The following is a 454127-nucleotide window of genomic DNA, read 5'->3' as shown; positions in this document are numbered from 1 at the left end:
CTCGCCCGGCACCGCCGGGCCGGCGGGCACCGCGACACGCTGGCGCTGGCGTGGACGAGTTGGCGCGGGCTCGGCATGGCCGCCGAGGCCGACACCGTGACCGCCGAGCTACGGGCCCGGGGCACGGACGCCCTCGACGCCGAGGAGGCACTGGAGGCGTGGGGCGGCGCCGATGCCGGCCGGCACGGCGAGCTGGCCGTGTTCCGCCTGACCGATCCGGGCCCCGGTGAGGACCCGAACCCGCTGATGGCGCCCCCGCTCCTGCGCGAGCTGCGGGCACGGACCGCACACACGGCGGGCCCTGCCCGTGAAGCCGCCCCCGACCCGGTGTGGCGGAAGCTGCCCGCCCAGCGCCGGTACGACGTCCTGCTCCAGGAAGTCCGCGGTGCGGCCGCCCGCGTCCTGGGCAGCGAGCCCGCCGGCATCGCCGCCCACCACGCCCTGTCCGATCTGGGCCTGGACTCCCTGCGCACCGTCGCCTTCCGCACCGACCTCGAACGCCGTCTCGCGGTCCCGTTGCCGCCCACGCTGCTGTGGAGCCGCCCCGCCGCCGCCGACATCGCGACGTACCTGACGGAACTCGCGGAACCGGCGGAGCAGACCGAGCCGACCGCCACGACCCCGCTCGCGTGAAGGAGTGATCCACCGATGACCACCACCCCCGTACGCCCCCCGTCTCCTCGCCGGCCCGACCACGACGTGCGACGGTTCGCCGACGATCCGCTGCGCTGGTTCGGCGGTGACCGCGCGTCCATGCACCGGCTGCCGGCACCCGACCTGGCCGCGCTCCAACTCGCCGCGCTGCGCATGCGCTTCACCGAACTCGTGGACCGGCTGCCGGTGGTCGGCGCGCTCGCCCGGGAGCAGAACCTGGACGGCATCGGTGCGCTCGACGACGCGGCCCAGCTCCTCCTGCCCCACACCGTCTACAAGTCCTACCCCCCGTCGCTGCTGTCCCAGGGCCGGTTCGACCAGCTCACCCGCTGGATCTCCCAGCTCACCACCGTCGACCTCAGCGGCCTCGACACCTCCGGCTGCGACAGCGTCGACGCCTGGCTGACCCTGATCGACGACCACACCCGGCTGCGCCTGGCCCATTCCTCGGGCACCTCGGGCACCATGTCCTTCGTGCCGCACACGGCGGAGCAGTACGGCCTGCTGTACGAGATCGTGCGGCACGACACCGTGCCGGCGGGCACCCCGGCGGACGAACCGGTGCACGTCGTCTGGCCCTCGTACCGCAGCGGGCGCAGCGGCATCGCCCGGCACGCCACGGCGATGTTCGAGCAGCTCTCCCGCCACAGCCCCGACCACTTCCACACCCTCGACCCCGGCCACCTCAGCGCCGACCTGATGCTGCTCGCCGCCCGGGTCAAGGCGGCCGGCGGGCGCCCGGGTCAGGTGGAGATCCCCGCGGCCCTGCGGGAGCAGCGCGACCGCTACCTGGCCGGCCGCCGTTCGGCGCCCGAGGCCATGCGCCGCTTCACCGCCGACCTCGCCGAACGGCTGCGGGGCGAACGCGTCGTGTCGCTCAGCCTGTGGGAGACCTATCACGAGTGGGCCCGCGCGGGCCTGGACCAGGGGCTCGACGGCGTCTTCGCCCCCGATTCCGTCCTGATGCCCGGCGGGGGCACCAAGGGCTCGGTGCTGCCGGACGACTGGGCGGCCCAGGTGGCCAGGTTCGCCGGCGTGCCGTCCGTACGGCTGGTGTACGCCATGGTGGAACTGATCATGCTGAGCCTGGTCTGCCCGGCGGGCGCCTACCACGTCGAACCGTGGATCGTCCCCTACGTGCTCGACCCGGACACCGGCCGGCCCCTCCCCCGGCAGGGCACCGTGCGCGGCAGGGCGGCCTTCTTCGACCTCACGGCGGACGTGTACTGGGGCGGTTTCGTCACCGGCGACCGGGTCGCGGTCTCCTACGACCCCTGTTCCTGCGGGCGCACCACACCGCGGGTGGAGCCCGGCATCTCCCGGTTCGAGGACGACGACAAGATCACGTGCGCGGCCACTCCGGAGGCGCTGGACGACGCCCTCGAGTACCTCGCCGACGCCGCCCTGTGACCCTGTCGACCCCGAGGAATCACCCCATGACCGCGCCCACGCTTCCGCCCGACACCGCCGCCGGTTCCCTGACCGTGCCGGCCTACGTGCGGGGCACCACCGTCACCGACCGGCTCGTCCCCTTCGGAGGCCGTCCCGGTCGCCCCGCCTTCCACGCCCCCGACCCGGCCGCCCTCCTGCCCCGACTGCCGCTGCGTGACCCGAGCGCCCTGTCGGAGCTGCACGCTCTGCGCACCGCCGAGATCATCGACCTGCTCGCCGCGCTCGGCCCCCTCCTGACGCTGGAGGCCAACCCGTTGCTCCGCGAGGCGCTCCGCACCGCGGCCGCCTGGTCCGACATGACCGAGCCGGTCCTGCGCGCCGCGTACGAGGGCCTGCCGGAGCTGTTCACCCGCGAGGCACTGCACGACGTGGCGGAGCACACCGTCGGCACGCGGTTCCTCGACGGCTGGGTCCCCGTGCCCGGTCGCGACGGACGCGGCGCCGCGGTCCGCGCCGTCGGGGCGCGGACGGTGCACGTCATCGCGGGCAACCACCCGATGATCGCCGCGCTCACCGTCATCCGGAACGCGCTCACCCGCTCCGACGCGATCGTCAAGACGCCGTCCAACGACCCGCTCACGGCGGTCGCGATCGCCCGCACGCTGGCCGACGCGGCCCCGGACCACCCGCTGACCCGGCATCTGGCGGTGGCCTATTGGAAGGGCGGTGACGAGACGGTCGAGCAGGCGCTCTACCAGCCCCGCAACCTGGACAAGATCATCGCCTGGGGCGGCATGGCCGCGATGCGGCACATCACCCGCTACATCCGTCCCGGTCTCGAGGTCGTCGCCCTCGACCCCAAGGCCAGCGGCACGGTGATCGGCCCGGAGGGCTTCACCGACGCCGCCGCCATGGCCCACAGCGCGAGGCTGGCCGCCGCCGACGTCGGCGAGCTGAACCAACTGGCCTGCTTCAACGCCCGCGTCGTGCACGTGGTGACCGGAACCGACGCGGCGGGGCTGCGGCGGGCCGAGGAGTGGGCGGAACTGCTGCACGCCGAGATCCAGGCACTGCCCGCCCACCGCAGCACTCCGGCCCGGCACTTCGACCCCGCCCTGCGCGAACATCTGCGTGCCCTCCGTGCCACCGGCGGCGACTGGTACCGGGTGATCGGCGGCAGGGCCGACGAAGGGGCCGTGGTCCTCTCCCGTACTCCGGACCCCGTCTCCTTCCACACCGCGCTGTCCGGACGCGTCGCCAACGTGATCCCGGTGGACGACGCCGAGCAGGCGCTCTCCGGGATGGACGCCTCCACGCAGACCCTCGGGGTCTACCCGGACGCCCTCAAGAAGCGGTTGCGCGACCTGGCGCCCTTCCACGGTGTACAACGCCTGGTGCCTCTCGGCCGGGCGACCGACTACCGCCCCGACCTTCCGCAGGACGCGACCGAACCGCTGCGGCGCATGGTCCGCTGGATCACCGACGAGTCCCACGACCCCACCACGGCGTCCGGAGGGCGACGATGACACAGACCGCACCGGCCACCCACGCCTCCTCCTCTTCCTCCGTCCCCGGCCCGGGCTGCCCCCATCTGGCCCGCCTCACCGCCGACTTCGACGCCCACGACCCGCATCTGACCCCCGACCTCGCCGTGGACGTGCACCGGGCGATCCGCACCGCCACACCGGTCGCCTACTCGCATGCGCACGGCGGCACCTGGATCGTCTCCCGCTACCAGGACGTACGGGCCGCGCTGGCCGACCACGAGACCTTCAGCTCCGCCTCCGGCGTCTTCTTCCCCCGCGCCGCCGGCACGCCCCGCTTCGCGCCGCTGGAGTACGACCCGCCCGAGCAGAACCGATTCCGTGCCGCGATGAAGCCGCCGTTCCTGCTGTCCCGCGTCCGCGAGCTGCACGGTGCGCTGGCGGACCTGATCCGCGCGCACGTCACCCCGATCGCCGAACGCGGCCACGGCGACCTGGTCGCCGAACTGGCCGTGCCGCTGCCGCTGGCCGTGGTGGGACTCGCCGTCGGCTTCACCGAGCACGCCCAGCACAGCATCCGGGAGCTCACGAGCAACACCTGGGCGCGCATGCCCAAGGACGACGGACCCGGAGGCTTCTGGCCGGCGTTCGCCGCGCTGTTCGACGGCGAGATCCGCCGGGCCCGGGAACAGCCCGGCGACGACTACCTCAGCACCCTCGTGCGCCTGCCGTTCGACGGGCGGCCCGCCACGCGCGAGGAGCTGCACGTGATGCTCGTCGCGTACGCCATCGCCGGCCACGAGACCTCGATGAACACCCTGGCCCACCTGCTGTGGCAGCTCGGCCGGCAGCCCGAACTCCAGTCGGCGCTCAGACGGGATCCCGGCCTGGTCCCGGCCGCCGTGGAGGAGGCGCTACGGCTGTGGACGCCCGTCGACCACGGCACCCGCGTCACCACCCGGCCGGTCGTCGTGAGCGGCACCGAGATCCCGGCCGGCGCCAGGGTGGTGCTGCTGACCGGTGCGGCCAACCGCGACCCGGAGGTCTTCCCCGACCCGGACGCCTTCCGCCTCGACCGCGGCATCAACCGGCATCTCACCTTCGGCCACGGCATCCACTTCTGCTTGGGAGCCCACCTCGCCCGGGCGGAGTTCGCCCAGGTGCTGCACGAACTCCTCCGGCACCCGGAGTTCACCCTCACCGAGAACCCGACCCGCTACTTCGAGAACGGCCGGCACATCTGCCTCGACCGGCTGCCCGTACGCTTCGCCTCGCGCACCTAAAGGGTGCTTCAGGTCCGCACGGCGCGTGCCCTGCGGAATTCGGCGCGCGCGAGCAGCGAGAACGTGATCGTGGCGACGAGGGCGACCCCGACGACGACCGCTTCCAGGGCTCCGCTGTGCTGGTCGGGGTCGACTCCGAAGACCCCCTCGATCCAGGCCGGCCAGATCAGGGTCAGGAGGAACAACAGTCCGCTGAGGGAGGCCGCGATCGCTTCGATCCGGCCCCGCAGGCGTACGTTGCGCATCATCGTGCTCACCTTCACCATCGGAGACCGTCAGACCGAAGAGAGGTCGATCCGGAACATGCCGCGGCCGTGGGTCACACAGACCAGGGTCTCGTCCATCCAGAACAGGTCGTCGACCGAGCAGTTGGCCGGGCCCTCGTTCGTCGGCGACCAGGTCGTCCCCTCGTCCTCGCTCGCGAACAGGCCGACCTCGGTGCCGCAGTACAGGAACTCATGGCGCCGCGGATGCACGGCGAGCGCCCGTACGGGGGCGGCGGGCAGCGTCGGGGAGAGATCCGTCCACTCCGCTCCGCCGTCGTTCGTCACCCACAGGTTGCCGGCCTCGAACCCGCCGAAGGCGACGTAGGCGCTCTTCACGTCCGCCGGGTGGGCGGTGATGCGCGTGCAGTACCGCTGGGGCCGCAGCGGACTCGGGCCGATCACTCCGACGCGCTCCCAGGTCGGGGTCGTCGCCGTGCCGTTGGTGGTGTGGAAGAGCATGCCGTTGCGGTGGCCCACCCAGACGATGTCGGAGTCGGTCGGGGCGACGGCGAGCGCGCTGATGGGCGAGCCCGCGCTGGGCTTGACCGACGTCCAGCTGGGGCCCGAGGTCGGCGTGTTCGCTGCCTTCGCGTTGTTCGTCCGCCACAGCGAGAGGCCGCCGGCGAGGAGCCGCTGCGGGTTGCCCGGATCCATGACGAACGGTGCGATGAAGAGTGCCCGCTGGTTCTTGGCGTCGGGGATCCGGAACGGCACCGGTTTCCAGTCCCAGCCGGGGATCGCGGGGTTCCAGAACTGGCCGCTGATGTACCGGTCCGGATCGTCGGTGGCGCCGCCGTCGTCGTTCCGGTGGATGTTCAGGAAGACGTACTCGCCGTAGAGGACGTCGGGGTCGGTCGGGTCGCAGGCGCACCAGCCGCCGTCACCGCCCTGGAACTCCGCCCAGCCCTCGGTCCCCGCCGCGGGGTCGAAGACGAGCGTGCCGTTGTCCTGTGCGCCACCGATGATCTTTCCGCTGACCGTGTTGCCGGATCCTCCGAAGAACTGCGTGACGCCGTAGTTGTTGTCCAGTTCGGTCCAGCCGTCGACGAACGGCGCCTTCGGCTCCGTCCCCACCACGGCGAGGTCCGCGGCCTTGAACACGCCGCCGTCGTTGCCGAAGAACACCGTCCTGTTGTGCGTCCCGTCGTAGGAGGGGTGCGAGACGATGGCGTGGTGGTCGGCGTGCGCCGAGGCCGGGTCCCACCAGGTGCTGATCTCGGCGAGGTGGTCGCCGCCGTCCGTGCTGCGCCACAGATCGACGCCACCGGTGACCAGCAGGTCCGCGTCCGTCGGGTCCCCGGCCCAGATCGCGTTGCTGTACCAGCCCTGGTCGCCCAGGTAGTCGGCCACGTGACCGGTCGGGTCCAGGGTCTTTCGGCTCTGATAGGTCCTGCCGCCGTCGGTGGAACGGAAGATGCGGCCGGTCTGCGCCTGCACCGAGGCGTACACGATCGTCGGGTCCTTCACCGCGTAGGCGAGTTCGACCCGGCCCGACCACGGGCCGTGCGTCGCGGCCTGCCAGGTGAGCCCGCCGTCGGCGCTGAACCAGGCCTCACCCGCGTCGAGTGAGCCGGCGACCGCCCGCTCGTCGTCGCTCGGATCGAACACGACCTGCCCGGGCGGGAAGTCCAGGACCCGGGTCCACGTCGCCCGCGCCGGATCGGAGCTGCGGAACAGTCCGGTGTCGGTGGCCGCGAGGACCACCGCACCCGATGCGGAGACCGCGATCCGGTTCACGGCGCGGAAGTCCTCGGTCTGCGTGGCCGGCAGGAGTGTCCACGTGGTCGCGTCCGTGGTGCGGAAGACGCCGCTGCCGCGGAGGGCGTCGACGTTCGAGAAGCCCTCGCCGGTGCCCACGTAGATCGTCGACGGGTCCGAGGGGTCCATCGCCATGCACGCGCAGGCGAGGTTGCCGAGGAAGTCGTCCACGGGCGCCCACTTCGCGCCGCCGTTGCGGGTGATCCACACGCCGCCGCCGGCGCTCGCGGCCCACATCTTGTTCGGGTGGTCCGGGTCGACCACGATCGCTCGGGTGCGACCGCCGATGTTCCCGGGACCGAGCCACTCCCAGCGGGTGAGGGCCATCCCCGCCGTCGGCGCCGGCCTGTCCGCGCGGGCGCCGCGGAGATGACCGGTCGGGACGCCGGCCGTCTCAGGAGCCGGGGCGGTGCTCCGCGTCAGGGAGCGCATCCGGGCCCGTGCCGCCCCCTGGGCGTGCGGCGGCACCGTACCGTCGTCGCCGCGTTCCTGTTCGAGGCGGAACAGTACGCGTGCATGGGGCAGGTCGGGGTAGTCGAGGCGGCGCAGTGCCCGTCGCACCGCCGTGACGGGCAGGCCGTCGAGTGTCTCGTTCGTGGCCCCCCGGCTCCTCCGGAGCAGTTGCACCTGCTCGACGCTGATGTCCTTGGCTTGAGCGAGTTGTTCGTCCGAGATGGTCATGATGCGCCGCCTCTGGTGTGAGGGGATCCATGCTCGGCATGGCTACGGTCGGAGTTTGCGGGGACGGCTCTCGGCCGTCTCGTCGAGCACCACCTCCCAGACGGCCGAAGCGGTACGGGCGTCCACCGCCCGCAGGACGACGGCGTTTTCGCCGGCGGATCCGGGGCGCACGGTCAGCTCCATCCTGAGGTCTCCGACCTGCCCGTATTCCAGGACGTCGGCGGCGAGCGGCGGGGGTCGTGGCGGGACCTCCGCCTCCGACTCCGCCTCGGTCGCCGTCCAGGCCTGCGGCTCCGTCGACGGACTCGCCACGCCGATCCGCAGGGCACCGTGCGCCGTGCGGGGCTGACTCCCCGCCACGTCGGGACCCGGTGGCGCCCCGCCCCGGTACAAGGCCCGGGCGGTCCACCGGAGCACGACCGGATCCTGGTCCCCTTCCGCGTCCACGCTGAACTCGGGCGAGTCGTGCAGCGTCGGGCGAGCCCACGCCGGCAGGGCGACGGGGGGCGACGTCCAGCGTTCGGTTCCCTCGTCCATGCCGAGCAGCTCGACATGGACGAGGGAACCGACGCGCAGAGCCACCACGGTCCCGGCCACCAGCGCGCAGGGCCGCAGGTCGCGTCCCTGACGCCACAGCACCGCGCCGGTCTCCAGATCCAGCGCGATGAGTGTGCCCTGGCGGTCGCGTACCACGGCCCGCCCGGCGGACGCGTCGGCCACGCCGCGTGGAATCCTGGGCATCCGGCCCCCGATCACCGACTCTCGGTGCGGTGGGACAGTTCCACCAGCCACACCCCGGCAACGAGCCGGAGCTCAATCACCATTGTCCCCAACTGCCTTACGAGCAGCAACCGCGGGAGCACCGGTCCGCACGCCGTCCAGTGCGGGCACCGCTGTCGGCGGCGTGCCCCTCGGCGCCGACGAGGACGGCAGCACACGGGGCCATGTCGATCACGGCGGGCGCAGGCAGGACCGCACGGGCCCGTCCGAGGCACACACGCACTCCCCGCAGGCCGCCGACCGCCACCGCGCGGCCCACGAGGCCCGGCACGGAGACCCCCGTCCTTCCGGCGCGCACGGTCGGTCACACCGTCGACCGGGCCAGGCCGGGCCAGGGTCCGGGCCCGAGTGGGAGTCGGCGGCGCCCGGCCACGCATCACGGCTGCATGGCGGAACCCGAACCAGAACCCGATCCGGCGAACCGGGTGCGGCACGGCCGGGCGTCCACCACCTCGGGAGTGGTCCGGCCACGGCGGGCGGCGAGTCCTACCGAGCGCGCCCCAGCCGCTCCCGCAGGCCCGGCAGGAACCGCCGGATCTGCGGGTCCTCGACGTCGTCGTACGCCGTGCGATGGAAGTCGACGGCTTCCGGTGTCAGCTCCCAGCCCTTCGTCTCCGCCGCGCGGGGAAGCTTGGTGCCGAGAAGGAACTCCTCGTCCCGGGTCCAGTAGTGGTGGACGCGCATGCCGCCGCGCCCGGGGGCCGGGTCGGCCGGAACGCCGCGTACGGTGCATCGTCGGACTCGATCCGCTCCGCCGGGTTGTTCGATCGCGCCGACGGCGCCGACCTCGTCGCCATACTGGCGGCGCACGACCTCGAGCACCGGGATGCCCAGTCGGTCCTGGAGGCGGTGGGGGCGGCCCGGGTGGCGCCCGTGCCCGGTGAGGGGCCCGAGTGGACGCGGGGCGGCCGGTCGCCGAGCCCGTCGCCACCGGTACGGCTCTGATCTGGGAGAGCGGAGACCGGGTCGACGACGACGAACTGTTCGCCTTCCTCGCCTACACGGGGCGGCTCGAACCGCTGGGCCGTGCCGCCCATCCCGTACCGCCGGAGCTGCTGCCGGCGGTCGACGCCGAGGCCGCCCGGGCCGCCTTCCGGTCCGCCGTGCGCCGCTGGGGGTGGCTGAGCACGGAGGAGGCCCGGGTCACGCTCACGGACCTCGGCATCGACCTGTCGACCCTCAACCGCCGTGCCGAGGCGGAGTCCGTGGCCGATGCCGGACTGACGGCGTGGGCCAGGGTCGATCGCGAGGGGTTCCGGCGATCGGTGCGCGCCGGGCTGTTCCTGCACGACGCCTCGCTCAAGCGGGAGGTGATGCGGTGCGGTGCGCTGCGCCTGTTCGCCGAGCAGGATCCCGGCCCGGCGGGAGCCGAGGAACTCGCCGAGGCGTGGCAGGTGCTCTGCAAGGCGAACCTGGCCGTCGACCGGGAGGCCCTGCGGCAGCGGTGGCACAGTGGGGTCACGGCGACCGCGTCGCGCAGGACGCCTTCGCCGAAGGGCTCGCGCGGGCCCGGCGCAACGTCCGGGCACTGGCCGCGACGATGGCGGGCGGGGCCCCGCCCGTCGCCCGCCCCGTACCGCACCCCGCCCTGGGGCTGCGCAGCCGGCCGAAGCCTCCGGGGGAGCCACGCTTCTGCACCTCTCCGAGGCAGGCGCGCGACCACGCGGAGCGGCTGGCGAAGACCATCGGGATCACCCGGATCGGGATGGTCGGCGAGCTCGGGGACATCGGCGGCGTCCAGATCGCGCAGGCCGCCCGGCCCGACGGCCGCTGGTCCAGCACGTACGGAAGCGGCAAGGGGCTCACCGAGGACGGCCCGTACGTCGGCAGCGTCATGGAGGAGTTGGAGAAGTGGACGCAGGAACGCTGGGTGCCGCGCGCCGACGACCTCGTCGAGGGCAGCTACCGCGAGCTGGGCGACGACGCCGTCGACCCGGCGGGACTGGCCTTGCCGTACGACAGCGGTTACACCCCCGAGCTGCCGCTGACCTGGATGCGCTGTCCGGACCTCCTCACCGGCCGGACGGTCCTCGTCCCGCTCGACCTGCTGCGGCTCGAACGCGGCCGGGGCGACAACTGCTTCAGTCCGCGCGGGGCACGGAAGGTCATCGCGACCAACGGTCTGGGGTCGGGATTCTCCCTCGAGGAGGCGTTGCTGCACGGGCTGTGCGAGTACCTGGAGCGCCATGCCCAGCGCCTCGCGGAGGTCGTCCTGATGAACCCGGCGGTACGGGGGCGCCGCCGTTCCGGTTCGTGGACCCCGACACCGCTCCGGGCCGGGCGCGCGAGGCGGCGGAGCGGCTGCGCCGGGCCGGGCACGTGGTCCGGGTCCTCGACATCACGTCGGAGGTCGAGGTCCCCACGTTCATGGTGACGGTGTGGCGCGGCCTGGACCGTGCCGAGGGGTACGGCACCCATCCCGATCCCGGGACGGCGGTCGAGATGGCCCTGCTGGAGGCCGCCCAGTCGATCGCCTGCTCGGTGGCGGGAGGCCGCGAGGACCTCACGATCAGGGCCCGCAGCCTCGGTCGGCACGAACGGCCGCGTCCCATCGCGCACGAGGACGCCTGGTTCTGGCTCGACCCGGACGTCATCACGGCCCCGCTCCCGCGAGGGCACACCGGTGACGACGTGCTCGACGACCTGCGGTGGACCCTGCGGCGGGTCGCCGACGCCGGTGTCGCCCACGTTCCCGTGCTCGACCTTTCCCGCCCGGAGACCGCGCCCGGCCACGTCGTGCGGGTGATCGTCCCCGGCCTGGAGAGCAACAATCCGTTTGCGACCGGAGAGCGCGCCCGGCTGACGCTCCTGCGCGACCTGCTGCCCCGCTGGTCCTGAAATCCGACCGGGGAACGCCATGACGACGACAGAACTCGACCTGCCACGGGCCGACTCGGCGGTCCGCGCCATCGGCGAGCGCGGTTGCCTGCTGGTGGAGAACCTGCTGCCGGGCCGGCCGTCGACCGGATGCGGGATTCCCTCGAACGGCTGCTGTACGCGGAGAAGCAGCGCAATCTGCACCCCGGCGGACACCAGCGGGTCCTGCATCTGCTGGCGATGGATCCCGTGTTCCTCGACGCCCTGGTCCATCCCTTCGTCCTCGCCGTGTGGCGGCGCTACCTCGGCGAGGACCTGATCTGCTCGACGTTCAGCGCGAACACGCTCTGGCCCGGCTCCGTCGAGCAGTACTGGCACGCCGACCACCCCTACTGGACGCTGCCCCCGCCGTGGCCCGCCGTCCCGCTCGCCGGGCAGTGCATCTGGTTCCTGGACGACTTCACCGTGGAGAACGGCGCCACCGCCGGCATCCCCGGTTCGCACCGGGCGAACCGGCTGCCGGACATGGGGGAGTCGTGGTGCGACGAGGGCGAGATCCTCACCGGTCCCCGCGGGAGCGTGATCTTCGCCGACGGCGCCTGGTGGCACACGTCCCGCCCCAACCGCTCCACGGAGTCGAGGTCCGCCCTGCTCATCACCTACACCCACACCTTCTGCGTGCCGCAGGAGGACATGCGCGCGCAACTGGCCGCCCTCGCCGACCCGTCCGACCTCGTGGTCGAGCTGCTCGGGGGCAAGCAGTACCAGTCCCGCCGCGACTTCCCGTACTGACCGCCCGACGCCGGACTCACGAGGCCCTCACCACACAGGACACGGTCCGCGGACAGGGGCCCCAGGAATGGTCAAGGGGCCGTTTCAGATTGCTCTGGAACGGCCCCTTGACGCTCCCTCACAGAAGAGGCCATCGCGGGCCGGCGCTCCGGAAACGGGGCATGCGCCGCTGACCAGGCGCGTGCACCCCGGCAGCCCTCCCGGTCACGGCACTAGATCTCGCAGCCGACGCTGACGCTGACGCTGCCGTCCGGCCCGACCGTGACATCGATGCTGACGCCGATCTCGGTGGCCGTAGGCACGATGCTGACGGGTGTTCCCTCGGCCAGTCCCTGACTCAGGAGCGCCCTCCACCGAAATTCCTCGGCGGGGTCGGACGTGGCGGCCGCCAGTTGGTCGTGCTGCTTGTCGCTCAACGTGAAGTACTCGTCTCCGAACGCCATGACGCCGCGAGTCTGGATGATCTCGATCGCCTTGCGGCGCTCGTTCTCGTCCCCCTTCAGCCGGTTGATCAGCTCGTCGAAGGTCATCGGATTCAGGGCAGGCTTGGTGTAAGTAACCACGATGTCTCCTCGAAGCCCCCAGAGATTGGTTGTGCGCGCAACGACGCAGGTCCGCTGCAAGTGCGGAGCAGGTGCGGGGAACATGGCCTTCAGGAGGCGAAACCCCTCGCAATACCCCCTATTTACCGTACCCACAACTCACCCTCGCCGCATGGCGGAAGCAGCAGCTCCCACCCCCACCCCATTCCCACGCGGCTGACCCTCCGGGCCGGAACGCCGAGCCGATCCCAGCTGGGTGACGTACCGTGGAAGGCATCTGATGGGTGCCGTGTTGATGCCGAAGGACACGCCCCGAGGAAACGGCAGATGCCCTCGTCGGTACCCGCCGCCCGGCTCCGACCGATCGGCACATCCGACTCCGAGAGCCCGGATCGCCGGGAGTCCGTGGGTGCTTCGCCGATTTCTCACACCTTCCTCATGGGCCCGTCCGCGAGGGGGCTGCGGCCCCAGGGCCACCTTGAAGACCAGGGAGCCCCCGGCATCGTCCATCACATGCGCACCGCCCTGGGGGCCGAGACCCATGCGTTCGCCCCTCACCGCACGATCGCATGGATGTCAGACGGGTAGCCGGCCACGGGCAGTGCGGGCTTGTCGCGAAAATTCCTGAATCATCCATCGAAGGCGGGTGGGACTCATGGCAGGGGATGGATTCTCCTTCTTCATGCATCCACAAGAGCAGACCAATTGGTGCTGGGCCGCCACAGCAATGAGCGTGTCACATTTCTATGACGCAGCCAGCCCGTGGATACAGTGCATTCTGGCAGACGACGAATTCGGGTCGACAGACTGTTGCGCGGACGGCTCCACCCCTGCCTGCAACAGGCCTTGGTACCTCTTTTCGGCCCTGAAGCGGGTTGGCCATAACGGTCAGGTCGAGGAAGGAGTCGCATCCGCACTAGAATTCGAAATCGCCGCGAGGCGGCCGGTGGTGACAAAAATCGTCTGGAGTGGCGGAGGGTCACACTTCCCGTTGATAAGCGGGTATGCCGATATCGTCGTCAGCTTGAATCCATTCACCCTGGAAAGATACCTCTACATTCAGGATCCGTGGTACGGCCAGTCCTTCATCCCCTACAACACCTTCCGCATGAGCTATCAAGGGGTAGGGAAATGGACTGTCACGTTCTATACCACGTGACAAGGCGACTCGGACTTGTCCGCGAACCCTCGACCACCGCGCAGGAAGTGTCCAGGGTGCGCGATCGGTAAATTCGACGCCCATGTCGCCGGCGATTCTCACCGCATGAGCATCGGGCGCCGAACCACACTCCTTCAGGCAAGGTGGGGTAATGGCTATTCACTACGCGTCGCCGCCGGAGAACTCACGGCAGATGGCACTGGCAGGCCTCCAGCATTTGGCGAAGTTCGCCCCGGAGGCGCGAGCTGTGCACCTGATGGCGTTGCAGGCGGATAATCTGGAACTTTCGGCGCCGCACTCGGTACACCTCGTCCGGCTCGAAGACCTCGCTGCGCGCCGACCACTCGGCGACTCCGCCGTCACCGGCTGGCGATACCTGGCACACAGGGGTTCGCGCGTGCTGGCCAGCAGTGAAGTCTCTGCCGACACTGACGGGCGGGCGATCGGGCTGGAGCAGGTCAACGTGGGACCATACGTGGAGTCGACCGCGCAGGCACTCGTGGACCTCTCCGAGAACGAAGAGATCCAGGCCGGTGATTACGAACTCCGCATTCTGAAGATTCCGGCGCTTTGCGCGGTCGCCTTGTGGCTGTCCCCGCCCGACGGTGAAAGAAACCTCTTCGTCCCGCTGGCACCGACACCCGACTACCTGGAAGCCGGCCGCATCTATCCCGAGGACGAGGTGTTGGACGCATGTGAGGGCCCGGCGCGACTCCGCCTCCAGTTCGACGATTCGCGAGACGAGCCGTATTGACCCAGGTGGCGAGATGGCGGCGCGGATCCTCACTGAGCCAGTCACCGAGCGCCTGCCCCTCCGGGCGTGTGGCGGTGCGGAAGACGAGTCGCGCGCCGTCCGGCCCGGAGTGCCCGAGGTGGTCGTGGTCCGCCCGCACACGTGTGACGAGGCCCGCGTCCCGGTGGGCGCAGGCGGGAGCGGTCGCGGCTTCGACGATCGAGCAGCCCGTGGCTGGTGACGGGTCGGGGTCGCCGTGCTTGTAGACGTACGACTTCCCCAGGTCGTGAGCGAAGTCCTCGCGGATCAGACCCTGTTCCGGGTCGAGAGCGACGAAGTCCCGTGGCTCGACGTGGTTCTGTGCGTCGCCGGCCTTCGCGATGCTTCGTGCGAGCCCGTCCGGAGCGCCCTCGACACATATGACGCGCAGCATGACACGGGCCTGCGCGGTGGCGTCGTCGCTTCCCCCATACGGGTCGCGCAGCACCGGCCCTGCCTGAATTCACCAGGAGGGCCGGTGGGTCGGGCGCCCCGGGGAAAGCCGGTCCCGGGGGTTCCGTCAGAACGCGAAGACCGCGCTGTCCGCCGTGCGGGCCCGCAGTTCGCACGGGTTGCCGTAGGTCGCCGACCAGGTGACGCGCCGGCCCTGCCAGACGCCGTCACCGGTGAGCGTGACCGGGTTCCACTCGCGCGTACAGGGGCGGCCTTCCCGTAAGCCCGTCAGGTTCGTGAAGTCGCCACCCGCGGAGTCCAGTTCCCTGCAGGCCGCTTCCGGCGCGGGGTGGCTGCCGGACGGGACGGGGGCACAGGTCAGGGTGACCGCGCGGACGACGGTGTCGGTCGCCGGGTGCGTGCCCTCACCGAGGGTGAGCACGAGCGCCGACGGCGCGTAGAGGCTCGTGGGCGCCGCCTCGGCGGTGCCGGTGCCGGTGAAGGCGGTTCCGACGAGCGCGAGGCCGGTCGCGGTGGCGAACGCGGTGGCGCCGAGGGTACGGAAGTAACGCACGGAGGTGTCCCTTCGTGGGGTGAGCGGGAGGGTGCGAGCCGATCGGCTGCGCACCGGAGTCTTGTCGATGCGGAGGGTGATCGCACATGTGGTCGTACCTTTCCGGCCGCGCCCCCTACCGACTGGTCGTTCGGCCAGTTGGGAGGCGATGTTCCGGTACTCCGCCCCGCCTCCCGGGCGCGGACGCCGCGAGCAGTCCAAGCTCGAACGATCCGCTGACCTGCGCCGTCACGGAAATGGTTCGGGATTTGACCTCCCGCGCCCGCTCCTGATCGTCCGGAACCCAAGGCCCCGGCACGGTCCAGCCGGGCCCCGGGCAGGCCCTCGCCCTGGCCCCGCCCGGGGGTCCGGCGAAGCCCCGCCCTTACCGACCTCCGTCAGAATCTCCGGCAGCCGGCCGCGACCGGGCCGCTCTCCACCAGTGCCTCGCCACCCTCTCCAGCGCCCTCTGCGACGCCGTCCGCCGGCACCGCGTCCCCCGTACCACCCGCCGCCGGCGTTGCGGCGAACCAGCCCCGGTCCGGGCGTGCGGCCGCACTGCGGCCACCACGACCGCAGACGCTCGAAAGGCCGTCCTCTCACGGAGGAGAGAACGGCCTCCGGCCTGCGTTTCCGCACGGTCGGGACGACAGGATCCGAACCTGCGCCCCCTTGACCCCCATCAGGCGATCAGGCCGCCACGCCCCACCAGCAGTGCCACATCCATACCGGCGACGAGGATCGAGGCGATGAACGGCAGTCGGACACAGCGACCGCCGAGGAGCGCACTCACCAGCGCCGTCAGTGCGGCCACCACCAAGGCGGCCCACGAGGCGACGCCGGGCACCCCCGGCCCGCCGAGGACGAGCACCGCGGACGCCACGACCAGCGGGGCCGGCAGCAGCAGCCGGGTCCACGTCGGGCCGAGGCGCTGCGGCCACCCGCGTACTCCCGCTCTGAGGTCGCACTCGATGTCCGGCAGCACGTTTCCCAGATGCGCGCCCACGCCCAGCAACGCACCGGCCGTGACGACCCACCAGGCCGGCGCGGCCCTCCCCGGCAGGCTCAGCACCACGAAGGCGGGAAGCGCCGCGAACCCCGCGGCGTACGGCAGCCAGGACAGCCGCGTCGCCTTCAGCACCAGGTTGTACGCCCACGCGCCGCCGACGCCCACCAGGTGGACGCTCCCGGCGAACAGACCACCGGACAGGGACAGCGGGACGCACGCCACCAAAGCCATGAGCGCGGCGGCCCTCACGGCCCCGGCGGTGACAGCGCCGGACACGACCGGCTTGTCGTGCCGATCGGCTGCCCGGTCGCGCCGGGCGTCGACCGCGTCGTTGCACCACCCCACCGACAGCTGGCCCGCCAACACCGCCACGCCGACCAGCACAGAGCCCCTCGCGCTGTGCCCCGCCGACACCGCGAGCGCCGTCATCAGCAGGGTGACGGCGGCCGTCGGCCCCGGGTGACAGGCCCTCGCAAGGCCGACGAGAAGGCCCCCCTTGGGCCGTACGGCCCCGGCGGTGACCCGATTCGTGGCGTCCACGCGCCGATCGTAGGCGCCCAACGAGCGATGACGTGGTACGACCACGGGGCGCGGGGCACATATGGATGCACATCGTCCGCACCAGGCAGTCACCAGGGAGTCCGATGACCCGGATTGCAGCAGTCCACGGAGTCCTGGCACCGCACCGGCACGCCCAGCAGGAGATCACCGACATGGTGGCCGGTCAGTGCCTGGACGCCGGCGGCGACCGGCGTGCTCTCGACCGCCTCCACCGCGGCACGCGGGTCCGCTGGCGCCATACGGCGCTGCCCCTCGACCGGTACGGCGAGTTGAAGGACTTCGGCGCGGTCAACGACGCCTTCCTCACCCATGCCCTGGAGCTCGGCGCCGAAGCCGTCTCCGGGGCGCTCGACGCGGCCGGCCTGTCCGCCCGGGACGTCGATCTGCTGCTGTTCACCTCCGTGACCGGCATCGCCGTGCCGTCGGTGGACGCCCGGCTCGTCGGACGGCTCGGGATGCGGCCGGACGTGAGACGGCTTCCCCTCTTCGGCCTCGGCTGCGTCGCCGGCGCGGCCGGCGTCGCCCGGCTCCACGACTACCTCCAGGGGTGGCCGGAGCACATCGCCGTGCTCCTCTCCGTCGAACTCTGCTCACTGACCTTTCAGCGGGACGACGCGTCCCCCGCCAACCTGATCGCGACCGCGCTCTTCGGGGACGGGGCCGCCGCGGCCGTCGCCTGCGGCACCCGAAGGCACACGGCGGCGGGGGCCGGTCCAACGGTGGTGGCGAGCCGCAGCCGACTCTATCCGGACACCGAACGCCTGCTGGGCTGGGACGTCACCGCATCGGGCTTCCGCGTCGTGCTGGATCCCGCCCTTCCCGAGGTGGTGCGCAAGAACCTCGGGGACGACGTCGATGCCTTCCTGTCCGATCACGGCCTCACGCGCAAGGACGTGACGGCCTGGGTCAGCCACCCGGGCGGGCCCAAGGTCCTCGACGCGGTCGCGGAGGCGCTCGACCTGCCGGACGACGCCCTCGACGTCAGCAGGCGTTCGCTCGCGGAGGTCGGCAACCTGTCCTCGGCGTCCGTGCTCCACGTCCTGCGCGACACGCTCGCGGAAGGCGGTCGGCCGCCCGCCGGAACCCCCGGCCTGCTGCTCGCCATGGGCCCGGGCTTCTGCACCGAACTCGTCCTGTTGCGCTGGTAGGAAGCAGGAAGGGAGAGACGAGGAGAGATGACCTGGTACGCCCTTCTGGTACTCGCGACCGGCGCCGAGCGCGTCGCCGAACTCGTGGTCGCCCGGCGGCACTCGCGCTGGAGCCTGGCGCGCGGCGCGGTCGAACACGGACGGCGGCACTACCCGGTGATGGTGGTGCTGCACACGGGCCTCCTCCTCGGCTGCCTGGCCGAGGTGGCGACGTTGCGGCCGCCGTTCCGCCCCGGCCTCGGCTGGACCATGCTGGCCGTAGTGGTCGCGGCCCAGGCCCTGCGCTGGTGGTGCGTGCGGACACTGGGGCCGCGCTGGAACACCCGGGTCCTCGTCGTGCCCGGTCTGCCTCTGGTCGCCGGCGGCCCGTACCGATGGCTGCGCCACCCGAACTACGTGGCGGTGGTGGCCGAAGGAGCGGCGCTGCCGCTGGTCCACGGGGCATGGCTGACCGCCGTTCTGTTCACGCTGCTCAACGCCGCGCTGCTCACCGTGCGCATCCGCTGCGAGGACGCGGCGCTCGCCCCGGCCTCCTCGGTGCCGCCCGGGACCGCCGCGGACGCCACGCGCCCGGCGCGGACCTCCGTACCCGGCGGACTCGCGTGATCGACCTCCTCGTCGCGGGCGGCGGGCCCGCCGGGCTGGCCACCGCGATCCATGCCGCGCTGACCGGTATGGAGGCCGTGGTGATCGAGCCCCGGCCCGGCCCGGTGGACAAGGCGTGCGGCGAGGGGATCATGCCCCGCGGCGTTCGGCACCTGCGCACCCTGGGCGTCGAACCGGCCGGCCACGAGCTGGGCGGCATCCGGTACGTCGACGGCGCCCACCGGGCGCAGGCTGCCTTCCGCGACGGCTCCGGCCTCGGCGTACGCCGCACCGTCCTGAGCGCCGCGCTGTACCGGCGGGCCTTCGAGCTCGGCGTCCGGATCGTGCCCGGCAAGGTCGGGGAAGTGCACCAGGGGCCGGAGTCGGTGACCGCCGCGGGGCTACGGGCCCGGTGGCTCGTCGCGGCGGACGGCCTGCACTCGCCCCTCCGCCGGGCGCTCGGCCTGGACCTGGCCGCCCCCGGCCCCCGGCGCTACGGCCTGCGGCGCCACTACCGCATGGCCCCGTGGTCCGACTTCGTCGAAGTGCACTGGTCCAGGCAGGGCGAGGCTTACGTGACCCCGGTCGCCGACGACCTCGTCGGCGTGGCCGTGCTGAGCACCGCCCGGCACCCCTACGCCACTTGTCTGGACCGGTTCCCCGAGCTGGCCGCGCGCCTGCACGAGGACGCGGCCGCGAACGCGGTCCGCGGTGCCGGACCGCTCAGACAGCGGGTGCGCGGCAGAGTCGCCGGCCGTGTCCTGCTCGTCGGTGACGCGGCCGGCTACGTCGACGCGCTCACCGGCGAAGGCATCGCCCTCGCGTTGGCGTCGGCCGAAGCGGCGGTACGGTGCCTGCGGGCGGGGCGGCCCCAGGAGTACGAGCGGGCATGGCGGCGCCTGTCGCGGCGGCAGCGGCTGCTCACCAGGGCACTGCTCCGGGCCGGCTCCCGGCCGGAGACCTCCCGCCTGATCGTGCCGGTGGCCGCCCGCATGCCGGGCGTGTTCGCGGCGGCCGTGCACGCGTTGCGGTGATCGTGCACGCGCGGCGGTGGTCGTGCACGCTCGCCCGGCGGGCCGGACGCCCACGGCCCGGGCGACGTCGCCGCGCCCGGCGGATACTGGTCGCATGGACGTGTCCGTGCCCTGGTTCGACCTCCGGGAACGACTCGGCCGCACGCTGTTCGCCCGTGTCGCGGGCCCGGAGGGCCCGGACAACCGCGCCCGCATCCACGGCACGCCGGGGCCCCGATGGTTCGGACCCGACAGCGCGATCCGTGCGGTGCACGGCGACGCCTCGATGTTCGTCGGCGGGCTCAGGGCCCTGCTGCTCCAGTCCCTCCATCCGCTGGCCATGGCCGCCGTCGCGGCCCATTCCGGCTTCCGCGGGGACCCGTGGGGGCGCCTCCACCGCACCAGCACGTTCCTCGCCGTGACGACGTACGGAACGGCGGACGATGCGCAGCAGGCCGTCGACGGGGTGCGCGCGGTGCACGAGCGCGTGCGCGGAGTGACCCCCTCCGGAGCGGCGTACCACGCCTCCGATCCGCATCTGCTCGGCTGGGTGCACGTCGCGGAGGTGGACAGTTTCCTGATCGCCCATCAGCGCTATGGCGCCCACCCGCTGGATCCCGCGGGCTATGACGCGTACGTCGCCGACACCGCCCGCGTGGCGGCCGCCCTGGGCGTGACCGACCCTCCGCGCGACCGCGCCGAGCTGGCCGAGCGGCTGGCCTCGTACCGGCCCGAGCTGTACGCGACGCGGGAGGCCCGCGAGGCCGCGCGCTTCCTCCTGCGCCACCCGCCCCTTCCCCGGATCGCCCGGGCCCCGTACGCGATCCTGGCTGCGAACGCGGTGTCGACCCTTCCGCGCTGGGCATGCGAGTCACTCGGTCTGCCGTACCCGCCGGCGGTGGAACGCACGGTCGTACGGATGGCCGGCCACGCCCTGGTGGGAACGATTCGATGGGCCCTTGGTTCGCCGGCACGCACGCGGGACGAGGAAGGACGGATCTCACGGTCTGCGTGAAATCAAGGCCCTCCCTTGCCACAACGGGCCCGCTGGGCCGTCTCGGCGCGTGGGCCGGGGCCGACCGGGGAAAGCGGGAAACCAGTGGCCGATCGGCCTTCCGTGGACGTGGACGTCGCCGTTCTGCTGGATGCGCTGCCACCGCTCAGGCAGCGCGAGGAGATCAGGCGCGCCCTGCTGTCCGGGGCCACCCCCGACGAGGTCAACGACCTGAACCTGACGGGCACCGCACCCGCCGGGGCCTTCACCGAGACGACCCGTCAGGTGCTCGACCTCGACGGCACGAGTGCGGAGCACCCCCAGCGGTTCAGCCCCGACAACCTTGTCTGCACGGTCCTCGGTCCGCCCGCACGGGCGGACCGAGCCTCGACTACCGGGGCCTCGGCCTCGACGGCACGTCCTTCCCGGCCACGGGCACCGACCTGCTCCAGGACAGCCGGCAGCGCGACCTCACCGTCAACACGCTGCTCTACGACCCCGTGCAGAACCTGGTCGTCGACCCGCTGGACAAGGCGCTCGACGACCTCGCCGCCGCCGACGGCAAGCGCCGTCTCGTCCCCGTGAACGCCTCGGCCGATCCACTGGTGCGCGCCGAAGTGCTCCTGCGCGGCGTGAAGTTCCGGATGCGCTGGGACGGACCGGACCTGGACGACGGGCCCCTGCGCGCATGGGCCCTGGCTCTGCCCCACGATCTGCTCGACCGGCTCGACCGGCGCGGCGAGGAGGCGTGGCACCGCCTGGCGGGGCTCTGGGCCCAATGTGTCCCCGACCCCATGTCCCCCGCGCTGGGGGAGGCGGTCCGCCGACTCGGAACCGTCGCCGCACAACTCCACGCACGATGCGAACGGGTCGGCAGATGACGGACCCGCGCCCCGAAGGGAGCGTCCTGCCCCCCGCACCGACCCCTCAGCGACTGGATCGCCCGCGTCCTGCCGGGCGCGCCGGGGCAGCCTCCCGCACTCGACCGCATCAACGACGGTGACGAACGCACCGACGCCCGCGCGTTGCCGCGGTTCCGCACACAGCCCTGGACGCGGACCAGCGCGGTCGTCGAGCGGGCCGGCGAGCTCCGCCGCGCCCTGGCACTGCGGGCGCCCGACGGGCAGGTGGTCGTCGAACTCGACGACCACGGCGCGCCCGTGCCCGTCTCGGAGCCGGGCACCGAGGTGGTCGCCCGTCTGGAGGAGCGGTGGGCCGACCCCCCGGCCCATCCGGAGATCGTCACCGGCCTTCGTTCCGAGAGCCTCGCGCTGCGCTACTTCCTCCTCCACCGGCTCACCACGAAACCCTCCCGCCACCAGGCCTCTTCCACTGTCTTCCCTGGGAGCGCGTCGACGCCGCGGCCCTCTCGGCCACCGCCCGACTGCATGCCGAAACCGGCTCCTCGCCCTCCTTGCCGATCCCGCCACCGGACGGAGAGCTGGGCCACTGGTTCACCCCGGCCGCTTCATCGCTGGCAGGCCCCCTTCAAGTTCTCGAAGCCGGCCTCCGCACCGAGCGGCCCGGCCCCTGGTTCGGCAGGGAGGCCGCGCACCTGCTGAGCGGCCTCCGCGCCGCGGAACCCGCGCGTCTGCCCGCCCCGACCCGGCACGCCCTGGCGGAGCTCGCCGACGCACTCGGCGAGGCGGACCGGGCGCCGCACCACTCCGCGCGGTTGGCTTCCGAACGGCTGACCGGGCTGCGACGCATCGAACCGATCGCCCTGACAAGGCGCCTGGACTCGGACTTCGTCCTCCGGGCGTCCTCGGGGGAACGGCGCCCCGGCCGCACCGAGTTCCTCGAGCAGTGGCCGGTCGCCGTGGGCCTCACCGTGACCGGCGGCGGACTGCTGGAGATCGAGATGGAGATCGAGGACCACCCCGTCCCGCCCTCCCGACGCCTCACCGACGGCGCGCTCTGCCATCCGGTGACCGTACGGCCGGGCACGGACACGGACACCGCCGGCTCCGGCCCGGGCATGCGGTACTGGATGGTCCTCGACACCTCCGAGGGCACACTGCACGGCTTCGTGGCGGTGCCCGCGCCGGACGCCACCTTCGAGGTCGATCTCGACGCACCGCCCGTGCCCCTGCGCTTCCTGGACCGGGTCTCCCGGGAGGAACTGGAGGCCTCGCTCCCCGCCAACGAACGTGTCACGCTGTCCCAGTGGCACCGGTTGATCGACGACCTGCCCCCGCACCACCCGGCCCACGCCGCCCTGACCACGGTCAACGCACCCCAGCGACCTGCCAGGGCCGCGGCGTCGGCCAACGCCTTCCTGGAGATCCAGACCGCCGCCCGCCAGCACCGCGAGATCGACCTCGACCACTGGGCCTCGGAAGAGGCCCGCCAAGCCCTGACCGCCTTGACCGCCCGGCGCGACGAACAGAACGCCAAGGCCGAGGTCCCCGGCCGCCGCGCCTACCGCAAGGCACAGGCGAACCTGCGGGCGGGGACGCAGACGTACGCGGTCGACGGGGATGCCTGAGGGGCATGCCACCGCATCGACTACACCCGGCGCTCGCTGTGGCGCACTTGACCGGTCGAGGTGCGCTTCAGCGCGGTCAAGTACGCCGGTCCCCCACCGGTCCCCGACAACTGATCAGGGGCCGTTTCAGATTGCTCTGAAACGGCCCCTGATCTGCGACTCTTTCGAGTCGGGACGACAGGATTTGAACCTGCGACCCCTTGACCCCCAGAAGCTGACGCCCAGTCCTGTCCGTCCGTCCAGTCCACAGGGTCAGGCAAACGTCCAGGTCAGAGCGGTCTGTCCCTGTGCGCGTGACGGAGTGCGTGATAAATCGGTGACACGCCAGCTCGCCTGTCTGATGTGCCCCACAGGGCGCTTGAGCCTCTAGGAAGCCAGGCACGCCCGTCGATCGATTCCTTGATCGTTTGGGCGCCCAGCGCGCGCCTAGGGGATCTACATGACCCGTCGAGGGGTATGCCCCGGATGACCACATGGGCCACCCGGGGCAGTGCGGCTCTGGTCGTACTGCGTCCCGCCGGGCGGGGCACCAGCGCCTATCCCGTGCACTCCAGTCCGGCACGGGCTGGCAGCAAGCTTAGTAGGCATCGGCTTCAGCTGGGGTCCATCACGAGCCACCGCACTCCGTCCGAAATATACGTTCTTTCATTATGTCTTCGAGAAGAGGACCGTCGCACACCCCAGCTTGTCGTGGGTAGTGTCGGATTCACAGGTAGCGCCATCCTTGTCCTCATGGTCCGGGAAAGCGCGGACTGTCAGTCGCGTAGCGTCGCTTCTTTCGATTACAAACTCGACTGACTGCTCGATATCCCCATGGTCGTCGGCATGCAGGACACTTCGGTAGAGCACGCCACCATTTAGTGTCTTTACAGCATCGAACGCCTCAGCTTCGACGATGAGCATTTTGCCGCCCTGGACTCCGTCGGCATGGACCGTGAAGCTAACTTTCTTTGGCGACCCAGGCACGACTGACAGATTCGTCACGTTGGGTCGTCCATTTCCAGTGGCCACCCGCGCCACGGCGGCGATGGCCAAAAACAACGCCAACATATAGACAATGGTGCCACTGCCGAGCAGCCACGCTTGCTTTCGATTCCCGCGCCTGTCATTACCTTGAAAGAGGGACCAGATGCCAAGAGCTACTGCGACAGCACCAAGGATGGCAATGCCAAAATAGAGCCATGGATCATTGTTGACCGCCGCCAGAAGTGAATCTTGAGAAATCCCGACAGCCGTGGCCACACCAGCAATAGCCACAAACGTTCCAGTCAACGTTGTCGTGACCTTACCGAGCCGCTCGTCCACTTTCTCATTCCGCATGTCCGGCATTCCTAGCCTCCCCATTTCACCTTACTGATCCCATAGAAGATCAGAGTAATAAGCCACAAAAACCCGAGCACACCTGCCGCTCCGTAGCGCCAATATTTATTGAGCCTCGTACTCAGAGTCGAGGCTTCTCGGACCAGCAGCAGGGCGGCCGCAATAGCCGAAGGAACGAGAATTACGGCAACATCGGTTCCAGAAAGGGAGTGACTTCTTCCACTCTCGAACCAGTTGAAAACGAAGATCAAGAAACTGATAAGGGCGGTACCGATCATAAACAGCACCGTCCACATCCCAACCGCAGCAGCAGGGGTCTGACGGAGTGGGAGTTCGAGCCACAGACGATTTGGGCGGTCAGCCTTTGAGTCATAGAATGCGACGATTTCTGGAGTCACTTCTGCCGCATCCGCCAATGCGTCAATTTCCCCGTATCTCTCATCCAGAACCCTCCAGCCGTCCGAGACGAACTCGACATTGGAGTCTGTGATTCGGCAGGTTACGTGGTTGGAGGAAGCGTCTCCATAGTTAATGAGCTGATGCGCTTTCTTTCGCCCTACGTCACTCAGCCACTTCCGGCTTCCTTCGCCAAAAGGTTCTTCCAGTCTCACCGCTCGCTTCTCGGAGGTCCTGATCATGAAAGGCCGCTCCAGTGGGACTACACACTCCACTAGGGCATCCCAGTGCCGGCCGTAGTCGGCATAAGTGGCAACAAATCTGCGATCCTCTGACACGGGATGCTCAGAGGAAAGGCGAAGAGAATTGCGGAGTTTCTCCAGCGTAGCGAGTATGACTGCGAGACTGTGGACGCCTCCAGCATCAAGGAACGGGAGAGCTAGCAAGGGGTTTTCGGACGGACTGTCGACATCCTGAGGTGCAAACTGCCGCACCAGTTCCCCTACAGATCGAGCAACGCACACCAAATCGTGGACATCACCCACTTCGAGAGGGTCTTTCCCGACAAGGGTTCCCAATCCCGTAGCATTTAGGTATGCAACTACTGGCTCGCGTTCCGAATCCAGGTCTTGGCGCAGTTGCTGCCACACGCCAGGGGCAAATGAACAAACCCTGCGCAGGAGGTCGTTCACGTCGGGTGCGAGTTCTTCACCGTGATGCGTGAGCATTAGGTGATTCAAATATTCGGCCTGAAAGTAACCGTGAGCTTCACGTGGCAGCAAATACGCTGGCTTTTCATCCACGGTTACCGCAAAGTCGAGCAGTGGCCCCTTAGGGAAGGTACCGATAGGTAGATACAACCGAGCATGTGTATGACCTCTCTTGATATACGGCCGAAGCATCCCAGCCAAATCCGCTGCTTGAACGGATCGACGCCTGTCTTCAAACAGTGCACTGGTTAGGTCAATCCGTTCAACTGCCCGCTGCCGCCATTGGCGAGGGTTCCCAAGGAGATCAAAAACGGCCCTATCTCGATTGGTTCCCGTCGCGAGATTTACTTCGGTTTGATCCCTTGAATCACCATTGGACACGGGCACGCTCATATCGGGCAACACCTTTCAGGGGTTCGCATGTCAGCCTATTCGACGCATCACTTCCCCGGCGGATGACAGTGGCGTCACATTTTCACCCACATGCCCACAGCGACCACTCACTTGGATTAATCCCTCCTCGTACGGTTTCGCAAATCTACCTATTGCACAAGCTGTCACTTGGTGTTACTATAGCCGTAACTATGAGCAAAGAGAGGAGGCTTTGCGAAAACCCGGAGTGTACGCAAGCACTGAAGGCGAAAATGAGCGAGCGTAGCAACGATCAGACTGCCGAGAGCGAGAGTCCCGATCTCCGACCAGTATGGCAAGCGCCTTTGTGGAATACTCCCAGCAAGGAACCTGTCAGAGAACCGTCGTTGACCACGAACGTCTGGCATATGAAGCTACCTAGCGCTGCGAAGACCCCTAAGGGGATTTTCAACTACCTTGCCGGCGCGAAGCATATCCGCTGAGTTTCGGTGGATGTAATCTGCCTTACATCTTCTCCCGTCCCTGCTCGATATAATCCGTTCTCATATGACAGAACGAGCAGGACAGAGATTTGACGGGGAAGCCGTCGCCAAGGCGTTAGGGACGAAGCCTCAAGAGGTGACCGATCCTGCCTACGGCGCCGGCCAGCACTTTCAGGTACAGACGGAGACCAACTATCTGAGCCTCGATACCTTCCCCGACAGCGGCGTCTCCCGCATCACGACCAAAGGCGCACGGATCGAGCTGTTCGGAGGGACGCTTCCTACCGTTGAGGACGAGGGCATCGTCTTCATGCAGAAGGACCAGGACCACGAGCACTCGACCGTTGCTCTGCATCCTGATGGCGCGCTGACACTGGGGTACCAGGTCGACACTGGTCCAGTCTCCGTCTCGGGGCTCCCCGATGACGTCGAGGACACCGCGCAGATCATCACCAACCACGAGGCTGTCCAAGCGCCAGCTGAGGAACCCGCAGAGTCCGAGGCCGCTCCGGTCGTAGTCGCCGGCCCCAAGCCTCCGGAGAAGGTTGCCGGCCAGGAGCGCATGGTGGGCGCCTTCCCTGACGAGCGTCCGATGATCCAGCCTGTTGCTGCGGTAGCGCCCGACACCACGAACAACGGTGATCTCCAGTCGGCGCCCAGGGTCCGAGGGTCCGCGCAGGCCGTCGGCGCACCCCAGGACGAGCACCCACTTGATCGAGCTGCCCGTATCAGAGCACAAGATCAGGCACGCAGAGAGCCCGCGGCCGATGACGCCGAGGCCAAGGAAGCTGATGGCCAGCGCGTAAAGCTCGTTGGTCGACTCGGCCGTAACCCCACCTTTCGAACGACCGCTTCAGGAAAGCTCGTTGGCAAGTTCCCCCTCGCCGTTCATCTGGAAAACGGCGAGACCCAGTGGCACGACATCCTCGCCTTTGGCGACCGAGCAGCAACGCTCCAGAAGCGAGCTGAGGCTGACGAGTTGGTCAAGGGTCGCGAGGTCGAGGTCGTGGGCTACGTCCACGAGCGGGAGTACAAAGCACGAAACGGTGAGACGAAGGTGGCGCGGGAGATCAACTCAGTTGCCGTGAAACGCCGCTGAGAGTGCACATCTTCAACGAGTTACGCCTATGAGAGAACACGAGGACCCCACACCAAATCCCGATGACGACAAGGAGCAAGACTCCCAGCGCGAGGAAGCCATCAGAGCCCTTGAAGCGGAGTTTGAGGAGCGCTTGCGCAATCGCGCAAACACCAACGATCTCGACTCAGTACGACGGGCGGGGGCCTTTTCTATTGACGAAGTCAGGACCTTCGCGCGCGAGAGAGGATTCCGCGATGAACAGATTGATGATCATCTTGATGACTTCATGGAAGTGTTGAACTCTTCTCCACAGGTACTCGTGCGCGGCGTGAGGCGACTCCGCGGCGAGGCGGGAACCGGTAGGCAGGGCGATACCTTTGACACTTGACTTTCACATGTCCGATATGAGATATAGAAAGATGTATGTCAGAAGGGGGAGAAGTACCAAGACCAACACCAGGTGCCGAGCAGGCTATTTCTAACGTTCGTGCAGAGCTAGCTCAAAGTGCGAATCCTCCTGAGGAGCCTAGTTTCTCGCCTGCTCCGGAGGGCAATCAGCCTCTGCGGGCGCACGAGGACTTAACACAGGAAGCCGAATCACACCGCGATCGATTCGAACGCATGTTGGCTCTTTCTGTCGACGGACAGCGTCAGGAGATTCGTACGAATGAAGATGGGTCCAAGACCGTCGTACGGTTCATAGAGAAGCCGCTTTACGATCAGGATGATCGTCGTCAGCTATTGAAGCTCCGCGAAGCGGCAGCCCTGGCTGGCGTCAAAGAGGCATTTGCACCTTTAGTTATTCCCGGAACCACGGGCGATCCGGTTGTTCACCTTGGCTATGAGGAGACCATCTCCAGGGATTCCCTCCCAGGACGCCTTCAAGATCCACCTTACGCGCATCCCGACCATGACGGAACGCGCGATACCCCACTGTAGTCGATCTATCGCTTTCCGTGTCCTATGTTGCGAAGTCACGAGAGGGGTCTAAGGTGGCAGGTATCCTCTTCTACTAGAGATAGTGGCACGAATAGAAGACAGAACATGACGGTTTTCGGCGAGGTCGGTTATGAATGACGTCGCGATCAATCGTGCCTGGTGCGAAAAGCATCCCGACTTTCTCCTTCGGTATCTTGACACGCTCCCTCAACCGAAGGTGTGGCCGGCGGTACATGAGTACGGTCGGCAAACCATGACCGCCGAGGAGAAGAAGTCGCTCCCGGGGACGATGAGTCTAATGACGGTGGCCACTCTCTACCTCCAGCACCGTCAGAAGACTGAGAAGGCAGGTACGTTCCATCTCAAGCCGCCGCTTCCTGACGAAGAGGTGCCGCCGTATCTTCGCGAACGTATCCCATGCATTAACGGTTGTGAGCGCACCTTCCGAATTGATACGTCCTTGAGGCGCGCGAAAGATGGGGTGGCTCCGGACGTTAGTCTAATAACAGAGTATGCCCCCGATGGCACGGGCACTTACCATGATTCCGCCCGGGTGAAGTGTCGTGTTTGCGATCTTGTTTATCGAGCACCGGCCTATACAGTCCAGAACCTGCGTGAACGGCTTCGAAACGGCGAGATTAAAGACAGCTTCTATGCAAAATGGTTGCGGGTGTTCGAGGCCGAGCAGGCCGAAGAGGACGCCGTTGCCAGGGTGACAACCATTGAGATTATCCTCGGGCAGAACCTCACAACCGACCAGCCGGTGACTGTGACCGCTGAGGAGATGTGCTCAGGCACCTACGTCCTTGGTACGCAGGGTGCCGGTAAGTCATCGCTCCTGGAGCAGGTCACTTACCAACGTATGGAGCAGTCAGATAGCATCATTGTGCTCGATCCACACGGTCAGCTTGTCGACAACATCATTGCTCGGATGCCCCAGGAACGTATTGAGGACACATACCTCCTGGATCTGACCGATACGCGCCTCTTCCCTTTCTGTCTCAATGTTTTCTATTGTGCTGACTGCACTGATGAGACCGAGCGAGCACGCACCCGTGGGCGGGTCCTCCGGGTGTTCCGTCGCATCTGGCCAGAAATTGAGTCAGGCCAGTACGCCGAGAAAATCCTTCGGTACGTTACAAACACCCTGATTTACAATCCGGACTGCACGCTAGCTGACGTTCCTGACTGGTTCCGGCACCCAAGAGCTATCAGCGCGGCGCTGCGCAACGTCGGAGATGCCCAGACTCGGGCCTTCTGGGAACACGATCTTCCCTCTTTGTCATCTCGCGAACGGTCGATACAGACCGAGCCGTTTCTCAACCGGCTGGGCCGGCTTCTCGCAGATGACTTGTTGCGTCGCCTGCTGTGTAAGCCTGGGCCGCCATTGGATGTGAAGTCCATCATTCGCGGGCGCCGGATTCTCCTAGTCAAGCTCCCCGTTGATAGTGACACCGCTGGCGAGGCTGCGAGCCTTGTCGGTGTCGCACTCTTCTCGCTTATCTACGCCGCTACCTTCGACGAGCAAAATAGAGACTGGCGAGACACCTACACCCTGATTGTGGACGAATTTCAGAATTTCGTTACAAACGAGTTCGTCAAGCTCTTTGTCGGTGGTAGAAAGTACGGCGCTAAGCTTGTGTTGGCCCATCAGTACACCAATCAACTCGACCAGCCGGGACTGGACGTCAACCGGCGCGGTGTCCTTACCGCTCGAAACGTGGTGGCCTTCCACACAACACCGTATGACGCCAGCGAGGTTGCTCCGCTTTTTGCTCAGCTGGACCAGCAGACAGACAACCTCGTAGCTGACGTTGTCGCCTCCTTGGAGCGTCACCCCAACGAGGCGGTAAAGCAGTTCGGCCTTCGTACCGCTAGCCCGTTGGTAAACGGCAGCAGGCTACAGCTTCATCGGTCATCTGCGACGGAAGAGGAGCCGTACACGATAGTCAACGGAAGGAAAATGTACTACAGCTCACATAGTGCGCGCCAGGTATATGACACCACTCAGTATCCGCAGCTCGATTTCGGATTCGGGACAGTGCCTTTTGACCCAGAGGATGCGAGACAAGTACGTCAGCAACTCAACAGTTTGCTCTATGAAGCCCAAAAGACAGGCCGAATAAATCCCTCCCACGAGAGTCGCTTCATTGAGGGAATGGCGACTCTCTCCCATAGGGAAGACTCGCACCTCCGTTCCGATGAGAAGACCCGGATGGAGGCCGATCTACGAGTTGTGATTGATGCCCTTATTAATGAACCACTCATTGAGCGCCTGTCGATAACCGGTGGCGGGGAGATTTTGACACAGCTTCCGGCGCTGCCCTCCCGGACGGCATTCGTCAAGGCCGGAGAGCGCACATACCAAATGGAAACGTACCCTCTGCCTCCCGAGGTAGACGGATCTACTGCGCGCAAACGCGTCGTCAGCCTTCTTGAGCGCACACGCTGGAAGTACTGCTCGACTCGCGAGGAGGTGGATGAGCGGATTGCATCGAGCCCATGCCGGCACTCGGGCGCAGGCGGACAGATGCAGCCACCCTCAGGACAATCACCGAAGTACGAAGTTAAACCACCATCTCCCGTGCCACCACAACCGCCGATACGCCGGAGGTCCCCGAGCCGATAAAGCGTCTTTCATACGGGAGTCTTACGGCCAGGACCAGAAGTTCTCACGCGCGTTTGGCAAAGTGACTCAATGAATGACTCACTGCCTATCCCCCGCGTCACGTCCGCCAGCCCGCTTCGTATCGGCGCTGCGGACGGCGAGATTCTGTGCTCCATCAACCGTTTCCAGTACATGACCGCCGCCCAGGTCGGCCGGCTGCTGTATCCAGATCAGCATGATGACAACCGGTACGTTCAGCGGCGTCTTCGTCGGTTGGCCGAGGCCGGATACGTTCTCAGACTCCGCGAGCTGCCAACGCCCCGCGTGGGCTCAGCCCCCCACGTCTTCACGCTGGCCGACAAGGGCCGGCGCTTCGTTTCCGGCCGCGGCAAGGCGCTCGCCAGCGCCTACTATCGCCCGTCTGAAGAGCGAGCCAAAGCTGAGGACAACCCCTTCATGGAGCACACCCTTGCTGCCATCGACGTGTTGGTTGCCGCCGAACGCTTGTGCCGCGAGTTCAACGTCTCGATGCCCCGGCTCGTTACTGAGCGCCAGCTGAAGCGAAGTCCCGTTCGTGTGCAGCCCGCAGGCCGGCCCGATGCGCCGCGGACGACCGTCATCCCGGACGCATGGTTTGAGCTCTGTGTAGGAGGCGAGTCCGTGTACATCGCCTTGGAGCTTGATCGAGGCACCGAGCAGCAGAAGCACTGGCGACGTAAAGTCGCAGCCCTCACGGCCTGGGCCGAGGGTCCGTACCGCCAGGTCTTCGAGGCCGATAACCTCACCGTGGCCGTTGCGGTGCCCGCCAAGGCTCGTCGGGAGCAACTCTCCGACTGGACGATCCGGGAGCTTGAGGCGATCGGGAGGACAGAGCTCGCCGACATCTTCCTTTTCACCAGCGTCTCCCCCGTGACGACCGACCCCTTCGAGCTGTTCTTCGGTCCCTGTTGGTACCCGGCTGGCGCAGATCGCCCCGTGAGCCTGCTCGATTCCCTGCCTGAAGCACCCGCAGGCGAAACGGTTCCCCTCGTTCGTCCTGAGCCGGTACCTCAGGAGCCGAAGCAGCCATCGAGTCCGCCCACCGTCACTTGGGCGCTCATGGACGAAGACAAGGAGGTGGAGTGGGAGCCTGAATGATCTTCTTCCCTGCTCGTTCACAGCCGCGCATCCCGCTTGGCACCTACCGGAGCTGGCTCTTCCCTCGAACGCTTTGCCTACCGCTTGAGGCCACCCGCACTCACATGCACGTCTTGGGCAAGACCGGCTCCGGCAAGAGCTACTTCCTTGCCTCGCTCTTCCTCTCCCTCTATCTGGCTGGCCAACCAGTTACCCTCATCGACCCCCATGGCGACCTGGCGCAGCTGGTGCTTGCTCACCTTGTGGCCCAGGGGCAGCTTCAAACACCAGACCAGCGGGAGCGGCTGCTCTACCTCGACATACCCGCAGCAGCCGCAGAGCAGCGGTACCTACCCTTCAATTTCCTTGCCCAGCCATACGACGACCACGCGATGGCCGAGCACGTCACGGAGGCCGCACGACGTGCCTGGCCGGAACTGGCGCACGGCGCCCCGACCTTCGAGAACATCCTCAAGCACTCAGTGGTGGCCCTGCGGCAGGCAGGACTCCCGCTCACGCGTCTCTCAGATCTGCTCACCGACACGGCCTTTCGTAACCAGATCCTCCTGACGCGTGTCCACGACCCGCAAGTCATCCGCTTTTTCCGGCTGCGCATGGACATGTGGGGACGAGACGCGCCCTTGATGAAGGAGTCCACCCTCAACCGGGCGGATCTCCTGACCCTCTCCCCCATCCTTCGTCACGCCCTTGGACATCAGGACAACGTCCTGGACTTCCGCCGGCTCATCGACTCGGGTACGTCGCTGATCGTCAACCTGTCCGTTGCCTCCCCAGACACGCGCCGGCTCTTTGGGTGTCTCCTCACTGTGGGCATGGAGACCGCAGCGCTGAGCCGCGCCAACCTTCGCGCAGCAGGCCGACGGCTCCGCACGCCCCACGTCCTCATGATCGACGAGTTCTCACAGTTCATGGCGCAAAGCGAGGAGAGCCTCACGCGCATGCTGTCTGAGACTCGCAAGTACAAGCTGTTCTGCGTCATGGCACACCAGAACTGGAGCCAGGCCTCAGACCGCCTCAAGGGAGCCTTGCAAAACGTCGGCATCGAGGCCATCTTCAAGGCAGGCCGCCCCGATGCGGAGTACTCGGCCCGGCTCTTCGGGACAGTCAACACCGAGGCCGTCAAGCACGTTGTAGCTGACGAGGCAGCGGAGAAACGGACGCACCCGACGTTCTACCCGCTCCCCGAGCAGTGGGAGCACACCACCCAGGAGATACAGCAGCTCGACGTCGGGGAAGCCTTCATCCGTCTTCCAGACGATCGCCTTCAGCGCGTTCACACCCCGCGTCTTCCTGACCTCCCGGCTACATCTCACGGCCTGGACGAGATCGAGCGCTACTACCTCGATCGGTACTTCGAGCAGCCGCAATCGGAGAGCACGGTTACGACGAGGCCCAGCATCGCCGGACTCTCCAACGTGAACATCCGCCGCCGGTCGGAGGGCTCAAAGTTGCGGCCACGTACAGGCCTCATCTATGCACAATCCGGACATAAGCGAAGAATCTGAAGTGACACCCGAGCCCTTGTGACCCCTTAGCATCTCGTACCGCCCGCCCTAGATAGGCTCCCCTGGTGAACCACAGCACCGCATTCGCACTCAGCGACCTTCCCTCGATCCCAGACACCGCCGTTGAGCATGGCGAGGTCTACACGAGGGACTGGGTTGTTGAGATGATCCTCGATCTTGTGGGATACACGCCGGACAGGGAACTGTCTTCGCTAGTGATAAGCGACCCCGCCTGTGGATCGGGGGCCTTCCTCCTCGGCATCGTTCGGCGCCTGAGTGCTGCCTGCAGGAAGCATGGGACTGATCTCCCCACCAAGGGGATCCGGGCGCTTGATCTCCTCAGCCGCAATGTGCAGGCTAGCCGCCTAGTCGTTGCCGACCTGTTGGTCAACGAAGGGTGGGATCGGGCCCACATCGAACCCCTGGTCGAGGGATGGATCCAGCAAGGTGACTACCTGCTTAGCGAGCCCCAGCCTGCTGATTTTGTCGTTGGTAACCCTCCCTACATCCGGCTTGAGGACGTTCCCGACGCTCGGATGAAGCTGTACCGGCAGAACCACGCCACGATGGTAGGTCGGTCAGACATTTATGTCGGCTTCTACGAGAGGGCACTCGGCTGCCTGACGCCCAACGGAGCACTCGGCTTCATCTGTGCTGATCGCTGGATGCGCAACCAATACGGACGCGAGCTGCGCCGTTTGGTCGGAGACCAGTTCAGCGTCGAGTTCGTCGCCATCATGCACGACGTCGACGCGTTCGAGGAGGTCGTTGCGGCGTACCCAGCCATTACGGTCATCCGGAAGCGTTCACAGAGCTCCGTCGTGGTTGCTCAGACCACCAAGTACTTTGATGCGACCCAGGCACGCGAACTCGTAGCGTGGATGGGCACTGACAGCCACGACCAGACCACCCAGGGTTATGATGCCGCCAGGCTGCCGGCCTGGTTCTCAGGAGGAGACTCATGGCCCGCAGGTAGCCCCGCGCGCCTTGAGATGCTCGAAGATCTCAATGAACGCTTCCCGCCCCTCGAAGACACCGGCGCCCGTGTCGGGATTGGGCTGGCCAGCGGTGCGGATGCCGTCTTCCTGACAGCGGACCCTGACCAGGTCGAGCACAGCCGAGCCCTGCCGATGAGCATGGTGCGGGACGCCCGCACTGGGACACTCAAGTGGGACGGCACGTACCTGGTGAATCCGTGGGAGGACGACGGCAAGCTTGTCGATCTCGACAGGTACCCAAGGCTTAAGGCCTACTTCGAGCACCACCGGGAAGCGCTGGCAGGCAGGTACGTCGCCAGAAAGAACCCTGCCCAGTGGTACAAGACCATCGACAAGGTCGATAGCTCGCTTACTGCCAAGCCGAAGCTACTTCTGCCAGACATGAAGCTCACGATCCACCCTGTCCTAGATGAAGGCGGGCATTATCCCCACCACAACCTGTACTACGTCGTGGCTGACGACTGGGACATGAGAGTCCTCGGCGGGTTGCTCCTCTCACGTGTCGCACAGGCCTTCGTGGAGGCGTATGCCGTGAGGATGCGAGGCGGCACGCTACGTTTTCAGGCGCAGTACCTCCGACGCATCCGAGTACCGCGGCCTGAGTCGATCAGTGAGGCAGACGCACAAGCGCTCATTCGGGCCTTTGACCGTCGTGACACCGAAGCGGCAACCACGGCGGCATTGCGGGTCTACGGACTCGATCACCTGCCTTCTTGAGTAGCAGCCTGTGGCGGAAGGACCTCAAGAACAGCAGGCCTTCCGCCACATGGAGCCTGGTCCTACAGCCCAGACTCTCGCTTGATGTGCTCGTTGAGCGACTCGATGAACCTGGAGAAGGTCAGTTCGTCGTCCGGTTGCGTGATGGGACGCTCCACGTCCTTTGGGGCCAGGACGAAGCACGCCGCGTCGTACAGCTGGTCCTCAAGGAGACGCTTACACAGGAGTCGGTAGCGCTCTGCGTACGAGGGGCGCCCTTCGAATGCCGGACTCGCCTTGAAGGCCGGCTTAAAGTCCCTACTCGCCGGTTTGGTGGCTCCTTCAGCATCTTCCAACACGAAGACATACCCCAACCAGGGGCGGGCCGGGCCCATGAGACCCTTCTCGATAGCACGGCGTGTATCAACCGCACTCCCGATCGCTTCTTCGGTCCGATTGTTGAAGTTGTTTCCGAACGAGCCCGATTGAGACTTGAACTCGATGGCTGCCACAAGCTGACCGCCGACCTTCACCACCAAGTCCCACTGCTTCGTGGGCCGGTAGTAGCCGGGCAACTCCGCCTTCTTGCCCAAGTAGATAGAGCTCTGCGGGTAGTTCAAGACCTCAGTGAAGTGCCTGACCATCAGCAACGTTAGTGCGTCAAGATGGGCGCCACCCGTGACGGAACCTCGTGTACCGGCATCCTCCCTGCCTTCGGCGATCTGCTTAGCGGCCTGCTCCGCCCGCTTCTCCCAGAATGTACGTACCGCGGACTCGAAGCCATCGTTCGTCAAGGAACAGAACCCTCCCCGTCACCCTTGCCCAACCCCGCCAACTCGCCAGCTCCACAGCGGCGTGGCCGGAGTGGGACCTCATCTGATCAGACAAGACCCATGGTAGGACACGAGGCTGACATTTGGTCAGCAACCGTGGATTCTAGGTGAGCCCGAGAGGAGACTGGGAAGGGTGTAAGCCTGAATCCAGAGGATCACTTCAACTTTGGCTAGCAGCAGTTCGGTTGAGGAAGCAGGACGACCTGACGCGGAGTCCTCGGCGCGCCTCGTGAGCAGCTCGACGTCGGCGAAGCTTCTGCCCAGCGCGCCTCACGGCCTGGACGAGGTCGAGCGCTACTACCTCGATCGGTACTTCGAACCGTCGCCTCCCATCGCGACCACAGCCGTACCCACCGCGCAGGCTCCTGTCGTCATTCGCCGAAGGCCCCAGCACCCAGAATCGACAGCTCTCCCCCACTGCCAGAACCGTTTCCTCGAACCCTCGCCGCAAAAGCAGACGTTGACTTTTCGGTGCCCGATTTGCTATAAGCAAGATATATGTTACAAACGTCTTTGCATATCGAACATTCCGAACGGCTTCGGCGCGAGTTGCACGCCCCTGTCTCGACTCGTCACAAACCACGGGAAGCCGCCGGTGATGCGATGCTGCGGTTGGCAAAGCTAGGTGAAGACCTGAAGGTTACGGGCCCTGCCGATCTATCGTCTCGCATCGACGACTACCTGTATGGAGAAGAGTAGATCGCAAACCATCATTGCTGATACCAGCGGACTTGTATCTCTTTTCCATCCCCTGGACAGTAATCACGCACTAGCCGTCAAGGCCGCCGAACAGCTGCAGGACAGCGATGCCACAATGTTGGTACCGATCGCGGTCTATCTGGAGTTACTCAACATCCTCGGTCGGATAATGGGACACGAGATAGCAGCGCGGGTAGCCGAGGAGCTTTCAGACCACTTCGTGATCCTCAACAACATCAGCTCCGCTTCTCTACTGGCTTCATTGAAGATCTTCTCTGACGTCCCCTCCGGGGTTAGTCATACGGACTGCTTGGTCATGGCCTCTTGTGATGAGTACGGCACGAGCGACATCTTCGGGTTCGATAAAGCGTTTGTCCGCCTTGGTTACCGCATCATCACCTAGTCATCAGATTTGGTGTGAACTATCTCTTCTCTTCCTCCCTTAATTGACGGCCTCTTGCGGCTTCCCCTCTCGGGTCAAGGGACGGTGGAGGTACGGAGCCGGCGTGCGTAGCCCTTGACGCGCAGGGAAGCCTCGGCATCATGACGTCATAAGGAGGGGAAGACCTGTAGCCGGAGGCCTCACGAGAGTGCCATGTCGCAGAAGAAATGTCTGGCGACGGGGTTTTGAGGCTGTGGGAGTTGATATCACCTATCGCTCGTCCCGTAGTGTCTCTACTCAGCCTTGATAGGACACCGAAAAGAGGGATCGTGAGAGTGTCAGGTGGCGAGTAGGGACTAGTCCCATAACTGGCCCTGAGGCTTTACCCACCTGCCTCGCGTCGGGGCCCTAAGCAGGAAGACCTCATCGGGCACTGAGGACAGCTGTGATGCTGCCCGATTTCACAAGTGTGCGGTCTCCCTGCTCCCAACACGATGCAGGCCACCGGCCAAACCCTCAGGGCAGCCAGCTGGCGTTGCGAGGAGCCAGGGCCCAACCCGGGGGACGTCCGCTCACGAAATCGACGGAAGGTCGGTTCGGGGTCCCCTTCCCGAGCCACGCCCTGGCAGGCTTTAGCCCTTGGTTCCCTTGCTGAATTCCACGAACACAGCCCAGGTAGCCGGCCGGAGCTTCATCCTGCCGCGGTCCTTGGCCTTCGAGTCTCGGACTTGGACCATCGCAGGATCGTTGTCTGCGACCTCAACGCAGTTTTCCGTCCCGGTGTAGGAGCTCGTACGCCAATTCGGCTTGTCAGTCATGCTTTCCCTCCTAGTGCTCAAAGTGTGCGTGAGCGGCCCGTATGAGTGCCCTGGCCGGCTCTCCGTATACGGCTGATTGCTTCAACAGGGCGAACGCCTTCGTGTAGAGATCGATTTCCCGAGGCTGGGTTACTGACATCTCCGCGGAGAACGTCTCCACCAGCACGAGCTTGTCGTCAAACATCGAGAACGAGTGCCCCAGCCAGACCCTGGTTGATGCGGCCTTGGGCACGATGCCCAGGCTCACCCGTGCCAGACCCATCAGCGCCGTCAGACGGTCGAGCTGGGACCGCATTACCGCCTTTCCCCCGACATTGGAGTACAGGGCCTGCTCGCCGAGCAGCACGTTGTAGACCCGATTCCCCTCGTAGAGGTACCGCTGTCGCTCCAGTCTCCTCGCGACCGCGGCCTCAGAGTCGTTGGGGAACTCGTAGAAGCTGACGGCCTGATCGAACACGGCCGCGGCATAGTCGGCGGTCTGGAACGTGCCCCAGATCATGTTGGGCTGCCAGATCCGGAAGACCCTGGTCCTGTCATAGACGGGCAGGGCCTTCTTCTGTCGGGCCTCGGCTCCGGTCTTGAGCTGCCGCCGCCAGTCCAGCCATAGCTCGTCGATGTGTCGAACCGTGGCGACCAGGTCTGGGACGTGCTCTTGCTGGCCGGTCTTCTCGCACCAGTCCTTGATGTCCTGCTCGCTGGCGTTCTGCTTTCCGTGCTCAAGCCGAGAGATCTTCGACTCTGGCCAGCCGAGTGCGTAGGCCAGCGCCCGGCCGCTCGTGAATCCCGCGTCTTTCCGGAACGCACGCAGCCGGGCACCCAGTGCCTCGCGTACCTCTTGTGCTTGATTGCTCACCGGTCTGTCAGGGCTTGTACTCGCTATGCGGGGTGGCAGCGCTCCAGAGGGAGTCCCGGATGGAGACGCACTGCGCCACGGTCGACGAGTCGTCGATCAGTTCTGATCCCAGGACTCGCCCGTTCTTGTCGAAGTGGCCGACGGCAAGGATCTTGTCGTCGAAGAGCCACCAGTCGTTGCCCCCAACCGGAAGGGTGTGGCGAGGCAATGTGGCTCTGGAGATCCAGCGGATTTGCTCGCCGGCCCCCACGTTGATCGGAGTGGTGGCGTACTCCCACTGAATGTAGGGACTATGCGGCTCGGTCACGACGCGTACTCGACGTACGGTCCTTCCCTTACTCGTCACCCGCCTCACCATGGCAAGCCACGGTTCCATGTAGGAGTTGTCCACCTGCTCGCCACGGAGCCAGCTCGCGTACGGGCCGTCCTCGTCAGGGACCGAGTAGTCGTCCCTCAGCTCCAGATGGAAGGCATCCCTCTTGAAGCTCTCAAAGAGCCGGTTGCGCTCGGCGCTGGAGATCAGCTCCACGCGGTTCCTCCAGTAGGGCGGTGATCGCGGCCTTGGGTACCTCGACCACAGTCTCGTAGTCCGGGATCTCCATCTGGGCCAGGGCCTCGGCGTCGGTGACTTCCCTCCCCTGGACGATGAACGTACCGCCAGGCGTGAGGATCATGATCGGGTCCTCCAGGCGCCGGATCTCCCCGGCCGGCAGGCCGTCCTTCGTCAGGTGCTCGAACAGCTCCGTCGGCACCTCCACGGCCGTATCTCCCTCAGGGATGTCCAGCTGCGTGAGGAGGTCGTTCGCGAAGATTTTCCACCCTTGCACGAGGTACGAGTCCCGGTCGGTTGCGTAGAGCGTGGGGCAGTCCCCGATGTTGGAGTTCTTACCAAGGAACCGTAGCTTCATGGTCGTTCTCCTGTCTGCTGCCTTGCGTCAGTTTGCGCGACACACCGATAGTCGACCCGGCGTTCGGGCCCGTCAAACGACTTGCTGCAAACTCACGCAATCTTCTTGGAGGTTGCTCAGACGTCGCTCTACGTTCCTCTCGAACCCAAGCGGCGGCAGAGACGAATGACTAGGGGTCACCCATGACGGCGACGACCAGCAGAACTCCCATCGAGACGGCGCAGACCATCGCGAGGAACGCTGTCCCCGAGGTGCGCGAGGCCCTGGCTCTCATGTGCATCCCGGCGGCGGTCGATACCGGCGAGGTCATCGACGGTCACGGCACGGTCTGCTTCATCATGCGCTCCGGGGATGCCTACGAGTTCGCCCGTTGGGCGCGAACCCACGCCACGGAGGACGAGCACGCCCTCCACAACGCCACGAAGCAGGCGCGCTGATGTCTCAGCAGGCGGAAAGGCCGCCCCGCGGACCGCTCGGGACGCAGGGCTATGTGGTCAGCCCCGGCCAGATCAAGATCGGCGACATGGTCGGCTTCGACGGCGTGTTCTTCGAGATCACCGACATGGCAGGTGGGACGGCTCATAAGGCCCTTCACTTCCGGGACCGGGAGCCCATCACTGTCAGCGGCCCCCTGCTGGTCTTCCGCAAGATCGAGTACACCCCGGTTCTCGGCGAGATGGTCTACAGCCGCCCCAGCGCGTAACCCAAAGACACCGGCCCGGCAACGCAGCCCCCCCGTACTGCCTGCCGGGTCGGGCAAAGTCCCGTCCCCGGTGATGTCCGGCAAGACCGGCCGAGGGCGGGTCATCACGGCAAGCCGGCCCGGAGACCGATTCTCCGAACGTCTGACGCACGAAGGAGTTTCACTTCATGGCTCAGAACCTCTACGCGGTCCCGATCGAGGGGGCCACGTTCCAGAACTTCTGCGGCGGGAACCTCGGCGGCGAGCACGAGTCCTGCATCGATCTGGCGGCCATCCCCGGTGTCACGGACGGATACGTCCTCCGTGACACCAAGCCCGAGGGCGCCGGCCATGAGCTGCGCGCCACGACCGCCGAGATGGACGACCTCGTCCTCGGCTACGCCAAGATGAGGGGCCTCTCCCTCAGCTAGCCGCGGTTCGAGTCTCCGTAAAGGGGCCACCCCATCCGAACTGGGGTGGCCCCCCACCTCAGATTGTAGGAAGGGCACTCTTTGAGCTGGCACGGTCATTGGCATGGGTACGGATGGACAGGTACTCCCGTCAACTACGCGCGGGAGGGCAACCGCCGGCCTCCGTACCCGGTCCCCCCTCCGCCTGAGGCCAAGGAGGAGGAGAAGGTTCGGTACCGGGATGCTGCGAATGAGTTCCTGACCTCCAACCTGCCACCCCTGATGACTGGCCACTGGCTTCTTAAGCGCAACCAGAGCGCGGCGGACTGCACCTGGACCAACGCGGATGTTGCCCTGGCATGGCTGACGAAGCGCTACCAGGAGAGCCCGCCGTTCGAGCGCGAGGACGGCAAGGTGGCCTACTGCGCCCTGGATCAGAAGTTGGAGTACGCCGCGGACGTGCTCCCTCGCGGCGTCGATGTGAGCTGGGTGCACTACACCCGATCACAGAGCATGGTGTCGCTCTCCGTTGTGTGTTGCCCGAACCACTTCCACCCGGACATCCCCTGCCCGCTCCCTCCCTCCTGAGCCGAAGGACGAGCTATGTCACTGCGCCTGTTATTGCCCGAGGACGGTGTAGCCGAACTGATGCGCTCGTGGCCCGACGAACCGCGTGTGTTCGAGCGCGGCAAGGCGGCGCTTGATGAGACGGTCACCGCGGAGACCATCCGGGGCTATGTGTACAGGGGGTGTGTCCCGGCCGACGAGATCGCGGTCGTCAAAGCCCCCTCCCCCTCGCTGAGTCAGAAGGCATACACGACGGATGGCCGGACGGACCGCGCGAAGCTCGCCCGGCTTTACGAGGGTGGGTACACCATCCGTCTTGGCAACCTTCAGCGAGTCATCCCGGCCCTGGCTCAGGTCTCCCAGGACGTTCAGGCGGAGACGGGCTACTCGAACTACGTCCACGCGTTCCTGACTCCTCCGGGAAACCAGGGGCTCCGGCACCACTGGGATCAGCAGATGGCCGTGATCGTCCAGATCGCCGGCACGAAGCGGTGGCAGCTCTGGCGCCCTCCTGTCGAGGCCCCCATGCGGGAGTACAACGAGAGCTGGCGGGTCTGGCAGGAGGACTTCATCCCGAGGTGGGAGGAGTCTGGTCCGGACGTGCAGGTGGATCTGAAGGCCGGGCAGTCTCTCCTGCTTCCTCGCGGGTGGGTCCACAACCCGCACGTCCTGGACTCTGACGAGCACAGCATTCACCTGACGTTCGCAATCCGCGAGCGCACTCCCCTGTGGCTGGCCGAGAAGCTCGTGGCCAGCGCGATCGACAATCCTGACTTCCGCCGCATCCTGCGCCCCGGCCAGTTGGGCGGGGACGGGCTCGACCAGCAGCTCGTCCAGGCGCGTGACGCACTGATCCAGCATCTTCAAGGTCTCGACCTGTCGGATGTGGCGGCGGGCGTGCGTAAGGCGGCACTGACGGAGCTGGAGTACTCCACCTGACCTCAGTGAGTGCGTCAGAACGTGGCCGGCTGTGACCCGACGGAAATAGCTACGGCCACACCACCCATCGGGCCATTGCTCGCGCTCGCCAAGTGCTGGGCTCCGATAGGGCGTTCCATTTATTGCATATTGACATGTTCATACCAGATTGTTTATTCTGGTATGAACTAAGAAATGCATCGAAACAACCCGCTTGGGATTTCGATGGATTTAACTTACCTATGGTTATCTCAATCGCATCCCAGAAAGGAGGTGTCGGAAAGACATCATCTACCATCTCGCTAGCTGCGGGGCTTGCCCGCAAAGGCAAGCGGGTTCTTCTCATCGATATTGACTCGCAGGCCAACAGCAGCAAGGTACTCCTGCAAAACTACCCACAGATATCCAAGCAGCAGACGGTTTTTGCGACCATCTTAGAACGCAGCCCGCTTCCAAGTCATGAAACCAGTGTCCCCAACCTCTCTATCGTCCCCTCGCACATCCTCCTTTCCAATACCGACGTTGAGCTTACGACCGCGATAGATCACCGGGAGGAGCGGCTCAAGAAGGAGCTTGATGCCGTTAAGGCCAACTATGACTATGTGTTCATTGACTGCCCCCCTACCCTGTCTTGGCTGACGATCAACGCCTTCACGGCTTCCGACAAAGTCATCGTCGTTGTTTCCCCTGGGTACTTCGAGCTTGATTCCATTGTCCAGATCAGCAGGACAATCAAAGAGGTCAAGGAGTACTTCAACGCTCGGCTTGAGCTTGCCGGGTTCCTCTTCACGATGAGCGACCCAACCGTAAACAGCAAGACGTCACTCCAGATCTTGCGCCAGACCTATACCGGATCAGTCTTCAACACGGTCATACCTCGTAACACCGACTTGCGGGATGCTCACTTCAACAAGCGGGACATATTCTCCTTCAATGCCAAGTCCACGGCCGCCCTTGCTTACAACAAGTTGATCGGCGAGCTGTTTCAAGTATGAGCAAAAAGTTGGACACTGACATCATCACGAACGAGCTTGAGGGTTCGGCGTTTTTCCCTAAGAAGCCGCAGCAGTTTGCGTCTTCTCTACCAGCCTCGTCTGTTCTAACGATCAAAGCGACCGCCCGACCGGGAGACGAACCGGCCGAGCGACGACCCGACCGCCCGACCGGGAAGCGCGTGCTGATTCGACGGGGATTTGAGTACGGTCAGGATCAGTTGACTACCTTGAAGAAGATATCCCTTCAGCAGCAGCTAGAGGGGGGCGACGGCAGTATGAGCGCAATGGTTCGAGAAGCGCTCGATGACTACTTCAAGAAGCGCAACCTCTAGGCAATTTCCACCAAAGTATTGGTCCCTCCGACCGCCCGACCGGGCGACGAGCCGGCCGAGCGGTCATCCGGCCGACTGACCGTACGGGACTATACAAGGCATTCTTCGATCTGCTTACATCAAATAGCAGACCAGGCAGCCGCCGTCTCCCCCGTTTTGGGGTTTGCGATTAAAGACGGACTAGCCTGCCGTGATCGAGTGACCGAGTAACCGAAGCAACGAGATCAATCCACCAAGTAGTGGATCGATCTAGGACGCTGGATATCACCAGCTAATCCGAGTTACCTCATCGACGTCCGCTGACGCGTATGGGCTTTTTTGAAAAGCGACGCGTCAGCGTCGATAGGGAAGCGAAGGGCAACGAGAGAACGAAGAGAACGGGGAATGGGGTAGCCACCAAGGGGGACCTTAGGGGGTTTCTTCGTCGTACCCAAAAACGGCATCGAGGCTAGCTTCGTGAACACGATCCTTGATCGATTCGTGTGTTCGAGCAGTTTTTGTACCCGGTTGGAGAGGCCGGGTGTCGTACCGTCTCAGGCCGGTACACCAACCGGTACACCAAAGAACGGTCAGTTGGAGCGTCCTACGGACGGTTGTAGCTGGAAGGAAGGGCCCCCTGACCAGCGGGTTCGGGGGATGGCAAGACGGGGGGAGTCAGCCGCACCTCGAAGGTTCCCCACAGCTCCCTGCGGTCGGTGGCGCGGCTGACTCCCCCCGTCCTCTCCACCTGCGCGCAAGAAGCAACCAGCCCTTCGGGGCGCACTGGTTCCGAGTCCACCCCCCAAGGGGGGCCACAGTGGCCACCCGACGGCATTCCTTCCAGACCTTCCTTCCGTCGGGGTGGCAATTGGCCGCTCACGCGGTGAACGGATCGCGTTGCGATCTTAAGAGCGACGGCGTCGCCGTAATGGAGCGCGGCTCGTTGTTGAGCAGGGGACTGGTGTGGCACGAGCCGGCCGCTGGGGGTTGCGGTTGTACTTATGCGTCTGCCTCCTCGCGCCTTCTGAAGATGTCACAGGCTGACGGTGCCGCGTGCAAGGCGGCCGTTGGCCCCGCTGCGGCGGCTCCGCTTTGCTTTGGCCTTGACGCGTCAGCGCACCCTGTGTGCGGTAAGGGCGTCGCGAGGAAGCGGCGGAAAGGAGGTGAGTGGTATGGAGTACACGATCATTCGGGTGTACCGAGTTGTGGCCGGTTCTCAGGCTGAGGCAACCGATCGGCTCATGGAGGCTTTTGAGAACGGTGTCCAGCGTGACTATCTCGCAGCGGACATCGTGAAACCTCACGATGAACCCAAGGTTTCGGCGATTCATCGACCCGTGTCTTGGTGGGCCTTGGCCCGGCGACAGCTTCTCGGTCGCTGAGTGGCCTGACGTGGCTGCGTCCGGTATCCACGGCTCGGATTCTTTGGCGGAATGTCCGATTTCGAATTCCTCGCGTCAAGCGTATATTTATATCATGGCGGAGGTAGTCCTGTCCCTAGCCAGAACCTCCTCCCCGCAGCGAGCCATCGAGGAGGGTTCGTATGCCCCACAGTCTCCATGAAATCCGCTCGTGGGCAGCCACTTGTGACGTTGCCAAGGCTGCCGAGGCGCTGGGTATTTCAAAGTCTCACCTGTACGAGTTGATCAAGCGGGAGCAAGTCCCTTTTCGGGTTGTCGCCTTTGGCAACCGCTACCGGGTCATTACCGCATCGCTCATCCGTTATCTGGAAGCCACTTGAGCAGGAGGGGATAGGGGATAGCCGGTGGGGGGCTTAGTTATAAGAAGGTGTTTGTGATGGGCGATCCGATCACGAAGATCACGCTCAAAAACGGAACGACCCGATACCGGTTCGTCACCGACGGCCCGAGACAAGCCAACGGCAAAAGGCGACAGATTCGCAAAACCTACGACACGAAGAAGCAGGCTCGGGACGAGCTCGCCCGCATTCGGCATCAGTCCACCACCGGCACGTTTGTGATACCAAGCAAAATCACGGTTGACGAGTTGCTTAATCTGTGGCTCAAGAGCGCTACCCGAGGGGTGGAGGAAGCGACCGCCTCAAACTACGACAATGCGATCCGCCCTGCACGGTTGTTTCTTGGAGACAAGCGGCTTCAGCTACTCACCGAGGAGGACGTCGAAGAATTTGTTGACTGGATGCTGACTCGCGGGCGCCAACGCGGCGGAAAGCCGGGGAGTGGTCTTGGCCTTCGATCAGTGCGACTCACCCTTGGCCGGCTGCGCTCGGCACTTACCCTTGCGGTTCGTCGTGGCTGGGTCGCCCGCAATGTTGCTGAGCACGTCCGCGTCTCCCGTGACGCGGTGCGAAAAGCAACCCAGGCAGATGCGAAACGTCGGCCGTGGGACGAGACGGAGGTCAAGGCCTTTATCGAGGCCACCAAGAGCGATCGTCTGTTTGGCGTGATGCTTCTGACCCTTATTGCCGAGCGTCCCGCCGAAGTGTGTGGAACCCGCTGGGAAGAGGACGTCGATCTCACCGGGGCTGGCACTATCGCGGTGGGGAATACCCGCACCATCGTCTACGACCGGAGCCTGCCGAAGGGGTCGCGCAACAAGGTCGTTGAGAAGGACCCCAAGACCCGAAACGGCAGGAGGGTGCTGCCGCTGCCCAAGCCGCTGCAAGCAGCGCTCCTCACCTTCCACGACCGCCAGGTCGCGGAGAGGCTTGCTGCGGGGGAAGCGTATGAGGGCACCGGCTACGTCGTCGTTGACGAGCTGGGTCGACCGTTCAAGACGGACAAGCTCCGCCGCGAGGCCCACCGGCTGATGGCCCAGGCCGGCGTCCGCAAGGTGCGTCTCTACGACGCCCGCCACGCGTGTCTCTCATGGATGGCCAACAACGGCGTTCCCGACACGGTCGTCTCCGCGTGGGCGGGACACAGCGACTTGTCCTTCACCAAGCGGGTCTACGTCCACCCCGACCCGCAGAGCCTCAAGGCCGGTTCGGACAAGCTCGGGGAGCTGCTCGCCAGCTGAGAAAGATCCACTGCGTCTGTGACGAAATGTGACACGGCCGCCCCAGAGAACGAACAAGAGCCCTGCCTCACCGAAGTGAGACAGGGCTCTGATCTGCGACTACGAGGCGAACCTCTAGTCGGGACGACAGGATTTGAACCTGCGACCCCTTGACCCCCAGTCAAGTGCGCTACCAAGCTGCGCCACGTCCCGGTGCTCGTCTCCGCGGGGTTTGTCCCGCGTCGCCGTGCAGGGAAAACATTACCTCACTCCGGAGGGTGGTGAGGACACACGGGCTGTCACACCTCCGAGGTCAGGGGGTCGACGCCGCAGGTGGCGGCCAGGGCGGCGGCTTCGGCGAGGGCGGTCGCGTCGCCGGTGGCGTGGGCGAGGTCGAGGCGGGCGCGGGCTTCCTCGTAGCGGGACGGCGACGCAGCGAGGTGCTCGACCGCCTGCTCCAGGAGGCGGCGGGACTCGGCGGGGTCGTCCGCGAAGAGGGCCAGGCAGCGGAAGGCCTCGCCGAGGGCGGTGTGCGTGCCGAGGCGCTCCGCGTGGCCGTGGGCCTCGCGGGCGATCCGGGCCCCGCGCTCCGGGTCGGTGGGCGCGAGGGCGCGGGCGAGGTCGAGCGGCCAGGGGGCCCACACGATGTGGTGGCGGCCCCGGACGGTCAGGGCCTCGGCCGCGCCTTCCAGGGTGGAGACCGCTTCCTCGGTACGGCCTTCGGCGAGCAGCAGCCGGCCGAGGACGCTGGGGCCGTCGGGCAGCACGATCGCGCCCGGCCAGGGCGGGCCGAAGGAGTACCGGTCGGCGACGGTCCGCGCCTCGGCCGTACGGCCCCGGGCGACGAGGGTGTCGACGAGGAGGCAGGCGGTGTCCCAGTGGACGGGGAGGCCGTCGCCGACGCGGTCGGCGAGCCGGAGTCCCTCCTCCAGGTGGTGCTGGGCGAGCGGCAGGTTGCCGCGCCGGCGGTGGACCAGGCCCAGGAGGGCGCGGGCGAAGGCGAGGTGGGCGCCGCTCCAGCCGGAGATCTCGAAGGCGCGCACGGCCTCGGTGAAGAGGGCCTCGGCCCGGTCGGGACGGTCGGCGAAGGCGTACGCGATGCCGGTCAGGGACGGGATCTCGAAGCCCCACTCCTGGTCGGTCCAGCTGAGGCCCCGGGCCGGTGCGCCGTCGACGAGGGCGAGGTCGCAGAGCCGTACGACCTCGGCGGCGGGTTCGCCGCGCATCATCGCGTCGAAGCCGCGGACGGTGATGAGGGCCCGCTCGGAGTTGTCGGCCCCCGTGAAACCGGCGGTGAGCTCGGCGAGGCGGCGGGAGCGGTCCGGTCCGTCCGCCTCGGCCGCCTGGAACCCCTCGTACATGAAGTGCGCGCCCTGGAGGCGTCGTCGGCCGGTGCCGGGCGGCGTCCGGGCGTGTTCGACGGCGGCGGCCCTGGCGGCCTCCTGGAGCTGGTTGTTGTGGGCGAGGGCCTGGGTGAGCCGGAAGGTCGCGTCGATGCGCAGGTCGTCGTCGAGGCCGGGCAGGTCGAGCGCGGAGCGCAGGTGGCCGACGGTGGCGGCGGGCGCGGTGAGCAGGGAGGAGCAGCCGAGTTCGTACAGGACCCTGGCGTACGTGTCGGGGCCGGGCGGCTCGATGAGGGCCCGCTCCAGGCAGCGGCGGGCCGCGTCGGGGGCTCCGACGGCGAGGTGTTCGACGGCGGCGGCCCGCAGCCCGCTCACGACGTCCTGGTCGTCGTCGGGGTGCACTTCGAGGAGGTGGCGGGAGACGGCGGCCGGGCCGCTGCCCGCCTGGGTGAGCGCCCAGGCCGCGCGCCCGTGCATGGCGGTCCGCATCGCCGCGGGCACCGAGCCGTACACGGCCGTCGCGATGAGCGGATGCGTGAACTCCAGCGGCGGGACGGGCACGAGGGCCAGTCCGTTCCGGCCGTTCGTCGGGGCCGTCACGATCCTGGCGGCGCGGAGGAGTTCGGTGTCCTCGGCGACCTGCTTCTCGCTCATGCCGGTGAGGGCCGCGAGGAGCTCGGGCGTGCTGTCGGTGCCGAGGACGGCGGTCGCCCAGGCGAGGCGGGTCGGGCCGCTGCCGAGTTCTTCCAGGCGGGCGACGAGGCCGCCGCCGCGGCTCCCGGCGCCGAGGTCGCGGAGCTGGCCCGCGGAGCCCGCGACGGGTTCGAGCATCCGGTCGCGGGCCTTGGCGAGCAACTCGACCGTCTCGTACGGATTGCCGGAGGTCACCGTCCACAGCTCGCGGCAGAACGGCTCGTCCGCGTGCCCGCCGAGCACGTCCCGGGCGAGCTCGGCGGTGGCTCCGGAGGTGAGGGCGTTGAGGCCGAGGGTGAGGACGGCGCGGTCCGCGAGCGCGGCGAGCGTCGCGGGCGCGCCGGGCCCCTGCGGCTCCCTTACGAACGGGCGGTGGGCGAGGACGACGAGGACGGGCAGCCGGTGGTCGCGCCGGGTCCGGGTGAAGGTGTCGAGCCAGGCCAGGGACTCGGCGTCGGACCAGTGGACGTCGTCCACGAGCAGCACCGGGGGCCGGTCCCGCAGCCGGTCCGCGAGGCGGTCGAGGAGCCGGGCGAGGCCGAGCAGCACGCCCTGCGGGTCGGCGGGCGCGTCCGAGGACGGCGGGGCGATCCCCAGGGCCGGGGCCAGGAGGTCGAAGTGGTCGCCGAAGAGCTTCCGCACCTCGTCGGCGCCGAAGCCGTCCAGGGCGGGCTGGAGCAGCTGGCGGGTGAGGTGGAAGGGCACGGAGGTGAGCGTCTCGCCGCCGCGGGCGGTCAGGACGGTGCAGCGGTCCCGGGCGGTGCGGTGTATCTCGGCGAGCAGCGCGGTCTTCCCTATGCCCGGTTCGCCCCGGTAGACGAGTATCCCGCCGCGCCCGGGGCCGCCCGCCGTGGCTCCGGCGACGAGTTCGTCGACGGCGTGGGCGGCCGCGGCGAGCTCCGGGCCGCGTTCGAGCAGACCGCCCCGATCCGCGTCGGAGGCATCCGGCGCGAACGGCGTTGCGGGCGGCGACTGTTCGGGATCCGTCGGCACCGGTGACTCACTCCCCACACACGAACTGTTGGTCATGACGCTACCGGTCTCACCACCCGCGCGGACCGGAACAGCGCCGGACCGACGAGCCTAGCGCCCGTGATCGTCCGGGGGGCGACAATGGACGGGTGAACCGGACAACGGGTGACGATGGCGGGCACGGCGAGGGCGGCGGCAGGGACCGCGACGAGGCCGGGCGCGCCCGCAGCGCCCGCCCGCGCGACGGGCTCGGCCGTCCGCTGCCGTACGGGGCGGAGGGCGTGCCCCGGCAGCCCGAGGGGGTCGTCCGCGGGCCCGACGAGACCCTGCGCGAGGCGCAGCGGCTGCTCGACGCGGGGATGCCCTTCCATGCGCACGAGGTCTTCGAGGACGCCTGGAAGTCCGGCCCGGAGGCGGAGCGGGACCTGTGGCAGGGACTCGCCCAGCTCGCCGTCGGCCTGACGCACGCGGCCCGCGGCAACACGGCGGGCGGCGCCCGGCTGCTGCGGCGGGGCGCCGACCGCCTGGAGGGCGCGACGCCCGGACCTGACGGCGCGTACGGGATCGATGTCGGCGGACTCGTGGCGTGGGCGAGGAAGTTGGCCGGGAGGATCGAGGGGACCGAAGGGGCCGAGGGGGCCGAGGGGGCCGAAGGGGCCGACGGGGCCGACGCCGGGGGCCGGGTGGTGGACGCCGCGGCCGAGGCGCCCCGGCTGTGCCCGCGCCCCGCCTAGGACGCGTTCAGTTCGCGTTGCAGGACGGACGTATGGCTGACCGACGGGTCCTTCGCGGCCGTCAGGAGGGTGACGGTCCGCTCGGCGGCGAGGTCCCGGAGACGGTCGAGCGCGACGGCGGCCTCCGGGGCGTCCAGCTCGGCCTCGTAACGGCGGCAGAACTCCTCGTACTCGCCCTCGGGGCCGTGGTACCAGCGGCGGAGTTCGGTGGACGGGGTGAGCGCCTTGGGCCACTCGTCCACGTGGGCGTCCGTCTTCTTGAGGCCGCGCGGCCAGAGCCGGTCGACGAGGACGCGTACGCCGTCGTCGGGTGACGGGTCGTCGTAGACGCGGCGGACGCGGACGGCGGGGGTGCTTGCGGCGGCCATGGCTCCAGGGTGCAGGACGGAGTCGGGCCCGCCTTCCCCGACGCGCCCGGGGCTCAGCCCTCGACGCGCAGCGCGGGGAGGAGGACGGCGTCGACGAAGGTGCGCATGGTCGAGGCGTCCGCGAAGCGCTCCTCGAAGAGCCGCTCGATGCGGAGCATGCCCATGAAGCAGGGCGCGACGAATCCGATCGCCGGGTTGTCGGCGTCGAGCTCGCCGCGCTCGACCGCCCGCGCCAGGACGGCGTCGAGAGCCGCGACCTCGGGGGCGATGACGGTCTCGCGGAGGGCGGCGCGCAGGTCGGGGTGCTGGATGAAGGCCTGGGCGACGGCCTCCATCAGCTCGGCGTCCCGCTCGCGGTGGGAGGCGGCGATGCGGGCGGCCTCGCGCAGGTCGCCGGCGAGGGTGCCGGTGTCGATGCCGGCGAAGACGACGCAGCGGCGCTGGGCGAGGGCAGCGGTCACGAGCTGGGGTTTGGTGCCCCACTGCCGGTAGAGGGTGGCCTTCCCGCACTTGGTGCGGGCGGCGACGCCCTCCATGGTCACCGAGTCGTATCCGCCCTCGCGGAGAAGGCGGAGCACGGCGTCGTAGAGCTCCGTCTCGCGCTCCGGCGTGATCTTGCTGCGACGGGCTGCGGCGGTCGCGGCCTCTGTGGACATCGATCCTCCCGGACACCTCTGTCTCTGCACATACGAGAGTAGGGGGTGCACAATCGAGACGCAAACGTATCGAGACGCTTGCGTCTCGATGAATTCGGATCTAGGCTCACTCCGTTTGTTGCCGATTTGACGGATTAGAGGGCCGCGCGATGGCTGTCGGGATACGCGGGATACGAGTGCCACGTCCTGCAGGACCGGGGATGCCTCCTACCCCCGGCCCCGCCGGGCACGACGGGGCCGGGGAGGACGCGGGAGCCGCTTCCGCTTCCGATCCCGAACCGGAGTCGGAGCCGGAGCTTCAACCGGGACCGGCGTCCGCGCGGACGTCCGCGCCGGCATCCGCACCCGAGCCCCCGGCCGCGCCCGCGGCCGCCCGGCCGCCCCTCCTGCGCGAGCTCACGCTCGTCACCGCGCTCTTCCTCGTCTACAAGTTCGGCCGGCTCTTCGCCAACGGCCACGAGACCCGCGCCTTCCGGAACGCCGACCGCGTCTGGGACGCCGAGCGGGCACTCCACCTGCCGGGCGAGGGAACGATCCAGCAGCTGCTCCTGCACGGCGAACCGCTGATCCGGGCGGCGAACACGTACTACGCGGCCGTGCACTTCCCGGCCACCCTCGCCTTCCTCGCCTGGCTGTACTGGCGCCGCCCCGCGCACTACCTGTGGTCGCGCCGGGTGCTGGCCCTCCTCACCGGCGCCGCACTCGCACTGCACCTCCTGATGCCGCTCGCCCCGCCCCGGATGCTCGCGGCCTCCGGGCTCGTCGACACGGCCCGCGTCTACGGCCCCTCCGTCTACGGGGCGGTGCCGGAGACCGACTCGATGGCGAACCAGTTCGCGGCCATGCCGTCGCTGCACTTCGGCTGGGCCCTGATGGTCGCGATCGGCCTGATCGCCGCCACCCGGTCCCGCTGGCGGGTGCTCTGGCTGCTGCACCCGCTGCTGACCCTGCTCGTCATCGTCGGCACCGCCAACCACTACTGGTTCGACGCGCTCGCCGCCGCCGTCCTCCTCGGCCTCGCGCTGCTCGTCGTCCGCGCCCCCGGCCACCGGACGGCACCCCCACCCGTATCCCGCCCGCTCGGTGCGGCGCCCCTCCCGGTCGGAGCCCTGCGATGAACCCCGCCGCCGGCACCGCGCTCGCGGTGCTCCTCTCCCTCGTCTCCGCCGCCGGGTACGCGCTCGCCGCCGTCGCCCAGTCCCGGCTCGCCGCCGCCTCCCCCGCCGCCCCCGACGGGCGCGGCGCGCTGCGCGCCCTGCTCGCGCGCGGGCAGTGGTGGTGGGCGGTCGGCCTCAACGCCGCCGGAGCCCTCGCCCACGTGGCCGCCCTCCACTACGGGCCGCTGACGCTGGTCCAGCCGCTCGGCGCGCTGACGCTCGTCGCGGCGCTGCCGCTCGGTGCGTACTGCGCGCGGCGCCGGGTGACCCGTACCGAATGGCGCGGGGCCCTGTGGACCCTGGGCGGACTCGTCGGACTCGTCGCCGTGACCGGGCCGACGGCCCCCGGCGAGGCGCTCAGCCTGCGCGAGTCCCTGATCGTCGCCGCGTCCACCGCGTTCCTGATCGCCGCACTGGCCTCCGGGCGGCTGCGCGGGTCCGGCGGCCCCGCCGCGCGCGGGCTCGGGCACGCCACGGCCTCCGGGATCGCCTCGGGCGTCGCCTCGGCGCTCACCCAGACGCTGACGGCCGCGCTCGCGCTGGACCTGCCCGGCACCGAGCCGACCTGGTGGCAGACCGCGCTCCTCGCGGTGCTGATATCCGCCTTCGCGAGCGGTGGCCTGCTGCTGTCCCAGGCCGCCTACCGGGGCGGGCTCGCGGCGCCGCTGGCCGTCGTCAACCTCTCCAACCCGGCGGCCGCCGCGGTCATCGGCGTGGCCCTGCTGGGCGAGACCTTCCGCGCGGGCGCGTGGGGCTGGCTGGTCGCGGCCGGCGCCTCGCTGGTCGCGGCGCGGGGCGTGGTGCTGCTGACGAAGGGCGGGCCGGCGGCGGAGCCCGTACCGGCGACGGTGACCGCCGCTTCGGGCTCGGCGCCGGCCTCACCGGTCGGGGAGGCGCTCCTCTCGGCCGTACCGGTCAGGGAGGCCCCCCTCTCGGCCGTACCGGTCGGGGAGGCGCTCCTCTCGGCCGTACCGGCACCGCCCGCCGCCCCGGAGGCGCGGCCCGCACCCCGCACGACCGGCCTCGGCTCACCGGAGAGCGATCCGGTGCCGGCGCCGGTCGCGGGGTGAGGGCGGCGGCCGCGTCGATCACGACTCTTTATTCGTCATCTTGACGACAATGATTCGAGCCCCCTATCGTCAACATGACGACAAGGGGGCATTTCCATGGCTGACATCACCCGGCGGCTCGGCTGGCGCCATCTCCGTTCCGCGCCCACCGCCCACATCCGCCACCAGCGCCGCGGACGGCTCGTCCACGACGGCGCGGGGCTGAGCTTCTGGTTCCGGCCGCTCACCGCCGCCCTCTCCGAGGTTCCGGTCAACGACCGCGAACTCGCGATGGCCTTCCACGCCCGCACGGCGGACTTCCAGGACGTCAGCGTGCAGTCGACCGTCACGTACCGGATCGGCGACCCCGGCGCGGCGGCCACCCGCCTCGACTTCTCCATCGACCCCGACACGGGCGCGTGGCGCGGCACCCCGCTCGAACAGCTCGCCACCCTCCTCACCGAGACCGCCCAGCAGCACGCCCTCCACGTCCTCGCCCGCACCACGCTCGCCGCCGCGCTCGTCGACGGCGTGGCGGCCGTACGCGACCGCATCGCGGCCGGACTCGCCGCCGAGCCGCGCCTCCCGGACACCGGCATCGAGGTCGTCGCCGTGCGCGTGGTCGCGATCCGCCCCGAGCCCGAGGTCGAGCGGGCCCTGCGCACGCCCGCGCGCGAGCAGATCCAGCAGGAGGCCGACCGGGCCACGTACGAGCGGCGCGCGGTCGCCGTCGAACGGGAACGGGCCATCGCCGAGAACGAGCTCGCCAGCAAGATCGAGCTCGCCCGCCAGGAGGAGCGGCTCGTCGAACAGCGCGGCACCAACGCGCGGCGCGAGGCCGAGGAGAACGCGGCCGCCGACGCGGTACGGGCCGAGGCCGAGGCCGTACGGAAGGTACGGCTGGCCCAGGCGGAGGCGGAGGCCGCGCGGGAGGTCGGCGAGGCGCGCGCCGGAGCGCAGTCCGCGTGGCTGCGCGCCCACGCGGAGGCCGACCCCGCGACCCTGCACGCCCTGGCCGTGAACCGGGCGGCGGAGAACCTGCCGCGCATCGAGCACCTGACGCTCTCCCCGGACGTCCTGACCGGTCTGCTCGCCAGGCTCGGCGGCGGCGAGGGCGGGGCGCGGCCGTGAGCCTCGCGCCGCGCGCGGTGCTCGTGCACCGGACCACGGAGTACGAGGAGCTGCTCGCCCGGCACGGGACGCACGGGCAGGCCGCGTTCTTCCTCGCCGCGCGCGGGCGCTCCGTCGACGCGGTGCGCGAGCGGCACGAACACAACCGGGCGGCGCTCGCCGAGGTGGCGGGCGCGGTGCCGCTGACGTGGCGCCAGACGCGCGTGGAGCGCGCCGACCTGGACCGGTTCCTGTTCGGGCCCGAGGACGTCGTCGTCGTGGTCGGACAGGACGGGCTGGTCGCCAACGCGGCGAAGTACCTCACCGGGCAGCCCGTCATCGGCATCGACGCCGACCCCGGGCGCAACCCGGGCGTCCTCGTCCGGCACCGGCCGGACCGGGCGCGGCGGCTGCTGCCGTACGCGGCGGGGGCCGGTGCGGCCGTCGACGAGCTGACGATGGTCGAGGCGGTCACGGACGACGCACAGCGGCTCCTCGCGCTGAACGAGATCTACGTCGGCCCGGCGGGGCACCAGACCGCCCGCTACACGCTCGGGCTCGACGGCACGGACGTCCCGGCCGAGCCCCAGGCCTCGTCGGGCGTCCTGGTCGGCACGGGGACGGGCGCGACGGGCTGGCTCCGGTCCCTGTGGGAGCAGCGCTCCAGCACGCTCGCCCTGCCGGCGCCGGCGGACGCGCGGCTCGCCTGGTTCGTCCGCGAGGCCTGGCCGTCACCGACGACCGGCACGACGCTCGTCGAGGGCCTCCTGGGGGCGGGGCGGGGCCTGCGCCTCACCGTCGAGTCGGACCGCCTGGTCGCCTTCGGCGACGGCGTCGAATCGGACGCCCTGGAACTGACGTGGGGCCAGACGATCCACCTGACGGTGGCGACGTCCCGCCTGCGCCTCGTCCACTGAACGACGCCCCGGTTGCGGGCCCGCCCCGGCCAAGTCGCCGCGCGGCCGGAATCCGTCGGTCGTGGTGCGGCGTGGCGTTATGCTCGGCGCGCTTTGCCCGGGTTGGTTCCGACGCTCGGGCATCCGCCCGCTCCCGGCCGTCGAAGGACACCCCATGAGTTCGCTCTCCGTCTCGTCCGCCACCCCGCAGGAGTGGGCGCTCGTGCGGTCCTGGGCCGCCGAGGAGGGGTGGAACCCCGGGCTCTCCGACGTCCCGGCCTTCTTCGCCCAGGACCCCGCCGGTTTCTTCCTCGGCCGCGTCGCCGGGGAGCCGGTCTCCGCCATCTCGGTCGTCAACTACGACGACTCCTACGCCTTCCTCGGCTTCTACCTCGTCCGTCCCGAACTCCGCGGCCTCGGCCACGGACTGGCCACCTGGCGGGCCGCCCTCGCCCACGCCGGCGGCCGGGCCGTCGGGCTCGACGGGGTGCCGGCGCAGCAGGACAACTACCGTCGCTCCGGCTTCACCACGGCCTACCGCACCGCCCGGTACGCGGGCGAGGTCCCGGCCCCCGACCGCCCGGTGGCCGGCGTGGTGGCCGCCGACCGGGTCGATCCGGCCGCGCTCGCCGCGTACGACAGCGCCTGCCACCACGCCGACCGGCCCCGGTTCCTGGGCACCTGGCTGTCCACTCCCGGCCATCGGGCGCTGGCCCGTGTGGTCGACGGACATTTGACCGGATACGGGCTGGTTCGTCCCTGCGAGGACGAGGCGCGTGTGGGGCCGCTGTTCGCGGACACCCCGGCGGACGCGGCCGCCCTCCTCGACGGGCTCGCCGCCGAGGCGCGGGAGTTCGGCGCGGCCCGGATCGCGGTCGACATGCCGGAGGCGAACCCGGCGGCGGCCCGGCTGGCCCAGGAGCGGGGTCTGGAGCCGACGTTCGAGACGGCCCGGATGTACACGGGCCCGGTCCGCCCGGTGGCCCGGGGCCGCGTCTACGGCGTCACGACCCTCGAACTCGGCTGACCCCGCCGCACCACCCCGAGACCCGAGACCACGTCTACAGGGTCACCACCGTCGAACTCGGCCGACCCGCCACACCACCCCGAGACCCGAGACCGCACCCTCGGGGTCACCGCCCTCCACCTCGGCCGACCCCGCCACACCACCCCGAAGCCCGGCACCGCGTCCTCGGGGTCGCCGCCCTTCAACTCGGCCGCTCCCGCCGCTCCCCGGACCACCCTCCCCGCAACCCCCACCACCCCCCGAGGGGTGACAAGGGTTTTCCCCGTATCGGGTTCACCCCCCCGTTCCCTACTGTCCTCCACACCGGCAGATATCATCCCCCGACCGCACCATGACAGGTGCATGCGGAGGGTGCCATCCGCCGCTGACGGCCTTGACCCGGGCCGTCGCGCCGGTGGCGGCGCACGGGCCCCCCACGCCCAGGGAACGGCGGACGCGACCCCACTTCGCCCCGTGCGTCCCGCGCCGCCGCCACTGCTCCGCAGTTACGTCGTACTCGAAAGGGCCACACCTTGAACGGTTCCAGGCGGAGAGTCATATCCGTGGTCGCGAGCGCCGCGATCCTCGGTGCCGCTGCCATGACTTCCGGGGCGTTCGCCGCAACCCCGGTCGCTGCCACCCCGAAGCCGGTTCCGGCTTCGCAGACGATGCGGGCCCTTCCCAAGGCCCCCGTCGAGAAGGTGATCGTCACCTACAAGAGCCGGACCGCCGAGGCCGGTTCCAACACCGCCGCGAAGAGCGACGCGGCCGAGAAGGCCGCGCAGACGGGCGAGAAGCTCTCCTTCGAGCGCCGCCTCGCCGGCGGTGGCGCCCTGGTGAACCTGGGCGGCAAGGCGACCAAGCAGGACGTGACCGAGGTCATGAACGCGTTCCGCGCCGACCCGTCCGTCGCCTCGGTCGAGCCCGACATCCGCGCCTACGCGATGGCGGTCGCCCCGGACGACACCGACTACGCCAAGCAGTGGGACCTCTTCGAGCCCACCGGTGGCATGAACGTTCCTGCCGCCTGGGACAAGGCGACCGGCTCCGGCGTCACCGTCGCCGTCATCGACACCGGCTACGCCGCCCACTCGGACCTGGCGTCCAACGTCGTCTCCGGCTACGACTTCATCTCCACCGCCGCCGACGCCCGCGACGGCAACGGCCGCGACGCGGACGCGAAGGACGAGGGCGACTGGAACGCCACCGACGGGGAGTGCGGCACCGGCTCCACGGCCTCCAACTCCTCCTGGCACGGCACCCACGTGGCCGGCACCATCGCCGCCGTCACGAACAACACCAAGGGCATCGCGGGCATCGCGTACAACGCGAAGATCCAGCCCGTGCGCGTGCTCGGCAAGTGCGGCGGCTCGTCCTCCGACATCGCCGACGCCATCACCTGGGCCTCCGGCGGCACCGTGCCGGGCGTCCCGGCCAACCCGACCCCGGCCAAGGTCATCAACATGAGCCTGGGCGGCGCGAGCGCCACCTGCCCGAGCGTCTACCAGACCGCGATCAACGGCGCCGTCTCGCGCGGCACCACCGTCGTCGTCGCCGCGGGCAACAGCAACGCCAACGCCTCCGGCTTCACCCCGGCGAACTGCACCGGCGTCATCACGGTGGCGTCGACCAACCGCGCCGGCGCCCGGTCGTACTACTCCAACTACGGCACGATCGTGGACGTGGCCGCCCCCGGTGGCGAGACCCGCAACGCCACCGACACGCCCGGCACCGTCACCACCCCCGAAAACGCGATCTACTCGACGCTGAACTCGGGCCTGACGACCCAGTCGACCGAGACGTACAAGCCCTACCAGGGCACCTCGATGGCCGCGCCGCACATCGCCGGTCTCGCCGCCCTCCTGAAGTCGGCCAAGAGCACGCTCACCCCGGCCGACATCGAGTCGACGATCAAGGCCAACGCCCGCCCGCTGCCCGGCACCTGCACCGGCGGCTGCGGCACCGGCATCGCCGACGCCGCGAAGTCCGTGAACGCGGTCCTCAACACCACCCCGCCGTCCGGCACCGTCTTCACCAACGCGACGGACGTGGCGATCCCCGACAACACCACCGTGTCGTCCTCGATCGCCGTCACCGGCCTCACCGGCAACGCGCCCGCCACCCTCAAGGTCGCGGTGGACATCAAGCACACCTGGCGCGGAGACCTGGTCGTCGACCTGGTCGCCCCCGACGGCACGGTGCGCAACCTGAAGGCCTCGTCCTCCTCGGACAGCGCCGACAACGTCCTGGCCACCTACACGGTCGACGCGTCGAGCGAGGTCGCCAACGGCACCTGGAAGCTCCAGGTCCGCGATGTGGCCTCGGGTGACACCGGCTACATCGACTCTTGGAGCCTCACCTTCTGACGCTCCGCCCGCACCACCTCTGAACCACCCCCCACAACAGCATCATTGCTGGTCAGCGACGCGCCCGTGGTCTACACCACTGGCGCGTTCTGGCGTTGTGGGAGCACCGTGGGAGCGCGCCCGCACCGGGCCCCCTGTCCGTATGCCGGACACAAGGCCTGGACTGTGCCCGTGGGCTCCGTATCCTCTGCGCACGGGGTTCATGGGCCGGGCCCCGAGGGGCCGGAGGTGGTGGACAGTGACGACAGCTCCGCAGAGCCCTGCCCCGGTGGGCCGGGGGGAGCTCCTCACCCGACTGGAACGCGCCCTCCACGCCCGTGGCCGCGCGCTGCTGACCGGGCCCGCGGGCGTCGGCAAGACCGAGGTCGCGCTCGCCGAGGCGGCCCGCGCGGAGGCGCGCGGCGAGACCGTGCTGTGGCTCGCGACCCTGCCGTCCGACCGCGAGATACCGGGGGCGGCCGCCGCCGCGCTCGTGGCCTCCGTGGCGGCGACGGTCACCTGGCCGGGGCTCGGCACGAGCCGTCCCGAACCGCCCGCCCGCACCGTCCCCGCCGCCGAGGCGCATGCGGCCGGAACCGACCCGACCACCGAGCCGTACGGGGCCGCAGCCCCCGGCGCGCTCACCTCCGGGATCCTCACCGCGGGCGTGCTCGACTCCGGGATCTTCTCCTCCGGCGTCTTCGACCAGCTGCCGGGCCCCCAGCGCACGGCCGTCGCCATGCTCTGCCGCGAGGCGCCGATCGACGCCGGCGGCTGGGACCCGATCGCGCTGCGCCTCGGCATCGCCCGGATCCTGCGCGCCCTGACCTGCCGCGGCCCGGTGCTGCTCGTCGTCGACGGGGTGCAGCACATCGACGCGGACAGCGCGGACCTGCTGCGGTTCGCCCTCCATCTGGCCCCGCCCTCGCTGCGGGTGGTGGCGGTGGAGACCCCGGAGCCGTACGCGGAGGCCCACGAGCCGTACCGCGAGGGCCACCGTGCCGAGGACCCGCACGCCGCGCACCTGTGGGTGCCCTCCGAGGCGGACGTGCTGCGCGTCCCGCCGCTGCACGCCGACGAGATCGCCGAACTCCTCATCCACCACCGACTGCCCTCCCGGATGGCCGGCCGCATCCACCGCGCCAGCGGCGGCAATCCGCGGCTCGCGCTCGCGGTGGGCCGCTCCCTCGCCGACGCGCGGACCCCCGTGCACCACGCCGAGGCGCTGACGCTGTCCGGGCGCGCCCGCGACCTCGCCCGCCAGCTCCTGGGCGCCGCGCCGCCCGCCGTACGCGAGACGCTGCTGCTCGCCGCACTCGCGCTGCGCCCCTCGGCCACGCTGGTCCGCCGCGCCGGGCGGCCCACCGCGGAGGCTGACCTCGCCGCCGCCGAGCGGGCCGATCTGGTGTCGCTGTCCGAGGACGGCTCGGTGACCTTCACCGCCGGGCTGCTGCCCTCGACCCTTGTGCACGACGCCTGCTGGGCCGAGCGGAGCGCCGGGCACGCCGCGCTCGCGGAGGTCGTGGACGACCCCGTCGAGGCCGTACGGCACCGGGCCCTCGCGACCGAGCGGCCGGACGAGGAGCTGGCCGCCGAGGTCGCGGCCGCCGCGGACCTGGCCCGGCGGCGCGGGAACAGCGCGCTCGCCGCCGAACTCGCCCTGCTCGCCGCCGAGTCGACGCCCGGCCGGCACGGGACGCGGCGGATCGCGCGGCTCGTCGACGCCGCCGAGGAGGCCGCCCGCGCCGCCCGCGCCGACCTCGCGATGCGGGCCGCCACCGATCTGCTCGCCCGCGACGCGGTGCCGTCCGACCGGGTCAGGGCGCGACTCGCCGTGCTCGACACGGCCGGCCAGGGGCTCACCGGCCTCGACGAGATGTACGTCCACGCCATGGAGGACTCCGAGGGGGACACCGCCCTGCGGGCCGCCGTGCAGCTGCGACTGGCCGTCAAGTACGTGCTCGCGGACGGCGATCCGGAGCGCTCGCGGACGGCGGCGGTCGAGTCGGCCGCGCTGGCCGCCTCGATGGGCGATCCCCGGCTCGCGGCGCAGGCGCTGACCGTGCAGGCGCGGATGGAGCGGGCCCTCGGCTCGCCGGACGCCGAGGCCGTGCTCGCGCAGGCGCGCGGGCTCGAGCTGGCCGAGCGTCCGCTCGGCATCCGCAACGCCGCCCAGATCCTGACGATCCGTCACGCCCTGTTCGACGACCGGCTCACGGACGCGCGCGACGAGCTGAACGCGCTGCTTCCGCTGGTCCAGCGGCGCGGCTCGGTGGAGGACACGATCGAGCTGTTCTCCACGCTGGCCGCGATCGAGTCCCGCCGGGGCGCCTGCGCGGCCGCGCTGTCGCACGCGGGGCAGTCCCTCGCGCTCACCCTGGAGGCGGGCCTCTCCCCCGGCCCCGCCTGGTACACGCTCGCGCTCGCGGAGACGGCCGGCGGCAGCTTCGCGCGCGCCGCGAGCTACGCCCGCCGCAGTGTGCAGGCCTCGGAGGAGGAGGGCGACCGCGTCTTCCTCTCCCGCAGCCGGTACGCGCTCGGTCGGGTCCAGCTGATCACCGGTGACATCGCCACCGCCCTGGAGACCCTGCGGCGGGTCCAGGCCGACGAGCGCGCCCAGTCGACGGTGGACCCCTCGATGCTGCGCTGGCACGAGGAGCTGGCCGAGGCTCTGCTCGCCCAGGACGCGGGCGACGAGGCCCTGGCGCTCCTGGCGGAGGTCAGGCCGGTGGCGGAGCGCCTGGGCCGGTCCACGGTCCTGCTCGGCTGCGACCGGGCGTACGCCCTGTGCCTGGCGGCGGAGGGGCGGACCGACGAGGCGGCCGAGCTGCTCACCCGTACGGCCGAGAGCTTCGGCCGGGCCGGGCTGCCCCTTGAGCGGGGGCGGGCACTGATCGCCCTGGCCCGGGTCGAGCGCCGCCGCCGGCGCCGGTCGGCGGCGCAGACCGCCCTGCACGAGGCGGCGTCGGTGTTCGAGCGGGCCGGGGCGGCCCCGTGGCTGGCCCTGGCGAGCGAGACACCGGCGGGCGAGGGCGCGGGACCCGGTGCCGGGGTCGAGGAGTCGGTGCCCGCCCTCTCCTCCCTGACGGAGGCGGAACTGCGCCTGGCCCGTCTGGTGGGCCAGGGCGCGAGCAACCAGGAGGCGGCGGCGAAGCTGTACCTGAGCGTGAAGACGGTCGAGGCCCGCCTGACCCGCATCTACCAGAAACTCGACGTCCGCTCCCGCGCCCAACTGGCCACGGCCCTGCGCCCCTGACGTGTGACGGTACGCCGCCCCCGGCAGCCGTCCCGCCCGGCACCCGCACGACCGCCCCCTCCGGCCGGGTCCGGACACCCCGCACCCCCCGAGGCCCAGCACACGACAGGCCCGCGCCGAAGCGCCCGGAGGGGCGGGGTCCCGGCCGACCGGACCCCGCCCCTCCGGGGCAACGCACACCATCAGGCCGTGGGCGTGCCGAACCACTCCCGCAGGACGCCGGCCAGGTTCTCCTGGTCCTCGCCCACCCAGACGACGTGGCCGTCCGGCCTCAGCAGTACGGCGGGGGCGTCCAGTTCCTCACTGACGTCGACGACGTGGTCGACGCGGTCCGCCCAGCCCTCCGCCGAGAGCCGGCCCGTCTGGTCCAGCAGCAGACCGCGGCCGCCGTGCGTCAGCTCGTACAGCCGTCCCCGCTTCAGCGTCAGGTCCCGCAGCCGCCGGCCGAGGAGTTCGTGGCCCTCGCCGAGGTCGTAGCGGACGTCGACGGCGGTGATCAGGCCGGTCACGTACCGGTTGACCTCCTCGAACTCCATCAGCTCCGAGAGGAGCTTGCGCAGCGCCGTCGCCCCGGGGTCGGTGCCGAGCAGCGTCATCTGCGCGCGGGTGTTCTCCACCACGCGGGCCCCGACCGGGTGCCTTTCGGACTCGTACGTGTCGAGCAGCCCCTCGGGCGCCCAGCCGGCGACCGCGGCGGCCAGCTTCCAGCCGAGGTTGAACGCGTCCTGGATGCCGAGGTTGAGGCCCTGGCCGCCGGTCGGCGGGTGGACGTGGGCCGCGTCGCCGGCCAGGAACACCCGGCCGACCCGGTAGTGCTCGGCCTGCCGGGTGGCGTCGCCGAAGCGGGACAGCCAGCGCGGCGAGTGGACGCCGAAGTCGGTGCCGGCGAAGGCCCGCAGCCGGGTCTTGAAGTCGTCGAGGGTCGGCGCGACCGTGCGGTCCTCGGCCACCCCGTCGGCGGGCACGATGACGCGGTACGTGCCGTCCCCGAGGGCCTTGAGGCCGAACCGCAGCTGGGTCTTCTGGACCTCCGCGACGGCGGCGGCGATCGTCTCCTCGTCGGCGGTCGCCTCCATGTCGCCGAGGAGCGTCTCGACGGTGGCGGGCTCGCCGGGGAAGGCCACGCCGAGCAGCTTGCGGACCGTGCTGCGGCCGCCGTCGCACGCCGCGAGGTAGCGCGAGCGCAGCTCGGTGCCGTCCGCGAGGGTGACGGTCACGCCGTCCTCGTCCTGTGCGACGCCGACCACTTCGGTGCCGCGCCGGATCTCCGTGCCGAGTTCGAGGGCGCGCTCGTTCAGCAGCCGCTCGGTGACCGGCTGCGGGGTGGCGAGGCCGTACGGGTGGGCCGTGTCGAGCCGCTCGGGCCACGGCTTCATCACGCCGCCGTAGAGGCCGCCGACCGAGAACCTCTCGCTGACCGCGGTGAACCGCTCCAGGAGGCCCCGCTGGTCCATCATCTCGACGCTGCGGGCGTGCAGGCCCTGCCCCCGGGACTCCTTCGTCGGCTCGGCGAGCCTCTCCAGGACGACCACGCGCACGTCGTGCAGCCGCAGTTCGCTCGCGAGCATCAGGCCGGTCGGTCCGCCGCCGACCACGATCACGTCAAACATTCAGTACGCCCCGTTTCCGCAGTTCCTTGCTTCGAGCGGAGATTCTGCGTCAGGAAGGGGGCCTTGCCGCAAGGCCCCCTGTGCGCTATACCTTGAGAGTGGCAAGGAGAGGTCTTCCCTCCTTGCCTCTGTTGTTTTCGGGCCTCGGTCCGCTCAGACGGTGAACGGCCGCTGGTTCAGGAAGTCCGGCGACGGCGTGCCGGTCACGTAGAGGTTCGGGCTCTGGCTCGGGGGCAGCCGGTGCTGGATGTGCCGGTGGAAGGTGCGGTAGTCGCCCCGGAACGAGCCCTCGTCCCACACCTGGAGCAGGGCCCCGGTGAAGGCGCCGTTGACGTCGCCGTCGGAGGCGACCTGGTTGTCCTGGCAGGCCGAGACGAGCAGCGCGTCGTGTCCCCTCCCGTCGGCGGGGGCGTCCTTCGCCAGGGTCCGCTGGAGCTCTTCGAGATAGGGCCGGTCGCGCTCGTAGAGCTGCCGCTGCCGCGGCTCCGGCATGTAGCGGCCCGTGCTCTCGTCCGGGCCTCCGCCGGGGAGTTCGATGCTGCTGCCGCTGTGGCAGCAGTCGAGGAGGGCGACGATCCGTACGTCGTCGGCGAAGGCGCGGAAGGCCTGCGCCACCTCGTCGTCGAGGAACTGGCGGTCGTAGAGGACGAGGGTCTCGTCGAGTGCGTCGGGTTCGTCGTCGGAGCCGGTGACGTCGGGGACCTGGCCGCCGTGGCCCGAGTAGGTGAAGAGCAGGATGTCGCCCGCGACCAGCCGGGCGGCGGCCTCGTGGAGCACGGAGGTGATGTTGGCGGTCGTGCCGTCCGGGGTGAGCAGGGTGGTGGCTTCGAAGCCCGCGGTCCTGGCCAGCCGCGCCATGTCGTGGGCGTCGTTCTCGCAGGCGTTCAGGGTGCCGTCCCAGCCCTCGTACCGGGCGGGGTCGACCTGGTTCAGTCCGACGTGCAGGGAGAGTCCGGTGGCCATGGGGTGCCTCCTGGTGCGGAAGGGAGGGATGCCGGGGCGGGGGACGGCCGGGGGCCCGGGATGCCGGGCGGCCGGTCTCCCGGGGACGCCGGGGCGGCTGATCGAGTGGCCTGCGGTCCCGTGCCGAGCGCGACCCCCTCCACGCGGTACTTACATCGTATGAATCCTTCCGATCCCCCGCTCTCCTCCGATCCCCCGCTCTCCTCCGGCCCTCCGTCCCCTCCCGCCTCGCCCGGTGCCCGCCGTGCCGCCCTCGCCGGCCGGACCGGCTACGACGAGACCTTCCTCGGCCCCGTCGTGCCGCTGGCACTCCCGGTCCGGAACACGGTCGAGACGGTGATCCTGCCGTACACCCACTTCACCGTGGTCTTCCGGCCCGACCGGCGGCTCGCGGCGTCGACCGCGGTCTGCATCGAGGGGGGTCAGCTCCTGGAGGACGTGCCCCGGGAGGACGTCTGGGAGTTCGATCCCCGGCTGCCGGAGGAGCAGCAGGCCGGCGAGGAGATCTACCGGAACAACAGCCTCGACCGGGGCCATCTGGTCCGCCGGCTCGACCCGGTCTGGGGCGCCCCGGCCGTGGCCTCCCTGGCCAATACGGACACCTTCCACTTCACCAACGCCGCGCCCCAGGCCGACGTCTTCAACCAGGGCAGGGAGCTCTGGCAGGGCCTGGAGAACTATCTGCTCGACCACGCCGCCGAGTACGACCGGAAGCTCGCGGTCCTCACGGGCCCGGTGCTCCAGGACTCCGATCCGCCCTACCGGGGGCTCCAGGTGCCGATGCGGTTCTGGAAGGTGGCCGCGTTCATCCAGGACGGGGCGCTCGCCGCCGCCGCGTACGTCCTCGACCAGAGCCCCGACCTGAGTCGGGACGCGGAGCGGGCCCTCGCCGGGGCGACGGCCGGTGCGCCGCCGCCGCTGGGCCCGTTCCGGACGTACCAGGTGCCGGTCTCGGACGTCGCGGAGATCACGGAACTGGAGTTCGGTCCGCTGCCGGACGTGGACGTGATGCCGGTGTTCCGTGCTCCGGAGGAGCGCTGGCGGCGCCTGGAGTCGTACGCGGACATGGTGCTGCACCCGTGACCCCGGCGGGCCCCGGGGCAGCGATTGCGACCGTTCCCGGCCGGTGAAACGATGAGAGGGATCAGCCAGTTCGTCTGGCCTCGACCGGTCACGTCCGGTCACGACTGATCTCGTCAGGTCCGGCGCCGGAGCGACCGGCGCTGCGCGCAGAGCGCCGGGCAGGTGCGGTATGCCGCTCACCGAGACGGAGTGGGGGCTCGTCGCCAGCTGGGTGCGGGACCACCTCCTCGACACCCCCGAGCCACGCGGTCGGCTACTGCGCGCGGGCCTTCCGGCCGACTTCGTCGAGGACCTGCCGCTCACCCCGGACCCCGACCGGAACGCCCTGCTCGTGGTCGCCGCGGCCCGCCGGGACATCGCCCACCAGCGCCGGCTGCTCTCCGTGCTCGCCGGTCTCGACGCGCTGGCCGCCATCGACGACCCGCACGGCTTCGAGCAGGGCGCGGAGGCCCGGAACCTGCTGACCCGGCTGCGGGAGGACGAGCGGCTGCGCCGTTCGCCCGGGGACCCGTTCCTCAGCACGCTCCTGAAGCACGGCACGGAGGTGTTCCTGGACCGGAGCGAGCTGCGCGAGAAGCTCCGGGGCTTCCTGGCCGACCCGGAGCAGACGGTCCTCGTGGTCGACGGGCCGCCGGACAGCGGCCGCTCCTACACGTACGAGCTGATCCGCCACCTCGGCCAGCACTGCGACTTCCGGCCGGTCCGGGTCACGCTCTCCCGGACGTCGACGGCGGCGCGGCTGATGGATCGGCTCTCGGCCTTCGTGGCCGGTCCCGAGGAGGACCGGCTTCCGTTGAACCCGACACGGTTGAACGATCCACTGCCCTGTTTCGAGGACGTGGCGCACCGGATCGTCGCCCGGGCGACCGCCGCCGAGGAGCGCTTCTGGCTGGTCCTCGACGACTGCGACCGGCTCGACCCGCACTCGGACGTGTGGGACTGCATCGGCGTCCTGGCGCGGGCGATCTACGAGCACACCCCGGTCCGCGCCGACACCGTGCCGCGCCTGGTCCTGCTCGGCTACGCGACGACGATGCGGCAGCTCCCGTACGAGATCCGCAAGAACGAGTGCCGCGACACGACCCGCCTCGCCGACGAGGGCGATCTCCGCGTGTTCTTCCGGGAGTTCTTCGCCGACACCGTCCCCGCCGGACAGGAGGCGACCGTCGGAGAGCTGACGGAGACGGCCGTGGCCGAGGTGCTCCGGGCCGTCGAGTCCCCGTCGAACGGCGACAGTCACATGCGACGCCTGTGCACGGCCGTGGAGGACGTCGTACGGCTCCACCGGGCGCTGCCGCCGACGTCTCCGCCGCCGGGCGAGGCCGGTCACGTGCTGCGCGACGCGCTGCGCACCAGCCTCGCCGCCCCCGCCGCCGCGCTGCCCGATCTGCGCCGCTCCTACCGCGAGGCCGCCTGCCTGCTCCGGGAGTTCGACCCCGCGGGGCTGCGGCTCCCCGGCGAGGAGCAGGCCACCGGGCGGGCCGTCCTGGAGCTCGTCGACGACTGCACGGCCCTGCCGGCGCCCGGGGCCACGGTGTGGGTGCTCAAGCCCGAGGTACGGGACGCGGCCCTGGCGGGCCTCGCGGGCCCCGGTGCCGCGCGTGACGCCCTACGGGCCAACATCGGCCTGCGGCCCGAGGGCCCCGGACCGGAACGCACCGCGCTCGCCCTGCTCACGGGCGCGGGTCTGCCGCCGCCGGAGGCCGGCCGGGACGAGGTCGAGGTGCTCTCCGACTCCCTCCAGGCCACGCTCTGGCTGAGCCGGGTGCCGGGAGTGACCGGGCTGCCCGAGGTCGACGAGGTGCAGCACCGCCTGGAGCAGGCCCGGCTGCTCCAGCCGATGCGCCGGCTCGTCCGGGGCACCTTCCACGGCCGCACCGCCGAGCTCGACGCCCTGCACGCGTACCTGGCGCTGCCCGAGGAGCCGGCGGAGCCGCCCGTCCTGATCCACGGCGTCGGCGGCATCGGCAAGAGCACCCTGCTCGCCAAGTTCCTCATCGACGCGCTCGCCGCCGCGGGACCCGGCGCGTTCCCCTTCGCCCACATCGACTTCGCGCGCCCCACGCTCTCCGTCCACGAACCCGCCACCGTGATCGCGGAGACGGCCCGGCAGCTCGGCGTCCACCACCCGTCCCACCGCGCCGCGTTCGAGGAGCTCGCCGACGAGTGCGAGCGGACGGCGGCGCTCCAGCGCGCCGAACGCAACGAGCTCGACGAGCTCTCCCAGCTGGCCGGCACCCGGGCGACGCTCGGCCGCGACTACTCCTCCGACTTCCACGCCCGGGCCAGCGCCCGCGAGCAGGAGCTCGCCCACCGGGCCGCGTCCCTGGTCGCCGAGGCCGTCCGTCCCGCGCCCGGCGAGCAGCGCCCGCCGCTGCTCGTGGTCGTCGACTCCTTCGAGGAGGCGCAGTACCGGGGCTCCCCCGTCATGGCCCGCATGTGGGCCGTCTGGACGGCCCTGCGGGCGGCCTACTCGCGACTGCGGTTCGTCGTCTGCGGGCGCGCGCCGATCGACCATCCGGCCAGGGTCCTGACCCCGCGCACGATGGAGCTGACCGAGCTGGACCACGAGGCCTCCGTGGACCTGCTGTTGTCCTCCGGGGTGGCCGACGAGCAGCTCGCCGAGGACCTCGTCGACCGGATCGGCGGCCATCCGCTGAGCCTCAAGCTGGCGGCCCGGACGGCGGTCGCCATCGGCGCCGACTCCCCCTCGCTCGGCGAGCTGCTGCGCGGACTGCCCTCCCGGCGCCGCTACTTCGACCGTCAGGTCGACCAGATGCTGATCCAGGGCACGCTGTACGACCGACTGCTCAACCACATCGCGGAGGACGACGTCCGGGCCCTCGTGCAGGCGGGTCTCGCCCTCCGCTTCATCACCCCCGACCTGATCCGGGAGGTCCTCGCCGGGCCGGCGGGGCTCGTCGTCGACAGTGCCGGGGAGGCCCGGCGGCTCTACGGTCTGCTCACCTCCCGGGCCGACCTGATGGAGTCGGCGGGACCGGAGGCCATCCGGCACCGCGACGATCTGCGGGCCATCATGCTGCGCCTCTCGGACAGTGCGCGGACCGATCTGATGCGGGCCGTGGACCGGCGGGCCGTCGCGTACTACGCGGCCCGCGAGGGGCCGCGGGACCGCGCCGAGGAGATCTACCACCGGCTCCGGCTCGGCGAGAACCCCCGTACGGTGGAGGCCCGTTGGGAGCCGGGCGTCGCCCCCTACCTGGGCGGCTCGGCGCACCGGGAGATGTCGCACCGCTCGGCGGCGTTCCTCCTCGGCAGGATCGGCGGCCACGTGCCCGACCAGATCATGACCGAGGCCGACCAGGAGGACTGGGAGCTGATCGCGGCCCGCGAGGTCGAGGACCTGCTCACCCAGGGGTACGTGGAGGCAGCGGGCCAGCGGCTCTCGGAGCGGCGGCCGTGGACGCCGTGCAGCAGGCTGCACGCGCTGCTCGCCGAGACCCTCGCCCGCTCCGGGCGGACCGCGGAGGCCCGCGAGGGTGCCCAGCGGGCCGTGGACCGGGCGGAGGAGGCGGGCTGCGCGGAGACGCAGCTCGAACTGCTCCAGCTGTCGGCGCGGCTCGCCCAGGACTCCGGCGCGTTCGCGGAGGCGGACCGTGACCTCCAGGAGGCGGAGGAGATCGCCTCGGGGCTCGGCCTGCGCCACGAGTCGCTGGGGGTGCTCGTCGCCCGGTCGCGTCTCGCGGCGCTCGCGGACGTCGACGCCGCCCCGGCGGAGGAACGCCTTGCCCGGACGCTGCGGGGGATGCCGGACGCGGACCTGGCCCGGCAGCCCTCGCTGGCCCGTACGGCGGCGGCCGCGGCGTACCGGGCGGACCCCCGGCTCCTGGAGCACACGCTGCGGCTCGTGGGACTTCCGGTGGACGAGGAGACGGTGGTCACCGAGCTGGCCCGCTGGATCGACGCCGCCCTCACGGACCAGCCGGGCCTGCGCGTGCCGCTGACCCGCATCCTGGAGTCCGCCGCCGGATCGGAGGGCTCCCCGGGCGGGGACCGCCCGGACCTGGAGCGGATCGAGCGGGACCTGCGGGAGGCGCGGCGGCGCGGCACCCTCGACAGCGTCGCCCGGCAGGCGCTCACGCTCCGGGACGGCAGCGGGGACCTGCTGCTCGGGGTGGCCTCCGCGATGGACGCGGGCCCGGCCCCGCGCGGCGCCGGCACTCCCCCGCCGCCTCCGCCCGGAGAGGACCTCCGTGACGGGTACGGCGCGGAGCCGGGGCCCGGTGCGCCTCCACCGGCAGCGGCCGACGAGGGGGACGGCGCGGAGCGGAGACTCCGGCTCCACGTCCGGCGGGGACGCACCGGTGCGCGGCCCCGCCGAGGAGGCACCGGCCGGTGGACCCGTTCCCGGCCGGGAGGGACCGGCCTGTGGACCCGACCGCCGCCGACCGCCGCCGGGGCGGCGCTCCGGAAGGTGCCGTTCCTGCCGCAGCCGGAGCTGGTCCGGGTGCGCAACGCCGCCATGGAGGCGGGGCTCGCCGACCGGAGCCTGCGCCAGGCGCTGCTCAAGGGCATCCCCGGCTACTTCACGGCCGAGCTCGAACCCCTCGACGACCCCCTGGAGCAGACGCACGCCGACCTGGACGCGATGAACCAGGTCGAGCGCCTCCTCGACGGTCTGGTGCCGCTGGAGATCTGGCTGCACAACGCGCTCGAGCAGACCCACGAGCCGGGCCCGCGCGCCGTCCTCCAGGGCGCCCTGGACACCGTGGCCCGGGCGATCACGGGCGAGGCGGAGCTTCCGGCGGAGATGATGCCCGGGGAGATGAAGGAGGAGATCGTCCTCCAGGACGACACCGTGCCGTACGAGTTCCTGCACGGCGGCATCCGGGCCGGCGCCTCCGTGGCGCTGCTGCGGATCCCGCCGTACGAGTCGGGGGAGCCGCTCCTGCCGGCGTACCCGCACGGAGGCACCGGCTGGATGATCGCCCCCGGGCTGCTGATCACCAACCACCACGTGGTGATGGCCCGTTCGTGGGAGGCGGGCGTCCGGCCGTACGTGAGCGACACGGACCTGCGGCTCCAGGCGCTGATGTCCCGATCCCGCTTCGACTTCGTCGAGAACGCGGCGGCCGCGCCGGAGGCGACGGCGGGTGAGCTCGCGGCCTGGGACGCGACGCTCGACTACGCCATCGTGCGGCTCTCCGCCGACCAGGAGGAGCGGCCGACGCTCCGGATCTCCACCAGGCCGCTGCTCGTCCGCGAGCGGCAGCGCGTCCCGGTCAACATCATCCAGCACCCGGGCGGACTGCCGAAGCGGGTCGCCCTCCGCAACAACCTGGTCTACCGGGCGGACGAGCACGACATCCTGTACTTCACCGACACCCGGGGCGGTTCCTCCGGCTCCCCGGTCTGCCTCGACGACTGGACGGTCGTGGGGCTGCACCGGGGGACGCGGAAGGTGGACGAGGTCGAGTTCCAGGGCGCCCGGACGCGGTTCGTGAACGTGGGCACCCAGATGAGCGGCATCCTGGCCCATCTCCGGGAGTTCCGGCCCGAGTTGTACGCGGAGATCATGGCGTCCCAGTCCGGGCGGCCGGCCCGGGGGGAACCGAACGCGAAGCCGAGGTGAGCGACCATGCCGAACGGACCACGGAGCGTGTCGCCGGTGGCGACCGGCGCCGAGCGGATCTTCGACGATCTGCGGGAGGTCGCCGCGCGGGTGCGCGCGGAACTGGAGGCGGAGATCGCCGAGTCGGCGCTCGAACTGCCCGCCGACGCGGCACCGGCCGCCGAGATCTCCCGCTTCGCCCGTGACGAGCGGGCCCGCGTCCTGGAGGCCGGGGTCAGCGGCCTGGAGAAGCTGGCCGCGCACCGCGAGGACGAGCTCGACGGGGACGAGACCTTCGGCGTGGAGGCGATCGTCCTCCTGGAGGGCCGGCCCGCCATCCTGGTGCAGCGCCAGGACTTCGCCCCGCAGCACGACGAGTGGGCGGTCCTGGAGCCGCAGCGGCCCGCGATCCGCGAGTCGCTCCTGCGGGTCGGCCGGGTCGAGGTCACCGGGCACCCCAGCCTCGACTGGATCGGCACGGCGTTCCTGGTGGGCCCGCGCACCGTGATGACGAACCGTCACGTGGCGGCGGAGTTCAGCCGCTTCGAGGACGAACGCTGGGCTCTGGAGTTCGGGATGTCGGCGCGGGTCGACCCGGCGGAGGAGCTGCCCGCCGAGGGCGGACCCCCCGGGCCCTCGGTGCCGTACGAGATCACCGACGTCATCGGCATCCACCCGGACGTCGACATGGCCCTGCTCCGGGTCGAGCCCGCGTCCGGGGACGGCCTGCCGACGCCGCTCGCGGTCGCGGCGGACGCGCCCGCGAGCCTGCCGGGCCGCCCGGTGTACGTGATCGGCTACCCGGCCTGGGACGGCCGGCGCAACGAGCCCGAGTCGATGCGCCGGATCTTCATGGACGTCTACAACGTGAAGCGGCTCCAGCCGGGCACGGCCACCGAGTTCACCCCGGGCGGTCTGGTGATGAAGCACGACTGCTCGACGCTCGGCGGCAACAGCGGCTCCCCGGTGTTCGACCTCGCGGACCACCGGGTCCTCGGGCTGCACTTCGGGGGCCGCTACCGCACGGGGAACTTCGCCGTCCCGCTGTGGGAGCTCGTGGAGGACCCGCTGCTTGAGAAGGCGGAGGTCAACTGGGTCTGAGCGGGCCCTACTCGGCGAGGGCGACGGCGTACGCGCCGCGGGCGGTGGTGCCGTCGGCGAGACGCCACTCGGCCGTGACCCGGCCGCGGCCGGGGCCGCCGTCCTCGCCGGGGCGCAGGACGCGCCGCACCCGGAGCGTCAGCGGCGCGGCCGCGCCGGTCTCCCGTACCACCACGTCGGTGTGGTCGGGGCCGTCCGTGACCCCTACGAGCTCCGCCCCGGTCCCGGCGGGAGCGAGCGAGGCGGCGACGGTGGGGTCGGGCGTGCTGTCGACGGACTGGGCCTGCGCCTCGGCCCGGCCGGCGAGCAGGGCGTACAACTCGGCGACGAGCACCGGGTCGTGGACGCCGTCGTAGATCCAGCGCGTGCCGAGGACACCGTGCTCGGAGGTGCCGATGAGGGCGTGCCCGGCGCCCTCCAAGGGCTCGCCGCGGTAGGTCATCGGGACCAGGTAGGTGACCGCGTCGGGACCGGCGCCGTCGGTGACCGCCATGAACTCGATGCCCACCTCGCCGGCCGGGTCGTCGAGCCGGAAGCCGCCCGTCTTCGCGGGGCGGGGCTCCTCGGCCCCGCCGGCGTACCAGGCACGGGTGGGCAGCCACGAGGCGAGCAGCTCCAGCTTGGTGGGCTGCATGGTGGTGTGGTGGATGACGGCCATCGTGCGCTTCTCCCTCTCGACCCGGGGTCAGAGATCCGCAACCTAACAGACGGACCGGGCCGCGATGCGAGGGCGTCCGCGCCGACCTAGCCTGGAGGTGGAGTGTTGTCCCCGGCCGGCAGGAGGCCCGCCGTGAGGTGCTCGCACACCCGGAACCGACGCGTCTGCGCGGCCCTCGCGGCCGTGGGCGTCCTCGTCGTCCCCGTCGGCGCGGGTGCGGCCTTCGCGGCCGAACCCCCCGGCCCCGCCGCCCTGGTGGCGGCGGCGCCCTCGCCCTCGGCGGACGCGAACTTCCCGGAACTCACCCCGGCCGTCGCCGCGCGCCTGGACCGGGCGATCCAGGACGTGATGAAGGAGACCGGTGTCCCGGGTGTCAGCGTCGCCCTCTCCGCTCCCGGCAAGGGGACGTACATCCGCTCCTTCGGCATCGCCGACAAGGCCACGGGAGAGCCCATGGACCCCGGGCTCTACATGCGGATCGGCAGCGAGACCAAGACCTTCACGGTGACCGCCCTGCTCGAACTGGTCGACCAGGGCAAGGTGGGCCTGGACGACCCGATCTCGAAGTACGTCGACGGCGTGCCGAACGGCGACAAGATCACCCTGCGCAACCTGGCGTCCATGCGCAGCGGTCTCTTCAACTACTCGGCGGACGAAGGCTTCTACAAGGCCCTCACGTCCGATCCGTACCGGCCCTTCACCCCGCAGGAGCTGCTCGCCTACTCCTTCAAGCACCCGATCCAGTTCCAGCCGGGCGCCGAGTTCGACTACTGCAACACGAACCTGATCCTGCTCGGTCTCGTCGTGGAGAAGGTCAGCGGGACTCCGCTGCACGAGTTCATCCAGAAGAACGTCGTCGAGCTGGCCGGCCTGCCCCACACGGTGTTCCCGACGGACGCCGCGTTCCCGAGCCCGCACGCCCACGGCTACACCGAGCAGACCGCCTCGGGGAAGCTGGAGGACTCCACCGACTGGAACCCGTCCTGGGGCTGGGCGGCCGGTGCGATGATCTCCGACCTCCAGGACCTCCGCACCTGGGCCCGTGTCGTGGCGACCGGCACCCTGCTGACGCCGAAGACGCAGGCCGAGCGGCTGCACACGTACCCCTCGGGCGTCCCCGGCGCCGGTTACGGCCTCGGCATCTTCGACATCCAGGGCTGGATCGGCCACAACGGCTCCCTGCCGGGCTACGAGTCGCTCACGGTCTACCTGCCGGAGGCGAAGGCCACGCTGGTGGTCCTCCTCAACACGGACGTCCTGCACGACAACAACGAGCCCAGCACGCTCTTCGGCCAGGCCATCACCCGCATCGTGACCCCGGACCACGTCTTCGACATCCCGGTGACGGAGCCCAAGCCGAGTCCGAGCGGAAGCTGACGCGCGTCCTTCCGCCCCACGACCACCTGCCTGTTAATCTCCGTTTCGTCCTGAATGATCCCCCGGCAGTCGTCCGTGCCGCCGCAGAATCGGGAGCAGCAATGACCGGTGGACCCGAGCCCATCAGCGCCGCAGGCCGGGAGGAGCTCGAACGCGAGCTCGCCGGTCTGCGCGTCGAACGCGAGGCCGTCGCCGCCACCCTGCGGGACGGCGGTGGCGACGAGGTCGGCGACCGGGCCGACGAGGCCGACGAGTTGCAGCGCGGCGACGACCTCGACCGCCTCGACACCCGTATCACCGAGATCGAGGGGCGGCTCGAGGAGGCGTCCGTCGCAGGGGCTCCGTCCACCGACGCGGTCGGTGTCGGCAGCAGCGTGACCGTGCGGTTCGAGGACGGCACCGAGTCGACCCTCCACATCGGCGAGCTCGCGAACGCCCTCGACGCGACGCTGGTCACCGCCGACAGCCCGCTCGGCCGGGCTCTGCTCGGCCACCGGGCCGGTGACACCGTCACGTACGACACGCCCGAGGGCCGGACGACCGCGGTCGTGCTCTCGCTCGGCTGACGGCGGTGGGGGAGCAACAACTCAGGAAGGCCGACCGCAAGGGCGGCCCCGGGCACACCGTCCTGCTCGCGCTGGCCCTCGCCGTGCCGGTCACGAAGCTGGCGTACACGGTCGGCGGCGGTGACGCCGTCCGTGACGTGCTGGTCGGGATGGAGCCGGCGAACTGGCCGGACGTCCTCGTCGGCATGGTCATCACGGACCCGCTCCTCGGGTCCGTCCTCGCCGTCGTCGTCTCCCGGGTGGTCTTCGCCCTGTTCGCCGCGCGCGGCGCGGTCCCCCTCGGCGGCGGACCGGCGGGGACCCTGCGGCGGGCGGCGCTCACGCTCGTCAACCCGATCGCCGTGGGGATCATCGACGCCTGCTTCTTCGGCCCGTGGTGGGGACTCGCCACCGGGCTCGGGGCCTTCGCGCTGCGCCAGGGCGTGGTCGTGGAGTACCGCACGGGACGCCGCCGGCCGCACCAGCACCGCGAGCAGGACGGCGCCGGGCACGGCGATCCCGGCTACCGGCCGCCCGTCTGGCTGCGCAGGGCCGCCGGGGCGGAGCAGTGGGCGGCCCTGTCCCTGACGGTGGTCGTGCTGCCGTTCCTGGCGTTCGCGTCGGCACTCGACGGGCAGGCGTGGACGGGGATCGTCGAGTGCCGGGTCACGGACGGCACCCGGACCGGGAGCGACCGGCTGATCGAGCTGAGCCGCGAGGGCGACGGCGTGGTCGGCTGGAACCTCGACTCGGAGCAGATCTCCAACGGCCTCGGGTGCGTGAGCGAGGAGAGCCGCTACGTACGCGAGCCGTGGTGGCGCTGAGACCCGCCCCGGTCAGCCGGTGACGATCCCGGTGACGAGGTTGATGGTGGTGGCCAGGATGCTCGCCCCGAAGACGTACGACAGCAGGCAGTGCCGCAGGACGATCGACCGGACCGTGGCACTGGAGACGTTCGTGTCGGAGACCTGGTAGGTCATGCCGAGGTTGAAGCTGAAGTAGAGGAAGTCGCTGTACTTCGGCGGGGACGGGGAGTTGAAGTCGATCCCGCCGCCGGGCTTCAGGGCGTAGTAGAGGTACGCGTACCTCGTGGCGTACATGAGGTGGAGCGCCGCCCAGGCCATGAAGACGCCGCAGAGCGCCGTCGCCGCCGCCGCGTGGCTGAGGTCGGTGCGGCCGACCAGCAGCAGCACCACGATGCCGACGAGCCCGCACAGGGAGGTCGCGACGACGACGAGTTCCTCGACCACGGGCCGGAACTCCTCGCGCCGGACGTTGTGGTGGGTCGTGGCGGCGTCCATGGGCCACAGGACGATCCAGCCGGTGACGACGAAGAGGGTCTCTGCGGCAGCGATGCCGGCGAGGACGCCCAGCGGCGCGTGGGTCAGTGCCGCCACGGACGCGCCGGCCGCCGCGCCGCCGAACGCCGACGCGACGAGCCGGGGCACGGCGCCGGACAGGCGTCGGTCCACGGTTCAGGGCTCCAGGACGACGACGGCCTCGTCCGTGTAGGCCAGGAAGGTCAGGGTCTCCTGGAGGTACAGCTGCACACTGGTCGCGTCGTGCGCGGTGTAGCCGATCGCCACGTCCTGGCCGAGGCGCAGTTCGAAGTCGCCGCCGCGGGTGGAGAGGACGAATCCGCCGTCGAGGGCGGGCGCCCAGATCGGGGAGCCGTCGAGCATCCGGGCGAGGTGGGCGGCGATCGGGTAGCCGTGGTCGGAGGTCTCGCTAACCGCCCGGTACTGGTCGGCGCCGAGCAGCAGCGCGTACGGACCGTCGACGCCGGCGAGCCGCAGGGCGGTGAGGGCCCGGCTGACCGCGTCGGGGTAGTCGCGGGGTTCGGTCGGCAGCCGCACCGGCGGGTTCGAGCTGCGGGCGCGCAGGCCCTCGACGCCGGCGGCCTCGTACCCCTCGAAGACCATGCGGTCCTCGATGAGCGCGAGCGCGCGGGCCGCGTCCTTGACGGGCTGCCAGTCGGAGTCCTTCGAGCCGCGCTCGACGTCGTCGACGGCGGCCCGGTCGACGGTGAACGGCACCCGGACCTCGACGAGCGGCCGTGCCTCGCGCAGCCGTGCCGTGACGCCGGGCGCGGGCTCCGCCAGGTCGGTCAGGTGCCCCGTACCGACGGCCGAGAGCTCCGGTCCCGCCGGGTCGGGGACGTCGACGACACGGCGGCCCGCGACGTTGCGCCGGAAGGTGCGGCGGGCCTCCTCCTCGATCTCGGCCCACGCGGCGGCGGTGATCGGGGCGAGTTCGCGGTGGAGGTTGCTGGTGGACTCGGGGGACGTCATGGGGCGAGGGCTCCTTTCAGGCTGCCGATGCCGAGGGTCGTCCCGGGGATCGCGGCGGCCGAGGGGGCGGGGAGGTCGTCGAGGAGGCCGGCGCTCGGCACGAAGAAGAGGCCGCCGGTGACGGCCCGGGAGAAGTCGAGGATGCGGTCCGTGGTGCCGGGGGGATCGCCGAGGAACATGTTGCGGAGCATCCGCTCGGTCACGGCGGGCGTCCGCGCGTAGCCGATGAAGTAGGTGCCGAACTCGCCGGTGCCGACCTGGCCGAACGGCATGTTGGCGCGGAAGATCTGCTGCTGGACGCCGTTCTCGTCGGTGACCGTGTTCAGCGCGACGTGCGAGTCCGCCGGTTTGACGTCGTCGGGCAGCTCGATGTTGGACCCCTTGCCGCGCCCGATGACGTGCTCCTGCTGCTCGACGGTGAGCGCGTCCCAGGCCGGCATGTCGTGCACGTACTTCTGGACGACGACGTAGCTGCCGCCGCGGAAGTCCGGGTCCTCGTCGCCGATGTGGACCGCGTCGGCGGCCGTCGTGCCGTCGGGGTTCTCGCTGCCGTCGACGAAGCCGAGCAGGTCGCGGTCGTCGAAGTACGCGAAGCCGTGCACCTCGTCGACGACGGTCACCGCCGCGCCCAGGGCGGCCACGATGTGCCGGGCCAGCTCGAAGCAGAGGTCCAGGCGCCGGGCCCGCAGGTGGAAGAGCAGGTCGCCGGGGGTGGCCGGGGCTCGGTGGCGGGGGCCCCGCAGGGTCGGGAAGGGGTGCAGCTCGCGGGGGCGGGGGCCGCCGACGAGCCGGTCCCAGCCCGTGGAGCCGATGCCGGCGACGCAGGTGAGCCCGGCGTCGGGGTGCCGGAACGCCACCGAACGGGTCAGTCCCGACAGGTCCCGGAGCGCCTCCCGCACCGCGCTCTCGCCGCCCGGGTTGACGGTGGCCACCAGGAAGACGGCCGCCCGGGCGGGCGGGGCGACGACGGGCTGGGGTACGACCATGACGCTCCCACGAGAGATGACCGGAATGTAGAGGAAAGGGACAGAGCCAGCGTAGGTGCGCATGATCCGGTACGCAGCCCGGCGGCCGCTCAGCGGGCGCGGGTGGCGGGCGCGGGGTGGCGGGCTTAGCCTGCCCAGGGGGTCCTTCTGTCCATCATGCCCATGCGTCCGCAGGGCGAGAGGATGAGGCGCCTTGAGCACCGACCAGGACGAGAGCACGGCCCGGGACGAGCGGGAGCCCCTCGGACACCGGGTGGGACCGGCCCCCGAGGGCGATCCGGAATTCCGTCCGTACCACCATCCGGCCGCCGGCTGGGGCGCCGCGAAGAGCGTGACGAACTTCCTGGTGCGCGAGGGCGCGCTGGTCGACGGGCCGCGCGCCATCATGCGGATGAACCACGAGAACACCGGCTTCGACTGTCCCGGCTGCGCCTGGCCCGACGACACCAAGGGCCTCCACCTGGACATCTGCGAGAACGGCATCAAACACGTCACCTGGGAGATGACCCGCAAGCGGGTCGGGCGCGAGTTCTTCGCCGCCCACTCGGTGACCGAGCTCGCCGGGTGGAGCGACTACGACCTGGAGAACGAGGGCCGCCTCACCGAGCCGATGGTCTACGACCCCGAGTCGGACCACTACGTCCCGATCAGCTGGAAGGACGCCTTCGCGCTCGTCGGCCGCACCCTGCGCGGCCTCGACGACCCGAACCGGGCCGCGTTCTACACCTCGGGCCGGCTCGGCAACGAGGCCACGTTCCTGTACCAGCTGATGGCCCGCGAGCTGGGCACCAACAACCTGCCCGACTGCTCCAACATGTGCCACGAGGCCAGCGGTCGCGCCCTCCAGGCCTCCCTGGGCACCGGAAAGGGCACCGTCGACCTCCAGGACTGGGAGACCGCCGACGCGCTGTTCATCTTCGGCGTCAACGCCGCCTCGAACGCGCCCCGGATGCTGACCGCCCTCGCCGAGGCCCATCACCGCGGCGCGCAGATCGTGCACGTCAACCCGCTCGTCGAGGCCGCCGCCACCCGCACGATCGTCCCGCACGACTTCACGGACATGGCGCTGTTCAAGACGACGAAGACCAGCACGCTCAACCTCCAGCCGCGCATCGGCGGCGACATGGCGCTCGTACGGGGCATGGCGAAGGCGATCCTGGAGCAGGCGTCGACGGACCCGAAGGCCCTGGACCGGGAGTTCATCGAGCGACACACGTCCGGCTTCGAGGAGTACCGGGCGCTGTGCGAGGCCACCCCGTGGGAGGAGCTCGAACGGCAGTCGGGGCTGAGCCGCGACGACATCCTCAGGGCCGCGCGCGTGTACGGCGAGGCCGACCGCTCCATCGTCAGCTGGTGCCTCGGCATCACCCAGCACGAGCACGGCGTCGACACCGTCCGGGAGATCGTGAACCTGCTGCTGCTCCGCGGCAACCTCGGCCGGGAGGGCGCGGGCCCCTCCCCCGTGCGCGGCCACAGCAACGTCCAGGGCAACCGCACCTGCGGCATCGACCACCGCCCGAGCGAGGAGTTCCTGGACCGGCTCGCCGAGGTCTGCGGGATCCAGCCGCCCCGCGCCCACGGCAAGGACACCGTCGCGAGCGTCAAGGCCATGCACGACGGCGGGATCAGCGTCTTCGTCGGCATGGGCGGCAACTTCGCGCTCGCCGCTCCCGACACCCCGTACACCTACGCGGCGCTGCGCAACTGCGAGCTCACCGTCCAGGTCAGCACCAAGCTGAACCGCAGCCACATCGTGCACGGGCGGCAGGCCCTCATCCTCCCCTGCCTCGGCCGGACCGAGAAGGACCACCAGCGCAAGGGGATCCAGAGCACCTCGGTCGAGGACTCGATGAGCATGGTGCACCTGTCCGTCGGCATGAAGAAGCCCGCCTCGCCGCACCTGCTCTCCGAGCCGGCGATCGTCGCCGGCATGGCGCGCGCCGCGCTGCCCGACAGCGCGACGCCGTGGGAGTGGTACGTCGAGGACTACGACCGCATCCGGGACACCATGGCCCGCGCGCTCGACGGCTTCGAGGACTTCAACCGGCGCGTACGGCTGCCGCTCGGCTTCCGCATCAAGCAGCCCGCCCGCGAGCTGGTCTTCCTCACCCCGTCCGGGCGCGCCGAGTTCTCCGCCGCCGAGCTGCCCGACGTGGTGCCCGCGCCCGGCACCCTGGCGCTCGGCACCATGCGCTCCCACGACCAGTGGAACACCACGATCTACTCCGACAACGACCGCTACCGGGGCATCAGGAACCTCCGCACGCTGGTCTTCATGAACCGGGCGGACATGCGCGAGCGCGGGATCGCCGACATGGGCGCCGTCGACATCACGAGCACCGCGAAGGACGGCAGCCGGCGGCATCTCAACGGCTACCTCGCCGTCCCGTACGACATCCCGCGCGGCTGCGCGGCCGGCTACATGCCGGAGATGAACGTGCTGTGCGCGCTCGGCGACTACAGCACCCAGAGCGATCAGCCGATCATGAAGCACGTCAAGGTGACGATCGAGCCAGCTTCCTGACGCTCCGTCACTCCTGGCGGACCAGCCGGTCCAGGAGGAGGTACGCACGGCGTTCGGCGGCGGCGAGCTCGGTGGGGTCGATCTCGGCCGGCCAGAGCTCGCCCGCCGCCGCGTCGTCGGCCTCCCGCAGCTCCACGGCGGCCGCCGCGAGCCGCGCCTGCACGAGCGGGAACGACGCCACGGCCCCTTCCTCCAGGGCCCGTTCGGCCTGCTCCGAGGCCCCCGCGCAGGCCGCGAGCGCGCGCTCCGCCCGTACCGCCGCCCGGTCGTGGACCACCAGCAGCGCGCAGCCGAGCCCGACGACGACGCCCAGCGCGCTGCTCAGCGCCCGGTCCCGCACGAGGGCCCCGGCCGGTGCGGGCGCGGCCAGATCGGTGAGGAGCAGCGCCAGCGGGGTGAGGAAGACGACGCCGAGGCCGTAGTTGCGGGCGACGACGTACTCCAGGAGGAACTCGAAGAGCACGATCACCAGGACCAGCACCACCGGCCCGGGGCCCAGGGCGAGGACACCGAGGGCGAGCAGGAGGCCCGCGACGGTGCCGAGGGTGCGCTGGACGGCCCGCTGGGCCGCCGTCCGCACGTTGACCGAGTGGAGAACGGCGGCGGCGGAGATCGCCGCCCAGTAGCCGTGCCCGAGCCCGAGGAGGAGCGCGGCCCCGCCCGCGAGACCGGTGCCGAGGACCATCCGCAGCGCGGGCACGAGAAGAACGGCCGCGCGGCCGTGGGCGGGCCCTGCCACGAGGACGGCGGCGCGGAGCTCGGTGGCGCGGAGGGTGGTGGGGTCGACTGGGCCGGGGGCGGGCGCGGAGGCGCTGGTGGTGGGGTCGGGGTGTCCGGTGGTGGCGTCGGGCGACCCGGCGGCAGCCCTGGGGGACCCGGTGGTGGCGTCGGGCGACCCGGCGGCAGCCCTGGGCGGCCCGGTCGTGGCGTCGGGCGACCCGGCGGCAGCCCTGGGTGCCCCGGTCGTGGCGTCACGCGACCTGGCAGCGGCCCCGGGCGGCCCGGTCGTGGCGTCGGGCGACCCGGCAGCAGCCCCGGGCGGCCCGGTCGTGGCGTCACGCGACCCGGCAGCAGCCCTGGGCGGCCCGGTCGTGGCGTCGGGCGACCCGGCAGCAGCCCCGGGCGGCCCGGTCGTGGCGTCACGCGACCCGGCAGCAGTCCCAGAGGCCCCGGTGCCGGGTGCGTGCCGCCCGGTCGGGGCGGTGGGCGATCCTGAAGACCCGTCCGGGCGGGCCGGCATGCCGGCCTGGGCGATCAGGACCGGGAGGGCCAGTTCCGGCAGGAGCCGCGGGGGCCGTCGGCGGCGGCTGACCAGTACCCGGACCTGGCGGCGCAGGTTGCGGGCCAAGCGGGCCGGGTCGCTCGGTGGGCGGCGGGCGGAGCCGACGAGCAGCGACCAGGAGAGGTCGGCGAGACGGACGCAGGTGTCGTCGCGGCCGTGCCGGTCGGCACCCGAGGGAGGCAGGACGCCGAGCGTGCGGTACGCCTGGAGCACGGCGGCTGTGGCCCGGTGCCGTACGGGACCGGTTCCGCCGGCCTCCCACAGGTCCGCGAGCTCGCGCAGCGCGGCGGCGACGGCGAGCCGTTGCGGGCGGTCCGGGTGCAGGAGCCCGCCCGCCACCGCGAGGACCCAGGCGACGGCCGCGCCGCAGGCGGCCAAACCGGCCTGCGGCAGGACGTCGGCGGGGGTCGACGCCCCGTTGGCGGCCACCGCGAAGGAGAACAGCAGCAGCACCGCGCCGAGCCCGCTGAGCCGGGCCGCGTCGCAGGCGAGCTTCGCGAGCCCGGCGACCAGGGCCGTGGCCGCGACCGTGACGGCGGCGCCCGCTCCCCCGTTCCGGGGCTGGGCCCAGGCGGCGAGCGCCGCGCCGCAGCCCACGCACGCGGTCATCGCCACGGCGACGACGGCGAGCACCCGGGCCCGGCGCGCGTACGGCAGATTGCGGCCAAAGGTGGTGGTGAAGGACCCCAGCATCGTGGAGACGGCGAGGTCGGCCCGCCCGGCGAGCGCCAGCGGCAGCGCGGGCAGCGCCATGGCGAGCGCGGCGCGCAGGGCGAAGGACAGGGCTCCGTCCACGCTCTGCAGGGCGAGCGCGCCTCTCGGGGAGAGGGCGCGACCGAGGCGTTTGTGCATGACCCGATCACCCTCGGCGAATTCGTTTCGCAAGTCAAAGAGGCAATTCCGATGACGTGATCCACCGGTCTTTTCGACCTGCCGGAAAAGGGCTCATAGGTCGCACCTATCAGCTCATCGAAAACATCTCTTTGACTTCGCTCCGCAACGGGTCGAATCTGCTCTGCGGCGTGAATCCGGCCAGGCGCGAGAAACGAGGCGGACCAGAGCATGAGCGGCATCGAGGACCCGGTCGACGACCTGAAGGTCACCCCGCCGAAGACCTGGGCGACGGGGCTCCCCGCCGTGACGCACGCGCTGGAGTACTCCCTGCGCCAGACGTCCCCGCGGCGCACCGCGCTCACGCTCCTCACCATCAACCAGCCCGAGGGCATCGACTGCCCGGGCTGCGCCTGGCCGGAGCCGGCGCCGGGCGAGCGGCACAGGAACGAGTACTGCGAGAACGGCGCGAAGCACATCAACGACGAGGCCACCTCGCGCCGCGTCACGAGGGAATTCTTCCGCGCGCACTCGATCGCGGAGCTCGACGGAATGTCGGACTACTGGCTCAACCAGCAGGGCCGGCTCACCGAGCCGATGGTGAAGCGGCCCGGTGCGACGCACTACGAGCCGATCGGCTGGGACGAGGCGCTCGGGCTGCTCGCCGACGAGCTCACGGCGCTCGACTCCCCCGACGAGGCCCTCTTCTACGTCTCGGGCCGGCTGAACAACGAGGCCGCGTTCCTCCTCCAGCTCTTCGCGCGCGCGTACGGCACGAACAATCTGCCGGACTGCTCCAACATGTGCCACGAGTCCAGCGGTTCCGCGCTGTCGGAGACGCTCGGCATCGGGAAGGGCAGCGTCTCCCTGGACGACATCCACCACTCGGACCTGGTCTTCGTCGTGGGGCAGAACCCTGGCACCAACCATCCCCGGATGCTGTCGGCCCTGGAGGAGACCAAGCGCAACGGCGGGCAGGTCGTGGCCGTCAACACGCTTCCCGAGGCCGGGCTCATGCGCTTCAAGCACCCGCAGAAGGCGCGCGGGATCATCGGCCGCGGCACGGCGATCGCCGACCAGTTCCTGCACATCCGCGCCGGCGGCGACCTCGCCCTCTTCCAGGCCCTGAACCGGCTGCTCGTGGAGGCCGAGGACGCCGCTCCCGGCACCGTCCTCGACCGCGGCTTCATCGAGCGGAACACCACCGGTTTCCCCGCCTTCGCCGAGCACGCGCGGAAGGTCTCCTGGGAGGACGTCCTGACGGCGACCGGGCTGTCCCGCGAGGAGATCCAGGAGGTCTTCGAACGGGTCCTGCGCAGTGAGCGGATCATCGTGTGCTGGGCGATGGGCCTCACGCAGCACAAGCACGGGGTCCCCACGATCCGCGAGGTCGTCAACTTCCTCCTCGCCCGCGGCAACATCGGCAGGCCCGGCGCGGGCGTGTGCCCGGTGCGGGGTCACAGCAACGTGCAGGGCGACCGCACGATGGGCGTGTGGGAGCGGATGCCGCAGAGGTTCCTCGACGCCCTGGGACGGGAGTTCGGCTTCACCCCGCCCGCCCACCACGGTCTGGACGCGGTGAACGGCATCCGGGCCATGCACGAGGGCCGCGCGAAGGTCTTCCTGGGTGTCGCCGGCAACTTCGTGCGGGCCACCCCCGACAGCGCGGTCACCGAGGAGGCGATGCGGGGGTGCCGGCTCACCGCGCACGTCTCCACCAAGCTCAACCGCTCCCACACGGTCTGCGGCGAGACCGCGCTGATCCTGCCCACGCTCGGCCGCAGCGACCGGGACGTGCAGGGCGGGGTCGAGCAGTTCGTCACGGTCGAGGACTCCATGAGCGACGTCCACGCCTCCCGGGGCAAGCTGCCGCCCGCCTCGCCGGACCTGCTCAGCGAGGTCGCGATCGTGGCGCGTCTCGCCCGCCGGACGCTCGGCGAGGAGCCGGCCGTCCCGTGGGAGGAGTTCGAGCGGGACTACGGCACCGTCCGGGACCGGATCTCGCGGGTCGTGCCCGGCTTCGAGGACTTCAACGCGCGCGTGGCCCGGCCGGGCGGCTTCCACCTGCCCAATCCGGTGAACTCCGGGGTCTTCCCCACGCCGGGCGGCAAGGCCGTCTTCACGTGCAACGCGTTCACGATGCCGCACGTCCCCGAGGGGCACCTGCTGCTGCAGACACTGCGCTCGCACGACCAGTGGAACACCGTCTGGTACGCGCCGAACGACCGCTACCGGGGCATCCACGACGCCCGCCGGGTCGTCCTCGTCAACCCGGCCGACCTCGACGCCCTCGGCCTCGCCGACCGCCAGCTCGTGGACCTGGTGAGCGTCTGGCACGACGAGCGGGAGCGGCGCGCGGAGGGCTTCCGGGTGGTCGCGTACCCCGCGAGCCGGGGGTCGGCGGCGGCCTACTACCCGGAGACGAACGTCCTGGTGCCGCTGGACAGCGTCGCCGACGTCAGCAACTGCCCGACGTCCAAGGGCGTCGTGGTCCGCCTGGAGCCGGCCCGTACCCCCGCCGCGGGGTGACGGCGGGGCCGACTGGCGTCGCGGCGGGCGGTCGGGTAGACCCGTGACGTGCTGTTCCGTCAACTCGAGTACCTGGTCGCCCTCTCCCGGGAGCGTCATTTCGCCCGCGCCGCCCAGGCCTGTCACGTATCCCAGCCCGCGCTCTCGGAGGCCGTCAGGAAGCTGGAGGACGAGCTGGGCGTCCCGCTGGTCCAGCGCGGCCGCCGGTACGAGGGCCTCACGCCCGAGGGCGAGCGCATCGTGGTGTGGGCGCAGCGGCTGCTCGCCGACCGTGACGCGCTGAAGAGCGAGGTCGGCGCCCTGCGGACGGGTCTGAGCGGCCGGCTGAGGATCGGCTCGGTGCCGACCGCGTCCGGCGCGGTCGCCCAGCTGACGGCGCCGTTCTGCCTGGCGCATCCGCTGGTGAACGTGGAGGTGGCGGCGGACCTCCGGTCGGAGGACGTCCTGCGGCAGCTGCGGGACTTCGAGCTCGACGCCGGAGTGACGTACCTGCACAAGGGGCTCGCGGAGAACTTCCGGGCGGTGCCGCTGTACGAGGAGCGGTACGTGCTGCTCACCGGCGCCGCCGACGCCCCCGCGCACCGGACGGCGGCGACCTGGGCGGAGGCCGCGCGGCTGCCGCTCTGTCTGCTGACCGGGTCCATGCAGGGGCGTCAGGTGCTCGACGAGGTGTTCGCCGAGGCGGGGGTGCGGCCCTCGCCCCGGGTCGAGACCGACTCGGTGGCGGCGCTCTTCGCGCACGTGCGGACCGGCGGCTGGACGAGCATCGTGCCGCACACCTGGCTGCACGTCTTCGGGGTGCCGCACGGCATGCGGGCGGTCCCGATGACCGAGCCGGCCCGGGCGGTGCCGATGGGCCTGGTGACGGTCGTCCGGGAGCCCGAGCCCGTCCTCGCCCGCGCGCTCCGTGAGGTCGCGGGCCGCACCGACGTCGCCGCCGTCCTGGACCGGCTCCCGGGAGACTCCGTACCTCGGTGAGACGAGGGCACGGAGCCTCCGGGGTCCTGCCCGGTGGTTCAGGCCGCGGCGGCGGCGCTCTCCGCCCCCTCCGGCTTGCGGACCGTGCAGTGCAGCGAGTCGTCGATGACGTCCGCGACGATCGTGTCGCCGGGGTCGGCCTCGCCGCCGAGGAGCAGGGTGGCGACGCGGTTGTCGAGCTCCGTCTGGATCGTGCGGCGCAGCGGCCGGGCGCCGAACGCCGGCTGGTAGCCGTGGGCGACGAGCAGCTTCTTCGCCGCCTCGGTGACCTCCAGGGTCATGCCCTGGGAGCGGACGCGGTGCTTGCTCCGGTCGAGGAGGTGGTCGACGATCTCCGACAGGTCGTCCTCGGTGAGGCTGTGGAAGACGATGATGTCGTCGATCCGGTTGAGGAACTCGGGCAGGAAGCGGCCCCGCAGGTCCTCCATCAGCTCGTCCTTGAGCTCGGCCGCGTCGCCCTCGTGGGCGAGGATGCGGTGGGCGCCGATGTTGGACGTCATGATGACGACGCAGTGGCGGAAGTCGACCGTGCGGCCCTGGCCGTCCGTGAGGCGCCCGTCGTCGAGGATCTGGAGGAGGGTGTTGAAGACGTCGGGGTGCCCCTTCTCGATCTCGTCGAAGAGCACGACGCTGTACGGCTGGCGGCGGACCTTCTCGGTGAGCTGGCCGGCCTCCTCGTAGCCGACGTATCCGGGAGGGGCGCCGACGAGCCGGGCGACCGTGTGCTTCTCCTGGAACTCGCTCATGTCGAACCGGATCATGCGGTCCTCGGCGCCGAAGAGCAGCTCGGCGAGGGTCTTGGCGAGTTCGGTCTTGCCGACGCCGGTGGGGCCGAGGAAGAGGAAGGAGCCGACGGGCCGGTCGGGGTCGCCCATGCCGGCCCGGTTGCGGCGCACGGCCTCGGAGACGGCGGTGACCGCCTCGTCCTGGCCGACGATCCGGGCGTGCATCTCCTGCTCCAGCTTGAGGAGCTTCTCCTTCTCGCTGGCGGTGAGCTGGGAGACGGGGATGCCGGTACGGCGGGAGACGATGTCGGCGATGTCGGCGGCCGTGACCGAGACGACGCCCTCGCGGCGCTCCTCGATCCCGGCGAGCTCGCCCTCGGCCTCCGCGATCCGGTCCTTGAGCTCCTTGGCCCGCTCGAAGTCCTCGCGGGCGACGGCCTGGTCCTTCTCGCGCCGCAGTTTCGCGAGCTTGTCCTCGCGGCTCACGACCTCGGTGGAGCGGCCGCCGCTGCGGAGCCGTACCCGCGCGCCGGCCTGGTCCATCAGGTCGATGGCCTTGTCGGGCAGGAAGCGGTCGCTGATGTAGCGGTCGGAGAGCTCGGCCGCGGCGGCGAGGGCGCCGTCGGCGAAGCGGACCTGGTGGTGGGCCTCGTACGCGTCCCTGAGTCCTTCGAGGATCTGCACGGTCTCCTCGACGGTGGGCTCCGGGATCAGGACGGGCTGGAAGCGGCGTTCGAGGGCGGCGTCCTTCTCGATGTGCTTGCGGTACTCGTCGATGGTGGTGGCGCCCACGACGTGCAGTTCGCCGCGCGCGAGGGCGGGCTTCAGCATGTTGCCCGCGTCCATCGCGCCCTCGCCGGTGGCGCCGGCGCCGACGACCGTGTGCAGCTCGTCGATGAAGAGGATGATCTCCCCTTCGGCCTTCTGGACGTCCTCGATGACCTTCTTGAGGCGTTCCTCGAACTGTCCCCGGTACTGCGCTCCCGCCACCATGCCGGACAGGTCGAGGGAGACGACCCGCTTGCCCTTGAGGGTGTCGGGGACCTCGTCCGCGACGATCCGCTGGGCGAGGCCCTCCACGATGGCGGTCTTGCCGACGCCGGGCTCGCCGATGAGCACGGGGTTGTTCTTGGAGCGCCGGGAGAGGATCTCGATGGTCTGCTCGATCTCCTCGGCCCGGCCGACGACGGGGTCGAGCCTGCCCGACCTGGCCTCCTCGGTCAGGTCCCTGCCGTACTCGTCGAGGGTCGTGGCCGGCTCCTTCGCGGCGGCGGGGGCGCCGCGCGGCTCCGGGCGGGCCGCCTGGTCGGTGAGGCCGCGCAGCTTCTGCACGTCCAGGTCCTCGGCCCGCAGGAAGCGGGAGGCGCCGGAGTCGGCGTCGCCGAGGAGGGCGCTGAGGATGTGCTCGGGGCCGATGTACGAGACGCCGGCCGCCTGCGAGTAGGCGTGGGCCCTGGCGAGGGTCCGCTTGGCCGCCGGGGTGAGTCCGGGCTCGGCGGACGGTTCGGCGGACTCCCGGGGAAGCACCTCGGCGAGCTGGTCGGCGATCTTGTCGGGGTTCACGCCGCCCTGGGAGAGGAGCCCGCGGGTCGGCTCGACCTGGGTCGCGGCCCACAGGAGGTGTTCGGTGTCGAGGTCGGAGCTGCCGTCCTCGTCGGCCTTGCGCGCGGCCGTGTTCAGCAGTTCGTGGGAGGACTCGGTCAGCAGCCGCCCGATGGGCACGCGCTGCACCGCGGGCGGCGACGAGGCCGGCGACATCCCGAAGAACCGGTTGAACAGGTCACTGAACGGATCCGACGAACCGAAGGACGAACCGAACGCCATCGACATGACTGCTCCTGAAAGCGCGGAGGGGGGTCTTCCCCACTGGATGAGGGCGCGAAAGGGGTCGCCCCCACTCAAACCCGGCGCCGACGGGTCCGCAATCGGAGAGCGGACGCGGCCGCCCGACACGCCCACCCCGTACGGACGCCCGAAATGCCCGGATCGCGGCTCCGTCCGCCGACGATGGCCCCATGACCTCCGCGATCCCCCCGAACACCCCGGCCGCGGCACCGGACCCGGCCCACGGCCCCCAGGTCCGCGCCTCCGCGCTCCTGCGGCACGCCAAGCTGTGGCTCGTACCGACCATCCTGTGCGCCCTGGTGTCGCTGCTCCTGTCGCTCCTCTACATGGGGGGCATCCTCAACCCGAGCGACCACCTGGACCGGCTGCCCATCGCCCTGGTCGACGAGGACCAGGGCCGCCCGCTGCCCGGACAGCAGGAGAACCTGGGCAAGCAGATCACCGACACCGTCGCCGCGGCCGGTTCCTCGAAGACCAGCATCGACTGGCGCCGCCTCGACGCGGCGGAGGCCCAGGAGGCGCTGGCCTCGGGCAAGGTCTTCGGCGCCCTGGTCGTCCCGGCGGACTTCACCGCCTCCGTCGCGGCCCTGACCACGAACCGGGCGACGACCCGCCCGACGCTGACCGTGCTCACCAACCCCGGCCTCGGCAGCCTGGGTTCGTCCCTGGCGTCCCAGATCAACCAGGGCGCGGCACACCAGGCCTCACTGGCCATCGGCAAACAGCTCGCGGCCACCAGCGCCGTACCGACCACGCGGGTGCTCCTCGCCGACCCCGTCGCGGTCGTCACCCGCGTCGGCCATCCGATCGGCCGGCACAGCGGGCTCGGCCTGACCGCGTTCTACTACACGCTGCTGCTGGTCCTGGGCGGCTTCATCGGCGGCAACCTCGTCAACGCCGGCGCCGACACCGCGCTGGGCTACGCCGACAGCGAGATCGGGCCCTGGCACACCCGCCGGCCGACCGTCCCCGTCAGCCGCACGCAGACGCTCGTCCTGAAGATGGTGATGACCGCCGGGATCTCGCTCCTGACCACCACGCTCGTCATGATCGCGACGATCGCGATCCTGGGCATGGACGCCGACCACATCCCGATGCTGTGGCTCTTCTCCTACTGCGCGACGGTCGCCGTCGGCCTGGGCGTCCAGGCCATCAACGCCGCCTTCGGCGGCATCGGCCAGCTCGTGTCCATGTTCGTCTTCATCGCGCTGGCCCTCCCCTCCTCGGGGGCGACGGTCCCCCTGGAGGCCACTCCGGCGTTCTACCGCTTCCTGGGCGTCTTCGAGCCGATGCACCAGCTCAGCTCGGGCGTCCGGTCCATCCTGTACTTCGACGCCCGAGCCGACGCGGGACTCGCCCGCGGCTGGATCATGATCGCGGTCGGCACGGTGGCGGCCCTGGCGTTCGGTTTCGCCATGACCCACTACTACGACCGCAGGGGGCTGCGCCGTCTCACGCCGCAGCCCGAGTGAGCGACTACCAGGACTGGCTGAACTGGATGGAGCGGTTGTCGTTCCGGGTGTTCACCAGCGTGGACACGCCCGACCGGCTGCCGACGTAGTCGTAGGCGCCCTTGTAGCCGGCGCTGTAGTACACGTTGGCGGAGTAGCCGTCGTACCAGTTGTAGGCGGAGGCCGCGTTGTTGCCGGCGACCTGGCCGCTGCCCGAGCCGGTGTTGGAGCAGAAGCGGAGCGGCGTGGCCGGGGTGTACGGCATCTTGAGGGCCAGCATGTCGTAGATGTTGTGGCCGATGTTGACCCAGGCGCCCGAGTAGTTGGGGCTGTAGTAGAGGCGGAAGCGGAACTCCTCGGAGGAGCCGGCGCACTTCTGCATCGACATGATGGTGTCCTCGTCGCTGGAGATCCAGGCGGTGGGGTCGCCCTCGGCGTGGGCCATGCCCGTGCCGGACAGGGCGGAGGCGCCCATCACGGCGGCGACGAGAGCGGTACGGAGGCGGCGGCGCCGCGAGGTGGTCGAGGTCTGCATCGGGATCTCCAGAGTGATCGTCGGATTGGAATCGAGAGAAGGAAGGTCGGATGAGGAAGGGGCGGACGAGGACGTCCGCCGCCTTCCGGGCGGTGCAGGCCGGCACGTCCACCGCCTTGCGGGGTCGGTTGCGGGCGAGGGTGTCCGCCGCCCGCGAGACCGGGGCCCGGGCGAGGGCGTCGCCCGCTTCGCGGGAGTCGGGCACGGGGAGGTCACGTCCCCTCGCGGGGCCGGGGGCAGGCGAGAACCCGCACCGCCTTGCGGGGAGGCGCGGGGCGAGGATGCCCGCCGCTCGCGGAAGTCGGCGCGGGCGGGGTCACCCGCTCCCCACGGTCAGGAGCGGGCCAGGACCTCCGCCGCCTTGCGGAGGGACGCGTCGAGCGCGCGGCGGTCCGCCGCGAGCGCCGTCGCGTTGCCCGCGATCGACGCGCGCTGGATCCGGGTCTCCGCCTCGTGCCAGATCTCCGCGACGTGGTGCGTGGCGCGGCAGGCGATGTCGGCCAGGGCCGTGTCGATCTCCTCGCGGGACGCGCCCTCGGGCCGGGGCCGGAACCGGGGGTCGTCGTTGGCGGCCATGGGCGCCGGATACGTGAAGCCCTTCGCCTTCATACAGGCGGACCAGCGCGCGAACACCGCCTTCACCAGCGGGTCTTCCATGGACGCGGGGTACGAGTCGCTCGTGAGCCGCCGTACGAGGGGGGAGGCGCCCTGCGGCGAACCGCCCAGGGTCCGGCGGGCCTGGCCGAAGCAGCCGCCCTCGGGGATCCTCCGTCCCGCGTAGAAGCCGCGCCGGGCCTCGGGGCCGACCTTCTGCAGCAGTTCGGCGGGGACGTCGGTGCCGCCCAGGACCAGCTGGGCGTCGTCGGAGAGCTGCGGCCGCGCGTCGGCGGCACGCAACGCCTTGTCATAGCGGGCCTGTTGCGCCGGGTCCACCTGGTAGCCGAACTTCGCGGACATTCCCGCGTCGTGGATCCCGTACCGCCAGTCGAGCAGGTTCTTCGGGCCGATCCGGGGAAGCTCCGGCGCCGGCCTCCAGCGGATCCCGAACCCCTTGAGGCACTCGCCGACCAGCTTCTGTTCCGCCCGGGCGAGCGTCCGGGCCTGCTCGCCGGTGGGACGGTACGCCTGCATGGGCAGCGTCCAGGACGACGGGTCGGCGGCGGAGCCGACCGTGACGGTGGCGGCGGCCGGCGCCGCGTGCCCCGCCGGCTGCCCGGAGGAACACCCCGCCAGGGCGAGGGCGGTCATGGAGAGGGCCGCACCCGTCCGCAGGATTCGGTCCCGGCTGCTCGTCATCGGCGGAAGGTTCCTCACATGAATGGGGCACGGCGTCTCGGCGTTCGGACGGAAGGCCGAAGACCCGCACATCATCGCAGGTTCTGACGCGACCATGATCATCGGCCCCGTCCAACGCACCGCCGCCGACCAGGCCTTCCCCTGCCGCGGAACGGCCGGAGGCCGTGTCGGATGTCTCCGACACGGCCTCCGGCGACCGGTACGACCCGGTCTACTCGTCCTCGTCCCACGGCGGTTCGAACTCGTCGTCCCACGGCGGCTCCTCGTCGTAGGACGGCGGAACGTCCGGCTCTGCCCTGCGCACCGACGGCGCGGAGCCGGACGCGGCGCGTGCGGCGGGCGCGGTCGGGGCGGAAGGCACGGAAGCGGGCTCGGCCGGGGCGGAAGGCACGGAAGCGGGCTCGGCCGGGGCGGAAGGCACGGAAGCGGGCGCGGCCGGGGCGGCGGGCGCGGGGGATGCGACGGCCCCGTCCGGACCCGCGTCGCCCGTTCCCTCGCTCCCGGACTGCGCCAGGGCCTCGAGGACCCCCTCCGCGTACTTGGTGAGCTTGGCCTCGCCGACGCCGCCGATGGTGCCGAGCTCCTGGACGGTGGCGGGCAGCCGGGTCGCGATCTCGCGGAGCGTCGCGTCGTGGAAGACGACGTACGCCGGCACGCCCTGCTCGCGCGCGGTCGCGGCCCGCCAGGCGCGGAGGGCCTCGAAGACCGGCACGGCGGCCGCGGGCAGGTCGACGGGCACGCGCGCGCCCTTGCCGGAGCGGCCGCCGGACTCCTTGCGGGAGGCGGCGGGCGCCTTCTCCTTGCGCATCGGGACCTGGCGGCGTCCGCCGAGGACCTCCCCGCTGTCCTCCGTCAGCACGAGCGTCCCGTAGTCGCCCTCCACGGCGAGCAGCCGCTGCGCGAGGAGCTGGCGGACGACCCCGCGCCACTCGGCGGTGCCCAGGTCCGAGCCGACGCCGAACACCGACAGCTGGTCGTGGTCGAACTGGATGACCTTGGCGGTCTTCTTGCCCTGGAGGATGTCGATGATCTGCCCGGCACCGAACTTCTGCCGCCGCTCCTTCGCGAGCCGCCACACCGTGGACAGCAGCTTCTGCGCGGCGACGGTCCCGTCCCAGGACTCGCCGGGGGTGAGGCAGGCGTCGCAGTTGCCGCAGGGCTTGCCGGACTGCCCGAAGTACTCCAGGAGGCGCACGCGGCGGCAGTCGACCGTCTCGCAGAGGGCGAGCATGGCGTCCAGGTGCATGGCCAGGGAGCGGCGATGCGCCTCGTCGCCCTCGGAGCCGTCGATGAGCTTGCGCTGCTGGACGACGTCCTGGAGGCCGTACGCCAGCCAGGCCGTGGCCGGCTCCCCGTCGCGGCCGGCGCGGCCGGTCTCCTGGTAGTAGCCCTCGACCGACTTCGGCAGGTCGAGGTGGGCCACGAAGCGCACGTCCGGCTTGTCGATGCCCATGCCGAAGGCGATGGTCGCCACGACGACGACCCCGTCCTCCCGCAGGAAGCGGGCCTGGTTCGCCGCGCGCGTCCGGGCGTCCATGCCGGCGTGGTACGGGACGGCGTCGATGCCGTGCTCCACGAGGGCGGCCGCCGTCTTCTCCACGGAGGCCCGCGAGAGGCAGTAGACGACGCCCGCGTCCCCGTCGTGCTCGGTCCTGATCAGCTCCAGGAGCTGCTTGAGCGGGTTGTTCTTCGGGACGATGCGGTACTGGATGTTCGGCCGGTCGAAGCCTGCGACGAAGTGCCGGGCGTCCTCGAGACCCAGCCGCTTCGCGATCTCGGCGTGGGTGGCCTCGGTGGCCGTCGCCGTCAGGGCGATCCGCGGCACCTTCGGCCACCGCTCGTGGAGCATGGAGAGGGCGAGGTAGTCGGGCCGGAAGTCGTGGCCCCACTGGGCGACGCAGTGCGCCTCGTCGATCGCGAAGAGCGACACCGTGCCCCGGTCGAGCAGCCGCTGGGTGCCCTCGGTGCGCAGCCGCTCGGGGGCCAGGTAGAGCAGGTCCAGCTCGTCCGCGAGGAACGCCTGCTCGACGGCCTGCCGCTCGTACGGGTCCTGTGTCGAGTTCAGGAAGCCGGCCCGCACCCCCAGCGCCCTGAGCGCGTCCACCTGGTCCTGCATCAGGGCGATGAGGGGCGAGATCACGACGCCCGTACCTGCTCTGACCAGCGCCGGGATCTGGTAGCAGAGCGACTTGCCGCCGCCCGTCGGCATCAGGACGAGCGCGTCGCCGCCGCCGACGACCTGCTCGATGATCTCCTGCTGCTTCCCCCGGAAGGAGCTGTAGCCGAAGACACGGTTCAGCACCCGGGCGGCGTCGGAGATCTCGGTGGTGGCGTCGGGAGCGTCGGAAAGGAGCATTTCTGAAGCCTAGCCGTCCGCACCGACACCCCGGCCCCGCCCGGGACAATCTGTGGACAACCCCCCGACATCCCACGTCACCGCGTCACCGCGTCATCGCGTCACCGCGTCACCGCGTCATCGCGTCATCGCGTCATCGCGTCACCGCAGGCCGGCCGCCGCGGGGGTGTCGTCGATGAAGCCGCCCGACTGGTGCTGCCACAGCTTCGCGTAGGCGCCCTCGGCGGTGAGGAGCTCCTGGTGCGTGCCCTGCTCGACGATCCGTCCGCGGTCGAGGACGACGAGCTGGTCCATCGTGGCCACCGTGCTCAGCCGGTGGGCGACCACGAACGCGGTCCGCCCCTCCATGAGCCGCCACAGCGCGTCCTGGACGAGGATCTCGCTCTCGGAGTCCAGGGCGCTGGTCGCCTCGTCGAGCAGCAGGATCGGGGCGTCGCGGAGGATCGCCCGGGCGAGGGCGACCCGCTGGCGCTGGCCGCCGGACAGCTTGACGCCCCGCTCGCCGACCATGGTCTCGAAGCCCTCGGGGAGGGCGTCCGCGAACTCCGTGACGTGCGCCGCCTCGGCCGCGCGCCGGATCTCGGCCTCGGTGGCGTCCGGCCGGGCGAAGGCGATGTTCTCCCGCAGGGTGCGGTGGAACATCGCGGGGTCCTGCGGGACGTACGCGATCATGCTGCGCAGGTCGGTCTGCCGGAGCCGGCTGATGTCCTGGCCGCCGATCGTGATCCGGCCGCCGTCGACGTCCGTCATGCGCAGGAGCAGCCGGGTGAGGGTGGTCTTGCCGCCGCCGGACCGGCCCACGAATCCGACCTTCGCGCCGCTGGGCACGGCCAGGTCGAGGCCCTCGAAGAGCGGCTTCGCGCCCGCGTGGGCGAAGGTCACCTTCTCGAAGCGGACCTCGGCGTCGGCGGGCCGGAGGGGTTCCGGGTGCTCGGGGTCGACGACGGTCGGCTTGTCGAGGAGGAGTTCGGTGAACTGCGCGGCCTCCGTCATCGAGCTTTCCAGGCGCCGGTAGATCTGGTTGAACTCGAACATGATCCGGGTGGCGTTGGCGTAGTACGTGAAGGCGACGATGACGGCCTCGACGCCGTGCTCCCCGCCGCCGAGGGCGACGGCGAGGACGAGTCCGAGGACGTTGGTCAGGACGGACATGGGCGCGACGAGCGTGTCGATGCGCAGGTTGCCGTAGTCCCAGGAGCGCAGGGTGAGCCGCCGCGACTCCGCGACGCGGGACCGGTGCTCGGCGGCCTCGCGCCGCTCGGCGCCGAAGGACCGGACCGTGTCCATGTTGGTGAGGCTGTCGGCGACGTGGCCCGAGACCCGGGCGATGGCCTGTTCGCGTTCGGCGACGAGCACCTGTCGCCGCCTGATCAGCGGGGTCACGCACGCGCCCGTGAGCACGATGAGGACCAGGAGTCCGACCACGAGCAGGGGGTCGTACTGCCACAGCACCACCGAGGCGAACACGAGCGGCACGAAGCTGCCCATGACGGAGAAGGTCAGCGTGTCGACGAACTCCTCGAAGCGGGAGGCGAAGGTCACGACGCGTTTGGTCAGCGACCCGGCGAAGTTGTCGTGGAAGAACGCGGCGTCCTTGGCGAAGAGTTCGTCCATGCCGATGACGTAGAGGTGCTCGATGCCGCGTGCGTCGACCCGGTTCAGGCAGTGGTAGCAGACGCGCCACAGGACCTCGCCGAGCAGCAGGACGCCGGTGAAGCCCAGGACGTACGGAAGAAGGGGGCCGACGCCGCCGGTGCCGCCCTCCGCGATCCGTCCGACGAGTTTGGCGACGACCAGTGGTGCGACGTAGTGGATGCCGATGTTGCCGAGCGCCGCCAGGAGCAGCGTCGACGTGGTCAGCCGGCGAAGGCGGACCATTTCCCGTCCGTAGAAGCGAAGCGCGAGGAGTACCGAACCCTTGCTCGGCGAACCTTCGCGCGATTCTGGTGATCCCATACCCAACCCTGTGTTGTCGTACCGAAGGTGAGCAAAAGGAGTCTCCCGCGCGGACGCTCTCGCGGTCCAAGCATTTTCCGTCCGACCGTCCGGTCGGGCCTCCGCCCCCCGCGTCGTGTCACGGCACGCAGAAACACCACGTGGTGGCCGGGAGATCCCGACCACCACGTGGTGTTCTTCTTGTGTCCGAGGGGGGACTTGAACCCCCACGCCCGATAAAGGGCACTAGCACCTCAAGCTAGCGCGTCTGCCATTCCGCCACCCGGACCAGGTGCAATTGTCGTTCCGGGGTTTCCCCCGCGGCGACAGAGACAACTCTACCAGGGGTTCGAGGTGCTCTTCACCCACGTTTCCGGTGGTCAGCGGGGGTGGGAGCGGGCGTCACGGGGAGACCGTGGCGGGCGGCGGGGTCCAGCGGCGGGTGCGCGGGGGGCCGGAGGGGAGGCCGTAGTCCTTCTTGAGGTGTTCGGGGATGGCGTAGTGCATGACGCGCCCCCGGGTGAGGGAGGACAGTTCGAGGACGGTGGTGAGGTGACCGAGGCGGTCCAGGGCCCAGGCGCCGAGCGGGGAGCGGTCCTCGACGGTCTCCAGGACGCCGAGGAGGTGGGGGACGGACTTCACGACGGTGTCCCAGGGGGTACGGGGCACTTCCAGCCAGTCGCCGCAGGTGTCGCCGACGAGGTAGCGGATGAGCGCGGAGACGATCGGGTCGAAGAAGGTGCCGGGGACGACCTCCTCGTAGAGGTCGATGAGCTGCCGGGTCAGATGGACGCCCTCGGGGGACGGTCCCATGTGGCGGAGCATGTACAGGTCGAGGAAGCGGCGGGCCTCGTCGAGGGTCTTGGGCACGGCCTCCTGGTCGACGCCCAGCATGGCGCCGACCACGCGCCAGGCGTAGTAGTACGCGTCGGCCCCCTCGGAGGACATGTGGATGCCGAGGCGGTGCAGGCTGTCGAGGACGAGCATCGAGAAGAACATCTGCCCGCCGATCATGTCCTCCTGACAGATCGGCACCCCCGACGCCCCGACGTCCCAGAGGCCCTCCCGCCTCAGGTGGTGCCGGATGGAGGCGTGCAGCAGGCGGACCTTCTGCGCGGCGGGGATGAAGCGGCTGCCGGCCTCGAAGGCGTCGGGCTGCATCAGGTAGACGGTGAACTGCCCGGTCTCCGCCATCCGCTTGGAGGGGTACTTGAGACCGTGCGTCGCCGAGAGCAGCTTCGCCACGTGCGGGACGAGGTAGCAGGCGGGCATGGAGGCGAAGGAGAGGGCGGTGGAGATGTGCACGTTGTTGTCGATGAAGAACAGCCGCGCCTTCTCCATCTCCCCCCAGTCCACCCAGGACGGCGGGGTGCTCGTGGCGTGGAGGTACTCGCGGGCGACGTCGGGCAGCCCGTCCGGCAGGGGGGCGCCCGCGGTGGAGACGTACCGCATGAGGGTGTTGAACGTGCCGACCTCGCCGCGTTCGAAGAGGGTGGCGACCGTGGCGTCGGCGAGTTCGTCGCCGACGTGGCGCAGGGCGTCCATGGACGCCTCGGTGGGGGTCATGGGAAGAGCTCCTTGTCCAGGGTCGTTCTGCGTCAGGAACGGCGGACCGCGGCCGAGTGCGCGAGGGCGGTGAGCGCGGCGGCGGGGGCCGCGGGCAGGTTCAGCCCGTCGAGCGCGCGCAGGGCCTCGTCGACCCGCTCGGCGATCATGGTCTCGACGCGCTCGGGCGCCTTCAGCCGCCGCATCAGCGCGCGGACGGCCTCCAGGGCGTCCCCGTCGGGTTCGGGGCGGCCGAGCAGGTCGCGCAGCCGGGCGCGTTCCCCGTCGCCGGCGAGCCGCCAGGTCTCGGCGAGCAGGGCGGTGGGCCGCTGTCCCCGTACGTCGTCGGCCTCGGCCTTTCCGGTGGCCTCCGGGTCGCCGAACAGGCCGAGCAGGTCGTCCCTCAGCTGGAACGCCTCGCCGAGCGGCACGCCGTACGCGGTGTAGCCCTCGCGCAGGCGCCCGCCCGCCCCGGCCAGGGCGCCGCCGATCAACAGGGGCTGTTCGACGGTGTACTTGGCGGTCTTGTAGCGGATCACCTTCAGCGAAGCCGTCGTGTCCGGGGCGGCTCCGGTACGCAGGATCTCCAGGGACTCGCCCGCCACGAGGTCCCGGGCGAGCGCCGCCCAGAGAGGGCGGGCCCGGCCGAGGTAGGCGGCGGGCAGGCCGCTGGTGACGAAGAGCTGCCCGGCGAGCGACATGAGCAGGTCGCCGACCAGCATCGCGAGCGAACGTGCTCCCGCGGCGGGCCGCGGGTGATGCGCGACCGCGCCGCGCAGGGCCATGTGCGCGGTGGGCCGGCCGTGCCGCAGCGGACTGTCGTCGATCAGGTCGTCGTGCACGACGGCGGCCGCGTGCACCAACTCCATGGACGCCGCCGCCCGCACGAGGGCGTCGCTGTCGGGCTGCCCCACCGCGCGCCAGCCCCAGTAGCAGAACGCCGCCCGCAGTCGCTTGCCGTCCGCGACCGCCGACTCCAGCTGCCCGGCCACCGGGCCGAGGGCCGGGTCGACCGCCGTGAGTTCGTCGGCCTCCTCGGCGGCACACCTCCGCAGCACCTCGTCGACGCGCGCCTTGAACGCGGTCGGCTCCCAGCGTTCAGCCACCGTCGCCGGTCCGTCGCGCGAGGACGTGCCGGGCGAGGACCTCCAGGTGGGCCGGGGGCGGGGACATGTACCGGTCGAGCACGAGGCGGCCGCGCGCCTCCAGGTCCCGCTCGGCCTCGCTCGCCATTTCGGCGGCGTCCGACCTCCTCAGCAGCCCCCGTACGATCCCGAGGCCCGAACCCAGCGTGGTCACCGCCAGATCCGCGAGACCCGCCGCCAGTAACACCGCCCGCTCGTCCAGACCCCCACGGGATCCCGGTTCTCGCGTCACACCCACTCCCCCGGTCCATGGTCACCGCTCGCCCCCAGCGTGGCGGTGGGCGGGCGGCCGTGGCGGCGGAACTCACGAACGAGTGATCCACTCGGTTGGGCGTACGAGTCCGGGACCGGACCTCTCCGGCGCTTTCCCTTCAACCGGGCACGTGGTCTTGCCAGTTGCGGCATCTCCTCCAAAGAATGTGCATGACAACCGAAGGATCTTCGGCTGCACAGTCATCAGAGGGGAACCCCCACATGAAGAAGCCTCTCGTCGGCGCCCTGCTCGCCCTGCTCCTGACAGGCGCGGCAGCGGTCCCGGCCGCCGCCTCCGCACCCCGGGAGACGGTCGCGCAGGCCCCGGCGGTGACCGCCGTCGACTTCGCCGGAACGGTCGCGCTCAGCAACTGTTCCGGCTCCGTCGTCCGCACGCCCAGCTCGCTGCCGAGCGACCCCGCGCTCGTCCTCTCCAACGGCCACTGCCTGGAGACGGGCTTCCCGACGCCCGGTCAGGTCGTCCTGAACAAGCGTTCCACCCGCTCGTTCACGCTGCTCGACTCGGCCGGCACCGGTGTCGGCACCCTGCGCGCCAGCAAGATCGCGTACGGCACGATGACCGACACGGACATCTCGATCTACCAGCTGACCAAGACCTACGCGCAGATACAGAGCACGTACGGCATCAGCGCCCTGACCCTCAACGACGCCCACCCGGTGCAGGGTTCGGCGATCAAGGTGGTCTCCGGGTACTGGAAGCGGATCTACAGCTGCAACGTGGACGGCTTCGTCTACCGCATGAAGGAGGGCGACTGGACCTGGAAGGACTCGGTCCGCTACACCTCGGCGTGCAACACGATCGGCGGCACGTCCGGCTCGCCCGTGATCGACGCCACCACCGGCAAGGTCGTCGCCGTCAACAACACGGGCAACGAGAGCGGTGAGAGCTGCACCGTGAACAACCCGTGCGAGATCGACGAGAGCGGCGCGGTCACCGTCCGCCAGGGCATCAACTACGCCCAGGAGACGTACACGATCGTCCCCTGCATCGGCGCCGGCAACGTGATCGACCTGAACCGCCCGGGCTGCACCCTGCCCAAGCCGTAACACCTCGACCGCCTCTGCCCGCCGACCCCCGGGAGGGCGGCGGGCAGAGGCGGTCGGAGTCCGGTCAGGGCGTCATCTCGTACGCGCCCGACAGCGCCTCGACGCGCCGCCAGACACGCCCCGACCGCGCCTCGTCGACGACGGGGCGGCGGACCGCGCCGAGCGCCCAGAGCTGCTGCTGCTCCGTCGCGGAGTCCTTGCCGTGCAGCTCGACCGCGTGCGCCGAGAAGTCGCGGACGAGGACGGCGAACAGCTCGTCGAGCACGTCCTCGTCGAGTCCGGTCAGGGCGGCCTGCTCCAGGACCAGCTGCCCGTGGACGACGAGCGCGAAGAGCTGGCCGACGGCGAGCAACAGGTCGAGGTCGCGGCTCTGCTCCTCGTCGGGGGCGGCCTTGAGCACGAACTCGCAGAGCGCATCGGCCTGTTCGCGGAAGCGGGCGACGTTCGGCACGTGGGCGTACGCCTCGTAGGCCGGGCGCCAGTCGTGGAAGCGGACCGAGCCGAGGCCGCGGGCCGGGCCCTGACGGAACAGGAACGTGTCGTCGGCCGCGTCCAGACGCGTCGGCACGGGCTCGTACGCCACCGGGTCGAGGAGGTGGTTGCGCATGAACTTCAGGATCAGCGCCAGGTTGACGTGGACCGTGCCCTCCAGCTTCGGCAGGCCGCGGATCTCCACGGCGGCCTCGGCGAAGTAGTTGTCCTTCTCGAAGCCCTTGGCGGCGATCACGTCCCACATCAGGTCGATGACCTTCTCGCCCTCCGTGGTCACCTTCATCTTCGTCATCGGGTTGAAGAGGAGGTAGCGGCGGTCGTCGGGACCGGCCGTGCGGAAGTAGTCGACGGCACGGTCGCTGAACAGCTTCATGCCGACGAGCCGGACGTACGCGTCGGCCAACTCGCGCCGCACGTGCGGGAAGACGGTGACCGGCTTGCCGTACAGGATGCGGTTCTGCGCGTGGGTGACGGCCTCGTACATCGCGTGCTCGCAGATGCCGATCGAGGCGGTGCACAGGTTGAACTTGCCGACGTTGACGGTGTTGAGGGCGGCGTCGAAGGCGGCGCGACCCGTGTGGAGGACGTCCTCGGCGGCGACCGGGTAGTCCTCCAGACGGAACTCGCTGACGTACTTCGACGAGTCGACGACGTTCTTGACGAGGTGGTACGCGGGGTGGCGGCTGTCGGCGGCGAAGAAGACGTAGCCGTCGGGGCCCTCGACGTCGGTGCGGCGGCCGAAGACCGAGACGAGCCCGGCGGCGTTGCCGTTGCCGATGTAGTACTTGGAGCCGGTGGCGCGGAAGCCGCCGTCGCCGTCGGGCGCGAGCAGCATGTCGGTGGAGTAGATGTCGGCGCCGTGCGACTTCTCGGAGAGCCCGAAGGCGAACACCTCGCCCTGGGAGAGGAGTTCGGCGGCGCGGGCGCGGGCGGCGGCGTTGTCGCTCTGCCAGACCGGGCCGAGTCCGAGGATGGTGACCTGCCAGGCGTACCAGTAGTCGAGGCCGTAGAAGCCGAGGATCTCGTTGAGGGCGGCGATGCGGGCGGTGTCCCAGCGCTTGTCGCCCTCGCCCTCACCGGCGGCGGAGGACGGGGTCAGGAAGGTCGCGAAGAGCCCTTCCTCGGCGGCGAAGGCGAGGAAGTCGCCGAGCCAGGCCCGGGTCCGGTAGTCCTCGATGATCCGGCGCTTGCCGCGCGCCTCGAACCAGTCCACGGTGGCGCGGAGCAGCCGGCGGGTCTCCGGGTCGAAGTGCGCGGGGTCGTAGGTGTGCGGGTTGAAGAGCAGCGGGTCGGCCATGACGTCCGCCTTTCGGGGATCGAGGGGTGGGTACGGCTCGGTTCAGCGGTCGGCTTCGAACCGGGCGAGCGTGGCGAGGACGTCGTCGAGCCAGGCGATCATCATCCGCTCGTACGCGATGCCGCCGCGCAGCACGGCGTGCTGGAGCTCCCGCTCGGCGTCGAGCGGCCCGTCGCCCCCGGCCTCCGGGAAGTCGCGCGCCTCGCCCGCGAGGTAGTGCTCGAGGCGGTCGGTGTGCGCCCGCCGGTGCCGCCGGACCTCGCCGATGAGTGCGGCCGGATCGTCGAAGGCGGCACCCCGGATCTTCACGGCGAGGTCGTGGCGCACGCTCTCGGGCTCGATCGGCTCGTGCAGCCACGCGGAGAGCGCGTCCCGGCCCGGTCCGGCGACGGAGTACTCCTTCTTGTCGGGACGCCCCTGCTGCGGGACGTCCCGGACGTCCACCCAGCCGTCGCTCTCCATGCGCTTGAGCACGCGGTAGATCTGCTGGTGGGTGGCGGTCCAGAAGTATCCGATGGACCGCTCGAAGCGCCGGGCCAGCTCGTAGCCGGATCCGGGCTTCTCGAGCAGGGACACGAGGATCGCGTGGTCGAGCGCCATGCGCCCGATCTTGCTATGCAACGAGTTGCATAGCAAGGCGGACCGGGCCGGTGAGACACGGCTCACGGGCGTTGTCAGTGGTGGGCGATAGCTTCGAGATCGTTCGGAAGATTGCACGACAGGGGGAATTCATGGGTGTCGAGCGTGCGTTGAAGGTCGTTCTCGTCGACGTCAACGACGAGGTGGTGGCGGCCTGGAAGTCCGCGTTCGCGGACACGCCCGGGGTCGAGATCCGACAGGGCTCCCTTCTGGACGTCGACGTGGACGCGTGGGTGTCCCCCACGAACGCGCGGGGCCGGATGGACGGAGGGGTCGACGCCCTCGTGAAGCGGCACCTCGGTGCCGGTGTCCAGGTGCGGGTGCAGCGGGCGATCCGGGAGCATTTCGGCGGGAGCCTGCCGGTGGGCAGCGCGGTGTGCGTCCCGTCGGGGGCGGCGGTGCCGCGCCATCTGATCTCGACGCCGACGATGCGGCAGTCCTCGCAGAACGTCAGCGACACGATGAACGTGGCGCTGGCGTGCGCGGCGGCGTTCCAGGCGGTCCACCTGCAGAACCTGGCGAAGCCCGGCAGCATCCGCTCGGTGGCGCTCGTCGGGCTGGGCGCGCGGACGGGGCAGGTGCCCGCGCAGGTGTGCGCCAATCTGATGTGGACGGGATACACCCTGTTCCACGACCACGGGTTCGCGGACTACGACGCGTTGCGGGCGGCGGTGCTGGGGCAGCTGGACGACATCGAGGGCGCGGGCCCGGCGCAGCGGGTGCGGATCAAGGTGCCGACCGCCCCGTCGCCCTCCCCCGCACCCGCACCCACGGGCGCGGGCGACCCCTTGGGGCTCGCCGAGCTGTTCACCGGTGGCGGTGAGCCGTGGCTGCCGCTCCTCGCCCCGGTGATCGAGGCGCAGCCGGGGGCCGGCGCGTTCATCGGGCCGAAGCGGAGCCCCGAGGTGGTTCCGGTGCGCGAGCTGACGTTCCAGGCGCTGAAGCCGCATCCGCCGCACAAGTGGAGGGTGGTGGCCTTCGGGCAGAACCCGTATCCGCGGGCGGAGAGCGCGACGGGCATCGCGATGTTCGACAACACCTTCCACGACTGGAAGGACAGTCAGTTCGGCCGGGTGGTGAGCATCCGCTGCCTGATCAAGGCGGCCGCGATGTGGAAGTACGGGATCGCGAAGAAGACGCCGATCGCCGACGTCCGGGCCCTGCTGAAGAAGGAGGACACGGTCCAGCCGCCGGAGTGGTTCCAGGCGATGCTCACCCAGGGTGTCCTCCTGTTGAACGCGTCCCTCACGGCGAGTGCGGACGGGGCCGTGGCGACCGAGCAGCACACCTCGTTCTGGCGGCCCGTGGCCGAGCAGATCGTCGAGGAGATCCTCCGGGCCAAGCAGGACGCCGAGGAGGAGGACCGCGGAGTGGTGTTCGCCTGGTGGGGCGCGCACGCCCGGAGTCTGAAGCGGGTCGTCCAGCGGCTCGAGAAGAAGTACCCGGGGGTGGAGGTCCGGCACCTGGACCACGTGAACCCGGCGGCGCAGGGGGACGTCTTCTGCGAGGGCGACCACTTCGCCCAGGTGAACGACGCCCTGGCGTCGGTGGGGGCGGAGCCGGTCGACTGGCTTCCGGCGAAGGGCTGGGACCAGGACGCGGCCGGGGCCGGCGGGTCCGGCGGTGGCGGTGTCGCGGAGCGCATGGGCGCGTTCATCGCCTCGACGATGGAGCTGCACCAGCTCTATCTGGAGCGGCTCACGAGCGTCAAGGACGAGGGGCTCGTCCTGCCGCCGATCACCGGGGTGTTCGACACGCCGGTGATGGACTTCCGGAAGGCGGTCGAGCCGGTGACGCAGGTGCTCGCGAACCTGGACCGGTACGTGGAGCGATCGAGCCGGTTCGCGGAGAGCAAGGTGGCGGAGGCGGGGGCCGAGGGCGGCCTGTCGGCCGACGCGATCTCGGCGCTGTACCTGTACACGTGCGAGTCGGCGTTCTACCGCGAGATCAACGCCGTGCTGCGCTCACCCGACCGGGAGCGCCTCGTGCCGTACCTGCCGTACCTGCGCCTGCTGTTCTCGGCGGTCGCCGAACTGCCCGCCCAGACACGGCCGCTGTGGCGCGGGGTGGCCCTCGACCTGCGGTCGCAGTACCCGCTGGGGCGCACGGTGACGTGGTGGGGCGTCTCCTCGTGCACGTCCGAGCCGAGCGTGGCCCGGTCCTTCCTCGGCAGTCGCGGCCGTCGGACCCTGTTCGAGGTGACGCCGGCGCGCGCGGTGGGGATCCGGCGGTTCTCCGCGTTCACGGGCGAGGAGGAGTACATCCTCACTCCGGGCACCCAGCTGAAGGTCACGGAGGTGACGACGGAACGCGGCGGCCTGTGCACCGTACGCCTGACGGAGCTGGAGGGGCAGGGGCTGGTGTCGTAGCCCCGGACGACCTGTGACGCACCCCTTCCCGGGCCGCTGCCGGTCCGGGAGGGGTGCGCCCCGTGGGCCCGTCGGTCAGAGGGCGCCGACGATGTCCTCGACGCGGGCCTTCGCGTCGCCGAAGAGCATCGCGGTGTTCTCGCGGAAGAACAGCGGGTTCTGGACGCCCGCGTAGCCGGAGGCCATCGAGCGCTTGAAGACGATGACCTTGTTGGCCTCCCAGACGGTGAGCACCGGCATGCCGGCGATCGGGCTGCTGGGGTCCTCGGCTCCGGCCGGGTTGACGGTGTCGTTGGCGCCGATCACGAGGACGACGTCGGTGTCGGCGAAGTCGTCGTTGATCTCGTCCATCTCGAGCACGATGTCGTACGGCACCTTGGCCTCGGCGAGGAGCACGTTCATGTGGCCGGGCAGGCGGCCGGCGACCGGGTGGATGCCGAAGCGCACCTCGACGCCCTTCGCCCGCAGCTTCGAGGTGAGCTCGGCGACCGGGTACTGCGCCTGGGCCACGGCCATGCCGTAGCCGGGGGTGATGACCACGGACCGGGCCGCGCCGAGGAGTTCCGCGGCGGCCTGGGGGGTGATCTCCTGGTGCTCGCCGTAGTCGACGTCGGAGGACGCGGGCGCCTCGATGCCGAAGCCGCCGGCGATCACGGAGAGGAAGGAGCGGTTCATCGCCCGGCACATGATGTAGGAGAGGTAGGCACCCGAGGAGCCGACCAGCGCGCCGGTGATGATCAGCAGGTCGTTGCCGAGGAGGAAGCCGGAGGCCGCCGCGGCCCAGCCGGAGTAGCTGTTGAGCATCGAGACGACGACCGGCATGTCGCCGCCGCCGATGGAGGCGACCAGGTGCCAGCCGAGGGCGAGCGCCAGGGCCGTCACGGCGATCAGGAGCCACAGCTGCGGCGTGATCACGAACCACACCGTCAGGGCGAGGAACAGGGCGAGCGAACCGAGGTTCAGCACGTTCTTGCCGGGCAGCACGAGCGGCTTGGAGCTGATCTTCGCCGAGAGCTTCAGGTACGCCACGATGGAGCCGGTGAAGGTCACCGCGCCGATGAACAGGCCGATGAACACCTCGGCGTGGTGGATGCCCAGCGTGCCGAGCGCGTCCAGGGCCTGGGACTCGTGGCCCTCGGGCTCGTGCTCGACGTTCAGGAAGCCGTTCCAGCTGACCAGTACGGCCGCCAGACCGACGAAGGAGTGCAGCAGCGCGATCAGTTCGGGCATGCCGGTCATCTCGACGCCGCGGGCCCGCTGCAGCCCGATCAGCGCGCCGATCAGCATGGCCACGGCCGTCAGGCCGAGTCCCGCGGTGCTGATGTCGCCGTCGATCGCGAGCACGATCGTCGCGACGAGCGCGACGGCCATGCCGAGCATGCCGAACGCGTTGCCGAGCCGCGCGGACTCGTGCTTGGAGAGTCCCGCCAGCGCGAGGATGAACAGCAGCGCGGCAACGAGGTATGCCGCCTGTGCGGCGATGGTCGCAGACATGTCAGCTCCGGTTGAACATGGCGAGCATGCGACGCGTCACCGCGAAGCCGCCGAAGACGTTGATACTGGCCAGAAGGATCGCCACGGCCGACAGCACCGTGACCGTGATGCTCGAATGCCCGATCTGCAGGAGCGCGCCGACGACGATGATCCCGGAGATCGCGTTCGTCACCGACATGAGCGGCGTGTGCAGGGCGTGGTGCACATGCCCGATGACGTAGTAGCCGATCACGATCGCGAGCACGAAGACCGTCACGTGGGGCAGCAGCGCGGCCGGCGCGAACCCGGCGGCGAGGAAGAGCGCGAGCGCGCCGACGGCCACACCGCCGAACTTCCGCTTCGCCGGCATCGGCTCCTTCACCGGCGACGGCTTCGTCTCGGCCACCTTGGCCGCGGGCGCCGGGGCCGCCGAGACCTGCACCGGCGGGGGCGGCCAGGCCGACTCGCCCTCGCGCACGACGGTGATGGAGCGCTGCACCGGGTCGTCCCAGTCGAGGACGAGGGTCGCGTCCTTGCCGGGCGTCATCAGCTTCAGCAGGTTCACGAGGTTCGTGCCGTACAGCTGCGAGGCCTGCGCCGGCAGCCGGCCCGCCAGGTCGGTGTAGCCGATGATCGTGACGCCGTTGTCGGTGACGACCTTCTCGCCCTTCACGGTGCCCACGACGTTGCCGCCGTTGGCGGCCGCCATGTCGACGATCACCGAGCCCGGCTTCATGCTCGCCACCATCTCCGCGGTGATCAGCGTCGGCGCGGGGCGCCCGGGGATCAGCGCGGTGGTGATGACGATGTCGGCCTCGCGGCACTGCGTGCTGTAGAGCTCGACCTCGCGCGCCTTGTAGTCGTCGCCCATCTCCTTGGCGTAGCCCGTCTTGGAGACCTCGACCTCCGCGGACTCGATCGACAGGTACTCGCCGCCGAGGGACCGGACCTGGTCGGCGACCTCGGGCCGCGGGTCGGTCGCCCGTACGATCGCGCCGAGCGAGCCCGCCGCGCCGATCGCCGCCAGGCCCGCGACGCCGGCACCGGCGACGAGCACCTTCGCCGGCGGCACCTTGCCCGCCGCGGTCACCTGGCCGGTGAAGAACCGGCCGAACGTGTGCGCGGCCTCGACCACGGCCCGGTAGCCGGCGATGTTCGCCATCGACGACAGCACGTCCATCGACTGTGCCCGGCTGATGCGCGGCACGGCGTCCATCGAGAGCGCCGTGAACGGCCGGCGGCCCAGCTCCTCGACCATCTCGGGGTCGAACGCCGGGGCGAACAGCGCGATCACCGTCGCCTCGGGCCGTACTCCGTCCAGCTGTGCGGGACTCGGGGCGTTGACGCCGAGCACCACGTCGGCGGCCGTGGCGTCGCCGATGCGCGCCCCGGCGGCCTCGTACGCGCTGTCGGTGAAGCCCGCGGCGACACCCGCGCCGGAGTCGACGACCACGTCGTACCCCAGTTTGCGGATCGGCTCGATCGTGGCCGGCGTGGCCGAGACCCGATGCTCACCTGCCCGCGCTTCCTTGAGGACTCCGACAATCACGAGTGTTCTCCGTTCGCTGGAGGTGCCGTCGACGGCCTGTAAACATCCCGACTGCGATTCGGGTTCCGAGTCCGACCAGAATCGGGCCGCCACCACCCCGATCGGAAGCGTGTGAGCGGTGATCCATCCCACATCACCCGACAGGGCGGTCGAGGCGGTCGCAAGGCACGCGCACGGCGGCCCCGGTGTCACGAGCGCGACGCGCGCGCCTTCGCCTGCTGCCGCAGTTCGCTCTTGGCCAGGGCGTTCTTGTGGACCTCGTCCGGGCCGTCGGCGAAGCGCAGAGTCCGGATGTGGGCGTACGAGGCGGCCAGCGGGAAGTCCTGGGAGAGCCCGCCGGCCCCGTGGACCTGGATCGCCTTGTCGAGGATCCACTGCACCGTCGACGGGGTCGCGATCTTGATCGCCTGGATCTCGGCGTGCGCGCCCTTGTTGCCGACGGTGTCCATCAGCCACGCCGTCTTGAGCACGAGGAGCCTCAACTGCTCGATGCGCACGCGGGATTCGGCGATCCAGTCACGGATGACGCCCTGCTCGGCGATCGGCCGGCCGAAGGCGACGCGCTCGTCGGCCCGTGCGCACATCAGCTCGACGGCCCGCTCGGCGATGCCGATCGAGCGCATGCAGTGGTGGATGCGGCCGGGGCCGAGTCGTGCCTGGGCGATGCCGAAGCCGTCGCCCTCGCCGCCGATCAGGTTCGCCGCCGGCACCCGTACGTCGGTGAGGCTCAGCTCGGCGTGACCGCCGTGCTCGCGGTCGTCGTAGCCGAAGACCTCCATGCCGCGGTGGATCTCGAAGCCTGGGGTGTCCCGCTCGACGAGGATCATCGACTGCTGCCGGTGCCGCTCGGCGCCGGGGTCGGTCTTGCCCATCACGACGAAGATCTCGGCGTTGGGGTTCATCGCGCCGGTGATCCACCACTTGCGGCCGTTGATCACGTACGAGTCGCCGTCGCGGACGATCGACGTGCCGATGTTGGTGGCGTCGGAGGAGGCGACGTTCGGCTCGGTCATCGCGAACGCCGAACGGATCTCGCCCCTGAGCAGCGGCTCCAGCCACCGCTCCTGCTGTTCCGGGGTGCCGAACATGTGCAGCACCTCCATGTTGCCGGTGTCCGGCGCCGCGCAGTTCATCGCCGGGGGCGCGAGGTGGATGCTGCGCCCGCTGATCTCCGCCAGCGGGGCGTACTGGAGGTTCGTCAGCCCCCCGCCCTCCTCCCCCGGCAGGAAGAGGTTCCACAGGCCGCGCCTGCGGGCCTCGGTCCGCAGCTCCTGGAGGACGGGGACCGAGTCCCAGGCCCAGGGGTCCTCGAGCTCGGCGAGCTGCTCGTGGAAGACCTTCTCGGCCGGGTACACGTGCCGGTCCATGAACTCGACCAGGGACGCGCGCAGTTCCTCGGTCCTGCTGTCGAACCGGAATTCCATCAGTGCGTCTCCTTCAGTGCGGAAAGGCCTGCGTCGAGCAGCGGGTCGATGGCGTCCCCGAGGGTCTCGAAGCCCTCTCCGACCGTCTGGCCGTTGAGGTGGCGGTAGTGGATGCCCTCGAGGATCACGGCGAGCTTGAAGGCGGCGAGGCCCAGGTGGAAGCCGATGCGGGAGAGGTCACGGCCGCTGCCCGCGGCGTACCGCTCGATCGTCTCGGCCTCGGTGAGGTGGCCGGGCGCGCCCGCGACGGTGCTGACGCCGGCGGCGTCGCCGGCGACCTCGCCGAGCCGGTTGTAGACGACCATCAGGGCGAGGTCGGACAGCGGGTCGCCGAGCGTGGCCATCTCCCAGTCGAGCACCGCCGTCGCCCGGTCGTCGCCGTCGACCAGCACGTTGTCGAGCCGGTAGTCGCCGTGCACGATGCCGCTGCCCGACTCCGCGGGGACGTCGGCGGAGAGCCGGCGGTAGAGCTCCCCGGCCGCCGGAAGGTCCCTGCTGTACGAGGCGTCCAGCTGCTTCTTCCAGCGGCGGACCTGGCGCTCCAGGTAGCCCTGGGGGCGCCCGAAGTCGGCGAGGCCGACGGCCGCCGGGTCCACCTGGTGCAGCGTCACGAGCGTGTCGACGAGCCGCTCCGAGATCAGCCGGGTGCGCTCCTCGCCGAGGGCGGCGAGTTCCGAGCCGAGCCGGTACGGGGTGCCTTCGCAGTGCGCCATCACGTAGAACGGCGCTCCCAGGACCTCGGGGTCGTCGCAGAGACCGAACGTCCGCGGCACCGGGACCGAGGTGTCGCGCAGCGCGCTCATCACGCGGTGCTCGCGGCCCATGTCGTGCGCGGTCGCCAGGACGTGGCCGAGGGGCGGCCGGCGGACGATCCAGGTACTGGTGCCGTCGGTGACCCGGTAGGTCAGGTTGGACTTGCCGCCGGCGATCAGCGTCGCCGCCAGGTCGGTGCCGGCGCCGGGCACGTGCGCGGTCAGCCAGCTGCCGAGCCGGTCCAGGTCGAGGCCCGACGGGGAGGGGTGTCGGTCGCTCGTCACGGCACCACCACGGTGACGGTGTCGGCCACGCACACCGGCTTGTCGCCGCCTTCGCGCTCGATCGTGATCCGGGTGACGACCTGGTGGCCCCCGGCGCCGGGGGTCACCTCGAGGAGCTCGACACCGGCCCGTACCCGCGAGCCGACCGGGACCGGAGCCGGGAACCTGACCTTGTTCGCGCCGTAGTTCACGCTCATGCGCACGCCCTGGATGTCGTACACCTCCCAGCACAGCATCGGGATCAGGCCGAGGGTGAGGTAGCCGTGCGCGATGGTGGTGCCGAACGGGCCCTGGGCGGCCCTGTCCGGGTCCACGTGAATCCTTCCCCGAGCTCTTCGAGCAGGGGATGCCCCATGATGGTCGCCCGTGGCATCGGCGAAGGTGTCGATCTGTTGTCGGCTGATCGTGTGCCAGTCCGAGTGGCCGAGGTGGGTGCCGGCCGCCTTCTCCAGCTCGGCCATGCCGTCGAACGTCCGTCGGGTGGTCATGCGGGGGCTCCGTCCGGCGTGGGGCGCAGCCCCGGGACGAGCGCGGCGAGCGCCGCGCGGGTGGAGGGTGCGTCGACGTGCAGGTGGGCCCGCATCCCGACGGCCCGCGCGCCGAGCACGTTGGGCTCGGCGTCGTCGAGGAAGAGCGCGCTCCCGGCGGGGACGCCGAGGCGTGCGAGGGTCAGCTCGTAGATGGGGGCCCGCGGCTTGCGCAGCCCCACCTCGCCGGAGATGACGACGGGGTCGAGCAGGGCGTCGATCCGCTCGCGCGGGTAGGTGTTGCCCCAGCTGTTGGAGAGGAGCGCGACCCGTATGCCGAGCTCGCGCAGCTCCTCGACGAGGCCGAACATCGCCGGGTCGGGGCGCATCGCGGCGAAGAGCCGGGAGAGCACGCCGACCGGGTCGACCGGCCGGCCGTCGGTGGTGGTGAGCTCCGCGGCGAGGAGGGCGTCGAACTCCTCGACGGCCAGTTCGCCGGTCTCCAGGCGGTGGATCGGGGTGCCGTCGGGCGCGCTGCGGGACATCCAGGCCTTGAGGGTCCGGGAGAAGGAGTGCGGCTCGATGCCGTCGGCCTCGATCCAGGCCGCGATCGACTCCTTCACGGGCAGGGTGAGCACGCCGCCGTAGTCGAAGACGACGGCCTCGACCGGTGCGGTCGGTGCCCGTCGCTGCCCGGAGGTGGTCACGAGGCCGCCGCCACGAGCGTGACGCCTCCGTCGATGACGACGTTCTGGCCGGTGATCCAGCCGGCGTCCGCGGAGAGCAGGAAGGCGACGACGCTGCCGATGTCCTCGGGCTCGCCGAGTCGCTTGAGCGGGTAGGCGTCGGCGAGTTCCCGCTCGCGGCCCTCGTACAGGGCGGTGGCGAACTTCGTCTTGACGACGGCCGGCGCGATCGCGTTGACGCGGATGTCCGGTCCCAGCTCGACGGCCAGGAGCTCGGTCATCGAGAGCAGCATCGCCTTGCTGGCGCCGTACATGCCGATCATCGGCGCCGGCTGTACGCCGGAGACCGAGGCGACGTTGACGATCGAGCCGCCGTGCTCCTTCATCCACGCCCCGTGGACCCGCTGGATCCAGGAGAGCGCGGCCAGGCAGTTGGTCTCGACGATCTTGCGGGCCGCCTCCAGGTCCAGCTCGATCATCGGGCCGTACACCGGGTTGACGCCGGTGTTGTTCACCAGCAGGTCGACGCTGCCGAACGCCTCGGTCGCCTGGCGGACGGTGTCGGCCTGGTGGGCGGGGTCGGCGGCCTTGCCGGCGACGCCGAGCGCGTGCGCGGGGCCGCCGAGGCGGGCGACGGCCTCGTCGAGCGTCTCCTTGGTGCGGCCGGTGATGACGACCCTGGCCCCCTCGGAGACGAGCCGTTCGGCGATGGCCAGGCCGATGCCGCGGCTGGCGCCGGTGACGATCGCGGTCTTTCCCTCGAAACGCTTCATGTTGTCCTTGTTCCTTCTCGACTCGGTCGATTTATCGGCTCGTTCGGCTTGTCGGCTCGTTCGGCTCGTCGGCTCGTTCGGCTCGTCAGCTCAGGCGCTCGATGACCATGGCCATGCCCATGCCGCCGCCGACGCACATGGACTCGACGCCGAACTGCTTGTCGTGCCACTGGAGCGAGTTGACGAGGGTGGCGGTGATGCGGGCGCCGGTCATGCCGAACGGGTGGCCGACGGCGATGGCGCCGCCGTTGACGTTGAGCTTCTCCAGCGGGATGCCGAGCTGCTGCGCGGAGCCGAGCGACTGCACGGCGAACGCCTCGTTGATCTCGTACAGGTCGATGTCGTCGAGACCGAGGCCGGCGCTCTTCAGCGCGGCGGGGATCGCCTCCACCGGGCCGAGGCCCATGATCTCGGGCGAGAGGCCGGTGACGGCGGTCGAGACGATCCGGGCGAGCGGGGTGAGACCGAGCTCCCCGGCCCGGGTGTCGCTCATGATCACCAGTGCGGCGGCGCCGTCGTTGAGCGGGCAGGCGTTGCCGGCGGTCACGGTGCCGTCGGGGCGGAAGACCGGCTTGAGGCCGCTGACGCCCTCCAGGGTGGTGCCGGGGCGCGGGCCGTCGTCGGCGGTGACGACGGTGCCGTCGGGGAGCGTGACCGGGGTGATCTCGCGGGCCCAGAAGCCCTCCTCGATGCGCTGGACGGCGAGGTTCTGGCTGCGGACGGCGAACGCGTCCTGCTCCTCGCGGGACATGCCGAGGACCTGCTGCACGTTCTCGGCGGTCTGGCCCATCGTGATGTAGACGTCCGGCAGGGACCCGGTCCCGCGGGGGTCGGTCCACTCGGACGCGCCGCCCTGCGTGCGCTCATGGGTGCGCCGGCCGGCGTCGCCGAAGGCCGGGTTGAGGATGTCGTGGCCCGGGATGAAGTCGCTGGTGCCGTTGTCGAAGTGGCTGACCGACTCCACGCCGGCGGAGATGTACGCGCTCCCCTCACCGGCCCTGATCGCGTGGAACGCCATCCGGGTGGTCTGCAGCGAGGACGAGCAGTAGCGCGTGACGGTCGTGCCGGGGAGGTGGTCGTAGCCCGAGAGGACGGCGACGTTGCGGCCCATGTTCCAGCCCTGCTCGCCGCCGGGCAGGCCGCAGCCGAGCATCAGGTCGGTGATCTCGCGCGGGTCGAGCTCGGGCACCTTCGCGAGCGCCGCCCGGACCATCTGGACGGTCAGCTCGTCGGCGCGCACGTCCTTCAGGGAACCCTTGCCGGCACGGCCGATCGGGGACCTGGCCGTCGAGACGATCACTGCTTCGGGCATCCGGGTCTCCTTTTACATGCTAAGCGGTTGCTTACTCGCGATGGGCCCACTGTGCAACGGGCGGCGGAGAGCCGTCAACCGGCAAGGGGGGTGCGAGCGGAATGACTTACGTCATGTCGACAGCGGCGCTCGAAGGCCGCCGTCAGCGGGTCGCGATGCCCGCGACGAACAGGTCGGCGAAGGTGCGGGCGACCTCGTCGGCCGAGGCGTCGCCCTCGGCGCGCCACCACATCGGAAGGTGGTGGACCGACCCGAAGCAGTAGTCGACGGCCAGCTCGGCGCTGACGTCGTCGCGGAACACGCCCTCACGCTGCCCCTCGACGACGAGCGCCCGGAAGGTCTCGTGGTAGCGACGGCGCTCACGGCGCACCTGCCGCTGGTTCTCCTCGGCGAGCTGGTGCAGCGACCGGAAGAAGATCGTGGCGCTCTGGATGTTCTCGATCGTCGTCACGACGACGTCCACCACCGCCGCGTGGACGCGCTCCGCGACCGGCAGGTCCATCGCCACCACGGTGTCGAGGTGCTCGGTCTGCATCCGCAGCACCCGGAGGTAGATCTCGTGGAGCAGGTCGTCCTTGGAGGGGAAGTAGTGGTACATGGCGCCCTTGGTGACCCCCGCGGCGCGCACCACGTCCTGCACCGACGTGCCGTCGAAGCCCTTCTCCGCGAAGAGTTCCAGGGCCGCGTCCAGCAACCGCTCAGGGGCCGTGCGGCCGTTGACGGTCGCGGGCGGGCGGCCTCTCCGGCGCCCCTCGGGTGCGGACACGGCCGGTCTCCTAGCGGCGCTTCGGGGCGTACGTCCCGAGGTACGCGGTCATGAGGCGGCGCGCCTCGTCGATCGTGGCCTCGTCGCCGGTCCTGGATCCCCTGAAGGCGACGCCGAAGATCCGGTCGGCGGCCTCGTAGCCGACGTGCACGGCGAGCTCGGGCGTGTCGGCGGCGATCAGCTCCCGGTCGAGCAGGTAGCGCCAGAAGGCCGAGGCCTGCGCCCTGCCCCAGGACTCCCCGAGCTCCACGAGCATCGGGGAGCGCCTCGATGCGTACCAGAGCTCCACCATGCTCGGGTGTGCGCGGCAGTAGGCGAGCTGCGGGTCGATCAGCGCGTCGATCACCTCGCGCAGGGTGCCGAGCCCGGGGTCGTCCGCCGCTGCGACGACGAGCTCTTCGACGTTCCGGCCGTGGCGCTCCATGAGCGCGGCGTCGACCTGGTTGCGGTCGGCGAAGTAGTGGTAGACGGAGGCGGTGGGAATGCCGGCGCGCTTGCCGATGGCGCCGAGCGTGGAGGCCTCGTACCCCTCCTCCGCGAGGAGCTGATCGGCGGCGTCCAGGATCGCCTGCACACGCAGCATGCCGCGGCGCTGCACGGGCGCCGGGCGAGAAGCCACCTGCGACGTCACCTGATTCTCGACCATGAGTCGAGAATATCAGCCGGAGGCCGTACAAGATCATCGGATGGCGGTGCGTCCCGGCCGTCCCGGGATCAGTCGCCGAGCCCGGCGCCGAGCACGTCTCCGAAGAGGTCGGGGCCCGGTTCCTCGGTGGCGAGCGGGACCTCGGCCCAGATCGCCTTCCCCTCGCGCGTGTAGCGCGTCCCCCACCGGTCGGCGAGCTGGGCGACCAGGAACAGTCCGCGGCCGCCCTCCTCGTCCGGTCTCGCCCGCCGCAGGTGCGGCGAGGTCTCGCGGCCGTCCGACACCTCGCAGATCAGCGCGCGGTCCTTGTCGCGCAGGAGCCGCAGGTAGACCGGCGGGGCCCCGTAACGGATGGCGTTGGTGACGAGTTCGCTGACGATCAGCTCGACGGCGAAGCCGACGGCGTCGAGGCCCCAGTGCTCCAGCTGGGCGTTCGTGGACGCGCGGGCTCCGGCCACCTTCGCCGGGTCCGGGTCGATGCGCCAGCCGGCCATGTCGTCCTCTGCCAGGGCGTGGACCCGGACCAGCAGGAGCGCGATGTCGTCGCGGGGGTGGGCGGGGAGACCGGACGCGACGATCCTGTCGCGCGTCTCGTCCGGACGGAGGTCCGGGTACTCGGTCAGGGTCCGGCACAGGTCGGCGACGCCGGCATCGGGATCGCGCTCGGGGCCCGTCACCAGTCCGTCGGTGAACAGTGCGAGGAGGCTGCGCTCGGCGATCTCGAACTCCGCGGACTCGAAGGGCAGTCCGCCGACGCCCAGGGGCAGGCCCACCGGCATCTCCAGGGGTGCGGCCGGCCCGCCCGGGGCGACGAGGACCGGCGGGAGGTGCCCGGCACCGGCCGCGGCGCACCGCCCGTGGACGGCGTCGTACACGAGGTACAGACACCGCGCGCCCACCGCCGGGTCCATGCCGTTCGCCCCTTCGGGGTCGCCGCCGATACGGGCCTGCCCGACCAGGGCGTCGAGTCGGCCGAGGAGCTCCTCGGGGGCGAGGTCGAGCGCGGCCAGGGCGCGTACGGTCGTCCGCAGCCGCCCCATCGTGACCGCCGCGTCCAGCCCGTGCCCCACCACGTCACCCACCACGAGCCCGATGCGGGCGCCGGACAGCGGGATCACGTCGTACCAGTCGCCGCCGACGCCCGTGGGTCCCGTGCTGGGGGCGTAGTGGTGGGCGGTCTCCACCGCGGTGTGCTCGGGCAGCTCCTGCGGGAGCAGGTTGCGCTGGAGGAGCAGGGCGGTGGCGCGCTCGCGGGCGTAGCGCCGTCCGTTGTCGACGCACACGGCGGTACGGGCGACCAGCTCGGCGGCCAGGGCGCGGTCGGCGTCGCCGAAGGCGCCCCTCGGAGCCGTGCGCAGGAGGGTGACCGTCCCGAGCCGCGCGGCCCCGGCCGTCAGGGAAAGGACGAGCCGCCGGCCGTCGGCGGGGAGGTCGGCGCCTCCACCGGTGACCCGGCGCGAGGGCGTGGACGCACTCCAGGGAACAGGCTCCTCCCCTGCGAGTACGGACTCCGCCAGGTCGACCCAGCCCGTGTCGGCGAGGTCGGGAACGGCCACGGCGAGGAACTCCTCGCAGGTCCGGACCCCGTCCAGGGTCGTGCCGATGCTGGAGGAGCGGCTCAGCAGCTCGAGGCGGCGCTGGGCCTCGTAGCGCTCGGTGATGTCGAAGGCCGATTCGCAGACGCCCAGGTGGTGACCGGCGGCGTCCTGCAGTCGGAAGTAGGAGCAGGACCAGACGTGCTGACGGGTGGTGGGGGCGCCCGGCACGGAACTCCGGTAGTGGAGGTCGATGACGGATTCGCCAGTGCGCAGGACGTGCTCGATCACCGATTCGAGCGAGCGGCCCCGCAGACCCGGGGAGATGATCTCGCCGTCGGGCAGGAGGTCCCTCACCTGCCGGCCGTACCACTCGTCGGGCCCGATGCCGAACGTCTCCGTCGTCGTGGGGTTGACCCATGTCACGCGGGCTTCGGCGTCCAGCACGGTCAGCGAGATCGGCGACTGGGTGGACAGTCCGTTCAGCATGGCCTGGTCGGTCGCCCAGCGCTCCATCCGCTCGGCCTCGATGGACACGACGCCCCAGGCCGCGGTGGCCGGCCGGGCCTCGGCGGGCCCCAGCTTCAGCGCGTACAGCACGACCCGCACGACGCTCCCGTCGCGCCTGCGCAGGGCCCGCTTCTCGCCCCCGGACCCGCCGGGCCGGTCCGGGTCGAAGAGAGGACGTCCGTCGACGGGGACGAGGAAGGCGCGGGCCGGCTTTCCGAGCACCTCCTCGGGCGCGTAGCCGTAGAGGTCCTGGGCCGCGCCGTCCCAGCCGATGACGTCGTCCCGGTGGTCGAGCACGGCGGTGGCCATGGTCCCCAGGCCGAAGGGAGAGTCGAGGTACCGCTCTCCTGCCCCGGGCATCGTCATGGCGGCCTCCCGACGGACGACCCCCTCACGTCAGGTTACTCGGCGTAGGCGGGGCGGCGCTCGACGGAACCGCGGGCCGGGGAGCCACCGGGCGACGCCGGGGAGGCTCAGGCGGCGGACCGGTGTCCCGCGTCCGCATCGGCCCGCACGGGCGGCCAGTGCGGGTGCAGGACGTCGATGTGGAAGTCGTGGGTGTGGCTCTGCCCGGCTCCCGCGAGATGCGGGTGGTCACGGGGCAGTTCGGGGTGGGCGTGCGGCAGTTCGGCCGGGTCGGTGCGGGGCCAGAGCCGTACCGCGACCAGGGTTCCGGCGAGCGCGACCACCGTCAGGACACCCGCCGCGACGGCCGGGCCGGCCCGTGCCGCGAGCCAGCCGGCCAGCGGGTAGGTGACGAGCCAGCAGGCGTGCGTGAGGGAGAACCGGGCGGCGAAGGCGGCGGGCAGATCGGGCGTCGCCGCGGAGCGGCGGACGAGCCGGCCCCCGGGGGTGAGGATCGCCGAGGTCGCCGCGCCGATGAGCAGCCAGGCCGCGAGCAGCGCGGGCCACGCCCACGAGCCCTTCCCCGGCCCTGCCGCGAGCCCGGCCCCCAGGAGCCCGAGCACGACGGTCATGACGACCGCGGCCGGCAGCATGAGGGCCCGGTCCCCCGCGCGGCCGAGCACCCGGGGCAGCAGCAGCGCCACGAGCATGGAACCCGCCCCGTACGCGCCGAGCGCGAGCGACACGTCCCCCGCGGAGCCGCCCAGGGTGTCGCGGACGAGGACCACCGTGTTGACCAGGACCATGGCGCCCACGGCGGCGACGACGAGGTCGAGGGCGAGCAGGGCGCGCAGCCGGGGGGTGGCGAGGAAGAGGCGTGTCCCGAAGGCGGCCTTGGCGTAGACGCCGCCGGTGCGCTCGACCGGCGGGGGCTTGGGCAGCAGGACGGAGACGACGAGCACGCCGGAGGCGACGAAGCCGGCGGCCGTGCCGGTGAAGAGCCAGGGGTACGAGATCAGGGAGAGGAGGGCCGCCGCGAGCGCCGGGCTGAAGAGGCTCTCCAGGTCGTACGCGAGCCGGGAGAGCGACAGCGCCCGGGTGTAGTCGCGCTCCTCGGGCAGCACCTCGGGGACGGTCGCCTGGAAGGTCGGGGTGAAGGCGGCGGAGGCGGCCTGGAGCAGGAAGATCAGTACGTACACCTGCCAGACCTGCGTCACGAACGGCAGGGTCAGCGCGACGCAGGCCCGGATCAGGTCCATGGAGACGAGCAGCGCCCGCCGGGGCAGGCGATCGGCGAAGGCGCTGGTGAGCGGCGCGATGCCGACGTACGCCACCATCTTGATCGCCAGTGCCGTACCGAGGACCGCAGAGGCGTTTCCGCCCGCGAGGTCGTACGCGAGCAGGCTCAGCGCGACGGTCGCGAGGCCGGTGCCGACGAGGGCGACGACCTGGGCGGTGAAGAGGTGGCGGTAGGTGCGGTTCCTCAGGACGGACAGCATGCGGGCACCCCTCGGTCGGCTGGGGTCTTCACCGTAACCGACGCGTGCACGGTTGCGCACCTATTGACTTGTCGCCGCGACTCGACCCCGCGGTCAGTCGTGCCAGGGCTCGCCCGTCACCTGGTGATCGGCGTGACTGACGGCCTCCACGACCATGCGCTTCATGTGCCCGTCCGGCAGCGAATACACCACGCGGCGGCCTTCCTTGCGCGACTCGACGAGGCCGCCGAGGCGCAGCTTCGCCAGATGCTGGCTCACCGCGGGCCGGGCGGCGCCCACCGCCTCGGCGAGGGCGCTCACGTCCGACTCCCCGCGGGACAGCAGCCACATGATGTGGAGCCGAGTGGGGTCTGCGAGCTGGGCGAAGACACGCGCCGCCGCCGTCAGCTCGGTGACGCCCGGCGTGCGCCGATGCGCATCGGGTGCGGTCGGGGTTCCTTCGCGTGAAGCCATGAGGGAATGGTAGGCACGGGACGACGGAGGCCGTCCGAGGAGTCCGGAACGGACCGGGCTCCGGGGCCGTCCCGGCCGCCCCCGCGCCGTGGCGGCCCGCGTCGGCGGCTCACCGGACCGCCGCGGGCCGGGCGCGCCGCCAGGCTCCGTCCGCGAGCAGACGCAGGCCGTTGAGGCCGACGAGGACCGTGGACCCTTCGTGACCGGCGACGCCGAGGGGCAACGGGAGGGTGCCGGCCAGGTCCCAGACGACCAGGACGGCGATGAACGCACCCGCGATGACGAGGTTCTGGACGACGAGCGCGCGGGCCCGGCGGGAGAGGCCGATCACCGTCGGGACGGTGGCGAGTTCGTCGCGCACGACGACGGCGTCGGCGGTCTCCAGGGCCAGGTCGGAGCCGGCGCGGCCCATGGCGATGCCGGTGTGCGCGGCGGCGAGTGCGGGGGCGTCGTTGACGCCGTCGCCGACGACGAGGACCTTGGCCCCGGCGCCCTGGAGCTCGTCGACCGCGGCGACCTTGTCCTGCGGCAGCAGGCCGGCGCGGACGTCGGTGATGCCGACCTCGGCGGCGAGGCGGGCCGCGGCGCGCGGATTGTCGCCGGTGACCAGGACCGGGGCCCGGCCGGTCAGTTCGGTGAGGGCACGGGTGGCGAGGGCGGCCTCGGGACGGAGCCGGTCCGCGATGCCGAGGACGCCGGCGGGGCGACCGTCGACGGTGACCACGACGGCGGTCCGTCCGCCCTCTTCGAGCGCGGCGGCGAGGGCGGCCGCCGGGTGGGCGACGCCGTGTTCGAGCAGGCGAGCCGGGCTGCCGACGGTGACGATGCGGCCGCCGACCGTGGCGGTGACGCCGGTGCCGGGGGTGGAGACGAAGTCCTCGACGACGGGGAGAACGAGCCCGCGGGCGCGGGCGGCCTCCACGACGGCGCGGGCGAGGGGGTGTTCGCTGGGGTACTCGGCGGCGGCGGCGAGACGAAGCAGGGAGTCTTCGTCGAACTCGGAGCGACCGGGACCACCGGGGTCACTGGGGTCACCGGAGCAGCCGGGACCACCGGGGTCGCCGGAGCGGCGGAGAGCAGCGGGGTCGCCGGAGTCGCCGAGAGCACCGGGATCGCCGAAGCTGCCGAGAGCACCGGAGCCGCCGAGACCACCGGGATCGCCGAAGCCGCCGGGACCACCAGGGTCACCGGAGCCGCCGAGAGCACCAGGGCCACCGGAGCCGCCGGGGCCGTCCACGAGTCGCACGTCCGCCAGTCGTGGAGTGCCCTCGGTCAGGGTGCCGGTCTTGTCGAGGGCGACCGCGTCGATCTGCCCCAGCCGCTCCATGACGACGGCGGACTTGACCAGTACGCCGTGACGGCCGGCGTTGGCCATCGCGGAGAGCAGCGGCGGCATCGTGGCGAGGACGACGGCGCACGGCGAGGCGACGATCATGAAGGTCATCGCACGCAGCAGGGTGGACTGGAGACCGGCCCCCGCGAGCAGGGGGATCGCGAAGATCAGCAGAGTGGCGGCGACCATGCCGAGGCTGTACCTCTGCTCCACCTTCTCGATGAACAGCTGCGTCGGCGCCTTGGTCTCGGCGGCTTCCTCGACCATCGCCACGATCCGGGCGATCACCGACTCCGAGGGGTCGCGCTCGACCTTGACCCGCAGGGCGCCGGAGCCGTTCAGGGTGCCGGCGAAGACCTCGTCGCCGGCCTGTTTGGCGACGGGCAGCGGCTCGCCGGTGATGGTGGCCTGGTCGACGTCGCTCGCGCCGTCGACCACCCGGCCGTCGGCGCCGATCCGCTCCCCCGGTCGTACGAGGACGAGGTCGCCCACGGCGAGTTCCGCGGCCGGAACGGTCTCCTCCGTGCCGTCGTCCGCGAGTCGGGTCGCGGTCTCGGGCGCCAGGTCGAGCAGGCCGCGTACGGAGTCGGCGGTACGGGCGGTGGCGACGGCCTCCAGGGCGCCGGAGGTGGCGAAGATGACGATCAGCAGCGCGCCGTCGAGCACCTGGCCGATCGCGGCCGCGCCGAGGGCCGCGACGACCATCAGCAGGTCGACGTCCAGGGTCCTGTCCTTCAGCGCCTTCAGACCCTCCCGGCCCGGCTCCCAGCCTCCGGTGACATAGGTCGCGGCGAACAGCGGCGCCCACAGCCACGCCGGCGCGTCCAGCAGGTACAGCGGGAGGGCGAGCAGGAACAACGCGAGGGCGGCGAGCGCCCAGCGGGCCTCGGGAAGGGCCAGGATCCTGGTGCGCCGGCGGGGCGGCGCGGAGCTCGATCCGGGGGCGGCCGCCGAGGGCCGTTCCAGGACAGAAGACATGACAAAGCAACCCTTCACGGGCGGATGGGGCGACCTGCCCACCATACAAGAACATCTGAACAGCTCTTCATGTCTCGTCCGTATCATGGTCGCATGGGCCACGGAACGAACGCCAACAGCGCCACCACCCGCGAACGCCTCGACACGGTCGGCGCGACCGACGTGGCCGCGACCCTCCAGGCCCTCGCCACGCCCTCGCGGCTCTACATCCTGGCTCGCCTCCGCGAAGGACCGTCGTCGGTCGGCGACCTCGCCGCCGCCGTCGGCATGGAGCCCTCGGCCTGCTCCCACCAGCTCCGCCTGCTGCGCAACCTCGGCCTGGTGACCGGCGAACGGCACGGCCGCTCGATCGTCTACGCGCTCTACGACAACCACGTCGCCGAACTCCTCGACCAGGCGCTCTACCACGTCGAGCACCTCCGCACGGGCCTGCGCGACCTCCCTCAGGAGCTCGCGGCTCCGGCGGCGGCCGAATAGCCCTGCCGACGAGAGCCGGGGAGCCGGGGAGCGTCCCCGCGATCGAGTAGGTGATCCACAAGCGAGCCTCTAACATGAGCACCTCACCCGGCCCCCCTCCGCAGCCGTCGCCACCTGTGCGGCCGCGTCTGGTAGCCGGCATGAGAGGGGGGTTCATGGAGATCGGTCTGGCGGACACCATCAAGGCCCTGCGCGGGGAGCTGTCGAGGGCCATGGCGGACGGCGAGGGTCAGCCCGTCCGGCTTCGGGTGCAGTCCGTGAAGCTGGACGTGCAGGTCGCCGTGACGGCGTCGGCGGAGGCCCACGGCGGGGTCAAGTTCTGGGTCCTGTCCGCCGACGGGAAGGCGACCGAGGGCACGTCCGCCACGCACACCGTCTCGTTGGAGCTGACGGCGGAGACCGCCGAGGGCGGCTCGGTGCTGACGGATTCGGCGCGTGGGGCCCGGCTGGAGGACTGACGCCGTGAGTGAGTCGGCCGGCCGCCGAGGAGCCCGGGCGGGTCGGCGGTGATCGACGCGCAGCAGGGTCTGGAGCGGGTCGCCATGGTGGTCCGCCGGGACCCCGACGGCACCCCTCGTTTCGCGGCGACCGGTTTTCTGCTGGCTCCCGGGCTGGCCATCTGCGCGGGTCACGGTTTCACCCGACACGGAGCCGTCCACGAGGTGCGGCTGCCGGGGCAGTCCGCGCGGCGGGTCGGCGTCGTGGAGGTGTTCCGGCACCGCGACCCGGGGGTGGACCTCGCCCTGTTGCTCCTCGGTGACGGAGGCGACGCGATCCCTCCGGCCCGGTGGGGCGTCGTCCCTCCGGCCGTGGGATCCCTCCCGTTCGTCGCCGTCGGGTTCCCCGACTTCGCGTCCCGCGGGGACGTGCCGACGACACGGCAGATGACCGGTTCGATCCTGTTGGGTTCCTTTCTCGGAAGCCACGAGATGGAGCTCTCGCTCTCGAGTCCCGCCCCCCGACAGGCGGTCGGATCCCCGTGGCAGGGGGTGTCGGGGGCGGGCGTCCTCACCCGGAACGACGTCCTGGTGGGCGTGTGCACGAGCCACCACGTTCCCGCCGGCGCCGCGAGCCTCACGGCGACCGGTTTCTCCCGGCTGACCGAAGACCCGGAGTTCGAGCGGCTGCTGGCCGAACACGGGGTGGAACAGGCCTCGTTGGGCCCGGCCGTACTCTTCCCCGAGGACGGCGACATCCGCCGCCGCATACGCACACACGCCGACGTGGCCCGGGATCTGCGCGGACGACGCAACTACCTGGATCAGGAGCAGCTCCCCTTCGTCCACCCGGGGGTGGAGCACGACTCCCATCCGGACAGGCTGTTCCGCAGGCTGAGCGCCGACCGGCCGCGCGGGGTCCTTCTGATCGGACCGGCCGGATCGGGCAAGACGCGCACGTGCTTCGAGGTCGCACAGCGGGCCGACCGCGCCGGCTGGCAGGTCCTGCACGTCCAGGCCGACAGCTCCGTGGACCTCGACGATGTGGCGACGTCGGTCCTGACGGGTGGACGCAGACGGGTGCTGCTGGTGCTGGACTACCTGGACGCCTGCCCGCAGTTGGACCTGCAGGCCCTTGACGAGGTGCTGCTTCCGGAGGCCCGGAGGCGCGGCGTCACCGTGGCGTGCCTGGCCTCGGTGCGGCCGGGCGCACGGCACGCCGTCCACCTGCGCGGCAGCGCGCGCGTGCTCGACGAGGTCTTCGTACGGGACGACTGGCCCCATCAGTCCGCGGTCATCACGCAGGTGCTGACGCACGCGGCCCCCGAGACCGTGCGTACGTGGGGGCTCGAAGAGCTGTCCCGACTGTGCGGGCGCCGTCCCGTCACCGCCCTGCTCATCGCCCGGGCCATCGAGGAGCAGGGCCTGGGGCGGCTCCCGCTCAAGGTGACGGCCTCGGTGCGCCCCGGCGAACTGCTCGCATGGCTCCGGGAAGGGATGCGGCGGGACGCTCTCGCGACGAGTCTCGCCGGCTCCGCTTCGCCTCTGGACGTCGCGACTCCTGATGTCGGGCAGCTCGCGTTCGCCGTGGCGGTGGCTTCCGCCCCACAACCCCGGCGGACCGTCGAGCGGACCGTCGACTCCTTCCTCGCCGCGGCAGGGGACCAGGGCAGGCGCTACAGCGGGCGCCAGGTGGTCGACACGCTGATCTCGTTGGGATGGCTCGACGAAGCCGACGGACGGCTGGTGGTCGTCCACGACATCGTCACCGACGAACTGCTGCTGCAGTCGCTGATGCCCGCTCCGGGGTGGAGCGTCCACCAGCCCTCCGCCGACCCCCTGCTCGCCGCGGTCGCACGGCATCCCCGCACGTTCTCCGTGTTCACGGGCCATCTCCGGCGCCTTGCCGTCGACCTGACCGCTCACGGCCCCGCCCACCGCGCCACCGCCCTGGAACGGTTCTGCGGCGAATGGCTGGTCGCCCACGCGGATGCACTGGGGCGCCTCCTGGAAGACGCCGGCCCTGACGGTGAACAAGCGCTGCTCACCCTGGTGACGAGCAGGCCGTGGCACGACTACGCGCCTTCGGTGTGGAGCACGCTCGTGACGCCCTGGCTCGTCCGGGCCGAGGAAGGCTTCGTGGCGCAGCCCTTCCTGACCGCCGCCCTTCGAGGTTCGGACGAACCCTCGGCCGCCCTGGTGGACGCTTCCGTCGGCTGGCTCGCGCGTCGCGGCCGGCAGACCGATGCCGAGCATCTCCTCCGCGCCCTGCTGGCCCGTCCGGACCTCTCGTCCGAGGCCGAGGCCCTCGTCGTCGACTGCACGCTCGGGTGGGTGCCGTCCCGGCCCGACTGGCGCTACACGCCTGCGCTTCTGAAGCGCCTGCTGACGATGGACCACCCGCCCGCTCGGCTGGCGCAGGTGACGCGCGTGGCCCTCGGGTGGTTGACGCACTACCGGGTCGGCGGAGTCGGTGCGGTGGTCCGTGCCCTGCTCCAGCGCGAGGACGTCGACGACACCGTCCGCGAGGAAGCGGTCAGCAGGGGGTTCGCCTGGTTGCGCTCGGGCATGCGGGCCGGCACGGATGTGGGACCCACCGTGTGTGCCCTCCTGGAATGCGACCGCCTGCCCGAAGCCGCCCGGATCGAACTGTTCCGCCTCGCCCTGGAGTGGCTGGACAAGCCGCGGAGGCACCCGAGCACGGGCCGCGTGCTGCGCGGCATTCTGGTCGACGAGCGCTGTCCGGCGGAACTGAAGCGCCGTGCGGGCGACCTGGCGCGCTCGTGGGTCACCCAAGGCTTTGCCGAGTGGGAGGCGTCGAGCCACTCCCAGCTCGTGCAGGCCCTGCTCGTCCACGACGACACGCAGGACGCGGCTCTCCCCTTGCTGGACCAGCTGGCCTCACAGCCTGGTTCTCCCTCCTCCCCGGCGGTGCTGCAGCGCCTGCTCCTGCACCACGACCAGCTCAGCCCGGACCAGGCTCGCGCGACGGTCGCACACGCGCTCGTATGGCTGAGGGATCATCAGGACCCCGAAAGCCTCGCCACCGTCCTCAGCCCCCTTCTCCGCGTGCCCGAACTGACCGCCCACCAGCTGCAGGAGGCGGTCGGGCACGGGTTCGCCCATCTCCTGGCGCACCCGCACGACCACGAGGCCATGGCCATGATGCTGAGTCAGCTCAACGGCCTGACCGCCGCCCAGGCCCGGGCCATCGCCGACGTCAGCCTTCGCTGGCTGGCCTCCCACGGAGGCAAGGCGCAACGGGCCGTGCTGGCCTCGTTCCTCACCCGCCACGACCTGTCCGCCGAACAGACGCGTGCCGGCATCGACATCGCCTTGGATCGCCTGACCGCCGACACGGCGTCCAAGGACCGCGCCGTACTCTCAGGAGTCCTGCGCAACCCCGCCCTGGAGGCGGACCGGCGCTCCCGTGCCGTCGACTGTGCGCTGCGATGGCTCCATCGGCACGGCGGCCTGCCCAAGGCCAGTCTGGTCCTCGAAGACCTGCTCACCCTTCCGTCGCTCCCGGGCGGCGAAAGGACGCTGCTCCTTCGTCTGGCCGATGACTGGCTCGACCGGCATGCGGAACATCCGCTCGCCGAGAGACTGCGCGCCGCCCTGACGTCGTGCACGGCCGGTGGCCGAACCGGGTGAGCGACGGCGGCGCCCGTCACCGGCCCCCGCACGTGCTCGGGGCCGGCGACGGACGCCGCCGTCGTACCGTCGGAAGAAGGTCAGGAGACGGTGATGAACTTGGCGGTGCTCGGCACCCCCTGGGCGTCCAGGGCGAAGAGCATGTAGGTGCCCGGCAGGACGACGCCCTTGTCGGCCGGGATGGAGACCGTGTACGTGCCGGTTCCCGTGGCCGTGGACGTCAGCGGGACGCGCCGCTGGTCGTTGTCCGTCGAATGGGTCGCGGCCGCGGCCCGCATCAGGACGAAGGAGGCGACCGGCCCCTCGGTGGTGACGGTGAGCGAGGTGCCGGCGGCGGCCCGGGGCGGTACTCCGCCGGTGACGACGGGGCGCGGCTTGGGCGAGCCGTCCGCATTGAGCAGGTACGGCGGGGTGAACACGGCCCCGTCGGCGTGGTTGGTGGCGCAGTCGCCGCACAGGCCGCCGCCGCCGGAGAAGATCCGCCCGTCGGGCAGCAGGTTCGCCACGCTGTGGTAGTTGCGCGGGATCGCCATGCTGGCGAGCGGGGTGAAGCGTCCGGTCGCCGGGTCCCACAGCTCGGGGGTCAGCACGGACGTGGCGTCGCTGAACGGCACGGGGAACGTCTGCCCGCCGAACACGGCGACCTTGCCGTCGGGCAGGACGACGCTGTTGCCGAAGGCGCGGGCGTAGCCCATGTCGCCGGTGCGCGCGGACTGGACCTGACCGCCGTCGACGTTCACGGTGTACGCGCGCCGGGTGGCGGGCGTGTTCTCGTACGCGGGCGAGCCGCCCAGGGTGAGCAGCTTGCCGATGTCGTACGCGACGGCGTTGCCGGTCATGGCGTCCTGGCTGTCGCCCCGGGTGCCGGCGGAGGTGATGCTCCCGTCCCCGTCGGTCGTGATCCAGTTCATCTGCTTGCTCGGGCCCACCTGGAGCACCTTGCCGCCCGAAGTGGCGTACAGCCACATGTGGTTGTCGGCGCGGTAGGCGCCGCGGGGGTCGGCCGTCATCGCCGGGACTGCGGGGACGCCGGGGAGCTTGCGCCAGGTGCCGGTGTCCGGGGACCAGACCTCGCCGGACTTGTCGCCCGTGGCTCCGCTCCAGGATCCGCCGAGGACGAAGGCCTCGCCGGTGGAGAGCAGGGTCATCGCCTGGTAGCCGCGGGCGATGTTCATGTCGGTGGTCGCCGACCAGGCGTCGGTGGCGGGGTCGTAGATGCTCGCCTTCTGCGCGTTGCTGCCGCCGGTGACCAGGACCCGGCCGTCGGCGAGCATCGCTATGCCCGGGCAGAACATGTCGTGGCCGGTGTTGTCGATGCGGCGCTGGGTGACCTTGCCCGTCTTCAGGTCCAGGATCGCGGTCTGGGTGTAGCCGTTGCTGCCGCCGAAGCGGTCGACGGCGTACGCCGACCAGGCCAGGAGCTTGTCGCCCGGCAGGACGGCGGTGGCGACCGGCACCAGGGGGAAGCCGGTGATCCGGCTCCAGGAGCCGTGGGCGGCCGGGTTGGCGGGTCCGCTCAGGCGTATCTCGGCGGCGGAGGTCCAGGGCCCGCGGTTGCCGGCCTCGCTGGTCACGGTCAGGCGTATGTAGCGGGCGTTGGCGCTGCGGGTGAAGGTGGCGGTCTTGACGGTGTCGTCGTCGCGCCAGGTGCCGGTGGAGACCGGTGTGCCGAAGGTGGTGCCGTCGGTGCTGGTGGTGATGGTGTACGCGCCCGCGCGCCCGTTGATGCCGTCCTTGCGGGGCTGGTAGACCAGGGCGGAGACGGCCGCCGTGCGGTGCATGTCGATGGTGACGGTGTGCGGCAGCGGGGCGGGGGTGCCGGACCACCGGCTGTGCCAGAGGGTGGCGGCGTCGCCGTCGAGGACGTTGGCCGCGCGGCCGTTCTCCTTGACGGTCTCCTCGTCGCTCGCCGTGGCGGTCCATCCGGTACGGGGCAGGTCGACGGTGGCCGCCGGGGTTCCGGGGTCGCCGAGGAGGTTGAGCTCCGCGGCGGAGCTCCACGGGCCGCGGTTGCCGGCCTCGGTCCTGGCGGTGAGCCGGACGAACCGCGCGCCCTGCGGGGCGAATCCGAGGGTCTTGGCGCTGGGATCGTCCGCGAGCGTGCCGGTGGCGACCGGACTGCCCCAGTTCTGGCCGTCGGCGCTCAGGCTGATGCTGTACTCGCCTATGCGCCCGTTGATCCCGACGGAGCGGGGCTGGTAGACGAGCGCCGAGATCACCGCCGTGCGGTGCATGTCGATGGTGACGGTGTGCGGCAGCGGGGCGGGGGTGCCGGACCACCGGCTGTGCCAGAGGGTGGCGGCGTCGCCGTCGAGGACGTTGGCCGCGCGACCGTTCTCCTTGACGGTCTCCTCGTCGCTCGCCGTGGCGGTCCATCCGGTCCGGTCGAGCTTGGGAGCCGTCGGCTCCATGGCGTTCGCCGGAGCCACGCCGTGATGCGGCGACTGCTTCGCCGTCTGCTGCTCAAGAGCCCCCGGCACCGGCCGGGGCGTCGGGCGGGGGCCGTCCAGCCCCGTACTCGCCACTCCCAGCAAGGGGGTGAGCCCGACGAGCAGCGAGCCGAGAGCGAAGGCGATGTAGAGAGGGGAGCGTCGGAACGCTCCGGCAAGGGCGCGCATGCGTCTGGGCTGCAATCGGGCCTCCTGGGCGAACCGTGAACCGTCGCGGGCCCCTCGAACATAGGTCAGAACGGTTCAACTCGATCGCGAAACAGAGGAGTTGGCACAAAACCGCGCCGGCCGCACACGACACGGCACCCGGGGCGCCACGACGGGGCACCCGCCTGGAGGATTCACGACCCCGGACGCACGAAAGGCCGCCCTCTCACGGATGAGAGAACGGCCTCCGACCTGCGTTTCCGCATGGTCGGGACGACAGGATTTGAACCTGCGATCCCTTGACCCCCAGTGGCCCATCGTACACCGCCGCGCACACCGTGTGGTCCCCAAATGGTCCCCAAGATGCTCGGGCGGCCTGCCATCAGGAGGCCAGCGATGACTGCACGGCAGCCAAGGAGCGAGCTCCCTCCACTCGTTTCAGGGGCGTGCGGATAGCATCCTGCGACCAGGCCTGAATGGTGCCTGCGACTGGTGAGTTCAGTCCCACGCGCTCCATCGCAGCAAAGAAACGGACGCCTCGTGAGCAATGCTCGCCCCGGCGGGCGGGTACAGCCCAGCCGCCCCGGTGACCCCAAGCGGGTCGGCCCGTACCGCATCATCGGGCGCCTCGGCTCGGGCGGCATGGGCACCGTTCACGCCGGCCTGAACGCCGCAGGCCTCCGGGTCGCGGTCAAGGTCATCCATCCCGCTCAAACCGATGACCCTGAGTTCCGCGCCCGTTTCCGCCGCGAGGTCCAGCTCTCCGCCCGCGTCCAGGGACCGTGTCTCATACCCCTCCTCGCGGCCGATCCGGACGCGGACACCCCATGGCTGGCCACCGCCTACGCTCCAGGTCTCACCCTCGACCAACACCTCACAGCGCACGGCCCCCTCACCGGCGCCACTCTGCTCGCCTTCGCCGCCGGCACCGCCCAGGCCCTCGCGGCCATCCATGCGGCGGGGGTCGTCCATCGGGACGTCAAACCGCAGAACGTCATCCTCACCCCGGCCGGCCCCCGCGTCCTCGACTTCGGCATCGCCCATGCCGCAGACGGCACGTCCGTGACCCGAACCGGCGTCATGACCGGCACCCCCGGCTGGGTCAGCCCCGAGCACTACCGCACCGGCTCCGCCGGACCCCGGCGCGCCCCGCGGGCCGACCCCGCCGGTCGGGCGCGCGGCTGCGCTGGGTATGGCGGAGCTGGAGGCGCTGATCGTGTGGGGCATGGCGCGCCCACCTCGCCTGCGATCCCCACCCGGGGCAGGGATCGCAGGACGGGAATCCCGTCGCCTGAATGACCGTGAGGCATGAGCGAACTCATCGGCCCATCCGGAACGATCCGGGTCACATGAGCCTGCGGGCTGCTCGTCCGCCTGTCCGGCTCAGGCGAACAGCTCGGCCAGCATCTCGGGGCCGATGGCGATGGGGGCGGGGCGGTAGGCGGGAGGCTGCGTGCCCATCAGCTCGCGCACCAGGAAGTCCCAGCAGCGTGTGCGGACGTAGGCCAGGTGGTCGATGAACGTGTGCTCGGCCCCGGGCACGATGAGCAGTTCGAAGTCCTTGCCCGCGGCGATGAGGCGGTCGGCCAGGCGCAGTGTGTGGTCCGGGTGGACCTGGTCGTCCATTTCGCCGTGGATCAGGAGCAGTTTGCCCGCCAGACGGTCGGCGAGGTCCACGTTGGAGGTGCGGGCCCAGGCCTCGGAGTTGTCCGTGCCGTCGTAGGTCTCCACGAAGCCGGCGTTGAAGTGCCGGGCCTCGTGCGAGCCGGAGAGGGCGGCTCCGGCCTTGTACGTCTCGGGGAAGTCCAGCATCGCGCGGGCCGCGGCGAAGCCGCCTCCGGAGTGGCCGAGCACGCCCACGCGGTCCAGGTCCATCCACGGCCGGGACTCGGCCAGCTGCCGCAGGGCCGCGACGTGGTCGGCCAGCCCGCCCGCGTCGGCCAGGTGGCCGTAGGAGGTGTCATGGAAGGCCTTGTCCCGGCCCGGGGTGCCGCGTCCGTCCAGTGCCACCACCACGAAGCCCAGCGCCGCGAGGGGTTCGGCGTCGAGGCCCATGCCGCCGGGGTCGAAGCAGGGGGCGACCCGGTTGACCTGCGGGCCCGGGTAGACGTTGTCCACCACGGGGTAGCGGTGGGCGGGGTCGAACGCCCGCGGCCGGTACAGCACCCCGTAGAGGTCCGTCACCCCGTCGGCCGCCTTGACGCGGAACCGTTCCGGCGCGGTCCAGCCGGTGGCGGTGAGCTTGCCGATGTCTGCGCGCTCCAGTTCCACAAGGACCCGGCCGGTCCAGTCGCGGACCGTCGTCACCGGCGGGGTGTCGACGGTGGACGCGGAGTCGATGAAGTACTGCGGGTGGACGGTGACGGTGTGGTCCCGGTCGTCGTCCGTGAGCCGGGCGAAGCCGGAGCCGTCCAGGGCGACGCGGCAGACCGTACGCCGGTAGGGGTCCTCGTCGACCTGCCCGGAGGCGGTGAAGTACACGACCCGCTCGGCCTCGTCGACGCGCAGGATCTGCCGTACCGCCCACGGCCCGGAGGTGACCTGCCCGAGCAGCGCGCCGGTGTGCAGGTCGTATCGGTACAGGTGGCCCCAGCCGTCCCGCTGGGAGTACCACAGCACCTCGGCGGCGTCGGCGAGGACCCGCACGATCGGGGGCTCGTACCCGAACTGGTTGGGCTCCACGCGGGTGTCCCCGGTCTCGCTGAGCACGGTGGTGACCTCGCCGGTGACCGCGTCCAGGCGGTACAGGGTGAGCGTGCGCAGGTCGCGGGGCCGACCGAGGTAGTACACCGCCGAGCTGTCCTCCGCCCACCAGGCCCACTTGGTCATGATGGGCGACAGCTGAGGCATGAGGAGCGGATCGGCCTGCGCGCGGACCACCGTGCCCGCGGCGACGTCCAGTACGACCAGTTCGGCCAGCGGTACGTGCTCGTCCCCGGGGTAGGCGTACCGCTGGGTGTGCAGCGCCGGGGCCCCGCCGTCGGCAGGCCTGGCCTCCACCAGGTGGGTCCGCCGGACGTCGCGCTCGTCGGTGCGGTGTGCCAGCACCTTCGTCGAGTCAAGCGACCAGGCCACCGCGGGCGGCATGTACGGCAGGCCGATCTTGCGCAGCAGGGTGCCGTTCGCCGTGCAGTCCGGGCCGGTGCCGTACTGGTAGCCGGGCACGCCGTCGGTGGTCAGCGCCCATTCGCGGCCGTCGGACAACGAGCGCGCCCAGAGGTCTTCCCCTCGCCGGGAAACCGCGGTCTTCCCGTCGGGTGACGGCACTTCGAGGGGATTGCCCGGCGGCGTGAACTCGGCCCGCTCGCAGGTGTAGTCGTCCAGGTCGCAGCGCCACCACTCGCCGAACGCGTCGAACTCAACAGTGTTCGAGGCCAGTTGTATCGCCGTGGTCGGCAGGAATTCGGGGTCGGCCTGCTGCCCGGAGGCTGCGGCCAGCGCGGCGGCGAGCCGGGCGTGGTCGAAGGCCGGCTCACGGGTGCCGGCCGCCGGGTCGACCAGCACGAACCGCTTGCCGACGCCGTTGCTCACCGCGTACCAGAAGCGGGTGTCTCCGTCGATCCACTGCGGCCTGATCCTGTCGCCGACGACGAGCTCACCGGGTCGGGCGGGCCGGCGCAGGAGCTGCTCCGCGGCCTGGTAGTTCTGAGTGGTGCTCATTTCTTCGGTCCTTCTTCGGTGTCGGTTTCGGGCATGGTGGCGCCACGGTGGCGCCTTCACGGCAGGGCCGTCGGCTGCAGCGGGGTGCCCCTTCGGGGCTGCGTGGGTCAGAGGCTGCGGGCGGTGATGTCGCCGTAGGAGGTGGTCGCGTGGAGCTTCAGGCTCGCGGCGTCGCCTTCGGTGTTGTTGAGCGAGTTGTGGATCCGGCCGTAGGAGGTGCCTGCGGCCAGGGAGGCGTTGACCCCGCGGGCGGCGCCGACGGAGATCTCGCCGTGCTCGGTGGTCAGGGTGACCGTGCCGGTCATGGCCTCGGCGATGTGGATGTCGCCCTTCTGGGTGCTGATGTGGGCGGGGCCGCCCAGGCGGCCGACCGAGACGTCGCCGTCGAGAAGGGCGAGGCGGGCGCTCGCGGTCTCGTCGAGCTTGACCGTGCCCTGTGCGCCCTCGAAGGCGACGTCGCCGAGCCGTCCGACGCCCTGGAACTCGCCGCTGGCCGTCTTCGCCTCGATGCGGGAGTCGGCGGGCAGCTGGACGACGACCTGGACGAATCCGGAGTTGCCGAGGATCTGGCTCTTCGGCGCGGGGACCGCGATCCGCAGGACGCCGTTGCCGTATTCGACCGTGGTCTGCTCCGCCGCCTGCACGTCGCGGCCCTTCGAGGCATCCGCGGGCAGGACCTCGACCGTGGTGTCGGCCCGGTCGGCGGCGATGAACCGGATGCTTCCCGCGGGGATGTCCAGGACGGCGGCGATCGGGGCGGGGGTGGCGAACTTCTGCATGACGCTCTCCTTGAGCTCGTTGTTTCCGATGAGGGAAAAGCTACGTTGCATTCATAGATTCCTCAACACGATCACCGCAAGAAACCATCGTTTACGCAGGTTGGTTGGGGGAAATCATTGCAGTGACTCTCGAAATTAACGCAACGACAGCCGCTTACTCGTTGCAATGAATTGGGGGTGAACGCTCAGGGATGCGAAGCGGCTGCACGTCAGGGTCCGGCGACCGTGGCGAACTGGTCCTGCGCACGAGCGGCTTCCCCCGCGACCGGAAGGTTGATCGGTATGCCCCCAGTACGCGGCGATCAGTCGGCCGCCGAGCAGCGGGCCGCCCGCCGTGCCCCCCACGCGGCGATCGTCTTGGGACTCTCGCCCTCGTCGAAGGAGGCGGACCCCTTCGACTACCGGCGTTCGAAGGCGCCGGCCGGCGGCACCCATTCGGCGAGCTGAACCACGACACCGTTGGGATCGGTGAGACGGAACAGCCGTTCACCCCAGGGCTCCGTCACGCACTCGACTCCGGCCGGCGAGTGACGCCCGATCAGGCGGGGCGCGTACCTTGCCGGTAGGCGATGCCGTGACCGCCGCCGAGGTCGAGCTCCGGCAGCACGGTCCCGTGGGTGTCGCGGCCAGACACTCACGATCCCCCGCACAGCGAACTGACCCGCCAAAAGACGACTTCTTAATCGGATGTCCGGCGCAGGACCAGGCAGACGAAGCCGAAGCTGTCCCGGTACCCGTGCAGCCAGTCGGAACGCGCGGCAGTGGCCGTCTCCAGTGCCTGGGCGCCGGCCGGATCGTCCTGGTGGTCCAGGGCCCATGAGGCGAGCGATCCCCAGCAGGCCCACTCGTACGCGTCCCGCTCCCCGCGTGTGCTGACGTGACCGTGGACGGGGGTCCACCCGTCGGCGACGACGCTGTCCACCGTGGTGGCCAGATCGGCGAGGTCGCCGAACATCTCGAGGGCCGCCGGCGACGGGGTGCGCTCCCAGAAGGACTCGCCGATCAGGACGCGGCCTCCGGGAGCCAGGTGCTTGCGGGCCGCCGCGAGGGTGGGGAGAAGACCGCCGAAGGCGTGCGTGGCGCCGACGCTGATCACCAGGTCGTACGGCTGGGGGGGGCTGAAGTCCGCGGCTTCCTGCCGGTGGAGGACCAGGCGCTCGTCCACCCCGAGCCTGCCTGCTGATCGGCGGGCCTGCGTCAAGGCGACTTCGGAGACGTCGACGCCCTCGGCATGGAGCTGCGGGCGGGTGGCCAGGGCGCGCAGCAACCACTCCGCTGTGCCGCATCCGAGGTCGAGGACGCGCTCGTCGCCTCGCGGGAGGGCGTGTTCGAGCAGTCGGCTGACCGAGTCGTCGTCGAGCGGAGACTTGATCGGGTGGTGGGTGTGGGCGATCGCGGAGATCTGTTCGCGGCTCAGTGGAGGCGCCGGCTTCGTGTCGAGGAGCAGGTCTGCGGCCGCCACTGTCCCGTCGAGGAGCAGGTCCGCGGCGACCGCCGTCCCGTCGGTGCGGATCGTGGCGGCGACGGCCTTCGCCCGTGCTTGCGTCTCGGGGGTCAGGGCGGTCCTGAGTGCGGCGGACAGGGTCTCGAAGGTCGGGGTGGGGCCGTCGTGTGCCGCGCCGATGCCCAGCTCGGCCACCCGGGCGGCCCAATGCGGCTGGTCCACGAACTGGGGCACCACCACCTGGGGTGCACCGGCTCGGGCTGCGGTGGTCGTGGTGCCCGCCCCGCCGTGGTGGACGACTGCCGCGACCCGACGGAATAGGGTCTGGTGGCTGACGTCGCCCACGGCGAAGCAGTCGTCCGAGGCGTCCACGAGGTCCAGGTCCGCCCAGCCGCGGGAGACGAGCACACGGCGGCCCTGCGCGCGGGCCGCCTCGACGGCTGTCCGGGCGATGTCGGTGGCGGCCTTCATGGGCATGCTGCCGAAGCCGACGTACACCGGTGGGGTGCCGGCGTCCAGGAACGCCTCCAGATCGGCGGGCAGGGGGCGGTCGTCGGGCAGGATCCACGCGCCGGTCTGCACGAGGTCGAGGTTCGTCAGCTGCTCCCACGGGCCCAGGACCGGGTCCGCCGCCAGCAACGGCCGGTCGGTGAAGACGTGGTCGCGGACGTTGTCCACTGGGGCGAGGCCGATCGCCTCGCGGTGGGCGTTGAGCGGCTCGCGGTAGAGGGCGTTGACCTTCTGGGCGTCCAGGTCCCACAGGGCCTGGTTGTCGGTCATGTCGTCCGGCGCGGGCGGGCCGGGCCGCGGCGGCGGCGGGTAGTGCGCGGAGGGCAGGTCGAACGGATGGAACCCTGCGTACACGTAGCGGATGCCCAGCTTCTCGGCCACCGAACGGGCGCCGGCCGGCATCAGTCCGCTCGCCACGAGCACGTCGCAGCCCTCGGCCGCCTTGCCGACCGTCTCGAAGTGCGCGGCGACCAGCTCGGCCGCGAACCCGGAGACGTCCGATGGCGGCGCCCCCGTGACCAGCTCGCGCACGTCGCGCCCGAAGGGCACCAGTTCCGCGCCGACTCCCGCAAGCAGTTCAGCGAACTCGTCGTCCGGCGGGGCGCAGACGCGTACCTCCGCGCCGCGTTTCCGCAGCTGCGCCGCAAGTCCCGCGAGCGGCGCAATGTCGCCGCGCGATCCGTACGCCATCAACAGCACACGCATGGGCGTGATTTCTCTTTTCTCTGAGATGTGGGGTGTTCAGGTGGTGGGCAGGTCGAGTTGGTACTCGTGGGTGCTGCGGTGGAAGCGGAAGCCCAACTGCCGGTTGACGGCGAGCATATGGGTGTTGTCCTGGGCGTTGTCGGTCTCGATCTCCACGATTCCGGGGTGCTCGACGCGGAGCCTGCGCAGCATCTCCGCCTTGACCCACAGTCCGAGCCCGTGGCCGCGATGCGCGGGTACCACGACGGTGTCGTACTGCAGGGCCCGGTGGGTCTCCCCGGCCCGGATGACGATCTCGGTGTACCCGGCCATCTCGCCCTTGCCGAGCACAGCCGTCGTGAGCAGGACGTCACCGCGATCGGCGAGCACTTCGGCCATGGCCCGGACGCGGTCGGCGGTCCAGGTCTGGCTGCCGTAGTCCATGTCGCCCATGGGCATGTCGTTCATCGCGTTCTTGGCGGCGGCGAACGCCTCGGCCAGGGCGTCGGGTACGGTGCCGGTCCAGCTCGCCAGTTCGTAGCCGGGGTGCTCGGCGTCGGCCGCGGCATCGTCCGCCTGCGCGACGTCGAGCAGCAGGTGGTCCAGTGCCAGCACCCGCCGGAAGCCGCGTGCGGCGCAGAAGGCGTCACCTGGCCCGTTGCCGCCTACGGCCGCGATGAGGCTGCGGCGCTGCTCGGCCTGTGCCGCCGCCACGGCCGTGGCGAGCAGGCGCGAGCCGACGCCCGAGCGCCGCCGGTCGGGAGCGACGTGCAGCTCCAGCTGGGACAGGTGGCTTTGACCGGGCGAGGTGAACAAGCGCAGCGCGGCCACGCCGACCACCGCACCGTCGCTCGCGGTGGCCTGCCAGAGCAGTCGGCGGTTGTCCCGCCCGGGGACGGTGAGCTGGGCGTGGATCTGGTCGAGCGTGGGGCGGGGTTCTTCCGGAAGATCGTGGGCCAGCGAAGCCGACACGACTGTGTGCCAGGCGGCGGCTGCTTCAGGAGAGACGTGGGTGAGCGGGGCGATGCTGATCATGTGGGGATCCTCGGTGTGGCGCACGAGCGGCCAGTCGATGTCGATACGGGCCGTCGTGGCGAGGTAGTTGGTGAAGACGTTGAGGGCGACATGGGCGACGACCTCGACGATCTGCCCGTCGGACAGGCCGGCGCGCCGGGCTGCGGCCAGCTGCTCGTTCGGGACGGCGCCGCGGTCGCGGACCATCGTCGCGGCCAGACCCAGGACGGCGGCGGCCCAGGGGTCGTCGGACGCGCCGCGGCGGGCGCGGGTGGTCTCGGCCGCACTCAGCCCGGCCGTCCTGGTCCCGCGGAACGCGTGCACGGACAGGCAGTAGTCGGACCGGTTCTCCTGCGCCACCAGCAGCGCGATGCGTTCGCGCAGGGAGGCCGGCAGGGCGCCCGCCGTACTCAGGGCGGTGAGGGCGCCCACGTACCCCTTCAGCACGGCGGGGCTGTTGGCCATCACCCTGGCCAGGTTGGGGATGACCCCGAGAGCCTGGTGCGTGGCCGTGAACAGGGCCGCGGCCTCGCCGGTCGCGGTCTCCGGTTCGACGGTGTGGAGTGCTGTCATGCGGATAACCCTGCCGGTTGATCTTGATACATTCCCGATGCTTCTTCTATGCACGCGCTGGTGACCCCGGGAGTAACGGCATGCGGTTCTCGATCCTCGGACCGGTGGAGGCCGTGGCTCCCGGATCCGATGCGCCCGCCTTGGCGCCCCGTCATCGCGCGGTGCTGGCCTATCTGCTGCTGCATGCGGGAGTGGCGATCAGTACGGATCGTCTGGTCGACGCGATGTGGGGGCCGCTGCCGCCGGATTCCGCCCGCGCGCAGATCCAGACCACGATCGCCGCGATCCGGCGGATGCTGCGTGCTTCGGGAGCCGACGGGATGCTGGCCACCCGGCCTGGCGGATACGTGATCACCCCCGAGCCGGGACAGCTCGACCTGGACGAGTTCACCAGCCTGATCGGCACGGCACCGGCCGCCTCCGACGACCCGGGAGACGCCGCGGACCGGATACGTTCCGGGCTGGCGCTGTGGCGGGGAGAGCCGCTGGCCGACATCACCGCCGACTACGTCCAGGGCGCCCGAGCGCGTCTCAACGGACAACTGCTCACCGCCGTCGAGCGCCTGGCCGAGCTGGAGCTGGCCCGGGGCCGGCACGAGGCCCTCATCGACGAGCTCTCCGTCCACGCGGCGGCGCACCCCCTGCGGGAGCGGCTGTGCTGTCAGCTGATGCTCGCGCTGCACCGCGCCGGGCGCCAGACCGACGCGTTGGAGGTGGCACGTACCTTCCGAGCGACCCTGGCCGAGCAGCAGGGACTGGACCCCGGCCACGCGTTCGGCAAGCTCGAACAGGACATCCTGCGGGACGCTCCCGATCTACGGCCGCCGGTCGCCGCGCCCCCGGCGAGGCCACAGGGGGTCAACTTCCTTCCGTACGACGTCCCGGACTTCACCGGGCGGGAGGGCGAGCTGGACGGGCTGATCCGCCTGTGGTCAGGCGACAACGGCGCTGTCGTGACGATTTCGGCGATCGACGGGATGGCTGGTGTCGGCAAGACGACCCTCGCGGTCCACGCGGGGCACCGCCTGGCGGACCGCTTCCCGGACGGGCAGCTCTTCGTCGACCTGCAGGCGCACACCGCCGGCCAGGCGCCGCTCGACGCCGGTGCCGCGCTCGAAGTCCTCCTCGGTCAACTCGGCGTGCCCGCAGCCCACATACCCGCGTCGGTCGCCGATCGCGCCGCGCTGTGGCGGGCCGAGCTCTCCGGCCGGCGCGTGCTGGCGGTCCTCGACAACGCCCTCGGCGCGGAGCAGGTACGCCCGTTGCTGCCCGGGGCCTCCCGCGCGCTCGTCCTGATCACCAGCCGCCGACGGCTGACCGACCTGGACGGGGCGCACGCCCTGTCCTTGGACGTGCTGCCTGCCGCGGACGCCATGGAGTTGTTTGCGTCGATCGTCGGCGAGCGAGCGGCCGCCGAACCGCTGGCCGTCCTCGATGTCCTGCAGTTGTGCGGGTTCCTGCCGCTGGCCGTCCGCATCGCCGCCGCCCGCCTGCACCATCGCCCCCGCTGGACCGTCGCCTACCTGGCCGGGCGGCTCCGCGACCAGCGCCGCAGACTCGCGGAGCTGGCCACCTCGGAGCGCGGAGTGGCGGCGGCGTTCACGCTGTCCTACCAGCAGCTGAGCGCGGATCAGCAGCGCATGTTCCGGCTCCTGGGGCTCCAGCCGGGCCGTGACATCGTCCCTGAGGCGGCCGCCGCGCTGGCCGACGTCTCCCTCGATGAGGCCGAGATACTCCTGGAAGACCTCCTGGACGCCCATGTCCTGGCCCAGCACCAGCTCGGCCGCTACACCTTCCACGACCTTCTGCGCGAGCACGCCCTCGCCACCGCGGCCGAACAGGAATCCCCCGACACCCGGCGCGAGGCCCTCGGCCGGGTGTTCCACCACTATCTCCACACCGCGAGCACGGCCATCGACCACCTCTACCCCGAGGGCAGGAACCGCAGGCCCCGCATCCCCGCGCCGGACAGCCCGGTCGCCAGTCCCCCGCAGGACGAGGCCGAGGCGATCACCTGGCTGGACAGCGAACGCGCGAACCTCATGGCAACCGCCCCGTACGCGGCCGAACACGACTGGCCCCTGCACACCAGCCAACTGGCCGCCACCTTGCACCGCTACCTGCTGGGCCACGCCCACCAGGCCGAGGCGTTGGCCCTCCACGGCTTGGCCCTCCAGGCCGGCCGCCGCAGCGGCGACACGGCTGCCGAAGCGCGCACCCTCATCGATCTCGGCGAGGTGCACTACTGGTGGCACGGCGACCACGAGCAGGCGGCCGAGCACTACCGCCAGGCCCTGGACCTCGCGCACGAGACCGGCGACCAGGGCGCCGCGGCCCGGGCCCTGCAGGGCCTCAGCACCGTCGCCCGGCGGCGGCGCGCGTACGACGAGGCTCACGACCACTGCACGCAGTCCCTCGTGCTCTTCCGCGAGCTCGGCGACCGCGCCGGCGAGGCCAGGTGCCTGACCGACCTCGGCCTCCTCCACGAACGCCGAGGACAGTACGAGGACGCCCACGAGCACCATCGGCAAGCGCTGCATGCCTACCGCGATGCGGGTTCCCGCATCGGCGAGACCATCGTCCTGAACAACCTCGGGCTCCTGTGCCAACAGCAGGGCCGCTACGAGGAGGCCCGGCGCCATCACAGCGATGCCCTGGAGCTGAGCCGCAGGTTCGACTTCCCCGGAGACGAGGCCGAGTCGCTCAACGCCCTCGCGGAGGCCGCCCGCTCCCTGGGCAACCTGGCCCAGGCCGCGGTCGAACACGACACCGCGCTGGCCCTCGCCCGCGAGTCCGGCTACCGGCCCGAGCAGGCCCGAGCCCACGACGGCCTGGCGCACATCCACCGCGACCTGGGGCACATCGCCCTCGCCCACGACCACGCCCGACACGCCCTCGACCTGTACACCGCCCTCGCCGTCCCCGAGGCCGAGGAGATCCGCACCTTCCTCACCGAGCTACCGCCGACCGAGGGCTGTCCCGGCGGCATGGGCGGCGGCGGTCACGGCGCGACGGGCTCCATCCAGACGTCCTGACCGGGGTCCCGGCCCTCGGCCACGGGCCTCGGGCGACGGGAGGCCGCTGCGGACCAGCCGCAGCAGCGTGCCCTTCCGGCTCCGCCGCGACCGGGCCGACCAAGGCCGGGTCGCGGGAGTGAACTGGCGTCCGCCCGCAGAGCCGGGCCAGACTTTCCGGACACGCCCCCGGGGACGCCGCCTAGGCCGTGGTTTGAAAGTGCCTGGATTCCCTCGTCTTGCGCCGTGATGATCTCGGTGTGGGGCGAGGTGATCTTTCAGACGAGCAATGGTCGGTGCTGGAGCCGTTGTTGCCGGTTGCGGTGCTGGGCAGACCGTCGGTTGGCCGGAGGAGGCTGATCAACGGGATCCGGTGGCGGGTGCGGATCGGTGCTCCGTGGAGGGATCTGCCGTCGGAGTACGGGCCGTGGCAGACCGTCTATGAACTCTTCCGCCGCTGGCAGCGCGACGGCACGTGGCCTGCGCTGCTGACCGGGCTGCAGGCCCGGGCGGACGCGGCCGGGCTGATCACGTGGGAGGTCAACGTGGACTCCACGATCTGCCGGGCCCACCAACATGCCGCAGGTGCCCGCCGCGACGGACACGCTCAGAACGAGCCGCCGGGCGGCATCCATGTCGAGCCCGACGACCACGGCCTGGGCCAGTCCCGCGGCGGCTTCACCACGAAGATCCACCTGGCCTGCGAGCAAGGCCAGCGGCCGCTGTCCCTGCTGGTCACCGCAGGACAGCGTGGTGATAGCCTTCGAGCAGAGGCTGGGTCGCCATCTCGCCCCGCGTCGCCACCGCCCTCCGCCGCCGGGCACGCTCGGCACCCCGAACCCGCGGGGACCCCAACGACCCATTCGCCGGGCTGGTCTTCTGCCGACCCGACGGCCGCCCGCTCGGATCGCCTCGTGCTCGACCGACTCCACCAGCTGTCCGAGGAAGCCGGCGTCCCCCGAGTCACCGTCCACGACCTGCGACACCTCGCCGCCACCATCACCATCACCGCCGGCGTCCCCCTCACCGTGGTCTCCAAGACGCTGCGGCACTCCACCCTGTCGACCACCGCAAACCTCTACAGCCACCTCACCCAACAAGCCGCGCACCAGGCCGTCGACACCATCGACCACACCCTCACCACGGCCGCACATGCCGCCGACCGCCCGCCCCGATCAACATGGCTGCGACCACCACGCGACCACATCCACCGCCTCCGCGAAGCCCTCCACCAACTCCGCTCCCCCGCACCACCCGCCACCAGCACCACGGCGAACCAGCCCCGGCCCGGACGTGCGACCACACTGCGACCACCACGTCCCCGGACGCACGAAAGGCCGTCCTCCCATGGATGAGAGAACGGCCTCCGACCTGCGTTTCCGCACAGTCGGGACGACAGGATTTGAACCTGCGACCCCTTGACCCCCAGTCAAGTGCGCTACCAAGCTGCGCCACGTCCCGATGCCCGTCTGACCTGGGGTTTCCCCTGGCCGAGCGCGCACGAGAACAATACCGCACTTTCCCCGGTGGTCACGCACACGTTTCCTGGCGCCCCCGATACGGGCCCGGCGCGCCAGGTGTGGAGCGCTCACTCTCCGTGACGCGCCCCCGCGCACCCTCCTGCGCCCGCGCGCCCGCCCCGGCGGGGTGGGAGCGGGTGTCGGCCGGGGTCGCGTGGGCGGGAAGAGAGGAGGGGGAGCTTCCGGGATACCTCCCTTCTCGGGAGGAAGGAGCCGATATAGGGATATCAGGCGTTTCATCGCCGCACATCAGCAAAACCATCCACACTGGCGCGTGGCAGAAAATCGACCCTGCGGACAGGGCTCCTGACCTGGTCGAGAACGCCTAGACCACGCGAAACACAGTCAGACTCGATCGTCAACCGCTCCGGTTTCGGACAAACTCCGTGGCGATATTGATCGGTTCCGGAAAGATCAACACCATGAATGGGTCGGCCTGTTCGGGACGGGACCACTGCCGATGCTCCACCTGCTCGGAAACTCGCCGGGCAGGCGATTCGCAGGTGAGGACTCGGATGGACAGCTACTTCAGCAGCCGACGGCATCATGAGCTCAGGGCGACGGTCCGCGAGTTCGCAGAGCGTGAGGTCCGGCCCCGGATAGCCGAGATGGAGGCGTCCCGGACCGTCCACCACGAGCTGTCCCGCAAGATCGCCGAGCAGGGCTGGCTGGGTGCGACTATCAGCCAGGAGTACGGCGGCATGGGCGCCGGCCATCTGGCCAAGACGATCATCATCGAGGAGCTCTCCCGGGTCAGCGGCGCCATGGGCGCCATGGTCCAGGCCTCCCAGCTGGGCACCGCCAAGATCGTCCACTTCGGCAGCGACGAGCAGCGCAAGACCTGGCTCCCGGAGATCGCCGCCGGCGCGTGCCTGCCGACCATCGCGGTCACCGAGTACGAGTCCGGCGGCCACGTCCTCGGCATGGAGGCGAGCGCGGTCCGGGACGGCGACGACTACGTCCTCAACGGCCAGAAGGTCTACGTCGGCAACAGCCACGTCGGCGATCTGCACGGTGTCGTGGTCAGGACCGGCCCCGGTTCGAAGGGGCTCACCGCCTTCCTGGTCGAAGCCGATCGCCCGGGCTTCCGGACCGGTCCGCAGCAGCCCGCGATGGGTCTGCACGGCTTCAGCTTCGGCGAGCTGATCTTCGAGAACTGCCGGGTGCCGGCCGCGAACCGGCTCGGCGACGAGGGCGACGGCCTCGCCGTCGCGTACTCCTCCAGCGTGCTGTACGGACGGGCCAACCTCACCGCCGTCTCCCTCGGCATCCACCAGGCGATCCTGGAGGAGACCACGCGCTTCGCCTCCGAGCGCATCCGCTACGGAAAGCCGCTCCACGACCTGCCCACGGTGAAGCTGAAGCTGGGGCAGATGCAGTCCCGGCTGATGACCGCCCGGCTGGCCGCGTACCACGCCGTGCACCTGCTCGACCAGGGCCTCTCCTGCGACACCGAGCTGATGAACGCCAAGCTCGTCAACGTCGAGTCGGCGATCGACTCCGGCCGCAACGCCATGGAGATCCACGCCGCCGCCGGCCTCTACACGGACCGGGCCATCGAGCGGTACCTCCGGGACGCGCACCACATCTTCGCCCCCGCCGGCACCTCCGACATCCAGCTCCTGCGGCTGGCCGAGGTCGCCCTCGGCCAGGACAAGGGCAGCTGGTCGGAGCGGCTGTCCGAGCTGGTCCGCACCCGGGACCTCGAGCCGGTGCACGCCTGATCCCCACCCCCACGGGCCGGGAGCCCCGGTACGGCCGCTGCCGTACCGGGGCTCCCGGCCGTCGTCGGACGGTGACGGTCAGAACACGCCGTCCTCGCGGCGGTGGATCTGCTCCATGAGCTCCGCCGCCATCGCCTTGATCGTCTCCAGGCCGGCACGGCCCCACGGCCGTACGTCGGTGTCGACCACGCAGATGGTGCCGAGCGCGACGCCGGTACGGTCGATCAGCGGCGCCCCCATGTAGGAGCGGATGCCGATCTCGTCCACGACCGGGTTCCCCGCGAAGCGCGGGTAGTCGCAGACGTCCTCCAGGACGAGCGCCTTGCGCCGCACCACGACGTGCGGGCAGTAGCCGTGGTCGCGCGCCATGAACCGGCCGACGCCGCCGCCCGCGGCGGCCGCGCCCAGGTCGCTGCCGGAGTGGGTGCCCTCGGGGGTGTGCAGCCCCGCGAAGAACTGCCGGTTCTCGTCGATGAAGTTCACCATCGAGAACGGGGCGCCGGTCACCTCGGCGAGCCGGTGGGCGAAGTCGTCGAACGCCGGGTCCGGTCGCTCCCCGAGACCGAGTTCGCGCAGCCGCTGCACGCGGGCGGGCGCGTCCTTGTCGATGGGGGTCAGCAGGAGGTGACCGGTCGGGTCGTAGGTCATGGCGTGGCTCCGTAGCTCGGCACGGTGTCCGGGATGGTGGTGAGCAGATGCTGGACGAGGGTCAGCAGGGTGCGGATGCCGGAGCTGGAGATCCGGGCGTCGCAGGTGACGACCGGCACCTCCGGCTTGAGGTCGAGGGCGGCCCGTACCTCGTCGGGTTCGTAACGGTAGGCGCCGTCGAACTCGTTGACCGCCACGATGAACTGGATCCCCCGCCGCTCGAAGAAGTCCACGGCGGAGAAGCACTCCTGGAGCCTGCGGGTGTCCGCCAGGACGACCGCTCCGAGCGCACCCTCGGAGAGCTCGTCCCACATGAACCAGAAGCGCTCCTGGCCCGGCGTGCCGAAGAGGTACAGGACGTGGCGGGCGTCGAGCGTGATGCGCCCGAAGTCCATGGCGACGGTGGTCGTGGTCTTCGACTCCACGCCCTCCAGGCTGTCGGTGGCCGCGCTGACCGAGGTGAGCAGTTCCTCGGTGCTCAGCGGTTCGATCTCGCTGACCGCGCCCACGAGGGTCGTCTTGCCGACGCCGAATCCGCCCGCCACCAGGATCTTGAGCGCGGTGGGGAAGGGGTCGGCCGCGAAACTGTCGTGGCGCTCAGAGCCGTTGTCGTAGGCCATCGAGCACTGCCTCCAGCAAGGAACGGTCGGTTGGGTTGGCGTGGAAGCGGGGCGCCCGGGCGGTGATCGCCCCGCAGTCCACGAGGTCGGAGAGCAGGACCTTGGTGACGACGGCCGGCAGCCGTAAGTGCGCCGCGATCTCGGCCACCGAGGTGGGCCCGTCGCACAGCCCGAGGGCCAGGCTGTGCTCGGGACCCATGTGCGCCTGCGGAGACGAGCCGGTCGCCATCACCAGGGACAGCAGGTCCAGGGCGGTGGTCGGCTTGGTCCGGCCGCCGCTCACGGTGTACGGGCGGATCAGCCGCCCGGCCGCGTCGTCGAGCCAGGGTCCTTCCTGATGGGACGTCACGTCTACTGCCCGCGCCCGCCCACCGCGCCCGCGGCCTGGCGGGCGGGGGTGACCAGGTACGGCCGGACGCTCTTGACGAGCATCGCCATCTCGTAGCCGAGGACGGCGGCGTCCGCCTCGCGCCCGGCGAGGACGGCCAGGCACGTGCCGGAGCCGGCGGTGGAGACGAACAGGAGGGTGGAGTCGAGCTCCACGACCACCTGGCGGACCTCACCGCCGTCACCGAACCGGGCGCCCGCGCTGCGGCCGAGCGAGTAGAGCCCGGAGGCGAGGGCCGCCATGTGGTCGGCGGCGTCGGGGTCGAGACCGTGGACGGATTTCACGAGGCCGTCGGAGGAGAGCAGGACGGCGTTGCGGGTGTAGGGGACCCGCTGGACCAGCCCACTGAGCAGCCAGTCGAGATCCGAGGAATGGCCGGTCGGCGCATTGCTCGCCATGGTGATCTACTCCTTGTGCGCGTCGCCAAGACGCAGCGATTCGTGGGGGGCGGGCTGGGATTCGGCGAGGCCGATACCGCGCTGGAACGCGGCCATCAGACCCGGGTCGTGCAGGGCGTGCTCCTCGGTCTTGCGGGCCACGGGCTCGTCCCGCAGCTGCGGGACGATGTGCTCCTGTGCGCGCCTCTTGGGGAGCAGGGGCCTGCCGTCGTCCTCGGCACGGGGGGCCGGGGGGAGCGGCGAGAGCAGGTGGTCCGGCGGGCCCGCGTGGCCGGCGCCGGACGACTGGGCCGGTATCGCGGGGGCGGAACCGGTGTCCCCGTATCCGCTCGTCCCCTCGTTCGTACGGAGGTAGGGGTGCGAGCCGGGCACGGAGGCCTCCTCGTGACGGGCGGCGGCCCGCTCGGGGGAGGGCGAGGGCACGGACTGCGGTACGGGAGCGGCGGCGGCCGCTCCGCTCATGACGGCCGGCGCGGGCGCCTGCGCGTGGCCGGAGCCGTGGCCCGTGCCGTGCACCGGGGCCTGGCCCGTACCGTGAGCGGCCGTCTGACCCGTGCCGTGCGCCGCTGCCTGGCCGGCGGCCTGCGCCGCGACGGGGGCGGGCGCCTGACCGGGCACGGAGGCCGGAGCCGGGGTGGGCGTGTGGCTCGGGGCCGGGGCCGTCGCCGGGGCGGCGACCTCCGGCACGGCCTGCGGCTGCATCTGCACCTGGCCGGGCGGGATCGCCGCGGAGCCGGCGGTCGCGGCGGTCTGGCGCTCGTGCTGCGCGAGGCCCTCGGGGTCGGAGCCGAGGAGGCCCTGCGGGAGGACGAGGACGGCCTGGACACCGCCGTAGATGTTGGACTGGAGGCGCACGGCGATGCCGTGCCGGCGGGCGAGCGCCGAGACGACGAAGAGTCCGATGCGGCCGTCCTGGAGCAGGTGCGCGACGTTGACCTGGTCGGGGTCGGCGAGCAGGGCGTTCATCTTGTTCTGCTCGGTGACGGGCATGCCGAGGCCCCGGTCCTCGACCTCGATCGCGAGGCCGGCCGTGACGTACTGGGCGCGCAGCAGCACGGTGGTGTGCGGCGCGGAGAACAGCGTCGCGTTCTCGACGAGTTCGGCGAGGAGGTGGATGACGTCGGCCACGGCATGGCCCCGGAGCGTACCGTCGATCGGGGGTACGAGCTTCACGCGCGGGTACTGCTCGACCTCGGCGATGGAGGAGCGCAGCACCTCGGTCATGGTGACCGGGTTCGACCACTGGCGGCGGGAGATGGCGCCACCGAGCACGGCGAGGTTCTCGGCATGGCGGCGGATGCGGGTGGCCAGGTGGTCGACGTGGAACAGGCCCTTGAGCAGCTCCGGGTCCTCGACCTCGTTCTCCAGCTCGTCGAGGAGCTGGATCTCGCGGTGGACCAGGGACTGCAGGCGCCGGGCGAGGTTGACGAAGACCTCGACCTTCTGTTCGTTTCCGACGCTGCTGGAGAGCCGGGACGCCTGTACGACGGCGGCCACGGCGGCCTCGTGAGAGCGCGTCAACTCGTGTGAGAGCAGGTCGAATTCGTCGCCGGACACGGGGGTGGCCGGCTGCTCGGGGCGGGGCGGGGGGCCCTCTCCCCTGCGCAGCTGCTCGACGACCACCCGGAGTTCGCTCTGGCCGCGGGCGCTGGTGCGGCGCAGGGAGTTGCAGCGGTCGAGGACGGCCTTGGCGGCCCGGTCCGCGCCGAGCGCGGCGGCCGTCACGGAGGCGACGGTCAGGGCGGCGGCGCCGGTGAGCGCGGCCCAGAGGCCGGCACTCGGGTTGGCTCCCGTGGAGCGGATGGTGAAGATGACGGCCGCCGCGCCGCCGAGGGCCACCGCGACGGCGGGAAGCACGGAGGTACGCAGGAGTTGGGGGCGTATGCGGGCTTCGGCGGGAAGCGGTGCGGAGGTCTGCGCCGGGGGGTTGCTGTGGGTACCGGTGGCGGAGCGGGCGCCTGGCCGGCCGTGCCGCCCGCCCTCGCGTCGGTCGGACCGCGAGGCGGGTGCGCGAAGTTGAGACATGAGTGTCCTTGGTACGTGCCCAGGAATCGGCGTACTGCGGGGGTGTTCTGCAGGGGGTCTACGGGGGAGGTGTTCTACAGACGTTCGATGAGCCTACCGATGATCATCAGCCACACACTGTAGTCGTCAACCGTTCATGTGCGGTGCGCAGTTGACAAACTTACCCGTAGACCGGGCCGGTCTGGTATCACCCCCAGGACGACTGGCCGAGAATGATCGGCCAAAAGTCGCCGGCAGGCCCTGGCGGGGTCTCCGGCGAGCGGGAACGGAAGGGGGCGGAGGCGCCCCCACACCCCCGCAATCTGCGGAAATCGCCCCCTACCGGAATCCCCCGGAGAAGCCACGGCTCCCCGCACGCGCCGCCCCCTCGGCGGGCTGAGCGATCTCCGCCGACCTCCGCCCCGGCGTCTCCGCCGGACGCCCCTACCGTCACACGGGCCCCGGGATCCACGACGGCCCCGGGAGCCGGACCGGGGCGCTCGGTGACGGTCGGTGAGAGCGGAGGCTCGCCGGCCATCTGCGGGGCGCCCGCCGCGCGTTGCGGTTCAGCCCTGACAGCGGGCGAGCGTGCCGCTGTCCAGGGTGGACTTGTCGCCGAAGATCCAGCCTTCGGTTTCCGTTCCCGCGATGCGGGCGTAGATCCACTTGTGGGCCTCGGCGTTGGTGACGTAGCAGTGGTAGTAGACCTTCGTGCCGGAGGCGATCGCGGTCACGTAGGAGCACTTCGCGTACGGCCCGGTGTAGAGGTGGGTGTTCTGGGCCGCGCGGCCGTAGCCGTCGCTGCGGTTCTGGTGGGCCCAGCCGGTGCACGTCGTCGACACCGGGGTGGGCTCCTTCACCGTGGCGCTGGGCGTCGCCTTCGGGGAGGCCGACGGCTTCCCGGTCGGCTTGTCGCCTCCCGCGCCGGGCGCCGACGTGGGACTCGCCGTCCGGTCCTCGTCCTTCTTCGAGGGGGTGCCGGACGGCGTCTCGCCGGGGGTGCCGGCCAGCTCGCCGGGGGCGCTGGAGGTCAGGTCCCCCGGGGAGGTCGGGCCGTCGGTCGTCGGGCCCGCGCCGGGCACGCCGTGGTCGGTGGAGGTGCTCGGCGCGGGGAGCGCCGTGTTCGGCGTACCGCCCTCGCCGTCGCGCACGTTCATCAGCGCGTAGGCGACTCCGCCGCAGGTGAGCGCGGTGGCGGCGGCCACCGCGACGATGGTGCGGGTGCGGCGGCGGGCCCGGACCGCCGTGGCGCGGGTCTCGGAACGGCTGTCCTGGCCGGCGGGCGTGCCGGGCACCATGCCCGGCTGCGGGGCCGCGAACGCGCCGGCCGGCATGGTGGAGGCCATGGGCTGGACCGGCGGCGCGGAAGCCATGGGCGGGGCCGGCTGCGCGGAGGCCGTCGGCTGGGCCGGCGGTGCGGTGAAGGCGGGGCCGAAGCCCGGCTGGGCGAGGGGCTGGGAGGGCGGCGCGGCGACGGCGGGGCCGAAGCCGAACGGAGTGGCGGGCGGGGGCGTCGGTGCGGCCGGGAGGTCCACCGCCCTGCCGCCGGCGACCGCCTCCAGCATCTCGCGCGCCTGCGCGGCGTCGGGCCGCTGCATCGGGTCCTTGGCCATCAGCGCCCGCAGCACCGGGGTGAGCGGTCCGGCGCGGCGGGGCTCCGGCAGCGGTTCGCCGACGATCGCCGCCAGCGTGGACCACACCGACGTGCGCCGGAAGGGAAAAGCGCCCTCCACGGCCGCGTACAGCGTCATGCCGAGCGCCCAGATGTCGGATGCGGCGCCCGGGACCTGGCCCTGTGCGCGCTCCGGCGGCAGATAGTCGAGGGAGCCGACGATCTGACCGCTCTGGGTCAGCTTGGCCAGGGCCTCGTCGCCCGAGGTGTCCATGCTGGCGATGCCGAAGTCGGTGAGCACGACCCGGCCTCCGCGCTCGAGGAGTACGTTTCCGGGCTTGACGTCCCGGTGCAGGACCCCGGCCCGGTGTGCCGCGTCGAGCGCGTCCATCAGCCTGGCGCCGATCGCGGCCGCTTCGCGCGGGTCCAGCGAGCCGCGCTCCGTCAGCATGTCGTCGAGGGAGGGCCCGTCGACCAGCTCCATGACGATGACCGGCAGTCCCCGCTCCTCGACCACGTCGTGGACGGTGACCACGCCGCTGTGCCGGATACGGGCGGCGGCCTGCGCCTCCCGCTGCATCCGGACCCGCAGATCGGCCAGTTCGGCCGGGGAGGCGTCCGTGTAGGCCCGGAGGACCTTGACGGCGACCTCGCGGTTCAGCAGCTGGTCCACCGCACGGGCGACCACGCCCATGCCACCGCGGCCGATCGTCGCGGTCACGCGGTACCGCCCGCCCAGAACCTCGCCGACCAGATCCGCGCCGTTCGCCCCCGTCACCTGTCACATCCCGTTCGTCGCTGTGCTCGAAATCCGCCACGTGGCGGGCACCAGGTTAGGGGGTTCGCGTGTGTGCGAGTGCACATGGGCCAGGCCTCGGCGCCGGGGCCGAGCCGCCAACAGCCCTGATCAGCAAGACATCTCACCCGAGATCAGGACACACGCGCCTTTGCCGCATCCCAAAACGCAGCGGCCCCGCCGCGTGGGCGGGGCCGTGTGGACGGCTCGTGAGCCGTCGGCGCAGGACCGACGTCACCGCTCGCCCGCGAGGTCGAGGTCGTCGCTGTGCGTCTCCGCCGCGACCTCGACGCTCCGGGGGCGGCGCCACGGGCGCGCGATCGGATGGGACACCGCCTGCCACCACGCCTCCCCGGGCAGCTTCCCCCCGGGCTCGAAGGGCTCGCCCGGCCGGGGGAACGCCACCGCCTGGCCGGCCTCCTCGGCCGCGTCCTTCGTCCACTCCCCCGGCTCCGCCCACGGGTGCGGGGCGAGGTTGAAGGTGCCCCAGTGGATCGGCAGCAGGACGCCGGCGGGACCACCGCCCTGGAGGTCCAGATGCGAGCGCATCCCCTCGGCGGGGGTCATGTGGATGTCCGTCCAGAACTCCGAGTAGGCGCCGATCTGGATCATGGTGGCGTCGAAGGGGCCGTGGGCGGCGCCGATGTCCTTGAAGCCGGAGAAGTAGCCCGTGTCGCCGCTGTGGAAGATCCGGTGGGCGGGCCCCCGCACCACCCAGGACGCCCAGAGCGTGTGCTGCGTGTTCCGCAGGCCCCGGCCGCAGAAGTGCCGGGCCGGGGTCGCCGTCAGCCGCAGCTCGCCGACCTCGGTGGACTCGTTCCAGTCCAGCTCGCGCAGGCGGGACGCGGACACGCCCCAGTGCTCCAGGTGCGCGCCGACGCCGAGCGGCACCGCGAAGACCGTGTCGGTGCCGGCGAGCGCCTTGATCGTCGGCAGGTCGAGGTGGTCGTAGTGGTCGTGCGAGATCACGACCACGTCGACCGGGCCGAGCGCGGCGAGCGGTACGGGCACCGGGTGGAGGCGCTTGGGTCCGGCGAAGGGGAACGGGGAGCAGCGGTCGCCCCAGACCGGGTCGAAGAGGACCCGGTGGCCGTCGATCTCCGCGAGGACGCCGGAGTGCCCCATCCAGGTCAGCCGAAGACCGGTGGCCGGGGGTTTGGCCAGGTCGGCGAGGGTGGTGGGATGGACGGGGATCGTGCCGGTGGGGGCTCGGCGCGCGCGTCCCTCCTTCTCGAAGTAGATCTTGGCGAACTCGAGGCTGGACCCGGAGGGGCCGCGTCGCGCCGGTTCGGGGTTCTGGAAGATCCCGTCCGCGAAGTTCGGCGAGCGGCGGATCCGGGCGAGACGCTCGCCCGTGGGGTCCGCGCCGAAGGACTCGGGGCGCAGCGCGCGCAGCCGCGCCCGCGGCGAACGGTCGGAGCCGGTACCGGTCACAGGACCTCCTGATCTCTGGGGGTCGTTCCATTATGGGCGGCCCCCGCCGGAACGGTCCGGGCGGTCGGTCGTCCTGGACGGCCGGGGCCCGGTACCTCCGCCGCCACCGGGCGGGGACGGACGGCACCAGCCCGTGCGCCTGGGCGCACGGGCTGGTGGAGGAACGGCTGCCGGTGAGCACCGGGCACTACCGTGGGTACCGAATCGATCGCAGAACGGAGCCGCCGGCGGGGTCCGGCACCGCAGAGCCCGCGCCCGGCGCCCCTCAGATCAGCTCGTAGACCGCCGAGACCGTGACCTGCTCCTCGATCTCGCCGGGTGCCAGCGGGACGCCCGGTTCGTCCGTGGAGGCCGCGGGGGACGCGCCGGGGCCGGGGCGTACGGACTCGCCCTCGCTCAGCGAGACGAGCCGGCCGAGCCGGTGGCCGCTGAGCTGCGCGTGCTGCGCGGCCTTGTCGTACGCGTCCTTGTACGCGGCCTCGCGGGCCTTCGCGCGCAGCGCCGAGGGGTCGGCGACGTCGAAGACGACGCCGTTGATCCGGCCCGCCTCCCCGCTGGCGTCGTTGACGGCTCCGATGACCTGGCCGGTCCTGTCCAGGTCGCGGACCTTCACGGAGAAGGACTGGCCCGCCTGGTAGCCGGTGACCTTGCTGTCCCCGTCCTTGGTCTGGGTGTAGACGGGGGCGAGCGAGAGGTTGTCGGTGCGGATGTCCCGGTCGGTGATCCCCTGCTTGTGCAGCACGTCGAGCAGCGCCTCGGCCGCGGTGGACTGCACCGCCATCGCCTCCTTCGCCGTCGGGCGGGTGGCCTCGACCCCGGCGGACAGGATGGCCAGGTCGGGCGCGGCGGACGCGCGCCCGTTGCCCGTGACGGTGACCGTGGCCGGCGCGGTCTCCCCGGCGGGGGCGCGGAGGGCGGTCCGCCCGGGCGCGGCGGCCAGGGCGGGGGCCGTGGTGCCGGCGAGGAGGCCGCCGAGTACGGCGGTGGCGGCGAGCAGACGGGCGGTGCGGGCGGCGCTGGGCCGGCGGATCGTCACAGGCGGTCCTCTCTGGGGTGGGGGCCGGGGCTCCGGCGGGCACATCCCAGCACCCTGCGCCGCCGCCTCCCGCGCGCCACTCCTGACCGGCGGCTCCCTTCACCTCTCCGCACCAATCGTGCCCGGTCACGGGCGCGGGCTCAGGTCTGGACGAGGGGCTCGTACGCCTCGGGCCGGAGCCCGAAGGTCCAGGCGACGCCCTCCCGCGCGGTCCGGGTCCGGGGCGGCACCCGCAGCCAGTACGTGCGGTGGGTGCCGTCCGGTTCGGGCGTGGAGTTGACGACCTCGACCATCACGACGTCCTCGTCGTCGGCGAGCTCGATCCGCCACAGGACGCCCGTCTCGTCGCTGTGCTCGTGCCGGGCCCCGGAGGCGGCGAGGTAGCGGTCGTAGCCGTAGTACTCCAGCATCACGCGCCGCAGTTCGGCGTTCTCCTCGTCGCGTATCCGCTCGGGGGTGAGGCCCGTGAGGCCGGCGAGGAACTCGGCGGAGACCGTCATGCCCCGCCAGGCGTGCAGGGCGAACCCGTCACGGTAGGCGAGCGCGGGGCCGTCGCCCCGGTCGAGGCGCCCTGCCTCGTCCCGGTGGAGTTCCAGGGGCCGCTCGCAGATCACGACGGCGTTCTCGTACGGCCACCACCAGCCGGCGTGCTCGGCGACGGTGGCGAGGCCCGCGAGCCGCACGCCGTGTCCGTCGAAGGCGGCGAGCCAGGCGGCGTCGTGCTGGCCGAGCACCGCGTCGAGCAGCAGGAGCCGCACCTCGGCCGCGTCGGCTTCGGCCGCTTCCGTGACCCCGGCCCGTATCCGGTCCGCGAGGTTCCGCGTCAGGTCCCAGAGCCGGGCGCCGGTCGCCTGCCAGTGGTCGGCCCAGCCGGCCGGGCCGAGCACGTCGTGGAGGCGGCGGCGCTCCTCGGCCCACGGCCGGGTGCGCACCTCGTCCCGTACCGAACGGCCCCGGTCCGCCAGGCCCCGTACGAGCGTGACGGCGGCGAGCGGCGAGTCCGCCCAGAGGACGCGCTCCGGCTCGGCGAGGCCCGCCAAGCGGTAGGCGAGCCGGACGCCGACCTCGGCGGCGGCGCGGTCGGCGGGCCCGGTGGCGGCGCCGACGGCCCGCCACCTCTCCGCCGCGGTGATGCGGTCCATCTCGTACTCCCCCATGCCCTTCGCTCCTCTCCGACGGACGTCAGTCCGCGACGATCCGGTACGCGCCGGGCACGTACTCCCGCTGCCTCACCACCCGGTACCAGCCCTTCGGGAGGGGTATCGGCGCGTGCTCCTCGTGCACCACCCGTCCGCCCTCGGGCAGTTCGAGCAGGAGCGGGCCGAAGGGGCCCGGCTCCCGGACGAGCCGGCCGGGTCCGGGGATCGCGTGGGCGTGTCCGGTGACCTCGCCGAGGGCGAGGACTAGACGGCCCCGGCCGTCCCTCGGCTCCCCCGCCGCCTCCTTCGCCCGCTCCGGAACGGCCGACTCCGCGACGGGCACGATCAGCACGTCTCCCTGCCGGTACATGGCTCTCCCCTCCCCGTCCGGCACGTGCTGCCGAACACGAGAACGACGCTAGAGCCCGGCACTGACAATCCGTCCGGGGGCGCCCCGGCGAGGGGCGTTGTCGGTGCCGCTTGGTAGAACTCTCTCCATCAGCCGACCCGTCCCGACCGTTGTCTGGAGCACCGCCATGACCGTTGGCACCTACCTGCAGGAACTCCACGGCCTGCCCGTGTTCGACTTCCCGGACGCGGAGGCGCAGGTCGAGCTGCCGGCGACGGACTCGGTCGCCTGGCGGATCTCCGCCCCGACGTACTCCGATCCCGGTGACGAGCTGTGGGGGCAGCGGTTCGAGCGCTTCCTGAAGACGGTCGACACGGGCCGGGTGCGCGCGCTGGTCGTCGGCGGCTGGGACGAGGCGTACGAGAACTCGTCCGCCGAGATCGTCACCGCGCTGATCGGCGCCAACAACCGGCTCACGGCCCTGGAGGCGGTGTTCCTCGGGGACATGACCGGCGAGGACTGCGAGATCTCCTGGATCATCCAGTCCGACGTGACGCCGCTGCTCTCCGCCTACCCGGCCCTGCGGGAGTTCGGGGTGCGCGGTGGTTCGCAGCTGGCCTTCCCCTCCGTCCGGCACGGCGGTCTGGAGACCCTGGTCGTGCAGACCGGCGGCCTGCCCGCCGAGGTGGTGCGCGGGATCGTGGGCAGCGACCTGCCCGCCCTGCGGAAGCTGGAACTGTGGCTCGGCACCGACGAGTACGGCGGCGACAGCACCCCCGAGGACCTGGCGCCGCTCCTCGCCGGCACGGCGTTCCCCGCCCTGCGCCGCCTGGGCCTGTGCGACAGCGTGATCCAGGACGCCGTGGCCGCCGCCGTCGCGGGCGCGCCCGTCGTCGCCCGCCTGGAGCGGCTCGACCTGTCCATGGGCGTGCTGACCGACGAGGGCGCGGCGGCCCTCCTCGACGGGCAGCCGCTGACCCATCTCACCCACCTCGACCTCTCCCACCACTACCTGTCGGAGGCGATGTCCGAGCGGGTCCGCGCCGCGCTCGTCCCGTACGGCGTGACCGTCGACCTCAGTGACGCGCAGGTGGGCGAGGACGACGGCGACGGGGACGTCTGGCGCTACGTCGCGGTCGCCGAATGACCTCCGACCCGCGCCTCGTGGTCGTCGGCGATCCGGCGGGCCGCCGCGTCGCGTTCTTCCAGGACGCGCTGCGGCTCGCCGGGCTGCCCGAGGCGCGGGCGGTGTCCTGGCCGGACGTGCTCGGGGGCCGGGCGCGGTTCGCCGGGGGCGAGACCGTGCGGCTCGACTCTCCCGGTGAGGATCCGGAGGCCGACCGGCTGCTGCGCGGGGTCGACGATCCGGCCCGGGTCGAGGGCACCGGCCGCTGGTACGGGCGGTTCACCGCCGCCGTGGCCGACCTCGCCCGCTCCGTGGCGGAGGGGGGTGCCGTCCTCGTCGACGATCCCGCCGAGCTGGCGGTCCTGTTCGACAAGAGGCTGAGCCACGGGCGGCTGAGGGCGGCCGGAGTCCCGGTGCCCGAGTCGCCGACCTCGGGTCCCGAGGCCCCGGCGGTGCGCGGCTGGGCGGACGTCAGGGCGCTGACGGCCGGGGCCGGCATGCGCCGGGTGTTCGTGAAGCTCGCGCACGGCTCCTCCGCCTCGGGGGTGCTCGCCCTCGAGACGAACGGCGCGGGCCGGGTCCAGGCCACCACCTCGGTGGAGCGCGGGGCCGACGGGCGGCTCTTCAACTCCCTGCGCGTACGCCGCTATACGAGCGAGCGCGAGGTCGCCGCGATCGTGGACGCCCTCGCCCCCGACGGCCTGCACGTCGAGCGCTGGCTGCCGAAGGCCACGCAGGACGGCCGGGCGGCCGATCTGCGGGTGGTGGTGATCGACGGGCGGGCCACGCACGCCGTGCTCCGCACCAGCCGCTCCCCCATGACCAATCTGCACCTGGGCGGCGCCCGGGGCGATCTCGACGCGGCGAGGGCGGCGATCGCCGCGGCCGGCGGGCGGTGGGCGGACGCGCTCGCGGTGTGCGAGCGGGCCGCCGCCGCCTTCCCGGGCACCCGGTGCGTGGGCGTCGACCTGCTGCCCGCGAGCGGCTGGCGCCGCTTCGCCGTGGGCGAGGTGAACGCCTTCGGCGATCTGCTGCCCGGTCTCACGGGCCTGCCCGGCAGTGGTGCCGAGGGGCTCGACACGTACGCGGCCCAGGTCGCGGCGCAGTTCCCGCACCCCCACGAAACCGGCGCCACGGGAACAAGCACCACAGGAACCAGTGCCGCACGAGCCAGCACCACACCAACCAGCACCACAGAACCAAGCACCACAGGAACGAGCACCCCGTGAGCCAGCCCGACGTGAACCAGCCCGACATGAACGCGATCGTCGGCAGCCACGATCTGCTGCTGGTCACCCTCGACACCCTCCGGTACGACGTGGCGGCCGAGCTCGCGGCCGAGGGCCGCATACCGAACCTGGCCCGTCATCTCCCCGGCGGCGCCTGGGAGCGGCGGCACGCGCCCGGGAGCTTCACGTACGCCTCCCACCAGGCGATCTTCGCCGGTTTCCTGCCGACCCCCGCGGCCCAGGGACCTCATCCCCGGCTGTTCGCGGCCCGTTTCGCGGGCAGCGAGTCGACGGCCGGCGGCACCTGGGTGCACGACACCCCGGACTTCGTGTCCGCGCTCGCGGGCGAGGGCTACCGGACGGTGTGCGTCGGCGGGGTGGGGTTCTTCAACAAACAGCCGCCCCTCGGCTCCGTGCTCCCCGGCCTGTTCCGGGAGAGCCACTGGGAGCCCTCCTTCGGCGTCGCCTCCCCGACCTCCTTCGAGTCCCAGGTGGCCCGCGCGGAAGAGGTCGTCGCCGGGCTGCCGCGCGAGGAGCGCCTCTTCCTCTTCGTCAACGTGTCCGCGCTGCACCAGCCCAACTGGTTCCACCTGCCGGGCGCGACCCGCGAGGCCGGCGACTCCCGGGAGACGCACGCGGCCGCCCTGGAGTACGTCGACCGGCACATCGGGCGGCTGTTCGCCGCGATGAGCAGCCGCCGCCCCTGCTTCGCGATCGTGTGCTCCGACCACGGCACGGCGTACGGGGAGGACGGTTTCACCGGGCACCGGCTCGGCCACGAGGTGGTGTGGACCGTGCCGTACGCGCAGTTCGTCCTGGCCGGGCCCGAGGGCGGGGTGGCGGCATGAGCGACACCCCCCGCCCGTACCGCAGCTACGTCTACGCCTACCCGCACAAGACGGCCTACCGAGCGCTCCCGGAGCGCCCTGGGCTCGCCGCCCTCTGGGCGGACGAGCCGAAGGACGCGCTCTCGCTGTACGCGCACATACCGTTCTGCGAGGTCCGCTGCGGCTTCTGCAACCTGTTCACCCGGATCGGCGCGCCGGACGAGCTGACCACCCGCTACCTCGACGCCCTCGACCGTCAGGCCGTCGCCGTCCGCGAGGCCCTCGGGGACGCGTCGCCGGTGCGGTTCGCCACGGCCGCGTTCGGCGGGGGCACGCCCACCTTCCTCACCGCCGCCGAGCTGGAGCGGCTCTGCGACATCGCGGAGAAGCGGATGGGTGCGGACCTGCGGGCGGTGCCGCTCTCCGTGGAGACCTCGCCGGCGACCGCGACCGCCGACCGGCTCGCGGTCCTCGCGGACCGGGGCGCGACGCGCCTCAGCATCGGCGTGCAGAGTTTCGTGGAGGCCGAGGCGCGGGCGGCGGTCCGGCCGCAGCGCCGCGCGGACGTCGAGGCGGCGCTCGGCCGGATCCGGGACGCGGGCGTGCCCGTGCTGAACATCGACCTGATCTACGGCATCGACGGGCAGACGGAGCGGTCCTGGCGGTTCTCGCTCGACGCGGCCCTCGCGTGGCGGCCTGAGGAGCTGTACCTCTATCCGCTGTACGTGCGCCCGCTCACCGGTCTCGGCCGGATCCAGGACCCGGCGGCCGCCGACCGGGAGTGGGACGAGCAGCGGCTGCGGCTGTACCGGTACGGCCGGGACCATCTCCTCGCGCACGGCTACGAGCAGGTGTCGATGCGGATGTTCCGCCGGGCGGACGCGGGCCCTGCCGGCCCGGACGACTACGCCTGCCAGACGGACGGCATGATCGGCCTGGGCTGCGGTGCCCGCTCGTACACCTCGGACCTGCACTACTCCTTCGACTACGCCGTCGACATGCGGGAGATCCGCTCGATCATCGACGCGTACACGGAGACCGAGGACTTCTCCCGCGCCGAGGTGGGCCGGGCGGTGGACGGGGACGAGGCGCGTCGCCGTCATCTCCTCCAGTCGCTGCTCCAGGCCGAGGGCATGCCGGTCGCCGGGTACGAGGAGCGGTTCGGGTCCTCGCCGTTCGCGGACTTCGGCCCGGAGCTCGCCCGGTTCGAGGAGTACGGCTGGATCGCGGACGCCCCGGCGGGGCTGCTGCGGCTGTCGCCCGAGGGGCTCGCCCACTCCGACGGGCTCGGCCCCGAGCTCTTCTCCCCCGCCGTGCGGGCCGCGATGGCCGCGTACGAGGCGAAGTAGGCGGCGGCCGTGGATCTCACCCTGCTCTACCGGGGCCCGCTGTCCTCCTGCGACTTCGACTGCCCGTACTGCCCCTTCGCCAAGCGCCGGGACAGCCGGGAGCAGCTGCGCGCGGACCGGGCGGCGCTCGAACGGTTCACCGGCTGGGCCTCCGGGCAGACCGGGGACCGGCTGCGGATCCTGTTCACCCCGTGGGGCGAGGGGCTCGTCCGCTCCTGGTACCGGCGGGCGCTGGTCGAGCTGTCCCGGCTGCCGCACGTGGAGCGGGTGGCGATCCAGACCAATCTGAGCTGCCGCACGGAGTGGCTGGCGGAGGCGGACCCCGACGTCGTGGCCCTCTGGTGCACGTACCACCCGGGGCAGACTCCGTACGAGCGGTTCCTCGCGAAAGCCCACGATCTGGCCGGTCGGGGGATCCGGTACAGCGTCGGGGTGGTCGGTCTGCCCGAGCACCGGGAGCACGCCGTCCGGCTGCGGGCCGAGCTGCCGCCGCACGTCTACCTCTGGGTGAACGCGGCGGAGGGGCACACGTACACCGACGCGGAGGCCGAGGGCTGGACGGAGCTCGATCCGCTCTTCCCGTACAGCCGGCATCCGCACCGGTCGGCGGGGCTGCCCTGCCGCACCGGAGAGTCGGTGGTCTCGGTGGACGGCGAGGGGACGGTGCGGCGCTGCCACTTCGTCAAGGCCGAGCTCGGGAACCTGTACGACGGCTCGTACCGCGCCGCGCTGCGTCCCCGCGCCTGCCCCCTCGCCGTCTGCGACTGCCACATCGGCTACGTCCATCTGGAGACGCTGCCGCTGTACGACGTGTTCGCCGGCGGGGTCCTGGAGCGGATCCCCGCCGTACCCCCGGCTACAGGGGCATGAGGTCGGGGCGCTTCGCCTCGACGTGGTCGCCGGAGCTCTCGCCGCGCAGCCGGCGCCCGATCCACGGCACCAGGTACTCCCTGGCCCAGTGGATGTCGTCCTTGCGGACCTCGAGGGTGCCGCGCGGCGGGACCGGCGGCCAGGCCTGGTCCGGGTCGGCGGGCACGGGCATGCCGAGGACCTGGGCGGCGCGCAGGGCGACGCGGGTGTGTCCCTCGGGCGAGAGGTGCAGCCGGTCGTCGTCCCAGGCGCGCCGGTCCTGGACGGACTTCAGCGACCACAGGTCGAGGACCGGGCAGCCGTAGCGGTCCGCGATGGCCCGGACGTGCCCGTTGTACGTGGCGATCTTGCCGCGCAGGTGCTTGAGCAGGGTCACGTCGCGGGTGTCGAAGCCGGTGGTCACCATGACGGTGCCGACGGCGGAGCTCAGGTCGGCGACGGCGCGCTCGAAGCGCTCGGCCACGTCGTCGGGGTCCGTCCCGGGGCGGATGATGTCGTTGCCGCCCGCGCAGAAGGTCACCAGGTCGGGGGCGAGTTCCTTCGCCCGCGGGACCTGTTCCGCCACGATCTGGTCGAGAAGGCGCCCCCGTACGGCGAGATTGGCGTACCGGAAGTCGTCGTGCTCCGGCAGCTGGTCGGCGAGCAGCACCGCGAAGCGGTCCGCCCAGCCGACGTACGTCCCGTCGGGCCCGGGGTCTCCGACGCCCTCGGTGAAGCTGTCACCGATCGCCGCGTACGACCCGAATGCGTTCTTGTCTGTTGATCTCGAATCGTCTGCCACGGGAGCACATCCTTCCTCCTCGGATGTGACCTACGCGACCGTAAGGAGGGGTTGACGCAGGGTGACATATGCCACCGATAAAGATTCCACCAAGCCGGAATACGCCGGATGCCCGGCACGGGTGTGCCGGGCATCCAGGGGGTGACGTGTCGTCAGATGCTCACGCCGTGCTGGCGCAGGGCCGCCAGCGGGTCGATGTCGGAGCCGTACTCCGGCCCGGTGCGCATCTCGAAGTGCAGGTGCGGGCCGGTGACGTTGCCGGTCGCGCCGGAGAGGCCGATCTCCTGGCCGCCGGTGACGGTCTGGCCGGCGGAGACGGAGATCGAGGAGAGGTGGGCGTACTGCGAGAAGGTGCCGTCGGCGTGCTGGATGACGACCTGGTTGCCGTACGCACCGCCGTCGCCGGCGGAGTAGACGGTGCCGGGGCCGACCGCGTGGACGGTGGTGCCGGTGGAGGCGATGAAGTCGACACCGGTGTGGTAGCCGGAGGACCACATGGAGCCGGCCTGGTGGTACGGGGTCGACATGGCGGCACCGGCGATCGGGGCGACCCAGCCGGAGGAGGAGGTCGTGCCGGTCGACGAGGACGGCGCGGTGGTCGCGGGGGCGGCCGGGGCCGAGGCGCGCTCGCTGCTGCGCGAGGCGCGCTGGGTGTCGCCGTTCTTGCCGGAGGTCTGCCCGTCGTGGTGCGCGGCCCCGGCGGTGCTCTTCGCGCCGAGGGTGAGCTTCATGCCGGGCAGGATCAGCGAGGGGTCCTCGCCGACGACCTGGCGGTTGTCCTTGTAGAGCTTCTGCCAGCCGCCCGCCAGGTGGTGCTCGGCGGCGATCTTCGACAGGTAGTCGCCGCGGACGACGGAGTACGTCTTCGGCGCGGCCTTCGCGGCGGCGGGCGCGGCCTCGACGGCGGCCTTCACCTGGGTGACGGCCTGCGCGGGAGCGGCGGCCGGGGTGGCGGCGTGGGCACCGGTGGCTCCGAGGAGCGGGAGGGCGACGACGGCGCCGCCGGTGCCGGCGGCGGCGAGGCCACGGGTCAGGCGGTTGGACTTGGTGCGGCGGTGCTTACCCTTCGCGGGCATGGCGAATTCCTCTCCGGCGCCTGCGAGGTGAGCTGTCGGGTTCGGACTGGAGATGTCCGGCCGCGTGCATACGCGACTTCACCCCGAGCCGTCCTTCTTCGAAGGGATCGGCGACTTACCTGGGTCCCCCGCTCCTGCCTTCTACCGGTGAGTGCGGATTCCGGTCGGTGGCAGGATTCGGCGGTCCGTCCGGAGTGAGCGCGACGCTAGACGAGTGGGGTCGGCGTGAACAAGCCGCGGTTTTCCCGCACTCCGGGATTTCTTGATTTCCGGGCGGAATTCCGGTCACCCTCCGTCGATGACGGTCCCTCGATCTCCTTTTCCCGGGGGGTGTTTGGAAAAGACGATCAGGCACGGTCCGTCACGGTTATGACGCTGCTCACGCGCGAATCCCCATCTCCCCTGCAACCAGGGCGGGTTACCCCTTAGCTCTCAATACGGACAGATCGCCCATTCCCATCCGAGGGGGTGCGCCTCCGGGCCCCCACCCGAGATGATTGCCCCAGGAACCGATCCACCGGACACAGGAACCGATCTACAGAACAGGAGCAGCCGTGACGCAGCAGCTGCCGCAGGTCCCGCCCGCCGAAGCCGACGAGCCCCAGCTGGCGGAGGTCCGCAACTTCCGGGACGTGGGCGGCCTGCCGACGACGGACGGGCGCGCCGTCCACCCCGGGCGCCTCTTCCGCAGCGGCCACCTCGCCCATGCGACGGAGGACGACGCCGCCTTCCTCTCCTCGCTCGGCCTGCACACCGTCTTCGACTTCCGCAACGAGTCGGACCGCAGGGTCGAGGGCGCGGACGTCGACCTGCCCGGCGTGCGGAACGTGAACATACCCCTCAACGACCCGGCCGACGGCAAGGAGTTCTGGCTCCTCGTGCGCGACGGCGAGATCGCGCAGCTGCGGGAGATCCTCGGCGACGGCAAGGCGGCCGCCCGGATGACCGATTCGTACCGGAAGATGGTGGTCGAGCGGACCTCGGAGCACAGCCGGATCCTGCACTCCATGGCGGAGGAGAGCGTCCCGGCCCTCATGCACTGCGCGGCCGGAAAGGACCGGGCCGGGCTCGCCATCGCGATCACCCTGCTCGCGGTCGGGGTCGAGCGCGGGGCGATCGAGGCCGACTACGTGAAGTCGAACGACCCGCACCGCCGCTACAAGGTGCGCCGCAGCTCCACCTCCCCGGACGCGATGTCGCCCGAGGTGATGGAGCTGCTGAGCCCGCTGTTCGACGCGCGGGTGGAGTACCTGCGGGCCGCCTTCGAGACGATCGAGGCGACCTGGGGCTCGGTGGACGCCTACCTCGCGGAGGGCCTGAAGCTCGCCCCGGAGACCCGCGAGCGCCTGCGGGAGCGCCTGCTCACGGAGGCGTGACACCTGCCCCCGTACGTACTACCGACCCTGCGCGCCGAGCGTGAAGAGCAGGTAGAGGAAGCCGGCGAAGAGGTGGCCCGCGATCAGATAGGCGAAGAGGCGGAGCACGAGCCCCTTGGGGAACTTGCCTTCACCGCGCTCCTCGCCGGTGACCGGTCGTACTGACTTCTCGGACATGTCGGTCCTTTCTGGACGTCAGCGCCGATGCGGGGTCCCGTCGCCGAGGCACAGCTCGGCGGCGGGGCTCTGCATCAGGGTGTGGACGAAGAGCAGCTCGGCCCCGCCGGACGTGGCGGCGCCGATGCGGTGCGGGGTCAGCGAGTCGAAGTGCGCACTGTCCCCGGGATCGAGGACGTGGACGGCGTCGCCGAGCGCGAGCCGGACCCGCCCCTCCAGGACGTGGATCCACTCCTCGCCGGGGTGGACCCGCACGATGTCGGCCCGGGTGGCATAGGGCACGTGCACCCGCAGGCACTGGAGGGCGCGGCCGGCGCCGCCCGCCTGGCGGTAGATCCAGCCGTCGGCCTCGACGGGCTCAGAGCGGTCGGCCCGGACGACGGGATCGCGCTCGGGGGGCGTTTCGCCCAGGAGCTCGGAGACCGTCGTACCGTAGATACGGGACAGGGCGAGGAGCATCGGCAGCGAGGGCTGCCGGTTCCCCGTCTCCAGGCGCGAGAGGTGGGCCGGGGAGAGACCGGCCCGCTGGGCGGCGGCCTCCAGGGTGAGCCCCCGGCGGCGGCGCAGGGACCGCAGCTGCGGGGCGACGTCCGGCAGGACGTCGGTGACGGCGGGGTCCGGGGAGGTGTCCCCGGGGACGTGGTCCATGCGTCCATTCCGCCAGGTTCGTGCCCCTGAGGCAAGTTTCTTGTCCCAGAGGCAAAAACCCTGGTCCTAACGCTGCGCGACCGCCTGCTTGACCAGTGTCTTCCCGAAGTCCCACATCAGTCCGCCGCCGCCGTGGGCGTCGTCCATGACCGCGGTGAAGGCGGTCACGAACCGGTCCACGTCCGCCTCGTCGATGATCAGCGGCGGGATCAGCTTGATCACCTCCAGGTGGTCGCCGGAGACCTGGGTGAGGATCCTGTGCCGCTGGAGCAGCGGGACGACGACCATCTGGGCGAAGAGGCCCTTGCGGGCCGCCTGGAGCATCGTCCAGCGCCCGCGCAGTCCGAGCGAGGACGGCCGCCCGAACTCGATCCCGATCATCAGGCCGCGCCCGCGGATCTCGTGCAGCAGCTCGTACCGCGGCACGAGCTCCTTCAGGCGGCCGGAGAGCAGGTCGCCGATCCGGCGGGCGTGCGCGACGGTGTCCTCGTCCTCCATGACCGAGAGGACGGCGAGCCCGGCGGCCATGGCCTGCGCGTTCGATCCGAAGCTCGCCGAGTGGACCAGGACCCGGTCCATCGACGAGTACACCTTCTTGAAGATCCAGTCCTTGCCGAGGGTGGCGCCGACCGGCACGTAGCCGCCGGAGAGCGCCTTGGCGACGCAGACCAGGTCCGGCTCGACGCCCTCCTCGTGCTGGTAGGCGTAGAAGTCGCCGGTCCTGCCGAGGCCCGTCTGGACCTCGTCCGCGACGAGCAGCGCGCCGTGCCGGTGCAGGAGGTCCTGGGCGGCCCGGAGGAAGCCCGGCGGTGCCTCGTGGACGCCCTTGCCCTGGATGGGCTCGACGACGAAGGCGGCCACGTCGCCGTGGTGCAGCTCCCGCTCCAGGGCGTCGAGGTCGCCGAGGGCGATCGCGGTGTCCGGCAGGAGCGGGTCGAAGCCCTCACGGAAGCCCTGCTCGCCGTTGACGGAGAGGGAGCCGGTGGTGAGCCCGTGGAAGGCGTGGTGGCAGTAGAGGATCCTTGTTCGCCCGGTGGCGTACCGGGCGAACTTGAGGGCGGTCTCGACGGCCTCGGTGCCGCTGTTGCCGAAGAAGACCCGGTCGAGGTGCGGGCTGTGGGCGAGCAGCCTCTCGGCGAGGAGGCCCGGCAGCGGCTGGCAGTCGAAGCGGGTGAGGTCGGCGAGCTGGGCGTCCAGGACGTCGTGGAGGGCCTTGCGGACGACGGGGTGGTGCCGTCCGAGGCCCATCACGCCGAAGCCGGCGAGCATGTCGAGGTGGTCGACGCCGTCGGCGTCCCAGAAGTGGGCGCCCTCGGCCCGCTCGTAGACCTTGTCGAAGCCGATGGTGTGCAGCATGCGGGGCAGCTGGTGGTTGAGGTACCTGGCGTGCAGCTCGTACCGCTCCGCGCCGCGCTCGGAAAGCAGCGCCCGCAGGTCGAACCCGCCGGTCATGACGTGGTGTTCCCGGAGACCGTCTCCCGGACCGCGCGCAGGGACTCCTTGAGGGAGCCCATGGTGGCGAGAACGGCGGTGGGCTCGTAGCCGCAGTGCGCCATGCAGTTGGCGCAGCGCGGGTCCTTGCCGCGGCCGTACTTGTCCCAGTCGGTGTCCTCGACGAGTTCGCGGTACGTGGGGACGTATCCGTCGCTCATCAGATAGCAGGGGCGCTGCCAGCCGAAGAGGGAGTAGTTGGGAATGGCCCAGGCGGTGCAGGGGAAGTCCGCCTTTCCTTCCAGGAAGTCCAGGAAGAGCGGCGAGTGGTTGAGCCGCCAGCGGCGCCTGTTCCCGCCGGCGAAGGCCTTCCTGAAGAGTTCGCGGGTCTGCTCGACGCCGAGGAAGTGCTCCTGGTCGGGGGCCTTCTCGTAGGCGTAGGCGGGCGAGATCATCATTTCGTCGACCTGGAGGTCGTCGTTGAGGAAATTGAGGACCTCGATGATGGTCTGCGGGGTGTCGGTGTTGAAGAAGGTCGAGTTGGTGGTGACCCGGAAGCCGCGCCGCTTGGCCTCCTTGATGGCCGCCACCGCCTCGTCGAACACGCCCTCCTTGGCGACGGACTCGTCGTGGCGCTCGCGCAGCCCGTCGATGTGCACGGCGAAGGCGAAGTACGGGGAGGGGGTGAACTTCTCCAGCTTCTTGCGCAGCAGCAGCGCGTTGGTGCAGAGGAAGACGTACTTCCGCCGGGCCACCAACTGACGGACGATCTCGTCGATCTGAGGGTGCATCAGGGGCTCGCCGCCCGCGATGGACACCATGGGCGCGCCGGACTCCAGGACCGCGCCGACCGCCTGGGCGACCGGCATGCGCTGCTTGAGGACACCCGCCGGGTGCTGGATCTTCCCGCAGCCCTCGCACTTGAGGTTGCAGGCGTAGAGCGGCTCCAGCTCGACGATCAGCGGGAACTTGTCCCGCTTGCGGAGCTTCTGTTCGAAGAGGTAGGTCCCGACCCGGATGGACTGACGGAGCGGCATGGCCATAACTCGTTCACCTCCTGGGGAGCAGCAAAGAACGGTGCCATTCGAAGAAAGCGGGAAGGACGGCACGAAGGACACGGAAGGCTGATATTCCCCCGCGTACCGTGCCGATCCGGACCAGTTCATGTTCAGGAGCGTCCACGACCACCCGGACGGCCGCAACCGGGCGGGCGTCCGGCCCGTCCCCGTGTGCTCCGGCGGCCCGGGCGGTACGGAGCGTGGCGGCGGACTCCATGTCGACGGCGATCGCGCCGCCCGCGCCGAGCGCGGCCCGCTCGGGGCCGCGCACCACGTGGTCGGAGCCGATCAGCGGCCCGGTGTGGACGGCGCGCCCCGGCACCGCCTTGACCAGGGCCTTCACCAGGAGCTCGGTCCCGGTGCACAAGGTCGTGCCGTCGGGGCCGCGGGTCTCGTCGGCGACGATCAGGTCCCCCGGGTGCATGCCGGGGACGAGGCCCGCGCAGAAGCCGGAGGCGATCACCGCGGCGTCCCGCCAGGGCTCCTCGCCGAGCGCCCGGGACACCGCCTTTCGGGCCCGGTCCGGCCCCATGCCGGTGCGGAGGACGGTCACCGGGCCCGGCGCGGCGCCCCGCTCCCCGCTGCGCAGGGCGAACTGCTCGATGCCGAGCGCGCAGGCGATCAGCAGGGGTGGGCCGGCGCCCGGGCCGGGCTCGCGGCCCATCAGTCCTCCTTGCGCGGCGAGGGCTCCCCGTGCACGTAGCGCCCGAGCGCCGTGAGCGGGAACACCTGCCGGTAGAGGTGGTAGTTGATGGAGAAGTCCCAGGGGAAGCCGGTGCCGGTGAAGTACGGCTCGTCCCAGGAGCCGTCCTCCCGCTGGGTCTCGGCCAGCCAGGCGACGCCCCGGCGGACGGGCTCGGAGTCGCGCTCGCCGGCGGCGAGGAGGGCGATCAGCGCCCAGGCGGTCTGGGAGGCGGTGGAGGGGCCGCGCCCGACCCATTCCTCCTCCTTGTACGAGCGGAGGTCCTCGCCCCAGCCGCCGTCGTCGTTCTGCGCGGAGCCGAGCCAGCCGACGGCGCGGCGGATCGCCGGGTGGGAGGCGGGCAGCCCGGCGGCGGCGAGCGCGGGGAGCACCGAGCCCGTGCCGTACACGTGGTTGACGCCCCAGCGGCCGAACCAGGCGCCGTTGGGCTCCTGTGCGGCGAGCAGCCACTCGATGCCGCGGCGGGCGCGCGGGTGCTCGGTCATGCCCTCGTAGGCGAGCATCTCCACCACGTGGGCGGTGACGTCGGCGGAGGGCGGGTCGATGACCTCGCCGAAGTCGCAGAACGGCAGCTTGTTGGGGAAGGCGCTGGTGTTGTCGGCGTCGAAGGCGCCCCAGCCGCCGTCCCGTGACTGCATGCCGAGCGTCCAGCGGGCGCCGCGGGCGACGGCCGCGTCCACCCGGGCCGGGTCGGGGTGCCGGACCCGGCGCAGGGCGAGCAGCACCTCGGCGGTGTCGTCGATGTCGGGGTAGGTGTCGTTGTGGAACTCGAACGCCCAGCCGCCCGGCGGGAGTTCGGGCCGCCGCACGGCCCAGTCCCCGGTGCGGGTGATCTCCTCGTCGAGCATCCAGTCCACGGCCTTGACGAGCGCCGGGTGGTCGGGGGCGAGGCCGGCGTCGGCGAGGGCGATGGTGGCGAGGCAGGTGTCCCAGACGGGCGACTGGCAGGCCTCGATCATCCGCGAGCCGTCCTCGCGCCAGACGGCGAACCGGTCGAGGGACTCCAGGCCGGCCCGCATGACGGGGTGCTTCAGGTCGTAGCCGAGGAGGTGGAGGGCGATGACGGAGTAGACGGCGGGGGGCTGGATGCCGCCCCAGCAGCCGTCGTTCTCCTGGCGCTCGACGATCCACCGGGCGGCGGCGTTCATGGCCGTCCGGCGCACCCCGCGCGGGGCGAAGCGGTGGTACACGTGCAGTGCCTTGTCGAGCCGCTGGAAGACGCCGTCCCAGCCGGTGGCCGGGGCGAGCGGCCGGGGCGGGTTCGGCCGCGCCGGGTCGGTGTGGAGCTCGTCCAGCGGGAAGGGCGCGGGGCGGACCGGGCGCTTCGCGGAGACGATGGTGAGCGGCACGATCGTCTGCCGGGCCCAGCAGCCGAAGTCGTAGATGTTGAGCGGGAACCACTTCGGCAGGAAGATCAGCTCCGGGGGCAGCTCGGGCAGGTCCTCCCAGCGCCACCAGCCGAAGAGGGCCAGCCAGATCCGGGTGAAGACCCGGGCGGAGGCGATCCCGCCGCGGGCGCGGACCCAGGCGGAGGCGCGGGCCATGTGCGGGGCCTCGGGCGGGTCTCCGGCGAGCCGCAGGGCCACATAGGCCTCGACGGTGGCGGAGAGCTCGCCGGGCCCGCCGTAGAAGGTGGCCCAGGCGCCGTCCTCGTGCTGCCCACGGCGGATGTGGAGCGCGGCGGCGCGGGTGGTGTCGGCGTCGAGGATGCCGAGGAACTGGCGGAGGAGGAGGTCCTCGGCGTCCATGGTGACGTTGGTCTCCAGGTCGCCCTTCCACCAGCCGGCGGGGTCCTGCCGGGCGAGCAGGTGCTCCACGCCCCGTTCGACGGCCCGCGCGGCGGTGCCGTCGAGACCGGGGGCGCCGGGCGCGGTGGTCCCGTCGGGGACCGGTCCGGCGCCCGCACCGGTGCCGTCCGGCCCGGACGCGCCGGGCGCACCCGTCCCGTCGGGTCCCGACGCCGTGGCGTCGGAGTCGTTCGCCTTGCTGGCCGCGGCTGCCCGGGGGCCCATGGCCCCGGTGCTTCCGTCGGTCGTCGCTGTCATGGCTTCCCCTTCGTGCAGTCGGTTCCTTCTGCTCCTGCGGGTCTGCCGTCGGCCGGCGCCGGGTGGCACCGGCCGGCGACCGCGAACTCATATCAGGGTGATGGTGATCATCTCTTCCGTACGACCACGAAATCGGCCAGTGCGGTGAGCTGCGCCCGCACACGGGCGGGCATGTCCACCTCGTTCAGGGCCTCGATCGCGACGGCGTGCTGGCGGCGGGCCTCCTGGGAGGTCCACTCGCGTCCTCCGGCCTCCTCGATGAGGGAGGCCCGGTAGGCGAAGTCGTCCTCCGTGAAGGAGGCGAACTCGCTGGACTTGGCGTCCTCGGCGAGGAGTCGCTGGAGCCGCTCGGAGGCCGGTCCGCCCGCGGCGAGGGCGGCGACGACCGGGAGGGACTTCTTGCGCTGGCGCAGGTCGCTCCAGGTCTGCTTGCCAGTGGCCTCCGGGTCGCCCCAGATGCCGAGCAGGTCGTCCACGGCCTGGAAGGCGAGGCCGAGGTGGTAGCCGTACTCCTCCAGCTTGTCGGCGGTGCGGTCGTCGGCGCCGCCGAGGACGGCGCCGATGGAGACGGCGCAGGCGAGCAGGGCGCCCGTCTTGTTGCCCTCCATCTCCAGGCACTCCTCGACGGTGACCCGCTCCCGGTGCTCGTAGGAGATGTCCTGGGCCTGCCCGTCGATGAGCTTGCGGCTGGCCGTGGTCAGCCGGCGGGTGGCGCGGCCGGCCTCGACGGTGCCGAGCTCCAGGAGGATCTCGTTGGCCAGCGCGAACAGGGCGTCGCCGACGAGGATCGCCTGTGCGGGCCCGTGCACCTTCCACACCGTGTCGCGGTGGCGGCGCTGCTCGTCGCCGTCCATCAGGTCGTCGTGGAGCAGCGAGAAGTTGTGCACGAGCTCCACGGCGACGGCGCCGGGGATCCCGACCTCGGGCCCGACGCCCGCGGCCTCGGCCGACAGCAGGGCGAGCGCCGGGCGGACGGCCTTGCCGCTGTCGGCGTCCGTCGGGTTGCCGTGGGCGTCGATCCAGCCGAAGTGGTAGGCGGCCACGGTGTCCATGGGCGGCGCGAGGCGGTCGACGGCCGCCCGCAGTACGGGGGTGGACAGGGTCCGCCCCCGCTCCAGCAGTGCGGACACGTCCGCGGTGTCGACGGCCGGATGTCCCGGCTGCACTGTCGGCACGGTCTCTCCTCTTGTTCCGGTACTCACACTCATACCGCCTCCTGTAGCGGATGGTCATGGCGGCGGCCGAGGGCGGAGAGCGCGGCGCCCGCGGCGCTGAATCCGCTGCGGACGGCACCCTCCATGGTCGCGGGCCAGCCGGTGGCGGTCCAGGCCCCGGCCAGGTACAGACCCGGGGCCCTGGTGCGGGCGCCGGGCCTGAGCCGGCCGACGCCCGGGGTGGGGGCGAACGTGGCCGTCCGCTCCCTGGTGACGAAGAAGTCGCGGACCCCGGCGCCGCGGGCGGCGGGCAGGAGCCGCTCCAGCTCGGGGAGGTACTTCTCGCGCAGGGCGGCGACGGGTTCGTCGATCTCGTCCTGGGCGGCGGACTGGGAGACGGCGAGGTACTGTCCCACCCGTCGCCCACCACCCTTGTCCGAGGGCCCTTCGGGCCCGCCCCTCAGTAGTCCGGAGGAGTCGGTGCGGTCGAAGACCCACTGCACCGGGGAGCCGAGCGCGGTGAAGAAGGGCCGCTTCAGCACCTTGCGGTCATAGACGACGTGCAGGTTGAGGATGGGGGCGGTGTCGATGTCGAGGAGCCGGTCGGGGTCGTCGAGGGCGCCCTCGGGCAGCAGGCCGTGGGTCTCGTGCTGCGGGACGGCGAGGACGACGGCGTCGGCGTCGATCCGCTCTCCCGGTACGTCGACGGCCCAACGCCCGTCTTCGGTACGGGAGATCCGCTCGGCCTTGGTGCGCAGCAGGGTGCGGACGCCGAGGGCGTCGAGCTCCTTCGCGGCCCGGGTGTCGTGGAGTTCGCCGAGCGGGACGTGGGCCCAGCCGATGTCGGCGGCGCCGGGCTCGGAGAGCAGCCCGGTCTTGAAGACCATCGCGGCGAGCCCCATGGAGGCCTGCGGGGCAGGGGCGTTGAGGGTGGGGATGCCGACGAGGTCCCAGAGGGCCTCGACGGTCCGCGGGGACTGCCCGTGCCGGCCGAGCCAGGTGGCGAAGTCGATGCCGTCGAGCGCCGGGTCGGCGGGGTCGAGCTTCTTCAGGGCGAGCGCGGCCCGTCCGACGGAGGCGCGCTCGGCGAGCGAGAGGTGCGGGTACGTGGCGAGGCTGCGCGCGAGGTGCAGCGGTACGGGGAGGCCGTCGCGGCGGATCCGGCCGAGCCGGGGGCCGCGGGGGTGCGCGACGTCGAGGACGGGGACGTCGAGGCGGTCCTGGAGGGGGGCGAGCCGGGCGCCGTCGACCCGGTCGAGGAACCAGCGGTAGGCGGTGCAGCAGCGCAGGTAGACGTGCTGGCCGTTGTCGACGGTCAGGTCGCCCCGCCGGAAGGAGAAGGCGAGCCCGCCGAGCCGGGGCCGGCCTTCGAGCAGGGTGACGCGCACGCCGCTCTCGGCGAGCTGGAGCGCGGTCGTGATCCCGGCGAGCCCGCCGCCGACGACGACGGCACGGGGCTGCCGCCCGCCGCCGGTCCCGGTGCTGGTGACCGACGCACCCGCACCCGTGCCGGAGACGGGCCCGGTCCCGGTGGCCGGTGTGCCCGGCGGGGTGTCCCGCTCGGTTCCTTCGTGGTTCACGCCGCCTCCGTTCGGGTCGTCGCGGTCGGGTTCGGGGGTGCCTCGGGCAGGGACGCCGGAGCGGCGTCCGGGGTTGCCCGCCGGGAGGACGGGCCCATCAGGCGCGCCTCCTGACGGTGCGCCGGGCGATGTGGCGGGTGTCGAGGCCGGAGAGCCCGCGCACCGCGACGTACGCCTTCTCGCGGCCCGGGAGCGAGACGCGGCCGCGCAGGACGGCCTCGGGGTCGCGCTCGATCCGGTCGAGGAGGCGCCGGTAGATGCCGGCCATCGCGGCGACGCAGGCGCCGCTGCGCCGGTCGAGCATGGGCAGGAGCCGGTAGCCCTCGGCGAACAGGGCGCGGGCGCGCCGCACTTCGAAGTGGACGAGCCCGGCGAAGTCGGCGCCGGGGGCGGGCGTCCCGCTGCGGAAGCCGTCTCCGCAGCCGAACTTGGCGAGGTCGTCGGCGGGCAGGTAGGTGCGCCCGTTCCCGGCGTCCTCGCGCACGTCCCTGAGGATGTTGGTGAGTTGGAGCGCGAGGCCCAGGGTGTCGGCGTACTCGGGCGCGCGGTCGGCGCCCTGGGCGCCGGGCTGGGTGCCGAAGACGCCGAGGGAGAGCCGGCCGATCGCGCCGGCGACGCAGCGGCAGTAGACCTTGAGGTCGTCCCAGGTCTCGTAGGTCGCGCCGCGCACGTCCATGAGGACGCCGTCGATGAGCTCGTCGAGGCCGTCGAGCGGGATCGGGAAGCGGCGGGCGGAGTCGGCGAGGGCGACGGCGACGGGGTCGGTGTCGTCCTCCTCGACGAGGCCCTTGCGGATGCGGTCGAGGACGTCGCGGGTGGCTTCGAGCCGGTGGCGCTTCTCCTCGGGCGCGAGCGTGCCGTCGCCGATGTCGTCGACGCGTCGCGAGAAGGCGTACAGCGCGGACATCGCCTGCCGCTTCTCGGCCGGGAGCAGCCGGATGCCGTAGGCGAAGTTGCGGGCCTGCTGTCCGGTGACCGCCTCGCAGTAGCTGTAGGCGGCCTGGACCGGTGCGGACGGCTGGTGCTGTGCCTCCACGGTCGTGCTCACCCCTCTCTCCGCGCCCGGAGCAGAACCGCTCCCGCCTGGCGCATCAGGCTCGGCTTGGTGGCCTTCGGTGGGCCGGACAGCACGTCGTACCGGGCGTCGGCGATCGCGTCGAGCGCCGCGAGTCCCCCGGCGGTGAAGCCGGCGAGGAGGACGCGGAACCGTCCGTGGACGCTGGCGACGAGGGGGGCGCCCGCGTGGAGGAGCTCGCGGGCCCGCTCGGCCTCGAAGGCGATCAGGGCCCGGACGGAGGCTCCGGCGGTGGGCGCGGCGAGGTCGCGCTCGGTGACGTGGAAGCGCTTGAGGTCCTCGGCGGGCAGGTAGATCCGGTCGCGGGCGAGGTCCTCGGCGACGTCCTGGAGGTGTTCGACGATCTGGAGGGCGGTGCAGATCTCGTCGGAGCGCCGGATCCGCTCGGGGGTGTCGGTGCCGCTGATCGCGAGGACGAGCCGGCCGACGGTGTTGGCGGAGAGCTCGCAGTACGCGAGGAGGTCGTCGTACGTCTCGTAGCGGCGGACCAGCTGGTCCTGCCGGTTGGCCGCGATCAGGCCGACGAAGGGCCCGGGGGTGAGCCCGCGGCGCCGGACGGTCGGCTGGAGGGCGCGCAGCAGCGGGTGCTGCGGGGTGGCGTCGAAGACCCGGTGGAGGTCGGCCTCCAGGGCGTCGAGGAGCGCGACCCGGTCGTCCTCGGCCTCGGGGCCGACGCCGAGGTGGCGGGCGTCGGCGCCGCCGGGGGCGAGGTCGCCGTCGCCGATGTCGTCGACGAGCCGGGCGAAGCCGTAGACGGCCATGAGGTCGTCGCGCCAGGCGCGGGGCAGGAAGAAGGGGGCCACGGGGAAGTTCTCGTCCGCGGCCTTGCCGAGTGTGGCGCGCGAGGCGGCGTCGGTGCGCGCCTGCCGGGTCTCCGTCACTGGGCGCTTCCTGACGGAGGGACGGCGACACCCTCGTGGAGCTGGAGATTCTGCGTCATGGCCGTCACGACTCCCGTTCTACACTGCCGATCCAATCCATCCTATTTCGGACACGCCGCCGACCCCTGCCCGTAGGGCCGCCACCTGCGGGGCCCGATGGCCGCGGGGTATCGCCCTACTTGCCGCGAAACAGACCGGTCCAGCTTACGTTGTACGACGACCTTCGCCATTCCGGGGTGGCGGGCGTCGCTCCACCCCCTCGTACGTGGCACCAACCCGCCGGTACCGCAAGGGAGTTCGGGCTCAGACGGTGGTCGTTCCGGAGACCACCATGGCGAGGGTCGCGTCGACGACGACGCTCCTGCCGTGCGCCGAGAGCCGGCGAAGGGGCCCGTCGGCCAGGAGGAGTGACAGTCCGTGCACGGCCGACCACGCGGCGGCACCGGTGGCGGGTCGGGCGCCGGGGCGTCCGGCGCCGAGCCGGGCGAGCGCTTCGAGCGCCTCCCTGAGCAGGGTGAACGCGCGGATCTCGGGCTCGGCGGTCGCGCGGCCGGGCTCGGGTTCGCCCGCGGCGGCGGGGTGGGCCGCGCAGAACGCGGCCCGGTAGAGGCCGGGCTGCTCCACGGCGAAGCCGACGTATCCGCGGCAGAGGGCGGCGACCCGGCGCTCGGCCGCGAGGACGGGGTCGTCGGCGCCGGGCTCGCGGGCGGCCGCCCGCTCCATGGAGGCGGCGAGCTCCCGCCGGGCGTGGTTCCGGACGGTGCGGAGGAGTTCGCCGCGCCCCTCGAAGTGCCGGTAGGCGGCGGTGGGCGAGACGCCGACCCGGCGGGCCGCCTCGCGCAGGACGACCCGCTCGGGGCCGCCGGCGGTGGCGAGGTCTACGGCCGCGCAGATCAGCGCGTTGCGCAGGTCGCCGTGGTGGTAGGTCTTTCCCGCCGAGGTCGCCGCCATGGGCTCATCCTGCCCGAAGTTAACCGCATGAACATTACGGGTGGGGGGCGCGACGCGCGGAAAACGGAAGAACCCCTACCGGATTTCCGGCAGGGGTTCTTGGAGGGGGCGTCAGCGCGCGGTCTCGCGCTCGTAGGCCTTGAGCACCTCGTCCGTGGGGCCGTCCATCAGGAGCTGCCCCTTCTCCAGCCAGAGCACCCGGTCGCAGGTGTCCCGGATGGACTTGTTGCTGTGGCTCACCAGGAAGACCGTGCCGGCCTCCTTGCGGAGCTCGCGGATGCGCTCCTCGGAGCGGATCTGGAACTTGCGGTCACCGGTCGCGAGCGCCTCGTCGATGAGGAGGACGTCGTGGTTCTTGGCCGCCGCGATGGCGAACCGGAGCCGGGCGCCCATGCCGGAGGAGTACGTCCGCATGGGAAGGCTGATGAAGTCGCCCTTCTCGTTGATCCCGGAGAAGTCGACGATGTCCTCGTAGCGGGAGCGCACCTCCTCGCGGCTCATGCCCATGGCGAGGCCGCCGAGGATCACGTTGCGCTCGCCGGTGAGGTCGTTCATGAGGGCGGCGTTGACGCCCAGGAGCGAGGGCTGCCCGTCGGTGTAGACCTTGCCGCTCTCGGTGGGGAGCAGACCGGCGATGGCGCGCAGCAGCGTGGACTTGCCGGAGCCGTTGGTGCCGATGAGGCCGATGGCCTCGCCCTTGTACGCGGTGAAGGTGACGCCGCGGACGGCGTGGACCTTGCGGACGCCCCGGGTGACCTCGGCCTTGCCGCGGCCGACGATCCGGCTGAGCGCCGCGGTGGCGCTGCCCTTGCCTCCGCCTCCGGTGTGGACCCGGTAGACGATGTGGACGTCGTCGCAGATGACGGTGGGGATGTTGCCCTGGTTCGTGTCAGCCACGGCCGTACACCTCCTCGGCCTTCCAGAAGTAGACGAAACCGCCGATGCCGAAGACCAGCGCCCAGCCGAGGGCGGTGATCCAGACGTGCGGCGGCAGGTTCCCCGCGCCGTAACCCTCGATGAGGGAGTAGCGGATGAGGTCCATGTAGACGGCCGCCGGGTTGTACATGAGGACCTTGGCGATCCACGCGGGCTTGTCGGCCAGCATCGCGGAGATCGAGAACATGACGCCCGAGGCGTACATCCAGGTGCGCATGATGAAGGGCATCAGCTGGGCGAGGTCGGGCGTCTTGGCGCCCATCCTGGCCACGATCATCGAGAGGCCCGTGTTGAACACGAACTGCAGGAGCAGCGCGGGGATCAGGAGCAGCCACCGGAGGGAGGGGTAGCTGCCGAAGAAGAGCGCGACCGCCACGAGCACGATCATCGAGTACAGCAGCTGCTGGAGCTGCTGGAGCGAGAAGGAGATCGGGAGGGTGGCGCGCGGGAAGTGCAGGGCCCGGACGAGGCCCAGGTTGCCCGAGATCGCCCGCACACCGGCCATGACCGAGTTCTGGGTGAAGGTGAACACGAAGATGCCCGTGACGAGGAACGGGATGTAGACGTTCTCGGACATCCCGCGTCCGGCGCCCAGGATGAGGCCGAAGATCAGGTAGTAGACCAGGGCGTTCAGCAGGGGGGTCGCCACCTGCCACACCTGGCCCAGCTTCGCCTGGCTGTACTGGGAGGCCAGCTTCGCGGAGGAGAAGGCCAGGATGAAGTGGCGACGGCTCCACAGATCGCGGACGTACTCGAACAGGCCGGGCCGGGCGCCGCTGACGGCGAGGCCGTGCTTCGCGGCGAGGGCGGCCGGGTCCAGGCCCTCGTGGACCGCGGGCGGAGGCGCGCTCGTCGCGACCGCCCCGCCCAGGTGTGTGTCACTCACAGTCGAAACTTTCGTGTTCAAGATGCGCGGCACGTGGAGTACCACGATGTCAGACGACCGGGGGGCGACCCAGCCGGGTCAGCCGCCACACCGTACGCCACCTCATGGGGCGGCGCGGTCCGCAGGGGGTCGTCCAGCCCGCGCGGAAGCCGCCGAGCCACGCCTTCAGCGCGGAGAGCGAGGGCCGCCGGGCCAGGGTGAGCAGGAGCCAGACGCCGAGATAGACCGGCACCAGGGGCGCGGGCAGATTGCGACGTGCCAGCCACACTCGGTTGCGGGCCACGTTGAAGTGGTACGAGGCGTGCCGGGAAGGGGCTGTCGTGGGGTGCAACAGCACCATGTCGGAACGGTAGTCGATCATCCAGCCGGCGTCGAGCGCGCGCCAGGCGAGGTCGGTCTCCTCGTGCGCGTAGAAGAACTCGTCCGGCAGGCCGCCGACTTCGGCGAAGACCTTGGTGCGGACGGCGTTGGCGCCGCCGAGGAAGGTGGTCACCCGCGAGGAGCGCATCGGGTCGGCCGAGCGCAGCCGCGGCACGTGCCGGCGCTGGGTGACCCCGGTCTCCGGATCGGCGATCCGGAAGCTGATGATGCCGAGGCGCGGATCGGCGGTGAAGGCCTGCCGGACAAGCTCGGCGGTGTCCGTGTGGGCGAGCAGCCCGTCGTCGTCGAGGAAGAGGAGGACGTCGACGTCGGTGCCGCCGGGGCCGAAGGCCTCGATGCCGACGTTCCGGCCGCCGGGGATGCCCAGGTTCTCGGGCAGCTCGACGGTGCGGACCCCGTCGGGCACCCCGGTGACCGGGGTGCCCTGACCGACGACGACGACCTCGACCGGGTCGCCCTCCTGCGCGGCGATCGAGTCGATGAGCGCGCGCAGGTCGTCGGGGCGGGTGCCCATCGTGATGACGACGGCACCCACCCTGAGCGGCGTGCTCACGGCCGGCCTCACTTCAGCCTGCTGGAGACCATGATCGACACGAGGTGCAGCACGGTCTGGAGCAGCGCGATGCCGGCGAGGACGGCGACACCGAGCCGGGAGAAGAAGAGGTCTCCCCTGACCTGGTCCGCGATCGCCAGGACCACGATGAGCAGCGAGGCCTCGATGCCGAGGACCAGCCGGTGGAACTTGAGCGCGCCGGCGGCCCGGCGGGCCAGCGCCATCCCGGAGGAGCGCGGCTCGGAGGCCGCCTCCTTGACCGGAGGCAGACCGCCCTGGTGGCGGGCGACGCCGACGAGGTCGGTCTCGGCCTTGATCAGGATGGCGCCGAGGGCGGCGAGCGTGCCCAGGAAGGCCCACAGCCAGTCGATCCGGCCCGAGCCCCACAGGTCGGCGGCGCGCAGGCCGAAGCCGACGAGCACCGCCGCGTCGCACAGGTAGGCGCCGACCCGGTCCAGGTAGACACCGGCCAGCGAGTACTGCTTCTTCCAGCGGGCCACCTCGCCGTCGACGCAGTCGAGCAGCAGGTAGAGCTGGACCATGAGCGCGCCGAGCAGCGCCCCCGGGATCCCGGGCACCAGCAGGGCCGGTGCGGCGAGGACGCCCGCGAGCGTCATGACGTACGTGAGCTGGTTCGGCGTGACCTTGGTGCCGACGAGCTGACGGGTGATCCTGAGCGAGATCTCCCGCATGTAGAGGCGGCCGCCCCAGTGCTCGCCGCTCCGCCGGTCCTTCACACCCGGGGGGTGGACGACCGGGCGGAGCTCGGCGACGGTCGGCTTCCGCGCGGGACGGAGCTCAGCTACCGATGGATTTGGCATAGTCGGCGTACGCGTCCCTGATCTCGTCGTCGGACAGGTCGAGGTGTTCGAGGATGGTGAAGCGGCCCGGCCGGGTCTGCGGGGCGAAGGACACCGCCTGGACGAACTCGTCCACGGTGAAGCCCATCTCCTCCGGCAGGACGGGCAGCCCGTGCCGGCGCAGGGTGTCGACCATGAGCGCGGACGCGTCGCGGTCGCCCCGCAGGTGCATGGCGAAGGCCGCGCCGAGACCGCACTGCTCGCCGTGGCTGGCGGCGCGGGCCGGGAAGAGCAGGTCGAAGGCGTGGCTGATCTCGTGGCAGGCGCCCGAGGAGGGGCGGCTGTCGCCGCTGATCGACATGGCGATGCCGGACATCACCAGGCCTTCGGAGAGCGTGACGAGGAAGTCGTCGTCGCCCACGCCGCCGGGGTGGCGGAGCACGGCCTCGCCGGCGCTGCGGGCCATGGCGGCGGCCAGGCCGTCGACGGGCTCGCCGGTCTCGCGGTGCGAGAGCTCCCAGTCCGCGATGGCGGAGAGGTTGGAGATCGCGTCGCCGATGCCGGAGCGGACGTACCGCACGGGGGCGTCCCGGATCACGTCGAGGTCGATGACCAGCGCGATCGGGGTGGGCACACCGTAGGAGCCGCGCCCGTTGTCGTTGTCCAGGGTGGAGATCGGCGAGCAGATCCCGTCGTGCGACAGGTTGGTGGCGATGGCCACCAGCGGCAGCCCGACCCGGGCCGCCGCGTACTTGGTCACGTCGATGATCTTGCCGCCGCCGAGGGCGACCACGGCGTCGTACCGCTTGCCGCGCATGGCGTCGGCGAGCTTGACGGCCTCGTCGATCGTGCCGCCCGAGACCGGGTACCAGTCGGCACCCGGCAGCTCGGGGGCGAAGTGGTCACGCAGCTTGAGGCCCGAGCCGCCGCTGATGGCGACGGCGATCTTGCCGTTGCTGGAGATCCGCTGGTCCGCGAGGAGCGCGGACAGGTCGTCCAGCGCTCCCCTGCGGATGTCGACGACGACCGGCGAAGGGATCAGCCGGGTCAGTACTGGCACGCGATCTCACGGCCCTTCGCGAGGTCGTCGTGGTTGTCGATCTCGACCCACTTGACGTCGCCGATGGGCTCGACGTCGACGGTGAAGCCGCGGTTGACCAGCTCCTGGTAGCCGTCCTCGTAGTACAGGTCGGGGTCGCGCTCGAAGGTGGCCTTGAGGGCGTCGGCGAGCTCCTCGGCGGCCTCGGCCTCGATGAGGGTGACGCCGATGTACTCGCCGGTGGCGGTGGCCGGGTCCATGAGCTTGGTGATGCGCTGGACGCCCTTGCCCTCGGCGGTGATGACCTTCATCTCCTCGTCGGCGAGGTTCTTCACCGTGTCGAGGGCGAGGATGATCTTCCGGCCCTCGCCGCGGGCGGCGAGCAGCGTCTTCTCGACGGAGACCGGGTGGACGGTGTCGCCGTTGGCGAGGATCACGCCGCGTTTGAGGACCTCACGGGCGCACCACAGGGAGTAGGCGTTGTTCCACTCCTCGGCCTTGTCGTTGTCGACGAGGGTGATCTGGAGGCCGTACTTGGCCTCCAGGGCGTCCTTGCGGTCGTAGACGGCCTCCTTGCGGTAGCCGACGACGATCGCGACCTCGGTGAGGCCGATCTCGGCGAAGTTCTTCAGCGTGAGGTCGAGGATGGTGGTGTCACCGTCGACGGGCACGAGGGCCTTCGGGAGGGTGTCGGTGTAGGGGCGCAGACGCCGTCCGGCACCGGCTGCCAGTACGAGGCCGATCATGCTGTTTCTCCTTCGTCGTGAACGGCGGGTGCTCCGGAGGAGACCCAGAAGCGGATGGACTCCACGAGCACCACCAGCCCGACGGCGACCGCGAGCGCGGTCAGTGCCAGGGTGAAGTCGTCGCCGCGGTCCGCCAGCAGGGCGGCGAGGACGGTCACCAGGAGCGTGCGCCCCTCGTGGCCGCCGGTGACGCGCACCAGCCAGGCGGGCGGCGCGCCGGTGCCTCCGCGAATGCGGTACACCGTGTCGTAGTGATGGTAGGCGACGGCCGCGACCAGCCCGAATGCGGCGGGAAGCGCCTGCGGGACGTCGGAGCGGGCGGCGAGCACGAGGACGGTGGTGTACTCGGCGGCGCGGAAGAGCGGGGGGACGAGCCAGTCGAGGGCGCCCTTGAGGGGGCGGGCGACGGCGACGCCGGAGAGGATCGCGTACCCGGCCGCGACGGCGACGAGGCGGGCGTCGCCGAAGGGCAGGACCAGCGCGCCCGCGACCATCAGCACGGCGGCGAGGAGGGCGGCGACCGGGGCGGGCGCCGGGAGGCGGCGGGCCGCCTTCGCGACGGCCGAGGCGATCGGACCGCTGTCCGCGAGGTCCGCCAGGGCCTGCGCGGCCCGGTCGGTCCGCTTCGCCTTGCGGGTCAGGGAGCGCAGGACGCGGCCGGCCGTGGTGTAGCAGGCGCCGAAGGCGCAGCCGATGATCAGGGCCCAGAAGACGATCCGGGGGCTGGTGGCGGCGGTGAGGACGGCGATCATCGCCCAGCGCTCGCCGATCGGCAGGATGATCATGCGGCGGGCCCAGACGGTCCAGCCGAGGTTGTCGAGCCGGTCGGAGAGGGCCGCGGTGGGGCTCGTGTTCGCGGTGGCGTCGTGGTTGGCCTCGTTGAACGAGAAGTCCACGACGTGCCGGCAGGTCATGAGGACCATCGCGCCGAGGGCGAGGGCCCAGACGTCGTCGCCGTTGCGGGCGGCGCCGAGCGCGAGGCCCGCGTAGAAGGCGTACTCCTTGGCCCGGTCGAAGGTCGCGTCGAGCCAGGCGCCCATCGTCGAGTACTTCAGCGCGTAGCGGGCGAGCTGCCCGTCCGTGCAGTCGAGGACGAAGGAGACGAGCAGGAGGACGCCGGCGGCGATGTAGCCGCCGCGCGCACCGGTGGCCGCGCAGCCGGCCGCGATCAGCGCGGTGAGCAGCGAGGCGGTGGTGACCTGGTTGGGGGTGAGTCCGCGGCGCGCGCACCAGCGGGCGATGTAGCGCGAGTACGGGCTGATGAAGAAGGTGGTGAAGAAGCCGTCGTGCGCCTTCACGGCGGAGCGCAGCCGTACGGCCTCGTCGTCGACGGCGTCCACGGCGGCGCGGGCCTCGTGGCGGGCCTCCGCGTCGGTGGGCACGGTGGCGACGAGGGTGCCGAGCTGGGGCCGGTGCACGGCGACGCCGTCGGCGTCGAGCGTCTCGGCGAGCGTGTCGGTGAGGACGTCGGCGTCGGTGCGGGCGCCCGCGTCGGTGCCGGTGCGCGCGCCGGTGCCGGCGGTCGCGGAGACCGCTCCCAGGGCGCGGGCGAGCGCCGGGCGGGCCTCGGGCTGCGCGGTGAGCGCGCCGGGGGCGGCGGCGGCGGGGAAGCGGGGGTCGGTCAGGGTGAGGCGCAGGGCGTGCACGTGACCGACGAACCGGGGGTCGACGAGCGCGACGCGCTCGCCCGCCGGAACGGCGGCCAGCAGGGTGCCGGCCTCCTCGGCGCCGGAGGCGATCCGGACGTCGAAGCCGAGCGACCGCAGATCACCGTCGAGTGAGGATCCGGGTGCCGGCGGGCCGGTGAGGATGGCGGTCGACAGACGAACTCACTCCTTGAAGCTGACGGAGGGGCCGGCGGGGCCATGGCGGCCCCGGGCGCGGCGGTGTGGCCCGGCACCGGGCGGCGACACGTCGGCTGAGGCTATCGGATGAACGGAGTGCGATTTCACCGAGGCTTCGTCGGCAGTACTCCCCCGGGACCGTCCGTGTCCGTCCGGGTGCGCCGCGTTCCGTGGAGATCATCACGGGCGAGCGGCCGCCCGCCCGGCGAACCCCGTTCCGGGAGGCCACCCGCACTGCCCCTCGGTTCCGACGTCGTCGCAGGTCAGAGCATATGACAACGGTGTTCAGTACCGTGTTGCACATACCCCCCACCCGTAGTTCACTTGCGAATCGGGGCACACGAGAGACACGACCGGGAGGCCTTGTCATGGGGGCTGGACACGACCACGGGCACAGCCACGGCGGCCCGCCGCCGACGGGTACGGCGGCTGCCGCCTACCGGAGCCGGCTGCGGATCGCGCTCGGCATCACGCTCTCCGTGATGGTGATCGAGATCATCGGCGGAATCGTCGCCGACTCGCTCGCGCTGATCGCGGACGCGGCGCACATGGCGACCGACGCGGTCGGCCTCGCGATGGCGCTCCTCGCGATCCACTTCGCGAACCGGCCGCCCTCGGGGAACCGCACCTTCGGGTACGCCCGGGCCGAGATCCTGGCGGCGCTCGCCAACTGCCTGCTGCTGCTCGTCGTCGGCGGTTACGTGCTGTACGAGGCGATCCAGCGGTTCATCGAGCCGGCCGAGACCAGGGGCGGGCTGGCGATCGCGTTCGCGGTGATCGGCCTGGTGGCCAACGTGATCTCGCTGTCGCTGCTCATGCGGGGCCAGAAGGAGAGCCTCAACGTCCGCGGGGCGTATCTGGAGGTGCTCGCGGACGCCCTCGGTTCGGTCACCGTGATCGTCGCGTCCGGGATCATCCTGGCGACGGGCTGGCAGTACGCCGACCCGATCGCCTCGATCGTGATCGGCCTGATGATCGTGCCGCGCACGCTCAAGCTGCTGCGCGAGACCCTGGACGTGCTCCTGGAGGCGGCCCCGAAGGGCGTCGACATGGCGGAGGTGCGGGCGCACATCCTGGCCCTGCCGGGCGTCGAGGGCGTCCACGACCTGCACGCCTGGACGATCACCTCGGGCATGCCGGTGCTCTCCGCGCACGTGGTCGTCGACCAGGACGCGCTGGACTCCGTCGGGCACGAGAAGATGCTGCACGACCTCCAGGGCTGCCTGGGCTCGCACTTCGACGTGGAGCACTGCACCTTCCAGCTGGAGCCGGTCGGGCACGCGGAGCACGAGGCGAAGCTCTGCCTCTGAGCGGCCCCGGCTGTTAGTCTCGTCGTACGAACGCGTGTGGAGAGGAGCTGAGGTTGATGACCGTCGCGATGGAGGCTGCCCCGTGCGGCAGCGCCCGGTCGTCCCTCAGCCTCCGGGTCTCCGGCTGACCTGATCCCGGTCTTCCCACCGGTACGTCACGTCGTCGGCCGGGGCCCTTTCACCCAAGGGTTTCCACGTTGTCCGACAACGCTCTGCACGACTCCTTCTTCGCCCTGCACCACGGCCTTCCGCGCCAGGGTCCGGGCTCCGACACCACCACCCGTCGGCTCCTCGCGCTCGCGGGCCGCCTTCCCGGGCGTCCGCGCGTGCTCGACCTGGGCTGCGGCCCCGGCCGCTCCGCGCTGCTGCTCGCCGCCGAGGCGGGTGCCGAGGTGACCGCCGTCGACACCCACGAGCCGTTCCTCGCGGAGCTGCGGGAGACCGCCGCGGCCCGCGGGCTCGACGGGGCGGTCCGCACCCTGAACGCCGACATGGGCGCGCTGCCGTTCCCCGACGGCTCCTTCGACCTGGTCTGGGCCGAGAGCTCGGTCTTCGTCCTCGGCTTCGACCGGGCCCTGACCGAGTGGCGCAGGCTCCTCGCACCCGGGGGCACCCTGGTGCTCACCGAGTGCGTCTGGACCGCCGAGGAGCCGGGCCCGGCGGCCCGCGCCTTCTGGGAGGACCACTACACCCTCCGTACCGTCGCCGGGAACGCGGCGGCGGCCGCCGGGGCCGGCTACCACGTCCTGGGGACCGTCCCGCAGCCCGAGAGCGACTGGGACGAGTACTACGTCCCGCTGGCCGCGCACGCCGACGCGGCGGACACCTCCGTGCCCGGCATGGCCGAGGCGGTGGCGGGGGCGCGCGCCGAGATCGCGCTGCGGCGCGAGCACGGCTCCGACTACGGGTACGCGGGCTTCGTCCTGCGACCCGTCGATCCGCGCTGGCGCACCCGGCCGGAGACCCCCGGGGACGTCGCCGCCGTACGGGCCGTCAACGCGGCGGCCTTCCCGACGCCGGAGGAGGCCGGTCTCGTCGACGCGCTCCGCGCCGACCCCGGAGCCTGGCTGCCGGGCCTGTCGTACGTGGCGGAGGCCCCGGACGGCACGGTCGCCGCGCACGCGCTGATCTCCCGCTGCCATGTGAACGGGGTCCCCGCGGCGGCCCTGGGCCCGGTCGCGGTCGCTCCGGAGCACCAGAACGCCGGTGCCGGGCAGGCCGTCGTCCGGGCGGTCCTCGACGCGGCCCGGCTGCGCGGCGAGCGGCTCGTGCTCGTGCTCGGCCATCCGGGGTACTACCCGCGGTTCGGGTTCGTACGGGCGTCCGAGTATGGAATCAAGCCAGGTTTCGAGGTTCCGGACGAGGTGATGATGGCGCTCGTCCTGGACGGTTCGCAGCCGGTCCCCTCGGGCACGATCGCCTATCCGGCGGCTTTCGGGGTGTAGGCGCCCCGCGGGGCGGCGGCGCTCCCACCGCACCGGGTGTACTCCGGTGCGGTGGGAGCGGCCACGTCCGGCCGCCGAAGTACGGACAAGCCGGTTTTGTACGGCAGACTGTGGTGGCCCCACCGGGCCGAGGACCGATGCGAAGGATGGGTATGCCGATCACACCAGCCCCCGCGGCTCAGGTCTCGCCGGAGACCGCGTCGAACGGCGTCCAGCCGTCCGGAGTCCCGGCGCCGATCATGCTCGAACTGGTCGACGAGGAGGGGAGGACCATCGGCACCGCGGAGAAGCTCGCCGCGCACCGGGCGCCGGGTCAGCTGCACCGCGCCTTCTCCGTCTTCCTCTTCGACGAGTCGGGTCGGCTGCTGCTCCAGCGGCGGGCGCTCGGCAAGTACCACTCCCCCGGCGTCTGGTCGAACACCTGCTGCGGCCACCCCTACCCGGGCGAGGCGCCGTTCGCCGCGGCGGCCCGGCGCACCTTCGAGGAGCTCGGCGTCTCGCCGTCGCTGCTCGCGGAGGCCGGCACCGTGCGCTACAACCACCCGGACCCGGCCTCGGGCCTGGTGGAGCAGGAGTACAACCACCTCTTCGTCGGCCTGGTGCAGGCCGCGCCGCGGCCGGACCCGGAGGAGATCGAGTCCACCGGCTTCGTCACCCCCGAGGAGCTGGCCGAGCGGCACGCCGCCCTGCCCTTCTCCGCCTGGTTCATGACGGTCCTGGACGCGGCGCGTCCGGCGATCAGGGAGCTGACGGGCCCGTCCGGGGGCTGGTGACCGCCGGCTCCCGAGGCGACGCCTCCCGGCCCCGGTGCCATCGGGGCCGGGCCCGTCCGACGTTTCGCGCCGGACCGGCGGGAGCCGTCAGAGGGGCCCCAGGGGCAGCGCCGCCCAGATGATCTTCCCGCCGCTCGCGGTGTGCTCGACGTCGCAGGCGCCGCCGGCCTCCTGGGCGATCTCGCGGACCAGGAGGAGCCCCCGGCCGCCGGTCTGCCCCCAGTCCGCCTCCAGGGCCTTGGGGCGGTAGGGGTGGTTGTCCTCGACGGACACCCTGACCCACTCGGGGCCGATCGCGACCTCCACCGCTATCTCCGGGGAGAGCAGCGCCGCGTGCCGTACGGCGTTGGTCACCAGCTCGGAGACGATCAGCAGCAGGCCGTCCATGATCTCCTCATGGACGGGTACGCCCTGGCGGACCAGCAGGTCACGCACGGCGTGCCGGGCCTGCGGGACGGAGACGTCGACCGCCGCAGCGGTGAAGCGCCAGACTCCTTCGTAGGACGGTTGCCGGGCGGGGACGCCTCCGTGGGTCCCCACGGTCCCGTTCCCACCCTCGTGCTCGATTCTCGCCACGGATCGAGTCTTGGCAATGCGCGCAGGCCGACCGGCCTACTGACCAGAAGTCGACACCTATCGGCCACATTCTGATCGGCTGAGTATGCCAACGTCAGTTGTTCGACTGGTCTTGTGCGGTTTCTGAGGACTCCGGAGCCGGGCCCGTGACCGGCACCGCCGGGGTCACCATACGGACGATCCTCCTGCCGCCCACCCCGATCGCGATCAGACCGAGCCCGTCGAAGAGCAGGGCGAGCGAGAAGAAGACGCCCAGGACGTACAGGCTGCTGTGCGGCCAGTCGAACAGGACCAGGATCCCGAGGAGCAGCCCGAAGACTCCCTGGAGCAGCGTCCAGCCGAACTGCGGCCCCCGCACCACCACACTGCCGACCAGCCGGAACAGCCCGCCCGTGAGGAACAGCAGGGCGGCGAACATCGTCAGCGCCTCCGCGGAGCCCTCCGGGTGGCGGATGACCACGACACCGGCCGCGATGTTCAGGGCGGCCACCACCGCGGCGAGCCAGAAGTAGCTGGTGCCGCGCGACTGGACGGCCTGCAGCAGCCCCACGACCCCGCCGACGAGCAGCAGCCAGCCGAAGAGGAGCATCGAGGTCAGCGTCGCGGCGGCCGTGTAGATCAGGCCGACGATCCCGCCGATCACGAGCACGCTGCCGAGCGCGGCCAGCCAGCTGAAACTGCGGCGCAGCTCCTTCCCCCGGCGCGCCATCTCCCGGACGGGGTCCGGGTCGGCGTCGGCCGGGGTCCCGCCGACGTCTTCGGCCATGTGCCGCCTCCTCGGAGCGACCCCTTCCTGATCGTACGTTCGGGTACGGCGGATAGCATCCGGCCCATGGAGCCGCAGCTGAAGGTCAGCGTCACGGACGGGATCGCCACCGTCGTCATCGCCAACCCCGCCAAGCGCAACGCCATGAGCGTCGGAATGTGGCGCGCCCTGCCCGGTGTCCTGGAGCCGCTCGCCGCCGACCCGGCCGTGCGGGTCCTCGTCCTCACCGGCGAGGGCGACACCTTCTGCGCCGGCGCGGACATCTCGGCGCTGCGGGAGCCCGGGGACGAGCAGCAGACGCTCGCGGTACGGGCCGAGGAGGCGCTCGCGGCCTTCCCCAAGCCGACGGTCGCCGCCGTGCGGGGCTTCTGCGTCGGCGGCGGCAGCCAGCTCGCCGCCGCCTGTGACCTGCGCTTCGCCGAGGAGGGTGCCCGCTTCGGCATCACGCCCTCGAAGCTCGGCATCGTCTACGCCTCCTCCTCGACCCGCAGGCTCACCGCCCTCGTCGGGCCCTCGACCGCCAAGTACCTGCTGTTCTCGGGCGAGTTGATGGACGCGGAGCGGGCGCTGCGGACCGGGTTCGTGGACGAGCTGCACCCGGTGGGCGCGCTGGAGAAGCGGGTGGCCGAGTTCGCCCGGCTGCTCGCCTCCCGCTCGCTGCTCACCCAGGCGGCGGCCAAGGAGTTCGCCGACGGGCGCCTGGACCGGGACGGGCACTGGGCGGAGCAGGCACGCGGCAGCGGCGACACCGCCGAGGGGGTCGCCGCCTTCCTGGAGCGCCGCGCGCCCCGCTTCACGTACGGGCTCTGAGTCTCAGCCCTCCCTGACCGGCACCTTCCCGCCGCGCCAGTGCGCGACGATCGCCGCCGGGGCCTTCTCCGGGGAGCCCGCGTCGTAGGGCGGCTGCGGGTCGTACTCGGTGAGGAGCTGGATCGTCTGGGCGGTCTCGTCCCCGGCGATCCGGCCGAGCAGGTGCAGCGCCATGTCGATGCCGGAGGAGACGCCGGCGGCCGTGACGTACTTGCCGTCGAAGACGACCCGCTCGCCGGTGGGTTCGACGCCGAGCGCCCGCAGTTCGTCGAAGGCGAGCCAGTGGGTGGTCGCCCGGCGGTCCTTCAGCAGGCCCGCCGAGGCGAGGATGAGCGAGCCGGTGCAGACGGAGGTGGTCCAGGTGCTGGTGGCGTCGGCGGTACGGAGCCAGTCGAGGATCTCCGGGTCGTCCATGGCGACCCGGGCGTCGGGGCCGCCGGGGACCAGGACGACGTCCGGGCGCGGGACCTCGGCGAGGCTCCGGTCGGCGACGAGCGCGAGGCTGCCCTGGTCGTTGCGGACCGGCCCGGCCTCCTTGGCCACGAAGACGGTCTCGGCACCGGGCATCCGGGCGAGGAGCTCGTACGGACCGACGGCGTCGAGGGTCGTGAAGCGGTCGTAGAGCAGGACGGCGATCTGCATCGGTGGTTCCTCTCAGGTGAGGGGCGAGTGGAAGCGGCGGCGGTACTCCGCGGGGCCGGTCCCCAGGGTTTTCAGGAAGGCGCGGCGCATGGCCTCGGGCGTGCCGTAGCCGGAGGCGCGGGCGACCTCCTCGACGCCGCGCGAGGTCTCCTCCAGGAGGCGGCGGGCGTGTTCGAGGCGGACCCGGTCGACGTACCGGCCGGGCGGGGTGCCGGTCTCGGCGTGGAAGGCGCGGGCGAAGTGCCGGGGCGAGAGCCGGGCGCGGGCGGCGAGCGCGTCGACGGAGAGGTCCTCCCCGGGGTGCTCGCTGATCCAGTGCTGGAGGTCCCGCAGCGGCTCCCGACGGGCGGTCTGGGCGGACAGCTGGGCGCTGAACTGGGCCTGGTTGCCGGGGCGGCGCAGGAAGACGACCAGGTGGCGGGCGACGGTGAGGGCGATGTCCCGGCCGAGGTCCTCCTCGACCAGGGCGAGGGCCAGGTCGATGCCGGCGGTGACGCCGGCGGAGGTGGACAGCCGCCCGTCCCGTACGAAGATCGGATCCGGGTCGACGTCGACGTCGGGGTGGCGGCGGGCGAGGTGGTCGCAGGCGATCCAGTGGGTCGTCACGCGGTGTCCGTCGAGGAGCCCGGCCTCGGCGAGGAGCAGGGCGCCCGTGCAGACGGAGACGAGGCGCCCGGCCGTCGGGGCGTGGACGCGCAGCCAGTCGATCAGGGCCGGGTCGGGTGCGCGGGTGCCCTCGCCGCCGGGGACGACGAGGGTGTGCGGGGGCCCGTCGGCGACGGCTGCGTCGAGGGAGGTGTCGGGGAGCAGGCGCAGTCCGCTGTGCGTACGGACCGGTCCGCCGTCCAGGGAGGCGGTGCGGATCGGGTACGCGGACGGGTCCCCGGCGGCGCGTCCGGCACCGAAGAACACCTCGACGGGGCCGGTGACGTCGAGGCTCTGGACGTCGTCGAAGAGGACGACGAGGACGGGGCGCTGCGGCATGCCTCCATCCTTGGCGGGCCCGGTCGCGTCCGCAACGACGGGGAACCCACCTTTCCTGCCATGCGCTCCAGTCGTTCCCGTCGTACCGACCAGTCGGTAATGTTCGGTGTCATGACGACTGCCCTTCCCCCGCGTGCCGGACGCCACTGCCACAACGCCCTCAACCCGGTCCACTCCACCCTGTACTTCTCGCCGGACCTGGACCGCGAGTTCACCGCGCTCGGCTTCACCGACCGGAGCGCGATGCGGCTCGCCGCGCGCAGCGCCGCGCTCGGCGCGGTGGGCGCGGGCACGGTCGCCGCGACCTTCTACAACTACAACCACGAGTTCCTCGCCCGGCACCTCCCGGCCGTCTGGGAGACCGCCTCCCCCGCCGAGGTCCTGGACGCACGCCTCCGGACCGTCGACGCGACCCTGCGCCGGCTGCTCGGCGAGGACGCGGTCGCGTCCCCGGAGATGGCCGAGGCGGCGGAGCTCGCCCTGCGCGCCACCGAGGCCTGCACCCGGCACGCCCGGCCGCTGTACTCGGCCCACGCCGACCTGCCGGTGCCCGAGCAGCCCCACCTCGCCTACTGGTTCGCCGCCACCCTGCTCCGCGAGCACCGCGGCGACGGCCACCTCTCGGCCCTGCTCGCCGCCGGGCTCGACCCCGTCGAGGCCCTCGCCTCGCACACCGCCACCGGCAAGGGCATGGCCCCCCGCTGGGTCCTGGGCACGCGCGGCTGGCGGCGCGAGGACTGGGAGGCGGCTCGGGAGCGGCTGCGCGAGCGCGGGCTGATCGACGCCGAGGGCGAGCTGACGGAGTCGGGCACGGCCCTGCGCGCCGAGCTCGAGGAGCACACCGACCGGCTGGACTCCGCCCCGTACGAGCACCTCGGCGCGGCCGGGGTCGAGCGCCTCACCGAGCTCGCGCGCGGCTTCCTGGTCACGGCGGCCGGCGCGGGCGCCTTCCCGGCGGACCTGATCGGCAAGGGCTGACCCGGCGGGCCGAGGGCCCGATCCGAGAGACGGGCGCCGGGGACGCGCGCGGGACGGGTCGGTTGCCGCATACGGGTGACCGACCCGGCAGAATGCACTCGCAAGCTTGAGGCACGAGAAGGCGAGTCGGGACACCGTGACGACGTCCATCGAAGCAAGGATCGCCGAGGAGCTCGGCGTACGCGAGCGACAGGTGAAGGCAGCCGTCGAGCTCCTCGACGGCGGTTCGACCGTGCCGTTCATCGCGCGCTACCGCAAGGAAGCGACCGAGATGCTCGACGACGCGCAACTGCGCACCCTGGAGGAGCGGCTGCGCTATCTGCGCGAGTTGGAGGACCGCCGGTCGGCGATCCTCGACTCGGTCCGCGAGCAGGGCAAGCTGACGGAGGCGCTGGAGGCGAGCATCCGGGCCGCCGACACCAAGGCGCGCCTGGAGGACATCTACCTGCCCTTCAAGCCGAAGCGGCGGACGAAGGCCCAGATCGCCCGCGAGGCCGGTCTCGAACCGCTGGCCGAGGGGCTGCTCGCCGACCCGTCCGTCGAGCCGGCGGCGGCCGCCGCGGCCTTCGTGGACGGCGACAAGGGCGTCGCGGACGCCGCCGCCGCCCTGGAGGGCGCGCGGGCGATCCTCGCCGAGAAGTTCTCCGAGGACGCCGACCTCATCGGCGAGCTGCGCGAGCGCATGTGGGGCCGCGGACGCCTGGTGGCGAAGGTCCGCGACGGCCAGGAGGAGGCGGGAGCGAAGTTCGCCGACTACTTCGACTTCGCCGAGCCGTTCACGGCGCTGCCCTCGCACCGCGTGCTCGCGATGCTGCGCGGCGAGAAGGAGGACGCCCTCAGCCTGGAGCTCGAGCCGGAGGAGCCGACGGAGGGTCCTTCCTCGTACGAGGGGATCGTCGCGGGCCGCTTCGGCGTCGCCGACCGGGGCCGTCCCGGCGACAAGTGGCTCCAGGACACGGTCCGCTGGGCCTGGCGGACCCGCATCCTGGTGCACCTGGGGATCGACCTGCGGCTGCGGCTGCGGACGGCCGCCGAGGACGAGGCCGTACGGGTCTTCGCGGCGAACCTGCGGGACCTGCTGCTCGCCGCGCCGGCCGGCACCCGGGCGACGCTCGGGCTCGACCCCGGTTTCCGCACGGGCGTGAAGGTCGCCGTCGTCGACGCGACCGGCAAGGTCGTCGCCACCGACACGATCTACCCGCACGTGCCCGCCAACAAGTGGGACCAGGCGCTGGAGAAGCTGGCGCGGCTCGCGAAGGAGCACGCGGTCGAGCTGGTCGCGATCGGCAACGGCACGGCCTCCCGCGAGACCGACAAGCTGGCGGCCGAACTCCTCGCCAAGCACCCCGAGTTGAAGCTGACGAAGGTGATGGTCTCGGAGGCGGGCGCCTCGGTCTACTCGGCCTCCGCCTTCGCCTCGCAGGAACTCCCGGACCTGGACGTGTCGTTGCGCGGCGCGGTCTCCATCGCCCGGCGGCTCCAGGATCCGCTCGCCGAGCTGGTGAAGATCGACCCGAAGTCCATCGGCGTCGGCCAGTACCAGCACGACCTGGCCGAGGTGAAGCTCTCGCGCTCCCTCGACGCGGTGGTCGAGGACTGTGTGAACGGTGTCGGCGTCGACGTCAACACCGCTTCGGCTCCGCTGCTCTCGCGGGTCTCGGGCATCAGCGGCGGCCTCGCCGAGAACATCGTGGCGCACCGGGACGCCAACGGCCCCTTCCGCTCCCGCAAGGCGCTCAAGGACGTGGCGCGGCTCGGCCCGAAGGCGTACGAGCAGTGCGCGGGCTTCCTGCGCATCCGGGGCGGCGACGACCCGCTGGACTCCTCGTCGGTGCACCCGGAGGCGTACCCGGTGGTGCGCCGGATGGTGAAGGCGACGGGCGGCGAGGTCGCGGCGCTGATCGGCGACACGGGCACGCTGCGCTCGCTGCGCGCGGACGACTTCGTCGACGAGACCTTCGGTCTGCCGACGGTGACGGACATCCTGCGCGAGCTGGAGAAGCCGGGCCGCGACCCGCGTCCGGCGTTCCGCACGGCCACCTTCAAGGAGGGCGTCGAGAAGATCGGCGACCTGGCGTCCGGGATGGTCCTGGAGGGCGTCGTCACCAACGTGGCCGCGTTCGGCGCGTTCGTGGACGTCGGTGTGCACCAGGACGGTCTGGTGCACGTGTCGGCGATGTCGAAGACCTTCGTCAAGGACCCGCGCGACGTGGTGAAGCCGGGTGACGTGGTCAAGGTGAAGGTCCTGGACGTGGACATCCCGCGCAAGCGGATCTCGCTGACGCTGCGGCTCGACGACGAGCCGGGCGCGGAGGGCCAGGGCGGCGCTCCCCGGCGGGACCGGGGCGAGCGGGGTGACCGCGGCGAGCGTTCCGGCCGACCTCCGCAGCAGCGTCAGGGCGGCGGTGGCCGCCGCTCCGAGGACGGTAAGCGGAATGAGCGCGGGGAGCGCGGCGGCCGGGACCGTTCGTCGGCGCCGGCGCCCGCGAACAGCGCGATGGCGGACGCCCTCCGCAAGGCCGGCCTGCTCGGCGAGGGCGGCGGCAAGCGCCGATAGGAGGCGCGGGGGCGCTCTCCCGCACGATGCACAGAAGGGCGCCCTCGATAAGAAAGCGCAGGTCAGAGTCCTTTCTGATGGGATCGCCCGAGTCGTCCCCGTACACCCCGATCGGGGGGTGCGGGGACGACGCGCATCCGGAAGAGATCCAGCCAGGTGGCTTGATGTGAACCGTTGACGCGCTCAGGACAGGCGACCATGATCATCCCCGGTCTCCTCCGGAGGCCGTCACGGTTTCCGAATCCGGAAGGACAACCACCCTTGAAGCGCGCCCTCGCGAAGATGGCAGGCGTCTCCGCCGCCGCCATGACCATGGCCCTCGTCCCGCTCGCCGGCACCTCGTACGCCGCCGGCTGCTCGGGCGCCGGCTGCGACAACCTCGGCCCCGTCTCGCAGGCCTGCGACGGCGACGCCGTCACCAAGGCGTCCGTCTCCGACGGCATCAGCAAGGCCGAGCTGCGCTGGTCGGCCGCGTGTCAGGCCGCCTGGGTCCGCGTCAACGACCCGTACGGCCCCGACAACTGGTGGGACCACTACGGCTACATCGAGAAGCACAACGGCTGGGACGGCCCGCTCGTCCGCAGCCTCTCCGTCAAGATCCCGGACCCGGGCTCCGACTGGTCCAACATGCTCGGCGGCAGCAGCTACTACTACCGCGTGTGCCTGAAGGACTCCGGCACGGGCCAGGTCAACTGCAGCACCTACTGGTAGACCCCGACCCCCGCGTCCGCATGAACGACGAGGCCACGGCCCACCGGGCCGTGGCCTCGTCGCACGCGTCCCCGTTACGGGAGGAAGCGCAGCGCCCAGTCGGCGCGGTTGGCGACGGACAGGTCGTCGTCCTCCGTCATCGGCTGGAGGAGGCGGCGGGCCGACTTCGGGTCCGCCTGCACCAGGTCGACGATCTCGGCGGCCAGCCCGTCCTGGTCGTCGCCGAGGTCGACGGCGGAGGCGCGGACCAGGGCCGGGAGGGTGTCGGTGCCGCCGATGGCGGCGACGACTCCGCCGAGGAGTTCCCGGGCGTAGGCGTTCCGCTCGGCGAGGGCGCGGTCCAGCTCCGCCTGGAGGCGCGGCAGGAGGCCGGCGTCGCCCGAGGCCGCGATCTCGTCGGCGAGGTCGATCGTGGCGTCGACGTCCGCGTCCAGATCGTCCAGCATCTCGGTCAGCCGGGTCAGTAGGTCGGTCATGGTGCCTCCTGGAATGCGCCGTCCACGAGAACGGGGACGGTCGTCGAGCTGTCGGTCTCGGCGGCCACGGCCACGTCCTGCGGAAAGCCGTACTCGTACAGTTCACGGCCCGAGTCGCAGCCGTGCAAGGCGGCGACCGGGTCCTCGGTCGCGTCCCACAGCGTGGCCGCCGCGGTCGCCTCCGGGGTCATGCGGGTGTGCGGGCCCGCGAGCGCGGAGAGCACGGCTCCCGCGCCCAGCAGGTCTTCGAGGGCGGGGCGCAGCGAGCCGTCGGGCCAGCGCTCGCCCGAGGCGATGACGGCCAGCGGCCGGCCGGCCGTGCCGTGGCCTCGGTCGGCGAGCCAGCGGGCGACGGCCGAGTGGTTGCGCAGCGAGGCCGCGACGACCACCGCGCCGCTTGCGGCGGCCTCCGCCGCGATCGTGGAGCCGTTCGGGGACGGCAGGACCAGCCGCGACGGCATCGGGGCGGCGCGCAGGGCGGCCGGGGAGAGCGTCCACGGGTGCGCCCCGGTGGCCTCGCGGCGGCCGACGGCGAGCACGGCGTCCTTCTCCCGCGCGTACGCCGCGGCCGTGGCGTCCCGCCAGCGGTACGGGTACACGGCGGCGCCGCCCTCGACTGCGACGCCCACGGAGGTGGTGAAGGACAGCACGTCGACGACGACCACGCAGGCGGCCGCCGGGGCGAGGGCCCGCGCCTCCACGGGCCCCCAGCCGAAGGAGACCGTCATCGCCGACCGCGTGGGGACGCGCCCCTGATCACAGCTCGGTCACCTTGCCGTCGGCCACCTCGATGCGGCGGGTGGTGCGGACCGCGTCGAGCATGCGCCGGTCGTGGGTGACGAGCAGCAGCGTGCCGGTGTACGAGTCGAGGGCGGACTCCAGCTGCTCGATGGCCGGCAGGTCCAGGTGGTTGGTCGGCTCGTCGAGGACGAGCAGGTTCACCCCCCGGCCCTGGAGCAGGGCGAGCGCGGCGCGCGTCCGCTCGCCCGGGGAGAGCGTGGTGGCGGGCCGCAGCACGTGGACGGCCTTGAGGCCGAACTTGGCGAGCAGCGTCCTGACCTCGGCGGGCTCGGTGTCGGGCACGGCCGCGCAGAACGCCTCCAGGAGGGTCTCCGTGCCGTGGAACAGCTTCCGGGCCTGGTCGACCTCGCCGACGACGACGCCCGAGCCGAGGACCGCGTCGCCGGAGTCCAGCGGGAGACGGCCGAGGAGGGCGGCGAGCAGGGTCGACTTCCCGGCGCCGTTCGCCCCGGTGACGGCGACCCGGTCGGCCCAGTCGATCTGGAGGGTGACGGGGCCGAAGGCGAAGTCGCCGCGGCGGACCTCGGCCTCGCGCAGGGTCGCGACCACGGAGCCGGAGCGGGGCGCGGCGGCGATCTCCATGCGCAGCTCCCACTCCTTGCGGGGCTCCTCGACCACGTCGAGGCGCTCGATCATGCGCTGGGTCTGCCGGGCCTTCGCGGCCTGCTTCTCGCTGGACTCGCCGCGCAGCTTCCGGCCGATCTTGTCGTTGTCGGAGGCCTTGCGGCGGGCGTTGCGGACGCCCTTGTCCATCCAGTTGCGCTGCATGAGGGCGCGCCCTTCGAGGGCGGCCTTCTTGTCCGCGTACTCCTCGTACTCCTCGCGCGCGTGGCGCCGGGCGGTGTCCCGCTCCTCCAGGTACGCCTCGTAGCCGCCGCCGTACAGGGTGATCTGCTGCTGGGCGAGGTCGAGTTCGAGGACCTTGGTGACGGTACGGGTGAGGAACTCGCGGTCGTGGCTGACGACGACCGTCCCGGCGCGCAGCCCCTTCACGAAGGACTCCAGGCGCTCCAGGCCTTCGAGGTCGAGGTCGTTGGTGGGCTCGTCGAGCAGGAAGACGTCGTAGCGGGAGAGGAGCAGCGAGGCGAGGCCGGCGCGGGCGGCCTGGCCGCCGGAGAGGGCGGTCATCGGCTGGTCGAGGCCGACGGTGAGGCCGAGGGAGTCGGCGACCTCCTCGGCGCGCTCGTCGAGGTCGGCGCCGCCGAGGTTCAGCCAGCGCTCCAGGGTGACGGCGTACGCGTCGTCCGCGCCGGGCGTGCCGTCGACGAGGCCCTGGGTGGCCTCGTCCATGGCGGTCTGGGCGGCGGCGACGCCGGTGCGGCGGGCGAGGAACTCCCGCACGGTCTCCCCGGCGCGCCGCTCGGGCTCCTGCGGAAGGTGGCCGACGGCGGCGGTGGGCGGGGAGAGCCGCAGCTCGCCCTCCTCCGGGGTGTCGAGCCCGGCGAGCAGCCGCAGCAGGGTCGACTTGCCGGCGCCGTTGACGCCGACGAGGCCGATCACGTCACCGGGGGCGACGACGAGGTCGAGCCCGGCGAAGAGGGTGCGTTCGCCGTGGCCGGCGGCGAGGTCCTTGGCGACGAGGGTGGCAGTCATCAGGGAACGAATCCTAGGCGACGCGGCGACACGCCGAGGATTCGAGGAGCCCGAGCAGCACGGACCGGTAGGTCGGGCCGTGGAAGCGGTACGGGCCGACGCCGGGGTAGGGCTCGCGCACGGGCTCGGCGGCGGTGCCGGTCTGCCAGGCGAAGTCGCGCCAGACGACGTCCGCGCCCTCGCGGGCGACGACGGCGGTGACCGCGCCGCAGCCGGGGTCCTCGCAGTCGGGGCAGGAGTGGATCACCTGGCGGCTGCCGTCGGCCAGGAGCAGGCGGTGGGCGTGCTCGGCGCGGACGGCGGGCGGGAGGTCCGCCGCGAGGGGCGAGACGGTGTCGAAGCCGTCGGTCTCGTCGAGCCGGTGGAGCAGCGGCCTGCCGTCGACGAGGAAGTCGTGAGGGAGGTGGTCACCGTCGGACAGGGCGGCGGGGACGAGGTCGAAGGACGTGTACGGGACCGGCATGACTCGAGTATTCCGGCCTTCCGTGGCCGCGCCGTCCCGGAAATGTCATGGTCCCGGTACGGTCCCGGGCATGAAGAACGACGTGATCGTGGTGGGGGGCGGGGTCGTCGGCCTGGCGACGGCGACGCGGCTGGCGGAGCGCGGGCGTCGGGTGCGGATCTGGTCCCGCGACGACCTCCTCGGGACGACCTCGGCGGTGGCGGGCGCCCTGTGGTGGCCGTACCGGATCGAACCGGCGGCCGAGGTCGGTTCCTGGGCGTTGGCCTCCCTGCGGGTGTACGAGCAGATGGCCGTCGATCCGGAGCGGAGCGGGGTCCGTCGGGTGTCCGGGGTCCACGCGGGCACGGTCCTCGACGGGCTCGGCCCTTGGGCCGAAGAGGTCGAGGGGCTGCGGCAGTTGGCGCCGGATGAGGTGCCTGGGCCGTACGGGACGGGGCTCGCCGCGCGGCTGCCGCTGATCGACATGCCGGTCCACCTGTCCTTCCTGCGGGGCCGGTTCGAGGCCCTGGGCGGGACCTTCGAGCGGCGCGAGGTCGCCGGTCTCGAGGAGGCGGCGGCGGAGGCGCCGGTGGTCGTCGACTGCACGGGGCTCGCGGCGCGGGAGCTCGTACCGGATCCCGGACTGCGCCCGGTGCGGGGGCAGTTGGTCCTGGTGGAGAACCCGGGGATCGAGGAGTGGTTCACGGCGGCGGACGAGTCGGCGGGCGAGACCACGTACTACTTCCCGCACGAGGACCGGCTGGTGCTCGGCGGGACGGCGGAGGAGGACGACGAGCGGCTCGCGCCGGACCCGGCGACGGCGGCGGCGATCGTGGCGCGGTGCGCGCGGGTGCGGCCGGAGATAGCGGGGGCCCGGATCCTGGGCCATCGGGTGGGGCTGCGGCCCGCGCGGGCGGGCGGGGTGCGGATCGAGGCGGTGCCGCTGCCGGGCGGCGGCCGGCTCGTCCACAACTACGGGCACGGCGGCGCGGGGGTGACCGTGGCCTGGGGCTGCGCGGAGCGGGCGGCGGAGCTGGCGACGGGCTGAGGCGGGACTGCCGGCTCGGGTGCCGGAACGGCTGCCCGCTCGGGGCTCGGAACGACGGCTCGGGCACGGCCCGGGCGGCGGCTCGGCAGGACACCGACCGGCGGCTGCCCAGGGCCCGGAACGGACGCGGGGCGGTCGCCTCCTTCCGGAGGGCGACCGCCCCGCGTCGCGTGCTACTTCCAGATCGGCGGCTTGCTGTTGCTGTCCGCGTCGGCACACTGCCGGGCGCGGCGCTCCAGGGCGTCGGCGTGGGCGAGGGCCTTGCGGGCCTCCGCCGGGGCGCCGTCCCTCTTGAGCCGGGCGGCCCGGTCGCGCTCCTTGTGGGCCTCCGCCCGCAGCGCCTTGACGTTGCAGGTGATGGGCTTTGCGGCGGCCGGCTCGGCGGTCACCGTCTGCCCGAACAGCACGCCCCCGGCGAGCAGCGTCGTGGCGAGCAGAGCCGTGAGCGTACGGCGTGCGGGCTTGGTGTGGCGCATGGTGGTTCTCCAACTCCGGGGCTTCGGGAGCCCGTTCGAGGCATGGTCAGTACCGACCGGTAACTTTACCTCGGCAAACATCGGAATCGCGCCACGCCCGGCCGGGGGTCACCCGATCGTCAACACTCCTCCACAGGCCTCCCACTGACGAGGTGATAGGTCGCCCGCGCGTCCAGGAGCAGCGGGACGAGCGCGCGCTGCGACTGGCGCAGCGGCACGAACACCCCGGCGCCCTCCGCCCGTACGGTCACTCCGTGCAGGGCGAGTTCGTCGCCCACCTCGGCGTACTGGGCGGCGTCCAGGCGGTAGCCGCAGGGCGGGTCGGCGAGGATCTCCGCCGGCTCGGCCGGGTCGTTGTCGGCGCCGCCGAGGTAGACCGGGCCCCGGTCGGCGAACCCGGCGCGCCGGGCGAGGGCGGTGGCCGCCGTGAGCGGCCCGCGCCGCTCGTCCAGATAGGCGAAGGCCCCGCGCAGGGCGGCGTGCTGGGTGGCGACGCGGCGCCGCCGGTTCAGGGCCGGATCGTCCTTCTCCGCCTGGTCGAAGGCGTCCACCCGGGTCTCGACGAGGAGTCCGGCGGAGTGCTTGATGCCCGCCGTGTTGCGCAGGATCCGCTCCTGGCCGTCCCCCGCGACCTGCTTGACCGGCTCGCCGGTGAGGGGGTCGGTCCAGATGCCGTAGATGCCGCTGCTGTATCCGGCGAGCCCGGCGGCGGGCCGGACGTAGGACTCCGAGAGCGTCCGGGACTCGTCGTGGACGTGCGGGTCGGCGTCGAGGCTGCGGGGCCAGAGGGCGAGCAGGTCCTTGTCGTAGTAGCGGGGGGTGGCGCCGTACTCGTGGAGGTCGTAGACGAGCGACGGCTTGCGGTCGCGGACGACGGCGGCGATCGCGCGGGCCTCCGCGGTCCGCAGGGCGAGGTGGTCGCGGTTGACGTCGATGCCGTCGCCGTTGCCGCGGGTGTCGGCCTCCCGGCCGTCGGGGTTCGCGGTCGGGACGACGAGGAGGGTGGTGCGGGCGAGGAAGCGCCGGGTCGCCTCGTCCTCGGCGTACGCGAGGTCGCGCAGCGTGCTCAGACAGGTCTCCCGGCCCGCCGGCTCGTCGCCGTGCTGGCTGCAGACGAGCAGCACGGTCGTGCCGCCCGCTCCGAGGGTGGCGAGCCTGAGTGGGCGGCCCTGTCCGGTGGTGCCGATCTCGCGCAGTGACACCCGGTCGCTCCCCCGGTCGACCGCCGCGAGGAACTCCGTCTCCTCGGCCTCGGTCGTCCACCGGCCGCCGTTGCTCTCCTCGAAGCCGGTGCGCGGGAGGGCCTGCGCCGGCGCGCTGTCCGCCGCCTTCGCGGGGACGGTGACGAGCGGCAGGGCGAGGGCGGCGGCGCCGACGGCGAGGGCGAGCGCCCGCCGGGAGCTCCGCTGCCGGGGACGGGGGTTCATCGGGCCTCCCCGGGCAGGCGCGGTCCGGTGGCGGGGGCCGGCGGGACGGGGCCGCTCAGGGACGGCGCCCCGGTCGGCGCCGGAACGGCCGGGGCCGCTCCCGTCGTCGCCCGGTCGAACGCCCCGGCACCGCCGACGAAGGGCAGCTTCGCCCAGGTGCGGGCGAGGTCGAGAGTGAGGGTCGGGGTGGTCGACGGAGGGTCGATGAGGTCCTTGTCGGTGCCGCCGACGATCAGGGCGAGCCGGTGGCCGGCCGGGACGACGTGGTCGGTCGGCGCGAGGTCGAGGGTGAGGGTGTACGCCCTCCCGGGGGTCAGCGGGCGCTCCCGGCCCGGGTCGGCCCACGTGCCGAGGTCGGCCCAGCCGCGGCTGACGACCGTGTACGCGACGTCCGCCGTACGGGCCGCGGTCTCCTTGAAGCAGGCGCTGTCACCGGGCGTGCTCGCGCCCCAGCAGGTGCGGTCGGTGAGCGTGCTGATGCCCTCGCCGGCCGCCGCGTAGTCCCGGATCGTGGCCGGCCCGAGGTCGACGAGGACGGCGGAGAGGTACGCGGTGGACGTGGTGGGCGTCGCGGTGACCGTCACCTTCGAGGAGCCGGAGATCCGCAGGTCACGGGAGAGCGGACGGGTGACGAACCCGGCCTTCTCGGGGGTCGGGTCGTCGATCCGCGCGGCCCAGTCCAGCTCGCCCAGGGCCGGGTCGTCGGTGAGGGTCGCCGTGGCGCCGGGAGCGGCGGACGCGCGGCCGAGGACGCCCGGTCCCGGGGCGGCGCCGGGGGCGGGGCGCAGGGTGGTGGCCGCCGTGGTGCGCGGCGGCCACTGCCGGTCGGTGGTCCAGACGTCCGGGGCGCGCTCGACGTCGGCGACGGGCTCGCGGTCGACGCCGTTGTCGTAGCCGAGGAGGTAGTGGTCGAACCAGCGGTGCAGGGTGCGGACCCAGTCGGCGCGCCGGAAGTCGAAGGGGTCGACGTGGCCGGTCTGGGAGAGCCAGATCTTCCGCTCGACGCCGTGGGCCGCGAGGGCGTCCCACCACTGGCCGAACTGCTTGGTGCGGACGTTGAGGTCCTGCTGTCCGTGGACGACGAAGACGCTGGCCCTGACCTTGCCGGCGTCCTTCACGTAGTCGCGCTCGGTCCAGGCCGGGGTCCAGTCGGCGGTGTACGGGGTGCCGGAGGTGATCCGGTCCTGGACGGCGCCGCAGCGGCCCTGCGCCTCGGGGCTGTTCACGTACTCGGAGAGCCAGCTGGGGTTGGCGTCGTAGAGCGGGGCGCCCTGTGAGTGGAAGTAGTCGTACCAGGAGGAGATCGCACCGATCGGAACGATCGTTTTCAGCCCTTCGACGCCGGTGGCGGCGACGCCGTTGGCGATGGTGCCGTCCCAGCTCTTGCCGATCATGCCGACGTTCCCGGTGCTCCACGCGGTGGCGCGGGCCGGGGTGCCGCCGGTGCGGGAGGTGTAGCCGCGGGCGCGGCCGTTCAGCCAGTCGACGACGGCCTTCGCGGACTGGATGTCGGAGCGTCCGCCGACGTCGTCGCAGCCGTCGGAGCGGTTGGTGCCGGCGAGGTCGACGGCGACGAAGGCGTAGCCGCGCGGGACGAAGTAGTTGTCGTAGAAGAGCGGGAGCTGGACGGGGTTGCCGTCGGCGTCGTAGGTCTTCTTCTGGCCCTCGTTGCCGCGTCCGCAGCAGGCGTAGTACGGGCTGGCGTCCATGATGACCGGGATCCGCCGGCCGGCCGCCGCGGGCTCGCGGGGGCGCACGATGTCGACGGCGACCCGGTCGGCGCGCCCGTCGCCGTCGCCGTCGAGGCCGGTGTCGACCCAGACGGACTCGCGGACGGCGTCGGCGTACGAATAGGCCGGCCGGGACTCGCGCGGGGCGGCCGGGACCGGGTCCGGCTGGGCGCCGGCGGGGGTGATCAGGGTGGCGAACAGGGCGGCCGTGGCCGCGGACACGAGGGTTCCGTACGTCAGTCGGGCTCCGCGGGTTCTCCGCATTCGCATCGGCATGCGCCGGAACGTACCCCGGTCAACTCCCGGGCAAAAGAGTGTCGGAGGGATTCAGGGGGGATTCCGGGTCATTCAGGTGACGGCCGGGTTCATGTCGGCCGAATGGCGATCGTGTGACAGGGGGTCCTCTGGACGTGACGGTGCGTCGGGAGGCTGAATAAGGTCCGGAGCAAGGACCGACGACCACCCGTGCGTCTTACGTTTCTTATGACTTGGGGAGCACCTGTGCACCGCAGAATCATCGTTCCGAGCGCCCTTGCGGCCTCCCTGCTGCTGGCGATCCCGGCATCGGCGGCCGACTTCGAGGTCGGCGCCCCGGGCATCGGCGACTCCTACTACCCCGCCAGCGGCAACGGCGGCTACGACGTCTCCCACTACGACCTGCGCCTGAAGTACCAGCCGGCGACGGACCTCCTGGAGGGCACGGCGACGATCCTCGCCACCACGAAGCAGGACCTCTCCCGCTTCAACCTCGACCTCGGTCTGAAGGTCAGCGAGATCCGGGTGAACGGCCGCCTGGCGAAGTTCGCCACCTCGGGCGACCACGAGCTGGAGGTCACCCCGGCGTCCCCGCTCGCGAAGAACACGCCGATCACGGTGGTCGTCCGGTACGCGGGCAAGCCCTCCGAGTTCAAGATCGACGGCTGGTCGGCCTGGGCCCGCACCCCGGACGGCGGCGTCGCCGCGCAGGAGCCCGACTCGGCCGTCTGGTGGTTCCCGTCCAACGACCACCCGCTGGACAAGGCCACCTTCGACGTCTCGGTGCTCGTGCCGGACGGCCACCAGGCCATCAGCAACGGCGTGCTGCAGTCGCAGTCCTCGCGGCTCGGCTGGACCCGCTTCAACTGGCGCTCCAACAAGCCGCAGGCGACGTACCTGGCGACGCTCGCCGTCGGCAGGTTCGACATCACGACGGACAGGACCGCGAACGGGCTGCCCGTCCTCAACGCGTACAGCAAGGACCTCGGCGACAACGCGGGCGCGGCGCGCGCGTCGATCGAGCGCACGACCGAGGTGGCGGAGTGGCTGGAGTCGGTCTTCGGGCCGTACCCCTTCAACTCCCTCGGCGGCTACGTGCCGAACGTGACGAGCGGCTTCGCCCTGGAGACGCAGACCCGTCCGTTCTACAGCCCTCGGCTGTTCGCCAACGGCTCGAACGTGTCGGTGGTCGTCCACGAGTTGGCGCACCAGTGGTACGGGGACAGCGTGTCCGTCAAGGACTGGAAGGACATCTGGGTCAACGAGGGCTTCGCCCGCTACAGCCAGTGGCTGTGGTCGGAGAAGGAGGGCGAGGGCACGGCCCAGGAGCTGGCGGACTACGTGTACGCCTCGCGGCCGGCCGACGACCCGTTCTGGACGGTGAAGCCGGGTGACCCGGGCGCGGACAACCAGTTCCACGGCGCCGTCTACGACCGGGGCGCGCTGGCGCTCCAGGCGCTGCGCAACGAGGTCGGCGACGAGACCTTCTTCGCGATCCTGAAGGGCTGGCCCCAGGAGAACGCCTACGGCAACGCGCACGTCTCGGACTTCGTCCGGTACGCGGAGCGCGTCTCCGGCCGGCCGCTGGCCGACCTCTTCGACACCTGGCTGTACCAGCCGTCGAAGCCGTCCGCCCCGACGACCGCCCCCGCGGCGGCGCCGTCGGCCCGCACCGCCGCGAAGCCGGCGAAGCCCGCACAGCCGAAGTCGTGGAAGAAGATCGCGGCGACGAACACGATCCACGAGAACGGCGCGCCGGGGAACCACGCGGGGCACTGACCGCGAGGGCTCTGGTCCCGCGAGGCCGTTCGTCAGCGCTGGGCGCGGCGGGCGGCCTCGCGGGCCTTCCGGGCCAGGGGCAGGTAGCGGAGGCGTTCCGGGAGGGCCGGGACCACCGTGCGGACGATGCGGGCGAAACGGCGCAGGGTGCGCTCCTGCGCGTCCGTCCACTCCAGGCCGATGGCCTCCCTCGCGTCCGGCGGCATCAGACCGACCGTGAGGAACGCGCGCAGCCGCAGGAAGGGGCGGCGGAGGACGGGCCAGAGGAGACGGAGGGCGAGCCGGAGCGGCAGCGGGCCCCGGTCCGGGGCGGGCAGCGGCAGGTCGGTGTCAAGGAGCTCCCGTACGACCGTGGTCGCCTCGATCTCCTCGGCGAGCACCTTCCGGTAGTACGGCCAGAACGCCTCGATCGTCTGCGGCATGTCCCGGTCGTGGATGCCGAGGACCCGGCCGACCTGGAGCCACTCGGCGTACAGCTGCCGTTCCTGTGCCTCGGTCAGCGGGCGGGCGAGCAGACGGAGGCCGTGCCGGTAGATCGGGAAGCCGGTCGCGTGCACCCACGAGTAGTAGGCCGGGGTGAGCGCGTGGTAGCGCCGGCCGTGGGCGTCCGTGCCCCGGATGGTCCGGTGCAGCTCCCGCAGCCGGCGGCCCTCCACGGCGGCTTCCTCGCCTCCGTAGATCCACAGCTGCAGCGAGCGCAGGGAGCGCTCGCCGCGGCCCCAGGGGTCGGTGCGGAAGACGGAGTGGTCGTCGACGCCGGCGCCGATCGCGGGGTGGGCGACCTGGAGGGTGAGGGCGGCGGGCAGCATCAGCAGCGCCCGGACGTCCCCCGCGACGCTCCACAGCACTCCGCCGACGGGCGGCGGCTCGGGGTCGCGACCGGCCGGGGCCCGGTCGAGCTGCTTCACACGGTCCATCGCCTCATCCTCACACGTTCCAGGCTGCACCCATGCCGCCCGCACGGCACCGCAAACATGAGAATTCAGACACCTGGACGAGAGTTGGCGTGATCTTGCGAGCTCGGCAAGATTCCCGGCACCCAAAGGCTACCGGAAGGTAACCACGGCTGATTGTATGTGCGGCGCCAGTCCAACCCCCCACGCACTCATGGGAGTTCACGTGTCGTTCGCAGCGCTCCGCCGCGCCCCCGGCGCCGCCCTTTCGCTCGCCCTCGCCGCCGCCACCCTGGTGACGGCCGCCCCGGGCGCGTCCGCCGCGACCACCGAGGCCCCGCGGCTGAAGGTGCTCACGTACAACACGTTCCTGATGTCGAAGACCCTCTACCCGAACTGGGGCCAGGACCACCGGGCCAAGGCGATCCCCGCCGCCCCCTTCTTCCAGGGGCAGGACGTCGTCGTGCTCCAGGAGGCCTTCGACAACTCCGCCTCGGACGCCCTCAAGGCGAACGCCGCCGCCCAGTACCCGTACCAGACCCCCGTCGTCGGCCGCAGCAAGACCGGCTGGGACGCGACCGGCGGGGCCTACTCCTCGACCACGCCCGAGGACGGCGGGGTGACGATCCTCAGCAAGTGGCCGATCGTCCGCAAGGAGCAGTACGTCTACAAGGACGCCTGCGGCGCCGACTGGTACGCGAACAAGGGCTTCGCCTACACCGTCCTGAACGTGAACGGCAGCCTCGTCCACGTCGTCGGCACGCACGCGAACTCGACCGACCCGGGCTGCTCGGCGGGCGAGGCGGCGCAGATGCGCAGCCGCCAGTTCAAGGCGATCGACGCGTTCCTCGACGCCAAGAACATCCCGGCGAACGAGCAGGTCATCGTCGCCGGTGACATGAACGTCGACTCGCACACGCCCGAGTACGACACGATGCTCGCCGACGCGGGCCTGGTGGGGGCCGACGCCCGCACCGGCCACCCGTACTCCTTCGACACCCAGCTGAACTCGATCGCGTCCTACCGCTACCCGACCGACCCGCGCGAGGACCTCGACTACGTCCTCTACCGCGCCGGGAACGCGCGGCCCGCCGGGTGGACCAACAACGTGGTCCTGGAGCAGACCGCGCCGTGGACGGTCTCCAGCTGGGGCACGCAGTACACGTACACCAACCTCTCCGACCACTACCCCGTGACGGCCTACTAGGAGGGGTAGCTCCCGAAGAGGCCGTACAGCCAGGCACCGAGGACTCCGGCCACGCAGAGCAGGACGAACCAGGAGCCGGGGCTGGTGTGCCGCTCCCTGCGGGGGCGGCGGCCGGGGCGGGCGGCACGAGCCGCGCGCCCCGGCTTCTCGCGCTTTCCGGGTCTTCCGGCGCGGGACGGCCCCGACCCTGCCGACCGGGCCGGCTCGGCGCCCGCGGCGACGTCGGCGAGCAGCCGGCGGCAGACGGTCGCGAGCTCCGCCGTCCCGGCCGTCAGGTCGACGACGACCTCCGTACGGGCCGGGGCGGTCGTCCCCCCGTCCAGGATCCGCCCGGCCCGCAGCAGGGCCCGGTCCTTGCCCCCGGTCGGGGCGAGACTGATCCAGCGGCGCACGTGCTCGCCCCGGATCACCACACCGCCACCCCGCTCCCGGTAGACGGTGTGCTCCCGCCACAGGACCCCGGCCAACTCGTCGGCGGTCTCCCTGAGTTGCGCGTACATCCGACTCCCCTGCTTCCCGTTCCCCCGATGCGAACCGCCGACTCTAGCCCGCACACCCGAACACTTCTGCGACGGCCCGCCTTCGCGCCCGTTACCCGCCGAAGTCGTACACGGTGACCGGTATCCCCCGCTCCACGAGGCGCCGGAGCACCAGCGGCTCGACCTTCCCCCAGGAGCCGCCGGCGAGGCCGCAGCCGATGCGCGGCATGTGCACGGACGCCCCGAGTTCGACCGCCTTGTCCGCGAGGAGTCCGAGGGCGGCGTCGATCGCCTCGTACCGCACGGGCACTCCGGTGCTCCGCCCCGTCCGTATCCCCCGCTGCCCCACCAGGTTGGCCACCCAGACGTACGGCTCGACCTGGACGAACTGGGCCGCGCCGAGGCCGAAGTCGTTCTTCGCGCGCTCGCGGTGCCAGCGGCGGAAGGCCGCCTCCGGCTCCGGCCAGCGGCGCGAGACGGCCAGGACGAAGCCCTTTCCCCAGCCCCCGAGGTCGTTGCAGACGTGCGCGACGACCTTGACGCCCTTGGCCTGGGGCGCGGTGGCGTCCCCGCGTACGTACTCGATCACGGTCATGGGATCACCGTAGGGCGCGGCACTGACAGCGCGGTCGGCGCGAAGGATGTCAACCAGGGTTGACATCCTTCGCGCTGTCAACCTACATTGACAACATGACCGATGCGACCGATCTCGCCGCACGGGCCGGCGATCGCGACCCACGGGTCGGACTGAGGGCCGTCTCCGCGTTGCGGCGACTGCTGGAACAGCTGGAGGCCGTCCAGGTGCGCAGTGCGCGCAACCACGGATGGTCGTGGCAGGAGATCGCGACCGAGCTGGGTGTCAGCCGGCAGGCCGTCCACAAGAAGTACGGGAGGCAGTGATGTTCGAACGGTTCACGAAGGCCGCACGGGCCACGGTGAAGGGCGCGGCCGCACACGCGGAGCGCGGCGGCGCGGCCGTCGTCACCCCGGAGCACCTCCTCCTGGCCCTGCTCGACCGCGAGGACACCCGCGCGGCGGCGGTCCTCGGGCGGCTGTGTCCGCCGGAGCGCCGCCCGTCGCTGCTCGCCGCGCTCTCCGACGCGCGGCGCCGGGCCGGACTGTCCCGGGCGGAGGCGGAGGCCCTGGCCGACCTCGGCATCGACGTCGGCGCGATCGTCGAGCGCGTCGAGGAGACCCACGGCACGGGCGCGCTGGCGGCCGACCGCAAGGACACCGGGTGGTGGTCGGGCCGCCTCTCCTTCTCCCGCGAGGCGAAGACCGTCCTGGAGAAGTCGCTCCGCGTCGCCCTGGCCCGCAAGGACCGCGAGATCGGCGACGAGCACCTCCTCCTCGCCCTCACCACCCTCGGCGGCGTCGTCGCCGAGGCGCTGGCCGACCACGGCGTCACGTTCGCCTCCGTCGACACGGCCCTGTCCTCGCCCGCGCCCCTCTGATCCCCGGCCCCCGATGCGGGACCGACCTGCGAGACGAGCCCTTCAGGGGCTTTTACAGCAATGGTGAGACAGCAATACTGTTGAACCATGGAGCAGGCGAGTGACGCGCAGGGGCCCGTGTACACCGTGGACGAGCTGGCCGCGCGGGCCGGGGTCACCGTGCGGACCGTGCGGTTCTACGGGACGCGGGGGCTGCTGCCGCCGCCCGTCATCGGGGCGCGGCGGGTGGGGCACTACGGGGCCGATCATCTGTCGCGGCTGGCGCTGATCGAGGAGTTGCAGCGGCAGGGGATGACGCTCGCCGCGATCGAGCGGTACCTCGAACAGTTGCCGGACGACCTCAGCGCGCAGGACCTCGCCATCCACCGGGCCCTGGTGGCCTCGTGGGCGCCCGAGTCCGCCGAGACGATCACCCGGCGCGAGCTGGAGCGGCGGGCCGGGCGGGCGCTGACGGGGCGGGACGTGGACCGGCTGGCCGCGATGGGCGTGCTCGACCGGACCGAGGACGTCGACACCTTCCGGCTCGACGGTGCGTTGCTCCGGCTCGGTGTCGAGCTGCTCGACGTGCCCATCGAGCACGAGACGATCCTCGCCTCCCGGACCGTGCTCCTGCAGCATGCGCGCGCTGCCGCCCAGGAGCTGTCCCGGCTCTTCCGGGACGAGGTGTGGAGCCCGTACCGGGAGAGCGGGGAGGACCCGGACCACGTGAGCGCGATGAAGTCGCTCTCGGCGCACATGCAGCCGATGGTGGTCCAGGCCCTCCTCACCGCGTTCCAGCGGTCCTTGAGCGAGGAGCTCAGGACTGCCTTCAGGAGTCGGTGAAGACCTCGCCGCGGTCCGCCTTCTCCACCAGGAGGGCCGGGGGCTCGAAGCGCTCGCCGTACGTCGCCGCCAGCTCGCGGGCGCGCGTCACGAAGCCGGCGACGCCGCCCTCGTAGCCGTTGATGTACTGGAGGATGCCACCGGTCCAGGCCGGGAAGCCGATGCCCATGATGGAGCCGATGTTGGCGTCGGCGACCGAGGTCAGGACGCCCTCCTCCAGGAGCCGGACGGTGTCCAGGGCCTCGGAGAACAGCATCCGCTCCTGCATGTCGCGGAAGGGGATCTCGTACCCCTGCTTCGTGAAGTGCTCGCGCAGGCCCGGCCAGAGCTTGCCGCGCTTGCCGTCCTCGCCGTACTCGTAGAAGCCCGCGCCGCCGCTGCGGCCGGGGCGGCCGAACTCGTCGACCATGCGGTCGATGACGGCCTCGCCCGGGTGGGTGACCCAGGTGCCGCCCGCCTCCTCGATCGCCTTCTTCGTCTCGTTGCGGATCTTGCGCGGGAGGGTGAGGGTCAGCTCGTCCATGAGGGAGAGGACCTTCGCCGGGTAGCCGGCCTGGGCGGCGGCCTGCTCGACCGAGGCGGGCTCGATGCCCTCGCCGACCATGGCGACGCCCTCGTTGATGAAGTGGCCGATCACCCGGGAGGTGAAGAAGCCGCGCGAGTCGTTGACGACGATCGGCGTCTTGTTGATCTGGCGGACCAGGTCGAAGGCGCGGGCGAGCGCCTCGTCGCCGGTCCGCTCGCCCTTGATGATCTCGACGAGCGGCATCTTGTCGACGGGCGAGAAGAAGTGCAGGCCGATGAAGTCGGTCTGGCGCTCGACGCCCTCGGCGAGGACCGAGATGGGGAGGGTGGAGGTGTTGGAGCAGAGCAGCGCGTCGGGGGCGACGACGTGCTGGATCTCCTGGAAGACCTTGTGCTTGAGCGCCGTGTCCTCGAAGACCGCCTCGATGACCGCGTCGCAGCCGGCCAGGTCCGCCGCCTCGGCGGTGGGCGTGATGCGGGCGAGGAGGGCGTCGGCCTTCTCCTGGGTGGTGCGGCCGCGGGAGACGGCCTTGGCGCAGAGCTTCTCGGAGTACGCCTTGCCCTTCGCGGCGGACTCGGCGGAGACGTCCTTGAGGACGACCTCGATGCCGGCCCGGGCGCAGGAGTACGCGATGCCGGCGCCCATCATGCCGGCGCCGAGGACGGCGACCTTGCGGACCTGGCGCTTCTCGATGCCCTTCGGGCGGCTCGCGCCCGAGTTCACCGCCTGGAGGTCGAAGAAGAACGCCTGGATCATGTTCTTCGCGGTCTGGCCGATGACCAGCTCGGTGAAGTAGCGGGACTCGATGGTGATCGCGGTCTCGAAGTCGACCTGGGAGCCCTCGACGGCGGCGGCCATGATGGCCTTCGGGGCCGGGTAGGGCGCGCCGTTGAGCTGCTTGCGCAGGTTGGCCGGGAAGGCCGGCAGGTTGGCGGCGAACTTCGGGTTCGACGGGGTGCCGCCGGGGATGCGGTAGCCGGGGACGTCCCAGGGCTGGTGGGACTCCGGGTGCGCGTCGATGAAGGCGATGGCCTTGGCCATCATCTCCTCGGCGGTGGCGGCGACCTCGTGGACGAGGCCGCTGTCCAGGGCGCGCTTGGGGGCGTACTGGGTCCCCTGGAGCAGCACCTTGAGGAGAGCGTCGGTGATGCCCATGAGGCGTACGGTGCGGGCGACGCCGCCACCGCCGGGCAGCAGGCCGAGGGTGACCTCGGGCAGGCCGATCTTGGAGCCGGGGGCGTCGAGGGCGACGCGGTGGTGGGAGGCGAGGGCGATCTCGTAGCCGCCGCCGAGCGCGGCGCCGTTGATGGCGGCGACGACCGGCTTGCCGAGGGTCTCGATGCGGCGGAGCGCGTTCTTGATCTCGATGGCGGAGTCGAAGATGTCCTGGGCGTGCTCGGGGCCCGCCTTGATCATGTCCTTGAGGTCGCCGCCTGCGAAGAAGGTCTTCTTCGCGGAGGTGTAGATGATGCCGCGGATGGAGTCCTTCTCGGCCTCCACGCGGTCGGCGATCGCCTTGATCGAGGCCCGGAAGGCCTGGTTCATGGTGTTGGCGGACTGGTTGGGGTCGTCGAGGACGAGGGTGACGATCCCGGTCTCGTCCTGCTCCCAGCGGATGGTGGTGCTCTCGCTCATGTCTGCTGCTTCTCCGTGAGTATGGGGTGCGGACGGGACGTCAGACGCGCTCGACGACGGTGGCGATGCCCATGCCGCCGCCCACGCAGAGGGTGGCGAGGCCGTAGCGCTTGTCCTGGCGCTCCAGCTCGTCGACGAGGGTGCCGAGGATCATGCCGCCGGTGGCGCCGAGCGGGTGGCCGAGCGCGATGGCGCCGCCGTTGACGTTGACCTTGTCCAGGGAGATGCCCATGTCCTTGACGAAGCGCAGGACGACGGCCGCGAAGGCCTCGTTGATCTCGACGAGGTCGATGTCGTCGATGGTGAGGCCGGCCTTGGCGAGGGCCTTGCGGGTGGCCGGGGCGGGGCCGGTGAGCATGATGGTCGGCTCGGAGCCGGAGACGGCGGCGGAGACGATCCGGGCGCGCGGCGTCAGCCCGTACCGCTCGCCGACCTCCTTGGAGCCGACGGCGAGGAGCGAGGCGCCGTCGACGATGCCGGAGGAGTTGCCCGCGTGGTGGACGTGGTTGATCTCCTCGACCCAGTGGTACTTCTGCAGCGCGACCGCGTCGAAGCCGCCGAGCTCGCCGATGTCGGCGAAGGAGGGCTTGAGGCGGGCGAGGGTGTCGGCGGTGGTGCCGGGGCGGATGAACTCGTCGTGGTCGAGGACGGTGAGTCCGGCGCGGTCCTTGACGGGGACGACGGAGCGGGCGAAGCGGCCGTCCTTGACGGCGGCGGCGGCGCGCTCCTGGGAGAGGGCGGCGTACTCGTCGACGTCCCGGCGGCTGAAGCCCTCCAGGGTGGCGATGAGGTCGGCACCGATGCCCTGGGGGACGAAGTTCGTCTCCATGTTGGTCATCGGGTCGGCGAACCAGGCGCCGCCGTCGGAGGCCATCGGCACACGGGACATGGACTCGACGCCGCCGGCGAGGACGAGGTCCTCCCAGCCGGAGCGGACCTTCATCGCGGCCATGTTGACCGCTTCGAGGCCGGAGGCGCAGAAGCGGTTCTCCTGGACGCCGGCGACGGTGTCGGGCAGTCCGGCGGCGATGGCGGCGATGCGGGCGATGTCGGAGCCCTGGTCGCCGACCGGGCCGACGACGCCGAGGACGATGTCGTCGATGGCGGCCGGGTCGAGTCCGGGGTTGCGGGCCTGGATCTCCCGGATGAGGCCGACGACCAGGTCGATGGGCTTGGTGCCGTGCAGGGAGCCGTTGGCCTTGCCGCGTCCGCGCGGGGTGCGGATCGCGTCGTACACGTACGCTTCGGTGCTCACGGGAAGCCTTTCGCGATGAGGGTTCTTCGAGGGGTGCGGGACGGGGTCAGCCCAGCAGGGAGCGGCCGATGATCTCCTTCATGATCTCCGTCGTCCCGCCGTAGATGGTCTGGATCCGGCCGTCGGTGAAGGCGCGGGCGACCGGGAATTCGCTCATGTAGCCGTATCCGCCGTGCAGTTGCAGGCAGCGGTCGGCGACCCGCTTCTGGAGCTCGGTCGCCCACCACTTCGCCATGGAGGCGTTGACGGGGTCGAGTCCGAGGCCGGTCGGGTCGGCGTGCTCGGCGATGCACCGGTCCACGAAGGTGCGGGTGACGGCGCACTCGGTGGCCATCTCCGCGATCTCGAAGCGCACGTGCTGGAGCTTGGCGAGCGGCCGGCCGAAGGCCTCGCGCTCCTTGACGTAGCGGGTGGTGAGCTCCAGGAGGTGCTCGGCTCCGGCGATGCCCGCGACGGCGATGGCGAGGCGCTCCTGGGCGAGGTTGGTCATGAGGTGGACGAAGGCGCCGTTGAGCTCGCCGAGCAGGTTCTCCTTGGGGACGCGGACGTCCTTGAAGAAGAGTTCGGCGGTGTCCTGGGACTTCTGTCCGATCTTGTCGAGGTTCCGGCCGCGCTCGAAGCCCTCCATGCCGCGCTCGACGACGAGGAGGGAGAGGCCGTGGGCGCCGCCCTCGGGGGTGGTCTTCGCGACGACGATCACCAGGTCGGCGAGGATGCCGTTGGAGATGAAGGTCTTGGAGCCGTTGAGGATCCAGTGGTCGCCGTGGTCCTCGGCGGTGGTGCGGATGCCCTGGAGGTCGGAGCCGGCGCCGGGTTCCGTCATGGCGATGGCGGTGACGATCTCGCCGGAGCAGAAGCCGGGCAGCCAGCGGCGGCGCTGCTCGTCGGTGGCGAGCTTGGTGAGGTACGGGCCGATGATGTCGTTGTGCAGGCCGATGGCGAGTCCGGGGGCGGCCGCCTTGGTGAACTCCTCGGCGAGGACGGAGGCGTACCGGAAGTCGGGGTTGCCGCCGCCGCCGTGCTCCTCCTCGACGGCGAGGCCGAGGAGGCCCTGCCGGCCGGCGGCGAGCCAGGCCTCGCGGGAGACGATGCCGTCCTTCTCCCACTGCTCGTAGTGGGGCAGCACCTCCTTCTCCAGGAAGGTGCGGACGACCGCGCGGAAGGCCTCGTGGTCCTCGGTGTAGAGCTGACGCTTCATGCTTCGGGCTCCTGGGTGTTCAGGGCGGGTACGGCCCAGTCACGGGCGACCTCGGCGGTGTCGGCACCGGGCAGGGCGGGGCCCGTGCGCAGGGTGCCGGGGGTGACGGAGAAGCGGGGTGCGGGGGCGGGCTGGGCGATGCCGTCCCGCTCCGTGAAGGTGGCGCGGGCGGCCAGGTGCGGGTGGCCGGGGGCCTCGCGCATCGAGAGGACGGGGGCGACGCAGGCGTCGGAGCCGTCGAAGACGGCGGTCCACTCCTCGCGGGTACGGCTCCGGAAGCGGTCGGCGACGGCCTTGCGCAGCTCGGGCCAGCGGGCGAGGTCATGGCGGAGGGCGCCGGCGTCGGCGAGGTCCAGGAGGCGGGCGAACTCCTCGTAGAACCGTTCCTCCAGGGCGCCGACCGCCATGTGGCCGCCGTCGGAGGTCTCGTACACGCCGTAGAAGGGGCAGCCGCCGTCGAGCAGGTTCACGCCCCTGCGGTCCTGCCAGCCGCCGGTCGCGAGCATCGCGTGGATCATGGTGGTGAGGTGGGCCGTGCCGTCGACGATGGCGGCGTCGACGACCTGGCCCTCGCCGTGCGTCCGGGCGTGCTGGAGGGCGGCGAGGACGCCGATGACGAGGTAGAGGGAGCCGCCCGCGTAGTCGCCGACGAGGTTGGCGGGGATGGTGGGCGGGCCGTCCGGGTCGGGGCCGATCATGCCGAGGGCGCCGGTGATCGCGATGTACCCGATGTCGTGTCCGGCGGTCGGGGCGAGCGGCCCGTCCTGGCCCCAGCCGGTCATCCGGCCGTAGACGAGGCGCGGATTGCGGGCGAGGCAGGCCTCGGGGCCGACGCCGAGGCGTTCGGCGACGCCGGGCCGGTAGCCCTCGACGAGGACGTCGGCCCGCTCGACGAGGTCGAGCACGGTGGCGGGGCCGTCCTCGGCCTTGAGGTCGACGAGGACGGAGCGCTTGTTGCGGTTGGTGAGGTCGCGGGCGGGGTCGATGCCGATCCCGGCGCCGCCGGGGCGGTCGACGCGGACGACGTCGGCGCCGAGGTCGGCGAGGAGCATCGCGGCGAAGGGGCCGGGGCCGATCCCGGCGAGTTCGACCACGCGCACGCCCGTGAGCGGGCCGTTCCGGGCGGTGTGCGTCGTGCTCATCGAGCCCCCAGGAGTATGTGACACCAATGATGTAACACCGGAGATGCTAGGAACGTGTTCCACTCGGCACAAGCCCCCCGGCCGAGCAAGCGCTTGGAAATTGTGCGGGGCCGGCTCCGGGACGGAAGCCCGCCCCGGTTCCGCTATCCTCCGCCGACGACAACCGCGCGCGGCGGCGCGGTACGGCCGAGATGAGGGTCTTGATGGAGACAGGGGCGGGCGTGGGACGCGAGACCGGAGCCAGACCGTACGACGTGGTCCTCTTCGGGGCGACGGGCTTCGTGGGCGAGCTCACCGCGGAGTACCTGGCCGAGCACGCGCCGGCGGACTGCCGCTGGGCGCTCGCCGGGCGCAGCCTCGGCAGACTGGAGGCGCTGCGGGACCGGCTCGCGGCCGGCCGGCCGCGGCTCGCCGCCCTGCCGCTGCTCGTCGCCGACTCGGCCGATCCCGGCTCGCTGCGCGCACTCGCCGAGTCCGCGCGGGTGCTGGCGACCACGGTCGGGCCGTACGTCTGGCACGGCGAGGGGCTGGTCGCGGCCTGCGCGGAGGCGGGCACGGACTACCTCGACCTGACGGGCGAGGCCGAGTTCGTGGACCTCATGTTCGTACGGCACGACGCGCGCGCCCGGGAGACCGGCGCCCGGATCGTGCACGCCTGCGGCTTCGACTCCGTCCCGCACGACCTGGGCGCGTACTTCACGGTGCGGCAGCTGCCGGAGGACGTGCCGCTGCGCGTCGACGGCTTCGTGCGGGCCGGGGCGGCCTTCTCCGGCGGCACCTTCGCCTCGGCGCTGACCGCGTTCGGCCGGGGCCGGGAGATCCTGCGGGCGGCGCACGAGCGGCGGCTGCACGAGCCGCGCCTGGTGGGCCGCCGGGCCCGCGCGCCGCTCGCCGGGCCGCGGTTCAGCCGGGAGACGGGAACCTGGGCGCTGCCGCTGCCGACGCTCGACCCGCAGGTCGTGGCCCGCTCGGCCGCCGCCCTCGAACGGTACGGACCGGACTTCCGCTACCGGCACTACGCCTCCGTGAAGACCCTCCCGATGGCCCTCGGAGGCACCGCCGCCATCGGCGCGAGCGTCGCGGCAGCCCAACTCCCGCCGGTCCGCTCCTGGCTGATGGGGCGTTACGCGGCGGGCCGGGGTCCGTCGGCCGAGCGGCGCGCCCGCAGCTGGTTCTCCGTCCGGTTCGTCGGCGAGGGCGGCGGGCGGCGGGTCTTCACCGAGGTCTCGGGCGGCGACCCGGGCTACGACGAGACGGCGAAGATGCTCGCCGAGTCCGCCCTGTGCCTCGCCTTCGACGACCTGCCGAAGACGGCCGGCCAGGTCACGACGGCCGTCGCGATGGGCGACGCCCTGACCGACCGCCTGCGCGCGGCGGGCATCCGCTTCCGGGTCGCGCACCGCGGTTAGCCCCTGTCGCCGCCGGGGCGGATCACGGCGGTCCCCCTGTCCAGGTCGACGCCCACGCGGCGCGGGGCGCCGTCCTGGACGTCGTGGCGCACGAGGCGTTCCTCCTGGCGGCGCTCGATCTGGACGCGCTTGCCGGGGTTCAGGAACGAGAGCAGCTCGTCGGTGACGGTGACGCCCGCTCCGTCCGCGCCCTCCTTGGCGCGGGCGGCCAGGACGCGGCGCACCCACTTCGGTCTGCCGGTCCGCAGCACCATGTGCCGGGCGGCCGCCAAGAGGAACGGGATCAGGACGATCACCGCCGTGACCATCAGGCTCACCATCATCACCATGCCCGCCCAACGGCCGGCGGCGCCGCACCGTTCCCGCTCCGGGGGGGGCGGGCTCAGGGAGCGACGAGGCGGAAGAAGTGGCCCGCCGGATCGGCGTAGACGCGCCAGGTGGGCGCCTCGCCCCCGTCGAGCGGGGTGGCGCCGAGCGCGAGCACGGCCGCGTGGGCGGCGACCGGGTCCCCGACCCGTACGTCCAGGTGGAACTGCTGCTCGGGCGCGCCCCAGACGGGCGGATGGTGGTCGGCCACGCTCTGGAAGGCGAGCACCGGGCCGCCCGCGTCGCAGAGCACGGCGGAGCCTTCTCCGACGGCGAGCGCCGGGTCGGGGCACTCGATCTCGCCGCCCAGCAACCCCTGGTAGAACAGGGCCAGTTCGCGGGCGTCGGGGCAGTCGAGGACGAGGCAGCGCAGACGCCCGATCATCCCAGCGTCCAGTCCGCGATGACGTACAGGATGGCGCAGGCCCAGGCGAGGGCGGAGGCCCCGGCGACGGCAAGTGCGGCGCCGAGACCACGGGTTGCGGGAACGCGAGCTGTCATGGGCACCACTCTGCCGTGGGGGTACGACAACGGGTATCCGTACAGGTACTCACCCGGGGTACTCAGACGGACCCGAGTGACCCGAGTGATTCCTGCGCCTCCTTGAGCGCTCTGCGGCAGAGGGAGTCGGCGTGACGGGTGGTCTCGGGCACCCGGTAGCGCGGGGAGAGCAGCAGGGTGTGGGCGCAGGCGTTGTCGAGGGAGACGCGGTGGCCCACGGAGACGTACACGGGCTTCACGCCCGCCTGGGTGCGCAGGGCCCTGCCGACCTCCTCCCCGTCGGCGAGGAGCGGGGTGAAGTCGCCGCGCGCGTCGCCGGGCTGCCCGTACGTGAAGGTGAAGGGGTTCTTGGCGACGCCGATCGACGGCCGGCCGGTGAGGACGCCGAGGTGGCTGGCGAGGCCGAAGCGGCGCGGGTGGGCGAGGCCGTAGCCGTCGCAGACCAGGAGGCCCGGGTCGGCGCTCAGGGAGTCGAGCGCGGCGAGCACGGTCGGGATCTCGCGGAAGGCGAGGAGCCCGGGGACGTACGGGAAGGAGACCCGGCCGACCGCCGTGGCCTCCTCCACCACGTCCAGGGTGCGCGCGTCGAGCACGACGGCCGCGGCGGCGACGAGGTCGCGCTCGTCGTCGTACGCCACGTCGAGCCCGGTGACGTGCCCCTCCCCCGGCGGCGGCCCGCTCTCCCCGAGCACGAGCCGCCCCCGCAACTCCCGCTGCACGTCCCGCGCGGCGTCCTCGTCGGCGGGCCAGCCCGCCGGAATCCCGATGATCGTCATGATGGGGCCCACCCTACGGCGGCCCCCCGGGGCGCGGTGCCCGGCCATTGGAGCAGCCCCGTTCGTGGTTGCCCGGCCGGCGGCGCGCCCGGTGGACCGTACGTGGGACCGGTCGTACGCCGAACGGCCGCCGGTCCGCACGGGTAGCCTGGCGATCATGTTCATTCTCGAATTGACCTACACCGCGCCGATCGAGCGGGTGGACGCGCTGCTCGACGCGCACGTCGAGTGGCTGGACGCGCAGTACGCCGCCGGCGTGTTCCTGGCGTCGGGTCGGAAGAACCCGCGGGACGGCGGGATCATCCTGGCCGCCGGGGTCGACCGCGCGGAGATCGAGAAGATCACGGCGGCCGACCCGTTCAGCGCCGAGGGCGTGTGCGCGTACCGGATCACGGAGTTCTACGCGACCAAGACGGCCGACGGGATCGCCGCGTACCGGGAGGAGCTGCCCTCCTAGTCCTCGCTGGTCCCCGCTAGTCCTTCGTGGCGAGCCGGGCGATGCGGCCCTTCTCGCCGGAGGCCCAGCAGGAGCCGTCCGGAGTGCAGTCGACCGTGTCGTACGAGCCGGTGTCGACCGTGCGCCAGGTGCGGCCGCCGTCGGTGGTGAGGTCGGTGCCGGTCGGGCCGACGGCGAGCGCGGCCGCCTTGCCGTGCGGGAGCCAGGCGACGCCGGAGCGGTAGGCGGGCGGCGGGGTCGCCGAGGGGTTCCAGGTGCGTCCGCCGTCGGTGCTGACCGCGCCGGCCGAAGGGGACGGCTGGTCCTTGCGGTAGTCGCCGCCGACGGCGATGCCGTGCGTACGGTCGCGGAAGGCGAGCCCGAAGACGCCGCGGGCCGGGTCGCCGGCCGGGATCGGCGTGTCCGTGGCCGTCCAGGTCACTCCCCGGTCGGCGGAGTGGAGCACGCGCGCGGTGGCGCCGCCGCCCGTGGCGAGCCACACGTCCCGGGGTCCGGCCGACACGAGGCACTGGCCGCTCGCGGCGAATCCCGCCTCGCCGGGGAGCGCGTCCGGCATCCCGGAGCTCGGCAGGACCTCCCAGGAGCGGCCGCCGTCGCGGGTGGAGAGGATGCGGTACTTCCCGTCGACCGGGTCGCTCAGGGCGAGTCCGTGCCGGTGGTCGAAGAAGGTCATGCAGTCGTAGAAGGCGCGCGCGTCGGCGTTGCGGAAGGACTCGGTCCAGGTGGCGCCGCCGTCCTCGGTGCGCAGCACGCGGGAGGCCTCGCCCTCCCCGATGGCGAGGACGACGGCCCGGCGGGCGTCGAAGGCCTCGACGTCGCGGAACTCCAGGTCGCCCGCTCCGGCCGGCGACACGTTCCGCCAGCTGCGCCCGCCGTCGGTGGTGCGCAACACCGTGCCCTTGGAGCCCGCGGCCCACGCGGTCCTCCGGTCGACCGGCGCGAGGCCCCGGAAGCGGGCGTCGGTGCCGGTCGGTGTGAGCTGCCAGCCGGCCGCGGCCGTGGGGGTCTCCCCAGCCCGCGCCGGGGCGGCCAGGGTCAGCGCGAGCGCCGCCCCGATCAGCCCCACCGACATCATTCGTCTCGTCTTCCCCATGGACGTCATGGCGCCGGAAGCTAGTGCCCCGGGCCGGTCGGCGTCCAGGGTGCGTCCTCGGCCCGGCGTTCCTAGGCTGGGTCGCATGACGGAAGGTGAAGGTGCGACGGAGGAACGGCCCCGCCTCAAGGAGTACGAGGGCGAGGGCATCACCGTCACGTTCGAGCCGCGCCGCTGTCTGCACGCGGCGGAGTGCGTCCGCGGCCTGCCGGAGGTCTTCGACACGGCCCGGCGCCCGTGGGTGCTGCCCGACGCCGCCGACCCCGACCGGGTCGCGGAGGTCGTCCGGCGCTGTCCCTCCGGGGCGCTCCAGTACCACCACCGCCCCGAGGACGCCGTCGCCGAGCAGCCGGACTCCCCCACCACGGTCCGGCGCACGCCCGCCGGCCAGCTGGTGGTCCGCGGCGACCTCCTGGTGACCGGCGCCCACGGCGACCGCCACGAGACCCGGGCGATGCTCTGCGGCTGCGGCGCCTCGGGCAACCAGCCGTACTGCGACCACTCGGGCCCCTGTGCCGAACCGGACGACGACGATGTGCCCGAAGAACGCTGACGACCGGCCCGGCCACGTGCGCGCATCGGCCCCACCCGCCCCGCAGACGCCCACCCACCCCCGCCGTACGCGCAAGCTCGCCTGACGGCCTCAGCCCGTCACCACCCTCGCGCCGGCCGGCCCGAGAAACCCCGGTGACGCAACTCACGTGGTACCGGAGTGCACGTTCCGGTCCTCCCGATCGTCTTGAGGGGTGTCAGGTGCCCTGGTGTCGGGGAGACGCACAGGATCCGAAGCCCGCGTGAGAGGAGCCGGTCTTGTCCGCCGTCATCGAGCAGGCCGTGCAGGCCCGTCTGGTCGCGTCCGCGCCCCGGATGGAGACCGTCCCCGCCACCCTGCGGTACGACCGCGGGGATCCGTACGCCGTGAGCATGGCGTTTCCGCCGCCGGCCACCCTGGAGGGCGTCGAGGTCTCCTGGGCCTTCGCGCGCGAGCTGCTCGTCCAGGGCGTCGAGCGCCCGGCCGGGGTCGGGGACGTGCGCCTGCGTCCGTACGGGTTCGACCGCACGGTGGTCGAGTTCCACGCCCCGGAGGGGGTGGCGATGGTCCATGTGCGGACCTCCGAGCTGCGCCGCTTCCTGGAGCGCTCGCAGCACCTGGTGCCGGCGGGCCGCGAGCACCAGTACCTGGACTGGGACCAGGGCCTCGCGGAGCTGCTCCGCGAGCGCCCGTGACGTCAATTCGTTTGCCGCTCCTCCCGGCCGGGGCGTACGGTCGTTCCTGACCTTGTCGTCACCCGATCGGAGAAGGACGTTGCTCGTCTGAGGTTGCGAGACACCGAGCCGCGCGTGCCCCCTGTGCCGCGTGTGCCGTTCTCGACCTCGGCGTACGAGCCGTTCCTTCCGCTGCCCGCGCCCCGGTGTCTCCCGCGTTGCTCCCTTTTCACGCTCGCGCGACCCGGAGGCCTGCATGGCACATCACCCCACCTTCATCACCTGCTCCGCCCTCTCCTTCTCCTGGCCGGACGGCACCACCGTCCTCGACGGCTTCCGGCTCTCGGTCGGTCCCGGCCGTACCGGACTCGTCGGGCTCAACGGCTCCGGCAAGTCCACGCTCCTGAAGCTGCTCGCGGGCGAACTGACCCCGCAGGAGGGCGCGGTCAAGGTCACCGGTGAGCTCGGGTACCTCCCGCAGAACCTGGTCCTGGACACCTCGCGGCGGGTGGACGAGATCCTCGGCATCGCCGGCCGGCGGGCCGCCCTGCACGCCATCGAGGCGGGCGACCCCGCGGAGGAGCACTTCACCGCGATCGGCGACGACTGGGACGTGGAGGAGCGGGCCCGGGCCGTCCTCGACCAGCTCGGGCTCGACCACGTCGGCCTGGACCGGACCGTGGGCGAGATCTCGGGCGGCGAGTCCGTGCTGCTGCGCCTCGCCGCGCTGCTGCTCGCCCGGCCCGACGTGCTGCTGCTCGACGAGCCCACCAACAACCTGGACCTGCACGCCCGTGCCCGGCTGTACGAGGCGGTGGAGAAGTGGTCCGGGGTCCTGGTCGTGGTCAGCCACGACCGGGAACTCCTGGAGCGGGTCGACCAGATCGCCGACCTGCGCGACGGCGAGGTCACCTGGTACGGCGGCAACTGGTCCGCGTACGAGTCGGCGCTCGCCGCCGAACAGGAGGCCGCGGAGCGGATGGTGCGGGTCGCCGAGGCCGACGTGCAGCGCCAGAAGCGCGAACTCTCCGACGCCCAGACGAAGTCGGCGCGCCGGCGGCGGTACGGGCAGAAGAGCTTCGAGAACAAGGTCGCGTCGAAGCTCGTGGCCAACAGCAACAAGAGGGACGCGCAGGTCACGGCCGGCAAGCAGAAGACGCTGCACATGGAGCGCCTCTCGGAGGCACGGGAGCGGCTCGACGCGGCCGTGGAGGCGGTACGGGACGACGACGAGATCCGCGTCGAGCTGCCGCGCACCTCGGTGCCGCCGGGCCGCGAGGTCCTGCACCTGCGGGACCTGGAGCTGCGCTACGGGGCGCGGGTCGACGGCGCGTTCGAGCTGCGCGGTCCGGAGCGGATCGCCCTGGTCGGGCGGAACGGCGCCGGGAAGACGACGCTGCTGCGGACCATCGCCGGGGAGCTGGAGCCGCTGGCGGGCGAGACGGAGGCACGGGTGCCGCTGCGCTTCCTGCCGCAGCGGCTCGACGTGCTCGACGACGGGCTGAGCGTGGTGGAGAACGTGGCCCGCTTCGCCCCCGAGGCGACGGCGAACGCGATCAGGGCCCGGCTCGCGCGGTTCCTGTTCCGTGGGGCGCGGGCCGATCAGCCGGTCGGCACCCTGTCGGGCGGGGAGCGGTTCCGGGCGACGCTCGCGGCGCTGCTCCTCGCGGAGCCGGCTCCGCAGCTGCTGATGCTGGACGAGCCGACGAACAACCTGGACATGGCGTCGGTGCGGAAGCTGACGGCGGCCCTCGACGCCTACGAGGGGGCGCTGATCGTGGCGAGCCACGACGTGGCCTTCCTGGAGTCGCTGGGGATCACCCGCTGGGTGCTGCTCGACGGGGAGCTGCGGCCCACGACGGCGGAGGAGGTCAGGGGGACGGCCCCGAGCCCGGCGCGATCCTCAGGACGGGTCCTGACGGACGGGTCCTAGCGGTGGAGTAACGCCCAGGACTTGGTGCCCCCTCCGGGGGTGAGCACGGGGGCGAGTCCCCAGTCCCCGCCGTGCGCGTCGACCGCCGCGGCCAGCAGCCACATGCTGCGGCTGCGGCGGTCACGGCATTCCTCGGCCGCGCGGGGTGCGGCATGGGCCGGGTGCTGGTCGTAGAGGACGATCCGCAGCGCCTCGAACTGCCAGCGGACGCGCAGCATCATCTCCCGGTCGGGGGTGAACCGGTAGGCGGCCGAGACGAGTTCGGAGGCCGCGAGGACGGCGGTCTCGCAGAGGTCGGAGAGGCCGTGCCGGGTGAGGAGCGAGTGGACCGCCTCGCGCGCGTGTCCCGCGCAGTAGGCGCCGCCGGGGAGCAGCATCGAGTAGCTGAGGTTCTCCGTGGCGGGAGGTACGGGCCCGGCCGCGGCGGCGGTCGGGAGGCAACGCAGGGCGCCCTTCATCGGTTTGCTCACATTTCCTGGTGCATGGGGGGTCCTGCACACGAGCTCGGTAGCCCCGTGTGAGACTTGCGCTACCGACCGTAGCGCACGACCGGAGCACAGTGCTACACCTTGCGGGCACTCGCGTCATTCCGGCCATATCGACGGCCCATCGCGGGCCGCGCCGTCACAGAGCGAAGGGATACGGAGCGTGCCACCCAGGAGCAGCCCGACCGCGCGGCAGCAGCGCCTCGGGAGCGAACTGCGCAGACTGCGCGAACAGTCGGGGATGTCGGCCCAGCAGGCCGCCGCCCTCCTGGGCGTCGACCGCACCCGCATCCCCAACATCGAGTCGGGCCGCTTCGGGATCAGCCCCGAGCGCGTCCGCACCCTCGCCTTCAACTACGGCTGCCCGGACACGGGGCTCGTCGACCTCCTCGCCGGCATGGCCCGGGAACGGGACCGGGGCTGGTGGGAGGAGCACCGCGGACTGCTCCCGCCCGCCCTCCTCGACCTCGCCGAACTGGAGTTCCACGCCTCGCAGTTGGAGACCTCCGTCACCACCCACATCCCGGGCCTCCTGCAGACCGAGGAGCACGCCCGGGCGGTCTTCGACACCGCGGTCCCCCCACTGCCGGGACCCGACCTGGAGGCCCGGCTCGCCCTGCGGCTGCGCCGCCGACAGATCCTGGAGGGCGACCGGCCGGTACGGTACGAGGCCGTGATCCACGAGGCGGCGCTGCGCATGCAGTTCGGCGGAGCGAAGGTCGCGCGGGCGCAGCTGGAGCACATCCTGGCCCACACCGAGCGCGACACCGTCTCCGTACGCGTCATCCCGTTCGCCGCGGGGGGTTTCCCCGGGGCGGGCCAGTCGTTCACCTATGTGTCCGCAGCGGTGCCGCAGCTCGACACCGTGCAGCTCGACTCCTCCCACGGCTCGCTCCTGCTCGACACCGACATGCAACTGCGTCGGTACCGCGGCCTGCTGGACCGGCTGCGCGGGCTCGCCCTGTCCACGACCGAATCACGCGCGTTCGTCCGCGCCATATCCCAGGATCTGTGAAGGACCCCCCACACCATGAACGTCACGACCGCCGCCCCCACCGCCCCGTCCGCCGCCGCGATCGACTGGGACGAGGCCTTCTGCAGCGAGGGCGCCAACTGCTTCCGCTTCGGTCTCGACGACTCCGGCCGCGCCTACATCGGCTCGACGCTCTCCCCCGGCGAGTACGTCACCGACTCCGTGGAGGCGCTGCGGGCGCTCATCTCGGCCGTGAAGGCCGGGGCGGCCGACCACCTGCTGTGAGGGGCCGACCACTCGCTCCGCGCCGCCGGGCATCTGCGCTGCGTAGTCGGCCGCATGACCGGCGGACGCCGAAAAGGACGTGACCTGCGTCTCCGGCACCCCGCCGGAGCTGCGCGCATAACGGAACGTAATCGGACATCGCCGGGACGGGCTTGGCCGACGCCTTACGGAGGCTTAACCTACGGTCTCGTAACCTACGAATCCGTAGGTATGCCCGTATGCCCTTCTCCGTCCCCAGGAGTTCCCCGTGACGCTCACCTCTCCTTCCCTCGGCAGCTCGGCAGGGTGGACCGACGCACGGCTCCTCTACGCGCTGGAAGAGGTCGTGGAGAAAGAGCTCAACCGGCACCTGAAGGTCACCAAGGACTGGATGCCGCACGAGTACGTGCCCTGGTCCGACGGCCGGAACTTCCCCGGCTTCTTCGAGGACGGCGAGGCCTGGGAGCCGTCGCAGTCCAAGGTCACCGACATCGGCAAGATCGCCCTCGTCGTCAACCTGCTCACCGAGGACAACCTCCCGAGCTACCACCACGAGATCGCCAGCCTCTTCGGCCGCGACGGCGCCTGGGGCACCTGGGTGCACCGCTGGACCGCCGAGGAGGGCCGGCACGGCATCGTGATGCGCGACTACCTGCTCGCCTCGCGCGCCGTCGACCCGGACAAGCTGGAGCAGTTCCGGATGGCACACATGAGCGAGGGCTTCGAGTCCGACAACCGGCACTCGATGCTGCACTCCGTCGCGTACGTGGCCTTCCAGGAGCTCGCCACCCGCATCTCGCACCGCAACACCGGCCACCAGTCCGGCGACCCGGTCTGCGACCGGATGCTCGGCCGCATCGCGCTCGACGAGAACCTGCACATGGTCTTCTACCGCAACCTGCTGGGCGCGGCCTTCGAGCTCGCCCCCGACCTGACCATGCAGGCCGTGCGGGACGTCGTCGTCAACTTCCGGATGCCCGGTCACGGCATGCCGGGCTTCGAGCGGGCGGCCGCGCAGATGGCGATCGGCGAGATCTACAACATGCGCATCCACCACGACGACGTCCTCCAGCCCGTCCTGCGCTTCCTCAAGGTCCTCCAGATCGAGGGCCTCGGCCCGGACGGCCTGCGCGCCCAGGAGGAGCTGGGGCTCTACATGAACGGCCTCGACAGCGAGGCGAGCAAGTTCGACGAGAAGCTCGCGGCCCGCAAGGCCCGGATGGCCGCGCGCGCGGCCGGCTGAGCCGTCCGCCGGGGCGGCCGGGCGGTTCAGCGGCTCTGCCGCTTGAGCCGCCCGCGCTCCTTCTCGGAGAGGCCGCCCCACACCCCGAACCGCTCGTCGTGGGCCAGGGCGTACTCCAGGCACGCGAGGCGCCCCTCGCACGCCCCGCACAGCTGCTTCGCCTCGCGCGTCGACGAACCGGGGGCCGGGAAGAAGAACTCCGGTCCGGCCTGGGCGCACAGGGCGTTCTCGCGCCAGGTCATGTCGGGCTCCGGTGCGGTGAGTACGCTCGTGTAGGTCTGCATGCCGTACACACTGCCCAGGGGTCGTAAACAGGCCATCAACGTTCGATCAATGCGGCGCGCCGAAACCGTTCGCCGCGCGGCCGGCCCTCGCCGGGACCTCCGTCGAGGCGGGGGACACCAGCCTGCTCACCTTGCCCGACGGCACTCCCCTCGGCCGCCGGCGGGCCGTCGGCCGAGGAGGCAGGATCCACGTCCAGGTCGAGCCGTTCACGGAGTGGGGCCTGTTCGGCCTCAACGGGTGACACCCAGCGCCGGAAGGACCGTCTCGGCCACCCGGTACGCCTCCTCCAGAAGCGGATTGCCGGACAGGATGAAGGTGTCCACCCCCAGGGCCTGGTACTCCTTGAGGCGCTCCACGACCTGGGACGCGGAGCCCACGACCGCCGTGCCGGGGCCGGGGCGGAACAGGCTCATGCCGGGCCAGAGGTTCGGGTGGGTCTCCAGCTCGCGGGCCCGGGCCGGCACCTTCCCGCCGTGCTGGCGGAACTGGCGCTGCCAGCCGACGCCGTCCTCGCCCGCGCGCTCGCCGAGCTGCCGGGCGTACGTCGCCTCGCTGGTGACGTCCAGGAGCCGGTCGGCCGCGGCCCAGGCCTCGTCCTCGGTGTCCCGGACGATCAGGTGGAGCCGGAGCCCGATCCGCAGCGTACGCCCGTGGGCGGCGGCCCGGGCCCGGACGTGGTCGAGCTTCTCCTTGAGCAGGTGCGGGGGTTCGCCCCAGGTGAGGTAGACGTCGACGTGCTCGGCCGCCATCTCGATGCCGGGTGCTGAGGAACCGCCGAACCAGAGCGGGACGTGCGGCGCCTGGACCGGGCGCAGGTCGCGGAAGGAGGCGCCCGCGCCCTTGAGGTCGTAGAACCTCCCCTTGTGGTCGAAGACCTCGCCGGCCGTGAGCCGCTTGACGATCGACCAGTACTCGGCGCTCAGTTCGTACCGCTCGTCGTGCTCGACGTGCAGGCCGTACTCCCGCAGGGAGTTCGTCGATCCGTTGACGACGTTGAAGCGGAGCCGGCCACCGAAGAGGTTGTCGAAGCTCAGCGCCATCTTGGCCAGGAGCGTGGGCGAGATCAGGCCCGGGTGGACGGCGAGCAGCGGTTTGAAGCGGGTGCTGGTGGAGGCGGCGAGCGCCGAACCGAGCGGCCACACGTCGTAGAGGTCGGTGGCGAGCAGCGCACCGCTGTAGCCGAGGCGTTCGACGGTCCCGGCGAGCTGGGTGAGGTAGCCGAGGTCGACGGGCCGGCGACCCTCGGGCTCCCACGGGTAGGCGCCTTCGCGCGGGATCACGTACCAGAGGACTTCGGGAGCCTGGTGCGTCATGGGGTCAGGCCTTCCGGGGCAGCGCGTCGGCGACGGTGACCGCGCGGTCGACGAATCCGGTGCGGTGGAAGATGTCCGCCGCCGTCTGCTGCTCGGCGATGAACTCCTCGGTGACCTCCTCGATGGTCCAGGGCAGGGCCTTCAGGGCGGTCTCCCAGTCCTCGACGGTGCCGCCCTGGTCGGCGGCGGCGATCTCGGCGGCCTCTCGCGGGTGCGCGGCGGCCCAGTCGTCGGCCCGCCGCAGCGCGCGGGTGAGCGCCTCGACGAGCTCGGGCCGCTGCTCGGCCAGGTCGCGCCGGGTGAAGAAGACGGACCGGTCGCTGATGACGTCGCCGGTACGGATCAGGGTGCGCAGTCCGCCGGTGCGACGGGCGGCGGCGAGTTCGGCGCCCTGCGCGACCCAGGCGGTGATCTCCCCGGCGCGGAGCTTCGCCTCGCTGCCGGAGTCTCCGCGGACGGGGGTGATGTCGGTGGCGTACGAGAGGCCGGCGTCGTCGAGGGCCTTGGCGACGAGGTGGGTCTGCCAGGAGCCGACGGCGAGGTGGACGGTGCCGCCCTTGAGGTCGGCGACGGTCCGGACCGGACTGTCCTCGGGGACCAGGAGGGCGCCGTGGTCGGGGCGGGGCGCCGAGACGGCGGTGTAGACGATGTCGTGGCCGGCGGCCTGCGCGGTGACCGGCGGGGTGGAGCCGGTGCCGCCGAAGTCGATGGTGCCGTCGGCGAGATGGGCGCCGGTGCGGACCCCGTCGGTGTACGGGTGCCAGGTCACGGTCTCGCCGAGGGCGGCGAGCTCCTCCTCCGCGTAGCCGAGGCGGGAGAGGTGGTAGAGGGAGGGGTTGCTGCGGTGGACACCGATGACGACGGTCATGCGGAGACTCCTTCGAGAGGGGTGGTTTCCTGGGGTGTGTGGACGCCGAGGTCCGCGAGGAGGCGGCGGCGGAGGGCCACGAAGGCCGGGTCGCCGGGGTCGCGCGGGCGGAGAACGGCCACGGGCTCGTCGGTGACGAGCCGGCCGTCGCGCAGTACGGCGACCCGGTCGGCGAGGCGCACGGCCTCGTCGACGTCGTGGGTGACGAGCAGGACCGCCGGCCGGTGGATCCGGCGCAGCTCGCCGACCAGGTCCTGCATGCGGAGCCGGGTCAGCGCGTCGAGGGCGGCGAACGGCTCGTCGAGCAGCAGGAGTTCCGGCTCGCGGACCAGCGCCCTGGCGAGGGCGACCCGCTGGGCCTCGCCGCCGGAGAGGGTGGCCGGCCAGGCGTCGGCGTGCCGTTCCAGCCCGACCTCGGCGAGCGCCCGCAGACCGGTCGCCCGGGTCCCGGCGCCGCGCGGCAGCCCCACGGTGACGTTGGCGAGGACCTTCTTGGAGGGGACGAGCCGGGGCTCCTGGAAGACGATGGTGCGGGCGGCGGGGACGAGTGCCTCTCCCCCGTCGGCTCCGTCGAGGGCGCCGAGGATGCGCAGCAGGGTGGTCTTGCCGCTGCCGCTGGCACCGAGGAGGGCGACGAACTCGCCGCGTCCGATGGTGAGGTCGAGGCCGTCGATGACGGCGCGGTCGCCGAAGGCCCGCCGCAGTCCGCGAACCCGTACGGCGGTCATGTCGTCCCTCCCGGTCCGGCGGTGCGCCAGGGCATGAGGATCCGCTCCAGGCCACGGACGAGGACGTCGGCGGTGAGGCCGAGGAGTCCGTAGACGAGGATGCAGACGGCGAGGATGTCGGTGCGGGCGTAGCTCTGGGCCTGGGACATCAGATAGCCGATGCCCTCGGTGGCGTTGATCTCCTCGGCGGCGATCAGCGCGATGACGCTGAGCGTCATGGAGAGCCGCAGGCCGGCGAGGAGCGAGGGCAGGGCACCGGGCAGGACGACCTGGCGCACGACCGCGAGCCTGCCGAGTCCGAAGCTGCGCATGGCCTCGACGAGCTTGCGGTCGGTGTTGCGGACTCCCCCGGCGGTGGAGACGTACATCGGGAAGGTCGTGGCGACCGCGATGAGCAGGATCTTGGCGGTCTCGTTGATGCCGAACCAGACCATGAAGAGGGGGACGAGGGAGAGGAAGGGGATGGTGCGGAGGGTCTGGAGGGAGGAGTCGAGGAGTTCGTCGCCGAGCCGGGTGAAGCCGGTGGTGATGCCGAGGGCGAGGCCGGCGGTGAGTCCGATGACGAGGCCGAGTCCGGAGCGGGTGAGGGAGGTGGCGAGCGCGTCGGGCAGCTGTCCGTTGCCCCACAACTCGCCTACCGCGTCGACGACCTGTGCGGGCGAGGCGAGGACGTCGGGGGTGAGGAGACCGGTGGCGGACGAGGCCCACCACAGGGTGAGCAGGGCGAGCGGGCCGAGGGCGCGGACGGTGGCGGAGTACGTGCGGGAGCGGGCGCGGCGCACCGGCGGGCGCGGCGCGACGAGCCCCTCCGGGCGCGTCTCCTCGGTGACGGCGGTCATGACAACTTCTCGACGTCGAGGAGGTGGGCGGCGATGTCGACCTTGCCCGGGGTGACCTTCTGGTCGGCGTAGAACCGGGCGACGGTCTCGAAGCGCGCGATGTCCTCGGGGCCGATGGGGTCGACGGTGCCTCCCTTGCCGGTGAAGGCGATCTGGACGTCCTTGGCCTTGCCGTTGACGGCGGTGGGGCCGGCGTCAGTGAAGACGTTGAGGTAGGCGGCCGGGTCTTTCTTCTCCTTGGCGCTGTTCTCGTGGAGGTAGGCGTAGAGCGCCTTGACGATCTCGGGGTGCTCCTTGGCGAAGCCCGTACGGACGGCGTTCAGGCTGTAGTTGTCGGAGCCGATGGCGGCGCCGTCGGCGACGAAGCGGGCCTTGCCGGTGCCGATCTCGGCGACGGCGTACGTCGACCAGACCGCCCAGGCGTCGACCTGTCCCGCGTTGAAGACGGCGGCGGTCTGGTCGGGGCGGAGATAGACGCGCTCGACCTTGTCGGCGGGGATCCCCGCCTTGGCGAGGGCCTTGAGGAGCAGGTACTCACCGGTGCCGCCCTTGTTCACGGCGACCTTGCGGCCGACCAGGTCCTGGACGGAGGTGATGTCCGAGCCCTCGCGGACGAGGATGCCCTCGCCGACGGGGTCGGGGTCGGTGGCGGTGAAGAAGGCGAAGCCGGGGCTCTGGGAGAGGGAGGTGATGCCGGAGGTGATGGAGCCGGTCGCGATGTCGAGCTGGTCCGCGTTCATCGCCTGGGCGGCCGGGGCGAAGGGGCCGGCACTGCCCGTCCAGGCCACTTCGGCGCCGACCGCGGCGAGGGCCTTGTCGAGGCTGCCGTCCTTCTTGCCACGGGCGAGGACGCCGGCGTTGCCGGGGTCGGGGATGCGAACGGTGACCGTTCCCTCCCCCTTCTTCTTCCCCTTCGGGTCGCCGCCGTCGTCCGCACCGCCGCAGGCGGTGACGGTGGAGAGGGCGACGAGGGCCGTCAGGGCGGCGATCGGGGTGAGTGGGCGCATGGCGGTCTTCCTCCGGGCGGGAGAGGGCGGGGCGGGAGAAGGCGAAGTGGTGGAGGGCGGGGCTGCGGATGTCACGGGACGGGCTGGGCGGACGGCTCCCGCGTGGGGGGTTCCGGCGTGGCGGCGGCCGCGATGAGGCGGGCGCGGCGCAGGGGCTCCGGGTCGGCCCAGGCCCGTACGTCCACGGCCTCGGGCAGGAAGCCGTGGGCGCGCAGGGCCTCTTCCTGCCGGGCCAGCAGGTCGAGCCGTGTTCCGGACAGGTCCGGGTGGAGGGCGCGGTGGGTGCCGGGCCGGTAGGCCCCCGCGACGCCCTCGGCGCCCGCTCCGGTCTCGGAGCCGAGGATCCGGGCCACCTCGGCGGGCTCGCCGGCCGCCCAGTCGGCGGCGCGGAGCAGGACGGAGAGGAAGCGCGCCACGAGCTCGGGGTGGGCGTCCAGGAGGTCCTGGTGGACGGTGAGGGGGCGCGGGGTGCCGTTGTTGACGCGGTGCGCGGGGTCGGGCAGGTCGTCGAGCTCGACGGCCACCTCGGCGCCGGCCCGACGGGCCGCTTCGACGGCGAGGGCTCCCTTCACGTACACGGCGTCGACCTCGCCGCGGCGCAGGGCGTCGAGCCCGGCGGCCCACTGGCCCCGATGACCGTCGGCCGGTACGTCGACGAGGACGGCGTCGCCGAGTCCGTACCCCGCCGAGGCGAGGGCGCCCTCGAAGCCGCGCAGGGCCATCGCCCGCCAGAAGTCGATGGGCACGGAGTGACGCGGCACGGCGAGCCGGAGTCCGCGCAGGGCGGCGGCCCCGCGCACCGGTGAGCCGGGGGCGACGAGCACCACCTGGCGCTCCTCGATCCAGGTGAGCCCGACGAGCCGGGTACGCTCGCCGCGCGAACGGGCCCACAGCGCGGGCACGTTGCCGCCCTCGCGGAAGAGTCCGGGCAGGGCGTGGGTGTAGTGGGTGGCGGGGTCGGCGCCGGGTTCGGCGTCCTGGAGCGAGCGGACGGCGATGTCGTCCGGGGCGAACTCCCCCGCGAGCCAGCCCCGGTCGGCAGCGACGCCGGTGGCGGTGGGGACGGGGCAACGGGTGAACCAGAGCGTGTCGGGAACGCGGGTGTACGTCATGGGGGCATCCCGGGGTGTGAGGGATCGGGAGACGGGAGGATCAGGTCTGCGGCCACGGCGTCCCCGTGCGGGGCGGACGGAGGACCGGTGGGCGTCGGTCTCGGCGCACGCGGCACCGGGGGCGCCGAAGGCACTGAAGGGCGCAGAGGGACGGAAGGGCGTAGGGGCGCTGACCGCGGTGGAGGCGCCGGCCGCGTGGCCGGAAAGCCATGGCCGGACGCGCCGGCGAAGGCCGGGTGCCGGACGAAGGCCGGGCGTCGGGCGAAGGCGAGGCGTCGGGCGAAGTCCGGGTGTCAGCGACAGCCGGTGCCGGCGACGCGCGCCAGGTCGATGTGGCGGCGCCGGGTGAGGGCCAGCGGTGCGCGGAGGGCACCCGGTACGTGTCGTGCGTGCATCGCGGGACTGCTCCTTCCGGCTCGGTGCCGCTGGGGGGTGATGGCCGGAACCTTGCCATGGTTGTTCCGCCGCCCACAACTCGACTCCCACGATGTGGGATTGCTCATGAACGGAGTGTTTCCGAGCTGGCCCGGAGCCTGATTCCGCTCCCGCCATGTGGGAGCGTGGGAACCCGATCACCCACGGGGAGCGAACCCATGACGACCGAGGCCGGCATCGTCCGACCCCCGGCGGGCGCCCAGGCGGTCCGCCGCGCACTGGACGTGCTGCACTGTTTCCACGACAACGGGCCCGACCTGAGCGCATCCGACCTCGCGCGCCGGCTCGGGCTCTCCACCTCGACGGCGCACCGGCTGGCCCGCACCCTGCTCGGCGCGGGCTTCCTGGAGCAGGACGCCAGGACCGCGCGCTACCGGCTGGGCCCGGCGATGACCGAGCTTGGCCGCCTCTCGTACCACCAGCGCGGCCTGCACCTGGCCGCGCCCGAACTGTCCGACCTGGCCGAACGGACGGGTGCCACGGCGGACCTGGCGCTGCGCAGCGGCCCGCACGCGGTGATCGTGGCCGGCGGTTCGGTGACCCCGAAGGTGGGGCTGCGCCGGCCGCTGCACTCGACGGCGCTCGGGAAAGTACTGCTCGCGTGGCCCCGGGCGGGCGAGGGCGGTCCGCGCTCGCTGCCACCGCTGTACGCGTTCACGGAGCGGACCATCGTCGAAGCGCCCGCGCTGGCAGCGGAGTTGGCACGCGTACGGGAGGCGGGGTACGCCCTCAACGACGGCGAGTCGGCCCTCGGGGTACGGACGGTGGCGGTCCCGGTCCTTGAGCGCACGGGCCACGCCCGGTTCGCGCTCGCGGTCCGCGCGACCCCCGAGCTGATCACCGACGCGCGGCTCGGCTGGTACCTGGCGCAGGCACGGGCCTGCGCGCGGGCCCTGGAGGTGCTCCTGCTCGCCCCGTCGGAGCGCAGGGAACCGGGCGAGCCGGCCGGGTAGCCTCCGGAGCCGCTCCTCCCGGAGCCGCACGGAGATGTCCGCACGGTCGTGCGTTCAGTACGATGGGGGCATGAGCGGCAGCACGGGAAGCGGCACCGGGACCAAGCGGGACGGACGCGTCGAGCGGGGCAACCAGACCCGGCGCCTCGTCCTCGGCCGGACGATGGACATCGCCTCGGTCGAGGGGCTCGAAGGCCTGTCGCTCGGCCGGATCGCGACCGAGCTGGAGCTGAGCAAGAGCGGCGTCTTCGCCCTCTTCGGCTCCAAGGAGGAGCTGCAGCTCGCCACCGTCAGGGCCGCCGTCGCCGTCTTCGCCGACCGCGTCGTCACCCCGCTGAAGGACCTGCCGCCGGGCGCGCGGCGGGTGCGCGAGCTGTGCCGGAACTGGCTCGCGTACTCCTCGGACCGGGTCTTCGCGGGCGGCTGCTTCTTCTACGCGGTCGCGGCCGAGTTCGACGCCCGCACGGGCCCGGTCCACGACGCCGTCGCGGGGACCCGCCGCGACTGGACGGCGTACGTGGAGGGGGCCCTGACGGAGGCGCGTGCCGTCGGGGAGTTCACCGAGGACCTGGACGTGGAGCAGCTGGCCTTCGAGGTGATCGCCCTCATGGAGGCGGCCAACGCCCACTCCCTGCTGCTCGGCGACCCCGGCACGTACGCCCGCGCCGAGCGGGGCATCACGGCCCGTCTGCTGTCCTCGGCCACGGAGAAGGGCCGGGCGGCGCTCAGCGCCGACTGACGCTCTCGGGCGCGACGGCGCCCGCCGTCGCGAACTCCACCGCCTCGGCCACGACGCCGGGGTCCGTGAGGACACGGCGGTGACCGAGGCCCCGGGTGACGACGAGCCGGGCCCTCCCGCCGTGGGCGCGGGCGAGGAACCGCGCGTGGGCCAGGGGCACCATGTCGTCGTCCTCGTCGTGGAACAGCAGGACGGGCGCGCCGAGTTCGTGCGGGGCGTGGTCGGCGCCGAAGCGGTCCCAGACACCCGGCTCACCGGGGACGAGCCGTCGCTCGACGTACCGGCGCATGGCCCTCACCACCCGGTCGTCCAGGCCGAGTCCGGCCCGGAAGCCCTCCATGAGCAGGTCGAAGGAGCCGACGCCGCCGAGGCCGACGAAGCGGGCCGTGCGGACGCCGTCGCGGAGGGCGAAGAGGGAGGCGAGGACGCCGAAGGAGTGGGCCACGACGGCCTCGAAGTCGCCGTGCCGGGCGTGCAGTTCCCGGATGATCTCGCGGTATTCGACGATGTTGGTGGCCCTGCCGGAGGATTCGCCGTGTCCGGGCCCGTCGAAGGCGACCGGGCTGTGTCCCCGCGCGAGGAGCTCCTCGGCGAAGGCCCCGAGCCGCGAGGCGCGGGAGGACCAGCCGTGCACGAGCAGGACGGGCCGCCGGCCGTCGCCCCAGGCGTAGGTGACGACCTCCTTGCCGCGCACGTGGAGGGTCCCGGTGCGGGCGGCGGCGAGGATCTCCCGCTCCCCCGGCTTCACCGGGGCCCTGCCGAGCGGCCGGACGAAGAGGTGGAAGGCCCAGCGGCCGGCCGGGCCGGGGGCGAGGCGGGCGGTGGTGTTCAGGGCGGTGCGGATGAGCGGAGCCATCGGGTACATGCCGGATCTCCTCGGTCGTCCTGATGATGAAAAAATGCTAGCACGATCGTTCGTGTTGTTTTAGAGTGAAGATCGAGGGCCGGCGACGCCCACCCGGAAGCGTCCCGGCCCTCCCCCTACTCCCCCTCGGACTCCTTCTCCTCCTTCGCCCGGCTCGGCTGCACCCGCTTGGGTTCGCCCGGCATCTTCGGGTACTCCGGCGGGTACGGCAGGTCGCCCAGACCGTGTTCCGCCTCGTCCCGCCGGGCCAGTTCGAGCAGCGACTCCAGGCTGAACCGCTCGTCGTCCATGTCCGCGTGGACGTCGCCGACCTCCGCGTACCGCGCCGGCATCGTCCTGATGTCGAAGTCCCTCGGCACGGCGTCGTCGATCTCCTCCCACCGCAGCGGCGCCGAGACGGGGGCGTGCGGCCGGGGGCGCACGGAGTAGGCGGAGGCGATCGTGCGGTCCCGGGCCGCCTGGTTGTAGTCGACGAAGATCCGCTCGCCCCGCTCTTCCTTCCACCACCGGATCGTGACCCGGTCCGGCATCCGCCGCTCCAGCTCCCGGCCGCAGGCGATCACCGCCCGCCTGACCTGGGTGAACGTCCATTCGGAGACGATCGGCACGAAGACGTGCAGACCCCGGCCGCCCGAGGTCTTCGGCCAGCCGCGCAGCCCGTGCTCGTCGAGGACCGCGCGCAGCTCGTGGGCGGCGCGGACGGCGTCGGCGTAGTCCGTGCCGGGCTGCGGGTCGAGGTCGATGCGGAGTTCGTCGGGGTGGTCGGTGTCGTCCCGGCGCACCGGCCAGGGATGGAAGGTGACGGCGCCGAGGTTGGCCGCCCAGAGCACGGCGGCCGGCTCGGTGGGGCACATCTCGTCGGCCGACCGGCCGCTGGGGAAGGTGATGCGGGCCGTCGGGATCCAGTCGGGCAGGTGCTTCGGGGCGTGCTTCTGGAAGAAGGACTCGCCGGTCACCCCGTCGGGATAGCGCTCCAGGGTCGTGGGACGGTTCCGCAGGGCGCGGGTGACGCCGTCGCCCACGGCCAGGTAGTACCGGACCAGGTCCATCTTGGTGTAGCCGGGTTCAGGGAAGTACACCTTGTCGGGGTGGGAGACCCGTACGGTCCGGTCGCCGACCTCGATCTCCACCGCTGCCGCCTTGCCTGCCATGCGGGCCACCCTAGGGCTCGCCGACAACTCCCGCATATCAGACAATCACCCCATGGATCTTCCGGTGATGCCGCCCGTGAAACCGATGCTCGCCAAAGCCGTGAAGCGGATCCCGCCCGGGATGCAGTACGAGGCGAAGTGGGACGGCTTCCGCGCGATCGTGCACCGGGACGGGCCGGAGCTCGTCATCGGCAGCCGTACGGGCAAGCCGCTCACCCGCTACTTCCCCGACCTGGTCGAGGCGCTCGCGGCCCGGCTGCCGGAGCGCTGCGTCGTCGACGGGGAGATCGTCATCGAGCACGGCGGCCGCCTCGACTTCGACCGGCTCTCCGAGCGGATCCATCCGGCCGACTCCCGGGTCCGCATGCTCGCCGAGACCACCCCGGCCCGGTTCATCGCCTTCGACCTGCTCGCCCTCGGGGACGAGTCCCTGCTCGACACCCCGCTGAGCGAGCGCCGCTCCGCCCTGGAGCGCGTCCTCGACGGGGTCGACGCGCCGGTCCACCTGGCGTCGGCGACCCGGGACCCCGAGCTCGCGGAGCGGTGGTTCGAGCAGTACGAGGGCGCCGGGCTCGACGGGGTGATCGCCAAGCCGCTCGACCTTCCGTACCGGCCGGACGCCCGCCTCATGTACAAGATCAAGCACGAGCGGACGGCCGACGTCGTCGTGGCCGGATACCGCTTCCACAAGAGCGGCCCCGTGGTCGGCTCGCTGCTGCTCGGCCTGTACGACGACCGGGGCACCCTCCAGCACGTGGGCGTCTGCGCGGCCTTCACCGCCGCCCGCCGCGCCGAGCTCGTCGAGGAGCTGGAGCCGCTCCGGATGGACCCGCCGGACGGTCACCCGTGGGCGGCGTGGACGGACGAGGCGGCGCACGAGGAGGCGCGGCTGCCGGGCGCGCCGAGCCGCTGGTCGGGCAGGAAGGACCTGTCGTGGGTGGCGCTGCGGCCGGAGCGGGTCTGCGAGGTCGGCTACGACCACATGGAGGGCGACCGCTTCCGCCACACCGCGCAGTTCAAGCGGTGGCGCCCGGACCGGACGCCGGAGTCCTGCGGCTACGGACAGCTGGACGAACCCGTCTCGTACGACCTGGCCGAGGTCCTCTCGTAGCCGTGGAAAGCGCGCTCCGGGAAACCGGCGCGCCGCAACGTGAGATGCCACACATTCGGCAGCCGCGCGACCCGCCGCCGACGCCTCGAACCGACAGCACGTTCGATGAACATCCGAGCGATACGCAGGGGCCGTGCGCAATGCGCCGGCCGTCGTCCGCCCCCGTACCTGCGGGAACGCGTCCGGCGCCGGCCCGCGCGCCCCGCCCGGTCCGCTCCCCCGGGACCCGCGCGGCCCGCCTCAGGCGCGCCCGGCCGTTGCCCGCCCGCGACATCGCCGTGCCGGAACCCGGACGCCGATCCGGTACGTATGGAGAGGAGACCCTTCCTTGCCCTCCCCGGACCGACTAGGACTGACCCGTGATCACCTCGCCCTCGCGCCTCGTTCCCGTCCCGATCCCCGACAGCGTGGCCGCGATGATCGGCGCCTGCCTGCCGCTGCACGTCCTCCAGGCCGAGGTCGACGCGGACTGCGCGGCGCGCGAGGTGTACCGCTTCCGGGGACCGCTCTGCGCGGAGGACCGGGCGGACCGCGAGCACGCGCTCGCCGCCCTCGCCCGGGCCAACAAGATCCTCGCCAAGCACCACCCCCGACTGCCCGTCACCCCCTGACACCCCGCACCTGTCCGGCCGTCCCCCGGATGCGTGAGGGCCGGGGCGGTGTGACGCTGCGAGAGTGACCACGACCAGCGACGCAGCGCCCGCGCCCCCGGCCGCCACCGAGCCACCCGTGCTCGACAGCCGCCGCCGCAACATCGTCTTCGGCACGATCATGCTGGGCGTCCTCCTCGCCGCCCTCGACCAGACGATCGTCGGCACCGCCCTGCCCACGATCGTCTCGGACCTCGGCGGCGCCGCCCACATGTCGTGGGTGGTCACCTCCTACCTGCTCGCGGAGACGGTCGCGACCGTCCTCGTCGGCAAGTTCGGCGACCTCTTCGGCCGCAAGGTGGTCTTCCAGATCTCCGCGGTCGTCTTCATCACCGGCTCGTTCCTCTGCGGACTCGCCACCAACATGACCCTGCTGATCGTCTGGCGCGGTCTCCAGGGCGTCGGCGCCGGCGGCCTGATGGTCACCTCGATGGCGCTCATCGCCGACGTGATCCCGCTGCGCGAACGCGGCAAGTACCAGGGCGCGATCGGCGCCGTGTTCGGCGTCTCGACCGTCATCGGACCGCTCCTCGGCGGCCTGTTCACCGACCACCTCAGCTGGCGCTGGGCCTTCTACGTCAACGTCCCGATCGCGATCCTCGTCGTCATCGCCGCCGCCCGCTCGATCCCCTCGGTACGCTCCGCGAGCCGGCCGGTCATCGACTACGCCGGCATCGCGCTCGTCGCCGTCGGCTCCAGCGCCCTGATCCTGGCGACCAGCTGGGGCGGCAACGAGTACGCCTGGAGCTCCGGCGTCATCATCGGGCTCTTCGCGGGCGGCATCGTCGCCCTGGGCCTGTTCTGCTGGGTCGAGACCCGGGCGGCCGAACCCATGCTGCCCATGCGGCTGTTCCGCAACCCGGTCTTCACCGTCTGCTCCGTGCTCAGCTTCGTCGTCGGCTTCGCCATGCTCGGCGCGATGACCTTCCTGCCGACCTATCTCCAGTACGTCGACGGGGAGTCGGCGACCATGTCCGGCATCCGCACCCTCCCCATGGTCATCGGCCTGCTCATCGCCTCCATCTTCAGCGGCAACTACGTCAGCAAGACCGGCCACTACCGGATCTTCCCGATCGTCGGCTGCCTGGTGATGGGCATCGGCCTCTACCTGCTCTCCCTCATGGGACCGGACAGCGGCACCTGGCTGGAGTCGCTGTACATGTTCGTCCTCGGCGCCGGCATCGGCCTGTGCATGCAGGTCCTGACCATCGCCGTGCAGAACACCGTCGAATACGCCGACCTCGGCACCGCCACCTCCGGCGTCACCTTCTTCCGCACCCTCGGCAGCTCCTTCGGCACGGCCGTCTTCGGCACGATCTACACCAACTCCCTCAAGCCCAACCTCACCTCGGGCCTCGTCGAGGCCGGCACCATCGCCAGGAGCCTCGGCATCGACCCGGCCGGAATCGCGCAGGCCGCCCAGAACCCCGCCGGCCTGCACCGGCTCCCGGACCGGATCGCGGCGCCGATCGTCCAGGCCTACGCCGACACCCTGCACACCGTCTTCCTCTGGACGGTGCCGGTCGCGGCCGTCGGCTTCGTCGTCGCCCTCTTCCTCAAGCAGGTGGAACTGCGCGACTCGGCCCGCTCCGCCGCCCCCGACATGGGCGAGGGCTTCGGCTCCCCCACCATGTCCGGCGACTCGGAGAAGCTCCTCGAACTCTCCGTCGGCCGCATCCTGCGGCGCCAGGACCTGGACACGGCCCGCCGGATCGTCATCGGCTCCGACACCCGGCTCGACTTCGCCGGGGCCTGGGCGGTCATGCAGGTCGAGCTCTACACCCGGACCGTCGGGCACGCCAGCCTGGGCCTGATCTCGGCCGGCCGCCGGGTGCCGCCGGAGGTCCTGCTGCCGGTCTTCGACCGGATGGTCGACGAGGGCTTCCTGACCCGCGACGGCAACCTGCTCTCCCACACCACGGCGGGCAAGCGCGAGGCGGACGTCATCACCCACGCCTGGGGCGACTGGCTGTCCGACCAGGTCGAGAAGGAGCGCGGCCGGCCCAGCGGACCCGAGCTGCGGGTCGCGACGGACGCCATCGCCAAGAAGATCGTCGCCGAGGACCTCGCGAACGGGCTCCCCAGGGAGCGGGTGGCCGTGGGCGCGGGCGCGCGCTGAGCGGTCCCGCTACTCGATGAAGTCGCCGTCCACGTACACCCACGCGCCCTCGTGGCGGGCGAACCTGCTCCGCTCGTGCAGGGCGCCGGCCTCGCCGCCGTGGACGTAGCGGGCGACGAAGGTGACGGTGCCGTGCTGGTGGAAGGCGGTGCCGTCGGTGGTCCCCACGATCTCCAGGCCGGCCCAGCGCATCCCCGGGTCGAAGTCGACCTCGCCCGGCCGCGTCTCGGGCGCCCAGGTGCGCAGCAGGTACGCCTCGTCGCGTACGACGAAGGCGCTGTAGCGGGAGCGCATGAGGAGTTCGGCGGTGGGTGCCGTACCACCGGTGCCCGAGTGGAACCGGCCGCAGCACGCGCCGTACACGGCGTCGAGTCCGCAGGGGCAGGGCGAGGCCGCGGTCACGGCGGGCGCGGCGGCGGCCGGGGAGGTGCGGGGGCGGGTCTTGCGTCGGGACATGGCGCCATTGTCCCCCACCCGACGGGGCGCGACGGCGCCCGGCATGTGGACGCCGCCGTGGACGACCTCCCGGAATCCCGCTGCTCAGAGGACTCGTCCCAGTAGCGTACGAGCATGAAACTGACGATTCTCGGAGGCGGCGGATTCCGGGTGCCGCTGGTGTACGGCGCCCTGCTCGGCGACCACGCCGAGGGGCGGGTCACGCACGTCACTCTGTACGACCTCGACGAGGGGCGGCTCTCGGCGATCGCGCGGGTCCTCGCCGACCAGGCGGAGGGCGTGCCGGACGCGCCGGCGGTGACGGCGACGACGGATCTGGACGAGGCGCTGCGCGGGGCGGACTTCGTGTTCTCGGCGATCCGGGTCGGCGGTCTGGAGGGCCGGGCGGCCGACGAGCGGATCGCGCTCGACGAGGGCGTGCTCGGCCAGGAGACGGTGGGCGCGGGCGGCATCGCGTACGGGCTGCGGACCGTGCCCGTGGCCGTACGCATCGCCCGGAGGATCGCCGAACTCGCCCCCGACGCCTGGGTCATCAACTTCACCAACCCGGCCGGCCTGGTCACGGAGGCGATGTCCCGGGTGCTCGGGGACCGGGTCGTCGGCATCTGCGACTCCCCCGTGGGCCTCGGCCGGCGGGTCGCGCGCATCCTGGGCGCGAACCCGGACGAGGCCTGGATCGACTACGTGGGCCTCAACCACCTGGGTTGGCTGCGGGGGCTGCGGGTCGGCGGGCAGGACGTGCTGCCGCGGCTGCTCGCCGACGAGGAGGCGCTCGGCTCGTTCGAGGAGGGCCGGCTGTTCGGCCCGGAGTGGCTGCGGTCGCTCGGCGCGATCCCCAACGAGTACCTGCACTACTACTACTTCAACCGGGAGGCGGTGCACGCCTACCGGACGGCCGAGCGGACGCGCGGGGCGTATCTGCGGGACCAGCAGGGCGCGTTCTACGAGGAGATGGCCAAGCCCGACACCCCGGCCCTCGCTGCCTGGCACCGTACGCTCGCCGACCGCGAGGCCACCTACATGGCCGCGAACCGGGAGGCCGCCGGGATCGGGGAGCGGGACGAGGAGGACCTGGAGTCGGGCGGCTACGAGAAGGTGGCGCTCGCGCTGATGCGGGCCATCGCGCGGGACGAGCGGACCACGCTGATCCTCAACGTGCGCAACGGCTCGACGCTGTCGGTGCTCGACGCGGACGCGGTGATCGAGGTGCCGTGCTTCGTGGACGCGAACGGCGCCCACCCGGTGTCGGTGGCCCCGCTGCCGTACCACGCCGTCGGTCTGGTGACCGCCGTGAAGGCGGTGGAGCGCGAGGTCCTCGCGGCGGTGGAGAGCGGCTCGCGGGCGGCGGCCGTCAAGGCCTTCGCGCTGCATCCGCTGGTGGACTCGGTGGCGGTGGCGCGCCGGCTGGTGGAGGGCTACACGGCGGAGCACCCGGGCCTGGCCTGGCTGCGAAACTGAGATGACCGGCCGACGAACGGTCGGCCGACGAACATCTTTACGAGGCCGGGGGCGCGGCCTAGGCTCGCGCCCCATGACCTCACAGCGCAAGGGAGTTCGGCGTGCCGTGGCGCGGCTCGCCGCGGTCTGTCTGCTGGCCGCCGGCCTGGTGGGAACCACGCAGGCGGCGGCCGAGACGCCCACGTCCGGCGAGGGGCCGGTCGTCGTCCCCGTGCAGACCACCGGGCCCGCAGACAAGCGGTTCAACCTGGTGTTCATGGGCGACGGCTACACCGCGGCGGAGATGCCGGCGTTCCGGGCGGACCTCGAACGGCATCTGAACACCCTGTGGAGCATCGAGCCCTTCGCCTCGTACCGCTCGTACGTCAACGTGTGGGCGGTGGAGGCCCCCTCCGCCGAGTCCGGCGTGGACTGCGACCCCGGTCTCACCGCGCCCGCCCGTGACACGGCGCTCGACATGGGCTTCTGGGGCGGCTGCGATCCGGACAGCGTGCAGCGGCTGCTCACCGTCGACAGCCGGAAGGCCGGCGCGCTCGCCGACCTCGTCCCCGGCACCCACCGCGCCAACCGCCAGATCGTCGCCCTCGCCCACAGCGACACCTACGGCGGCGCGGGCGGGAGTTACGCCACGGCCTCCGGCGGCAACGCGCTCTCCTCGCTCATCACCCCGCACGAGATAGGCCATTCGCTGGGCGGCCTCCAGGACGAGTACGACTACTACGCGCGCGGAGTCCCCGGCGAGGCCTACGAAGGACCCGAACCCTCCTCCGTCCACCACACCCTCCTGACCGAGGACCAGATGCGGGAGCAGCGGGCCAAGTGGTGGCGCTGGCTCGGCGAGGAGAGCGAGTCGGGCGGGGTCATCGGCCGCCACGAGGGCGGGATGTACAGCACGAAGGGCGTCTGGCGGCCGAGCCGGCACTCCCTGATGAAGACCCTCGGCTACGCCTTCGACCAGGTGGAGCGCGAGGTGATGGTCCGGGCGATCTCGGCGAAGGTGGACCTGGTCCAGGACCACACCCCGGACGCGGCGCCGATCGGGGCGGACCGCACGGTGTGGGTGGACACCCTGCACCCGGTGGGCGGCGCGCTCGCCGTGACCTGGAGGCTGGACGGGCGGACGCTCGACACCCGCGGCGCCCGCACCGTCGACCTGCGCGGGCTGCGGGTCTCCCCCGGCACGCACACCCTGACGGCGACGGTCACCGACCCGACGCCCTTCGTCCGCGACCCGGCGGTCCGCGCCTCGGCGGCGCTCACCCGGACCGTCGGCTGGACGGTCGACCCCTCGCTGACGACGGTGCGGGGTCCGGAGGACCGCGGCTTCACCGGGTACACCCCGACCGGTTCCCCCGTCGGCGCCCGGAGCGTCGTCCACGCGGACACCACCCACGCGGTGGACGGCACGCCCGCCGTGCGCTGGCGTCTGGACGGGCGGCCGGTCGCGACGTACGGCCGCAACGACCGCGACCTGGACCTGCGTGCGCTGCGGATCGCGCCCGGGACGCACACCCTCACGGCCCGTCTCGCGGGCACGGACGAGGAGTTGAGCTGGGCGGTGGACGCCCGTCCGGCGACGGCGGCGTACGAGCTGTCCGAGCCGCTGCGGACAGTACGGCGTCCCGGGCGTCCGGTGGAGTACGTCTACGACGGGGCGTTCACGATGCGGCTGACCGCGCGGGACGACCGGGAGGGCGCCGTGGTGAGCCAGTTCCGGGTCGACGGCGACGGCTGGTACACGTACTACGGCTGGCCGACGGACGCCGACGCGCCGTTCCGCTTCTCGCCGGGCGGCACGGTGATCGACGACCTCGTGTACGGGAAGCTGGGCCGGAGCCGGGCGGTGCCGTGGGACGACGCGAGCCCGGACTACGGCACGCACACCGTCGAGTACCGCACGATCGACGCGGCCGGCAACATCGGGCCGGCGCGGAGCTTCCTGGTGACGCTGGTGGAGCGGTAGCACGAAGGGGGCCCGTCGGCGGGCCCCCTCCTCGTTCTGCTCGGGGTCAGGGCTTGCGGGCCACCGCGGCCCACCCCGGGATGGGGTCGTCGCCCTGGACCTGGACGGGCTCGCCCAGCTCCGGGTGCCATTCGGCGGTGAGCGAGACCCCGGGCTCGACGAACTCGAGGCCGTCGAAGAACGCGGCCAGCTCGTCGCGCGAGCGGGGCCGCAGGGTCAGCCCGCGCGCCTTGTACATGGCGGCCGCCTTCGCCGCGCCCTCGGGGTCGAAGTCCCCGGTGACGTGGGAGAGGACGAGATAGCTGCCCGGCGCGAGCTTGTCGACGATCTTGGAGACCAGTTCGTACGCGCCGTCCTCGTCCCCCACGAAGTGCAGCAGGGCGAGCATCGACAGCGCGATGGGCTGGTCGAAGTCAAGGACCTTTCCGGCCCTTTCGAGGATGACCTCGGGCTCGCGGGCGTCCGCCTGGATGTACTCGGTGGCCCCCTCCGGGGTCGAGCGCAGCAGGGCGGCCGCGTGCGCGAGCACGATCGGGTCGTTGTCGCAGTAGACGATGCGGGACTCCGGCGCGGCCTCCTGCGCGATCTGGTGCAGGTTGGGCTCGGTCGGGATGCCCGTGCCGACGTCCAGGTACTGGCGGACGCCGTGGGCGCTGAGCCAGCGGATGGCGCGGTGCATGAAGGCCCGGTTGACGCGGGCCATGTCGCGGCCCCGGGCGTCGACGGTGAGGAGCTGACGGGCCATCGCCTCGTCGACCGGGTAGTTGTCCTTGCCGCCCAGGAACCAGTCGTACATGCGCGCCGGATGCGGCTTGCTGGTGTCGATCCGTACGGATGCGGGTTCCTGGGTCATCGGCTCTCCTGGTCGGGATGAACGGGTGGCACTGAAACAAGAGTTACGCGATGGTAGGGGTGAGGCGGAAGGTTCAGGTCAGCAGAAAGTCAGCCTGACCTGATTTCGCGCCCTGGATGAAAGCGGCGATCTCCCCGTGGGTGTAGATGAGCGCTGGTCCTTCAGGGTCTGCGGACTGTCGCACGGCGACTCTGCCGTCGGCCAGCTTCATGGCCTCCACGCAGTTGCCCCCGTTCCCGCCGCTCCAGGGCTTGTGCCAACCCTCGGCACCGAGCTCTGCGGCGGGCATGCCGTTGTATATGCGATCCATTCACAGCTCCTTGCGGAGATTCCGGAGAATCTCCTTCGTGCGTTGTGCAGTCGCGGCCTGCGCCGCCATGCGGTCCATGACCTCCAGGTGGGACGCCACCTCGGGACGCGCGTCGAGATAGACGGCGCCGGTCAGGTACTCGCTGTAGACCATGTCCGGGAGTTCGGGCATGGCGAAGCGGAAGAGGACGAACGGCCCGTAGGTGCCCGGATGGTGGCCGGTCGCGAACTCCGCGATCTGCAGGGTGACGTTCGGCAGCTCGGACGCTTCGAGCAGCCGGTCGAGCTGGTCGCGCATCACCTCGGGCCCGTCACCGACCGGCCGGCGGAACACCGTCTCGTCCATGATCACCCAGAGCTTGGGGGCGTCGTCCCTGGTCAGCAGGGACTGGCGCTCCATCCGCAGGGCTACATGCCGATCGATGCCCTCTTCCCGGGCGGCGTCGCCGCCACCGCCGACCGCCCCGCTGCGCAGAATGGCGCGGGCGTACCCCTCGGTCTGGAGCAGACCGGGGATGAACTGGGGCTCGTACGCCCGGATGAGGCTCGCCGCCCCCTCCAGGCTGACGTACATGGAGAACCAGCCGGGCAGCACGTCGTGGAACCGCTGCCACCAGCCGGGGAGGTTGGCCTCCTCCGCGAGGGCGACGAAGCCCTCCGCCTCGGAGTCCGTGATCCCGTACTCCTTCAACAGGAGCTGCACGTACGGAATCTTCAGCGCGACCTCGGCGGTCTCCATCCGCCGGACGGTGGCCGGGGCCACCCGGAGGATCTTCGCGGCCTCTTCCCGCTTCATGCCGGCCCGCTCGCGCAGGTCCTGCAGACGCTTTCCGAGGACGACCTGTCCCACCGTGGGGGCGGACCGCGGCTCGCTCACTTCAGACCTCCCCGACGCACTGTTTCGACGAGTGTGCCATGAAGCCCGGCCAGAGAGAACACAGCACTCTGCAATTTTCAGAGTGCCTCTTGCCAAGTGTCCGAAGCAGGAGGACAGTGTTCCGGTGAACCAGTACACGCTGCCGCCGTGCGCCACCGCGTCACGGCGACAGCGCCGTACGGCAGTCCTGCCCACTGTTGTGAGGAACCGGTCGTGGCTTCTGGTAACGCGCAGCCCTCAGGTCTCATGAGTCCTGCAGCCCCTCGGGTCATGGCCCAGCGCCCACCGCAGCACACCGATCCCGTCCGGCGTTTCGCCTTCGAGCTCCCGGCCCTGACCTCCTCGGTCGCCCGCGCCCGCAGGCTCGCGGAGGAGCGGCTCATCCTCTGGGGCTGCGGCCCCGAGATACGCGACACCGTCGCCCTGGTCGTCTCCGAGCTCGTCACCAACGCCGTCGTGCACACCGCGAGCGGCCGTGTCGTCTGCGAACTCCGCGAGGGCGAGGACACCCTGCGGATAGCCGTACGCGACGAGGGCGGCCCCGCCGGACCGCGGATACGCGACTGCGGCGAGGAGGAACGCGGCCGCGGACTCCTCATCGTCGACGCGCTCTGCACCGCCTGGGGCGCCGACCGCACGGGCCTCGGCACGGCGCAGGTCGTCTGGGCGGAACTCGCCCACGGCATGGGGGAACCGTGCTGAGGTCGATGCGCATCCTCCCGCGGGCCTTCAGGCCCTTCGAAGCCTCCGTACCGGCCCCGCGCCGCTCGCCGGAGTCCCCCCGGGGCGCGCACGAGCTCGGCGCCACCCGACTCTCCGTGCCCGTCGGGCTGCACACCGGCCTCGGCTGCGACGCCGTCGGCGTCCCCGCCCGCTTCGGCTTCAAGATCCTCTCCCGCCTCCCCGCCAAGGGCTGCGTCTACGCCGACTCCGACTGGTGGTGGTGGCTGGTCCCCGCCGGCTCCGACCACGAGGTCACCTGGCCGCTGCCCGCCTGCTACGCGCGCGGCGCCGAGATCCCGGACCGCGGTCCGCGTCTCATCCACCACCCCGACGGCACCTCCCCGTACACGCCGCCGATCCCCCTCTACCTCCTCGTCTGCCAGCTGACGGGCATCGCGCCGTCCTGGTCGGCCCCGCCGGTGAGCACCACGCTCTGACGCGCAGGGCCGCCGACGCCCTAGGCTCGGTGCCATGTTCACCCCGCAGGGTCCCAGCCTCCGCGAGCTGACCGTCCAGGCCCTCTCCTCGGTCGAGCACGGCTACGACCTGCTCGCGACCAAGTTCGACGCGACCCCCTTCCGCACCTCCGACCGTCTCCTCGCCGCCGTCGCCGACACCCTGGAGGGCCTCGGCCCCTTCGACTCCGGCCTCGACGTCTGCTGCGGGACCGGCGCCGGCCTCGGCGTGCTCCGCTCGGTCTGCGCGGGCCGGATCGCGGGCGTCGACTTCAGTACGGGCATGCTGGCCCGGGCCCGCGGCGCCCACCCGACCGCCGACCTGGTCCGCGCCGACGCCCTGGCCCTGCCCTTCGCGTCCGCCTTCGACCTGGCGGTCAGCTTCGGCGCCTTCGGCCACTTCCTCCCGGACGACCAGCGCGCCCTCTTCGCCCAGGTCCACGGCGCCCTGCGGCCGGGCGGCACCTTCGCCTTCCCGCTCCCCGCCCCGCCGCCGGTCGGCTCCCGCCTCTACTGGACCCTGTGGGGCTTCGACGCGGCGATGCGCGTCAGGAACGCCGTCTGGCGCCCGCCGTTCGTCATGTACTACCGCACCTTCCGCCTCGCGGACGTCCGCGCCCGCCTGGAGCACGCGGGCTTCGACGTCACCCTCGTCCCGGTCGAACCCCTGGGCCGCCGGGAGGACGGCAGCCCGCGCTGCCGGCTGGTCGTGGCGCGAAAAGGCTCCGGGTGACCCCGCCCGAGACCCCGTGCGCGGTTCTCACGTCACGGTCGCGGTCCCGTCCCGGCGAAGAGCGCGGCCAGAACGCGGTCGGCGTACGCGCGGGTCAGCGGTTCCTGCGTGACCACCCGACGGGACCCGCTGCGGTCAGGCCTTCTTGACGACGCTCGACTTGAGCTGCATGGCGCCGAAGCCGTCGATGCGGCAGTCGATGTCGTGGCCGTCCACGCCGTCGACGAGGCGGATGTTGCGGACCTTGGTGCCGGCCTTGATGCCGGAGGGGTTGCCCTTGACCTTGAGGGCCTTCACGACCGTCACGGTGTCGCCGTCGTTCAGCACGTTGCCGACGGCGTCCTTGATGACACGTTCACCGGGGGCGTCGGCGACGACCCCCTCGGAGGGGACCCATTCGTGGGCGCATTCCGGGCACACCACGAGATCGTTCATCTCGTAGGTGTATTCGCAGGAGCATTCGGGGCAAGGAGGAAGGTTCTCGTTCACCCCCACAGGATAGGCGTCGGTCGTGGCCGTGACCTCGGGCGATGCCTCCCGGAGGGAAACGCGAAGTGCCGGTCGATTCGAGATCGACCGGCACTTCGTGTGGTGTCCGAGGGGGGACTTGAACCCCCACGCCCGATAAAGGGCACTAGCACCTCAAGCTAGCGCGTCTGCCATTCCGCCACCCGGACTAGGTGTGATTGTCGTTCCGGGGTTTCCCCCGCGGCGACAGAGATAACTCTACCAGGGGTTCGAGGTGCCTTTCACCAGCGTTTCCCGTGGTCAGTGGGTGGGAGCCCGGCGCCCCCCGACGCCGGCTCCGTGGGGCCACCTTGACGACCCCGGCGCGGTCCAGGCCAATCCCCCGGCGGGAGTCCGTCAGGTCGTGGACGGCCTGCGCACCTCGACCAGGCGGGCCGAGACCACCACGTTGCCCGCGTAGCCGCCCTCCTCGGTGAAGGTGCCGCCGCAGGTGATCAACCGTAGCTCGGGGACGCCCGAGTCGCCGTAGACCCGCTCGGCGGGGAAGCCCTCCTTGGGGACGACCTCGACCCCGTACACCGTGAAGACGGCGGTCGTGCCGTCGCGGCGGACGATCTCGACGCGGTGGCCCTTGGCGAGGGCGCCGAGGTCGTAGAAGACGGCCCTCCCGTTCGGGGTGTCGACATGGCCGACGACGACGGCCGTGCCGCGCTCGCCGGGGGTGACCGCGCCGGTGAACCAGCCCGCGAGCCGGTCGTCCTCGGGCGGCGGGGCCTCGATCCAGCCGTCGGCGTCGACCCCGACCTCGGTGAGCGGCGCGTCGATGCGGACGGCGGGGACGCGGACCCGCACGGGGGGCGAGGCGGGCAGCGGAGCGGGTACGGGCACGGGGGCGAGCGCGGCGAGGCCGGCGCGGATCCCGTCGGGGGCGGCCGCGGCGAGGGGCTGCGGCGGGCCGTCGGCCCCGGACGCCCCCGTACCGCCGCGCACGAGGTGCACGCCGATGAGGAGGACGACGGCGATGACGCCCCAGGCGCCGCGCCGTCCGGTGCCGGTGCCGGCGTGCTGCGGGCGTTCGGCGTCCCGCGCGCTGTCCGTGCCGTCCGACCGCCCCACGTCCGCCCTCCTCCGTGTTCCGCACGTGTTGGCGTTCCGCACGTGTTGGCGCCCCTCCGCCCCGGACCTCGTCACACCGGGGCGGAGGGGCCGTTTCAGGCGCGGCCGTCGGCGCGGCGGCGGGTGAGCACGACGGCGGCGCCGAGTGCTCCGGCGATGAGCAGGACGCCCGTGACCACCTCGGTGGCGCCGAGCCCGGCGGGGTCCGTGCCGGCGGCGGCGGTGCCGTAGCCGGCCTTGACGCCCTTGGTGGCTCCGGTGTGCGTGCCGGTGCCGGTGTCGTGCCCGGTGTTCCCGCCGGTGTCACCGGCGATGGTGAGCCGGGTGGTGCCGCGCTCGCCCTTGCAGTCGAAGGTGATCTCGACCTGGCTGCCGGCCTTGGCGTCGACGTCCACGGTCGCGGTGCCGGGGCGGCCCTCGTTGAGGGTCACGGTCTCGAACACGGTGGAGGTGACGGTCACGGAGGGCACTTCGCAGCCTTCGGACGTCAGGGTGACGGTGCCGCCGGGGGCGATCGTCGCGGGGGTGACGGAGAAGCCGAACGACGTGATGTCGTGGTTGCCGTCGTCGGCCAGGGCCAGGGGCGCGACCGACACGACGGCGATGGCGCTGAGCAGGGCGGCGGAAGCGGCACGTATCGCGCGCATGGCGGTCCTCCAGATCGGGCGGGGGCCCGGACGCGGAGCGATTCCGTGTCCGGTAGGGGACGACCCCCACCGCGATCGAAGCTAGGTCCGCCCCCGGCGCGCCGCCACGGGGGCTCCGCCGAACGGGGCACGGCGGCCCTGAGGACTACGGGACGCGGACGACCTGTCCGGCGTACGAGAGGTTGCCGCCGAAGCCGAAGAGGAGGACCGGGGCGCCGGAGGGGAGTTCGCCGCGTTCGACCAGCTTGGCCAGGGCGAGCGGGATGGAGGCGGCCGAGGTGTTGCCGGAGTCGACGACGTCGCGGGCGACGACGGCGTTGACGGCACCGATCTTCGCGGCGAGCGGCTCGATGATCCGCAGGTTGGCCTGGTGGAGGACGACGCCCGCGAGGTCCTCGGGGGCGATGCCGGAGCGCTCGCAGGTCTGCCGGGCGAGCGCGGGCAGCTGCTGGGTGGCCCAGCGGTAGACGGACTGGCCCTCCTGGGCGAAGCGGGGCGGGGTGCCCTCGATGCGGACGGCGTTGCCCATCTCCGGGACCGAGCCCCACAGGACCGGGCCGATGGCGCCCGTGTCGGTCTCGACGGCCTCGACGATCGCGGCGCCGGCCCCGTCACCCGTGAGGACGCAGGTGGTGCGGTCGGTCCAGTCGGTGATCTCGGTCATCTTGTCGGCGCCGATGACGAGGGCGCGGCGGGCCGCTCCGGCCCGGACCGCGTGGTCGGCGGTGGCGAGCGCGTGGGTGAAGCCGGCACAGACCACGTTGAGGTCCATGGTGGCGGGCGAGCCCATGCCGAGGCGGGCGGCGACCCGGGCGGCGGTGTTGGGCGAGCGGTCGATCGCGGTGGAGGTGGCGACGAGGACGAGGTCGATGTCGCCGGGGGTGAGGCCGGCGTGGGCGAGGGCCTTGCCGGCCGCGTGGGCGGCGAGCTCGTCGACGGGCTCGTCGGGTCCGGCGACGTGCCGGGTGCGGATGCCGACCCGGCTGAGGATCCACTCGTCGCTCGTGTCGACCAGCTCCGCCAGGTCGTGGTTGGTCAGCACCTTGGCGGGCTGGTAGTGCCCGAGCGCGGCGATGCGAGTGCCCGTCATTCTCGGGACCCCCTAGGTGGTTCGTTCGTCCGGCAGGAGGTCCCAGTGTTGTCAGCGACTGATCAGTAACAGGTGACGTAAACCACCAACATTCCCCCGTACCACTTGGCCGACCGTGACAAGGCCCCGGGCGGGGCACGGCTCCCCCGCCTGACCCCGGACGTGCGTTCGGTGGAGGAGTGTGTCGGAGAATGGGGCCGTCAGGGCCTTCCCGGCCTTCCCGCGGAGAGAATCGAGTGCGTCACGATGGGACGGGTCACCGAGCGACGGCGTGTCCTGCGGATCCGGGGCGGTGCGGTCAACACGCGGCCCGACACCCTGGTGGCGGAGGAGCCGCTGGAGATCCGGCTGAACGGACGCCCGATCGCGATCACCATGCGCACGCCGGGCGACGACTTCGCGCTCGCGGCGGGGTTCCTGGTGAGCGAGGGGGTCCTGGCGGCGGCCTCGGACGTGCGGAACATCGTGTACTGCGCGGGCGCCACGGAGGACGGCCGGAACACGTACAACGTGGTGGACGTGCAGCTGGCCCCCGGTGTGGAGGTCCCGGACATCTCCCTGGAGCGGAACGTCTACACGACGTCCTCGTGCGGGCTGTGCGGCAAGGCCAGCCTGGACGCGGTCCGCACCACGGCCCGCTTCCCGATCGCCGACGCTCCCCCGCTGCGGATCGCCCCGGAGCTGCTGTCCCTGCTCCCGGTGCGGCTGCGCGAGGCCCAGAAGGTCTTCGACTCGACCGGCGGGCTGCACGCGGCGGCGCTGTTCACGGAGGACGGCGAGCTGCTCGACGTACGGGAGGACGTGGGCCGGCACAACGCCGTGGACAAGCTGGTCGGGCGGGCGCTGCGGGAGGGACTGCTGCCGCTGGAGCGGGCGGTGCTGCTCGTGTCGGGGCGGGCCTCGTTCGAGCTGGCGCAGAAGGCCGTGATGGCGGGGATCCCGGTGCTCGCCGCGGTGTCCGCGCCGTCCTCGCTCGCCGTGGACCTGGCCGCCGAGACGGGCCTGACCCTGGTCGGCTTCCTGCGCGGGCCGGACATGAACGTGTACGCGGGCGAGCACCGGATCGACGTGAAGGCGCCCTAGTTCTTCGGCGGGTCGATCATCTGGAGGGTGAGGGTCGCCGGCGGCGGGGCGATGCCGGGGCCGCCCGCGGCCGTCCAGGCGAGGATGTCGTCGAGGCAGTCCTCGTCCAGGGTGAAGCCGATCCACGCCGCCCGTCCGCCGCGCCGCCGGCCCTCGGTGGAGGGCTGGACCACGACGACGTTCGCCTGTGCGCAGGGTCCGAGGCAGTCGCTCGTACGGACGGCCAGGCGGCCGCCGGAGGCCGCGGCGGCCTCGCGGAGACGGGCGAGCTGCCCGGCGTGGTCGGTGCCGGGGTTCTTGCGGGCGTCGCCGCAGCAGCAGCCGCGGCAGACGACGAGGGAGCAGGGGCGGGCCCCGTACCGTATCGGCACCGGGGTCACTCGGGGCCGTCCAGGGTGATCGCGGAGACCGGGGCGACCGTGCCGAGGCGCGGGAAGTCGAGGTCGACGGAGGCCCGGTGCTCGTCGGCGGTGAGGGCGGCCATGGCGTCCTCGGCGAAGACGAGGTCGTAGCCCAGGTCGCAGGCGGCGCGCGCGGTGGACTCGACGCCGAGGTTGGTGGCGATGCCGCCGAGGACCAGGGTGGTGGCGCCGAGTCCGGTGAGCAGCTCGTGGAGTCCGGTGTCCTGGAAGCCGCCGATGGTGCGCTTGACGACGACGGGGTCGCCGTCCCGGACGAGGTCGGGGACGAGTTCGCTGCCGGGCGGCTGGGTGTCGACGTTCGGCCGCTCGACGCGGATGTGGACGACGGGCGCGCCGGCGGCCCTGAAGGTGTCGGCGAGCCGCGCGGAGGCGTCGAGGACGTCGGTGCCGGGGCGGGGGGCGAGGGGCAGCGCGACGATGCGTTCCATCAGGTCGACGAGGACGAGTGCGGTGCTGCCGGGATCGAGTGCGGGCAGATCGTGAGCGGGCATGGGAGCACCGTAGCGGCCCGGATGATCACCACGGGCGGGCCGTGGGTGTGATCCGGCCGACGGAGGGCGTACGGGCGCGCGTCACGGGCCGCCCGGCGTCGGGGCCTCGGGGACGCGGACGGCTTCCGGAGGCGCGGGTGTGCGGACGGCTTCCGACGCCGCCGGTGTGCCTGCGGCTTCCGGAGGCGCGGGGGTGCGGACGGCTTCCGGAGTCGCCGGCGCGTCCGTCGGCTGCGGGTCGGCGGCGCGGCGCTTCGCGATGACCGCGCAGACCATCAGCTGCATCTGGTGGAAGAGCATCAGCGGGAGCACCGCGAGGGAGGCCTGCGGGCCGAAGAGGACGCTCGCCATCGGCAGCCCGGCCGCGAGGCTCTTCTTGGAGCCGGCGAACTGGATCGCGATCCGGTCGCCCCGGTCGAAGCCGAGGCGGCCGGCCCCGTACCAGGTCACGGCCAGCATCACCGCGAGGAGCACGGCCTCGACGGCGAGCAGCAGACCGAGCCGGGCGGGGGTCACCAGGTGCCAGATGCCGGCGACCATGCCCTGGCTGAAGGCGGTGTAGACGACGAGGAGGATCGATCCCCGGTCGACGTGTCCGAGGACCTTCTTGTGGCGGAGGAGGAATCCTCCGACCCAGCGGCGCAGGAACTGCCCGGCCAGGAACGGCACGAGGAGCTGGAGCACGATCTTCAGGAGCGCGTCGGCGGACAGGCCGCCCGCGCTGTTGCCGAGGAGGAGCGCGGCGAGCAGCGGGGTGAGGACGATGCCGGCGAGCGAGGAGAACGAGCCGGCGCAGATCGCGGCGGGCACGTTGCCCCGGGCGATCGAGGTGAACGCGATGGAGGACTGGATGGTGGACGGCACCAGGCAGAGGAAGAGGAAGCCGCTGTAGAGCTGGGGGGTGAGGACCCCGGGGACGAGGCCGCGCGCGGCGAGTCCGAGCAGCGGGAAGAGCAGGAAGGTGGCGCCGAGGACGGTGAGGTGGAGCCGCCAGTGCCGGAGGCCGTCGAGGGCCTCGCGGGTGGAGAGCCGGGCCCCGTAGAGGAAGAAGAGCAGGGCGACGGCCCCGGTCGACGCGCCTTCCGTGACGGTCGCGGCGGCCCCGGAGGCAGGGAGGAGCGCGGCGAGGGCGACCGTGCCGAGCAGCGCGAGGACGTACCCGTCGACGGGGAGCCGGGACGGCAGTCGAAGGGGGCGGCGCGCGGTGCGGCCGGGCGTACGGGGGGTCATGGGCTCCACTGCTCTGCTGGGGGGTCGCGCACGTCCATCCTGCTCCACGGGCCGGTGATCGGGAATCCCGTACAGTGCTCTGACTGTCATCGTGGTTCGCGATAACGTCGAGGGGTGTACGAGCCCACACAGCTGCGCACCTTCCTCGCCGTGGCCCAGACGCTGAGCTTCACGCGGGCCGCGGACCGCCTCGGGCTTCGCCAGTCGACCGTCAGCCAGCACGTGCGGCGCCTGGAGGAGGCGACGGGGCGTCCGCTGTTCGCCCGGGACACGCACCGTGTGGAGCTGACGGAGGACGGCGAGGCGATGCTCGGTTTCGCCCGCACGATCCTCCAGGCCCACGAGCGGGCGGCGGCCTTCTTCGGCGGGACGCGGCTGCGGGGGCGGCTGCGGTTCGGCGCGTCCGAGGACTTCGTGACGACCCGGCTGCCGGAGATCCTGGAGTCCTTCCGGCGCGAGCACCCCGAGGTCGACCTGGAGCTGACGGTCGAGCTGTCCGGGACGCTCCAGGCCCGGCTCGCGGCCGGCCGTCTCGACCTGATCCTGGCCAAGCGGCGCGGGGCCGAGAGCGAGGGCCGGCTCGTCTGGGAGGACACACTCGTCTGGATCGGGGCGCCGGGGCTGCGGCTCGATCCGGACCGCCCGGTGCCGCTGATCCTGTACCCGCCGCCGGGGATCACCCGGGCGCGGGCCCTTGAGGCCCTGGAGGCGCAGGGCCGGGCGTGGCGGATCGCGTGTACGAGTTCCAGCCTGAGCGCGAACGTGGCGGCGGCCCGGGCGGGGCTCGGGGTGATGGCGCACACGCGGGGCCTGGTGCCGCCGGGGCTCGTCCCGGTGCCGGCCCGCGCGGGGCTCCCGGAGCTCGGGGACGTGGGCTTCGTGCTGCGCAAGGGGCGCCGGGGCGGGGAGACCCAGGAGGCGGCGGACGCCCTCGCGGAGGCGATCCTGGTGGGCGGCGACCGCCTGCACCGGCCGCGCTGAGCGGGAGGGCGGGCCTGCCACCGGCCCGCCTGCCGCCGCGCCCTGCGGGCGGCGAGAAGGCGCCGGCCCGGTGCTTCGGGGGCGGGGGCGTGAGTGGTCGGCGCAGATTCCGTGGAGATTCGCTCCCGGCGGACCTACTGTCCGGTCAGTAACCGCCGGGAGATCCTTTCGACTTGGCCGCCTCACCTGCCCTGACCTGTACGAACGCGGAATGTCGCGGCTTGGTGAAGGCCCTCCCACCGGCCGGTCCTGTGGGGTACCGTCACCCGCGCCGTACGGAGCGCGACAACGGGCTTTTTCCAGCCACCGAGCCGTCGAGGAGCAGGTCAGTGCGCGAGTTCACCGTGCCGCCCGTCGCGGCGGCGCCTCAGGTCGGCGGTCTGGCGGACGCCGTGTTCGACCACGCCCTCGCCGACCCGGACCGGATCGCCTTCGGCCGCAAGGGCCCGGACGGGCAGTGGCACGACGTGACCGCCGCGCGGTTCCGGGACGAGGTCGTGGGCCTCGCGAAGGGGCTGATCGCGGAGGGCGTGCGGTTCGGCGACCGGGTCGCGATCATGGCCCGGACCCGGTACGAGTGGACGCTCTTCGACTTCGCGCTGTGGACGCTGGGCGCCCAGCCCGTCCCGGTCTATCCGACCTCCTCCGCCGAGCAGGTCTTCTGGATGCTGCACGACGCCGAGGTCACCGCCTGCGTGGTCGAGCACGAGGACCACGCGATGACGATCGGCTCGGTGATCGACCGGCTGCCCCGCCTCCAGCGGCTGTGGCAGCTGGACGCGGACGCCGTGGGCGAGCTGACGGCGGCGGGCGCGGGGATCGACGAGGAGGTCCTGCACCGGCACCGGCGGGCGGTGACCCCGGAGACGGTCGCGACGATCATCTACACCTCGGGGACGACCGGCCGCCCCAAGGGCTGTGTGATCACCCACGCGAACCTGATGTTCGAGACGGACATGGTGATGGGCCGCTGGGAGCCGGTGTTCCACTCGCGGCCCGACGAGCAGGCCTCGACGCTGCTGTTCCTGCCGCTCGCGCACGTCTTCGGGCGGATGGTGGAGGTCGCGGCGGTCCGCGGCGGGGTGAAGCTGGGGCACCAGCCGGTGATGGCGGCGGCCGAACTGCTCCCCGACCTGGTGGCGTTCCGGCCGAGTTTCGTCCTGGCCGTGCCGTACGTCTTCGAGAAGGTCTTCCACGCGGCCCGCCGCAAGGCGGAGAGCGAGGGGAGGACGGGCCCCTTCGACAAGGCCGTGGAGGTGGCGGTCGCGTACGCGGAGGCGCTGGAGCAGAAGGCCTTCGGGACCGGCCCGGGCCCGTCGGCGGCGCTGCGCGTGCAGCACCAGTTCTTCGAGAAGACGGTGTACGTCAAGGTGCGCGCGGCCCTGGGCGGGCGGGTGCGGCACGCGATGTCGGGCGGTTCGGCCATGGACCGCCGGCAGGGGCTGTTCTTCGCGGGCGCGGGGATCACGGTCTTCGAGGGGTACGGCCTGACGGAGTCCTCGGCGGCCGCCACGGCGAACCCGCCCGGACGGACCAAGTACGGCACGGTGGGCCAGCCGGTCCCGGGGACGACGGTCCACATCGCGGAGGACGGCGAGGTGTGGCTGCACGGCGGCCAGGTCTTCTCCGGCTACCTGAACGCCCCGGAGGCGACGGCCGCCGTCCTCAACGACGGCTGGCTGGCCACCGGGGACATCGGCGCCCTCGACGCGGACGGCTATCTGACGATCACCGGGCGGAAGAAGGAGATCCTGGTGACCTCGGGCGGCAAGAGCGTCTCCCCCACCGCCCTGGAGGAGCGGGTGCGGGCGCATCCTCTGATCGCCCAGTGCATCGTGGTCGGCAACGACCGGCCGTACATCGCCGCGCTCGTGACGGTCGATCAGGAGGCGGTCGAGCACTGGCTGGCGATGCAGGGACGGGCGCCGCTCTCCCCGTCCCAGCTGGTGCGCGACCCGGCCCTGGAGACGGAGATCCGGCGCGGGGTGGTGGCGGCGAACACGCTGGTCTCGCAGGCCGAGTCGATCCGGACGTTCCGGATCCTGGCGCATCCGTTCAGCGAGGAGCACGGGCTGCTCACCCCCTCGCTGAAGCTGAAGCGCAAGGCGATCGAGCGGGCGTACGCGGCGGAGGTCGAGGCGCTGTACGGCTGACCGACCGGGTTGGAATGCGGAACGGCCCGTGATCGTTGACGCTGGGAGTACCTCCGTACAGCCAGTGACGACGTAAGGATCCACCCCACGTGAGCACGGACAGCAGCGTTCCCCCGGTCATCCTGAACAACGGCGTGCACATGCCGCAGCTGGGCTTCGGTGTCTGGCAGGTGCCGGACGACGAGGCGACGGCCGCCGTGACGACGGCCCTGGAGGCCGGGTACCGCTCCATCGACACCGCCGCGATCTACGGCAACGAGCGGGGCACCGGCCGTGCCGTCGCCGACTCGGGGATCGCCCGCGAGGAGCTGTTCGTCACCACGAAGCTGTGGAACAGCGAGCAGGGCCACGACTCGACGCTGCGCGCCTTCGACGAGTCCCTCGACAAGCTGGGCCTCGACTACGTCGACCTCTACCTGATCCACTGGCCGGTGCCGGCGAAGGACGCGTACGTCGACACGTACCGGGCGTTCGAGAAGATCCTCGCGGACGGGCGCGCCAAGGCGATCGGCGTCTCCAACTTCCTCCCGGAGCACCTGGAGCGGCTGATCGGCGAGACCTCGGTCGTGCCCGCCGTCAACCAGATCGAGCTCCACCCGCAGCTCGCGCAGAAGGAGTCCCGCGAGGTGCACGAGCGGTACGGCATCGCGACCGAGGCGTGGTCGCCGCTCGGCTCCGGCAAGGGCCTCCTGGAGGTCCCGGCGATCGTCGCGATCGGCCGCAAGCACGGCAGGACCCCGGCCCAGGTGGTGCTGCGCTGGCACCTCCAGCTGGGGAACGTGGTGATCCCGAAGTCGGTCACCCCCTCGCGCATCCGCGAGAACATCGACGTCTTCGGCTTCGAGCTGGACGCCGAGGACCTGGCGGCGATCGCCGCCCTCGACGAGAGCCGCCGCCTGGGCCCGAACCCGGCGGAGTTCAACATCGGCGCCTGAAGGGCACGGAGGGGGTGGAGCCGGCGCGCCGCTTCGGCGGTGCGCCGGCTCGGTGGGCGTGCGTCGCGGCGCCCCGGCGGTCCCGCGGCTCAGTAGCCGTCGACGCCGAGCTCGGTGATCGAGGCGAAGAGGTGCTCCCAGACCTCGGCGCCGGGCGCGCCCTCGGCGAGGGCCCCGGCGTCGACGGCCTCCATCGCGCGGAGGAAGTCCTTCACGCCCTCCTCCCCCGGGTACGGGTCCCAGCAGGCGCCCATGTGACGGCGGACGCCCTCCAGGAACCGGACGAAGGACTCCAGGTCGCGGACGAGCGGGAAGACGGCGTCGCCGCCGGGGCCGTGGCTGCCGTCCGGCTGGCGCATTCCCACGGCGCCGGTCCCGGGGTGGACGAAGACCTCCCCGGGGTCGCAGTGGCCGAGGTCGAACTCGCCGACCCTCAGCAGCCCCTCGGGGCCCGTGCCCAGCGGCTCGTCGGCGAGCGCGAAGGACGTGACGCCGGCCGCCCAGTGCCGGGGCAGTCCGGCCTCGGCGAGCAGCGTCCTGGTCGGTGCGTGCGTGAGGGCGGCGGGCTGGTCGGCCGCCGGGAGGCGGAGCACCGCGGAGGGGCCGAAGACCCCGTCGAGCCGGGCCGCGGTGAGCGGCCCGGCCGCGTTCCCCGTACCGGGCCGGAACCACGGCCCGCCGTCCGCCGGTACCGGGCCGGCGGAATCGGCGCCGCCCGTCGGCCAGTCGGCGAGGGCCGTGTCGTTCTGCTCCACGACGGCCACCCCCCGCGCGTCGAGGAAGACGTAGCGGCCGCCGTCCAGCGGGATCGGCTCCTCCCAGCCGTCGGGGCCGCGCAGCGCCCAGGACTCGTCGTCGCCGTCGAACAACCAGGGCCCGTCCGGCTCGTCCTCCTCGTACGGTTCGGCCGTGTCCTCGGCGGGCGCGGGCCGGGGCCCGCCGGTGGCCAGGTCGAACCAGGTGTCCTCGCACCACAGGGCCCGGACCTTCAGGAGCGGGACGCCCCCAGCCTCGTACACCTCGGCGGAGCGGTCGCCGCTGAGGTTCGGCGCGGCCTCGTGCGCGCCGACCGGCCGCCACCAGGCCCACACCGTCCGCCACGGCAGCCCCGGTTCGGCGGCCGCCACCCGCGCGGCGTACTCCCGGTGACCGAGGACGGTCGCGGCGAAGTGCAGCCAGGAGGCGAACTCGGCAGGGGTCGCCGGGGCGCTCCCGAACACCGCCTCGGCCTGGGTGAACACCTCGCGGCCGACGCCGCCGTGATCGTCCGGCAGGGCGTCGATGCGGGCACGGAGCCCGGCGCGGTCGTGGCGCAGGACCTCGGCGGGGTCGTCGAGCAGGGTACGGAGTTCGGGATCGGTCACCGGCCCATCGTGCCAGCCGGTGCGCCGGGCGGAGGCGGCGGCCGGGACCGTTGTCGTACCCGGGACGTAGAGTCGGAGACGGCCCCCGAGGGCTGCGCGCGGCGGTGACGGCCGCGCGGTGCAACTGCCCGGCGAGGAGAAGGAGTCGGTACGGTGAGCGGTGCCCCGGAGCCCGTGGAGGCGGGCCTCTACCGGGTGCGGAACGTGGCGAGCGGGCTGCTCCTGGAGGTGTACCAGGGGTCGAGCCGCACCGGCGCGAAGGTGCAGCAGGGCACGGAGAACGGAACTCCCGGACAGCACTGGCACATCACGCCGGTGCCGAACGGCGGCGGGCTCCACCACCTGGTCAACGCGGCCAGCGGCAAGCGGCTCGACGTCGCGAACGCGTCCACGGAGAACGGCGCCGGCATCCAGCAGTGGAGACCGAACAACTTCGGCGCGCAGGAGTGGATCATCGAGCAGGACCTCCAGTCGCCGGGGACGGTGGCCCTGGTGAGCTTCGTCAGCGGGCTGTTCCTGGAGGTCGCCGACGAGTCGAAGGAGGACGGGGGGAACGTCCGGCAGTGGGAGGACACCGACTCGCCGTTCCAGTGGTGGCGGCTGGAGCCGGTGTCCTGACCCGGGCCCGGTGCGGGCTCAGCCCTTGCGGGCGGTGTGCACGGTGTGGGCGGTGAGGTGGAACAGGTCCGTGCGGTGGTGCAGGGACAGCGCGTCGGCCGGGTCGAGCAGCCGGTCGAGGGTCTCCTTGTCGTCGGCGTCGAGCCGGGCGGCCAGGCCGTCCCGCAGGCGCTCGTAGTGGGCGAGGGCCAGCTCCCGGACGACCGGGGACACGGGCGCGGGGACGTCCACGAGGAACGTGCGGGTGCCGGACGGGGTGAGGCCGGCGCCGGCGAGCAGCGCCCGCCAGTCGTCCGGCTCGTCCTTGGCCCCGGGCAGCTCGGCGCGCATCTCGCCGAACCAGTCGGCGTGGGCGGCGTCGAGCCGGGCCTCCAGGCCGGGCCTGCCGATCCCGATGTTCTGCGGCAGGTGCCGCCGGGGCAGCCCGCCCTCCACGAGGACGATCAGCCCGCCGGGGTTCAGGATGCCGGCGAACTCGGCGAGCGCGGCGCTCTGGTCGCCCATGTGGTGCAGGGAGTTGCCCGCCCAGACGAGGTCGGCCCGCCCCAGGGTGCCGATCGCCTCGGGGAGTTCGGCGTGGAGGGTGGAGACCCGTGCGCCGAGGTTGCGGGCCTCGGCACGGGCCCGGGCCAGGGCGAGGAGTTCCGGGGCGCCGTCGACGGCGACGGCCTCTGCGGCCGGGAACGCCTCGGCGAGCAGGCTGGTCACCACGCCGGGACCGCTGCCGACGTCGAGGATCCGGCGGACGCCCTGCACCGGCGCGAGGGTGCCCAGCCAGGCGGCGGCCTCCGCGTAGGCGGGGCTCGCGATCTCGGCCTGCCGCTCCAGGAGCGGAGCCATCTCGCTCCAGTCGAGGTGGGTGTGGTCGTGAGGGCCGTGGCCGTGACCGGTGCCGTGCTGGTGGCCGTGGTGGGACGCGTGATGCTGGCTCATGGCACCAGGGTGCGACGGGACGGCCGCGAACGCGAGAAATGTTGCCGGTCCGGCAACAGGACCGGCGACAAGTCCGGCAACAGGTCCCGCAGCGGCTCCGGCCCCCCGACCCGGGCCCGTCAGCCGCGGCCCCGGTGCTCCTGCGGGCTGACGCCCCGTACGCGCTTGAAGGCGGCGCTCAGGGCGAACGCACCGCTGTAGCCGACCTGCCGGGCGACGGACTCCACCGTGGCGTCCGTGTCGCGGAGCAGGTCCGCGGCGAGCGCGAGCCGCCAGCCGGTGAGGTACGCCATCGGGGGCTCCCCGACGAGCTCGGTGAAGCGGCGGGCGAGCGCGGCCCGGGACACACCCGACTTCGCGGCGAGCGAGGCGACGGTCCACGGGTGGGCGGGGTCGTTCTGGAGCAGCCGGAGCGCCCGGCCGACCACGGGGTCGCCCATCGCACGGTACCAGGCGGGTGCCTCGGCGCCCGGCCGGGAGAACCAGGCGCGGACGGCGGCGATGAGCAGCAGGTCGAGGACCCGGTCGAGGACGACGCTCTGGCCGGGTTCGTCGCGGGAGATCTCCTCGTCGAGGAAGGGCATGAGCGGGCAGTTCCACACGTCGGCGGGCAGGTGCACCAGGCCCGGCAGGGCGTCGAGGAGCCTGCGGCCGACCTCGCCGTCCATCAGGTAGGTGCCGACGAGGACGGTGGTGCCGCCGTCCGGGGCGTTGCCCCAGGTGCGGACGCCGAGGCGCATGGACTGGGCGAGCGGCTCCCCGGAGAGGGTGGTGCAGCCGCCGTCGGGGCCGATCCTGGCGCGGGGCGGGGCGTCGGGGGCGTGGGCGACGGTGTACGGCTCGGGGCCGCGGGCGATGGCGATGTCGCCCGGGCGCAGCAGGACGGGTTCGCCGGTGTCGGGGACGATCCAGGCCTCGCCGTCGGTGACGCACATGAGGCAGATCGGGGCCTCGTCCTCGATGCGGACGGACCACGGCGGCTCCATGATCATGCGGAGCAGGAAGGCGCCCTTGGCGCGTGGCCCGTCGAGGAGTCCGGCGAGTGCGTCCATGGTCCGCAAGGGTAGGGCGTCGACTGGCCTGAGACGCAGGCGTAGGCAGGTGAGACTGCGCAGCATGGGCGGGCGGCGCCCGGGGCGGGAGTCTTGAGCCATGACGACGTACACGAACAACGCGCAGAACACGACGGTCCTGGTGACGAGCGCCACCGGCAAGACCGGACGGCGGGTGGCCGAGCGGCTGGCGGCCCGCGGCCTGACGGTCCGGGCCGGCTCCCGGAGCGGGGCGACCGTCTTCGACTGGGAGGTCCCGGAGACCTGGGCCCCCGCGCTGCGGGGCGCGGACGCCGCGTACGTGGCCTACTACCCCGATCTGGCCGCCCCGGGGGCGGTCGAGGCGATGGAGACCTTCGGCCGGCTGGCCGAGGAGAACGGCGTACGGCGGCTCACCCTCCTCTCCGGGCGCGGGGAGCCGGTGGCGGTCCAGGCGGAAGAGGCCCTGCGGTCGGCGGCGCCCGGGGCCGGACTGACCGTCGTACGGGCCGCGTTCTTCGCGCAGAACTTCACCGAGGGGCTGCTCGCGGAGGGTGTCGCCGAGGGCACGGTCGTCTTCCCCGCCGGTGACACGGCGGAGCCGTTCATCGACGCGGACGACCTGGCGGACGTCGTCGTCGAGACCCTGACGGCGAACGGGCACGCGGGCCGGGTGCACGAGGTGACGGGCCCGCGGCCGGTGGGCTTCGCGGAGGTGGCGGCGGAGATCTCCCGCGCCTCGGGCCGCCCGGTGGTGTACGAGGCGGTGCCCGAGGCCGAATACGCCGGTCTGCTCGGCGGGTTCGGGCTTCCGGTGCCCGAGGCGGAGTGGCTGGCGGCACTGTTCGCGACGCTCCTCGACGGCCACAACGCCTCGGCGACGGACGGCGTGAAGCGGATCCTGGGCCGCGAGCCGCGCTCCTTCGCCGAGTTCGCGGCGGAGGCGTGGGGCGGACCGGGGGCGTGACGGGTTCAGCCGTACCGCTCGGCCAGGGTCCGTACGGTCGCGGCGATGCGGTCGCGGAGGTCCTCGGGGGCGAGGACCTCCACCTCCGCGCCGAGCCCGAGGAAGGTGTCGTGGGCGTGCTCGGGCGATTCGACGGGGAGGGCGGCGCGCGTCCAGCCGTCGGGTTCGGGGGTGCCGGTGGCGGCGAGTGCCCGGGCGGCGGCGCCGGTGAGCCGGGCGGCGCCGCGCGGGGAGAGCCGTACGACGGCCTCGCCCTGGTGGAGTCGCCGGTGGAAGTCGGTGCTGCTGGCCCGCCAGTGCGCGGCGAGGTCGAAGTCCTCCGGGATCGGGGCCTCTTCGTCGGTGACGGTGAGGGCGAGGATCTGGTCGACGCGGTAGGTGCGCGGTCCGGGTCCGGCGATCAGGTACCAGCGGCCGGCCTTGAGCACGAGACCGTACGGTTCGAGGCGGCGGTCGACGTCGGTCGGCTCCTTCCAGCGCCGGTAGCGGACCTCGAGGACGCGTCCGGTGCGGACCGCGTCGGCGACCTCGGGCAGGAACGGGGCCTCGTCGCCCTCGTCGTACCAGCCGGGGGCGTCGATGTGGAAGCGGCCCCGCAGCCGGTCGACGTGCTCGCGCAGGGCCTCCGGAAGGGTGGCGCGGAGTTTCAGCTGGGCGTCGGCGAAGTGCGGGCCGAGTCCGAGTCCTTCGGCGGCTCCGGGCATGCCGGCGAGGACCAGCGCCTCGGCCTCGCGGGCGAAGAGGCCGGTGAGCCGGGTGCGGCTGCCCGGCAGGAGCCGGTAGCCGCCGCGGTGTCCGGCCTCGCCGTAGAGGGGCACGCCGGCGGCGTGCAGCGCCTCGACGTCGCGGTAGACGGTGCGGACGGAGACGCCGAGCTCCTCGGCGAGCCGGCCGGCGGTCATCCGGCCGCCGGTCTGGAGCAGCAGGAGGATCGAGAGCAGACGGCTGGACTTCACTGACACAAGGTGTCAGTGAAGGGTTCCTACAGTCCAGCCATGGCTTTCGCAGAGAAGAACCTCCTCGTGCTGCCGCCGGTCGAGATCGCCGGGCGGCACCTCAAGCGCTACCACGTCACCTCCGGCTCCGCGGGCATCGAACCGGAGGTGGAGAAGGCGGCGTACGCCCTGCTTCCGGAACTGCTGCCGGCCCCGGACGGCACTCCGGCGGCGGGCTTCGTGGTGCTGCACCGGGGCGGTGACAGCGGCGCGTACCTCAACGCGTACAGCTGGGTGTGGGACAACGTGCTCCACTTCGGCGGCGGGGCCGCGGGGCAGCCCGCCCTGGACTGTCCCGACACCGATCCGGCGCACTTCGTCCGGGTCGACCGGTCGTGGATCGGCTGCGTGTGGGAGCTGGGGCCGCTCGGACACGAACGGGACGCGTGGGTACGGCACGTGCTCGCGCCGGAGACACCGGATCTGGCGGGCTATCTCGCGGACGCGCTGCCGTCCGGCACGACGGGAGGCCGGGCATGAGCGCCGACGGCTTCGCCTTCCTCGACGGGGAGTGGCGGGTCCACAACCGCCGCCTCGCGGACTTCCTCGACCCGGAGAGCGGGTGGAAGGAGTTCGCGGGGCACACGACGGGCCGTCTCTTCTGGGACGGCCGGGCGCACGTGGACGAGATCGTCTTCCCGTCGGAGGGGTTCAGCGGTCTGACGCTGCGGCTGTACGAGCCGGAGACGGGCGAGTGGACGCTGAACTGGTCCAACAGCCGTACGGGCAGGCTGGACCCACCCGTACGGGGCCGGTTCGCGGCCGATGGGACGGGCGAGTTCCACGGCACCGACGACTACGCCGGGCGGCCGGTGCGGGTGCGGTTCCGGTGGTCGGGGATCGGCCCCCGCACGGCCCGCTGGGAGCAGGCCTTCGCCGCCGCGGGTACCGAGGCGTGGGTGACGAACTGGGTGATGGAGTTCAGCCGCGCCTGACGAAGCTCGCGAGCCGGTAACGGGGGTCGGCTCGGGGGCGGTCCTGGTCCGGGAGGGCGGTCAGGGCGGCGGCGAGCGTCTCGGTGGTCGCCGGGTCGCCGTCGAACCAGGAGGCGAAGTAGCCGGCGCGCAGCTTCCGGACGGTGTCGCGCGGGGTGCCGCCCTGTCCGTGGCCGGTGAAGCGGGTGCCGGGGGCGGGGTCGAGGCCGTGGGCGGCCGCGCACGCCGTGATCAGGTCGGACCGGTCGGAGGCCGTGCCGGCCGAGCGGTGGGGGCGGAGGATCGCGTCGATGTCGCTGTCGACGTCGTGGGCGGCGTCCTTGTCGACGGTGACGACGAGGACGCCGCCGGGGCGCAGGACGCGGGCCGCCTCGGCGACGACGTCCGCCGCGAAGGGGACGAGGTGCAGCAGCCAGACGGCCGCGACGGCGTCCAGCGACGCGTCGGGCAGCGGCAGCCGCCGGGCGTCGGCGCGCACGGCGCCGCCCGGCACCCGGCCGGCGGCGACCCGCACCATGGCGTGAGCGGCGTCGGCGCCGTAGACGCGCAGGCCGGGCCGGGTGAGGCGTTCGGTGACGAGGCCGGTGCCGCAGGCGAGGTCGAGCAGGGTGCGGGCGCCGGGCGGGACGAGCCGCAGGACGGCCTCGGCGGCCGCCTCGGCGCGGGGCACCCCGCCGCGGGTCCGGTCGTAGTGCGCTGCCTCTGCCTCGTAGTCGAGCACGGTGTCCGCCATGCCCGTGATCGTAATGCCGTCAGTTCGCGCCGTGGCCGGGGGCGATCCGCTCGACGCGGTCGGCGAGTTCGAAGTCCTTCTCGGTGATGCCGCCGGCGGAGTGGGTGGTCACCGCGAGGGCGACCGTGTCGTAGCCGAGGGTGAGGTCGGAGTGGTGGTTCAGCTCCTGCTGGATCTGGGCCACGTGGACGACGAGCGCGGTCGCCGCGAAGTGGTCGCCGAGCCGGTAGGTCCGGGTGAGCCGGTCGGCGCCGACGGACCAGCCGGGGAGCTCCCTCAGACGGTCCTCGATCTCCTTCTGCGACAGCGGCTGTGTGGGCACGGCGGTGCTCCCTCCGGTCGGGTGGTGCGGGGTGACGGGGTGACGGACAGGGGCCCCGGGGTGAAACTACCCGGGGTCCCCCTCTGGGATACCGTCTGGCCATGACAACTGTCGTGAGCGACACGGGGGTAGGGCCGCTGCTGCGCGGATGGCGTGAGCAGCGGCGGCTGAGCCAGCTGGAGCTGGCGCTGCGCGCGGACTCCTCGGCGCGGCACATCTCCTTCGTGGAGACGGGCCGCTCACGGCCGAGCGAGGACATGGTCCTGAAGCTGGCCGAGCACCTGGACGTGCCGGTGCGCGACCGGAACGCGCTGCTGCTCGCGGCGGGATACGCGCCCCGGTACGCGGAGTCGCCGCTGGACGCGCCGCGCCTGGAGACGCTGCGCTGGGGCATCCAGCAGCTGCTCGACGGGTACGAGCCGTACCCGGCCCTGGTGGTGGACGGCACGTACACGGTGGTGGCGGCCAACCGGGGGATCGGGCTGCTGCTCGGGGGGCTTCCGGAGCACCTGCTGACCCCGCCGATGAACGCGATGCGGCTCACCCTGCACCCGGAGGGCCTGGCGCCCCGGATCCGGAACCTGCGGGAGTGGCGCGGCCACCTCCTGGCCCAGATGGACCGTCAGATCGCGCTGGCCCGTTCGGAGGCGCTGCGGGAGCTGTACGAGGAGGTGGCGGGCTATCCGCTGCCGGAGCGGATCGACCCGGAGGACCGGCCGGACGCGGAGCCGTACCCGTACTTCGCGCTGCCGCTGCGGATCGAGCACGACGGCCACGTGCTGTCCTTCGTCTCGTCGATCTCGACGTTCAACACGCCGATGGACGTGACCGTCGCCGAGCTGGCCATCGAGACGTTCCTCCCGGCCGACCCGGAGACGGTCGCGTACCTCCGGTCGCTCAACGCGCAGTCGCCCTGAGCGCCGCCCACTGGAGTCCGGCGAAGCCGGCGACGGTGGCCGCCTGCACCGGGGTCCACACCAGGCCGGCGGTGGTCGGCTCCAGCCAGGCGACGAGGGCGACGATGCTGAGCACGGCCCAGAGGACGTTGGCGTCGACGACGACCTTCACGGCGAGCGCCGGGGGCTGCGGACGGCTCGCGAGCCAGGCGACGCCGGCGGCGAACGCGGTGAGGAAGGGGCCCAGTTCGAGGAGGAGACCCGCGTCGACGCCGAGGAGTTCGCCGAGGGGGCCGGAGGCGGCGAGGTAGGCGATCCCGTTGGCCCCGGTGACGACGGCGTCGAGAGCGAGGAAGCGGCGCATCGCGGACTGGGGGCGGTCGGTGCGGGCGAGGCCGGCGAGCAGGGCCTGGGACATGGTGGATCACCCTCCGAAGGGGACGTTCGCGCTGGTGGTGGGCCCGGAGCCCGAGCGGAGTGCGCCGCCCGGGTTCCGGTGTTCATGAGCATGCCGGGCGGCGGGGAGGGGGTCGATTACCTGGCGGGTAATGCCGTTCTCCGGACAGCCTTGCCGTCCGCTCCCCCGGGGTGAGTAGTCTTCCCGCCGGGGTGGCCGGAACCGGTGCCCCGAAGGGGGAGATCACGGATGGCGTGGAACAGGGAACGGGCCATGGTGGCCACCGGGGACGATCACAAGGTGACGCCCGCGGAGCTCTTCTTCGACCTGGTGTTCGTGTACGCGATCACCCAGGTCACCGCCCTGATGGCGGCCGCGCCCTCGCCGGTGCGGATGGTCGGCGCGATGGTGGTCCTCGCGCTGCTGTGGTGGTGCTGGTGCGCCTTCGCCTGGCTGGGCAATGTCGTACGGGCCGATTCCGGCGCCGTGTTCGGCGTCCTCGTCACCGTCATGGCCGTCGTCCTGATCGTGTCCATCGCCGTGCCCGAGGTCTTCGCGGACACGGCGGCCGGCCTCCCGGCGCCCCTGGTGTTCGTGCTCTGCTACGGCGCGGTGCGGATCCTGCACCTGACCTCGTACTGGCTCTCCAGCCCGGGCGACGCCGCGCTGCGCGTCACCCTGCGGCGTACGGCCATGGCGTCCGTGCTGCCGCCGCTGGTGCTGCTGCTGATCGGCTGCGCGTTCGACGGACGGATCCAACTCCTGTGGTGGCTGGGGGCGGTGGCCGTCGACTACGGCGGGATCTACGTCACCGGCTCCTCCGGCTGGCGGGTCAACTCCCCCGGGCACTTCGCCGAACGGCACGGCCTGATCGTGATCATCGCGCTCGGCGAGTCCATCGTGGCGATGGGCGTCGGCGTCTCCGGCTTCCACCTCTCGTACGCCGTGCTCGGCGCCTCGGCCGCCGGTCTGCTGCTCTCGGCCGGGCTGTGGCGGCTGTACTTCCGGCAGCTGGGCGAGACCGCCGAGCACCGTCTCTTCGCGCTCGACGGCGACGACCGCACCCGTTTCGCGCGGGACGTGTACACGTTCCTGCACCTGCCGCTGGTCGCCGGGATCGTGCTCTGCGCGCTCGGGATGAAGAAGGTCCTCCAGCAGGTCGCCGACACCGGGCACCACGGCCTCGCGGAGCCGCTGCACGGTGTCGTGGCCTGGTCCCTGACCGGGGGCGTCGGCGTCTATCTGCTGGGCGCCGCCGCGATCGTGCTGCGCACGTCCGGGCGGCGGCCGACCGCCCTGGCCGTGGGCGGGGTGTGCTGCCTGGCGGCGGGCCCGCTGGTCGGTCTCGTCCCGGCCCTGGTGGCGCTCACGACCCTCGCCGGGACGGCGGCGCTCCTCGTGGGGCTGCACACGAGGCGGGGCGCGCGGGCGATCGACGTGGCGGAGGCCGCCTGACGGGGCCCGTCCGCCCGGTGGGGCTTGGAGGATCGTCGCGTTCCGTCGGGCGGCGCCGGGACGATCCCACAAGATCCAAAAGAACGGCGCACAAGCGCACCGGCGTCGTCACACTGGCCCCATGGCCCCCACCAGCCCCACTCTCATAGGTTCCGTCCGTCGAGCGCTGGTTCTCCTGGAACTCGTCGCCGAGCACCACGAGCTCACCGCCAAGCGCCTCGCACGGATGGCCGGGCTGCCCCTGGCCACCACGTACCACCTGCTGCGCACCCTCGTCCACGACGGTCATCTGCGCAACGAGCGCGGGGCGTTCCGGCTCGGCCCCGCCGCGCCCCGGCTCGTCGGCCAGGGGCGCCGGCACGGAGCCCGGCTGCCCGAGTGGCTGCGGCTGCTCGCCACGGACCTCGACGCGCCCGTCTCCTACGCGGTCATGGAGGACGGCGAGGTCGAGCTCGTCCTCAGCGTGGACGGCCCGGACAGGCCGGCCGTCCAGGAGTGGGCGGAGTACCGCACCACCGCGCACGCCCACGCGCTCGGGCAGTGTCTCCTCGCCCAGCTGGACGCGGGGGCCCGCCGGGCGTACCTGGCGCGGCGGCCGGTGAGCCGGCTGACGCCGCGGACGGTCCCGGACGAGGAGGCGTTGATGCGCAGGCTGGCCGGGATCCGCCGGGGCGCGCCGGTGGTCGAGCGGGAGGAGTACGTGCTCGGCACGGTGTGCGGGGCCGTGCCGATCGCGGTCGGCGGGGTCCGCTCGGCGGTGGGCTTCTCGCTGCCGGTCGCGGAGGAGGACCGGCTGGAGGAGACGGCGCTGCGGCTGCGGGAGCGGCTCGAACGGGCACTGACGGCCCACGCCTTCACCGTACTGACCTGACCTCCCGGAGCCGCGCTCCGGGAGGCCGGTGCCGGTGGTCAGCGCAGGGGGTCCTCGCGGTGGACGGGGTCCTCCCGGCGGGCGGTCGGCTCGGGCGTCCGGGCCGGCGCCGGGGCGGCGGGCTCGGGGGCGGTGCGCTCGGCGCGCCGGGCGCGGGAGGCCTCGGCGCGCAGCAGCGCCTGGAGGACGGCGTACGGGTCGACGGGCATGGCGAAGCTCCTCGTGGTGCGGGGGTGATGTCGGTGGACTGCGGGGAGGCGGGGGCCTCTCAGCAGCGCATCACCACGCACCGGAGCGCGTCGCCGTGCGGGGCGGGTACGGGGTCGGGTGCCGGGCCCCGGCGGGGGCCGTGGGGCCGGGGTCCGGGCCCGGCGGGACGGAGGCCCGTTTCCTGGCGCCGGGCCCGGTCCGGGAGTCCGGCCTCGGTGGCGCCGTGGTCGTGGGTCTCGCCGCCCGGGTCGGAGGCCGGGGCTCCGGCGGCCGCGGCGCGCGTCTCCGCGACGGGGAGCGCGGCGGCGGTCCCGGCGCCGAACAGCGCGGCGAGGACGAGCAGGACCGCGATCCACCGGTGCCGGCCCCGGTCCGGGCGTGCCCGGCGCCCCGCCGGGACGGCGGGCGCGGCGGGCGTCTGGTGCGCGGGGCTCACGGTGATCCGTACTGCCCCGCCGGGGGACGGGCACGCGCCCCCGGCCCGTGATCCGCCCGGGCGGCCTACGTCAGGGTGCCGGATTCACCGCCCCGGCGGTCATCCCGCCGGGGCGGCGGCGCGCTGCTTGCGGGCCGCCATGAAGGCGTACACGAGGACGCCGACGAAGAGGAACAGGACGCCCTGGTAGACGGCCGCGTAGCCGGAGCCGGCGACCAGCCAGAGGGAGAAGCCGAAGGCGGCGAGGGCGAGGAAGGCGTCGCGGGCGAGCCGGGCGCGGGAGACCTTCTCGGACTGCCCGGACAGCAGGAAGTAGATCTGGGCGGCGGTGGAGAGCAGGTAGGGCACGGTGGCGGTGAAGGTGGTGACGAGGACGAGGATCTCGAAGACGCCCTGGGTGCCGGCCGTGTAGTTGTAGACCGTCAGGAGCGAGGCGAGGACGACGGTGACGAGGACGCCGACCGTCGGCACGCCGCGCCGCTTGACCGTGAACGCCTTCGGGAAGAGTCCGTCGCGGGCGGCGGCGTAGGGGGCCTGGGCGCTCAGCAGGGTCCAGCCGTTGAGGGCGCCGAGGATGGACACCATCGCCATGCAGGCGACGGCGGTGCCGCCCCAGGAACCGCCGACCATGGCGTTCGTCGCGTCGGAGAAGGGCGCGGTGGAGGTGACCAGCCTGTCGTGGGGGACGGTGCCGAAGACGGAGAGGGTGCCGAGGAGGTAGACGGCGGCGGCGCCGAGGGTGCCGAGGACGGTGGCGCGGCCGACGTTGCGGCGCGGGTCGCGGACCTCGCCGGCGCTGACGGCGGCGGACTCGACGCCGAGGTAGCTGAAGAGCAGGATCGCGGCGGAGGCGGAGACCGCGCCGAGCGTGCTGCCCTGGGCGGGGTGGAAGGGCCCGAGGTTGGCGCCGTCGAAGAAGAACAGTCCGCCGACGGCGACCAGGATCAGCGGGACGAACTTGAGCACGGTCGCGACGATCTGCACCGCGCCGACGTAGCGGGTGCCCGCCAGGTTGGCGAGGGCGGGCAGCCACTGGAAGGCCAGGGCGGCGGCGATGGTGGCGGGCTTGGACGCGTGGATCGGCACGATCACGTCGAGGTAGCCGACGGCGGCGACGGCGAGGGCGGCGTTGGAGACCCAGGCGGTGATCCAGTACGACCAGGCGGCGAGGAAGCCGGCGAAGTCGCCGAAGGCGGCGCGGGCGTAGACGTACGGTCCGCCGGTCTGCGGCAGGCGGTGGGCGAGCCGGCCGAAGACGAGGGCGAGGGCGATCGCGCCGAGGGTGAGGACGCCGAAGGCGACGAGGCTGACGGTGCCGTACGGGGCGACGGAGGCGGGCAGCAGGAAGATGCCGCCGCCGATGATGTTGCCCATGACCAGGGCGGTCGCGATGGGGAGGCCGAAGCGGCGGGAGTGCCGGTCGACCGGCGGGGTGTCCGTCGCGGGCTCGCGCTGTGGAGTTGTGGTGGCCGTGCTCATGGGGTGGTGCGCCTTCCGTCGTACAGATCCGGACCATCGTCCGGCAGCGACGAACAGGCGTCCAAATCAGTGGTTTTTGTCCGGCGCGACCGGCCCCTCAACCGGAAGAATTGATTCCGTTTCGCGTGCGGACGGGGAAATCTCCAGCGCCGCCGCCGGACCGATCGGCACCTGCGGCCCCGAGGACTCGCGCAGCCAGCGCCGCAGCACCCGGTGCACCCGCTCCGCCCCGACCAGCTCCTCCCCCGCGCCGACCGGCGGCGACAGGTCCGGCGGCGACAGCAGGAAGGCGCGCGACTGCTCGCCGCCGAGGCCGCCGTGCGAGCCGATCTGCTCCTCGAAGGCGTGCACGGTCCCCGTCGCCGGGTCGTACATGGAGTTGACCATGATGTCCGCGACGTGCGGGAAGCCGTCCGTGCGCCGCACCGCAGCCGCCGCGCCCCGCCCGAAGACCGCGAGCGGTCCGCCGTCCGCGAGCTCGGCGACCGGCACCTCCACTCCGTCGCGGGCGAGCACCACCGAGCCGTGCTCGGCGCTCGCCACGAGCACGAAACCGACGCCCGGATGGTGCGCGAGGGTCCGCAGCAGCGCCGGATGGCGCCGGTCGATCTCCTCGCGGGTCATCCGGTGCGGCACGTCGGGGAAGGAGATCAGCCCGAGGTTGCCGGAGGCCAGGACCACCGGCTCCGAAGGCCGGGCGGGCAGCTCCCGCGCCGTCTCGCCGCTCTCGTCCACCGGCCGGTGCAGCGCACTGCGCAGCGCGTCCCTGGCCGCGTCCCGCGCCTCCGAGCCGCTGGGGGTCCGCCGCACCCGGCGCGGCACCGGGAGCCCGCACCCGGCCCGTACGAGATCCTTGAGCGTCAGGCCGTACGCCGACTCGAAGGTCTCGCCGGGGCTCTGCCCGTGGTCGGAGAGGAGCACGATCCGGTACGGACGCGGGGCGTGCTCGGCGACGGTCGCGATGAGCGCGACCGCCCGGTCGAGGCGCGCCAGGACCTGGTCCGTGTCGCGGCCGTGCGGTCCCGAGTGGTGCGCCACCTCGTCGTACGCGACGAGGTCCGCGTACACGGCGGTCCGCCCGGCCAGCATGTCCCCCATCACGGCGGAGACCACGACGTCCCGCTCGACGACCGTCGCGAAGGCGCGGACGAAGGGGTACGTGCCGCCGCGCGAGACCCTCGGGGTCTCCCTGCGCAGCCGCGCCCGCGTCGACTGGTACATCTCCCGGACGCACTCGGCGACGAGCGAGCCGGCGGTCCGGACGGCGTTGGCCGGGTCGGAGAAGTAGGCGAAGTAGCCGGCGCGGGAGCGGTTGCGGCGGCCGCGGCGGGCCGCCATCGACAGGACGAGGGCGAGCTGGTCGGCGCCGCCGCTGAAGAGGTTGCCCCGGGAGGCGCCGTCGACGGTGAGGAGACCGCCGTCCCCGGTGCGGTGCACGGCCCGGCGCTGGAGCTCGACGGCGCTCGCCGGGCGGTTCGACACCATGATCCGGCCGGTGTCCTTCTCGTACCAGCGGAAGGCGGGCACGTCCTCGTTGGAGCCGTGCAGGATGCCGAGCTGGCTGGCGCCGGTCTGGCTGGACCAGTCGGTGCGCCAGGGGGTGAGCCGGTGGCCGGCGTCCAACCAGCCCGCGACGGTCGGCATGAGGCCGTCGGCGACGGCGCCGCGCAGCACGTGGTGGCCGACGCCGTCGAGCTGGAGGAAGACCGTGCCGGGCCCGGCCCCCGCCGAGTCGGCGGGATCACGGGGGCGGGTGCGGCCGGTGAGCCGGTAGAGCCGGCGCCGGTAGGCGTCGTCGTCGCGGACGGCGAGGGCCGTGGAGGTGGCGGAGGCGACGGCGGACATCACGGCGGCGACCACGACGGCGGTCTCGGGCGCGGCGGCGCCGCGCCCGTCGGGGATCACCCACAGCGCGATGAGCAGCAGCGAGCCGTTGAGGAAGAAGACGAGCAGGCCGAGGAGGAGCGCCGGGACGAGCAGCAGCGCCCGTACGATCACCGGCCACACGAGCGCCCCGAGCAGACCGAACGCGCCGGCGGCCGTGGCGGCGGTGAGCGCGGTCCGCGTGAAGCTGTCGCCGTCGGCGGACTGGAGTTGGAAGTCGGGCAGCACCCCGGCGAGGACGAGCATGGTGAGCGTGGACACCGCCCAGACCACGAGCACGCGCGCCAGTGTTCTGCCCGCGGACCGCCAGCGGTCGGCGCCACCCCATCGCCCGTCACCCACGCGCGCTTCACCTTTCGCCCGTTACCTGCCTCAAGCGTGGCACAACGGCCGCGATCGGGCGGGAAGGGCGGAAGCCCTCGCCGGCGTGAGGCGGTCAGGAGCCTTCGTACCCGGCGGTGGGCATCGAAAGCCTCCGGTGCACCCCCGCTTTGGCCGCCGTGTCGTACGGGGGTTCGTCAAGTCCGACGGTCTCCACCCGCACCCCGCGCCGCTCGCACTCGGCGCGGAAGCCCGGCACGGAGGTCAACGCGCGGGCGAGGACCCGCTCGTTGGGAGCCACGAAGAGGTCCACCGTCCCGGCCTCCACGTCGTCCCAGAGCGCCGCGTGGTCCGGGCGGATTCCGTAGCAGAACAGCTGACGGGCGAGCACGTACCCCTTGTCGACGGCCCAGCGGGCGCACACCGCGTGTTGACCGCGCGTGTCGACAAGGAAGGGGTCGCTGTCCAGCTCTTCGAGCGGGGTGAGGCTGGCGATCGCCGCCACCCGAACGTCGTCCATGGCCAGACCCTACTGCCGGAAGGTGACGCCCGAACATCCTCCGGAGCGTGCTCCGGACATTTACCCTCGTTACGACAGACGTCTGACGAGACGGACAGCAGAAGGGCGGCATGCCGGTGGAGGTCACCTGGTGGGGTCACGCGACCTGCACGGTCGAGGACTCCGGGGTCCGCTTCCTCACCGATCCGCTGTTCGCGCGGCGGCTCGCCCACCTGCGCCGGCGGCGCGGCGCCCTGCCGCCGCCCGAGGCCGCCCGGGCCGAGGCCGTCCTCGTCTCGCACCTGCACGCCGACCACCTCCACCTCCCCTCCCTCGCCCGGCTCCCGCCGGGGACGCGGGTCCTCGTGCCGCGCGGCGCGCCCGCCGCCGTACCGGGGCTCCGCAGGCTCGACCGGGACGGGTTGCGGCTGACCGAGGTGGAGCCGGGTGACGCGGTGACGGTGGAGGGCGTGACGGTACGGGCCGTCCCGGCGCTCCACGACGGGCGGCGGCTGCCGGTCGGGCCGCACCGCTCCCCCGCGCTCGGATACGTCGTCGAGGGCGAGGCCCGGACGTACTTCGCCGGGGACACCGGACTGTTCGACGGCATGGCGGACGCGGTGGGGCCGGTGGACGTGGCCCTGCTGCCGGTCGGCGGCTGGGGGCCCTACCTCGGGCACGGCCACCTCGACGCCGGGCGGGCGGCCCAGGCGCTCGCCGCGCTCTCGCCGGCGGCGGCGGTGCCGGTCCACTTCGGCACGTACTGGCCGATCGGGCTCGACGGGGTCCGGCCGCACGAGTTCCACGCGCCGGGCGACGAGTTCGTACGGCACGCGGCCCGGCTCGCGCCGAAGGTGGCGGTCCACCTGCTCGGCCACGGGGACCGGGTGCGGCCGGAGGTCGCGCGGTGATCCTCGGTGTCACCGGTCTCGTCACGGCGGTGCGCGAGCTGCCGCCGGAGTCGACGCAGCAGGCGGTCGGCTATCCCTCGCTGTTCCTGCTCGTGGCGCTCGGCGCGCTGGTGCCGGTCGTGCCGACGGGCGCGATCGTCAGCTCGGCGGCGGTGGTCGCCTTCCACCACTCCTCGCCGTTCTCGCTGCTCTACGTCTTCCTGGTCGCGGCGTCCGCCGCGCTGCTCGGCGACACCGCGCTGTACTGGCTCGGGCAGCGCGGGGTCCGTTCCCGCAACGGCTCCCGGTGGCTCGCGGCGCTGCGGTCGCGGGTGACGCCCGACCGGCTCGCGCAGGCCCAGGAGCGGCTCGACACCCACCAGGTGTCGGTGCTCGTGCTGTCCCGGCTCGTACCGGCGGGGCGGATCCCGGTGATGCTGGCGTGCCTGCTCGCGGAGATGCCGCTGCGCCGCTTCGTCCGGGGGGACGCGGCGGCGTGCCTGGCGTGGGCGGCGACGTACCAGCTGATCGGGATCCTGGGCGGCTCGCTCTTCCCCGAGCCCTGGCAGGGAGTGGTCGCGGCGGTGGGCCTGACGGTGCTGGTCAGCGCGGTCCCGGCGCTGTGGCGGAGGATCCGGGGCTCCGGGGCCCCCTCGGACCGCGGTCGCGGCGAGGCCCCGTCAGGGCACGAGCACCCGTGAGCCGCCGACCGGCAGGTCCCACAGGTCCTCGCGGGGCAGGCCGGCCTTCTCCCAGGCGGCCCTGACCCGGGTGAGGGGTTCGAGGACCGGCTCGGAGGAGAGCACGAAGGTCGCCCAGTGCATGGGCGCCATCCGCCGCGCGCCGAGGTCCTGGTGGGCGCGGACCGCCTCCTCGGGGTCGGTGTGGACGTCGCTGAGCCACCAGCGGGGGTCGTACGCGCCGATCGGCAGCAGCGCCAGGTCGATGCCGGGGTGACGGCGGCCGATCTCGGCGAACCAGTGGCCGTACCCGGTGTCCCCGGCGAAGTGGATCCGGCGCCCGGCGCGGTCGGTGAGCACCCAACCGCCCCACAGGGAGCGGCAGGTGTCCAGGAGGGTGCGCTTGGACCAGTGGTGGGCGGGGACGAAGTCGAAGCGGACGCCGTCGAGTTCGGCGGCCTCCCACCAGTCGAGCTCGGTGACGCGGCTGAACCGGCGGCGGGTGAACCAGCGGCCGAGTCCGGCGGGGACGAAGAGCGGGGTGTGCCGGGGCAGCCGCTTGAGGGTGGGGCCGTCGAGGTGGTCGAAGTGGTTGTGGCTGATGACGACGGCGTCGACGCGCGGGAGGTCCTCCCAGCGGACCCCGACGGGGGTGAGCCGGGCCGGTGTGCCGAAGATGCGGCGGGACCAGACCGGGTCGGTGAGGACGGTGAGTCCGCCGACGCGCAGGATCCAGCTGGCGTGCCCGGCCCAGGTGACGGCGAGCGTGTCGGGTCCGGCGGGCGGCAGCGGGCCGGGCTCGAAGGGCAGCAGCGGGATGTCCCGCAGGCCTTCGGGGCGGGGGCGTACGGCTCCCTCGCGGGCCAGCCGCGCCAGGGCCCGGACGCCGGGCAGGGGCGCGGTGAGCCGGTCGGCGAAGGTCCGGGGCCAGTCGTGCCGCAGCCGGCCGACGGGCTGGAGGACGGGGGCCGGGGCGGGGGCGGGTGGCGCGGACCGGCCGGGGTGGTGCGGGGCCGCGGCCTGTCCGGCCTGCGCGGGAGGTGCCGTCCGTTCGGTCATCTGCGGGCTCCGTTCCGCTCGGACTCGACGCGTCGTGGAGGGTTCCCCGGACATCGGCGCGGGGCCTCGGCCGCGGTCATCGGAGTTCCTCCAGGGCCCCTCCGAAGTCCCCCAACGCGCGTGCCACGTGCGGCAGTTCCACGGGATCTTCCGCACCGAGCGCCTCGGCGCGCTCCTCCTCGCCGGCGCCCAGGAACATGCCGGTGCCGAACCGGACGCGCAGCGCGCCGAGTTCGTCGCCGAAGCGGTGGCCGCCGGTCACCGGGGCGCCGAGCCGTGCGGTGAGGTGGCTCTCCAGCTCCAGGGAGTCGGTGACGCCCCGGGCGGCGAGCCCGGCGCGCAGCGGCCCGAGGTCGGCGTAGAGGTGGCGGCCGGCCTGCGGGGGCCGGGCCAGGGCTCCGGCGGCGAGGACCGCGCGGTACGCGGCGCCGGCGAGCCGCCCGTGGGTGGCGGCGGCCCGCCGGGCCCGTACGGTGACGTCCCCGGGTTCGTCGAGGGCGTGGGCCACGGCGGGGGCCACGGGCCCGGGGACGAGGGCGCCGAGGGCGGTGAGCACGTCGAGGACGCGGGCCCTGGGGTCGGTCCAGCGGTCGGCGCGGGACGGGTCGGTGGGCGGGAAGCGGGCGACGGCGCAGGGCCAGGCGGCGGGGGCGAGGGCGCCGCCGAGGTCGACGAGGACGGTGACGTCGTCGGGGCGCATCTCGGCGGGGCTGAGCAGCACGGTGCCGCCCGGGTCGTGGAGGGTGTCGCGCCAGGTCTCGTCGCTGATGACGTGCAGGCCCTCGGCGACGGCGGCCTCGCAGGCCTCGCGGACGAGTTCGGGCGGGGCGACGGTGGCGGTGGGGTCGTCGGCGACGGAGAGCAGCAGGACCCGGGGGTCGCCGCCCTCGGCGCGGATCCGCCGGACGGTCTCCAGGAGGGCGTACGGGTCGGGGACGCCGCCGGCCTCGGCGGGCGTGGGCACGTGGTACGCCGGGCGGCCGAGCAGCCGGGCCTGCGGGGTCCACCAGGCGGGGCAGGGGCGGGGCAGCAGGAGATCGCCGCCGTGGGCGGCGATCAGGGCCAGCAGGAGGGCGGGGGCGCCGGGCGCGGCCACCACGTCCTCGGGATGGGTGCGCAGGCCGCGGCGCCACCAGTAGCCGGCGGCGGCCTCGCGCAGGACGGGCCCGCCGCCGGGCGGCTCGGGGGCGGTCCGCCCGGCCGCCGCGGCGAGCAGCCCGGCGAGTCCCGGCAGTACGGGGAGGCCGGTGTCGAGGCCCGTGTCGGGTGCGGGAGGCCCGTAGCGCACCGGGCCGCGGCCTTCCGGAGCCGTCTGCCGCATGTCCCGTACCTCCTGAAGCGCACGGGGGCGCCGGGCGGGCACCCCTGTGCCCTTTATACGAAGGTTCGGCGGTTCTCGCCCCTTCAGACGACGGTGACCGGGTGCCGCACGACGGCGTTGAAGAGGTACCCCTGGGTGTTGTGCACGGCCTGCTCGGGCTGGGTGTTGCCGGCGGCGTCGGTGGTGCGGGAGAGCAGGGTGACCTGTCCGGTGGTGTGTGGGCGCCACGGCACGCTCCAGCGGACCCAGCCGTCGCGGCGCGGGGTGTCGTGGAGCCGGGCGTGCCGCCAGTGGGCGCCGCCGTCGGTGGAGACCTCCACGGTCCGTACGGGGGCGAGGGCGGACCAGGCGCGGCCGGTGAGCGTGCGCGGGCCGCCGGCCTCCAGGGTGGCGCCGAAGGGCAGCTGATAGGCGGACTTGAGGGTCTGGCGGCTGAGGGGGGCGCTCCCGCCGGCGGGATAGGAGTCGCCGAAGAGGCGGTACCACTCGGTGGACCAGGGCGAGCTGAGCGGCTTGGTGGAGACCTCGATGTCGCCGAGCCACTTGATGGAGGCGATGCCGACCCAGGACGGCACGACGAGCCGGACCGGGTGACCGTGGTCGTACGGGAGCGGCTCGCCGTTCATCTCGTACGCGAGGATCACGTCGTCGAGCGCCTTGGCGACCGGCAGCGGGCGGCGGACCCGGCCGAAGTCGACGCCGCCGGAGACGTACGGGTCGTCCAGGCCGCGCGGCTGGAGGTCGACGGCGTCGTGGGCGATCCCGGCGAGCCGGAGCACGTCGGCGAGGCGGACGCCGCGCCAGCGGGCGGCCCCGACGGCGCCGAGGGTCCAGGGGGTGCCGGTGACCGGCCGGCCCTGCTGGGTGGCGTAGAGGCTGCGGCCGTTTCCGGCGCACTCCATCAGGGCCGTCCGGGTGACGGAGGGCAGGTCGCGCAGCTGCCCGTAGGTGAAGTGGACGGGGCCGCGGCCGTGCAGTCCGTCGCCCCAGACCGTCAGCCGCCAGTCGGCGGCGTCGAGGACGGGGGTGGAGGTGTGGTTGCGGACGAAGAAGCGCTCGACGGGGGTGAGCAGGCCGGTGTCCGCGAAGGTCTCGTAGCGGGCCTCGGCGTTCGTCCCGCGGACCGTGAAGTGCTCGGGCGGGAGGGCTTTGACGATGCCGGGCGCGGCATCCGCCACGACGTCCATGGGACCAGCGTACGCGGGAGCGGCGGCGAGCCCGCCGAGGGCGGAGACCGCGGGGCCCGCCGCGAGCAGCTTGAGGAGGGAGCGACGGGCGGGCACGGGCGAGTACGGCACGGGACTCCTCGGCGGGCGGGACGGTGGATCGACGCGCCCACCCTAGGGGCGCGGGGGCGTGCCGGACGGTCCGTTCACGGTGCTGTCACACGAGGGTTCGTCAGGTCGACGGCCTCCCGCCGAAATCCGGGGGTGGCCGGGGCGTCCCCCGGGCCAGAATGCGGCATGTCGATACGTGAAGCGCTTCCCGAGGACGCCGCGGCCCTCGCCGTCGTACACGTCCTGTCCTGGCGGGCCGCCTACCGCGGCCTGGTCCCCGACCCGTATCTCGACGCCCTCGACACGGAGGAGCGCGCCGTGGTGTGGCGCGACCGCCTGACGGCCCCGGACCGGCCCACGGTGCTCGTGGCGACGGGCGACGGCGGGCGGGTGGTCGCGTTCTCCTGCTTCCGGCCCTGCCCGGACGGCACGGCCGAGCTGGCGGCGCTGTACGCCCTGCCGGAGGTCTGGGGCGCGGGCGTCGGACGGGCGCTCATGTCGGCGACGACCGAGGCGCTCGTCACGGCCGGGTTCCGGGCGGCGGCCCTGTGGGTGTTCGCGGGGAACGCCCGGGGGCGGAGGTTCTACGAGGCCGCCGGGTGGCGGCCGGACGGCACGGCGGTGCGGGAGGAGACGGGTGGCCGGGTCCTGGAGGAACTCCGGTACCGGCGGGACCTGTTGCCCCGACCGTCCACATCTCAAGACACAGATCTCATCATTCGACATTCCCGCATACGGTGGGGGCACGCACCCACACCGAGGGAGTCGCTTCCATGACGCACACCCCCGCCGTCTACACCCACGGCCACCACGAGTCGGTCCTGCGCTCGCACAGCTGGCGGACCGCCGCCAACTCCGCGGCCTACCTGCTGCCCGAACTGCGCCCGGGACTGGACGTCCTGGACGTCGGCTGCGGGCCCGGCACCATCACCGCCGACCTGGCCGCGCTGGTCGCGCCGGGCCGGGTGACCGCGGTCGACGCGGCCGAGGACGTACTGGAGAAGGCGCAGGCGGTCGCCGACGAACGCGGCCTGGACAACGTCGGGTTCGCCGTCGCCGACGTCCACGCCCTGGACTTCCCCGACGACTCCTTCGACGTCGTCCACGCCCACCAGGTCCTGCAGCACGTGGGCGACCCGGTCCAGGCGCTGCGCGAGATGCGCCGGGTGTGCCGGCCCGGCGGTGTCGTCGCAGCCCGCGACAGCGACTACGGGGCCTTCGCCTGGTACCCCGAACGGCCCGCGCTGGACGGGTGGCTGGAGCTGTACCACCGGGTCGCGCGCGCCAACGGCGGCGAACCGGACGCGGGACGGCGGCTGTTCTCCTGGGCCCGGCAGGCCGGCTTCACCGAGATCACGACGACGGCCGGCACCTGGTGCTTCGCCACCCCGGAGGAGCGGGAGTGGTGGAGCGGCCTGTGGGCGGACCGTACGACCGCCTCCGGGTACGCCGACCTGGCCGTGGACGGCGGCCACGCGACCGCCGCCGAACTGGCGGCGATCGCGGAGGCCTGGCGGGAGTGGGGCGGGCAGGAGGACGCCTGGTTCATGGTCCCGCACGGGGAGATCCTGTGCCGGGTGTCCTGAGCGGTCACTCGGCGGGCGTGGCGGGCGCGTCCTCCCGGGCAGCCGCCGCGGACCCGCATCCCCGGGCGGGCACGGCAGACCCGTATCCCCGGGCGGACGCGGCGGGCCCGCGCTCCCCGGCGGGTCCGCCCGCGCGCCTCAGCTCGGCCGCATCCTGAACTCGTAGGCGTCCGGCAGGGGTTCGTCGGTGAGCTCCGCCCAGAGCTCGCCGAGGACCTCCGTTCCCTCGCTCAGGTCCGCGACCTCGAAGCCCTCGTCGAAGACGGCGCGGGCCTCGCCCGTCCGCCCCTCGGCGAGCAGGATCCGGATCTCCAGGAGACGGAAGGCGCCCCTCCCCCGGACCTCTCCGGACAGCCGGGCCCACAGCTCCCGGGCCCGGCCGGGGCGGCCCGTGGCGAGCAGCGCCGCCACGGCCTCACGGCCGAGGGCGGCGGCCACGGCCTCGTCCCCTTCGTGGTCCCCGTGGCCCGCATGCTCGGCGAAGGCCTCGGCGAACCGTTCGGCGGCCCGCTGCGGATGCCCGTCCTCCCAGTCGGCGACGGCCAGGCAGTACAGCAGGGGCCAGCGCACCTCGGCCCGGTGGAGTCCGCGCTCCCAGCTCCGTACCGCCTGGGCGCGGTCTCCGGCGTGCCACTGGGCGATGCCGAGGTGGTACTCGGTGGACGGGTCGGCGGGTGCGGTCTCCAGCATGTCCCGCCAGGGGGCGGCGACCAGCGGCGCACCGGGTCCCGCGCCCTTCGCCGGGGGCGGCAGGACGCCGGTGCGCAGGAGCTCCCGCCAGGGTTCCTGGTCGGGCCCCAGCGTCGACTCGGGGAAGGGCGTACCGGGCAACACGTGTCCCCCGCGCAGGACTTCGAGGGCTCCCCAGCCGGAGCCGACGGCGAGGACGGACTCCGGTTCGGCGTCCGCGGCGCCCTCCCGCCAGGCGGTGTACGCCGCGTCGACCGCGGCGCGGGGCAGCGCCGTCTCCAGTCGGTGCTCGACGTCCACGCGGGCGGCGGCCCAGTCGTCGCCGAGCGCCGTGGCGGGGTCGGCGGCGAGCGGTCCGTACGCCTCCAGCCAGCTGAACTCCGCTTCGCCCGCGAGCTCCAGGTGCTCCAGCTGGGTGCGGGCGAGTCCGGCCTGGATCTCGGCGTAGCCGGGGGTGCCGGGTTCGGTCAGCCACTCCTGCCAGCGCCGGCCGCCGCGCTCGGTGCCCCACAGGAAGAGCTTGCGGCCGCGCAGCGCGTCGGTGGAGGTCTGGACGAGTCCGTGGCCGTCGGCGTCGAGCGCGGCGATCCAGCGGCGCTGCCCGTCCGGCAGGTCGTAGAAGTAGTCGGCGGCGTGGGCGCCGTTCAGCGGGTACGAGCGGTCGGTGCCGTCCTCCGTGAGGGGCACGGGGAGGCGGTTCAGGCCGCGGTCGTAGCCGTGGTGCCAGGCCGCGTCGGCGGGCGCGAGGACCCTGCGCTCCTCGGGGACGGCGGTGTTGGACCACCAGTAGGCGGGGGCGGTCCGCTCGTGGGGATTGCGGACGCGGACGCCGACGTACAGGAAGTCGGAGCCCTCCGGCAGCCACAGGTCGACCTGGAAGGGCAGGTCGCGCAGGCGCTCCCACTCCCAGAGGCGGAGCATCGGGCCGCCGTCGGGGGCGCGGACGGTCGCCGCGTGGAGGGGCGAGCAGGAGAGGGTGGTGTGGCCGGTGGCCCCGATGTTCCACTCGATGCCGCCGGAGAACCAGGCGCCGTTGAGGGCGAAGGCGGCGGGCTGGAGGACCGGGTTGCGGTAGAGGAGTTCGCGTCCGGTGGGCTTGTGGTGCAGGGAGTGGACGCGACCGCCGAGGCCGGGGAGGACGGTCACCCGGAGCCGGTCGTTCTCGATCACGATCGTGTCGAGGTCCGCGGGGGTGCGGTCGCGGCCGTAGCCGTCGCGCACGGGGGTGGGGAGCAGGCTGCGCAGGGGCGCCCGTCCGAGGCCCCGGGCCATGTCGCGCGGGAGCTCCGCGAGGGTCCGCGCGTCGACCGCGTGGGCCCCGGCGCCGGCGGGGGCCCGCAGTGCGGGGAGGGGGTTGTCCGGGCCCAACGGGGCCGCGGGCAGCGTCAGTACGGCACGTCGTACGGTCGTCATCGATCCATGGAACACGCCGGAGCCGGTCCTGACCAGGGGCTCTCCACGTCAGGCTTCGGTCAGGCTTCGGCAAAGGACCCGCTGGCCGCGGGCCCGGATATTCCCGGCGGCGGCACGGCCCGTCGCCGTAGTGTGCAGGGTCGGACCGCCGCCGTGGCGGCCGGGGAGCAGGGGCACAGGGAGTACGAGGAATGGGTACGCAGCACACCTACCGGGTCATCGTGCGCGGCACGTTCGACGGTCTGTCGGAGGAGAGCCGGTCGCGGCTGCTCGCCGAGGCGGACGACCACGGGATGGCGGCGATGCAGTTCACGGAGGAGGGCTCGCTGGCCTACGACCGGACGCTGAAGGCCTTCTCGTACCGCCTGGTCGTCGTCTCGGACGCCGAGGACGGCGAGGAGATGGCGGGCGCGATCGCGGAGGACCGGGTGGAGACCGCGCTCAAGGAGCTGGGCCACGGGTACAAGGCGCTGCGCTCGACGGTGACGGACCTCGACACGATGAAGATCAACCGCAAGCGCTAGTCCGAGGCCGTGATCGCCCAGCGCTCGTGGTCCCGCCAGGCACCGTCGATGTGCAGCATCGCGGGCGAGAAGCCCTCCAGGCGGAAGCCGGCGCGGCGGACGAGGGCGCGGGAGGCGGCGTTCCCGGGCTGGATGTTCGCCTCCAGGCGGTGCAGCTCCAGGGGCCCGAAGGCATGGTCCATGACCAACCCGAGGGCCTCGGTGAGCAGTCCGCGTCCGGCGGCGTGCGCGAAGGCGCCGTAGCCGAGGGCGCCGCTGCGGAAGGCGCCGCGGACGATGTTGTTGATGTTGACGAAGCCGGCGACCGCACCGCCGTCGGCGTGCTCGCACACCAGGAAGCCCGCGCGCGCCGGGTCGCCCGTCAGCGCGCCCGCGTACGCGGCGTACGCCTCGGTCGTGCACGGCGGGAAGAGCCAGGGCCGGTGGAGCTCCCGGCTCTCGCGGGCGCGGGCGGTGAACTCCTCGGCGTCGCCCGGGGAGAACGGACGCAGGCCCACGCGGGGCCCGCTGGCGAGGTACGTAGCGGAGTCGTCGGACATACGGCCAGGCTATGCGGTGCCGGAGCACCTCAGCGGCGGGCGTCGCGGACACGGGGCGGGCAGGTCTCCCCCTTCCGTACGACTCCGATCATGACCGTGGTCCGCCGGTCGAGGACGGTGCCCGCCGCCGGGTACTGGGTGCAGACCTCCCAGCGCGGCGGCCAGAGCACCCGCCGGTCGCGGCCGCTCACGTCGTGGACGTCGAGCCGGGTCCGGCGGTCCAGGTGGGTGAAGACCCGCCACAGGCCCCGGCCGAGGAAATCCGGCATCGGCCGCGTCCCGGCCTCGTCGCCGGGTGCGGCGGCGTCCTCCACCGAGGAGGCGGCGACGGCCGCGAGCGCCAGGAGCGCACCGACGCCGACGGCGGTGGCCCGCCTCACTTCCGCCTCCGGGCCGCGACGTAGTAGCCGCACGCGGCGCCGAGGAGGGCGGTCACGAGCAGCGCCACGTACAGCGGCATCGTGACCTCGGGGATCAGCAGGCGGATCCTGACCTCGCGGGTGTTCTCGAAGATGAAGACCAGGGTGAGGACGGCGACCACGATCATCGCGATCCGCCCCGGGGTGAAGGCTCCGGCCAGCCGGGACGTGCCCCCGCCCGATGTCCGTGGCGTCTGCTTGGGACTCATGCCCGGCCCTCTCCTCCGTCGTGCCGTCTGTCGTACCCGGCCACAGCCGTGGCACCAGAATGGGACGCGCGGGGCCTCCCCGTGACGGCGAGCAGGGCCGTACGGGTGACTTGTCAGACAACGTGGGCCGACTACCGTGGTGCGAGGACCGGCGAAGAACCGGCCGGGGACGAGACGAGGAGGGGCCGTGGCGGTCAGCGGACAGCGGCGGCGACCGGTCGTGGCGCTCTACGAGCGGATCGCGGACGCCGTCCACGACGGCACGTACCCGCCGGGCTCCACCCTCCCCTCCGAGCCGAAGCTCGCCGCCGAGCTGGGCGTCAGCCGGCCGGCCCTGCGGGAGGCACTGCTGCTGCTCCAGGAGGACGGCGTCCTCACGGTACGGCGCGGGGTGGGCCGTACGGTCAACGACCGCCCGCCCCGGCGCGGCTTCGAGCACGTCCAGCCGCTGGAGGAGCTGATCGGCGCGGGCGCGCCGCTGCGGGTGCGGGCGCTGCTCAGGACCGTCGAGGAGCCGACCGACTTCACCACCCAGCACCTCCTCGCGCCGGCCCGCGCCGAGCTGCGGTTCTGGGAGTCCCTCCTCACCGGCGAGGGCACGGCGGCGGCGCTGAGCCACGAGTGGGCCGCGCCCGACGGACTGCTCGACCGGGTGCACCCGGAGTTCGCGCGGGCCCTGCGGGAGACGGGCGCCGGGGCCGCGGTCTCGATGCTCGCGGTCCTCGTCGAGGCCTCGCGGGAGACGTCGCTGAACGCGCACAGCGGCATCACGGCGACGCTCCTCGGACGGCGGCGCGGCGAACAGCTGGACCGTCCGGCGGACACCCCCGCGGTCCTCGTCACCCAGGTCGTCCGGGTCGGCGAGACCCCGATCCTGGCCGCCAAGCACATGCTCCCGACGGGCACGGTCCCACTGCCGGTGCTGCAGTCGCACTGAGCGGGGGGGCGCGGTCGCGCCGGGGGCGGAAACGCCGGGCGCGGGAGCACTGGGCGTGGGAGCGCCGGACGCGGGACGCCGGGCGCCGAACGCCGGGCGCGGGGCTCCGGGCGCGGGAACGCCAGACGCTGAACGCCGGGCGCGGAACACCCGCAGGAACGCCCGGCGCGGGCGGACCAGGCCCCCCGGGAGCCCGCCGAGGCCCCCGACCCGCGTCCCCGGTCCGACCCCGGCCCGGCCCACGTCCCCGGCCCGCGTCCCCGACCCGACCCAGCCCGGCCCACGTCCCCGACCCGCGTCCCCGACCCGGCCCAGCCCGGCCCACGTCCCCGACCCGCGTCCCCGACCCGGCCCAGCCCCCTGTCACGGCCGTCACAGCACCCGCCCCGCCCGTGGCGTACACTTCCCCGCCATGCACTTGTCTGACAACCCTGCCACGCCCGCCGCCGCCACCGTCTCCGAGTGGATCCGCCGGGCCCCCAAGGCCGTCCTCCACGACCACCTCGACGGCGGGCTGCGCCCCGCGACCATCGTCGAGCTGGCGCGGGAGTGCGGTTACACCGCGCTGCCGACCGAGGACCCGGCCGAGCTCGCGGTCTGGTTCCGGGACGCCGCGGACTCCGGTTCGCTGGAGCGCTACCTGGAGACCTTCGCCCACACCTGCGCGGTCATGCAGACCCGCGAGGCGCTCGCGCGCATCGCGGCCGAGTGCGCCGAGGACCTGGCGGCGGACGGCGTCGTCTACGCCGAGATCCGCTACGCCCCCGAGCAGCACCTGGAGGGCGGTCTCACCCTCGACGAGGTCGTCGAGGCGGTGAACGACGGCTTCCGCGAGGGCGAGCGCCGCGCCGGCGGCCGGATCACCGTCCGCACGCTGCTCACCGGCATGCGCCACACCGACCGCTCCCTGGAGATCGCGCAGCTCACGGTCGCGCACCGGGACAACGGCGTGGCGGGCTTCGACATAGCCGGCGGCGAGATCGGCAACCCGCCGGCCCGCCACCTCCCCGCCTTCCAGCACCTGAAGCGGGAGAACTGCCACTACACGATCCACGCCGGCGAGGCCGTCGGCGCGGAGTCGATCCACGAGGCCGTGCAGGTGTGCGGCACCGAGCGGATCGGCCACGGCGTGCGGATCACGGACGACATCGCCGAGGACGGCACGCTGGGCCGGCTCGCCTCGTACGTCCGGGACAACCGCATCGCCCTGGAGGTCTGCCCGACCTCCAACCTCCAGACGGGCGCCGCGAAGGACTACGCCTCGCACCCGATCGACGAGCTGCGCCGCCTCGGCTTCCGCATCACGCTGAACACCGACAACCGGCTGGTCTCCGGCACCACCATGAGCGAGGAGTTCCAGCACATGGTGGACGCGTTCGGGTACGGCCCGGAGGTCTTCGAGGAGTTCACGGTCGCCGCCCTGGAGGCCGCCTTCCTGCCGCTGCCGGAGCGGCAGCGGCTGATCGACGAGGTCGTCCGCCCGGGGTACGCGGCGCTCTGACCGACCCTGCCCTCGACCAGGGGCAGGGACAGCGTCCCCGTGGACCCGGTGTCCTCGGGGTCGCTGACGACGGTCACCGGCTTGATGCCGCGGTTGCCGGAGTACGCGGTGTCGCTCGCGGCGACGACGAACTCCAGCCGGTGGCCCGTCTCGTACCGGTGGACGATGCCCGGCAGCTCGACGGTGAAGGGCTGGGTGACGTCCGGTACGCGCACCGGCGCGACCAGCCGGTTGATCAGGGTCTTCGTCCCGTCGGGCGCGACGTCGTAGAGCTTCGCGAAGAGGACGAGCTTGTCGGCGGCGTCGCCGGAGTCCTGGACGCGTTCGGTCGCCGGGGAGACGACCCTGAGGGTCGCCCTCGGCGCGCCGACGAGGTCCGCGGGCGCGGTGAGCGGGGCGCTGGTCCAGCCGAGGTAGGTGCCGGGGGTGTCGTAGGGCCGGGGGTCGGGGAGTCCGATCGTCCCGGCGAGCGAGGACTCCGAATGGCTCGTCGGGATCAGCCAGTTGCCGTACCGGCGGGAGCCGCGGGGGGGCTGAGGACGACGTCGAGAGACCCACCGGTTCCTACTGACCGATAGGAACCCGGGCAACACCCATGCCGTGACACGTGCCATAAGCTCGTCAATGCCCTGGGCGAAGGATATTGACGGAGTTTCAGTCGACTTCTCGGCCCTGAAGGACCGGGCTTGTCGGCCCGGCCGGGAGGCCGTGATTGCAAGTGGAGCGCGGCCGGCTGCCGCGTGGTCCCCTGCGTCCGGAATCAGCGTGGGCTGGTTCTGGGGCGGCTGACCGCGCCCCGCTTCCACACAGCCTCGCCCCGGTGGGCGATGTTGCGGGAGCCGTTGTGGTCCGCGTGCAGGACGGCCCCGCAGGACCGGCAGACGAACCGTGCCTGGGTCACCCTGTTCGTGCGAGGGGTGTGCTTGCACTCCGAGCACTGCCGGGAGGTGTTGCGCGGGTCCGCGAAGACCACGGGCACCCCCTCCCGGCGGGCCTTGTACTCGACGAACCGGCCGAGCTGGGCGAACGCCCAGGAGTGCAGTCGTGCCCGCTGGTCCTTCTTGGCCGTGACCCTCTGCCGGATGCCCGAGAGGTCTTCCAGGGCGATCCCGCGCGAGGTGCGTTCAGCGGTGGCGACGAGTCGTTTGGCGATGATGTGGTTGGTGTTCGCGGCGTGCCGCGCCTCCCGGCGGCGGACACGCTTCAGGGCCCGCTTGGCGGACTTGGTGTGCTTCTTCTGCAACTTGCGCCGCAGGTCACGGTGGCGCTCGCGGTAGCGGTTCAGCGCGCGGCCGGCGAGGATCTCGCCGTCGCTGGTGGTGGCGATGTTGACGATGCCCAGGTCCACGCCGAGGAAGCCGTCCGGCTCGAACACCTCGGGCTCGGGCAGGTCGACGGTGGCGATCAGGAAGAACATGCCGTCCCGCAGCACCAGGTCCGACTCCCCCTTGCGGGAGGCCAGGAGCACCATCGCCTCGTCGGAGCAGACGAACGGGAGGTGCTTGAGCCGCCCGGCCACGGTCCAGATCGACACGGTACGGGCGTCGGGGTTCCACGTCAGGATCCGGTCGTCGAACGGCTGCGCCGCGTCCTCACGGAAGACGATCGGCTTCGACTCCGCCCGCAGACGGCGCTTCGAACCCTCCCGGCCGAGGTTCCCGGCCTTGATGTTGCCCTTCAGGGCGGCGTAGGCGTCGCACACCTTCTTCACCACCCGCACCGCCGCCTGCGCCCCGATTGCAGGCACGCAGGGTCGCCGCCAACGCGTCCGTGTCATACGCGGACACAGGCAGCGACTTCACCGGCACGGTGATCTTCACGCAAAACACGCTACTGCGACTGACTGCCGGAACTGACCCATCTTCAGAACCGTTAGACGAGGACTCCGCCGCTGCACGACTCCGATCCAAGCGATTGATTCCCTTGGGCTGAAACCGCGGGCTTCCTTGACAAAAGGCAGGTGAAGGCGGCCCGGCCCGCACCCGCCGCCGGGTCCGCGGATCACCACCCGGCCCTCGATGGGAGAATGGCGGGCATGACAGGCGCTGAGGAATTCAGACCCGAATCGGAGCGGGTGACGCGCGCACTGCGCGATCAGATCATCGACGGGACCCGGGCCCCCGGCAGCAGGCTGGTGGAGCGCGAGATCGCGGCCGAGCTCGACGTGAGCCGGCTGCCCGTCCGCGACGCCCTGCGGGACCTGGTCGCGGAGGGCCTGGTGACGCCGCGCCCGCGCACCTGGGCGGTGGTCCGCGAGTTCACGGCGTCCGACATCTCGGACCTCGGCGAGGTGCGGTCCGCCCTGGAGATCCTCGGCTTCCGGCTCGCCGCGCAGCGCCGCACCCGGGCGGGGCTCGCCAAGCTCCGCGCCGACCTCGACGCCGAGCTGGCGGCGGCGGCGGCCGGCGACGGCCAGGCCGCCCGACGGGCGGCCGCCGACTTCCACGAGACCGTGACGGAGCTCGCCGACAACGCCCTGCTCAACGAGCTCAACGCGACGCTGCGCAGCCGGATGCGCTGGCTGCTCGCACAGCACGACGACCTCTCCGTGGTGGCCGAGGAGCACGCGGAGCTGTACCGGGCGATCGAGGCACGGGACGTGGAGCGCGTCGAGAAGGTGGCCCTGCGCCACCTGGAGACCAGCCGCGACGAGGTCGCCGCGCACCAGCGCAGGACCGCGACGGAGTAGGGCGCCGGCGCCGTGGCGGCGGGTCGCCGCCACGACCCATGATCAAACGGTATACCGAATTGGCGCCCGGGCCGCGCTGACGGCCGTCACTCCCCCACGTACACCACACCGCCGGGGACGTCGGCGCGGATCTCCGTGCCGACGCGGCGCGCCATCAGGTCGTCGAGGCGCTCCAGGGGACCGATGAGGGTGCGGCCGCCGGCCCGGGCGACGCGGATGGCGGCGTCGACCTTGGGCTTCATCGAGCCCTCGGCGAAGGCGAGCTCGGCCAGGCCCTCCGGGGACGCGGTGAGGATGTCCCGCTGCTCGGGCGTGCCCCAGTTCTGGCTCACGAAGTCGCCGTCCGTGAGCATGATCAGCATGTCCGCCTTCAGGTCGGCGGCGAGCGCCGCGCTCGCCGCGTCCTTGTCGACGACGGCCTGCATGCCGATCTGGCGGCCCTTGGAGTCGGTGCGCACCGGCACACCGCCGCCGCCCACGCAGACGACCAGCGTGCCGTTGTCGAGGAGCGTGCCGACCAGCGGCGCCTGCATGATGCGCAGCGGCTCGGGCGACGGGACGACCCGGCGGAACGCGCCGCCGTCGCGGGCGATCGTCCAGCGGTACTCGGCCGCGGCCTCGGCGGCGTCCTGCGCCGAGTAGGTGGGGCCGATCAGCTTGGTGGGGCGCTCGAAGGCCGGGTCGGCCTCGTCGACCTCGGTCGTGGTGAGGACGGCCGCCACCTCGCGCTCGCCGGCCAGGGCGTTGGAGAGCTCCTGCTGGATGACGTAGCCGATCATGCCCTGGGTCTCCGCGCCGAGGATGTCCAGCGGGTAGGCCGCGACGTCCTGGTGGGCGAGGTTCTGGAGGGCGAGGAGGCCGACCTGGGGGCCGTTGCCGTGGGTGATGACGACCTCGTGCTCGCGCGCCAGACCGGCCAGGGCCTGGCAGGCGCCCCGGACGTTGGCGCGCAGGCGGTCGGCCGTCATCGGCTCCCCGCGGCGGGCGAGTGCGTTTCCTCCGAGAGCGACGACGATGCGCATGCGATTTCCCTTGCGGTGCTTGTGTTCGCTTATGAGACCCAGAATGGTATACCAATATTGGATGACCGGAAGGGGGCAGGAGCGGTCACCGACGTACGGCGACGAGGAGAGCACGGTGAGGTGCCACAGCCATGCCGGCGACGCTCGGCCCGGGTCCGGCGACGCCGGGACGCCCCACGACGTCCGGACGCCCCACGACGCCCGGACGCCCGACCGGCTCCGTACCCGATCCGGCGACGCGCTGCTGCTCGACCACCTGCGGGGACTTTCCGGCAGCGGTTCGGTCCACTCGGTCTTCACCCGGGTGGTCAACCTGCTGACCCCGGACGGCATGCTCATCGCCCTCGCCGCACGCGACGGCGGTGACGCGCCCCGGACCCTGGTCACCGGCCTCGCCGCCTGGACGGGGCGCGGCGTCGAGGCCGGCCGGAGCGTCGCCTTCGGGCACGGGAGCGTCACCCTCGACCGTCCGCACCCCCACCCCCCACTCCGCGTCACCACCGCGGAGGCCCGCCCCTGGCGCGCCGTCACGCCCTCCCTCGCCGACCTCCCGCCCGGCGGACTCGCCGCCGCCGCCACCCTCCTCGACCGGCTCTGCCGCGCGTACGGACCGCCCGGCGGCATGCTCGGCGCGGCCCCCGGCGCCGGGCCGATGGAGACCGCCGTCGCCCGCGCCCTCGACGAGGGGCGTACGACGCTGGTCGAGGCCGTACGGGCCGGCGACGCCGACGGGACGCGGCGCGGCGTCCTCGCCCTGCTCGGCCTGGGCCCCGGACTGACCCCCGCCGGCGACGACTTCCTCACCGGCCTCGCCCTGCTCGCCGCCCTGCCGGGCAGCCGGCTCGCCGGTTTCCCGCCCGTCCTGCGGGACGTCCTGGCCGGGCACGGCGGCCGCACCACGGACCTCGGTCTCGCCACGGTGAGCGAGGCGGCCGACGGCCGGGCCAGGGCCGAACTCCTCGACCTCCTGCGTCTGCTGGCGGAACGCCGCCCGGCGCGGGACCTGATCGTTCCCGTCCGGAAGGTGCTGGCCATCGGCCACACCTCGGGCGGCGACACCCTGTCCGGCCTGGCGGCCGGACTCCGTCTGGAAGAAGAACTGCGAGGTCCGCTGTGAGCATCACAGCAGTCGTACGGAAGAACACCTATTTCGACTCCGTGTCCCTCATGTCCGTCTCGACCAGGGCCAACGGCCTGGACGGGGTGGACCAGGCGTTCACCGCCATGGGCACCGAGATGAACAAGGGGGTCCTTGAGAACCTGGGTCTGCTCACCGACGAGCTGCGGGCCGCCGAGAGCGGCGACCTCATGATCGTCCTGGTGGCGGAGGACGGCGCCGACACCGAGGCGCTCCTCGCGGAGATCGAGGGCCTCCTCACCCGCAAGGCCCCCGCTTCCGCCGGCGGCGGCGAGGTCACCTACCGGACCATCGCCTCCGCCGCCGCGGGCATCGACGGCGCCAACCTCGCGGTCGTCGCCGTCAACGGCGCCTACGCCGCCCGCGAGGCCCGCAAGGCCCTCGAGAGCGGTCTGCACGTGATGATGTTCAGCGACAACGTCGCCGTCGAGGACGAGATCGCGCTCAAGAACCTCGCCCATGACAAGGGCCTGTTCATGATGGGCCCGGACTGCGGCACCGCGATCATCAACAACGTCGCGCTCTGCTTCGGCAACAAGGTCCGCCCGGGCTCGATCGGCATCGTCGCCGCCTCCGGCACCGGCTCGCAGGAGGTCTCCGTCCGCGTCCACGCCCTGGGCGGCGGCATCTCGCAGCTCATCGGCACCGGCGGCCGCGACCTCTCCGAGCAGGTCGGCGGCATCATGATGGTCGACGGCATCCGCGCGCTCGCCGCGGACCCGGCCACCGACGTCATCGTCCTGGTCTCCAAGCCGCCGGCCGCCTCCGTCGAGAAGAAGGTCCTCGCCGAGGTCGCCGCCGCGGGCAAGCCGGTCGTCGTCTGGTTCATCGACGGCTCCGAGGAGGCGGTCACCGCCGCCGGCGGCCACTTCGCCGCCGGCAGCCTCCAGGCCGCCCGCAAGGCCGTCGAGCTCGCCGGCGTCGAGGGCTCCGCCGTCGAGGAGTTCGAGGCGGAGGTCGCCGCCGAGGCCGTCGTCTCCCGCCTGGCCGAGGGCCAGAAGTACGTGCGCGGCCTGTTCTGCGGCGGCACCCTCTGCGACGAGACCATGTACGCCGTGCGCGACGCCGGGCTCGCCGTCTGGTCCAACATCCAGAAGAACGCCGACTTCCGCCTCCTGGCCGGCTCCGCCTCGCGCGGCCACACCTTCCTCGACTTCGGCGACGACGACTTCACCAACGGCCGTCCGCACCCGATGATCGACCCGGCCCTGCGCATCGAGCGCATCGTCGAGGAGGCCAAGGACCCCGAGGTCGCCGCGATCGTCATGGACTTCGTCCTCGGCTTCGGCTCCCACGAGGACCCGGTCGGCACCACCCTCCCCGCCATCGAGGAGGCCCTGCGCGTCGCGAAGGACGCCGGCCGCCACCTGGAGATCGTCGCCTACGTCCTCGGCACCGACCTGGACACCCCCTCCGTCGCCGCCCAGAGCGCCGCCCTGCGCGCGGCCGGCGTCACCGTCACCCTCAGCTCCACCGAGACGGGCCGGTTCGCCCGTGAGATCGCGAAGAAGGCACAGGCATGAGCACCGAGAACACCGAACTCACCCCGGCAGCACGGCTGTTCGCTTCCGACCTGAGCGTCGTCAACGTCGGCCTCGCCATGTTCGACGCCGACCTCAAGGCCCAGAACGCCAAGGTCTCCACCCTGGACTGGACGCCGCCGGGCGGCGGCAACGCGGAGGCGGCCCGCGCCCTCGACGCGCTGGAGCGCCCCGAGCTCGCCGCGCGGATCGAGGCCGCCAACGCCGAGGCCGTCGAGCGCATCATGGCCGCCCGCCCGATGCTGATCGGCTTCGGCCGCGCCCTCGACGTCGTCCCCGGCATGACCCCGACCACGATCCTCCACTCGGGCCCGCCCATCGCCTGGGAGGACATGAACGGCCCGATGAAGGGCGCCGTCACCGGCGCGATCGTCTTCGAGGGCCTGGCGAAGGACCTCGACGAGGCCGCCGAGGTCGCCGCCTCCGGCCGGATCACCTTCAAGCCGTGCCACGAGGCGGACTCGGTCGGCTCGATGGCCGGCGTCACCTCCGCCTCGATGTACGTGCACATCGTGAAGAACGAGACGCACGGCAACATCGCGTACACCAACCTGTCCGAGCAGATGGCGAAGATCCTGCGGATGGGCGCCAACGACCAGAGCGTCATCGACCGCCTGGTCTGGATGCGGGACGTATTCGGCCCGATGCTCAAGGAGGCCGTGGAGTTCACCGGCCCCGTCGACCTGCGCCTGCTGCTGTCCCAGGCCCTCCACATGGGCGACGAGTGCCACAACCGCAACGGCGCCGGCACCCTGCTGCTCTTCCAGGCGCTCGCGCCGGGTCTGCTCCGGTCGTCGTTCACGACCGAGCAGAAGAAGGAGGTCTTCGACTTCGTCGCGTCCTCCGACTACTTCTCGGGACCGACGTGGATGGCGATGGCCAAGGCCGCGCTCGACGCCGCCAACGGCGTGGCGGACTCCACGATCGTCACCACGATGGCCCGCAACGGCGTCGAGTTCGGCATCCGCGTCGCCGGCCTGCCCGGACAGTGGTTCACCGGTCCCGCGCAGAAGGTGATCGGCCCCATGTTCGCCGGTTACAAGCCGGAGGACTCCGGCCTCGACATCGGCGACAGCGCGATCACCGAGACGTACGGCTTCGGCGGCTTCGCGATGTCGGCGGCGCCCGCCATCGTCGCGCTGGTCGGCGGCACCGTGGCCGAGGCCATGGGCTACACCCGCGACATGGGCGAGATCACCACGGCGCAGAACCCCAACGTCACGATCCCGGCCCTCGACTTCCAGGGTCTGCCCACCGGCATCGACGTCCGCAAGGTCCTCGACACCGGGATCCTGCCGATCATCAACACGGCCATCGCCCACAAGGAGGCCGGCATCGGAATGATCGGCGCCGGCATCACCCACCCGCCCGCCGAGGTCTTCACCAAGGCTGCCACCGCCCTCGCCTCCGCTCTCGCCTGACGCGCGACAGCCCTCCCGGAAGACCGGACACGATGAAGACAAACCGCTCCGCCGCGGAACCGGACACCTCCGCGGACCGGGAACTCGACGACGAGTTCGAGCACAGCCCGGTACCGGCCGACCGCCGGAAGTCGCTCCTGACGGTCTCGGCCGTCTGGTTCGGATTCCCGATGATCCTGACCAACGCCATCCCCGGCGGCGTGGTCGTCGCCATGCTGGGCTTCTGGCGCGGGCTCGCGGCCATCCTCGTGGCCAACCTCGTCATGCTCCTGTACGTGGGGATCCTCAGCCACCGGGCCGGGACCACCGGCGAGAGCTTCTCGCTGCAGGCCACCCGCACCTTCGGCCGCGGCGGCTACGTCATCGCCTCCGCGTTCCTGGCCACGATCGTGGTCGGCTGGTTCGCGTTCAACACCGGTGCCACCGGCGCGACGCTGCACGCGTCGTTCGGCTGGCACGAGCAGGTCGTCACCGTGCTCGCGGGTCTGGGCTTCATAGGCCTGACCTATCTGGGCATCAAGGCGCTGTCCTGGCTGGGCGCGGTCGCCGCGCCGCTGTTCATCGTCGCCGGTGTCATCGCCCTGGTCGTCGTGGCCCGTGACCACGACCTGGGTGCCGTGTTCTCGTACGAGGGTGTCGGCGGCGCGTCCGCGCTCACCTTCGGTGCGGCCGTCTCCACGATCATGGCGACGTTCGCCGACTCGGGCACGATGACCGCGGACTTCACCCGCTGGTCGAAGAACGGCCGTCAGGCCGTCCTCGCGACCGTCAGCGCGTTCCCGATCGCGAGCCTCGTCGCCCAGGTCACCGGTGGTCTGGTCGTCGCCGCGGGCGCCATCGCCTCGGCCGGCACGACGGGCGGCGACTTCCTGCCGATCCTGACCGGCGAGCACTCCGGGATCCTGAACGTGATCGCGGCCGTCTTCGTCTTCGTCAACCTCGGTTCCGTGTGCAGCCACTGTCTGTACAACGGCGCCCTGGGCTGGTCGCACCTGACCGGCACGACGATGCGCCTGATGACGATCGTCCTCGGTCTCATCGGTACGGCGGCCGCGCTCGCGGGTGTCTGGAACCACTTCCTGAGCTGGCTGGTCATCCTGAGCGTGTTCGTGCCGCCGCTCGGCGGCGTGCTCATCGCCGACATGTTCTTCGCCCGCGGCGGCCGCGGCGCGATGGACCGGCGTCCCACCGTGGCGGTCCGTCCGACGGCCTTCGTGGCCTGGGCGATCGGCGCGGCGGCCGGCGGTGCCGCCCACTGGTGGGCGCCGCAGCTGTCCGACGCGGTCACCGGCCTGGTCGTCGCGGTGGTCGCGTACGCCGTCCTGGAACGGGCCGTGTCGCGGCCGTCCGTGTCCGAGGACCGGTCCCCGGCGGCCGGCGCGGCCGAGGCGACGGTGGGGTGACCACCCCGGCCGGCACCACGCCGTCAGGACGACCGCGCCCCCGCCCCACTTCCCTGGGGGCGGGGGCGCGGTCGTCGTCGAGGGGCGCCTCGGAGCAGGCCCCGGCCCCCGTCAGCGCAGGGCCGGTTCCTCCAGTGTCAGCGTGCACGTGTCCGCGTCCAGGACGGCCGGCAGGCCGAGCGGCAGGGTGAGCGCTGTCGTGCTGTGCCCGAAGCCCAGCTCCTCCACGACCGGCACCCCGAGGCCGCCGAGCCGGTCGGCGAGCACCGCCCGCACCTCCTCGTACGGACCGCACTCCTCCCAGGAGCCGAGGCCGATGCCCACGACCCCGTCGAGCAGGCCGGAGCGCAGCAGTTGGGTGAGGATGCGGTCGAGGCGGTACGGCTCCTCCCCCACGTCCTCCAGGAGCAGCAGCCCGCCGCGCGCCGAGGTCCGCCCGTGCGGGGTGCCGAGGTCGGCGGCGAGGAGGCTGGCGCAGCCGCCGAGCGTCACGCCCCGCGCGCGGCCCGGCACCAGGGCCCGTGCCGTGTCCAGGCCGAGCGTCAGGACGGTCCCGGGCTCGAAGAGGGTGGCCCGCAGCGACTCCTGGGTGCGCGGGTCCGACAGGAACGTGCCGGCGGCGACCATCGGTCCGTGCAGGGTGGCGAAGCCGGCCCGGACGGCGAAGGCCTCGTGCAGCGCGGTGACGTCGCTGTAGCCGACGAAGGCCTTGGGCCCGGCCGCCCGTATCGCCTGCCAGTCGACCAGGTCGACCATGCGCTGGGCCCCGAAGCCGCCGCGGGCGCAGAGCACGGCGGAGACCGTGGGGTCGCACCAGGCCTCGGTGAGGTCGCGGGCCCGTGCCAGGTCCGCGCCCGCGAGGTGACCGAGCGTGGGGTGGGTGTCCAGGACGTGCGGGGCGACCACCGGTTCCAGGCCCCAGCCGCGCAGGATGTCGAGCCCTGCCGTGAGCCGTTCCTCGGGGACGGGTCCGCTGGGGGCGACGACGGCGACCCGTGCCCCGGGCGCGAGCCGTTCGGCCCGGGCCGGAGGACTCACCGGGGTCACGTGCGGTACTCCAGGTCCGGTACGTCCGTACGGTCGATGCCGAAGGTCCTTACGTACAGGGCGAGTTCGGCCTCCAGGGCCCGGATCATCGTGTCGGCCCTGCGGAAGCCGTGCCCTTCCCCCTCGAAGGCGAGGTAGGCGTGCGGGACGCCCAGGCCGGCCGCGCGGGCGAGGAGGCGCTCGGCCTGCGCGGGCGGGCAGATGACGTCGTCGAGGCCCTGGAGCAGCAGGAACGGGGCGGTGACGCGGTCGACGTGCTCGATCGGCGAGCGCTCCTTGTAGCGGGCGGGCACTTCGTCGAGCGGTCCGACCAGTCCGTGGAGGTACTGGGACTCGAAGTCGTGGGTCTCGTCGGTGGCCCAGTTCCGCAGGTCGAGTACGGGGTAGATGATCGTGCCGCAGGCGTACACGTCGGTGGAGACGAGGGACACGGCGGTCGTCCAGCCGCCGGCGCTGCCGCCGCGTACCGCGATCCGGGCGGGGTCGGCGGTGCCCTCGGCGGCGAGCGCCTCCGCGACGGCGGCGCAGTCCTCGACGTCGACGACGCCCCACTGCTCGCGCAGCCGCTCCCGGTACTCCCGGCCGTAGCCGGTCGAACCGCCGTAGTTGACCTCGGCGACGCCGATGCCCCGCGAGGTGAAGTAGGCGACGTCCAGGTCGAGGACGAGCGGCGCGCGCCCGGTGGGGCCGCCGTGGGCCCAGATCACGTAGGGCGGCAGTTCGCCCTCGGGCCCGGTGAATCCGGGGTGATGGGGCGGGAAGACCTGCGCGTGGATCTCCCGCCCGCCGGGGCCGGTGAAGGTGCGGACCCGGGGCTCGGGGAGGTACGCGGGGTCGACGGCGTCGGTGTGCGCGGCGCCGACCACGCGGCTGCGGCCGGTGCAGGTGTCGAGCTCGACGAGCTCGGCCGAGCTGCGCGGTCCGGCGGCGACGCCGACGACCCGGGTGCCGTGCGCGGCGAGGGTGGCGGCCCACTCGACGCGGTGCCCGCCGGCGTCGACGAGTTCGCGGCGCTCGGGGTCGAGGATCCCGAGGGAGGGGGACCCCCTGCCGTGGACGACGGCGATGAGCCCGTTCTCCAGGGGCGTGAACCAGCGGAGCCCGATCTGCCAGAGCGGCCCGCCGAACTCCTCGGCGCGCGGGCAGAGCGCCTCCGGTTCGGTGAGGCCGCCGTCGGGGGTGACCTCCGCGCGGTAGAGGTTCCACCAGCCGGTGCGGTCGCTGACGAGGAGCAGCCTCCCGGCCGCGTCCCAGTCGACCTGCGGGATCGACTCGGCGGTCCCGCCGGCGACGGTCCTGGCCTCGCGGAAGGTGCCGTCGGGGGTGACGTCGGCGAGCTGGACCTCGGTGCCGTCCCAGGGCATCCGGGGGTGGTCCCAGGCGATCCAGGCCGCCCGGCTGCCGTCCGGGGAGAGCCGGGGTCCGGTCACGAACCGGTGGCGCCCGTCGGAGAGTTCGCGGACGGCGGCGCGGTCGTCGGCGGCGGAGCCGTCGAGGGGGACGGCGGCGAGGACGCGGCGGACGTCGGTGGGCGCGGGGCCGGTGAACTCCTCCAGGACGCACCACACCTCGCCCCGCTCCGGGTGGATCACCGGGTCCACCCAGCGCAGTCCGCCGCCGACGGCGGAGAGGGGGGTGAGCGGCCGCGGCTCCGCGCCGGACGCGGCGTCGGGTTCGTAGGCGTAGAGCCGCTGGTCGGGGAAGTGGCAGAAGACGGCGAGCGGGCCGTCCGCCGGGCGCGGGACGGCAGCCCAGGGCTGCCCGCCGTACTCGATCACGCGGCTCCGCACGTTCCACGGGGCGGGCAGCAGGCTCTCCTCGGTGCCGTCGGCGCGCCGCCGGACGAGGGCGCGGCGGCCGCCCTCGGCGGGGCGGGGCGCGGTCCACCAGAGCTCGTCGCCGACGGCGCCGAGGAAGTCGGGCCGTCCGTCGTGCGCCGCGGCGAGCGCGGCGTCCACCGGCGACGGCCAGCTGCCGTACCCGGCCGTGGTCGTGTCCATCTCGTCTCCCCCTGTCATGGGTCCGGTCCCCCTCGGTCCTGCGCGGATGTCCTACGCGGACTTCAGATAGTGGTCGAGCACGCGGACGCCGAAGTGCAGGGCGTCCACCGGGACCCGCTCGTCGACGCCGTGGAAGAGCGCCCCGTAGTCGAGGTCCGGGGGCAGCCGGAGCGGCGAGAAGCCGTACCCGGTGATGCCGAGCCGGGAGAACTGCTTGGCGTCGGTGCCGCCGGACATGGTGAACGGCACGACGTGCCCGGCCGGGTCGAAGCGCTCGACGGCGGCCCGCAGCTTGGCGAAGGTCGGCGAGTCGACCGGGGCCTCCAGGGGCACCTCGCGGTGGTGGAACTCCCACTCCACGTCGGGCCCGGTGAGCTCGTCCATGGTGGCGGCGAACTCCTCCTCGGTACCCGGCAGCATCCGCCCGTCGATGTAGGCGACGGCCTGGCCCGGGATGACGTTGACCTTGTAGCCGGCCTCCAGCATCGTCGGGTTGGCGCTGTTGCGGACGGTCGGCTCGACGAGCGCGGCGGCGGGGCCGAGCTTGTCGAGGAGGAGGTCGAGGTCGCGGAGGCCGGTGTCGGCGTCGATGCCGTGGAGCGCGGCGAGTTCCCTGAGGGCGGCGCGGACGGTCGTGGTGAGGCGGACCGGCCAGGTGTGGGTGCCGATCCGGGCGACGGCGGTGGCGAGGCGGGTGACGGCGTTCTCCGCGTTCACCTTGGAGCCGTGGCCGGCCCGGCCGTGGGCGGTGAGCTTGAGCCAGGCGGTGCCCCGCTCCCCGGCCGCGATCGGGTAGAGGGTGGTGCCGGGCTGCGGGTGGAAGCTGAACGCCCCGGACTCGCTGATGCCCTCCGTGCACCCCTCGAAGAGGGCCGCGTGCCGGTCGGCGAGGAAGCCGGAGCCGTCCTCGGCGCTGGCCTCCTCGTCGGCGGTGTAGGCGAGGACGATGTCGCGGCGGGGCCGGATGCCCTGGCGGGCCCAGGAGCGGACGACGGCCAGGACCATCGCGTCCATGTTCTTCATGTCGACGGCGCCGCGCCCCCACACGACCCCCTCGCGGACCTCGCCGGAGAAGGGGTGCACGGTCCATTCGGCGGGGTCGGCGGGCACGACGTCCAGGTGGCCGTGGACGAGGAGCGCCTCGGCCGAGGGGTCGGTGCCGGGGATCCTCGCCACGACGTTGGTGCGGCCGGGGGTCCGCTCCAGGAGGGTGGGTTCGATCCCGGCGTCCGCGAGCCGCTCGGCGACGTACTCGGCGGCCGGCCGCTCGCGGCAGTCGCCGCCGCCCCGGTTGGTGGTGTCGATGCGGATGAGCTCGGAGGTGAAGGTGACCACCTCGTCGAGCGCCGTCGTGTCCGGGCCCCGGACCTCCTCAGCCATACTGCTCCTCCACCGCGGCCGAGACGATGGTCGTGACCGCCTTGAACGTGCGAATTGCCTCGTACATCGTCTCGCTGGTGTACGCGACGCGCCGCTCGCCGCTCCGCGCCACGCCGGGAACCACCGTGGCGGCGGCGCCCAGGTGCTCGGCGTCGAACTCCAGCTCCACGGTGAAGGGGCCGCCCCGGACCGGCTCGTGCCGGACGGCGAGCGCGGCGCCGGTCTTCGCGGCGGCGCGGATGTCGGCGGCGGTCCGGGCCGGAGTGCGGCACACCGCCGCGTACCGCGAGACGTGGTCCTTGACGGCGACCTTGGGCGCCTCGGGCGCGTAGCCGAGGGCGTCCTCGCAGGTCAGGTCGTCGCCGGTGACGAGGACGACGGGCACGCCGTACTCCGCGACGACATGGGCGTTGAGCAGGCCCTCGCTCGCCCGCTCGCCGTTGAGCCAGACCCCGGTGATCGAGTTGGCGAGATACGTGTGCGCGAGGACGCCCTCGGTGCCCGCGCCGGTGTGGTAGCCGACGAACGCGATGCCGTCGACGTCCCCGTGCTGCACGCCCTCGACCATCGAGAGCGACTTGTGCTTGCCGGTGAGCATCTCGGCCCGCTCGTCGAGCCGCTCCAGGAGCAGGTTCCGCATGGACCAGTGCGCCTCGTTGATGAGGACCTCGTCCGCGCCGCCGTCGAAGAAGCCGAGCACGGCGGCGTTCACGTCGGACGTGAACATCGCGCGGCACCGCTCCCACTGGGGCGTGCCGGGCAGCACGTCGGCGGGCCAGGTCACACCGGTCGCGCCCTCCATGTCGGCGCTGATGAGGATCTTCATGCCTGGCACCGTACGCGCCGCCCAGCCGCCCTACCACCCCTGTGGATAACCATCGTTGGAGTGGACCAATGGCAGCCCGGCACACCACCCGATCGGCGGTCTTCGAATCGGACGAAACATTGCCAAGGGGTGCGTATAGGCTGTCGGCCGCAGTTGTCGTTGTCGACCTTCCGGAGAGCCCTCGGTGACCATCGCCTTCACCCCGTCCGAAACGTCCCCCGCCGAGCCCGAGACGGTCTCGGCGATCTCCGAGCCCGAGTTCTGGGAGCCGTCGGCTCCCGAGCCCCGGGAAGCGCAGGACACGGAGGACGTGCAGGACTCCCGGGACCACGACCCCGTCGTCGTCCGTGACGCCCGGGACTTCGGGGTCTACGCGCGGACCGGCGGCTGGGCCTTCGCGCTGAAGGTGGCGCGGAGCGTCCGGCCCGGCGGGCAGGCCGCCGAGGGGACGGCGGCGGCGAAGGTCTCCGCGAAGGCCTTCGCGGAGCTCGCCGGGTGCTCGCCCGAGCGGGTCATGCGCTACTACAAGGCCTGGGACATGGCGGCGGACGACGGTCTCGTCCCGCAGTTCGAGGTCCTGGTCCCGGGCGAGGACATCGAGCTGCCGGACGCGGACGTCTGGCTCTCGTACTACGCCTCCCGCAGCAGCGCGTCCTCCGTGCGCGGCCAGGCGATCAGCGCGGCGGCCGAGGCGGAGGGCATCCGGCCGACGAAGGCCCTGGAGGTCGCGGAGAACCCGACGGCGCTGCGGGCGGCGATCCTCGCCGACCCGGGGACGGCGGAGGCCGCGCGCGGGGCGCTGCTCGACCGGATGAAGGAGGACCCTGCGCTCCAGACCGAGATGGCCCGCGCCTTCGCCCGTACCGACGACCTGAAGAAGGCGGTGGCGAACGAGGCGAAGGCGGCCGACCGCATCGGGTACGTGCGGCAGATCGTCGAGAACGGCCAGATCAGGACCCCCGCCGGGCAGACCGTGGAGGCGCCGGCCGAGCTGCGGGCCGAGGCCGAGCGGCACCTGTCGCTCCTCGACGAGCTCGACGACTCCGAGGAGGCGGGCGAGTGGGCCGGCGAGGCCTACGACACGGTGAAGGGCCTCGTCGCCAAGGCCGTCGAGGAGGACCCGGCGCTGCGCGTCCAGGAGCGGCGGACCAAGTTCTACAACAGCCTGCAGAAGGCGACGAAGGTCTTCGAGGAGCTCACGCTCGACGAGGTGATGGAGGAGGACATCTACGAGGCGGACATGCTCCAGCGCCTCGAAGCCCTCCAAGAGGCGATCGGCACCTGCATCAGCGCGCTGCGCAAGGCGACGACCGCCTCCTCCTGAGACGACCGCTCAGTCCTCGTGGCCGAGCTGGAGGTCGCGCTCGGTGCGGCCGCCGCCGGCCACCTGGAGGACGGTGGCGACGGGCGGGTACCCGGCGGCGATGACCGTGTACTCGCCGGAGGACAGGTCGACGAAGCGGAAGGTTCCGTCGGCGCCGGTGGTGAGGGTGTCGACGACGTTGCCCGCGGCGTCGAGGAGGGTGACCCGGGCGTCCTCCACGGGGCGCCCTCCCCCGGCCCGCACGGTGCCGCGGAGCACCGCGCCGCCGGCCAGCTCGATGTCCTGGCGGGTCTCGCGGGAGGCCTGGACGCTCACGGGGAGCGCGGCGGGCCGGAAGGCGGGGGCGCTGGCGGCGAGCGTGTACTCGCCCGCGACCAGTTCGCCGATGACGTAGCCGCCCTCGCGTCCGCTGCGGGTGGAGGCGACGACCTCGCCGCGCACGTCGGTGAGGGTGACGGCCGCGTCCCGTACGGGCGTGCCGTCGGCGGTGACGACGCTGCCCGCGAGTCGCCCGGCGCCGCCGAGGACGACGTCGAGCTCCACGGGCCGGTCGCCGACGGTGACGGAGACGGCCTGCGGCTGGTGCCCGCCGGCCGCGGCGATCAGGACGTACGCGCCGCCGCCGGGGACGCTCAGGGCGTACCGGCCGTCCTCGCCGCTGGCGCCGCGGCCGATCTGCCGGCCCTGGACGTCGATGAGGGTGAGCGCGGCGCGGGGGACGCGGCTTCCGTCGTGGTGCTGGACGGTGCCGCAGACGGGCACCCCGGCGTGCGGTGACGCGGGGGCGGTGGCCGGGGACGCGTGGCGGGCATGCGGGACGGGGGTGGTGGGGGCCTCGGTGGCGGGGGTGTGGGACACCAGCGGTTTCTCCTTGAGGAAGAAGGCGAGGACGAGGCCGAGCACGAGGACCGGCACGAGGTAGAGGAAGATCCGCGGCATCGCGTCCGCGTACGCCTGCACGTACGCGTCGCGCAGGGCGGGCGGCAGGGTGTGGACGGTCCCCGGGGTGATCGACTCGGCCGGCGGCAGCCGCGTGGGGCCGCCCTGGGCGAGGACGCCCGCGAGCCGGTCGCTCAGGGCGTCGTCGAGCCGGGAGGCGAAGAGCGTGCCGAAGACGGCGGCGCCGACGCTGCCGCCGATCTGGCGGAAGTAGTTGTGGGCGCTGGTGGCGGTGCCGAGGTCGGCGGGGCGTACGGAGTTCTGCACGGCGAGCACGAGGACCGGCATGACGAGGCCGATGCCGGCGCCGAGGACGGCCTGCCAGAGGCTGTGCTGGAGGCGCGGGGTGTCGGTGTCCATGCGGGAGAGCAGAAACATGCCGAGGGCGGAGACGGCCGCGCCGATCACCGGGTAGATCTTGTAGTGGCCGGTGCGGCTGATGAGCTGGCCGGAGACGACGGAGGCGATGACGATGCCGCCCATGAGGGGCAGCATCAGCAGGCCGGACTCGGTGGCGCTGGCGCCCTCGACCATCTGCAGGAAGCTGGGGAGGTAGCTGGCGGCGCCGAAGAGCGCGATGCCGATGACGGCGCCGACGAGGGCGGTGACGGTGAAGACGGAGTCGCGGAACAGCCGGAGCGGGATGAGCGGTTCGGGCGCGACGTGCTCGACGACCAGGAAGAGGACGGTCGCGCCGGCGGCTCCGGCGGCGAGGGCGAGGATGACCCGGGAGTCCCAGGCGTACTCGGTGCCGCCCCAACTCGTCAGCAGGACCAGGCAGGTGGAGGCGGCGGCGAGGAGCAGCGCGCCGAGCACGTCGAGGCGCGCGCGTGCGGCGGGTTTCGGGAGCTTGAGGACGGCGGCGACGACGGCGAGGGTGAGGAGCCCGAAGGGCACGTTGAAGTAGAAGCACCAGCGCCAGGAGACGTGGTCGGTGAAGAAGCCGCCGAGCAGGGGTCCGGCGACGGAGGCGAGGCCGAAGGCGGCGCCGATGAGCCCCATGTAGCGGCCGCGTTCCCGGGCGGGGACGATGTCGGCGATGATCGCCTGGACGCCGATCATGAGGCCGCCGGCGCCGATGCCCTGGATCGCGCGGAAGGCGATGAGCTGGTCCATGGTGCGGGACCAGCCGGCGAGGCCGGAGCCGATGACGAAGACGACGATGGCGAAGAGGAAGACGCCCTTGCGGCCGAGGAGGTCGCCGAGCTTTCCGTAGACCGGGAGGCCGATGGTGGAGGTCAGCAGGTAGGCGGTGATCGCCCAGGACATCCGGTCGAGGCCGTGGAGTTCGCCGACGATCTTCGGCAGGGCGGTGGCGACGATCATCTGCTCGAGCGCGGCGAGGAGCAGCGCGAGCATGAGGCCGCAGAAGACGAGCCGGACGCGGCGGGGATCGAGCGCGGCGGGTCCCGGCCCGGGCGGTGGCGCGAGGTCGGTGGCCGGCCCGTCCGGGGCGAGCGGTTCCGCGTCCCCGTCACGGTCTTTCACGATCGTGATCGCACCCACGTGTCTACTCCCCTCGTCACGGCGTCTGCGCCGCGCCATTCTTCGCATTGCACGCGAAGGGGGAGCAAGTCGGGCGGTACGGGAGGGCGGTGGCGATCCGGGGGACGAACACCCCTGCGTCACGGCGCACTTGGGTCGCTCATCAGCGCGTTTACGAGAAGGCCCGCGCCCCCTCGGCGCGCGGGGGCGCCGGTACGGGGGTGCGGGCGATCCACTCGAATCGGTGAACGCTCCGGGCGTTACTTCTCGACCTCGTCCGCCAGCTTGGCGAGGACGGCGTCGTAGATGCGGCCGAGGCCCTTGGGCGCGAAGGTCCGCTCGAAGAAGCCGCCGATGCCGCCGGCGCCGTTCCAGACGGTGGTGACGACGGCGCGGGACTTGCCCTCGCCGGCGGGGGTCACGGTCCAGGTGGTGGCCATGGAGGAGTTGCGGTCCTTCTCGACGAGCTGTCCGTCGGTGGGCTCGCTGACCTCCAGGAGGCAGTCGCGGACGCGCTTGCTCGTGGCCTGGAGCTTCCAGTGGACGAGGGTGCCCTCGCCGTCGCCGCCCTCGCGCACCTCGTACTCGCTGAAGTGCTCGGGGAGCAGCTTCGCGCGCGTGCCGCTGTAGTCGGCCAGCGCGTCGAACACCGTCTCCGCGTCCGCGGCGATGATCCGTTCCGTGGTGGCCTCGACCTGCGCCATTGACTTCCTCCAGCTCGTGATTCCTCAGGGGTGTGGGCCAAGCGAACCACGTGGGCTCCGGGGGGCGAAATCCGGGTTGCGGCGATCAAGGGAACAGGTGTTCTATTCTGAGCGAACGGTCGAGGCAGAGCCATCGAGGAGGCGTCCATGCGCTGGGACAATCTGGGCGACACCCCTGCCGTCCCCGCCGACATCGCCCTGTTCGGCACGGACGCGGTGACCACCCGCACCTTCGACGCCCCCGAGTTCCGCGGCATCACCTTCCACGAGGTCCGGGCCCGCTCGATCCTCAACCGGGTGCCCGGCGCCTCCCGGATGCCGTTCGAGTGGACGGTCAATCCGTACCGGGGCTGCACGCACGCGTGCGTCTACTGTTTCGCGAGGAAGACCCACAGCTATCTCGACCTCGACACCGGCCTCGGCTTCGACTCCCAGATCGTCGTCAAGACCAACGCCCCGGAGCTGCTCGCCCGGCAGCTCGCCTCCGCCCGCTGGCAGGGCGCGCACATCGCCATGGGCACCAACGTCGACTGCTACCAGCGCGCCGAGGGCCGCTACCGCCTCATGCCGGGCATCCTCACGGCGCTGCGGGACCGGGCGAACCCGTTCTCGATCCTCACCAAGGGCACGCTGATCCTGCGCGACCTGGAGCTCCTCACCCAGGCCGCCCGGGTCACCGAGGTCGGCATCTCCGTCTCCGTCGGCTTCACCGACCAGGAGCTCTGGCGGACGATCGAGCCCGGCACCCCCTCACCGCAGCGCCGCCTCGACGTGGTCCGCACGCTCGGCGAGCACGGCATCGACTGCGGGGTCCTGATGGCGCCCGTGGTGCCCTTCCTCGGCGACCGGCCCGAGCAGCTGCGCGCGACCGTCCGCGCGATCGCCGAGGCCGGCGCGAGCTCGGTCACCCCGCTCGTCCTGCACCTGCGGCCGGGCGCCCGCGAGTGGTTCACGGCCTGGCTGCGCGCGCACCACCCGGGTCTGGTGGGGCGGTACGAGCGGATGTACGCGGACGGGGCCTACGCGCCGACCTGGTACCAGCGCCGGATCACCCGTCAGGTGCACGAGCTGGCGGCCGAGTTCGGCATCGGGCCCGCCCACCGGGGCGCCGCGCGCCGGATCCCCGTGCCCGAGCGGCCCGCCACGGCGGCCGCCCCGGAGCAGCTCACCCTCCTCTGACCCGCCGCTCCGATGATCGGACCGGTCGCCTGACTCGCCGTCGGATCCGACTCCGTTCGGGTCAACTCTCGCCGAAACCGGTCCCCTCGGCGCCGGTTCGGGACACAAACGCCCTATGACCCCACGCGCAGGAATGCTGATCGCCGCTGGAGCGCTGGTCGCCGGGACGGTCACCGTCCTGCAGCCCGCCCCCGCCGACGCCGGCGAACCGACCCCCCGACCGCTCCCCCGGCTCGCCTGGAGCGACTGCACCACGAAGGCGTACCCCACGCTCCAGTGCGCCACCCTGAAGGTGCCGCTCAACCACGACGACCCGGCCGGGCGGAAGATCACCCTGGCCCTCACCCGCGTCCCGCACACCGCGAAGGCCTTCCAGGGCCCGCTGCTCGTGAATCCGGGCGGGCCCGGCGGCAGCGGGCGCGGCATGGCCGGGTACGTGGCGGCCTCGCTGCCCCCGAAGGTGGCCGCCGAGTACGACGTGATCGGCTTCGACCCGCGCGGCGTCGGCAAGAGCGAGCCCGCGCTCGACTGCGAGCCCGGCCACTTCGCACCGGTGCGGCCGGACTCGGTCCCGACCGGGGCGGCGGCCGAGCGGGCAGCCGTCTCGCGGGCGCAGTCCTTCGCCGAGGCCTGCGGCAAGAAGTACGCGGACGTGCTGCCGTACATCGACACCGTCAGCACCGCCCGGGACCTGGACGCGATCCGCCAGGCGCTCGGCGCACCGAAGATCAACTACCTCGGCTACTCGTACGGCACCTACCTGGGCGCCGTCTACGCGCGCCTGTACCCGGACCGGGTGCGGCGGATGGCGCTCGACTCCGTCGTCAACCCGCACGGCGTCTGGTACGAGGACAACATCGCGCAGGACTACGCCTTCGACAACCGGCACAAGGACTTCATGGCCTGGGTGGCCAAGCAGAACGCGGTGTACGAGCTGGGCACCGACCCGGCCGCGGTCGAGGCCGCCTGGTACCGGATGCGCGACGCGCTGCGCACGACCCCGGCCGGCGGCAAGGTCGGCCCCGCCGAACTGGAGGACACCTTCCTGCCCGGCGGGTACTACAACGGCTACTGGCCCCGCCTCGCGAGCGCCTTCGCCGCGTACGTCAACGACGCGGACCCGGTGCCGCTGAAGGAGGCCTACGAGCGGTACGGGGAGGCCGACGCGGCCGCCGACAACGGCTACTCGGTCTACACGAGCGTGCAGTGCCGGGACGCGGCCTGGCCCCGCGACTGGAACGTGTGGCGCAAGGACAACTGGGACGTGCACGCGAAGGCGCCGTTCTCCACCTGGAACAACGCCTGGTACAACGCGCCCTGCGCCTTCTGGCCGGTGGACTCCCTGACCCCGCCGGACCTCACCAACGACCAGGTGCCGCCGGTCCTCGTCTTCCAGGCCACCGACGACGCGGCGACGCCCTACGAGGGCGGGGTCGCCCTGCACCGCCTGATGCGCGGCTCCAGCCTCGTCGTCGAGGAGGGCGGCGGGAACCACGGGATCACCCTCGGCGGGAACGACTGCCTCGACGAGCACCTGGCCGCCTACCTGGCCACGGGCAAGGTCCCGCGCGGCGAGGGCGACACCGAGGTGGACGCGGTCTGCGCCGCGCTCCCCGAGCCCGAGCCGGAGCCGGTGACCGCGGCGGCGCCGACGGCCCCGGAGAAGGCCGGCAAGCGGGCCGGCGCCGTGCGCGCGGAACGGGCCGGCGTCGCCCTCCACGGTCTCCTGGGCCACGTGCGCTGACCCCTTCCGCCCGTCCCCCGGTGCCCGCGCCCCGCAAAAGGGGTGGCGGGCACCGTCAGTGGGGTGCGCGAGGATGGGGGGCATGACGAGCCACCTGACCCATGTGCCCGCTCCCGACGGCCTCGCGCCCAGCCCCCAGTACAGCCATGTCGTGTGGGGCACGGGCCGGTTCGTCGCGATATCCGGGCAGTGCGCCCTGGACGCCTCCGGCGCCGTGGTCGGGGAGGGCGACGCGGCGGCCCAGGCCCACCAGGTCTTCGCGAACCTGGAGCGCTGCCTCGCGGCGGCCGGCGCGGGTTTCGGGGACGTGGTGAAGCTGACGTACTTCGTCACGGACGTGGCCCACCTCCCGGCGGTGCGGGACGCGCGGGACGCCCACTTCGCGGGCGCGCCGCTGCCGGCGAGCTCGGCGGTCCAGGTGTCGGCGCTCGTCCGTCCGGAACTGCTCGTGGAGATCGAGGCGTTCGCGCTGGTACCGGAGCAGACGGCGGCGACCGGCGAGGCCGGGGCGGAGCTCCGTCTGCTACGTTGACGCGCATGTTCCTCTTCCGTGCGTAGGAGTCGGCGATCCGACGACCGTGCCCAGCCGGGCGCGGTGTCCCGCCGTCCCCGCACGCCCGGGCGCCGCAGGCCGCTGCCCGGCGCCTCTTCCGAGGAACTCCGTCATGTCCGTGATCTCCCCCGTCCACTCCCCCGCGCCCACGTACGCCGCGGTGCTGCGGACCCCGCACGCCCGCCGCACCTTCGGTGCGGCCCTCCTGGGGCGGCTGTCCTACGGCGTCGCCCCGCTCTCCCTGGTCCTCTCCGTCAAGGACGGCACCGGTTCGTACGCCGCGGCCGGCACGGTCATGGCCGTGTTCGGGCTGACCGGTGTCCTGCTGTCGCCCGCGCGGGCCGCCCTGGTCGACCGGTTCGGGCCGCGCCGCGCGCTCGTCCCCCTGGCCGCCGGGTCCGCGGTGCTGCTCGTCGCGCTCGCGGTGGCGACGGCCCGGCCCGCGACCCCGCTGGTCGCCCTCGTGGCCCTGGCCGCCGCCGCGGGGGCGCTGCCCCCGCCGCTCGGCCCGGTGTCGCGGGCGCTGTGGAGCGGGATGCTGACCGACCGGAACCTGCTGCGGCGCGCGTACAGCCTGGACACGGTGGCGGAGGAACTCCTCTTCGTCACGGGCCCGTTGCTGGTGGGCCTGCTCGTGCGGTACGCGTCGGCGCCCGCCGGGCTCGCGGTGAGCGCCGGGCTCGTCCTGACCGGCACGCTCGCGCTCGTCACCTCGCCGGTGGTGCGGGGCGGGGCCGTCCAGCAGGATCCCGGGACACCGGAGCCGGCCGCGGGCCGGCGGGGCGGCCCCGGGGCCGGGCTGCCGAGGGCGGTGGCCGTGGCGGCCGGGGTCGGCATGTGCCTGGGCGCCGTCGAGTTGCTCGTGATCGCGTTCGCCGACGCACACCACCGTCCCGGGGCCGTGCCGTGGGCGGCGGCGGCCCTCTCGGCGGGCAGTGCGGTCGGCGGCCTCGCGTACGGCGCCGTGCCGTGGCGCGTCCCCACCGCCGTACGCCTGTCGGCCCTCGCGCTCGGCCTCGGTGCGGTCCTGGCGGTGGCGGGGCTCTCCCCGCATCCGTACGCGCTGGTCGGCTGGGTGGCGCTCGGCGGTCTCTTCGTGGCGCCGGCGCTCACCAGCGCCTATCTCCTGGCCGACGAGTCCGTCGGGGAGGAGCGGCGCACCCGGGCCGGTGCCTGGGTCAACACCGCGTTCAACGCCGGCACGACGGCGGCGACGGCCGGTGCGGGCCTCCTGGTGGGGCGGCTGCCGCTGCCGCTGTGCTTCGCGCTCGCCGCGCTCCCGGCCGTTCTCACGGCGGTCGGGACACTGGTCCCGGCCCGTCGGCGTCCCGCGTCAGTGGTCGGCGCCGAGTCGCTGAAGTGACGTCCGGGCCGCGGCGCCGAGCCGGGGGTGCGGAAGGGCCGCCTCCAGCGCGGGGCGGGCCCGGGCGTCGCCCAGGGTGCCCAGGCCCTCGACGCAGGCGAGGCCGACCCGCCAGTGCGGGTCGTCGGCCCGAAGTCGCCGCCCGAGGACGGTGACCAGGGCCGGGACGGACTCGGGTGCGCGGAGTTCGGCGAGCAGCCGCACCGGCAGCAGGGCGTAGGCGACGCGGAGTTCGTTGGTGGCGAGGGCTGCGGCCGCGCGCGCGGTGCGCGGGTCGCCGAGCCGGACCAGGGCGTGCGCGGCGGTGACGCAGCGCTCCGGGTCGCGGTGGTTGAGGAGGAGCACGAGGGCCTCGAAGGCACGGGGGTCGCCGGCGACGCCGAGGGCGTAGGCGGCGATCTCCCGGGCCCAGAGCGGCTGTCCGGGTGCGGTGAGGGCGCGGTGCAGTTCCTCACGATCCCCTGTCGCGGCGAGTTCCGAGAGTTCCGTGAATGCCGTCGGGACTTCTCCGGAGTCATTCTCGATCTCGTCCCGCAATCGATCGATCATCGAGCAGAATTCCGGGTCCTCGGAGATTTCCATGAATCCGAACCCTATCCGCGATCCAGATCACACTTTCCCAACTTCCCGGGACTGGCGCGCTCGTTACCGGCCGGTTAGTCTCAGGTGAGCGGGCACCACCCGCACTTTCCACAACGGCCTGGTGACGCAGCCGTTGTGTGCGCTGGTCGGTTCGGCAGTTTCGACGTGACTCCGGGACAGAGTCCGTCTCACCTCCCTTCAGGGCACCGCCCTCTTTTCCGGGCACCGCCCTCGCACTTTCCCGCGCCCTTTCGCGCGCACTGGCCTCAGTCGTCACTCTTCCTCTGGAGTCCCCTGATGGACACCCCTCTCTCCACCATCGCCGTCGTCGGCCTCGGCACCATGGGCTCGGGCATCGCCGATGTCCTCGCCCGGGCCGGCCGTGAGGTCATCGGCATCGACATCAGCGACGCCGCGGCCGCCCAGGCCGTCGCCGCCCTGGAGGCCTCCACCGCCCGTGCGGTGGCCCGCGAGCGGATCACCGAGGAGGAGCGGCAGGACGTCCTCGCCCGCTTCCGTACCTTCTCCGACCTGCAGGCGGCCGCCGACGCCGACCTCGTGATCGAGGTCGTGCCCGAGTCGTACGAGGCGAAGCAGGAGGTCTTCCGGGCCCTTGACGGGATCGTCCGGCCGGACGCCATCCTGGCCACCGGCACCAACGCCCTCTCCGTGACCCGGCTCGCCGCCGACTCGGCGCACCCCGAGCGGGTCCTCGGCCTGCACTTCTTCACCCCGGTCCAGGCCATGAAGCTGGTCGAGGTGGTCTCCTCCGTGCTGACCGACCCGAAGGCCGTGGACGCCGTCACCCGGCTCGCCCAGGACCTCGGCAAGGAGCCGGTGGCGGTCGGCGACCGGGCCGGCTTCATCGCGGACGGGCTGCTCTTCGGCTACCTGAACCAGGCCGCCGCCATGTACGAGGCCAAGTACGCCTCCCGCGAGGACATCGACGCGGCGATGAAGCTGGGCTGCGGCCTGCCGATGGGCCCGCTGGCGCTGCTCGACCTGATCGGCGTCGACACCGCCCGTACGGTCCTGGAGGCCATGTACGCGGCCTCGCACGACCGGCTGCACGCCCCCGCCCCGATCCTCAAGCAGCTCAGCGAGGCCGGTCTGACCGGCCGCAAGGCGGGCCGCGGCTTCTACACGTACGAGGCGCCGGGCTCCGGCGAGGTGGTCCGCGACGCGCTGACCCCGCTCACCTCCGCCGAGGCCGGCGGCGGCCGCGAGGTCCGCTCGGTCGGCGTCGCCGGCTCGGGCACCATGGCCTCCGGCATCGCCGAGGTCTTCGCGAAGGCCGGGTACGCGGTCGTGCTCGCCGCCCGCTCCCAGGAGAAGGCGGACGCCGCCAAGGCCCGGATCGCCAAGTCCCTGGGCCGCTCGGTCGACAAGGGCCGGATGACGGGCGAGGCCCGCGACGAGACGCTCGCCCTGATCACCCCGGCCGGCTCGCTCGACGCCTTCGCGGAGGTCGACCTGGCCGTCGAGGCGGTCGCCGAGGACCTGGCGGTCAAGCAGGAGCTGTTCGGGCGGCTCGACAAGATCTGCAAGCCGGGCGCGGTGCTGGCCACCACGACCTCCTCGCTGCCGGTCATCGCCTGCGCCCGCGCCACCACGCGCCCGCAGGACGTCATCGGGATGCACTTCTTCAACCCGGCACCGGCGATGAAGCTGGTCGAGATCGTCCGCACGGTCCTGACCGGCGACGACGTCCACGCCACCGTCCGCGAGGTCACGGCGAAGATCCGGAAGCACCCGGTGGACTGCGGCGACCGCGCCGGCTTCATCGTGAACGCGCTGCTCTTCCCGTACCTGAACAACGCGATCAAGATGGTCCAGGAGCACTACGCGACCCTGGACGACATCGACGCGGCCATGAAGCTGGGCGGCGGCTACCCGATGGGCCCGTTCGAGCTGCTCGACGTGGTCGGTCTGGACGTCTCGCTCGCGATCGAGCAGGTGCTGCACCGCGAGTTCCGCGACCCGGGCCTCGCCCCCGCCCCGCTCCTCGAGCACCTGGTGGCGGCCGGCTGCCTGGGCCGCAAGACGGGTCGCGGCTTCCGCGAATATGCCCGACGCTGAGTCCCGCACCGCCGGCTGGGGCGGTCTGCTGAGTCCCCCGGGCACCGTCGGTGCCCCGGGGGCCTCCCCGCCCCCACCTGGGCACACTCCCACTCCGATGCAGTACGTTCGGACCATGCCCAAGGCCGCGAAGACACCCCGTGCCACGTCCCCGTCCGACGCTCCGGAGAGCGCGGCGGGCACCCGTGCCGCCGCGCAGCGGCTCAAGATGCGCCGGGAGCTCGCCGCGGCCGCGATGGAGCTCTTCGCGACCAAGGGGTACGAGGCGACGACCGTCGACGAGATCGCGGCCACGGCCGGGGTCGCGCGGCGGACGTTCTTCCGGCATTTCCGGTCCAAGGAAGAGGCGATCTTCCCCGACCACGACGACACCCTCGTGCGGGCGGAGGCGGTGCTGAACGCCGCGCCGCCGCACGAGCACCCGCTCGACACGGTGTGCCGGGGCATCAAGGAAGTCATGAAGATGTACGCGGGGTCCCCCGCGGTCTCCGTGGAGCGCTACCGGCTCACCCGCGAGGTGCCGACCCTGCGCGAGCGGGAGATCGCCTCGGTCGCCCGCTACGAGCGGCTCTTCACCCGCTATCTCCTCGGGCACTTCGACGAGCGGGACCACCACGACGGCAACGACGACCCGCTGCTCGCCGAGGTGGCCGCGTCGGCGGTCGTCACCGCCCACAACCACGTGCTGCGCCGATGGCTGCGGGCCGGCGGCCAGGGTGACGTGGAGGCCCAGCTCGACCACGCCTTCGCGATCGTCCGGGAGACCTTCGGCTCGGGCATAGGCGCCCGCCCGGCGCCCGCGGGGAGCGGCACCGCCGCCGTACCGGCCGAGTCGGCCGTCCCGGAGCCGCCGGCCGCCGCGACGGCGTCCACGATGGGCGACGTGGTGGTCGCCGTGGCGCGTACGGACGCTCCGCTCGACGAGGTCATGCGGACCATCCAGCAGGCGCTCAAGGGCGCCTGACCCCGCTCGGCGAGGAGGGCCGCCCCCGGATTTCCGGGGGCGGCCCTCTTTGCGTTCCCGCAGCTCAGCGGCCATTTCGATCGATCATCGCTCATCCGTGACGGGCAGATTGCATCTGAGTGAAATTGTTGGCACGGAGTGCCTTGTCAGGTGACACGGCGTGCCATACGTTGATGTTGTCCGGGCGGCCGGAGCGCAGAGACCACACCTCGTGCTCCGGCTGTCCCCACCAGCCGACGGCCGGTGCGCCCGGACGCCTGCGTCACAGGCACCCCGCGCTCCACCACACAGCGCCGCCACCGCACCACCGAGCCGAACCGACGGCACACCTCCACAGCAGCACGTCCCGCCGTAACCCTCAGGCGTCCCTCCCTCAGGACGCTCACCGCCGGAGGCAACCCGTGAAGGAAATCCTGGCCGCGATCCAGTCGCCGGACGCCACGTCCGCCGACTTCGCGAACATCGCCCTGCCCGAGTCGTACCGCGCCGTCACCGTCCACAAGGACGAGCAGGAGATGTTCGCCGGGCTCGCCAGCCGCGACAAGGACCCGCGCAAGTCGCTCCACCTCGACGACGTCGCGCTCCCCGAGCTCGGACCGGGCGAGGCCCTCGTGGCCGTCATGGCGAGCTCCGTCAACTACAACTCGGTCTGGACCTCGATCTTCGAGCCCGTCTCGACCTTCGGCTTCCTGGAGCGCTACGGGCGCCTGTCCGAGCTCACCAAGCGCCACGACCTGCCGTACCACGTCATCGGCTCCGACCTCGCGGGCGTCGTCCTGCGCACCGGCCCGGGCGTCAACGCCTGGCAGCCCGGCGACGAGGTCGTCGCGCACTGCCTGTCGGTCGAACTGGAGTCCTCCGACGGCCACAACGACACGATGCTCGACCCCGAGCAGCGCATCTGGGGCTTCGAGACCAACTTCGGCGGCCTCGCCGAGATCGCGCTCGTCAAGTCCAACCAGCTGATGCCGAAGCCCGGCCACCTCAGCTGGGAGGAGGCGGCGGCCCCCGGCCTCGTCAACTCCACCGCCTACCGCCAGCTGGTCTCCCGCAACGGCGCCGGCATGAAGCAGGGCGACAACGTCCTCATCTGGGGCGCGAGCGGCGGACTCGGCTCGTACGCCACGCAGTTCGCCCTGGCCGGCGGCGCCAACCCGATCTGTGTCGTCTCCTCCCCCGAGAAGGCCGACATCTGCCGGGCCATGGGCGCCGACGCGGTCATCGACCGCAACGCCGAGGGCTACAAGTTCTGGAAGGACGAGAACACCCAGGACCCGCGCGAGTGGAAGCGCTTCGGCTCCAAGATCCGTGAGCTGACCGGCGGCGAGGACATCGACATCGTCTTCGAGCACCCGGGCCGCGAGACCTTCGGCGCCTCCGTGTACGTCACCCGCAAGGGCGGCACCATCACCACCTGTGCCTCGACCTCGGGCTACATGCACCAGTACGACAACCGCTACCTGTGGATGTCGCTGAAGCGGATCATCGGCTCGCACTTCGCCAACTACCGCGAGGCGTGGGAGGCCAACCGCCTGATCGCCAAGGGCAAGATCCACCCGACGCTCTCGAAGGTCTACTCCCTGGAGGAGACCGGTCAGGCCGCGTACGACGTCCACCGCAACCTCCACCAGGGCAAGGTCGGCGTCCTCGCCCTTGCCCCGCAGGAGGGCCTGGGCGTCAGCAACCCGGAGCTCCGGGCCCAGCACATCGACGCCATCAACCGCTTCCGGAACATCTGAGGTCCCGAAGATGACAGAGCGCCAGAAGGACCGGCCGTGGCTCATGCGGACGTACGCGGGTCATTCGACCGCCGAGGCGTCCAACGAGCTGTACCGGCGCAACCTCGCCAAGGGTCAGACCGGCCTCTCGGTCGCGTTCGACCTGCCGACGCAGACCGGGTACGACCCCGACCACGTCCTCGCCCGCGGCGAGGTCGGCCGGGTCGGCGTCCCCGTCTCGCACCTCGGTGACATGCGCCGGCTGTTCCAGGACATTCCCCTGGAGCAGATGAACACCTCGATGACCATCAACGCCACCGCCATGTGGCTTCTCGCGCTCTACCAGGTGGCCGCCGAGGAGCAGGGTGCGGACATCACCCAGCTCCAGGGCACCACCCAGAACGACATCGTGAAGGAGTACCTGTCGCGCGGGACGCACGTCTTCCCGCCCGGCCCCTCGCTCCGCCTCACGACGGACATGATCGCGTACACGGTCAACCACATCCCGAAGTGGAACCCGATCAACATCTGCAGCTACCACCTGCAGGAGGCCGGGGCCACGCCGGTCCAGGAGATCTCGTACGCGATGGCGACCGCGATCGCGGTCCTCGACTCGGTCCGCGACTCCGGTCAGGTCCCCGAGGACCGCTTCGGCGAGGTCGTCGCCCGCATCTCCTTCTTCGTGAACGCGGGCGTCCGCTTCATCGAGGAGATGTGCAAGATGCGCGCCTTCGGCCGCATCTGGGACAAGATCACGCTGGAGCGGTACGGCATCGAGAACGCCAAGCAGCGGCGCTTCCGCTACGGCGTCCAGGTCAACTCCCTCGGCCTGACCGAGGCCCAGCCGGAGAACAACGTCCAGCGGATCGTCCTGGAGATGCTGGCCGTCACCCTCTCCAAGGACGCCCGCGCGCGTGCCGTGCAGCTCCCGGCCTGGAACGAGGCCCTCGGCCTCCCCCGGCCCTGGGACCAGCAGTGGTCGCTCCGCATCCAGCAGGTGCTCGCCCACGAGTCCGACCTCCTGGAGTACGAGGACATCTTCGCCGGCTCGCACGTCATCGAGGCCAAGGTGGACGCCCTCGTCGAGGAGTGCCTCGCCGAGATCGACCGGATCCAGGAGATGGGCGGCGCGATGGCCGCCGTCGAGTCCGGCTACCTCAAGTCGCAGCTGGTCTCCTCGCACGCCGAGCGGCGCGCCCGGATCGAGGCCGGCAAGGACAAGATCGTCGGCGTCAACATCTTCCAGTCGACCGAGGAGAACCCCCTCACGGCCGACCTGGACACCGCGATCATGACGGTCGACCCGGCCGTCGAGGCCCGCGTCGTCGGCTCGATGAAGACCTGGCGCGACAACCGCTACCAGCCGCCGTTCAACCACCCGCGGCCCTGCAAGGCCCTGGAGCGCCTCAAGGAGGCCGCCAAGGGCACGGACAACCTCATGGAGGCCACCCTGGAGTGCGCCCGCGCCGGGGTCACCACCGGCGAGTGGGCCGGGGCCCTGCGCGAGGTGTTCGGCGAGTTCCGCGCCCCGACCGGCGTCTCCTCCGCCCCGGTGGCCGTGACGGCCGAGGCGGGCACGCCGCTCGCCCTGGTCCGCGAGAAGGTCGCCAGGACCGCCGAGGACATGAACGTCGGGCGGCTGCGGCTGCTCGTCGGCAAGCCGGGCCTGGACGGGCACTCCAACGGGGCCGAGCAGATCGCCGTCCGCGCGCGTGACGCCGGTTTCGAGGTGGTCTACCAGGGCATCCGGCTGACCCCCGAGCAGATCGTCGACGCCGCCCTGGCGGAGGACGTGCACTGCGTGGGCCTGTCGATCCTCTCCGGCTCGCACTCCGCGCTGGTCCCCGACGTCCTCGACCGCCTCCGCGAGGCGGGCGCGACGGACATCCCGGTCATCGTCGGCGGAATCATCCCGAACGCCGACGCCGCAGAACTGAAGCGCGCGGGTGTCGCCGCCGTCTTCACACCGAAGGACTTCGGTATCACGGAGATCATCGGCCGTATCGTCGACGAGATCCGGCAAGCGAACAAGCTCAGCCCCCTGGAAAGTACGGAGGTCCTCGCATGACCAGCCCTGTGAACCGGCTCCGCCCCCGCCGCTCCTGCCTGGCGGTCCCCGGCTCCAACCCGCGCTTCCTCGAGAAGGCCCAGGGCCTCGCCGCCGACCAGGTCTTCCTCGACCTGGAGGACGCGTGCGCCCCGCTGGCCAAGCCCGAGGCCCGGCACACCATCGTGAAGTTCCTGAACGAGGGCGACTGGACCGGCAAGACCCGCGTGGTCCGCGTCAACGACTGGACGACCCACTGGACCTACCGCGACGTCGTCACGGTTGTCGAGGGCGCCGGCCAGAACCTCGACTGCATCATGCTGCCGAAGGTCCAGGACGCCCAGCAGATCGTCGCCCTCGACCTGCTGCTCACGCAGATCGAGAAGACCATGGGCTTCGAGGTCGGCAAGATCGGCATCGAGGCGCAGATCGAGAACGCCCAGGGCCTCACCAACGTCAACGCGATCGCGCAGGCCTCCCAGCGCGTCGAGACGATCATCTTCGGCCCGGCCGACTTCATGGCCTCCATCAACATGAAGTCCCTCGTCGTCGGCGAGCAGCCGCCCGGCTACCCGGCGGACGCGTACCACCACATCCTGATGAGCATCCTGATGGCGGCCCGCGCCAACAACCTCCAGGCGATCGACGGCCCCTACCTGCAGATCCGCAACCAGGAGGGCTACAAGGCCGTCGCCCAGCGCGCCGCCGCCCTGGGCTTCGACGGCAAGTGGGTGCTCCACCCGGACCAGGTCGCCGCCGCGAACGAGATCTTCTCGCCCTCGCAGGAGGACTACGACCACGCCGAGCTGATTCTCGACGCGTACGACTACTACACGTCCGAGGCCGGCGGGAAGAAGGGCTCCGCGATGCTCGGCGACGAGATGATCGACGAGGCCTCCCGCAAGATGGCCCTGGTCATCTCCGGCAAGGGCCGCGCCGCCGGCATGCAGCGCACCAGCAAGTTCGAGATCCCGGAGGCCTGAGTCCGATGCAGTTCGGCCGTACCTACGAAGAGTTCGAAGTCGGTGCCGTCTACAAGCACTGGCCCGGAAAGACGGTCACCGAGTACGACGACCACCTCTTCTGCCTGCTCACGATGAACCACCACCCGCTGCACATGGACGTGAACTACGCGGAGAACACGACCGACTTCAAGCGGAACGTGGTGGTCGGCAACTACATCTACTCTCTGCTGCTCGGCATGTCCGTGCCGGACGTCTCCGGCAAGGCCATCGCCAACCTGGAGATCGAGTCGCTGCGGCACGTGGCGCCGACCTTCCACGGCGACACGATCTACGGCGAGACGACGGTCCTCGACAAGACCCCGTCGAAGTCCAAGACCGACCGCGGCATCGTCTACGTCGAGACCAAGGGCTACAAGCAGGACGGCACCCTCGTGTGCGTCTTCCGCCGCAAGGTGATGGTCCCGACCGCCGAGTACATCGACGCGCGCGGCGGCGAGCAGCCCGGCCGCCCCGAGCTCATCGAGCCTTCCAAGAAGTCGGAGAAGTAAGCCATGGCGCGACTCGCCCAGACCCACGGTCTGACCGATGTCCAGCAGGAGATCCTCGCCACCGTCCGGGACTTCGTCGACAAGGAGATCATCCCGGTCGCGACGGAGCTCGAACACCGCGACGAGTACCCGCAGCAGATCGTCGACGGGCTCAAGGAGCTCGGCGTCTTCGGCCTGATGATCCCCGAGGAGTACGGGGGCCTGGGCGAGTCGCTGCTCACCTACGCGCTGTGCGTGGAGGAGATCGCCCGTGGCTGGATGTCGGTCTCCGGCATCATCAACACGCACTTCATCGTGGCGTACATGCTGAAGCAGCACGGCACCCAGGAGCAGAAGGAGTACTTCCTTCCGCGGATGGCGGCCGGCGAGACGCGCGGCGCCTTCTCGATGTCGGAGCCGGGCCTCGGCTCGGACGTGTCGGCGATCACCTCGAAGGCCGTCAAGGACGGCGACGAGTACGTCCTCAACGGCCAGAAGATGTGGCTGACGAACGGCGGGACGTCGACGCTGGTGGCCGTTCTCGTCCGAAGTGACGAAGGACACCCGGAGGGCACGGCCCCCCACAAGTCGATGACGACCTTCCTCGTCGAGAAGGAGCCCGGCTTCGGAGAGGTCCGCCCCGGCCTCACGATCCCCGGGAAGATCGACAAGATGGGTTACAAGGGCGTCGACACGACCGAACTCATCATGGACGGACTGCGCATTCCGGCCAATCGCGTGCTCGGCGGGGTCACCGGCCGAGGGTTTTACCAAATGATGGACGGCGTCGAGGTCGGCCGCGTGAACGTGGCGGCCCGTGGTTGCGGCGTCGCGCAGCGTGCTTTCGAACTGGGCGTCTCTTATGCCCAGCAACGTCACACTTTCGGCAAGGCGATCGCCCAGCACCAGGCGATTCAGTTCAAGCTGGCCGAGATGGCTACCAAGGTCGAGGCCGCCCATGCCATGATGGTGAACGCAGCACGCAAAAAGGACTCCGGGGAACGAAACGACCTCGAAGCAGGGATGGCGAAGTACCTCGCCTCCGAGTACTGCAAGGAGGTCGTGGAGGATGCCTTCCGCATCCACGGTGGATACGGGTTCTCGAAGGAGTACGAGATCGAGCGCCTCTACCGCGAGGCCCCGATGCTGCTCATCGGTGAAGGTACCGCCGAGATCCAGAAAATGATCATTGGTCGGCGACTGCTCGAGGAGTACCGATTCCAGGGCTGATTGTCAGGTTTGGGTCGATTCGGCCGCGAAGAAGATCACACCCCGTGTTCGTCTTCCGGCCGTCGACTCGGTTCCTGGCTTGCCCAGTTGCGCCCCGCAACCGATAGCATCGCCGGAAAGCCGCCGTCCCCCTGTTGCCAGTGCGGCATCATCCGCTACGAAGGTCATCCATGCCCCACAGCCAAACCTCTGCACACCGCGACAGCCCCAAGGGCGTACGCATCGCACGCGGAGCATCGCCGTGGCTTCTGCCGACCGTCGCCACCGCGGCGCTCAGCCTCGTGCGCGCCCGGAAGTCGAAGCGCGCCGCGGCCATCGCCGTGCCGACCACCGCTCTCGCGGCCGGCATGCTGTGGTTCTTCCGCGACCCCGAGCGCGAGATCGCTCAGGGCCGGGTCATCTCCCCCGCCGACGGTGTGGTGCAGAGCATCATGCCGTGGAAGGACGGACGCACCCGGGTCGCCATCTTCATGAGCCCGCTGAACGTCCACGTCAACCGCGCGCCGCTGGCCGGCACGGTGACGTCCGTGGAGCACATCCCGGGCGGGTTCGTCCCGGCGTTCAACAAGGAGAGCGAGAACAACGAGCGCGTTGTCTGGCACTTCGACACCGAGCTCGGCGACATCGAGATGGTCCAGATCGCGGGCGCCGTCGCCCGCCGGATCGTGCCGTACATCCCCCAGGGGACGAAGGTCGAGCAGGGTGACCGCATCGGTCTGATCCGCTTCGGCTCGCGCGTCGACATCTACCTCCCCGAGGGTGTCGAGGTCGCGGTCGAGGTCGGCCAGGCCACCACCGCGGGGGTGACTCGCATTGACCGTGATTGATCCCGACACACGGGCTGCCGACTGGGTCGCCGACGCGGATGCGGAGGCGGCCGAGGAAGCCGAGGAGATGCCGCTGTCGCTGAGGCTGTCCATAGCGGACGCCCTCACGCTCGGTAACGCCACGTGCGGCTTCATGGCGGTGTACTTCACCACCACCGGCATCCTCATCCCGCACCTCACCGGCAGCAGCGAGACCGGCATGGCGCGCAACAGCGCCGCCACCGCCGTGATCCTGATGCTGGCCGCGGCGATCTTCGACCTCTTCGACGGCATCGTGGCGCGCAAGCTCCGCAGCTCGCCGATGGGCGCCGAGCTCGACAACCTGTCGGACCTCATCAGCTTCGGTCTGGCCCCGGCCTACTTCGTGCTCGTGTACGGCATGGTCGCGGACGACGCGCAGCAGAAGGTCTCGGCGGTCGCCGCGATCGTGGTCCTGCTCGCGGTGGTCCTGCGGCTGGCCCGCTTCTCCTGCGTGACGATGAAGGACGGCATGTTCCAGGGCATGCCGAGCCCCTTCGGCGCGCTGACGGTCGTCTCGATCATCCTGCTCGAGCTGCCGTTCATCCCGACCCTGCTCGCGATCATCGGCACGGCGTGGCTGATGGTGAGCCGGGTGGAGTACCCGAAGCCGCGAGGTGTCCTCGCGGCGGCCATGCTCAGCTGGATCGTCGGAGCGATGGCGATGCTGGCCGCGTGGGCGTTCGACGCCCCGGGCGGACAGATCCTGCTCCAGACCGGCTGCGCGCTCCAGGTCGTGATGGGCGCCGTGATCCCCCTCTTCGCGACGGCCCGCCGGGTGAACACCTTCCGCGGCAACCGGCGTGAGAGCCGGGAGGCGCGGGCGGCCCAGCTGCCGTAGCGGACGGCGTACGAAGGGCCCGGGAGGCGAACAGCCTCCCGGGCCCTTTCGCATGCCCGCCCTAGACCTGCTTGTAGTAGAGCGTGGTGGCACGAAGCACGCCGGCGGGGTCGGCGGCGAAGTCCGGGATCGTCCCGGCGACGCTCCAGCCCGCTCCCCGGTAGAGGCGCTCGGCCGGGCTGTCGGTCTGGGTGTCCAGGACGAGCAGTCCGAGGCCGGTGGCGGCGGCGTGCGCCTCGGCCGTGGCGAGCAGGCGCCGCCCGAGTCCGCGGCCGCGGGCGGAGCGGTGGACGAGGAGCCGGGAGATCTCGCCGCGGTGCCGGCCGTTGGCCGTGCCGGCCCGGACGAGGGTGACGACGCCGGTGAGGCTCCCGTCGGGCCCGTGGGCCGCCCAGACGTCCCGTACGCCCCGCTCCGCCTCCTCGGCGACCCCCGACCACCAGTCGGCCGCCTCGGCGGTCTCCAGGGGCGCCAGGAAGCCCACGGAGGCCCCGCCGTCCACGGCGTCGACGAGGAGCGCGGCGAGTCCGGCGGGGGCGTGGGCGCGTACGGCGTCGGGGGTGAGCCGCTCGATGACGTCGCGCCGGGCGGGGAGGTCGGGGTGGGAGGGGTTCTCCTGGATGCGTGCGGTCATGGACCGAGCATCACACCGCCGTGTTTCGGGCGGATGACGATCTTCCGGGCCCGCGCCCGCCCCGGGTGGGCGGTCGTCCCGCAGGGCGGAACGACCGCGCACGACGCGAGGGGTCCTACGACAGGAAGTCGCGGGCGATGTTCGACGCCGACATCTCCAGGAGCGGGCCCGCGTTCGCGATGCACTTCGCCGTGTCCGGTTCCAGGTCCGTGAGGGGGTAGGCGCGGCGGATGCCGGCCGTGCCCAGGGCCTCGGGCGGGAGGGCGAGGCGGCCGCAGACCGCGACGACCTCCTTGCCGGCGGCGCGCGCGGCCGCGGCGACGCCGGCCGGGGCCTTGCCGTGGAGGGTCTGCTCGTCGAGGGAGCCCTCGCCGGTGATGACGAGGGTGGCGCGCTCCAGGGCGGGGGCGAAGCCGAGGACCTCCAGCATCAGCTCGATCCCGGGCCGGAAGCTCGCGCCGAGGATGAGCGCGCCGTACCCGATGCCGCCCGCACCGCCCGCGCCGGGCGCGACGGCCGCTTCGGCGGCGCGCGGCCCGATGGCCTTCTCCAGGACCGTGGCGAAGTGGGCGAGGGCCGCGTCGAGGGTGCGGACGTCGTCCGGGGTGGCGCCCTTCTGGGGGCCGTAGACGGCGGGCGCGCCCTTGGGGCCGGTGAGCGGGTTGTCGACGTCGCTCGCGAGGATCAGGTCGACGGAGGCGAAGCGGGGGTCGAGGCCGCTGAGGTCGGCCGTGGCGAGCTCGGCGAGGGCCGCGCCGCCGGGCCCGACGGGCTCGCCGGCCGCGTCGAGGAAGCGGGCGCCGAGCGCGGCGAGCATGCCGGCGCCGCCGTCGGTGGTGGCGCTGCCGCCGACGCCGAAGACGAGGGTGGTCGCGCCGGCGTCGAGGGCGGCGCGGAGCAGCTCTCCGGAGCCGTACGTCGTGGCCGTGAGGGGCGCGAACACGCCGGGCGGGAGCAGCTGGAGTCCCGAGGCCTCCGCCATCTCGACGACCGCGGTGGTGCCGCGCAGCGCGTACGCCGCGGTGACCGGCTCGCCGAGCGGGCCCGTCACGCGGACCTCGCGCCGCTCGAAGCCGGCCGCGACGGCCGCCGCGACGGTGCCGTCGCCGCCGTCGGCGACGGGCAGCGTCTCCACCGTGAGCTCGGGGACGACCCGTCGCAGTCCTGCTGTGACCCGCTCCGCGACCTGCACGGCCGTGAGCGAGCCCTTGAACTTGTCGGCCGCCACGAGCACGTGAGCGACCTGAGTTGCTGCTCCGTCCGTCACCTTGCATCCCTTGCTTTCGAACGTGCAGTCGCGCCGAGGCAGACCCTATCCGCACCTCCAGACGGCGTGCCACCCCCTGATAAGGCGATATTCCGCACCATAGTGGGGTCGCATGAGCGCGGAAAAGATCGTTCCGGACGGCGGACCCGACGGCAGGCCCGACGGCAGGGTCATCGGGATCGGGGTGGCGGCCGTGATCGCGGTCGTCTGCTGGGCGGCGCTGGGCGAGGATTCCTTCGACAGCGCCTCCTCCTCGGCCCTGAGCTGGGTGTTGTCGAATTTCGCCTGGCTTTTCGTGGTCGCCGCCGACGCCTTTCTGGTGCTGTGCGTGGTGATCGCGCTGAGCCGTTTCGGCCGGATCAGACTGGGCGCGGACGATTCGGAGCCGGAATTCACGAACCTGGCGTGGATCGCGATGATGTTCAGCGCCGGAATGGGCATCGGTCTGATGTTCTACGGGGTCGGGGAGCCGCTGACGCATTTCCTGAGTCCTCCCCCGGCGACCGGGGTCCCGCCGGAGTCGGGTGCGGCGGCCAGGACGGCCCTGGAGTACTCGTTCTTCCACTGGACGCTGACCCCGTGGGCGATCTACGGCATCGCGGGCCTCGCGCTCGCGTACGCGGGTTTCCGCAAGGGCCGGGGGAACCGGCTGAGCTCCGCCTTCGTGCCGCTGATGGGGGCGCGCCGGGCGGCTTCCTGGCCGGGCAAGGCGATCGATCTGCTCGCGGTGTTCGCGACCGTGTTCGGCACGGCGACGAGTCTGGGGCTCGGCGCCCTCCAGGTCGCGGAGGGGCTGAACCTGACGATGGACGTGAACAACTCCACGGCCACGCAGCTGATCATCATCGTGGCGCTGTCGGCGGCGTTCGTGCTGTCGGCGTTCTCGGGTCTCCACAAGGGCGTGAAGTGGCTGTCCACGCTGAACATCGTGCTCGCGGCCTGTCTGATGCTCTTCGTGTTCCTGATCGGCCCGACGGTCTACGTCCTGGACACGATCCCGGCCTCCGTCGGCGGCTATCTGTTCCAGCTGCTGCCGATGGCCAGCCGGACGGGCGCGTTCACCGACCGTGCCTGGCTGGGCACGTGGACGATCTTCTACTGGGCCTGGTGGCTGTCCTGGGCGCCGTTCGTCGGCACGTTCATCGCCCGGATCTCGCGCGGCCGGACGGTCCGCGAGTTCCTGGTGGGCGTGCTCCTGGTGCCGTCGGGGGCGACGGTGGTGTGGTTCTGCGTGATGGGCGGGACCGCGATCCGCCTCCAGTCGACGGGCGCGGCGGATCTGGCGACGGCGATGAAGGACGGCGCCGAGGCCTCGCTGTTCGCGATGCTGGAGGCGCTGCCGATCGGGACGGTGACGTCGGTCCTCGCGATGCTGCTCGTGATGACGTACTTCATCACGAGTGCCGACTCGGCCTCGCTGGTGATGGGTTCGCTGACGAGCCGCGGCTCGCTGAATCCGCCGACCTGGCTCGTGGTGACCTGGGGCGTCCTGATGGCCGCCGTGGCGGCGGTGCTGCTCGTGGCGGGCGGTCTGAAGTCGCTGCAGACGGCGACGATCCTGGTGGCGCTGCCGTTCGTGGTGGTGATGCTGGTGCTGTGCTTCGCGCTCCTGAAGGAGCTGCGGGAGGATCCGGGCGCGGGCCCGGCCCGGCATCCGGCGATGCACGGGCTGCGGGACGCGGTGCGGAGCCTGGTCGGGGAGGCGATGACCGAGCAGGCCGGCGACCCTCGCCGGCGGCCCCGGAAGGCGGCGGAGGCCCGTAGCGGCGCGGAGCCGCCCGAGAACTGACGGCCGGCCCACGCACGGCGGCCGGGTCCGGGCCCCGGCGCGCGCCCCGCCGCCGGATTCGGTACACCGGAGGTATGGGGTTCGCGCACGGGGAGCTCGGGGACCGGATCCTGGGCGGCTGGACGGGCCGGATCGCCGGGAACATGCTGGGCAAGCCCGTGGAGCGCGGGGACCACTGGACCCGGGACCGCATCGACGCCTATCTGCGGCTGACCGGGGCGCTCCCGCTGACCGACTACCTCCCTCCGCCGCCGCCCGGGGCGGAGGGCTTCGAGCTGCGGCCCGAGTGGGAGCGGTGCGTGCGGGGCGGGATCGACGGCAGCTGCCGGGACGACGACGTCGACTGGTCGGTCCTGGGGCTGCACCTCCTGGAGACGCGCGGCTTCGCGTTCACGACCGAGCAGGTCGGCGAGGAGTGGCTGCTGCGGCTGCCGTACCTGCAGACGTTCACGGCGGAGCGGGTCGCCTACCGGAACCTCGTCGACGGGCTGCGGCCGCCGCTGACGGCCACGTACGACAATCCGTACCAGGACTGGATCGGCGCGCTGATCCGGGCCGACGCGTACGGCTGGACGTGTCCGGGCGACCCGCGCCGGGCCGCCTCGCTCGCCCGCCGTGACGCGGTCCTCTCGCACACCGGGAACGGCGTGTACGGGGCGATGTGGGCGGCCGCCCTCATCGCCTCCGCCTTCACCGCGCCGGACGTGCGCTCCGCCCTGGAGACGAGCCTGGAGCGGGTGCCGGCGAGCAGCCGGCTGGCCCGGACCGTACGGGGCGCGATCGCGCTGTACGAGTCGGGGCTCGGCTGGTCGGAGGCCCTCACCGAGCTCGCGGAGCGGACGGCGGGCCTCGGCTGGATCCACACCGTCCCGAACGCGGCCGTCCTGACGGCCGGACTCCTGTACGGGGAGGGGGACTTCACCCGGACGATCACGCTCACCGTCCGCGGGGGCCTGGACACCGACTCCAACGGGGCGACGGCGGGCTCGGTGGCCGGGGTCCGCTGCGGCGCGGCCGCGATCCCGCCGCAGTGGTCGGAGCCCCTGCGGGACAGGGTGCGCAGCGCCGTCTTCGGCTTCGACGGGGTCCGCATCAGCGAACTGGCCGAACGGACCTTGCGGTTGGCGGAACGGGGCGGTTGACCGCTCCTGCAATTCCTAGCCCTGCGGGGGTTCCGGGGGGACGATCTCGCCGGTGCGCTGGGGTTCGTCCCGGCTGACGGCGCGCGCCTCAGTGCGGTGGCCGCGGGCGATGTAGTCGCGGACGACGGCCTCGACGGCGTCCTGGGGGTTGCCGATTCCGGCGAGGACCATGACTTCCACGACGAGTTCGGCGTCGAGCGCGATGTTCACCTTGGCCATGCCGGGAACCTAGCACCGGGAAACCCGCTCGCGGGAGCGGTTCGGCGGTGCCTAGGGTCTTCCCATGACGATGGTCGCGATCTTCAGTGGTGCCGGCATCTCCACCGACTCGGGCATCCCCGACTACCGGGGGCCGAACGGTGTGTGGCGGCAGGATCCCGAGGCCGAGCGGCTCGTCACGTACGGGCCGTACATGGCCGATCCGGAGATCCGCCGCCGCTCGTGGCGGATGCGGCTCGACGGTCCGGCCCTGAGCGCCGAGCCGAACGCGGCGCACCGCGCGATCGCCGCGTACGAGCGGACGAGCGGCAACGCGCTGCGGGTGATCACGCAGAACGTGGACGGGCTGCACCAGGCCGCCGGGGTGTCCGCGCGGAAGGTGCTCGAACTCCACGGCTCGGCGCGGTCGGTGGTGTGCACGGCCTGCCACGCGCGCTCGTCGATGGCGGAGGCGCTCGACCGGGTGCGGGCGGGTGAGGACGACCCGGCGTGCCGGGGGTGCGGCGGGATCCTGAAGTCGGCGACGGTGATGTTCGGGCAGCGGCTCGATCCGGTGGTGCTCGGCCAGGCCATGTCGATCGCCAAGGCCACCGAGGTGTTCGTCGTGGTCGGCAGCAGCCTCCAGGTCCAGCCGGCGGCCTCCCTCGCGGGGATCGCGGCCGAGCACGGCGCCCGGCTGATCATCGTGAACGCCGAGCCCACCCCGTACGACCCCGTCGCCGACGAGGTCGTGCGCGAGCCGATCGGCACGGCGCTGCCCGCGCTCCTCGACCGGCTCCGCTAGAACAGGGCGTCCGGTTCCGCCGTACCCGATTCGAAGGCGAGCAGCCGCTGCTTGCGGTCCAGGCCGCCGCCGTAGCCGGTGAGGCTTCCGCCCGCGCCGATCACCCGGTGGCAGGGGACGACGATGCCGACGGGGTTCTTGCCGTTGGCGAGGCCCACGGCCCGGGAGGCGCCGGGGTTGCCGAGCTCTTCGGCGAGTTCTCCGTACGTCCGGGTCTCCCCGTACGGGATGCGGAGGAGCTGCTCCCAGACGCGCAGCTGGAAAGGGGTGCCGACGAGGTTCAACGGCAGGTCGAACTCGGTGAGTTCGCCCGCGAAGTAGGCGTCGAGCTGGCGGATGACCTCGCCGAAGGGGCGCGGGTCGGGTTCGCCGAAGGTCTCCTCGGGCGGGCGGTGCCGCTGGCCGGTCATGTGGAGGCGGCTGAGGACGCCGTCGACGGCGACCAGGGTCAGCGGGTCGTAGGGGCTGTCCACGACGGTGTGCTGGACGACGGGCATGGGACGGGGTCCTTTACGCGGGCAGGTGGTTGATCGGGTGGTCGTCGGTCGCCCAGAGGTACTGGACGGCGTAGGCGCGCCAGGGGCGCCAGTGCGCGGCGCGGGCGGTGAGCGCCGCCGGGGTTCCGGGCAGTCCGAGGCCTTCGGCGGCGCGGCGGACGCCGAGGTCGCCGGGGAGGAAGGCGTCGGGGTCGCCGAGGGCCCGCATGGCGATGATCTCGGTGGTCCAGGGGCCGAAGCCGGGCAGGGCGAGCAGCCGGGCGCGGGCCTCCTCGCGGTCGTCGGCGGGGCCGAGCGGGAGCGAGCCGTCGGCGAGGGCCCGGACGAGGGTGAGGAGGGTGGTACGGCGGCTGCGCGGCAGGGCGAGACTCTCGGGGTCGAGGGCGGCGAGCGCCTCGGGACCCGGGAAGAGGTGGGTGAGCCCGCCCTCGGGGTCCTCGACCGGGACGCCGTGCGCGGTGACCAGGCGGGCGGCGTGGGTGCGGGCGGCGGCGGTGGAGACCTGCTGGCCGAGGACGGCCCGTACGGCGAACTCGGCGGGGTCGACGGTGCCGGGCACACGGCGGCCGGGCGCCTTGTCGACGAGCGGGGCGAACAGCGGGTCGGTGCGGAGCTGATCGTCGACGGCGACGGGGTCGGCGTCGAGGTCGAGGAGCCGGCGGCAGCGGCTGATCGCGTGCGTGAGGTCGCGCGGGTCCGTGAGGAGGAGGCGGCAGGCGATGTGGTCGGGGCGCGGGGCGAGGGAGACGATGCCGTGTCCGTACGGGAGGCTCAGCGTTCGCCGGTAGGCGCCGTCCCGCCACTCCTCCACGCCGGGGACGGCGGTCGCGGCGAGGTGGCCGAAGAGGTTGGAGGGTTCGAGGGGGGCGCGGAACGGCAGCCGGAGGCTGATGACGCCGGGGGTCGCGGCCGCCCCGAGCGGTGCCCGCCGGGTGGCGCGGGCGCGCAGCTCGCCGGGGGTGAGGGCGAAGACCTCGCGGACGGTGTCGTTGAAGGTGCGGATGGAGGAGAAGCCGGCGGCGAAGGCGACCTCGCCGAAGGGCATCGGGGTGGTCTCGATGAGCAGCCGGGCGGTCTGGGCGCGCTGGGCGCGGGCCAGGGCGAGGGGTCCGGCGCCGAGTTCGGCGAGGAGCTGGCGTTCGATCTGGCGGGTGGACCAGCCGAGCCGCCGGGCGAGGCCGGGGACGCCCTCGCGGTCGACGACGCCGTCCTGGATGAGGCGGACGGCGCGGGCGACGGCGTCGGCGCGGACGTTCCACTGGGGCGAGCCGGGGCTGGTGTCGGGCCGGCACCGCTTGCAGGCCCGGTAGCCGGCGCGCTGGCAGGAGGCGGCGCTGGGGTGGAACTCCATGTTCTCGGGCTTGGGCGGCACGGCGGGGCAGCTGGGCCGGCAGTAGATCCGGGTGGTGCGGACGGCGGTGAAGAACACGCCGTCGAAGCGCGCCTCCTTGGACTGGACGGCCCGCACGCAGCGCTCGGTGTCGGTGTGCATGGTTCCAGGATCGGGGACGGACGGCTCGCGGGCTGGCGAGAAAACGACATGGACGTCCGCCCCCGTCCCACCGGGGGCCGCCTACTCGAAGCGGGTGGTGTCCCCCGCGCCTCGGCGGACGATCTCGGGCTCGCCGCTGGAGAAGTCGACGACGGTGGTGGGTTCGGTGCCGCAGTCGCCGGAGTCGAGCACCGCGTCCACCTGGTGGTCGAGCCGCTCCTTGATCTCCCAGCCCTGGGTCAGCGGTTCGGCCTCGTCGGGCAGGAGCAGGGTGCTGGAGAGCAGCGGCTCGCCGAGTTCGGCGAGGAGGGCCTGGGTGACGACGTGGTCGGGGATGCGGACGCCGACGGTCTTCTTCTTGGGGTGCAGCAGCTGCCGGGGCACCTCCTTCGTCGCCGGGAGGATGAAGGTGTACGCGCCGGGGGTGGACGCCTTGACGGCGCGGAAGACGTCGTTGTCGATGTGCACGAGCTGGCCCAGCTGGGCGAAGTTCGCGCACATCAGCGTGAAGTGGTGCCGGTCGTCGAGGTCGCGGATGGCGCGGATGCGGCTGATGCCGTCGCGGCTGCCGAGCCGGGTGCCCAGCGCGTAGCAGGAGTCGGTCGGGTACGCGACGAGCGCCCCGTTCCGGATGGAGTCGGCCACCGCGCCGATGGTGCGGGGCTGGGGGTTGTCGGGGTGCACGTCGAAGTACTTGGCCATGGCGACCAGTCTATTTTCGCAGGCTCCGCCACACCGCCTTCGCCGCGTTGTGCCCGGACATGCCGTGCACGCCGGGGCCGGGCGGGGTCGCGGAGGAGCAGAGGAACACGGCCGGGTGCGGGGTCGCGTAGGGGCGCAGCGAGAGCGTGGGGCGCAGCAGGAGCTGGAGGCCGCGGGCGGCGCCGCAGGCGATGTCGCCGCCGATGTAGTTGGCGTTGCGCTCGGCGAGTTCGGGCGGGCCCGCCGTGGCGCGGGCCAGGACGCGGTCGCGGAAGCCGGGGGCGAAGCGCTCGATCTGACGCTCTATGGCCTCGGTGAGGTCGCCGCGCCAGCCGTTGGGCACATGGCCGTACGCCCAGAAGACGTGCTTGCCCTCGGGGGCGCGGGAGGGGTCGACGAGGCTGGGCTGGGCGGTGATGAGGAAGGGGGCGTCGGGGGCGGTGCCGGAGGAGGCCTGGCGCAGGGCGGTGCCGATCTCGCCGGCGGTGGGGCCGACCTGGACGGTGCCGGCCCTGCGGGCCTCCTCGGCGGTCCAGGGCACGGGCCCGTCGAGCGCGTAGTCGATCTTGAAGGCGCTGGCGCCGTACTTGTAGTGGTCGTAGTGCCCGCCGAAGCCGGCGATCCGGGCGAGGGCGGTGGGCGAGGTGTCGAAGACGTAGGCGCGGGCCGGCGGCAGGTCGTCGAGCCGCTTGACCTCGAAGTCGGTGTGGACGGCGCCGCCGAGGTCCTTGAGGTACGCGGCGAGGGCGTCGGAGATCGACTGCGAGCCGCCCCGGGGCATGGGCCAGCCGCCCGCGTGCGCGGCGAGCGCGAAGACCAGGCCGACGGCGCCGGTGGCGAGGCCGTTGAGGGGGGCGATGACGTGGCCGACGAGTCCGGCCAGGAGCGCGGGGGCCTTCTCGTCCCGGAACCTTCGCATCAGCCAGGTGGACGGCGGCAGTCCGGTGAGGCCGAAGCGGGCGAGGGTGACCGGGTCGCGGGGCAGCGCGGTGAGCGGCAGCTGCATGAAGTCGCTCGCGAGCGTGTCCCACTTGCCGAGGAAGGGGGCGACGAGCCTGCGGTACGTCCCGGCGTCGCGCGGTCCGAAGGAGGCGGCGGTCTCGGCGACGGAGCGGGCGAGGACGGCGGCGGTGCCGTCGTCCCAGGGGTGCGCCATGGGCAGTTCGGCGTGGAGCCACTCCAGGCCGTACCGGTCGAGCGGCATCGTCTTGAAGACGGGCGAGCCGGCGCCGAGCGGGTGCACGGCGGAGCAGGGGTCGTGCCGGAAGCCGGGGAGGGTGAGCTCCTCGGTCCTGGCGCCGCCGCCGATGGTGGACTTGGCCTCGAAGACGGCCACGGAGAGTCCGCGGCGGGCCAGTTCGACGGCGGCCGTCAGTCCGTTGGGTCCCGCCCCCACGACGACGGCATCGAGCATCGACGTCTCGTTCGTCACCTTCGGACTCCTTCGTCAGCCGATGGCCAAGGCTCCCAGGATAGGCGGGTGGGGAACGGCGTCTCACACGCCCCCGAGGAGCGTCCGGATCCGCTCGGCGGTCGCCGCGTCCCGGGCGGTCGTGAACGGCAGCGCGTTCCCCCCGGCTATGCGGAACGGCTCCCCCGCGATCGTCGTGGTCGCGCCGCCCGCCTCGGCGACCAGGAGGAGTCCGGCGGCGTGGTCCCAGGCGTACTCCCAGGAGAACGCGGTGCCGGCCAGCTCCCCGCGCGCCACGGCGAGGTACTCGAGCCCGGCCGAGCCGCAGGGGCGGGGGCGGACGCCCTCGACCGCCAGGCCGAGCAGGGCGCGCTTCTGGTCCGGGGTGGTGTAGTCGGGGTGCGAGGTGGCGACCTCCAGGACCTCGCCGGGCGCCGGCGAACCCGACCGGATCGCCTGCCCGTCGAGGGTGGCGCCGCGGCCGCGCACGGCGACGGCGAACTGGTCCAGGGCGGGCGCGAAGGTCCAGGAGGCGAGGACCTCGCCGTGCTGGGCGAGGGCGACGAGGGTGCAGAAGCCGGGGTCGCCGTGGACGAACTGACGGGTGCCGTCGACCGGGTCGACGATCCAGACGGGGGCGTCGCCGCGCAGCGCCTCGTACAGGCTCGGGTCGGCGTGGACGGCCTCCTCGCCGACGACCACGGAGCCGGGCAGCAGGGCGGTGAGGGACGCGGTGAGGTGGGCCTCGGCGGCCCGGTCGGCGACGGTGACCAGGTCGTGCGGCCCGTCCTTCTCGACGATGTCGTCGGCGGCGAGCTGCCGGAAGCGCGGCATGATCTCGGCCGCGGCCGCCTTGCGGACGGCCTCCTCGACCTCGGTCGTACGGCCGCCGAGGACCTGCTCAAAGAAGTCTTCGATCATGCCTCCAGCTAAGCACGGGCCGCTGACAACCGGAATGCCGCACTTGTCATCCTCCGTTTCCCCGGGGAGTACCCTTTGGCCGAGTTCACCCCTTACACACAGGGAGGCTTCCGTGCACGGCGAGTACAAGGTCCCCGGCGGAAAGCTGGTGGTCGTCGACCTCGACACCGAGGACGGGGTCCTGCGGAACGTCCGGGTCGCGGGCGACTTCTTCCTCGAACCCGACGAGGCGATCCTCGCGATCGACGGGGCCCTCGAAGGCGCGCCGGCCGACACGGACGCCCCGGGGCTCGCCGCCCGGATCGACGCGGCGCTCCCGCCGGGCACGCAGATGTTCGGCCTGACCTCGGAGGGCGTCGGGGTCGCGGTCCGGCGCGCCCTCGCCCACGCCACGGACTGGACCGACTACGACTGGCAGCTGATCCACGAGCCGCCGCAGTCCCCCGCGCTGCACATGGCGATCGACGAGGTCCTGACCGCCGAGGTGGCGGCCGGCCGCCGCCCGCCGACCCTCCGGGTCTGGGAGTGGGGCGCCCCGGCGGTGGTCATCGGGAGCTTCCAGTCCCTGCGCAACGAGGTCGACCCGGAGGCGGCGGAGCGGCACGGCATCCAGGTGGTGCGCCGGATCAGCGGCGGCGGGGCGATGTTCATCGAACCGGGCAACACCATCACGTACTCGCTCTCCGTCCCCGACGCCCTCGTCCAGGGCCTGTCCTTCACCGACAGCTACGCCTACCTCGACGACTGGGTGCTCGGCGCGCTCGGCGACATGGGGATCCGGGCCTGGTACCAGCCGCTCAACGACATCGCCACGGACGCGGGCAAGATCGCGGGCGCGGCGCAGAAGCGGCTGGTGGCGGGCGAGGGCGCGGTCCTGCACCACGTGACGATGGCGTACGACATCGACGCGGACAAGATGACCGAGGTGCTGCGGATCGGCCGCGAGAAGCTCTCCGACAAGGGCACGAAGAGCGCGAAGAAGCGCGTGGACCCGCTGCGCCGCCAGACGGGCCTGCCGCGCGAGACGGTGATCGACCGCATGATCGCGTCCTTCCGCACCCGCTACGGCCTCACCCGGGGCCACCTGACGGAGGACGAACTGACCCGCGCGAAGGAGTTGGCGGAGTCGAAGTTCGACACGGAGGAGTGGACGGCCCGGGTGCCGTGACCGGCCGCTGCGTAGGGTGACGGCATGCGTGTCGAGACGCCGGTGAAGCCCGGTCTCCGGATGGAGTGCGCCGACGGGCGCCGGCTCGTGCTGCTGCAGGGCACGACCCCCGTGCTGTTCGCCCGCCAGCGCGCCACCCACCGCGGGGTCCACTACGCGCGGACCGGGCGGTACGCCTCCCCGCTGGCCCCGCTGCGGGCCGAACGGGCGCGCGCGTTCGCGGAGTTCGCGGTGCCGGGCACGGAGGAGTGGACGGAGCGCTGGGCCGCGCACGCGGAGGCGGGACTCCGCGCGGCGGCGGACGGGCCGCTCCACACGGGCGAGTGGCGGCTCGGCCCCCGGCCGAACGGCTGGTTCGTGGACGGCAACTGGCCGAAGCTCCTGGCGCACGATCCCGACCGGGGCCATCTGACCTGGTTCGGATACGGCGACCCGGTCGAGGACGCGCGCGACCTGCTGCCGCTGCGGTCGCTCTCACCGGTGGAGGCGCCCCGGGTGCGCGCGTACCGCCGCCAGTACCGGGAAGGGGTGCTGCCGCCGGTGTTCGCCTGGTGGATCAGCGGGCTCGACTCCCCCGTCGTCCTGGACGGCCACGACCGCCTGACGGCGGCGCTCGCGGAGGGCGGCCGGCCCCGGGTGCTGGCCCTCTCGCGGGCCGTGGACGCCGCGTGGGTGGAGCTCTGCGCGGCCCGGCCGGTCCGGGAGTACGTGGAGCGGGTCGCCGCGCTGGACGGCTCGGATGCCGGGTTCCGGGTCGCGAACGAGAGCCGCCGTCTCGCGGAGACGCTGCGGTCGATCACGGACTCGCCCGATCTGACCCGGGCATGGCCGTACCCGGGCGGGGCCCCGGCCTGGGACGCGGCTGCCGCGGCGCACGTTCCCGGGTGGGCGCCCGACGCGGATGGTTGATCGCCTCCACGTTCCGTGCCTTGGCCCGCACCACGAGCGCGGCACACGAGTCGGTGCGGGTTCAGGCTCGGGAGCCTCTGGCGCCGGCAAGGGCGCCGTTCCGTTGTGCCCACCCGTTCCGCCCTTGCGGAACGTATGCCCACAACGGGGGGGCGTCGGGTGACTCCCCCGCTCCCCCGTCGTTGATGCACACGCGGGCCGGGACGGTTGTGCGGAAACGTCTCCGCACAGGGCCGGCCAGGGGACCGACAGGGCGGAGATCAGGTGGGACGGGTGCGGAAGCTCACGGCGGCGGTCGCGGGCCTGGTGATGGCGGTGTGTCCGCTCGGCATCGCGGCGCCCGCGCAGGCGGTCGTCGGGGGTCGGGAGGCGCGGCCCCATCAGTACCCGTTCATGGTGGGGCTCGTGGACCTGACGGAGCGCCGGGTGATGTGCGGCGGCGCGCTGATCGACGAGCGGTACGTGCTCACCGCCGCGCACTGCCTGACCGGCTCGTACAGCGACACCGCGCGCGTGGGCGTGCTCCTCGGCGACCACGACCTGACGCGCGGCGACGACAGCCCGCACGCGGTGCTCGCGACCCCGGCCTCCTTCCTCACGCACCCCGGCTACGACCCCGCCACCCAGCGCGACGACATCGCGCTGGTCCGGCTGGCCGAGCCCGTGGTGTTCAACCGGGACGTGCGGCCGGTCGCCCTGCCCGTCCGCTACGCCCACGGCACCTTCGACCACACGCAGGTCGAGGCCCCCGGCTGGGGCACCACCTCCTTCGGGGGCCGTACCTCCGACGTCCTGCGGACCGTCGTCCTCGGCACCATGAGCAGCCCGACGTGCGGCGCCCGGGGCATGTCCGGGGTCACCGCCGCCCAGCTGTGCACGTACGCGCCGGGCCGGGACACCTGCCAGTACGACTCCGGCGGCCCGCTGGTGCACACGATCGCGGGGACGCCGTACCTCGTCGGTCTCGTCTCGTACGGGAAGGGGTGCGCGACCGACACCCCCGCCGTGAACACCCGCGTCTGGTCCTACCTCAGCTGGATCGGGAAGACCGCCGGGAAGCCGCCCCGCCGCGCCTCATGAGGGCGGTGTAGAGGAGCAGGGAGGCGGCCAGGCCCACGGCCCAGCCGTAGTCGGCGAGCGGTTCGAGGAAGGGGATCAGTCCGTCCTCGGGGAACGGTCCCGTGCCCGGCGCCGAGTGCGAGCCGCCCACGGCCAGGACGCCGCCCACCACGAAGGCGAGGACGGCCGCCGGGTTCCAGCCTCCCCGGTACCAGTACGGGCCGTCGGCCCGGTAGAGGCCTTCGAGGTCGAGGACGGTCCGGCGGACGAGCCAGTAGTCGGCGATGAGGATGCCCGCGACCGTGCCGAGGAGGCCGCCGACCAGGCCGAGCCAGGTGAAGATGTACAGCTCGGGGGTGGCGGTGAGCTTCCACGGCATGATGAGCACGCCGACGACGCCGGTGATCAGCGCGCCCGTACGGAAGGTGACCAGCCTCGGGGCGAGGTTGGCGAGGTCGTACGCCGGGGAGACGACGTTCGCCGCGAGGTTCACGGAGAGGGTGGCGACCAGGACCGTCACCAGGGCGAAGAGCAGGCCGAAGACGTTGTCGGTCTTCGCGGCGAGCGCCACCGGGTCCCAGACGGGCGCCCCGTACACGGCCTGCGAGCCGGAGGTGACGAGCACCGAGAGCAGGGCGAAGAGGGTCATCGTGGTGGGCAACCCGAGGGTCTGACCCAGGACCTGGGAGCGCTGCCCCGCGCCGAAGCGCGTGAAGTCGGGGATGTTGAGGCTGAGGGTCGCCCAGAAGGCGATCATGCCCATGAGGGCGGGGAAGAAGACGGGCCAGAAGTCGGCGCCCCAGCCCAGCTTCGACGGCTGGTCGAGGAGCGGCCCGAGGCCGCCCGCCTTGACCGTGATCCAGACGAGGAGGGCGAGCGCGCCGACGATCACGAAGGGCGCGGCCCAGTTCTCGAAGCGGCGCAGGGCCTCCATCCCCCGGTAGATGACGGCCAGTTCGAGCGCCCAGAAGAGGACGAAGCAGGCCCAGAGCGTCCACGGCTGGCCCGCGACCTTCCCGGCGTCCGCCCAGCCGCCGCCCGCGACCTTGTCGAGCAGGACGAAGAGGCCCTGGCCGCCGATCCAGGTCTGGATGCCGAACCAGGCGCAGGCCACGCCGGCCCGGACGAGGGCGGGCAGGTTGGCCCCGCGCAGTCCGAAGGAGGCGCGGGCGAGGACGGGGAAGGGGATGCCGTACTTGGGGCCCGCGTGGCCGGTGAGCAGCATCGGCACCAGCACGATGACATTGGCCAGGGCGATCGTGAGGACGGCCTGCTTCCAGTCCATGCCGAGGGCGACGAGACCGGAGGCGAGCATCCAGGAGGGGATGTTGTGGGCCATGCCGACCCAGAGGGCGGCGAAGTTGTACGTGGTCCAGCGGCGGTCGGCCACGGGGACGGGGAGCAGGTCGTCGTTGACGAAGCGGGGGTCGTCCGGGGCGGTGCCGAACGCGAGCTCGACACGGCCGTCGTGGACGGCGGAGGGGCCGGGTCTTCCGGAGGGTGCGGTTGCGGTCATGGACGGAACCCTTCGTTCGGGGGACGGAACGAGGCCGTGCGGGGCGTGGGGTTCTTGACCGTGCGGAGTCTCGTCCTGCCGGGCGGGGGCGTCAAGGGATGCCGTTGCTGAAATGCCTTGAATGGGCGGCGGCTTGACGGGGCTCCGGATCCGGGATGAACAATCCACCGAGTCCCGTACGAGTTCATCCGCCAGAAGGAGTCGCGCAGTGGCAACGCTCTCGGATATCCGGGCCCTGTTGGGCGAGCCCAGGTTCAACTGGTCGGATCCGGCCCCGTGGACCGATCTGGAGCGGGAACTCGGCGTCGAATTCCCCGCGGACTTCCGCGAGATCGTCGACGCCTACGGCTCGGTCTCGGTCAACGGGCAGTTGTATCTGAAGCACCCCGCCACCCATCTGCTGCACGACCTGGGCAGGGACATCAGGCAGGACCTGGAGTTCTGGCGCGAGGAGGACATGGCCGAGTTCCTGCCGAGCCGGGCGGGGGCGGGGCCCGGTGAATTGCTGCCGGTGGCGTCGGCCACGACGGGAGAGATGATTTTCCTCCGCGTCCCGGATGAAACCTCCTCGCGCTGGCGCGTCCTGGTCCAGGAGATGGACAGCCCCTCGTGGACCCTCTACGAGATGACGTTCGGCGAGTGGCTGCTCGCCTATCTGAAGGGGAGGGACGTGATGCTGTGCGCACGCGACCGCGCGCCCGACGGGCCGTTCCACGAGTTCCTTCCCTGACCTCTCAGACGGTGTTCCTCGTGACGAAATCGGCGGGGGTGCAGGTCGCGTAGCTGTCGAGGAAGCGGACGCCGACCCGGTTGGCGACGGAAGCACGGTCCTTCATCAGGACCTTCATCGCCGGCAGCGACGTGGTACGTGAGCATGCCGCCCGCGTTCAGCCCGTACAGCACGATCGGGCGGTCGTCACGGGACTGTTCCCGGGCGAGGAAGTCGACGACGAGGTCGCCCCAGTCGTCGGGCGCTCCTGGAGCGCCCGGACGCCGACGAGGTCGCCGCGCGGCTGCACCTCGCCCCCCGTACTCTCCGCCACCGGCTCGCCGCCGAGGGAACCTCGCACCGGACTGGATCATCATCGACAGGACAGCAATTGCGAAATTCGGCAATTCATTACATGATGGGGTGGCTGTGCCCGCAGGTAGCCGCGGGCACAGCCACCCGGCAGGTGCGCTCCCGCCGGTGAGGCGAGGAGAGACGAGAGACCGTGCCGGTTCCGCTCTATCAGGCGAAGGCCGAGTTCTTCCGGATGCTCGGACATCCGGTGCGCATCCAGATCCTGGAGCTGCTCCAGAGCGGCCCCCTGGCGGTGCGCGAGCTGCTCACGCGCATCCCGGTCGAGCCTTCGGCGCTCTCGCAGCAGCTCGCCGTCCTGCGGCGGTCGGGGATCGTCACCTCGAGCCGTGAGGGGTCCACCGTGGTCTACACGCTGGCCGACGGGGACGTCGCGGAGCTGATGCAGGCGGCGCGGCGGATCCTCACCGAGATGCTCGCCGGACAGAACCAGCTCCTGGCCGAACTGCGAGAAGCCGAGAAGGAAGCGGACGGGGAAGCAGAGAGGGAAGCAGAGGTCGCGTCCACGTGAGCCTCGCGAGCACCGCCCGGACCCGGATCCGCTCCCTCCTGCCCGTCCGCGCCGACGTCGCGGCCATGGCCCGCGACCCGCGCCGGGATCTCCTGGCCGGGCTGACCGTCGCCATCGTCGCCCTGCCGCTCGCGCTCGGGTTCGGCGTCTCCTCCGGCCTGGGTGCCGAGGCCGGGCTCGCGACCGCCGTCGTCGCCGGGGCGCTCGCCGCCCTCTTCGGCGGTTCGAACCTCCAGGTCTCGGGCCCCACGGGTGCGATGACCGTGGTCCTCGTGCCGATCGTGGCCCAGCACGGGCCGAGCGGCGTGCTCACCGTCGGGCTGCTCGCCGGGCTGATCGTGATCGGCCTCGCGCTCGCCCGCGCCGGACGGTACATGGCGTACGTCCCGGCCTCGGTCATCGAGGGCTTCACCCTCGGCATCGCGCTGGTGATCGGCCTCCAGCAGATCCCCCACGCCCTCGGCGTGCCCAAGCCCGAGGGCGAGCGCGTCCTCGTCGTGACGTGGCGGGCCGTCGAGGAGTTCGTCCGGACGCCGAACTGGACGGCCGTGGCGCTCGCCGCCGGCGTGGCCCTCGTGATGCTCGTCGGCGCCCGGATCCGGCCGACCGTCCCCTTCTCGATCGTGGCCGTGATCGCCGCGACCGTCGTGGCGCAGGTCCTCCACCTCGACGCGGCCGCTCCCATCGGCGAGCTGCCCGCCGGGCTTCCGGCCCCCTCCCTCGGCTTCCTGGACCTGTCCGCCCTGGGGTCGCTGCTCGCCCCGGCGGTGGCCGTGGCGGCGCTCGCCGCGCTCGAGTCGCTGCTCTCCGCGCAGGTCGCGGACGGCATGACGGTGGGGCAGCAGCACGACCCGGACCGGGAGCTGTTCGGCCAGGGTCTGGCCAACCTGGTGGCCCCGCTGTTCGGCGGCGTCCCCGCGACCGGCGCCATCGCCCGTACGGCGGTGAACGTCCGCTCCGGCGCCTCCTCCCGCCTGGCCGCGCTCACCCACGCCGCGGTCCTGGCCGTGATCGTGTTCGCCGCGGCGCCGCTGGTGTCGAAGATCCCCCTCGCGGCCCTCGCGGGCGTCCTGCTGGCCACCGCGATCCGCATGGTCGAGGTCGGGTCCCTGCGGGCGATGGCCCGGGCCACCCGCTCCGACGGCGTCGTCCTGGTCCTCACCGCGGTCGCCACGCTCGCGCTCGACCTCGTGTACGCGGTGATCATCGGTCTGGCCGTCGCGGGCGCCCTCGCGCTGCGGGCCGTGGCCAAGCAGGCCCGGATGGACCGGGTGGACTTCCGTGCCGACCTGCCCGGGGAGCACAGCGAGGAGGAACACGCGCTGCTCGCCGAGCACATCGTGGCGTACCGCATCGACGGCCCGCTCTTCTTCGCCGCGGCGCACCGCTTCCTGCTCGAACTCACCGAGGTGGCGGACGTCCGGGTCGTCATCCTGCGGATGTCCCGTGTCACCACGATGGACGCGACCGGCGCGCTCGTCCTCAAGGACGCCGTCGAGAAGCTGAACCGGCGCGGCATCGCCGTCATGACCTCGGGGATACGGCCCGGCCAGCGCCAGGTCCTCGACTCCGTCGGCGCCCTCGACCTGCTGCGGTCCGAGGGCCGGGAGCACGCCACCACCCCCGCGGCCATCGCCGGCGCCCGCTCCCACCTCCAGGGCGCCGGGCTCCTGCCGCCGCCGCCCGGTCCGCGGCCGGGCGCCGAGAAGGAGAGCACCCGATGACGGCACCCGTCGCCCCCGCCCGCGTCATGGCCGAGGTCTCCGGCACGGAGTCGCCGTGGCTCCCGGAGGCGGGATGAACGCGCGACTGCAGAACGGGAACGAGCCCATGGGTACGAGAGAGCGGCAGCGATGACCATCGAGTGGCGATACACCATCCAGAAGGACCTCGGAGTCCTGTCCCTGGCCGGGTTCCTCGGGGCCGAGGCGGTGGACCGCTTCACCGGCGCGGTCGGCTGGGCGCTGGCCCGCGGGACCGGTCCGGTGGTCCTGGACCTGACGAGCCTGCGCGGCTGGTCGGTGGGCGGTCAGCTCGCGGTCGCCGAGGCGGCCCGCCGCTTCCGCGCAGAGGGCCGGCGGATGGAGCTCGCGGCGATCCCGGCGGACGGCTCCCTCGTGCCGACCGGGGACCAGCCGGCCATCCCCGTGCACTGCGACCTCGCCGCCGCCCTCGCCGCCCACCGGAGCGAGGGCGCGCATCAGCGGGAGTGGCGCAGCGACGACTGGCCCGACCTGCGGGCGTAGCTTTCCGGAGATTCCGCATCTCAATCTTCAACAGTTGCTAATGTTGGCAATTACCGAGGTCATCACGTTGTCGTGAGGGCGCGAGGATAGTGCCATGACGAAGAGATGGCATCGAACGGGGAGCCCGGCATCGACACGATGGAGGCGGTGCGGATGAGTGCGCCGCTCTACCAGCTGAAGGCGGAGTTCTTCAAGACGCTGGGGCATCCGGTGCGGATCCGCGTCCTGGAGCTGCTGAGCCGACGCGAGCACGCGGTGAGCGAGATGCTGCCCCAGCTGGGCATCGAGCCGGCGCACCTCTCGCAGCAGCTCGCGGTGCTGCGCCGGGCGAACCTGGTCGTCGCCCGGCGGGAGGGAGCCACGGTCTTCTACTCGTTGACCGACCCCCAGGTCGCGGAGCTGCTGGCCGTGGCGCGTTCGATCCTCTCCGGCGTGCTGGCCGGACAGGCCGAACTGCTCGCGGACCTGCAGGCGTCGACGGGGAAGCCGCCCGCCTGACGGCGGCCCGGAACCGGCGTTCGCCGCCACCGCGCCCACCGATGGACAGCGACGGGAACGGTGGCGGCGAGCGCCACGTCAGCACGACGACAAAATCTCAATAAAGCACGCAAAGCGCGATAAGAGTTCCGTAACTCCGGCCGCAGGCAGGCCCGTTAGCCGTTTCGGAAGAGTGCTCACCACCTGCGGGAGGGGCGTTCATGGGCTTGTTGCGCAAGATCCGGACGACGGGACGCGTGGCCGAACCGGCACCGCCGCCACCGGACGGCGAACCGCTGCCGGCGGCGCGTGCTTTGAGGGGATCGGCCCGGGTCCGCTGCGTGGACGCGGGCTCGTGCAACGGGTGCGAGATCGAGATCGCCGCCGCGTTCGGGCCCGTGTACGACGCCGAGCGGTACGGCGCCCGCCTGGTCGCCTCGCCCCGCCACGCCGATGTGGCCCTGGTGACCGGTCCGGTCACGCGGAACATGGCCGAGCCGCTGCGGCGCACGGTCGCCGCGATGGCCGAGCCCCGGATCGTGGTGGCCCTCGGGGACTGCGCGATCGACCGCGGGGAGTTCGCCGGGGGGCACGGGATCGAGGGCGCCGTCGCCGACGTCGTACCGGTCGATCTGGCCGTGCCCGGGTGCCCTCCCGAGCCGGATGCCATCGTCGCGGCCCTGCGCCGGGTGACCGGCCGGTGAACCCGGTCGCGGCGGGACTCCTCACCGCCGTCTGATCTGAGCGCCGCCGCCGTGGCGGGCTCCGCGCTGCCGGTACGGGCCCGCGTGAGCGTCTCCGGGATCTGCACGGCGGGGGTGGGAGCGGCGGGCTGCGTCGCGGGGGTGGCCGCGCTCGGCGGCGAGGCCTGGTCGGCGAGCCTGCCGGACCTCCTCCCCCTCGCCGGGGCGCACCTGGCCGTCGATCCGCTGTCGGGCCTCTTCATGGCCGTGGCCGGGGCCGTCACGGCGGCGGTCGCGGTGTACGGCATCGGCTACGTCAACGGGAACGGCGGGCACGGTTCGCACGGTCCGGCGTCCCGTACGACGCAGGCGGTGCTGCCGCTGTTCGCGCTGTCCCTGCTCCTCGTACCGGCGGCGGCGTCCGTCTCCGCGTTCCTGGTCCTGTGGGAGCTGATGGCGCTCTCCTCGCTGCTGCTCGTGCTCGCGGAGCACCGCGAGTCGCCACGGGTGCGCACGGCGGGGCTCTGGTACGCGGTGATGACCCACCTGGGTCTGGTGCTGCTCCTGGCCGGACTCGCCCTGTTCGCCGCGCACTCCGGCGGGGAGACCTTCGCGGACCTGCGCGCCGGGGCCGGCGGCACGTCACCGGCCGTACGGGACACGGTCTTCGTCCTGACCGCCGCCGCGTTCGCGTCCAAGGCGGGCGCGGTGCCGCTGCACGCCTGGCTGCCCCGCGCGCATCCCGAGGCGCCCAGCCCGGTCTCGGCGCTGATGAGCGGGGTGATGGTCAACCTCGGCGCCTACGGCATCGTCCGCACCGCGTTCGACCTGCTGGGCGGCGGTCCTTCGTGGTGGTGGATCGGACTGGTCACGGTGGGCGGCCTGTCCGCCGTGTACGGCGTCCTCCAGGCGGCCATGGCCTCCGACCTCAAACGGCTCCTGGCCTACTCGACCGCGGAGAACATGGGCCTGGTCCTCATCGGCACGGGGGCCGCCGGTCTCTTCGCCCGCGCGGGCGACGGCCCGCTGGCGGCGCTCGCGCTCGTCGCCGCCCTGCTCCACGTCGTCAACCACTCCGCTTTCAAGGCCCTGTTGTTCTGTGCGGCCGGGTCGGTGCCGCGCGCGACCGGGGTCCGCGACCTCGACCGGCTCGGCGGGCTGCGGGCCCGGATGCCCTTCACCACCGGGCTCTTCGCACTCGGCGCGCTCGGCGCCGTGGCCCTGCCGCCCGGCAACGGGTTCATCGGCGAGTGGCTGCTCCTGCAGTCCCTCGTCCACGGCCTGCGGCTGCCGGGGGCCTCCGTCGCGATCGCCCTGCCGCTGGCCGTCGGGCTCATCGCGCTGTCGGCGGGCATCGCGGCGGCGGCCTTCGTCAAGGCGCTCGGCGTCGGCTTCTTCTCCCGGCCCCGCGGCGAGGGGGCCACCGGGGCCCGGGAGTCGGGTCCCGCGATGATCGCCGGCACGGTGCTGCTCGGCGCCGGGTGCGTCGCGCTCGCGCTCGTCCCCGGACTCCTCGGGCCGGGTCTCGACCGGGCGGTGATCGCCGCCGGGCTCCCCGGGACGGACGCCGTCACCGGAGGGAGGGCCGCACTGCGGCTCGACGCGCTGTCGGCCTCCCTGTCGCCCGTCTGGCTCGTCGCCGCCCTCACGGCGGCGCTCGCCCTGGCGGCCGCCCTGCCCCGGCTGTACGGCGGTCGGCGCCGTCGCCCGAACGCCAAGCTGTGGGACTGCGGCGGCGGGGCCCCGACCCCGCGCATGGCCTACACGGCGACCTCGTTCGCCGAGCCCCTCCAGCGCGTCTTCGACGACGTCCTCGCGCCGGAGCGGGACGTGGACGTCACCCATGCCCGGGAGTCCACCTACCTGGTGGAGCGGATCCGCTTCCGCAACCAGGTCCCCGACCGGATCGAACACCGCGCGTACCTCCCGGTGCTCGCCCGGCTCGCCCGCGCGGGCCGGGCCTCGCGGCGGCTCGCGACCGGCAGCGTCCACCTCCACCTCGGCTACGGCCTCCTCGGCCTGCTGGCCCTGTTCCTCGTCCTGGCGGTGGGTTCGTGAGCGCGTACGGATACGCGGCGACGGCGTCGCAACTCGTCCTCGTCGTGGCCGGCGCGCCCCTCCTCACCGGCCTCATGCGGCAGGTCCGCGCCCGGATGGAGGGCCGCGCCGGGGCCGGGCTCCTCCAACCGTGGCGTGACGCACGCAAGTTGCTGCGCAAGGAGCCCATCACCCCGGTCGGGACCGGACCGGCCTTCCACATCGCCCCGGCCCTGGTCGTGGCGACCGCGCTGGTCGTCGCCGCACTCGTCCCCCTGCTCTCCACCGACACCCCGCTCGCCGGGCGCGGCGACCTGATCGTCGTGGTGGCGCTCCTCGCCCTGGGCACCGTCGCCCTCGCCCTGGCCGGCCTCGACACCGGGACCGCGTTCGGCGGCATGGGCCCGTCCCGGGAGATGACCGTCGCCGCCCTGGTCGAACCGACCCTCCTCATGGCGGTGCTCGCCCTGTCGGTACCGGCCGGGACCACCGACCTCGCGGCGATCGTCGAGGGAGCCGTGCACGACCCGGCCCGACTCGCCTCTCCCGCAAGCCTGTTGGCGGCCTCGCCGCTCACCGCGGCCGCCCTGACCCTGCTCGCGTACGCCGTCGCGCGTCCCCTGGTCGCGCTCGACCCGGGCCCCGCCGTCCAGGCGCTGCCGGTGGGCCTGGCGGTCGTCCTCGTCGGCTTCTTCGTCCTCGCCACCCGACGGCGGGCGCTCTCCCAGGTGGTGGGCTTCCTCCTGCTCGACAACGGCATCACCGCCACCGCGTTCCTCGCCACGTCCGGAGTGCCGCTCATCGTCGAGCTGGGCGTCTCCTTCGACGTCCTGCTCGCCGCACTGGTGCTCCAGGTGCTCACCGCCCGGATGCGGGCCGCGTTCGGCACGACCGACCTCGACGACCTGCGGGAGCTGCACGACTGATGACCGCCGCCTCCACCGTCCTCCTCCTCACGGCCCCCGTCGCCGTCCCGCTCGTCGCCGCGGGCGCGTACGCCCCCGCCTGTCTCCGCGAGGAGTCCGCACGCGCTCCGGGGCGGGTCTCCGACCGGCTGCCGCTCGTCTCGCCCGTGCACGAAGCCGCCCGGGCGATCGGAGGGCCCTGAGACCATGCGTACGCTCCACGAGACCGCCGTCGACGAACTCCACCGGCAGGCAGGCGGGTTGCTCGGGGCGGGCCACCGCCTCGCCCTCGTCGCCGCCCACCACGACGAGGACCACGTCCGCGTCGTGTACCTCTTCGTCGCGGGGCGACCGGACAGCCGTACCGAACTCCATGTGTGCCTGGACCCGGTCAAGCCCGAGATCCCGAGCCTGGCGGACGTCTCCTTCCCCGCCGGCCGCTTCGAACGCGAGATGCGCGACCTGCACGGCGTCGTCCCGCTCGACCACCCGCTGCCCCACCGACTGGTCCGCCACTTCCACTGGCCCAAGGGCTGGTACCCGATGCGTCCCGACGCCGGTGCCCCGCCGCCGTTCGCCGAACAGGAGGGCCCCTACCCCTTCCTGGAGGTCGAGGGGGACGGCGTCTACGAGATCCCCGTCGGCCACGCCCTCGCCTACTGCCTCGCCGTCGAGGAGGCCACCGGCACCCACGTGCCCGCGGCCGCCCGGCGCGCCCGCGCCCTCCTCCTCGAACTCGAACGCCTCCACAACCACGTCGCCGACCTGGGCATGCTCTGCAACGACGTCGGCCACGGCATCCTCAACGCCCACGCCCAGCGGGTACGGGAGCAACTCCTGCGCCTCGACGCGGAGGTCACGGGCCACCGGCTGCTGCGCGGCGGGGTCGTCCCCGGGGGTGCGGTCCTGCGCGCCCTCCCGGACACGGCGCGGCTCACGGCCATCGGTCGCGACATCCGGGAGATCGCCGGCCTCGCCCTCGCGCACTCCACCGTCCGCGACCGCTTCACCGGCACCGCCGTCCTCACCGCCGACGCGGCCCGGGACCTGGGCTGCCTGGGCTACGTGGCCCGGGCGAGCGGCCTGTCCGGGACCGACGCCCGTGTGGCGCATCCCTTCGCCGCGTACGACACCGAGGTCTCCGTACCCGTGCGCGACGGCGGCGACGTGCCGGCCCGGTTCCTGGTCAGCGCCGAGGAGAGCGACGTCTCCCTCGCGCTCGTCGAGCACCTGGCGGAGGACCTGGGCCCCGGTACGTGGGGCGGCCCGCCGGCCCCGGGCCAGGCCGGCGGCAGCGGCGTCGGCACCGTCGAGGGGTGGCGCGGCACGATCACCACGCGGGTGGAGCTCGGCCCCGACGGACGGCTCGCCCGCGTGAAGCCGGTCGACCCGTCCTTCTACAACTGGCCGGCGCTTCCCCTGGCCCTCGCCGACACGATCGTCCCGGACTTCCCCCTGACCAACAAGAGCTTCAACCTCTCGTACGCGGGCAACGACCTGTGACGGCGGGAGCCGGGCGGCCTCACTTCTGGGCGTGCTGGCCCACGTAGAAGAGGATCCAGACGAACCCGGCGAACAGGTGGGTGGCGAAGACGTACACGAAGACGCGCAGCATCACGCCGCGCTCCTTCCACTTCTCCGTGTCCCCGCCTCCGTGCTCCGGTTCCGCGGTCACGCGCCCACCTCCTGCTCCTCGGCCCCGCGCAGTTCGGCCAGCAGCTCCTGCTGCCCGACGAGCAGACCCGACAGGACGCGGCGGGCGGCCAGGAGGAGCTCCGCCACGTCGCCGCCCGCGAGCTCGTACACGACGGTCGAGCTCTCGCGGGTCGCCGTCACGATGCCCGACCGGCGCAGCACGGCCAGCTGCTGGGAGAGGCTGGACGGCTCGATCTCGATCGCCGCGAGCAACTCCCGCACGGGCAGCGGGCCGTCACTGAGGAGTTCCAGGACCCGGATCCGGACCGGGTGGCCCAGCATCCGGAAGAACTCGGCCTTCGCCTGGTAGAGCGGGACGGGGGCGGGGCTCATCCCTCACCCTCCTCGTCGCCCGTGTCGATGCCGTGCTTGCGGGCGAGCCGCAGCGCGTCCTCCAGCTCGTCCTGGGCGAGGGACGCCCCGTAGGCGTCCCCGTCCTCGTACGCCGCGGCCAGCCGCGCCCGCGCGGCGCGCACCCTCTCCACGACCGCTTCCGCGAACGTGCTCACGTCACACTCCCTGCCCGCACAGTTCTGAGGATCGACATCTGCTGAATTGAAGAATTCTGCAATTCTAGCGCGCGTGCACCCCTTGTGGGGCGGGAACCGGGGGGCGCCGACCGTGACACCCCTCGCACGGTATGCCCCTTTAGGGGGGAAATCATTGACAGGGTTTTCCCCTACTGGGTACATTTACGGCGTATCTATCGACATAGGCACAGCGCATATGAGGTCGGCCCGTCCGTCTCCCGCGACCGCGCGGTGAGGACGATGGCCGGGAATCCTCCCCCTCGCCGGTCGAAGCCGGCGACTGATGGCGCAGCAGGACGGACGACCCCGTGCGGGCGCCCGGTATGCCGTCCGCCCGATGCGTGATCCCACGCTCTCGTGAGACCCTGCCAAGAGGGTCCGGGAGCGGCTCGGCGGAACGCGCAGTCGCTCTGGAAGGCAGGACCCCGTCGTGGTCCACAGAATCCTTTCCCTCAGTCTTACGTTCCGAAACCTGATCCTCGGTGTGGCGGCGGCCGTGATGGCCCTGGGCTTCATCCACCTCCCGAAGGCGGCGTCGACGGACGTCTTTCCGGAGTTCGCCCCGACGCAGGTTCAGATCCAGACCGAGGCGCCGGGCCTGTCGGCTGCCGAGGTCGAGCAGCTCATCACCGTCCCGCTGGAGCAGGACCTGCTGAACGGCGTGGCATGGCTCGACGAGATCACCTCCGAGTCCGCCCCCGGCCTGTCGTCCGTCAACCTGGTCTTCGGACCGGGCACGAACGAGCAGAAGGCCCGGCAGGCCGTCCAGGAACGCCTGATCCAGGTGGGCGGCCTGCCCCAGGTGGGCAAGCCGCCGGTGATGATCCAGCCGCTGTCGTCGACGAGCCGGGTCATGATGATCGGGCTGTCCTCGAAGGACGTCTCACGCATCGACATGTCCGTGCTCGCGCGGTGGAACATCAAGCCGCGTCTGCTCGGCATCCCGGGCGTGGCGAACGTGGTCATCTGGGGTGAGCGGGACCGTCAGCTCCAGGTCCAGATCGACCCGCAGCAGCTGGCCAGCCGGGGCGTCTCGCTCGACCAGGTGGTCCGCACCACGGGCAACGCGCTGTGGGTGTCGCCGCTGACCTTCGTGGAGGCCTCGACGCCGGGCACCGGCGGGTTCATCGACACGCCGAGCCAGCGTCTGGCGATCCAGCACGTGCTGCCCATCACCAAGGCACAGGACCTGGCTTCGGTGGCCGTGGAGGACACGGCGAGCAAGCAACTGCGCATCGGTGACGTGGCGACCGTGGTGGAGGACCACCAGCCCCTCATCGGCGACGTGATGCTGAGCGACGGCCCCGGGATCATGCTGGTGGTCGAGAAGTACCCCGACGCCAACACCCGTGAGGTCACGCACGCCGTCGAAGAGGCGATGAACTCGCTCCAGCCCGGACTGTCCGGCATCACCGTCGACACCCACGTGTACCGGCCGGCGTCCTTCGTCGACACGGCGCTCGACAACGTGGGCCTGTGGGTCCTCGTCGCCGTGCCGGCCGTCTCGGTGCTGCTCGGCCTGTACTTCCTCTCCTGGCGCGTCGCCCTGATCAGCCTCGTCTCGATCACCATGGCGGAGATCACCGCCCTGTGGGTGCTCTATCTCCAGGGTTCGACCTTCAACATGATGGTCCTGGCCGGGCTCGCGATCGCCCTCGGCGCCGTCATCGACGACATCGTCATCGGATTCGACCGCATCCAGAGACAGTTCGAGCGCGAAGGCAGGCGCTCCGGTGAACGCCGGTCCGTGTCCGACGTCGTGGTCGACGCCACGGCGGCGGTACGGCGGCCCGTCTTCTTCGCCACGCTGATCCTGCTCCTCGCCGTGGTGCCCGTCGTCTTCCTGAACGGGGTGGGCGGAGCGTTCGCCCGGCCGCTGGCCCTGTCGTACGTGCTCGCGGTGCTCGCCTCCACCGTCGTCGCCCTGACCCTCACGCCCGTACTGGCCGCCCTGCTGCTCGCGCGCACCCGGCTCGGCCACCCCCGCAACCCGCTGCTCGGAGTGCTCCACCGCGGCTTCGACCGGATCAGCCCCAAGACCGTGCTCCGGCCGGGCCGGGCGCTGGTCGCGGCCGGCGTGCTGGTGGCCGCCGGCTTCGCGGTGTGGCCGCAGCTCGACGGCGCCTCCCCCATCCCGGCCCTGCACCAGCGTGAGCTGCTGATCCAGGTGGAGGCCCCGCCCGGTACGTCGCTGCCGGAGATGGACCGCCTCGGCCAGGCGGCCGTCGACCAGCTGCGCGCGCTGCCGGGCGTCGAGAGCGTCGGAGCCCACGTGGGCCGCGCCAGGGAGTCCGACCAGGTCGTCAACGTCAACTCCGGTGAGTTCTGGGTCAACCTCAAGAGCTCGGCCGACTACGGCAGGACCGTCGCCGCGATCAACCGCACCATGCACGACCAGACCGGTCTCGACAGCGACGTGGTGACGTACCCGCAGGCACGCCTGGACGAGGTCCGGGCCGAGGACGGCGCCGGGCCGCCCGTCGTCGTCCGCGTCTACGGCAACGACCTGGGCGTGCTGCGGCACCAGGCCGAGCAGGTGAGCAAGGTCCTCGCGCAGGTCCCCGGAGTCGTCCGGCCGCAGGTCCCGGCCGTGGCCGAGGAGCCGACCATCGAGGTCAAGGTCGACCTCGCGGCGGCGCAGAGCCACGGGGTCAAGCCCGGTGACGTCCGCCGCACGGCCGCCACCTACTTCTCCGGGCTGCCGGTGGGCAGTCTGTACGAGGAGCAGAAGGTCTTCGACGTCGTGGTGTGGGGCTCGCCCGGGACGCGCTCCGCCCCGCAGAAGGTCCACGACCTCCTGATCGACACGCCGAACGGCGGGCACGTCCGCCTCGGCGACATCGCCACCGTCCGCGTCACGCCGTACCCGACGGTCATCGAGCACGACGCCACCTCGCGCAGCCTCGACGTCGTCGCCGACGTCAGCGGGCGCGATCTGAACTCCGTCCTCGACGACGTCAGGAACCGCGTCCAGGCGATGCCGATGCCGTACGAGTTCCACGCCGAGGTGCAGAGCGACGTCGCGCACCAGCAGGGCCAGGACCTGCGCATCGCGGGTCTGGTGGCCGCCGCGCTGCTCGGCGCCTTCCTCCTCCTGCAGTCGGCCTTCGGCAGCTGGCGCGCGGCGACGCTCGTCCTGTTCGCCCTGCCGCTGGCCGGTGTCGGCGGCGTGCTGACCGCGTTCGCCGTCGACGGCGTCACGTCGATCGGCGCGCTCGGCGGCTTCCTGGTCGTGGTGGGCATCGCCGTACGCAACCTGGTGCTGCTGATCCGCGGCTACCAGGAGACCGAGCCGCGCGAGGACGGGACCGCCGACCCGCGACGCATCGTCGACGCCACGCGCGACCGGGTCGGCCCGGTCCTGCTGACCGCGCTGGCCACGGCGGTCGCGGTGCTTCCCGCGGTCTTCCTCGGAACCGTCGAGGGCATGGAGGTGCTGCACCCGCTGGCCGTCGTCGTGCTGGGCGGTCTCGTCACCTCGACCCTCGTCACGCTGTTCATCGTGCCCGCCCTCTACATCCGCTTCTTCTCCACCCCCGGCGGCCGCGAGCAGCGCCGCACCGGCCCGGAACCCGACCTGTCGACGGCAGGGCCGGCCCCGGACGTGACGGCGACGGACGACGGCAGGACGGAACGCCGGGAGGAGCGGCGGGAGGCGCCCCGCGGCGGGCCCGGCCGGCGTCGCACCGGGCGCCGGTGGGCCGTGGGCCTGTCGACCGCGGGGCTGCTGCTCGCCGGTGGAGCGGGCCTGACGGCCTGCGGCGACTCGCACTCCTCCTCGGCCTCGGCCGCCGAACACTCCGAGCAGCCGCCCGCCGAGATCGAGCAGGTCCCGGAGGGGAAGATCCCCCGTCTGACCCTGGCCGAGGACACGGCCGCGCGGATCCACATCACGACGGAGCCGCTGCGTCAGGCGCCGCTGGACGGCACCGGACCGCCGCAGACCCTCATCCCGCTGAAGGCGGTGGTCTACGACCCCGAGGGCAAGACCTTCGCCTTCACCAACCCGAAGCCCTTCGTCTACGTCCGGACCCCCGTCGAACTGGGGAAGTTCGGCAAGGACGACGCGGTCGTGAAGTCCGGTCTCCCGAAGGGCACCCCCGTCGTGACCGTCGGGGCCGCCGAACTCCTCGGCATCGAGTACAAGACGGACGGCGAGCACTGATGTCCGGGGACCGCAGCACCCTGATGCGCTGGATCGTCCGGTCCAGCCTGCGCTTCCGCTACCTCGTGGTCGCCGCGGCCGCGGTGATGATGGTCGTGGGCATCACGTCGCTGCCCCAGCAGCGGGTGGACGTCTTCCCCGAGTTCGCACCGCCGCGGGTCGAGATCCAGACGACCTGCCTCGGTCTGTCCACGGCCGACGTCGAGTCCCTGGTCACCGTTCCGCTCGAACAGTCCCTCAACGGCCTCGCCGGACTCGACGACCTGCGCTCCGAGTCCATCGCGCAGCTCTCGTCGATCCAGCTGATCTTCCACGAGGGGACCGACATCTTCACGGCACGGCAGGAGGTCCAGGAACGGGTGCAGCAGGTGTCGCACGCCCTGCCGACCTGGGCGGCACCGCCGGTGATCATGCCGCCCGTCGCCGCGACCAGCCGCGTCATGAAGATCGGGATGTCCTCGGACGACCACTCCGACCAGGCCCTGATGAACATGTCGATGACGGCGTACTGGGAGGTCAGGGCCCGGCTGCTGCGGGTGCCCGGCGTCGCCAACGTGAGCATCTTCGGCGAGCGGCTGAAGATGATGACCGTGCAGGTGGACCCGCTCAGGATGCAGGCCCACAAGGTCAGTCTCGACGACGTCATGGAGGCCACCGACGGGTCGGTCGACTCCGGTCTGCTGAAGTTCACCACCGGTTCCGTCATCGGCACCGGCGGCTGGGTCGAGACCCCCACGCAGCGCCTCGGCATCCGGCACGTGCTGCCGGTCGTGACGCCCACCGACCTCTCCCAGGTGCCGGTCTCCGCGGCGGGCGGCGGCACCGTCCGGCTCGGGGACGTGGCCCGGGTGGAGGAGACCCACCAGCCGCTCGGCGGCAGCGCCATCGTCGGCGGCGACCCCGGTCTGCTGCTGATCGTCGAGAAGCTGCCCTGGGGCGACACCCCGGAGATCACCAAGAACGTCGAGAAGGCGATCGCGACCCTCGAACCCGGCCTGCCCGGCATCCACTTCGACACGACCGTCTTCCAGCAGCAGGACTTCATCCACACCGCGATCGACAACCTGACCCAGGCCCTGGTGCTCGGCTTCCTGCTCGTCGTCGTGGTCCTCGCGGCGTTCCTCTACGAGTGGCGCGTCGCGCTGATCAGCCTGCTGACGATCCCGCTGTCCCTGATGGCGGCCGTGCTCGTGCTCCACTGGCGCGGGGACACCATCAACACGATGGCCCTCGCCGGACTCGTGATCGCGCTGGGCGCCGTCGTGGACGACGCCATCATCGACGTCGAGAACATCCTCAGACGGCTCCGCGAGCACCGGAAGGCCGGCAGTGACGCCTCGGTCGCGAAGATCATCCTCAACGCCTCGCTCGAGGTCCGGAGCCCGATCGTCTACGCGACGATCATCATCGTCGTGGCGACGGTACCGGTGTTCCTGCTCCAGGGAGTGGCGGGCTCCTTCTTCCGGACGCTGGCCGTCTCGTACACCTTCGCCATCATCGCCTCCATGGTCGTGGCCCTGACGGTGACCCCCGCCCTCTGCCTGATCATGCTGCGCAAGGCGAAGGTCGAACGCCGGCAGTCCCCGCTGCTGCGCTGGCTGCAGACCGGCTACACGGCGGGACTGCGGCGCATCGTCAAGCGGCCGGTGAACGCCTACCTGGTGTCCGGCGTGCTCGCGGTCGTCGCGGCCCTCCTCGTGCCCCAGCTCAGCCAGTCCCTGCTGCCCTCCTTCAAGGAGCGGGACTTCCTGGTGCACTTCATCACCACGCCCGGCACGTCCGTGCAGGAAGAGCAGCGCATGGTCTCGCAGCTGAGCCGTGAGGTGCGGGCCATCCCCGGGGTGCGCAACGTCTTCGGGGCCCACATCGGGCAGGCGTTCCTGGGCGACGAGATCGCGGGGGTCAACTTCGGCGAGGGCTGGATCGGCATCGAACCGAAGGCCGACTACGACAAGACCCTCACACAGATCAAGGAGACCGTGGCGCGGTACGCCGGCATGGAGCAGGACGTCCAGACGTACCTCAACGAGCGCGTCGACGAGGTCCTCACCGGCTCCAAGTACCCGATCGTCGTCCGTCTCTACGGACAGGACCAGAAGGTCCTGCGCGCGAAGGGCCTCGAACTCCAGGAGAAGATCAGCAAGATCGCCGGCACCGACGACGTCCACGCCGACCTCCAGGTCGAGGTCCCGCAGGTCCAGGTGAGGGTCGACGTCGACAAGGCGGCGAAGTACGAGCTGAAGCCCGGCGACGTGCGCCGCGCCGCGTCCACCCTCGTGGCCGGCGAGGAGGTCGGAGACATCTTCCGCGACGGCAGGGCCTACGACACGGTGGTGTGGAGCACCCCCGAGACGCGCGGCAACGTGGCGGCCATCAGCCGGCTCCCGATCGACACGCCCTCCGGGGCCACGGTCCCGCTCGGTGACGTCGCCCAGGTGGTCATCGAGCCCCAGCCGAACGTGATCGCCCGCGAGAACGGCTCGCGCCACCTCGACGTGAACGCCTCCGTCTCCGGGCGCGGCCTCAGCGCCGTCGTGTCGGACGTCGACAAGGCGATCGCCTCCACGGACTTCCCCCGCGGCTACCACACCGAGCTCCTCGGCGAGCACGAGGAGCGGCAGGCCGCCCAGCGGGTCCTGTTCTACAGCGCGATCTTCGCGGCCCTGACGATCTTCGTCCTGCTCCAGGTCTCCTTCCGCAGCTGGCGGCTCGCCCTGCTGTCCTTCCTCACCCTGCCCATGGCCCTCGTCGGCGGCGTCCTCGCCGTCTGGATCGCCGGCGGGAACATCACCCTGGGTTCCCTGGTCGGCTTCTTCACCGTGCTCGGCATCGCCGCACGCAACGGCATCCTGATGATCAACCACTTCCAGCACCTGGAGGAGCACGAGGGCATGGCCTTCGGGCCCGCCCTGGTGCTGCGCGGTGCGCGGGAACGGCTGTCCCCGATCCTGATGACCTCCCTGGCGACCGGACTCGCGGTCCTGCCGCTGGTCTTCCTCGGCAACCGGCCGGGCCACGAGATCGAGTACCCGCTCGCCGTGGTCATCGTGGGCGGTCTGGTTACGTCCACCTTGCTGAATTTGCTGGTCGTCCCCTCCCTGTACCTGCGTTTCGGCAAGGGCTTCAGGCGCCACAGGCCGCAGCATGAGGCGGCCGCCACGCACTGAGGCAGGCGGCGGACGGGGCCGCCGCCTCTCGGTGGAGCCCCACCCCGGCTCCACCGAGAGGATCAAGCTGAATGCCCCGTCGCCTGCGCGCGTCCGCTGCCCTGCTGAGCCCGATCGTCACCGCGCTGCTCCTCGCCCCGGGCACGGCGACCGCCGACGCCCCCAAGGTCCCCTCTCCCGCCACGGCGAAAAGCGGTGCGCGCGCGCAGAACGGCTGCGGAAACCCTCCCGCCCTGCGCCCGTACGCCTTCCCCTCCGCGCCGAGGGTGACCAACAGGTTCCTTCCGCTGAAGCCCGGGACCCGGCTGGTCCTCAAGGGCGACGTCGCCGGTGAGGACCACACCGTGGTGACGACGGTGACCGACCTGACCAAGGTCATCGACGGCGTCCGCACCGTGGTGGTGTTCGACCAGGACCTCAACGGCAAGAAGGTCCAGGAGTCGGAGCTGGCGTTCTTCGCCCAGGACTGGCGCGGAGCGGTCTGGCGCCTCGGGGAGTACCCGGAGATCTACGAGAACGGCAAGCTCACCGGCGCGCCCGACACCTGGATCTCCGGCGTGCAGGGCGCCAAGGCGGGCATCGCCATGCTCGCCCGGCCGCGGGTGGGCTCCCCCACCTACACCGAGGGCCTGGCGCCCGAGATCGACTTCCTGGACTGCGCCACGGTGTTCCAGACCGGCCAGAGCGTCTGCGTTCCGGTCAGCTGCTTCGACAACGTCCTCGTGACGGACGAGTTCGCGCCGCTCGACCCCGAGGGCGGCCACCAGCGGAAGTCGTACGCGCCCCACGTCGGCAACATCAAGGTGGTGCCCGTGGGCGAGGCGAACCCGGAGACCCTGGCCCTGACCGAGTTCACCCGGCTCAGCGCCAAGGAGCTCGCGGCCGTCGACAAGGAGGTCCTGAAGCAGGACAAGCGCGGCTACAAGATCAGCCCCGACGTGTACGGCACCACCCCGCCCGCGGAGCCCGCCCGCGTGAGGGCATTCGTGCCCGCGCTGTAGTACCGGCAGGGCGGAGGGCGCGCGGCACCGCGCGCCCTTCAGCCCCGGTTCAGGTGACGCGGGACACAATCGGGACATGCGGGTTCTGATCGTGGACGACGAGGAGCGGTTCGCCGAGGGGCTCCGCAACGGCCTGGAGGCGGAGGGCTTCGCCGTCGACGTCGCCCTGGACGGCACGGACGGCCTGTGGCGGGCCCGCGAGCACGCGTACGACGCGATCCTCCTCGACATCATGCTCCCCGGCCTGAACGGCTACCGCGTCTGCGCCACCCTGCGCGCCGAGGGCAACTGGACCCCGATCCTCATGCTCACCGCCAAGGAGGGCGAGTGGGACGAGGTGGAGGGGCTCGACACGGGCGCCGACGACTACCTGACGAAGCCCTTCTCGTACGCCGTGCTGCTCGCCCGGCTGCGCGCGCTGCTGCGCCGCGAACCCCGCGAGCGGCCCGCCGCCCTCACCGCCGGTGACCTGCGGCTCGACCCGGCGGCCAAGGAGGTGTCACGGGGCGGAGTACGGGTCGAGCTGACCGCGCGCGAGCTGGCCCTCCTGGAGTTCCTGCTGCGCCGGCGCGGCGAGACCGTGTCCAAGCAGGAGATCCTCGCGCACGTCTGGGACGACGCCTTCGAGGGCGACCCGAACATCGTCGAGGTGTACGTCCGGCACCTCCGGAACAAGCTGGACCGGCCCTTCGGCCGGGCGTCCATCGAGACCGTACGGGGCTGCGGCTACCGCCTGGCCCCCGACGGAGGGTAGGCGGCCATGGGCGTGCGGTTCTGGTCGACCGTGGCGGCCGTCCTCGTCGTGGCGGTGGGCCTGTTCGCCGGAGCGGTCGCCCTGATCACCCTCCTGCGGGCCGAACTGACCGACGACGTGCGGCAGACCGTGAAGACCCGGGCCGAGCAGGTGGCGGCCGTCATCGAGTCGGGGCACGGGGTGCCGTCCCTGACCGTGAGCGAGCAGAACGACCAGTTCGTCCAGGTCCTGGACGAACGCCGGGACGTGATCGCCGGCAGCCCGAACGTCAAGGACCTGCCGGCCCTGGCCGACCCGCGACGGGGCTCCGAGTCCACGCTCACGACGCCGCTCGACGAGGACCGGTTCCTGGTGGTGGCGGTCACCGCCGAGGCCCCCGGCGGGAACCGGACCGTCCTGGTCGGGCAGACCCTCGTCGCGGTCGACGAGGCGACCCGGATCGTCACCCGGCTGCTCGTCACGGGGCTGCCGCTGCTGATGCTCGTGGTGGCCGGCGCGACCTGGATGGCGGTCGGGCGGGCCCTGTCGCCGGTGGCGGCCATCGGCTCGGAGGTCGAGGCGATCTCGGCGGCGGAGCTGCACCGCAGGGTGCCGCTCCCGCCCGGCCGCGACGAGATCGCGCGCCTCGCCGCCACGATGAACCGCATGCTGGACCGGCTCGAACGGGCGCAGAGCGCCCAGCGCCGGTTCGTCTCCGACGCCTCGCACGAGCTGCGTTCCCCGGTGGCGTCCATCCGCCAGCACGTCGAGGTCGCGCTCGCCCACCCCGACCGGCTGACGGACCGGGCGACGAACGAACGCCTCGCCAGGACCGTGCTCGGCGAGGACCTGCGGATCCAGCGCCTGGTCGACGACCTGCTGCTGCTCGCCCGTGCCGACGAGGACGCGCTGCGGCCCCGGATGCGGCCGGTGGACCTCGACGACCTGGTCCTGGACGAGGTGCGCCGGCTGCGCCGGGAGGCGCCGGGGCTGCGGATCGGCACGGTCGGGGTGTCGGCGGCGCGGCGGCGGGTGGACCCGCGGGGCCTGAGCCGGGTGGTGCGCAACCTGGGCGACAACGCGGCCCGGCACGCCCGCACCGAGGTCGCCTTCGACCTCGTCGAACTGCCGGACGGCCGGGTGGTGCTCGGCGTGGAGGACGACGGTCCCGGCGTGCCGGAGGCGGACCGCGAGCGGGTCTTCGAACGGTTCGTACGCCTCGACGAGGCGCGGTCCCGCTGGACGGCCGAAGGCGGTGACGCGGGCGCCGCCGGCAGCGGACTCGGGCTCGCCATCGTCGCCGAACTGGTCGCGGCGCACGGCGGCACGGCGACGGTGGCCGACGGGCGGCTCGGCGGGGCCCGCTTCGAGGTGGTGCTCCCGCCGGACCCGGCGGCCCGGGACCGCTCCTGAAGGCCGGTTCAGTTCCGTTCAGGCTCTGTTCAGCCCCCGGGTGGCAGCGTCGGTGTCACGGCAGAGGAGGCAGCCATGAGGAACAGACAACCTGCGGTCGTGGTGACCGCGGCCCTGGCCGCGACCCTCGCGAGCGGCGCCTGCACCGCCGGTGCCGTCGGCGGCGGGCCCAGGGGCGCGACCTCGGCGACGGGCTCCGAGTGCGTGCGGATCGTGGGGGAGAACGGCACGAAGACCGACGAGTGCCTGCCGCTCTCCCCGGAGCAGAGCCGGGTCGACAAGGTCACGCCCGTGTTCAGCCGGCCGACCCGGATCACCAACCCGCTCCACGTCGGTTCGGAGATCCAGCAGGTGATCTACGACGGTCAGGTCGACGGCAAGCCCTTCCGTACGGAGCTCACGCTGCTGCCCCACGTCGAGACCGTCACCGTGAACGGCGAGCAGGTCCGGGCGCGCACGTTCCAGTTCGTGTCCTTCTCGGACGGGCGGGTCCAGGAGGTCGCGCGCGACTGGTTCGCGCAGGCCGACGACGGATCGGTCTGGTACCTCGGCGAGGAGGTCTTCAACTACGAGGACGGGGTGGTCGCGGACACGCACGGCAGCTGGCGGGCCGGGAAGGCCGGACCGGCCGCGATGATCATGCCGAGCGATCCGAGGGCCGGTGACGTGTTCCGGGGGGAGAACATCCCGGGCACGGTCTTCGAGGAGGTCACCGTGAAGGCCGTCGGGCAGACGGTCCCCGGGCCGTACGGACCCGTCAAGGGCGCGATCCGGACGGCCGAGATCAACCTGGACGGCTCGCGCGAGAACAAGGTCATCGCCCCCGGGTACGGCGAACTCACCATCGACGAGCCCGGCCCCGACCTGGAGGCCGTCACGCTGGCCGTACCGACGGACGTCACGCCCGGCCCCGTACCCGCCGAGCTCGCGGCCCTGTCGACGGCGGTCCGCGCGGCGCACGCCGGGGCGACCGAGGCGACCGTGGCGAAGGTGCGGACCGCCTGGGACGCGTACCGGGCCTCCGACAAGGTGCCCCGACTGCTCGTCGAGCAGATGGACAAGGACATCGGCTCGCTCACCTCGGCCGTCAAGGCCCGCGACGCCGCACTCGTCCGCGGTGCCGCGCTCCGGGTCGCCCAGAACGAGCTCGACCTGCACCTGCGGTACGAGCCGCTGGCCACCGTCGAGGCCGCCCGGATGCAGATGTGGGCGCGCCAGTCGGCGCTGGACGGCGCGGCCCGGGACGCGGGCGCGATCGCCGGTGACGTGTCCAGCCTCGAACTCACCTGGGACCGCGTCCAGCACGACACGGCCCCGGCCCGGGCGGCCCGGATCACCGCCTCGCTGCACGCCCTGCGCGACGCGGCCGACCGCCAGGACACGACGACCGCCCAACAGGCGACGACCGGGCTCACGGCCGCCCTCGACTCGCGTTGATCGCGGGGGCGGCGTCCCGGTCCCGAACGCCGCCCACCGGTCAGAAGTACGGGTTGAGGTACGAGCCCCACGTGCAGGTGCCGTCGCTGCCCGGATCCCAGGTCGAGCCGCGGAATGAGGAGGCTCGAGTGCCCGTAGTCGCCGAGCCCCCCGAACAGGCAGTCCCTCATGCCGTACGTGCCGGCCTGCAGCCAGATGGTCCGGCCGGCGCCCGGCCGCCCACCGTGGGTCTGGCCCCAGCCGTAGTTGCCGGAGGCCAGGTAGATCTCCCTGGTCACGCAGGCCGGATCCGTGTCCGAAGCCGGGTCGCCCTTCAACCACAGCGTGGCGGTGTTGTAGGCGATGGAAGCCGCGCCGGCCTGGGTGACCGACAGGGTGAGCGCCGAGAGGAGCGCGGTCGCCGGGCCTGGACGTGCTCGCGGGCGCGGTGCGCGGTCTGGCGGACGGCCGCCTCGCTGCGGTCGAGCATCCCGGCGGTCTCCGCATGCGTGTATCCGAAGACCTCGCGCAGTACGAACACCGCGCGTTCGACGGGACTCAGGCTTTCCAGGACGACGAGCAGGGCCATGGAGACGCTGTCCGCCACCTCGGCTCCCTCCATGAGGTCCGGTGCGGTGAGCAGGGGTTCGGGCAGCCAGGGACCCACGTAGGACTCGCGGGTGGCGCGCGCCGAGGTGAGTCGGTTCAGCGAGAGGTTGGTGACCGTGCGGACGAGGTAGGCGCGGGCATTGGCGACCGGACCGCGGTCGGTCCGGGACCACGTGAGCCAGGCGTCCTGGAGCACGTCCTCGGCGTCCGCGACGCTGCCCGACATCCGGTAGGCGGTGGCGAAGAGCAGTCGGCGGTGGGTGGTGAAGTCCTCGAGGGCGTCGTCCGTGACGGTCGTGTCGATCATGAAGCTCAGGCTGCCGGCCGGGAATTCCCCGCGGCAAGGGAGACGAGTCCATCGGCGCTGCCGGCGTGGGTGGGGGTCCAGCCGAGCTCCGACCGGGCCTTGCCGTTGGCCAGACGCAGATCGGTGGACACGACGGTGTGCGCGAGCGGAGCCGGACGCAGCAGCCACAGCGGCACGGTCCGGGGTGCGGGAGCGCCGAAGGCGGCCGCGACGGCGCGGACATGGCCGCCGAAGCCGAGCGGGGTGCCGTCGACGATGTTGTACGCCTGCCCGGACCGGGCCGCGCTCCACAGCGGCGGCCAGCGCCCGGGCGGCGTCGTCCACGTCCACCCACGACAGCGCCCTGCCCTGGTCGGCGACGACCGGAAGGGCCCGCTTGCGCAGCATCGGCAGAACGGTGGTCTCGGTGACGCCCTTCCCGTAGAACATGCCGAACCGCAGGCTGACGGCCTCAAGGCCGTCGGCCCCGAAGGCGAGCTCCTCCTTGGTGCGCATGGCGCCGACGTGACGCTCCAGCCAGACGTCGGACTGCGCCGGACCGAAGGCGTCCCGGTCCTCCGACATCAGCCGGTCGCCGTGGTCCCCGTAGCCGTAGCCGAACATCATCGACTCCACGACGATCCGGCGGGCGCCGGTCTCGCGCGCCGCGGCGATCAGGTTCGCCGTCCCTTCGGTGCGCAGCACGTTGGTGCCGGTCATGTCCTGGTGGCGCATCATCTTCTTGCCCTGCAGCGCGGTGGCCGCGTGCACGACCACGTCGAACGAGAGTCCCCGCACCGCCCGCAGCACCGCGTCCCGGTCCAGCAGGTCCGCCCGGACCTCGTTCCCCTCGCCCCGACCGATCCCGTGGACCTCGTGCCCGGCGGCCCGCAGTTCGCGCACGGCCTTCCGGCCGAGGAGTCCGCTCGCGCCTGCCATCAGTACCTTCATGTCCGATCCCCGCCCTGTGCGTGTCGCGTCCCGTGCCGCGCTGTCGCCCATGGGACAAGCGGGGGCGCGTGAACGTGACAGGCCCTGGATGTGACCCGGGCACAGGGCGAGGGAACCCGTGAACCGCCCTGGGCTCGGTGGCCCAGGAGAACGGCAGCGGCCGGTTCAGGCGCCGAGGGCGGGGATGATCTCGGAGCCGTACGCGTCGATGGTGCCCTCGCGGTTGTCGTGCATGTCGTAGATGGCGAACTGGTCGACGCCGAGGTCCTTGAGGTGCCGCAGCTTCTCGATGTGGGCCTCGGTGGGGCCGAGGAGGCAGAAGCGGTCGACGATCTCGTCGGGGACGAAGGTGGTGTCGGGGTTGTCGGCCCGGCCGTGGTGGGAGTAGTCGTAGCCCTGCCGGTCCTTGATGTACGCGGTCAGCTCCTCGGGGACCATCGAGGAGTGCTCGCCGTACTTGGCGACCAGGTCGGCGACGTGGTTGCCGACCATGCCGCCGAACCAGCGGCACTGGTCACGGGCGTGGGCCAGGGCCTCGGGCGAGTCGTCGGCCGTCACGTACGCGGGGGCGGCGACGCAGACGGTGAGCGCGTCGGGGTCCCGGCCGGCGTCCCGCGCCGCCTCGCGGACGGCCTTGACCATCCACTCGGTGAGGAAGGGGTCGGCGAGCTGGAGGATGAAGCCGTCGGCCTTCTGCCCGGCGAGGGCCAGCGCCTTCGGCCCGTAGGCCGCCATCCACACCGGCAGCTTCCCGTTCTTGATCCACGGGATCCGGATCGGGTTGCCGTCGACCTCGGCCTCCCGCCCTTCCGCGAGGTCGCGGATGACCTCGATGGCCTCGCCGAGCCGGGCGAGGGTGTTGGGCCTGCGCCCGGCGACGCGCATGGCGGAGTCGCCGCGGCCGATGCCGCAGACGGTCCGGTTGCCGTACATGTCGTTGAGGGTGGCGAAGGTGGAGGCGGTCACCTCCCAGGTCCGCGTCCCCGGGTTCGTCACCATCGTGCCGACGTGCAGCTTGGTGGTGTTGGCGAGGATCTGGCTGTAGATGACGAAGGGTTCCTGCCACAGCACGGCGGAGTCGAAGGTCCAGCCGTAGCGGAAGCCGTTGCGCTCCGCGCGGCGCATCAGGCCGACGACCTGCGAGGCGGGCGGGTCGGTCTGCAGGACGAGTCCGAAGTCCAACGTCGTTCTCCTAGTTCAGGTACTGGCAGGTGGAGCGGGGGGTGAAGGCGCCGTGTCCGGACCGGCCGGTGAACTTCCGCTGGTCGATGACGGGTTCGCCGCGCGAGAGGACCGTCTCGACCTGACCGGTGATCGTCTTCCCCTCGTACGCGGAGTAGTCGACGTTCATGTGGTGGGTCCCGGCCGACAGGACCTGCGTGGCGTGCGGGTCGTAGATGACGATGTCCGCGTCGGCGCCGGGCGCGATCGTGCCCTTCTGCGGGTAGAGGCCGAACATCCGGGCCGGGGTGGCGCAGGCGATCTCGATCCACCGGCGGCGGCTGATGTGCCCGTCGACGACGGCCTGGTGGAGGAGGTCCATGCGGTTCTCCACCCCCGGCAGGCCGTTGGGGATCTTGGAGAAGTCGCCCCGCCCGAGGTCCTTCTGCCCGACGAAGCAGAACGGGCAGTGGTCGGTGGACACCACCTGGAGGTCGTTCGTCCGCAGCCCCCGCCACAGCGCCGCCTGGTGCTCCTTGGGCCGCAGCGGGGTGCTGCACACGTACTTGGCGCCCTCGAAGCCCGGCTCGGCGAGGTTGTCGGTGGAGAGGAAGAGGTACTGCGGACAGGTCTCCCCGAAGACGGGCAGCCCCTTGTCGCGGGCGGCGGCGAGCTCGGCGACGGCCTCCTCGGCGGAGACGTGCACGACGTACAGCGGGGCCCCCGCGACCCGGGCCAGCTGGATCGCGCGGTGCGTCGCCTCGGCCTCCAGGAGGGCCTTGCGGACCTCCCCGTGGTAGCGGGGGTCGGTCTCGCCGCGGGCGAGCGCCTGCTCGACGAGGACGTCGATGGCGATGCCGTTCTCCGCGTGCATCATGATCAGCCCGCCGTTGTCGGCGGAGCGCTGCATGGCGCGCAGGATCCGGCCGTCGTCGCTGTAGAAGACGCCGGGGTAGGCCATGAAGAGCTTGAAGGAGGTGATGCCCTCCTGGACGAGCTTGTCCATCTCCTTGAGCGTGTGCTCGTTGACGTCGGAGAGGATCATGTGGAAGGCGTAGTCGATTGCGCAGTTGCCGTCGGCCTTGGCGTACCAGGCGTCGAGTCCTTCGCGGAGGCTGTGGCCGACGCTCTGGACCGCGAAGTCGACGATGGTGGTGGTGCCGCCCCAGGCGGCGGCACGGGTGCCGGTCTCGAAGGTGTCGGAGGCGAAGGTGCCGCCGAAGGGCAGCTCCATGTGGGTGTGGGCGTCGACGCCGCCGGGCAGCACGTAGCGGTCGGTGGCGTCGACGATCCGGTCGGCGGTCCAGCCGGCCGCGACGTCCGAGCCGTGTGCGGCGAGGGCGACGACGCGACCGTCCTCGATCAGCACGTCGGCGTGGACTTCGTCGGCGGCGGTGACGACGAGACCGCCGCGGATGAGGGTACGGGTGCTCACGGGACTTCTCCCCTGCCAGCTAGAGCGATCGGAGGGCCTGTTCGAGGATCGCGGCGCCTTCCTCGGCCTCGGAGACGGTGAGCGAGAGCGGCGGGGCGATGCGCAGGGTGCTGGTGTTGTGGCCGCCGCCCTTGCCGATGAGCAGGCCGTTCTCGCGGGCGGCCTCCAGGACGGCGGTGGCCGCGTCCGGGTTCGCCCGGTCGGTGCCCGGTTCGGTGAGTTCGAGGCCGATCATCAGGCCGCGGCCCCGGACCTCCCGTACGGCCGCGACTCCGGCCGCGGCGGCCCGGACGCGCTCGATGAGCAGACCGCCGACGCGGCGGGCGTTGCCCTGGAGGTCGTGCTCCAGGAGGTAGGACAGGTTGGCGAGTCCCGCGGCCATCGTGATCGGTGAACCGCCGAAGGTGGAGATGGAGTTGGCGTCGAGGCAGTTCATGATCTCGGCGCGGGCGACCACGCCGCCGATGGACATGCCGTTCCCGATGCCCTTGGCGAAGGTGAGGATGTCGGGCGGTCCCGCCTGGCCGTGGGCCTGCCAGCCCCAGAAGTGGTCGCCGGTGCGGCCCCAGCCGGTCTGCACCTCGTCGGAGATCCAGAGGATGCCGTGCCGGTCCAGGACGCGGCGGAACGCGGCGTACAGGCCGTCGGGCGGGGAGGTGAAGCCGCCGACGCCCTGGACGGGTTCGGCGATGAGGGCGGCGACGCCCGCGCGGGTCTGGCCGAGCATGTCCTCCAGGTCCGCGACGCACGCCTCGATGAACCGCTCGTCGGTGAGTCCCGCGTACGGGCCGCGGCCGCGGACGCCGCCGTGCACGTACAGGGTCTGGAGCGGCGAGAGGCCGGTGGGCGACCAGGCCCGGTTGCCGGTGATGCCGACGGTGGAGAACGAGCGGCCGTGGTAGCTGTTGCGCATCGCCAGGATCTGGTTCGAGCGGCGGTACGCGGTGGCCAGGAGGAGGGCCGTGTCGTTGGCCTCGGTTCCGGAGGTGGTGAAGAAGACCCGGGCGTCGGGGATGCCGGAGAGGCCGGCGACCCGCTCGGCGAGCTCCACCATGGGCCGGTTGAGGTAGAGCGTCGAGGAGTGGATGATCCGCCCGGCCTGCTCGGCGACGGCCTTGGTGACCTCGGGCAGGGCGTGGGCGGTCATGGTGGTGAGGATGCCGCCGAAGAAGTCCAGGTACTTGCGCCCCTCGGCGTCCCAGACGTGGCGGCCCTCGCCGTGGGTGATCTCGATGGGGTCGCGGTAGTAGAGGGCGACCCAGTCGGGGATGACGGCCTTGTGCCGGTCGTGGAGGCTCCTCACGGCTGCACCAGCCCGTCGTACGCGTCGGGGCGGCGGTCCCGGTAGAAGGCCCACTGCTGCCGGACCTGCTCGATGAGGCCGAAGTCGAGGTCGCGGACGACGAGTTCCTCCGCCTTGTCGGAGGCGACCTCGCCGACGAACTGGCCGCGCGGGTCGACGAAGTAGCTGGTGCCGTAGAAGTCGTTGTCGCCGTACTCCTCGATGCCGACCCGGTTGATGGCGGCGACGAAGTACTCGTTGGCGACGGCGGCGGCGGGCTGCTCCAGCTGCCAGAGGTACGAGGAGAGGCCACGGTGGGTCGCCGAGGGATTGTAGACCAACTGGGCGCCGTTCAGGCCTAGTTGGCGCCAGCCCTCCGGGAAGTGGCGGTCGTAGCAGATGTAGACGCCGACCCGTCCGACGGCGGTGTCGAAGACCGGCCAGCCGGCGTTTCCGGGGCGGAAGTAGTACTTCTCCCAGAAGCCCTTGACCTGCGGGATGTGGTGCTTGCGGTACTTGCCGAGGTAGCTGCCGTCGGCGTCGATCACGGCGGCGGTGTTGTAGTAGAAGCCCTCGCTCTCGACCTCGAAGACGGGGACGACGATCACCATGCCGGTCTCGCGGGCGAGGTCCTGCATCCGGCGGACGGTCGGGCCGTCCGGGACCGGCTCGGCCCAGCGGTAGTGCTCGGGCTCCTGGACCTGACAGAAGTAGGGGGCGTTGAACACCTCCTGGAAGCCGATCACCTTGGCGCCCTGCCGGGCGGCCTCGCGGGCGTGCTCCTCGTGCTTGGCGATCATGGATTCGGTGTCGCCGGTCCAGGTGGCCTGGACGAGCGCGGCGCGTACGACAGCGGTCATGAGCTGCTCCTTCGGCACGGCGTCAGAGAGCCTCTACGCACGTAGACGCGGTGCGTAGGAGGAGAACGTAAGCCCCGTCACACCCCGGAGCAAGACCGCCGCCGCGAAGCGGCCGGGTCGATCATGTTTCATACCCGAGTAGTCCACGTCGGACACGTACCGACACGTACTGACCAGTACGGATAGGGGCCGCTCCGCCCCCTGTCCACATCCGCTTCCGTCAGGCCACCGCCAGGCCCGCCACCCGCAGGGCGTGGAGCAGGTCGCGCTCCCGGGCCCCCGACACGGCGCGCGACGCGGCCAGCAGTGGGGGGACGAGTCCGTGCGGGTCCGCGGCCGCGAGCCGGGCGGCGTCCTCGGGGGTGCGGACCCGGACGAACGCGGTGAGCAGCGCGTGCGCCTCGCGGTGGTGGCCCTCGGCGCGCAGCGCCGCGCACGCCCCGGCGAGCTCCTCGGCCGGGCGGGACACGCCCTGCCGGAGCAGCTGCTCGCAGTCGGCCGTCCGGCCCGCGTCGGCGAGCACGCCCGCGACGGCGGCGAGCCGGGCGGGCGGCAGCGAGGCCGCCTCCCAGAGCAGGGTGGACCAGTCGGCACCGAGCCCGGCCCGGTGCAGTTGCTCCGCGAGGGCGGGCAGCCGCGCCGGCGGCCCGCCGAGCGCCTCGCAGAGCAGGGCGTGCGCCTCGCCGCTGCGGCCCTGCGCACGGAGGCGCCGGAGGGCGTAGACCGCGTTGGCCGCGGCGCGGCCGGCTTCGGCGGGGTCCGTGGTGGGGGCTTCGGCCACGGCGACGGGCTCGACCACGCCTCCGAAGCGGGCCCCTCGGGGTGCCGCTCCCCCGGCCGGGAGCACCGGCAGCGGCGCCGGATCCGCCACCACCGCCTCGGCACCCTCCTCCAGCCAGGCGTACCGGGCGCCCCGGGGGCGCCGCCCGGCCTTGACGGGCTCCGGGACAGCCGCCGGGACGGCGTGAGCGGGGCCGACGGCCCCCGGGCCCGCGGCGCGAGACGGCGCGGCCGACGCCGCTCCAGCGGTGCGGGCCGACGCCCCCGCCACCGCAGCCGCAGCCGCGGTCGCGGTCGGACGGCCGTCGACGCGCGCCACCCGCCCCAGCCCGGCCAGTCTGCCCGTCAGCTCCCTCACCCGGGCCGACGCCCTGGCGTGGTCGTCACGGGTCCAGGCGAGGTCGTGTTCCACGCGGGCGGCCTCCGCCGGGTCCTGGGTGCCGCGCAGCCGCTCGGCGAGCTCGCGGCCCCGGGTCTCGGCGTACCGGCGTTCGGCCTCCATCAGGTCCCGGCGTTCCGCCAGCGCCGCCGCCCCGCCGGGCCGGCCGTCGTGGACGCGCGCGGCCGCCTCGTACAGGAACCGGCCCTGCGTGGCGAACGGCCCGTCGACGGGTTCGCCGGCATCCTGACAGAGGGACTCGACGACGTCCCAGGGCAGGATGTCGGCCCCGTCGAGGCAGGCGCGCAGGCCCTCCGGGTCGCGTGCGGCGAAGACGCCGTACCAGCCTCCCTCCGGCCGGGCGCGACCCGTGAGCTCGGCCAGCCAGCGCGTGAACGCACCGACTTCCATCGGGAGTTGATACACCGTCATGCGTCCCACACCTGCCCCGCGGTCGACTGGAACCCTCCGGTCCGCGGGTATTGGACCGCAGTCGTGTTACGGGACGACTACGGACCGTTTTCAGAACGTGACGACGATCCCGGTGTGCGGGCGCTTGCCGAGCCGGACGAGCATGGCCGGCACGTCGGTCAGCCAGAACTGCCAGGTGTACTTGCGCGCGAGCAAGCGGCGGATCCGGCGCAGCTCCTCCCCCTCCACGAGCCGTCCCGTACCGGTGAACCGTTCGGCGCCCTCGGCGATGTTGCCGCGCAGGTCGCAGACGGCGACCTCGACCCGGGGGTCGTTGCGCAGGCGCTTGACCTTCCAGGAGTCGGAGCGGGTCCACACGTACAGCGCGGAGCCCTCCACCGCGTACCAGACGGGTGTCGCGACCCCGGTGCCGTTCTTCCGGAAGGTGGTCAGGCTGACGTAGCGGCCGCGCCGCAGCTCTTCGGGCATCATGCCCGGGAGCTTAGGACGCGGCCTGCTCGTACGCGGTGCGGGCCTCGGTGATCTCGGGGGCGTGGGTGCGCGCCCAGGCGCAGGCCGTGTCGAGCGGGGCGATGAGGGACCGGCCGAGAGCGGTGAGCGCGTACTCGACGCGGGGCGGGTTCTCGTCGTGGACCGTACGGGTGAGGAAGCCGTCGCGCTCCATGGCGCGGAGGGTCTCGGTGAGGACCTTGGGGGTGATCCAGTGCAGGGGCACGCGGAGTTCGGAGAAGCGGCGGGGCGACCCGTCCTCCAGGCAGCGGAGCACCATCGCGGTCCACTTGCCGCCGACGCGGATGGGCTGGGCGGAACTTCCGCCGCAGTCGGGATCGTGGAAGAGGGAGGGGCTCAGCGGCTCCCGGGAAGGCTTCTCGATCATGCGTCGACGCTAGCCCAGTACCGTTGAAGTAACCAGGGGTGCCCGTCCTACGGTCCCCGCATGGACAACGACAGCAGCACCATCGACAGCAAGAACGTCATCGTCTTCGGCGCCGGAGGGCGGGTCGGCCGGGCGGCCGTGGCGGAGGCCGTGGCCCGGGGCCACCGGGTGACGGCCGTGGTCCGCGACCCGGCCGCGTACCGCGACCTGGAGGGCCCGGGGATCACGCTCGTACGGGGGGACGCGACGGACGCGGCCTCGGTGGCGGCGCTCGCGGCGGGCCATGACGCGGCGGTGAACGCGGCGGTCCGGCTCGACGTGCCCTCGGTCGACTTCTTCACGGCCGCCGCGAAGGCGATGGTCGCCGGGCTCACCGAGGCGGGGGTCGGCCGGCTGCTCACCCTGGGCATCGCCACGACCCTGGAGACCGCGCCCGGTGTGCGGATCATGGACGCGCCCGACTTCCCGGAGCAGTACCGGACGTTCTCCCAGGGCCACGTGGCCGAGTTCGAGCTGCTCGCGGCGGAGGCCGGGCCCGGCCTCGACTGGCTGATGGTGGTCCCGGGCATGGACCTGAACGCGGAGGCGGAGCGGACCGGCGGCTACCGGACGTCGGTGGGCACGGTGCTCGACGGCACGGGCCGCATCTCCCATGCCGATCTGGCGCTCGCCCTGCTGGACGAGATCGAGCGCCCGCGCCACAGCCGGGTGCAGTTGGGGGTCTCCTCCTGAGGGGCCCGGGAGCGGTCAGACGGGGGCCGGGCTGCAGTGCACCACCAGTTCGTCCATGGAGAGGCCGAGGACCCCGGCCAGGGCCGCGACGGTGAAGAAGGCCGGGGTCGGGGCCCGGCCGGTCTCGATCTTGCGGAGGGTCTCGGCGGAGAGGCCGGCGGCCGCGGCGATCTCGACCATGGACCGCTCGCCGCGCGCCTCGCGCAGGAGCAGACCCAGGCGCTCGCCGCGCTCGCGCTCTTCGGGGGTCAGGGGTGTGCGTACCATGACGCCATTCTAATACCGGTATAGTAATTGGCTATGGTGGAGATCAAGACGAACGAATCCCTGGCGGCCATGCGTGAATCCGGGCGGGTGGTGGCCCGTGCCCTGGCGGCCGTACGAGAGAAGGCGGCGCCCGGCGTCCCGCTCACCGAGCTCGACCGGGCCGCCCGCGCCGTGCTGACCGAGGCGGGCGCCGGCTCGCCCTTCCTCGACTACCACCCGGAGTGGGCCCCGGTGCCGTTCCCAGCGGTCGTGTGCGTCTCCGTGAACGACGCGATCGTGCACGGCATCCCGGACGGGACCCGGCTGGCCCCGGGTGACCTGGTCTCCGTGGACTGCGGGGCGACGCTGGGCGGCTGGGCCGGCGACGCGGCCGTCAGCTTCACGGTCGGCCCCGCGCGACCGGAGGACACGCGTCTCGTCGCGGCGGCGGAGGAGGCCCTGGCGGCCGGCATCGCCGCGGCCGTCGTCGGCAACCGCATCGGCGACATCGCCCACGCGATCGGCCGGGTCTGCCGGGACGCGGGATACGGCATCCCGGACGGCTTCGGCGGCCACGGCATCGGCCGCGCCATGCACGAGGACCCGGGCGTCCCCAACGAGGGACGCCCGGGCCGGGGCATGAAGCTGCGCCACGGGATGGTGCTCGCGATCGAGCCGATGCTCATCGGCGGCGGCACGGACGAGCACTACACGGCACGGGACGGCTGGACGATCCGCACCTCCGACGGGTCGCGCGCGTCGCACGCCGAGCACACGGTGGCGATCACGGACGACGGCCCGCGCGTCCTGACGGCCCTCTAGCCGCGTCCGGCCGTACCGCCGTCACGGCTCCCTAGCCCGCGTCCGGCCGTACGACCATCGCCGAGCCGCCGCCCCTGCGGACCGTCTCCGCGGCGGCCGCCCAGCGGCCGTCCGGCAGGCGCTGGACACCGGTCGCCGCGCCGATCTCCGGGTTCTGCCGGAAGCCGTGCCCGATGCCTTCCAGTTCCGTCCTCAACGGGCTGTTCCACAGGGCCGGTTCGAGCTCGGTGGTCGCCTGGTTGCGCTGGCTGGCGCGCGGTGCGGCGATCGCGTCGACGAGCGGCAGCCCCCGGTCGAGGACGCCCGTCAGGGTCTGGAGGACGGTGGTGATGATGGTCGCGCCGCCCGGGGAGCCGAGCGCGAGGACGGGCAGGCCGGCCCGGTCGAGGACGATCGTCGGCGAGATCGAGGAGCGCGGCCGCTTGCCGGGGCCGGGCAGGTTCGGGTCGTGGACGGCCGGGTTCGCCGGGGCGAAGGAGAAGTCGGTCAGCTCGTTGTTGAGCAGGAAGCCCCGGCCGGGCACGGTGATGCCGCTGCCGCCGGTGGACTCGATGGTGAGCGTGTAGGCGACGATGTTGCCCCACTTGTCGGCCACGGTGAGGTGGGTGGTGTTCTCGCCCTCGTACGTGGTCGGGGCGGCGGTCCCACCGCTCGCGCACGGCACCGGGTCGCTCGGGTCGCCGGGTGCGAGCGGGCTGGTCAGGGCGGCGTCGTCGCGGATGAGGCAGGCCCGGGAGTCCGCGAACCGCTGGGAGAGCAGGCCGCTGGTCGGCACGGACTCGAAGGCCGGGTCGCCGACCCAGCGGCCCCGGTCGGCGAAGGCGATGCGGCTGGCCTCGATGTAGCGGTGCAGGTACTGGGCCTGGGAGGCCTTCGAGAGGTCGGTGCCCTCCAGGATGTTCAGGGCCTCGCCGACGCTCGTGCCGCCCGAGGAGGACGGGGCCATGCCGTAGACGTCGAGTCCGCGGTACGCGACCTTCGTGGGCCTGCGGGACTCGGTGCGGTACGCGGCGAGGTCGGCCTCCGTGAGGTCGCCGGCGCGGACGGTCCGGGTGGCGCCGTCGCGGACCGGGGGCGTGCGGACGGTGTTCACGATGTCCCGGGCGAGCGGCCCCCGGTAGAGGGCGCCGACTCCTTCGCGGCCGAGCGTCTCGTACGTACGGGCCAGGTCGGGGTTCTTGAAGGCGGAGCCGACCACGGGCAGCTGCCCGCCGGGCAGGAACAGCGCGGAGGTGGCCGGGAAGTCGCGGAACCGGGCCTCGTTGGCGGCGGTCTGCGCGCGGAAGGTGGGGTCCACGGTGAAGCCCTCGCGGGCGAGCCGCTCGGCGGGTTCGAGCAGGGTGCCGAGCCGCTTGCTGCCCCAGGCGTCGAGGGCGGCCTTCCAGGTGGCGGGGGTGCCGGGGGTGCCGACGCCGAGGCCGCTCGTCTGGCCCTCCTCGAAGGGGATGGGCTTGCCGTTCTCCGTGAACAGGCCGGCGTCGGCGGAGCGGGGCGCGGTCTCGCGCCCGTCGATGGTCCGCACGGTGCGGCTCTTCGCGTCGTAGTACACGAAGTAGCCGCCGCCCCCGATGCCCGCCGAGTACGGCTCGGTGACGCCGAGGGCGGCCGCGACGGCGACGGCGGCGTCGACCGCGTTGCCGCCCTTGCGGAGCACCTCGACGCCGGCCGCCGACGCGTCGGCGTCGACACTGGCGACGGCGCCGCCGTACCCGACGGCGACGGGTTCCTTGACGGGCGGGTCCGCCGCGGGCGGGGCCTTCGGCGGTGCGGCGGCGCCCATCGAGAGCACCGTCGCCGCGACGGCGAGAAGGGAGACCTTGCCAGCGGCGGAGCGACGCATTCCTACCTCCAGTCAACGACCGTCCGCGCAGCGTAACTTCCCCGGCCGCCTCCCGTCAGGACCGCCTCGAACTGAAGGCCGTTTCGCCGCTAGCATGCGCGCACATGAACGACGACGTCCGCAACATCGTGCTCGGGGTCCTGGCGACCGGGGTCAGCGCCGCCTTCGGCTGGCTGGGCCGCACGTACCAATGGCGGCGCAGGCTCCGCCGCAAGCAGGCGTTCTTCGGTCTCCCGGGGAGCTCGGAGTGCCTGCTGGTGGTGAACAAGGAGGCCGGCGGCAGCACGGCCGTGCACCGGTACGACGTGTTCGCGCTGCTCGAACTCTGCGCGCTCATCAAGGACTGCGGGGCGCACGCGCGCATACTCCAGCACGACCAGGCGCTCCAGGGCTTCGGTGACCGGACGGAGTTCTGTGTCGGCGGGCCCGGCTCGAACCGCCGCATGGCCGCGCACCTCGCGACGCTGCTGCCGGGGCTCACGGTGAACACGGACGTGGAACGGGGTCCGGACCAGGGGTCGTTCCTGATCGGCTCGGAGCGCTACCGGATGGAGGCCGGGGTCGAGGAGTACGTGATCCTGGCCCGTCTCATGGTGGGCGAGGACTGCCGGCCGGTCTTCCTCTTCTGCGGGCAGCGGGCGATCACCAACCAGGCGGCGACCCGCTATCTCGCCCGCCACTACGAGCAGTTGGGGCGCCGCCACCGCTCCGGCTCCTTCGTGCTCCTCCTGAAGGTGGTCAACTCGCAGGCGTACGGCCCCGATGTGGTGGAGCTGGTGGCCGACGTCACGAGCGCGGCGCGGACGGCTCCGGCAGCGGTCGAACCGGCAGCGACTTGATCCCGTTGATGAAGTTCGAGACGAGCCGGCGGGGCGGTCCGGCGAGGGTCAGGCCGCCGCAGGCCGCGCGCGCCTCCTCGTAGAACACCCTCAGCTGGAGCCGGGCGAAGTGGGCGCCGAGGCAGACGTGCGGCCCGTCGCCGAAGGAGACGTGCGGGTTCGGGGTCCGTCCGAGGTCCAGTCGGTGCGGGTCGGCGAAGACGCGCTCGTCGTGGTTGGCGGAGGCGTGGAAGACGACGACCTTGTCGCCCTCCCGGATCTCCTGCCCGGCCAGTTCGGTGTCGCGGGCGGCGGTGCGGCGGAAGGAGAGCACGGGCGGGTGGACGCGCAGGAGTTCGTCCACGGCCGTGTCCATGGACACCTCGCCTTCCCACAACCTCCGCTGTTCTGACGGGTGTTCGGCGAGGGCGAGGATGCCGCCGGGGGCCGCGCTGCGGACGGTGTCGTTCCCGGCGACGGTCAGCAGGAAGAAGAACATCTCCAGTTCGGCGTCGGCGAGTTCGGAGGCGGCGAGGACGCTCATGACGTCGTCGGCCGGGTGCGCGCGCTTGTACGCGGCGAGCTCCTGGGCGTAGCCGAACATCTCGGCGAGCATGGCGGGCGAGCGGGGGTTGACCGGCCGCCCCTCGGCGTCGAGGACCGGCGGCTCGTCGGGGTCCTGGTAGGCGATGACCCGCTCGGTCCAGGTGTGCAGGAGGCCCCGGTCGCTCGCGGGGATGCCGAGCAGGTCGGTGAGGTTGAGCAGCGCGTAGTCGTCGGTGACGGCCCGGACGAGGTCCACCTCGCCGCCGTCCGCGAACGCAGCGCCGAGCAGCTCGCGGGCCCGGTCGCGTGCGGTGCCGGCGAAGCGCTCGATCCGCCCGGGCGTGAAGGCCCGACTGACGAGCCGCCTCAACCGCCCGTGGTCCGGTGGGTCCTGATTGAGCATCATGCGCCGGATGAACGGCAGGTCGGCGGGGTCGGGGTCACGGATCTGGGTGGCGCCGAGGTGTGAGGAGTACGACTCCGAGTCCTTGAGCACGCGGACGACGTCGGCGTGCCGGGTGACGGCCCAGAACCCCGGTCCGGCGGGCCAGCCGAGGACCTCGGACTCCTCCTGCCGGGCGACAGGGGCCTGGTCGCGCAGGACGCGGAACCGGTCGTGCGGGATGCCCGCGGCGTAGATCCGCGGGTCGAAGACGTCGGGTACGTCGCTCGCGTCCCCCACCGTGCGCCTCCCGTCCGGGGTGATCCAGGGGTGAAGACGTCACCATCATGACAGGTCAGAGCCGTTTTTCGTAGGACGGAACGCACAGTTCGGGAGCCTTGTCCGGGGTGTCCCGCGACTCCCAGAATCTCCGTCGTGCGGCAGACGGAGCCGCATCAGCCGGAGAACAGGGGGCACATGGGCGACACGGGTGGGATCGATCAGGACGCGGTGATGCGGGCGCGGGTCATGCTGCTGGGGTCGGATCGGCCGAGCAGCCGGGAGGAGATCGAGGCGTACCGGATCCTGGCGGAGGTGAGTCCCCGGGTCTATCTGCCGAAGCTGGCACACGCGCTGGTCAAGCGCGGCTGGGAGCTGAGGGATCCGGAGGCGCACGTGGCCCTGCGCGCCGAGGCGGTGGACGTGGTCCGGCGGTACGACGCGGAGGTACCGGACCGGGAGGAGCAGCTGCTTCAGGCCTTGAGCGGGTACGAGCACGCGCTGTTCGCCGCCCACCGGCGGGCCGAAGGGCGCGCGGTGTGCGAGGAGTTGGCGGAGGCCGGCCGGTACGGGCGTCTCGCGGTCGTACTGGCGGAGGAGGGCCGGCACGGGGAGGCGGCCGACCTGCTCGGCCGGCACGTCGCGCCCGGGGACGCGGACGTGTCCGAGTGGTCGCTGATCGAGTGGGCGGCCGCGCTCGACGCGGCCGGACGGCACGAGAAGGCCCTGGAGGTGTTCGCGCGCGTCGTGGACGAGGCGCGACGCAAGGCGGCGGACGACCGATCCCCGCTGGCCTCCCTGGTGTGGAAGCTGGAGCAGTACGCCCGGATGCTCCGGGCCGCCGGACGCCCGGCCGACGAGGCCGCCGCGCGGCGCGAGGCGCTGGGCCTGCTCGGCCGTCTCGCGCGGGGCGGCGAGCCGGTGAGCTGGAGCAACATCCAGGCCTCCTGGGTGACCCTCCTCGTCCTGTCGGGCCGGCCCGGCGAACCGGCCGCGACTCCGGGGGCCCCGCTGCCGGCGTTCGGGGTCCACCCGGTCCACGGATGGTCTCCGGACGTGCGGGAGGAGTACGTCGCCTCGATCCCCGAGCTCGAACGGCAGACCGACGGCCTGCGCGAGTCGGGCGATCTCCCCGGACTGATCGCCGCCCAGCGTCGCCTGACCGTCCGTCGGGCGCTCCGCTGGGAGACGTCCGGCCGGCGGGCCGAGGAGTCGCTCCGTCCGTCCTTCGACGAGGGCGTGGACCTCGCCCGTCATCCGGGCGCCGGTCCGGGCGCACTCGCCCGCGCCCTCACCGACCGGTCCATGTTCCTGCTCGCCGTCAAGCGGTACGAGGAGGCGCACGCGGACTTCGCGGAGGCCGCCACCTTCCAGCCAATCGTTACCCGCACGTAACTTACCGACCAGTTACCATGGGTAAGGCACTCCGGTTACCGTCGGGTCACTTTCACTGCCCCCACAGTGCAACGTGAGGAGTGCCCCCGTGCGCACATCCCTGGCCCTCGCCGTCTCGGCCGCCCTCGTGGCCGGGACGGCCCTCGGGCTCGCGCCCGCCGCCCTGGCCGCCGACACCGCCGGATCCCTTCGCTTCGTCGACATCGCCGGAGACGGCGGCACCGTCCTCAAGGCGAACGTCGTCACGCCCGCCGGAGCCGACTCCACCGCCCGCCACCCCCTGATCGTGCTGCCCACCAGCTGGGCCGTGCCCCAGGTCGAGTACCTCGCCCAGGCGCAGAAGCTCGCCGACTCCGGCTACGTCGTGGTGAGTTACAACTCGCGCGGCTTCTGGCAGTCCGGCGGGGAGATCGAGACCGCGGGCCCCCGGGACATCGCCGACGCCTCCAAGGTGATCGACTGGGCCCTCGCGAACACCCCCGCCGACCCTGCGCACGTGGGCATGGCGGGAGTCTCGTACGGCGCGGGGATCAGCCTCCTCGCCGCCGCCCACGACCCGCGGATCAAGGCCGTCGCGGCGCTCAGCGGCTGGGCCGACCTCATCGAGTCCATCTACAGCGGCCGCACCCAGCACCTCCAGGCCGCCGCCCTGCTCGGCGGCGCCGGCTACCTCACCGGGCGGCCCGGTCCCGAACTCCAGGAGATCCTGGGCGACTTCCTCTCCTCCAACCTCGCCAAGGAGGAGGACATGATCGCCTGGGGCCGCAAGCGCTCCGCCGTCGAGCAGCTCGACCGGATCAACGCCAACGGCGCCGCGATCATGCTCGGCAACGCCTGGGGCGACACCATCTTCCCGCCCAACCAGTACGCGAGCTTCTACGAGAAGCTCACCGGCCCCAAGCGCCTGGAGTTCCGTCCGGGCGACCACGCCACCGCCGAGGCCACCGGCCTCCTCGGCCTGCCCAACGACACCTGGACCAGCGCCCACCGCTGGTTCGACCGCTACCTCAAGGGCGTCGACAACGGCGTCGACCGCGAGCAGCCCGTCCGGCTGAAGCCCCGCTCCGACGCGCCCTACGAGGGCTACGCCGACTGGAAGTCCCTCGACGCGAACCGGCGGAAGTTCGGCCTCGGCGGTACGCAGCGGATCTGGGCGAACGTCGACTCCGGCGCCGACGGCGGCGTCGTCATGCTCTCCAACCTCCTGGACCAGTTCTTCCAGGCCCCGCCCGTCGCCTCGATCCCCCTCCTCCCCCGCGCCTTCGCCGGCGTCTGGCAGTCGGAGCGGTACGACAGCCCGCAGCGGGTGCGCGGCACGGTGAAGGTGCACACCACGGTCAGCTCCACCGACGAGAGCGGCACCTTCGTCGCGTACCTCTACGACGTGGGCCCGCTCGGGGTCGGGAAACTGGTGAGCAACGCCCCGTACACCTTCCACGGCCGGACCCCGGGGCAGCCGTTCGGCGTCGACCTGGAGCTGTTCTCCACGGCCTACGACGTCCCGGCCGGGCACCGGCTCGCGCTGGTCGTCGACACCGTCGACCCGCTCTACATCGAGCACAACCCGACCGGCGCGCAGCTGACCTTCTCGTCCCCCGCGGCCGACCCGTCGTACGTGTCGGTCCCGCTGCGGTCGGAGTGAAGCACCGGCTGCGGCAGGAGGAACGGACTCAGTACTCGGAGGCCTCCGCGTACACCTGGGAGAGCTGCGGCGCGCCCGTCATCGCCCAGTCGAGGCCGGCCTCGACGACCTGGATCTCACGTCCGGAGGCGAGCCGCACCACGGGGCCGCCGCCGGGCCACACCTGCCACCGGGCGCCCGGCACGTTCCGGACGATCACGGTGCCGAGGTAGAGCCCGGCGTCGTTCCCGAACCAGGGGAGCTCCTCAGGATCGTTTCGCCAGCGGGGCGGCAGCTGGTCGAGCTCCTGGAGCGAGCGCGGGGTGTCGTCCAGCTCCACCCCGCGCTCCGCGACACGGGAACGCAGCAGCTCGCACTCGGAGAGCAGCTCGGCCACCCCCTCCGGGTCGCCGTCGAAGGCCTCGGCCAGAGGGGCGTCCGTGGACTCGGGCTCATGCCGCTTGCGCCAGCTGTCCAGAAAGGGGATGTTCATCCGTCCAGCGTGGCACCGTCACCTCCCGGTCGACCACCCGGCGCGCGGTGATCGTCGGGACCGGCGTCAGACGTCGAGGTCGACGACCACCGGCGCGTGGTCCGAGGCGCCCTTGCCCTTGCGCTCCTCGCGGTCCACATAGCTGTCGGAGACGGCCTCGGCGAAGGGCTTGTTGCCGTAGACCAGGTCGATGCGCATGCCCTTGTTCTTCGGGAAGCCGAGCGCGCGGTAGTCCCAGTACGTGAACGGGTGGTCGTACTTGAGGGGGCGCGGGACCACGTCGGCGAGACCGGCCTCGCGGAGCCCGGCGAGCGCGGCCCGCTCCGGCTCCGTCACGTGCGTGGCGCCCTCGAAGACGCCGATGTCCCAGACGTCCTCGTCGGTCGGGGCGATGTTGTAGTCGCCGAGGACCGCGAAGGGCCGCTCCCCCGCCGCGTCCTCCGCGACGGCCGCCTTGAGGGCCTCCAGCCAGCGCAGCTTGTACGCGTAGTGCTCGTGGGTGACCTCGCGGCCGTTCGGCACGTACACCGACCAGACGCGGACCGGGCCGCAGGTCGCGGAGACCGCGCGGGGCTCCTGCACCCCCTCGTACTCCGGGCCGCCGGGCAGTCCGGTGACCACGTCCGCGAGGCCGACCCGGGAGACCAGGGCCACGCCGTTCCACCGGCCGGTGGCGTTGACCGCCGACTCGTAGCCCAGGGCGCGCAGCTCCTCGACGGGGAACTGCTCGGCGGCGCACTTGGTCTCCTGGATGCACAGCACGTCGGTGCCGCTGCTCTCCAGCCAGGCCAGGAGCCGGGGCAGCCGGGCGGTGATCGAATTGACGTTCCAGGTGGCGATGCGCATGTGCGCAAGCCTACTGGCGGGGTGTGACAGCGGGCGGTTTCAGAGCTCGGCGGACGCGCCGGAGGCGAGGCGCGCGTGCCGGGTGCCGCCGAGTTCGCCGATCTGGCGGTCGTAGATGGGGCGCGCGAGATCGGTGAGCAGGGCGTCGTGGATGTCGTACGCCCGGCGCGGCTTGACCTCGCGCACGTAGTCGATGACCTCGGAGATCTTGTTCCAGGGGGCCATGACGGGCAGCAGCAGCGTGTCGACGGGGTGGTCGGGCACGGTGAGCGCGTCGCCGGGGTGGAAGACGGCGCCGTCGACGAGGAAGCCCACGTTGGTGATGCGCGGGATGTCCGGGTGGATCACCGCGTGCAGCTCGCCGTGGACCTGGACGTCGAATCCGGCCGCGGTGAAGGCGTCGCCGTGCCCGACGGTGTGCACCCGCCCCGGGAAGGCCGCCGAGATCTTCTCGGCGACGCTGCGCAGCGTCCAGATCTCGGCGGCCTCGTTGGCCTCCAGGGCGGCCCGCAGCCGGCCCTCGTCGAAGTGGTCGGCGTGCTCGTGGGTCACGAGCAGCACGTCGGCCCCGAGAACGGCGTCCTCCTCGGTGAACATGCCGGGGTCGAGGACGAGGGTGCGGCCGTCCTTCTCAAGGCGGACGCAGGCGTGGGACTTCTTCGTCAGCTTCATGGGGCCAGGCTAGGGCCTGTCTTCCGGGTCAGGCCGGATCAGGGAGCGGGGCCTGACCCGGAAGACAGGCCCTACGCCGGGGGCGTCGTCTCCTCCGTGACGACCCGGTGGACCACGCGCAGTGCCGTCTCGGCGGCCGGGAATCCGCAGTACACGCCCGCGTGGAGCACGATCTCGCGGAGCTCCTCGGGCGACAGGCCGTTGCGGAGGGCGGCGCGGGTGTGGTCGGCGAGGGCCTCCCGGTGGCCGCCGGCGATGAGCGCGGTGAGGGTGACGACGCTGCGGGTGCGCCGGTCGAGGCCCTCGCGGCTCCACACCTCGCCCCAGGCGTAGCGGGTGACGAGCTCCTGGAAGGCTCCGTCGGGGTCGTCCGCGAGGGCCTGGTCGACATGGGCGTCGCCGAGGACCTCGCGGCGCAGTCCGAGCCCCTTCTCGTACGGGTCGGGCCGGCCGGCCTCGGCGGGTTCGCCGTCCGGGGCGGCCGGGGCGGGCTCGGCGGCGGGGACGGGCGGCGCGAGCGGCGGCGGCACGGCCAGGGTGCCGCTGGACTCCTGGGCGATGCCGGAGAAGTGCTCGGTGAGCAGGTCCGTGACGGCGGCGGGCTGCTCGACGGGCGCGAGGTGCGAGGCGCCGGGGACGACGGCGAGCCGGGCGTCGGCGATGCCGGCGACCAGGGTGCGGGCCTCGGCGGGGCCGGTGACCTGGTCCTCGGAGCCGACGAGGACGAGCGCGGGGACGCCGATGCTGCCGAGCGCCGCGCGGACGTCGAAGACGGCGAGGGCCTCGCAGGCGGCGATGTAGCAGCCGGGGTCGGTCGTCCGGACCATCTGGACGGCCCAGTCCACGATGGCGGGCTGCGCGCCCGCGAAGAACGGGGTGAACCACTGCTCGGGGGCGCTGCGGGCCATCGGCTCCAGGCCGTTGGCGCGGACGATGACCCCCCGCTGGCGGAACTCGTCGGCGGTGCCGAACCGGGGCGAGGTGGCGACCAGGACGAGCGAGGCGACCCGGTGGGGCGCGCGGAGGGCGAGGTCGAGGCCGACGGCGCCGCCGAGGGAGCAGCCCGCGTATCCGAAGCGCTGGACGCCGATCGTGTCGAGGGTGGCGAGGAGCCGGTCGCCGAGCTCGGCGACGGAGGTGAAGGGTTCCGCGGGGGCGCCCCCGTGCCCCGGGAGGTCGAAGCGGACGACCCGCCACTCGCGGCTGAGCTCCGGTATCTGCCGGTCCCACATGTGGAAGGTCGTACCGAGGGACGGTCCCAGGACGAGGACCGGAGCGTCTTCCGGGCCGTCCACGCGGTATTGCAGGGTGTTCGTCGTAGTCTCGCTCACTCGCCAGAGCCTCTCATTTCCCGCTCCCGCGCGCGGAGCCGGGTCGAACCCAGCGGCTCCCGCCCCACGTCACGGCGGCCCCGACACGCGCGAACGCCCCGTCCACAAGGGACGGGGCGTTCGTCGGCGAACTGGTGCCGCCGTGGTGTTACGGGTTGACCGGCAGCGCGGGTGTGGAGATCGTGGGGACGCTCCACTGCTGCGCCGGGGTGCCGTTGCAGTCGAACAGCTGGAACACGGTGCCCCAGTTGCGGTTGGCCCACGGCACGTCGAGGCAGCGGCCCGACTGCGGGTTGTAGATGCTGCCGTCGGCGCGCGGCAGCCACTGCTGGCCGCCCTCGCCCAGGCACTGCCAGAAGATCACGGCGCTCTGCGACGTGGTCTGGTTTCCGCTGACGGCGACGCACTGGCCCTGCTGGGTGAGGGTGCCGTTGGCGTTGAAGCTGAGCTTCTGCGCGTCGGTGCCGTTGCAGCCCCACAGCTGGGGGTGCGTGCCGTTGCCGCTGTTGTTGCCCGGGGCGTCGACGCAGATGTCCGGGGAGGGGGCGTAGCGGATCGGGCTGCCGGCCGTGGTGGCCTGCGGGGTGTAGCCCTGGTAGACGGCGAGGTTGCTGACCCGGCCGGCCAGCCAGTTGCTGGGCTGGCTCTGGTACTTGTAGCGGCCCATGACCAGCTTGCCGCTCGGCGCCGGGCTGGTGCTCGCCACGTGGTAACCGCTGGATCCCAGACGGCCGTTGACGTACAGGCTCATGGCGCCCGTGGTGGCGTTGTACGTCGCCGTGAGCTGGGTCCAGACACCGGTCTGGAAGGCGTTGGCCGGGTTGACCGTGGCGTTGAAGTCGTACGGCCAGCCGTCGTCGTCACCGCGGGCGATGGCGAAGCGCCAGTTTCCGGAGTCGGCCCACAGCATGAACGCGCTGCCGTGGACGGTGTCCTGGCTGACGATCACGCCGTCCGGCTTGTCGAGCTTCGCCCAGGTGCTGACGGTGAAGCTCTGCCGGGTGTCGACGGCCGAGGCCGGTGCGGTGACGCTCGACTTCAGTGTGTCGCTGAAGACGGCGACGCCGGTCGCGCGCCCGTCGACGGTGTCCTGGCCGTAGCTGATGTTCGCCGCGGTGCCGTCCTTTCCGGCGGGGACGGACTTGGTGTCGCCCTCCAGGCGCCACTGCGTGGTCGGGGCCTGGGTGTCGCCCCGCTTCTGATAGCCGCCGAAGCCGTTCACCGCCCCGGCGTTCACCGTGCCCGCCCAGGTGTGCAGCGTGCCGGCCGCGTCGAGGGCCCAGAAGTCCGGCACTCCGTCGTCGCCGGCGCCGCCGTCGGTGATGTCGCCGTCGGAGCCGACGCGCGGGTAGTCGATACCCGTGATGCCCCAGCCGATCCGGGTGGTCGGCTGCGCGGTGACTCCGGTGAGCACGGTGTACGTCACGTTGGTGAGCTCGTCGGTGCGGGTGCCGGTCGCCACCTTGTACTGGAAGATGTCGCCGCTGGTGCGGTTGCGCACCCACAGGGCCGGGGCGGTGTCCGCCGTGGTGGCGGTGCCGAGGTCGAGGGTGTTGCCCGGGACCATCAGGTCCTTGTCGTCCCAGTCGCCGCTGCCCGACACCAGGGTCGGCGCGGCGAGGGTCTGGTTGGACTTGACCGGGTAGAACCAGAGCTTTCCGGACTCCACGGCCAGCAGGCCGGTGGCGTCGGACACCTTGCGGCTCGGCGTGCGCGAGGTGCGGGCCGGGCCGGTGGGGGTGATCTGGCTGGAGTACTGCCAGCCCGTGCCGTTGTGGTAGCCGGCGCAGGAGCTCGCGTACGCCGTGTCGCAGTCCGGCTTGTCGACGGTGTGCTTGGTGCCGAGGGTGAACACCCCGGGCTTGGACAGCGTGTTGTCGTACGCGAACAGGTCGCTTCCGCCGAGGGCCCCGACCGTGGCGGGCTCGCGGTGGACGAAGAGGTCGTCGACGTTGCGGCCGGGGTCGAGGGACCCTCGGTGGGCGATCCGGTAGTCCTTCCAGGTGCGGCCGCTGCTGACCTCGGGCGCCTGGAGGGCGGTCGCGGCGGTGCCGCTGGGCGTGTAGCTCGCGGTGCTGCCGTCGCTGGCGCGGCCGTGCGTGACCAGGTTGCCGGCGGTGTCCGGGATCAGGATGTCGGGCCGGGCGTCACCGGTGGTGTCGCCGAAGGCCACCGGGCCGTCCTTCCACGGCACGTAGAAGGCGTACGACTGGGTCTGGGAGGCGTTGCCGGCCTCGTCGAGCACCCGCGCGTAGACGGTGTTGGTGCCCCAGTGGGCGGGCTTGACGCTGATGCTGCTCACGGAGAGCGGGCTGCCGCAGGTCTGCTGGGCGCCGACGAACTGCGGGTCGAAGCTCCACTGGACGCAGGCCAGGCCCGAGGAGAGCAGTCCGGCGCCGGGGCTCGGGTCGGACGCGGAGATCGGGATGGAGCCGGTGTCGCCGAGGCGCAGGTTGGTGATCTGACCGTTGCCGGCCGGCGGGTACTGGGTGTTGGGGTCGGTGAACTGGCCGAAGGCCATCACCGGCGGGGTCATGTCGACGGCGAAGTGGCAGCTGATGCTGGACGGGCCGCGCAGCAGGCCGTCGTCGCCGTGGGTCGCCCAGGTGTAGGCGTGGCCGTTCTGCAGGGTGCCGACCGGGATGGAGTACCTGGCCTCCGACCAGTTCGACACGAAGCCGGACCAGCCCGTGTGCGCGGTCGAGTTGGCGGTCTCGTCCCAGACGGCGACCCACTCGGTGAGCTGGCCCTGGTTGGGGCTGCTGACCCGGGAGATCAGGTCGGTGTGGGTGTCGGTGACCCAGCCGTACGAGGAGGCGGGCACCGAGGCGCAGGCCTGGGTGTCACCGGCGACGACGCGCCGTGGGACCGGGTCGGCGCGCAGGTTGTCCGGGGTGTTGGGCGGGAAGTCGTACTCGGTGCTGAGCGTGGCGTTGTAGCTGAACCGCTTGAAGCCCATCTTGTCGCCGGAGCCCTCGTTGCCGCGCAGGACGAAGGCGAGCGGCTTGCTGGTGTCGCGGATCGCGTCCCGCATGGCGCCGGTGACGTTGAAGTCGACGGGGATGTCGTTGTAGCAGGCGGAGTTGGTGCCGTTGCCGGGCACCCACTTGCCGTCGAGCCACTCGCGGACCTCGTGGTTGTTCCAGGACACCGAGCCGTCGAACTCGCGGGCCCGGTAGACGTTCACGGGGTACGTCGTGGAGCAGGACCAGTCCGAGGAGATGTACTGGTTGACGCGCAGGTTGGCGTAGTTGATGGTCGAGCCGTAGTACCCGTTGATGTCGAACTCGAACAGAGCACGCTCGATGCCGTACGGGGACTCCCAGCCCTGGAAGCCCGAGCCGGGGCGGTCCCGGTCGTTGGAACCGGAGCGGTCGAAGTTGCTGGTGCCGGGCCAGGCCTGCATGACCCAGGCGTGGTGCTGCTTGCCGCGGGAGTCGCGCGACCAGTCGGGGTCGATGTAGACGGGGTAGCTGGTGTCCGCGCCGTCGAGCAGGTCCAGGCTGGGGGCCAGGGCGATGGCGCCGCGGCCCTTGCCGGCCGCGCCGGTGGCCTTCGCCTGGGTGACCGGGATCTTGGCGACGGTGGCGCGGGCGCCGGGGCCCTCGGGGCTGCTCAGTCCGTCGATGGCGCCGTTGGCCTTGTCGGCGGGCGCGGAGGCGTCCATGTCGGCGTACTTGCCGCCGCGTACGGCCGGCTGCCGGGCCTCCTTCGCGGACCACATGATCGGCGCGGGCGAGCGGAAGACGGCGTCGCGGCCGTCGGCGGCGGTGAGGTTGCCGTCCTTGTCCTTGGCGAGCGTGAGGCCCTTGGTCTCCGCGGGGAACACCAGGTTCCGTACCGCCGGGTTGGCGGCCGCGGCCGGACTCCGCAGGATGACGACGGTGGCGTAGCCGCCCCACTTGGTGGCGGTGACCTTCAGGTCGGTGTCGGGCGCCACGTTCTCGAAGAGGGCCCCGTTGCCGCTGAGGACCGGCTTGGGCAGCTTGCCGGGGAACGGCGAGGAAACGGAGAGCTGTTGGCCGTCCTCGGTGGTCATGGTGGCCAGCGGGCCGGTGCCGCCGCCGGAGAGCACGAGGTCGGAGTCGGCGGCCTTCGGGACCACTGCGCCGTCCGCGCGGGTGACCAGGGTGTCGTCGAGGGTGATCCAGCCGCCGTCCTTGCCCTTCATGCGCTGGGCTTCGAGGCCGCGTTCGGTGCGCAGCTTCCCCTGGGGCGTGACGACGGTGGTGCTGAACTCGTCGGTGAGTTCGGGAATCCGGACGTCCTTGCCGGTCGCCCTGGCCTTCTGCTTCGCCTTCTCCGCGGCGGTGCGGGCCGCCGTCGGCTTCGGGCGCTCGGTGCTGCCCCGGGAGGGGGCGGGAGCGGCCGGGGAGGCCGACGGATCGGTCTTGGGCGACGCTGCGGCCTGTGCCGCGTAGGGCGCGGCGGCCAGCAGCGCGGCCGACATCGCCAGGACGGCGGCGGCCGCAACCGGCCGTCGTCGTCCGGCTCTCGGTGCAGTGGACATGCTCGTGTACTCCCCCATGCATGTGCGTGGTCCCGGCGCGTGGCGCGCAGAGATCGGGGGCACTTTGGCAGGGCCATGCCTACCGATCAAAATGCGCCACATGGATTGTGTCCGACTTGTATGTAGCCTTTACGAATTGCACACACTGTGATCTAGAACACGTCCGAATTTCAACTGCTCATGGGATACGGGCGGTTGTGGCGACTGCTACCTTCCCGTCCGATTGTGCCGTCGATCAGTCGGATCGACGGTCCCTTACTTCTTTCAACTTTCAACGGGGGATGAGCGATGCCGCACTTTGGCATGCGCCGAACCGGGCGACTTTCACGGACACGGGCGACCGTCCCGCTGATCGTGGCCCTGACGGCGTCCCTTCTGGCAGCGCCGGCGGCCCAGGCCGCACCGGCGAAGCCGGACTTCGACAGAATCTGGCAGCCGCCGAAGACGCCGCTGCCGCACACCGCCTCGATATCCGGGACCACGGCGAAGAAGCGCCGCCCGGTGGCCCCGCCGCACACGGTGCCGAAGCGGGCCACGGCGGCTCCCGCCGCTCCGGCCGTCACCGCGCTGAGCGGCACCGCGCTGCCCACGACGGCCCCGGCCCGCGCCGGCCGGCTCCCCGTGTGGGTCGGCCCCGCCACGAAGGCGCCCAAGGCCCCGCTGCCCGCGGTGACCGTCGTACGCAACGACGGCAAGGCGGCCCGCGCCGCCGGCGTGCACGGCCTGCTGTTCTCGGTCGCCACGGTCGGCCAGGGCGCGTCCGGCACCGTGCCCGCCGCGGTCGGTCTCGACCTGGCGGCCCTCCAGCAGGCCACCGGCGGGCAGTTCGCCGCCCGCGGCCGCCTGGTGACGCTGCCGGCCTGTGCCGTGACCACCCCCGAGGTGGCCTCGTGCCGGGTCCGCACCCCACTGGCCGCCCACTACGACAAGGCCACCGGACGGCTGACGGCCGACCTCGCCGTGCCGGCCGTGGCACCCGCACCCGCCCGGGTCACCGGCGGGACGGCCACGTCGCCGCTGCTCAGGTCGACGAGCGCCCCGAGCAGTGCCCCGATGCTGCTGGCCGCCGAGACCGGCAACTCGGGTGGTGGCGGCGACTACAAGGCGTCCGGCCTGAACCCCTCCTCGGCCTGGTCGGCGGGCGGCTCCTCGGGCGCGCTGGGCTACAGCTACCCGTTCGTACTGCCGCCGGCCCTCGCCGGCCAGGCGCCGTCGCTCGCGCTGGGCTACGACTCCTCCTCCGTGGACGGCCGCACCTCCGCCACCAACGCCCAGGCGTCCTGGATCGGCGACGGCTGGGACCTCAACCCCGGTTTCATCGAGCGCACCTACAAGCCCTGCGACAAGGCGGGCATCACCGGCTCCGGTGACCAGTGCTGGGGCGGCTTCAACGCGAGCCTCTCGCTCGGCGGCCACTCCGGTCCGCTCGTCCGCGTCGCCACCGGCGCGGCCGGCACGGACGCGGCGACCGGTGTGTGGCGGCTGAAGAACGACGACGGCACGAAGATCGAGTTCGGTTCCGGCGCCGCCAACGGCGTCCAGGACGGGGCCTACGCCAAGGTCACCGACTCCGCCGGCACCGTCTACTACTTCGGTGTCAACCACCTGCCCGGCGGCGACAAGAGCGATGCGGCGACGAACTCCGTCTCCGGCGTGCCGGTGTACTCCCCCAAGTCCGGCGACCCGTGCTACGACTCGGCCAAGGGCAACGGCTCCTGGTGCACGATGTGGCAGCGCCTCCAGCTGGACCACGTCGTCGACGCCCACGGCAACCTGACGACGTACACCTGGGCCCCCGAGACCAACTACTACTCGCGCGGCGGCGGCCAGAACCCGGGCGCCGGCACGCTCACCGCGTACACCCGCGCCAACACCCTGGCCTCGATCGCGTACGGCCAGCGCCTGTCCGACCAGGTCGCGGCCAAGGGCGGCCTCCAGCCCGCCGTCCGGGTGACGCTCGGCACCGCCGAGCGCTGCCTCGACACGGCCGTCTGCGACCCCTCGCAGCGCACCGAGGCGAACAAGAACAACTGGCCCGACGTCCCGGTCGACCAGGAGTGCAAGAGCTCCGGCACCTGCAACAACCTCTCGCCGACCTTCTTCACCACCCGCCGGCTGGCCTCCGTGCTGACCCAGGTCCGGGTGAACAACGCGTGGCAGGACGTCGACTCCTACGTCCTGAAGCACTCGTTCCCCGACCCGAAGGACGCCACCAGCCAGAAGGCCCTGTGGCTCGACTCGGTCCAGCGCACCGGCAAGGCCGGAAGCCCGGAGATCACGCTGCCCGCGGTGACCTTCGTCCCCGTCATGCTCGCGAACCGGGTCGACGGCACCGACCTCGTGCCCGCCCCGCCGCTGATGGACCGGCCGCGCATCCAGCAGATCAAGAACGAGACCGGCGGCGTCCTCAACGTCGACTACAACCTGCCGGCCTGCTCGCGCCTCAACCATGTGATGCCGCCCGCCGAGGACGACAACACCATGGCCTGCTACCCGGTCCGCTGGCTGCCGCCCGGCTCGGTCGTCGGCGCGGATCCCGTCCTCGACTGGTTCAACCACTACACCGTCGCCTCGCTCACCGAGAACGACACCACGACCGACGCCCCGCAGAAGATCACCAGCTACGCCTACGGCGCGGCCGGCTGGCACCGGGACGACAACGAGTTCACCGAGGCCAAGTCCCGCACCTGGGGCGAGTTCCGCGGCTTCGCCAGCGTGACCACCACCAGCGGCAGCGGCAACGACGGCCCCAAGTCGCAGACCCGCACCACCTACCGGCAGGGCATGAACGGTGACGTCCGCAAGGACGGCTCCACCCGCAGCGTCCAGCTCACCGACGCCCTCGGCCGGTCCGTCACCGACCAGGACTGGCTCAGCGGCCGGACGCTGCAGACCGAGACGTACGACCAGGCGGGCGGCAGCGTCGTCAGCCGCAGCGTCAACGGCGCCTCGGGCGAGGTGACGACCGCGACCCACGCGCGCGGCTCCGGCCTGCCGGACCTCGTCGCCCGGTACGACGCCACCACGACGACCGTCACGGACGAGAGCAAGAAGGCCGACGGCACCTGGCGGTCCACGGTCTCCACCACGACGACCGACCCGGCGCACAACAACCGGGCCGTCACCACCCTGGAGCAGGCCGAGGGCCTGCCGGACCTCTGCTCGCGCCTCGGCTACGCCGCCGGGCCCGACGCCCAGGTCACCGGCCTGGTCTCGGAGACGCTCGTCGTCTCCGGCACGAACGCCTGCACCGCCGGTGCGACGGCCGCCAACACCGTCGCCCGCACCCGCACCTCCTACGACAACCTGCCGAACGGACAGGCCGCCGCCACCGGCGACCCGACGACGGCGGAGGTACTGGAGCGCTACGAGGCGGACGGCAGGCCCTTCTTCGTGCCGACCGCGATCACGACCTACGACGCCTACGGCCGGACCGCCTCGCTCAAGGACCCGAACAGCAAGGACAACCAGCACCCGGACGGGGCCGTGACCACGACCTCGTACACGCCGGCGGCGGCCGGTGAGCTGCCGTCCACGCTGACGGTCGCCGCCCCCGTGCCCGGCTCGACGGGCACCTGGGACAGCGTCACCACGATGGACGTCCGGCGCAATCTGCCCCTGACCGTCAAGGACCAGAACCTCAAGACGACCACGGAGACGTACGACGCGCTCGGCCGCCTCACCGGCGTCTGGCTGCCCGGCCGCACCCCCGCCGCCAACCCGAACGCCAACATGACGTTCGGGTACGGGGTCTCCAACCAGAGCGGCGTCCCGTCGACGACGACCACCAACAAGCTGACGAAGGACGGCGACACGCCGGTCTACGTCAAGAGCGTCGACATCCTCGACGGCTTCGCCCGGCCCCGGCAGACGCAGACGTCACCGGCGAACCCCAAGTACACCGGCCGACTGGTCTCCGACACGCTGCTCGACTCCCAGGGCCGCACCCGCACGGTCAACGCGCCCTGGTACAACGACGTGTCGGGCCCGACCGGCACCCTGCTGCCCTCGGCGGAGAGCACGATCCCGTCGCAGACCCGCACCACCTACGACGGCCTGGGCCGCGCGGTGGTCACCGCCTCCTGGTCGCTGGGCGTGGAGCAGTCCCGCACGACGACCGACTACAAGGGCGCCGACCGGACCGACGTGGTGCCCCCGAAGGGCTCCGCGCCGACCACGACCCTCACCGACGGCCGCGGCCGCACCTCGGAGCTGTGGCAGTACACCACTCCCATCGCGACGGGCCTCCCGGCCGACGCCACCGTCACCCGCTACACCTACACGGCGGACGGCAACCCGCTCACCCGTAAGGACGCGGCGGGCAACACCTGGTCGTACGGCTACGACCAGCGTGGCCGCCAGATCACCTCGACCGACCCCGACACCGGCACGAACACGCAGACGTGGGACACCGCCGGACGGCTCGGCAGCACCACCGACGGCAAGGGCCAGACGGTCAGCTTCACCTACGACCTGATCGGCCGGAAGGCCGGCATGTTCGACGGCACCGCCACGACCACCGACAAGCAGCTCGCGGCGTGGACCTTCGACACCGCGACGGCCGGAAAGAACAAGCCCGCCTCGTCGACGCGCTACGTCGGAGGCACCGGCGGCCAGGCGTACACCACCACGATCAAGGGGTACGACGACGGCTACCGCGTCACCGGATCCACGGTGAGCATCCCCGGCACGGACGCCGGGCAGGCCTCGGGCACGACGTTCACGTACACGACCAGCACGGTGTACGACAAGATCACCGGCAGCCCCAAGGAGACGGTGCTCCCGGCGCTCGGCGGCGTCCCGATGGACGACATCGTGTACTCGTACAACGACTACGGTCAGATGTTCAAGTACGCGGGCGCGACCACGTACGACACGCAGACGGAGTACGACGCCTTCGGACGTCCGGTCCGCTCGACCGTCAACCCGTGGGCCACGCAGGTGGTCTCCACCACCGACTACGACCAGGCCACCGGCCGGGTCAGGCAGCAGTTCGTCGACAAGCAGACGTCCACCACGGGCGCCGTCCAGCAGACCGGCTACACCTACAACGACTCCGGCCAGGTCACCTCGATCACCGGCATCGCCGACAACACCCCGTCCCAGACCGACCGGCAGTGCTTCACCTACGACGCGCTCGGCCGACTCGCCACCGCCTGGACCGACAACGGCGGCCTGACCGCCCCGGAGAGCGGACAGACCCAGGACCAGGGCGGCTGCGCCACCACGACGCCGACCGCCGCGAACATCGGCGGCCCGACACCGTACTGGCAGGACTACGGCTACGACCTGACCGGCAACCGCACCCGACAGGTCAGCCACGACCCGGCCGGTGACACCACCAAGGACGTGACGACCACCCAGACGTTCAACGCCCCGGGCACCGTCAACGCCCCCACCACCGCGCCCACCACGGGCGGCGGCACAGGCGGTCCGCACGCCCTGCTCACGTCGACCGCCAAGACGGCGACGACCACCAACAACGACAACTTCCAGTACGACGCGGTCGGCAACACCACGTCCTTCCGTGCCGGCAAGGCCGGCACCAGCAGCCTGAGCTGGAACAGCGAGGGCAAGCTCGCCTCGCTGACCACCGCCACCCAGATCAAGGGCATCGGCGGCAAGTGCATGGACATGCAGGGCGGCAGCACCACCAGCGGCAACCCGGTGCAGATCTACACCTGCAACACCGGCGCGGGCCAGCGGTTCGCCACCGCCGGCGACCGGCTCTCCACCGGCAACAAGTGCCTGCAGGCCATGGGCACCGCGGCCGGCTCGCCGGTCCAGATCCAGCCCTGTGACGGCACCGCCGCCCAGACCTGGACCGCGCGCACCGACACCACCTTCTACAACCCCGCCTCCGGCCGCTGCCTCGCCGTCCCCGGCGACGTCACCACCGACGGCACCGACCTCGTCCTCGGCGACTGCGCCACCACGGTGCCCGCCGGACAGAAGTGGACCGTCCCCGACACGAAGACGACCTACGTCTACGACGCGGACGGCAACCAGCTGCTCCGCCGCAACCCCGGCAAGACCACGATCAACCTCGGCACCGACGAGCTGACCGTGGACACCGCCTCCCCCAACAAGACGCAGACCGGCACCCGTTACTACCCGGTCCCCGGCGGCATGACCATCGTCCGCACGGGCGCGGGCACGGCCACCGGAGCGTTCGTCGTCCAGATCGCCGACCACCACGGCACCAACGGCCTCAGCATCGACCTGTCGACGCTGACCGCCACCCGCCGCCCCAGCGATCCCTTCGGCAACGCGCGCGGCACCCAGCCGTCGACGTGGGCCGGCGACAAGGGCTTCGTGGGCGGCACCAAGGACACCACGACGGGCCTGACCAACCTGGGCGCCCGCCCGTACCAGCCCACCACGGGCCGCTTCATCACCACCGACCCGTTGTTCAACAGCGCCGACCCGCAGAGCTGGAACAGCTACGCGTACGCGGACAACAACCCGGTCACGAACACGGACCCGGACGGCCGGATGTGTCTGCACGGCTCGCCGGGCGGCGGCCGGGACGGGATCTGCGCCGGCGCGTCCATGTTCGACACGGACGGTGTCATCGGCGACGGTTCCAACAACTGCAACCAGGACTACTGCGCCGGGCACGCCCAGGCGATGGAGGAGGCCTGGGACGCCGCCGGACGGTGGAACCGGAACTCCCGCGGTGAGGGTTCGGGCCCCAACCACATGTCGCAGGCCAAGAAGGACTGGAACGCGGCCCACAAGGCGAGGCGCGTGGCCAAGGAGAAGGCCCTCTCGCGTCCGCTGGGCCCGGCGCGCTGGAAGATCGCCGAGGACTACATGTACGAGGAGATCATGCGGAACCTGCGGTCGGCGGACGTCGACAACATGTCCGACCTCAACTCGGTCTGGTACATCCCGACGGCCAGCACCAGCGCCATGATCGAGTGGGGGACCATCGTGAAGGCGGGGGGCCCGTGGGACCACAAGGGGAAGCTCAAGAACCTGATGAGCCTGTCGACGTCGTCGGACTACTTCTTCACGGTCCCCGGCGGCGAGGACGAGGCGTACTACGACATCTGGTCGAACGTGCACTACGGGTTCGTGGGCACGGCAGCGGGCTTCGACGAGAAGCTCTTGCAGGACGGTGCCAGCGGGAAGATCCCCGGCACCGGCTTCCTCACCGGCAAGAACGACGTCGGTGACGTCGCCAGCGTCCACATGGGCGTCGAGATGTACCGGAAGTACGGCACGAACATGACCCAGGAGCAGTTCCACCAGGGCATGTTGGACACCGTCACCGCGATGAAGTCGGCCAAGGCCTGGCAGATCCAGTCGGCCACGGGCTGATCCGGCACCTCCCCAGCACCACCCGGGCGGCGGGTGCCCTCACTTCGGTGGGGGCACCCGCCGTCCGGCGTCAAGGTCTGGCCGAGTCACCGGTCCGCGGAGTCCTCGCTCGGACACCGGGACGCGAGTGGCCCGCGGGGAGGCAGGGCGGTTCAGATCCGCCGTTCCCCGACGCCGGGTGCTTCGTCGAGCCGACCGGGAGCCCGCAGGAGGTCTCGCCAGTCGGCGGGCCAGTCGGCCAGCGCGAGGATGCCCATGATGACGAGGTGGGTCGGCGCGGCCCAGCTCTCCATCACCGGGTCGTGGTTGACGATGTGGGTGGTGGCCGCGCCGGTGAGCACGAACATCAACGTCGTGGCACCCAGGAAGCGTGTTCGCCTCTGGGGGATCACCAGCAGGACGGCGGCCACACCTTCCAGGGCGCCGACCACGAAGCGCATCCAGGGCGGGTATCCCCACTCGGCGAACTTCGCGGAGTACGCCGAGCTGAACATCGTGTCGCCTGGCCAGTACTTGGTCACGGCGCCCAGCGCGAACTCGAAGGCCAGGAACCAGTACAGAGCGGTCATGAGGCGTTTCGACACAGTCGTCCCTTCGGGGGAGTCGGGCAGGGCGATGCCTCCGCACGGCGATTGCATCGCCGCCGGACACTTGCTTTCGGGGGTCAGCCCCGCAGGGTGGCGACGGCCTTCTCGATGCGCCGTTGGCGCGTCTCGGGCTTCTTCGCGCTCTCGACGGCGCGCACGTGCTCGCGCTTGTGGCTGTACGCAAGGCTGTCGTAGGCGGCGCGGGCGGCCGGGTCGTCGTCCAGAGCCCGGGCGAAGTCCGCAGGCTCGACGACGACGCGCGGCTCGGTGTCGAGCTCCAGTTCGACCTCGACCTCGTCGCCGATCGCCACACCCGCGGCCCGACGGTTGGCGTTGCTGAGGCCGAGCAAGTGGCGGCCGCACAGGAGGGCGACCCGGCTCTTCCAGGAATGCCCGTTGACTGTGATCGTCACCGGCGGCCGCGCGCCCCCGCCGAGCGCCTCGACCACCTCGGGCGGAACCGCCAATCCCCGCATGGGCTCAGGTGGCTCGACGTAGGCCCGAAACTTCATGATCTTCTCCCGTTCGTCCTGCCGGTTCACCGCGGATCCCGCCCGCCCGGCTCCGATCGCCGCTCCCGCTTCCGCTTCCGCTTCCGCTTCCCGCACCCGGACGGCTGCGAGACGAGGATCGCGGTTACTCCGCGTAGGGCTGGTCGGTTCCCTGGGCGCTGTGGCCGAGACTCCAGATGTAGCCGTCCGGGTCGGCGAAGGTGCCGCCGTACCCGCCCCACGGCAGGGCGCCGGCGGGCGTGAGGATCGTGGCGCCGGCCTTCTCGGCCTCCGTCATGATCTCGTCGACCCGCGTCTCGCTGCGGACGACGTAGGTCAGAACCAGTCCGCTGAAGCCGCTGCCTTCCTGGTCCGTGCCCACCTGGGCGGCCAGACCTTCGCGGCTGTAGAAGCCGACGGGCGAGGCGCCGTCCGATTCGAAGAACACCGAGACGCCGAAGTCGCTCCGGATCTTCCAGCCGAGTCCCTCGGTGTAGAACCGCTTGGCCCGGTCCATGTCCCGGACGCCGAGAAGGATCGAGCTGACGTGTGCCTTCATGTCTTACTCCTTATGCAACGGTGGTGATGTGGTGCATGGGGGGGTCATGTGCCCGGCCGGGCGTCGGGGCAGGGCCCGGACGCCGCCCCGGCGCGGGGGTGAACTACGCTGCGGCTTCCCAGGCGAAGCCGTCCGGGTCGGTGAAGGTGTCGGTGGTGCTGCCGAGGACGATGCGGTGCGAGCCGGTGCCGTCGGCGGGGACGCCGAGGTCCTTGGCCAGCGCGCGGCGCTTGTACAGCGCCAGCTTGACGGGGCTGGAGGTGCCGGCGGCGAACTCGGTGTACTTGCCGCCGACGCTCTTGGCCACGGTCAGGCCCCGGCCGACATAGAGCTGCTTGGTGGCCTTCACGTCCTCGACACCGAGCAGCAGGACGACCTCGTCGATCTCGCGGGTGGCGGGGCCGGTGTCCTTCTTCGCCGAGGTCGCGATCTTCCAGATCGTCCCGTCCGGGGCCTGGACGACGCCGCTGTAGCCCCACAGCGACTTCGCGGCGGGCTTCAGCACCGTGGCGCCGGCGTCCACGGCGGCGCCGACGAAGCCGTCGACGGTGGCCGGACCGGACACCGTCAGCGCCAGGGTGAAGCCGCGGAATCCCGTCGAGTGCGCCTCGGACGCCCGCAGGCGTACGTACGCGTCCACACCGAAGGCGGTGTGGAAGCGGTGGGCGGCCTCGGGGTCGGCCACCTCGAGGGTGACGGACGCGAGGGACGTGTGGGCTGCGGTGGAAGCGGTGGTTGCCATGACCATCACGCTAGGGGTCGGGGGGCGGCCGGGGCTTCTCGATTCCTGACCGGTCGCGCGACCTGCTTCGCGACGCACGCCGGCATCCCTTCCACCTTGATCACCGAGCCCGACTCGTCCGCCGCACCCGCACCCGCGGCATCGCCGTCGCCCGCTCGATGCGACGCGTCATCAGGTACGCGTACGGCGACTCACCGCAGGCGGCCCGGAACCGGCGACTCAGATGCCCGGCGGACATGTGCGCATCGGCGGCCGTGGCGCACATCTCGGCGACACCCCTACTGCTGCCCGCCCGCCCTGGGCTCGGCGGGCGCGTTCCTCCGCGTCCTTCACGAAGAGGGCCTGCCGTCCGGGGTGGTAGGTGCTGACCGCCTCCAGCAGCTGGTTCAGGACCTCGACGCCGGCCTGGAGCTCGGCCGCCTTCGGTGAGCGGTTGATGTACCAGGGGTAGGCGTTCCAAGGAGTGACGTCTCGCGGCGCGATCCCCCCGCCATGCTTCCTCCGACACCGGCCGGCACCATCGCGGGGACCCTCCCGGCCCGAGAATCCCAGCAGTAAGGCCTCGCAGGCCGGTGGAAGCGCTTTACATCGTCCCCCGGAACTCCCCTCTTCCAAGGGCCGCAGAAATCCGCGGACGGACCCGCGGAAGATCACGTACCGTGTGGCTCCACGCCCTGAGACGAACGGAAGGAGGCGAGTGCCGTGCGGTTCACACCTTTCCAGCGCTCCCTCTTCCGCTGTCCCGGCGTGGTTCGCGAGTTCTGACCGGGAGCGCTCCAAGCAGCCTGTATCCCGGAGGAATCCATGACCGATCTGGTCATCCGTGCGCTCTCCGCGAGCGACGCTCATCTCTTCGACGCACTCCCCGACCCACTGGGCGCCCGTGAAAGCCATCGGCGTACCCAGTTCCGCCCCGACTGGAAGCGCATCGTCCTGCGCGACGGCGAGGTCGTCGCACGCGGCGCGTGGTGGGGCGGCCCCGACGACTCGGAGCCCGTCAACATCAACTGGTTCGACGTGGCCGAGGACGAGGAGGAGGCCGGAGCCGAACTCCTGCGCTCCGCTCCCTGGCAGGTCGAACTCGAGATCAACCTGCCCGGCGGCTGGCGGGACAAGCCCGACCTACGGGCCGGCGCCGAGACGCGCTTCGCCGCCGCACGAGCCGCCGGGTACGAACTCCTGGCGAAACGCTTCCTGTACCGCTGGGCCCCGGAGCGAGGTCTGCCCGAGCGGCCCGGACGCCTGCGCTTCAGCGCCGAACCCGACGACACCGTGTTCTTCGACGCGTTGCGCCGCATCCACTCCGTCACCCTGGACGCCCACGCGCTCAGGGCCATCGAGGAGGGTGGCATCGACCGGGCCGCCCAGGAGGAACTCGACTTCTTCCACTGGTGCCCCTCCCCACGGGAGTGGTGGCAGATCGCGCACACGCCCGAGGGCGACCTGGCCGGCATCCACATCCCGGCCCACAACCCCTCCGGCCCGACCGTCGGCTTCATCGGAGTCGTCCCGGAACAGCGCGGTCACGGCTACGCCTACGACCTCCTCGCGGAGTGCACCCACCTCCTCGTCGAGCAGGGCGCGGAGTTCATCAGCGGAGCGACGGACCAGGGCAACTTCCCCATGGCCGCGAACTTCGTCAAGGCCGGCTTCCCCGTCATCAGGGAACGCGTCAACTTCCACCCGGCGGGCCAAGCGGCCTAGCGAGGAGTAGCACCCGGTGCGAGCGGTCCGGTCCGAGGGCAGGTCCGGACCGCTTGTCAGTGCCCGGTGGCAGGCTGGCTGACAGCCGACCTGGCCGTATGCGACTCACAGGGACCGGCAGGACGTTCCTGGACGGTTCTTACGGCCTGGGGAAGGTCGTACCGAGGGACGGTCCCAGGACGAGGACCGGAGCGTCTTCCGGGCCGTCCACGCGGTATTGCAGGGTGTTCGTCGTAGTCTCGCTCACTCGCCAGAGCCTCTCATTTCCCGCTCCCGGGCGCGGAGCCGGGTCGGACCCGACGCCGCCAGGACGGCTCCCGCGCCGATGAGCAGGGCCAGGGCGGCGTATCCGTACGCGAGGGTCGCGGCGGTGGCGACGGCGGCGACCAGGAGGGGGCCTCCGGCGTCGCCGAGCTCGCGGCCGAGTTCGGCGGCGCCCATGGTCTGGCCGAGGCGCTCCTCGGGGGTGCGGGTGGCGAGGGCGGCGAAGCCGAGGGGGGTGATCAGGCCCGTGCCGACGCCGATGAGGGCGGCGGCGAGGAGGACTCCGGTGAGCCCGGGGAGCAGGGCGCAGGCGAGCCCGGCCGAGGTGAGGACGAGACCGGCGGTGAGGCCGGCGCGGGTGGTCAGCCGGCCGTCGTCGAGGGCCCGGCCGGCCGAGGGCTGGACGAACGCGGCGGTCGCGGCGAGGACGGAGACGGCGGCGCCGGTGGCCACGGTGCCGAGTCCGGCGGCGGCGCCGGAGACGGGCAGGAAGCCGACGCCGACGGAGAGCCCGGCGGTCGCGGCCGCGAGGGCCGCGGTCGGGCCGAGGAACACGGGGTCGGCCAGGCGCCGGGCGAGGTCGAGGAGGGTCTGGCGCCGCTTGGGCAGCGGGGGTACGGCGGGGACGGCGAGCGCGGCCCAGGCGCCGACCGCGACACCCAGTACGGCGAGCACGGCGAACAGCAGGCGCAGGCCGCCGGCCCAGACGAGAACGCCGCCGAGGAGGGGCCCGAGGGTGTAGCCGATGGACTTGTGGAAGCCGTAGCTGCCGAAGGCGCGGCCGCGCTTGGCGGTCGGGTTGAGGCGGGCGACGAGCGCGGAGGCGGAGGGCGAGAAGGCGGAGGCGGCCGCGCCCTGTCCGAGCCGGGCGGCCCAGAGCCAGGCCGGACTGTCGGCGAGGGCGTACAGCGCGGACGCGGCGGCGAAGGCGAACAGGCCGGCGACGAGGACGGGTTTGGCCCCGACGCGGTCGGCGAGGCTGCCGAAGACCGGCTTGAGGACCACCTCGGCGCCGTCGTAGAGGGCGAGGAGTCCGCCGAGGACGAGCAGGGAGGTGACGGCGTCGTCGGAGAGGGCGCCGAGGTTGGCGGCGATGCCGTGCGCTCCGAAGGCGGTGGTGAACCCCGCCGCGTACAAGGGCCGCATGGGGGCGGCGGGCGGCGTCTGCCGCGTGGGGGTGGCGGGGTTCATCACGGGCCTCCGGGAGCCCATTCTCACATCGGGTGCGTCAGGCGGCGATGACTCCGGTGCCGAGCAGGCCCAGCAGCAGCACGCCGACGATCACGCGGTAGACGACGAAGGCGTTGAAGGAGTGCCGGGCGACGTACTTGAGCAGCCAGGCGATGGAGGCGTACGCGACGACGAAGGAGACGGCGGTGCCGACGACGAGCGGGGCGATGGCGGCGCCGCTGCCGGCGGCGTCCTTGAGCTCGTACAGGCCGGCGCCGGTGAGGGCGGGGATGCCGAGGAAGAAGGACAGCCGGGTGGCGGCGACCCGGTCGAGGTCGAGCATCAGGGCGGTGGACATGGTCGCGCCGGAGCGGGAGAAGCCGGGGAAGAGCAGCGCGAGGATCTGCGAGCAGCCGACGAGCATGGCGTCCTTGAAGCCGGTGTCGTCCTCGCCTCGCTTGTGGCGGCCCATCTGGTCGGCCGCCCACATGACGCCGCTGCCGGCGATCAGCGAACCGGCGACCACCCACAGGGAGGCGAGCGGTCCGTCGATGAGGGGCTTGGCGGCGAGGCCGACCACCACGATCGGGATCGTGGCGAAGATGACCCACCAGGCGAACTGGTAGTCGTGGTGGTACCGCTCCTCCTTGTCCACCAGACCGCGGCCCCACGCGGTGACGATGCGGACGATGTCCTTGAAGAAGTAGACGAGGACGGCGGCGATCGCGCCGACCTGGATGACGGCGGAGAAGCCGACCACGGAGGGGTCGTCGACGGGGATGCCCATCAGGCCCTCGGTGATCTTGAGGTGGCCGGTGGAGGAGATGGGCAGGAATTCGGTGATGCCCTCGACGATGCCGAGGACGGTGGCCTGACCGAGGCTGATGACGCTCATCGGGGTCCTGTCTGGGTGGGAGGGGCAGGGGTACGGGAAGGGGCCGGGTGTCAGTGGCCGGCGCCGCCGGACGACCGGCGGGCCCGCAGGACCTCGAAGGCGAGCGGGAGCAGGGAGACCGCGACGATCGCCGCGATCAGGGGGAGCAGGTAGCGGTCGACGTCGGGGATGCTCGAACCCAGCGCGTATCCGCCGAGGACGAGGCCCGCGGTCCACACCAGGCCGCCGACGACCTGCCAGAGGGCGAAGGTGCGGGCGGGCATGCCGACCATGCCCGCCAGGGGGTTGAGCACGGTGCGGACCACGGGGAGGAAGCGGGCCAGGACGACGGCCTTGCCGTGGCCGTACCGCGCGAGGAGCTTCTCGGCCCGGGCGGCGCCCTCGCGCAGGTGGCGGCTGCGGGTGCGCTCCAGGAGGGCGCGGCCGGCCCGGGCGCCGATGAGGTAGCCGGTCTGGGCGCCGAGGAGGGCTCCGGCCGCGGCGGCGAGCAGCACGCCGGGCAGGGAGAGGTGGACGCCGCCGGTGCCGGTGGTGCACAGCAGGCCGGCGGTGAAGAGCAGGGAGTCGCCGGGCAGGAAGAAGCCGATCAGGAGGCCGGTCTCGGCGTACAGGACGAGGAACACGCCGAGCGCGCCGAACGCGGTCAGCAGGGAGGTGGCATCCAGCGGGTTCAGGGCCTGGGGCACCTGGGTTCCTTTCCGCCGTGCGCGACCGGGGTCCGGCTGTCCCTGGGCAGGGGCGCATGGCACACTCGTGGAACAGCATTTACGCGTGCGTAGAACTTCTACGCGACTGTAGAAGACAGCCGGGAGAACGACAAACCCCATGGACGGCAACACGCGCGACCAGACCTCCAGACAGCCCAACGGCGCCCGCGAGACCCAGATCCTCGCTCTGCTCCAGCACGCCGGGGGCGCACTCACGCCCGGCGAGGTGGTCGAGCGCCTCCAGGCCGAGCTCACGTACAGCACCGTCGTGACGATCCTGACCCGGATGCACGGCAAGGGAATGCTCCACCGCTCCCCCCGCGGCCGGGCCTACGCCTACGCACCCGTCACCGACGACGCCGGCTTCGCCGCCCGCCGCATGCGCTCCGTACTCGACGACCGGCCCGACCGCGAGGCCGTCCTCGCCCGCTTCGCCGACGAACTCTCCGACGCGGACGCCGACCTGCTGCGCCAGATGCTCGGGGACACCGACGACGGCGGCACGGACGGCACCGACCGGTAAGGGAACCCGCCGCCATGCGCCTCGCCGTCTACCTGCCGCTCCTGCTGCCGCTGCTCACCCCGCTCGGCGTCCGTCTCCTCGCCGAGCGGTGCGAACCGCGCCTGGGCACCTGGCTGCTCAGCCTCTGCGCGCTGGTGCTCGGTGCCGCGAGCACGCTCAGCCTCGGCCTGCTCGCCCTCGCCGGCCTGGTCCGCGTCCCCTGGCTGGCCGCCCTCGGCCACTGGGCGCCGCCGGCCCCCCGCGACGACCCCGCCGCCGTGCCCGTCTCCCTCGCCGCGGGGCTGCTGCTCGGCGGCGCCACCCTGATGGCTGTACGGTTCCTCCTCCGGCGCGCGCGTACGCTCGCCGCCGCCGCGCTCGACGCGGCCTGCATGCCCGCCCACGACGGCCTGGTCGTCGTCGACGACGAGGCCCCCGACGCCTTCGCCCTGCCCGGGCTGCCCGGCCGCGTCGTCGTCTCCACCGGCATGCTGCACACCCTGGAACCCGCCGAGCACCGCATCCTCCTGGCCCACGAGCGGGCCCACCTGACCTCCCACCACTACGCCTTCGTGGCCGCCGCCCAGCTCGGCGCGGCCGCCAACCCGCTCCTGCGCCCGCTGGCCCGCGCCGTCACGTACACCATCGAGCGCTGGGCCGACGAGAGCGCCGCGGCCTCCACCGGCGACCGGCGCCAGGTGGCCAGGGCCGTCGGCAAGGCCGCGCTCGCCGCCCGCCACGCCGACCGGACCCCGCGCGGCGCGCTCGGCTTCCTCGGCCGGGGCGGCAAGGGCACCCCGGGCCCCGTGCCGCGCCGCGTCGCCGCGCTCCTCGCACCGCCCCGGGGCCCCCGCCCCCTGCTCACCGCGGTCACCCTCGCCGTGCCCGCCGCCGCGCTGCTCGCGGCGGGCGAGGCCGCCCTCGACCTCCACCGGCTACTGGAGAGCCTCGGCATCCGCTGACGCCTCCTCGCCCCGGTCCGTCCCCAGGTAGCGGTCGAGCGGCGGCTCCTGGGCCAGGACGGCGCCGCTGGTGAGGGCGAAGGTGATCGCGGCGCACACCACGATCAGCCAGGACAGCATCGTCAGGACCAGGCCCAGCGAGCCGTACTCGCCGAGGGCGCGGTTGAGGGCTGCCGGCATGTAGAGCCGTGCCGTGATGCCGAGGACGGTCGTGGCGACGCCGCCCAGGACGGCGCCGGGCAGGAGCGGCAGCCAGGAGACGCGCTTCGCGAGCAGGAGGTGCTGGGTCCACAGCCACACCCCCGTGCTGACCAGGAAGTACAGCGGCAGTCCCAGCCAGCCGCCGGCCCCGAAGCCGTCGCGGAGGGGGGCCTGGAGGAGCACCACGACGACCAGCGCGAGCAGCCACACCATCCACCGCCAGGCCGCGATCCGGGTCCCGGCCTTGGGCAGCCCCCAGGCCCGCTCGCACACCCGGGCCATGGCGCGGCTGAAGCTCGTCGCCGACACCAGCGCCACGAGCGCTCCCACGACGCCGGTCGTCTCCCGCACTCCGTCGGCGGTGGCCTGGTCGAGGGCCTTCTGGAGATCCTGGTCGGCCGGACCGGTCAGCCCGAACATGACGCGGAGCGACTCGCGCAGCTGGTCCCGCACGGCGAGCGGGGCGAAGGCCGCGAGGGCGAAGAGCAGGGGCACCGCGGCCAGGAAGGCCTGGGCGGCGAGCCGGGTGCCGGCGTCCAGGAGGTTCCCGCTCACCAGCCGGCCGGTGAGTTCCGTGAGCACGGGGAAGCGGCTCTCCGCCCCCGTCCGGATGCTGCGCAACCGGGTCGCCCACGACATCCCGCCTCCCGACCCCTGCCCGGCCCGTGCCGCCATTGGACGCGAGCCCGCGCGCCCGCGCGAGCCGGGCCGGTCCTTCCGGGGGAGTCCCGGGGCGTCAGGGGCTCGTGGTCGACACCGCGTACACGCGGGGGAAGGCCGGCTCGGTGAGGTCGACCGTGACGTCCAGGCGCGGGCGGGGCTCCTCGCGGGTGACGACGCCGCCCGCCCAGGTCATGCCGTCGGCGAAGGTCCAGCCGGCGATGTCCGCGTCGCGCTCGCCGACGGTGACCCGGCCCGGGGTCAGCGCCGAGCGGGAGGTCCCGGCCTCGGCGAGGAAGGCGTCGAGGCCGCCGGCGGTCGTCGAGAACTGCACGTACAGCCGGCTGGTCTTCCAGTTGCTGGTCTCGTAGTAGGCGACGTCCCAGGCCCCGGGAGGGATCGGGACCTCGAAGACCCGGCGCTTCATCAGCGAGGGCCAGTTGTCCTGGAGACCGGCCGGCGAGGACTCGCGCTCCTTGTCGCGGCCGCTGGCACGGCTCTGCTCCGCGGAGACGACGAGGTAGCCGGCCGGGATGCCGACGAGCAGCACGATGATGACGGCCGTCAGCCAGCGGCGGCGGATCATGTGCCCGCGGTCCTCGGGCAGCTTCTCCTTCGGGGCGCGGGGCGGGGCGGACTGGAGGGGCAGGGTCATGAAGAGGGGTCCTCGGGGGTGCGTGCGGCCCGGCCCGAGGTCCCGTTGCGCAGGGCCTGGGCGTAGCGCTCGTACCGTTCGTACCGCTCGACGCGGCGCCGGTTGGCGCGGCGGAAGCGGCGGGCGACGAGCCTGGCGAGGTCGGCGGCGCCGACCATGCCGGCCTCGGGGCCGAGCTGGGCGCGGGTGATGCGGGCCTCGGGACGGTAGCCGCGGCCGGTGAGGTGGCGGCGGAAGGCGTCCCTCGCGGGGCCGATGAGCAGGTCGTCGGCGGCGGAGACGCCTCCGCCGATGACGAAGCAGGAGGGGTCGAGGGCGGCGGCGAGGTTGGCGATGCCGACGCCGAGCCACTGCCCGATGTCCTGGAGCAGCTCGACGCACATGGCGTCGCCCTCGCGGGCGAGCTCGGTGATGAGGGGGCCGGTGATGTCGGAGACGTTCCCCTTGACCCGCTCGATGATCTCGTACGCGACCGGGGAGTCGGCGGCCGCCAGCTCGCGGGCCTCGCGGACCAGCGCGTTCCCGGAGCTGTACTGCTCCCAGCAGCCGCGGTTGCCGCAGGGGCAGCGGTGGCCGCCGGGGACGACCTGCATGTGGCCGAACTCTCCGGCGACCCCGTACTTGCCCCGCTTGACCTGGCCGTCCTCCAGGATGGCGCCGCCGATGCCGGTGCCGAGGGTGATCATGACGAGGTGGTCCTCGCCGCGTCCGGCACCGAAGCGCCACTCGGCCCAGGCGGCGGTGTTGGCGTCGTTGTCGACCATGACGGGGACGGCGAGGCGGCCCTGGAGGGCGTCGCGGAGGGGTTCGTTGCGCCAGGCGAGGTGCGGGGCGAAGAGGACCCGGGCGCGGTCGGCGTCGACCCAGCCGGCCGCGCCGATGCCGACGGCGTGCACGTCGTGCCGGTCGGAGAGGTCCAGGACCAGTTCGACGATGGTGTCCTCGACGACCTTGGGGCTCTTGGACTTGTCCGGCGTCTCCGTGCGGAGCTTCTCCAGGATGTTGCCGTCGGCGTCGACGACGCCGGCCATCACCTTCGTACCGCCGATGTCGATGCCGACGGTCGGCACCCGGGGCGCCGTCAGGTGGGAGCGCCGCTCCCGGGTCCCGACGGTGCGCAGCACGGTCCCGCGGGCGGCTCCCCGGTGGGTGAGGTCACGGTAGGTACTCATCGGCTCCGATTCTGCCAGGTGCGGTGTGAAGGGGCCGTTACGTGGCGGGCGGCCGCTCCAGCTCGTGGCGCAGGTCCTCCAGCTCGCTGCCGCCCGCCATCTGCCGGGTCAACTCGTCGAGCGTGACGGAGTCCTTGGTGTGGCTCGCCGCCATCGCGCCCCGCTTGAGAAGGACGAAACGGTCGCCGACGAGGTAGGCGTGGTGCGGGTTGTGCGTGATGAGGACCACGCCGAGGCCCTGGTCACGGGCGGCCGCCACGTACTTCAGGACGACCCCGGACTGCTTGACGCCGAGCGCGGCGGTCGGCTCGTCGAGGACGAGGACCCGGGCGCCGAAGTGGACGGCGCGGGCGATGGCCACGCACTGGCGCTCGCCGCCGGAGAGGGTGCCGATCGGCTGGTCGACGTCCCGGAGGTCGATGCCCATGCGGAGCAGTGCCTCGCGGGTGGTCGTCCGCATCTGCTCGACGTCGAGGCGCTTGAAGGGGCCCTTGCCCTTCGTGGGCTCGGAGCCGAGGAAGAAGTTCCGCCAGACCGGCATGAGCGGGACGACGGCGAGGTCCTGGTAGACGGTGGCGATGCCCCGGTCGAGGGCGTCGCGCGGGTTGGCGAGGGCGACCTCCTCGCCCTCGATGCGGAAGGTGCCGGCGTCGTGCCGGTGGAGGCCCGCGACGATCTTGATGAGGGTGGACTTGCCGGCGCCGTTGTCGCCGAGGACGCAGGAGATCTCGCCCGCGCGGACCTCCAGGGAGACCCCTTCGAGGGCGCGGATGTTGCCGTAGTACTTGCTGACGTCGGTCAGTTCGACGAGCGGGGTCGGCTCCGTGGTCATTTGGTCGCCTCCACGCGCTTGCGGATCCAGGCGTTCAGCAGGGTCGCCAGGAGGAGCATCGCCCCCAGGAAGAACTTGAACCAGTCGGGGTTCCACTCGGCGTACACGATGCCCTTGCTGGTCATGCCGAAGATCAGGGCGCCGACCGCCGAGCCGATGGCCGAGCCGTATCCGCCGGTGATCAGGCAGCCGCCGATGACGGCCGCGATGATGTAGATCAGCTCGTTGCCGACGCCTTCGCCCGACTGGACGACGTCGAAGGAGAAGAGCAGGTGCTGGCCGGAGATCCAGGCGCAGAAGGCCACGCCCATGTAGAGGCCGATCTTCGTGCGGTAGACGGGGACGCCGACCGCGCGGGCGGCGTCGGCGCCGCCGCCGACGGCGAAGATCCAGTTGCCGAAGCGGGTCCGGAGCAGGATCCAGGTGGCGAGCGCCACGAGGCCGAGCCACCACAGGATGGTGACCTTGAACTCGACGCCGCCGATCGTCCACTCGGAGGCGAAGAGCTTCCTGGCGGAGGGGAAGCCCTCCATGTCGGAGATGCTCTTGGTGGAGACGGTGCCGCTGATCAGCTTGGTGAGGCCCAGGTTCAGGCCGGTCAGCATGAGGAAGGTGCCGAGCGTGATGATGAAGCTGGGCAGCTTGGTGCGGGTCAGCATGAAGCCGTTGAAGACGCCGATCGCCAGGGTGACGAGCAGCGAGACGCCGACGCCGACCCAGACGTTCGCCGTCATCTGGTAGCTGAACATCGACGAGACGAGCGCGGAGCTGGTGACCAGGACACCGGCGGACAGGTCGAACTCGCCGCCGATCATCAGAAGGGCGACCGGGACGGCCATGATGCCGATGGTGGAGGCCGCGTAGAGGACGGTGCCGAGGCTGGAGGGCTTGAGGAAGCTGTCGGCGACCACCGCGAAGAAGACGAAGACGGCGATCGCGCCGACGACCGAGCCGAGCTCGGGGCGGGCGAGCAGCTTCTTCAGGGGGGTGGTGCGGATCAACCGTTCGTCGACGTGGTCGACACCGTCCGACGGCGGGGCGGTGGAGCTCATCGGGTGCCCCGATCCGCGTACTGCTTCAGCGCGGCGGCCTGGTCCTTGGTGATGATCTGCGGGCCGGTCAGGACGGGCTTGCCGCCGCCGAGGACGTCGGCGTTGTAGCGGTAGAGCCAGAGCAGGTCGACGGCCTCGTAGCCCTGGAGGTAGGGCTGCTGGTCGACGGCGAAGCCGAGGGTGCCGGCCTCCAGGGCGGTCGCGACCTTGGCGTTGAGGTCGAAGGTGTCGACCTCGGCCTTGCTGCCGGCGCTCTTCGCGGCCTGGACGGCGGTGTCGGCGAAGGGGGCGCCGAGGGTGACGACGGCGTCGACGTCCTTGTCGGACTGGAGCTTGGCCTCGATGGAGGCCTTGACGTCGGGCATGTTGGTGCCGTCGACGTACAGGTTCACGAGCTCGCCGTCGAAGGTCTTCTTCACGCCCGCGCAGCGCTGCTCGTGGCCGACGTTGCCCTGCTCGTGCAGGACGCAGAGGGCCTTCTTCCTGCCCCTCTTGTCGAGCTCCTCGCCGACGGCCTCGCCGGCGACGGTCTCGTCCTGGCCGATGTGGGTGAGCGCGCCGTACGCCTTGGACTGCTCGGCGCCCGAGTTCACGGTGATCACCGGGATGCCGGCCTTGACGGCCTTCTCGACGGCGGCCTTCATGGCGTCCGGCTTGGCGAGGGTGACGATCAGCCCGTCGACGCCCTTGGCGACGTACGAGTCGATCAGCTGCGCCTGCTGCTGCGCCTCGTCGTTGTGCGCGTAGAGGAAGTTGATGTTGTCCTTGACGGCGGCCTGCTTGGCGCCCTTCTGGACGATGTCCCAGAAGGTGTCGCCGTCGCCCGAGTGGGTCACCATGGCGAAGGTCCACCGGGGGGTGTCGACGGCCGCCCGGCCCTGGGCCTCGGCCGCCTTGCGGGCGTCCTCCGCCCGCTTTCCGCCGGTGCTGCTGCACCCGGCGAGCGCCGCGGTGAGTGCGAGGGCGAGCACGGCGCCGACTGCGGCGCGTACCCCTCCTGTCCGAAGCCTGGTCACGAGGCCGTGCCCTCCTTTGTGTCCTTCTGCGTGCATTGCAGTATCGGTCATGCGGATCCTGGCCCTGGTCAGGGGCCCCCTCGAGTGGCTACGGACGGGCCATGAGACGGAACTCGAAGGAGTAGCGGGTGGCCCGGTAGAGGTGGGAGCCGTACTCGACGGCCCGTCCCGTGTCGTCGAAGGTGACGCGCTCCATGGTGAGCAGCGGCGCGCCCTCCGGCTCGTCGAGGAGCGCGGCCTCGTCGGGGGTCGCGGCGCGGGCGCCGACGGCCTGGCGGGCGCTGTGCAGGGTGAGGGCGGCGGAGCGGAGCACGCGGTAGAGGCCGGTGGTCTCCAGGCGTCCGGTGTCGGGGTCGAGGAGCCCGGCGGGCAGGTGGTTGCAGAGGTACGCCATGGGCTCGCCGTGCGCGGTGCGGAGCCGCTCCAGGTAGTGGACCTCCGTGCCCTCGGGTACGCCGAGGGCGGCCGCGACCGGTCCCGCGGCGGGTTCGAGGCGGTTGACCAGGACGCGGGTGGCGGGGCGCTGGCCGGCGGCGGCGAGGTCGTCGTAGAGGCTGCTGAGCTCCATCGGGCGGCGGACCCTGCCGGGCAGGACCTGGGTGCCGACGCCCCGGCGGCGGACGAGGAGGCCCTTGTCGACGAGGGTCTGGATGGCCTGGCGGACGGTGGGCCGGGAGAGGCCCAGGCGGGTGGCGAGGTCGATCTCGTTGCCGAGGAGGGTGCCCGGGGACAGCGTCCCGTTCTCCACGGCGCTCTCCAGCTGCTGGGCGAGCTGGAAGTAGAGCGGAACCGGACTCGTGCGGTCCACGGAGAGCGGGGGCAGGGGGGAGCCGGACTGCTTGGGCACGCAGGGAGCGTAGCCCGGGGCGCCGGGGACAGGAAGGCGGTGCGGGACGCCGATGACGGGAAGTCGTGACGTCCGGATGTCCTGACAAATCCTTGACACCCGGTCGGCCCGGCTCCACGGTGGGGCCATGCGCATCGGACTGATCGGTACGGGACGGATCGGGAGTTTCCACGCGGGCGTGCTGGCCCGGCATCCGGAGGTCGAGTCGCTGGTCGTGGCGGACGCGGACCCGGTCCGGGCGGCCGGGGTGGCGGGGGCGCTCGGCGCGGAGGCGGCGCCGGACGTGGACGCGCTGCTCGGGCACGCCCTGGACGCCGTGGTGATCGCCTCGGCGACGGCCGCGCACGCGGAGCTGATCGCCCGCGCCGCCGGGGCGGGCCTGCCGGCCTTCTGCGAGAAGCCGATCGCCCTGGACGTGCCGGGGACCCTGCGCGCGCTCGACGCGGTGGCGGAGGCGGGCACGGTGCTCCAGCTGGGGTTCATGCGCCGCTTCGACGCGGGGTACCGGGCCGCGCGGGAGGCGGTGCGGTCGGGGCGGCTCGGCCGGCTGCACACCGTACGGGCGGTGACCTCCGACCCGGAGCCGCCGCCCGCCGCGTATCTGCCGCTCTCCGGCGGTCTCTTCCGGGACTGTCTCGTGCACGACTTCGACATCGTCCGCTGGGTGACCGGGCGGGAGGTCGTCGAGGTGTACGCGACGGGCTCGGACGCCGGCCCCGCGATGTTCCGGGAGGCGGGCGACGTGGACACCGCCGCGGCCGTGCTGACCCTGGACGACGGCACGCTGGCGACGGCGACCGCGACCCGGTGCAACGGCGCCGGGTACGACGTCCGCATGGAGCTGGCGGGCGAGCGGGACCAGATCGTCGTGGGCCTCGACGACCGGACCCCGCTCGCCTCGGTGGAGCCGCAGGGCCCTCCCGCCCCGGGCAAGCCCTGGCCCGGCTTCCTGGAGCGCTTCGCCCCCGCGTACGAGGCGGAACTGGACGCCTTCGTACGGCTGGTGCGCGGCGAGGCGCCCAACCCCTGCGACGGCCGGGAGGCCCTGGCGGCCCTGCGGATCGCCGACGCGTGCGAGCGCTCGCGGCGGGAGCGGGCGCCGGTCCGGGTCGCCGGGGCGGGCGAGCCGGCCGGGGTCGACGGGGCCGGTTCAGCCGGCTGACAGCACCGTGCCCTGGGCCACCGCGCACAGCGTCTCGGCGCCCTGCTCGTCGACGGTCGACAGGTCGCAGCGCACCACCGCCTGCCGCCGCCCTGCGTGGACCACCTCCGCCCGGGCCCGCAGCACGCCGCCCGTCGCGGGCCGGACGTACTGGATGGAGAACCCGGCCGTCAGCACGGCCGCGCCGAGTTCGGCGCCCGCGGCGAAGGTGATCGCGTTGTCGGCCGCGTACGAGACGACCCCGCCGTGCAGGAAGCCGTTCTGCTGTCTCAGGTCGTCGCGGCGGTCCAGCTCCAGGACCGCTCGGCCCGCGCCGAACTCGGTGAGGCGGGCGCCGACGAGCCGGCTGAACGGCTGCGCGTCGAGGACCTTCCGGGCGAGGTCGAGGTCGAGGGCGGGGGTCTGATCGCTCAAGGGTTCACCACCGGACGGGGAGTTGACGGGTCCCGCGCATGAGCATGCCGGGCAGCCAGTCCAACGGACCGGCGTCCGGGTCGAGTTCCAGACCCGGGAAGCGGTCCAGGAGTGTCCGGAGGGCGATCCGGCCCTCCAGGCGGGCGAGCGGGGCGCCCAGGCAGTAGTGGATGCCGTGGCCGAAGGCGAGGTGGCCCCGGGTGTCGCGGCGGATGTCGAAGCGGTCGGGCTCGGGGAAGCGGGCCGGGTCCCGGTCGAGCGCGCCGATGCCCACCAGGACGCTCTGTCCCGCGGGGATGACGGTGTCGCCGATGGTGACGGGCTCGGCGGTGAAGCGGAAGGTGCCGGTCTCCACCGGTCCGTCGTAGCGCAGGGACTCCTCGATCGCCCCGTCGAGGAGGCTCGGGTCGGCGCGCAGGGCGGCGAGCTGCTCGGGGTGGGCGAGCAGGTTGCGGACGGTGTTGGAGATCAGGTTGACGGTCGTCTCGTGGCCGGCGATGAGCAGCAGATAGGCCATGGCGCGGAGTTCGGGCCCGGACAGACGGTCGCCGTCCTCGGCGCGGGCGGTGATCAGCCCGGAGAGCAGGTCGTCGGCAGGGCCGGCGGTCCGCTTGTCCTCGATGAGCCCGTCGAGGTAGCCGGCGAAGCCCTCCAGGGCGTCGAGCATGCCCTGCTCGTCGGTCGGGGTGACGAGCTGGTTCGACCAGCCACGGAAGGTCTCGCGGTCCTCGGCGGGGACGCCGAGGAGCTCGCAGATGACGGTGATCGGCAGCGGGAAGGCGTAGGCGTCGACGAGGTCGGCGCGGCCGGCCGGTTCCATGGCGTCGGCGAGTTCCTGGGTGAGCCGCTCGATGCGAGGGCGCAGGCTCTCGACGCGGCGGCCGGTGAACTCCGCCGTCACCAGGCGGCGCAGCCGGGTGTGGTCGGGGGCGTCGGCGGCGAGGAGGTGGACGCCGATGACGTCCTCCTCCGGCGGCCGGACGCCGATGACGGACGGGGATTTGGCCAGCCGGGGGTCGGCGAGCGCCGCGCGCCCTTCCTCGTAACCGACGACCAGCCAGAACTGGAAGCCGTCGGGCATCCGTACCTCGTGGACGGGGCCTGCTTCACGGAACTTGGCGTAGTAGGGGTACGGGTTCGCGGTGAAGTCCGCGCCGTACTCCCCCAGATCGATGACGGACATCGTCCGACCCTAGACGTCGTCCTCGCCTTCCGACAGCCCGGCATCGTGCACCAGGAGCGCGATCTGGACGCGGTTGTTGAGGCCGAACTTGGCGAGGATCCGGGATACGTGGGCCTTGACCGTGGGGATGCCCATGTACAGCTCGGCGGCGATCTCCGCGTTGGACCGGCCGCGCCCGACGGCGACGGCCACCTCCCGCTCGCGGTCGGCGAGTTCGGCGAGGCGCGCGGCGGCCGTGGCGCGCCGCGGCTGCTGTTCGGGCCGCTCCACGACGTGGGCCATCAGCTGGCGGGTGACGGCCGGCGAGAGGGCGGGGTCGCCGGCGGCGACCCGGCGGACGGCGGCGACGATCTCGGCGGGCTTGGTGTCCTTGAGGACGAATCCGGCGGCGCCGGCCCGCAGGGCGCGCAGCACCTGCTCGTCGGCGTGGAAGGTGGTGAGGACGACGACCTCGGGGGCGCCGGGAAGGGCGCGGAGGCGCTCGGTGGCGGTGAGGCCGTCCACGTGGGGCATGCGGATGTCCATGAGGACGACGTCCGGGGCGTGCAGGGCGACGAGTTCGGGGACCTCCCGGCCGTCGGCGCCCTCGCCGACGATCTCGAGGTCGTCGGCGCCGCCGAGCATGAGGGCGAGGCCCGCGCGGACCAGGGGGTCGTCGTCGACGATGAGCAGCCGGATGGTCATGAGGGCCACGGTAGCCAGGCGTGCAGGGCGAATCCGCCGTCGGGGGCCGGGCCGTGCTCCATCCGGCCGCCGGCGAGGGCGGCGCGTTCGGTGAGGCCGATGAGGCCCTGGCCGGAGCCGGGGACGGGCGGGACCGGGCCCGCGGGGGCCGGGTTGCGGATGTCGACGGTGAGGCCTTCGCCGGGCCGGCCGCGGACGGTGACGGTGACCGTGGTGCCGGGGGCGTGCTTGCGGGCGTTGGTGAGGGCCTCCTGCGCGATGCGGTAGACGGTGCGGCCGGTGGCGGCGGGCACCGCGGCCGGGTCGTCGACGGTGCTGTCGAGGACGACGTCCGCGCCGGCCTCGCGGGACTCGTCGACCAGCGCGTCGAGGGTGGCGAGGGTGGGCTGGGGCCTGGCGCCGTCGCCGTTCTCGCCGGGGGCGCGCAGGACTCCGATGATCTCGCGGAGGTCCTGGAGGGCTTCGTGGGCGCTGTCGCGGATGACTCCGGCGGCGCGGGCGATCTGCTCGGGCGGGGCGTCCGGCCGGAACTCCAGGGCCCCGGCGTGGACGCTGAGCAGGGTGAGCCGGTGGGCGAGCACGTCGTGCATCTCGCGGGCGATGGCCTCGCGGGCGAGCCGCTGGGCCTGGGCGGCGCGCAGCTCGGCCTCGGACTCGGCGCGGCGGGCCCGTTCCCTGAGGGCTTCGAAGAGCTGGCGGCGGGCGCGGACGAGCATGCCCCAGGCGGTGACGAGGAGGACGAGGATGAAGCCGAGGGCGATGGAGAGGCCGGCGTTGGTGGTGGGGTCGGGGCGGACGAAGACCTGGACGACGGAGGTGGCGACGGCGAGCGCGCCGATCCAGGCGATCTCGCGGAACGGGCGGCGTACGGCGACGCTGAACAGGCTCGCGAGGAGGGCTCCGGCGGCGACCGGCGCCACGGCGTTGGCCAGGGAGAGGGCGACGGCGAGGCCGACGGGCCACCGTCGGCGCAGCCAGAGGGCGCTGCAGGCGGCGGCGCCGGCGAGCTGGTCGAGGAGGGTGACGGTCGCGCTGGTGTACTGCGCGCTGGCGTCGGCGGCGAGCAGGCCGACGAACGCGGCGAGGAGGAAGAGCGTGGTGTCCACGACCCAGTCGCGGGCGGTACGGCGGGGCCGGGGCGCTCCGCTCCCGCCCGGTTCGACCAGGTGGGAGGGGAGCAGCCGGTGCTGCCGGTCCGTACGCGTCATGTCCGTAAATGTACGCAGGTCAGGCGCGGTCCACCGGTCGTGCGGGCCGTCCCGCTACGGGAGTCGCGCAGGTCGATACTTTGGTATCGGCCGCCGTGGACGAACGGCGGACGCGGCCGGTCGGCCGTCCTCGCCATGATCGGCTCATGAAGAAGTTTCTTGAGGGGCTCGGTGGACTGCTGCTCGTGGCCGGGGTCGCCGGGGTGATCCGCGAGCTGACGGACGGCTGGTTCCACTTCATGGGTCTGACCCGGTTCCTCACGGAGAACGTGTGGTTCCTGGAGGGCCGGGAGCTGTTCGCGAACCTCGTCGTCGCGGTCCTCGGGCTCGTCCTCGCGATCGCGGGCAGCCGCATGTCCAAGGCCTGAGCGGGCGGGCTCCGGACGGTCAGGCGCTCGCCTCGTTGAGGCGGGTGACCTCGGCGAGGTGCTCGGCCATGCGGTGGGACACGGAGCCGCTGGTGTAGAGGACGCCGCCGATCACGGCCACGGGCACGGACGCGCCGAGCACGGTGAGGAGTTCGGGCCAGTCGCGCTCGTTGACGCAGCGGCTGTCGCTGTTGTGGAGGTTCTCGCTGGTGAACCGGGAGGTGCACTCCCTGCCGTACGTATCGGTCTCGTAGGGCGTGAAGAGGAGCACCGCGAGCCAGATCCACAGGAGCACGGCCACGGCGAGGAGACCGAGTCCCCATGCCTGGGTGCGGCGGGCCCGGGCGCGGAAGTCTATGTCGTACGGCAGCGAACGCATGGCGCAAGAACCTACCGGGCGCCCTCGTCCGCGGTGCGGCGGCCCCAACTCGTGCCCGCGAGGACGAGTACGGCGCCGGCGAGGCCGAGGGCGCCGGGGCGGTCGCCCGCGAGGGCGATGCCCGCGGCGGCGGCCCAGAGGGGTTCCGTGCCGAGGAGGAGGCTGACCCGGGAGGGCGAGGTGCGGCGGACGGCCCACATCTGCACGAAGAAGGCGAAGAGCGTGCAGAAGACGGAGAGGAAGAGGAGCCCGGCCCATTCGCGCGGGCCGAAGTCGAGGGCGACGGCCCAGGGTGAGGCGCCGGTGCCGGGGAAGGCGGCGATGACGGCGAACACGGCGACGGCGGAGCCGAGCTGGACGGTGGTGAGGGAGAGCGAGTCGGCCGACCGGACCGCCTTGATCCGGGACATGGCCAGGACGTGGACGGTACGGGCGAGGGCGGCGAGCAGCATGAGCAGATCGCCGAGGGAGGGGGCGGTGAACCCCCCGCCCTGGGTCAGCAGCACGACACCGGCGACGGAGAGCGCGGCGGCGGCGAGGAAGGAGCGGGACGGCAGCGCCCGGGTGACGGCCGACTCGGCGAGCGGGGTGAAGATCATGGTGAGGCTGATGATCAGGCCCGCGTTGGTGGCGGAGGTGTGGACGACGCCGTACGTCTCCAGGAGGAAGATCCCGGCGAGGATCAGACCGAGGGTCGCGGCGCCGCGCCACTGGGCCGCGCCGAGGGCGCGGAGCCTGCTCCACCCGGCGGCGACGAGGACGGGCAGCACCACCGCGAACCGCAGCACGAGGACCGCGATGACGGTGTGGCCGGTGGTGATGCCCTTGGCCGCGAGGTAGCTGGCGCCCCAGACGACGGCGACGAGCAGGACGGGGAGGTCGGTGAGCCAGGCGCGGCGCGGCGCGCCGAGGGATACGGGTGCGGCGATCGACGAAGCTGACATCGCGGGCCGGTTCTCCAACTCTTCGGGCGGGGTGGAGACTTCGACGGCTCGCACTCGGAGCGATCACCGTAACCGGGACGGACCCGTGGTGGCTACACCATTCCCCCGGTCCGGATCAGTAGCTGCCGTACGTGGGCCGGCCCGCCAGTTCGTACGTGTGGAGGGCGACGCCCGCGGCGGTGGTGCGCGTGTCGGTGAGGCGGAAGGCGGTCGGGCGGACCCCGTCGCTGAAGAGGCGGCGGCCGGTGCCGAGGACCACGGGGAAGACGTGCAGGTGGAGGGTGTCGATGAGGTCGTGGTCGAGGAGGGTGCGGGCGAGGCCGGCGCTGCCGTGCATCTGGATCTCGCCGTCGGTGCGCTCCTTGAGGGCGGTGACCTCCTCGACGATGTCGCCGCGGAGGAGGGTGGTGTTCTCCCAGTCGGCGGAGGCGAGGGTGGTCGTGGCGACGTACTTGGGGAGGTGGTTGAGCTTGGAGGCGACGGGGTCGGCGGGGTCGTCGTGCTTGGGCCAGTAGCCCGAGAAGATGTCGTAGGTGCGGCGGCCGAGGAGGAAGGCGGTCGGGCGGGCGAAGATCTCGGTGATGCGCTTGCCGAAGTCCTCGTCGCCGAACGGCACGGACCAGCCGCCGTGCTCGAAGCCTTCGCTCGGGTCCTCCTCCGGGCCTCCCGGGGCCTGGATGACGCCGTCGAGGGTGAGGAACTGGGTGAGGCTGAGGGTGGCCATGGTGCATGCCTTTCTGTTCTCCGGACCATCGTGTCTCACCCCTTCCGACTCCACCGCCCGGCGGAAGTCATCGGTGGGTCGGGGTCCGATTCCCGCCAGCGTCCGGACGCCCCGCCGACTTTCATTGAACCCGCAACCAGTTGGCGTTACTCACGGAGGTTTCGGGATGTCCACGATGAACGGCACGGCGGTCCTGGTGACGGGTGGCAGCCGGGGGATCGGCGCGGCGACGGCGGTGCGGCTGGCCCAGGAGGGCGCCGACGTGGCCTTCACCTACGTCCAGGACGAGGCGCGGGCCAAGGAGGTCGCCGCGCGGATCGAGGCGGCCGGCCGCAAGGCGCTGCCGCTGCGGGCGGACGCGGCCGACGCCGGGGACGCGGCGGGCGCGGTGGAGTGGGCGGCGGACGCCCTCGGCCGCCTCGACGTCCTGGTGAACAACGTCGGCGCGGGCGTCCTCGGGCCGCTGGAGTCGCTCTCCCTCGCGGACGTGGACCGGGTCCTGGCGGTGAACGTCCGGGCGGCGTTCCTCGCCTCGCAGGCGGCGGCCGCGCGGCTGCCCGAGGGCGGCAGGATCGTCACGATCGGCACCTGCATGACCCAGCGGGTGCCGGGCCCCGGCGGGAGCCTCTACACGATGAGCAAGGCCGCGCTGATCGGCCTGACGAAGGCGCTCGCGCGGGAGCTGGGCGGGCGCGGCATCACGGCGAACATCGTCCACCCCGGTCCCGTCGACACCGACATGAACCCGGCGGACGGGCCGTACGCGGAGGGGCAGGCGGCCATGACGGCGCTCGGCCGCTTCGGCACCCCGGACGAGGTGGCGGCGATGGTCGCCTTCCTGGCGGGCCCGGGCGGTCGGTACGTGACGGGCGCCGAGTTCTCGGTGGACGGCGGGCACGCCGCGTAACGCCTCACCGCGCGCTGAGGGCGAGTGAGCCGAAGGGGCGCGCCGGAGGTGAACCGAGCCACAAAAAAGGGGGGGAGGCGCGAGGGCGCACCGGTGCTGTCGGGCCGGTGCGCCCTCGCGTGCCGGGCGGGGTGTCGTGCCCGCCCAGTCGGTGGAGGAGCCGGTCAGCCGCCGAGCTCCTGGTGGCGGGCGGTCAGCCGCGCCGTACCGGCGTCCGTGAGGGAGCCGAAGAGACGGAGGCGGGAGATGCCGCCGTCCGGGTAGATGTCGATGCGGACGCGGGAGCCGACGGCCGGGGTGTCGAGCACGAACCGGTGGTTGGTGTCGGGCTGGAGGCGGGTCCGGGGCAGGATCTCGGTCCACTCCTCCGAGCCCTCGGCGGCGACGGAGAGGGCGGCCCAGCCCGCGCTGTTGCCCTTGAGGTAGGCGGTGTCGATCTCGACGGCGCGGATCTCGGACTCGGCGACCAGGCCGTAGCGGATCCAGTCGTTGCCCTTGTCGCGGCGGCGGCGGGTCTCCCAGCCGTCGTCCATCTTGCGGGAGCGGCCCGGCTGGATGGTGTTGGTGGCCGGGGAGTAGAAGCGGTCCGAGGCGTCCTCGACCCGGCCGCCGTTCTCCAGGGCGGCGAGGTCGAAGGTGCCGAGGACGCCGAGCCACGCCGGGTCCGGGGCGACCTCGCCGTGGACGCGGAGGCGGGCGATGCCGCCGTCCGGGTGCTGGTTGACGCGCAGGTGCGTGAAGCGCTGCTCGACGTCGACGGCGAAGCCGTTGGCGGCGTGGCCGCCGACCGCGGTGCGCGGGACCAGCGTCGTCCACTTCACGTCGTCGGCGAGGAGCTCCTCGGGCGAGGGCGAGCCGGCCACGGAGGCGGCCTCGACGGAGACGGCCTGCGGGTAGTTGCCGCGGAAGTGGGCGGTGTCGACGACGATGCCGCGGACGACGCCGGGGGCGCCGAGGCGTACGAGCGCCCAGTCGTGGTCGTCCTCGGTGGGGTGCGGCTGCTGGGCGGAGACACCGCGGCGGCGGCGGGTCTCCCAGCCGTCCATGATCTTGCCCTTGTGGCCGAAGTGCTCGGGGTCGAACTCGGCGGCCTCGGGCTTGAGCAGGTTCTCGCGCTCGGCGAAGAACTCGTCGTTGGCGGCGATGACACCCGCGCCCAGACGCCGGTCCGCGAGGTCCGCGTACTGGGTGAAGGGGAAGTCGGCCGTCCGGTAGTCGGCGTACGGGTCGCCGCCGCCGTAGGGGCTGGCGTCACCGGTGAAGCTGGGTATGGACGACACGTCAGTTGTTCCTTTCGAGGAGGCGGCCGGAGGGCTCGGCGAGGGTGCCCCGGTCGGCGATCCGCTCTCCACGCAGCCAGGTGGAGGTGACGACGCCGCTGAGGGTCTTGCCCGCGTAGGCGGTGATCCGGTTGCGGTGCTGGAGGTCGGCCGGGTCGACGGTGAAGGTGGCGTCGGGGGCGAGGACGGCGAAGTCGGCGTCGCGGCCGGCCTCGATGGCGCCCTTGCGGGTGAGTCCGGCGAGCCGGGCCGGGCCCTCGGACATCCAGCGGACGACGTCCTCCAGGGAGTGGCCGCGGCGGCGGGCCTCGGTCCAGATGGCGGGCAGGCCGAGCTGGAGGGAGGAGATGCCGCCCCAGGCGGAGGCGAAGTCCGGGGTCTTCAGGTCGGCGGTGGACGGCGAGTGGTCGGAGACGATGCAGTCGATCGTGCCGTCGGCGAGCCCCTGCCACAGGGCGTCCTGGTTCGAGGCCTCGCGGATGGGCGGGCAGCACTTGAACTCGGTGGCGCCGTCCGGGATCTCCTCGGCGGTGAGCGTGAGGAAGTGCGGGCAGGACTCGACGGTGACCTTCACGCCCTCGGCCTTGGCGGCGGCGATGGCCGGCAGCGCGTCCGCGGAGGAGAGGTGCAGGACGTGCACGCGGGCGTTGAGCCGGCGGGCCTGGTTGATCAGGTTCTCGATGGCCGTGTTCTCGGCGTCGCGGGGGCGGGAGGCGAGGAAGTCGGCGTACGCGCCGCCCGACCGCTGGGGCGCGGCGGCGAGGTGGTGCGGGTCCTCGGCGTGCACGATCATCAGGCCGTCGAAGCCGGATATCTCGGCGAGCGAGTTCGCCAGCTGCTCCTGGTCGAGCTCGGGGAACTCCTCGACGCCGGAGGGCGAGAGGAAGCACTTGAAACCGAAGACGCCGGCGTCGTGGAGGGGGCGCAGGTCCTTGACGTTGTCGGGCAGGGCGCCGCCCCAGAAGCCGACGTCGATGTGGGCCTTGCTGCGGGCGACCTCCTGCTTGACCCGGAGGTGCTCCACGGTGGTGGTCGGGGGCAGCGAGTTCAGCGGCATGTCGAGCAGGGTGGTGATGCCGCCGGCGGCGGCCGCGCGGGTGGCGGTCCAGAAGCCCTCCCACTCGGTGCGGCCGGGGTCGTTCACGTGCACGTGGGTGTCGACGAGTCCGGGCAGGACGACGTCGTCGCCGACGTCCTCCAGTCGGGCGCCGGCGGGCACCTCGGCGTCGTACGGCAGCACGGCCGCGATCGTCCCTCCGGAGACGGCGATCGACGCCGGGCGCGTCCCCTCGGGGGTGATGACGCGTGTCGAGCGCAGGACCAGGTTGACGTCCACCCGTACCCCTATCTTCAAGCGATCCGCAGAAAGAGCGGGAAATTCAACGAACTGTTGAAAAGGAGTCTTCACTTCCGGGCGAGGGGTCGTCAAGGGCACACTTCCAGCATCGGCCGTCGGCGAACCCGGCTTGGACGTTTCCACAAAGTGGAATCAAAATTCCGTACAGTAGAACGTAGCTCCGCACATGCGAGCCAGTCCCGGATCACCCCGGGCCGTCACCGACACCGGACAAACACCCCCTGACCGGCGCTGACGCCGGTACCGGGACCGTGTGCCCCGGCCGGCGGCCCGGTAGGCTGCTGCCTTGCCCGCCTGCCCCGAAAGGACCGTTGACGTGCCGACGTCCAGCGCCAGCACCACCGACGCCGCCAAGCCCGCCGCGAGCGGGGGCGTCCAGTCCCTCGAGCGCGCCTTCGACCTCCTGGAGCGGATGGCCGACGCCGGGGGCGAGGTCGGGCTGAGCGAGCTCTCCGCCAGCAGCGGACTCCCGCTCCCCACCATCCACCGCCTCATGCGCACCCTCGTCGCCTGCGGCTACGTGCGCCAGCAGCCCAACCGCCGGTACGCCCTCGGCCCCCGGCTCATCCGGCTCGGCGAGTCCGCCTCCCGCCTCCTCGGCACCTGGGCCCGCCCCTACCTGGCGCGGCTCGTCGAGGAGACCGGCGAGACCGCGAACATGGCGCTGCTCGACGGCGACGAGATCGTGTACGTCGCGCAGGTGCCGTCCAAGCACTCGATGCGCATGTTCACCGAGGTCGGCCGCCGGGTCCTGCCGCACTCGACCGGCGTCGGCAAGGCGCTCCTCGCGCACACGCCGGCCGAGGAGGTCCGGGCGCTGCTCGCCCGCACCGGCATGCCCGCCGCGACCGAGAAGACCATCACCACGCCGGACGGCTTCCTCGACGCGCTCGTGGCGGTCCGCGAGACGGGTTACGCGGTCGACGACAACGAGCAGGAGATAGGGGTCCGCTGCCTCGCGGTCTCCGTCCCCGACTCCCCCACCGCCGCGGCCATCTCCATCTCGGGCCCGGCGGGCCGGGTCACCGAGGCCGCCACCGAGAAGATCGTCCCGATCCTCCAGGAAGTCGCCCGCGAACTCTCGGCGGCCCTGGCGAACACCTCGGGCAACGGCCAGGGCTGACGCCGCCATGGGGGGCGGAGGAGGTCTTCGGCGAGGACCTGATGCCCCCGGAGTGGCCCGCCGAGGTCCTCTGGAAGGGCGCCGTCTACCGCCCGGTGACCCTCACCGCCCGCATGTTCGCCCCGCCGGACGGCAGCTGGGCCCCGGTGTGGGCGGCCGTGCGCGGCCTCGCGGCCACCCACGGGGACGAGGACGTCCGCCTGGTCGTCCGGTTCGACTGACGCCGTGCGTCAGGACCCGGCCGTACGCGGTGACACCAGGCCCGACTCGTAGGCGAGGACGACCAGTTGGGCCCGGTCCCGGGCGCCGAGCTTGGTCATCGCCCGGTTGACGTGGGTCTTCGCGGTCAGCGGCGTGATCACCATGCGGCCGGCGATCTCGTCGTTGGAGAGGCCCCGGGCCACCAGCGTCACGGCCCCGCGTTCACGGTTGGTCAGGTCCTCCGGAGCGGCGGCGGAGCCCGTCGCGAACGGCTCGGCGACGTACCGGTCGAGGAGCCTGCGCGCGAGGGACGGCGCGAGCAGCGCGTCGCCCCGCCGGACGGCGGCCTCGGCACCGGCAACGGCCTCGGCGGCGCGTACGTCGCCGTCCTCGTGGGCCTGGCCGCGGTCGCCCTCGGGTGGCGGGCCCGCGCCCGGGCCCGCCGTACCGGATGAGAAGCCGGCCTCAGGCCCGTACGGACTCCGTCAGGCGGCCGTCCTGGACCGTCACCGTGTGGTCCGTGCGGGCCAGGTGCGTGCGGTCGTGGGTGACCAGGACCGTCGCCGTCCCCCGCTCGGCCGTCAGCGTGGCCAGGAGGTCCATGACCGCCGCGCCCCGCTCGTGGTCCAGGGCGCTCGTCGGCTCGTCGACCAGGAGCACGGACGGCTCGTTCATCAGCGCCCGCGCGATGTTCACGCGCTGCCGCTGACCGCCCGACAGCTGGTGGGGCCGCCGGTGGGCCTGGTCCGCGAGGCCCACCGCGTCGAGGAGGTCCATGGCCCGGCCCCGTACCTCCTTGGGCGAACGCTTCGACAGATGGGCCATCACCTGGAGCTGCTCCACCGCGCTCAGCGAGGGCAGCAGGTTCGGCTGCTGGAAGACGATGCCGATGTGCTCCCGGCGCAGCTCCGCCTTGGCGGCGGCGGTCAGCGGCCCCGTGTCCGTACCGGCGACGACGACCCGCCCCGTGTCCGGGGTCACCAGGGTGGCGGCCACCGCGAGGAGGCTGGACTTGCCGGAGCCGGACGGCCCGACGACGGCCGTGAGCGTGCCGGCGGGGACGGTCAGGGAGACGGCGTCGAGGGCGGTGAGCCGGCCGTCGCCGTCGGGGTAGGTGAGGGTGACGGCGTCGAGGACGAGGCTCATCGGGCGCTCCCGAGGGCGGTGAGGGGGTCGACGGCGGTGATCCGCCGGATGGACAGGGCGGCGCCGAGGACACCGAGGACGACGATCACGGCGGCCGGGCCGAGGACGGTGAGCGGTTCGAGGACGAAGGGCACGTTCCCGCCGCTGACCAGGGCGCCGATGCCGACCGCGAGCGCGGTGCCGAGCAGGGTGCCGGCGGTGAGCATGAGCACGGCCTGCCCGAGGGCGTCCTTGAGGAGGTACGGGGTGGAGGCGCCGAGCGCCTTGAGGACGGCGACGTCACCGCTGCGCTGGATGGTCCAGACCGTGAAGAACGCCCCTATGACCAGCGCGGAGATGGCGAAGAGGAACCCGCGCATCAGCTGCAGCGAGCCGTTCTCGGCCTGGTAGGACCCTATGGCGGTGAGGGCCCCGTCGAGGGTGCGGGCCTCGGTGCCCGCGGCCTCGTCGCCGGCCGCCCAGTCGACGCCGTCGCCGCTCAGCGCGATCACGGTGGCCTGCTCCTGCGCGGCGGTGCCGCTCCGGCCGACCTTCTGCCAGTCGTCGAGGGACGTCCACACGACGGGCGTGTGACTGTAGGAGGCGTCGCCGGAGACCGCGGAGACGGTGACCTCCAGCGGGCCGAGGCGGACGCGGTCGCCGGCGCCCACGGCCAGCTCCTCCGCCGCCGACTCGGACAGGACGACCTTGCCCGCGCCGACGGTCCCGGGGGCGAGTCCCGCGTCCGGCTCCGAGCCGAAGGCGGAGACGGCCGCGGTGTGGTCCCCGGCGGCGGCGTTGAGGGTACGGATGCCGAGCGGGTCGGCCTCCGTCACCCCGGGCCGCTTCGCCCACCCGCTCCACTGCTCCTCCGTCACCGTCGAATTGGTGAAGGAGGCCGACTGCCCGGACGGCGGCGCCGCGAAGGCCAGCCGGTCGGCGGGCAGACCGGTGATCGCGGAGATGTTCTCTCGCGCGAGTCCGGCGGTCAGCCCGGACAGCAACCCCACGAGCAGGGTGATCAGCACGATCACGGTGCCCATGAGGGTGAAACGCCCCTTGGCGAATCTCAGGTCTCTCCATGCCACGAACATGCTGACCAGAGTGGTCCGGGGGCTGCCCCACCGGCATCGCGCCACGGATGGCTCCGCAATCAAACTTTCGGTTGAGTCCGGATTGTCTCCCGTTCCCTACGCTGGAGAAATCATGGATCCCCGCTCGCTGACCCCCGCCCTCCGCGCCCTGCGCCTCTGCCTGCACCTCCTCATGGCGGGCCTGCTCGTCCTGGCGGCGGTACGGGCGGACTCGGTCTCCGGGACGGTCGCGGCGGTGGTCATGGGCGCGGTGTACGCGGCCGGCTCGTACCTGCCGTCCGTACGGAGCTCGCAGCGCGCCGCCGCCCTATGGCTGGGGGTCCTCGGAGCGTCCTGGCTCGGGCTGCTCTGGCTCACCCCGGAAGCGCTCTGGCTGGCCTTCCCCCTGTACTTCCTCCAGCTGCACCTGCTGCCCACCCGCTGGTCGCTGCCGGTCGTGGCCCTCACGGCGGGCGCGGCGATCCTCTCGTACGTGGGCCACGGCGCCCCGCTCAATCCGGGGGTCTTCATCGGGCCGCTGCTCGGCGCGGCGGTCGCGGTGGCGACGGTCCTCGGCTACCAGGCGCTGTACCGGGAGAGCGAGCGGCGGCGGCGGCTCATCGAGGAGCTCATCGAGACGCGGGCGGAGCTGGCGGCGGCCGAGCGGCACGCGGGGACGCTCTCCGAGCGGGAGCGGCTCGCGCGGGAGATCCACGACACGCTCGCGCAGGGGCTGTCCTCGATCCAGCTGCTGCTGCGGGCGGCCGAGCGGCTCCTCCCGCCGGACTCCCCCGCCGCGGGCCACATCGGCCGGGCCCGCGAGGCCGCACAGGACAACCTGGCGGAGGCACGGCGCTTCGTCCGGGCGCTGTCGCCCCCGGACCTGGAGCACGGCTCGCTCGCGGCGGCCCTCGAGCGGCTGTGCGAGCCGGTCACCGGGCTGCCCGCGGACGGGCCCCGGGTCCGCTTCTCGGTGAGCGGCACGCCGGTGGAGCTGCCGACGCCGTACGAGGTGGCGCTGCTGCGGATCGCGCAGTCGGCGCTCGCGAACACCGTGCGGCACGCCTCGGCGTCCCGTGCCGAGATCACCTTGTCGTTCATGGACGCGTCGGTGACCCTGGACGTGGTCGACGACGGCCGGGGCTTCGACCCCGCGTCCGTACGCCCTTCGTCGGACGGCGGTTTCGGCCTTCCGGCGATGCGCTCGCGGGCCGAGTCGCTGGGCGGCTCGTTCGCGGTCGAGTCGGCGCCCGGCCAGGGCACCGCCGTCGCCGTCTCCCTCCCCCTCCCCGCTGGAGCCTGAAGCATGACCATCCGACTCCTCCTCGCCGACGACCACCCGGTGGTACGGGCGGGCCTGCGCGCGGTCCTCGACACCGAGCCGGACTTCGCGGTGGTCGCCGAGGCGGCCACCGCCGAGCGCGCGGTGGAGCTGGCCGCCGCCGGGGGCGTGGACGTGGTCCTGATGGACCTGCAGTTCGGCCCCGGGATGCACGGCTCGGAGGCGACGGCGGCGATCACGGCGGCGCCGGGCGGGCCGAAGGTGCTGGTCCTGACGACGTACGACACGGACGCGGACATCCTGGCGGCGGTGGAGGCGGGGGCCTCCGGCTACCTCCTGAAGGACGCGCCGCCGGAGGAGCTGGCGGCGGCGGTCAGGACGGCGGCCGCCGGGCAGTCGGCGCTCGCGCCGGCGGTCGCGCACCGGCTGATGGACCGGATGCGGACGCCGGCGGAGGCGCTGACGAAACGCGAGCTGGAGGTGCTCCAGCTGGTGGGCGAGGGCCTGTCGAACCAGCAGATCAGCAAGGCGCTGTTCCTGAGCCAGGCGACGGTCAAGTCCCACCTCGTCCACATCTTCGCGAAGCTGGGCGTGGACTCGCGCACGGCGGCGGTGGCGGCGGCGACGGCCCGCCGGCTGATCAGGCGGTGAGGCCGTCCGGCCGGCCCTGGGCCGACGACGAGGCCTTGGCGCTCATCAGGTCCTGGAAGGACCGCATGCAGGACAGGCAGTGCCGGTCCGTCTGCACGCCGTCCGTGCCGCGGTCGACGGGCTGACCGCAGAGGCTGCTGCCCGCCTCCTTTGCGATCACGTGCCAGACCAGAAGTCCGCTGGAGTCGTCGGGCGCGATGTGCATCTCGTACATGGCAGTTTCCGTTTCTCCGGGGTCCGGGTGTCCCGGTTCCACCCAACTCCCGCCGGGCCGCACCGGCACGGCGGCCAGGTCATGCGGGTGAAACAGGAGCACTCGGACCCCCGAGAGCCCCCCGACTCATGTGCGCTTCGCGGCGGGGCGCCCGGACCTGGCGGCCTTCTTCGGCTCGGGCTTGGCCGCCGCCTTGACCTCGGGCTTCTTCGCCTCCGGCTTGGTCACGGACTTCTTCGCCTCCGGCTTGGCCTTGACCTCGGCCTCCGGCTCCTTCGCCTCCTTCGCCTCCTTCGGCTTCGCCCTGCCCCCGCCCACCGGCCACTTCAGCTCGATCTCCAGCTCGATCTCGCCGTCGCCGACCTCGAACTCCACCTCGGTGCGGAGTTCGTCGGGGATCCTCAGGCTCAGCACCCCGAGCCCCATCGGGAGGTCGGCCTCGCCGCCCTCCCTGAGCGCCGCGGCGAGCGCCTCCAGCTGCGCCGCGGCCTCGGTACGGGACATCGCGCTCTTCTGCTCGAACTTCAGATCGCTCACGACTACCTCCCGACGCCCGCGTCCTCGCCCCGGTCGACGCACAGGGCCCAGATGATGAAGCCGGACATCGCGATCATGATGACGGACCACCACGGGTAGTACGGCAGCGACAGGAAGTTCGCGATGATCACGAGCGCGGCGATGGCGATGCCGGAGTACCGCGCCCAGGCCGCCGCCGTGAAGAGCCCGAAGCTGACGAGCGCGGCGACGATGCCCAGGCCGAGATGGACCCAGCCCCACCCGGTGAGGTCGAACTGGAAGACGTAGTTCGGCGTGCGGACGAAGACGTCGTCCTCGGCGATGGCCATGATGCCGCGGAAGATGGCGAGCAGTCCCGCGATGCCGAGCATGACGGCGGCGAAGACCCTCAGGCCCCCGGCCCAGGCGTATTTCGCCGATGACGCGTGGGGGGTGTGCGTGGCGCTCATCTCGGTCTCTCCTCTCCTCGCGCCCGTCTCACTGACGGGCGGTGGGGGTGGTGTCGGCGGGCGGGGACGGACGGTCGTCGTTCAGGACGAGGGCCTTGGCCCGCTGGAACTCCTCCTCGCTGATGTCGCCCTTGGTGCGGAGCTCGGCGAGCCGGCCGAGTTCCTCGGCCCGGCTGGGGCGGCTGTCACCGGCGGCGGTCTCGCGGACGTAGGCGTCGAAGGCCTGCTGCTTCTCGCGGGCGTGCGCGATCTCCCTGCCGCCCATGCTCTTGCCGCGGGCGATCACGTACACGAGGACGCCGAGGAACGGCAGCAGGATGACGAAGGCGAGCCAGCCGCCCTTGCCCCAGCCGTTCATGGAGTCGTCGCGGAAGATGTCGGCGATGATCCGGAACAGCAGGATGAACCAGAGGATCCACAGGAAGATCCAGAGCATGGTCCAGAACATGCTCAGCAGCGGGTAGTCGTAGGCGAGGTACGTCGGTGTGTCCATGTCCGTGCTCCGTTTCCGGGTCCTTCTCCCGTCGGGATCCCGCCGGGACTCCCCTCGGTCACTCCGGCAGCCGCCGCAGTTCCACCACGTGCAGTCCGAGCGACTGGAGGCGGGCCAGCAGGCCGTAGAGGTGGGCCTCGTCGAGGAGGGGGCCGTACAGCAGCGTCTGGCCGGAGACCACCACGTGCTCCAGCTCCGGGAACGATCCGATCAGCGTCTCCGACATGAGCCCGTCGACGCGGATCTCGCACTGCTCGTGCTGCATGACGTGCCCCTCCCGGAAGTGGCTGTCACCGGGCCGGTCGGCCCTTGCGTCCAGAGTCCGCCTCCGTGTCCCCGCCGGCCTCACCCTGCACGGGTGATTCACGGGCGGGGCTCCGGCGTCTCCGGCGTCTCCGGCGGGGTGGGGCCGGCCGCGGCCCGGTCACGGCCCGCGCCCCCGGTCTCGCCGGCGCCGGGCAGCCCTCGTGTCACCAGCAGGCTCAGCAGGGTGATGCCCCCGGTCGCGAGGATGGCCGCCTTGAGGCCGTCGAGCTGGGCCGAGGCGTAGGAGTCGGTGACGGCGTCCACCTCCTGCGGCGGAAGCCCCGCGCTCTCCGCCGCCGAGCGGACCTGGTCGGTCGGGACGAAGCTGATCCCGGCCTCCAGGGCGACGCTGGTCTGCGCGCGCGCCTCCTCCGAGAGCCTCGGGTCCTTCTCCACCTCGGTGGTGAAGGCCTGGGCCAGGGCTCCGATCAGCAGGGATCCGATGAGGGCCGTGCCGAGCGCGGACCCCAGGTTCTGGGCGGTGAACTGCAGACCTCCGACCTCGCTGCGCTCCCGCTCCCCCACGCTGGACTGGACGACGTTGCCGAGCTGCGAGGCGAGCAGCCCCATGCCGAGGCCGAGGAGCGCCATGGCCCAGAAGAACTGGGCGTCGTCGATGACGGGGTCGATGGTGCCGAGGAGCCAGACGATGGCGGCGAGGAGCAGCAGGAGGGCTGTCCGTACGATCCTCCGCGGGCCCAGCCTGCGCCCGAGTTTCGCCGCGCCCAGGGAGGCCGCGAGCATGGTGATGGAGACCGGCAGCAGCCGCAGTCCCGTCTCGAAGGCGTCGAGCCCCTGCACCACCTGCAGGTAGAGCGGGATGGTGAAGAACAGCCCCAGCAGGATGAGGTTCTGGCTCAGCAGGGTCATCAGCCCCGAGCGCAGGGCGGGTCTCTTGAAGAGGGCCAGATGGACCAGGGGGTCGGCGCCCTGGGCCTCCCGCCGCTCCTCCCAGACCCGGAAGAGGAACAGGATCACCACGCCGGCCCCGATCACGAACAGGGTGGGGGAGAAGCCGAAGACGGTGAAGGGCGGGTTGCGCGGCTCGACCCATCCCCAGGTGCCGCTCTGCAGCACGCCGAGCACGCCGAGCCCCAGGCCGGCCGCCGACAGCACGGCGCCGACGACGTCCAGGCCGGGACGCCGGCTCGGCGGGGGCGTTTCGGGGATCGCCCGCCGCAGGAGCAGTACGGCGAGGACCACGACGACCTCGCCCGCGAAGACCAGGCGCCAGGTGAGGTACGTCGTCACCCAGCCGCCGAGCAGCGGACCGACCGCGATGCCGGCACCTGCCAGGCCGCCGACGACGCCGTACGCGACGGAGCGGTCGCGGCCCCGGTACGACTCGGCGACGAGGGCCGCCATGGACGGGAGCACCAGGGCGGCGCCGAGCCCCTCGATGATCGACCACCCCAGGGTCAGGACCCAGAGGGTGGGCGCGACGGCGGTCAGGCCCGAGCCGACTCCGTAGACCGCCATGCCGATCAGGAAGACGCGGCGTCGGCCCAGGACGTCCCCGAACCTGCCTCCGATGAGCATGAAGGCGGCCATGACGAGGGCGTACAGGGTGATGACGGCCTGGATGGCGGTCACCTCGGTGTCGAAGTCCTCGACCAGCTGGCTGATGGAGACGTTCATGACGGACGTGTCCAGGACCATCAGGAACTGGGCCGTCCCGAGCACGATCAGAGCGCGCCATTTCTTCACGGTCGCCACCTCGCCGGGCCTGGCCGCCGGTGTCCGGCGGCAGCGGAGGGAGTGAGCCCGCCCTCGTCGCCATCACATCCCGGACGGCCGCCGGCCGCCTCACCCGCCGCGGGTGAGAGGGCGCGGTGGGGGCGGGACGTCACAGCAGCCGCAGCTCGCGGGCGCGGCGGACGGCGTCGTTGCGGCGGTGCACCGACAGCTTCCGGTAGACGGCCTTGAGGTGGGTCTTCACCGTGTTCACGGACACGTACAGGTCGGCGGCGATGTCCTCGGTCGACATCGCCCCGGCGAGCCGCTCCAGGACCTCGCGTTCCCGTCCGGTGAGCTCCTCCGTCGGCGTCACGGCCCCGTGTCCGCCGCCGGCCGGTTCGCCGGGTGGCTGCGGTTCGGGTACGAGCCACCCGGCGGCCAGCGCGCGCAGCGGGGGCTCCGCCAGGAAGGGCCCGGCCCAGGGCCCGGCGTCCCGGAAGGCGCGCCTGAGGTCCTCGCGGCGGCCCTCGGCGAGAGCCCGCGCGAGCAGCCTGCGGGCGGTGGCGGCGTCGCCCTTCAGCGCCGCCGCCCGGGCCCGTACCAGCGCGGCCGGCACGGCCACCGCGGGCCCCGACCGCCCGTCGGCCGTGAGGCCTTCGAGCAGGTCGAGGGCCGTGCCGGGGTCCCCGGCGGCGAGATGGGCCCGCGCCGTGCCGACGGTGCACAGCGGCTGGTCCCCGGCGACCTGCCGGAGGACGTCGACCGCCGCGTCCGGGCGGCCCTCGGCCAGGTGCGCGTCCGCGACGGCCAGGGCGGCACGGCCCCGCGCCCAGGGCGAGACGTCGGCGGCGGGGACGGGCCGGGTCGCGACGGTCAGGGCCGCGCCCGTACGGCCCCGGGCCAGCAGCACGTCGGCCGTGACGGCCTGTCTGGTCGCGGCCGCCACCGGATCCACCGGCGGCTGCTCGGGCAGCCCGGCGAGGAGTGCCTCGGCGCGGTCGACGTCGTCCCGGCCGAGGGCGACCGCGGCCAGGACCAGCTGTCCGATTCCGGAACCCTGCGGCCGGCCGAGGCCGTACCGCTCGGCCTCGACCGTCATCGCGAGCACCTTGCGTTCCGCCGCGCTCGGCCATCCGTTGAGGTGGTCGACGAGCGCCAGGTGTTCCAGTGCCTCCATCCGCGGGAGCACGACGGAGGCCGTACGGGGGGCGGCGGCCACCTGGGCGAGGGCGGCCCGGGCCTCGTCGAGGCGTCCGGCCCACAGCCGGGCCGCGCCCACGTGGGTCAGCAGCAGGGCGCGGAGTTCCGGGTGCGCGTCGAGGAGCCGGGAGGGCATCCGCTCCATCAGGCGGCGGGCCGACCGGGTGGCCTGTTCGGCCAGATGCGCCGAGCCGGAGAGCCGCCCGGCCAGTGCCCCCAGGAGGGCGTGGCTCAGCAGGGCCGCGGGGGTGCCGCGGCCCTCGACCGACAGTTGTTCGGCCGCCAGGCGGAGGTGCGCCGTGCCGCGTTCGAGGGCCGCCCGGTCCGACCGGTCGGACCGGTGCGTCCGGGACAGCTCGCACGCGGCGCGGACGAGGTTCGTGGCCGCGTCGGGTGTCTCCCCCTCCATCGCGGCGAACCAGTCCACGGGCTCTCCGGAGCCCAGGCCGGTGAGGAGCTGCCCGATCGCGAGATCCTCGACCAGGGCGCCGGCGAGGTACGTCCAGTCCCGCGCGGCGGCGCCGTGGACCAGCATCTCGCGCAGCGTGCCGGAGCGCCGGAGCCAGTGCGCGGCGCGGTGGTGCAGCCGGGGTTCGAGGCCGGGGGCACGGCTGCGGAGATGGGCCCGGAGTATCTCCCGGAACAGCGGATGGAGCCGGTACCAGCCGTGGCCGTAGTCCTCGACGAAGGCGTTCGCGCGGTGCAGTCCGGCGAGGATCGTCGCGGCGTCGCGCCGCCCGGTCAGCTCGTCCGCCAGGTCGGGACGGAAGCGGTCGAGGACGCTGATCCGCAGGAGCAGGTCCTGGGTCTCGGGAGGCTGCCGGTCGAGGACCTCGGCCAGGAGGAAGTCGGCGATCGTGCTCCGTCCCGCCTCGAACTCCTTCAGGTAGAGCTCGGGATCCGGACTCGCCCGCGCCGCCAGGGCGCTCAGCCGGAGGCCCGCCGCCCATCCCCGGGTGCGCTCCACCAGCGCCTCGGCCACCGGGACGGACAGCGACAGGCCGTGCAGGTCGAGGAGCTCGACCGCCTCCTCGGTGGTGAAGGCCAGCTCGGCGTCCCGGATCTCGGTCATCTCCCCGGCCGCCCGGTAGCGGTGGAGCGGGAGGAGGGGCTCGCTGCGGCTGACGAGGACGAGGCGCAGTCCCGGCCTGGCGTGCCGCAGGACGAACTCCAGCTGCCGTGCGACCTCGGGGTCGGCCACCTCGTCGAACTCGTCGATCACCACGGTGACGGGCCGGTCGCGCCCGGCGAGTTCCGAGGCGATCCGGCTGAGGAGGGTGTGATGGGCCCTGGTCGCGTCGGCGGGGAAGCCGATCGCGGCGGGTACGGGCACGCCGGCGGCGTTCAGGGACTGCAGCAGCTGGGCCCAGAACATCCCGGGGCCGTCCACGGCGGCGTCGAGCGTCAGCCAGGCGACCGGCTGCCCGAGGTGCGCGGCCCAGTCGGCGACCAGGAGGGTCTTCCCGGCCCCCGCGCTGCCGTTGACCACGGTCAGCGGGGTCGACAGCGCCTGCCCGAGCCGCCCGACCAGCCGCTCACGACGCAGAAACGTCCCGGGGCGACTCGGCAGGGCGAACCGCGTCTGCAGGAACGGATCGCCCAGCGGGTCGACGGCAGCGGAGAGAGGGGCGGGGCGGTCGCCGACGCCGGGGAACGGGGCCGGGCTGCCGCCGACACCTCTCGGGAACGGGGCGGGGCGGTCGCCGGCGCCGGAGAGCGGGGCCGGGCTGCCGCCGGCGCCGCTCGGGAACGGGGCATCCGGCTCACCGGCGCGGCCTGGCAACGGGGCGGGGCGGTCGCCGACGCCGCCCGGGAGCGGGGCATCCCGCCCACCGGCGCCCCCTGGGAGCACGGCGTTCCGCTCGCCGGCCCTGCCGGGTCGCGGTTCGTCCCGCTCGTCGTCGTCACCACCCGTGGCCGCCACGTCCACCACCACCTTCCGGCCGGGACCGCCGAGGCGGAACCCTCCCTCAGGATGGAAGCCTTCTCCCCGGTTCGGCCACCGCACAGAGCCCCGCAGGCCCCTGTGGGGTACCCGGAGGATCCCCCTCCGGGGTACCCGGAAGGGCCCGGTGGCGGGCCTACTGCCCGGGCTGCGGGGGCCCGAAGAGCTCGACGGCCCGACGGACGCCGGCGAGCGCCTCGGCGAGGGCGCTGACGGAGCCGACGCAGCCCGCGACGAGCAGCAGCGAGCGGCGCAGCCGCCGTACCTCGGGGTCGCCGCTGAGCGCCATGGCGTCCAGCGCGGCGAGCTCGTCCTCGGCGATGCCACGGTCGGCGAAATCGGTCCGGAGCGCGGCCAGTTCGCGCCGGAGCCGGGACACGGCGGACCGCAGTTCGGCCACCCTGGGGTCCATGCCCTCGCCGGTCACTCGCCTCTGCCCCACGCTTCGCAACATGGATCTCCCCCTCGCACGACGATGTGCGCAGAACTCCGCTCCGGACACCCCGAGCCGACCCCCCGGGCGGCGATCGGGCGCCGTGAGCCGCGGGCCAGTTAACTCCTTCGCCACCCCGGCGCGCCACCCTTGGTGGTCGGAATTCAGGCGACCGTGTGATTCGGCCGGATGAGGTATGCAGGTGGCATGACAGCTGCGGAAGATCGAACCCCCGTCGTCGCCGGACTGCTGCTCGCCGCCGGGGGTGGAAGGCGGCTCGGGGGGCGTCCGAAAGCACTCCTCTCCCATCGGGGGCGGCCGCTGGTCGAGCATGCCGTGGGGGTGCTGCGCGGGGCCGGTTGCGAGGTGGTGCACGTGGTGCTCGGGGCGTCGGCGGATGCCGTACGGGAGCGGGCTGAGCTGCCCGGGTGCGTCCTGGTGGACAACCCGGAGTGGGCGGAGGGGATGGGTTCCTCGCTGCGGGCGGGGCTCGCCTCGCTGGCGGCCGACCCGCGCGGGGTGGACGCGGCGCTCGTCCTCCTGGTCGACCAGCCGGGGATCGGGGTGGAGGCGGTGGCCAGGGTCAGGGCGGCGTACGGATCGCGGGATTCGCTGGCGGCAGCCTCGTACGACGGACAGCGGGGCCATCCGGTGCTGTTCGGCGCGGGGCACTGGACGGGGATCGCGGAGACGGCGGTGGGCGACCGGGGGGCGCGGGACTATCTGGCGGCACACCGGGATGCGATCACCCCGGTGGACTGTTCGGATGTGGCCGAGCCGTACGACATCGACACGGAGGCGGATCTGTCCCACCTGGAGTGAACGGACTGGCACCGAGCGCCATGTTCTGTCGATCCGGAGAATCTCGACATCAACAAACCATTGAACTTCCACCATGAGGAAACTAGTATCCACTGTTCAGAAGCCCTTGGTCGTTGAGAGGGCGCTCGCGGCCGTATCTCGGCGCCTGCGGCACTCCGTGCCGCCCCGTGACGCCCGGCGGCCGCCTGGCACCGCCCGTGAAGCCCGCTGAAGGAAGTGACAGTTCATGTCCGCACCAGCGCCGTCCCCCCTGGCCGTCGTCGATGCCGAGCCCCTGCCCCGTCAGGAGGAAGTGCTCACCGAGGCCGCCCTGGCCTTCGTCGCCGAACTGCACCGGCGGTTCACCCCGCGCCGGGACGAGCTCCTCGCCCGCCGGGCGGAGCGTCGCGCCGAGATCGCCCGCACCTCCACCCTGGACTTCCTTCCGGAGACCGCCGCGATCCGCGCCGACGACTCCTGGAAGGTCGCGCCGGCCCCGGCGGCCCTGAACGACCGCCGTGTCGAGATCACCGGCCCGACCGACCGCAAGATGACGATCAACGCGCTCAACTCCGGCGCCAGGGTCTGGCTCGCCGACTTCGAGGACGCCTCCGCGCCGACCTGGGAGAACGTCGTCCTCGGCCAGGTCAACCTGATCGACGCGTACACCCGCAACATCGACTTCACGGACCCGCGTTCGGGCAAGTCGTACGCACTGAAGCCCGCCGACGAGCTCGCCACCGTCGTGATGCGGCCGCGCGGCTGGCACCTGGAGGAGCGTCACCTCACCTTCGACGGACGCCCGGTGCCCGGCGCGCTCGTCGACTTCGGCCTGTACTTCTTCCACAACGCCCAGCGTCTGATCGACCTCGGCAAGGGCCCGTACTTCTACCTCCCGAAGACGGAGTCGCACCTGGAGGCCCGCCTCTGGAACGACGTCTTCGTCTTCGCGCAGGACTACGTCGGCATCCCGCAGGGCACCGTCCGCGCCACGGTCCTCATCGAGACCATCACGGCCGCGTACGAGATGGAGGAGATCCTCTACGAGCTCCGCGACCACGCCGCCGGCCTCAACGCGGGCCGCTGGGACTATCTCTTCTCCATCGTCAAGAACTTCCGTGACGGCGGAGCCAAGTTCGTCCTTCCGGACCGCAACGCGGTCACGATGACCGCCCCGTTCATGCGCGCGTACACCGAACTCCTCGTGCGCACCTGCCACAAGCGCGGCGCGCACGCGATCGGCGGCATGGCGGCGTTCATCCCGTCCCGCAAGGACGCCGAGGTCAACAAGGTCGCCTTCGAGAAGGTCAAGGCCGACAAGGACCGCGAGGCCGGCGACGGCTTCGACGGCTCCTGGGTCGCCCACCCCGACCTGGTCCCGATCGCGATGGCCTCCTTCGACGCCGTCCTCGGCGACAAGCCCAACCAGAAGGACCGCCTCCGCGAGGACGTCTCCGTCGCGCCGGGCGACCTCATCGCGATCGACTCGCTCGACGCGAAGCCCACGTACGAGGGTCTGCGCAACGCCGTGCAGGTCGGCATCCGCTACATCGAGGCGTGGCTGCGCGGCCTCGGCGCCGTCGCCATCTTCAACCTGATGGAGGACGCGGCCACCGCCGAGATCTCCCGTTCCCAGATCTGGCAGTGGATCAACGCGGGCGTCGTCTTCGAGAACGGCCAGACCGCCACCCCCGAGCTGGCCCGCAAGGTCGCCGCCGAGGAGCTGGCCGCGATCCGCGCCGAGATCGGCGAGGAGGCCTTCGCGGCCGGCAAGTGGCAGCAGGCCCACGACCTGCTCCTGCACGTCTCCCTGGACGCGGACTACGCGGACTTCCTGACCCTTCCCGCGTACGAGCAGCTGGTCGGCTGACGCACGCACGTCGGCCGACCGCACAGCGGCCGCACGCCTTCTGAACAGGGCCTCGCCCTCGGTGTCGCACAGCACCGGGGCGGGGCCCCGTCGCGTTCCCGGGCGGGGCACAGGGGACGTGACGGAACCGAGATATGCAGCTACCTAGCGGTAACAAGCCACGCCGTGCGAGATTCCGCCATGCCACCGGCCGGCGGCTGTCCCCCACGTCACTGCGTCACCGCATACCGCAGGAGCACAGCCATGCCTTCGACCCCCCACCGTGCGCTGCGCGCACTCCTGGCACTGTGTACCGCCGCCGGGCTCGCCTCCGTCGCCGCCCCGGCCGCCCACGCCGCTCCCGGCACGGGCCCCACCGCCGTCGTCACCATGGGCGACAGCTACATCTCCGGCGAGGCCGGACGGTGGCTGGGCAACAGCCTCACGAACTCCGGCAGCCGCAACGGCACCGACCGCGCCTGGACGGGCAGCACCTACGACCCGTCCCGGGTGTACGGCTCCACCGCCGGCGGCTGCGACCGCTCGGACACCGCCGAGGTGAAGAGCGCCGGCCCGATCGCGAGCTCGCTGATCAACCTCGCCTGCTCCGGGGCAACGACGGAGAACGTCTTCCGCGCCTCCCAGGGCGGCCAGGCGTACAAGGGCGAGGCGCCCCAGGCCGACCAGCTGGCGGCCGTGGCCGCCGCGAACGACGTCAAGCTGATCGCGCTGTCCATCGGCGGCAACGACCTCGGCTTCGCCGACATCATCAGCACCTGCGCGAGCGACTACATCGTCTGGTACTCGTACTGCCACGACGACCAGCAGGCCGTCGTCGACGCGAAGATCGACGGCGTGATGGCCGACGTCGGCCGGTCCGTCGACGAGATCCGGGCGGTCATGACCGCCGCCGGGTACGCCGCCGGCGACTACCGGATCGTCCTCCAGTCGTACCCCTCCCCCATCCCGCGCTCCGCCGACAACCGGTACGGCGAGAGCGGCTGGTCCCGTACCAACACCGGCGGCTGCCCCTTCTGGAACGCCGACTCCGACTGGGCCCGCGACTCCCTGGTCCCCCAGATCGCCGACCGCCTCAAGGGCGTCGCCGCGGCGAAGGGCGTGCAGTTCCTGGACCTGCGGGACGCGCTCCAGGGCCGTGAGGTCTGCGCGAAGGCGAGCCGGCAGGTCACGTCGACCGTGCCCCCGTCGGCGGCGACGAGCGAGTGGGCGCGCTGGATCGACAGCCAGAGCACGCAGGGCCTCGTCCAGGAGTCGATGCACCCCAACGCCTACGGCCAGCAGGCCCTCGGCAAGTGCCTGGCCCTGATCAACGCCGTCCCGACGGGGAACCGCAGCTGCCGGAACACGGCGGGGACGGGGACGTCCGGGATGTACCTCTCGGCGAACTAGCGAAGGCCGTCACGGGAGGGTGATGCCGAGCGGGCGCAGGACCCGCTCGGCCTCGTGGCGGTCCGCCGCGGCCATCGCGCGGACCAGGGCGGCGGAACCGCCGGGCCAGCCGGCCGCCGCCGTGTCGAAGGCGGCGCGGCGGGACTCCAGCGGGCCCTTCTTGGCGGGCAGCGCGTCGAGGACGTGCAGGGCCCGGGCCGAGAGCCGGACCTGGATCGGGTCCGCCGGCTCGCCCCGCTCGCGCAGGGCTTCCAGGGCGTACGCGCCGATGACCGGGTCGCGGAGGGCGCCGCGCAGCGCCTCGGGCGGCGCTCCGGCGGTGTCCAGGACGGCGAAGAGGCCGCGGGTGGCGGCCGCCTCGGAGGCGCCGGCGTGGACGGTGCCGAGGGCGGCGAGCAGCTGGGACCAGGCCTCGGCGGAGTCCCCGCGCGCGTGGAGCCAGTCGGCCAGTACGCGCGCGGCGACGGAGGCCGACCAGCCCCCGGCGGCGGCGACCACGTCCGGCGCGGTCCAGGCGGCCGCCTCGGCGGCGTCGGGCGCGGTGACCCCGCGCACGGCGAGCAGGTAGCGCACGGCTCCCGCGCCGCGCGGGGTGAGCCCGAAGGCGTCGCCGCGGCGGAAGACGAGGCCGGTGGCGGCGAGGCGGTCGAGGACCACGGCGAGGTCGCGGCCCGGGCCTTCGAGCCGGTCCCGGTCGGCCTCGTTCAGGTCGGCCGTGCCGAGGAGCCGTACGAGCTCCGGAACGGGCGGGACGGTGTACGCGTCGGGCGCCGTGTCCGGCACCGCCACGGGCAGGTCCTCCAGGTCCGGGTCGACGGACCAGTCCTCGTACTCGGCGGCCTTGCGGGCGACGGACTCGGCCGCGCAGCCCCGCTGGTAGACCGCGTACAGCAGGTGCGGCGCCTCGCCCCCGTACGGCTCGAACTCCTCCTCCGCGAGCTCCTCGACGGCGCCGATCAGGCTGTCGGCGTCCTCCTCGACGGGCCCGGCCTCGATCGCGGGCGGCGGGGGCACGGGGGCGGCGGGGTCCCCGTAGTAGTCCAGGTGCTCGTCGAGGAGGGCGTCGGCGAGGACGAGGTGGGGGAAGGCGTCGGGTCCCGGCGCGAACCGCGCGTACGGCCCTGCGAGCTGCTCGGCCAGCCCGGCGGCGGTCCACCGGTCCTGGAGCGCGGCGGCGAGCTGCCCGATGCCGGTCGCGACGGCGTGGTCGGTGAGCAGCGGCCCGGCGGCCGGGGGTGCTTCGGCGTCCCGCACGTACGCGCGCGTGAGGGCCTCGGAGAGCAGGACGTCCGCGAGGGCGGTCCGCCCCATGAGGTGGGCGCGGCGCACCCCGTCGGGGAGCGGCGCCCCGTCCAGGGCGGCGAGCCGGCGGCGTACGTCCTCGGGGTCGGCGAGGTCGGCGCCGACCGTCCGCAGGAGCGAGGCGTACCAGCGGTGCCAGGTGAGGTTTCCCGGGTCGGTCATGGCGCGCTCGAAGTCGGGCGCGGACTCGGCGACGACCGCCGCGATGCGCTCGCGCCGCCCTCCGTCGAACCGTGCGGCGAGGGCCCCGAGGACGGCCGGATAGGCGGCGAGCTGTCCGGGCGGCGCGTACACGAAGATCGGCAGGTCCTCCACCAGGAGCTGCCGCACGAGCCCGGGCGTCGGCTCGGGCACGCCCGTCGTCCGGTCGGCGCCGCGCAGGGCGAGCAGTCCGAGGACCGCTTCGGCGGCCCGCACGAACGCGGGGTCACGATGCTCGGGCGCTCCGTCGAGGAAGCTGTCGAGCCCGGTGTTGGTGAGAACGGTCCCGGCCACGCTTCCCAGGGTAATTCCGGGGAACCGGTTACGGCGGGCAAGGACCACCGCTCAGGAGTGTCGCCGCAGTTCGCGGGCCACATGGGTCAGGTGCTGGTTGTGGCCGGCACGGATCCAGAGGTCGGGGTGCCCGGTGCCGGGCAGGCCGCTGCCGTCGGCGCAGACGCGGAGCCAGCGGTCCCCCTCGCTGTACTCCGCTCCCCTGTAGTGCGGGGAGGCGACGATCTCGCGGGCGAGCGCGCGGACCCGGAGGTGGTGGCCGGACTCGGCCGGGACCTCGCCGATGAGGAAGGCCTGCTCGGCGGTGTAGCGCAGCGCCCCGCGGAACGGGTCGTCCCCCGTGTCGGAGACCCGGTCGGCGCTCGCCGCGTCGTGCGCCCCGTAGTCGCCGTGGACGGGCCGCGGGCCGGGGCCGTCGGCGGCGTGGCGGAGCAGGCCGGGGAGGAGGCGGTCGACCCGGCACGACTCGGCCAGGGGCGCTCCGTACGCCTCGGGGCGGGTACGGGGGAAGGCGCCGGCCAGGAGCACGACGGTGCGCCAGGGGTGGAGGGGGGCGAGGACGTTCAGGGCCTGGAGCGCCGTGAGGTCGGCGCCCTGGTCCTCGTCGACCGCGCCCAGGTCGAGGAGGAGGTCCAGGGGGCACCGGGCGGACGCGATCCGTTCGAGGAGCCGGCACAGCGCCTCCGCCGTCGGCCCGCCGCCGTCCGGGCGTACGCGGATGCCGAGGCCGGTGCCGCCCGCGCGGGCCGCCTCGGCGCAGGCCACCTGTGCGCCGGCGGCGCGCTCGATGCCGGTGACGGGCCGCAGCGGGGGCCGGACCGCGCCGAGGCCGGGGAAGCCCGGCTCGCGCTCGACGTGGCCGGTGTCGACCCAGGCCGGCCGGTCGCGCTGCACGCGCGCGATGCGCGCCAGGGCCAGGCGCACGTGGTCGCCGAGTGCGGCGGGGTCGGGGTCGAGGGGGCGGGACGGGCCTCCGGGGGTCCGCTCGTGGCCGACGCGGGGCGGGACGGTCCAGAGCGGCGCGACGACGGCCCGGAGCTCCGGCGCCAGCAGGCCGTACGCGACGAGCGCGCTCGGCCGGGCGGGCAGGGCGGGTACGTAGAGCGGGTCGGAGGTCGGTTCGGACATCGGCGCCCCCCAACGGCCTGTCGCTTCCCCTGTTCGCAGGGTGAGGTGCCGTCAGGTTGAGCGAAAGGGTGCGATTTCGGCCAGAGGCAGGGAAGTTCGGCGCAGTCGGCGCACTCGACGCAGTCGGCGTACTCAGCACACTCAGCGCACGACCACGGTCCTCGGTGCGGAGAAGTCGCCCCAGGTGCCGTCCGGGAGCTGGGCGCGGAGGGTGATGGTGTAGCGGGTGCCCGGGGGGTCCTGGACCGGGAAGGTGTAGGTGGCGCGGCCGGGGGGTGGGGTGGCGCCCCAGACGATGGTGGTGGCGAAGCGGCCGTTGAGGTGGAGTTCGTGGTGGGTGACGGGGGCGCCCGTCTTCGGCGGGGTCCAGGTGAGGGTGATCTCGCCCTTGCCCGCCGTGGCGTCGAGGTCCTTGGGGGCGGTGTTCGGCGGGGCGCCCGGGGACGGGGCGGTGGTGAGGTCGGCGGGGGTGCTGTCCGGGGAGGAGTTCTCGGCGGCGTCGCGGGCCCGGACGGTGAACGCGTAGGCGGTGCCGGGGCGCAGGCCGGTGAGGTGGGCGGTGGTGGCGGTGCCGGGGACGGTGTGGATGCGGGCGTCGGCCTGGTAGACGTCGTACGCGGTGACCCGGGTGTCGTCGCGGGCCGGGAACCAGCGGAGGGTGGCGGCGCGGCTGCCCTCGGCGGTGACGCGGAGGGCGGTCGGGGCGGTCGGGGGCGTGCGGTCCTCGGAGACGGCGGGGAGGGTGGTGGCCGTGACGGTGGCGCTCGGGGGCGAGACGTTGCCGGCGGCGTCGCGGGCGCGGACGGTGAACCGGTGGCGGGTCGCGGGGGCGAGGCCGACGACGTCCGTCATCAGGGTGGTGGCGGGGAGGTCCCTGACCTTGCGGCCCTCTCGGTAGACGGCGTATCCGGCGACGGCACGGTCGTCGCCGGCCGCGCTCCACATGACGTGCACGGTGCTCGCGCTGCCGGCGACGGCGGTGACTCCGGTGGGGGCGGCGGGCGCCCGGGTGTCCTTCGGCGCGGGGGCGACGGCGCTGGAGCAGGCGCCGAGGGCGAGGGTCATCGCGAGCGCGAGGGCAGTCAACAGGCTTGCGGCGAGCGGGCGTTGCACGGGCCGGCCTCCGTCCGTCGAAAAGGTCCAGACCTATATCGCACAGCCGGAGCCGGAACGGCAAGAGGTCGACGAGGGGGCGTTGTCAGTGGGGTGCGCTTCACTGGAATCGTCACGCTCCGTAGTCGACCCAGGGGGAATCATGACGGACCGTACGACCTATGTCTCGCTCGCCGGGGTGCGCGGGCGCGGCTGGACCGACGCGATGGTGCGGGACCTGCTCGGCACGCCCGACGTGCAGGGCCGCGATCCGCGCCGCTGGTCCCTCGCGCCCGTGCGGCTCTATCTCCTCGCCCGGGTGGAGACGGTGGAGCGGACCCCCGAGTTCACCGAGACGGCGACGCTCTGCCGGGCCCGGGCCTCGGCCGCCGGGGTCCACGCCGAGCGGCGGCGGGCCGCCGTCCTGACCGCGATCCGCGCGGAACCGATCGAGGTGCCCCTGCTGCCGGGGCCCGAACTGGAGCGGCGGGCCGCGCGGCACCGGCATCTCCTGGAGGCCCGAAGTCCCGGCCCGGACCGGGGCGGCCCGCCCGCCGGGGCGCTCGTGCGGTGGCAGGTGAGCTATCTGCGGCACGCCTTGTCGCGGTACGAGTCGCTGCTCGACGGGCTGTACGGGGAGACCGGCCGGGGCGAGGCCGAGCGGCTGCTGAGGCGGCGGACGTACGAGGCGATCGCCGCCGCCTACCCCTCGCTGGGCGCGGAGTGCCGACGGCGGATCGCGGTGGAGCGGTGAACTCCGGGTGTCCGCGGGTGGTGGGCCGTCGGCACGGTACGCGGCGCCCTTCCGGCGTCAGCCGATCACCCGGCGCCCGGCGGCCGGCGGCCCGTCTCTCACCGGCCCGGCGGCGTCAGCCCGTCAGCAGGCGGGTGAGCGCGCGGCAGGCCGCCGGGATCGGGGCGACGACGCGGACCGCGCAGCGGGCGTGGAGTTCCTCGGCCGCCTCGCCGAGCGGGCCGCCGCCGATGACGACGGCGCGGGCGCCGTCGCGTTCGGCGCTGGCACGGACGGCGCGCTCGAGACGGTCGAGGAGGAGCGCCGGGTCGGCCGAGAGCCGCTCGGGGGAGCCGGCGGTGAGCCGGAGGCCGGTGTACCGGTCGCCGAGGCCGAGGGCGGTCACGCGCGCGTGGATGGCGTCGGCGAGGAGCGGGGTGGTGGTGGCGATGCCGAAGGGCGTTCCGTCGGCGGCCGCTTCGAGGAGCGCCGCCTCGCCGAGGCCGACCACCGGGACCCCGGTCGGGGCGAGCGCCGCGCGCAGTGCCGCGAGGCCCGGGTCGCCGAAGGCGGCGACGAGGAGGGCGGCGCAGTCGCCCCCGGCGGTGGCGCGCAGGCCGGCGGCGAGGACCTCGGGGGCGGCGGCCCGCAGGGCGTCCGGGTCGGTGAGCATGCGCGGGCCCCGGGCGACGGTCACGCCCCGGACGGGGCGGGTCGGCCCCAGGGTGCGCCGGGCGATGGCGGTCATCATCGCGGTGGTGGCGGTCGAGGTGTTGGGGTTGACCAGCACCACGGCCCCGGGCGCCGCGCGTTCGGCGCACAGGTCGGCACGCGCCGCGGCCCCGGGCCCCGCGGTGTGCGCGGGGACCGGGGCGGGCGGTGGGACGAGGAGCGGGTTCAGTGGGCGTGCGCCGCCTTCGCCGTGGCGCTGCCGGAGATCTCCTCGCCGGGCTCCATGGGCGCGGTGACCTCGTCGGCGTCGCGGCCGCGGCCCAGGTGGTTGAAGACCACGTTGAGCAGGACGGCGGCCACGCAGCCGGTCGAGATGCCGGAGTCCAGGATGATCTGGGCGGTCTCCGGGAAGGCGTGGTAGAACTCCGGCTTCGTGATCGGGATGATGCCGACGGCGAGCGAGACGGCCACGATCAGCACGTTGTTGTCCTTCTCCAGGCCGGCCTTGACCAGGGTCTGGATGCCGCTGGCGGCGACCGAGCCGAAGAGGACGACGCCCGCGCCGCCGAGGACCGGCCGGGGGACGACCGAGATGAGCGAGGCGGCGACCGGCGAGAGGCCCATGAGGACCAGGAAGCCGCCGCCGCAGGCGACGACGAAGCGGCTGCGGATCCGGGTCATGGCGACCAGGCCGATGTTCTGCGCGAAGGCGCTGCACATGAAGCCGTTGAAGAGCGGGCTGAGCGCCGAGCCGAGGGTGTCGGCGCGCAGTCCGGCCGCGATGGTCTTCTCGTCGGCGGGCCGCTCGACGATCTCGCCGAGCGCCAGCATGTCGGCGGTCGACTCGGTCATGGAGACGAGCATGACCACGCACATGGAGATGATCGCGGCGAGGGCGAACTGCGGGGCGCCGAAGTGGAAGGGGGACGGGAAGCCGACGATGTCGGCTTCCTTCACCGGGGAGAAGTCGGTGCCCCCGAACGGTATGGCGATCAGCGTGCCGATGACGAGGCCGACCAGGACCGCGACCTGCTTGAGGAAGCCGCGGGTGAAGCGGCGGAGCAGCAGGACCACGAGGAGCGTGATGCCGGCGAGCGAGAGGTACGTGGTCGAACCGTAGTCCGCGGCCTTGGGGTTGGGCCCCTGGGCCCAGCCGAACGCGACCGGGAGGAGGGAGACGCCGATGAGGGTGATCACCGTGCCGGTGACGACCGGCGGGAAGAACCGCACGAGCCGGGAGAAGAAGGGGGCGGCGGCGAAGCCGAGGAGTCCGGCGACGATGATCGCGCCGAAGATCACGGGGAGTGCGTCGGCCTTGTTCTCGGTGGTGTCGACGATCGCCAGCATGGGCGCGACGCCGGCGAAGGTGACGCCGTTGACGAACGGCAGCTTGGCGCCGATCTTCCAGACGCCGAGCGTCTGCAGGAAGGTGGCGAGACCGGCGGTGAAGAGGCTCGCGCCGGTCAGGAAGGTGAGTTCGGTGCCGGAGAGGCCGACGGCCGCTCCGACGATCAGGGGCGGGGCGACGACGCCCGCGTACATGGCGGCGACGTGCTGGAGGCCGCTGGTGAGCATCTTGAGTGGGGGCAGCGTCTCGTCGACCGGATGCTTCTCGCGGTCTTCGGGGGCGGGTCCTGCGTCTGGTGCATTGCGAACCTGGGGCTTGGCGGCCACGGCGGTTCCTCCGGTCGGTTACACGTCGGCGGCGACGAGGGGTTCAGGGAGGTGGTGCGATGCGGTGCGAAGTGCAGGAGGTGCGGCTCGGTGCGGGGTGGAGCGGTGCCGCGGAAGGGGTGCGGCGCGTTCCGGGGTGGAGCGGTGCCGCGGAGGGGTGCGGCGTGGGGACGGGGGCCCGGTGTGGGGGTGCGGGCACGCTTCACCGTCCCGGGTGGTGCCGTACGACTTCTGCGTACGGCACCACCCGGTCGGGCTGCCGCGGGCCCCGCTCGGGTCCGCGGCGACCGACCGAGGGCCGTCCCCCTCGGTCGGACTCCATGGGGAGGGTCAGCTCTGGGCCGTGATCCGGGCCAGGCGCTGCGCCTCCGCGCGCGCGTCACGCGCGATCTGCTCCTCGTCGGCGAACAGCAGTCGGTTGTTCTCGACGATCTGCTTGCCGTTGACGAAGGAGGCCGTGACCGGTGCCGCCGCGCCGAAGACGATGGCGGTGACCGGGTCGGCGATCGAGGAGTGGCCGAGGCCGTCGATCTTCCAGAGGACGAAGTCGGCGAGCTTGCCGGCCTCCAGCGAGCCGATGTTGTCGGCGCGGCCGAGGACCTGGGCGCCGCCGTAGGTGCCGAGGCGCAGGGCCTGGCGGGCGTTGAGCGCGGCCTCGCGGTGCGCGCCGAGGCGGTTGATGAGGAGCGCGTTGCGCAGCTCGGTGTGCAGCTCGCCGGACTCGTTGGAGGCGGTGCCGTCGACGCCGAGGCCGACGGGGACGCCGGCCTTGAGCATGTCCGGTACGCGGGCGATGCCGGCGGCGAGGCGCGCGTTGGAGGACGGGCAGTGCGCCACACCGGTCTTGGTGCGGGCGAAGGCCTCGATGTCGGAGTCGTTCATGTGGACGCAGTGGGCCATCCACACGTCCTCGCCGAGGAAGCCGGTGGACTCGAAGTAGTCCGTCGGGCCCATGCCGAAGAGCTCGTGGCAGAACTTCTCCTCCTCCACGGTCTCCGAGCCGTGGGTGTGCATGCGCACGCCGAGGCGGCGGCCGAGCGCGGCGCCCTCGCGGAGCAGCTCGGTGGAGATGGAGAAGGGGGAACAGGGGGCGACGGCGACCTGGGTCATGGCGTCGAAGGAGGCGTCGTGGTACTTCCGCACCGTCTCCTCGGTCGCGGCGAGCGCGCCCTCGGTGGTCTCGACGGCGAAGTCCGGCGGCAGGCCGCCGTCCTTCTCGCTGCGGTCCATGGAGCCGCGGGCCAGGGTGAAGCGGACGCCCATGTCGGAGGCGGCGCCGATGATGGCGCCGGACAGGTCGCCGGAGCCCTGCGGGTACACGTAGTGGTGGTCCATGGCCGTGGTGACACCGCCGCGGGCCATCATCGCCAGGGAGCCCTGGGCGGCGACGCGGACCATCGACTCGTCGATCCGGGACCACGTCGGGTAGAGCGCGACCAGCCAGTTGAAGAGGTTGTGGTCGGTGGCCAGGCCGCGGGTGATCCACTGGTAGAAGTGGTGGTGGGTGTTGACCAGACCGGGCGTCACCAGATGACCGGTGGCGTCGATCCGGCGGACCACGTTCTCCAGGCCCTCGGGCGCCTTGCCGGCGCCGATGGACTCGATCTTGTTGTCGGCGACGACGAGGTACCCGGAGGCGTACTCGGTGTCGTTCGCGTCGACGGTCGCGATCGCCGCGTTCTCGATGACGATGCGCTGGGCTGCCGAAGGTGCTGCCATGGCGGTGCTTCCTTCATTCCTCGGGGATGGTTCGGGCACGGCAGGACCCTAGGAGGATTTGAGTGCCGGAGCGGTGTGACGGCTCCGGGTGCCGAGATGGTGGAAGAACAGGTTCAGCAGGACGGCGACGAGCGCGCCCGCGCTGATGCCGGAGCCGAGCACCGTCTGCGCCCAGGCGGGGAAGCCGGCGTAGAAGGTGGGCGCGGCGAGCGGGATGATGCCCGCTCCGAGCGCGACGGCCACCAGGATGATGTTGGAGCTGTCGTCGAGTCCGGCCTCGGACAGGGTACGGATGCCGCTGACCGCGATCGAGCCGAAGAGGACGATGCCGGCGCCGCCGAGGACGGGCATCGGGACCATGGAGACGACCGCGCCGAGGACCGGGAAGGCGCCGAGGACCAGGAGGGCGCCGCCGGCGACGGCGACTACGTACCGGGAGCGGACCCGGGTCAGCGAGACGACGCCGACGTTCTGCGCGAAGGCGGAGGTCGGGAAGCCGCCGAAGACGGGGCCGAGCAGGGTGGCGATGCCGTCGGTCCGCAGGCCGCGGGTGATGGTCTTCCCGTCGCTGCGGCGCTCGCAGATCTCGCCGAGGGCGAGCATGCCGGCGCTGGACTCGGTCATGAGGACCAGCATCACGATGCACAGGGAGAGGATCGCGGCGGGCTGGAACTCGGGGGCGCCGAAGGCGAAGGGCGCGGGCAGGGCCGCGACGGGCGCCTCGCGCAGGGCGCTGAAGTCGGCCATCCCGAAGGGGATCGCGGCGAGGGTGCCGATGAGCAGGCCGAGCAGCAGGGCGATCTGTTTGACGAAGCCCTTGCCGAAGCGCTGGAAGAGCAGGATGACGACGAGGGTGAAGCCGGCGAGCGCCAGGTACTTCATGGAGCCGAAGTCGTCGGCGGTCTTGTCGCCGCCCTGGGCCCAGCCGACGGGCACGGGCATCAGGGTGACGCCGATGAGGGTGATCACGACGCCGGTGACGAGCGGCGGGAAGAAGCGCAGGAGCTTGCCGAAGAAGGGTCCGACGGCGAGGCAGAAGACTCCGGCGACCATCACCGCACCGTAGATGGCGGGGAGTTGGTGTCCGGGGGCGCTGGTCTCGGCGATGGCGAGCATGGGGGCGATGCCGGCGGAGGAGGCGGCGTTCACGAACGGGAGCCGGTTTCCGGCGAAGCGTCCGAGGCCGAGGGTCTGCAGGATGGTCGCGCAGCCGGCGATGAGCAGGCTGGCCGCGATGAGCCGGGTCATTCCTGCGGCGTCCAGGCCGACGGCCTGGCCGATGATGAGCGGAGGGGTGACGACGCCGGCGTACATGGCGGCGATGTGCTGGAGTGCCGCGGGGACGAGCCGCGAGGCGGGGAGTTTCTCGTCCACCGGGTGGCACTCGACCGGGGCCGAGGTGGTGGTGGACGGGGTGGAACACGGGCCTTCGGCGGGTGCCGGCCCCTTTGCAGGCTGAGCCATTGTTGTTCCCTCCGGTCCGGTGCACCGGCCCCGCCCGACTGCGGGCGGGCGGGGCCGGTCACGCGGATGCCGCTTAGAGGTTGGTCATGTCGACCGGGATCTGCGCCGTGGCTCCGTCGCGGAGGACGGTGGCCTCGATGAGGCCGTACATGCGGTCGGCGGCGTAGTAGACCTCGTTGTCGTTCTTCAGGCCGAAGGGCTCGAGGTCCACCAGGAAGTGGTGCTTGTTCGGGAGCGAGAAGCGGACTTCGTCGATCTCCGAGCGGTGGTTGATGATGCGCGTGGCCATCTGGTACAGCGTCTGCTGGAGGGAGTACGAGTACGTCTCCGAGAAGGCCTCGAGCATGTGCTTCCTGGTCTGCTCGTAGGACCGCTCCCAGTTGGGCATGCGCTGGTCGTCGTCGGTCCAGTTGAACCGCCAGCGACCGGACACCTGGGTGGCCAGGATGCGGTCGTACGCCTCCTGGAGCGTCGTGTACCGGTCCTTGATGTAGCCCCAGAACTCCGAGTTGGTGGAGTTCATGACGACGAGGTCCTTGAGGCCGGAGATGACCTCCCACTTCTCGCCGTCGTAGGTGATCTGGGAGACGCGGGTCTCCTGGCCCTTGCGGGCGAAGGAGTGGTTGACCTCGTCGGCGCCGATGAACTTGGAGTTGGCGTCGGAGGAGGCGATGCGCTCCCAGGCGTACTCCTCGATCCGGATGCGCGCCTTCTTGATCGGCTCCTGGCTCGTCACGAAGTGGCGGGCGAGGTGGATGCCGAACTGCTCGGCGGACTCGATGCCGTACTCCTTGGCGAACGCGAAGACGGTGTTCTTCGTCGTGTCGGTGGGGAGGCAGTGGGCGTTCGAACCGGTGAGGTGGACGTCGTCGAGGTCGCCGGAGAGGGCGACGGAGACGTTCAGGTCCTTGATGTGGTGGGTGGCGCCGTCCCGCGTGATCTTGACGACGCGGTTCTCTGCTTTGCCGTACTGGTTCTGGCCGAGAATCGTGGGCATGTCTGCTAGCTCCCTCGGTAAACGGAGTAGCCGAACGGGTTGAGCAGCAGCGGTACGTGGTAGTGCTCGCCCGGCTTGACGGCGAACGTGATCGCCACCTCCGGGAAGAACGCACCGCTGTCCCTTACGCGGGGGGCGTCCTGCTGCGCCTCGGCTTGCTTCTTGGCGAAGTACGTCTCGGTCTCGAAGTCGAGACGCACGTGGGTGGTTTCTTCCGGCAGCGCCGGCAGGTCCTTGCAGCGCCCGTCCGCGTCGGTGGCGGAGCCGCCGAGCGTGACCCACTCCGCGTCGGAGCCGCTGCGGGCCGCGAGCGTGATGGCCACGCCCTCGGCCGGGCGGCCGATGCTGGTGTCCAGGATGTGTGTGGACACCGAGGCGGTGGTGTCGGTGCTCATGCTCAGCTCTCTTCCTCGGGAGTCTCTACGAGACGGGTCAGCCGGATGCGGTTGATCTTGCCCAGTTCGGTGCGGACGATCTCCCGCTCCGTCTCGGGCGCGTTGCCGATCCGTTCCCGGACCGCGTCGCGCATCTGCTCGCCGGTCCTGCCGGTGGCGCAGATGAGGAAGACGTGGCCGAACTTGTCCTGGTAGGCCAGGTTGAGTTCGAGCATCTCGGCCTTGAGCTCCGCGGAGGCGCCGGACATCCCGCTCTGCTCGCGGGAGGAGGTCGGGTCCCCGGCCTTCGGACGACCGATCGGCGGGTGCCCCGCCATCGCCTCGGCCAGGTCCTCCGCGGTCAGCTCGGCCATGGCGGCGTCGCTGGCGAGGAAGAGGGCTTCGGCGGTGGAGTACGGGCGCTGGGCGAGCAGCTTGCTCCCCCACGCCGAACTGGAACACACCTCGTGGAGCGCGGCTACGGCCTCGCTGTCCGAGGAGGTGTTGAACCGGGTGAGGCCCGGTGTCGTACCTGAAGTCACGGGAAGCCTCCGTGGCTGTTTTTCGCTGTGCGTCGGACGGGCTGCGGATAGCTAACGCCCTCCGCAACACAACGTCAACACTTTGTTGAAAACTCGGCCATACAAAAGCCGTCGTCCCGACATCTGGACGACGGCCCCCTGCCACACATGATCAACTACTCGCCCTTGGCGGCCTTTTCCCTGCTCAGGGCGGTCTCGCGGTTGAGGTAGTTGTACACCGTGAAGCGGCTGACGCCGAGCGCCCCGGCCACCGTCTCCACCCCGTGGCGCACCGAGAAGGCACCCCGCGCCTCCAGGATCCGGACGACTTCCTGCTTCGCCTTGCGGTCCAGTTCGGCCAGCGGCATCCCGTGCCGTCTTTCCATCGCGACGAGGATGTGGTCCAGGGACTCCGAGAGCTGGGGCAGACGCACGGCGAGCACGTCCTCCCCCTCCCAGGACAGGACGACGTCGTCGACCTCCGCCTGCGCGGGGCCGAGCAGCTCGGCGCCCATGGCGTCCACCAGGGGCTTCACCGCCGCCACCAAGGGGTGCTCGCTCACTTCTCGCCCTCCCCGATCACGTTGACCTGGAGCGAGACGCGGGTGGCGCCGGCCGCGAGCGACCTGCGCAGCAGGGCGTCGACGGCGGTGAGCACCGCGTCGGCGCCGCCTTCCGCCGTGTTGCCGAAGGGGCCGACGTCGACCGCGTCCAGCTGGGCCGACTGGATGACCTCACGAGCCACGACCGCGTGCGCCGGCGCCTCGTCGAGGTCGAACGGCTCGGTCGTGAACTCCACTCTCAAACGCTCCATGGCCCCCACGCTACGGCCCCACCCGGCCCCGCGGGAGCCCCGGACCTGCGGGGACCTCTTGACAAGTGCGAGGGCCGCCTTGCAACATTCCGTCAGACAGAAACTTACTTCCGCAATACGGAAGGAGCGCCGCCCCTCATGGGATACACGGACCAGCGCTTCGATGTGAACCTGTCGATCCTCTTCACGGAACTCCCGCTCCTGGAGCGCCCCGCGGCCGCCGCCGCGGCGGGCTTCACCGCGGTCGAGCTGTGGTGGCCCTGGATCGACACCGCCACCCCCGAGCAGAGCGAGCTCGACGCCCTCAAGGAGGCTCTTGAGGACGCCGGCACCCAGCTGGTGGGCCTGAACTTCTACGCCGGGCAGCTCCCCGGCCCGGACCGCGGAGCCCTCTCCGTACCCGGGGAAGAGTCGGACCGCTTCCGCGCCAACATCGAGGTGGCCGCCGACTTCGCCGCCTCGGTCGGCTGCAAGGCGCTCAACGCCCTCTACGGCAACCGCGTCGAAGGCGTGGACCCGCAGATCCAGGACACCCTCGCCCTGGAGAACCTGGTCCTGGCCGCCCGCGCGGCGGACCGCATCGGCGCGATCCTCCTCGTCGAGACCCTGAACAAGCCGGAGTCGCCGCTCTACCCGCTGGTGAGCGCCCCCTCCGCGATCGAGGTCGTCGACAAGGTCAACGCGGCCACCGGCCTCGGCAACGCCAAGTTCCTCCTCGACATCTACCACCTGTCGATGAACGGCGAGGACGTCAGCCAGGTCATCGCGGAGTACGCGGCCAAGACCGGCCACGTCCAGATCGCGGACAACCCGGGCCGCGGCGCGCCGGGCACCGGCGACCTGCCGCTCGAGCAGCTCCTCGACGAGCTGAAGAAGGCCGGTTACGACGGCTGGGTCGGCCTGGAGTACAAGGCCGCCGACGCCGCCGCGTCCTTCGAGTGGCTGCCCGCCGAGGCCCGCCCGGCTCGCTGACGCAGGCCCCCTCCCCGTATCACCTTGTTTCGAGAGGCACCCTCATGAGCAACCTCCCCAAGATCGCTTGGATCGGCCTCGGCATCATGGGCTCCCCCATGTCCGAGAACCTCCTCAAGGCCGGCTACTCGGTCACCGGCTTCACCCTGGAGCAGGACAAGCTGGACCGCCTGGCCAAGGCCGGCGGCTCCGCGGCCGGCTCGATCGCCGAGGCCGTCAAGGACGCCGACGTCATCATCACGATGGTGCCCGCCTCCCCGCAGGTCGAGGCCATCTCCTACGGCCCCGAGGGCATCCTGGAGAACGCCAAGCAGGGCGCGCTGATCGTGGACATGTCCTCGATCACCCCGCAGACCTCGGTCGACCTGGCGAAGAACGCCAAGGAGAAGGGCATCCGCGTCATCGACGCCCCCGTCTCCGGCGGCGAGGCCGGCGCCATCGAGGCCGTGCTCTCGATCATGGTCGGCGGCGAGCGGGCCGACTTCGACGAGGCCCTCCCGATCCTGGAGGCCCTCGGCAAGACCATCGTGCTCTGCGGCCCGCACGGCTCCGGCCAGACGGTGAAGGCCGCCAACCAGCTGATCGTCGCGGTCAACATCCAGGCCTGCGCCGAGGCCGTGGTCTTCCTGGAGAAGTCGGGCGTGGACCTGAACGCCGCCCTCGACGTCCTCAACGGCGGCCTGGCCGGCTCGACCGTGCTGACCCGCAAGAAGGACAACTTCCTGAACCGCGACTTCAAGCCCGGTTTCCGGATCGACCTGCACCACAAGGACATGGGCATCGTCACCGACGCCGCCCGCAACGTCGGTGCGGCCCTCCCGGTCGGCGCGGTCGTCGCCCAGCTCGTCGCCTCGCTGCGCGCGCAGGGTGACGGCGGCCTGGACCACTCGGCCCTGCTGCGCGCCGTCGAGCGCCTCTCCGGCCAGCAGGTCTGATCCCACGCCCCTCCATCGGGGCCCCTGATTTCCGGTCGGCGGCGGCGCTGACAACCTGTCCTGTCGCGCCCAGGCGTCGCCGCCGACCGGAACACCACACTTCATTTTCAACAAACTGTTGACGTTACGTTCAAGCCGAATTTACGCTCCTCGGACCGTCAGCAGAGCTCCCGTACGGAAGGTCACGATGTCGAAGCGCGTGCTTACGACCGAGTCCGGCGCCCCCGTCGCCGACAACCAGAACTCCGCCACCGCCGGCGTCGGTGGCCCTCTCCTCCTCCAGGACCAGCACCTGCTGGAGAAGCTCGCGCGCTTCAACCGTGAGCGGATCCCGGAGCGCGTGGTGCACGCCCGCGGTTCCGGCGCGTACGGCTACTTCGAGGTGACCGACGACGTCACCGCGTACACCAAGGCGGACTTCCTCGGCGAGGTCGGCAAGAGGACCGAGACCTTCATCCGCTTCTCCACCGTGGCCGACTCGCTCGGCGGCGCGGACGCGGTCCGCGACCCCCGCGGCTTCGCCCTGAAGTTCTACACCGAAGAGGGCAACTACGACCTCGTCGGCAACAACACCCCGGTGTTCTTCATCAAGGACCCGATCAAGTTCCCCGACTTCATCCACTCGCAGAAGCGCGACCCCTTCACGGGCAAGCAGGAGCCGGACAACGTCTGGGACTTCTGGGCGCACGCCCCCGAGGCCACCCACCAGATCACCTGGCTCATGGGCGACCGCGGCATCCCGGCCTCGTACCGTCACATGAACGGCTACGGCTCCCACACCTACCAGTGGACCAACGAGGCGGGCGAGGCCTTCTTCGTCAAGTACCACTTCAAGACGAACCAGGGCATCCGCTCCCTCTCCGCCGACCAGGCCGCCGAGCTCGTCGGCAAGGACGCCAACTCGCACCAGACGGACCTGCTCCAGGCCATCGAGCGCGGTGTGAACCCCTCGTGGACCCTGTACGTCCAGGTCATGCCGGCCGCCGAGGCCGCGGACTACCGCTTCAACCCGTTCGACCTCACCAAGGTGTGGCCGCACAGCGACTACCCGCTGCAGCGCGTGGGCCGCCTGGTCCTCGACCGCAACCCGGACAACGTCTTCGCCGAGGTCGAGCAGGCCGCGTTCTCCCCGAACAACTTCGTGCCGGGCATCGGCCCCTCGCCGGACAAGATGCTCCAGGGCCGCCTCTTCGCCTACGCGGACGCCCACCGCTACCGCCTCGGCGTCAACCACACCCAGCTCCCGGTGAACGCCCCCAAGGCGACGGTGGCCGACAACTACGGTCGCGACGGCGCCATGGCGACCCGCAACGGCTCGCGCCACGACAAGAACTACGAGCCCAACTCGCACCAGGGCCCGGCCCAGACCGACGCCGCGCTCTCCGCGCCGCTCGCCATCCACGGCTGGACCGGCACCCACGCGGCGCCCGCCCACACCAAGGACGACGACTTCTTCCAGGCCGGCGAGCTCTACCGCCTGATGTCCGAGGACGAGAAGAAGCGCCTGATCGCCAACATCGCCGGCGGTCTGTCCCAGGTGTCCCGCGAGGACGTCATCGAGAAGAACCTCGCGCACTTCGCCGCCGCCGACGCGGACTACGGCAAGCGCGTCGAGGAGGCCGTCCGCGCCCTGCGCGAGGACTGACCGACCAGACTGCGTACGGCACCTGACGGGAGGTCAGTGCCGTACGTGGTCCGGATCGCCGGCCCGGATGAGGGGTGGTCGGCGAACCGGACAAGCGTGAGGACCGCGGCGGCTCCGAGCCAGTGCGGTGGTAAGGACGCAGGGCCCCCTTCTTGACCTGAAGGAAGGGGAACCACCCGGCGCCCGTCGGCACCGCCGCGGTCCCAACGCCCCTTCGCGAGGGGTCCCCCAGACTCCGCCCGGCGACACGAACGACCCACTCTCGACGCCGCCCTCGCACTGCTTCGCAGGCTTCGCACGGCCGCGTCGGACTCCGTCCGCCGGCTCCGGAGCAGGCACCCCCCAGACTCCGCCCGGCGACACGAACGTCCTGTCGCGCCAGCCTCGTGCCGTCGGGCGGTCACAACGGGAGAGCGCGGAACCAGGTTTACGGTCCCTGGTTCCGCGCTCTTCTTCGTTTCCGCACCTCCCCGGCTTCTACGCCTCCACAGCGGATCGCTCGCGCGATCCGGCGCCCCTCCCCTCCGCACGGGCGAGCAGGAACGTCACCGTGAGTGAGGCGAGGGCGAGCAGGACCATGCCCGTGCGGGGGGAGGTGTACTGGGCGAGGGTGCCGGCCAGGGAGGCGCTTGCGCCCTGGAGGGCGAGCATGCCTGAGGTGTGGAGGCCGAGGGCGTGGCCGCTCAGGTTCTCCGGGACCAGGGTCATGAGTCGCTCCTGGTGCAGCAGGCTCGCGCCGTAGCCGACCGCCGAGACCGTCACCAGGACGAGTGCGAGCGGGAGTTCGGGGTCGAAGGCGAACAGGAGGAACGGGGCCGCCAGGAGCGCCTGGAGGGGGAAGCGGATCCGGTCGCGCAGGCGCGCGGGGACGAAGCGGCCCACGGCGGTGTCGCCGGCCAGCATTCCCAGCGCGCCGCAGGCGAAGAGGAGCCCGGCGCGCTCGGGGGCGTACGGCACGAAGAGGGACTCGCAGCCGACGATCAGGCCGTTCGGGACCCAGAGCGCGAGGTAGGCGCGGCGGCGGGCGGGGACGGACAGGAGGCGGCCGTTGGTGCGCCAGGTCTCGGCGGCCGAGGGCCGCCCGGCCGCGCGGGGCGGGCGGGACCCGAGGCCCAGGCGGGCGGTCAGGGCGGCCGCGAGGTAGAGCCCGGCGCCGGCGAGGACCGTGCCGCGGGGCGAGAGCAGCGCGACGAGGAGCCCACCGGTGGCGAAGCCGCCGATCTGGAAGGCTCCGGTGGCCATGTTCATCACGGAGCGGCCGAGGAGGTACTCCTCGCGCGGGAGGATCTCGTTCAGGAGCCCGTAGCGCACCCCGCCGCCCAGCGAGGCCGCGAGCCCCTCCGCGAGCAGGATCACGAAGACCGCCCAGGTCGGCAGGGCGGGGATCGCCAGGACGGCGGTGCCGAGCGCGAAGAAGAGGGCGATGCCGGAGATCGCGGCGCGCGGCGGCAGCCGGTCGGCGGCGGAGAGCAGCGTCGTCGCGCCGAGGAGCTGGGCGAGCGAGGGGCCGAAGAGGGCAAGGGCCGCGAGGAAGGGGGACCCGGTCGCGCGGAAGACGAGCGTGGCGAGACCGAGCCCTGCGACGGTCTGGGCCGCGGTGTGCGCGGCGCCGGTGAGGAAGAGCGGGGTGAACTCGGGCGTACGGAAGAGAGCGCGGTAGCGGGGCATGCGGGGAGTCTCGGAGAGCGCGGCGACCACCGGTAATGTTTCGCGGGGAGGCGAAACATGGGCTGGTGGCAGATCGGTACGGACACCCTGGCGACGAGCTCGTTCGTGCTCTCGCCGCTCGCCGAGACCGTCGCCTCGCTCAAGACCCTCCACTCGGCCGCGTCGGCGCACCCGGGCGAGCGGGCCTGGCTCGCCCG

Annotated in this window: 411 protein-coding genes, 4 tRNA genes, 9 pseudogenes and 1 riboswitch (2 of these 425 only partly in view); of the genes and pseudogenes, 184 read left to right on the top strand and 240 right to left on the bottom strand. The window is 72.2% G+C overall.

Translation table 11 applies throughout. From position 1 onward, the window contains the following. The 4 genes in view from GGE06_RS28360 to GGE06_RS28345 are tightly spaced (at most 26 nt apart) and all read left to right on the top strand, a layout consistent with a single transcriptional unit that may run on beyond the window. Window positions 1-633: the 3' portion of a type I polyketide synthase gene (locus GGE06_RS28360; protein WP_184932119.1), read on the top strand. Its footprint begins 4632 nt before the window's first position; 633 of the gene's 5265 nt are visible here — the last part of the coding sequence; the start codon falls outside the window, past its left edge; its stop codon occupies window positions 631-633. A gap of 15 nt (window positions 634-648) precedes the next feature. Then, the gene (locus GGE06_RS28355; protein ID WP_184932118.1) at window positions 649-2064 is read left to right on the top strand and encodes a hypothetical protein; all 1416 of its coding nucleotides are present in this window, start codon (window positions 649-651) and stop codon (window positions 2062-2064) included. Window positions 2065-2090: 26 nt separating this feature from the next. Beyond that, entirely contained in the window at window positions 2091-3572 is a 1482-nt protein-coding gene (locus GGE06_RS28350) for an acyl-CoA reductase (protein WP_116157827.1), read from the top strand. Further along, window positions 3569-4813, top strand: a complete 1245-nt coding sequence (locus GGE06_RS28345; protein ID WP_184932117.1) for a cytochrome P450 — start codon at window positions 3569-3571, stop codon at window positions 4811-4813. The genes GGE06_RS28350 and GGE06_RS28345 overlap by 4 nt, the downstream gene beginning before the upstream one ends. Before the next feature lie 8 nt (window positions 4814-4821). On the opposite strand, the gene GGE06_RS28340 is transcribed toward GGE06_RS28345, so the two are convergent. From GGE06_RS28340 to GGE06_RS42850, 5 genes are all read right to left on the bottom strand, one after another. Then, the gene (locus GGE06_RS28340; RefSeq protein ID WP_246532798.1) at window positions 4822-5061 is read right to left on the bottom strand and encodes an ABC transporter permease; all 240 of its coding nucleotides are present in this window, start codon (window positions 5059-5061) and stop codon (window positions 4822-4824) included. A gap of 27 nt (window positions 5062-5088) precedes the next feature. Further along, window positions 5089-7518, bottom strand: a complete 2430-nt coding sequence (locus tag GGE06_RS28335) for a WD40/YVTN/BNR-like repeat-containing protein (RefSeq protein ID WP_184932116.1) — start codon at window positions 7516-7518, stop codon at window positions 5089-5091. 42 nt (window positions 7519-7560) lie between these two features. Continuing rightward, the gene (locus GGE06_RS28330) at window positions 7561-8238 is read right to left on the bottom strand and encodes a PQQ-binding-like beta-propeller repeat protein (protein WP_116157830.1); all 678 of its coding nucleotides are present in this window, start codon (window positions 8236-8238) and stop codon (window positions 7561-7563) included. Window positions 8239-8784: 546 nt separating this feature from the next. Continuing rightward, window positions 8785-9108, bottom strand: a complete 324-nt coding sequence (locus GGE06_RS42855) for a hypothetical protein (RefSeq protein ID WP_246532797.1) — start codon at window positions 9106-9108, stop codon at window positions 8785-8787. Window positions 9109-9295: 187 nt separating this feature from the next. Further along, window positions 9296-9451, bottom strand: a complete 156-nt coding sequence (locus tag GGE06_RS42850) for a hypothetical protein (protein ID WP_246532796.1) — start codon at window positions 9449-9451, stop codon at window positions 9296-9298. A gap of 291 nt (window positions 9452-9742) precedes the next feature. On the opposite strand from GGE06_RS42850, the gene GGE06_RS43845 reads away from it, so the two are divergent. The 3 genes from GGE06_RS43845 (at window position 9743) to GGE06_RS28320 (ending at window position 11907) form a co-directional block, all read left to right on the top strand. Continuing rightward, window positions 9743-10672, top strand: a complete 930-nt coding sequence (locus tag GGE06_RS43845) for a YcaO-like family protein (protein WP_312883333.1) — start codon at window positions 9743-9745, stop codon at window positions 10670-10672. Then, the gene (locus tag GGE06_RS43515) at window positions 10600-11136 is read left to right on the top strand and encodes a YcaO-like family protein (protein ID WP_281402386.1); all 537 of its coding nucleotides are present in this window, start codon (window positions 10600-10602) and stop codon (window positions 11134-11136) included. The genes GGE06_RS43845 and GGE06_RS43515 overlap by 73 nt, the downstream gene beginning before the upstream one ends. 129 nt (window positions 11137-11265) lie before the next feature. Further along, a complete protein-coding gene (locus GGE06_RS28320; RefSeq protein WP_246532795.1) occupies window positions 11266-11907 on the top strand; it encodes a phytanoyl-CoA dioxygenase family protein in 642 nt (213 codons plus the stop codon). 212 nt (window positions 11908-12119) lie between these two features. Here the strand turns inward: GGE06_RS28320 and GGE06_RS28315 are convergent, their stop codons facing one another. Continuing rightward, on the bottom strand, window positions 12120-12470 hold the full coding sequence (locus GGE06_RS28315; protein ID WP_312883332.1) for a hypothetical protein: 351 nt from the start codon (window positions 12468-12470) through the stop codon (window positions 12120-12122). Window positions 12471-13104: 634 nt separating this feature from the next. On the opposite strand from GGE06_RS28315, the gene GGE06_RS28310 reads away from it, so the two are divergent. After that, the gene (locus tag GGE06_RS28310) at window positions 13105-13608 is read left to right on the top strand and encodes a papain-like cysteine protease family protein (RefSeq protein WP_246532832.1); all 504 of its coding nucleotides are present in this window, start codon (window positions 13105-13107) and stop codon (window positions 13606-13608) included. 151 nt (window positions 13609-13759) lie between these two features. After that, complete coding sequence (locus tag GGE06_RS28305; protein WP_116157835.1) at window positions 13760-14362, top strand: hypothetical protein; 603 nt, start codon at window positions 13760-13762, stop codon at window positions 14360-14362. Window positions 14363-14900: 538 nt separating this feature from the next. On the opposite strand, the gene GGE06_RS28300 is transcribed toward GGE06_RS28305, so the two are convergent. Together GGE06_RS28300 and GGE06_RS28295 are read right to left on the bottom strand one after the other, a co-directional pair. Then, window positions 14901-15347 carry an SSI family serine proteinase inhibitor gene (locus GGE06_RS28300; RefSeq protein WP_116157836.1) on the bottom strand — a complete coding sequence of 149 codons (447 nt, stop codon included), beginning with the start codon at window positions 15345-15347 and terminating at the stop codon, window positions 14901-14903. A gap of 661 nt (window positions 15348-16008) precedes the next feature. Next, window positions 16009-16875, bottom strand: coding sequence for a UbiA family prenyltransferase (locus GGE06_RS28295; RefSeq protein WP_312883330.1), 867 nt, complete (start codon window positions 16873-16875; stop codon window positions 16009-16011). A gap of 104 nt (window positions 16876-16979) precedes the next feature. Here GGE06_RS28295 and GGE06_RS28290 point away from each other — a divergent pair, with 104 nt between their 5' ends. The 6 genes from GGE06_RS28290 (at window position 16980) to GGE06_RS28265 (ending at window position 23124) form a co-directional block, all read left to right on the top strand. Next, on the top strand, window positions 16980-18044 hold the full coding sequence (locus GGE06_RS28290; protein WP_184932115.1) for a type III polyketide synthase: 1065 nt from the start codon (window positions 16980-16982) through the stop codon (window positions 18042-18044). Window positions 18045-18071: 27 nt separating this feature from the next. Next, the gene (locus GGE06_RS28285) at window positions 18072-18650 is read left to right on the top strand and encodes an isoprenylcysteine carboxyl methyltransferase family protein (RefSeq protein ID WP_184932114.1); all 579 of its coding nucleotides are present in this window, start codon (window positions 18072-18074) and stop codon (window positions 18648-18650) included. Further along, on the top strand, window positions 18647-19663 hold the full coding sequence (locus GGE06_RS28280) for an NAD(P)/FAD-dependent oxidoreductase (RefSeq protein WP_184932113.1): 1017 nt from the start codon (window positions 18647-18649) through the stop codon (window positions 19661-19663). Before GGE06_RS28285 ends, GGE06_RS28280 begins: the two co-directional genes overlap by 4 nt. 94 nt (window positions 19664-19757) lie before the next feature. Then, entirely contained in the window at window positions 19758-20657 is a 900-nt protein-coding gene (locus GGE06_RS28275; protein ID WP_116157840.1) for an oxygenase MpaB family protein, read from the top strand. Window positions 20658-21136: 479 nt separating this feature from the next. Continuing rightward, on the top strand, window positions 21137-21517 hold the full coding sequence (locus tag GGE06_RS28270; protein WP_184932112.1) for a hypothetical protein: 381 nt from the start codon (window positions 21137-21139) through the stop codon (window positions 21515-21517). 533 nt (window positions 21518-22050) lie between these two features. After that, the gene (locus GGE06_RS28265) at window positions 22051-23124 is read left to right on the top strand and encodes a hypothetical protein (RefSeq protein ID WP_184932111.1); all 1074 of its coding nucleotides are present in this window, start codon (window positions 22051-22053) and stop codon (window positions 23122-23124) included. A 648-nt stretch (window positions 23125-23772) separates the two neighbouring features. Here the strand turns inward: GGE06_RS28265 and GGE06_RS28260 are convergent. Next, window positions 23773-24453, bottom strand: coding sequence for a hypothetical protein (locus GGE06_RS28260; RefSeq protein WP_184932110.1), 681 nt, complete (start codon window positions 24451-24453; stop codon window positions 23773-23775). Between the two features lie 2 nt (window positions 24454-24455). After that, window positions 24456-25943 carry a hypothetical protein gene (locus tag GGE06_RS28255; protein ID WP_184932109.1) on the bottom strand — a complete coding sequence of 496 codons (1488 nt, stop codon included), beginning with the start codon at window positions 25941-25943 and terminating at the stop codon, window positions 24456-24458. A gap of 597 nt (window positions 25944-26540) precedes the next feature. On the opposite strand from GGE06_RS28255, the gene GGE06_RS43840 reads away from it, so the two are divergent. From GGE06_RS43840 to GGE06_RS28220, 7 genes are all read left to right on the top strand, one after another. Further along, window positions 26541-27503, top strand: a complete 963-nt coding sequence (locus GGE06_RS43840; RefSeq protein WP_184932108.1) for a single-stranded DNA-binding protein — start codon at window positions 26541-26543, stop codon at window positions 27501-27503. A gap of 28 nt (window positions 27504-27531) precedes the next feature. Further along, the gene (locus GGE06_RS28245; RefSeq protein ID WP_184932107.1) at window positions 27532-27873 is read left to right on the top strand and encodes a hypothetical protein; all 342 of its coding nucleotides are present in this window, start codon (window positions 27532-27534) and stop codon (window positions 27871-27873) included. Between the two features lie 35 nt (window positions 27874-27908). After that, entirely contained in the window at window positions 27909-28424 is a 516-nt protein-coding gene (locus GGE06_RS28240) for a hypothetical protein (protein ID WP_184932106.1), read from the top strand. Between the two features lie 253 nt (window positions 28425-28677). Next, entirely contained in the window at window positions 28678-31053 is a 2376-nt protein-coding gene (locus GGE06_RS28235) for a type IV secretory system conjugative DNA transfer family protein (protein ID WP_184932105.1), read from the top strand. A 69-nt stretch (window positions 31054-31122) separates the two neighbouring features. Beyond that, entirely contained in the window at window positions 31123-32169 is a 1047-nt protein-coding gene (locus tag GGE06_RS28230) for a replication-relaxation family protein (RefSeq protein WP_184932104.1), read from the top strand. Continuing rightward, a complete protein-coding gene (locus tag GGE06_RS28225; RefSeq protein ID WP_281402377.1) occupies window positions 32166-33674 on the top strand; it encodes a type IV secretory system conjugative DNA transfer family protein in 1509 nt (502 codons plus the stop codon). The genes GGE06_RS28230 and GGE06_RS28225 overlap by 4 nt, the downstream gene beginning before the upstream one ends. 65 nt (window positions 33675-33739) lie before the next feature. Beyond that, complete coding sequence (locus GGE06_RS28220) at window positions 33740-35389, top strand: Eco57I restriction-modification methylase domain-containing protein (protein WP_312883328.1); 1650 nt, start codon at window positions 33740-33742, stop codon at window positions 35387-35389. Between the two features lie 62 nt (window positions 35390-35451). On the opposite strand, the gene GGE06_RS28215 is transcribed toward GGE06_RS28220, so the two are convergent. Further along, window positions 35452-36162 carry a PaeR7I family type II restriction endonuclease gene (locus GGE06_RS28215; RefSeq protein ID WP_184932102.1) on the bottom strand — a complete coding sequence of 237 codons (711 nt, stop codon included), beginning with the start codon at window positions 36160-36162 and terminating at the stop codon, window positions 35452-35454. Window positions 36163-36886: 724 nt separating this feature from the next. Between GGE06_RS28215 and GGE06_RS28210 the strand changes: the two genes are divergently transcribed. Further along, the gene (locus GGE06_RS28210; RefSeq protein WP_184932101.1) at window positions 36887-37303 is read left to right on the top strand and encodes a type II toxin-antitoxin system VapC family toxin; all 417 of its coding nucleotides are present in this window, start codon (window positions 36887-36889) and stop codon (window positions 37301-37303) included. Window positions 37304-37914: 611 nt separating this feature from the next. On the opposite strand, the gene GGE06_RS28205 is transcribed toward GGE06_RS28210, so the two are convergent. The 4 genes from GGE06_RS28205 to GGE06_RS28190 are packed head-to-tail and all read right to left on the bottom strand — an operon-like array spanning window position 37915 to window position 39861. Next, window positions 37915-38100 (bottom strand): DUF397 domain-containing protein, encoded by a 186-nt coding sequence (locus tag GGE06_RS28205; RefSeq protein WP_184932100.1) that lies wholly within the window; start codon window positions 38098-38100, stop codon window positions 37915-37917. 10 nt (window positions 38101-38110) lie between these two features. After that, complete coding sequence (locus GGE06_RS28200; protein WP_184932099.1) at window positions 38111-38953, bottom strand: helix-turn-helix domain-containing protein; 843 nt, start codon at window positions 38951-38953, stop codon at window positions 38111-38113. 7 nt (window positions 38954-38960) lie between these two features. After that, entirely contained in the window at window positions 38961-39482 is a 522-nt protein-coding gene (locus tag GGE06_RS28195; RefSeq protein ID WP_184932098.1) for a DUF6879 family protein, read from the bottom strand. Then, window positions 39442-39861 carry a hypothetical protein gene (locus tag GGE06_RS28190; RefSeq protein WP_184932097.1) on the bottom strand — a complete coding sequence of 140 codons (420 nt, stop codon included), beginning with the start codon at window positions 39859-39861 and terminating at the stop codon, window positions 39442-39444. The genes GGE06_RS28195 and GGE06_RS28190 overlap by 41 nt, the downstream gene beginning before the upstream one ends. 182 nt (window positions 39862-40043) lie before the next feature. On the opposite strand from GGE06_RS28190, the gene GGE06_RS28185 reads away from it, so the two are divergent. From GGE06_RS28185 to GGE06_RS28140, 10 genes are all read left to right on the top strand, one after another. Beyond that, the gene (locus GGE06_RS28185; RefSeq protein WP_184932096.1) at window positions 40044-40298 is read left to right on the top strand and encodes a hypothetical protein; all 255 of its coding nucleotides are present in this window, start codon (window positions 40044-40046) and stop codon (window positions 40296-40298) included. After that, the gene (locus tag GGE06_RS28180) at window positions 40298-40564 is read left to right on the top strand and encodes a hypothetical protein (protein ID WP_184932095.1); all 267 of its coding nucleotides are present in this window, start codon (window positions 40298-40300) and stop codon (window positions 40562-40564) included. Before GGE06_RS28185 ends, GGE06_RS28180 begins: the two co-directional genes overlap by 1 nt. Window positions 40565-40731: 167 nt before the next feature. After that, window positions 40732-40974, top strand: coding sequence for a DUF397 domain-containing protein (locus GGE06_RS28175; protein ID WP_184932094.1), 243 nt, complete (start codon window positions 40732-40734; stop codon window positions 40972-40974). A 261-nt stretch (window positions 40975-41235) separates the two neighbouring features. Beyond that, window positions 41236-41541 (top strand): hypothetical protein, encoded by a 306-nt coding sequence (locus GGE06_RS42835; RefSeq protein WP_246532794.1) that lies wholly within the window; start codon window positions 41236-41238, stop codon window positions 41539-41541. 15 nt (window positions 41542-41556) lie between these two features. Continuing rightward, complete coding sequence (locus GGE06_RS28165) at window positions 41557-42459, top strand: JmjC domain-containing protein (protein WP_184932092.1); 903 nt, start codon at window positions 41557-41559, stop codon at window positions 42457-42459. Window positions 42460-42680: 221 nt separating this feature from the next. Continuing rightward, the gene (locus GGE06_RS28160; protein WP_184932091.1) at window positions 42681-43433 is read left to right on the top strand and encodes a ParA family protein; all 753 of its coding nucleotides are present in this window, start codon (window positions 42681-42683) and stop codon (window positions 43431-43433) included. An 8-nt stretch (window positions 43434-43441) separates the two neighbouring features. Next, window positions 43442-43765: a hypothetical protein gene (locus GGE06_RS28155; RefSeq protein WP_184932090.1), complete on the top strand. Its 324-nt coding sequence runs from the start codon at window positions 43442-43444 to the stop codon at window positions 43763-43765. Window positions 43766-44916: 1151 nt separating this feature from the next. After that, on the top strand, window positions 44917-45126 hold the full coding sequence (locus tag GGE06_RS28150) for a hypothetical protein (RefSeq protein WP_184932089.1): 210 nt from the start codon (window positions 44917-44919) through the stop codon (window positions 45124-45126). Window positions 45127-45287: 161 nt separating this feature from the next. Then, window positions 45288-45485: a helix-turn-helix domain-containing protein gene (locus GGE06_RS28145; protein ID WP_184932088.1), complete on the top strand. Its 198-nt coding sequence runs from the start codon at window positions 45288-45290 to the stop codon at window positions 45483-45485. Between the two features lie 56 nt (window positions 45486-45541). After that, complete coding sequence (locus GGE06_RS28140) at window positions 45542-46744, top strand: site-specific integrase (RefSeq protein WP_184932087.1); 1203 nt, start codon at window positions 45542-45544, stop codon at window positions 46742-46744. 118 nt (window positions 46745-46862) lie between these two features. Here GGE06_RS28140 and GGE06_RS28135 read toward each other — a convergent pair. After that, window positions 46863-46936, bottom strand: a tRNA-Pro gene (locus GGE06_RS28135). 86 nt (window positions 46937-47022) lie between these two features. After that, window positions 47023-49677, bottom strand: coding sequence for an ATP-binding protein (locus GGE06_RS28130; protein WP_246532826.1), 2655 nt, complete (start codon window positions 49675-49677; stop codon window positions 47023-47025). A gap of 203 nt (window positions 49678-49880) precedes the next feature. Here GGE06_RS28130 and GGE06_RS28125 point away from each other — a divergent pair, with 203 nt between their 5' ends. Further along, complete coding sequence (locus GGE06_RS28125) at window positions 49881-50465, top strand: DUF309 domain-containing protein (protein ID WP_184932086.1); 585 nt, start codon at window positions 49881-49883, stop codon at window positions 50463-50465. Here GGE06_RS28125 and GGE06_RS28120 read toward each other — a convergent pair. Both GGE06_RS28120 and GGE06_RS28115 read right to left on the bottom strand, forming a co-directional pair. Then, window positions 50462-50833 (bottom strand): DUF488 domain-containing protein, encoded by a 372-nt coding sequence (locus GGE06_RS28120; protein ID WP_116157845.1) that lies wholly within the window; start codon window positions 50831-50833, stop codon window positions 50462-50464. The genes GGE06_RS28125 and GGE06_RS28120 overlap by 4 nt on opposite strands. Before the next feature lie 53 nt (window positions 50834-50886). Then, window positions 50887-51489 (bottom strand): TetR/AcrR family transcriptional regulator, encoded by a 603-nt coding sequence (locus GGE06_RS28115; RefSeq protein ID WP_116157846.1) that lies wholly within the window; start codon window positions 51487-51489, stop codon window positions 50887-50889. Window positions 51490-51689: 200 nt separating this feature from the next. Here GGE06_RS28115 and GGE06_RS28110 point away from each other — a divergent pair, with 200 nt between their 5' ends. The 7 genes from GGE06_RS28110 (at window position 51690) to GGE06_RS28080 (ending at window position 62308) form a co-directional block, all read left to right on the top strand. Next, window positions 51690-52607: a phosphatase PAP2 family protein gene (locus GGE06_RS28110; protein WP_246532793.1), complete on the top strand. Its 918-nt coding sequence runs from the start codon at window positions 51690-51692 to the stop codon at window positions 52605-52607. Further along, window positions 52604-53716 (top strand): DMT family transporter, encoded by a 1113-nt coding sequence (locus tag GGE06_RS28105; protein ID WP_184932085.1) that lies wholly within the window; start codon window positions 52604-52606, stop codon window positions 53714-53716. The genes GGE06_RS28110 and GGE06_RS28105 overlap by 4 nt, the downstream gene beginning before the upstream one ends. Window positions 53717-53812: 96 nt before the next feature. Next, window positions 53813-54826, top strand: coding sequence for an SPFH domain-containing protein (locus tag GGE06_RS28100; protein WP_116157848.1), 1014 nt, complete (start codon window positions 53813-53815; stop codon window positions 54824-54826). Then, window positions 54823-55722 (top strand): NAD(+)/NADH kinase, encoded by a 900-nt coding sequence (locus GGE06_RS28095; protein ID WP_116157849.1) that lies wholly within the window; start codon window positions 54823-54825, stop codon window positions 55720-55722. The genes GGE06_RS28100 and GGE06_RS28095 overlap by 4 nt, the downstream gene beginning before the upstream one ends. 154 nt (window positions 55723-55876) lie before the next feature. Then, window positions 55877-56728, top strand: coding sequence for a GNAT family N-acetyltransferase (locus GGE06_RS28090; RefSeq protein WP_116157850.1), 852 nt, complete (start codon window positions 55877-55879; stop codon window positions 56726-56728). A gap of 578 nt (window positions 56729-57306) precedes the next feature. Then, complete coding sequence (locus GGE06_RS28085; RefSeq protein WP_512701026.1) at window positions 57307-59073, top strand: S8 family serine peptidase; 1767 nt, start codon at window positions 57307-57309, stop codon at window positions 59071-59073. Between the two features lie 238 nt (window positions 59074-59311). Then, a complete protein-coding gene (locus GGE06_RS28080) occupies window positions 59312-62308 on the top strand; it encodes a helix-turn-helix transcriptional regulator (protein ID WP_184932084.1) in 2997 nt (998 codons plus the stop codon). A 182-nt stretch (window positions 62309-62490) separates the two neighbouring features. Here GGE06_RS28080 and rox read toward each other — a convergent pair whose 3' ends face one another. After that, window positions 62491-63918 (bottom strand): rifampin monooxygenase, encoded by a 1428-nt coding sequence (rox, locus tag GGE06_RS28075; RefSeq protein ID WP_116157853.1) that lies wholly within the window; start codon window positions 63916-63918, stop codon window positions 62491-62493. Window positions 63919-64071: 153 nt separating this feature from the next. Beyond that, the gene (locus tag GGE06_RS28070) at window positions 64072-64881 is read right to left on the bottom strand and encodes a caspase family protein (RefSeq protein ID WP_116157854.1); all 810 of its coding nucleotides are present in this window, start codon (window positions 64879-64881) and stop codon (window positions 64072-64074) included. 159 nt (window positions 64882-65040) lie between these two features. Here GGE06_RS28070 and GGE06_RS28065 point away from each other — a divergent pair, with 159 nt between their 5' ends. The 3 genes from GGE06_RS28065 to GGE06_RS28055 all read left to right on the top strand — a co-directional run bounded on the left by GGE06_RS28065 (window position 65041) and on the right by GGE06_RS28055 (window position 72637). Continuing rightward, window positions 65041-65964 carry a DNA/RNA non-specific endonuclease gene (locus tag GGE06_RS28065; protein ID WP_184932083.1) on the top strand — a complete coding sequence of 308 codons (924 nt, stop codon included), beginning with the start codon at window positions 65041-65043 and terminating at the stop codon, window positions 65962-65964. 169 nt (window positions 65965-66133) lie between these two features. Further along, window positions 66134-71557 carry a trypsin-like peptidase domain-containing protein gene (locus GGE06_RS28060; protein ID WP_184932082.1) on the top strand — a complete coding sequence of 1808 codons (5424 nt, stop codon included), beginning with the start codon at window positions 66134-66136 and terminating at the stop codon, window positions 71555-71557. Window positions 71558-71563: 6 nt separating this feature from the next. Next, the gene (locus tag GGE06_RS28055; RefSeq protein WP_116157857.1) at window positions 71564-72637 is read left to right on the top strand and encodes a trypsin-like serine peptidase; all 1074 of its coding nucleotides are present in this window, start codon (window positions 71564-71566) and stop codon (window positions 72635-72637) included. Window positions 72638-72644: 7 nt separating this feature from the next. Here the strand turns inward: GGE06_RS28055 and GGE06_RS28050 are convergent, their stop codons facing one another. Next, window positions 72645-73295, bottom strand: coding sequence for a maltokinase N-terminal cap-like domain-containing protein (locus GGE06_RS28050; RefSeq protein ID WP_184932081.1), 651 nt, complete (start codon window positions 73293-73295; stop codon window positions 72645-72647). A gap of 132 nt (window positions 73296-73427) precedes the next feature. Here GGE06_RS28050 and GGE06_RS28045 point away from each other — a divergent pair, with 132 nt between their 5' ends. From GGE06_RS28045 to GGE06_RS28035, 3 genes are all read left to right on the top strand, one after another. Continuing rightward, window positions 73428-74672: a serine hydrolase domain-containing protein gene (locus tag GGE06_RS28045; protein ID WP_184932080.1), complete on the top strand. Its 1245-nt coding sequence runs from the start codon at window positions 73428-73430 to the stop codon at window positions 74670-74672. Window positions 74673-74773: 101 nt separating this feature from the next. Further along, window positions 74774-75238: a GreA/GreB family elongation factor gene (locus GGE06_RS28040; protein WP_116157859.1), complete on the top strand. Its 465-nt coding sequence runs from the start codon at window positions 74774-74776 to the stop codon at window positions 75236-75238. 5 nt (window positions 75239-75243) lie between these two features. After that, window positions 75244-76041, top strand: a complete 798-nt coding sequence (locus GGE06_RS28035) for a hypothetical protein (protein ID WP_312883327.1) — start codon at window positions 75244-75246, stop codon at window positions 76039-76041. A 12-nt stretch (window positions 76042-76053) separates the two neighbouring features. Here GGE06_RS28035 and GGE06_RS28030 read toward each other — a convergent pair whose 3' ends face one another. Genes GGE06_RS28030 through GGE06_RS28020 form a run of 3 tightly spaced genes read right to left on the bottom strand, consistent with a single transcriptional unit; the run spans window position 76054 to window position 78494 of the window. Next, entirely contained in the window at window positions 76054-76689 is a 636-nt protein-coding gene (locus GGE06_RS28030) for a DUF1345 domain-containing protein (RefSeq protein ID WP_312883326.1), read from the bottom strand. Window positions 76690-76692: 3 nt separating this feature from the next. Further along, window positions 76693-77508 carry a family 1 encapsulin nanocompartment shell protein gene (locus GGE06_RS28025; protein ID WP_184932079.1) on the bottom strand — a complete coding sequence of 272 codons (816 nt, stop codon included), beginning with the start codon at window positions 77506-77508 and terminating at the stop codon, window positions 76693-76695. After that, a complete protein-coding gene (locus GGE06_RS28020) occupies window positions 77505-78494 on the bottom strand; it encodes a Dyp-type peroxidase (protein WP_116157862.1) in 990 nt (329 codons plus the stop codon). The genes GGE06_RS28025 and GGE06_RS28020 overlap by 4 nt, the downstream gene beginning before the upstream one ends. A 193-nt stretch (window positions 78495-78687) precedes the next feature. Between GGE06_RS28020 and GGE06_RS28015 the strand changes: the two genes are divergently transcribed. Continuing rightward, complete coding sequence (locus tag GGE06_RS28015) at window positions 78688-81018, top strand: FdhF/YdeP family oxidoreductase (protein WP_116157863.1); 2331 nt, start codon at window positions 78688-78690, stop codon at window positions 81016-81018. 7 nt (window positions 81019-81025) lie between these two features. Here the strand turns inward: GGE06_RS28015 and GGE06_RS42830 are convergent, their stop codons facing one another. After that, window positions 81026-83152 (bottom strand): FUSC family protein, encoded by a 2127-nt coding sequence (locus tag GGE06_RS42830; protein WP_246532792.1) that lies wholly within the window; start codon window positions 83150-83152, stop codon window positions 81026-81028. 210 nt (window positions 83153-83362) lie between these two features. Between GGE06_RS42830 and GGE06_RS28000 the strand changes: the two genes are divergently transcribed. Then, on the top strand, window positions 83363-85660 hold the full coding sequence (locus tag GGE06_RS28000; RefSeq protein ID WP_116157864.1) for an FdhF/YdeP family oxidoreductase: 2298 nt from the start codon (window positions 83363-83365) through the stop codon (window positions 85658-85660). Window positions 85661-85708: 48 nt separating this feature from the next. Then, window positions 85709-86638, top strand: coding sequence for a LysR family transcriptional regulator (locus tag GGE06_RS27995; RefSeq protein ID WP_116157865.1), 930 nt, complete (start codon window positions 85709-85711; stop codon window positions 86636-86638). A gap of 38 nt (window positions 86639-86676) precedes the next feature. Here the strand turns inward: GGE06_RS27995 and GGE06_RS27990 are convergent, their stop codons facing one another. Next, on the bottom strand, window positions 86677-89193 hold the full coding sequence (locus GGE06_RS27990; protein ID WP_184932078.1) for an ATP-dependent Clp protease ATP-binding subunit: 2517 nt from the start codon (window positions 89191-89193) through the stop codon (window positions 86677-86679). Between the two features lie 185 nt (window positions 89194-89378). Here GGE06_RS27990 and GGE06_RS27985 point away from each other — a divergent pair, with 185 nt between their 5' ends. Next, window positions 89379-90680: a YhgE/Pip domain-containing protein gene (locus GGE06_RS27985; RefSeq protein WP_116157867.1), complete on the top strand. Its 1302-nt coding sequence runs from the start codon at window positions 89379-89381 to the stop codon at window positions 90678-90680. Window positions 90681-90684: 4 nt separating this feature from the next. Here GGE06_RS27985 and GGE06_RS27980 read toward each other — a convergent pair whose 3' ends face one another. The 8 genes from GGE06_RS27980 to GGE06_RS27945 form a co-directional block, all read right to left on the bottom strand. Beyond that, window positions 90685-91194: a hypothetical protein gene (locus GGE06_RS27980; RefSeq protein ID WP_116157868.1), complete on the bottom strand. Its 510-nt coding sequence runs from the start codon at window positions 91192-91194 to the stop codon at window positions 90685-90687. Between the two features lie 333 nt (window positions 91195-91527). Beyond that, window positions 91528-92490, bottom strand: coding sequence for a hypothetical protein (locus tag GGE06_RS27975; protein WP_184932077.1), 963 nt, complete (start codon window positions 92488-92490; stop codon window positions 91528-91530). 211 nt (window positions 92491-92701) lie between these two features. After that, window positions 92702-94846 (bottom strand): DNA helicase RecQ, encoded by a 2145-nt coding sequence (gene recQ, locus GGE06_RS27970; RefSeq protein ID WP_184932076.1) that lies wholly within the window; start codon window positions 94844-94846, stop codon window positions 92702-92704. A gap of 141 nt (window positions 94847-94987) precedes the next feature. Beyond that, entirely contained in the window at window positions 94988-96724 is a 1737-nt protein-coding gene (locus GGE06_RS27965) for an ABC transporter ATP-binding protein (protein ID WP_246532791.1), read from the bottom strand. A gap of 261 nt (window positions 96725-96985) precedes the next feature. Further along, window positions 96986-97070, bottom strand: a tRNA-Leu gene (locus tag GGE06_RS27960). A 113-nt stretch (window positions 97071-97183) separates the two neighbouring features. Further along, window positions 97184-98347 carry an oxygenase MpaB family protein gene (locus GGE06_RS27955; RefSeq protein WP_116157872.1) on the bottom strand — a complete coding sequence of 388 codons (1164 nt, stop codon included), beginning with the start codon at window positions 98345-98347 and terminating at the stop codon, window positions 97184-97186. Between the two features lie 32 nt (window positions 98348-98379). Further along, complete coding sequence (locus tag GGE06_RS27950) at window positions 98380-99432, bottom strand: polyprenyl synthetase family protein (protein WP_184932075.1); 1053 nt, start codon at window positions 99430-99432, stop codon at window positions 98380-98382. Beyond that, window positions 99425-99703 (bottom strand): polyprenyl synthetase, encoded by a 279-nt coding sequence (locus tag GGE06_RS27945; RefSeq protein WP_116157874.1) that lies wholly within the window; start codon window positions 99701-99703, stop codon window positions 99425-99427. Before GGE06_RS27945 ends, GGE06_RS27950 begins: the two co-directional genes overlap by 8 nt. A 242-nt stretch (window positions 99704-99945) precedes the next feature. On the opposite strand from GGE06_RS27945, the gene GGE06_RS27940 reads away from it, so the two are divergent. Continuing rightward, window positions 99946-100791: a S1 family peptidase gene (locus tag GGE06_RS27940; protein WP_184932074.1), complete on the top strand. Its 846-nt coding sequence runs from the start codon at window positions 99946-99948 to the stop codon at window positions 100789-100791. 64 nt (window positions 100792-100855) lie between these two features. Here GGE06_RS27940 and GGE06_RS27935 read toward each other — a convergent pair whose 3' ends face one another. Together GGE06_RS27935 and GGE06_RS27930 are read right to left on the bottom strand one after the other, a co-directional pair. Then, window positions 100856-102580, bottom strand: a complete 1725-nt coding sequence (locus tag GGE06_RS27935) for an acyl-CoA dehydrogenase family protein (protein ID WP_116157876.1) — start codon at window positions 102578-102580, stop codon at window positions 100856-100858. A 42-nt stretch (window positions 102581-102622) separates the two neighbouring features. Beyond that, window positions 102623-103180 (bottom strand): PadR family transcriptional regulator, encoded by a 558-nt coding sequence (locus tag GGE06_RS27930; RefSeq protein ID WP_116157877.1) that lies wholly within the window; start codon window positions 103178-103180, stop codon window positions 102623-102625. A 131-nt stretch (window positions 103181-103311) separates the two neighbouring features. On the opposite strand from GGE06_RS27930, the gene GGE06_RS27925 reads away from it, so the two are divergent. After that, window positions 103312-105588, top strand: a complete 2277-nt coding sequence (locus GGE06_RS27925) for an ADP-ribosyltransferase domain-containing protein (protein ID WP_221518567.1) — start codon at window positions 103312-103314, stop codon at window positions 105586-105588. A 75-nt stretch (window positions 105589-105663) separates the two neighbouring features. Here GGE06_RS27925 and pntB read toward each other — a convergent pair whose 3' ends face one another. From pntB to GGE06_RS27855, 14 genes are all read right to left on the bottom strand, one after another. Continuing rightward, window positions 105664-107082, bottom strand: a complete 1419-nt coding sequence (pntB, locus tag GGE06_RS27920; RefSeq protein ID WP_116157878.1) for a Re/Si-specific NAD(P)(+) transhydrogenase subunit beta — start codon at window positions 107080-107082, stop codon at window positions 105664-105666. A 1-nt stretch (window position 107083) separates the two neighbouring features. Next, on the bottom strand, window positions 107084-108610 hold the full coding sequence (locus GGE06_RS27915; RefSeq protein WP_116157879.1) for a Re/Si-specific NAD(P)(+) transhydrogenase subunit alpha: 1527 nt from the start codon (window positions 108608-108610) through the stop codon (window positions 107084-107086). 188 nt (window positions 108611-108798) lie between these two features. Beyond that, a complete protein-coding gene (locus GGE06_RS27910; RefSeq protein WP_184932073.1) occupies window positions 108799-110034 on the bottom strand; it encodes an acyl-CoA dehydrogenase family protein in 1236 nt (411 codons plus the stop codon). Further along, window positions 110034-111071: a phosphotransferase family protein gene (locus tag GGE06_RS27905; RefSeq protein ID WP_184932072.1), complete on the bottom strand. Its 1038-nt coding sequence runs from the start codon at window positions 111069-111071 to the stop codon at window positions 110034-110036. The genes GGE06_RS27910 and GGE06_RS27905 overlap by 1 nt, the downstream gene beginning before the upstream one ends. After that, complete coding sequence (locus tag GGE06_RS27900; protein ID WP_221518566.1) at window positions 111068-111559, bottom strand: MaoC family dehydratase; 492 nt, start codon at window positions 111557-111559, stop codon at window positions 111068-111070. Before GGE06_RS27900 ends, GGE06_RS27905 begins: the two co-directional genes overlap by 4 nt. Then, window positions 111556-112245, bottom strand: coding sequence for an HAD family hydrolase (locus GGE06_RS27895; RefSeq protein ID WP_116157882.1), 690 nt, complete (start codon window positions 112243-112245; stop codon window positions 111556-111558). The genes GGE06_RS27900 and GGE06_RS27895 overlap by 4 nt, the downstream gene beginning before the upstream one ends. Beyond that, window positions 112242-112997, bottom strand: a complete 756-nt coding sequence (locus GGE06_RS27890; RefSeq protein ID WP_116157883.1) for an SDR family oxidoreductase — start codon at window positions 112995-112997, stop codon at window positions 112242-112244. Before GGE06_RS27890 ends, GGE06_RS27895 begins: the two co-directional genes overlap by 4 nt. 85 nt (window positions 112998-113082) lie before the next feature. Continuing rightward, window positions 113083-114309 (bottom strand): acetyl-CoA C-acetyltransferase, encoded by a 1227-nt coding sequence (locus GGE06_RS27885; RefSeq protein ID WP_184932071.1) that lies wholly within the window; start codon window positions 114307-114309, stop codon window positions 113083-113085. Between the two features lie 142 nt (window positions 114310-114451). After that, window positions 114452-115075, bottom strand: a complete 624-nt coding sequence (locus GGE06_RS27880; protein WP_184932070.1) for a TetR/AcrR family transcriptional regulator — start codon at window positions 115073-115075, stop codon at window positions 114452-114454. A 10-nt stretch (window positions 115076-115085) separates the two neighbouring features. Further along, window positions 115086-115721, bottom strand: a complete 636-nt coding sequence (locus tag GGE06_RS27875) for a TetR/AcrR family transcriptional regulator (RefSeq protein WP_116157886.1) — start codon at window positions 115719-115721, stop codon at window positions 115086-115088. A 68-nt stretch (window positions 115722-115789) separates the two neighbouring features. Then, window positions 115790-118132: a SpoIIE family protein phosphatase gene (locus GGE06_RS27870; RefSeq protein ID WP_184932069.1), complete on the bottom strand. Its 2343-nt coding sequence runs from the start codon at window positions 118130-118132 to the stop codon at window positions 115790-115792. 107 nt (window positions 118133-118239) lie between these two features. Continuing rightward, complete coding sequence (locus tag GGE06_RS27865; protein WP_184932068.1) at window positions 118240-119610, bottom strand: MFS transporter; 1371 nt, start codon at window positions 119608-119610, stop codon at window positions 118240-118242. Between the two features lie 93 nt (window positions 119611-119703). After that, window positions 119704-120063 (bottom strand): ArsR/SmtB family transcription factor, encoded by a 360-nt coding sequence (locus GGE06_RS27860; protein WP_116157889.1) that lies wholly within the window; start codon window positions 120061-120063, stop codon window positions 119704-119706. A 109-nt stretch (window positions 120064-120172) separates the two neighbouring features. Beyond that, window positions 120173-122374, bottom strand: coding sequence for an HAD-IC family P-type ATPase (locus GGE06_RS27855; protein WP_184932067.1), 2202 nt, complete (start codon window positions 122372-122374; stop codon window positions 120173-120175). A 93-nt stretch (window positions 122375-122467) separates the two neighbouring features. On the opposite strand from GGE06_RS27855, the gene GGE06_RS27850 reads away from it, so the two are divergent. The 3 genes from GGE06_RS27850 (at window position 122468) to GGE06_RS27840 (ending at window position 126942) form a co-directional block, all read left to right on the top strand. Beyond that, a complete protein-coding gene (locus tag GGE06_RS27850; RefSeq protein WP_116157891.1) occupies window positions 122468-122851 on the top strand; it encodes an ArsR/SmtB family transcription factor in 384 nt (127 codons plus the stop codon). 155 nt (window positions 122852-123006) lie between these two features. Beyond that, window positions 123007-123309 carry a trypco2 family protein gene (locus GGE06_RS27845; RefSeq protein ID WP_116157892.1) on the top strand — a complete coding sequence of 101 codons (303 nt, stop codon included), beginning with the start codon at window positions 123007-123009 and terminating at the stop codon, window positions 123307-123309. Between the two features lie 48 nt (window positions 123310-123357). Continuing rightward, window positions 123358-126942 (top strand): CDC48 family AAA ATPase, encoded by a 3585-nt coding sequence (locus tag GGE06_RS27840; RefSeq protein ID WP_116157893.1) that lies wholly within the window; start codon window positions 123358-123360, stop codon window positions 126940-126942. An 80-nt stretch (window positions 126943-127022) separates the two neighbouring features. Here the strand turns inward: GGE06_RS27840 and GGE06_RS27835 are convergent, their stop codons facing one another. Then, window positions 127023-129575 carry a discoidin domain-containing protein gene (locus GGE06_RS27835; RefSeq protein WP_246532790.1) on the bottom strand — a complete coding sequence of 851 codons (2553 nt, stop codon included), beginning with the start codon at window positions 129573-129575 and terminating at the stop codon, window positions 127023-127025. A 504-nt stretch (window positions 129576-130079) separates the two neighbouring features. On the opposite strand from GGE06_RS27835, the pseudogene GGE06_RS27830 reads away from it, so the two are divergent. Continuing rightward, window positions 130080-130679 (top strand): annotated as a pseudogene (locus tag GGE06_RS27830) (serine/threonine-protein kinase); the annotation flags it as partial. A gap of 243 nt (window positions 130680-130922) precedes the next feature. Here GGE06_RS27830 and GGE06_RS27825 read toward each other — a convergent pair. Further along, window positions 130923-133199: a S9 family peptidase gene (locus tag GGE06_RS27825; protein ID WP_116157894.1), complete on the bottom strand. Its 2277-nt coding sequence runs from the start codon at window positions 133197-133199 to the stop codon at window positions 130923-130925. 107 nt (window positions 133200-133306) lie between these two features. Then, window positions 133307-133978: a DUF4097 family beta strand repeat-containing protein gene (locus GGE06_RS27820; RefSeq protein ID WP_116165214.1), complete on the bottom strand. Its 672-nt coding sequence runs from the start codon at window positions 133976-133978 to the stop codon at window positions 133307-133309. A 282-nt stretch (window positions 133979-134260) separates the two neighbouring features. On the opposite strand from GGE06_RS27820, the gene GGE06_RS27815 reads away from it, so the two are divergent. Continuing rightward, the gene (locus GGE06_RS27815; protein WP_177181577.1) at window positions 134261-134425 is read left to right on the top strand and encodes a hypothetical protein; all 165 of its coding nucleotides are present in this window, start codon (window positions 134261-134263) and stop codon (window positions 134423-134425) included. A gap of 232 nt (window positions 134426-134657) precedes the next feature. Here the strand turns inward: GGE06_RS27815 and GGE06_RS42070 are convergent, their stop codons facing one another. The 3 genes and pseudogenes from GGE06_RS42070 to GGE06_RS42060 all read right to left on the bottom strand — a co-directional run bounded on the left by GGE06_RS42070 (window position 134658) and on the right by GGE06_RS42060 (window position 138203). Further along, window positions 134658-135395 (bottom strand): SAM-dependent methyltransferase, encoded by a 738-nt coding sequence (locus tag GGE06_RS42070; protein ID WP_218138052.1) that lies wholly within the window; start codon window positions 135393-135395, stop codon window positions 134658-134660. Between the two features lie 51 nt (window positions 135396-135446). Further along, a pseudogene (locus tag GGE06_RS42065) lies at window positions 135447-136637 on the bottom strand (glycosyltransferase); the annotation flags it as partial. A 36-nt stretch (window positions 136638-136673) separates the two neighbouring features. Further along, a complete protein-coding gene (locus tag GGE06_RS42060; protein WP_220378525.1) occupies window positions 136674-138203 on the bottom strand; it encodes a GNAT family N-acetyltransferase in 1530 nt (509 codons plus the stop codon). Between the two features lie 80 nt (window positions 138204-138283). On the opposite strand from GGE06_RS42060, the gene GGE06_RS27795 reads away from it, so the two are divergent. The 3 genes and pseudogenes from GGE06_RS27795 (at window position 138284) to GGE06_RS43830 (ending at window position 142572) form a co-directional block, all read left to right on the top strand. Then, complete coding sequence (locus tag GGE06_RS27795) at window positions 138284-141238, top strand: AfsR/SARP family transcriptional regulator (RefSeq protein ID WP_116157895.1); 2955 nt, start codon at window positions 138284-138286, stop codon at window positions 141236-141238. 239 nt (window positions 141239-141477) lie between these two features. Next, window positions 141478-141930, top strand: a pseudogene (locus tag GGE06_RS43835) (IS5 family transposase); the annotation flags it as partial. 201 nt (window positions 141931-142131) lie between these two features. After that, a complete protein-coding gene (locus tag GGE06_RS43830) occupies window positions 142132-142572 on the top strand; it encodes a tyrosine-type recombinase/integrase (RefSeq protein WP_312883341.1) in 441 nt (146 codons plus the stop codon). Window positions 142573-142604: 32 nt separating this feature from the next. Here GGE06_RS43830 and GGE06_RS27785 read toward each other — a convergent pair. Beyond that, window positions 142605-142678: transfer RNA gene (locus tag GGE06_RS27785), tRNA-Pro, on the bottom strand. 574 nt (window positions 142679-143252) lie between these two features. Here GGE06_RS27785 and GGE06_RS27780 point away from each other — a divergent pair. Further along, window positions 143253-144461: an acyl-CoA dehydrogenase family protein gene (locus tag GGE06_RS27780; RefSeq protein WP_116157896.1), complete on the top strand. Its 1209-nt coding sequence runs from the start codon at window positions 143253-143255 to the stop codon at window positions 144459-144461. 78 nt (window positions 144462-144539) lie between these two features. Here the strand turns inward: GGE06_RS27780 and GGE06_RS27775 are convergent, their stop codons facing one another. The 10 genes from GGE06_RS27775 to GGE06_RS27730 form a co-directional block, all read right to left on the bottom strand. Then, on the bottom strand, window positions 144540-145109 hold the full coding sequence (locus GGE06_RS27775; protein WP_116157897.1) for a GAF domain-containing protein: 570 nt from the start codon (window positions 145107-145109) through the stop codon (window positions 144540-144542). Continuing rightward, window positions 145106-145729: a GTP-binding protein gene (locus GGE06_RS27770; protein ID WP_116157898.1), complete on the bottom strand. Its 624-nt coding sequence runs from the start codon at window positions 145727-145729 to the stop codon at window positions 145106-145108. The genes GGE06_RS27775 and GGE06_RS27770 overlap by 4 nt, the downstream gene beginning before the upstream one ends. Further along, window positions 145707-146078: a DUF742 domain-containing protein gene (locus tag GGE06_RS27765; RefSeq protein ID WP_116157899.1), complete on the bottom strand. Its 372-nt coding sequence runs from the start codon at window positions 146076-146078 to the stop codon at window positions 145707-145709. The genes GGE06_RS27770 and GGE06_RS27765 overlap by 23 nt, the downstream gene beginning before the upstream one ends. Window positions 146079-146080: 2 nt before the next feature. Continuing rightward, the gene (locus tag GGE06_RS27760) at window positions 146081-146515 is read right to left on the bottom strand and encodes a roadblock/LC7 domain-containing protein (RefSeq protein WP_116157900.1); all 435 of its coding nucleotides are present in this window, start codon (window positions 146513-146515) and stop codon (window positions 146081-146083) included. A gap of 6 nt (window positions 146516-146521) precedes the next feature. After that, window positions 146522-148540, bottom strand: coding sequence for an ATP-binding protein (locus GGE06_RS27755; protein ID WP_116157901.1), 2019 nt, complete (start codon window positions 148538-148540; stop codon window positions 146522-146524). A 545-nt stretch (window positions 148541-149085) separates the two neighbouring features. Continuing rightward, window positions 149086-150909 carry a serine/threonine-protein kinase gene (locus GGE06_RS27750; RefSeq protein ID WP_312883325.1) on the bottom strand — a complete coding sequence of 608 codons (1824 nt, stop codon included), beginning with the start codon at window positions 150907-150909 and terminating at the stop codon, window positions 149086-149088. Between the two features lie 252 nt (window positions 150910-151161). Further along, window positions 151162-152361 (bottom strand): MBL fold metallo-hydrolase, encoded by a 1200-nt coding sequence (locus GGE06_RS27745; protein WP_116157902.1) that lies wholly within the window; start codon window positions 152359-152361, stop codon window positions 151162-151164. Between the two features lie 265 nt (window positions 152362-152626). After that, the gene (locus GGE06_RS27740) at window positions 152627-153397 is read right to left on the bottom strand and encodes an SIMPL domain-containing protein (protein WP_116157903.1); all 771 of its coding nucleotides are present in this window, start codon (window positions 153395-153397) and stop codon (window positions 152627-152629) included. Window positions 153398-153537: 140 nt separating this feature from the next. Beyond that, window positions 153538-154554, bottom strand: a complete 1017-nt coding sequence (locus GGE06_RS27735; protein WP_181924444.1) for a DUF6745 domain-containing protein — start codon at window positions 154552-154554, stop codon at window positions 153538-153540. Between the two features lie 25 nt (window positions 154555-154579). Next, a complete protein-coding gene (locus GGE06_RS27730) occupies window positions 154580-154906 on the bottom strand; it encodes a DUF8820 family protein (protein WP_116157904.1) in 327 nt (108 codons plus the stop codon). A gap of 166 nt (window positions 154907-155072) precedes the next feature. On the opposite strand from GGE06_RS27730, the gene GGE06_RS27725 reads away from it, so the two are divergent. The 5 genes from GGE06_RS27725 to GGE06_RS27705 are packed head-to-tail and all read left to right on the top strand — an operon-like array spanning window position 155073 to window position 160286. Continuing rightward, a complete protein-coding gene (locus tag GGE06_RS27725; protein WP_116157905.1) occupies window positions 155073-156032 on the top strand; it encodes an STM4015 family protein in 960 nt (319 codons plus the stop codon). Further along, window positions 156029-157240 carry an STM4014 family protein gene (locus GGE06_RS27720; RefSeq protein WP_116157906.1) on the top strand — a complete coding sequence of 404 codons (1212 nt, stop codon included), beginning with the start codon at window positions 156029-156031 and terminating at the stop codon, window positions 157238-157240. Before GGE06_RS27725 ends, GGE06_RS27720 begins: the two co-directional genes overlap by 4 nt. Window positions 157241-157266: 26 nt before the next feature. Continuing rightward, window positions 157267-158088, top strand: coding sequence for an STM4013/SEN3800 family hydrolase (locus tag GGE06_RS27715; RefSeq protein ID WP_116165218.1), 822 nt, complete (start codon window positions 157267-157269; stop codon window positions 158086-158088). Further along, window positions 158085-159416, top strand: a complete 1332-nt coding sequence (locus GGE06_RS27710) for an STM4012 family radical SAM protein (protein WP_116157907.1) — start codon at window positions 158085-158087, stop codon at window positions 159414-159416. The genes GGE06_RS27715 and GGE06_RS27710 overlap by 4 nt, the downstream gene beginning before the upstream one ends. A 9-nt stretch (window positions 159417-159425) precedes the next feature. Continuing rightward, complete coding sequence (locus GGE06_RS27705) at window positions 159426-160286, top strand: STM4011 family radical SAM protein (RefSeq protein ID WP_116157908.1); 861 nt, start codon at window positions 159426-159428, stop codon at window positions 160284-160286. Here the strand turns inward: GGE06_RS27705 and GGE06_RS27700 are convergent. Beyond that, complete coding sequence (locus tag GGE06_RS27700) at window positions 160273-161067, bottom strand: SGNH/GDSL hydrolase family protein (RefSeq protein ID WP_116157909.1); 795 nt, start codon at window positions 161065-161067, stop codon at window positions 160273-160275. The two genes, GGE06_RS27705 and GGE06_RS27700, sit on opposite strands and share 14 nt — an antisense overlap. Window positions 161068-161219: 152 nt before the next feature. Then, entirely contained in the window at window positions 161220-162143 is a 924-nt protein-coding gene (locus GGE06_RS27695) for a M23 family metallopeptidase (protein WP_184932066.1), read from the bottom strand. 2 nt (window positions 162144-162145) lie between these two features. Continuing rightward, window positions 162146-162303: riboswitch (cyclic di-AMP (ydaO/yuaA leader) on the bottom strand. A 394-nt stretch (window positions 162304-162697) separates the two neighbouring features. Here GGE06_RS27695 and GGE06_RS27690 point away from each other — a divergent pair. Beyond that, window positions 162698-163519, top strand: a complete 822-nt coding sequence (locus GGE06_RS27690) for a tyrosine-protein phosphatase (protein WP_116157911.1) — start codon at window positions 162698-162700, stop codon at window positions 163517-163519. A gap of 18 nt (window positions 163520-163537) precedes the next feature. Here GGE06_RS27690 and GGE06_RS27685 read toward each other — a convergent pair whose 3' ends face one another. The 18 genes from GGE06_RS27685 to GGE06_RS27600 all read right to left on the bottom strand — a co-directional run bounded on the left by GGE06_RS27685 (window position 163538) and on the right by GGE06_RS27600 (window position 182209). Beyond that, entirely contained in the window at window positions 163538-163696 is a 159-nt protein-coding gene (locus GGE06_RS27685; RefSeq protein ID WP_181924445.1) for a DUF6126 family protein, read from the bottom strand. An 18-nt stretch (window positions 163697-163714) separates the two neighbouring features. Next, window positions 163715-164344: a helix-turn-helix domain-containing protein gene (locus tag GGE06_RS27680; RefSeq protein WP_184932065.1), complete on the bottom strand. Its 630-nt coding sequence runs from the start codon at window positions 164342-164344 to the stop codon at window positions 163715-163717. 66 nt (window positions 164345-164410) lie between these two features. Then, complete coding sequence (locus GGE06_RS27675) at window positions 164411-165796, bottom strand: aspartate aminotransferase family protein (protein ID WP_116157913.1); 1386 nt, start codon at window positions 165794-165796, stop codon at window positions 164411-164413. After that, entirely contained in the window at window positions 165793-166818 is a 1026-nt protein-coding gene (gene hpnH, locus GGE06_RS27670; RefSeq protein ID WP_116157914.1) for an adenosyl-hopene transferase HpnH, read from the bottom strand. Before hpnH ends, GGE06_RS27675 begins: the two co-directional genes overlap by 4 nt. Window positions 166819-166825: 7 nt before the next feature. After that, window positions 166826-167497, bottom strand: a complete 672-nt coding sequence (locus GGE06_RS27665; RefSeq protein ID WP_116157915.1) for a phosphorylase family protein — start codon at window positions 167495-167497, stop codon at window positions 166826-166828. Further along, on the bottom strand, window positions 167497-169581 hold the full coding sequence (gene shc / locus GGE06_RS27660) for a squalene--hopene cyclase (RefSeq protein WP_184932064.1): 2085 nt from the start codon (window positions 169579-169581) through the stop codon (window positions 167497-167499). Before shc ends, GGE06_RS27665 begins: the two co-directional genes overlap by 1 nt. Before the next feature lie 107 nt (window positions 169582-169688). Further along, complete coding sequence (locus tag GGE06_RS27655) at window positions 169689-170789, bottom strand: polyprenyl synthetase family protein (protein ID WP_181924446.1); 1101 nt, start codon at window positions 170787-170789, stop codon at window positions 169689-169691. Continuing rightward, entirely contained in the window at window positions 170786-172156 is a 1371-nt protein-coding gene (gene hpnE / locus GGE06_RS27650) for a hydroxysqualene dehydroxylase HpnE (RefSeq protein ID WP_184932145.1), read from the bottom strand. Before hpnE ends, GGE06_RS27655 begins: the two co-directional genes overlap by 4 nt. Before the next feature lie 256 nt (window positions 172157-172412). Next, window positions 172413-173363, bottom strand: a complete 951-nt coding sequence (gene hpnD / locus GGE06_RS27645; RefSeq protein ID WP_116157918.1) for a presqualene diphosphate synthase HpnD — start codon at window positions 173361-173363, stop codon at window positions 172413-172415. Beyond that, entirely contained in the window at window positions 173360-174271 is a 912-nt protein-coding gene (hpnC, locus tag GGE06_RS27640; RefSeq protein WP_116157919.1) for a squalene synthase HpnC, read from the bottom strand. The genes hpnD and hpnC overlap by 4 nt, the downstream gene beginning before the upstream one ends. A gap of 303 nt (window positions 174272-174574) precedes the next feature. Beyond that, window positions 174575-175222 carry a TetR/AcrR family transcriptional regulator gene (locus GGE06_RS27635; RefSeq protein ID WP_184932063.1) on the bottom strand — a complete coding sequence of 216 codons (648 nt, stop codon included), beginning with the start codon at window positions 175220-175222 and terminating at the stop codon, window positions 174575-174577. A gap of 111 nt (window positions 175223-175333) precedes the next feature. Continuing rightward, a complete protein-coding gene (locus GGE06_RS27630; RefSeq protein ID WP_116157921.1) occupies window positions 175334-176119 on the bottom strand; it encodes an ABC transporter ATP-binding protein in 786 nt (261 codons plus the stop codon). Beyond that, window positions 176112-177044: an ABC transporter permease gene (locus GGE06_RS27625; RefSeq protein WP_116157922.1), complete on the bottom strand. Its 933-nt coding sequence runs from the start codon at window positions 177042-177044 to the stop codon at window positions 176112-176114. Before GGE06_RS27625 ends, GGE06_RS27630 begins: the two co-directional genes overlap by 8 nt. A 49-nt stretch (window positions 177045-177093) precedes the next feature. After that, window positions 177094-177939 carry a glycosyltransferase family 2 protein gene (locus GGE06_RS27620; protein WP_221518610.1) on the bottom strand — a complete coding sequence of 282 codons (846 nt, stop codon included), beginning with the start codon at window positions 177937-177939 and terminating at the stop codon, window positions 177094-177096. Window positions 177940-177986: 47 nt separating this feature from the next. Continuing rightward, complete coding sequence (locus tag GGE06_RS27615) at window positions 177987-178799, bottom strand: CDP-alcohol phosphatidyltransferase family protein (RefSeq protein ID WP_116157924.1); 813 nt, start codon at window positions 178797-178799, stop codon at window positions 177987-177989. Then, a complete protein-coding gene (locus tag GGE06_RS27610) occupies window positions 178777-179838 on the bottom strand; it encodes an iron-containing alcohol dehydrogenase family protein (RefSeq protein WP_116157925.1) in 1062 nt (353 codons plus the stop codon). The genes GGE06_RS27615 and GGE06_RS27610 overlap by 23 nt, the downstream gene beginning before the upstream one ends. Continuing rightward, the gene (locus GGE06_RS27605) at window positions 179826-180563 is read right to left on the bottom strand and encodes a phosphocholine cytidylyltransferase family protein (RefSeq protein ID WP_116157926.1); all 738 of its coding nucleotides are present in this window, start codon (window positions 180561-180563) and stop codon (window positions 179826-179828) included. The genes GGE06_RS27610 and GGE06_RS27605 overlap by 13 nt, the downstream gene beginning before the upstream one ends. Next, window positions 180560-182209, bottom strand: coding sequence for a DUF5941 domain-containing protein (locus GGE06_RS27600; protein ID WP_312883324.1), 1650 nt, complete (start codon window positions 182207-182209; stop codon window positions 180560-180562). Before GGE06_RS27600 ends, GGE06_RS27605 begins: the two co-directional genes overlap by 4 nt. Between GGE06_RS27600 and GGE06_RS43825 the strand changes: the two genes are divergently transcribed. The 4 genes from GGE06_RS43825 (at window position 182210) to idi (ending at window position 185935) form a co-directional block, all read left to right on the top strand. Next, window positions 182210-182344, top strand: a complete 135-nt coding sequence (locus tag GGE06_RS43825; protein ID WP_312883323.1) for a hypothetical protein — start codon at window positions 182210-182212, stop codon at window positions 182342-182344. A 431-nt stretch (window positions 182345-182775) separates the two neighbouring features. Continuing rightward, complete coding sequence (locus GGE06_RS27595; protein WP_116157928.1) at window positions 182776-183717, top strand: cation diffusion facilitator family transporter; 942 nt, start codon at window positions 182776-182778, stop codon at window positions 183715-183717. 197 nt (window positions 183718-183914) lie between these two features. Continuing rightward, a complete protein-coding gene (locus GGE06_RS27590; RefSeq protein ID WP_116157929.1) occupies window positions 183915-185162 on the top strand; it encodes a bifunctional class I SAM-dependent methyltransferase/N-acetyltransferase in 1248 nt (415 codons plus the stop codon). Window positions 185163-185314: 152 nt separating this feature from the next. Then, window positions 185315-185935: an isopentenyl-diphosphate Delta-isomerase gene (gene idi, locus GGE06_RS27585; protein ID WP_184932062.1), complete on the top strand. Its 621-nt coding sequence runs from the start codon at window positions 185315-185317 to the stop codon at window positions 185933-185935. A gap of 87 nt (window positions 185936-186022) precedes the next feature. Here the strand turns inward: idi and GGE06_RS27580 are convergent, their stop codons facing one another. Both GGE06_RS27580 and GGE06_RS27575 read right to left on the bottom strand, forming a co-directional pair. After that, the gene (locus GGE06_RS27580) at window positions 186023-186475 is read right to left on the bottom strand and encodes an ATP-binding protein (RefSeq protein WP_116157931.1); all 453 of its coding nucleotides are present in this window, start codon (window positions 186473-186475) and stop codon (window positions 186023-186025) included. A gap of 130 nt (window positions 186476-186605) precedes the next feature. Further along, window positions 186606-187220 carry an HdeD family acid-resistance protein gene (locus tag GGE06_RS27575; RefSeq protein WP_116165220.1) on the bottom strand — a complete coding sequence of 205 codons (615 nt, stop codon included), beginning with the start codon at window positions 187218-187220 and terminating at the stop codon, window positions 186606-186608. Between the two features lie 123 nt (window positions 187221-187343). On the opposite strand from GGE06_RS27575, the gene GGE06_RS27570 reads away from it, so the two are divergent. Continuing rightward, window positions 187344-188087 (top strand): enoyl-CoA hydratase/isomerase family protein, encoded by a 744-nt coding sequence (locus tag GGE06_RS27570; RefSeq protein ID WP_116157932.1) that lies wholly within the window; start codon window positions 187344-187346, stop codon window positions 188085-188087. 3 nt (window positions 188088-188090) lie between these two features. Here GGE06_RS27570 and GGE06_RS27565 read toward each other — a convergent pair whose 3' ends face one another. Both GGE06_RS27565 and GGE06_RS27560 read right to left on the bottom strand, forming a co-directional pair. Further along, window positions 188091-188729 carry a DJ-1/PfpI family protein gene (locus tag GGE06_RS27565; protein ID WP_184932061.1) on the bottom strand — a complete coding sequence of 213 codons (639 nt, stop codon included), beginning with the start codon at window positions 188727-188729 and terminating at the stop codon, window positions 188091-188093. 12 nt (window positions 188730-188741) lie between these two features. Next, window positions 188742-189713: a GlxA family transcriptional regulator gene (locus GGE06_RS27560; protein ID WP_184932060.1), complete on the bottom strand. Its 972-nt coding sequence runs from the start codon at window positions 189711-189713 to the stop codon at window positions 188742-188744. A 111-nt stretch (window positions 189714-189824) separates the two neighbouring features. On the opposite strand from GGE06_RS27560, the gene GGE06_RS27555 reads away from it, so the two are divergent. From GGE06_RS27555 to GGE06_RS27545, 3 genes are all read left to right on the top strand, one after another. Beyond that, window positions 189825-190691 carry an SCO6745 family protein gene (locus GGE06_RS27555; protein ID WP_116165221.1) on the top strand — a complete coding sequence of 289 codons (867 nt, stop codon included), beginning with the start codon at window positions 189825-189827 and terminating at the stop codon, window positions 190689-190691. Between the two features lie 136 nt (window positions 190692-190827). Continuing rightward, complete coding sequence (locus GGE06_RS27550; RefSeq protein WP_116157935.1) at window positions 190828-193248, top strand: Tex family protein; 2421 nt, start codon at window positions 190828-190830, stop codon at window positions 193246-193248. 261 nt (window positions 193249-193509) lie between these two features. Further along, on the top strand, window positions 193510-193959 hold the full coding sequence (locus GGE06_RS27545; protein WP_181924447.1) for a DUF2690 domain-containing protein: 450 nt from the start codon (window positions 193510-193512) through the stop codon (window positions 193957-193959). A 74-nt stretch (window positions 193960-194033) separates the two neighbouring features. Here the strand turns inward: GGE06_RS27545 and GGE06_RS27540 are convergent, their stop codons facing one another. The 4 genes from GGE06_RS27540 to GGE06_RS27525 are packed head-to-tail and all read right to left on the bottom strand — an operon-like array spanning window position 194034 to window position 197292. Then, window positions 194034-194435: a hypothetical protein gene (locus GGE06_RS27540; RefSeq protein WP_116157937.1), complete on the bottom strand. Its 402-nt coding sequence runs from the start codon at window positions 194433-194435 to the stop codon at window positions 194034-194036. Continuing rightward, complete coding sequence (locus GGE06_RS27535) at window positions 194432-195163, bottom strand: 2-phosphosulfolactate phosphatase (RefSeq protein WP_184932059.1); 732 nt, start codon at window positions 195161-195163, stop codon at window positions 194432-194434. Before GGE06_RS27535 ends, GGE06_RS27540 begins: the two co-directional genes overlap by 4 nt. Before the next feature lie 28 nt (window positions 195164-195191). Further along, entirely contained in the window at window positions 195192-196829 is a 1638-nt protein-coding gene (locus GGE06_RS27530) for an ABC-F family ATP-binding cassette domain-containing protein (RefSeq protein WP_116157939.1), read from the bottom strand. A gap of 13 nt (window positions 196830-196842) precedes the next feature. Continuing rightward, window positions 196843-197292 carry a hypothetical protein gene (locus GGE06_RS27525; protein ID WP_184932058.1) on the bottom strand — a complete coding sequence of 150 codons (450 nt, stop codon included), beginning with the start codon at window positions 197290-197292 and terminating at the stop codon, window positions 196843-196845. 70 nt (window positions 197293-197362) lie between these two features. Between GGE06_RS27525 and GGE06_RS27520 the strand changes: the two genes are divergently transcribed. Beyond that, entirely contained in the window at window positions 197363-198319 is a 957-nt protein-coding gene (locus GGE06_RS27520) for an FAD-dependent oxidoreductase (RefSeq protein ID WP_184932057.1), read from the top strand. A gap of 173 nt (window positions 198320-198492) precedes the next feature. Here GGE06_RS27520 and GGE06_RS27515 read toward each other — a convergent pair whose 3' ends face one another. From GGE06_RS27515 to GGE06_RS27505, 3 genes are all read right to left on the bottom strand, one after another. Beyond that, window positions 198493-198795, bottom strand: a complete 303-nt coding sequence (locus GGE06_RS27515; protein WP_116157942.1) for a hypothetical protein — start codon at window positions 198793-198795, stop codon at window positions 198493-198495. A 119-nt stretch (window positions 198796-198914) separates the two neighbouring features. Next, on the bottom strand, window positions 198915-200222 hold the full coding sequence (locus GGE06_RS27510) for a M14 family metallopeptidase (RefSeq protein ID WP_116157943.1): 1308 nt from the start codon (window positions 200220-200222) through the stop codon (window positions 198915-198917). Then, window positions 200219-202228: a Xaa-Pro dipeptidyl-peptidase gene (locus GGE06_RS27505; RefSeq protein ID WP_184932056.1), complete on the bottom strand. Its 2010-nt coding sequence runs from the start codon at window positions 202226-202228 to the stop codon at window positions 200219-200221. The genes GGE06_RS27510 and GGE06_RS27505 overlap by 4 nt, the downstream gene beginning before the upstream one ends. A 225-nt stretch (window positions 202229-202453) precedes the next feature. Between GGE06_RS27505 and GGE06_RS27500 the strand changes: the two genes are divergently transcribed. Next, complete coding sequence (locus tag GGE06_RS27500) at window positions 202454-203986, top strand: M1 family metallopeptidase (protein ID WP_116157945.1); 1533 nt, start codon at window positions 202454-202456, stop codon at window positions 203984-203986. A 32-nt stretch (window positions 203987-204018) separates the two neighbouring features. Here GGE06_RS27500 and GGE06_RS27495 read toward each other — a convergent pair whose 3' ends face one another. Next, window positions 204019-204903, bottom strand: coding sequence for an oxygenase MpaB family protein (locus tag GGE06_RS27495; protein WP_116157946.1), 885 nt, complete (start codon window positions 204901-204903; stop codon window positions 204019-204021). Between the two features lie 157 nt (window positions 204904-205060). Between GGE06_RS27495 and sph the strand changes: the two genes are divergently transcribed. Continuing rightward, the gene (gene sph, locus GGE06_RS27490) at window positions 205061-206086 is read left to right on the top strand and encodes a sphingomyelin phosphodiesterase (protein WP_376773594.1); all 1026 of its coding nucleotides are present in this window, start codon (window positions 205061-205063) and stop codon (window positions 206084-206086) included. Here sph and GGE06_RS27485 read toward each other — a convergent pair. Next, window positions 206083-206586 carry a hypothetical protein gene (locus GGE06_RS27485; protein ID WP_116157948.1) on the bottom strand — a complete coding sequence of 168 codons (504 nt, stop codon included), beginning with the start codon at window positions 206584-206586 and terminating at the stop codon, window positions 206083-206085. The two genes, sph and GGE06_RS27485, sit on opposite strands and share 4 nt — an antisense overlap. Before the next feature lie 91 nt (window positions 206587-206677). Next, a complete protein-coding gene (locus tag GGE06_RS27480; RefSeq protein WP_184932054.1) occupies window positions 206678-207160 on the bottom strand; it encodes a macro domain-containing protein in 483 nt (160 codons plus the stop codon). 95 nt (window positions 207161-207255) lie between these two features. Here GGE06_RS27480 and GGE06_RS27475 point away from each other — a divergent pair, with 95 nt between their 5' ends. The 3 genes from GGE06_RS27475 (at window position 207256) to GGE06_RS27465 (ending at window position 208841) form a co-directional block, all read left to right on the top strand. Next, window positions 207256-207465: an HTH domain-containing protein gene (locus tag GGE06_RS27475; RefSeq protein WP_116165222.1), complete on the top strand. Its 210-nt coding sequence runs from the start codon at window positions 207256-207258 to the stop codon at window positions 207463-207465. Beyond that, window positions 207465-208019 carry a Clp protease N-terminal domain-containing protein gene (locus tag GGE06_RS27470; protein WP_184932053.1) on the top strand — a complete coding sequence of 185 codons (555 nt, stop codon included), beginning with the start codon at window positions 207465-207467 and terminating at the stop codon, window positions 208017-208019. Before GGE06_RS27475 ends, GGE06_RS27470 begins: the two co-directional genes overlap by 1 nt. Window positions 208020-208106: 87 nt before the next feature. After that, a complete protein-coding gene (locus GGE06_RS27465) occupies window positions 208107-208841 on the top strand; it encodes a MerR family transcriptional regulator (protein ID WP_116157951.1) in 735 nt (244 codons plus the stop codon). Here GGE06_RS27465 and GGE06_RS27460 read toward each other — a convergent pair. Genes GGE06_RS27460 through GGE06_RS27445 form a run of 4 tightly spaced genes read right to left on the bottom strand, consistent with a single transcriptional unit; the run spans window position 208828 to window position 214597 of the window. Next, window positions 208828-211002, bottom strand: a complete 2175-nt coding sequence (locus tag GGE06_RS27460) for a 3-hydroxyacyl-CoA dehydrogenase NAD-binding domain-containing protein (RefSeq protein WP_116157952.1) — start codon at window positions 211000-211002, stop codon at window positions 208828-208830. The two genes, GGE06_RS27465 and GGE06_RS27460, sit on opposite strands and share 14 nt — an antisense overlap. Window positions 211003-211042: 40 nt before the next feature. Next, the gene (locus tag GGE06_RS27455; protein WP_116157953.1) at window positions 211043-212257 is read right to left on the bottom strand and encodes an acetyl-CoA C-acetyltransferase; all 1215 of its coding nucleotides are present in this window, start codon (window positions 212255-212257) and stop codon (window positions 211043-211045) included. 46 nt (window positions 212258-212303) lie between these two features. After that, on the bottom strand, window positions 212304-213455 hold the full coding sequence (locus tag GGE06_RS27450; protein ID WP_116157954.1) for an acyl-CoA dehydrogenase family protein: 1152 nt from the start codon (window positions 213453-213455) through the stop codon (window positions 212304-212306). After that, a complete protein-coding gene (locus GGE06_RS27445) occupies window positions 213452-214597 on the bottom strand; it encodes a CaiB/BaiF CoA transferase family protein (protein ID WP_116157955.1) in 1146 nt (381 codons plus the stop codon). Before GGE06_RS27445 ends, GGE06_RS27450 begins: the two co-directional genes overlap by 4 nt. Window positions 214598-214800: 203 nt before the next feature. Here GGE06_RS27445 and GGE06_RS27440 point away from each other — a divergent pair, with 203 nt between their 5' ends. Continuing rightward, on the top strand, window positions 214801-216006 hold the full coding sequence (locus tag GGE06_RS27440; RefSeq protein WP_221518560.1) for a saccharopine dehydrogenase family protein: 1206 nt from the start codon (window positions 214801-214803) through the stop codon (window positions 216004-216006). Here the strand turns inward: GGE06_RS27440 and GGE06_RS27435 are convergent. The 4 genes from GGE06_RS27435 to GGE06_RS27425 all read right to left on the bottom strand — a co-directional run bounded on the left by GGE06_RS27435 (window position 216003) and on the right by GGE06_RS27425 (window position 217649). Continuing rightward, entirely contained in the window at window positions 216003-216335 is a 333-nt protein-coding gene (locus GGE06_RS27435; protein WP_116157957.1) for a DUF6191 domain-containing protein, read from the bottom strand. The two genes, GGE06_RS27440 and GGE06_RS27435, sit on opposite strands and share 4 nt — an antisense overlap. Window positions 216336-216388: 53 nt before the next feature. Continuing rightward, window positions 216389-216757, bottom strand: coding sequence for a VOC family protein (locus GGE06_RS27430; RefSeq protein ID WP_116157958.1), 369 nt, complete (start codon window positions 216755-216757; stop codon window positions 216389-216391). Further along, window positions 216754-216873, bottom strand: coding sequence for a morphogenic membrane protein MmpA (gene mmpA, locus GGE06_RS44110; RefSeq protein ID WP_376773592.1), 120 nt, complete (start codon window positions 216871-216873; stop codon window positions 216754-216756). Before mmpA ends, GGE06_RS27430 begins: the two co-directional genes overlap by 4 nt. Window positions 216874-216935: 62 nt before the next feature. Beyond that, complete coding sequence (locus GGE06_RS27425) at window positions 216936-217649, bottom strand: endonuclease V (protein WP_116157959.1); 714 nt, start codon at window positions 217647-217649, stop codon at window positions 216936-216938. Window positions 217650-217806: 157 nt separating this feature from the next. Here GGE06_RS27425 and GGE06_RS27420 point away from each other — a divergent pair, with 157 nt between their 5' ends. Beyond that, window positions 217807-218106, top strand: coding sequence for a YciI family protein (locus tag GGE06_RS27420; protein WP_116165223.1), 300 nt, complete (start codon window positions 217807-217809; stop codon window positions 218104-218106). 16 nt (window positions 218107-218122) lie between these two features. Here the strand turns inward: GGE06_RS27420 and GGE06_RS27415 are convergent, their stop codons facing one another. Next, on the bottom strand, window positions 218123-219208 hold the full coding sequence (locus GGE06_RS27415; protein WP_116157960.1) for a WD40/YVTN/BNR-like repeat-containing protein: 1086 nt from the start codon (window positions 219206-219208) through the stop codon (window positions 218123-218125). A 76-nt stretch (window positions 219209-219284) separates the two neighbouring features. Here GGE06_RS27415 and GGE06_RS27410 point away from each other — a divergent pair, with 76 nt between their 5' ends. The 3 genes from GGE06_RS27410 (at window position 219285) to GGE06_RS27400 (ending at window position 222338) form a co-directional block, all read left to right on the top strand. After that, entirely contained in the window at window positions 219285-219752 is a 468-nt protein-coding gene (locus GGE06_RS27410) for a (4Fe-4S)-binding protein (protein WP_116157961.1), read from the top strand. A 257-nt stretch (window positions 219753-220009) separates the two neighbouring features. Then, the gene (gene ssgD / locus GGE06_RS27405; protein ID WP_116157962.1) at window positions 220010-220426 is read left to right on the top strand and encodes a spore wall synthesis regulator SsgD; all 417 of its coding nucleotides are present in this window, start codon (window positions 220010-220012) and stop codon (window positions 220424-220426) included. A gap of 235 nt (window positions 220427-220661) precedes the next feature. Further along, entirely contained in the window at window positions 220662-222338 is a 1677-nt protein-coding gene (locus GGE06_RS27400) for an ABC-F family ATP-binding cassette domain-containing protein (protein ID WP_184932052.1), read from the top strand. Here GGE06_RS27400 and GGE06_RS27395 read toward each other — a convergent pair. Next, window positions 222335-222808: an ATP-binding protein gene (locus GGE06_RS27395; protein ID WP_312883322.1), complete on the bottom strand. Its 474-nt coding sequence runs from the start codon at window positions 222806-222808 to the stop codon at window positions 222335-222337. The two genes, GGE06_RS27400 and GGE06_RS27395, sit on opposite strands and share 4 nt — an antisense overlap. Before the next feature lie 178 nt (window positions 222809-222986). Here GGE06_RS27395 and GGE06_RS27390 point away from each other — a divergent pair, with 178 nt between their 5' ends. The 3 genes from GGE06_RS27390 (at window position 222987) to GGE06_RS27380 (ending at window position 225303) form a co-directional block, all read left to right on the top strand. Beyond that, window positions 222987-223838, top strand: coding sequence for a helix-turn-helix domain-containing protein (locus GGE06_RS27390; RefSeq protein WP_116157965.1), 852 nt, complete (start codon window positions 222987-222989; stop codon window positions 223836-223838). Window positions 223839-223853: 15 nt separating this feature from the next. Further along, window positions 223854-224081, top strand: coding sequence for a hypothetical protein (locus GGE06_RS27385; RefSeq protein WP_116157966.1), 228 nt, complete (start codon window positions 223854-223856; stop codon window positions 224079-224081). Window positions 224082-224328: 247 nt separating this feature from the next. Next, window positions 224329-225303, top strand: coding sequence for an acyl-ACP desaturase (locus tag GGE06_RS27380; protein WP_116157967.1), 975 nt, complete (start codon window positions 224329-224331; stop codon window positions 225301-225303). A 26-nt stretch (window positions 225304-225329) separates the two neighbouring features. On the opposite strand, the gene GGE06_RS27375 is transcribed toward GGE06_RS27380, so the two are convergent. The 8 genes from GGE06_RS27375 to GGE06_RS43820 form a co-directional block, all read right to left on the bottom strand. Continuing rightward, window positions 225330-225587: a WhiB family transcriptional regulator gene (locus tag GGE06_RS27375; RefSeq protein WP_181924449.1), complete on the bottom strand. Its 258-nt coding sequence runs from the start codon at window positions 225585-225587 to the stop codon at window positions 225330-225332. A 231-nt stretch (window positions 225588-225818) separates the two neighbouring features. Beyond that, the gene (locus tag GGE06_RS27370; protein WP_116157968.1) at window positions 225819-226901 is read right to left on the bottom strand and encodes an LLM class flavin-dependent oxidoreductase; all 1083 of its coding nucleotides are present in this window, start codon (window positions 226899-226901) and stop codon (window positions 225819-225821) included. 4 nt (window positions 226902-226905) lie between these two features. After that, window positions 226906-227769, bottom strand: coding sequence for an ABC transporter substrate-binding protein (locus GGE06_RS27365; protein WP_184932051.1), 864 nt, complete (start codon window positions 227767-227769; stop codon window positions 226906-226908). After that, the gene (locus tag GGE06_RS27360) at window positions 227766-228497 is read right to left on the bottom strand and encodes an ABC transporter ATP-binding protein (RefSeq protein ID WP_116157970.1); all 732 of its coding nucleotides are present in this window, start codon (window positions 228495-228497) and stop codon (window positions 227766-227768) included. The genes GGE06_RS27365 and GGE06_RS27360 overlap by 4 nt, the downstream gene beginning before the upstream one ends. Then, the gene (locus tag GGE06_RS27355) at window positions 228494-229336 is read right to left on the bottom strand and encodes an ABC transporter permease (RefSeq protein WP_116157971.1); all 843 of its coding nucleotides are present in this window, start codon (window positions 229334-229336) and stop codon (window positions 228494-228496) included. Before GGE06_RS27355 ends, GGE06_RS27360 begins: the two co-directional genes overlap by 4 nt. Further along, window positions 229333-230343, bottom strand: coding sequence for an ABC transporter substrate-binding protein (locus GGE06_RS27350; protein ID WP_116157972.1), 1011 nt, complete (start codon window positions 230341-230343; stop codon window positions 229333-229335). Before GGE06_RS27350 ends, GGE06_RS27355 begins: the two co-directional genes overlap by 4 nt. 71 nt (window positions 230344-230414) lie before the next feature. Then, complete coding sequence (locus GGE06_RS27345) at window positions 230415-231455, bottom strand: ABC transporter substrate-binding protein (protein ID WP_184932050.1); 1041 nt, start codon at window positions 231453-231455, stop codon at window positions 230415-230417. Between the two features lie 293 nt (window positions 231456-231748). Next, complete coding sequence (locus GGE06_RS43820; RefSeq protein ID WP_312883321.1) at window positions 231749-231850, bottom strand: putative leader peptide; 102 nt, start codon at window positions 231848-231850, stop codon at window positions 231749-231751. A 198-nt stretch (window positions 231851-232048) separates the two neighbouring features. Between GGE06_RS43820 and GGE06_RS27340 the strand changes: the two genes are divergently transcribed. Further along, entirely contained in the window at window positions 232049-232843 is a 795-nt protein-coding gene (locus GGE06_RS27340) for an IclR family transcriptional regulator (protein ID WP_116157974.1), read from the top strand. A 70-nt stretch (window positions 232844-232913) separates the two neighbouring features. Further along, window positions 232914-233582, top strand: coding sequence for a TetR/AcrR family transcriptional regulator (locus GGE06_RS27335; protein ID WP_116157975.1), 669 nt, complete (start codon window positions 232914-232916; stop codon window positions 233580-233582). On the opposite strand, the gene GGE06_RS27330 is transcribed toward GGE06_RS27335, so the two are convergent. Then, window positions 233569-234447 (bottom strand): alpha/beta fold hydrolase, encoded by an 879-nt coding sequence (locus GGE06_RS27330; protein WP_116157976.1) that lies wholly within the window; start codon window positions 234445-234447, stop codon window positions 233569-233571. The genes GGE06_RS27335 and GGE06_RS27330 overlap by 14 nt on opposite strands. A 116-nt stretch (window positions 234448-234563) precedes the next feature. Then, window positions 234564-235598: a non-homologous end-joining DNA ligase gene (ligD, locus tag GGE06_RS27325; RefSeq protein ID WP_116157977.1), complete on the bottom strand. Its 1035-nt coding sequence runs from the start codon at window positions 235596-235598 to the stop codon at window positions 234564-234566. 52 nt (window positions 235599-235650) lie between these two features. Here ligD and GGE06_RS27320 point away from each other — a divergent pair, with 52 nt between their 5' ends. The 3 genes from GGE06_RS27320 to GGE06_RS27310 all read left to right on the top strand — a co-directional run bounded on the left by GGE06_RS27320 (window position 235651) and on the right by GGE06_RS27310 (window position 239478). After that, window positions 235651-236709 (top strand): ATP-dependent DNA ligase, encoded by a 1059-nt coding sequence (locus GGE06_RS27320; RefSeq protein ID WP_116157978.1) that lies wholly within the window; start codon window positions 235651-235653, stop codon window positions 236707-236709. A gap of 416 nt (window positions 236710-237125) precedes the next feature. Beyond that, window positions 237126-237320: a hypothetical protein gene (locus GGE06_RS27315; RefSeq protein WP_221518607.1), complete on the top strand. Its 195-nt coding sequence runs from the start codon at window positions 237126-237128 to the stop codon at window positions 237318-237320. 64 nt (window positions 237321-237384) lie between these two features. Further along, a complete protein-coding gene (locus tag GGE06_RS27310; RefSeq protein WP_184932049.1) occupies window positions 237385-239478 on the top strand; it encodes an MDR family MFS transporter in 2094 nt (697 codons plus the stop codon). Between the two features lie 9 nt (window positions 239479-239487). On the opposite strand, the gene GGE06_RS27305 is transcribed toward GGE06_RS27310, so the two are convergent. Beyond that, window positions 239488-239934, bottom strand: coding sequence for a YchJ family protein (locus GGE06_RS27305; protein WP_181924450.1), 447 nt, complete (start codon window positions 239932-239934; stop codon window positions 239488-239490). 114 nt (window positions 239935-240048) lie between these two features. Between GGE06_RS27305 and GGE06_RS27300 the strand changes: the two genes are divergently transcribed. After that, window positions 240049-241392: a 6-phospho-beta-glucosidase gene (locus GGE06_RS27300; protein WP_116157980.1), complete on the top strand. Its 1344-nt coding sequence runs from the start codon at window positions 240049-240051 to the stop codon at window positions 241390-241392. A 73-nt stretch (window positions 241393-241465) separates the two neighbouring features. Continuing rightward, window positions 241466-243355 (top strand): M64 family metallopeptidase, encoded by a 1890-nt coding sequence (locus GGE06_RS27295; RefSeq protein ID WP_184932048.1) that lies wholly within the window; start codon window positions 241466-241468, stop codon window positions 243353-243355. Window positions 243356-243401: 46 nt separating this feature from the next. On the opposite strand, the gene GGE06_RS27290 is transcribed toward GGE06_RS27295, so the two are convergent. The 3 genes from GGE06_RS27290 to GGE06_RS27280 form a co-directional block, all read right to left on the bottom strand. Beyond that, window positions 243402-244208 (bottom strand): SAM-dependent methyltransferase, encoded by an 807-nt coding sequence (locus GGE06_RS27290; protein WP_116157982.1) that lies wholly within the window; start codon window positions 244206-244208, stop codon window positions 243402-243404. A 73-nt stretch (window positions 244209-244281) separates the two neighbouring features. Further along, window positions 244282-244518: a DUF397 domain-containing protein gene (locus GGE06_RS27285; protein WP_015037566.1), complete on the bottom strand. Its 237-nt coding sequence runs from the start codon at window positions 244516-244518 to the stop codon at window positions 244282-244284. Beyond that, window positions 244519-245394, bottom strand: a complete 876-nt coding sequence (locus GGE06_RS27280) for a Sco1979 family transcriptional regulator (protein ID WP_116157983.1) — start codon at window positions 245392-245394, stop codon at window positions 244519-244521. 270 nt (window positions 245395-245664) lie between these two features. Between GGE06_RS27280 and GGE06_RS27275 the strand changes: the two genes are divergently transcribed. Genes GGE06_RS27275 through GGE06_RS27265 form a run of 3 tightly spaced genes read left to right on the top strand, consistent with a single transcriptional unit; the run spans window position 245665 to window position 247305 of the window. Further along, window positions 245665-246096, top strand: coding sequence for an ATP-binding protein (locus tag GGE06_RS27275; protein ID WP_116157984.1), 432 nt, complete (start codon window positions 245665-245667; stop codon window positions 246094-246096). A gap of 5 nt (window positions 246097-246101) precedes the next feature. Continuing rightward, a complete protein-coding gene (locus tag GGE06_RS27270) occupies window positions 246102-246554 on the top strand; it encodes a hypothetical protein (protein ID WP_246532789.1) in 453 nt (150 codons plus the stop codon). A gap of 34 nt (window positions 246555-246588) precedes the next feature. Continuing rightward, the gene (locus tag GGE06_RS27265; RefSeq protein WP_116157985.1) at window positions 246589-247305 is read left to right on the top strand and encodes a class I SAM-dependent methyltransferase; all 717 of its coding nucleotides are present in this window, start codon (window positions 246589-246591) and stop codon (window positions 247303-247305) included. 135 nt (window positions 247306-247440) lie between these two features. Here the strand turns inward: GGE06_RS27265 and GGE06_RS27260 are convergent, their stop codons facing one another. The 5 genes from GGE06_RS27260 to GGE06_RS27240 form a co-directional block, all read right to left on the bottom strand. Next, window positions 247441-247794 carry a zinc ribbon domain-containing protein YjdM gene (locus tag GGE06_RS27260; RefSeq protein WP_116157986.1) on the bottom strand — a complete coding sequence of 118 codons (354 nt, stop codon included), beginning with the start codon at window positions 247792-247794 and terminating at the stop codon, window positions 247441-247443. 100 nt (window positions 247795-247894) lie between these two features. Further along, a tRNA-Leu gene (locus GGE06_RS27255) sits at window positions 247895-247982 on the bottom strand. A gap of 187 nt (window positions 247983-248169) precedes the next feature. Further along, entirely contained in the window at window positions 248170-248889 is a 720-nt protein-coding gene (locus GGE06_RS27250) for a class F sortase (RefSeq protein ID WP_184932047.1), read from the bottom strand. A gap of 95 nt (window positions 248890-248984) precedes the next feature. Continuing rightward, window positions 248985-249536: a hypothetical protein gene (locus GGE06_RS27245; RefSeq protein WP_116157988.1), complete on the bottom strand. Its 552-nt coding sequence runs from the start codon at window positions 249534-249536 to the stop codon at window positions 248985-248987. A 145-nt stretch (window positions 249537-249681) separates the two neighbouring features. Beyond that, window positions 249682-250626: a beta-ketoacyl-ACP synthase III gene (locus GGE06_RS27240; protein ID WP_116157989.1), complete on the bottom strand. Its 945-nt coding sequence runs from the start codon at window positions 250624-250626 to the stop codon at window positions 249682-249684. 246 nt (window positions 250627-250872) lie between these two features. On the opposite strand from GGE06_RS27240, the gene fdhD reads away from it, so the two are divergent. Then, on the top strand, window positions 250873-251709 hold the full coding sequence (gene fdhD, locus GGE06_RS27235; RefSeq protein ID WP_116157990.1) for a formate dehydrogenase accessory sulfurtransferase FdhD: 837 nt from the start codon (window positions 250873-250875) through the stop codon (window positions 251707-251709). Here fdhD and GGE06_RS27230 read toward each other — a convergent pair. The 3 genes from GGE06_RS27230 to GGE06_RS27220 form a co-directional block, all read right to left on the bottom strand. Beyond that, window positions 251706-252089 (bottom strand): (2Fe-2S) ferredoxin domain-containing protein, encoded by a 384-nt coding sequence (locus GGE06_RS27230; RefSeq protein ID WP_116157991.1) that lies wholly within the window; start codon window positions 252087-252089, stop codon window positions 251706-251708. The genes fdhD and GGE06_RS27230 overlap by 4 nt on opposite strands. After that, window positions 252086-252622 carry an isochorismatase family protein gene (locus GGE06_RS27225; protein ID WP_116157992.1) on the bottom strand — a complete coding sequence of 179 codons (537 nt, stop codon included), beginning with the start codon at window positions 252620-252622 and terminating at the stop codon, window positions 252086-252088. Before GGE06_RS27225 ends, GGE06_RS27230 begins: the two co-directional genes overlap by 4 nt. Before the next feature lie 81 nt (window positions 252623-252703). Then, the gene (locus GGE06_RS27220) at window positions 252704-253852 is read right to left on the bottom strand and encodes a bile acid:sodium symporter family protein (protein WP_246532788.1); all 1149 of its coding nucleotides are present in this window, start codon (window positions 253850-253852) and stop codon (window positions 252704-252706) included. A 114-nt stretch (window positions 253853-253966) separates the two neighbouring features. On the opposite strand from GGE06_RS27220, the gene GGE06_RS27215 reads away from it, so the two are divergent. The 3 genes from GGE06_RS27215 to GGE06_RS27205 all read left to right on the top strand — a co-directional run bounded on the left by GGE06_RS27215 (window position 253967) and on the right by GGE06_RS27205 (window position 257921). Next, window positions 253967-254833: a LysR substrate-binding domain-containing protein gene (locus GGE06_RS27215; RefSeq protein WP_184932046.1), complete on the top strand. Its 867-nt coding sequence runs from the start codon at window positions 253967-253969 to the stop codon at window positions 254831-254833. Window positions 254834-255162: 329 nt separating this feature from the next. Continuing rightward, the gene (locus GGE06_RS27210) at window positions 255163-256986 is read left to right on the top strand and encodes an AMP-dependent synthetase/ligase (RefSeq protein ID WP_184932045.1); all 1824 of its coding nucleotides are present in this window, start codon (window positions 255163-255165) and stop codon (window positions 256984-256986) included. 140 nt (window positions 256987-257126) lie between these two features. Further along, window positions 257127-257921, top strand: a complete 795-nt coding sequence (locus tag GGE06_RS27205; protein ID WP_116165227.1) for an aldo/keto reductase — start codon at window positions 257127-257129, stop codon at window positions 257919-257921. An 89-nt stretch (window positions 257922-258010) separates the two neighbouring features. Here GGE06_RS27205 and GGE06_RS43815 read toward each other — a convergent pair whose 3' ends face one another. Continuing rightward, window positions 258011-259285, bottom strand: coding sequence for an SUKH-4 family immunity protein (locus GGE06_RS43815; protein ID WP_184932044.1), 1275 nt, complete (start codon window positions 259283-259285; stop codon window positions 258011-258013). A 153-nt stretch (window positions 259286-259438) separates the two neighbouring features. On the opposite strand from GGE06_RS43815, the gene GGE06_RS27195 reads away from it, so the two are divergent. After that, the gene (locus tag GGE06_RS27195; RefSeq protein ID WP_184932043.1) at window positions 259439-259903 is read left to right on the top strand and encodes an RICIN domain-containing protein; all 465 of its coding nucleotides are present in this window, start codon (window positions 259439-259441) and stop codon (window positions 259901-259903) included. 18 nt (window positions 259904-259921) lie between these two features. Here GGE06_RS27195 and GGE06_RS27190 read toward each other — a convergent pair whose 3' ends face one another. Then, window positions 259922-260836: a class I SAM-dependent methyltransferase gene (locus tag GGE06_RS27190; RefSeq protein WP_116157995.1), complete on the bottom strand. Its 915-nt coding sequence runs from the start codon at window positions 260834-260836 to the stop codon at window positions 259922-259924. Window positions 260837-260955: 119 nt separating this feature from the next. Continuing rightward, window positions 260956-261888: an AraC family transcriptional regulator gene (locus GGE06_RS27185; RefSeq protein WP_116157996.1), complete on the bottom strand. Its 933-nt coding sequence runs from the start codon at window positions 261886-261888 to the stop codon at window positions 260956-260958. A 100-nt stretch (window positions 261889-261988) separates the two neighbouring features. Between GGE06_RS27185 and GGE06_RS27180 the strand changes: the two genes are divergently transcribed. Continuing rightward, the gene (locus tag GGE06_RS27180; RefSeq protein ID WP_184932042.1) at window positions 261989-262834 is read left to right on the top strand and encodes a Rossmann-fold NAD(P)-binding domain-containing protein; all 846 of its coding nucleotides are present in this window, start codon (window positions 261989-261991) and stop codon (window positions 262832-262834) included. A gap of 5 nt (window positions 262835-262839) precedes the next feature. Here GGE06_RS27180 and GGE06_RS27175 read toward each other — a convergent pair whose 3' ends face one another. Beyond that, on the bottom strand, window positions 262840-263790 hold the full coding sequence (locus GGE06_RS27175; RefSeq protein ID WP_116157998.1) for a helix-turn-helix transcriptional regulator: 951 nt from the start codon (window positions 263788-263790) through the stop codon (window positions 262840-262842). Between the two features lie 39 nt (window positions 263791-263829). Between GGE06_RS27175 and GGE06_RS27170 the strand changes: the two genes are divergently transcribed. Together GGE06_RS27170 and GGE06_RS27165 are read left to right on the top strand one after the other, a co-directional pair. Beyond that, window positions 263830-264309, top strand: coding sequence for a hypothetical protein (locus GGE06_RS27170; RefSeq protein ID WP_116157999.1), 480 nt, complete (start codon window positions 263830-263832; stop codon window positions 264307-264309). Continuing rightward, on the top strand, window positions 264306-264764 hold the full coding sequence (locus GGE06_RS27165) for a hypothetical protein (protein ID WP_116158000.1): 459 nt from the start codon (window positions 264306-264308) through the stop codon (window positions 264762-264764). Before GGE06_RS27170 ends, GGE06_RS27165 begins: the two co-directional genes overlap by 4 nt. Here GGE06_RS27165 and GGE06_RS27160 read toward each other — a convergent pair. Further along, window positions 264751-265485, bottom strand: coding sequence for a class I SAM-dependent methyltransferase (locus GGE06_RS27160; protein ID WP_116165228.1), 735 nt, complete (start codon window positions 265483-265485; stop codon window positions 264751-264753). The two genes, GGE06_RS27165 and GGE06_RS27160, sit on opposite strands and share 14 nt — an antisense overlap. A gap of 31 nt (window positions 265486-265516) precedes the next feature. Continuing rightward, complete coding sequence (locus GGE06_RS27155) at window positions 265517-265819, bottom strand: 4a-hydroxytetrahydrobiopterin dehydratase (RefSeq protein ID WP_116158001.1); 303 nt, start codon at window positions 265817-265819, stop codon at window positions 265517-265519. Between the two features lie 101 nt (window positions 265820-265920). Between GGE06_RS27155 and GGE06_RS27150 the strand changes: the two genes are divergently transcribed. Then, window positions 265921-266736, top strand: a complete 816-nt coding sequence (locus GGE06_RS27150; protein WP_116158002.1) for a helix-turn-helix domain-containing protein — start codon at window positions 265921-265923, stop codon at window positions 266734-266736. Here the strand turns inward: GGE06_RS27150 and GGE06_RS27145 are convergent. Further along, window positions 266717-267133 (bottom strand): hypothetical protein, encoded by a 417-nt coding sequence (locus tag GGE06_RS27145; RefSeq protein ID WP_184932041.1) that lies wholly within the window; start codon window positions 267131-267133, stop codon window positions 266717-266719. The genes GGE06_RS27150 and GGE06_RS27145 overlap by 20 nt on opposite strands. 228 nt (window positions 267134-267361) lie before the next feature. Between GGE06_RS27145 and GGE06_RS27140 the strand changes: the two genes are divergently transcribed. After that, window positions 267362-268567 carry a low temperature requirement protein A gene (locus GGE06_RS27140; RefSeq protein WP_116158004.1) on the top strand — a complete coding sequence of 402 codons (1206 nt, stop codon included), beginning with the start codon at window positions 267362-267364 and terminating at the stop codon, window positions 268565-268567. A gap of 121 nt (window positions 268568-268688) precedes the next feature. Beyond that, on the top strand, window positions 268689-269438 hold the full coding sequence (locus GGE06_RS27135) for an IclR family transcriptional regulator (protein ID WP_184932040.1): 750 nt from the start codon (window positions 268689-268691) through the stop codon (window positions 269436-269438). A gap of 38 nt (window positions 269439-269476) precedes the next feature. On the opposite strand, the gene GGE06_RS27130 is transcribed toward GGE06_RS27135, so the two are convergent. The 5 genes from GGE06_RS27130 to GGE06_RS27110 all read right to left on the bottom strand — a co-directional run bounded on the left by GGE06_RS27130 (window position 269477) and on the right by GGE06_RS27110 (window position 274288). Next, a complete protein-coding gene (locus GGE06_RS27130; protein WP_181924451.1) occupies window positions 269477-269647 on the bottom strand; it encodes a hypothetical protein in 171 nt (56 codons plus the stop codon). A 59-nt stretch (window positions 269648-269706) separates the two neighbouring features. Continuing rightward, the gene (locus tag GGE06_RS43510; protein WP_116158006.1) at window positions 269707-270084 is read right to left on the bottom strand and encodes a hypothetical protein; all 378 of its coding nucleotides are present in this window, start codon (window positions 270082-270084) and stop codon (window positions 269707-269709) included. A gap of 99 nt (window positions 270085-270183) precedes the next feature. Further along, on the bottom strand, window positions 270184-271563 hold the full coding sequence (locus GGE06_RS27120; RefSeq protein WP_184932039.1) for an amino acid permease: 1380 nt from the start codon (window positions 271561-271563) through the stop codon (window positions 270184-270186). A gap of 66 nt (window positions 271564-271629) precedes the next feature. Further along, the gene (locus GGE06_RS27115) at window positions 271630-273789 is read right to left on the bottom strand and encodes a phage holin family protein (protein WP_116158008.1); all 2160 of its coding nucleotides are present in this window, start codon (window positions 273787-273789) and stop codon (window positions 271630-271632) included. A 94-nt stretch (window positions 273790-273883) separates the two neighbouring features. Beyond that, on the bottom strand, window positions 273884-274288 hold the full coding sequence (locus tag GGE06_RS27110) for a hypothetical protein (RefSeq protein WP_116158009.1): 405 nt from the start codon (window positions 274286-274288) through the stop codon (window positions 273884-273886). A 110-nt stretch (window positions 274289-274398) separates the two neighbouring features. Between GGE06_RS27110 and GGE06_RS27105 the strand changes: the two genes are divergently transcribed. Then, window positions 274399-275178 (top strand): MBL fold metallo-hydrolase, encoded by a 780-nt coding sequence (locus tag GGE06_RS27105; RefSeq protein WP_116158010.1) that lies wholly within the window; start codon window positions 274399-274401, stop codon window positions 275176-275178. Then, window positions 275175-275858, top strand: coding sequence for a DedA family protein (locus tag GGE06_RS27100; RefSeq protein WP_184932038.1), 684 nt, complete (start codon window positions 275175-275177; stop codon window positions 275856-275858). The genes GGE06_RS27105 and GGE06_RS27100 overlap by 4 nt, the downstream gene beginning before the upstream one ends. Here GGE06_RS27100 and GGE06_RS27095 read toward each other — a convergent pair. From GGE06_RS27095 to GGE06_RS27085, 3 genes are all read right to left on the bottom strand, one after another. Beyond that, window positions 275838-276896: an MBL fold metallo-hydrolase gene (locus tag GGE06_RS27095; RefSeq protein ID WP_116158012.1), complete on the bottom strand. Its 1059-nt coding sequence runs from the start codon at window positions 276894-276896 to the stop codon at window positions 275838-275840. The two genes, GGE06_RS27100 and GGE06_RS27095, sit on opposite strands and share 21 nt — an antisense overlap. Window positions 276897-276972: 76 nt before the next feature. Next, entirely contained in the window at window positions 276973-278217 is a 1245-nt protein-coding gene (locus GGE06_RS27090) for an aminotransferase class I/II-fold pyridoxal phosphate-dependent enzyme (protein WP_116158013.1), read from the bottom strand. An 83-nt stretch (window positions 278218-278300) separates the two neighbouring features. Beyond that, window positions 278301-279515, bottom strand: coding sequence for a sulfite oxidase (locus GGE06_RS27085; protein WP_184932037.1), 1215 nt, complete (start codon window positions 279513-279515; stop codon window positions 278301-278303). Between the two features lie 165 nt (window positions 279516-279680). Between GGE06_RS27085 and GGE06_RS27080 the strand changes: the two genes are divergently transcribed. Further along, window positions 279681-280271: a GNAT family N-acetyltransferase gene (locus tag GGE06_RS27080; protein ID WP_184932036.1), complete on the top strand. Its 591-nt coding sequence runs from the start codon at window positions 279681-279683 to the stop codon at window positions 280269-280271. After that, entirely contained in the window at window positions 280268-281080 is an 813-nt protein-coding gene (locus GGE06_RS27075) for a class I SAM-dependent methyltransferase (protein WP_116158016.1), read from the top strand. Before GGE06_RS27080 ends, GGE06_RS27075 begins: the two co-directional genes overlap by 4 nt. Window positions 281081-281218: 138 nt before the next feature. On the opposite strand, the gene GGE06_RS27070 is transcribed toward GGE06_RS27075, so the two are convergent. Further along, on the bottom strand, window positions 281219-283183 hold the full coding sequence (locus GGE06_RS27070; RefSeq protein WP_184932035.1) for a DUF5107 domain-containing protein: 1965 nt from the start codon (window positions 283181-283183) through the stop codon (window positions 281219-281221). Window positions 283184-283374: 191 nt separating this feature from the next. On the opposite strand from GGE06_RS27070, the gene GGE06_RS27065 reads away from it, so the two are divergent. Then, on the top strand, window positions 283375-283707 hold the full coding sequence (locus GGE06_RS27065) for a DUF6204 family protein (protein WP_116158018.1): 333 nt from the start codon (window positions 283375-283377) through the stop codon (window positions 283705-283707). Here the strand turns inward: GGE06_RS27065 and GGE06_RS27060 are convergent. From GGE06_RS27060 to GGE06_RS27050, 3 genes are read right to left on the bottom strand one after another with little or no spacing between them, the layout of a single operon-like run. Next, complete coding sequence (locus GGE06_RS27060; RefSeq protein ID WP_116158019.1) at window positions 283704-284246, bottom strand: GNAT family N-acetyltransferase; 543 nt, start codon at window positions 284244-284246, stop codon at window positions 283704-283706. The genes GGE06_RS27065 and GGE06_RS27060 overlap by 4 nt on opposite strands. A 29-nt stretch (window positions 284247-284275) precedes the next feature. After that, window positions 284276-284626, bottom strand: coding sequence for a hypothetical protein (locus GGE06_RS27055; protein ID WP_116158020.1), 351 nt, complete (start codon window positions 284624-284626; stop codon window positions 284276-284278). Beyond that, window positions 284623-284874, bottom strand: a complete 252-nt coding sequence (locus GGE06_RS27050; RefSeq protein WP_184932034.1) for a LapA family protein — start codon at window positions 284872-284874, stop codon at window positions 284623-284625. The genes GGE06_RS27055 and GGE06_RS27050 overlap by 4 nt, the downstream gene beginning before the upstream one ends. A gap of 187 nt (window positions 284875-285061) precedes the next feature. Between GGE06_RS27050 and GGE06_RS27045 the strand changes: the two genes are divergently transcribed. Both GGE06_RS27045 and GGE06_RS27040 read left to right on the top strand, forming a co-directional pair. Further along, window positions 285062-285811 (top strand): GntR family transcriptional regulator, encoded by a 750-nt coding sequence (locus GGE06_RS27045; RefSeq protein WP_116158022.1) that lies wholly within the window; start codon window positions 285062-285064, stop codon window positions 285809-285811. Window positions 285812-286223: 412 nt separating this feature from the next. Then, complete coding sequence (locus tag GGE06_RS27040) at window positions 286224-287312, top strand: adenosine deaminase (RefSeq protein ID WP_184932033.1); 1089 nt, start codon at window positions 286224-286226, stop codon at window positions 287310-287312. 14 nt (window positions 287313-287326) lie between these two features. Here the strand turns inward: GGE06_RS27040 and GGE06_RS27035 are convergent. Then, window positions 287327-287854, bottom strand: a pseudogene (locus GGE06_RS27035) (CocE/NonD family hydrolase C-terminal non-catalytic domain-containing protein); the annotation flags it as partial. A 218-nt stretch (window positions 287855-288072) separates the two neighbouring features. Further along, entirely contained in the window at window positions 288073-289059 is a 987-nt protein-coding gene (locus GGE06_RS27030) for an RNA-guided endonuclease InsQ/TnpB family protein (protein ID WP_312883315.1), read from the bottom strand. A gap of 288 nt (window positions 289060-289347) precedes the next feature. Between GGE06_RS27030 and GGE06_RS27025 the strand changes: the two genes are divergently transcribed. Continuing rightward, window positions 289348-290001, top strand: coding sequence for a GntR family transcriptional regulator (locus GGE06_RS27025; protein WP_116165229.1), 654 nt, complete (start codon window positions 289348-289350; stop codon window positions 289999-290001). A gap of 86 nt (window positions 290002-290087) precedes the next feature. Here GGE06_RS27025 and GGE06_RS27020 read toward each other — a convergent pair whose 3' ends face one another. Further along, window positions 290088-291023, bottom strand: a complete 936-nt coding sequence (locus GGE06_RS27020; protein ID WP_184932032.1) for a carbamate kinase — start codon at window positions 291021-291023, stop codon at window positions 290088-290090. Between the two features lie 61 nt (window positions 291024-291084). On the opposite strand from GGE06_RS27020, the gene GGE06_RS27015 reads away from it, so the two are divergent. Genes GGE06_RS27015 through GGE06_RS27000 form a run of 4 tightly spaced genes read left to right on the top strand, consistent with a single transcriptional unit; the run spans window position 291085 to window position 296526 of the window. After that, window positions 291085-292140, top strand: coding sequence for an oxamate carbamoyltransferase subunit AllH family protein (locus GGE06_RS27015; RefSeq protein WP_184932031.1), 1056 nt, complete (start codon window positions 291085-291087; stop codon window positions 292138-292140). After that, window positions 292137-293684: an acyl-CoA synthetase FdrA gene (gene fdrA, locus GGE06_RS27010; protein ID WP_184932030.1), complete on the top strand. Its 1548-nt coding sequence runs from the start codon at window positions 292137-292139 to the stop codon at window positions 293682-293684. Before GGE06_RS27015 ends, fdrA begins: the two co-directional genes overlap by 4 nt. Then, on the top strand, window positions 293681-295123 hold the full coding sequence (locus tag GGE06_RS27005) for a YlbE family protein (RefSeq protein ID WP_184932029.1): 1443 nt from the start codon (window positions 293681-293683) through the stop codon (window positions 295121-295123). The genes fdrA and GGE06_RS27005 overlap by 4 nt, the downstream gene beginning before the upstream one ends. Before the next feature lie 32 nt (window positions 295124-295155). After that, entirely contained in the window at window positions 295156-296526 is a 1371-nt protein-coding gene (locus GGE06_RS27000) for a cytosine permease (protein ID WP_116158028.1), read from the top strand. 111 nt (window positions 296527-296637) lie between these two features. On the opposite strand, the gene GGE06_RS26995 is transcribed toward GGE06_RS27000, so the two are convergent. The 4 genes from GGE06_RS26995 to GGE06_RS26980 are packed head-to-tail and all read right to left on the bottom strand — an operon-like array spanning window position 296638 to window position 301779. Then, on the bottom strand, window positions 296638-297573 hold the full coding sequence (locus GGE06_RS26995) for a S66 peptidase family protein (protein ID WP_116158029.1): 936 nt from the start codon (window positions 297571-297573) through the stop codon (window positions 296638-296640). Then, on the bottom strand, window positions 297570-299591 hold the full coding sequence (locus tag GGE06_RS26990; RefSeq protein ID WP_184932028.1) for a S9 family peptidase: 2022 nt from the start codon (window positions 299589-299591) through the stop codon (window positions 297570-297572). The genes GGE06_RS26995 and GGE06_RS26990 overlap by 4 nt, the downstream gene beginning before the upstream one ends. A gap of 33 nt (window positions 299592-299624) precedes the next feature. Further along, on the bottom strand, window positions 299625-300953 hold the full coding sequence (locus GGE06_RS26985) for a M20/M25/M40 family metallo-hydrolase (protein WP_116158031.1): 1329 nt from the start codon (window positions 300951-300953) through the stop codon (window positions 299625-299627). Next, window positions 300946-301779: a M55 family metallopeptidase gene (locus tag GGE06_RS26980; RefSeq protein ID WP_086828468.1), complete on the bottom strand. Its 834-nt coding sequence runs from the start codon at window positions 301777-301779 to the stop codon at window positions 300946-300948. Before GGE06_RS26980 ends, GGE06_RS26985 begins: the two co-directional genes overlap by 8 nt. Window positions 301780-301963: 184 nt before the next feature. Between GGE06_RS26980 and GGE06_RS26975 the strand changes: the two genes are divergently transcribed. Continuing rightward, on the top strand, window positions 301964-303103 hold the full coding sequence (locus GGE06_RS26975; protein WP_184932027.1) for a hypothetical protein: 1140 nt from the start codon (window positions 301964-301966) through the stop codon (window positions 303101-303103). Window positions 303104-303112: 9 nt separating this feature from the next. Here GGE06_RS26975 and GGE06_RS26970 read toward each other — a convergent pair whose 3' ends face one another. Both GGE06_RS26970 and GGE06_RS26965 read right to left on the bottom strand, forming a co-directional pair. After that, window positions 303113-305548, bottom strand: coding sequence for an MFS transporter (locus GGE06_RS26970; protein WP_116158033.1), 2436 nt, complete (start codon window positions 305546-305548; stop codon window positions 303113-303115). 239 nt (window positions 305549-305787) lie between these two features. Next, entirely contained in the window at window positions 305788-306231 is a 444-nt protein-coding gene (locus GGE06_RS26965; RefSeq protein ID WP_184932026.1) for an SRPBCC family protein, read from the bottom strand. 147 nt (window positions 306232-306378) lie between these two features. On the opposite strand from GGE06_RS26965, the gene GGE06_RS26960 reads away from it, so the two are divergent. The 4 genes from GGE06_RS26960 (at window position 306379) to GGE06_RS26945 (ending at window position 311070) form a co-directional block, all read left to right on the top strand. After that, the gene (locus tag GGE06_RS26960) at window positions 306379-307410 is read left to right on the top strand and encodes an Rv2578c family radical SAM protein (RefSeq protein ID WP_184932025.1); all 1032 of its coding nucleotides are present in this window, start codon (window positions 306379-306381) and stop codon (window positions 307408-307410) included. A 115-nt stretch (window positions 307411-307525) separates the two neighbouring features. Continuing rightward, a complete protein-coding gene (locus tag GGE06_RS26955) occupies window positions 307526-309154 on the top strand; it encodes an alpha/beta hydrolase (protein WP_116158036.1) in 1629 nt (542 codons plus the stop codon). A gap of 82 nt (window positions 309155-309236) precedes the next feature. Beyond that, window positions 309237-309686, top strand: a complete 450-nt coding sequence (locus tag GGE06_RS26950) for a RidA family protein (protein WP_116158037.1) — start codon at window positions 309237-309239, stop codon at window positions 309684-309686. Between the two features lie 133 nt (window positions 309687-309819). Then, window positions 309820-311070 carry an MFS transporter gene (locus GGE06_RS26945; RefSeq protein ID WP_184932024.1) on the top strand — a complete coding sequence of 417 codons (1251 nt, stop codon included), beginning with the start codon at window positions 309820-309822 and terminating at the stop codon, window positions 311068-311070. On the opposite strand, the gene GGE06_RS26940 is transcribed toward GGE06_RS26945, so the two are convergent. After that, window positions 311041-311652, bottom strand: a complete 612-nt coding sequence (locus GGE06_RS26940; RefSeq protein ID WP_184932023.1) for a HEAT repeat domain-containing protein — start codon at window positions 311650-311652, stop codon at window positions 311041-311043. The genes GGE06_RS26945 and GGE06_RS26940 overlap by 30 nt on opposite strands. Before the next feature lie 297 nt (window positions 311653-311949). On the opposite strand from GGE06_RS26940, the gene GGE06_RS26935 reads away from it, so the two are divergent. The 9 genes from GGE06_RS26935 to pssA all read left to right on the top strand — a co-directional run bounded on the left by GGE06_RS26935 (window position 311950) and on the right by pssA (window position 322868). After that, entirely contained in the window at window positions 311950-313731 is a 1782-nt protein-coding gene (locus GGE06_RS26935) for a 3-hydroxyacyl-CoA dehydrogenase family protein (protein WP_116158039.1), read from the top strand. Between the two features lie 115 nt (window positions 313732-313846). Beyond that, window positions 313847-314695: a TetR family transcriptional regulator gene (locus GGE06_RS26930; protein WP_184932022.1), complete on the top strand. Its 849-nt coding sequence runs from the start codon at window positions 313847-313849 to the stop codon at window positions 314693-314695. 401 nt (window positions 314696-315096) lie between these two features. Continuing rightward, window positions 315097-316434 (top strand): crotonyl-CoA carboxylase/reductase, encoded by a 1338-nt coding sequence (ccrA, locus tag GGE06_RS26925; protein ID WP_116158041.1) that lies wholly within the window; start codon window positions 315097-315099, stop codon window positions 316432-316434. A gap of 10 nt (window positions 316435-316444) precedes the next feature. After that, window positions 316445-318481, top strand: coding sequence for an ethylmalonyl-CoA mutase (locus tag GGE06_RS26920; protein ID WP_184932021.1), 2037 nt, complete (start codon window positions 316445-316447; stop codon window positions 318479-318481). Continuing rightward, window positions 318478-319443, top strand: a complete 966-nt coding sequence (locus GGE06_RS26915; protein ID WP_015037486.1) for an HpcH/HpaI aldolase/citrate lyase family protein — start codon at window positions 318478-318480, stop codon at window positions 319441-319443. The genes GGE06_RS26920 and GGE06_RS26915 overlap by 4 nt, the downstream gene beginning before the upstream one ends. A 5-nt stretch (window positions 319444-319448) precedes the next feature. Continuing rightward, window positions 319449-319973 carry a MaoC family dehydratase gene (locus GGE06_RS26910; RefSeq protein WP_116158043.1) on the top strand — a complete coding sequence of 175 codons (525 nt, stop codon included), beginning with the start codon at window positions 319449-319451 and terminating at the stop codon, window positions 319971-319973. Between the two features lie 3 nt (window positions 319974-319976). Further along, window positions 319977-321182, top strand: a complete 1206-nt coding sequence (locus GGE06_RS26905) for an acyl-CoA dehydrogenase family protein (RefSeq protein ID WP_017236794.1) — start codon at window positions 319977-319979, stop codon at window positions 321180-321182. Window positions 321183-321352: 170 nt separating this feature from the next. After that, entirely contained in the window at window positions 321353-322009 is a 657-nt protein-coding gene (locus tag GGE06_RS26900) for a phosphatidylserine decarboxylase (protein WP_116158044.1), read from the top strand. Continuing rightward, on the top strand, window positions 322002-322868 hold the full coding sequence (pssA, locus tag GGE06_RS26895; RefSeq protein ID WP_116165231.1) for a CDP-diacylglycerol--serine O-phosphatidyltransferase: 867 nt from the start codon (window positions 322002-322004) through the stop codon (window positions 322866-322868). Before GGE06_RS26900 ends, pssA begins: the two co-directional genes overlap by 8 nt. 61 nt (window positions 322869-322929) lie before the next feature. Here pssA and GGE06_RS26890 read toward each other — a convergent pair whose 3' ends face one another. Further along, window positions 322930-323502 carry a GNAT family N-acetyltransferase gene (locus tag GGE06_RS26890; RefSeq protein WP_184932020.1) on the bottom strand — a complete coding sequence of 191 codons (573 nt, stop codon included), beginning with the start codon at window positions 323500-323502 and terminating at the stop codon, window positions 322930-322932. Between the two features lie 115 nt (window positions 323503-323617). Beyond that, on the bottom strand, window positions 323618-324769 hold the full coding sequence (locus GGE06_RS26885) for a glycerate kinase (RefSeq protein ID WP_184932019.1): 1152 nt from the start codon (window positions 324767-324769) through the stop codon (window positions 323618-323620). 112 nt (window positions 324770-324881) lie between these two features. Between GGE06_RS26885 and GGE06_RS26880 the strand changes: the two genes are divergently transcribed. After that, a complete protein-coding gene (locus GGE06_RS26880) occupies window positions 324882-326558 on the top strand; it encodes a BCCT family transporter (RefSeq protein WP_184932018.1) in 1677 nt (558 codons plus the stop codon). A 74-nt stretch (window positions 326559-326632) separates the two neighbouring features. Continuing rightward, window positions 326633-327700: an ADP-ribosylglycohydrolase family protein gene (locus GGE06_RS26875; protein ID WP_184932017.1), complete on the top strand. Its 1068-nt coding sequence runs from the start codon at window positions 326633-326635 to the stop codon at window positions 327698-327700. 15 nt (window positions 327701-327715) lie between these two features. Here GGE06_RS26875 and GGE06_RS26870 read toward each other — a convergent pair whose 3' ends face one another. Further along, window positions 327716-327919: a type II toxin-antitoxin system VapB family antitoxin gene (locus tag GGE06_RS26870; protein ID WP_116158049.1), complete on the bottom strand. Its 204-nt coding sequence runs from the start codon at window positions 327917-327919 to the stop codon at window positions 327716-327718. Between the two features lie 64 nt (window positions 327920-327983). On the opposite strand from GGE06_RS26870, the gene GGE06_RS26865 reads away from it, so the two are divergent. Next, window positions 327984-328703, top strand: a complete 720-nt coding sequence (locus tag GGE06_RS26865) for an SIR2 family NAD-dependent protein deacylase (RefSeq protein WP_116158050.1) — start codon at window positions 327984-327986, stop codon at window positions 328701-328703. On the opposite strand, the gene GGE06_RS26860 is transcribed toward GGE06_RS26865, so the two are convergent. The 5 genes from GGE06_RS26860 to GGE06_RS26840 all read right to left on the bottom strand — a co-directional run bounded on the left by GGE06_RS26860 (window position 328700) and on the right by GGE06_RS26840 (window position 333726). After that, window positions 328700-329200: a methylated-DNA--[protein]-cysteine S-methyltransferase gene (locus GGE06_RS26860; RefSeq protein ID WP_116158051.1), complete on the bottom strand. Its 501-nt coding sequence runs from the start codon at window positions 329198-329200 to the stop codon at window positions 328700-328702. The genes GGE06_RS26865 and GGE06_RS26860 overlap by 4 nt on opposite strands. Window positions 329201-329213: 13 nt before the next feature. Further along, the gene (locus tag GGE06_RS26855) at window positions 329214-330692 is read right to left on the bottom strand and encodes an AlkA N-terminal domain-containing protein (protein WP_184932016.1); all 1479 of its coding nucleotides are present in this window, start codon (window positions 330690-330692) and stop codon (window positions 329214-329216) included. 81 nt (window positions 330693-330773) lie between these two features. Next, entirely contained in the window at window positions 330774-331394 is a 621-nt protein-coding gene (locus GGE06_RS26850; RefSeq protein ID WP_116158053.1) for an L-threonylcarbamoyladenylate synthase, read from the bottom strand. A 10-nt stretch (window positions 331395-331404) separates the two neighbouring features. After that, window positions 331405-332808 (bottom strand): phytoene desaturase family protein, encoded by a 1404-nt coding sequence (locus GGE06_RS26845; protein ID WP_116165232.1) that lies wholly within the window; start codon window positions 332806-332808, stop codon window positions 331405-331407. An 81-nt stretch (window positions 332809-332889) separates the two neighbouring features. Further along, window positions 332890-333726: an inositol monophosphatase family protein gene (locus tag GGE06_RS26840; RefSeq protein WP_116158054.1), complete on the bottom strand. Its 837-nt coding sequence runs from the start codon at window positions 333724-333726 to the stop codon at window positions 332890-332892. A 112-nt stretch (window positions 333727-333838) separates the two neighbouring features. On the opposite strand from GGE06_RS26840, the gene lplAB reads away from it, so the two are divergent. The 3 genes from lplAB to GGE06_RS26825 all read left to right on the top strand — a co-directional run bounded on the left by lplAB (window position 333839) and on the right by GGE06_RS26825 (window position 336883). After that, on the top strand, window positions 333839-334894 hold the full coding sequence (gene lplAB, locus GGE06_RS26835) for a lipoate-protein ligase LplAB (RefSeq protein WP_184932015.1): 1056 nt from the start codon (window positions 333839-333841) through the stop codon (window positions 334892-334894). A 24-nt stretch (window positions 334895-334918) separates the two neighbouring features. Next, entirely contained in the window at window positions 334919-335803 is an 885-nt protein-coding gene (locus GGE06_RS26830) for a hypothetical protein (RefSeq protein WP_184932014.1), read from the top strand. A 273-nt stretch (window positions 335804-336076) separates the two neighbouring features. Beyond that, window positions 336077-336883: a serine protease gene (locus GGE06_RS26825; protein ID WP_312883313.1), complete on the top strand. Its 807-nt coding sequence runs from the start codon at window positions 336077-336079 to the stop codon at window positions 336881-336883. Here GGE06_RS26825 and GGE06_RS26820 read toward each other — a convergent pair. Beyond that, complete coding sequence (locus GGE06_RS26820) at window positions 336834-338378, bottom strand: NCS1 family nucleobase:cation symporter-1 (RefSeq protein ID WP_116158057.1); 1545 nt, start codon at window positions 338376-338378, stop codon at window positions 336834-336836. The genes GGE06_RS26825 and GGE06_RS26820 overlap by 50 nt on opposite strands. Before the next feature lie 208 nt (window positions 338379-338586). On the opposite strand from GGE06_RS26820, the gene GGE06_RS26815 reads away from it, so the two are divergent. The 10 genes from GGE06_RS26815 (at window position 338587) to GGE06_RS26765 (ending at window position 347821) form a co-directional block, all read left to right on the top strand. Next, the gene (locus GGE06_RS26815) at window positions 338587-339108 is read left to right on the top strand and encodes an SMI1/KNR4 family protein (RefSeq protein WP_312883312.1); all 522 of its coding nucleotides are present in this window, start codon (window positions 338587-338589) and stop codon (window positions 339106-339108) included. A gap of 484 nt (window positions 339109-339592) precedes the next feature. Next, window positions 339593-339970, top strand: a complete 378-nt coding sequence (locus GGE06_RS26805) for an ArsR/SmtB family transcription factor (protein ID WP_116158059.1) — start codon at window positions 339593-339595, stop codon at window positions 339968-339970. Between the two features lie 65 nt (window positions 339971-340035). Then, a complete protein-coding gene (locus tag GGE06_RS26800; protein WP_116165234.1) occupies window positions 340036-341694 on the top strand; it encodes a SulP family inorganic anion transporter in 1659 nt (552 codons plus the stop codon). A gap of 129 nt (window positions 341695-341823) precedes the next feature. Beyond that, complete coding sequence (locus GGE06_RS26795; protein ID WP_116158060.1) at window positions 341824-342216, top strand: STAS domain-containing protein; 393 nt, start codon at window positions 341824-341826, stop codon at window positions 342214-342216. Window positions 342217-342369: 153 nt separating this feature from the next. Further along, window positions 342370-342714: an ArsR/SmtB family transcription factor gene (locus GGE06_RS26790; RefSeq protein ID WP_116165235.1), complete on the top strand. Its 345-nt coding sequence runs from the start codon at window positions 342370-342372 to the stop codon at window positions 342712-342714. Between the two features lie 200 nt (window positions 342715-342914). Next, a complete protein-coding gene (locus GGE06_RS26785) occupies window positions 342915-343397 on the top strand; it encodes an NADH-quinone oxidoreductase subunit B family protein (protein WP_116158061.1) in 483 nt (160 codons plus the stop codon). Between the two features lie 51 nt (window positions 343398-343448). Continuing rightward, entirely contained in the window at window positions 343449-345434 is a 1986-nt protein-coding gene (locus GGE06_RS26780; RefSeq protein ID WP_312883311.1) for a proton-conducting transporter transmembrane domain-containing protein, read from the top strand. After that, a complete protein-coding gene (locus GGE06_RS26775) occupies window positions 345431-346339 on the top strand; it encodes an NADH-quinone oxidoreductase subunit H (protein ID WP_116158063.1) in 909 nt (302 codons plus the stop codon). The genes GGE06_RS26780 and GGE06_RS26775 overlap by 4 nt, the downstream gene beginning before the upstream one ends. Continuing rightward, window positions 346339-346521, top strand: coding sequence for a hypothetical protein (locus GGE06_RS26770; protein ID WP_116158064.1), 183 nt, complete (start codon window positions 346339-346341; stop codon window positions 346519-346521). The genes GGE06_RS26775 and GGE06_RS26770 overlap by 1 nt, the downstream gene beginning before the upstream one ends. A gap of 4 nt (window positions 346522-346525) precedes the next feature. Next, a complete protein-coding gene (locus tag GGE06_RS26765; RefSeq protein ID WP_184932013.1) occupies window positions 346526-347821 on the top strand; it encodes a hydrogenase large subunit in 1296 nt (431 codons plus the stop codon). 19 nt (window positions 347822-347840) lie between these two features. Here GGE06_RS26765 and GGE06_RS42055 read toward each other — a convergent pair whose 3' ends face one another. From GGE06_RS42055 to GGE06_RS26750, 3 genes are read right to left on the bottom strand one after another with little or no spacing between them, the layout of a single operon-like run. Beyond that, window positions 347841-347993 (bottom strand): DUF6126 family protein, encoded by a 153-nt coding sequence (locus tag GGE06_RS42055; protein ID WP_181924929.1) that lies wholly within the window; start codon window positions 347991-347993, stop codon window positions 347841-347843. Further along, window positions 347990-348346 (bottom strand): ArsR/SmtB family transcription factor, encoded by a 357-nt coding sequence (locus GGE06_RS26755; RefSeq protein WP_116158065.1) that lies wholly within the window; start codon window positions 348344-348346, stop codon window positions 347990-347992. Before GGE06_RS26755 ends, GGE06_RS42055 begins: the two co-directional genes overlap by 4 nt. Next, entirely contained in the window at window positions 348343-348522 is a 180-nt protein-coding gene (locus GGE06_RS26750) for a hypothetical protein (protein ID WP_116158066.1), read from the bottom strand. Before GGE06_RS26750 ends, GGE06_RS26755 begins: the two co-directional genes overlap by 4 nt. Before the next feature lie 505 nt (window positions 348523-349027). Between GGE06_RS26750 and GGE06_RS26745 the strand changes: the two genes are divergently transcribed. The 6 genes from GGE06_RS26745 (at window position 349028) to GGE06_RS26720 (ending at window position 360459) form a co-directional block, all read left to right on the top strand. Further along, window positions 349028-352708 (top strand): efflux RND transporter permease subunit, encoded by a 3681-nt coding sequence (locus GGE06_RS26745; protein ID WP_184932012.1) that lies wholly within the window; start codon window positions 349028-349030, stop codon window positions 352706-352708. After that, window positions 352708-355875 (top strand): efflux RND transporter permease subunit, encoded by a 3168-nt coding sequence (locus GGE06_RS26740; RefSeq protein ID WP_221518555.1) that lies wholly within the window; start codon window positions 352708-352710, stop codon window positions 355873-355875. The genes GGE06_RS26745 and GGE06_RS26740 overlap by 1 nt, the downstream gene beginning before the upstream one ends. Window positions 355876-355946: 71 nt before the next feature. Then, window positions 355947-356876, top strand: coding sequence for a hypothetical protein (locus GGE06_RS26735; RefSeq protein WP_116158068.1), 930 nt, complete (start codon window positions 355947-355949; stop codon window positions 356874-356876). 76 nt (window positions 356877-356952) lie between these two features. Next, on the top strand, window positions 356953-357630 hold the full coding sequence (locus GGE06_RS26730) for a response regulator transcription factor (protein ID WP_116158069.1): 678 nt from the start codon (window positions 356953-356955) through the stop codon (window positions 357628-357630). A 6-nt stretch (window positions 357631-357636) separates the two neighbouring features. Beyond that, on the top strand, window positions 357637-359022 hold the full coding sequence (locus tag GGE06_RS26725; RefSeq protein ID WP_184932011.1) for a sensor histidine kinase: 1386 nt from the start codon (window positions 357637-357639) through the stop codon (window positions 359020-359022). A gap of 75 nt (window positions 359023-359097) precedes the next feature. Next, entirely contained in the window at window positions 359098-360459 is a 1362-nt protein-coding gene (locus GGE06_RS26720; protein ID WP_116158071.1) for a hypothetical protein, read from the top strand. Window positions 360460-360850: 391 nt separating this feature from the next. On the opposite strand, the pseudogene GGE06_RS26715 reads toward GGE06_RS26720, so the two are convergent. From GGE06_RS26715 to GGE06_RS26675, 9 genes and pseudogenes are all read right to left on the bottom strand, one after another. Beyond that, window positions 360851-361354: pseudogene (locus tag GGE06_RS26715) on the bottom strand (sigma-70 family RNA polymerase sigma factor); the annotation flags it as partial. Between the two features lie 342 nt (window positions 361355-361696). Continuing rightward, window positions 361697-362272: pseudogene (locus GGE06_RS42815) on the bottom strand (NAD-dependent epimerase/dehydratase family protein); the annotation flags it as partial. Between the two features lie 177 nt (window positions 362273-362449). Next, complete coding sequence (locus GGE06_RS26705) at window positions 362450-363466, bottom strand: TIGR03842 family LLM class F420-dependent oxidoreductase (protein ID WP_184932010.1); 1017 nt, start codon at window positions 363464-363466, stop codon at window positions 362450-362452. Between the two features lie 10 nt (window positions 363467-363476). Further along, on the bottom strand, window positions 363477-364880 hold the full coding sequence (gene hydA / locus GGE06_RS26700; RefSeq protein ID WP_184932009.1) for a dihydropyrimidinase: 1404 nt from the start codon (window positions 364878-364880) through the stop codon (window positions 363477-363479). A 19-nt stretch (window positions 364881-364899) separates the two neighbouring features. Continuing rightward, entirely contained in the window at window positions 364900-366183 is a 1284-nt protein-coding gene (locus GGE06_RS26695) for an aspartate aminotransferase family protein (protein WP_116158076.1), read from the bottom strand. After that, on the bottom strand, window positions 366180-367022 hold the full coding sequence (locus tag GGE06_RS26690) for a nitrilase-related carbon-nitrogen hydrolase (RefSeq protein ID WP_116158077.1): 843 nt from the start codon (window positions 367020-367022) through the stop codon (window positions 366180-366182). The genes GGE06_RS26695 and GGE06_RS26690 overlap by 4 nt, the downstream gene beginning before the upstream one ends. Window positions 367023-367242: 220 nt before the next feature. Beyond that, a complete protein-coding gene (locus GGE06_RS26685) occupies window positions 367243-368613 on the bottom strand; it encodes a UL36 very large tegument protein (protein ID WP_184932008.1) in 1371 nt (456 codons plus the stop codon). A gap of 90 nt (window positions 368614-368703) precedes the next feature. After that, entirely contained in the window at window positions 368704-369084 is a 381-nt protein-coding gene (locus GGE06_RS26680; RefSeq protein ID WP_116158079.1) for a PPOX class F420-dependent oxidoreductase, read from the bottom strand. A gap of 10 nt (window positions 369085-369094) precedes the next feature. Next, window positions 369095-369490 (bottom strand): winged helix-turn-helix transcriptional regulator, encoded by a 396-nt coding sequence (locus tag GGE06_RS26675; protein ID WP_116158080.1) that lies wholly within the window; start codon window positions 369488-369490, stop codon window positions 369095-369097. A gap of 60 nt (window positions 369491-369550) precedes the next feature. Here GGE06_RS26675 and GGE06_RS26670 point away from each other — a divergent pair, with 60 nt between their 5' ends. Then, a complete protein-coding gene (locus GGE06_RS26670; protein ID WP_184932007.1) occupies window positions 369551-370222 on the top strand; it encodes an NAD(P)-dependent oxidoreductase in 672 nt (223 codons plus the stop codon). A 15-nt stretch (window positions 370223-370237) separates the two neighbouring features. On the opposite strand, the gene GGE06_RS26665 is transcribed toward GGE06_RS26670, so the two are convergent. Further along, window positions 370238-370489: a helix-turn-helix domain-containing protein gene (locus tag GGE06_RS26665; protein WP_116158082.1), complete on the bottom strand. Its 252-nt coding sequence runs from the start codon at window positions 370487-370489 to the stop codon at window positions 370238-370240. A gap of 33 nt (window positions 370490-370522) precedes the next feature. Here GGE06_RS26665 and map point away from each other — a divergent pair, with 33 nt between their 5' ends. After that, a complete protein-coding gene (gene map / locus GGE06_RS26660; RefSeq protein WP_116158083.1) occupies window positions 370523-371290 on the top strand; it encodes a type I methionyl aminopeptidase in 768 nt (255 codons plus the stop codon). Between the two features lie 31 nt (window positions 371291-371321). On the opposite strand, the gene ggt is transcribed toward map, so the two are convergent. Next, window positions 371322-373130 (bottom strand): gamma-glutamyltransferase, encoded by a 1809-nt coding sequence (gene ggt, locus GGE06_RS26655; protein ID WP_184932006.1) that lies wholly within the window; start codon window positions 373128-373130, stop codon window positions 371322-371324. A 104-nt stretch (window positions 373131-373234) separates the two neighbouring features. Here ggt and GGE06_RS26650 point away from each other — a divergent pair, with 104 nt between their 5' ends. Further along, window positions 373235-373969 (top strand): hypothetical protein, encoded by a 735-nt coding sequence (locus GGE06_RS26650; RefSeq protein WP_116158085.1) that lies wholly within the window; start codon window positions 373235-373237, stop codon window positions 373967-373969. Here the strand turns inward: GGE06_RS26650 and GGE06_RS26645 are convergent. Then, a complete protein-coding gene (locus GGE06_RS26645) occupies window positions 373917-375176 on the bottom strand; it encodes a cytochrome P450 (RefSeq protein WP_116158086.1) in 1260 nt (419 codons plus the stop codon). The two genes, GGE06_RS26650 and GGE06_RS26645, sit on opposite strands and share 53 nt — an antisense overlap. Before the next feature lie 177 nt (window positions 375177-375353). On the opposite strand from GGE06_RS26645, the gene GGE06_RS26640 reads away from it, so the two are divergent. Together GGE06_RS26640 and GGE06_RS26635 are read left to right on the top strand one after the other, a co-directional pair. Beyond that, on the top strand, window positions 375354-376550 hold the full coding sequence (locus tag GGE06_RS26640; protein WP_221518554.1) for a tetratricopeptide repeat protein: 1197 nt from the start codon (window positions 375354-375356) through the stop codon (window positions 376548-376550). An 88-nt stretch (window positions 376551-376638) separates the two neighbouring features. Next, entirely contained in the window at window positions 376639-378192 is a 1554-nt protein-coding gene (locus tag GGE06_RS26635) for an alpha/beta fold hydrolase (protein ID WP_184932004.1), read from the top strand. A 28-nt stretch (window positions 378193-378220) separates the two neighbouring features. Here GGE06_RS26635 and GGE06_RS26630 read toward each other — a convergent pair whose 3' ends face one another. The 5 genes from GGE06_RS26630 to GGE06_RS26610 all read right to left on the bottom strand — a co-directional run bounded on the left by GGE06_RS26630 (window position 378221) and on the right by GGE06_RS26610 (window position 386023). Beyond that, window positions 378221-378664: a DUF6278 family protein gene (locus tag GGE06_RS26630; RefSeq protein WP_116158089.1), complete on the bottom strand. Its 444-nt coding sequence runs from the start codon at window positions 378662-378664 to the stop codon at window positions 378221-378223. A gap of 66 nt (window positions 378665-378730) precedes the next feature. Continuing rightward, window positions 378731-379510, bottom strand: a complete 780-nt coding sequence (locus tag GGE06_RS26625) for an exodeoxyribonuclease III (protein ID WP_116158090.1) — start codon at window positions 379508-379510, stop codon at window positions 378731-378733. A 39-nt stretch (window positions 379511-379549) separates the two neighbouring features. After that, on the bottom strand, window positions 379550-380182 hold the full coding sequence (locus GGE06_RS26620) for an MBL fold metallo-hydrolase (protein WP_116158091.1): 633 nt from the start codon (window positions 380180-380182) through the stop codon (window positions 379550-379552). A gap of 71 nt (window positions 380183-380253) precedes the next feature. Further along, entirely contained in the window at window positions 380254-381513 is a 1260-nt protein-coding gene (gene pcaDC / locus GGE06_RS26615; RefSeq protein ID WP_116158092.1) for a bifunctional 3-oxoadipate enol-lactonase/4-carboxymuconolactone decarboxylase PcaDC, read from the bottom strand. A gap of 148 nt (window positions 381514-381661) precedes the next feature. Beyond that, entirely contained in the window at window positions 381662-386023 is a 4362-nt protein-coding gene (locus tag GGE06_RS26610) for a ricin-type beta-trefoil lectin domain protein (protein WP_147321060.1), read from the bottom strand. Between the two features lie 354 nt (window positions 386024-386377). Here GGE06_RS26610 and GGE06_RS26605 point away from each other — a divergent pair, with 354 nt between their 5' ends. After that, a complete protein-coding gene (locus tag GGE06_RS26605; protein WP_184932003.1) occupies window positions 386378-393349 on the top strand; it encodes a ricin-type beta-trefoil lectin domain protein in 6972 nt (2323 codons plus the stop codon). A gap of 152 nt (window positions 393350-393501) precedes the next feature. Here GGE06_RS26605 and GGE06_RS26600 read toward each other — a convergent pair whose 3' ends face one another. From GGE06_RS26600 to GGE06_RS42810, 5 genes and pseudogenes are all read right to left on the bottom strand, one after another. Continuing rightward, window positions 393502-393918, bottom strand: a complete 417-nt coding sequence (locus GGE06_RS26600) for a DoxX family protein (protein ID WP_116158095.1) — start codon at window positions 393916-393918, stop codon at window positions 393502-393504. Window positions 393919-394013: 95 nt separating this feature from the next. Further along, window positions 394014-394478, bottom strand: coding sequence for a YdeI/OmpD-associated family protein (locus GGE06_RS26595; protein ID WP_312883310.1), 465 nt, complete (start codon window positions 394476-394478; stop codon window positions 394014-394016). Window positions 394479-394572: 94 nt separating this feature from the next. Next, window positions 394573-394986, bottom strand: coding sequence for a VOC family protein (locus GGE06_RS26590; protein ID WP_116158096.1), 414 nt, complete (start codon window positions 394984-394986; stop codon window positions 394573-394575). 103 nt (window positions 394987-395089) lie between these two features. After that, window positions 395090-395734: a VOC family protein gene (locus GGE06_RS26585; RefSeq protein ID WP_116165238.1), complete on the bottom strand. Its 645-nt coding sequence runs from the start codon at window positions 395732-395734 to the stop codon at window positions 395090-395092. Then, window positions 395734-395987 (bottom strand): annotated as a pseudogene (locus tag GGE06_RS42810) (helix-turn-helix transcriptional regulator); the annotation flags it as partial. The gene GGE06_RS26585 and the pseudogene GGE06_RS42810, both read right to left, overlap by 1 nt. Before the next feature lie 545 nt (window positions 395988-396532). Between GGE06_RS42810 and GGE06_RS26580 the strand changes: the two are divergent. Then, the gene (locus tag GGE06_RS26580; protein WP_116158097.1) at window positions 396533-397432 is read left to right on the top strand and encodes a GNAT family N-acetyltransferase; all 900 of its coding nucleotides are present in this window, start codon (window positions 396533-396535) and stop codon (window positions 397430-397432) included. A 243-nt stretch (window positions 397433-397675) separates the two neighbouring features. On the opposite strand, the gene GGE06_RS26575 is transcribed toward GGE06_RS26580, so the two are convergent. The 3 genes from GGE06_RS26575 to GGE06_RS26565 form a co-directional block, all read right to left on the bottom strand. Further along, complete coding sequence (locus GGE06_RS26575; RefSeq protein WP_184932141.1) at window positions 397676-398842, bottom strand: MFS transporter; 1167 nt, start codon at window positions 398840-398842, stop codon at window positions 397676-397678. 82 nt (window positions 398843-398924) lie between these two features. After that, window positions 398925-399761, bottom strand: a complete 837-nt coding sequence (locus GGE06_RS26570; protein ID WP_116158098.1) for an undecaprenyl-diphosphate phosphatase — start codon at window positions 399759-399761, stop codon at window positions 398925-398927. 50 nt (window positions 399762-399811) lie between these two features. Further along, window positions 399812-400447: a DedA family protein gene (locus GGE06_RS26565; RefSeq protein WP_312883308.1), complete on the bottom strand. Its 636-nt coding sequence runs from the start codon at window positions 400445-400447 to the stop codon at window positions 399812-399814. A 139-nt stretch (window positions 400448-400586) separates the two neighbouring features. On the opposite strand from GGE06_RS26565, the gene GGE06_RS26560 reads away from it, so the two are divergent. Next, on the top strand, window positions 400587-400991 hold the full coding sequence (locus GGE06_RS26560; protein ID WP_116158100.1) for a BlaI/MecI/CopY family transcriptional regulator: 405 nt from the start codon (window positions 400587-400589) through the stop codon (window positions 400989-400991). Between the two features lie 14 nt (window positions 400992-401005). Beyond that, the gene (locus GGE06_RS26555) at window positions 401006-401932 is read left to right on the top strand and encodes a M56 family metallopeptidase (protein ID WP_116158101.1); all 927 of its coding nucleotides are present in this window, start codon (window positions 401006-401008) and stop codon (window positions 401930-401932) included. On the opposite strand, the gene GGE06_RS26550 is transcribed toward GGE06_RS26555, so the two are convergent. The 7 genes from GGE06_RS26550 to GGE06_RS26520 all read right to left on the bottom strand — a co-directional run bounded on the left by GGE06_RS26550 (window position 401906) and on the right by GGE06_RS26520 (window position 408328). Then, the gene (locus GGE06_RS26550; protein ID WP_116158102.1) at window positions 401906-402772 is read right to left on the bottom strand and encodes a YhjD/YihY/BrkB family envelope integrity protein; all 867 of its coding nucleotides are present in this window, start codon (window positions 402770-402772) and stop codon (window positions 401906-401908) included. The two genes, GGE06_RS26555 and GGE06_RS26550, sit on opposite strands and share 27 nt — an antisense overlap. A 97-nt stretch (window positions 402773-402869) precedes the next feature. Beyond that, a complete protein-coding gene (locus GGE06_RS26545; RefSeq protein ID WP_181924456.1) occupies window positions 402870-403448 on the bottom strand; it encodes a hypothetical protein in 579 nt (192 codons plus the stop codon). Continuing rightward, a complete protein-coding gene (locus tag GGE06_RS26540; RefSeq protein ID WP_116158103.1) occupies window positions 403445-404620 on the bottom strand; it encodes an ROK family glucokinase in 1176 nt (391 codons plus the stop codon). The genes GGE06_RS26545 and GGE06_RS26540 overlap by 4 nt, the downstream gene beginning before the upstream one ends. A 37-nt stretch (window positions 404621-404657) precedes the next feature. Further along, entirely contained in the window at window positions 404658-405452 is a 795-nt protein-coding gene (locus tag GGE06_RS26535) for an ATP-binding cassette domain-containing protein (RefSeq protein WP_116158104.1), read from the bottom strand. After that, window positions 405449-406504 (bottom strand): ABC transporter permease, encoded by a 1056-nt coding sequence (locus tag GGE06_RS26530; RefSeq protein WP_184932002.1) that lies wholly within the window; start codon window positions 406502-406504, stop codon window positions 405449-405451. Before GGE06_RS26530 ends, GGE06_RS26535 begins: the two co-directional genes overlap by 4 nt. Further along, window positions 406501-407520 (bottom strand): sugar ABC transporter substrate-binding protein, encoded by a 1020-nt coding sequence (locus GGE06_RS26525; RefSeq protein ID WP_181924457.1) that lies wholly within the window; start codon window positions 407518-407520, stop codon window positions 406501-406503. The genes GGE06_RS26530 and GGE06_RS26525 overlap by 4 nt, the downstream gene beginning before the upstream one ends. An 88-nt stretch (window positions 407521-407608) precedes the next feature. Beyond that, window positions 407609-408328 (bottom strand): GntR family transcriptional regulator, encoded by a 720-nt coding sequence (locus tag GGE06_RS26520; RefSeq protein WP_116165241.1) that lies wholly within the window; start codon window positions 408326-408328, stop codon window positions 407609-407611. A 166-nt stretch (window positions 408329-408494) separates the two neighbouring features. Between GGE06_RS26520 and GGE06_RS26515 the strand changes: the two genes are divergently transcribed. Next, window positions 408495-409529 carry a Gfo/Idh/MocA family protein gene (locus GGE06_RS26515; protein WP_116158107.1) on the top strand — a complete coding sequence of 345 codons (1035 nt, stop codon included), beginning with the start codon at window positions 408495-408497 and terminating at the stop codon, window positions 409527-409529. Here the strand turns inward: GGE06_RS26515 and GGE06_RS26510 are convergent. The 4 genes from GGE06_RS26510 to GGE06_RS26495 are packed head-to-tail and all read right to left on the bottom strand — an operon-like array spanning window position 409518 to window position 413018. Continuing rightward, window positions 409518-409943 (bottom strand): PaaI family thioesterase, encoded by a 426-nt coding sequence (locus GGE06_RS26510; RefSeq protein ID WP_116158108.1) that lies wholly within the window; start codon window positions 409941-409943, stop codon window positions 409518-409520. The genes GGE06_RS26515 and GGE06_RS26510 overlap by 12 nt on opposite strands. A gap of 4 nt (window positions 409944-409947) precedes the next feature. Next, complete coding sequence (locus tag GGE06_RS26505) at window positions 409948-411126, bottom strand: cytochrome P450 family protein (protein ID WP_116158109.1); 1179 nt, start codon at window positions 411124-411126, stop codon at window positions 409948-409950. Between the two features lie 9 nt (window positions 411127-411135). Further along, the gene (locus tag GGE06_RS26500; RefSeq protein WP_184932001.1) at window positions 411136-411810 is read right to left on the bottom strand and encodes a response regulator transcription factor; all 675 of its coding nucleotides are present in this window, start codon (window positions 411808-411810) and stop codon (window positions 411136-411138) included. Then, window positions 411807-413018 carry a sensor histidine kinase gene (locus GGE06_RS26495; RefSeq protein ID WP_116158110.1) on the bottom strand — a complete coding sequence of 404 codons (1212 nt, stop codon included), beginning with the start codon at window positions 413016-413018 and terminating at the stop codon, window positions 411807-411809. The genes GGE06_RS26500 and GGE06_RS26495 overlap by 4 nt, the downstream gene beginning before the upstream one ends. A 146-nt stretch (window positions 413019-413164) precedes the next feature. Here GGE06_RS26495 and GGE06_RS26490 point away from each other — a divergent pair, with 146 nt between their 5' ends. Beyond that, on the top strand, window positions 413165-413386 hold the full coding sequence (locus GGE06_RS26490) for a hypothetical protein (protein ID WP_116158111.1): 222 nt from the start codon (window positions 413165-413167) through the stop codon (window positions 413384-413386). A 19-nt stretch (window positions 413387-413405) separates the two neighbouring features. Here the strand turns inward: GGE06_RS26490 and GGE06_RS26485 are convergent, their stop codons facing one another. From GGE06_RS26485 to GGE06_RS26475, 3 genes are all read right to left on the bottom strand, one after another. After that, window positions 413406-413765 carry a hypothetical protein gene (locus tag GGE06_RS26485; protein WP_116158112.1) on the bottom strand — a complete coding sequence of 120 codons (360 nt, stop codon included), beginning with the start codon at window positions 413763-413765 and terminating at the stop codon, window positions 413406-413408. 11 nt (window positions 413766-413776) lie between these two features. Continuing rightward, window positions 413777-414709, bottom strand: coding sequence for a DMT family transporter (locus GGE06_RS26480; RefSeq protein WP_184932140.1), 933 nt, complete (start codon window positions 414707-414709; stop codon window positions 413777-413779). A 115-nt stretch (window positions 414710-414824) separates the two neighbouring features. Beyond that, entirely contained in the window at window positions 414825-415433 is a 609-nt protein-coding gene (locus GGE06_RS26475; RefSeq protein ID WP_116158114.1) for a dihydrofolate reductase family protein, read from the bottom strand. A 166-nt stretch (window positions 415434-415599) separates the two neighbouring features. On the opposite strand from GGE06_RS26475, the gene GGE06_RS26470 reads away from it, so the two are divergent. Continuing rightward, entirely contained in the window at window positions 415600-416340 is a 741-nt protein-coding gene (locus tag GGE06_RS26470; protein ID WP_116158115.1) for an SDR family NAD(P)-dependent oxidoreductase, read from the top strand. Window positions 416341-416504: 164 nt separating this feature from the next. Here GGE06_RS26470 and alc read toward each other — a convergent pair whose 3' ends face one another. Together alc and allB are read right to left on the bottom strand one after the other, a co-directional pair. Continuing rightward, complete coding sequence (gene alc, locus GGE06_RS26465) at window positions 416505-417620, bottom strand: allantoicase (RefSeq protein WP_184932000.1); 1116 nt, start codon at window positions 417618-417620, stop codon at window positions 416505-416507. 1 nt (window position 417621) lies between these two features. Next, complete coding sequence (allB, locus tag GGE06_RS26460; protein WP_116158117.1) at window positions 417622-418956, bottom strand: allantoinase AllB; 1335 nt, start codon at window positions 418954-418956, stop codon at window positions 417622-417624. A 337-nt stretch (window positions 418957-419293) separates the two neighbouring features. Between allB and GGE06_RS26455 the strand changes: the two genes are divergently transcribed. Both GGE06_RS26455 and GGE06_RS26450 read left to right on the top strand, forming a co-directional pair. After that, the gene (locus GGE06_RS26455; protein WP_093873352.1) at window positions 419294-420100 is read left to right on the top strand and encodes an IclR family transcriptional regulator; all 807 of its coding nucleotides are present in this window, start codon (window positions 419294-419296) and stop codon (window positions 420098-420100) included. 41 nt (window positions 420101-420141) lie between these two features. After that, a complete protein-coding gene (locus GGE06_RS26450; protein ID WP_246532786.1) occupies window positions 420142-420321 on the top strand; it encodes a hypothetical protein in 180 nt (59 codons plus the stop codon). A gap of 9 nt (window positions 420322-420330) precedes the next feature. On the opposite strand, the pseudogene GGE06_RS26445 reads toward GGE06_RS26450, so the two are convergent. Further along, window positions 420331-420636 (bottom strand): annotated as a pseudogene (locus GGE06_RS26445) (response regulator transcription factor); the annotation flags it as partial. A 51-nt stretch (window positions 420637-420687) separates the two neighbouring features. On the opposite strand from GGE06_RS26445, the pseudogene GGE06_RS44105 reads away from it, so the two are divergent. Beyond that, window positions 420688-420756: pseudogene (locus GGE06_RS44105) on the top strand (hypothetical protein); the annotation flags it as partial. Between the two features lie 10 nt (window positions 420757-420766). Here GGE06_RS44105 and GGE06_RS26440 read toward each other — a convergent pair. Then, window positions 420767-421447 (bottom strand): ABC transporter ATP-binding protein, encoded by a 681-nt coding sequence (locus GGE06_RS26440; RefSeq protein WP_116158119.1) that lies wholly within the window; start codon window positions 421445-421447, stop codon window positions 420767-420769. Next, the gene (locus tag GGE06_RS26435; RefSeq protein ID WP_181924458.1) at window positions 421444-422520 is read right to left on the bottom strand and encodes an ABC transporter permease; all 1077 of its coding nucleotides are present in this window, start codon (window positions 422518-422520) and stop codon (window positions 421444-421446) included. Before GGE06_RS26435 ends, GGE06_RS26440 begins: the two co-directional genes overlap by 4 nt. A 112-nt stretch (window positions 422521-422632) precedes the next feature. Here GGE06_RS26435 and GGE06_RS26430 point away from each other — a divergent pair, with 112 nt between their 5' ends. Both GGE06_RS26430 and GGE06_RS26425 read left to right on the top strand, forming a co-directional pair. Continuing rightward, a complete protein-coding gene (locus GGE06_RS26430; protein ID WP_184931999.1) occupies window positions 422633-423802 on the top strand; it encodes a sensor histidine kinase in 1170 nt (389 codons plus the stop codon). Window positions 423803-423805: 3 nt separating this feature from the next. Further along, window positions 423806-424432: a response regulator gene (locus GGE06_RS26425; protein WP_116158122.1), complete on the top strand. Its 627-nt coding sequence runs from the start codon at window positions 423806-423808 to the stop codon at window positions 424430-424432. Here GGE06_RS26425 and GGE06_RS26420 read toward each other — a convergent pair. The 8 genes from GGE06_RS26420 to GGE06_RS26385 form a co-directional block, all read right to left on the bottom strand. Beyond that, the gene (locus GGE06_RS26420; RefSeq protein ID WP_116158123.1) at window positions 424422-424646 is read right to left on the bottom strand and encodes a hypothetical protein; all 225 of its coding nucleotides are present in this window, start codon (window positions 424644-424646) and stop codon (window positions 424422-424424) included. The genes GGE06_RS26425 and GGE06_RS26420 overlap by 11 nt on opposite strands. A gap of 126 nt (window positions 424647-424772) precedes the next feature. Beyond that, window positions 424773-425183: an amphi-Trp domain-containing protein gene (locus GGE06_RS26415; RefSeq protein WP_184931998.1), complete on the bottom strand. Its 411-nt coding sequence runs from the start codon at window positions 425181-425183 to the stop codon at window positions 424773-424775. A 2-nt stretch (window positions 425184-425185) separates the two neighbouring features. Further along, on the bottom strand, window positions 425186-425611 hold the full coding sequence (locus GGE06_RS26410; protein WP_116158125.1) for a DUF7144 family membrane protein: 426 nt from the start codon (window positions 425609-425611) through the stop codon (window positions 425186-425188). A 28-nt stretch (window positions 425612-425639) separates the two neighbouring features. Continuing rightward, window positions 425640-426104, bottom strand: a complete 465-nt coding sequence (locus tag GGE06_RS26405; RefSeq protein ID WP_116158126.1) for an SHOCT domain-containing protein — start codon at window positions 426102-426104, stop codon at window positions 425640-425642. Between the two features lie 58 nt (window positions 426105-426162). Next, entirely contained in the window at window positions 426163-426369 is a 207-nt protein-coding gene (locus GGE06_RS26400; protein ID WP_116158127.1) for a DUF8691 family protein, read from the bottom strand. A 98-nt stretch (window positions 426370-426467) separates the two neighbouring features. After that, a complete protein-coding gene (locus GGE06_RS26395; RefSeq protein WP_116158128.1) occupies window positions 426468-428117 on the bottom strand; it encodes an MFS transporter in 1650 nt (549 codons plus the stop codon). 139 nt (window positions 428118-428256) lie between these two features. Next, window positions 428257-430890 carry a winged helix-turn-helix domain-containing protein gene (locus GGE06_RS26390; protein ID WP_116165243.1) on the bottom strand — a complete coding sequence of 878 codons (2634 nt, stop codon included), beginning with the start codon at window positions 430888-430890 and terminating at the stop codon, window positions 428257-428259. A 478-nt stretch (window positions 430891-431368) separates the two neighbouring features. Then, the gene (locus tag GGE06_RS26385; protein WP_116158129.1) at window positions 431369-431686 is read right to left on the bottom strand and encodes a DUF5955 family protein; all 318 of its coding nucleotides are present in this window, start codon (window positions 431684-431686) and stop codon (window positions 431369-431371) included. 186 nt (window positions 431687-431872) lie between these two features. Here GGE06_RS26385 and GGE06_RS26380 point away from each other — a divergent pair, with 186 nt between their 5' ends. The 3 genes from GGE06_RS26380 (at window position 431873) to GGE06_RS26370 (ending at window position 435725) form a co-directional block, all read left to right on the top strand. Beyond that, window positions 431873-432487, top strand: coding sequence for a nucleotidyltransferase family protein (locus GGE06_RS26380; protein WP_116158130.1), 615 nt, complete (start codon window positions 431873-431875; stop codon window positions 432485-432487). Between the two features lie 226 nt (window positions 432488-432713). Beyond that, window positions 432714-434336, top strand: a complete 1623-nt coding sequence (aceB, locus tag GGE06_RS26375) for a malate synthase A (RefSeq protein ID WP_116158131.1) — start codon at window positions 432714-432716, stop codon at window positions 434334-434336. Window positions 434337-434579: 243 nt separating this feature from the next. Beyond that, a complete protein-coding gene (locus GGE06_RS26370) occupies window positions 434580-435725 on the top strand; it encodes a GDSL-type esterase/lipase family protein (protein WP_184931997.1) in 1146 nt (381 codons plus the stop codon). A gap of 9 nt (window positions 435726-435734) precedes the next feature. Here the strand turns inward: GGE06_RS26370 and GGE06_RS26365 are convergent, their stop codons facing one another. The 3 genes from GGE06_RS26365 to GGE06_RS26355 all read right to left on the bottom strand — a co-directional run bounded on the left by GGE06_RS26365 (window position 435735) and on the right by GGE06_RS26355 (window position 439763). Further along, the gene (locus GGE06_RS26365; RefSeq protein WP_184931996.1) at window positions 435735-437522 is read right to left on the bottom strand and encodes a hypothetical protein; all 1788 of its coding nucleotides are present in this window, start codon (window positions 437520-437522) and stop codon (window positions 435735-435737) included. Between the two features lie 51 nt (window positions 437523-437573). Then, on the bottom strand, window positions 437574-438650 hold the full coding sequence (locus GGE06_RS26360) for a beta family protein (RefSeq protein WP_184931995.1): 1077 nt from the start codon (window positions 438648-438650) through the stop codon (window positions 437574-437576). 141 nt (window positions 438651-438791) lie between these two features. After that, entirely contained in the window at window positions 438792-439763 is a 972-nt protein-coding gene (locus tag GGE06_RS26355) for a fibronectin type III domain-containing protein (protein ID WP_312883306.1), read from the bottom strand. Between the two features lie 142 nt (window positions 439764-439905). Here GGE06_RS26355 and GGE06_RS26350 point away from each other — a divergent pair, with 142 nt between their 5' ends. Further along, window positions 439906-440496 carry a hypothetical protein gene (locus tag GGE06_RS26350; RefSeq protein ID WP_184931994.1) on the top strand — a complete coding sequence of 197 codons (591 nt, stop codon included), beginning with the start codon at window positions 439906-439908 and terminating at the stop codon, window positions 440494-440496. 115 nt (window positions 440497-440611) lie between these two features. Here the strand turns inward: GGE06_RS26350 and GGE06_RS26345 are convergent, their stop codons facing one another. The 9 genes from GGE06_RS26345 to GGE06_RS26305 form a co-directional block, all read right to left on the bottom strand. Then, the gene (locus GGE06_RS26345; protein ID WP_184931993.1) at window positions 440612-441268 is read right to left on the bottom strand and encodes an aspartate/glutamate racemase family protein; all 657 of its coding nucleotides are present in this window, start codon (window positions 441266-441268) and stop codon (window positions 440612-440614) included. A gap of 104 nt (window positions 441269-441372) precedes the next feature. After that, window positions 441373-442821 carry a nucleobase:cation symporter-2 family protein gene (locus GGE06_RS26340; RefSeq protein ID WP_184931992.1) on the bottom strand — a complete coding sequence of 483 codons (1449 nt, stop codon included), beginning with the start codon at window positions 442819-442821 and terminating at the stop codon, window positions 441373-441375. Between the two features lie 330 nt (window positions 442822-443151). Continuing rightward, complete coding sequence (locus GGE06_RS26335; RefSeq protein WP_030691439.1) at window positions 443152-444540, bottom strand: 8-oxoguanine deaminase; 1389 nt, start codon at window positions 444538-444540, stop codon at window positions 443152-443154. A 48-nt stretch (window positions 444541-444588) separates the two neighbouring features. Next, entirely contained in the window at window positions 444589-446004 is a 1416-nt protein-coding gene (locus GGE06_RS26330; protein ID WP_116158139.1) for a nucleobase:cation symporter-2 family protein, read from the bottom strand. Window positions 446005-446077: 73 nt separating this feature from the next. Continuing rightward, window positions 446078-447001 carry a factor-independent urate hydroxylase gene (gene pucL, locus GGE06_RS26325; protein WP_116158140.1) on the bottom strand — a complete coding sequence of 308 codons (924 nt, stop codon included), beginning with the start codon at window positions 446999-447001 and terminating at the stop codon, window positions 446078-446080. A 5-nt stretch (window positions 447002-447006) separates the two neighbouring features. Continuing rightward, window positions 447007-447396, bottom strand: coding sequence for a hydroxyisourate hydrolase (uraH, locus tag GGE06_RS26320; protein ID WP_116158141.1), 390 nt, complete (start codon window positions 447394-447396; stop codon window positions 447007-447009). A 2-nt stretch (window positions 447397-447398) separates the two neighbouring features. Beyond that, window positions 447399-447917: a 2-oxo-4-hydroxy-4-carboxy-5-ureidoimidazoline decarboxylase gene (uraD, locus tag GGE06_RS26315; RefSeq protein ID WP_184931991.1), complete on the bottom strand. Its 519-nt coding sequence runs from the start codon at window positions 447915-447917 to the stop codon at window positions 447399-447401. Between the two features lie 155 nt (window positions 447918-448072). Continuing rightward, on the bottom strand, window positions 448073-448411 hold the full coding sequence (locus GGE06_RS26310; protein ID WP_221518579.1) for a helix-turn-helix domain-containing protein: 339 nt from the start codon (window positions 448409-448411) through the stop codon (window positions 448073-448075). A 44-nt stretch (window positions 448412-448455) separates the two neighbouring features. Next, entirely contained in the window at window positions 448456-448710 is a 255-nt protein-coding gene (locus GGE06_RS26305; protein WP_116158143.1) for a YkoF family thiamine-binding protein, read from the bottom strand. A gap of 138 nt (window positions 448711-448848) precedes the next feature. Between GGE06_RS26305 and GGE06_RS26300 the strand changes: the two genes are divergently transcribed. From GGE06_RS26300 to GGE06_RS26290, 3 genes are all read left to right on the top strand, one after another. After that, the gene (locus tag GGE06_RS26300; protein ID WP_184931989.1) at window positions 448849-449682 is read left to right on the top strand and encodes a TIM barrel protein; all 834 of its coding nucleotides are present in this window, start codon (window positions 448849-448851) and stop codon (window positions 449680-449682) included. A 44-nt stretch (window positions 449683-449726) separates the two neighbouring features. Further along, window positions 449727-450617, top strand: a complete 891-nt coding sequence (locus GGE06_RS26295) for a 2-hydroxy-3-oxopropionate reductase (RefSeq protein ID WP_116158145.1) — start codon at window positions 449727-449729, stop codon at window positions 450615-450617. A 187-nt stretch (window positions 450618-450804) separates the two neighbouring features. Then, window positions 450805-452262, top strand: coding sequence for a catalase (locus tag GGE06_RS26290; RefSeq protein ID WP_116158146.1), 1458 nt, complete (start codon window positions 450805-450807; stop codon window positions 452260-452262). Between the two features lie 477 nt (window positions 452263-452739). On the opposite strand, the gene GGE06_RS26285 is transcribed toward GGE06_RS26290, so the two are convergent. Continuing rightward, on the bottom strand, window positions 452740-453930 hold the full coding sequence (locus GGE06_RS26285; RefSeq protein ID WP_116165245.1) for an MFS transporter: 1191 nt from the start codon (window positions 453928-453930) through the stop codon (window positions 452740-452742). A 57-nt stretch (window positions 453931-453987) separates the two neighbouring features. On the opposite strand from GGE06_RS26285, the gene GGE06_RS26280 reads away from it, so the two are divergent. Then, window positions 453988-454127: the beginning of an ArsR/SmtB family transcription factor gene (locus GGE06_RS26280; protein ID WP_184931988.1), read on the top strand. The gene runs 889 nt beyond the window's last position; only the first 140 of its 1029 coding nucleotides appear in the window; its start codon is at window positions 453988-453990; the stop codon falls past the right edge of the window.

The sequence above is a fragment of the Streptomyces nymphaeiformis genome, assembly GCF_014203895.1.
Taxonomy (GTDB): domain Bacteria; phylum Actinomycetota; class Actinomycetes; order Streptomycetales; family Streptomycetaceae; genus Streptomyces; species Streptomyces nymphaeiformis.
The sequence above is the reverse complement of the archived record's forward strand: the minus strand, read 5'-3'. Positions and strand labels throughout refer to the sequence as shown.

What these genes read in the sequence shown, in the direction of transcription:
- GGE06_RS26610 (WP_147321060.1), bottom strand. Translation starts at nt 386,023, where the DNA reads ATGTCCACTGCACCGAGAGCCGGACGACGACGGCCGGTTGCGGCCGCC.
- GGE06_RS27420 (WP_116165223.1), top strand. Translation starts at nt 217,807, where the DNA reads ATGTTCATTCTCGAATTGACCTACACCGCGCCGATCGAGCGGGTGGAC.
- GGE06_RS28340 (WP_246532798.1), bottom strand. Translation starts at nt 5,061, where the DNA reads ATGATGCGCAACGTACGCCTGCGGGGCCGGATCGAAGCGATCGCGGCC.
- GGE06_RS27510 (WP_116157943.1), bottom strand. Translation starts at nt 200,222, where the DNA reads ATGAACCCCCGTCCCCGGCAGCGGAGCTCCCGGCGGGCGCTCGCCCTC.
- GGE06_RS43820 (WP_312883321.1), bottom strand. Translation starts at nt 231,850, where the DNA reads ATGCACGCACGACACGTACCGGGTGCCCTCCGCGCACCGCTGGCCCTC.
- aceB (WP_116158131.1), top strand. Translation starts at nt 432,714, where the DNA reads ATGTCCGCACCAGCGCCGTCCCCCCTGGCCGTCGTCGATGCCGAGCCC.
- GGE06_RS28210 (WP_184932101.1), top strand. Translation starts at nt 36,887, where the DNA reads ATGGAGAAGAGTAGATCGCAAACCATCATTGCTGATACCAGCGGACTT.
- GGE06_RS27205 (WP_116165227.1), top strand. Translation starts at nt 257,127, where the DNA reads ATGCCGCAGCTGGGCTTCGGTGTCTGGCAGGTGCCGGACGACGAGGCG.
- GGE06_RS28150 (WP_184932089.1), top strand. Translation starts at nt 44,917, where the DNA reads ATGGAGTACACGATCATTCGGGTGTACCGAGTTGTGGCCGGTTCTCAG.
- GGE06_RS27180 (WP_184932042.1), top strand. Translation starts at nt 261,989, where the DNA reads ATGACGACGTACACGAACAACGCGCAGAACACGACGGTCCTGGTGACG.
- GGE06_RS27365 (WP_184932051.1), bottom strand. Translation starts at nt 227,769, where the DNA reads ATGACCGTCGTCATCGGTGTCCACCGCAGCAACCCCTCCCTCTACCAC.
- GGE06_RS27770 (WP_116157898.1), bottom strand. Translation starts at nt 145,729, where the DNA reads ATGGCCTACGACAACGGCTCTGAGCGCCACGACAGTTTCGCGGCCGAC.
- GGE06_RS27105 (WP_116158010.1), top strand. Translation starts at nt 274,399, where the DNA reads ATGCCGGTGGAGGTCACCTGGTGGGGTCACGCGACCTGCACGGTCGAG.
- GGE06_RS27350 (WP_116157972.1), bottom strand. Translation starts at nt 230,343, where the DNA reads ATGCGCCCACTCACCCCGATCGCCGCCCTGACGGCCCTCGTCGCCCTC.
- GGE06_RS27925 (WP_221518567.1), top strand. Translation starts at nt 103,312, where the DNA reads ATGGGTGTCGAGCGTGCGTTGAAGGTCGTTCTCGTCGACGTCAACGAC.
- GGE06_RS26790 (WP_116165235.1), top strand. Translation starts at nt 342,370, where the DNA reads ATGAGTGCGCCGCTCTACCAGCTGAAGGCGGAGTTCTTCAAGACGCTG.
- GGE06_RS27315 (WP_221518607.1), top strand. Translation starts at nt 237,126, where the DNA reads ATGATCGGCGCCTGCCTGCCGCTGCACGTCCTCCAGGCCGAGGTCGAC.
- hpnH (WP_116157914.1), bottom strand. Translation starts at nt 166,818, where the DNA reads ATGGCCATGCCGCTCCGTCAGTCCATCCGGGTCGGGACCTACCTCTTC.
- GGE06_RS27090 (WP_116158013.1), bottom strand. Translation starts at nt 278,217, where the DNA reads ATGCGGCAGACGGCTCCGGAAGGCCGCGGCCCGGTGCGCTACGGGCCT.
- GGE06_RS26490 (WP_116158111.1), top strand. Translation starts at nt 413,165, where the DNA reads ATGAAGAAGTTTCTTGAGGGGCTCGGTGGACTGCTGCTCGTGGCCGGG.
- GGE06_RS26440 (WP_116158119.1), bottom strand. Translation starts at nt 421,447, where the DNA reads ATGAGCCTCGTCCTCGACGCCGTCACCCTCACCTACCCCGACGGCGAC.
- GGE06_RS26290 (WP_116158146.1), top strand. Translation starts at nt 450,805, where the DNA reads ATGTCGAAGCGCGTGCTTACGACCGAGTCCGGCGCCCCCGTCGCCGAC.
- GGE06_RS27720 (WP_116157906.1), top strand. Translation starts at nt 156,029, where the DNA reads ATGACCTCCGACCCGCGCCTCGTGGTCGTCGGCGATCCGGCGGGCCGC.
- GGE06_RS27165 (WP_116158000.1), top strand. Translation starts at nt 264,306, where the DNA reads ATGAGCGCCGACGGCTTCGCCTTCCTCGACGGGGAGTGGCGGGTCCAC.
- GGE06_RS28040 (WP_116157859.1), top strand. Translation starts at nt 74,774, where the DNA reads ATGACCGGTGGACCCGAGCCCATCAGCGCCGCAGGCCGGGAGGAGCTC.
- GGE06_RS27555 (WP_116165221.1), top strand. Translation starts at nt 189,825, where the DNA reads ATGACGACTGCCCTTCCCCCGCGTGCCGGACGCCACTGCCACAACGCC.
- GGE06_RS26295 (WP_116158145.1), top strand. Translation starts at nt 449,727, where the DNA reads ATGAGCAACCTCCCCAAGATCGCTTGGATCGGCCTCGGCATCATGGGC.
- GGE06_RS26485 (WP_116158112.1), bottom strand. Translation starts at nt 413,765, where the DNA reads ATGCGTTCGCTGCCGTACGACATAGACTTCCGCGCCCGGGCCCGCCGC.
- GGE06_RS28235 (WP_184932105.1), top strand. Translation starts at nt 28,678, where the DNA reads ATGACCGCCGAGGAGAAGAAGTCGCTCCCGGGGACGATGAGTCTAATG.
- GGE06_RS26500 (WP_184932001.1), bottom strand. Translation starts at nt 411,810, where the DNA reads ATGACCATCCGGCTGCTCATCGTCGACGACGACCCCCTGGTCCGCGCG.
- GGE06_RS27935 (WP_116157876.1), bottom strand. Translation starts at nt 102,580, where the DNA reads ATGGCCGACCCGCTGCTCTTCAACCCGCACACCTACGACCCCGCGCAC.
- GGE06_RS26350 (WP_184931994.1), top strand. Translation starts at nt 439,906, where the DNA reads ATGACGGACCGTACGACCTATGTCTCGCTCGCCGGGGTGCGCGGGCGC.
- GGE06_RS26310 (WP_221518579.1), bottom strand. Translation starts at nt 448,411, where the DNA reads ATGGGCGCCGAGCTGCTCGGCCCCGCGCAGGCGGAGGTCGACGACGTC.
- fdhD (WP_116157990.1), top strand. Translation starts at nt 250,873, where the DNA reads ATGGGACGGGTCACCGAGCGACGGCGTGTCCTGCGGATCCGGGGCGGT.
- GGE06_RS42060 (WP_220378525.1), bottom strand. Translation starts at nt 138,203, where the DNA reads ATGACAGCACTCCACACCGTCGAACCGGAGACCGCGACCGGCGAGGCC.
- GGE06_RS27540 (WP_116157937.1), bottom strand. Translation starts at nt 194,435, where the DNA reads ATGACCGACCTACTGACCCGGCTGACCGAGATGCTGGACGATCTGGAC.
- GGE06_RS27120 (WP_184932039.1), bottom strand. Translation starts at nt 271,563, where the DNA reads ATGAGCACGGCCACCACAACTCCACAGCGCGAGCCCGCGACGGACACC.
- GGE06_RS26770 (WP_116158064.1), top strand. Translation starts at nt 346,339, where the DNA reads ATGACCGCCGCCTCCACCGTCCTCCTCCTCACGGCCCCCGTCGCCGTC.
- GGE06_RS26475 (WP_116158114.1), bottom strand. Translation starts at nt 415,433, where the DNA reads ATGGCCACCCTCAGCCTCACCCAGTTCCTCACCCTCGACGGCGTCATC.
- GGE06_RS27025 (WP_116165229.1), top strand. Translation starts at nt 289,348, where the DNA reads ATGACAGGCGCTGAGGAATTCAGACCCGAATCGGAGCGGGTGACGCGC.
- GGE06_RS28050 (WP_184932081.1), bottom strand. Translation starts at nt 73,295, where the DNA reads ATGGCCGTCATCCACCACACCACCATGCAGCCCACCAAGCTGGAGCTG.
- GGE06_RS26305 (WP_116158143.1), bottom strand. Translation starts at nt 448,710, where the DNA reads ATGGAGCGTTTGAGAGTGGAGTTCACGACCGAGCCGTTCGACCTCGAC.
- GGE06_RS27095 (WP_116158012.1), bottom strand. Translation starts at nt 276,896, where the DNA reads ATGACCGAACGGACGGCACCTCCCGCGCAGGCCGGACAGGCCGCGGCC.
- GGE06_RS26585 (WP_116165238.1), bottom strand. Translation starts at nt 395,734, where the DNA reads ATGGTCATGGCAACCACCGCTTCCACCGCAGCCCACACGTCCCTCGCG.
- GGE06_RS27875 (WP_116157886.1), bottom strand. Translation starts at nt 115,721, where the DNA reads ATGGTCGAGAATCAGGTGACGTCGCAGGTGGCTTCTCGCCCGGCGCCC.
- GGE06_RS27795 (WP_116157895.1), top strand. Translation starts at nt 138,284, where the DNA reads ATGCGGTTCTCGATCCTCGGACCGGTGGAGGCCGTGGCTCCCGGATCC.
- GGE06_RS26420 (WP_116158123.1), bottom strand. Translation starts at nt 424,646, where the DNA reads ATGTACGAGATGCACATCGCGCCCGACGACTCCAGCGGACTTCTGGTC.
- GGE06_RS28110 (WP_246532793.1), top strand. Translation starts at nt 51,690, where the DNA reads ATGCCTCCTACCCCCGGCCCCGCCGGGCACGACGGGGCCGGGGAGGAC.
- ligD (WP_116157977.1), bottom strand. Translation starts at nt 235,598, where the DNA reads ATGGCAGGCAAGGCGGCAGCGGTGGAGATCGAGGTCGGCGACCGGACC.
- GGE06_RS27985 (WP_116157867.1), top strand. Translation starts at nt 89,379, where the DNA reads ATGACCTCCGCGATCCCCCCGAACACCCCGGCCGCGGCACCGGACCCG.
- GGE06_RS28230 (WP_184932104.1), top strand. Translation starts at nt 31,123, where the DNA reads ATGAATGACTCACTGCCTATCCCCCGCGTCACGTCCGCCAGCCCGCTT.
- GGE06_RS27240 (WP_116157989.1), bottom strand. Translation starts at nt 250,626, where the DNA reads ATGACGGGCACTCGCATCGCCGCGCTCGGGCACTACCAGCCCGCCAAG.
- GGE06_RS27570 (WP_116157932.1), top strand. Translation starts at nt 187,344, where the DNA reads ATGGAGCCGCAGCTGAAGGTCAGCGTCACGGACGGGATCGCCACCGTC.
- GGE06_RS28065 (WP_184932083.1), top strand. Translation starts at nt 65,041, where the DNA reads ATGAATCCTTCCGATCCCCCGCTCTCCTCCGATCCCCCGCTCTCCTCC.
- GGE06_RS26680 (WP_116158079.1), bottom strand. Translation starts at nt 369,084, where the DNA reads ATGATGCCCGAAGAGCTGCGGCGCGGCCGCTACGTCAGCCTGACCACC.
- GGE06_RS28290 (WP_184932115.1), top strand. Translation starts at nt 16,980, where the DNA reads ATGACCCGGATTGCAGCAGTCCACGGAGTCCTGGCACCGCACCGGCAC.
- GGE06_RS26865 (WP_116158050.1), top strand. Translation starts at nt 327,984, where the DNA reads ATGACGATGGTCGCGATCTTCAGTGGTGCCGGCATCTCCACCGACTCG.
- GGE06_RS27940 (WP_184932074.1), top strand. Translation starts at nt 99,946, where the DNA reads ATGAAGAAGCCTCTCGTCGGCGCCCTGCTCGCCCTGCTCCTGACAGGC.
- GGE06_RS27445 (WP_116157955.1), bottom strand. Translation starts at nt 214,597, where the DNA reads ATGAGCACGACGCACACCGCCCGGAACGGCCCGCTCACGGGCGTGCGC.
- GGE06_RS28180 (WP_184932095.1), top strand. Translation starts at nt 40,298, where the DNA reads ATGTCTCAGCAGGCGGAAAGGCCGCCCCGCGGACCGCTCGGGACGCAG.
- GGE06_RS28285 (WP_184932114.1), top strand. Translation starts at nt 18,072, where the DNA reads ATGACCTGGTACGCCCTTCTGGTACTCGCGACCGGCGCCGAGCGCGTC.
- recQ (WP_184932076.1), bottom strand. Translation starts at nt 94,846, where the DNA reads ATGCTCCTTTCCGACGCTCCCGACGCCACCACCGAGATCTCCGACGCC.
- GGE06_RS27415 (WP_116157960.1), bottom strand. Translation starts at nt 219,208, where the DNA reads ATGACGTCCATGGGGAAGACGAGACGAATGATGTCGGTGGGGCTGATC.
- GGE06_RS27060 (WP_116158019.1), bottom strand. Translation starts at nt 284,246, where the DNA reads ATGTCCGACGACTCCGCTACGTACCTCGCCAGCGGGCCCCGCGTGGGC.
- GGE06_RS27360 (WP_116157970.1), bottom strand. Translation starts at nt 228,497, where the DNA reads ATGACCGCCGTACGGGTTCGCGGACTGCGGCGGGCCTTCGGCGACCGC.
- GGE06_RS28055 (WP_116157857.1), top strand. Translation starts at nt 71,564, where the DNA reads ATGCCGAACGGACCACGGAGCGTGTCGCCGGTGGCGACCGGCGCCGAG.
- GGE06_RS26955 (WP_116158036.1), top strand. Translation starts at nt 307,526, where the DNA reads ATGACCCCACGCGCAGGAATGCTGATCGCCGCTGGAGCGCTGGTCGCC.
- GGE06_RS26870 (WP_116158049.1), bottom strand. Translation starts at nt 327,919, where the DNA reads ATGGCCAAGGTGAACATCGCGCTCGACGCCGAACTCGTCGTGGAAGTC.
- GGE06_RS26515 (WP_116158107.1), top strand. Translation starts at nt 408,495, where the DNA reads ATGCGCATCGGACTGATCGGTACGGGACGGATCGGGAGTTTCCACGCG.
- GGE06_RS27450 (WP_116157954.1), bottom strand. Translation starts at nt 213,455, where the DNA reads ATGAAGCGTCAGCTCTACACCGAGGACCACGAGGCCTTCCGCGCGGTC.
- GGE06_RS27735 (WP_181924444.1), bottom strand. Translation starts at nt 154,554, where the DNA reads ATGGGGGAGTACGAGATGGACCGCATCACCGCGGCGGAGAGGTGGCGG.
- GGE06_RS28320 (WP_246532795.1), top strand. Translation starts at nt 11,266, where the DNA reads ATGCGGGATTCCCTCGAACGGCTGCTGTACGCGGAGAAGCAGCGCAAT.
- GGE06_RS27245 (WP_116157988.1), bottom strand. Translation starts at nt 249,536, where the DNA reads ATGCGCGCGATACGTGCCGCTTCCGCCGCCCTGCTCAGCGCCATCGCC.
- GGE06_RS27000 (WP_116158028.1), top strand. Translation starts at nt 295,156, where the DNA reads ATGAAGACAAACCGCTCCGCCGCGGAACCGGACACCTCCGCGGACCGG.
- GGE06_RS26840 (WP_116158054.1), bottom strand. Translation starts at nt 333,726, where the DNA reads ATGATCGAAGACTTCTTTGAGCAGGTCCTCGGCGGCCGTACGACCGAG.
- GGE06_RS26450 (WP_246532786.1), top strand. Translation starts at nt 420,142, where the DNA reads ATGCCCCCGGAGTGGCCCGCCGAGGTCCTCTGGAAGGGCGCCGTCTAC.
- GGE06_RS27110 (WP_116158009.1), bottom strand. Translation starts at nt 274,288, where the DNA reads ATGGACGACGTTCGGGTGGCGGCGATCGCCAGCCTCACCCCGCTCGAA.
- GGE06_RS26940 (WP_184932023.1), bottom strand. Translation starts at nt 311,652, where the DNA reads ATGGAAATCTCCGAGGACCCGGAATTCTGCTCGATGATCGATCGATTG.
- GGE06_RS27685 (WP_181924445.1), bottom strand. Translation starts at nt 163,696, where the DNA reads ATGTCCGAGAAGTCAGTACGACCGGTCACCGGCGAGGAGCGCGGTGAA.
- GGE06_RS26625 (WP_116158090.1), bottom strand. Translation starts at nt 379,510, where the DNA reads ATGCGCATCGCCACCTGGAACGTCAATTCGATCACCGCCCGGCTGCCC.
- GGE06_RS27020 (WP_184932032.1), bottom strand. Translation starts at nt 291,023, where the DNA reads ATGCGCATCGTCGTCGCTCTCGGAGGAAACGCACTCGCCCGCCGCGGG.
- GGE06_RS28185 (WP_184932096.1), top strand. Translation starts at nt 40,044, where the DNA reads ATGACGGCGACGACCAGCAGAACTCCCATCGAGACGGCGCAGACCATC.
- GGE06_RS26960 (WP_184932025.1), top strand. Translation starts at nt 306,379, where the DNA reads ATGCGCTGGGACAATCTGGGCGACACCCCTGCCGTCCCCGCCGACATC.
- GGE06_RS26570 (WP_116158098.1), bottom strand. Translation starts at nt 399,761, where the DNA reads ATGAGCGTCATCAGCCTCGGTCAGGCCACCGTCCTCGGCATCGTCGAG.
- GGE06_RS26665 (WP_116158082.1), bottom strand. Translation starts at nt 370,489, where the DNA reads ATGGTACGCACACCCCTGACCCCCGAAGAGCGCGAGCGCGGCGAGCGC.
- GGE06_RS27425 (WP_116157959.1), bottom strand. Translation starts at nt 217,649, where the DNA reads ATGACGATCATCGGGATTCCGGCGGGCTGGCCCGCCGACGAGGACGCC.
- GGE06_RS28090 (WP_116157850.1), top strand. Translation starts at nt 55,877, where the DNA reads ATGAGTTCGCTCTCCGTCTCGTCCGCCACCCCGCAGGAGTGGGCGCTC.
- GGE06_RS27375 (WP_181924449.1), bottom strand. Translation starts at nt 225,587, where the DNA reads ATGCAGACCTACACGAGCGTACTCACCGCACCGGAGCCCGACATGACC.
- GGE06_RS27900 (WP_221518566.1), bottom strand. Translation starts at nt 111,559, where the DNA reads ATGACCACCCGACGGACGTTCGACGGCATGGCCGAGCTGGAGAAGGCG.
- GGE06_RS26950 (WP_116158037.1), top strand. Translation starts at nt 309,237, where the DNA reads ATGACGAGCCACCTGACCCATGTGCCCGCTCCCGACGGCCTCGCGCCC.
- GGE06_RS27340 (WP_116157974.1), top strand. Translation starts at nt 232,049, where the DNA reads ATGACGACCGAGGCCGGCATCGTCCGACCCCCGGCGGGCGCCCAGGCG.
- GGE06_RS26425 (WP_116158122.1), top strand. Translation starts at nt 423,806, where the DNA reads ATGACCATCCGACTCCTCCTCGCCGACGACCACCCGGTGGTACGGGCG.
- GGE06_RS26620 (WP_116158091.1), bottom strand. Translation starts at nt 380,182, where the DNA reads ATGAAGCTGACGAAGAAGTCCCACGCCTGCGTCCGCCTTGAGAAGGAC.
- GGE06_RS27890 (WP_116157883.1), bottom strand. Translation starts at nt 112,997, where the DNA reads ATGAAGCGTTTCGAGGGAAAGACCGCGATCGTCACCGGCGCCAGCCGC.
- GGE06_RS26560 (WP_116158100.1), top strand. Translation starts at nt 400,587, where the DNA reads ATGGACGGCAACACGCGCGACCAGACCTCCAGACAGCCCAACGGCGCC.
- GGE06_RS26820 (WP_116158057.1), bottom strand. Translation starts at nt 338,378, where the DNA reads ATGACCGCAACCGCACCCTCCGGAAGACCCGGCCCCTCCGCCGTCCAC.
- GGE06_RS28070 (WP_116157854.1), bottom strand. Translation starts at nt 64,881, where the DNA reads ATGGCCACCGGACTCTCCCTGCACGTCGGACTGAACCAGGTCGACCCC.
- GGE06_RS27050 (WP_184932034.1), bottom strand. Translation starts at nt 284,874, where the DNA reads ATGAGTCCCAAGCAGACGCCACGGACATCGGGCGGGGGCACGTCCCGG.
- GGE06_RS26400 (WP_116158127.1), bottom strand. Translation starts at nt 426,369, where the DNA reads ATGCAGCACGAGCAGTGCGAGATCCGCGTCGACGGGCTCATGTCGGAG.
- GGE06_RS27290 (WP_116157982.1), bottom strand. Translation starts at nt 244,208, where the DNA reads ATGACCCAGGAACCCGCATCCGTACGGATCGACACCAGCAAGCCGCAT.
- GGE06_RS27385 (WP_116157966.1), top strand. Translation starts at nt 223,854, where the DNA reads ATGAACGTCACGACCGCCGCCCCCACCGCCCCGTCCGCCGCCGCGATC.
- GGE06_RS27560 (WP_184932060.1), bottom strand. Translation starts at nt 189,713, where the DNA reads ATGCCGCAGCGCCCCGTCCTCGTCGTCCTCTTCGACGACGTCCAGAGC.
- shc (WP_184932064.1), bottom strand. Translation starts at nt 169,581, where the DNA reads ATGACAGCGACGACCGACGGAAGCACCGGGGCCATGGGCCCCCGGGCA.
- GGE06_RS27615 (WP_116157924.1), bottom strand. Translation starts at nt 178,799, where the DNA reads ATGCCAAATCCATCGGTAGCTGAGCTCCGTCCCGCGCGGAAGCCGACC.
- GGE06_RS26830 (WP_184932014.1), top strand. Translation starts at nt 334,919, where the DNA reads ATGCGTGTCGAGACGCCGGTGAAGCCCGGTCTCCGGATGGAGTGCGCC.
- GGE06_RS27980 (WP_116157868.1), bottom strand. Translation starts at nt 91,194, where the DNA reads ATGCAGACCTCGACCACCTCGCGGCGCCGCCGCCTCCGTACCGCTCTC.
- GGE06_RS27675 (WP_116157913.1), bottom strand. Translation starts at nt 165,796, where the DNA reads ATGACCGGCGGGTTCGACCTGCGGGCGCTGCTTTCCGAGCGCGGCGCG.
- GGE06_RS27780 (WP_116157896.1), top strand. Translation starts at nt 143,253, where the DNA reads ATGGACAGCTACTTCAGCAGCCGACGGCATCATGAGCTCAGGGCGACG.
- GGE06_RS26800 (WP_116165234.1), top strand. Translation starts at nt 340,036, where the DNA reads ATGGCCCGCGACCCGCGCCGGGATCTCCTGGCCGGGCTGACCGTCGCC.
- GGE06_RS26765 (WP_184932013.1), top strand. Translation starts at nt 346,526, where the DNA reads ATGCGTACGCTCCACGAGACCGCCGTCGACGAACTCCACCGGCAGGCA.
- GGE06_RS26730 (WP_116158069.1), top strand. Translation starts at nt 356,953, where the DNA reads ATGCGGGTTCTGATCGTGGACGACGAGGAGCGGTTCGCCGAGGGGCTC.
- GGE06_RS27760 (WP_116157900.1), bottom strand. Translation starts at nt 146,515, where the DNA reads ATGGCGAGCAATGCGCCGACCGGCCATTCCTCGGATCTCGACTGGCTG.
- GGE06_RS27990 (WP_184932078.1), bottom strand. Translation starts at nt 89,193, where the DNA reads ATGTCGATGGCGTTCGGTTCGTCCTTCGGTTCGTCGGATCCGTTCAGT.
- GGE06_RS27530 (WP_116157939.1), bottom strand. Translation starts at nt 196,829, where the DNA reads ATGACTGCCACCCTCGTCGCCAAGGACCTCGCCGCCGGCCACGGCGAA.
- GGE06_RS27820 (WP_116165214.1), bottom strand. Translation starts at nt 133,978, where the DNA reads ATGCAGAAGTTCGCCACCCCCGCCCCGATCGCCGCCGTCCTGGACATC.
- GGE06_RS27170 (WP_116157999.1), top strand. Translation starts at nt 263,830, where the DNA reads ATGGCTTTCGCAGAGAAGAACCTCCTCGTGCTGCCGCCGGTCGAGATC.
- GGE06_RS28105 (WP_184932085.1), top strand. Translation starts at nt 52,604, where the DNA reads ATGAACCCCGCCGCCGGCACCGCGCTCGCGGTGCTCCTCTCCCTCGTC.
- GGE06_RS26945 (WP_184932024.1), top strand. Translation starts at nt 309,820, where the DNA reads ATGTCCGTGATCTCCCCCGTCCACTCCCCCGCGCCCACGTACGCCGCG.
- GGE06_RS27775 (WP_116157897.1), bottom strand. Translation starts at nt 145,109, where the DNA reads ATGACCTACGACCCGACCGGTCACCTCCTGCTGACCCCCATCGACAAG.
- GGE06_RS26985 (WP_116158031.1), bottom strand. Translation starts at nt 300,953, where the DNA reads ATGGCTGAGGAGGTCCGGGGCCCGGACACGACGGCGCTCGACGAGGTG.
- GGE06_RS28165 (WP_184932092.1), top strand. Translation starts at nt 41,557, where the DNA reads ATGTCACTGCGCCTGTTATTGCCCGAGGACGGTGTAGCCGAACTGATG.
- GGE06_RS27715 (WP_116165218.1), top strand. Translation starts at nt 157,267, where the DNA reads ATGAACGCGATCGTCGGCAGCCACGATCTGCTGCTGGTCACCCTCGAC.
- GGE06_RS27575 (WP_116165220.1), bottom strand. Translation starts at nt 187,220, where the DNA reads ATGGCGCGCCGGGGGAAGGAGCTGCGCCGCAGTTTCAGCTGGCTGGCC.
- pntB (WP_116157878.1), bottom strand. Translation starts at nt 107,082, where the DNA reads ATGTCTGCGACCATCGCCGCACAGGCGGCATACCTCGTTGCCGCGCTG.
- GGE06_RS27460 (WP_116157952.1), bottom strand. Translation starts at nt 211,002, where the DNA reads ATGAGCGAGAGCACCACCATCCGCTGGGAGCAGGACGAGACCGGGATC.
- GGE06_RS27495 (WP_116157946.1), bottom strand. Translation starts at nt 204,903, where the DNA reads ATGGACCGTGTGAAGCAGCTCGACCGGGCCCCGGCCGGTCGCGACCCC.
- GGE06_RS27665 (WP_116157915.1), bottom strand. Translation starts at nt 167,497, where the DNA reads ATGGGCCGCGAGCCCGGCCCGGGCGCCGGCCCACCCCTGCTGATCGCC.
- GGE06_RS27355 (WP_116157971.1), bottom strand. Translation starts at nt 229,336, where the DNA reads ATGACCGCCGTCACCGAGGAGACGCGCCCGGAGGGGCTCGTCGCGCCG.
- GGE06_RS27130 (WP_181924451.1), bottom strand. Translation starts at nt 269,647, where the DNA reads ATGCCCGTCGACCCGTACGCCGTCCTCCAGGCGCTGCTGCGCGCCGAG.
- GGE06_RS27710 (WP_116157907.1), top strand. Translation starts at nt 158,085, where the DNA reads ATGAGCGACACCCCCCGCCCGTACCGCAGCTACGTCTACGCCTACCCG.
- GGE06_RS27965 (WP_246532791.1), bottom strand. Translation starts at nt 96,724, where the DNA reads ATGGTCCGCCTTCGCCGGCTGACCACGTCGACGCTGCTCCTGGCGGCG.
- map (WP_116158083.1), top strand. Translation starts at nt 370,523, where the DNA reads ATGGTGGAGATCAAGACGAACGAATCCCTGGCGGCCATGCGTGAATCC.
- GGE06_RS27845 (WP_116157892.1), top strand. Translation starts at nt 123,007, where the DNA reads ATGGAGATCGGTCTGGCGGACACCATCAAGGCCCTGCGCGGGGAGCTG.
- GGE06_RS26855 (WP_184932016.1), bottom strand. Translation starts at nt 330,692, where the DNA reads ATGCACACCGACACCGAGCGCTGCGTGCGGGCCGTCCAGTCCAAGGAG.
- GGE06_RS26405 (WP_116158126.1), bottom strand. Translation starts at nt 426,104, where the DNA reads ATGGACACACCGACGTACCTCGCCTACGACTACCCGCTGCTGAGCATG.
- GGE06_RS27885 (WP_184932071.1), bottom strand. Translation starts at nt 114,309, where the DNA reads ATGCCCGAAGCAGTGATCGTCTCGACGGCCAGGTCCCCGATCGGCCGT.
- GGE06_RS26740 (WP_221518555.1), top strand. Translation starts at nt 352,708, where the DNA reads ATGTCCGGGGACCGCAGCACCCTGATGCGCTGGATCGTCCGGTCCAGC.
- GGE06_RS26845 (WP_116165232.1), bottom strand. Translation starts at nt 332,808, where the DNA reads ATGCTCGATGCCGTCGTCGTGGGGGCGGGACCCAACGGACTGACGGCC.
- GGE06_RS27870 (WP_184932069.1), bottom strand. Translation starts at nt 118,132, where the DNA reads ATGACGATGCCCGGGGCAGGAGAGCGGTACCTCGACTCTCCCTTCGGC.
- GGE06_RS27145 (WP_184932041.1), bottom strand. Translation starts at nt 267,133, where the DNA reads ATGTCCCAGGCCCTGCTCGCCGGCCTCGCCCGCACCGACCGCCCCCAG.
- GGE06_RS27865 (WP_184932068.1), bottom strand. Translation starts at nt 119,610, where the DNA reads ATGCTGTCCGTCCTGAGGAACCGCACCTACCGCCACCTCTTCACCGCC.
- GGE06_RS26470 (WP_116158115.1), top strand. Translation starts at nt 415,600, where the DNA reads ATGTCCACGATGAACGGCACGGCGGTCCTGGTGACGGGTGGCAGCCGG.
- GGE06_RS27975 (WP_184932077.1), bottom strand. Translation starts at nt 92,490, where the DNA reads ATGACGAGCAGCCGGGACCGAATCCTGCGGACGGGTGCGGCCCTCTCC.
- GGE06_RS26980 (WP_086828468.1), bottom strand. Translation starts at nt 301,779, where the DNA reads ATGAAGATCCTCATCAGCGCCGACATGGAGGGCGCGACCGGTGTGACC.
- GGE06_RS27620 (WP_221518610.1), bottom strand. Translation starts at nt 177,939, where the DNA reads ATGGGCACCCGCCCCGACGACCTGCGCGCGCTCATCGACTCGATCGCC.
- GGE06_RS27595 (WP_116157928.1), top strand. Translation starts at nt 182,776, where the DNA reads ATGGGGGCTGGACACGACCACGGGCACAGCCACGGCGGCCCGCCGCCG.
- GGE06_RS27535 (WP_184932059.1), bottom strand. Translation starts at nt 195,163, where the DNA reads ATGACGGTCTCCTTCGGCTGGGGGCCCGTGGAGGCGCGGGCCCTCGCC.
- GGE06_RS28345 (WP_184932117.1), top strand. Translation starts at nt 3,569, where the DNA reads ATGACACAGACCGCACCGGCCACCCACGCCTCCTCCTCTTCCTCCGTC.
- rox (WP_116157853.1), bottom strand. Translation starts at nt 63,918, where the DNA reads ATGTTTGACGTGATCGTGGTCGGCGGCGGACCGACCGGCCTGATGCTC.
- GGE06_RS27525 (WP_184932058.1), bottom strand. Translation starts at nt 197,292, where the DNA reads ATGCCGGTCCCGTACACGTCCTTCGACCTCGTCCCCGCCGCCCTGTCC.
- GGE06_RS27910 (WP_184932073.1), bottom strand. Translation starts at nt 110,034, where the DNA reads ATGGAATTCCGGTTCGACAGCAGGACCGAGGAACTGCGCGCGTCCCTG.
- GGE06_RS26785 (WP_116158061.1), top strand. Translation starts at nt 342,915, where the DNA reads ATGGGCTTGTTGCGCAAGATCCGGACGACGGGACGCGTGGCCGAACCG.
- GGE06_RS27320 (WP_116157978.1), top strand. Translation starts at nt 235,651, where the DNA reads ATGGATCTTCCGGTGATGCCGCCCGTGAAACCGATGCTCGCCAAAGCC.
- GGE06_RS26575 (WP_184932141.1), bottom strand. Translation starts at nt 398,842, where the DNA reads ATGCGGCCCTTGTACGCGGCGGGGTTCACCACCGCCTTCGGAGCGCAC.
- GGE06_RS28100 (WP_116157848.1), top strand. Translation starts at nt 53,813, where the DNA reads ATGGCTGACATCACCCGGCGGCTCGGCTGGCGCCATCTCCGTTCCGCG.
- GGE06_RS27755 (WP_116157901.1), bottom strand. Translation starts at nt 148,540, where the DNA reads ATGTCTCAACTTCGCGCACCCGCCTCGCGGTCCGACCGACGCGAGGGC.
- GGE06_RS26335 (WP_030691439.1), bottom strand. Translation starts at nt 444,540, where the DNA reads ATGGCAGCACCTTCGGCAGCCCAGCGCATCGTCATCGAGAACGCGGCG.
- GGE06_RS26480 (WP_184932140.1), bottom strand. Translation starts at nt 414,709, where the DNA reads ATGTCAGCTTCGTCGATCGCCGCACCCGTATCCCTCGGCGCGCCGCGC.
- GGE06_RS27330 (WP_116157976.1), bottom strand. Translation starts at nt 234,447, where the DNA reads ATGTACCCGATGGCTCCGCTCATCCGCACCGCCCTGAACACCACCGCC.
- GGE06_RS26915 (WP_015037486.1), top strand. Translation starts at nt 318,478, where the DNA reads ATGACCAGCCCTGTGAACCGGCTCCGCCCCCGCCGCTCCTGCCTGGCG.
- GGE06_RS27140 (WP_116158004.1), top strand. Translation starts at nt 267,362, where the DNA reads ATGGCGTGGAACAGGGAACGGGCCATGGTGGCCACCGGGGACGATCAC.
- GGE06_RS27220 (WP_246532788.1), bottom strand. Translation starts at nt 253,852, where the DNA reads ATGACCCCCCGTACGCCCGGCCGCACCGCGCGCCGCCCCCTTCGACTG.
- GGE06_RS27725 (WP_116157905.1), top strand. Translation starts at nt 155,073, where the DNA reads ATGACCGTTGGCACCTACCTGCAGGAACTCCACGGCCTGCCCGTGTTC.
- GGE06_RS28275 (WP_116157840.1), top strand. Translation starts at nt 19,758, where the DNA reads ATGGACGTGTCCGTGCCCTGGTTCGACCTCCGGGAACGACTCGGCCGC.
- GGE06_RS26580 (WP_116158097.1), top strand. Translation starts at nt 396,533, where the DNA reads ATGACCGATCTGGTCATCCGTGCGCTCTCCGCGAGCGACGCTCATCTC.
- GGE06_RS27275 (WP_116157984.1), top strand. Translation starts at nt 245,665, where the DNA reads ATGGCCCAGCGCCCACCGCAGCACACCGATCCCGTCCGGCGTTTCGCC.
- GGE06_RS26725 (WP_184932011.1), top strand. Translation starts at nt 357,637, where the DNA reads ATGGGCGTGCGGTTCTGGTCGACCGTGGCGGCCGTCCTCGTCGTGGCG.
- GGE06_RS26495 (WP_116158110.1), bottom strand. Translation starts at nt 413,018, where the DNA reads ATGACGCGTACGGACCGGCAGCACCGGCTGCTCCCCTCCCACCTGGTC.
- GGE06_RS26640 (WP_221518554.1), top strand. Translation starts at nt 375,354, where the DNA reads ATGGGCGACACGGGTGGGATCGATCAGGACGCGGTGATGCGGGCGCGG.
- GGE06_RS28160 (WP_184932091.1), top strand. Translation starts at nt 42,681, where the DNA reads ATGGTTATCTCAATCGCATCCCAGAAAGGAGGTGTCGGAAAGACATCA.
- GGE06_RS26505 (WP_116158109.1), bottom strand. Translation starts at nt 411,126, where the DNA reads ATGTCCGTCATCGATCTGGGGGAGTACGGCGCGGACTTCACCGCGAAC.
- GGE06_RS27015 (WP_184932031.1), top strand. Translation starts at nt 291,085, where the DNA reads ATGACCGGAAGGGGGCAGGAGCGGTCACCGACGTACGGCGACGAGGAG.
- GGE06_RS27860 (WP_116157889.1), bottom strand. Translation starts at nt 120,063, where the DNA reads ATGGCTTCACGCGAAGGAACCCCGACCGCACCCGATGCGCATCGGCGC.
- GGE06_RS27285 (WP_015037566.1), bottom strand. Translation starts at nt 244,518, where the DNA reads ATGGATCGCATATACAACGGCATGCCCGCCGCAGAGCTCGGTGCCGAG.
- GGE06_RS26875 (WP_184932017.1), top strand. Translation starts at nt 326,633, where the DNA reads ATGGGGTTCGCGCACGGGGAGCTCGGGGACCGGATCCTGGGCGGCTGG.
- GGE06_RS26550 (WP_116158102.1), bottom strand. Translation starts at nt 402,772, where the DNA reads ATGTCGTGGGCGACCCGGTTGCGCAGCATCCGGACGGGGGCGGAGAGC.
- GGE06_RS26545 (WP_181924456.1), bottom strand. Translation starts at nt 403,448, where the DNA reads ATGACCCTGCCCCTCCAGTCCGCCCCGCCCCGCGCCCCGAAGGAGAAG.
- GGE06_RS26555 (WP_116158101.1), top strand. Translation starts at nt 401,006, where the DNA reads ATGCGCCTCGCCGTCTACCTGCCGCTCCTGCTGCCGCTGCTCACCCCG.
- GGE06_RS26630 (WP_116158089.1), bottom strand. Translation starts at nt 378,664, where the DNA reads ATGAACATCCCCTTTCTGGACAGCTGGCGCAAGCGGCATGAGCCCGAG.
- GGE06_RS27480 (WP_184932054.1), bottom strand. Translation starts at nt 207,160, where the DNA reads ATGACCGTGATCGAGTACGTACGCGGGGACGCCACCGCGCCCCAGGCC.
- GGE06_RS27565 (WP_184932061.1), bottom strand. Translation starts at nt 188,729, where the DNA reads ATGCAGATCGCCGTCCTGCTCTACGACCGCTTCACGACCCTCGACGCC.
- pucL (WP_116158140.1), bottom strand. Translation starts at nt 447,001, where the DNA reads ATGCCCACGATTCTCGGCCAGAACCAGTACGGCAAAGCAGAGAACCGC.
- GGE06_RS26360 (WP_184931995.1), bottom strand. Translation starts at nt 438,650, where the DNA reads ATGTCCGAACCGACCTCCGACCCGCTCTACGTACCCGCCCTGCCCGCC.
- GGE06_RS27300 (WP_116157980.1), top strand. Translation starts at nt 240,049, where the DNA reads ATGAAACTGACGATTCTCGGAGGCGGCGGATTCCGGGTGCCGCTGGTG.
- GGE06_RS27505 (WP_184932056.1), bottom strand. Translation starts at nt 202,228, where the DNA reads ATGCCGATGCGAATGCGGAGAACCCGCGGAGCCCGACTGACGTACGGA.
- GGE06_RS27470 (WP_184932053.1), top strand. Translation starts at nt 207,465, where the DNA reads ATGTTCGAACGGTTCACGAAGGCCGCACGGGCCACGGTGAAGGGCGCG.
- GGE06_RS27850 (WP_116157891.1), top strand. Translation starts at nt 122,468, where the DNA reads ATGGGCCACGGAACGAACGCCAACAGCGCCACCACCCGCGAACGCCTC.
- GGE06_RS27070 (WP_184932035.1), bottom strand. Translation starts at nt 283,183, where the DNA reads ATGACGACCGTACGACGTGCCGTACTGACGCTGCCCGCGGCCCCGTTG.
- GGE06_RS28245 (WP_184932107.1), top strand. Translation starts at nt 27,532, where the DNA reads ATGAGAGAACACGAGGACCCCACACCAAATCCCGATGACGACAAGGAG.
- GGE06_RS26860 (WP_116158051.1), bottom strand. Translation starts at nt 329,200, where the DNA reads ATGCCCGTCGTCCAGCACACCGTCGTGGACAGCCCCTACGACCCGCTG.
- GGE06_RS26370 (WP_184931997.1), top strand. Translation starts at nt 434,580, where the DNA reads ATGCCTTCGACCCCCCACCGTGCGCTGCGCGCACTCCTGGCACTGTGT.
- GGE06_RS26755 (WP_116158065.1), bottom strand. Translation starts at nt 348,346, where the DNA reads ATGAGCCCCGCCCCCGTCCCGCTCTACCAGGCGAAGGCCGAGTTCTTC.
- GGE06_RS26380 (WP_116158130.1), top strand. Translation starts at nt 431,873, where the DNA reads ATGACAGCTGCGGAAGATCGAACCCCCGTCGTCGCCGGACTGCTGCTC.
- GGE06_RS26965 (WP_184932026.1), bottom strand. Translation starts at nt 306,231, where the DNA reads ATGGCGCAGGTCGAGGCCACCACGGAACGGATCATCGCCGCGGACGCG.
- GGE06_RS27265 (WP_116157985.1), top strand. Translation starts at nt 246,589, where the DNA reads ATGTTCACCCCGCAGGGTCCCAGCCTCCGCGAGCTGACCGTCCAGGCC.
- GGE06_RS28120 (WP_116157845.1), bottom strand. Translation starts at nt 50,833, where the DNA reads ATGGCCGCCGCAAGCACCCCCGCCGTCCGCGTCCGCCGCGTCTACGAC.
- GGE06_RS42835 (WP_246532794.1), top strand. Translation starts at nt 41,236, where the DNA reads ATGACTGGCCACTGGCTTCTTAAGCGCAACCAGAGCGCGGCGGACTGC.
- GGE06_RS26795 (WP_116158060.1), top strand. Translation starts at nt 341,824, where the DNA reads ATGACCATCGAGTGGCGATACACCATCCAGAAGGACCTCGGAGTCCTG.
- GGE06_RS26590 (WP_116158096.1), bottom strand. Translation starts at nt 394,986, where the DNA reads ATGAAGGCACACGTCAGCTCGATCCTTCTCGGCGTCCGGGACATGGAC.
- GGE06_RS27605 (WP_116157926.1), bottom strand. Translation starts at nt 180,563, where the DNA reads ATGATCGGCCTCGTACTGGCAGCCGGTGCCGGACGGCGTCTGCGCCCC.
- GGE06_RS26930 (WP_184932022.1), top strand. Translation starts at nt 313,847, where the DNA reads ATGCCCAAGGCCGCGAAGACACCCCGTGCCACGTCCCCGTCCGACGCT.
- GGE06_RS28145 (WP_184932088.1), top strand. Translation starts at nt 45,288, where the DNA reads ATGCCCCACAGTCTCCATGAAATCCGCTCGTGGGCAGCCACTTGTGAC.
- GGE06_RS27635 (WP_184932063.1), bottom strand. Translation starts at nt 175,222, where the DNA reads ATGGCGGCGACCTCGGCGGGAAAGACCTACCACCACGGCGACCTGCGC.
- GGE06_RS27345 (WP_184932050.1), bottom strand. Translation starts at nt 231,455, where the DNA reads ATGACGTACACCCGCGTTCCCGACACGCTCTGGTTCACCCGTTGCCCC.
- GGE06_RS26285 (WP_116165245.1), bottom strand. Translation starts at nt 453,930, where the DNA reads ATGCCCCGCTACCGCGCTCTCTTCCGTACGCCCGAGTTCACCCCGCTC.
- GGE06_RS27080 (WP_184932036.1), top strand. Translation starts at nt 279,681, where the DNA reads ATGTCGATACGTGAAGCGCTTCCCGAGGACGCCGCGGCCCTCGCCGTC.
- GGE06_RS27655 (WP_181924446.1), bottom strand. Translation starts at nt 170,789, where the DNA reads ATGAGTGTGAGTACCGGAACAAGAGGAGAGACCGTGCCGACAGTGCAG.
- sph (WP_376773594.1), top strand. Translation starts at nt 205,061, where the DNA reads ATGTGCGGCGCCAGTCCAACCCCCCACGCACTCATGGGAGTTCACGTG.
- GGE06_RS26735 (WP_116158068.1), top strand. Translation starts at nt 355,947, where the DNA reads ATGCCCCGTCGCCTGCGCGCGTCCGCTGCCCTGCTGAGCCCGATCGTC.
- GGE06_RS26935 (WP_116158039.1), top strand. Translation starts at nt 311,950, where the DNA reads ATGGACACCCCTCTCTCCACCATCGCCGTCGTCGGCCTCGGCACCATG.
- GGE06_RS26540 (WP_116158103.1), bottom strand. Translation starts at nt 404,620, where the DNA reads ATGAGTACCTACCGTGACCTCACCCACCGGGGAGCCGCCCGCGGGACC.
- GGE06_RS27135 (WP_184932040.1), top strand. Translation starts at nt 268,689, where the DNA reads ATGGCCCCCACCAGCCCCACTCTCATAGGTTCCGTCCGTCGAGCGCTG.
- GGE06_RS27190 (WP_116157995.1), bottom strand. Translation starts at nt 260,836, where the DNA reads ATGAGCCAGCATCACGCGTCCCACCACGGCCACCAGCACGGCACCGGT.
- GGE06_RS28260 (WP_184932110.1), bottom strand. Translation starts at nt 24,453, where the DNA reads ATGCCGGACATGCGGAATGAGAAAGTGGACGAGCGGCTCGGTAAGGTC.
- GGE06_RS26300 (WP_184931989.1), top strand. Translation starts at nt 448,849, where the DNA reads ATGGGATACACGGACCAGCGCTTCGATGTGAACCTGTCGATCCTCTTC.
- GGE06_RS27955 (WP_116157872.1), bottom strand. Translation starts at nt 98,347, where the DNA reads ATGACCCCCACCGAGGCGTCCATGGACGCCCTGCGCCACGTCGGCGAC.
- GGE06_RS27040 (WP_184932033.1), top strand. Translation starts at nt 286,224, where the DNA reads ATGCACTTGTCTGACAACCCTGCCACGCCCGCCGCCGCCACCGTCTCC.
- GGE06_RS26530 (WP_184932002.1), bottom strand. Translation starts at nt 406,504, where the DNA reads ATGAGCTCCACCGCCCCGCCGTCGGACGGTGTCGACCACGTCGACGAA.
- GGE06_RS26905 (WP_017236794.1), top strand. Translation starts at nt 319,977, where the DNA reads ATGGCGCGACTCGCCCAGACCCACGGTCTGACCGATGTCCAGCAGGAG.
- GGE06_RS28310 (WP_246532832.1), top strand. Translation starts at nt 13,105, where the DNA reads ATGGCAGGGGATGGATTCTCCTTCTTCATGCATCCACAAGAGCAGACC.
- GGE06_RS26880 (WP_184932018.1), top strand. Translation starts at nt 324,882, where the DNA reads ATGAGCGCGGAAAAGATCGTTCCGGACGGCGGACCCGACGGCAGGCCC.
- GGE06_RS27465 (WP_116157951.1), top strand. Translation starts at nt 208,107, where the DNA reads ATGGAGCAGGCGAGTGACGCGCAGGGGCCCGTGTACACCGTGGACGAG.
- GGE06_RS42830 (WP_246532792.1), bottom strand. Translation starts at nt 83,152, where the DNA reads ATGCACAAACGCCTCGGTCGCGCCCTCTCCCCGAGAGGCGCGCTCGCC.
- GGE06_RS26435 (WP_181924458.1), bottom strand. Translation starts at nt 422,520, where the DNA reads ATGTTCGTGGCATGGAGAGACCTGAGATTCGCCAAGGGGCGTTTCACC.
- uraH (WP_116158141.1), bottom strand. Translation starts at nt 447,396, where the DNA reads ATGAGCACCGACACCACCGCCTCGGTGTCCACACACATCCTGGACACC.
- GGE06_RS26670 (WP_184932007.1), top strand. Translation starts at nt 369,551, where the DNA reads ATGGACAACGACAGCAGCACCATCGACAGCAAGAACGTCATCGTCTTC.
- GGE06_RS27305 (WP_181924450.1), bottom strand. Translation starts at nt 239,934, where the DNA reads ATGTCCCGACGCAAGACCCGCCCCCGCACCTCCCCGGCCGCCGCCGCG.
- GGE06_RS28350 (WP_116157827.1), top strand. Translation starts at nt 2,091, where the DNA reads ATGACCGCGCCCACGCTTCCGCCCGACACCGCCGCCGGTTCCCTGACC.
- GGE06_RS28025 (WP_184932079.1), bottom strand. Translation starts at nt 77,508, where the DNA reads ATGACGTCCCCCGAGTCCACCAGCAACCTCCACCGCGAACTCGCCCCG.
- GGE06_RS28240 (WP_184932106.1), top strand. Translation starts at nt 27,909, where the DNA reads ATGTCAGAAGGGGGAGAAGTACCAAGACCAACACCAGGTGCCGAGCAG.
- GGE06_RS27270 (WP_246532789.1), top strand. Translation starts at nt 246,102, where the DNA reads ATGCGCATCCTCCCGCGGGCCTTCAGGCCCTTCGAAGCCTCCGTACCG.
- GGE06_RS28225 (WP_281402377.1), top strand. Translation starts at nt 32,166, where the DNA reads ATGATCTTCTTCCCTGCTCGTTCACAGCCGCGCATCCCGCTTGGCACC.
- GGE06_RS27695 (WP_184932066.1), bottom strand. Translation starts at nt 162,143, where the DNA reads ATGCCCGCGAAGGGTAAGCACCGCCGCACCAAGTCCAACCGCCTGACC.
- GGE06_RS26535 (WP_116158104.1), bottom strand. Translation starts at nt 405,452, where the DNA reads ATGACCACGGAGCCGACCCCGCTCGTCGAACTGACCGACGTCAGCAAG.
- GGE06_RS26890 (WP_184932020.1), bottom strand. Translation starts at nt 323,502, where the DNA reads ATGACCGCACGCATCCAGGAGAACCCCTCCCACCCCGACCTCCCCGCC.
- GGE06_RS27825 (WP_116157894.1), bottom strand. Translation starts at nt 133,199, where the DNA reads ATGAGCACCACTCAGAACTACCAGGCCGCGGAGCAGCTCCTGCGCCGG.
- GGE06_RS28355 (WP_184932118.1), top strand. Translation starts at nt 649, where the DNA reads ATGACCACCACCCCCGTACGCCCCCCGTCTCCTCGCCGGCCCGACCAC.
- GGE06_RS27410 (WP_116157961.1), top strand. Translation starts at nt 219,285, where the DNA reads ATGACGGAAGGTGAAGGTGCGACGGAGGAACGGCCCCGCCTCAAGGAG.
- GGE06_RS26430 (WP_184931999.1), top strand. Translation starts at nt 422,633, where the DNA reads ATGGATCCCCGCTCGCTGACCCCCGCCCTCCGCGCCCTGCGCCTCTGC.
- GGE06_RS28255 (WP_184932109.1), bottom strand. Translation starts at nt 25,943, where the DNA reads ATGAGCGTGCCCGTGTCCAATGGTGATTCAAGGGATCAAACCGAAGTA.
- GGE06_RS27680 (WP_184932065.1), bottom strand. Translation starts at nt 164,344, where the DNA reads ATGGACCACGTCCCCGGGGACACCTCCCCGGACCCCGCCGTCACCGAC.
- GGE06_RS28305 (WP_116157835.1), top strand. Translation starts at nt 13,760, where the DNA reads ATGGCTATTCACTACGCGTCGCCGCCGGAGAACTCACGGCAGATGGCA.
- GGE06_RS26690 (WP_116158077.1), bottom strand. Translation starts at nt 367,022, where the DNA reads ATGACCGCTGTCGTACGCGCCGCGCTCGTCCAGGCCACCTGGACCGGC.
- GGE06_RS28335 (WP_184932116.1), bottom strand. Translation starts at nt 7,518, where the DNA reads ATGACCATCTCGGACGAACAACTCGCTCAAGCCAAGGACATCAGCGTC.
- GGE06_RS27440 (WP_221518560.1), top strand. Translation starts at nt 214,801, where the DNA reads ATGGAGACAGGGGCGGGCGTGGGACGCGAGACCGGAGCCAGACCGTAC.
- GGE06_RS26910 (WP_116158043.1), top strand. Translation starts at nt 319,449, where the DNA reads ATGCAGTTCGGCCGTACCTACGAAGAGTTCGAAGTCGGTGCCGTCTAC.
- GGE06_RS26675 (WP_116158080.1), bottom strand. Translation starts at nt 369,490, where the DNA reads ATGATCGAGAAGCCTTCCCGGGAGCCGCTGAGCCCCTCCCTCTTCCAC.
- GGE06_RS27475 (WP_116165222.1), top strand. Translation starts at nt 207,256, where the DNA reads ATGACCGATGCGACCGATCTCGCCGCACGGGCCGGCGATCGCGACCCA.
- GGE06_RS28060 (WP_184932082.1), top strand. Translation starts at nt 66,134, where the DNA reads ATGCCGCTCACCGAGACGGAGTGGGGGCTCGTCGCCAGCTGGGTGCGG.
- GGE06_RS27815 (WP_177181577.1), top strand. Translation starts at nt 134,261, where the DNA reads ATGCCCCCAGTACGCGGCGATCAGTCGGCCGCCGAGCAGCGGGCCGCC.
- GGE06_RS27225 (WP_116157992.1), bottom strand. Translation starts at nt 252,622, where the DNA reads ATGCCCGCTCACGATCTGCCCGCACTCGATCCCGGCAGCACCGCACTC.
- GGE06_RS27485 (WP_116157948.1), bottom strand. Translation starts at nt 206,586, where the DNA reads ATGTACGCGCAACTCAGGGAGACCGCCGACGAGTTGGCCGGGGTCCTG.
- GGE06_RS26600 (WP_116158095.1), bottom strand. Translation starts at nt 393,918, where the DNA reads ATGACCGCTCTGTACTGGTTCCTGGCCTTCGAGTTCGCGCTGGGCGCC.
- GGE06_RS27295 (WP_184932048.1), top strand. Translation starts at nt 241,466, where the DNA reads ATGACCTCACAGCGCAAGGGAGTTCGGCGTGCCGTGGCGCGGCTCGCC.
- GGE06_RS27730 (WP_116157904.1), bottom strand. Translation starts at nt 154,906, where the DNA reads ATGTACCGGCAGGGAGACGTGCTGATCGTGCCCGTCGCGGAGTCGGCC.
- GGE06_RS27150 (WP_116158002.1), top strand. Translation starts at nt 265,921, where the DNA reads ATGACAACTGTCGTGAGCGACACGGGGGTAGGGCCGCTGCTGCGCGGA.
- GGE06_RS27435 (WP_116157957.1), bottom strand. Translation starts at nt 216,335, where the DNA reads ATGGTGATGATGGTGAGCCTGATGGTCACGGCGGTGATCGTCCTGATC.
- GGE06_RS27855 (WP_184932067.1), bottom strand. Translation starts at nt 122,374, where the DNA reads ATGTCTTCTGTCCTGGAACGGCCCTCGGCGGCCGCCCCCGGATCGAGC.
- GGE06_RS27065 (WP_116158018.1), top strand. Translation starts at nt 283,375, where the DNA reads ATGGGTACGCAGCACACCTACCGGGTCATCGTGCGCGGCACGTTCGAC.
- GGE06_RS27430 (WP_116157958.1), bottom strand. Translation starts at nt 216,757, where the DNA reads ATGATCGGGCGTCTGCGCTGCCTCGTCCTCGACTGCCCCGACGCCCGC.
- mmpA (WP_376773592.1), bottom strand. Translation starts at nt 216,873, where the DNA reads ATGACAGCTCGCGTTCCCGCAACCCGTGGTCTCGGCGCCGCACTTGCC.
- GGE06_RS26650 (WP_116158085.1), top strand. Translation starts at nt 373,235, where the DNA reads ATGAACGACGACGTCCGCAACATCGTGCTCGGGGTCCTGGCGACCGGG.
- GGE06_RS28020 (WP_116157862.1), bottom strand. Translation starts at nt 78,494, where the DNA reads ATGGTCGTACCCCAGCCCGTCGTCGCCCCGCCCGCCCGGGCGGCCGTC.
- GGE06_RS26900 (WP_116158044.1), top strand. Translation starts at nt 321,353, where the DNA reads ATGCCCCACAGCCAAACCTCTGCACACCGCGACAGCCCCAAGGGCGTA.
- GGE06_RS28140 (WP_184932087.1), top strand. Translation starts at nt 45,542, where the DNA reads ATGGGCGATCCGATCACGAAGATCACGCTCAAAAACGGAACGACCCGA.
- GGE06_RS27075 (WP_116158016.1), top strand. Translation starts at nt 280,268, where the DNA reads ATGACGCACACCCCCGCCGTCTACACCCACGGCCACCACGAGTCGGTC.
- GGE06_RS27335 (WP_116157975.1), top strand. Translation starts at nt 232,914, where the DNA reads ATGAGCGGCAGCACGGGAAGCGGCACCGGGACCAAGCGGGACGGACGC.
- idi (WP_184932062.1), top strand. Translation starts at nt 185,315, where the DNA reads ATGCCGATCACACCAGCCCCCGCGGCTCAGGTCTCGCCGGAGACCGCG.
- GGE06_RS26920 (WP_184932021.1), top strand. Translation starts at nt 316,445, where the DNA reads ATGACAGAGCGCCAGAAGGACCGGCCGTGGCTCATGCGGACGTACGCG.
- GGE06_RS28000 (WP_116157864.1), top strand. Translation starts at nt 83,363, where the DNA reads ATGAGCGGCATCGAGGACCCGGTCGACGACCTGAAGGTCACCCCGCCG.
- GGE06_RS26385 (WP_116158129.1), bottom strand. Translation starts at nt 431,686, where the DNA reads ATGTTGCGAAGCGTGGGGCAGAGGCGAGTGACCGGCGAGGGCATGGAC.
- GGE06_RS27005 (WP_184932029.1), top strand. Translation starts at nt 293,681, where the DNA reads ATGAGCACCGAGAACACCGAACTCACCCCGGCAGCACGGCTGTTCGCT.
- GGE06_RS27370 (WP_116157968.1), bottom strand. Translation starts at nt 226,901, where the DNA reads ATGACGCACCAGGCTCCCGAAGTCCTCTGGTACGTGATCCCGCGCGAA.
- GGE06_RS28205 (WP_184932100.1), bottom strand. Translation starts at nt 38,100, where the DNA reads ATGACTGACAAGCCGAATTGGCGTACGAGCTCCTACACCGGGACGGAA.
- GGE06_RS27930 (WP_116157877.1), bottom strand. Translation starts at nt 103,180, where the DNA reads ATGGCGCTCGACCACGCGATCCTCGTGTCCCTGCTCGAGAAGCCCGGA.
- GGE06_RS28085 (WP_512701026.1), top strand. Translation starts at nt 57,307, where the DNA reads ATGACTTCCGGGGCGTTCGCCGCAACCCCGGTCGCTGCCACCCCGAAG.
- GGE06_RS27185 (WP_116157996.1), bottom strand. Translation starts at nt 261,888, where the DNA reads ATGGACGCACTCGCCGGACTCCTCGACGGGCCACGCGCCAAGGGCGCC.
- GGE06_RS26850 (WP_116158053.1), bottom strand. Translation starts at nt 331,394, where the DNA reads ATGGCCAAGTACTTCGACGTGCACCCCGACAACCCCCAGCCCCGCACC.
- GGE06_RS27400 (WP_184932052.1), top strand. Translation starts at nt 220,662, where the DNA reads ATGGCACATCACCCCACCTTCATCACCTGCTCCGCCCTCTCCTTCTCC.
- GGE06_RS27515 (WP_116157942.1), bottom strand. Translation starts at nt 198,795, where the DNA reads ATGCGCCACACCAAGCCCGCACGCCGTACGCTCACGGCTCTGCTCGCC.
- GGE06_RS27520 (WP_184932057.1), top strand. Translation starts at nt 197,363, where the DNA reads ATGAAGAACGACGTGATCGTGGTGGGGGGCGGGGTCGTCGGCCTGGCG.
- GGE06_RS28175 (WP_184932094.1), top strand. Translation starts at nt 40,732, where the DNA reads ATGGCTCAGAACCTCTACGCGGTCCCGATCGAGGGGGCCACGTTCCAG.
- GGE06_RS28115 (WP_116157846.1), bottom strand. Translation starts at nt 51,489, where the DNA reads ATGTCCACAGAGGCCGCGACCGCCGCAGCCCGTCGCAGCAAGATCACG.
- ggt (WP_184932006.1), bottom strand. Translation starts at nt 373,130, where the DNA reads ATGCGTCGCTCCGCCGCTGGCAAGGTCTCCCTTCTCGCCGTCGCGGCG.
- GGE06_RS26410 (WP_116158125.1), bottom strand. Translation starts at nt 425,611, where the DNA reads ATGAGCGCCACGCACACCCCCCACGCGTCATCGGCGAAATACGCCTGG.
- GGE06_RS26720 (WP_116158071.1), top strand. Translation starts at nt 359,098, where the DNA reads ATGAGGAACAGACAACCTGCGGTCGTGGTGACCGCGGCCCTGGCCGCG.
- GGE06_RS28190 (WP_184932097.1), bottom strand. Translation starts at nt 39,861, where the DNA reads ATGAAGCTACGGTTCCTTGGTAAGAACTCCAACATCGGGGACTGCCCC.
- GGE06_RS26330 (WP_116158139.1), bottom strand. Translation starts at nt 446,004, where the DNA reads ATGGCTCAGCCTGCAAAGGGGCCGGCACCCGCCGAAGGCCCGTGTTCC.
- GGE06_RS26990 (WP_184932028.1), bottom strand. Translation starts at nt 299,591, where the DNA reads ATGACAGGGGGAGACGAGATGGACACGACCACGGCCGGGTACGGCAGC.
- GGE06_RS26685 (WP_184932008.1), bottom strand. Translation starts at nt 368,613, where the DNA reads ATGACGGTGTATCAACTCCCGATGGAAGTCGGTGCGTTCACGCGCTGG.